This is a genomic window from Streptomyces sp. NPDC051664, assembly GCF_044453545.1.
Lineage (GTDB): Bacteria > Actinomycetota > Actinomycetes > Streptomycetales > Streptomycetaceae > Streptomyces.
Map to the genome: position 1 here is coordinate 168,128 of NZ_JBITCU010000001.1, position 460,437 is coordinate 628,564.

392 protein-coding genes, 3 tRNA genes, 9 pseudogenes and 3 riboswitches (2 of these 407 only partly in view) are annotated in these 460,437 nt (G+C 69.8%); of the genes and pseudogenes, 169 read left to right on the forward strand and 235 right to left on the reverse strand.

Going from position 1 to position 460,437, the window contains the following annotated elements; translation table 11 throughout:
• Together pruA and ACIA8E_RS00815 are read right to left on the reverse strand one after the other, a co-directional pair.
• On the reverse strand, positions 1–1,305 hold the 5' portion of the coding sequence (pruA, locus tag ACIA8E_RS00810; protein WP_399292857.1) for an L-glutamate gamma-semialdehyde dehydrogenase. It extends 327 nt beyond the left edge of the window; 1,305 of the gene's 1,632 nt are visible here — the first part of the coding sequence; its start codon is at positions 1,303–1,305; its stop codon lies off the left edge, out of view.
• A 50-nt stretch (positions 1,306–1,355) separates the two neighbouring features.
• Positions 1,356–2,282 (reverse strand): proline dehydrogenase family protein, encoded by a 927-nt coding sequence (locus ACIA8E_RS00815; RefSeq protein ID WP_267001528.1) that lies wholly within the window; start codon positions 2,280–2,282, stop codon positions 1,356–1,358.
• 182 nt (positions 2,283–2,464) lie between these two features.
• Here ACIA8E_RS00815 and ACIA8E_RS00820 point away from each other — a divergent pair, with 182 nt between their 5' ends.
• Positions 2,465–3,613 carry a PucR family transcriptional regulator gene (locus ACIA8E_RS00820; RefSeq protein ID WP_399292859.1) on the forward strand — a complete coding sequence of 383 codons (1,149 nt, stop codon included), beginning with the start codon at positions 2,465–2,467 and terminating at the stop codon, positions 3,611–3,613.
• A 63-nt stretch (positions 3,614–3,676) separates the two neighbouring features.
• Here the strand turns inward: ACIA8E_RS00820 and ACIA8E_RS00825 are convergent, their stop codons facing one another.
• Positions 3,677–4,150 carry a carboxymuconolactone decarboxylase family protein gene (locus tag ACIA8E_RS00825; RefSeq protein ID WP_399292861.1) on the reverse strand — a complete coding sequence of 158 codons (474 nt, stop codon included), beginning with the start codon at positions 4,148–4,150 and terminating at the stop codon, positions 3,677–3,679.
• 47 nt (positions 4,151–4,197) lie between these two features.
• Between ACIA8E_RS00825 and ACIA8E_RS00830 the strand changes: the two genes are divergently transcribed.
• Positions 4,198–5,625 carry a PLP-dependent aminotransferase family protein gene (locus ACIA8E_RS00830; protein ID WP_399292863.1) on the forward strand — a complete coding sequence of 476 codons (1,428 nt, stop codon included), beginning with the start codon at positions 4,198–4,200 and terminating at the stop codon, positions 5,623–5,625.
• Positions 5,626–5,697: 72 nt separating this feature from the next.
• Here ACIA8E_RS00830 and ACIA8E_RS00835 read toward each other — a convergent pair whose 3' ends face one another.
• From ACIA8E_RS00835 to ACIA8E_RS00865, 7 genes are all read right to left on the reverse strand, one after another.
• Complete coding sequence (locus tag ACIA8E_RS00835; RefSeq protein WP_399292865.1) at positions 5,698–6,285, reverse strand: TetR/AcrR family transcriptional regulator; 588 nt, start codon at positions 6,283–6,285, stop codon at positions 5,698–5,700.
• A gap of 83 nt (positions 6,286–6,368) precedes the next feature.
• Positions 6,369–7,961: a phosphoglycerate dehydrogenase gene (gene serA, locus ACIA8E_RS00840; protein WP_030971280.1), complete on the reverse strand. Its 1,593-nt coding sequence runs from the start codon at positions 7,959–7,961 to the stop codon at positions 6,369–6,371.
• A 273-nt stretch (positions 7,962–8,234) separates the two neighbouring features.
• The gene (gene ilvC, locus ACIA8E_RS00845) at positions 8,235–9,236 is read right to left on the reverse strand and encodes a ketol-acid reductoisomerase (RefSeq protein WP_326817806.1); all 1,002 of its coding nucleotides are present in this window, start codon (positions 9,234–9,236) and stop codon (positions 8,235–8,237) included.
• A 102-nt stretch (positions 9,237–9,338) separates the two neighbouring features.
• Positions 9,339–9,866: an acetolactate synthase small subunit gene (gene ilvN / locus ACIA8E_RS00850; RefSeq protein ID WP_399292868.1), complete on the reverse strand. Its 528-nt coding sequence runs from the start codon at positions 9,864–9,866 to the stop codon at positions 9,339–9,341.
• A gap of 22 nt (positions 9,867–9,888) precedes the next feature.
• The gene (locus ACIA8E_RS00855) at positions 9,889–11,745 is read right to left on the reverse strand and encodes an acetolactate synthase large subunit (protein ID WP_399292870.1); all 1,857 of its coding nucleotides are present in this window, start codon (positions 11,743–11,745) and stop codon (positions 9,889–9,891) included.
• A 206-nt stretch (positions 11,746–11,951) separates the two neighbouring features.
• Positions 11,952–14,789 carry a putative bifunctional diguanylate cyclase/phosphodiesterase gene (locus tag ACIA8E_RS00860; RefSeq protein WP_399293754.1) on the reverse strand — a complete coding sequence of 946 codons (2,838 nt, stop codon included), beginning with the start codon at positions 14,787–14,789 and terminating at the stop codon, positions 11,952–11,954.
• 283 nt (positions 14,790–15,072) lie between these two features.
• Positions 15,073–16,023, reverse strand: coding sequence for a 2-hydroxyacid dehydrogenase (locus ACIA8E_RS00865; RefSeq protein ID WP_399292872.1), 951 nt, complete (start codon positions 16,021–16,023; stop codon positions 15,073–15,075).
• A 132-nt stretch (positions 16,024–16,155) separates the two neighbouring features.
• On the opposite strand from ACIA8E_RS00865, the gene ACIA8E_RS00870 reads away from it, so the two are divergent.
• The 3 genes from ACIA8E_RS00870 (at position 16,156) to ACIA8E_RS00880 (ending at position 18,717) form a co-directional block, all read left to right on the forward strand.
• On the forward strand, positions 16,156–17,112 hold the full coding sequence (locus ACIA8E_RS00870) for an aldo/keto reductase (RefSeq protein WP_399293756.1): 957 nt from the start codon (positions 16,156–16,158) through the stop codon (positions 17,110–17,112).
• A 162-nt stretch (positions 17,113–17,274) separates the two neighbouring features.
• Entirely contained in the window at positions 17,275–18,450 is a 1,176-nt protein-coding gene (locus ACIA8E_RS00875; protein WP_399293758.1) for a PQQ-dependent sugar dehydrogenase, read from the forward strand.
• Between the two features lie 12 nt (positions 18,451–18,462).
• Entirely contained in the window at positions 18,463–18,717 is a 255-nt protein-coding gene (locus tag ACIA8E_RS00880) for a DUF6191 domain-containing protein (protein WP_399292874.1), read from the forward strand.
• A 70-nt stretch (positions 18,718–18,787) separates the two neighbouring features.
• On the opposite strand, the gene ACIA8E_RS00885 is transcribed toward ACIA8E_RS00880, so the two are convergent.
• The 16 genes from ACIA8E_RS00885 to ACIA8E_RS00960 form a co-directional block, all read right to left on the reverse strand.
• On the reverse strand, positions 18,788–21,922 hold the full coding sequence (locus tag ACIA8E_RS00885) for an AAA family ATPase (protein WP_399293761.1): 3,135 nt from the start codon (positions 21,920–21,922) through the stop codon (positions 18,788–18,790).
• Between the two features lie 58 nt (positions 21,923–21,980).
• Positions 21,981–22,154 carry a hypothetical protein gene (locus ACIA8E_RS00890; protein WP_176902128.1) on the reverse strand — a complete coding sequence of 58 codons (174 nt, stop codon included), beginning with the start codon at positions 22,152–22,154 and terminating at the stop codon, positions 21,981–21,983.
• Between the two features lie 257 nt (positions 22,155–22,411).
• A complete protein-coding gene (locus ACIA8E_RS00895; protein WP_399292876.1) occupies positions 22,412–23,035 on the reverse strand; it encodes a hypothetical protein in 624 nt (207 codons plus the stop codon).
• Positions 23,036–23,120: 85 nt separating this feature from the next.
• A complete protein-coding gene (locus ACIA8E_RS00900; protein ID WP_030971306.1) occupies positions 23,121–23,675 on the reverse strand; it encodes a GNAT family N-acetyltransferase in 555 nt (184 codons plus the stop codon).
• A 79-nt stretch (positions 23,676–23,754) separates the two neighbouring features.
• Complete coding sequence (locus tag ACIA8E_RS00905; RefSeq protein WP_399292878.1) at positions 23,755–25,974, reverse strand: MMPL family transporter; 2,220 nt, start codon at positions 25,972–25,974, stop codon at positions 23,755–23,757.
• A 233-nt stretch (positions 25,975–26,207) separates the two neighbouring features.
• Entirely contained in the window at positions 26,208–28,316 is a 2,109-nt protein-coding gene (locus tag ACIA8E_RS00910) for a phosphocholine-specific phospholipase C (RefSeq protein ID WP_399292880.1), read from the reverse strand.
• 141 nt (positions 28,317–28,457) lie between these two features.
• Complete coding sequence (locus tag ACIA8E_RS00915; RefSeq protein ID WP_399292882.1) at positions 28,458–29,747, reverse strand: SLC13 family permease; 1,290 nt, start codon at positions 29,745–29,747, stop codon at positions 28,458–28,460.
• Between the two features lie 78 nt (positions 29,748–29,825).
• Entirely contained in the window at positions 29,826–31,334 is a 1,509-nt protein-coding gene (gene gatB, locus ACIA8E_RS00920) for an Asp-tRNA(Asn)/Glu-tRNA(Gln) amidotransferase subunit GatB (protein WP_399292884.1), read from the reverse strand.
• Positions 31,335–31,350: 16 nt separating this feature from the next.
• On the reverse strand, positions 31,351–31,590 hold the full coding sequence (locus tag ACIA8E_RS00925) for a hypothetical protein (protein WP_030930926.1): 240 nt from the start codon (positions 31,588–31,590) through the stop codon (positions 31,351–31,353).
• Positions 31,587–33,089 carry an Asp-tRNA(Asn)/Glu-tRNA(Gln) amidotransferase subunit GatA gene (gene gatA / locus ACIA8E_RS00930; protein WP_399292886.1) on the reverse strand — a complete coding sequence of 501 codons (1,503 nt, stop codon included), beginning with the start codon at positions 33,087–33,089 and terminating at the stop codon, positions 31,587–31,589. Before gatA ends, ACIA8E_RS00925 begins: the two co-directional genes overlap by 4 nt.
• 5 nt (positions 33,090–33,094) lie before the next feature.
• Positions 33,095–33,391, reverse strand: coding sequence for an Asp-tRNA(Asn)/Glu-tRNA(Gln) amidotransferase subunit GatC (gatC, locus tag ACIA8E_RS00935; RefSeq protein ID WP_015036350.1), 297 nt, complete (start codon positions 33,389–33,391; stop codon positions 33,095–33,097).
• Positions 33,392–33,560: 169 nt separating this feature from the next.
• The gene (locus ACIA8E_RS00940) at positions 33,561–35,741 is read right to left on the reverse strand and encodes a putative bifunctional diguanylate cyclase/phosphodiesterase (RefSeq protein ID WP_399292888.1); all 2,181 of its coding nucleotides are present in this window, start codon (positions 35,739–35,741) and stop codon (positions 33,561–33,563) included.
• A gap of 276 nt (positions 35,742–36,017) precedes the next feature.
• Positions 36,018–38,213 (reverse strand): NAD-dependent DNA ligase LigA, encoded by a 2,196-nt coding sequence (gene ligA, locus ACIA8E_RS00945; RefSeq protein WP_399292890.1) that lies wholly within the window; start codon positions 38,211–38,213, stop codon positions 36,018–36,020.
• A 30-nt stretch (positions 38,214–38,243) separates the two neighbouring features.
• Complete coding sequence (locus ACIA8E_RS00950; RefSeq protein ID WP_399292891.1) at positions 38,244–39,269, reverse strand: methionine synthase; 1,026 nt, start codon at positions 39,267–39,269, stop codon at positions 38,244–38,246.
• 124 nt (positions 39,270–39,393) lie between these two features.
• Positions 39,394–40,083 (reverse strand): SDR family oxidoreductase, encoded by a 690-nt coding sequence (locus ACIA8E_RS00955; protein ID WP_399292893.1) that lies wholly within the window; start codon positions 40,081–40,083, stop codon positions 39,394–39,396.
• Between the two features lie 28 nt (positions 40,084–40,111).
• Complete coding sequence (locus ACIA8E_RS00960) at positions 40,112–40,651, reverse strand: TIGR00730 family Rossman fold protein (protein WP_267001573.1); 540 nt, start codon at positions 40,649–40,651, stop codon at positions 40,112–40,114.
• Between the two features lie 89 nt (positions 40,652–40,740).
• On the opposite strand from ACIA8E_RS00960, the gene ACIA8E_RS00965 reads away from it, so the two are divergent.
• Positions 40,741–41,076, forward strand: coding sequence for a DUF427 domain-containing protein (locus ACIA8E_RS00965; RefSeq protein WP_399292895.1), 336 nt, complete (start codon positions 40,741–40,743; stop codon positions 41,074–41,076).
• Positions 41,077–41,172: 96 nt separating this feature from the next.
• Positions 41,173–41,973 carry an alpha/beta fold hydrolase gene (locus ACIA8E_RS00970; RefSeq protein ID WP_399292897.1) on the forward strand — a complete coding sequence of 267 codons (801 nt, stop codon included), beginning with the start codon at positions 41,173–41,175 and terminating at the stop codon, positions 41,971–41,973.
• A gap of 61 nt (positions 41,974–42,034) precedes the next feature.
• On the opposite strand, the gene mnmA is transcribed toward ACIA8E_RS00970, so the two are convergent.
• Positions 42,035–43,171 (reverse strand): tRNA 2-thiouridine(34) synthase MnmA, encoded by a 1,137-nt coding sequence (gene mnmA / locus ACIA8E_RS00975; RefSeq protein ID WP_399292898.1) that lies wholly within the window; start codon positions 43,169–43,171, stop codon positions 42,035–42,037.
• 61 nt (positions 43,172–43,232) lie between these two features.
• Between mnmA and ACIA8E_RS00980 the strand changes: the two genes are divergently transcribed.
• The gene (locus ACIA8E_RS00980) at positions 43,233–43,913 is read left to right on the forward strand and encodes an N-acetylmuramoyl-L-alanine amidase (RefSeq protein ID WP_399292900.1); all 681 of its coding nucleotides are present in this window, start codon (positions 43,233–43,235) and stop codon (positions 43,911–43,913) included.
• A gap of 21 nt (positions 43,914–43,934) precedes the next feature.
• Here ACIA8E_RS00980 and ACIA8E_RS00985 read toward each other — a convergent pair whose 3' ends face one another.
• From ACIA8E_RS00985 to ACIA8E_RS00995, 3 genes are all read right to left on the reverse strand, one after another.
• A complete protein-coding gene (locus ACIA8E_RS00985; protein ID WP_030971338.1) occupies positions 43,935–45,104 on the reverse strand; it encodes a cysteine desulfurase family protein in 1,170 nt (389 codons plus the stop codon).
• Positions 45,105–45,259: 155 nt separating this feature from the next.
• The gene (locus tag ACIA8E_RS00990; protein WP_399292902.1) at positions 45,260–45,586 is read right to left on the reverse strand and encodes a DUF4190 domain-containing protein; all 327 of its coding nucleotides are present in this window, start codon (positions 45,584–45,586) and stop codon (positions 45,260–45,262) included.
• Positions 45,587–45,643: 57 nt separating this feature from the next.
• Positions 45,644–45,835, reverse strand: coding sequence for a hypothetical protein (locus ACIA8E_RS00995; protein ID WP_158711174.1), 192 nt, complete (start codon positions 45,833–45,835; stop codon positions 45,644–45,646).
• Between the two features lie 113 nt (positions 45,836–45,948).
• Here ACIA8E_RS00995 and ACIA8E_RS01000 point away from each other — a divergent pair, with 113 nt between their 5' ends.
• Positions 45,949–46,578 carry a TetR family transcriptional regulator gene (locus ACIA8E_RS01000; protein ID WP_399292904.1) on the forward strand — a complete coding sequence of 210 codons (630 nt, stop codon included), beginning with the start codon at positions 45,949–45,951 and terminating at the stop codon, positions 46,576–46,578.
• Between the two features lie 90 nt (positions 46,579–46,668).
• Here the strand turns inward: ACIA8E_RS01000 and ACIA8E_RS01005 are convergent, their stop codons facing one another.
• The 11 genes from ACIA8E_RS01005 to ACIA8E_RS01055 all read right to left on the reverse strand — a co-directional run bounded on the left by ACIA8E_RS01005 (position 46,669) and on the right by ACIA8E_RS01055 (position 58,028).
• Entirely contained in the window at positions 46,669–46,821 is a 153-nt protein-coding gene (locus ACIA8E_RS01005) for a hypothetical protein (protein ID WP_399292906.1), read from the reverse strand.
• A gap of 69 nt (positions 46,822–46,890) precedes the next feature.
• Complete coding sequence (locus ACIA8E_RS01010; protein WP_399292908.1) at positions 46,891–47,736, reverse strand: thioesterase family protein; 846 nt, start codon at positions 47,734–47,736, stop codon at positions 46,891–46,893.
• A gap of 90 nt (positions 47,737–47,826) precedes the next feature.
• Positions 47,827–48,498, reverse strand: a complete 672-nt coding sequence (locus ACIA8E_RS01015) for a trimeric intracellular cation channel family protein (protein WP_030971347.1) — start codon at positions 48,496–48,498, stop codon at positions 47,827–47,829.
• An 18-nt stretch (positions 48,499–48,516) separates the two neighbouring features.
• Entirely contained in the window at positions 48,517–49,920 is a 1,404-nt protein-coding gene (locus ACIA8E_RS01020) for an ABC transporter ATP-binding protein (protein ID WP_399293764.1), read from the reverse strand.
• Between the two features lie 47 nt (positions 49,921–49,967).
• Positions 49,968–51,056 carry an ABC transporter ATP-binding protein gene (locus ACIA8E_RS01025; protein ID WP_326605880.1) on the reverse strand — a complete coding sequence of 363 codons (1,089 nt, stop codon included), beginning with the start codon at positions 51,054–51,056 and terminating at the stop codon, positions 49,968–49,970.
• Positions 51,053–52,063: an ABC transporter permease gene (locus ACIA8E_RS01030; RefSeq protein WP_327126874.1), complete on the reverse strand. Its 1,011-nt coding sequence runs from the start codon at positions 52,061–52,063 to the stop codon at positions 51,053–51,055. Before ACIA8E_RS01030 ends, ACIA8E_RS01025 begins: the two co-directional genes overlap by 4 nt.
• A gap of 145 nt (positions 52,064–52,208) precedes the next feature.
• The gene (locus tag ACIA8E_RS01035) at positions 52,209–53,966 is read right to left on the reverse strand and encodes an ABC transporter substrate-binding protein (RefSeq protein WP_399292911.1); all 1,758 of its coding nucleotides are present in this window, start codon (positions 53,964–53,966) and stop codon (positions 52,209–52,211) included.
• 57 nt (positions 53,967–54,023) lie between these two features.
• Positions 54,024–55,022 (reverse strand): ABC transporter permease, encoded by a 999-nt coding sequence (locus ACIA8E_RS01040; RefSeq protein ID WP_326605877.1) that lies wholly within the window; start codon positions 55,020–55,022, stop codon positions 54,024–54,026.
• A gap of 503 nt (positions 55,023–55,525) precedes the next feature.
• Positions 55,526–56,308, reverse strand: coding sequence for an enhanced serine sensitivity protein SseB C-terminal domain-containing protein (locus tag ACIA8E_RS01045; protein ID WP_399292914.1), 783 nt, complete (start codon positions 56,306–56,308; stop codon positions 55,526–55,528).
• A gap of 188 nt (positions 56,309–56,496) precedes the next feature.
• Positions 56,497–57,267: an enhanced serine sensitivity protein SseB gene (locus ACIA8E_RS01050; protein ID WP_399292916.1), complete on the reverse strand. Its 771-nt coding sequence runs from the start codon at positions 57,265–57,267 to the stop codon at positions 56,497–56,499.
• Positions 57,268–57,347: 80 nt separating this feature from the next.
• Entirely contained in the window at positions 57,348–58,028 is a 681-nt protein-coding gene (locus ACIA8E_RS01055; RefSeq protein WP_399292918.1) for an AAA family ATPase, read from the reverse strand.
• A 158-nt stretch (positions 58,029–58,186) separates the two neighbouring features.
• Positions 58,187–58,284, forward strand: a riboswitch (glycine riboswitch).
• Positions 58,285–58,425: 141 nt separating this feature from the next.
• On the opposite strand from ACIA8E_RS01055, the gene gcvT reads away from it, so the two are divergent.
• The 7 genes from gcvT (at position 58,426) to ACIA8E_RS01090 (ending at position 68,173) form a co-directional block, all read left to right on the forward strand.
• Positions 58,426–59,541 carry a glycine cleavage system aminomethyltransferase GcvT gene (gcvT, locus tag ACIA8E_RS01060; RefSeq protein ID WP_399292920.1) on the forward strand — a complete coding sequence of 372 codons (1,116 nt, stop codon included), beginning with the start codon at positions 58,426–58,428 and terminating at the stop codon, positions 59,539–59,541.
• A gap of 69 nt (positions 59,542–59,610) precedes the next feature.
• Complete coding sequence (gene gcvH, locus ACIA8E_RS01065) at positions 59,611–59,988, forward strand: glycine cleavage system protein GcvH (protein ID WP_030931004.1); 378 nt, start codon at positions 59,611–59,613, stop codon at positions 59,986–59,988.
• Between the two features lie 20 nt (positions 59,989–60,008).
• Positions 60,009–61,268 (forward strand): serine hydroxymethyltransferase, encoded by a 1,260-nt coding sequence (glyA, locus tag ACIA8E_RS01070; RefSeq protein WP_030931007.1) that lies wholly within the window; start codon positions 60,009–60,011, stop codon positions 61,266–61,268.
• A gap of 156 nt (positions 61,269–61,424) precedes the next feature.
• Positions 61,425–62,807 carry an L-serine ammonia-lyase gene (locus ACIA8E_RS01075; protein ID WP_399292922.1) on the forward strand — a complete coding sequence of 461 codons (1,383 nt, stop codon included), beginning with the start codon at positions 61,425–61,427 and terminating at the stop codon, positions 62,805–62,807.
• Positions 62,808–63,108: 301 nt separating this feature from the next.
• Entirely contained in the window at positions 63,109–65,508 is a 2,400-nt protein-coding gene (locus ACIA8E_RS01080) for a SpoIIE family protein phosphatase (protein WP_399292924.1), read from the forward strand.
• Positions 65,509–65,864: 356 nt separating this feature from the next.
• Complete coding sequence (locus tag ACIA8E_RS01085) at positions 65,865–66,746, forward strand: peptidase S1 (protein WP_399292926.1); 882 nt, start codon at positions 65,865–65,867, stop codon at positions 66,744–66,746.
• Between the two features lie 416 nt (positions 66,747–67,162).
• Complete coding sequence (locus ACIA8E_RS01090; RefSeq protein WP_399292928.1) at positions 67,163–68,173, forward strand: terpene synthase family protein; 1,011 nt, start codon at positions 67,163–67,165, stop codon at positions 68,171–68,173.
• Between the two features lie 152 nt (positions 68,174–68,325).
• On the opposite strand, the gene ACIA8E_RS01095 is transcribed toward ACIA8E_RS01090, so the two are convergent.
• On the reverse strand, positions 68,326–68,541 hold the full coding sequence (locus ACIA8E_RS01095; RefSeq protein WP_018102550.1) for an EF-hand domain-containing protein: 216 nt from the start codon (positions 68,539–68,541) through the stop codon (positions 68,326–68,328).
• A gap of 141 nt (positions 68,542–68,682) precedes the next feature.
• Here ACIA8E_RS01095 and ACIA8E_RS01100 point away from each other — a divergent pair, with 141 nt between their 5' ends.
• Entirely contained in the window at positions 68,683–69,324 is a 642-nt protein-coding gene (locus ACIA8E_RS01100) for a GNAT family N-acetyltransferase (RefSeq protein ID WP_399292930.1), read from the forward strand.
• Positions 69,325–69,373: 49 nt separating this feature from the next.
• Here ACIA8E_RS01100 and ACIA8E_RS01105 read toward each other — a convergent pair whose 3' ends face one another.
• The 6 genes from ACIA8E_RS01105 to ACIA8E_RS01130 all read right to left on the reverse strand — a co-directional run bounded on the left by ACIA8E_RS01105 (position 69,374) and on the right by ACIA8E_RS01130 (position 76,205).
• Positions 69,374–70,573, reverse strand: a complete 1,200-nt coding sequence (locus ACIA8E_RS01105) for a beta-propeller fold lactonase family protein (protein ID WP_399292932.1) — start codon at positions 70,571–70,573, stop codon at positions 69,374–69,376.
• Positions 70,573–71,406 (reverse strand): polysaccharide deacetylase family protein, encoded by an 834-nt coding sequence (locus ACIA8E_RS01110; protein ID WP_399292934.1) that lies wholly within the window; start codon positions 71,404–71,406, stop codon positions 70,573–70,575. The genes ACIA8E_RS01105 and ACIA8E_RS01110 overlap by 1 nt, the downstream gene beginning before the upstream one ends.
• A gap of 434 nt (positions 71,407–71,840) precedes the next feature.
• Positions 71,841–72,356 (reverse strand): ATP-binding protein, encoded by a 516-nt coding sequence (locus ACIA8E_RS01115; protein ID WP_399292936.1) that lies wholly within the window; start codon positions 72,354–72,356, stop codon positions 71,841–71,843.
• Positions 72,357–72,607: 251 nt separating this feature from the next.
• Positions 72,608–73,375, reverse strand: coding sequence for an enoyl-CoA hydratase/isomerase family protein (locus ACIA8E_RS01120; protein ID WP_093772437.1), 768 nt, complete (start codon positions 73,373–73,375; stop codon positions 72,608–72,610).
• Between the two features lie 87 nt (positions 73,376–73,462).
• Positions 73,463–74,713: an Ig-like domain-containing protein gene (locus tag ACIA8E_RS01125; RefSeq protein WP_399292938.1), complete on the reverse strand. Its 1,251-nt coding sequence runs from the start codon at positions 74,711–74,713 to the stop codon at positions 73,463–73,465.
• Positions 74,714–74,945: 232 nt separating this feature from the next.
• Positions 74,946–76,205, reverse strand: coding sequence for an Ig-like domain-containing protein (locus ACIA8E_RS01130; RefSeq protein ID WP_399292940.1), 1,260 nt, complete (start codon positions 76,203–76,205; stop codon positions 74,946–74,948).
• A gap of 152 nt (positions 76,206–76,357) precedes the next feature.
• Here ACIA8E_RS01130 and glgX point away from each other — a divergent pair, with 152 nt between their 5' ends.
• Entirely contained in the window at positions 76,358–78,622 is a 2,265-nt protein-coding gene (gene glgX, locus ACIA8E_RS01135; RefSeq protein ID WP_399292942.1) for a glycogen debranching protein GlgX, read from the forward strand.
• Between the two features lie 39 nt (positions 78,623–78,661).
• Here the strand turns inward: glgX and ACIA8E_RS01140 are convergent, their stop codons facing one another.
• The 4 genes from ACIA8E_RS01140 to ACIA8E_RS01155 are packed head-to-tail and all read right to left on the reverse strand — an operon-like array spanning position 78,662 to position 82,393.
• Complete coding sequence (locus ACIA8E_RS01140; RefSeq protein WP_399292944.1) at positions 78,662–79,312, reverse strand: response regulator; 651 nt, start codon at positions 79,310–79,312, stop codon at positions 78,662–78,664.
• Positions 79,313–79,365: 53 nt separating this feature from the next.
• Positions 79,366–80,649 carry a sensor histidine kinase gene (locus ACIA8E_RS01145; RefSeq protein ID WP_399292945.1) on the reverse strand — a complete coding sequence of 428 codons (1,284 nt, stop codon included), beginning with the start codon at positions 80,647–80,649 and terminating at the stop codon, positions 79,366–79,368.
• 30 nt (positions 80,650–80,679) lie between these two features.
• The gene (locus tag ACIA8E_RS01150) at positions 80,680–81,459 is read right to left on the reverse strand and encodes an ABC transporter permease (RefSeq protein WP_399292947.1); all 780 of its coding nucleotides are present in this window, start codon (positions 81,457–81,459) and stop codon (positions 80,680–80,682) included.
• Position 81,460: 1 nt separating this feature from the next.
• The gene (locus ACIA8E_RS01155; protein WP_399292949.1) at positions 81,461–82,393 is read right to left on the reverse strand and encodes an ABC transporter ATP-binding protein; all 933 of its coding nucleotides are present in this window, start codon (positions 82,391–82,393) and stop codon (positions 81,461–81,463) included.
• Between the two features lie 142 nt (positions 82,394–82,535).
• On the opposite strand from ACIA8E_RS01155, the gene ACIA8E_RS01160 reads away from it, so the two are divergent.
• The 5 genes from ACIA8E_RS01160 to ACIA8E_RS01180 all read left to right on the forward strand — a co-directional run bounded on the left by ACIA8E_RS01160 (position 82,536) and on the right by ACIA8E_RS01180 (position 92,845).
• Entirely contained in the window at positions 82,536–84,452 is a 1,917-nt protein-coding gene (locus ACIA8E_RS01160) for an ABC transporter ATP-binding protein (protein ID WP_399292951.1), read from the forward strand.
• Between the two features lie 98 nt (positions 84,453–84,550).
• Positions 84,551–86,530 (forward strand): ABC transporter ATP-binding protein, encoded by a 1,980-nt coding sequence (locus tag ACIA8E_RS01165; RefSeq protein ID WP_399292953.1) that lies wholly within the window; start codon positions 84,551–84,553, stop codon positions 86,528–86,530.
• 225 nt (positions 86,531–86,755) lie between these two features.
• Positions 86,756–88,546 carry an ABC transporter transmembrane domain-containing protein gene (locus ACIA8E_RS01170; RefSeq protein ID WP_399292955.1) on the forward strand — a complete coding sequence of 597 codons (1,791 nt, stop codon included), beginning with the start codon at positions 86,756–86,758 and terminating at the stop codon, positions 88,544–88,546.
• Complete coding sequence (locus tag ACIA8E_RS01175; RefSeq protein WP_399292956.1) at positions 88,543–90,351, forward strand: ABC transporter ATP-binding protein; 1,809 nt, start codon at positions 88,543–88,545, stop codon at positions 90,349–90,351. Before ACIA8E_RS01170 ends, ACIA8E_RS01175 begins: the two co-directional genes overlap by 4 nt.
• 469 nt (positions 90,352–90,820) lie before the next feature.
• Positions 90,821–92,845, forward strand: a complete 2,025-nt coding sequence (locus tag ACIA8E_RS01180) for a M4 family metallopeptidase (RefSeq protein WP_399292958.1) — start codon at positions 90,821–90,823, stop codon at positions 92,843–92,845.
• Between the two features lie 109 nt (positions 92,846–92,954).
• Here the strand turns inward: ACIA8E_RS01180 and ACIA8E_RS01185 are convergent, their stop codons facing one another.
• On the reverse strand, positions 92,955–94,187 hold the full coding sequence (locus ACIA8E_RS01185; RefSeq protein WP_399292960.1) for an alginate lyase family protein: 1,233 nt from the start codon (positions 94,185–94,187) through the stop codon (positions 92,955–92,957).
• A 201-nt stretch (positions 94,188–94,388) separates the two neighbouring features.
• Positions 94,389–96,992, reverse strand: coding sequence for an alpha-glucan family phosphorylase (gene glgP, locus ACIA8E_RS01190; protein WP_399292962.1), 2,604 nt, complete (start codon positions 96,990–96,992; stop codon positions 94,389–94,391).
• Between the two features lie 865 nt (positions 96,993–97,857).
• Between glgP and ACIA8E_RS01195 the strand changes: the two genes are divergently transcribed.
• The 4 genes from ACIA8E_RS01195 (at position 97,858) to glgB (ending at position 105,913) form a co-directional block, all read left to right on the forward strand.
• The gene (locus ACIA8E_RS01195; RefSeq protein ID WP_399292964.1) at positions 97,858–99,924 is read left to right on the forward strand and encodes an alpha-1,4-glucan--maltose-1-phosphate maltosyltransferase; all 2,067 of its coding nucleotides are present in this window, start codon (positions 97,858–97,860) and stop codon (positions 99,922–99,924) included.
• Positions 99,921–101,627 carry a maltose alpha-D-glucosyltransferase gene (treS, locus tag ACIA8E_RS01200; RefSeq protein ID WP_399292966.1) on the forward strand — a complete coding sequence of 569 codons (1,707 nt, stop codon included), beginning with the start codon at positions 99,921–99,923 and terminating at the stop codon, positions 101,625–101,627. Before ACIA8E_RS01195 ends, treS begins: the two co-directional genes overlap by 4 nt.
• A gap of 320 nt (positions 101,628–101,947) precedes the next feature.
• Positions 101,948–103,366, forward strand: coding sequence for a phosphotransferase (locus ACIA8E_RS01205; protein ID WP_399292968.1), 1,419 nt, complete (start codon positions 101,948–101,950; stop codon positions 103,364–103,366).
• A gap of 99 nt (positions 103,367–103,465) precedes the next feature.
• The gene (gene glgB / locus ACIA8E_RS01210) at positions 103,466–105,913 is read left to right on the forward strand and encodes a 1,4-alpha-glucan branching enzyme (protein ID WP_399292970.1); all 2,448 of its coding nucleotides are present in this window, start codon (positions 103,466–103,468) and stop codon (positions 105,911–105,913) included.
• Here glgB and ACIA8E_RS01215 read toward each other — a convergent pair.
• Positions 105,870–108,080 (reverse strand): HelD family protein, encoded by a 2,211-nt coding sequence (locus ACIA8E_RS01215; RefSeq protein WP_399293767.1) that lies wholly within the window; start codon positions 108,078–108,080, stop codon positions 105,870–105,872. The genes glgB and ACIA8E_RS01215 overlap by 44 nt on opposite strands.
• Before the next feature lie 445 nt (positions 108,081–108,525).
• Here ACIA8E_RS01215 and ACIA8E_RS01220 point away from each other — a divergent pair, with 445 nt between their 5' ends.
• A complete protein-coding gene (locus tag ACIA8E_RS01220; RefSeq protein ID WP_399292972.1) occupies positions 108,526–109,470 on the forward strand; it encodes a TIGR04222 domain-containing membrane protein in 945 nt (314 codons plus the stop codon).
• A gap of 10 nt (positions 109,471–109,480) precedes the next feature.
• Here the strand turns inward: ACIA8E_RS01220 and trxA are convergent, their stop codons facing one another.
• A complete protein-coding gene (gene trxA, locus ACIA8E_RS01225; protein WP_399292974.1) occupies positions 109,481–109,822 on the reverse strand; it encodes a thioredoxin in 342 nt (113 codons plus the stop codon).
• Between the two features lie 3 nt (positions 109,823–109,825).
• Positions 109,826–110,230, reverse strand: a complete 405-nt coding sequence (locus tag ACIA8E_RS01230) for a MerR family transcriptional regulator (protein ID WP_399292976.1) — start codon at positions 110,228–110,230, stop codon at positions 109,826–109,828.
• Positions 110,231–110,435: 205 nt separating this feature from the next.
• Between ACIA8E_RS01230 and ACIA8E_RS01235 the strand changes: the two genes are divergently transcribed.
• Positions 110,436–111,935: a 1,3-beta-glucanase gene (locus ACIA8E_RS01235; protein ID WP_399292978.1), complete on the forward strand. Its 1,500-nt coding sequence runs from the start codon at positions 110,436–110,438 to the stop codon at positions 111,933–111,935.
• A gap of 64 nt (positions 111,936–111,999) precedes the next feature.
• Here ACIA8E_RS01235 and ACIA8E_RS01240 read toward each other — a convergent pair whose 3' ends face one another.
• Positions 112,000–113,364, reverse strand: a complete 1,365-nt coding sequence (locus ACIA8E_RS01240) for a cation:dicarboxylate symporter family transporter (RefSeq protein ID WP_399292980.1) — start codon at positions 113,362–113,364, stop codon at positions 112,000–112,002.
• A 130-nt stretch (positions 113,365–113,494) separates the two neighbouring features.
• On the opposite strand from ACIA8E_RS01240, the gene ACIA8E_RS01245 reads away from it, so the two are divergent.
• The 6 genes from ACIA8E_RS01245 to ACIA8E_RS01270 all read left to right on the forward strand — a co-directional run bounded on the left by ACIA8E_RS01245 (position 113,495) and on the right by ACIA8E_RS01270 (position 120,023).
• Positions 113,495–115,255, forward strand: coding sequence for an ATP-binding protein (locus tag ACIA8E_RS01245; RefSeq protein ID WP_399292982.1), 1,761 nt, complete (start codon positions 113,495–113,497; stop codon positions 115,253–115,255).
• Positions 115,252–115,926, forward strand: a complete 675-nt coding sequence (locus tag ACIA8E_RS01250) for a response regulator (RefSeq protein ID WP_399292984.1) — start codon at positions 115,252–115,254, stop codon at positions 115,924–115,926. Before ACIA8E_RS01245 ends, ACIA8E_RS01250 begins: the two co-directional genes overlap by 4 nt.
• 174 nt (positions 115,927–116,100) lie before the next feature.
• Positions 116,101–117,462, forward strand: a complete 1,362-nt coding sequence (locus ACIA8E_RS01255) for an ABC transporter substrate-binding protein (protein WP_399292986.1) — start codon at positions 116,101–116,103, stop codon at positions 117,460–117,462.
• Between the two features lie 107 nt (positions 117,463–117,569).
• Positions 117,570–118,403 (forward strand): sugar ABC transporter permease, encoded by an 834-nt coding sequence (locus ACIA8E_RS01260; RefSeq protein WP_356498397.1) that lies wholly within the window; start codon positions 117,570–117,572, stop codon positions 118,401–118,403.
• The gene (locus tag ACIA8E_RS01265; RefSeq protein WP_399292988.1) at positions 118,400–119,248 is read left to right on the forward strand and encodes a carbohydrate ABC transporter permease; all 849 of its coding nucleotides are present in this window, start codon (positions 118,400–118,402) and stop codon (positions 119,246–119,248) included. The genes ACIA8E_RS01260 and ACIA8E_RS01265 overlap by 4 nt, the downstream gene beginning before the upstream one ends.
• Positions 119,249–119,399: 151 nt before the next feature.
• Complete coding sequence (locus ACIA8E_RS01270; RefSeq protein WP_399293770.1) at positions 119,400–120,023, forward strand: helix-turn-helix domain-containing protein; 624 nt, start codon at positions 119,400–119,402, stop codon at positions 120,021–120,023.
• A 78-nt stretch (positions 120,024–120,101) separates the two neighbouring features.
• Here ACIA8E_RS01270 and ACIA8E_RS01275 read toward each other — a convergent pair whose 3' ends face one another.
• Complete coding sequence (locus ACIA8E_RS01275) at positions 120,102–121,127, reverse strand: ATP-dependent 6-phosphofructokinase (protein WP_399292990.1); 1,026 nt, start codon at positions 121,125–121,127, stop codon at positions 120,102–120,104.
• Positions 121,128–121,388: 261 nt separating this feature from the next.
• Here ACIA8E_RS01275 and pta point away from each other — a divergent pair, with 261 nt between their 5' ends.
• From pta to pyk, 3 genes are all read left to right on the forward strand, one after another.
• Complete coding sequence (gene pta, locus ACIA8E_RS01280) at positions 121,389–123,515, forward strand: phosphate acetyltransferase (RefSeq protein WP_399292992.1); 2,127 nt, start codon at positions 121,389–121,391, stop codon at positions 123,513–123,515.
• Between the two features lie 5 nt (positions 123,516–123,520).
• Entirely contained in the window at positions 123,521–124,810 is a 1,290-nt protein-coding gene (locus ACIA8E_RS01285) for an acetate kinase (protein ID WP_399292994.1), read from the forward strand.
• Positions 124,811–124,884: 74 nt separating this feature from the next.
• Positions 124,885–126,315, forward strand: a complete 1,431-nt coding sequence (gene pyk, locus ACIA8E_RS01290) for a pyruvate kinase (RefSeq protein ID WP_030971455.1) — start codon at positions 124,885–124,887, stop codon at positions 126,313–126,315.
• Between the two features lie 104 nt (positions 126,316–126,419).
• On the opposite strand, the gene ACIA8E_RS01295 is transcribed toward pyk, so the two are convergent.
• From ACIA8E_RS01295 to ACIA8E_RS01310, 4 genes are all read right to left on the reverse strand, one after another.
• Complete coding sequence (locus ACIA8E_RS01295; protein ID WP_399292996.1) at positions 126,420–127,673, reverse strand: hypothetical protein; 1,254 nt, start codon at positions 127,671–127,673, stop codon at positions 126,420–126,422.
• Positions 127,663–128,250 (reverse strand): DUF6114 domain-containing protein, encoded by a 588-nt coding sequence (locus tag ACIA8E_RS01300; RefSeq protein WP_399292998.1) that lies wholly within the window; start codon positions 128,248–128,250, stop codon positions 127,663–127,665. Before ACIA8E_RS01300 ends, ACIA8E_RS01295 begins: the two co-directional genes overlap by 11 nt.
• Positions 128,251–128,348: 98 nt before the next feature.
• A complete protein-coding gene (locus ACIA8E_RS01305) occupies positions 128,349–128,987 on the reverse strand; it encodes a DUF6230 family protein (RefSeq protein WP_399293000.1) in 639 nt (212 codons plus the stop codon).
• Between the two features lie 599 nt (positions 128,988–129,586).
• The gene (locus tag ACIA8E_RS01310; protein ID WP_399293002.1) at positions 129,587–130,567 is read right to left on the reverse strand and encodes a tetratricopeptide repeat protein; all 981 of its coding nucleotides are present in this window, start codon (positions 130,565–130,567) and stop codon (positions 129,587–129,589) included.
• Positions 130,568–130,882: 315 nt separating this feature from the next.
• Here ACIA8E_RS01310 and ACIA8E_RS01315 point away from each other — a divergent pair, with 315 nt between their 5' ends.
• On the forward strand, positions 130,883–131,512 hold the full coding sequence (locus tag ACIA8E_RS01315) for a TetR/AcrR family transcriptional regulator (protein ID WP_399293004.1): 630 nt from the start codon (positions 130,883–130,885) through the stop codon (positions 131,510–131,512).
• Positions 131,513–131,537: 25 nt separating this feature from the next.
• Here ACIA8E_RS01315 and ACIA8E_RS01320 read toward each other — a convergent pair whose 3' ends face one another.
• The 6 genes and pseudogenes from ACIA8E_RS01320 to ACIA8E_RS01345 form a co-directional block, all read right to left on the reverse strand.
• Complete coding sequence (locus ACIA8E_RS01320) at positions 131,538–133,238, reverse strand: methylmalonyl-CoA mutase (RefSeq protein WP_399293006.1); 1,701 nt, start codon at positions 133,236–133,238, stop codon at positions 131,538–131,540.
• Between the two features lie 84 nt (positions 133,239–133,322).
• The gene (locus tag ACIA8E_RS01325; RefSeq protein WP_030916066.1) at positions 133,323–133,655 is read right to left on the reverse strand and encodes a DUF3817 domain-containing protein; all 333 of its coding nucleotides are present in this window, start codon (positions 133,653–133,655) and stop codon (positions 133,323–133,325) included.
• A 97-nt stretch (positions 133,656–133,752) separates the two neighbouring features.
• Positions 133,753–134,262, reverse strand: a complete 510-nt coding sequence (locus tag ACIA8E_RS01330) for a MarR family winged helix-turn-helix transcriptional regulator (protein ID WP_399293008.1) — start codon at positions 134,260–134,262, stop codon at positions 133,753–133,755.
• A gap of 10 nt (positions 134,263–134,272) precedes the next feature.
• Positions 134,273–134,596: pseudogene (locus ACIA8E_RS01335) on the reverse strand (MFS transporter); the annotation flags it as partial.
• A 312-nt stretch (positions 134,597–134,908) separates the two neighbouring features.
• The gene (locus ACIA8E_RS01340) at positions 134,909–135,202 is read right to left on the reverse strand and encodes an MTH1187 family thiamine-binding protein (RefSeq protein ID WP_030971479.1); all 294 of its coding nucleotides are present in this window, start codon (positions 135,200–135,202) and stop codon (positions 134,909–134,911) included.
• Positions 135,199–135,549: a DUF3817 domain-containing protein gene (locus ACIA8E_RS01345; protein WP_399293011.1), complete on the reverse strand. Its 351-nt coding sequence runs from the start codon at positions 135,547–135,549 to the stop codon at positions 135,199–135,201. The genes ACIA8E_RS01340 and ACIA8E_RS01345 overlap by 4 nt, the downstream gene beginning before the upstream one ends.
• A 212-nt stretch (positions 135,550–135,761) precedes the next feature.
• Between ACIA8E_RS01345 and ACIA8E_RS01350 the strand changes: the two genes are divergently transcribed.
• The 4 genes from ACIA8E_RS01350 to ACIA8E_RS01365 all read left to right on the forward strand — a co-directional run bounded on the left by ACIA8E_RS01350 (position 135,762) and on the right by ACIA8E_RS01365 (position 138,437).
• Entirely contained in the window at positions 135,762–136,394 is a 633-nt protein-coding gene (locus tag ACIA8E_RS01350) for an AIM24 family protein (RefSeq protein WP_399293773.1), read from the forward strand.
• Positions 136,394–137,044, forward strand: coding sequence for an AIM24 family protein (locus ACIA8E_RS01355; protein ID WP_030916049.1), 651 nt, complete (start codon positions 136,394–136,396; stop codon positions 137,042–137,044). Before ACIA8E_RS01350 ends, ACIA8E_RS01355 begins: the two co-directional genes overlap by 1 nt.
• Positions 137,041–137,823, forward strand: coding sequence for an AIM24 family protein (locus tag ACIA8E_RS01360; protein ID WP_399293013.1), 783 nt, complete (start codon positions 137,041–137,043; stop codon positions 137,821–137,823). The genes ACIA8E_RS01355 and ACIA8E_RS01360 overlap by 4 nt, the downstream gene beginning before the upstream one ends.
• A gap of 137 nt (positions 137,824–137,960) precedes the next feature.
• Positions 137,961–138,437 carry a MarR family winged helix-turn-helix transcriptional regulator gene (locus ACIA8E_RS01365; RefSeq protein WP_399293015.1) on the forward strand — a complete coding sequence of 159 codons (477 nt, stop codon included), beginning with the start codon at positions 137,961–137,963 and terminating at the stop codon, positions 138,435–138,437.
• A gap of 114 nt (positions 138,438–138,551) precedes the next feature.
• On the opposite strand, the gene ACIA8E_RS01370 is transcribed toward ACIA8E_RS01365, so the two are convergent.
• Together ACIA8E_RS01370 and ACIA8E_RS01375 are read right to left on the reverse strand one after the other, a co-directional pair.
• Positions 138,552–140,036 carry an ATP-binding protein gene (locus ACIA8E_RS01370; protein WP_399293017.1) on the reverse strand — a complete coding sequence of 495 codons (1,485 nt, stop codon included), beginning with the start codon at positions 140,034–140,036 and terminating at the stop codon, positions 138,552–138,554.
• Complete coding sequence (locus tag ACIA8E_RS01375) at positions 140,033–140,695, reverse strand: response regulator transcription factor (protein WP_399293019.1); 663 nt, start codon at positions 140,693–140,695, stop codon at positions 140,033–140,035. The genes ACIA8E_RS01370 and ACIA8E_RS01375 overlap by 4 nt, the downstream gene beginning before the upstream one ends.
• A 120-nt stretch (positions 140,696–140,815) precedes the next feature.
• On the opposite strand from ACIA8E_RS01375, the gene ACIA8E_RS01380 reads away from it, so the two are divergent.
• On the forward strand, positions 140,816–141,295 hold the full coding sequence (locus tag ACIA8E_RS01380) for a PepSY domain-containing protein (RefSeq protein ID WP_399293021.1): 480 nt from the start codon (positions 140,816–140,818) through the stop codon (positions 141,293–141,295).
• 260 nt (positions 141,296–141,555) lie between these two features.
• On the opposite strand, the gene meaB is transcribed toward ACIA8E_RS01380, so the two are convergent.
• Both meaB and ACIA8E_RS01390 read right to left on the reverse strand, forming a co-directional pair.
• Positions 141,556–142,512, reverse strand: coding sequence for a methylmalonyl Co-A mutase-associated GTPase MeaB (gene meaB / locus ACIA8E_RS01385; RefSeq protein ID WP_356497952.1), 957 nt, complete (start codon positions 142,510–142,512; stop codon positions 141,556–141,558).
• A gap of 44 nt (positions 142,513–142,556) precedes the next feature.
• Positions 142,557–143,759 (reverse strand): acetyl-CoA C-acetyltransferase, encoded by a 1,203-nt coding sequence (locus ACIA8E_RS01390; protein WP_399293024.1) that lies wholly within the window; start codon positions 143,757–143,759, stop codon positions 142,557–142,559.
• A gap of 135 nt (positions 143,760–143,894) precedes the next feature.
• On the opposite strand from ACIA8E_RS01390, the gene mce reads away from it, so the two are divergent.
• The 7 genes from mce to ACIA8E_RS01425 all read left to right on the forward strand — a co-directional run bounded on the left by mce (position 143,895) and on the right by ACIA8E_RS01425 (position 153,495).
• On the forward strand, positions 143,895–144,323 hold the full coding sequence (gene mce, locus ACIA8E_RS01395; protein WP_389732513.1) for a methylmalonyl-CoA epimerase: 429 nt from the start codon (positions 143,895–143,897) through the stop codon (positions 144,321–144,323).
• A 165-nt stretch (positions 144,324–144,488) separates the two neighbouring features.
• Positions 144,489–148,283 (forward strand): polarized growth protein Scy, encoded by a 3,795-nt coding sequence (gene scy / locus ACIA8E_RS01400; protein ID WP_399293026.1) that lies wholly within the window; start codon positions 144,489–144,491, stop codon positions 148,281–148,283.
• Between the two features lie 185 nt (positions 148,284–148,468).
• On the forward strand, positions 148,469–149,407 hold the full coding sequence (locus ACIA8E_RS01405) for a cellulose-binding protein (RefSeq protein WP_399293028.1): 939 nt from the start codon (positions 148,469–148,471) through the stop codon (positions 149,405–149,407).
• An 86-nt stretch (positions 149,408–149,493) separates the two neighbouring features.
• Entirely contained in the window at positions 149,494–150,492 is a 999-nt protein-coding gene (locus tag ACIA8E_RS01410; protein ID WP_399293030.1) for an ATP-binding cassette domain-containing protein, read from the forward strand.
• Between the two features lie 5 nt (positions 150,493–150,497).
• The gene (locus ACIA8E_RS01415; RefSeq protein WP_399293032.1) at positions 150,498–151,277 is read left to right on the forward strand and encodes an ABC transporter permease subunit; all 780 of its coding nucleotides are present in this window, start codon (positions 150,498–150,500) and stop codon (positions 151,275–151,277) included.
• 191 nt (positions 151,278–151,468) lie between these two features.
• Complete coding sequence (locus ACIA8E_RS01420) at positions 151,469–152,605, forward strand: ABC transporter ATP-binding protein (RefSeq protein WP_399293034.1); 1,137 nt, start codon at positions 151,469–151,471, stop codon at positions 152,603–152,605.
• Positions 152,602–153,495 carry an ABC transporter permease subunit gene (locus ACIA8E_RS01425; RefSeq protein WP_399293036.1) on the forward strand — a complete coding sequence of 298 codons (894 nt, stop codon included), beginning with the start codon at positions 152,602–152,604 and terminating at the stop codon, positions 153,493–153,495. Before ACIA8E_RS01420 ends, ACIA8E_RS01425 begins: the two co-directional genes overlap by 4 nt.
• 21 nt (positions 153,496–153,516) lie before the next feature.
• Here ACIA8E_RS01425 and ACIA8E_RS01430 read toward each other — a convergent pair whose 3' ends face one another.
• A complete protein-coding gene (locus ACIA8E_RS01430; RefSeq protein WP_399293038.1) occupies positions 153,517–153,846 on the reverse strand; it encodes an ATP/GTP-binding protein in 330 nt (109 codons plus the stop codon).
• Between the two features lie 210 nt (positions 153,847–154,056).
• On the opposite strand from ACIA8E_RS01430, the gene ACIA8E_RS01435 reads away from it, so the two are divergent.
• A complete protein-coding gene (locus ACIA8E_RS01435; RefSeq protein ID WP_399293040.1) occupies positions 154,057–155,109 on the forward strand; it encodes an LLM class flavin-dependent oxidoreductase in 1,053 nt (350 codons plus the stop codon).
• Positions 155,110–155,186: 77 nt separating this feature from the next.
• On the opposite strand, the gene ACIA8E_RS01440 is transcribed toward ACIA8E_RS01435, so the two are convergent.
• The gene (locus tag ACIA8E_RS01440; RefSeq protein WP_030971516.1) at positions 155,187–155,579 is read right to left on the reverse strand and encodes an SCO5389 family protein; all 393 of its coding nucleotides are present in this window, start codon (positions 155,577–155,579) and stop codon (positions 155,187–155,189) included.
• 271 nt (positions 155,580–155,850) lie between these two features.
• Between ACIA8E_RS01440 and nucS the strand changes: the two genes are divergently transcribed.
• Positions 155,851–156,522 carry an endonuclease NucS gene (gene nucS, locus ACIA8E_RS01445; RefSeq protein ID WP_030916012.1) on the forward strand — a complete coding sequence of 224 codons (672 nt, stop codon included), beginning with the start codon at positions 155,851–155,853 and terminating at the stop codon, positions 156,520–156,522.
• A gap of 89 nt (positions 156,523–156,611) precedes the next feature.
• Here the strand turns inward: nucS and ACIA8E_RS01450 are convergent, their stop codons facing one another.
• The 3 genes from ACIA8E_RS01450 to ACIA8E_RS01460 form a co-directional block, all read right to left on the reverse strand.
• Complete coding sequence (locus ACIA8E_RS01450; protein WP_399293042.1) at positions 156,612–159,092, reverse strand: ATP-binding protein; 2,481 nt, start codon at positions 159,090–159,092, stop codon at positions 156,612–156,614.
• A 231-nt stretch (positions 159,093–159,323) separates the two neighbouring features.
• A complete protein-coding gene (locus tag ACIA8E_RS01455) occupies positions 159,324–159,647 on the reverse strand; it encodes an STAS domain-containing protein (RefSeq protein ID WP_250967584.1) in 324 nt (107 codons plus the stop codon).
• A 226-nt stretch (positions 159,648–159,873) separates the two neighbouring features.
• On the reverse strand, positions 159,874–160,722 hold the full coding sequence (locus ACIA8E_RS01460) for a 3-hydroxyacyl-CoA dehydrogenase family protein (protein WP_399293044.1): 849 nt from the start codon (positions 160,720–160,722) through the stop codon (positions 159,874–159,876).
• 302 nt (positions 160,723–161,024) lie between these two features.
• Here ACIA8E_RS01460 and ACIA8E_RS01465 point away from each other — a divergent pair, with 302 nt between their 5' ends.
• A complete protein-coding gene (locus tag ACIA8E_RS01465; RefSeq protein ID WP_399293046.1) occupies positions 161,025–161,597 on the forward strand; it encodes a cob(I)yrinic acid a,c-diamide adenosyltransferase in 573 nt (190 codons plus the stop codon).
• Between the two features lie 319 nt (positions 161,598–161,916).
• On the forward strand, positions 161,917–163,788 hold the full coding sequence (locus ACIA8E_RS01470; RefSeq protein WP_399293048.1) for a glycosyl hydrolase family 18 protein: 1,872 nt from the start codon (positions 161,917–161,919) through the stop codon (positions 163,786–163,788).
• A 181-nt stretch (positions 163,789–163,969) separates the two neighbouring features.
• On the opposite strand, the gene ACIA8E_RS01475 is transcribed toward ACIA8E_RS01470, so the two are convergent.
• The 25 genes from ACIA8E_RS01475 to ACIA8E_RS01595 form a co-directional block, all read right to left on the reverse strand.
• On the reverse strand, positions 163,970–164,416 hold the full coding sequence (locus ACIA8E_RS01475) for a DUF2550 domain-containing protein (protein WP_030971527.1): 447 nt from the start codon (positions 164,414–164,416) through the stop codon (positions 163,970–163,972).
• 137 nt (positions 164,417–164,553) lie between these two features.
• Positions 164,554–164,928: a F0F1 ATP synthase subunit epsilon gene (locus ACIA8E_RS01480; RefSeq protein ID WP_030971528.1), complete on the reverse strand. Its 375-nt coding sequence runs from the start codon at positions 164,926–164,928 to the stop codon at positions 164,554–164,556.
• Between the two features lie 110 nt (positions 164,929–165,038).
• On the reverse strand, positions 165,039–166,481 hold the full coding sequence (atpD, locus tag ACIA8E_RS01485; RefSeq protein ID WP_399293049.1) for a F0F1 ATP synthase subunit beta: 1,443 nt from the start codon (positions 166,479–166,481) through the stop codon (positions 165,039–165,041).
• Positions 166,481–167,395 carry a F0F1 ATP synthase subunit gamma gene (locus tag ACIA8E_RS01490; RefSeq protein ID WP_329160789.1) on the reverse strand — a complete coding sequence of 305 codons (915 nt, stop codon included), beginning with the start codon at positions 167,393–167,395 and terminating at the stop codon, positions 166,481–166,483. Before ACIA8E_RS01490 ends, atpD begins: the two co-directional genes overlap by 1 nt.
• A gap of 3 nt (positions 167,396–167,398) precedes the next feature.
• Positions 167,399–168,970 carry a F0F1 ATP synthase subunit alpha gene (gene atpA / locus ACIA8E_RS01495; protein ID WP_399293051.1) on the reverse strand — a complete coding sequence of 524 codons (1,572 nt, stop codon included), beginning with the start codon at positions 168,968–168,970 and terminating at the stop codon, positions 167,399–167,401.
• Between the two features lie 133 nt (positions 168,971–169,103).
• Complete coding sequence (locus ACIA8E_RS01500; protein WP_030971533.1) at positions 169,104–169,919, reverse strand: F0F1 ATP synthase subunit delta; 816 nt, start codon at positions 169,917–169,919, stop codon at positions 169,104–169,106.
• Complete coding sequence (locus ACIA8E_RS01505) at positions 169,916–170,461, reverse strand: F0F1 ATP synthase subunit B (protein ID WP_313939220.1); 546 nt, start codon at positions 170,459–170,461, stop codon at positions 169,916–169,918. The genes ACIA8E_RS01500 and ACIA8E_RS01505 overlap by 4 nt, the downstream gene beginning before the upstream one ends.
• A gap of 43 nt (positions 170,462–170,504) precedes the next feature.
• Positions 170,505–170,744 carry an ATP synthase subunit C gene (locus ACIA8E_RS01510; RefSeq protein ID WP_005311859.1) on the reverse strand — a complete coding sequence of 80 codons (240 nt, stop codon included), beginning with the start codon at positions 170,742–170,744 and terminating at the stop codon, positions 170,505–170,507.
• A 73-nt stretch (positions 170,745–170,817) separates the two neighbouring features.
• On the reverse strand, positions 170,818–171,654 hold the full coding sequence (atpB, locus tag ACIA8E_RS01515; protein WP_399293776.1) for a F0F1 ATP synthase subunit A: 837 nt from the start codon (positions 171,652–171,654) through the stop codon (positions 170,818–170,820).
• A gap of 210 nt (positions 171,655–171,864) precedes the next feature.
• A complete protein-coding gene (locus tag ACIA8E_RS01520) occupies positions 171,865–172,302 on the reverse strand; it encodes a hypothetical protein (protein ID WP_030971539.1) in 438 nt (145 codons plus the stop codon).
• 263 nt (positions 172,303–172,565) lie between these two features.
• Positions 172,566–173,951 carry an MraY family glycosyltransferase gene (locus ACIA8E_RS01525; protein WP_399293054.1) on the reverse strand — a complete coding sequence of 462 codons (1,386 nt, stop codon included), beginning with the start codon at positions 173,949–173,951 and terminating at the stop codon, positions 172,566–172,568.
• 92 nt (positions 173,952–174,043) lie between these two features.
• Positions 174,044–175,309, reverse strand: coding sequence for a serine hydroxymethyltransferase (gene glyA, locus ACIA8E_RS01530; protein WP_399293056.1), 1,266 nt, complete (start codon positions 175,307–175,309; stop codon positions 174,044–174,046).
• A gap of 97 nt (positions 175,310–175,406) precedes the next feature.
• On the reverse strand, positions 175,407–176,048 hold the full coding sequence (locus ACIA8E_RS01535; protein ID WP_030915954.1) for a low molecular weight phosphatase family protein: 642 nt from the start codon (positions 176,046–176,048) through the stop codon (positions 175,407–175,409).
• Entirely contained in the window at positions 176,045–176,692 is a 648-nt protein-coding gene (locus ACIA8E_RS01540) for an L-threonylcarbamoyladenylate synthase (RefSeq protein WP_114246670.1), read from the reverse strand. Before ACIA8E_RS01540 ends, ACIA8E_RS01535 begins: the two co-directional genes overlap by 4 nt.
• 61 nt (positions 176,693–176,753) lie before the next feature.
• Positions 176,754–177,599, reverse strand: a complete 846-nt coding sequence (gene prmC, locus ACIA8E_RS01545) for a peptide chain release factor N(5)-glutamine methyltransferase (protein ID WP_352301373.1) — start codon at positions 177,597–177,599, stop codon at positions 176,754–176,756.
• Between the two features lie 42 nt (positions 177,600–177,641).
• Positions 177,642–178,718 (reverse strand): peptide chain release factor 1, encoded by a 1,077-nt coding sequence (gene prfA / locus ACIA8E_RS01550; RefSeq protein WP_399293059.1) that lies wholly within the window; start codon positions 178,716–178,718, stop codon positions 177,642–177,644.
• Between the two features lie 188 nt (positions 178,719–178,906).
• Positions 178,907–179,131: a 50S ribosomal protein L31 gene (gene rpmE / locus ACIA8E_RS01555; protein WP_399293061.1), complete on the reverse strand. Its 225-nt coding sequence runs from the start codon at positions 179,129–179,131 to the stop codon at positions 178,907–178,909.
• A 182-nt stretch (positions 179,132–179,313) separates the two neighbouring features.
• Positions 179,314–180,417, reverse strand: a complete 1,104-nt coding sequence (locus ACIA8E_RS01560) for an LCP family protein (RefSeq protein WP_399293063.1) — start codon at positions 180,415–180,417, stop codon at positions 179,314–179,316.
• 368 nt (positions 180,418–180,785) lie between these two features.
• Positions 180,786–182,846 (reverse strand): transcription termination factor Rho, encoded by a 2,061-nt coding sequence (rho, locus tag ACIA8E_RS01565; protein WP_399293065.1) that lies wholly within the window; start codon positions 182,844–182,846, stop codon positions 180,786–180,788.
• Positions 182,847–183,230: 384 nt separating this feature from the next.
• The gene (thrB, locus tag ACIA8E_RS01570; RefSeq protein WP_326605784.1) at positions 183,231–184,148 is read right to left on the reverse strand and encodes a homoserine kinase; all 918 of its coding nucleotides are present in this window, start codon (positions 184,146–184,148) and stop codon (positions 183,231–183,233) included.
• 255 nt (positions 184,149–184,403) lie between these two features.
• Positions 184,404–185,477, reverse strand: coding sequence for a threonine synthase (gene thrC, locus ACIA8E_RS01575; protein ID WP_399293067.1), 1,074 nt, complete (start codon positions 185,475–185,477; stop codon positions 184,404–184,406).
• A 6-nt stretch (positions 185,478–185,483) separates the two neighbouring features.
• Positions 185,484–186,785, reverse strand: coding sequence for a homoserine dehydrogenase (locus ACIA8E_RS01580; RefSeq protein ID WP_399293069.1), 1,302 nt, complete (start codon positions 186,783–186,785; stop codon positions 185,484–185,486).
• A gap of 96 nt (positions 186,786–186,881) precedes the next feature.
• On the reverse strand, positions 186,882–188,273 hold the full coding sequence (gene lysA, locus ACIA8E_RS01585) for a diaminopimelate decarboxylase (protein ID WP_399293071.1): 1,392 nt from the start codon (positions 188,271–188,273) through the stop codon (positions 186,882–186,884).
• 27 nt (positions 188,274–188,300) lie between these two features.
• Positions 188,301–189,365: an ArgS-related anticodon-binding protein NrtL gene (gene nrtL, locus ACIA8E_RS01590; RefSeq protein WP_399293073.1), complete on the reverse strand. Its 1,065-nt coding sequence runs from the start codon at positions 189,363–189,365 to the stop codon at positions 188,301–188,303.
• A 55-nt stretch (positions 189,366–189,420) separates the two neighbouring features.
• Positions 189,421–189,903, reverse strand: coding sequence for a response regulator (locus tag ACIA8E_RS01595; protein WP_399293779.1), 483 nt, complete (start codon positions 189,901–189,903; stop codon positions 189,421–189,423).
• 173 nt (positions 189,904–190,076) lie between these two features.
• On the opposite strand from ACIA8E_RS01595, the gene ACIA8E_RS01600 reads away from it, so the two are divergent.
• Positions 190,077–190,148 (forward strand) — tRNA-Arg (locus tag ACIA8E_RS01600).
• A 149-nt stretch (positions 190,149–190,297) separates the two neighbouring features.
• On the opposite strand, the gene ACIA8E_RS01605 is transcribed toward ACIA8E_RS01600, so the two are convergent.
• From ACIA8E_RS01605 to ACIA8E_RS01620, 4 genes are all read right to left on the reverse strand, one after another.
• Positions 190,298–191,659, reverse strand: a complete 1,362-nt coding sequence (locus ACIA8E_RS01605) for a tyrosine-type recombinase/integrase (protein ID WP_399293075.1) — start codon at positions 191,657–191,659, stop codon at positions 190,298–190,300.
• 104 nt (positions 191,660–191,763) lie between these two features.
• Positions 191,764–191,955: an AlpA family transcriptional regulator gene (locus ACIA8E_RS01610; RefSeq protein WP_267007958.1), complete on the reverse strand. Its 192-nt coding sequence runs from the start codon at positions 191,953–191,955 to the stop codon at positions 191,764–191,766.
• Entirely contained in the window at positions 191,952–193,115 is a 1,164-nt protein-coding gene (locus tag ACIA8E_RS01615; RefSeq protein ID WP_399293077.1) for an AAA family ATPase, read from the reverse strand. Before ACIA8E_RS01615 ends, ACIA8E_RS01610 begins: the two co-directional genes overlap by 4 nt.
• Positions 193,112–194,011, reverse strand: coding sequence for a bifunctional DNA primase/polymerase (locus tag ACIA8E_RS01620; protein WP_399293079.1), 900 nt, complete (start codon positions 194,009–194,011; stop codon positions 193,112–193,114). The genes ACIA8E_RS01615 and ACIA8E_RS01620 overlap by 4 nt, the downstream gene beginning before the upstream one ends.
• A gap of 105 nt (positions 194,012–194,116) precedes the next feature.
• Here ACIA8E_RS01620 and ACIA8E_RS01625 point away from each other — a divergent pair, with 105 nt between their 5' ends.
• Complete coding sequence (locus ACIA8E_RS01625) at positions 194,117–194,419, forward strand: hypothetical protein (RefSeq protein WP_399293081.1); 303 nt, start codon at positions 194,117–194,119, stop codon at positions 194,417–194,419.
• A gap of 91 nt (positions 194,420–194,510) precedes the next feature.
• Here the strand turns inward: ACIA8E_RS01625 and ACIA8E_RS01630 are convergent, their stop codons facing one another.
• The 8 genes from ACIA8E_RS01630 to ACIA8E_RS01665 all read right to left on the reverse strand — a co-directional run bounded on the left by ACIA8E_RS01630 (position 194,511) and on the right by ACIA8E_RS01665 (position 200,393).
• Positions 194,511–195,110, reverse strand: a complete 600-nt coding sequence (locus ACIA8E_RS01630; protein ID WP_399293083.1) for a hypothetical protein — start codon at positions 195,108–195,110, stop codon at positions 194,511–194,513.
• Positions 195,111–195,122: 12 nt separating this feature from the next.
• A complete protein-coding gene (locus ACIA8E_RS01635) occupies positions 195,123–195,311 on the reverse strand; it encodes a hypothetical protein (RefSeq protein WP_328887064.1) in 189 nt (62 codons plus the stop codon).
• A gap of 46 nt (positions 195,312–195,357) precedes the next feature.
• Complete coding sequence (locus ACIA8E_RS01640; RefSeq protein WP_399293085.1) at positions 195,358–195,609, reverse strand: hypothetical protein; 252 nt, start codon at positions 195,607–195,609, stop codon at positions 195,358–195,360.
• Between the two features lie 139 nt (positions 195,610–195,748).
• Positions 195,749–197,959: a cell division protein FtsK gene (locus ACIA8E_RS01645; protein ID WP_399293087.1), complete on the reverse strand. Its 2,211-nt coding sequence runs from the start codon at positions 197,957–197,959 to the stop codon at positions 195,749–195,751.
• A gap of 97 nt (positions 197,960–198,056) precedes the next feature.
• The gene (locus tag ACIA8E_RS01650; protein WP_399293089.1) at positions 198,057–198,443 is read right to left on the reverse strand and encodes an RRQRL motif-containing zinc-binding protein; all 387 of its coding nucleotides are present in this window, start codon (positions 198,441–198,443) and stop codon (positions 198,057–198,059) included.
• On the reverse strand, positions 198,443–199,090 hold the full coding sequence (locus ACIA8E_RS01655; protein ID WP_399293091.1) for a GGDEF domain-containing protein: 648 nt from the start codon (positions 199,088–199,090) through the stop codon (positions 198,443–198,445). The genes ACIA8E_RS01650 and ACIA8E_RS01655 overlap by 1 nt, the downstream gene beginning before the upstream one ends.
• Positions 199,087–200,100, reverse strand: a complete 1,014-nt coding sequence (locus tag ACIA8E_RS01660; protein WP_399293782.1) for a DUF2637 domain-containing protein — start codon at positions 200,098–200,100, stop codon at positions 199,087–199,089. The genes ACIA8E_RS01655 and ACIA8E_RS01660 overlap by 4 nt, the downstream gene beginning before the upstream one ends.
• Positions 200,100–200,393 (reverse strand): hypothetical protein, encoded by a 294-nt coding sequence (locus ACIA8E_RS01665; protein ID WP_399293093.1) that lies wholly within the window; start codon positions 200,391–200,393, stop codon positions 200,100–200,102. The genes ACIA8E_RS01660 and ACIA8E_RS01665 overlap by 1 nt, the downstream gene beginning before the upstream one ends.
• Positions 200,394–200,856: 463 nt before the next feature.
• Here ACIA8E_RS01665 and ACIA8E_RS01670 point away from each other — a divergent pair, with 463 nt between their 5' ends.
• Positions 200,857–201,243, forward strand: coding sequence for a GntR family transcriptional regulator (locus ACIA8E_RS01670; protein WP_399293094.1), 387 nt, complete (start codon positions 200,857–200,859; stop codon positions 201,241–201,243).
• A 216-nt stretch (positions 201,244–201,459) separates the two neighbouring features.
• Here the strand turns inward: ACIA8E_RS01670 and ACIA8E_RS01675 are convergent, their stop codons facing one another.
• The 5 genes from ACIA8E_RS01675 to ACIA8E_RS01695 form a co-directional block, all read right to left on the reverse strand.
• A complete protein-coding gene (locus ACIA8E_RS01675) occupies positions 201,460–202,023 on the reverse strand; it encodes a flavoprotein (protein WP_399293096.1) in 564 nt (187 codons plus the stop codon).
• Entirely contained in the window at positions 202,020–203,255 is a 1,236-nt protein-coding gene (locus ACIA8E_RS01680) for a helix-turn-helix domain-containing protein (protein ID WP_399293098.1), read from the reverse strand. The genes ACIA8E_RS01675 and ACIA8E_RS01680 overlap by 4 nt, the downstream gene beginning before the upstream one ends.
• A 700-nt stretch (positions 203,256–203,955) precedes the next feature.
• Positions 203,956–206,832 (reverse strand): ATP-binding protein, encoded by a 2,877-nt coding sequence (locus tag ACIA8E_RS01685; protein ID WP_399293100.1) that lies wholly within the window; start codon positions 206,830–206,832, stop codon positions 203,956–203,958.
• Entirely contained in the window at positions 206,825–209,518 is a 2,694-nt protein-coding gene (locus ACIA8E_RS01690) for a DUF1156 domain-containing protein (RefSeq protein WP_399293102.1), read from the reverse strand. The genes ACIA8E_RS01685 and ACIA8E_RS01690 overlap by 8 nt, the downstream gene beginning before the upstream one ends.
• Entirely contained in the window at positions 209,515–212,844 is a 3,330-nt protein-coding gene (locus ACIA8E_RS01695) for a helicase-related protein (protein WP_399293104.1), read from the reverse strand. The genes ACIA8E_RS01690 and ACIA8E_RS01695 overlap by 4 nt, the downstream gene beginning before the upstream one ends.
• A gap of 221 nt (positions 212,845–213,065) precedes the next feature.
• Between ACIA8E_RS01695 and ACIA8E_RS01700 the strand changes: the two genes are divergently transcribed.
• From ACIA8E_RS01700 to ACIA8E_RS01710, 3 genes are all read left to right on the forward strand, one after another.
• Positions 213,066–214,592, forward strand: coding sequence for a helix-turn-helix domain-containing protein (locus ACIA8E_RS01700; protein WP_399293106.1), 1,527 nt, complete (start codon positions 213,066–213,068; stop codon positions 214,590–214,592).
• A 657-nt stretch (positions 214,593–215,249) separates the two neighbouring features.
• Positions 215,250–215,651, forward strand: coding sequence for a hypothetical protein (locus tag ACIA8E_RS01705; protein ID WP_399293108.1), 402 nt, complete (start codon positions 215,250–215,252; stop codon positions 215,649–215,651).
• A gap of 772 nt (positions 215,652–216,423) precedes the next feature.
• On the forward strand, positions 216,424–218,577 hold the full coding sequence (locus tag ACIA8E_RS01710; protein WP_399293110.1) for a SpoIIE family protein phosphatase: 2,154 nt from the start codon (positions 216,424–216,426) through the stop codon (positions 218,575–218,577).
• On the opposite strand, the gene glyA (ACIA8E_RS01715) is transcribed toward ACIA8E_RS01710, so the two are convergent.
• Complete coding sequence (gene glyA / locus ACIA8E_RS01715) at positions 218,547–219,845, reverse strand: serine hydroxymethyltransferase (protein ID WP_399293112.1); 1,299 nt, start codon at positions 219,843–219,845, stop codon at positions 218,547–218,549. The genes ACIA8E_RS01710 and glyA (ACIA8E_RS01715) overlap by 31 nt on opposite strands.
• 285 nt (positions 219,846–220,130) lie before the next feature.
• On the opposite strand from glyA (ACIA8E_RS01715), the gene ACIA8E_RS01720 reads away from it, so the two are divergent.
• Positions 220,131–221,756, forward strand: coding sequence for a hypothetical protein (locus ACIA8E_RS01720; protein ID WP_399293114.1), 1,626 nt, complete (start codon positions 220,131–220,133; stop codon positions 221,754–221,756).
• Positions 221,757–221,964: 208 nt separating this feature from the next.
• The gene (locus ACIA8E_RS01725; protein ID WP_399293116.1) at positions 221,965–223,908 is read left to right on the forward strand and encodes a protease pro-enzyme activation domain-containing protein; all 1,944 of its coding nucleotides are present in this window, start codon (positions 221,965–221,967) and stop codon (positions 223,906–223,908) included.
• A gap of 124 nt (positions 223,909–224,032) precedes the next feature.
• Here ACIA8E_RS01725 and ACIA8E_RS01730 read toward each other — a convergent pair whose 3' ends face one another.
• Together ACIA8E_RS01730 and ACIA8E_RS01735 are read right to left on the reverse strand one after the other, a co-directional pair.
• Entirely contained in the window at positions 224,033–226,720 is a 2,688-nt protein-coding gene (locus ACIA8E_RS01730) for a SpoIIE family protein phosphatase (RefSeq protein WP_399293118.1), read from the reverse strand.
• Positions 226,721–226,793: 73 nt separating this feature from the next.
• The gene (locus ACIA8E_RS01735; protein WP_399293120.1) at positions 226,794–227,879 is read right to left on the reverse strand and encodes a Ku protein; all 1,086 of its coding nucleotides are present in this window, start codon (positions 227,877–227,879) and stop codon (positions 226,794–226,796) included.
• 90 nt (positions 227,880–227,969) lie between these two features.
• Here ACIA8E_RS01735 and ligD point away from each other — a divergent pair, with 90 nt between their 5' ends.
• The 8 genes from ligD to ACIA8E_RS01775 all read left to right on the forward strand — a co-directional run bounded on the left by ligD (position 227,970) and on the right by ACIA8E_RS01775 (position 237,184).
• Positions 227,970–228,866 (forward strand): non-homologous end-joining DNA ligase, encoded by an 897-nt coding sequence (gene ligD, locus ACIA8E_RS01740; protein WP_399293122.1) that lies wholly within the window; start codon positions 227,970–227,972, stop codon positions 228,864–228,866.
• 150 nt (positions 228,867–229,016) lie between these two features.
• A complete protein-coding gene (locus ACIA8E_RS01745) occupies positions 229,017–231,182 on the forward strand; it encodes a HEAT repeat domain-containing protein (RefSeq protein WP_399293124.1) in 2,166 nt (721 codons plus the stop codon).
• The gene (locus ACIA8E_RS01750) at positions 231,179–231,496 is read left to right on the forward strand and encodes a zinc-ribbon domain-containing protein (protein WP_327126795.1); all 318 of its coding nucleotides are present in this window, start codon (positions 231,179–231,181) and stop codon (positions 231,494–231,496) included. Before ACIA8E_RS01745 ends, ACIA8E_RS01750 begins: the two co-directional genes overlap by 4 nt.
• 113 nt (positions 231,497–231,609) lie before the next feature.
• Entirely contained in the window at positions 231,610–232,380 is a 771-nt protein-coding gene (locus ACIA8E_RS01755) for a hypothetical protein (protein ID WP_399293126.1), read from the forward strand.
• Complete coding sequence (locus ACIA8E_RS01760) at positions 232,377–233,750, forward strand: ATP-binding protein (RefSeq protein ID WP_399293128.1); 1,374 nt, start codon at positions 232,377–232,379, stop codon at positions 233,748–233,750. Before ACIA8E_RS01755 ends, ACIA8E_RS01760 begins: the two co-directional genes overlap by 4 nt.
• A gap of 36 nt (positions 233,751–233,786) precedes the next feature.
• Positions 233,787–235,163, forward strand: a complete 1,377-nt coding sequence (locus ACIA8E_RS01765) for an FtsW/RodA/SpoVE family cell cycle protein (protein ID WP_399293130.1) — start codon at positions 233,787–233,789, stop codon at positions 235,161–235,163.
• On the forward strand, positions 235,160–236,617 hold the full coding sequence (locus ACIA8E_RS01770) for a penicillin-binding transpeptidase domain-containing protein (RefSeq protein WP_399293132.1): 1,458 nt from the start codon (positions 235,160–235,162) through the stop codon (positions 236,615–236,617). Before ACIA8E_RS01765 ends, ACIA8E_RS01770 begins: the two co-directional genes overlap by 4 nt.
• A gap of 87 nt (positions 236,618–236,704) precedes the next feature.
• Entirely contained in the window at positions 236,705–237,184 is a 480-nt protein-coding gene (locus ACIA8E_RS01775; RefSeq protein WP_399293134.1) for a DUF3291 domain-containing protein, read from the forward strand.
• Here the strand turns inward: ACIA8E_RS01775 and ACIA8E_RS01780 are convergent, their stop codons facing one another.
• The 3 genes from ACIA8E_RS01780 to ACIA8E_RS01790 all read right to left on the reverse strand — a co-directional run bounded on the left by ACIA8E_RS01780 (position 237,185) and on the right by ACIA8E_RS01790 (position 239,594).
• Positions 237,185–237,994 carry a hypothetical protein gene (locus ACIA8E_RS01780; protein WP_399293136.1) on the reverse strand — a complete coding sequence of 270 codons (810 nt, stop codon included), beginning with the start codon at positions 237,992–237,994 and terminating at the stop codon, positions 237,185–237,187.
• Between the two features lie 59 nt (positions 237,995–238,053).
• Entirely contained in the window at positions 238,054–238,254 is a 201-nt protein-coding gene (locus ACIA8E_RS01785) for a hypothetical protein (RefSeq protein WP_399293138.1), read from the reverse strand.
• A 236-nt stretch (positions 238,255–238,490) separates the two neighbouring features.
• The gene (locus ACIA8E_RS01790; RefSeq protein ID WP_399293140.1) at positions 238,491–239,594 is read right to left on the reverse strand and encodes a ferritin-like domain-containing protein; all 1,104 of its coding nucleotides are present in this window, start codon (positions 239,592–239,594) and stop codon (positions 238,491–238,493) included.
• A 178-nt stretch (positions 239,595–239,772) separates the two neighbouring features.
• Between ACIA8E_RS01790 and ACIA8E_RS01795 the strand changes: the two genes are divergently transcribed.
• From ACIA8E_RS01795 to ACIA8E_RS01815, 5 genes are all read left to right on the forward strand, one after another.
• Entirely contained in the window at positions 239,773–240,708 is a 936-nt protein-coding gene (locus ACIA8E_RS01795) for a diiron oxygenase (RefSeq protein WP_399293142.1), read from the forward strand.
• A gap of 41 nt (positions 240,709–240,749) precedes the next feature.
• Positions 240,750–241,502 (forward strand): TetR/AcrR family transcriptional regulator, encoded by a 753-nt coding sequence (locus ACIA8E_RS01800; protein ID WP_399293144.1) that lies wholly within the window; start codon positions 240,750–240,752, stop codon positions 241,500–241,502.
• A 34-nt stretch (positions 241,503–241,536) separates the two neighbouring features.
• Entirely contained in the window at positions 241,537–241,803 is a 267-nt protein-coding gene (locus ACIA8E_RS01805) for a hypothetical protein (RefSeq protein ID WP_030915852.1), read from the forward strand.
• Positions 241,804–241,887: 84 nt separating this feature from the next.
• Complete coding sequence (locus tag ACIA8E_RS01810; RefSeq protein ID WP_399293146.1) at positions 241,888–244,584, forward strand: PQQ-binding-like beta-propeller repeat protein; 2,697 nt, start codon at positions 241,888–241,890, stop codon at positions 244,582–244,584.
• Positions 244,585–244,730: 146 nt separating this feature from the next.
• A complete protein-coding gene (locus tag ACIA8E_RS01815) occupies positions 244,731–245,903 on the forward strand; it encodes a C40 family peptidase (protein WP_399293148.1) in 1,173 nt (390 codons plus the stop codon).
• 59 nt (positions 245,904–245,962) lie between these two features.
• Here the strand turns inward: ACIA8E_RS01815 and ACIA8E_RS01820 are convergent, their stop codons facing one another.
• Positions 245,963–246,772 (reverse strand): hypothetical protein, encoded by an 810-nt coding sequence (locus ACIA8E_RS01820; protein ID WP_399293150.1) that lies wholly within the window; start codon positions 246,770–246,772, stop codon positions 245,963–245,965.
• A 71-nt stretch (positions 246,773–246,843) separates the two neighbouring features.
• On the opposite strand from ACIA8E_RS01820, the gene ACIA8E_RS01825 reads away from it, so the two are divergent.
• Complete coding sequence (locus tag ACIA8E_RS01825) at positions 246,844–247,041, forward strand: helix-turn-helix domain-containing protein (protein WP_399293152.1); 198 nt, start codon at positions 246,844–246,846, stop codon at positions 247,039–247,041.
• Between the two features lie 1,153 nt (positions 247,042–248,194).
• Positions 248,195–248,695: a GNAT family N-acetyltransferase gene (locus ACIA8E_RS01830; RefSeq protein WP_399293154.1), complete on the forward strand. Its 501-nt coding sequence runs from the start codon at positions 248,195–248,197 to the stop codon at positions 248,693–248,695.
• Positions 248,696–249,095: 400 nt separating this feature from the next.
• Here the strand turns inward: ACIA8E_RS01830 and ACIA8E_RS01835 are convergent, their stop codons facing one another.
• Genes ACIA8E_RS01835 through ACIA8E_RS01855 form a run of 5 tightly spaced genes read right to left on the reverse strand, consistent with a single transcriptional unit; the run spans position 249,096 to position 254,825 of the window.
• On the reverse strand, positions 249,096–250,343 hold the full coding sequence (locus ACIA8E_RS01835) for a styrene monooxygenase/indole monooxygenase family protein (protein WP_399293155.1): 1,248 nt from the start codon (positions 250,341–250,343) through the stop codon (positions 249,096–249,098).
• A 43-nt stretch (positions 250,344–250,386) separates the two neighbouring features.
• Positions 250,387–251,037: a GTP-binding protein gene (locus ACIA8E_RS01840; protein ID WP_399293157.1), complete on the reverse strand. Its 651-nt coding sequence runs from the start codon at positions 251,035–251,037 to the stop codon at positions 250,387–250,389.
• Positions 251,018–251,428: a DUF742 domain-containing protein gene (locus tag ACIA8E_RS01845; protein WP_399293159.1), complete on the reverse strand. Its 411-nt coding sequence runs from the start codon at positions 251,426–251,428 to the stop codon at positions 251,018–251,020. The genes ACIA8E_RS01840 and ACIA8E_RS01845 overlap by 20 nt, the downstream gene beginning before the upstream one ends.
• Complete coding sequence (locus tag ACIA8E_RS01850) at positions 251,428–251,907, reverse strand: roadblock/LC7 domain-containing protein (protein ID WP_326605761.1); 480 nt, start codon at positions 251,905–251,907, stop codon at positions 251,428–251,430. The genes ACIA8E_RS01845 and ACIA8E_RS01850 overlap by 1 nt, the downstream gene beginning before the upstream one ends.
• Positions 251,904–254,825, reverse strand: coding sequence for a nitrate- and nitrite sensing domain-containing protein (locus ACIA8E_RS01855; RefSeq protein WP_399293785.1), 2,922 nt, complete (start codon positions 254,823–254,825; stop codon positions 251,904–251,906). Before ACIA8E_RS01855 ends, ACIA8E_RS01850 begins: the two co-directional genes overlap by 4 nt.
• A 365-nt stretch (positions 254,826–255,190) precedes the next feature.
• Here ACIA8E_RS01855 and ACIA8E_RS01860 point away from each other — a divergent pair, with 365 nt between their 5' ends.
• A complete protein-coding gene (locus ACIA8E_RS01860) occupies positions 255,191–255,976 on the forward strand; it encodes a hypothetical protein (RefSeq protein ID WP_399293161.1) in 786 nt (261 codons plus the stop codon).
• 134 nt (positions 255,977–256,110) lie between these two features.
• Here ACIA8E_RS01860 and ACIA8E_RS01865 read toward each other — a convergent pair whose 3' ends face one another.
• Positions 256,111–256,608, reverse strand: a complete 498-nt coding sequence (locus ACIA8E_RS01865) for a MarR family winged helix-turn-helix transcriptional regulator (RefSeq protein WP_399293163.1) — start codon at positions 256,606–256,608, stop codon at positions 256,111–256,113.
• A gap of 225 nt (positions 256,609–256,833) precedes the next feature.
• Between ACIA8E_RS01865 and ACIA8E_RS01870 the strand changes: the two genes are divergently transcribed.
• Both ACIA8E_RS01870 and ACIA8E_RS01875 read left to right on the forward strand, forming a co-directional pair.
• A complete protein-coding gene (locus ACIA8E_RS01870; RefSeq protein ID WP_399293165.1) occupies positions 256,834–257,682 on the forward strand; it encodes a lysozyme in 849 nt (282 codons plus the stop codon).
• A 219-nt stretch (positions 257,683–257,901) separates the two neighbouring features.
• A complete protein-coding gene (locus ACIA8E_RS01875; protein WP_399293167.1) occupies positions 257,902–258,666 on the forward strand; it encodes a polysaccharide deacetylase family protein in 765 nt (254 codons plus the stop codon).
• Between the two features lie 133 nt (positions 258,667–258,799).
• Here the strand turns inward: ACIA8E_RS01875 and lon are convergent, their stop codons facing one another.
• The gene (gene lon, locus ACIA8E_RS01880) at positions 258,800–261,220 is read right to left on the reverse strand and encodes an endopeptidase La (protein WP_399293169.1); all 2,421 of its coding nucleotides are present in this window, start codon (positions 261,218–261,220) and stop codon (positions 258,800–258,802) included.
• A 160-nt stretch (positions 261,221–261,380) separates the two neighbouring features.
• Between lon and ACIA8E_RS01885 the strand changes: the two genes are divergently transcribed.
• From ACIA8E_RS01885 to ACIA8E_RS01905, 5 genes are all read left to right on the forward strand, one after another.
• Positions 261,381–262,202 carry a nucleotidyltransferase gene (locus tag ACIA8E_RS01885; RefSeq protein WP_399293171.1) on the forward strand — a complete coding sequence of 274 codons (822 nt, stop codon included), beginning with the start codon at positions 261,381–261,383 and terminating at the stop codon, positions 262,200–262,202.
• A gap of 158 nt (positions 262,203–262,360) precedes the next feature.
• A complete protein-coding gene (locus ACIA8E_RS01890) occupies positions 262,361–263,053 on the forward strand; it encodes a spermidine synthase (RefSeq protein WP_399293173.1) in 693 nt (230 codons plus the stop codon).
• A gap of 235 nt (positions 263,054–263,288) precedes the next feature.
• Positions 263,289–264,026 carry a response regulator transcription factor gene (locus tag ACIA8E_RS01895; RefSeq protein WP_006127534.1) on the forward strand — a complete coding sequence of 246 codons (738 nt, stop codon included), beginning with the start codon at positions 263,289–263,291 and terminating at the stop codon, positions 264,024–264,026.
• Positions 264,023–265,099 (forward strand): ATP-binding protein, encoded by a 1,077-nt coding sequence (locus ACIA8E_RS01900; RefSeq protein ID WP_399293175.1) that lies wholly within the window; start codon positions 264,023–264,025, stop codon positions 265,097–265,099. The genes ACIA8E_RS01895 and ACIA8E_RS01900 overlap by 4 nt, the downstream gene beginning before the upstream one ends.
• A 259-nt stretch (positions 265,100–265,358) precedes the next feature.
• A complete protein-coding gene (locus ACIA8E_RS01905; RefSeq protein ID WP_399293177.1) occupies positions 265,359–269,207 on the forward strand; it encodes a multifunctional oxoglutarate decarboxylase/oxoglutarate dehydrogenase thiamine pyrophosphate-binding subunit/dihydrolipoyllysine-residue succinyltransferase subunit in 3,849 nt (1,282 codons plus the stop codon).
• Between the two features lie 90 nt (positions 269,208–269,297).
• On the opposite strand, the pseudogene ACIA8E_RS01910 reads toward ACIA8E_RS01905, so the two are convergent.
• Positions 269,298–269,744, reverse strand: a pseudogene (locus tag ACIA8E_RS01910) (tetratricopeptide repeat protein); the annotation flags it as partial.
• A gap of 183 nt (positions 269,745–269,927) precedes the next feature.
• Here ACIA8E_RS01910 and ACIA8E_RS01915 point away from each other — a divergent pair.
• Entirely contained in the window at positions 269,928–270,113 is a 186-nt protein-coding gene (locus ACIA8E_RS01915; RefSeq protein WP_007266501.1) for a DUF6104 family protein, read from the forward strand.
• Between the two features lie 14 nt (positions 270,114–270,127).
• On the opposite strand, the gene ACIA8E_RS01920 is transcribed toward ACIA8E_RS01915, so the two are convergent.
• Positions 270,128–270,973, reverse strand: coding sequence for a hypothetical protein (locus tag ACIA8E_RS01920; RefSeq protein WP_399293179.1), 846 nt, complete (start codon positions 270,971–270,973; stop codon positions 270,128–270,130).
• Between the two features lie 154 nt (positions 270,974–271,127).
• Here ACIA8E_RS01920 and ACIA8E_RS01925 point away from each other — a divergent pair, with 154 nt between their 5' ends.
• Positions 271,128–271,985 carry a DUF4097 family beta strand repeat-containing protein gene (locus ACIA8E_RS01925; protein WP_399293180.1) on the forward strand — a complete coding sequence of 286 codons (858 nt, stop codon included), beginning with the start codon at positions 271,128–271,130 and terminating at the stop codon, positions 271,983–271,985.
• Position 271,986: 1 nt separating this feature from the next.
• Positions 271,987–273,003, forward strand: coding sequence for a helix-turn-helix transcriptional regulator (locus ACIA8E_RS01930; RefSeq protein WP_399293182.1), 1,017 nt, complete (start codon positions 271,987–271,989; stop codon positions 273,001–273,003).
• 82 nt (positions 273,004–273,085) lie between these two features.
• Here ACIA8E_RS01930 and ACIA8E_RS01935 read toward each other — a convergent pair whose 3' ends face one another.
• From ACIA8E_RS01935 to ACIA8E_RS01950, 4 genes are all read right to left on the reverse strand, one after another.
• Positions 273,086–273,664 (reverse strand): Clp protease N-terminal domain-containing protein, encoded by a 579-nt coding sequence (locus ACIA8E_RS01935; protein WP_399293184.1) that lies wholly within the window; start codon positions 273,662–273,664, stop codon positions 273,086–273,088.
• On the reverse strand, positions 273,664–273,873 hold the full coding sequence (locus ACIA8E_RS01940; RefSeq protein ID WP_356325039.1) for a helix-turn-helix domain-containing protein: 210 nt from the start codon (positions 273,871–273,873) through the stop codon (positions 273,664–273,666). Before ACIA8E_RS01940 ends, ACIA8E_RS01935 begins: the two co-directional genes overlap by 1 nt.
• A 350-nt stretch (positions 273,874–274,223) precedes the next feature.
• Positions 274,224–275,189, reverse strand: coding sequence for a zinc-binding dehydrogenase (locus tag ACIA8E_RS01945; RefSeq protein WP_399293186.1), 966 nt, complete (start codon positions 275,187–275,189; stop codon positions 274,224–274,226).
• 215 nt (positions 275,190–275,404) lie between these two features.
• Positions 275,405–276,616, reverse strand: coding sequence for an NADP-dependent malic enzyme (locus ACIA8E_RS01950; protein WP_385302445.1), 1,212 nt, complete (start codon positions 276,614–276,616; stop codon positions 275,405–275,407).
• Positions 276,617–277,140: 524 nt separating this feature from the next.
• Between ACIA8E_RS01950 and ACIA8E_RS01955 the strand changes: the two genes are divergently transcribed.
• The 3 genes from ACIA8E_RS01955 to ACIA8E_RS01965 are packed head-to-tail and all read left to right on the forward strand — an operon-like array spanning position 277,141 to position 279,828.
• A complete protein-coding gene (locus tag ACIA8E_RS01955) occupies positions 277,141–278,097 on the forward strand; it encodes an ABC transporter substrate-binding protein (RefSeq protein ID WP_399293188.1) in 957 nt (318 codons plus the stop codon).
• A 28-nt stretch (positions 278,098–278,125) separates the two neighbouring features.
• Positions 278,126–279,064, forward strand: coding sequence for an amino acid ABC transporter permease (locus ACIA8E_RS01960; protein ID WP_399293190.1), 939 nt, complete (start codon positions 278,126–278,128; stop codon positions 279,062–279,064).
• An 11-nt stretch (positions 279,065–279,075) separates the two neighbouring features.
• Positions 279,076–279,828: an amino acid ABC transporter ATP-binding protein gene (locus ACIA8E_RS01965; protein ID WP_399293788.1), complete on the forward strand. Its 753-nt coding sequence runs from the start codon at positions 279,076–279,078 to the stop codon at positions 279,826–279,828.
• A 65-nt stretch (positions 279,829–279,893) separates the two neighbouring features.
• Here the strand turns inward: ACIA8E_RS01965 and ACIA8E_RS01970 are convergent, their stop codons facing one another.
• Together ACIA8E_RS01970 and ACIA8E_RS01975 are read right to left on the reverse strand one after the other, a co-directional pair.
• Positions 279,894–280,094: a hypothetical protein gene (locus ACIA8E_RS01970; RefSeq protein ID WP_399293192.1), complete on the reverse strand. Its 201-nt coding sequence runs from the start codon at positions 280,092–280,094 to the stop codon at positions 279,894–279,896.
• A 334-nt stretch (positions 280,095–280,428) separates the two neighbouring features.
• A complete protein-coding gene (locus tag ACIA8E_RS01975) occupies positions 280,429–281,190 on the reverse strand; it encodes a class I SAM-dependent methyltransferase (RefSeq protein WP_399293194.1) in 762 nt (253 codons plus the stop codon).
• Positions 281,191–281,283: 93 nt separating this feature from the next.
• Between ACIA8E_RS01975 and ACIA8E_RS01980 the strand changes: the two genes are divergently transcribed.
• Positions 281,284–281,913 carry a CGNR zinc finger domain-containing protein gene (locus tag ACIA8E_RS01980; protein ID WP_399293196.1) on the forward strand — a complete coding sequence of 210 codons (630 nt, stop codon included), beginning with the start codon at positions 281,284–281,286 and terminating at the stop codon, positions 281,911–281,913.
• Here ACIA8E_RS01980 and sodX read toward each other — a convergent pair.
• A complete protein-coding gene (gene sodX / locus ACIA8E_RS01985; protein ID WP_399293198.1) occupies positions 281,817–282,263 on the reverse strand; it encodes a nickel-type superoxide dismutase maturation protease in 447 nt (148 codons plus the stop codon). The two genes, ACIA8E_RS01980 and sodX, sit on opposite strands and share 97 nt — an antisense overlap.
• Positions 282,264–282,429: 166 nt before the next feature.
• Here sodX and sodN point away from each other — a divergent pair, with 166 nt between their 5' ends.
• Positions 282,430–282,825 (forward strand): superoxide dismutase, Ni, encoded by a 396-nt coding sequence (gene sodN, locus ACIA8E_RS01990; RefSeq protein WP_267001973.1) that lies wholly within the window; start codon positions 282,430–282,432, stop codon positions 282,823–282,825.
• Positions 282,826–282,832: 7 nt separating this feature from the next.
• On the opposite strand, the pseudogene ACIA8E_RS01995 reads toward sodN, so the two are convergent.
• From ACIA8E_RS01995 to ACIA8E_RS02010, 4 genes and pseudogenes are all read right to left on the reverse strand, one after another.
• A pseudogene (locus ACIA8E_RS01995) lies at positions 282,833–283,126 on the reverse strand (tyrosine-type recombinase/integrase); the annotation flags it as partial.
• 315 nt (positions 283,127–283,441) lie between these two features.
• Complete coding sequence (locus tag ACIA8E_RS02000) at positions 283,442–283,987, reverse strand: HAD domain-containing protein (RefSeq protein WP_399293200.1); 546 nt, start codon at positions 283,985–283,987, stop codon at positions 283,442–283,444.
• Positions 283,988–284,002: 15 nt separating this feature from the next.
• On the reverse strand, positions 284,003–284,695 hold the full coding sequence (locus ACIA8E_RS02005) for a class I SAM-dependent methyltransferase (RefSeq protein ID WP_399293202.1): 693 nt from the start codon (positions 284,693–284,695) through the stop codon (positions 284,003–284,005).
• Positions 284,696–285,607, reverse strand: a complete 912-nt coding sequence (locus ACIA8E_RS02010; protein WP_399293204.1) for an aminoglycoside phosphotransferase family protein — start codon at positions 285,605–285,607, stop codon at positions 284,696–284,698.
• Between the two features lie 75 nt (positions 285,608–285,682).
• Here ACIA8E_RS02010 and ACIA8E_RS02015 point away from each other — a divergent pair.
• The 3 genes and pseudogenes from ACIA8E_RS02015 to ACIA8E_RS02025 all read left to right on the forward strand — a co-directional run.
• A pseudogene (locus tag ACIA8E_RS02015) lies at positions 285,683–286,204 on the forward strand (hypothetical protein); the annotation flags it as partial.
• Between the two features lie 13 nt (positions 286,205–286,217).
• Positions 286,218–286,748 carry an NUDIX domain-containing protein gene (locus ACIA8E_RS02020; protein WP_399293206.1) on the forward strand — a complete coding sequence of 177 codons (531 nt, stop codon included), beginning with the start codon at positions 286,218–286,220 and terminating at the stop codon, positions 286,746–286,748.
• Between the two features lie 247 nt (positions 286,749–286,995).
• Positions 286,996–288,099, forward strand: coding sequence for a hypothetical protein (locus ACIA8E_RS02025; RefSeq protein ID WP_399293208.1), 1,104 nt, complete (start codon positions 286,996–286,998; stop codon positions 288,097–288,099).
• A 423-nt stretch (positions 288,100–288,522) separates the two neighbouring features.
• On the opposite strand, the pseudogene ACIA8E_RS02030 reads toward ACIA8E_RS02025, so the two are convergent.
• The 6 genes and pseudogenes from ACIA8E_RS02030 to ACIA8E_RS02055 all read right to left on the reverse strand — a co-directional run.
• Positions 288,523–289,040 (reverse strand): annotated as a pseudogene (locus tag ACIA8E_RS02030) (MFS transporter); the annotation flags it as partial.
• A 77-nt stretch (positions 289,041–289,117) separates the two neighbouring features.
• The gene (locus tag ACIA8E_RS02035) at positions 289,118–289,735 is read right to left on the reverse strand and encodes a nucleotidyltransferase domain-containing protein (RefSeq protein WP_399293210.1); all 618 of its coding nucleotides are present in this window, start codon (positions 289,733–289,735) and stop codon (positions 289,118–289,120) included.
• Positions 289,736–289,820: 85 nt separating this feature from the next.
• Complete coding sequence (locus tag ACIA8E_RS02040) at positions 289,821–290,759, reverse strand: NAD(P)H-binding protein (protein WP_399293212.1); 939 nt, start codon at positions 290,757–290,759, stop codon at positions 289,821–289,823.
• Positions 290,756–291,121 (reverse strand): DUF952 domain-containing protein, encoded by a 366-nt coding sequence (locus ACIA8E_RS02045; protein WP_399293214.1) that lies wholly within the window; start codon positions 291,119–291,121, stop codon positions 290,756–290,758. The genes ACIA8E_RS02040 and ACIA8E_RS02045 overlap by 4 nt, the downstream gene beginning before the upstream one ends.
• A gap of 157 nt (positions 291,122–291,278) precedes the next feature.
• Positions 291,279–292,277 (reverse strand): NAD-dependent epimerase/dehydratase family protein, encoded by a 999-nt coding sequence (locus ACIA8E_RS02050; protein WP_399293215.1) that lies wholly within the window; start codon positions 292,275–292,277, stop codon positions 291,279–291,281.
• A 114-nt stretch (positions 292,278–292,391) separates the two neighbouring features.
• Positions 292,392–293,345, reverse strand: coding sequence for a LysR family transcriptional regulator (locus tag ACIA8E_RS02055; protein ID WP_399293217.1), 954 nt, complete (start codon positions 293,343–293,345; stop codon positions 292,392–292,394).
• Between the two features lie 268 nt (positions 293,346–293,613).
• On the opposite strand from ACIA8E_RS02055, the gene snpA reads away from it, so the two are divergent.
• Together snpA and ACIA8E_RS02065 are read left to right on the forward strand one after the other, a co-directional pair.
• The gene (snpA, locus tag ACIA8E_RS02060; RefSeq protein ID WP_399293791.1) at positions 293,614–294,267 is read left to right on the forward strand and encodes a snapalysin; all 654 of its coding nucleotides are present in this window, start codon (positions 293,614–293,616) and stop codon (positions 294,265–294,267) included.
• Positions 294,268–294,472: 205 nt separating this feature from the next.
• Positions 294,473–294,928 (forward strand): group II truncated hemoglobin, encoded by a 456-nt coding sequence (locus ACIA8E_RS02065; protein WP_399293219.1) that lies wholly within the window; start codon positions 294,473–294,475, stop codon positions 294,926–294,928.
• A gap of 114 nt (positions 294,929–295,042) precedes the next feature.
• Here ACIA8E_RS02065 and ACIA8E_RS02070 read toward each other — a convergent pair whose 3' ends face one another.
• From ACIA8E_RS02070 to ACIA8E_RS02085, 4 genes are all read right to left on the reverse strand, one after another.
• A complete protein-coding gene (locus ACIA8E_RS02070; protein ID WP_399293221.1) occupies positions 295,043–295,714 on the reverse strand; it encodes a DUF6304 family protein in 672 nt (223 codons plus the stop codon).
• Between the two features lie 81 nt (positions 295,715–295,795).
• Positions 295,796–296,392: a GNAT family N-acetyltransferase gene (locus ACIA8E_RS02075; RefSeq protein ID WP_399293223.1), complete on the reverse strand. Its 597-nt coding sequence runs from the start codon at positions 296,390–296,392 to the stop codon at positions 295,796–295,798.
• A 159-nt stretch (positions 296,393–296,551) separates the two neighbouring features.
• A complete protein-coding gene (locus ACIA8E_RS02080) occupies positions 296,552–297,598 on the reverse strand; it encodes a family 2 encapsulin nanocompartment cargo protein polyprenyl transferase (RefSeq protein ID WP_399293794.1) in 1,047 nt (348 codons plus the stop codon).
• A 406-nt stretch (positions 297,599–298,004) separates the two neighbouring features.
• Positions 298,005–299,411, reverse strand: a complete 1,407-nt coding sequence (locus ACIA8E_RS02085; protein WP_399293225.1) for a family 2B encapsulin nanocompartment shell protein — start codon at positions 299,409–299,411, stop codon at positions 298,005–298,007.
• Positions 299,412–299,547: 136 nt separating this feature from the next.
• Here ACIA8E_RS02085 and ACIA8E_RS02090 point away from each other — a divergent pair.
• A pseudogene (locus ACIA8E_RS02090) lies at positions 299,548–299,684 on the forward strand (hemin transporter); the annotation flags it as partial.
• Positions 299,685–299,885: 201 nt separating this feature from the next.
• A complete protein-coding gene (locus ACIA8E_RS02095) occupies positions 299,886–300,803 on the forward strand; it encodes a 1-aminocyclopropane-1-carboxylate deaminase/D-cysteine desulfhydrase (RefSeq protein WP_399293797.1) in 918 nt (305 codons plus the stop codon).
• Here ACIA8E_RS02095 and ACIA8E_RS02100 read toward each other — a convergent pair.
• Positions 300,770–302,380, reverse strand: coding sequence for a Na+/H+ antiporter (locus tag ACIA8E_RS02100; RefSeq protein ID WP_399293227.1), 1,611 nt, complete (start codon positions 302,378–302,380; stop codon positions 300,770–300,772). The two genes, ACIA8E_RS02095 and ACIA8E_RS02100, sit on opposite strands and share 34 nt — an antisense overlap.
• Positions 302,381–302,415: 35 nt before the next feature.
• Between ACIA8E_RS02100 and ACIA8E_RS02105 the strand changes: the two genes are divergently transcribed.
• The 3 genes from ACIA8E_RS02105 to ACIA8E_RS02115 all read left to right on the forward strand — a co-directional run bounded on the left by ACIA8E_RS02105 (position 302,416) and on the right by ACIA8E_RS02115 (position 304,269).
• Positions 302,416–302,676 carry a UBP-type zinc finger domain-containing protein gene (locus tag ACIA8E_RS02105; protein WP_399293229.1) on the forward strand — a complete coding sequence of 87 codons (261 nt, stop codon included), beginning with the start codon at positions 302,416–302,418 and terminating at the stop codon, positions 302,674–302,676.
• 232 nt (positions 302,677–302,908) lie between these two features.
• Positions 302,909–303,322, forward strand: coding sequence for an anti-sigma regulatory factor (locus tag ACIA8E_RS02110; protein ID WP_030915678.1), 414 nt, complete (start codon positions 302,909–302,911; stop codon positions 303,320–303,322).
• The gene (locus tag ACIA8E_RS02115) at positions 303,319–304,269 is read left to right on the forward strand and encodes an RNA polymerase sigma factor SigF (RefSeq protein WP_399293231.1); all 951 of its coding nucleotides are present in this window, start codon (positions 303,319–303,321) and stop codon (positions 304,267–304,269) included. The genes ACIA8E_RS02110 and ACIA8E_RS02115 overlap by 4 nt, the downstream gene beginning before the upstream one ends.
• Positions 304,270–304,282: 13 nt before the next feature.
• On the opposite strand, the gene ACIA8E_RS02120 is transcribed toward ACIA8E_RS02115, so the two are convergent.
• Positions 304,283–304,696, reverse strand: coding sequence for a hypothetical protein (locus tag ACIA8E_RS02120; protein WP_399293800.1), 414 nt, complete (start codon positions 304,694–304,696; stop codon positions 304,283–304,285).
• Between the two features lie 189 nt (positions 304,697–304,885).
• Here ACIA8E_RS02120 and ACIA8E_RS02125 point away from each other — a divergent pair, with 189 nt between their 5' ends.
• Positions 304,886–305,854: a diacylglycerol/lipid kinase family protein gene (locus tag ACIA8E_RS02125; RefSeq protein WP_399293233.1), complete on the forward strand. Its 969-nt coding sequence runs from the start codon at positions 304,886–304,888 to the stop codon at positions 305,852–305,854.
• 319 nt (positions 305,855–306,173) lie between these two features.
• Entirely contained in the window at positions 306,174–306,431 is a 258-nt protein-coding gene (locus tag ACIA8E_RS02130) for a WhiB family transcriptional regulator (RefSeq protein ID WP_003953983.1), read from the forward strand.
• A gap of 171 nt (positions 306,432–306,602) precedes the next feature.
• On the opposite strand, the gene ACIA8E_RS02135 is transcribed toward ACIA8E_RS02130, so the two are convergent.
• A complete protein-coding gene (locus ACIA8E_RS02135) occupies positions 306,603–308,069 on the reverse strand; it encodes a sensor histidine kinase (protein WP_399293802.1) in 1,467 nt (488 codons plus the stop codon).
• A 342-nt stretch (positions 308,070–308,411) separates the two neighbouring features.
• On the reverse strand, positions 308,412–309,482 hold the full coding sequence (locus ACIA8E_RS02140) for an SIS domain-containing protein (RefSeq protein ID WP_093772646.1): 1,071 nt from the start codon (positions 309,480–309,482) through the stop codon (positions 308,412–308,414).
• Positions 309,483–309,691: 209 nt separating this feature from the next.
• Here ACIA8E_RS02140 and nagB point away from each other — a divergent pair, with 209 nt between their 5' ends.
• The gene (gene nagB / locus ACIA8E_RS02145; RefSeq protein WP_399293234.1) at positions 309,692–310,477 is read left to right on the forward strand and encodes a glucosamine-6-phosphate deaminase; all 786 of its coding nucleotides are present in this window, start codon (positions 309,692–309,694) and stop codon (positions 310,475–310,477) included.
• An 80-nt stretch (positions 310,478–310,557) separates the two neighbouring features.
• Here nagB and ACIA8E_RS02150 read toward each other — a convergent pair whose 3' ends face one another.
• The 4 genes from ACIA8E_RS02150 to ACIA8E_RS02165 all read right to left on the reverse strand — a co-directional run bounded on the left by ACIA8E_RS02150 (position 310,558) and on the right by ACIA8E_RS02165 (position 315,296).
• Positions 310,558–312,105, reverse strand: coding sequence for a glycoside hydrolase family 3 protein (locus tag ACIA8E_RS02150; RefSeq protein WP_399293235.1), 1,548 nt, complete (start codon positions 312,103–312,105; stop codon positions 310,558–310,560).
• A gap of 9 nt (positions 312,106–312,114) precedes the next feature.
• Positions 312,115–312,945 (reverse strand): carbohydrate ABC transporter permease, encoded by an 831-nt coding sequence (locus ACIA8E_RS02155; RefSeq protein WP_399293236.1) that lies wholly within the window; start codon positions 312,943–312,945, stop codon positions 312,115–312,117.
• On the reverse strand, positions 312,942–313,928 hold the full coding sequence (locus tag ACIA8E_RS02160) for a carbohydrate ABC transporter permease (RefSeq protein WP_399293238.1): 987 nt from the start codon (positions 313,926–313,928) through the stop codon (positions 312,942–312,944). The genes ACIA8E_RS02155 and ACIA8E_RS02160 overlap by 4 nt, the downstream gene beginning before the upstream one ends.
• An 84-nt stretch (positions 313,929–314,012) precedes the next feature.
• Positions 314,013–315,296: an extracellular solute-binding protein gene (locus ACIA8E_RS02165; RefSeq protein ID WP_399293240.1), complete on the reverse strand. Its 1,284-nt coding sequence runs from the start codon at positions 315,294–315,296 to the stop codon at positions 314,013–314,015.
• A gap of 305 nt (positions 315,297–315,601) precedes the next feature.
• On the opposite strand from ACIA8E_RS02165, the gene ACIA8E_RS02170 reads away from it, so the two are divergent.
• The 6 genes from ACIA8E_RS02170 (at position 315,602) to ACIA8E_RS02195 (ending at position 322,980) form a co-directional block, all read left to right on the forward strand.
• Entirely contained in the window at positions 315,602–316,378 is a 777-nt protein-coding gene (locus ACIA8E_RS02170) for a GntR family transcriptional regulator (protein WP_399293805.1), read from the forward strand.
• 246 nt (positions 316,379–316,624) lie between these two features.
• Complete coding sequence (locus ACIA8E_RS02175) at positions 316,625–316,837, forward strand: DUF3311 domain-containing protein (RefSeq protein WP_399293242.1); 213 nt, start codon at positions 316,625–316,627, stop codon at positions 316,835–316,837.
• Positions 316,834–318,489, forward strand: a complete 1,656-nt coding sequence (gene mctP, locus ACIA8E_RS02180; RefSeq protein WP_399293244.1) for a monocarboxylate uptake permease MctP — start codon at positions 316,834–316,836, stop codon at positions 318,487–318,489. The genes ACIA8E_RS02175 and mctP overlap by 4 nt, the downstream gene beginning before the upstream one ends.
• 240 nt (positions 318,490–318,729) lie before the next feature.
• Positions 318,730–319,230, forward strand: a complete 501-nt coding sequence (locus ACIA8E_RS02185) for a GNAT family N-acetyltransferase (protein ID WP_399293246.1) — start codon at positions 318,730–318,732, stop codon at positions 319,228–319,230.
• Between the two features lie 40 nt (positions 319,231–319,270).
• Positions 319,271–319,409: riboswitch (cobalamin riboswitch) on the forward strand.
• A 143-nt stretch (positions 319,410–319,552) separates the two neighbouring features.
• Entirely contained in the window at positions 319,553–321,949 is a 2,397-nt protein-coding gene (locus ACIA8E_RS02190) for a ribonucleoside-diphosphate reductase subunit alpha (protein ID WP_399293248.1), read from the forward strand.
• The gene (locus tag ACIA8E_RS02195; protein ID WP_399293250.1) at positions 321,949–322,980 is read left to right on the forward strand and encodes a ribonucleotide-diphosphate reductase subunit beta; all 1,032 of its coding nucleotides are present in this window, start codon (positions 321,949–321,951) and stop codon (positions 322,978–322,980) included. The genes ACIA8E_RS02190 and ACIA8E_RS02195 overlap by 1 nt, the downstream gene beginning before the upstream one ends.
• Here ACIA8E_RS02195 and ACIA8E_RS02200 read toward each other — a convergent pair.
• Positions 322,977–323,189: a hypothetical protein gene (locus ACIA8E_RS02200; RefSeq protein ID WP_399293253.1), complete on the reverse strand. Its 213-nt coding sequence runs from the start codon at positions 323,187–323,189 to the stop codon at positions 322,977–322,979. The genes ACIA8E_RS02195 and ACIA8E_RS02200 overlap by 4 nt on opposite strands.
• Positions 323,190–323,270: 81 nt before the next feature.
• Between ACIA8E_RS02200 and ACIA8E_RS02205 the strand changes: the two genes are divergently transcribed.
• Entirely contained in the window at positions 323,271–324,245 is a 975-nt protein-coding gene (locus tag ACIA8E_RS02205; protein ID WP_399293256.1) for a GlxA family transcriptional regulator, read from the forward strand.
• 104 nt (positions 324,246–324,349) lie between these two features.
• On the forward strand, positions 324,350–326,257 hold the full coding sequence (locus ACIA8E_RS02210; RefSeq protein WP_399293259.1) for a family 20 glycosylhydrolase: 1,908 nt from the start codon (positions 324,350–324,352) through the stop codon (positions 326,255–326,257).
• A 198-nt stretch (positions 326,258–326,455) separates the two neighbouring features.
• Here the strand turns inward: ACIA8E_RS02210 and def are convergent, their stop codons facing one another.
• From def to ACIA8E_RS02250, 8 genes are all read right to left on the reverse strand, one after another.
• Positions 326,456–327,094 (reverse strand): peptide deformylase, encoded by a 639-nt coding sequence (def, locus tag ACIA8E_RS02215; protein ID WP_399293262.1) that lies wholly within the window; start codon positions 327,092–327,094, stop codon positions 326,456–326,458.
• Between the two features lie 73 nt (positions 327,095–327,167).
• Positions 327,168–328,160, reverse strand: coding sequence for a hypothetical protein (locus ACIA8E_RS02220; protein WP_030969778.1), 993 nt, complete (start codon positions 328,158–328,160; stop codon positions 327,168–327,170).
• 92 nt (positions 328,161–328,252) lie between these two features.
• A complete protein-coding gene (locus tag ACIA8E_RS02225) occupies positions 328,253–329,518 on the reverse strand; it encodes an HD-GYP domain-containing protein (protein WP_399293266.1) in 1,266 nt (421 codons plus the stop codon).
• Positions 329,515–331,026, reverse strand: a complete 1,512-nt coding sequence (locus ACIA8E_RS02230; protein ID WP_399293269.1) for an HD-GYP domain-containing protein — start codon at positions 331,024–331,026, stop codon at positions 329,515–329,517. The genes ACIA8E_RS02225 and ACIA8E_RS02230 overlap by 4 nt, the downstream gene beginning before the upstream one ends.
• 258 nt (positions 331,027–331,284) lie before the next feature.
• Complete coding sequence (rsrA, locus tag ACIA8E_RS02235; RefSeq protein ID WP_399293272.1) at positions 331,285–331,602, reverse strand: mycothiol system anti-sigma-R factor; 318 nt, start codon at positions 331,600–331,602, stop codon at positions 331,285–331,287.
• Positions 331,599–332,255: a sigma-70 family RNA polymerase sigma factor gene (locus tag ACIA8E_RS02240; protein ID WP_030915605.1), complete on the reverse strand. Its 657-nt coding sequence runs from the start codon at positions 332,253–332,255 to the stop codon at positions 331,599–331,601. The genes rsrA and ACIA8E_RS02240 overlap by 4 nt, the downstream gene beginning before the upstream one ends.
• Positions 332,256–332,601: 346 nt before the next feature.
• The gene (locus ACIA8E_RS02245) at positions 332,602–333,255 is read right to left on the reverse strand and encodes an alpha/beta family hydrolase (protein ID WP_399293275.1); all 654 of its coding nucleotides are present in this window, start codon (positions 333,253–333,255) and stop codon (positions 332,602–332,604) included.
• 18 nt (positions 333,256–333,273) lie between these two features.
• On the reverse strand, positions 333,274–334,089 hold the full coding sequence (locus ACIA8E_RS02250; protein WP_329160940.1) for an SOS response-associated peptidase: 816 nt from the start codon (positions 334,087–334,089) through the stop codon (positions 333,274–333,276).
• A 53-nt stretch (positions 334,090–334,142) separates the two neighbouring features.
• Here ACIA8E_RS02250 and ACIA8E_RS02255 point away from each other — a divergent pair, with 53 nt between their 5' ends.
• From ACIA8E_RS02255 to ACIA8E_RS02270, 4 genes are all read left to right on the forward strand, one after another.
• Positions 334,143–334,856: a M50 family metallopeptidase gene (locus ACIA8E_RS02255; protein ID WP_399293278.1), complete on the forward strand. Its 714-nt coding sequence runs from the start codon at positions 334,143–334,145 to the stop codon at positions 334,854–334,856.
• Between the two features lie 117 nt (positions 334,857–334,973).
• Positions 334,974–336,290 (forward strand): 3-phosphoshikimate 1-carboxyvinyltransferase, encoded by a 1,317-nt coding sequence (aroA, locus tag ACIA8E_RS02260; RefSeq protein WP_399293281.1) that lies wholly within the window; start codon positions 334,974–334,976, stop codon positions 336,288–336,290.
• A gap of 3 nt (positions 336,291–336,293) precedes the next feature.
• Complete coding sequence (rsgA, locus tag ACIA8E_RS02265; RefSeq protein WP_399293284.1) at positions 336,294–337,310, forward strand: ribosome small subunit-dependent GTPase A; 1,017 nt, start codon at positions 336,294–336,296, stop codon at positions 337,308–337,310.
• Between the two features lie 90 nt (positions 337,311–337,400).
• Positions 337,401–337,724 (forward strand): multidrug efflux SMR transporter, encoded by a 324-nt coding sequence (locus tag ACIA8E_RS02270; RefSeq protein WP_030969764.1) that lies wholly within the window; start codon positions 337,401–337,403, stop codon positions 337,722–337,724.
• On the opposite strand, the gene ACIA8E_RS02275 is transcribed toward ACIA8E_RS02270, so the two are convergent.
• Genes ACIA8E_RS02275 through ACIA8E_RS02285 form a run of 3 tightly spaced genes read right to left on the reverse strand, consistent with a single transcriptional unit; the run spans position 337,660 to position 341,761 of the window.
• A complete protein-coding gene (locus tag ACIA8E_RS02275) occupies positions 337,660–339,798 on the reverse strand; it encodes a dipeptide ABC transporter ATP-binding protein (protein ID WP_399293287.1) in 2,139 nt (712 codons plus the stop codon). The genes ACIA8E_RS02270 and ACIA8E_RS02275 overlap by 65 nt on opposite strands.
• Positions 339,795–340,748 (reverse strand): ABC transporter permease, encoded by a 954-nt coding sequence (locus ACIA8E_RS02280; protein WP_399293290.1) that lies wholly within the window; start codon positions 340,746–340,748, stop codon positions 339,795–339,797. Before ACIA8E_RS02280 ends, ACIA8E_RS02275 begins: the two co-directional genes overlap by 4 nt.
• A 29-nt stretch (positions 340,749–340,777) precedes the next feature.
• Positions 340,778–341,761: an ABC transporter permease gene (locus tag ACIA8E_RS02285; RefSeq protein WP_030969762.1), complete on the reverse strand. Its 984-nt coding sequence runs from the start codon at positions 341,759–341,761 to the stop codon at positions 340,778–340,780.
• A 246-nt stretch (positions 341,762–342,007) separates the two neighbouring features.
• Between ACIA8E_RS02285 and ACIA8E_RS02290 the strand changes: the two genes are divergently transcribed.
• Positions 342,008–343,699, forward strand: coding sequence for an ABC transporter family substrate-binding protein (locus tag ACIA8E_RS02290; protein ID WP_399293293.1), 1,692 nt, complete (start codon positions 342,008–342,010; stop codon positions 343,697–343,699).
• A 22-nt stretch (positions 343,700–343,721) separates the two neighbouring features.
• On the opposite strand, the gene ACIA8E_RS02295 is transcribed toward ACIA8E_RS02290, so the two are convergent.
• Complete coding sequence (locus tag ACIA8E_RS02295; protein WP_399293295.1) at positions 343,722–344,330, reverse strand: TetR/AcrR family transcriptional regulator; 609 nt, start codon at positions 344,328–344,330, stop codon at positions 343,722–343,724.
• A gap of 121 nt (positions 344,331–344,451) precedes the next feature.
• On the opposite strand from ACIA8E_RS02295, the gene hisN reads away from it, so the two are divergent.
• Both hisN and ACIA8E_RS02305 read left to right on the forward strand, forming a co-directional pair.
• On the forward strand, positions 344,452–345,252 hold the full coding sequence (gene hisN / locus ACIA8E_RS02300) for a histidinol-phosphatase (protein ID WP_399293298.1): 801 nt from the start codon (positions 344,452–344,454) through the stop codon (positions 345,250–345,252).
• A gap of 183 nt (positions 345,253–345,435) precedes the next feature.
• A complete protein-coding gene (locus ACIA8E_RS02305; RefSeq protein ID WP_399293301.1) occupies positions 345,436–345,837 on the forward strand; it encodes a cyclic nucleotide-binding/CBS domain-containing protein in 402 nt (133 codons plus the stop codon).
• An 81-nt stretch (positions 345,838–345,918) separates the two neighbouring features.
• On the opposite strand, the gene ACIA8E_RS02310 is transcribed toward ACIA8E_RS02305, so the two are convergent.
• Positions 345,919–347,388, reverse strand: coding sequence for a catalase (locus tag ACIA8E_RS02310; RefSeq protein ID WP_399293304.1), 1,470 nt, complete (start codon positions 347,386–347,388; stop codon positions 345,919–345,921).
• Between the two features lie 150 nt (positions 347,389–347,538).
• On the opposite strand from ACIA8E_RS02310, the gene ACIA8E_RS02315 reads away from it, so the two are divergent.
• From ACIA8E_RS02315 to ACIA8E_RS02330, 4 genes are all read left to right on the forward strand, one after another.
• Complete coding sequence (locus ACIA8E_RS02315) at positions 347,539–347,958, forward strand: Fur family transcriptional regulator (protein WP_399293307.1); 420 nt, start codon at positions 347,539–347,541, stop codon at positions 347,956–347,958.
• 343 nt (positions 347,959–348,301) lie between these two features.
• A complete protein-coding gene (locus ACIA8E_RS02320; RefSeq protein ID WP_399293310.1) occupies positions 348,302–349,117 on the forward strand; it encodes an ABC transporter ATP-binding protein in 816 nt (271 codons plus the stop codon).
• Positions 349,114–349,986, forward strand: coding sequence for an ABC transporter permease (locus ACIA8E_RS02325; protein ID WP_399293313.1), 873 nt, complete (start codon positions 349,114–349,116; stop codon positions 349,984–349,986). The genes ACIA8E_RS02320 and ACIA8E_RS02325 overlap by 4 nt, the downstream gene beginning before the upstream one ends.
• 44 nt (positions 349,987–350,030) lie before the next feature.
• Positions 350,031–351,176, forward strand: coding sequence for an ABC transporter substrate-binding protein (locus ACIA8E_RS02330; RefSeq protein ID WP_399293316.1), 1,146 nt, complete (start codon positions 350,031–350,033; stop codon positions 351,174–351,176).
• Between the two features lie 80 nt (positions 351,177–351,256).
• On the opposite strand, the gene ACIA8E_RS02335 is transcribed toward ACIA8E_RS02330, so the two are convergent.
• The 4 genes from ACIA8E_RS02335 to ACIA8E_RS02350 form a co-directional block, all read right to left on the reverse strand.
• Positions 351,257–351,330, reverse strand: a tRNA-Met gene (locus tag ACIA8E_RS02335).
• Positions 351,331–351,452: 122 nt separating this feature from the next.
• Entirely contained in the window at positions 351,453–353,531 is a 2,079-nt protein-coding gene (locus ACIA8E_RS02340; protein WP_399293318.1) for a sel1 repeat family protein, read from the reverse strand.
• Positions 353,532–353,744: 213 nt separating this feature from the next.
• A tRNA-Met gene (locus ACIA8E_RS02345) sits at positions 353,745–353,818 on the reverse strand.
• 63 nt (positions 353,819–353,881) lie between these two features.
• The gene (locus tag ACIA8E_RS02350) at positions 353,882–356,755 is read right to left on the reverse strand and encodes a UPF0182 family protein (RefSeq protein ID WP_399293808.1); all 2,874 of its coding nucleotides are present in this window, start codon (positions 356,753–356,755) and stop codon (positions 353,882–353,884) included.
• Positions 356,756–356,882: 127 nt separating this feature from the next.
• Between ACIA8E_RS02350 and ACIA8E_RS02355 the strand changes: the two genes are divergently transcribed.
• Positions 356,883–357,452: a PPA1309 family protein gene (locus ACIA8E_RS02355; protein WP_267002082.1), complete on the forward strand. Its 570-nt coding sequence runs from the start codon at positions 356,883–356,885 to the stop codon at positions 357,450–357,452.
• A gap of 45 nt (positions 357,453–357,497) precedes the next feature.
• Here the strand turns inward: ACIA8E_RS02355 and ACIA8E_RS02360 are convergent, their stop codons facing one another.
• The 4 genes from ACIA8E_RS02360 to ACIA8E_RS02375 form a co-directional block, all read right to left on the reverse strand.
• Positions 357,498–358,586 (reverse strand): PDZ domain-containing protein, encoded by a 1,089-nt coding sequence (locus tag ACIA8E_RS02360; protein WP_399293321.1) that lies wholly within the window; start codon positions 358,584–358,586, stop codon positions 357,498–357,500.
• Between the two features lie 142 nt (positions 358,587–358,728).
• Positions 358,729–358,899, reverse strand: coding sequence for a hypothetical protein (locus tag ACIA8E_RS02365; protein ID WP_176902138.1), 171 nt, complete (start codon positions 358,897–358,899; stop codon positions 358,729–358,731).
• Between the two features lie 127 nt (positions 358,900–359,026).
• Complete coding sequence (locus ACIA8E_RS02370) at positions 359,027–359,488, reverse strand: molybdenum cofactor biosynthesis protein MoaE (protein WP_399293324.1); 462 nt, start codon at positions 359,486–359,488, stop codon at positions 359,027–359,029.
• Between the two features lie 137 nt (positions 359,489–359,625).
• Positions 359,626–360,768 (reverse strand): SDR family oxidoreductase, encoded by a 1,143-nt coding sequence (locus tag ACIA8E_RS02375; protein ID WP_399293327.1) that lies wholly within the window; start codon positions 360,766–360,768, stop codon positions 359,626–359,628.
• A gap of 190 nt (positions 360,769–360,958) precedes the next feature.
• On the opposite strand from ACIA8E_RS02375, the gene ACIA8E_RS02380 reads away from it, so the two are divergent.
• Positions 360,959–362,425 carry a zinc-dependent metalloprotease gene (locus tag ACIA8E_RS02380; protein WP_399293330.1) on the forward strand — a complete coding sequence of 489 codons (1,467 nt, stop codon included), beginning with the start codon at positions 360,959–360,961 and terminating at the stop codon, positions 362,423–362,425.
• Entirely contained in the window at positions 362,422–362,976 is a 555-nt protein-coding gene (locus ACIA8E_RS02385; protein ID WP_399293332.1) for an NUDIX hydrolase, read from the forward strand. Before ACIA8E_RS02380 ends, ACIA8E_RS02385 begins: the two co-directional genes overlap by 4 nt.
• Positions 362,977–363,043: 67 nt before the next feature.
• On the opposite strand, the gene ACIA8E_RS02390 is transcribed toward ACIA8E_RS02385, so the two are convergent.
• The 4 genes from ACIA8E_RS02390 to ACIA8E_RS02405 form a co-directional block, all read right to left on the reverse strand.
• On the reverse strand, positions 363,044–363,799 hold the full coding sequence (locus ACIA8E_RS02390) for an AIM24 family protein (protein WP_399293335.1): 756 nt from the start codon (positions 363,797–363,799) through the stop codon (positions 363,044–363,046).
• A gap of 19 nt (positions 363,800–363,818) precedes the next feature.
• Positions 363,819–364,499 carry an AIM24 family protein gene (locus ACIA8E_RS02395; RefSeq protein WP_399293338.1) on the reverse strand — a complete coding sequence of 227 codons (681 nt, stop codon included), beginning with the start codon at positions 364,497–364,499 and terminating at the stop codon, positions 363,819–363,821.
• An 11-nt stretch (positions 364,500–364,510) separates the two neighbouring features.
• Positions 364,511–366,121 carry a TerD family protein gene (locus ACIA8E_RS02400; RefSeq protein ID WP_399293341.1) on the reverse strand — a complete coding sequence of 537 codons (1,611 nt, stop codon included), beginning with the start codon at positions 366,119–366,121 and terminating at the stop codon, positions 364,511–364,513.
• Between the two features lie 107 nt (positions 366,122–366,228).
• The gene (locus ACIA8E_RS02405) at positions 366,229–366,852 is read right to left on the reverse strand and encodes a M48 family metallopeptidase (protein ID WP_376252698.1); all 624 of its coding nucleotides are present in this window, start codon (positions 366,850–366,852) and stop codon (positions 366,229–366,231) included.
• A 281-nt stretch (positions 366,853–367,133) separates the two neighbouring features.
• Here ACIA8E_RS02405 and ACIA8E_RS02410 point away from each other — a divergent pair, with 281 nt between their 5' ends.
• On the forward strand, positions 367,134–368,309 hold the full coding sequence (locus ACIA8E_RS02410; RefSeq protein ID WP_399293344.1) for a ThiF family adenylyltransferase: 1,176 nt from the start codon (positions 367,134–367,136) through the stop codon (positions 368,307–368,309).
• A gap of 41 nt (positions 368,310–368,350) precedes the next feature.
• Entirely contained in the window at positions 368,351–369,787 is a 1,437-nt protein-coding gene (locus ACIA8E_RS02415) for an ABC1 kinase family protein (protein WP_399293347.1), read from the forward strand.
• A 27-nt stretch (positions 369,788–369,814) separates the two neighbouring features.
• Here ACIA8E_RS02415 and ACIA8E_RS02420 read toward each other — a convergent pair whose 3' ends face one another.
• The 5 genes from ACIA8E_RS02420 to ACIA8E_RS02440 form a co-directional block, all read right to left on the reverse strand.
• On the reverse strand, positions 369,815–370,018 hold the full coding sequence (locus ACIA8E_RS02420; protein WP_399293350.1) for a hypothetical protein: 204 nt from the start codon (positions 370,016–370,018) through the stop codon (positions 369,815–369,817).
• A gap of 166 nt (positions 370,019–370,184) precedes the next feature.
• On the reverse strand, positions 370,185–370,508 hold the full coding sequence (locus tag ACIA8E_RS02425) for a hypothetical protein (protein WP_399293811.1): 324 nt from the start codon (positions 370,506–370,508) through the stop codon (positions 370,185–370,187).
• 32 nt (positions 370,509–370,540) lie between these two features.
• Positions 370,541–370,909 (reverse strand): WhiB family transcriptional regulator, encoded by a 369-nt coding sequence (locus ACIA8E_RS02430; protein ID WP_030915514.1) that lies wholly within the window; start codon positions 370,907–370,909, stop codon positions 370,541–370,543.
• A gap of 172 nt (positions 370,910–371,081) precedes the next feature.
• Positions 371,082–371,408, reverse strand: coding sequence for a hypothetical protein (locus ACIA8E_RS02435; RefSeq protein ID WP_389046171.1), 327 nt, complete (start codon positions 371,406–371,408; stop codon positions 371,082–371,084).
• A 166-nt stretch (positions 371,409–371,574) separates the two neighbouring features.
• Positions 371,575–373,779, reverse strand: coding sequence for an ATP-dependent DNA helicase UvrD2 (locus ACIA8E_RS02440; RefSeq protein WP_399293354.1), 2,205 nt, complete (start codon positions 373,777–373,779; stop codon positions 371,575–371,577).
• A gap of 204 nt (positions 373,780–373,983) precedes the next feature.
• Between ACIA8E_RS02440 and ACIA8E_RS02445 the strand changes: the two genes are divergently transcribed.
• From ACIA8E_RS02445 to ACIA8E_RS02460, 4 genes and pseudogenes are all read left to right on the forward strand, one after another.
• Positions 373,984–374,241 carry a mycoredoxin gene (locus ACIA8E_RS02445; RefSeq protein WP_399293357.1) on the forward strand — a complete coding sequence of 86 codons (258 nt, stop codon included), beginning with the start codon at positions 373,984–373,986 and terminating at the stop codon, positions 374,239–374,241.
• Positions 374,242–374,339: 98 nt separating this feature from the next.
• On the forward strand, positions 374,340–375,152 hold the full coding sequence (locus tag ACIA8E_RS02450; RefSeq protein ID WP_399293360.1) for a phosphotransferase: 813 nt from the start codon (positions 374,340–374,342) through the stop codon (positions 375,150–375,152).
• 374 nt (positions 375,153–375,526) lie between these two features.
• The gene (locus ACIA8E_RS02455) at positions 375,527–376,093 is read left to right on the forward strand and encodes a DUF6879 family protein (protein WP_399293363.1); all 567 of its coding nucleotides are present in this window, start codon (positions 375,527–375,529) and stop codon (positions 376,091–376,093) included.
• 4 nt (positions 376,094–376,097) lie between these two features.
• Positions 376,098–376,163, forward strand: a pseudogene (locus ACIA8E_RS02460) (hypothetical protein); the annotation flags it as partial.
• Positions 376,164–376,388: 225 nt separating this feature from the next.
• On the opposite strand, the gene ACIA8E_RS02465 reads toward ACIA8E_RS02460, so the two are convergent.
• The 4 genes from ACIA8E_RS02465 to ACIA8E_RS02480 form a co-directional block, all read right to left on the reverse strand.
• Complete coding sequence (locus ACIA8E_RS02465) at positions 376,389–377,255, reverse strand: bifunctional 5,10-methylenetetrahydrofolate dehydrogenase/5,10-methenyltetrahydrofolate cyclohydrolase (RefSeq protein ID WP_399293365.1); 867 nt, start codon at positions 377,253–377,255, stop codon at positions 376,389–376,391.
• Between the two features lie 39 nt (positions 377,256–377,294).
• A riboswitch (ZMP/ZTP riboswitch) is annotated at positions 377,295–377,391 on the reverse strand.
• A 98-nt stretch (positions 377,392–377,489) separates the two neighbouring features.
• Positions 377,490–378,437: an NAD(+) diphosphatase gene (nudC, locus tag ACIA8E_RS02470; protein WP_399293368.1), complete on the reverse strand. Its 948-nt coding sequence runs from the start codon at positions 378,435–378,437 to the stop codon at positions 377,490–377,492.
• A gap of 44 nt (positions 378,438–378,481) precedes the next feature.
• Positions 378,482–379,876 carry a dipeptidase gene (locus tag ACIA8E_RS02475; protein ID WP_399293371.1) on the reverse strand — a complete coding sequence of 465 codons (1,395 nt, stop codon included), beginning with the start codon at positions 379,874–379,876 and terminating at the stop codon, positions 378,482–378,484.
• Positions 379,877–379,886: 10 nt separating this feature from the next.
• Positions 379,887–383,399, reverse strand: a complete 3,513-nt coding sequence (locus tag ACIA8E_RS02480; RefSeq protein ID WP_399293374.1) for an ATP-dependent DNA helicase — start codon at positions 383,397–383,399, stop codon at positions 379,887–379,889.
• A 163-nt stretch (positions 383,400–383,562) separates the two neighbouring features.
• Between ACIA8E_RS02480 and ACIA8E_RS02485 the strand changes: the two are divergent.
• Positions 383,563–384,082: pseudogene (locus ACIA8E_RS02485) on the forward strand (SAM-dependent methyltransferase); the annotation flags it as partial.
• Between the two features lies 1 nt (position 384,083).
• Here the strand turns inward: ACIA8E_RS02485 and ACIA8E_RS02490 are convergent.
• Both ACIA8E_RS02490 and ACIA8E_RS02495 read right to left on the reverse strand, forming a co-directional pair.
• Entirely contained in the window at positions 384,084–387,608 is a 3,525-nt protein-coding gene (locus tag ACIA8E_RS02490; protein ID WP_399293377.1) for an ATP-dependent helicase, read from the reverse strand.
• 257 nt (positions 387,609–387,865) lie between these two features.
• Positions 387,866–388,285 carry an MGMT family protein gene (locus ACIA8E_RS02495; RefSeq protein ID WP_399293379.1) on the reverse strand — a complete coding sequence of 140 codons (420 nt, stop codon included), beginning with the start codon at positions 388,283–388,285 and terminating at the stop codon, positions 387,866–387,868.
• 188 nt (positions 388,286–388,473) lie between these two features.
• Between ACIA8E_RS02495 and ACIA8E_RS02500 the strand changes: the two genes are divergently transcribed.
• The 3 genes from ACIA8E_RS02500 to ACIA8E_RS02510 all read left to right on the forward strand — a co-directional run bounded on the left by ACIA8E_RS02500 (position 388,474) and on the right by ACIA8E_RS02510 (position 394,740).
• Positions 388,474–391,359: a lysylphosphatidylglycerol synthase domain-containing protein gene (locus ACIA8E_RS02500; protein ID WP_399293382.1), complete on the forward strand. Its 2,886-nt coding sequence runs from the start codon at positions 388,474–388,476 to the stop codon at positions 391,357–391,359.
• A 93-nt stretch (positions 391,360–391,452) separates the two neighbouring features.
• On the forward strand, positions 391,453–393,084 hold the full coding sequence (locus tag ACIA8E_RS02505; RefSeq protein ID WP_399293385.1) for an alpha/beta hydrolase: 1,632 nt from the start codon (positions 391,453–391,455) through the stop codon (positions 393,082–393,084).
• Between the two features lie 48 nt (positions 393,085–393,132).
• Positions 393,133–394,740: an alpha/beta hydrolase gene (locus ACIA8E_RS02510; RefSeq protein ID WP_399293388.1), complete on the forward strand. Its 1,608-nt coding sequence runs from the start codon at positions 393,133–393,135 to the stop codon at positions 394,738–394,740.
• A gap of 96 nt (positions 394,741–394,836) precedes the next feature.
• Here ACIA8E_RS02510 and moeZ read toward each other — a convergent pair whose 3' ends face one another.
• From moeZ to ACIA8E_RS02570, 12 genes are all read right to left on the reverse strand, one after another.
• Positions 394,837–396,015: an adenylyltransferase/sulfurtransferase MoeZ gene (gene moeZ, locus ACIA8E_RS02515; protein WP_399293391.1), complete on the reverse strand. Its 1,179-nt coding sequence runs from the start codon at positions 396,013–396,015 to the stop codon at positions 394,837–394,839.
• Between the two features lie 84 nt (positions 396,016–396,099).
• Positions 396,100–396,945: a spherulation-specific family 4 protein gene (locus tag ACIA8E_RS02520; RefSeq protein WP_399293394.1), complete on the reverse strand. Its 846-nt coding sequence runs from the start codon at positions 396,943–396,945 to the stop codon at positions 396,100–396,102.
• Complete coding sequence (locus tag ACIA8E_RS02525; RefSeq protein ID WP_399293397.1) at positions 396,933–397,898, reverse strand: NAD-dependent epimerase/dehydratase family protein; 966 nt, start codon at positions 397,896–397,898, stop codon at positions 396,933–396,935. Before ACIA8E_RS02525 ends, ACIA8E_RS02520 begins: the two co-directional genes overlap by 13 nt.
• Before the next feature lie 135 nt (positions 397,899–398,033).
• Entirely contained in the window at positions 398,034–399,074 is a 1,041-nt protein-coding gene (locus ACIA8E_RS02530; RefSeq protein ID WP_399293814.1) for a hypothetical protein, read from the reverse strand.
• A 739-nt stretch (positions 399,075–399,813) separates the two neighbouring features.
• Positions 399,814–401,595, reverse strand: coding sequence for a glycosyltransferase (locus tag ACIA8E_RS02535; RefSeq protein ID WP_399293817.1), 1,782 nt, complete (start codon positions 401,593–401,595; stop codon positions 399,814–399,816).
• 190 nt (positions 401,596–401,785) lie between these two features.
• Positions 401,786–403,474, reverse strand: coding sequence for a dipeptide ABC transporter ATP-binding protein (locus tag ACIA8E_RS02540; protein ID WP_399293400.1), 1,689 nt, complete (start codon positions 403,472–403,474; stop codon positions 401,786–401,788).
• Positions 403,471–404,460: an ABC transporter permease gene (locus ACIA8E_RS02545; protein ID WP_399293403.1), complete on the reverse strand. Its 990-nt coding sequence runs from the start codon at positions 404,458–404,460 to the stop codon at positions 403,471–403,473. Before ACIA8E_RS02545 ends, ACIA8E_RS02540 begins: the two co-directional genes overlap by 4 nt.
• Positions 404,457–405,437, reverse strand: coding sequence for an ABC transporter permease (locus ACIA8E_RS02550; protein ID WP_399293405.1), 981 nt, complete (start codon positions 405,435–405,437; stop codon positions 404,457–404,459). The genes ACIA8E_RS02545 and ACIA8E_RS02550 overlap by 4 nt, the downstream gene beginning before the upstream one ends.
• A 2-nt stretch (positions 405,438–405,439) precedes the next feature.
• Entirely contained in the window at positions 405,440–407,164 is a 1,725-nt protein-coding gene (locus ACIA8E_RS02555; RefSeq protein ID WP_399293407.1) for an ABC transporter substrate-binding protein, read from the reverse strand.
• Positions 407,165–407,393: 229 nt separating this feature from the next.
• Positions 407,394–407,489 (reverse strand): Ms4533A family Cys-rich leader peptide, encoded by a 96-nt coding sequence (locus tag ACIA8E_RS02560; RefSeq protein WP_323181174.1) that lies wholly within the window; start codon positions 407,487–407,489, stop codon positions 407,394–407,396.
• A 166-nt stretch (positions 407,490–407,655) separates the two neighbouring features.
• Complete coding sequence (locus ACIA8E_RS02565) at positions 407,656–409,056, reverse strand: DUF3152 domain-containing protein (RefSeq protein WP_399293410.1); 1,401 nt, start codon at positions 409,054–409,056, stop codon at positions 407,656–407,658.
• Positions 409,057–409,064: 8 nt separating this feature from the next.
• Entirely contained in the window at positions 409,065–410,030 is a 966-nt protein-coding gene (locus ACIA8E_RS02570) for an alpha/beta fold hydrolase (RefSeq protein WP_399293413.1), read from the reverse strand.
• A 110-nt stretch (positions 410,031–410,140) separates the two neighbouring features.
• On the opposite strand from ACIA8E_RS02570, the gene ACIA8E_RS02575 reads away from it, so the two are divergent.
• The 4 genes from ACIA8E_RS02575 to ACIA8E_RS02590 all read left to right on the forward strand — a co-directional run bounded on the left by ACIA8E_RS02575 (position 410,141) and on the right by ACIA8E_RS02590 (position 412,019).
• Positions 410,141–410,356 (forward strand): hypothetical protein, encoded by a 216-nt coding sequence (locus tag ACIA8E_RS02575; protein WP_399293416.1) that lies wholly within the window; start codon positions 410,141–410,143, stop codon positions 410,354–410,356.
• Between the two features lie 168 nt (positions 410,357–410,524).
• Complete coding sequence (locus ACIA8E_RS02580; RefSeq protein ID WP_018105511.1) at positions 410,525–411,166, forward strand: TetR/AcrR family transcriptional regulator; 642 nt, start codon at positions 410,525–410,527, stop codon at positions 411,164–411,166.
• A 124-nt stretch (positions 411,167–411,290) separates the two neighbouring features.
• A complete protein-coding gene (locus tag ACIA8E_RS02585; RefSeq protein WP_030915442.1) occupies positions 411,291–411,518 on the forward strand; it encodes a DUF3107 domain-containing protein in 228 nt (75 codons plus the stop codon).
• A gap of 231 nt (positions 411,519–411,749) precedes the next feature.
• Positions 411,750–412,019, forward strand: coding sequence for a hypothetical protein (locus ACIA8E_RS02590; RefSeq protein ID WP_399293420.1), 270 nt, complete (start codon positions 411,750–411,752; stop codon positions 412,017–412,019).
• Between the two features lie 60 nt (positions 412,020–412,079).
• Here the strand turns inward: ACIA8E_RS02590 and ACIA8E_RS02595 are convergent, their stop codons facing one another.
• Positions 412,080–412,814 carry a ferritin-like fold-containing protein gene (locus ACIA8E_RS02595; RefSeq protein ID WP_030915437.1) on the reverse strand — a complete coding sequence of 245 codons (735 nt, stop codon included), beginning with the start codon at positions 412,812–412,814 and terminating at the stop codon, positions 412,080–412,082.
• Between the two features lie 474 nt (positions 412,815–413,288).
• Between ACIA8E_RS02595 and ACIA8E_RS02600 the strand changes: the two genes are divergently transcribed.
• Positions 413,289–415,133, forward strand: coding sequence for a DEAD/DEAH box helicase (locus ACIA8E_RS02600; protein ID WP_399293820.1), 1,845 nt, complete (start codon positions 413,289–413,291; stop codon positions 415,131–415,133).
• A gap of 138 nt (positions 415,134–415,271) precedes the next feature.
• On the forward strand, positions 415,272–416,120 hold the full coding sequence (locus ACIA8E_RS02605; RefSeq protein ID WP_399293423.1) for an alpha/beta fold hydrolase: 849 nt from the start codon (positions 415,272–415,274) through the stop codon (positions 416,118–416,120).
• A 1-nt stretch (position 416,121) separates the two neighbouring features.
• On the opposite strand, the gene ACIA8E_RS02610 is transcribed toward ACIA8E_RS02605, so the two are convergent.
• The gene (locus ACIA8E_RS02610; RefSeq protein ID WP_388734556.1) at positions 416,122–417,018 is read right to left on the reverse strand and encodes an NYN domain-containing protein; all 897 of its coding nucleotides are present in this window, start codon (positions 417,016–417,018) and stop codon (positions 416,122–416,124) included.
• 210 nt (positions 417,019–417,228) lie between these two features.
• On the opposite strand from ACIA8E_RS02610, the gene ACIA8E_RS02615 reads away from it, so the two are divergent.
• Complete coding sequence (locus ACIA8E_RS02615; protein ID WP_093772755.1) at positions 417,229–417,381, forward strand: hypothetical protein; 153 nt, start codon at positions 417,229–417,231, stop codon at positions 417,379–417,381.
• A gap of 82 nt (positions 417,382–417,463) precedes the next feature.
• Here ACIA8E_RS02615 and ACIA8E_RS02620 read toward each other — a convergent pair whose 3' ends face one another.
• From ACIA8E_RS02620 to ACIA8E_RS02630, 3 genes are all read right to left on the reverse strand, one after another.
• Positions 417,464–418,069, reverse strand: coding sequence for a MarC family protein (locus ACIA8E_RS02620; protein ID WP_392751662.1), 606 nt, complete (start codon positions 418,067–418,069; stop codon positions 417,464–417,466).
• A gap of 145 nt (positions 418,070–418,214) precedes the next feature.
• Complete coding sequence (locus ACIA8E_RS02625; RefSeq protein WP_399293427.1) at positions 418,215–419,081, reverse strand: PHP domain-containing protein; 867 nt, start codon at positions 419,079–419,081, stop codon at positions 418,215–418,217.
• 130 nt (positions 419,082–419,211) lie between these two features.
• Positions 419,212–419,856, reverse strand: a complete 645-nt coding sequence (locus ACIA8E_RS02630; RefSeq protein ID WP_093772757.1) for a DUF6758 family protein — start codon at positions 419,854–419,856, stop codon at positions 419,212–419,214.
• A gap of 157 nt (positions 419,857–420,013) precedes the next feature.
• On the opposite strand from ACIA8E_RS02630, the gene ACIA8E_RS02635 reads away from it, so the two are divergent.
• Complete coding sequence (locus ACIA8E_RS02635; protein WP_399293430.1) at positions 420,014–421,246, forward strand: MFS transporter; 1,233 nt, start codon at positions 420,014–420,016, stop codon at positions 421,244–421,246.
• A gap of 87 nt (positions 421,247–421,333) precedes the next feature.
• Here ACIA8E_RS02635 and ACIA8E_RS02640 read toward each other — a convergent pair whose 3' ends face one another.
• On the reverse strand, positions 421,334–421,918 hold the full coding sequence (locus ACIA8E_RS02640; RefSeq protein ID WP_354389728.1) for a suppressor of fused domain protein: 585 nt from the start codon (positions 421,916–421,918) through the stop codon (positions 421,334–421,336).
• A gap of 407 nt (positions 421,919–422,325) precedes the next feature.
• Here ACIA8E_RS02640 and ACIA8E_RS02645 point away from each other — a divergent pair, with 407 nt between their 5' ends.
• Both ACIA8E_RS02645 and ACIA8E_RS02650 read left to right on the forward strand, forming a co-directional pair.
• The gene (locus ACIA8E_RS02645) at positions 422,326–423,441 is read left to right on the forward strand and encodes a magnesium and cobalt transport protein CorA (RefSeq protein ID WP_399293433.1); all 1,116 of its coding nucleotides are present in this window, start codon (positions 422,326–422,328) and stop codon (positions 423,439–423,441) included.
• Positions 423,442–423,454: 13 nt separating this feature from the next.
• Entirely contained in the window at positions 423,455–423,979 is a 525-nt protein-coding gene (locus ACIA8E_RS02650) for a hypothetical protein (RefSeq protein WP_399293436.1), read from the forward strand.
• 16 nt (positions 423,980–423,995) lie between these two features.
• On the opposite strand, the gene ACIA8E_RS02655 is transcribed toward ACIA8E_RS02650, so the two are convergent.
• Complete coding sequence (locus ACIA8E_RS02655; protein ID WP_399293438.1) at positions 423,996–424,766, reverse strand: hypothetical protein; 771 nt, start codon at positions 424,764–424,766, stop codon at positions 423,996–423,998.
• Positions 424,767–424,966: 200 nt separating this feature from the next.
• Here ACIA8E_RS02655 and ACIA8E_RS02660 point away from each other — a divergent pair, with 200 nt between their 5' ends.
• The 3 genes from ACIA8E_RS02660 to ACIA8E_RS02670 are packed head-to-tail and all read left to right on the forward strand — an operon-like array spanning position 424,967 to position 427,980.
• Positions 424,967–426,241: a magnesium transporter MgtE N-terminal domain-containing protein gene (locus tag ACIA8E_RS02660; RefSeq protein WP_399293441.1), complete on the forward strand. Its 1,275-nt coding sequence runs from the start codon at positions 424,967–424,969 to the stop codon at positions 426,239–426,241.
• On the forward strand, positions 426,231–426,803 hold the full coding sequence (locus ACIA8E_RS02665) for a DUF1003 domain-containing protein (protein WP_399293443.1): 573 nt from the start codon (positions 426,231–426,233) through the stop codon (positions 426,801–426,803). The genes ACIA8E_RS02660 and ACIA8E_RS02665 overlap by 11 nt, the downstream gene beginning before the upstream one ends.
• 43 nt (positions 426,804–426,846) lie before the next feature.
• Positions 426,847–427,980: an Mrp/NBP35 family ATP-binding protein gene (locus ACIA8E_RS02670; RefSeq protein WP_399293446.1), complete on the forward strand. Its 1,134-nt coding sequence runs from the start codon at positions 426,847–426,849 to the stop codon at positions 427,978–427,980.
• Positions 427,981–428,092: 112 nt separating this feature from the next.
• Here the strand turns inward: ACIA8E_RS02670 and ACIA8E_RS02675 are convergent, their stop codons facing one another.
• From ACIA8E_RS02675 to sigE, 5 genes are all read right to left on the reverse strand, one after another.
• Positions 428,093–428,752: a hypothetical protein gene (locus tag ACIA8E_RS02675; RefSeq protein ID WP_399293449.1), complete on the reverse strand. Its 660-nt coding sequence runs from the start codon at positions 428,750–428,752 to the stop codon at positions 428,093–428,095.
• A gap of 118 nt (positions 428,753–428,870) precedes the next feature.
• Positions 428,871–429,347 carry a sec-independent translocase gene (locus tag ACIA8E_RS02680; RefSeq protein ID WP_399293452.1) on the reverse strand — a complete coding sequence of 159 codons (477 nt, stop codon included), beginning with the start codon at positions 429,345–429,347 and terminating at the stop codon, positions 428,871–428,873.
• A gap of 106 nt (positions 429,348–429,453) precedes the next feature.
• Entirely contained in the window at positions 429,454–431,202 is a 1,749-nt protein-coding gene (locus ACIA8E_RS02685) for a trypsin-like peptidase domain-containing protein (protein ID WP_399293455.1), read from the reverse strand.
• A 110-nt stretch (positions 431,203–431,312) separates the two neighbouring features.
• Entirely contained in the window at positions 431,313–432,305 is a 993-nt protein-coding gene (locus ACIA8E_RS02690) for an anti-sigma factor family protein (RefSeq protein WP_399293457.1), read from the reverse strand.
• Entirely contained in the window at positions 432,302–433,063 is a 762-nt protein-coding gene (sigE, locus tag ACIA8E_RS02695; protein ID WP_199919160.1) for an RNA polymerase sigma factor SigE, read from the reverse strand. Before sigE ends, ACIA8E_RS02690 begins: the two co-directional genes overlap by 4 nt.
• A gap of 181 nt (positions 433,064–433,244) precedes the next feature.
• Between sigE and ACIA8E_RS02700 the strand changes: the two genes are divergently transcribed.
• Positions 433,245–433,910, forward strand: a complete 666-nt coding sequence (locus tag ACIA8E_RS02700; protein WP_030915381.1) for an O-methyltransferase — start codon at positions 433,245–433,247, stop codon at positions 433,908–433,910.
• Positions 433,911–434,020: 110 nt separating this feature from the next.
• Here ACIA8E_RS02700 and ACIA8E_RS02705 read toward each other — a convergent pair whose 3' ends face one another.
• Positions 434,021–434,188 carry a DUF3117 domain-containing protein gene (locus ACIA8E_RS02705; protein WP_003966491.1) on the reverse strand — a complete coding sequence of 56 codons (168 nt, stop codon included), beginning with the start codon at positions 434,186–434,188 and terminating at the stop codon, positions 434,021–434,023.
• A gap of 312 nt (positions 434,189–434,500) precedes the next feature.
• Between ACIA8E_RS02705 and ACIA8E_RS02710 the strand changes: the two genes are divergently transcribed.
• The gene (locus ACIA8E_RS02710) at positions 434,501–435,313 is read left to right on the forward strand and encodes an enoyl-CoA hydratase/isomerase family protein (protein ID WP_399293462.1); all 813 of its coding nucleotides are present in this window, start codon (positions 434,501–434,503) and stop codon (positions 435,311–435,313) included.
• Positions 435,314–435,320: 7 nt separating this feature from the next.
• On the opposite strand, the gene ACIA8E_RS02715 is transcribed toward ACIA8E_RS02710, so the two are convergent.
• Positions 435,321–435,911: a DNA-3-methyladenine glycosylase I gene (locus tag ACIA8E_RS02715; RefSeq protein WP_399293465.1), complete on the reverse strand. Its 591-nt coding sequence runs from the start codon at positions 435,909–435,911 to the stop codon at positions 435,321–435,323.
• Between the two features lie 173 nt (positions 435,912–436,084).
• A pseudogene (locus ACIA8E_RS02720) lies at positions 436,085–436,429 on the reverse strand (cell division protein DivIVA); the annotation flags it as partial.
• 110 nt (positions 436,430–436,539) lie between these two features.
• Here ACIA8E_RS02720 and folP point away from each other — a divergent pair.
• Positions 436,540–437,412 (forward strand): dihydropteroate synthase, encoded by an 873-nt coding sequence (gene folP, locus ACIA8E_RS02725; RefSeq protein ID WP_399293467.1) that lies wholly within the window; start codon positions 436,540–436,542, stop codon positions 437,410–437,412.
• Between the two features lie 117 nt (positions 437,413–437,529).
• Here the strand turns inward: folP and ACIA8E_RS02730 are convergent, their stop codons facing one another.
• Together ACIA8E_RS02730 and dapE are read right to left on the reverse strand one after the other, a co-directional pair.
• Complete coding sequence (locus tag ACIA8E_RS02730; RefSeq protein WP_030915368.1) at positions 437,530–438,279, reverse strand: TIGR00730 family Rossman fold protein; 750 nt, start codon at positions 438,277–438,279, stop codon at positions 437,530–437,532.
• Positions 438,280–438,364: 85 nt separating this feature from the next.
• Complete coding sequence (gene dapE / locus ACIA8E_RS02735) at positions 438,365–439,444, reverse strand: succinyl-diaminopimelate desuccinylase (RefSeq protein WP_329161040.1); 1,080 nt, start codon at positions 439,442–439,444, stop codon at positions 438,365–438,367.
• A gap of 61 nt (positions 439,445–439,505) precedes the next feature.
• Here dapE and ACIA8E_RS02740 point away from each other — a divergent pair, with 61 nt between their 5' ends.
• Together ACIA8E_RS02740 and ACIA8E_RS02745 are read left to right on the forward strand one after the other, a co-directional pair.
• Positions 439,506–440,462 carry a hypothetical protein gene (locus tag ACIA8E_RS02740; RefSeq protein ID WP_399293471.1) on the forward strand — a complete coding sequence of 319 codons (957 nt, stop codon included), beginning with the start codon at positions 439,506–439,508 and terminating at the stop codon, positions 440,460–440,462.
• Between the two features lie 284 nt (positions 440,463–440,746).
• Complete coding sequence (locus ACIA8E_RS02745) at positions 440,747–441,247, forward strand: ATP-binding protein (protein WP_399293474.1); 501 nt, start codon at positions 440,747–440,749, stop codon at positions 441,245–441,247.
• Positions 441,248–441,363: 116 nt separating this feature from the next.
• Here the strand turns inward: ACIA8E_RS02745 and dapC are convergent, their stop codons facing one another.
• Positions 441,364–442,461, reverse strand: coding sequence for a succinyldiaminopimelate transaminase (dapC, locus tag ACIA8E_RS02750; protein ID WP_399293476.1), 1,098 nt, complete (start codon positions 442,459–442,461; stop codon positions 441,364–441,366).
• 150 nt (positions 442,462–442,611) lie between these two features.
• Positions 442,612–442,932, reverse strand: a complete 321-nt coding sequence (gene fdxA, locus ACIA8E_RS02755) for a ferredoxin (RefSeq protein WP_018956287.1) — start codon at positions 442,930–442,932, stop codon at positions 442,612–442,614.
• A gap of 117 nt (positions 442,933–443,049) precedes the next feature.
• Between fdxA and ACIA8E_RS02760 the strand changes: the two genes are divergently transcribed.
• The 12 genes from ACIA8E_RS02760 (at position 443,050) to ACIA8E_RS02815 (ending at position 456,769) form a co-directional block, all read left to right on the forward strand.
• Positions 443,050–444,051, forward strand: coding sequence for a GNAT family N-acetyltransferase (locus tag ACIA8E_RS02760; RefSeq protein WP_399293479.1), 1,002 nt, complete (start codon positions 443,050–443,052; stop codon positions 444,049–444,051).
• Between the two features lie 26 nt (positions 444,052–444,077).
• A complete protein-coding gene (locus tag ACIA8E_RS02765; RefSeq protein WP_399293482.1) occupies positions 444,078–444,953 on the forward strand; it encodes a tetratricopeptide repeat protein in 876 nt (291 codons plus the stop codon).
• Positions 444,954–445,375: 422 nt separating this feature from the next.
• Entirely contained in the window at positions 445,376–446,716 is a 1,341-nt protein-coding gene (locus tag ACIA8E_RS02770) for an MFS transporter (protein WP_399293484.1), read from the forward strand.
• A gap of 230 nt (positions 446,717–446,946) precedes the next feature.
• Entirely contained in the window at positions 446,947–447,711 is a 765-nt protein-coding gene (locus tag ACIA8E_RS02775) for a CoA transferase subunit A (RefSeq protein WP_399293487.1), read from the forward strand.
• Positions 447,711–448,367, forward strand: a complete 657-nt coding sequence (locus ACIA8E_RS02780; RefSeq protein ID WP_399293490.1) for a CoA transferase subunit B — start codon at positions 447,711–447,713, stop codon at positions 448,365–448,367. Before ACIA8E_RS02775 ends, ACIA8E_RS02780 begins: the two co-directional genes overlap by 1 nt.
• Complete coding sequence (locus tag ACIA8E_RS02785) at positions 448,364–449,554, forward strand: thiolase family protein (RefSeq protein ID WP_399293492.1); 1,191 nt, start codon at positions 448,364–448,366, stop codon at positions 449,552–449,554. Before ACIA8E_RS02780 ends, ACIA8E_RS02785 begins: the two co-directional genes overlap by 4 nt.
• A gap of 10 nt (positions 449,555–449,564) precedes the next feature.
• Complete coding sequence (gene pcaH / locus ACIA8E_RS02790) at positions 449,565–450,335, forward strand: protocatechuate 3,4-dioxygenase subunit beta (protein ID WP_399293495.1); 771 nt, start codon at positions 449,565–449,567, stop codon at positions 450,333–450,335.
• Positions 450,335–450,901 carry a protocatechuate 3,4-dioxygenase subunit alpha gene (gene pcaG, locus ACIA8E_RS02795; protein ID WP_399293497.1) on the forward strand — a complete coding sequence of 189 codons (567 nt, stop codon included), beginning with the start codon at positions 450,335–450,337 and terminating at the stop codon, positions 450,899–450,901. The genes pcaH and pcaG overlap by 1 nt, the downstream gene beginning before the upstream one ends.
• Positions 450,888–452,306: a 3-carboxy-cis,cis-muconate cycloisomerase gene (gene pcaB / locus ACIA8E_RS02800; protein WP_399293500.1), complete on the forward strand. Its 1,419-nt coding sequence runs from the start codon at positions 450,888–450,890 to the stop codon at positions 452,304–452,306. The genes pcaG and pcaB overlap by 14 nt, the downstream gene beginning before the upstream one ends.
• 220 nt (positions 452,307–452,526) lie before the next feature.
• Complete coding sequence (gene pcaD, locus ACIA8E_RS02805; RefSeq protein WP_399293503.1) at positions 452,527–453,699, forward strand: 3-oxoadipate enol-lactonase; 1,173 nt, start codon at positions 452,527–452,529, stop codon at positions 453,697–453,699.
• Between the two features lie 5 nt (positions 453,700–453,704).
• Positions 453,705–454,883 carry a 4-hydroxybenzoate 3-monooxygenase gene (locus ACIA8E_RS02810; RefSeq protein ID WP_399293505.1) on the forward strand — a complete coding sequence of 393 codons (1,179 nt, stop codon included), beginning with the start codon at positions 453,705–453,707 and terminating at the stop codon, positions 454,881–454,883.
• Positions 454,884–455,074: 191 nt separating this feature from the next.
• Positions 455,075–456,769 (forward strand): IclR family transcriptional regulator C-terminal domain-containing protein, encoded by a 1,695-nt coding sequence (locus ACIA8E_RS02815; RefSeq protein WP_399293508.1) that lies wholly within the window; start codon positions 455,075–455,077, stop codon positions 456,767–456,769.
• 43 nt (positions 456,770–456,812) lie between these two features.
• On the opposite strand, the gene ACIA8E_RS02820 is transcribed toward ACIA8E_RS02815, so the two are convergent.
• Together ACIA8E_RS02820 and ACIA8E_RS02825 are read right to left on the reverse strand one after the other, a co-directional pair.
• Positions 456,813–459,182, reverse strand: a complete 2,370-nt coding sequence (locus ACIA8E_RS02820) for a HelD family protein (protein WP_399293511.1) — start codon at positions 459,180–459,182, stop codon at positions 456,813–456,815.
• A 125-nt stretch (positions 459,183–459,307) separates the two neighbouring features.
• Positions 459,308–460,437, reverse strand: partial view of a GTP-binding protein gene (locus tag ACIA8E_RS02825; protein WP_399293513.1) — the 3' portion only. The gene runs 922 nt beyond the window's last position; 1,130 of the gene's 2,052 nt are visible here — the last part of the coding sequence; the start codon falls outside the window, past its right edge; it ends in the stop codon at positions 459,308–459,310.

Here is a 460,437-nt window from a genome sequence, read left to right on the forward strand (position 1 = left end):
GACCGCGAGGATCGGGCCGAAGTACTCGGTCGTGAAGACCTCGTTGGCCGGGTCGGCGCACTCGATGACCGTCGGGCGGACGAAGTAGCCGACCGAGTCGTCGTACGTGCCACCCGCGACGACGGTGCAGGACGCGTCGGCCTCGGCCCGGTCGATCGCGGCCTTGTTCTTGGCGAACGCACGCTCGTCGATGACGGCGCCGATGAAGTTCGACAGGTCGGTGACGTCACCCATGGTGATGGAGTCGACCTCGGCCGCGAACTCCTCCTTGAAACCGGAGTTCCAGATGGAGGCCGGGACGTACGCCCGGGAGGAGGCCGAGCACTTCTGGCCCTGGAACTCGAACGAGCCACGGGTCAGCGCGGTCTTCAGGACGGCGCGGTCGGCGCTGGGGTGCGCGACGACGAAGTCCTTGCCGCCGGTCTCGCCGACCAGACGCGGGTAGGTGCGGTAGTTGGCGATGTTGTTGCCGACCGTCTTCCACAGGTGCTGGAAGGTCGGGGTCGAGCCGGTGAAGTGGATACCGGCCAGGTCGCGGTGGTTCAGGGCGACCTCGGAGACGGCGATGCCGTCGCCGGTCACCAGGTTGATGACGCCCTTGGGCAGACCGGCCTCCTCCAGGAGCTGCATCAGCAGCACGGCGGAGTGGGTCTGCGTCGGGGACGGCTTCCACACCACGACGTTGCCCATGAGAGCGGGGGCGGTGGGCAGATTGCCCGCGATGGCCGTGAAGTTGAACGGCGTGATCGCGTAGACGAAACCCTCCAGCGGGCGGTGGTCCATGCGGTTCCACACACCCGGGGAGTTGGCCGGGGGCTGCTCGGCCAGGATCTGGCGCGCGTAGTGCACGTTGAAGCGCCAGAAGTCGACGAGCTCGCACGGGGTGTCGATCTCGGCCTGCTGAGCGGTCTTCGACTGGCCGAGCATGGTCGAGGCGGCCAGCGTCTCGCGCCAGGGGCCCGACAGCAGCTCGGCGGCGCGCAGGATGATCGCGGCGCGGTCGTCGAACGACATCGCACGCCACGCCGGGGCGGCGGCGAGGGCGGCGTCGATCGCGTCCCGGGCGTCCTGCTCGGTGGCGCCGGCGAACGTACCGATGACGGCCTTGTGGTTGTGCGGCTGTACGACGTCGAAACGCTCGCCGCCACCCATCCGCCTCTCGCCGCCGATGGTCATCGGCAGGTCGATCGGGTTCTCGGCGAGCTCCTTGAGCTTCGCCTCCAGACGGGCGCGCTCCGGGGAACCCGGGGCGTAGGAGTGGACCGGCTCGTTGACCGGCGCGGGGACCTGGGTCACAGCGTCCATGAGTGCCTTGTCTCCTTGCTTCAGCGGGGTGGGGGCAGCGGGCGGGCGGGTCAGCCCTTGGTGAGGATGGAGCGGGCGAAGAACAGCAGGTTGGCCGGCTTCTCCGCGAGGCGGCGCATGAAGTAGCCGTACCAGTCGGTGCCGTACGCGGTGTAGACACGCATCCGGTGGCCCTCGGCCGCGAGCCGGATGTGCTCGTCGCTGCGGATCCCGTAGAGCATCTGGAACTCGTACTCGTCCAGTTTGCGCCCGGCCTTGCGGGCGAGCTCCTGCGCGATGGCGATGAGCCTCGGGTCGTGGGACCCGATCATCGGGTAGCCCTCGCCCTCCATGAGCGTCTTCAGGATGCGGACGTACGCCTTGTCGATCTCGGCCTTGTCCTGGTACGCCACGGAGGCGGGCTCCTTGTAGGCGCCCTTCACGATGCGGACGCGGCTGCCGGCGGCGGCGAGGCGGCGGGCGTCGTCCTCGGTGCGGAACAGGTAGGCCTGGATGACACAGCCGGTCTGCGGGAAGTCCTTCCGCAGCTCCTCGTGGATGGCGAACATCGAGTCGAGGGTGGTGTGGTCCTCGGCGTCCAGGGTGACCGTGGTGCCGATCGCGGCGGCGGCCTCGACGACCGGGCGGACGTTGGCGAGCGCCATCTCGTGGCCGCCCTCCAGCGCCTGGCCGAACATCGAAAGCTTGATGGACATCTCGGCCCTGGTGCCCAGGCCGAGGTCCTTCAGGCGGTCGATCAGCTCCAGGTACGCGTCGCGCGCGGCGGTGGCCTGCTCGGGCGTCGTGATGTCCTCGCCGACGACGTCGAGGGTGACCTCGAGGCCCTTCCCGGTGGCGTCCTTGATGATCGGGACGACCTGCTCGACCGTCTCGCCGGCGATGAACCGGTCGACGACCTGCTTGGTCCCCGGAGCAGCCGAAATGAAACGGCGCATCTTGTCACTGCGCGACGCAGCGAGGATCACGGGAGCCAGCACGGGGCACCTCCAACGGAAAGATATGAACGAGGGCGGTACCGGCAGGAACTGAATCAGACCGGTACAGCACGGAGAACCACCGTGAAATCTAAGGATCCCTCCGATCCTGTGCCATCGACAGCTGTCACGCATCCATGTCCTGGATCTCAGACATATGTCTGAAGGGGTGGGAGAATGGTCGGGTGAAGGGCGATTACCAGGAGCTGGTCGACGAGATCTCCGCGCTGCTCGGCGCCCCCGCGACACTGGAGAACCGGGACTTCGGCCTGGTCGCCTTCGGGGCGCACGACAGCGACGACGACACGGCGATGGACCCGGTTCGCACCCGGTCGATCCTCACCCGTCGCTCCACACCCGCGGTCCGCGCCTGGTTCGAGGGCTTCGGCATCGCCCGCGCCACCGGCCCGGTCCGGATCCCCGCCGCCCCGGAGGCCGGGGTGTTCCGCGGCCGGATCTGCCTGCCGGTACGCCATCGGGGCGTCGTGCTCGGCTACGTGTGGCTGCTCGACGCGGACCCCGGACCGACGGACGGACAGCTGACCGCGGCGATGGACGTGGCGGCCAGGATCGGGGCGCTGCTCTCCGACGAGGCGCGGGCCGGCGCGGATCTGTCCCGGGAGTTCGGCGCGGTGCTGACGGCCGGCCGGGGCTGGCAGCGTGACATGGCGGTGGCCGCCCTGCGGGAGGCGCTGGGCTCGGACGCGGACGGGCTGCACACGGTGGTCTGTGTGACCCCGTGGCCGGACGAGACCCCGTCGGCCCGTACGGTGCCGTCCGCGGCGGCGCTGTCCACGGTCCCGTCACCGGCAGGGGCAGGCACCCTGTCGCTGGCCGCGCTGATCCGGCTGCGCTCCCCCGACGTACTGGACCCGGCGACGGCGGCGGCGGACCGGCTGCGCACCACCGCGGGACGGACCGCAACGGCCGGGGTCGCGGTCCCGCGCCGGGGCCTGCCGGAGCTGGCCGCGGCCTGGCACGAGGCCTCGGCGGCGGCCCGCGCGGCGGCTGCGGAGTCGCGCTTCGGCCCGGTCGCCGACTGGTCGGCCATCGGCCCGTACCGCCTGCTGACCGCACTCCCCCCGACGGCGGACACCACCCCGGATCCCGCGGTGCGCCCCCTGCTCACCCCGCCGCACACGGACCTGGCCCGCACCGCCGAGATGTTTCTCGACTGCGCGGGCCAGGCGAGCCGCACGGCGGCCGAACTCGGCATCCACCGCCAGACGCTGTACTACCGGCTGTCCCGGGTCGAGCAGCTCACCGGTCTGGATCTGACCGACGGCGAGGACCGGCTGCTGCTGCACCTGGCCCTGAAGCGGGCGCGGCTCTGAGGGCTGGACATCCTCGGCGGACACCCCCTGGGGCGAGGCCGGAGAGCGCCGCCGTTCGATGGGCTACCGCTCGTCCGTGCCCGCCACCTTCGCGGTGCTCAGGGCGATGCGGTTCCAGGTGTTGATCGTGAAGATCAGGGCCAGCAGCCCGGCCAGCTCGGGCTCGTCGAAGTGCGCCGCCGCGCGGGCGTAGACGTCGTCCGGGACGCCGCCGCGGGAGACCAGGGTGACGGCCTCGGTGAGCGCGAGTGCCGCCTGTTCCTTCTCCGTGAAGAAGTGGGCGGCCTCCGGCCAGACGGCGACCATGTGCAGCCGCTCCTCGCTCTCACCCGCCTTGCGGGCGTCCGTGGTGTGCATGTGCAGGCAGTACGCGCACCCGTTGAGCTGGGAGGACCGGATCTGGACCAGTTCGACGAGCGCAGGGTCCAGGCCCTGCCGCGCGGCGGCGTCGAAGCCTATGAGGGCCTTGAACGCCTTCGGGGCGGCCTTGGCGAAGTTGACTCGGGCGGTTCGGGTGACTGCTTCGCTGTTCGTCATGATCACTAGGTTACGGAGCCAGGTGACCTCGCGTAGGGTGCATTCCGATGTCGGAATCATGGGTCAATTCGGCGGAGCGGATCGGCAGTGACCTGCTGCTGGAGCTGGCAGGACCCGGCAGTCGCCGGGCCGTTCTCATCCGCGCGCTGCGCGACGCGGTCCGGGCGGGACGGCTGCCGCCCGGCACCCGGCTGCCGCCCTACCGCTCGCTCGCCGCCGACCTCGGCCTGGCCCGTAACACCGTCGCCGACGCCTATGCCGAACTGGTCGCCGAGGGCTGGCTGACCGCCCGTCAGGGGTCCGGCACCCGGGTCGCGCACCGCGCCGCTGCCGCCGCCCCTGCCCGGATCCCGAAGAAGGCGCCGTCCCGCCCGGCCCCGCCCGTGCACAACCTTCGTCAAGGGCAGCCGGACGCCGCGTCCTTCCCCCGTACCGCATGGCTCGCGGCCTCCCGCCGCGCCGTGAACGCCGCGCCGAACGACGCCTTCGGCCCCGGTGACCCACAGGGCCGCATCGAGCTGCGCCGCGCGCTGTCCGGCTATCTGGCGCGCGTCCGCGGGGTGCACTGCTCCCCCGAACGGATCGTGATCTGCTCCGGCTTCGCGCACGCCCTTCGGCTGCTGTTCGGCGGCGGTGTGCTGCGCGGCCCACTGGCGGTGGAGTCGTACGGGCTCGGCTTCCACCGTTCACTGCTGGTCGCCGCCGGGGTCCGTACGGTCCCGCTGACGCTCGACGAACACGGGGCCCGCACCAGCGAGTTGACGGGCCTGCCGGGCGTACGGAGTGTGCTGCTCACCCCGGCCCACCAGTTCCCGACGGGCGGTCCGCTGCACCCGGAGCGGCGTACGGCCGTGGTCGACTGGGCCCGTACCCGCGGCGGTCTGGTCCTGGAGGACGACTACGACGGGGAGTTCCGTTACGACCGTGAGCCGGTGGGAGCCGTCCAGGGCCTCGGTCCGGACCGGGTCGTCCACCTCGGCTCCGTCAGCAAGAGCCTCTCCCCCGCCATTCGCCTGGGCTGGATGGTGCTGCCCGAGCACCTCGTCGGCGCCGTGCTGGCCGCCAAGGGGGAACGCGAGGGCTGGGCGAGCGTCCTGGACCAGCTCGCGTTCGCCGACTTCATCGAATCCGGCCATTACGACCGGCACATCCGCCGGATGAGGCAGCGCTACCGGCACCGCCGTGACCAGCTGGTCGCCGCCCTGGCCGCACACGCCCCGCACATCACGCCCACCGGCATCGCCGCCGGACTGCACGCCGTCCTGCGGCTGCCGCCGGGCACCGAACGCTCCACCGTCAAGGCCGCCGCCTGGCAGGGCCTCGGCCTGGACCCGCTCGCCGACTTCCGTCATCCGGCAGCCACCATGCCCGCCGAGGACGGCCTGGTCGTGGGCTATGCGACGCCACCGGACCATGCGTACACCGCGGCTCTCGAGGCGCTGTGCCGGGCCTTGCCACCACCGCCCGGCGCCTGACCGGGCCGGGTCGGTCACATCTCAGCCCGTCCGGGGATGGAGGACACGGCATGACCGCGTCCACGCAATCGCCTACGACACCCGCCCCTCGAGCACCGCCTTCAGCCCGTCCGTCAAATCCTGCGCCGACGGCGCCGAGTCGCGGTCCATCATCCACTGCACCATCACGCCTGCCAGCAGGGCCTGACAGAACAGCCCGGCGACCCGCGCCCGCTCCGGGTCGGTCTCCGGGTCGATGCCCAGCATGTTCTCGGCGAGCCCGTTCCGGCCTTCGCGCTGCGGGCCCGCCAGGGCCTTCTGCAGCTCGGGGTCGGAGTCGACCCGGGACACGACCTCCATCTGGAGTTGCCAGACGGCACGTGTCCGTTCGTAGCTGCCGATCACCCGCTCCCAGACGTCGCGGAACTGGTCGAGAGGCGCCTGGGGGGAACCGTCGCCGCGCCCGGCCTCATCCGGCTGCTTGGTGAGCAACTCGCCCCACTCCTCCGTCACCTGGAGGAAGGCGAGATTGAGCAGGGCCTCCTTGGAGCCGTAGTGGTAACCGATGGAGGCGAGGTTGGTGCCGGAGGCCGCGACGATGTCGCGTGCCGTCGTCCGGGCGTACCCCTTCTCCAGCAGGCAGCGCTTGGCGCCTTCGAGCAGATCCTCACGGTGTCCCATGAAAGCAGCGTACCCGGCATGCAGACGTTTGTGTAAGACGCACGTCTACATGCCGGGTACGCCGGCTTGCACAGGGTTTGCGATCAGTCCGTGAGGTTCACCGAGCGGGCCGAAGCAGCGCCGATCTCCTCGGCGATCTCGCTCAGGACCGCTGCCGGGACGTCGTCGTCGACGGTGAGGACGACCAGCGCCTCGCCGCCCGCGGCCGCCCGCGAGACCTGCATACCGGCGATGTTGAGACCTGCCTCGCCGAGAATCTTGCCGACCGCGCCGACGACACCGGGACGGTCCTCGTACCGCAGGACGACCATGTGGTCGGCGAGCGCCAGGTCCACGTCGTGCTCGCCGATCGCGACGATCTTCTGGAGGTGCTTGGGGCCGGCCAGCGTGCCGGAGACCGCGACCTCCTCGCCGCTCGCCAGCGTGCCACGGACCGTCACCACGTTGCGGTGGTCCGGCGACTCGGAGCTGGTGGTGAGGCGGACCTCGACACCGCGCTCCTGCGCGAAGAGCGGGGCGTTGACGTAGGACACCGTCTCGTCGACGACGTCCTCGAAGACGCCCTTGAGCGCGGAGAGTTCGAGCACCTTGACGTCGTGCTGGGTGATCTCGCCGTACACCTCGACATCGAGGCGGGCCGCGACCTCGCCCGCGAGCGCGGTGAAGATCCGGCCGAGTTTCTCGGCGAGCGGCAGGCCAGGACGTACGTCCTCGGCGATGACGCCGCCCTGCACGTTGACCGCGTCCGGCACGAGTTCACCGGCGAGCGCGAGGCGGACGGACTTGGCGACCGCGATGCCCGCCTTCTCCTGCGCCTCGTCGGTGGAGGCGCCGAGGTGCGGGGTGCAGACGACCTGGTCGAACTGGAACAGCGGGGAGTCCGTGCAGGGCTCCTTCGCGTACACGTCGAGACCGGCGCCGGCGACGCGGCCCTCCTTGAGGGCGGAGGCGAGCGCCTCCTCGTCGACGATGCCGCCGCGCGCGGCGTTGACGATCCGCACCGAGGGCTTCACCTTGTGCAGCGCCTCGTCGCCGATCAGGCCGAGCGTCTCGGGGGTCTTCGGCAGGTGCACGGTGATGAAGTCGGAGACTTCCAGCAGCTCGTCCAGCGTGAGGAGCTTGACGCCCATCTGCGCGGCGCGGGCCGGCTGCACGTAGGGGTCGTACGCGACGATCTTCATGCCGAAGGCCGACATGCGCTGCGCGACCAGCACGCCGATGCGGCCGAGGCCGACGACACCGAGGGTCTTCTCGCTCAGCTCGACGCCGGTGTACTTGGAGCGCTTCCACTCGCCGTTCTTGAGGGCGGTGTTGGCCTGCGGGATGTTGCGCGCGGTGGCGACGAGCAGACCGCAGGCCAGCTCGGCGGCGGTGACGATGTTGGACGTCGGGGCGTTGACGACCATCACGCCGGCCTTGGTGGCCGCGGACACGTCGACGTTGTCCAGACCGACGCCCGCACGGGCGACGACCTTCAGCTTCTTCGCGGCGGCGACGGCCTCGGCATCGACCTTGGTGGCGGAGCGCACCAGGATGGCGTCGACATCGGCGATCGCGGGGAGGAGTTCGGCGCGGTCCGCGCCGTTGCAGTGCCGGATGTCGAAATCCGGTCCCAGGGCGTCAACCGTGGCAGGCGACAGCTCTTCAGCGATGAGTACGACAGGTTTCGAGCTCACGTGAGTCCTCACAAGTCCAGTGCGGACGGCCGTCCCGACGGCCGCAGGCGGTGGAGGGGCTTGCCGCGTGGAAGACGCACGACACTGTGGGCCTGACGCGTGTATGTGTGGAGAAGTGTAGTCATGCGCGAGGGCGCATTCTGCGCCCCGATGGAAGGATCACCCACATGGGGCTGGACGACTTGTACACACGTACGGCGCCGCCTTCTTCCAGCGGTTATGCGGGGGATGCACCGCGGGGCGGGTCCGAAGACCCGCCCCGCGGCTGAGGACTTACGCGTCCTCGTCGTTCACCCAGCTCATCAGCTTGCGCAGCTCACGGCCGGTGGTCTCCAGCAGGTGGTCGCTGTCGGCCTTCTTGTACTCGTTGTACTTGGGCAGACCGTTGTGGTACTCGGCCATCCAGTTCTTGGCGAAGGTACCGTCCTGGATCTCGGCGAGAACCTTCTTCATCTCGGCCTTGGTGGCGTCCGTGATGATCCGCGGGCCGGTGATGTAGTCGCCCCACTCGGCGGTCTCCGAGATCGACCAGCGCATCTTCTCCAGGCCGCCCTCGTACATCAGGTCCACGATGAGCTTCAGCTCGTGGAGGCACTCGAAGTAGGCGATCTCCGGCTGGTATCCGGCCTCGGTCAGGGTCTCGAAACCGGCCTTGACCAGAGCGGCGGTGCCACCGCAGAGGACGGCCTGCTCACCGAACAGGTCGGTCTCGGTCTCCTCGGTGAAGGTCGTCTTGATGACGCCGGCGCGGGTGCCACCGATGCCCTTCGCGTACGACAGGGCGAGCGCCAGGCCGTTGCCCGATGCGTCCTGCTCGACGGCCACGATGCACGGAACGCCGCGGCCCTCCTCGTACTGACGGCGGACCAGGTGGCCCGGACCCTTCGGGGCGACCATGCAGACGTCGACGTTGGCCGGCGGCTTGATGAAGTCGAACCGGATGTTCAGGCCGTGGCCGAAGAACAGCGCGTCGCCGTCCTTGAGGTTGTCCTTGATGGACTCCTCGTAGACCTGGGCCTGGATCGGGTCCGGGACGAGGATCATGATGACGTCGGCCTCGGCGGCGGCCTCCGCCGGGGTCACCACGCGCAGGCCCTGCTCCTCGGCCTTGGCCTTGGACTTGGAGCCCTCGTGCAGACCGACACGGACGTCGACACCCGAGTCACGCAGCGACAGCGCGTGGGCGTGGCCCTGGCTGCCGTAGCCGATGACCGCGACCTTGCGGCCCTGGATGATGGACAGGTCGGCATCGTCGTCGTAGAACAGCTCGGCCACTGGGTCTTCTCCTTGGTGTGCAGGTGTTGCGTCCCACCGTACGGCGGGGTGCGTCAATTACGTTTTCGGGTCTCGCCATACGAGCGGCGAGAGGGGTGCCGGCTAGGCCGTACGGTCGAGGGCGCGCAGCGAACGGTCGGTGATCGAGCGCGCGCCACGCCCTATGGCGATGGTGCCGGACTGGACGAGCTCCTTGATGCCGTACTGCTCCAGCATCTTGAGCATGGCCTCCAGCTTGTCGGCGCCGCCGGTCGCCTCGATCGTGACGGCGTCCGGGGAGACGTCCACGGTCTTGGCGCGGAACAGCTGGACGATCTCGACGATCTGGGAGCGGGTCTCGTTGTCGGCGCGGACCTTCACCAGGACGAGCTCACGCTGGATCGCAGCGGACGGCTCGAGTTCGACGATCTTCAGTACGTTGATCAGCTTGTTGAGCTGCTTGGTCACCTGCTCGAGGGGCAGGTCCTCGACATTCACGACGATGGTGATGCGCGAGATGTCGGGGTGCTCGGTGGTACCGACCGCGAGCGAGTCGATGTTGAAGCCGCGTCGGGAGAACAGGGCCGTGATCCGGGCGAGGACACCGGGCTTGTTCTCGACCAGGACGGAGAGCGTGTGCTTGGTGGACATGGAGTCGGTCTCTCTCTGTCTCTCAGTCGTCTTCGTTGTCGCCGAAGTCGGGGCGGACGCCACGGGCTGCCATGACCTCGTCGTTGGAGGTGCCGGCGGCGACCATCGGCCACACCATGGCGTCCTCGTGGACGATGAAGTCGATGACGACCGGGCGGTCGTTGATCGCGTTGGCCTCGGCGATGACCTTGTCCAGATCGGCCGGGTCCTCGCAGCGGATCGCGTAGCAGCCCATGGCCTCGGACAGCTTGACGAAGTCCGGCACGCGGGTGCCCTTCGCCGGGGCGCCCTCGGTGTCGGCGCCGGAGTGCAGCACGGTGTTGGAGTACCGCTGGTTGTAGAACAGGGTCTGCCACTGGCGGACCATCCCGAGCGCGCCGTTGTTGATGATCGCGACCTTGATCGGGATGTTGTTGAGCGCGCAGGTGGTGAGTTCCTGATTGGTCATCTGGAAGCAGCCGTCGCCGTCGATGGCCCAGACCGTGCGGTCCGGCATGCCGGCCTTGGCGCCCATCGCGGCCGGGACCGCGTAACCCATCGTTCCGGCGCCGCCGGAGTTCAGCCAGGTGGCGGGCTGCTCGTACTGGATGAAGTGCGAGGCCCACATCTGGTGCTGGCCGACGCCCGCCGCGAAGATCGTGCCTTCGGGGGCGAGCTCGCCGATTCGCTGGATGACCTGCTGCGGGGAGAGGCTGCCGTCCTCGGGGAGGTCGTAGCCGACCGGGTAGGTGTCACGCCAGCGGTTGAGGTCCTTCCACCAGGCGGAGTAGTCGCCGGTGTGTCCCTCGGTGTGCTCGGCCTGGACGGCCTGGACGAGGTCGGCGATGACCTCGCGGGCGTCACCGACGATCGGCACGTCGGCGGTGCGGTTCTTGCCGATCTCCGCCGGGTCGATGTCGGCGTGGACGATCTTGGCGTACGGGGCGAAGCTGTCCAGCTTGCCGGTGACGCGGTCGTCGAAGCGGGCTCCGAGGGCGACGATCAGGTCGGCCTTCTGCAGCGCGGTGACGGCGGTGACCGAACCGTGCATGCCCGGCATTCCCACGTGCAGCGGGTGGCTGTCGGGGAACGAACCGAGCGCCATCAGCGTGGTGGTGACGGGCGCTCCGGTGAGCTCGGCGAGGACCTTCAGCTCGGCGGTCGCCCCGGCCTTCATGACGCCGCCGCCGACGTACAGCACCGGCCGCTTGGCCTGGGTGATGAGCTTGGCGGCCTCGCGGATCTGCTTGGCGTGCGGCTTGGTGACCGGACGGTAGCCGGGCAGGTCCTGGGTCGGCGGCCAGCTGAACGTGGTCTGCGCCTGCAGGGCGTCCTTGGCGATGTCGACGAGGACGGGGCCCGGACGGCCGGTGGAGGCGATGTGGAAGGCCTCGGCGATCGTGTGCGGGATGTCCTCGGCCCGGGTGACCAGGAAGTTGTGCTTGGTGACCGGCATCGTGATGCCGCAGATGTCGGCTTCCTGGAAGGCGTCCGTGCCGATCGCCTTGGCGGCGACCTGGCCGGTGATCGCGACCAGCGGGACGGAGTCCATGTGTGCGTCGGCGATCGGGGTGACCAGGTTGGTGGCGCCCGGGCCGGAGGTGGCCATGCAGACACCGACCTTGCCGGTGGCCTGCGCGTAGCCGGTGGCGGCGTGTCCGGCACCCTGCTCGTGACGGACCAGCACATGACGGACCCGGGTGGAGTCCATCATCGGGTCGTACGCCGGAAGGATGGCGCCGCCGGGAATGCCGAATACCGTGTCGGCCCCCACCTCCTCAAGAGACCGGATGAGGGACTGCGCACCCGTGACGTGCTCAACGGTGGCGGAGGACGATCCGCCGTTACGGGCCCGCGGCTGGGGATGATGGGCCCCGGTGGCCTGCTCGGTCATCGGCATTCTCTTCTCGAAGCTGAGGGTTTTTGCGGGGTTTTGAGGTGTGCCAGTGCAACAAAAAACCCCTCGTGCCGTGAGGCAAGCGAGGGGAGCGCGCCGGTGCGGTCTGCAGAGTGTCAACGAGGAACTCTGCTTCAGCCGACGCGCTTTCCAAGTACGAGAATTCGGGTGCGCATGGCATTGACCCTCTCTCCGACGCGCACAGCGTGTCAAGTAGGTGGGATATGCATCTCAGAATGTGGTCCGCTGAGCAGCGGAATCGAGCCGCCTGTCAGGACGGGCTGAGCAGCGGGGCCGCCGGGCACCGGGAACTCGCCGCGCACCAGCGTGCGGCGCAGACGGTACTCGTCCAGCGGCCCGGAGAAGGCCATCCCCTGGCCGTGCGTACAGCCCATGGCGCGCAGCGCGAGGACCTGTTCCGGCACGTCGACCCCGTCGGCCACCGACTGCAGGCCGAGGTCGCAGGCGATCCTCAGCAGCCCGCTGGTGATCTTGTGCAGGCGGGCCGATTCCACGACGCCCTCGACGAGCCCCCGGTCCAGTTTCAGTACGTCGATGGGGAGCCGGCGCAGCGCGTTGATCGCGGCGTAGCCGCTGCCGAAGCCGTCGAGCGCGATCCGTACGCCGAGCCGGCGCAGCCCGACGAGGCGCTGTTCGAGCTCGTCGAAGGAGACCCGGGGGTCGTTGTCGGAGACCTCGATCATCAACGCCCCCGAGGGCAGGCCGTGCCGGGTGAGAAGCGCCTCGACGGAGCCGAACGGCATCGCCCTGTCCAGCAGCCTGCGGGCGGGCAGCCGGACGGCCACAGCGACCTGGTGCCCGGCTCCGGCCCGGTCGGCGGCCTGCTCGACGGCCTCTTCGAGGAGCCAGCGGCCGAGCTCTGCGGTGCGGTCGCTGTCCTCGGCGACGCGGAGGAACTCGGCGGGGGTGAACAGGATTCCCTGCGCGGAGCGCCAGCGGGCCTGTGCGGCGACGGCGGCGACGGTGCCGGTGGCGAGATGGACCACGGGCTGATGGAGCAGGGCGAACTCGCCGTCCCGCAGGGCGGTGCGCAGCCGGGTCGCCAGTTCGGATCGGCGTACCACTTCGGCCTGCATCTGCGGAGCGTACAGCTCGACGCGGTCCTTGCCGGCCGCCTTGGCGCGGTACATGGCGAGGTCGGCGTTGCGCATGAGGTCGGTGGGAGTGATGGCGGGCTCGGCGAAGGCGACCCCGATGGAGGCGGCGACGCGGACCTCGCCGCCGCCGATCCGGTACGGCTGGGAGAGCGCGAGGCGCAGCCGGTCGGCGATCTCGTGGACCTGGTACTCCCGGGCGCCCTGGTCGCGCGAGCCGTCTCCGAGGATGAGCGCCGCGAACTCGTCGCCGCCGAGGCGGGCCGCGGTGTCCCCGGCCCGCACGGACTCCTGGAGGCGGCGGGCGGCCTGGACGAGCAGCTCGTCGCCCGCCTGGTGGCCGAGACGGTCGTTGACCGCCTTGAAGCCGTCGAGGTCGATGAAGAGCACCGCGGTGCCGGGGTCACCGGAGCGGCGGCCGCCGAGAGCCTGGCGGACCCGGTCGGTGAACAGGGCTCGGTTGGGCAGGTCGGTGAGCGGGTCGTGCTCGGCGTTGTGCTGCAACTGGGCCTGCAGCCTGACCCGTTCGGTCACGTCCCGGCTGTTGAGGATCAGCCCGCCCTGGTGGCGGTTGACGGTGGACTCGACGTTGAGCCAGTCACCGGTGCCGGATCTGAACCGGCACTCGATCCGGGTGGTGGGTTCCTCGCTGGGCGGCGCGGCCAGAAACCGCCGCACTTCGTGGACCACGCGCCCCAGATCCTCGGGATGGATGATCGAGGCGAGCTCGGCGCCGATGAGATCGTCGGCCTCCCGCCCGTAGACACCGGAGGCGGCGGGGCTGACGTACCGGAGTATGCCGGTGGGGGCGGCGATCATGATGACGTCGCTGGACCCCTGGACCAGGGAGCGGAAGTGGTTCTCCTTCTGCGCCAGCTCCTGGGTGAGCGCGATGTTGTCGACGAGCATGATGCCCTGTCGTACGACCAGGGCGAGCACGACCATGCAGCCGGTGATGACCACGACGCGGTCCACCCGGCGGCCCTCGATGACGTTGTAGAGAATGCCGAGGGTGCAGACGGCCGCGGCGAGGTACGGCGTCAGTGCGGCCAGTGAACCGGCGATCGGACGGCTGGTGGTGCGCGGGGCCGGGCGCTGCTCGACAGCGTTGTCTCCTGGCCGGTTCGCGCCCCAGGGGGCGTACGCGAGGAGCAGCGAGCCGGCGAACCAGCCGGCGTCCAGCAACTGGCCGGAGTGGTACGTCTGGCGGAGCAGCGGCGAGGTGAACAGCGCGTCGCAGAGGACCGTCAGTGCGAGGGCGGCGATGGCCGTGTTCACCGCGGAGCGGTTGACGTTGGCCCGCCGGAAGTGCAGGGCGAGCACCATGGAGACCAGCACGATGTCGAGCAGCGGATAGGCCAGCGAGAGCGCCGCGCGGGCCACGCTCGCCCCCTCGGCGTCGGCGAGATGCGCCGTGTGGGCGAGCGCCAGGCTCCAGGAGAGCGTGAGGAGCGATCCGCCGATCAGCCAGGAGTCCAGCACCAGACAGACCCAACCGGCCCTGGTGACAGGGCGCTTGGCGAGGACGAGCAGTCCGACGATGGCGGGCGGTGCGAAGCAGAGGAAGAAGACGTCGGCAGGCGACGGGCTGGGCACATCGACACCGAGCACGACTTCGTACCAGCCCCAGACGGCGTTGCCCCCGGCGGCCATCAGCGAGGAGAGCGAGAACAGCAGCCAGGCGGGACGGAACCGGTCGCACGCGAAGCGCGCGTAGAGGAAGCAGGAGACGGCCGCGATCAGGGCAGCGGCGCTGAGGCCGAAGTCGCCCATGACGAGGGCCAGCTCGGACGAGCCCCAGCCGAGGGCCGCACCCACGGCGTAACCGCCGCAGACCAGGCCGAGAAGGATCTGCGAGACCGCCCCGGACGCCCCGTCGGCGGTCGACTGCCGGGAGAAGAACGCCCCGAAAGCGCTCGCCGGGGCGCTCACCGAGGTGTCCCCGGTGCTGCCGGACGGCTGAGGGCGCGGCACGATGGGCGCCCGGGCGGTCTCCGTCGACCGCCCTGCCGCGTCGGATCGTTCGCCCATCGGCCCTGCATCGCCCGTCGCCCCCCTCGCGTTCCGCTGCCACCCCGCGCCGTCGCTTCCATGGCGCAGCCCCCATTCGGGACGATACACCAGACTCGTCACGCAGGGACATAGTCCCTCTACTCTCCGTGACGATCTGGGCACTTGTCGACACTCTGTGCAGCAGAACGGATTCGCAGCGTGGTCAGTCGGTGGTGAGCACGACGTTCTGCACCGGCTCCCCCGCGGCGAACCGGGTGAGCTGTCCGGCCAGCAGCCGCTTGGCGCGCGGCAGGAACGCCGAGGTGCTGCCGCCCACATGCGGTGTGATCAGGACGTTCGGAGCATGCCAGAGGGGGTGGCCGGCGGGCAGCGGTTCCGGGTCGGTGACATCGAGTGCCGCGCGCAGCCGCCCGGACTCGAGTTCGGACAGCAGGGCCTTGGTGTCCACGACTCCACCCCGGGCGACGTTCACGAGCAGCGCGCCGTCCGGCATCGCGGCGAGGAAGTCGGCGCTCACCAGCCCTTGCGTGGAAGGGTTCAGCGGAGTGGACAGAATGACGATGTCGGCTTCGCGCAGCAGTGCGGGCAGGTCGTCGAGTGTGTGTACGGGGCCGCGTGCTGTTGTCCGCGCGGAGCGCGCGACGCGCGCCACCCGCGCACACTCGAAGGGCGCGAGCCGGTCCTCGATGGCGGCGCCGATCGATCCGTACCCCACGATCAGAACCGATTTGTCGGCGAGCGCCGGGTAGAAACCGGCCCGCCACTCCTCCTTGTCCTGACCGTGGACGAACCCGGGAAAGCCGCGCAGCGAGGCGAGGATCAGAGCGAGGGCGAGCTCCGCCGTCGAGGCCTCGTGAACCCCCTTGGCGTTGCACAGCCGCACCCCGGCGGACAGTCGCCCGAGCCCCGGCTGGACATGGTCGATTCCCGCCGAGAGCGTCTGGACGACCTGGACCGCCCTCATACCGGCGAGCGGACGGACCGCGACCTCCGGCCCCTTCATGTAGGGAACGACATAGAAGGCGCAGTCCGCGGGGTCGGCGGGGAAGTCCTGCTCGCCGTCCCAGAAACGGTAGTTGAGACCCTCTGGGAGCCCGTCGATCTCATCGGCCGGAATCGGCAGCCATACATCGGGAGGCGTCGTAGAAGTCATGGTCAGGAGGCTATGCGAAGTACCCGGGACGGCAGAGGTTACTTTTGGGTGCGGTGCGGGGTCTCGTGACGGCGGGGCCGAGGGAGGGTTCGGGAGTTGGAGCGCAGGAGTCTCGGTGCGGCGGCGCTCGCCGTGGGTGCGGTCGGGCTCGGCTGCATGCCGATGAGCTGGGCGTACAGCGCGTCCCAGCAGCACGGTGACCGTGCGTTGCGGACGGTGCACGCCGCGCTCGACGCGGGCGTCCAACTGCTCGATACGGCGGACATGTACGGCCCCTTCACCAACGAGCTGCTGATCGGGAGGGCCCTCAAGGGGCGCCGCGCCGATGCCTTCGTCTCCACCAAGTGCGGGCTGCTGGTGGGCGATCAGCACATCGTGGCCAACGGCCGTCCCGGCTATGTGCGCCGGGCCTGTGACGCGTCGCTGCGGCGGCTGCAGACCGATGTGATCGATCTGTACCAGCTGCACCGGGCCGATCCCGAGGTGCCGGTGGAGGAGACCTGGGGCGCGATGGCGGAGCTGATCACCGCCGGGAAGGTGCGGGCGCTGGGGCTGAGTGCGGTAGGGGCGCGGGCCTCGCGCCGGCCGGGGACGCGGATGCACGACGGAACGATTCGCCAGCTGGAGCGGGTGCAGCAGGTGTTTCCGGTGAGCACGGTCCAGGCGGAGCTTTCGGTGTGGTCGCCGGAGGCCCTCGACACGCTGCTGCCGTGGTGCGAGGCGCGGGGTGTGGGGCTGCTGGCGGCGATGCCGCTGGGCAACGGCTATCTGACGGGCACGCTGACGCCGGGCCAGGGCTTCGAGCCGGACGATCTGCGGGCCCGGCATCCGCGGTTCACCGCCGAGATGATGGCGGCGAACCAGCCCGTGGTGGTGGGGCTGCGGCGGGTCGCCGAACGGCACGGGGCGACTCCGGCACAGGTGGCGCTGGCGTGGGTGCTGCGCCAGGGCCCGCATGTGGTGCCGGTGCCGGGCACGAAGCGGGAGCGGTGGGCGGTGGAGAACGCGGGGGCGGCCGGGCTGAAGCTGACGGCGCAGGACCTGGCGGAGATCGCGCGGCTGCCGCGGGCGCTGGGGTCGTGGGACTGAGCGCAGAAACGCGGCGGTCATGCGGAACCCGGGGCGGGGCTGCGGTGTAAGAACAGTAGTCAGGCAGCCGTTGAAGGGATCGGTGCTGTGCGCGTTTCTGTATTCGGATCCGTAAGAGCCCGGGTGGAACGCCCGCGGGGGTTTCCCGCTGCGCGCCGCGCGATGGTGACCGCGGTCGCGGTGGGCTCACTGATGGTGTCGGCGGGGTGCTCGTCGAGCGACGGTTCAGGGAGCACGGGAGGCGACGCGGCGAGCACGGCACACCCACCGCCCTCCTCCCCAGCTGTGTCCTCCTCGTCCTCCACCGTGCCGCCGCCGTCCTCGTTGCCGCCCGCGAAGGGCTCGGTGAAGGTGGTGTCGACGCTGACCGAGGGACTCGCCTCACCATGGGGTCTGGCGGAGCTGCCCGGCGGCGATCTCCTGGTGTCCTCACGCGACGAGAGAACGATCACGCGGGTCGACGGGAGAACGGGGAGCAAGACGCTGCTGGGCACGGCGCCCGGAGTGTCGCCCGCCGGGGAGGGCGGGCTGCTGGGCATCGCGGTCTCACCGACGTACGCCTCGGACCATCTGGTGTACGCGTACTTCACGACCGGGTCCGACAACCGCATCGCCCGCATGCGGTACGACGAGCACGGTGGCGCCGGCCGGCAGCTGGGCGCGCCGCACACGATCCTGCGGGGCATCCCGAAGGGCAACATCCACAACGGCGGCCGGATCGCCTTCGGCCCGGACCACATGCTGTACGCGGGGACGGGTGAGACGGGGAACACCGGCCTGGCACAGGACAAGGCGTCCCTGGCGGGCAAGATCCTGCGGATGACGCCGGACGGCAGACCGGCACCGGGCAACCCCGAACCCGGCTTGTTGATGTATTCGTACGGGCACCGCAATGTGCAGGGGCTGGCCTGGGACAGCCGGAAACAGCTGTGGGCGTCCGAATTCGGGCAGGACACGTGGGACGAGCTGAATCAGATCGTGCCCGGTGGGAATTATGGCTGGCCGAAGTACGAGGGGAAGGTCGGAAAGAAGGGTTTCGTCGACCCCGTGGCACAGTGGAAGACGTCCGAGGCGTCCCCGAGCGGGATCGCCTTCGCCCAGGGCTCGATCTGGATGGCGGGCCTGCGCGGTGAGCGACTCTGGAGGATCCCGCTGTCGGAGAACCCTGACAAGGAACCTCTGGCGCCGCCGCAATCGTTCCTGAAAGGTCAGTACGGCCGGCTGCGCACCGTGCTCGCGGCAGGCGGCAACAGACTCTGGCTGGTCACGAGCAACACGGACACCCGCGGCACACCGGAACCGGGAGACGACAGAGCCCTGGTGCTGGAGGTGCGGTAGCGGCTACTGCAGGTGAAAGGGCGCGAGCCGGTGTTCAACTTCTTCGAGGAACTCTTCGCCCCGGGCCGCAAGCACGCCGCGGAGGAGCAGAAACGCCTGGAGCTGTCCCGGGTGGACCTGGGCGTGGGCGATCCCGGCCGCGGCCCGATAGACCTCGCGTCGGGAAAGGTGACGGTCCGCCTTCCGGAGCCGGAGGGCGGGGACGAGGACGAGGACACGCACGGGGACGGCGACGGGGACGCTGTATCAACCCCGACCGACGATTGACGACAGACGGGCGGGCGGGCGGCCCCGGGACCTCCACCGCCCCCGCACCCGCACCCGCACCCGCACCCGGCTAGGACACCTCGTGGGCACGGTACAGACGGAGGCGGTGGGCGAGCGCCGCGGCCTCGCCACGGCTGGAGACGCCTAGCTTGGCGAGAATGTTGGAGACGTGCACGCTCGCGGTTTTGGGCGAGATGTAGAGCTCCTCGGCAATCTTCCGGTTCGTGTGCCCGGCGGCGACGAGCCGGTGCACGTCCTGCTCGCGCCGCGTCAGCCCGAATGACTCCACCGCCGCGGCCGCGGCGGACTGGAGCTGCTCCTCGGCGTGCTCCCGCTCCGCCACCCTGTCCATGGTGGCGTCGTCGGCCGGGACGGTGACGGCGGTCGGAATCTCGTCGACGGAGGTGGCGAGCGTGATGCGGGCGCGGCCGGCCAGCAGCTCGATGGTCTCGATCAGCGGACGCGCACCGAGCCGTTCGGCGGTGCTGTGCGCGTCGCGCAGGAGGCCGGTGGCCCTGGCCCGGTCGCCGGAGGCGATGAGGAAGGCTTCGGCCCAGCGGTGGTGGACCTGCGCCACTTCGTAGGGGCGGTGCAGGGGAGCGAAGGCGGCGGCCGCACGGGACCAGTGGTCGGGGGTGTCGGTGCCCTCGGCGCGGGCCAGCTCGGCGTTGATCAGCAGACCGTAAGCGGCCCAGACCGGGACGAGCATCGGCAACTGCTTCAGGTGCTTACGGATCAGGGCGAGGATCGCCGGACGTCCGGGCTCGGTGGCGGGCAGGCCACGGGCGTCCGCCTCGGCCGTGGCGGCGATCTGGAGCAGGGGCAGCGCGTACCGCTGGGTACCTGGCGGGAAGCCCAGTTCCGCCTGGGCCTCGAATGCGGCCCGCGCCTCGGGGAGGCGGCCCTGCTGTACGGCAAGGGTCACGGCGTGACGGACCGGGGCGATGAGGTGCTGGGGCTGCGGGTCGCGGGAGCCGAAGTAGCGTTGGCTCAAAGCCAGTTGCACCTCGGCCTCGGCGAGGTCACCCCGAGCGAGGGCCAGCTCGGTGCGACGCGAGGCGACGAGACCGTGCGCCTTGCGGGACTGGGCGGCCCGGGCAGCCACGTCGATGGTGGCCTGGCTCTCGTCCCAGTGGCCGAGGGAGAAGTACGACATCGCCTGGTTGGAGCGGACCCAGGCCTCCGTGTCGGGGATGCCGTGGCGGAGGCAGACCTCGATCCCGTGGTCCGCGGCGGCCACGGCCTCCAGGGAGCGGCCCATCGACTCGAGTGTGGAGGGGAGGTTGATGCTGGCGCGGCCCATGATGCCGACGAGGTGGAGTTCATCGGCGCGGTCGCGGACGGCGTACATCTCGGCGATGCCCTCGTCGACCGCGCCGGCGTCGGCGGTGAGCCAGCCTCGGGTGAGCCGGGCGTGCAGCTCGATGTACTCGTCGCCGACGAGTTGGGCGTACTCCACGGACCGGTCGGCGGCGGCGAGTGTCTCGGCGCCGGGGCGGTGCAGGGCGCCCCATCCGGCCACGCTCATGAGGACGTCGGCGTGCACGGCGGACGGCGGCAGACCGCGGACCAGGTCCTGGGCGGTGGCCAGTTCCTGCCAGCCGTCACCGCGGGTGAGGGCCTGCACCAAGTGGGAGCGCTGGACCCAGAACCAGGCGGCGCGCAGCGGGTCCGCCTCGCCGTCCAGGATCCGCATGGCCTTCTTGGAGATGGCGAGGGCTCGTTCGCGGTCGCCGCCGAAGCGGGCGGCGACCGTGGCTTCGGCCATCAGGTCGAGGTAGCGCAGCGGGGTGGTGTCCGGTTCGCCGCCGCACGCCGGGTAGACCTCGGCGTAGTCGATGGGGCGCAAGGTGCGGCGTACCTCGTCGGGGACGTCGTCCCACAGCTCCATGGCCCTTTCCAGCAGCCGCAGTTGCTCGGCGAAGGCGTAGCGACGGCGGGCCTCGACGGAGGCCCTCAGCACGGCGGGGAGGGCCTTGGCCGGATCGTGTGCGCCGTACCAGTAGCTGGCGAGGCGGGTGGCGCGCTCACCGGCGCGGACCAGGGTGGGGTCGGCTTCCAGCGCCTCGGCGTAGCGGCGGTTGAGCCGGGAGCGTTCGCCGGGCAGCAGATCGTCACTGACGGCCTCGCGGACCAGCGAGTGCCGGAAGCGGTAGCCGTTGCCCTCCGGTGTGGCGAGCAGGAGGTTGGCGCCGACGGCTCCCCGCAGCGCCTCGATGAGATCGTCCTCCGCGAGGCCGGAGACCGCGGCCAGCAGTCCGTACTCGACGGTGGAGCCGCCCTCGGCGATGATCCGGGCGATCTTCTGGGCGTCTTCGGAGAGCGCTTCGACGCGGACGAGGAGGAGGTCGCGCAGCGAGTCGGAGAGTCCGGAGCTGTCGCCGCACTCCAGGCTGCATGCGAGCTCTTCGACGAAGAAGGCGTTGCCGTCGGACCGCTCGAATATCTCGTCGACGAGGGCGGGTTCGGGGGTGGCCGCGAGGATGCCGGTGAGCTGGCGACCGACCTCGGCGCGGTTGAAGCGGGCGAGTTCGATCCGGCGGACGGTGCGGAGCCGGTCCAGTTCGGCGAGGAGGGGGCGCAGGGGGTGGCGGCGGTGGATGTCGTCGGCCCGGTAGGTGCCGACCACGACGAGGCGGCCGCTGCGCAGCGTGCGGAAGAGATAGGCGAGGAGGTGCCGGGTGGAGGCGTCGGCCCAGTGCAGGTCCTCCAGGACGAGGACGACGGGCCGGTCGGCGGAGATGCGTTCCAGCAGCCGCGCGGTGAGCTCGAAGAGGCGGGCGGTTCCGTGCTCGTCGGTGGCGTCCCGGTCGGCTTCGCCGAGTTCGGGGAGGAGCCTGGCCAGTTCGCCCTCCTGCCCGGCGCAGGCTGCGGCCATTTCTTCGGGCAGGGTACGGCGCAGGGCGCGCAGCGCCGTGGAGAACGGGGCATACGGCAGCCCGTCGGCGCCGATCTCGACGCAGCCGCCGACGGCGACGACGGCCTCGCGTCGGCCGGCCGCCGTCAGGAATTCCTCGACCAGCCGTGTCTTGCCGACGCCCGCCTCGCCACCGATGAGCAGCGCCTGCGGTTCTCCGCCCGGGGCTTCCGGAAGGCCGGGGAGCCCGGCGGTGGCGCGGGCGAGCGCATCGGTGAGCGAGGTGAGTTCGCCTGCGCGGCCGACGAACACGGGACTGACGGACCTGGTCTCCACGCCGCCGAGCATCGCACATGGGTCCGACACGGTGGCGGTGGGAAGGGAATCGGCGCTCATCGCACGCTCGTCACGCGGCGCGGACGAACCGATTCCGGAACGTACTCACCACCCCTTCGTCCTCCTGGCGTCCGGACCGGCGCGCGGCGCGGCGGGCCCGGCGGGCCTGCCGGACGACGCGCTCCAGCTCGGCCCTGCGGAGGAGTTCGGCTTCGTTGATCTTGTGGAGCTCGTACGCGTACATGTGCTTCTCCCGGATGACGACGGCCTGTTGAGGCCTGGTGGAGGGGCAGTCGGTGTGCCGGCCCGAATCTGCCGGGCCCGGCTTCTGCCGTGCCTCTACTGTCGTCTCCCAGGGGGTGTCGCCACATCGGGCGAGTTCCGCATCTCTACGGAGTGGGGGCCTTAGGCGCACGCGACGGTTGCCGCATGCGGACCTAGGCCCCCCGAGTGGATGCCTTAGGGCACCGCTGGTTGTTGCGTACTGCTCAATCGTGGCTCTCAGCCGGCGGCTGCGCTCGCCGCCGGCAGGGCGACGATGAGGTCGAAGTACATGCCGACGGAGATCAGTACACCGAGGACGCCGAGCGCGATGCCGGCGGTCGCGACGGCGCGGACCCAGCCGGGCTGCGGGTCCTCGGCGGGTGCACCGAAGGCCGGGCGGACCAGGGCGAAGACGCCGACGAGCAGGGCCAGCAGGGCGAAGAGGCCGTTGACGAGGGCGGTGGAGTGCCAGGCGTCACCGTAGATCTCGGAGATCTGCCGGGCCACGGAGCCGCCGGAGGCGGTCTTCATCTGTCCCAGCAGGGTCTCGCGCTCGGCGACGACCCGGCCGGTCCAGGCCCCGGTGAGACCGACGACGCCGAGGCCGGCGGCGACAACGGCCGCGGCGGCTGCGGCGAGCCCGGACGGTGCCCGGGGAGAGTCGTCGTCCTCGAGATCGTCCTTGAGGTCGTGGTCCAGGTCGGAGTCCCGGTCCGCGTCGGCGTCGAGACCGCTGCCGTCGCTCACCGCGCGCTCGCCCTCGGCTTCGATCGCCCCTTCGTCGAGGTGGTCCGCCGCCGTCTCCTCGTGGTCGCCTTCGGCGGTGGGAGCTATGGGGGTCTTGGAAGTCGTGGGGTTCATGGGCCGCACGCTAGGCGGCCCGGATGAGAACACCCTTAACGGCCACGGCCGGTCCGGCAGGCCCGCCCGGCTCCCCGGCCCCGCCTCAGCCCCGCTGAGCGCGCCACTCGGGCGCCAGGACGGACCATATCTCCGAGTCGTGCCTCACTCCGCGGTACGGGTAGTTCTGGCGCAGCACCCCGTCGCGTGTCATCCCGAGCCGCTTCGCGACCGCGACACTGCGGGTGTTGGCGGACGACGCCACCCACTCCACACGGTGCATGCCCCGCTCCTCGACCGCCCAGTCGATCAGCTTCCGCACCGCCCGGGTCACCAGGCCGCGCCCCTCCCCCGCCGACTCCAGCCAGCAGCCGACCTCGCAGTTCCCGGACTCGGTGTCGAAGATCCGGAAGAGGACGCCGCCGACGAGGGTGCCGTCCAGCCAGATGCCGTACAGCCGGCCCGTGTCGGCCGCCTGTTTGTCGGCGTACCGCTGCAGCAGGGCGCGCGCGGATTCGAGGTCGGTGGCGAAGGCGGCGAAGGGGATCCACGGGTCGACGAGTTCGCGCGCCCGGTCGATGTGGGCGAGGAACTCCTCCGCCTGCCAGATCTCCAGCGGGCGCAGTTCCGCACCGTCGTCACCCAGGGATACCGCGAACATCATGCTCCTTCGATGTCGGTCGATGTCGGTCGCAAGAGGTCGGTCCCAAGAGGTCCGTCCCGAGAGACCGCATCAGATCTCAGTGGACGCGCTGTGCGACCGATTCGTCGTCCTCGCTGCTGCGCGCCCCGGAAATCCTCGCATGCGACTCCCAGCATTCGGGCGGCTCGATGCTGATGCGCGGCAGCCGCCGTTCCAGCCAGCGCGGCAGCCACCAGTTCGCACCACCCAGCATGTGCATCAGCGCGGGTACCAGCAGCGTCCTCAGGACAAAGGCGTCGAGCGCCACCGCCGCCGCGAGCGCGATGCCGAACATCGCGATGACCCGGTCCCCGCTGAGCACGAAGGCCAGGAAGACCGAGATCATGATCACCGCGGCGGAGTTGATCACCCGGCTGGTCTCGGCGAGGCCGACCCGGACCGCCCGCCGGTTGTCGCCGGTCTCCAGCCACTCCTCGTACATCCGGCCGACCAGGAACACCTGATAGTCCATGGAGAGCCCGAAGAGCACGGACACCATGATCACCGGCAGGAAGGGTTCGATGGGGCCGGCGCTGCCGAGTCCGAGCAGTTCGCTCCCCCACCCCCACTGGAAGATCGCGGTGACGACCCCGAACGAGGAGGCGACGGCGGCCACGTTCATCGCGGCCGCCTTCAGCGGAATACCGATCGATCGGAAGGCCAGCAGGAGAAGCAGACAGCCGAGCCCTATGACGACCCCGATGAAGAGTGGCAGTTTGCCGATGATGACCTGCGCGAAGTCGTCGTAGCCGGCTGTCACCCCGCCGACATGGGCCCGGAGCGAGGTGTTCTCCTCGGCGTGCGGCAGGACGTCCGTGCGCAGCCGGTCGACGAGGGCGCTCGTCCGCTGGGACTGCGGCGACGACGTCGGGACGACGGTGACGAACGCCGTGTCGCCGCTGCTGTTGTACGTGACGGGGCTGACCGATGCCACCCCGTCGGTGGCCCGCAGTGTGGCGGGCAGCGCGTCCATCGCGAGCCGGTCGTCGGCGCCGTCGAGTTGCGCGGCGATCGTCAGCGGACCGTTGACGCCGGGCCCGAAGCCGTCGGCCAGCAGGTCGTACGCCTGCCGGGTGGTCGACGACGAGGCGTTGTTGCCTTGGTCGGAGGTGCCCAGATGCAGTGAGAACGTCGGCAGTGCGAGGATCAGCATCACCGCGGCGGCGGCCACGCCGAGCAGCTTGGGGTGCCGTTCGACGAAGGCGGACCAGCGCGCAGCGAAGCCGGTGGGCAGCTCGGGCTGCGGTCCCTGCTCGGCGAGCTGTCTGCGTTCGCGCCGGCTCAGTGCCCGCATCCCGACGAACGACAGCAGTGCGGGCAGCAGCGTCACCGAGGCGGCGACGGTCAGCACGACGGTGAGCGACGCGGCGATGGCTACGCCGTTGAGGAACCCGAGCTGCAGGATCAGCATGCCGAGCAGTGCGATACAGACGGTGGCCCCGGCGAAGACGACGGCACGCCCCGTCGTCGTGACGGCGTTCTGCGCCGCCTCGGCGACCGGCAGGCCGCGCCGCAACCCTCTGCGGTGCCGGGTGACGATGAACAGGGCGTAGTCGATGCCGACGCCGAGCCCGATCAGTATGCCGAGCATGGGGGCGAAGTCGGCGACGGTCATCAGGTGCCCGAGCAGCTCGATGCCCGCGTACGCCGTTCCGACCGAGACGAGGGCGGTGGCGACGGGCAGCAGGCTGGCGGCGAGCGAACCGAAGGCGAGGAAGAGGACGACCGCGGCGACGACCACCCCGATGACCTCACTGAGGTGGGCGGACGACGCTTCGGTGAGGGCGGCCGCGGAGCCGCCCACCTCCACCTGGAGCCCGTCACCGGCAGCTGACTTCGCGGTGTCGACGACAGTCCGGGCCTGCTGCACCGGGATGTCGTCGGCCTGCTGGTCGAAGGTGACCGTGGCGTAGGCGGTGTGTCCGTCCGCGCTGATCTGCCCGACGCCGGAGGCCCCGTAGGGACCGGTGACGTCTCCGACACCCGGCAGCTCCTCGAGCGCGTGCAGTGTCCGCGTCATCGTCTGTACGACATCGGTGGCCCGGACGGTGGATCCGGTGGTGTGCCAGACGACGGTGTCGGTGTCGCCGCCGAGGTCCGTGAAGCCGTCCTTGAGCAGCTGGGTGGCCCTGCCCGACTCCGTGCCGGGCACCTCGTAGTCGTTGGAGTACGCGGAACCCGCCATGCCCGCCGCGGTGGCCGCGCCGCCGAGGGTGAGCAGCCAGATGAGGACAGCGAGGAGACGGTGCGTGATGCACCAGCGGGCGATGGCAGCCAACGGACGTGCTCCCTGGTGGTTCGTGGATCTTTTTCGGGAGATCTGATGAACAGCCCGAAAAGAACACATGACCTGAGAACCGTCACTCTGGCAGCCACTGTTGATCATTTGCCTTTTTCGTGGCGATGCTCACAGTGTCTGATTATTCCCTTACATGACCGGCGTCCCGATCACCCCCCGCCCTCCCGCGCGTCCCCGTCCGGGTGGGTACACCCACGACGGCCTGTTTCCGGTCAGCCGGAGACGCTCGCCCGGCCGTTCTCGATGTGTCCCATCAGCCGACGGCGGAAGACATCGTCCCCGTCGATCGTGACGGCCAGGTCGTACCAGCCGTGCGCGTCGGCCGCCGAGTGGACGACCGTACGGCTCCGCCCCGGCTTGACCTTGATCGTCCTCGTCCAGTCCCGCAGGTCCGCCTCGTCGACATAGCCCAGCGGCCGGACGGTGTAGGTGAGCGTCCGCCGCCCCGTGTTGCGCAGGGTGAGGTGCAGATCGCGCTCGTGGGCGTCGACCCAGGTGGCGACCTCGGGTCCCCCTTCGGCGGATCCGGCGAACTCGCGACGGAAGCCGTTCGGCCCGGTCACCGTGAACCGGTACGCCTCACCGGTGAGGGGCACCGTCCATATCGCCGTGCCCCTTACGTCCTGGTGCTGCGGGACGGGGAACTCGCCCGCGTACGGGTAGAGCGCGAAGTGCGCCGAAGAACGGCCCGTGTTGCTGAGGGCGACCCGCACCGCCCCTTCCACGACCTTTGCCTGCGCGTCCGGCTGGTACGGCAGCGGACGGGCGGGCCGGACACCCGGCTCCTGTACGGGCATCTGCTGGACGGCGGGCGGCTTCGGCGCCCAGCGTCCGCTGAACGGCGGGATGACGCCCGGCTGCTCCACCTCGGGCCGGCGCCGTACGCGTGTGAAGTCGAACGCCGACGTCAGATCACCGGTGACCGTGCGCCGCCAGTCGCTGATGTTCGGTTCCTGCACGCCTGTCCACCGCTCCAGGAAGCGGATCACGGAGGTGTGGTCGAAGACCTCGGAGCAGACGAAGCCGCCCACGGTCCACGGCGACACGACGAGCAGCGGCACGCGCACTCCGAGGCCGGTGGGCTTGGACTCCCACTGCTCATCGGTCACCTCGGGCGGCGCGACCGGCGGCGGGACATGGTCGAAGAAGCCGTCGTTCTCGTCGTAGTTGATGATGACGGCGGTGTGCCGCCACACATCGGGGTGCCTGCCGAGCGCGTCCAGGATCTTGTAGACGATCGTCGCGCTGTGGATCGGGGAGGAGACGCTCGGGTGCTCGGAGTCGACCGCCGAAGGCACCAGATAGGAGACCTCGGGCAGTGTGCCCGCCGCGACGTCCTCGGCGAACGCGTCGGCCAGCGTGCCGGTCTCGACCCGGCGCAGCGCTCGCTCGAAGAGGCTGCGTTCGGCCTCGGTGAGCGTGGCGACCCCTTCCTCCAGCAGTCCGAGCAGCCGCTCGCGCTCCGCCGCGTCGTCCGTGTCACGGACTGCCGCGTAGAAGGACTCCATGTAGGTGTGGCCGCCGGTCTTCGCCAGCGCCTTGCGGGCGATCGCCTTGAACGTGGCGAAGAACTCGATCTGGTTGTCGGTGAAGTTCTCCCACTCGGTGTACGTCTTCCAGCTGTGCCCGGCCTTCTCCAGCCGTTCCGCGTACGTGCTCCAGCCGTATCCGGGGTGGGTGCCCTCGCTGTACGCGTCGTTGCCGACCGCCCGCTTGCCGTTCGCCTCGAAGCCCGTCTTCCCGCTCCACAGGTGGTTTCGGTTGGGGCTGGTGGAGGTGTGGATGGACGAGTGGTAGGCGTCGCAGACCGTGAAGGTGTCGGCCAGTTCGTAGTGCAGCGGGATGTCGCGACGGTCGTAGTACGCCATGGTGGCGGCCGTCTTCGCGGTCACCCAGCCGTTCATCCAGCCGCCGGCCCACGCCTTGCCGCCGCCGCTCCAGGAGTGATCGAGGGCGCTGATGTACTGGAGGTCCTTCTTCTGCATCGCGGCGGCGTCCCGGACCGGGAACGGCAGCACGGAGGTGCCCGATGCTCCCGGCTGCTCGAAGACGGGCTTGCCGGAGGGCAGTTCGATCGCGTTGCGGTCACCGAAGCCGCGTACGCCGCGCAGAGTCCCGAAGTAGTGATCGAAGGAACGGTTCTCCTGCATCAGGATCACCACGTGCCTGATGTCCCCGAGCCCGCCGGCCCCCGCCGGGCGCACCGGCTGCGCGGCGAGCGCGGCCTGCAGCGACGGCGGCAGCAGCGACCCGGCCGCCGCGGCACCGAGGGCGCCGCCGCCGAGCGCGAAGAGTCGTCGCCGTGAGATGTCCGTGGTCAACTTGAGCCTCCCGAGTCCGGTCGTACAGCCGGGAAGCTAATCAAGCCAAGTGGCGGCAGAAAGACCACCGCACGGCCCGGCGGTGAACGTCCAGCAGGCCACCCCGGAGAGCCCGGACCCCGTGCCCGGCCGCGGTACCGGTCAAACCCCGATCGTGTGCAGCGCTCCCCACAGCGCGACCGTCGACACGACCAGTGTCGCCGGTACGGTCAGCAGCCCCAGCCGGGTGAAGTGGCCCAGTTCGGGCGCGGCGCCGTGGGCATGCAGGATGCGGCGCCAGAGCAAAGTGGCGAGCGAGCCGACATAGGTGAGGTTCGGCCCGAGGTTCACCCCGATCAGCGCGGCGAGCAGCGGTCCCGGTCCGGCCGCCGCGACGACCGGGAGCAGGGCCAGGATCGCGGGCAGGTTGTTGATCAGGTTGGCCAGCACCGCCGCCACCGCAGCCACCGCCAGCAGCGCGGGCAGTGACGAACCGTCCGGCAGGAGCATGCCGATCCCGGCGCCGAGGCCGTGCTCGACGACACCCGCGACGACGACCCCCAGGGCCAGCACGAAGAGGCAGAACATCGGGTTGGCGGCGTGCACCAGCCCCTTGACCGTGGTTCTCCGCTGTCCCAGTGCCCGGATCCCGAGGACGGTCGCTCCGGCCAGCGCGGCCCACAGCGGTTCCGCGCCCGCGAACGACGTGACGACGAAACCCGCCAGGGTCAGGCCGAGGACGACGAGCGTGAAGACGGGGACGCCGGTCGGTTCCTCGTCCGGATCCGGCGGGTGCGCGCCCGCTGCCAGGTCATCGGCGAAGACGCGGCGGAAGATGACGTACTCGACGGCGATGGCAGCCAGCCACGGCAGGGACATCAGCGCGGCGAAGCGGGTGAAGGAGAGGCCGCTCGCGGTGAACGCCAGCAGGTTGGTGAGGTTGGAGACGGGAAGCAGCAGGGACGCCGAGTTGGCGAGATGCGCGCAGGCGTAGACGTACGGGCGGGGGCGGGCGCCGACACGGGCGGCGGTGGCGATGACGACGGGCGTCAGCAGGACCACCGTGGCGTCCAGGCTGAGGACGGCTGTGATCAGCGCCGCCACGACGAAGACCCCGCCGAGCAGCGGCCCGGTCCGCCCCCGGCAGAGGCGGGCGACCATATGGCCGGCAGCCGTGAACAGTCCTTCGTCGGCGCAGAGCTGGGCCAGCACGAGAATGGCGGCGAGGAAGCCGACGACCGGCAGCAGGCTGCCGACCTGGGCCCGCGCGTCCGCGAACGGCACCGCGCCGAGGACCACCACCAGCACGGCGGCGGGTACGGCGACCGTCGCCTCGGGCAGCCCCCGGGGGCGTACGACGGCGAACGCCAGCACCGCGAGGAGCAGGGCGACGGAGACGATCTCGGCGGTGACGGTGTTCAGCGGACTCTCTCCGGAAGCGCAAGGAATCATGAAGGGGCGGTGCACCCGTTGGCCGGGTGCACCGCCCCTTCACCTACGTACGTACGCAGCCGCAGCTGCGCGAAGGACTCAGCCCTCGACGCCGAGCTTCTCCAGGATCAGCTCGCGCACCCGGGCCGCGTCCGCCTGGCCACGGGTGGCCTTCATGACCGCGCCGACGAGCGCACCCGCCGCCGCGACCTTGCCACCGCGGATCTTGTCCGCGACGGCCGCGTTGGCGGCGATCGCCTCGTCCACGGCCGCGCCCAGCGCACCCTCGTCCGAGACGACCTTCAGGCCCCGTTTCTCGACGACTGCGTCCGGGTCGCCCTCGCCCGCGAGGACCCCCACGATGACCTGGCGCGCCAGCTTGTCGTTGAGGTCGCCGGAGGCGACGAGTTCGGTCACCCGGGCGACCTGCGCCGGGGTGATCGCCAGCTCGTCCAGGGCGACACCGGTCTCGTTGGAGTGCCGGGCCAGCTCGCCCATCCACCACTTGCGGGCCTGGTCGGACGGGGCACCCGCCTCGGTCGTGGCGACGATCAGGTCGACCGCGCCCGCGTTGAGGATCGACTGCATGTCGAACTCCGAGACGCCCCACTCCTCGCGCAGCCGGTTGCGGCGTACCCGCGGCAGCTCGGGAAGTCCCTTGCGCAGCTCCTCGACCCAGTCGCGGGCCGGGGCGACGGGCACCAGGTCCGGCTCCGGGAAGTAGCGATAGTCCTCGGCGTTGTCCTTGATGCGGCCGGCCGTGGTGGAGCCGTCCTCCTCATGGAAGTGCCGGGTCTCCTGCACGACCTTGGCGCCGGAGTTCAGCACCGCGGCGTGGCGCTGGATCTCGTAACGGGCGGCACGCTCGACGGAACGCAGCGAGTTCACGTTCTTCGTCTCGGAGCGGGTACCGAACGTCTCGGTGCCGTTGGGGCGCAGCGACAGGTTCACGTCGCAGCGCATCTGGCCCTGCTCCATGCGGGCCTCGGAAACGCCCAGCGCCTTGATGAGTTCGCGCAGCTCGGCGACGTACGCCTTCGCGATCTCGGGGGCGCGCGCGCCCGCTCCCTCGATCGGCTTGGTGACGATCTCGATGAGCGGGATGCCCGCACGGTTGTAGTCGAGCAGGGAGTGCGACGCGCCGTGGATACGGCCGGTGGCACCGCCGACGTGCAGCGACTTACCGGTGTCCTCCTCCATGTGGGCGCGCTCGATCTGCACCCGGAAGGTCTCCCCGTCCTCCAGCTGGACGTCCAGATAGCCGTCGAAGGCGATCGGCTCGTCGTACTGCGAGGTCTGGAAGTTCTTCGGCATGTCCGGATAGAAGTAGTTCTTCCGGGCGAAGCGGCACCACTCGGCGATCTCGCAGTTCAGCGCGAGACCGATCTTGATGGCGGACTCGACGCCGATGGCGTTGACGACCGGCAGCGAGCCGGGCATGCCGAGGCAGGTCGGGCACGTCTGTGAGTTCGGCTCCGCGCCCAGCTCGGTGGAGCAGCCGCAGAACATCTTGGTCTTGGTGCCGAGCTCGACATGGACCTCCAGGCCCATGACGGGGTCGTACGTCGCGAGGGCGTCCTCGTACGGCACCAGGTCAGTGACAGTCACGGTGAAACTTTCCCTCTCAACCCAGCAGTACGTCGTCGTCGCCCAGGCGCTTCAGCTCTCGGTAGAGCAGAGCGATGCCGGTGGCGATGGCGGCAGCGGAGACGACGGCGTCGACCAGCCGGAGCGTGTCGTGCTCGGAGCGTGCCTTCTTGGCCTGCTTGAGCACGCTGACCGCACCGAACGCGGTGGTGCCGATGGACAGGTACGTACCGGTCTTGGACTTCTTGAAGCCCTTGGCCTTGGTCAGTGCGCTCACAGTGACGGAGCCTCCTCCAGCAGCGGGTGCCCCCACTTTTCCACGAAGGCGGCCTCGACGGCGGCCCCGACCTTGTACAGCCGGTCGTCCTTCATGGCGGGGGCGATGATCTGCAGACCGACCGGCAGACCGTCCTCCGGTGCCAGACCGCAGGGCAGCGACATCGCGGAGTTGCCGGCCAGGTTGGTCGGAATGGTGCACAGGTCGGCCAGGTACATCGCCATCGGGTCGTCGGCGCGTTCACCGATCGGGAAGGCGGTGGTCGGCGTCGTCGGGGAGACGATCACGTCGACCTGCTCGAAGGCCTTCTCGAAGTCCCGGGTGATGAGCGTGCGGACCTTCTGCGCCGAGCCGTAGTACGCGTCGTAGTAGCCGGAGCTGAGTGCGTACGTACCGAGGATGACGCGGCGCTTGACCTCGTCGCCGAAGCCGGCCTCGCGGGTGAGCGCGGTGACCTCCTCGGCGGACTTCGTGCCGTCGTCGCCGACCCGGAGGCCGTACCGCATGGCGTCGAAGCGGGCCAGGTTCGAGGAGCACTCGGACGGCGCGATCAGGTAGTACGCCGACAGACCCAGGTCGAAGGACGGGCAGTCCAGCTCGACGACAGTGGCACCGAGCGACTTCAGAAGCTCGACCGACTCGTTGAAACGCTGGACGACACCGGCCTGGTAGCCCTCGCCGGAGAACTGCTTGACGACGCCGATGCGCATGCCGTCGACGCTGCCGTTGCGGGCGGCCTCGACGACCGGCGGGACCGGGGCGTCGATGGACGTCGAGTCCAACGGGTCGTGTCCGGCGATCGCCTCGTGGAGCAGCGCCGCGTCCAGGACCGTACGGGCGCACGGGCCACCCTGGTCGAGCGAGGACGAGAAGGCGACCATGCCGTAGCGGGAGACCGCACCGTAGGTGGGCTTGACGCCGACGGTGCCGGTGACGGCGGCGGGCTGGCGGATGGAACCGCCGGTGTCCGTGCCGATGGCGAGCGGGGCCTCGAACGACGCGAGGGCGGCCGAGGAGCCACCTCCGGAGCCGCCCGGGATCCGGGTGAGGTCCCACGGATTGCCGGTCGGGCCGTAGGCGCTGTTCTCGGTGGAGGACCCCATGGCGAACTCGTCCATGTTGGTCTTGCCGAGGATGACGACGTCGGCGGCCTTCAGCCTCTTGGTCACAGTCGCGTCGTACGGCGGGACCCAGCCCTCGAGGATCTTCGAGCCGACGGTGGTCGGCATGGTCTTCGTGGTGAAGATGTCCTTCAGCGCGAGCGGGACACCGGCCAGCGGGCCGAGCTTCTCGCCCGCGGCCTTCTTCGCGTCGACGGCACGGGCCTGCGCGAGCGCGCCCTCACGGTCGATGTGCAGGAAGGCGTGCACCTTCTCGTCGACCGCGTCGATCCGGGCCAGGTGCGCCTCGGTGACCTCGACGGCCGTGAGCTCGCCGGAAGCGATCTTCGCGGCGATCTCGGCGGCGGTGAGCTTGATGATGGAGCTGTTGTCCGTCATGACTTCTAGTCCTCCCCCAGGATCTGCGGCACCTTGAAACGCTGCTGCTCCTGGGCCGGGGCGCCGGAGAGCGCCTGCTCGGGGGTGAGCGACGGACGGACCTCGTCCGCGCGCATGACATTGGTCAGCGGCAGCGGGTGGGAGGTCGGCGGTACGTCTTGGTCGGCGACCTCGGAGACGCGGGCGACCGCGCCGATGATGTCGTCGAGCTGACCGGCGAAGTGATCGAGCTCTTCGCCCTTCAGCTCCAGACGCGCCAGCCGGGCGAGGTGGGCGACCTCCTCGCGCGTGATGCCAGGCATGCAGCGATCCTCAGGGGTGAGTGTTGTGGTTTTGGCCCCAATCCTATGGGGTCCGGCGCCGGCGGGGCCGCCACCCACGGAACACTCGCCTCCGGTCAGCCCCCGGCCGTGCCCGTACCGGGGACGATCGGCTCGATTCCGCCGCCGGGATTTGGGCCGCCTGGCCCGCTCATGTCGTCGCCGGACGCGACTGCGCGGGCCGCCCCGGCTTCCGCTGCTCCAACTCGGCCACGGCTGCCGTCACGCCCGCCGTCCCCGATGCGGCGGCAGCGGCCGCGGCGGCCGCCGCCTCCAGCTCCGCCGGACGCCGCCAGCCGTGCTCGCCGCGCGCCCGCAGCCACGCCGTCGTCTCCTGCGGCGGCATCGCGGCCGCGACCAGCCACCCCTGCACCGCATCGCAGCGCAGGTCCCGCAGCCGCTCCCACGTCTCGTCGTCCTCGACGCCCTCGGCGACGACCAGCAGGCCGAGCGAGTGGGCCAGGTCGATGGTGCATCGGACGATCTCCGCGTCCTCGTTGTCGACGGCCAGCCGGGCGACGAATGAACGGTCGATCTTCAGCTCGCTGACCGGCAGCCGGCGCAGGTGCACCAGCGAGGAGTACCCCGTACCGAAGTCGTCGAGGGACATCTTCACGCCGTGCGCGGTCAGGCCGGCCAGCGTGTCGGCGGCACGCTGCGGGTCCTCCAGCAGCACGTGTTCCGTTATCTCCAGCTGGAGGGAGCCGGCCGGGACGCCGTGCCGGGCGAGCTGCGCCGCGACGCCGCCCGCGAAGCCCGGGGTGTGGACGTCGCGCGGGGAGACGTTGACCGCGACCGGGACGAACAGCCCCTGCGCCCGCCACCGGGCGACCTGGGCCAGCGCCGTCTCCAGCACGTACTCGGTGAGGTGCGGCATCAGCCCCGACGACTCGGCGATGGCGATGAACTCGTCCGGAGGTACCCGGCCGCGCTCCGGGTGCACCCAGCGCACCAGAGCTTCGAGCCCGGCCACCTGGCCGTCGAACCGGACCTTCGGCTGGTAGTGGAGCTCCACCTCGCCGGCATCCAGCGCGCGCCGCAGGTCCCCGAGGAGTCCGAGCCGGTCCGGGGTGTTGCTGTCCCGTTTCGACTCGTACACCTCGACACCCGTACGGTCCCGCTTGGCCTGGTACATCGCCACGTCCGCCCGTCTGAGCAGCCCTTCGGCGTCCAGCGCGTGGTCGGGGTAGACAGCGACTCCGGCGCTGGCCTCCAGCACCAGCGTGAGGCCGTCGAGGTCCAGTGGTGAGGAGAGCTCGGCGACCAGATGGCGGGCGACGCGCTGGGCACTGGTGGTGGAGTCCGCGGTCGGCAGCAGTACGGCGAACTCGTCGCCGCCGAGCCGGGCGGCCTCCGCTCCGCGCGGCAGGGCCAGCCGGAGCCGCTCCGCGATCTGCAGCAGCAGCCGGTCCCCCGCGAGATGGCCGAGGGTGTCGTTGACCGCACGGAACCGGTCGAGGTCGATCAGGACGAGCGCGGATCTCGCGCCGATGTTCTCGGCGTCCTCCAGCGCTGTCCATGTGCGCTCCAGCAGCCACTGCCGGTTGGGCAGTCCGGTCAGCGGGTCCCGCAGTTGCTCCTCGGCCCGGGCCCGGGCGATCCAGAGGGTGGAGTCCAGGGCGATCAGCGGAACGGCGAACAGCGGCAGCAGTACGGGCGTGGCGATCGCGACGACGCAGATCAGCGGGGCGAGTCCGAGGAGCGCGACCGCGACGAGCCCCTGGCGCAGCAGGGCGGTGCGGGCGATGGTCGGCAGCCCGCCGCCCTGGGGCACCCGCGCGTACCAGAGGAGGACCCTGGTGACGACGAGATACGTGGAGGCGGCCAGAACGACTTCCGGGACGGCGTCGATGCCCCAGTCGAGTGGCTTCCAGGGCGACTCGACGGTCTGCACGTCGCCGAAGGCGGCGAGGACCAGGGCCGCCGCACCTATCCCCAGGATGTCCACCGCACCATGCAGCAGCCCTTGCCACCAGCGGTGTCTGCGGGCCACCCCGACGAGCACGACGACGACCAGGCTGACCAGGCCGGCAGGCACCCAGCCGTAGAGCAGCAGCACGGCGAGGGTGAGGGCGGCGCCCGATCCGGTGCCGCCCCACCAGCGGTCCCGCCCGAGCGCGACGAGATGGCCGACGATGATCCCGGTGAGGACGGCGAGCGACCAGCCGGCCGCACCGCTCGGGAAGAGCGCGTGCCCGGCGCTCACGGTCCGGTAGAAGCCGGTCGCCAGCTGAACAGTGGCGACCAGTAAAACGGCGGCACCCACTTTGGGCATGAGGCCGAGGAAACCTTGTAGCCGCGACACCGGTGCGGCGCTCTCGGTCGGTTTCATTCCGTCCCTCTCACAGCCGGCGGTGCCGATGTCACCTGCTCGTCCCGCTCCCATGCCACCACGAACCCTGACCGTCACGCAGCCGGGATATCCGTCACGCACCCGGGCACGGCAGGCGCACGTCTCAACAGTAGGCCGCGGAACGCTCGTACGGGCAGCGCTCTACAGCTCTTGCCCGAATGCGAACTGACCATCTTTCAGCATCTGGTATGCGGCGAACGGGCGAACCGGGCTTCCCGGTCATGCCGATTGCCCGTCCGGCCCGCCGCGGCCCGGCTACTCCTCGACCGGTCCGGCGACCGGTACAGCCGCCTCGCGTGCCGCGTCAGGCCCCTGTTCGAGCAGTACGGCGAAGCCCGCCCCGTCCAGAACCGGAACCTTCAGTTGCATCGCCTTGTCGTACTTCGAGCCCGGATTGTCGCCGACCACCACGAAGGAGGTCTTCTTCGAAACGGATCCTGTCACCTTTGCCCCCCGGCTCTGCAAGGCCTCTTTCGCGCCATCCCTGGTGTGGTCGGCCAGCGTGCCCGTGACGACGACGGTGAGTCCTTCGAGCGGACGCGACGCCTCGTCGTCACCCGCGCTCTCGTCGGCCATCCGGACCCCGGCCGCCCGCCACTTGCGCAGGATCTCCCGGTGCCAGTCCTCCGCGAACCACTGGGTGACCGAGGCGGCGATGATGGGTCCGACGCCGTCCGCTGCGGCCAGCTCCTCCTCGGTCGCCGCCTCGATGCGGTCCATCGAACGGAACTGACGGGCCAGCTCCTCGGCCGCGACCGGACCGACATGACGGATCGAGAGCCCGGTGAGGATCCGGGCCAGCGGCGCCTGTTTGGCGGCGGTGATCGATTCCAGCATCGCCACGGCGTTCTTCTTCGGCTCGCCGTGCTGGTTGGCGAAGACCAGGGCGGTCTTCTCCTCGCCGGTCTTCGGGTCGTGCTTGGGCAGTCCGCTGTCCAAGTCCAGGACGTAGGCCCGGATCGGCAGCAGCTGCTCGATCGTCAGCCCGAAGAGGTCGCTCTCATCGCGCAGGGGCGGCTCGGTGGGCTCCAGCGGCTTGGTCAGGGCGGCCGCCGCGACATAACCGAAGTGGTCGATGTCCAGACACTTGCGGCCCGCGAGATAGGCGACGCGCTCGCGCAACTGCGCGGGGCAGAAGCGCGCGTTGGGACAGCGGACGTCGATGTCGGCCTCCTTCATGGGCCGCAGCTCCGTCCCGCACTCGGGGCAGTGGGTCGGCATCACGAACGCCCGCTCGGTGCCGTCCCGCAGATCGACGACCGGGCCGAGGATCTCCGGGATCACATCGCCCGCCTTGCGGATCACCACCGTGTCCCCGATGAGGACGCCCTTCTCCTTCACCACGTTCTGGTTGTGCAGGGTGGCGAACTCGACCTCGGAGCCCGCCACCTCGACAGGTTCGACCTGTGCGTACGGAGTGACCCGGCCGGTGCGTCCGACACCGACCCGGATGTTCACCAGCTTGGTGTTCACCTCTTCCGGCGGGTACTTCCAGGCGATCGCCCAGCGCGGGGCGCGCGAGGTGGAACCCAGCCGACCCTGGAGCGCGATCTCGTCGAGCTTGACGACGACGCCGTCGATCTCGTGCTCCACGGAGTGCCGGTTCTCGCCGAAGTACGCGATGAACTCCCTGACACCGTCGAGGGAGTCGACGACCTTGTTGTACTTCGCGGTGGGCAGGCCCCATTCGTGCAGCAGCTCGTAGGCATGCGAGAGCCGGTCGATCTCGAGGCCCTCACGGGCACCGATGCCGTGCACCACCATGTGCAGCGGGCGGCCGGCGGTGACCTTCGGGTCCTTCTGGCGCAGTGAACCCGCTGCCGCGTTCCGCGGGTTGGCGAACGGTTTGTCCTCGGCCGCCACCAGCCGGGCGTTGAGCTCCTCGAACGCCTCCATCGGGAAGAAGACCTCGCCGCGGATCTCGACCAGCGCCGGGATCCGGTCGCCCTTCAGCCGGTGCGGGATCTCGGCGATCGTGCGGACATTGGGGGTGATGTCCTCACCGCTCCGGCCGTCGCCGCGGGTCGCGGCGCGGGTCAGCAGCCCCTGCTCGTACGTGAGGTTGACCGCGAGGCCGTCCACCTTGAGCTCGCACAGGAAGTGGTAGGCGCCGGCCCCGACGTCCTTGGCGACGCGCTCGGCCCAGACCGCCAGCCCCTCGTCGTCGAAGGCGTTGTCCAGGGAGAGCATCCGCTCGCGGTGCTCGACCGAGGTGAACTCCGTCCGGTACGGCCCCGCGACCTTCTGGGTCGGCGACTCGGGCGTACGCAGCTGCGGGTACTCGCCCTCCAGATCCTGCAGCGAGCGCATCAGCCGGTCGAACTCGGCGTCGCTGACGACCGGCTGGTCGTTCACGTAGTACCGGAAGCGGTGCTCCTCGATCTGCTCCGCAAGGAGCGCATGCCGCTGCTGCGCCTCCGCAGGCACGTCCGATTTCTGTCCGCCGGCCATCGTCTCGTCCTCCCGTTACCCGATACCCGCTTACTCAGGGTTGTCTGCGAGCGATCTCGCAGCCCGGGCGCAGTGGGCGAGCGCGGCGCGCGCATACGCGGGCGACGCACCTGCGAGCCCGCACGACGGGGTGATCACCAGCGACTCGGCAAGAGTCCCCGGATTCAGCCCCAGCCTGCGCCACAGCGTCCTGACACCCATGACGCTACCGCCCGGGTCCGACAATGCGTCCGAAGCCGGGTCGGTGCCGGGCACCACCCCGAGGAAGAGCTGCGTACCGCCTTCGACCGCTTCCCCGATCGCCTCCTCCTCACGCTCGGTGAGCAGTGAGAAGTCGAACGAGATGCCGTCGGCACCGGCCCGGCGCAACAGCGCGAACGGCACGTCGGGCGCGCAGGTGTGTACGAGCGTCGCCTCTTCCCCGTTCGCCGCCAGGACATCGCGGAGCGTGCCCTCCACCACCTGCCGGTCCACGGCCCGGTAGGTGCGGTAGCCGCTCGCCGTCCTGATGTGCCCGCGCAGTACGCCGGTCAGGGACGGTTCGTCGAGCTGGAGGATCACCCGGGTGCCGGGCATCCTGCGCCGTACCTCCGTGAGATGGCCCAGCAGCCCCTCGGCCAGGGAGGCCGCCAGATCGCGGCAGGCACCCGGGTCGCCGAGCACGGCCTCGCCGCCCCGCCGTTCCAGTGCGGCGGCGAGCGTCCAGGGGCCGACGGCCTGAACCTTGAGCGGTCCCTCGTACCCCTGGGTGAACTCCTCCAGGGCGTCGAGATCCTCACCCAGCCAGGAGCGGGCCCGCCGGGTGTCGCGGCTCGGCCGGTCACTGATGCGCCAGCCGCTGGGCTCGACATGGCCGTACATGTCGACGAGCAGTCCGATGGTCCGCCCGATCATGTCGGCGCCGGGCCCGCGTGCCGGCAGTTCCGGCAGATACGGCAGACCCTCACCGTCCGCGAAGGACCCGGTGACGGTCTTCGCCGCCTCCCGCGCGTCTCCCCCGGGCATCGATCCGATACCGGTCGCGCGGCACCCGCTGAACTTGCTTTTCTCGGTCACGCAGGAAGCCTACGGTCCGGGCCGCCGGGCCCGTCGCGGGCCCGGCGGGCCGACGCTCGCGGGCCGGGCCGGGCTCCACCCGATGTCGGGCGGCTCGGCCTCCGCGGACCCGGCGTCCGGGGTTTCAGTGCCCGGGACGGACCGTGAGGTCGTTGACCTCGGCGTCGCGCGGCAGGTCGATCGCCATCACGATCGTGGTCGCCACGGACTCAGGGTCGATGAACCGGGAGGCGTCGTACTCCTTGCCCTCCTGCTGGTGCACCTTGGCCTGCATGGGGCTGGCGGTACGTCCGGGGTAGACGGAGCTCACCCGGACACCGTTTCCGTGCTCCTCCTGGCGCAGCGAGTCGGCGAGCGCCTTCAGGCCGTGCTTGCTCGCGGCGTACGCGCTCCACTCGGCGTGTGCGCTGAGCCCGGCGCCCGAGTTCACGAAGACGACATGGCCCTGGGCCACGCGCAGTTGAGGCAGGAAGAGCCGGGTCAGCTCGGCAGGGGCGACCAGGTTGGTGTTGAGCTGGAAGTGCCATGCCTTGGGCGTGAGCTCCCCGACCTGGCCCAGCTCCACGACGCCCGCGATGTGCATCAGCGAGTCGATCCGCTCCGGGAGCGACTGCTGCGCGAACGCCCAGGACAGCCGGTCCGGGTTGCCGAGGTCGCCGACGAGCGTGCGGGCTCCGGGGTGGAGCGCGGCCAGCTCCTTGGCGCGGCCCGCGTCACGGGCCAGCAGCACGAGTTCGTCACCGCGCTCCAGGAGACGGCGGGCGACAGCTGCTCCGATGCCGGAGCCGGCGCCGGTGATGAGGTGAGTGGACATGAGCCCATGGTCGCATCCGGCCAGGTGGCTACTGGATGCCGGACCACTCCTCCAGGTAGGCCAGCGCGCCGACCCCGTCCTTTGCGAAGAACACCAGGTCGGTGAGGGGAAGGGGCAGGAAGCCCTCGTCCTCCATGCGCTGGAACTGCAGACGCAGCCCGTCGTAGAAACCCGCCGTGTTCAGCAGGACGACCGGCTTGTCGTGCTTGCCGTGCTTCTTGAGCTCCAGGATCTCGGTGGCCTCGTCGAGCGTCCCCATACCGCCAACCATGATCACGACGGCGTCGGCCTTCTCCAGGAGCAGCGCCTTGCGCTCGGCGAGATCGCGTGCGATCACCATCTCGTCGGCGTCGGTCCGGGCCTGGGCGGCCATGAAGTCCACCGAGACCCCGACGAGCCGCCCGCCCGACTCCTGCACCCCGTCGGCGACGACCTTCATCAGCCCGCTCTCCGACCCGCCCCAGACCAATGTGTGTCCGCCGCGGCCGAGCAGCTCGGCGAACTCGCGGGCGGGCCGGGTGTAGCGGTCGTCGAGGTCGGCGGCGGAGAGAAAGACGCAGATGTTCATGCAGCAACGGTAAGTGCCCCCACTGACACTCCGCGGGACAGGGGGTTGTTCCGGGGAAGAATCCGGCGCACGGCACGGCTGAACAAGACATGACTTCCACTTCAGGACACGTGATCACCGTCGAGCCCGGCACCGAGCATGTGCGGGTGGTGCGTGACGGTCAGCTGCTCGCCGAGAGCCGCCGTCCGCTCGTACTGCGCGAGACGGGCTGTCCGGTCCGCTACTACCTGCCGCCCGAGGACGTCCGCACGGAACTGCTCACGGCGTCGGACACCCACACCCACTGCCCGTTCAAGGGGGATGCCTCCTACTGGTCGCTGTCGGACGCGGCCGATCTCGTCTGGGCCTATCCGGACCCCAAGCCCGAAGTCGCCGCGATCAAGGATCACTTCTGCTTCTACGACACCGAGACGGTCTCCGACTGATCGCCAGACACCGTGCTGAACTGCGGAGTTGAAGAATCTCGAAAAACTTTCTCGCCGCAGCGATGAGTTCTGCGGTGCGCCGCAGTCCATCTGCATATGGACAGGACTCCCTCCCGTGACGGCACTTTGATCGCCTACCGGCGCAGAGGTGACGGGCCGCCCGTGATTCTGGTGGGCGGGGCGCTGAGTACTGCGGCGACCGAGGCACCGCTGGCGGAACTTCTGGCGTCGCGGTTCAGCGTCGTGACCTACGACCGGCGCGGCCGCGGCTCCAGCGGGGACGGTGCGCCGTACGCGGTCGAGCGTGAGGTCGAGGATCTGGCGGCGATGATCGATCGGGTCGGTGGCCGGGCCTCGGTGTTCGGGATGTCGTCCGGCGGCGCCCTGGCGCTGGAGGCGCAGGCCTCGGGGCTGCCCGTCGACCTGCTCGCGGTGTACGAACCGCCGTTCGCCCCGGACGCACTGGGCCGCCGTGCCAAGGCGCGCTACGCGACCCGGCTGCACCGCCTGCTGTCGGCCGGGGACCGGGCGGGGGCACTCGAGCTGTTCCTGTCGCTCGCGGGGATCCCGGCCGACATGATCGCCCGGATGCGGCACGCCCCTCTGTGGCGCGGTCTCGAATCACTGGCGCACACCCTGGCGTACGACGACGCGATCCTCGGCAACGGCACGGTCCCCGCCGAGCGTCTCGGGTCCGTCACCGCGCGCACCATGGTGATCACGGGCGGATTCAGTCCCACCCCGGTGCGCACTCTGACCCGCATCCTCGCGGACGCGATCCCGCGCGCCCGGCACCGCACGCTGACGGGCCAGACGCATGATCTGGCGCCGCAGGTGGTCGCCCCGGCGCTGGCGGAGTTCTTCTCGACGGACGTGTACGTCAGCCGGGCGTCGTAAGCCCCCGCGGCGCGCGACGACTCGTCACAGCCCGAGCCCGGCCCGCTTCGCAGGAAAAACCCTAGCCCCGACCGACCGCGGCCTCGGTGCGCCGAACCGTCGTCGCGATCGTCGCCGAGCCGACCACTCGCGTCCCGTCGTACAGCACGACCGCCTGGCCGGGGGCCACGCCCCGTACCGGCTCGGTGAAGCTGACGTCGAGCGTGCCGTCCACGAGCTCGGCGGTCACCTCGGTCTCGCCGCCGTGGGCGCGGAGCTGCGCGGTGTACGTGGCGGAGCCGGCCGGGGCCGTGCCGCACCAGCGGGGCTTGATCGCCGTCAGCGCCGTGACGTCGAGGGCCTCCACCGGGCCGACCGTCACCGTGTTGTTCACCGGGGAGATGTCGAGGACGTAGCGCGGTTTGCCGTCGGCGGCGGGGTGGCCGATGCGCAGGCCCTTGCGCTGACCGATGGTGAAACCGAAGGCTCCATCGTGGGTGCCGAGCCTGTTGCCGGACTCGTCGAGGATGTCGCCCTCGGCCTTGCCGCCGAGGCGGTCGGCCAGGAAGCCCTGGGTGTCGCCGTCGGCGATGAAGCAGATGTCGTGGCTGTCGGGCTTCTTCGCCACGGCCAGACCACGGGCCTCCGCCTCGGCGCGGATCTCGTCCTTGGTGGTGAGGGTGTCGCCGAGCGGGAACATCGCATGGGCGAGCTGCCTCTCGTCCAGGACACCGAGGACGTACGACTGATCCTTGGCCATGTCGGAGGCGCGGTGCAGCTCGCGGCTGCCGTCCTCGTTCAGCACGACAGTGGCGTAGTGGCCGGTGCAGACAGCGTCGAAGCCGAGCGCGAGTGCCTTGTCGAGCAGCGCCGCGAACTTGATCTTCTCGTTGCAGCGCAGACACGGGTTGGGCGTGCGGCCCGCCTCGTACTCGGCGACGAAGTCCTCCACGACGTCCTCGCGGAAGCGTTCCGCCAGGTCCCAGACGTAGAACGGGATGCCGATGACGTCCGCGGCGCGGCGGGCGTCGCGGGAGTCCTCGATGGTGCAACAGCCGCGCGCTCCGGTACGGAACGATTGCGGGTTCGCGGAGAGGGCGAGGTGCACACCGGTCACGTCGTGGCCCGCCTCGGCGGCGCGGGCCGCGGCGACGGCGGAGTCGACACCGCCCGACATGGCGGCGAGCACACGGAGGGGGCGCTGGGAAGTCTGAGTCATAGCTCCACCAGGGTACGGGGCGCCGGGAACCGAATGCTCTCGGATATGCGTTGTCGATCTCATGGGGACCAAGGAGACGGCAGGCGCCAAGCGGTCGGCGGGGGCCAAGGCGGAGCATGGCATCAGTCGGCGCGGGTTGCTGATCGGCGCTGCTGTCACGGCGGTGGGCACGGCGGCGCTGGCCCGGGAGAAGCTGGAGCATGCCTGGTGGCGGCTGCCCGGTGTGGAGAAGCCCCGCAAGCCCGGCGAGCTGGATTACGCACGGGCACAGTGGACAGCGGCATCCCCGGCGAACTGGCGGCGGGCGGACCGCCCCGCCGACTACGTCATAGACCGGGTCGTCATCCATGTGACCCAGGGCAGCTTCCGCGGCGCGGTCAGGGTCTTCCAGGACCCCGGCCACGGTGCGGCGGCGCACTACGTGGTGCGCAAGGACGGTCATGTGACGCAGATGATCCGTGAGCTGGATGTGGCGTTCCACGCGGGGAACAAGTCGTACAACGAGCGCAGCGTCGGCATCGAGCACGAGGGGTTCGTGGACCGGCCGCAGGACTTCACGGCCGCGATGTACGAGGCGTCGGCGCGGCTGTCGGCCGCGATCTGCGGGCGGTACCGGATACCGGTGGACCGGACGCACATCATCGGGCATGTGGAGGTGCCCGGCACCGACCACACCGATCCGGGTCCGCACTGGGACTGGGACCGGTATATCGAGCTGGTGCGGGCAGCGGGCGCCCGGTGACAGCGGGGCCCGCCGCCCCGTTCAGCTGAGCCCTGCCGTCCGTGCGCGCTCGACGGCCGGGCCGATCGCCCGGGCGACGTCCTCGACGTCCTGTTTGGTCGATGTATGTCCGAGCGAGAACCGCAGCGTGCCGCGGGCCAGGTCCGGGTCGGTGCCGGTGGCCAGCAGTACGTGGCTGGGCTGGGCGATTCCCGCCGTGCAGGCGGAGCCGGTGGAGCATTCGATGCCCTGGGCGTCCAGCAGCAGCAGCAGGGAGTCGCCCTCGCAGCCGGGGAAGGTGAAGTGGGCGTTGGCCGGGAGCCGGCCGCCGGGGGCCGGATCGCCACCGAGGATGGCGTCGGGAACAGCCGCGAGCACGGCCGCGACCAGCTGGTCGCGGAGCCCGCCGATCTCCCGGGAGAACTCCTCGCGGCCGTCGGCGGCGAGCCGGCCGGCCACCGCGAAGGCGGCGATGGCGGGCACATCGAGGGTCCCGGAGCGCACATGCCGCTCCTGGCCGCCGCCGTGCAGCACGGGTACGGGGGTGTAGGCGCGGCCGAGCAGCAGCGCGCCGATGCCGAACGGGCCGCCGATCTTGTGCGCGCTGACGGTCATGGCGGCCAGTCCCGACCGGGCGAAGTCGACCTCCACCTGACCGAAGGCCTGCACCGCGTCCGAGTGCATCGGCACATCGAACTCACCGGCCACAGCGGCCAGTTCACGTACCGGCATGATGGTGCCGATCTCGTTGTTGGCCCACATCACGGTGACCATCGCGACATCGTCGGGGTTGCGCGCGATCGCCTCGCGCAGCGCGTCCGGGTGGACGCGCCCGTAGGCGTCGACGGGGAGGTATTCGACGGTCGCACCCTCGTGTTCGGCGAGCCAGTCGACGGCGTCCAGCACGGCATGGTGCTCGACGGGACCGGCGAGTACGCGGGTGCGCCGGGGGTCGGCGTCGCGGCGGGCCCAGTAGAGGCCCTTCACGGCGAGGTTGTCGGCCTCGGTACCGCCGGAGGTGAAGACCACCTCGCTGGGGCGTGCGCCGAGGGCGTCGGCGAGGGTCTCTCTCGACTCCTCGACGGTACGGCGGGCCCGGCGCCCGGCGGCGTGCAGTGAGGACGCGTTACCGGTGACGGCGAGCTGGGCGGTCATCGCCGCGATCGCCTCCGGAAGCATCGGCGTGGTCGCGGCGTGGTCGAGGTAAGCCATGGTGGGCTCGATTCTACGAGCCCGGGGTGGGGCGTATGCCGGGCGCATCGCGGTCCGTACCCGCGCACGGCGGACAGGTGTCGTGTCACCTGCCCGAACCGGAGCCCGAACCGGAGCCCGATCCGGCCGGGGGCGGCGCCGCAGGACGCCGTCGGTCAGCTGCCGAAGCTCCAGGAGACGGTGCCGTTTCCGGTGACCAGGAACGCCAGGACGACGAGGTCGGCGATGCCGAGGGCGAGTCCCAGGAGTGCGCGGCCGCGCCGGGCGGTGGAGCGGGCAAGGGCGATGACCGCCATCACGACGGCGATCGGGCCGAGCACGATGTTCATCACGAGCAGGCCGATCAGCCCGAGCACGAAGGAGGCGACGGCCAGACCGTCGGCGTCCCGGGTGCTCTTCCTGCGGCCGACGGGCCGCGGGGCGTCACCCCCGGCGGTGGCGGCTTCCGTGCCGGCGCGGCGGGCGAATGCGGTGAGTGTCATGGTGCGGGCTCCTTCGTCTCTGTCATTGGCTCGAATGTCGGATCGGAACAGTCCCGATCAGTGGGACCGGCGGTGCGCGCTCAGCCGCTCACGGACCGCGAAGATCAGCAACCAGCAGCCGATCGCGGCGGCGAGGGCGAGGGTCAGCGGGAGCGGAATCTGGACCACCGCCCCGAGGACGACCCCCAGCAGGAGCAGGGCGGCGACGAGGATGACCATGTTCGGCCTTTCTGCGAGCTCTCGGGGCACTCGGACACTCTGCGCCCTGTGCGCCTATTTGAGAGTACGAGTGTTCACTGACTTCTCAGTCTAGACCCGTCCACCCCTTCCGTGGTCCGGAGAACAGTTGTTTACTGAATGGCATGAGTCACACCGTCGGCATCCGCCAGACCCAGAAGCTGAAAACCCGTCAGGCGCTGCTGGACGCCGCGCTCCAGCTGTTGGAGCACCAGAGCCTGAGCAGCCTGGGACTGCGCGAGGTGACGCGGGCGGCGGGCGTCGCGCCGACCGCCTTCTACCGGCACTTCGACGACACCGCCGCGCTCGGCGTGGCACTTGTCGAGGAAGCACTCGGCAGCCTGCACGGGGTGATCGGCGCGATCCTCGCCGAGACGGGCGACACCGAGGCCCGACTGGACCGCAGCGTCGAATTGATCACCCGTCATGTACGTGCGCAACCTGCCCACTTCCGCTTCATCGCCCGTGAACAGCACGGCGGCGTCTGCCAGGTCCGCGAAGCCATAGCGGCCCAACTGCGGCGATTCGCCGAGGAGGTGGCTGAAGCGCTCGCCGCGGAGCCGGAGTCGCAGGGCTGGAGCGACGAGGACCTGCTGATGCTGGGCAGTCTCTATGTCGACCACATGGTGATCACGGCCTCCGCGATGCTGGACGCCGGCCCGGCCGGTGAGGCCCAGGTGGCCGAGGTCACCCGCCGACGGCTGCGGCTCGTCACCCTCGGCAGACGCCACTGGCTGGACGGCACCGGCGCCTAGGGTCTTTCGTTCGGATCAGGCCGGGCTGCGGGTGTGCGGGTGCCGGGCGTCTCGCACACGAGGACACCCCGGCCGAGCCGACCGCCACGCTCACCCGCTGTCCGCAGGCGGAACGGGCGGGTCCGTGCACAGCTGGGCGCCGAGACCGAGTGCGGAGGCTTCGAAACGCTCGGCACGCTCGATGGCGGGGACCGGTCCGCGGGTCCGGTACAGCAGGATCGAGAGCAGCCGGTCGGATGTCACGCCGCCCCGGGTTCCCGGACTACCTGGCGCGCTCACGTCAGCCAGTCCGGGAGCCCGGGGCGGCGTGGTTCAGCTGCGCGGGGCGCGGGCCAACTGGCGGGACTGGGCGACCAACCGGTCGGCGCTGTCCCAGACGTCCGCGTCCTCCTCCAGGAAGCCGCCTGCGAGGTTGCGGGTGGTGATGGAGACACGCAGCGGGCCGGGGGCCGGGCGGCAACGGATGTGGGTGGTGAGCTCGATGGTCGGCGTCCAGCCCTTGAGCCCCAGCTCGAACGAGGTCGGCGGCAGTGCGTCGACGGCGAGCAGCAGGGAGTACGGGTCGGCGTCGCGCCCGTCCGCGAGGCCGAACCAGCCGCGCATCTCGCCCTTGCCGGACGGGGCACCGATGGCCCATCCGACGGTCGACGGGTCGAGCTTGATGTTGAGCCGCTCGGTGATCGCGGAGCTGCCGGGGATGGGCGCCGGGCCGTCGCCCGGGCCGAAGCACTGCTCGATCGGCGCCATGGCCGGCGGCTTCACCGACGTGCGGATGTCGTCGGAGAGGGAGTCCAGGTCGCCGTAGGTGCCGAGGACCCGGATGCGCTCGACCTCGGTGCCGTCCTCCGCGTACTGGAAGAGCGACGCCTGACCGGTGGAGAGGGTACGGCCGGTGCGGACGACCTGGGTTCGGATCACCGCAGGACCGGGAACCGACGCGGTGAGGTAGTGCGCGGAGACCGAGAAGGGGTCGGGGTGCGGCAGGGCCTCGCCGAGCGCGCGGCCGAGCATGGCCAGTAGATACCCGCCGTTGACGGCATGGATGATCGTCCAGCCCGCGGAGAGTTCGGCGTCGTAGACGCCTTCTTCGCGAAGGGTGACGGCGGTGTCCCTGTCGAACTCGCTGTCACCGATGAGTGCCTGAGCTGCCTGTGCCATGAGATGCACCGTACACCGATTGTATTACTGAGCGGTAGCTTTTTTGAGTCGGCGATGTGTCGGCGCATCGCCGACTCGAGCCATGGCCGGTCAGGTGGCGGCGGAACCCTCCTCGGCCGCGGCCGAGGAACGCTTGTACGCGCGGGGCGCACGCCAGTGGAACCGCATCGCCAGGAGCCGCAGAACAAAAGCGGTGATCACGGCAGTGCCACTGGTGAAGGCATTGATCGTGCCGAAGCGGATGCACAGCACGATCATGGTTGCGCCGACCATCGCGGGCACGGCGTACAGATCGCGGTCCCAGCGCAGCAGCGACGGCGTCTCATTGGCGAGTACGTCACGCAGCACACCACCGCCGACCGCGGTGGCCAGGCCCAGGGCCGCCGAAGCGGTGAGGCCCAGGCCGTAGTCGTACGCCTTGACGGTGCCGGTGACACAGAACAGCCCGAGGCCCGCCGCGTCGAAGACATTGACCGCCACCTGGATCCGCTCGACGTGTGGATGCAGGAAGAAGACCAGACCGGCGGCGAGCAGCGGGGTGAGGAAGTAACCGAGATCGGTGAAGGCGGCGGGTGGCACCGCCCCGATGATCAGATCACGGAACAGCCCCCCGCCCAGCGCTGTCACCTCGGCGAGTACCGCGATGCCGAAGACATCGAAGTTCTTGCGTACGGCGAGCAGTGCGCCGGAGATCGCGAAGACAAAGATTCCGACGATGTCGAGCGCATGCTGGACGGAGGGCGTGAACAGTTCATTGAGCACCGGGCAATTGTGCCGGTACTACTGCTTGGGGCTGTCCTCCGAGGTCCCGGACGGCGTCGCGGCGTCGTCCGAGGACTGCGCGGCGGTGTCGTCGACGTCGGTCGCGTCGTCGGAAGCCGAGGCCTCAGCGGACTCGGCGGCGTCGGCGGCCTCCACGACCTCAGCCGACTCGGCGGCCTCTGCGATCTCGGCCGACTCACCGGCGTCAGCGACCTCGGCCGGCTCAGCCACCTCGGTGGCCTCCGAGGACTCGGTGACCTGAGCAGGCTCCGCGACCTCGGTCTGCGCAATGTCCTCCGAAGACTCCGCGGCCTCGGCCGCCACGGCCTTCGTCACCGAAACCACCTCGACCGCCTCCCGCGCCGCGGCCAGCACCGTCTCGCCCGGCACCTGGTCCGGCGCGTTCTCCGGGTGGTGGCAGGCCACCTGGTGACCGGTCTTCAGCGCGATCAGCGGGGGTTCCTGCGTCTTGCAGATCTGCGTCGCCTTCCAGCACCTCGTGTGGAAGCGGCAGCCGCTCGGCGGCGAGATCGGCGACGGCACATCGCCCTTGAGCAGGATCCGCTCGCTCTTCACCCCGCGCCGCCGCGGGTCCGGCACCGGCACCGCGGACATCAGGGCCTTGGTGTAAGGGTGCATGGGCGCCTCGTACAGCGACTTGCGGTCCGTGAGCTCGACGATCTTGCCGAGGTACATCACGGCGATGCGGTCCGAGACATGGCGGATGACCGAGAGGTCGTGCGCGATGATCACATACGTGAGCCCGAGCTCGTCCTGGAGGTCGTCGAGCAGGTTCACCACCTGCGCCTGGATCGACACGTCCAGCGCCGAGACCGGCTCGTCGGCGACGACCAGCTTCGGCCGCAGGGCGAGCGCGCGGGCGATGCCGATGCGCTGGCGCTGGCCGCCGGAGAACTCGTGCGGGTAGCGGTTGTAATGCTCGGGGCTGAGCCCGACCAGCTTCAGCAGCTCCTGGACGTGGTTCTTCAGACCGCCCTCGGGCTCGACGCCCTGGAGCCTGAACGGCGCGCTGACGATCGTGCCGATCGTGTGGCGCGGGTTCAGCGAGGAGTACGGGTCCTGGAAGATCATCTGGACGTCGCGGCGCATCGGCCGCATCTGCCCCATGGACAGATGGGTGATGTCCCGGCCCTCGAACTCGACCTTGCCGCCGGTCGGTTCCAGCAGCCGGGTGATCAGCCGGCCCATGGTCGACTTGCCGCAACCGGACTCGCCGACGACGCCCAGGGTCTCTCCCGGGTACACCTCGAAGTCGATGCCGTCGACGGCCTTGACCGCGGCGCTCTGCCGGCCGAACAGACCCTTGCGGATCGGGAAGTGCTTGACCAGGCCCTCGACCTTGAGCAGCGGCTCGCGCGGGGCGGTGGCCTGCTGCGGGATCGTCACGTCCTTGTCGAGCACGATGGGATCCTTCTTCTCGCTCACGTCGCTCACCTCATTCGCCTCGCTCACAGCTTCGGCGCAATCTCTTCGGTCCAGATCCGGGTGCGCTCCTCGGGTGCCATGTGGCAGGCCGAGTAGTGCCCGTCGCCGACCAGCTTCAGCTCGGGACGCGTGGTGCGGGTGATGTCGCCCTTGGGGACGTCCGCGTAGGGGCAGCGCGGGTTGAAGGCGCAGCCGCTCGGGATGTTGATCAGCGACGGCGGCTGGCCCTTGACGGGGATCAGCCGTTCGGTCTGCTCGCGGTCGATGCGCGGCATCGAGGTGAGCAGCCCCCAGGTGTACGGGTGCTGGGCCTCGTAGAAGACCTGCTCCGCGGGACCGCGCTCGATGCACCGGCCGCCGTACATCACCAGCAGCTCGTCGGCCATCTCGGCGACGACACCCAGGTCATGGGTGATCATGATGACGGCGGAGCCGAACTCCTTCTGCAGGTCCCGGATCAGGTCCAGGATCTGCGCCTGGACGGTGACGTCCAGGGCGGTGGTCGGCTCGTCGGCGATCAGCAGCTCGGGGTTGTTGACCAGCGCCATCGCGATCATGGCTCGCTGGCGCATACCGCCGGAGAACTCGTGCGGATAGGCGTCGACCCGCTTGTGCGGTTCGGGGATGCCGACCCGGTCGAGCATCTCGATCGCGCGCGTACGGGCGATCTTCTTGCTGACCTTGTTGTGGACCCGGTAGGCCTCCACGATCTGCGCGCCGACCGTGTAGTACGGGTGCATCGCGGAGAGCGGGTCCTGGAAGATCATCGCCATCTTGCGGCCGCGCAGTTCGCGCACCCGGTCGGCGGTGGCCCCGATCAGTTCCTCGCCGTCCAGCCAGACCTCGCCGGAGATGCGGGCGTTGGGGGCCGTGCGGTGCAGGCCCATCACGCCGAGCGAGGTGACGGACTTGCCGGAGCCGGACTCGCCGACGATGCCGAGGGTCTGCCCCGGCTTCACATCGAAGCTGACGCCGTCCACCGACTTGACCAGGCCGTCGTCCGTCTGGAAGTGGATACGCAGATCCCGTACGGAGAGGAAGGCCTCGTCGTCGCCGGAACGCCGGCCGGCCACCGGCTCGCCCGGCGCCTCGGTCTTGGAAACCTCACTCACGAGAGCCTCACCCTGGGGTCGATGGCGGCGTACACCAGATCCACCAGCAGATTGCAGATGACGATGAAGAAGGCGGCGACGAGCGTCACGCCCATGACGATCGGAAGGTCGTTGTCCTGCACGCTCTTGACGGCGTACTGGCCGAGTCCGGGGAAGGAGAACACGGTCTCGGTGATCACGGCGCCGCCGAGCAGCAGACCGAAGTCCATGCCGAAGATGGTGACGATGGGGGTCAGCGCGGCCCGCAGCCCGTGCTTGCCGATGACCCGGCTCTCCTTGAGGCCCTTGGCGCGGGCCGTACGGATGTAGTCCTCGCCCATGGTCTCCAGCATTCCGGCCCGGGTGAGCCGGGCGTAGAGCGCGGAGTACAGGAAGGCGAGCGAACACCACGGGATCAGCAGATTCCACGCCCAGTCGGCCGGATTGTCCGTGAACGCGACGTAGTTGACGCCTTCCCAGATCGGCCACTGCACGGTGAAGACGCCGAGCGCCAGCATGCCGGTGAAGAAGATCGGGAGGGAGACGCCGGCCAGGGCGACGCCCATGAAGAAACGGTCCAGCAGCGAACCCCGCTTGAGGGCGGAGACGACACCGATGGCGATACCGCTGATCAGCCAGATCACGGCGGCACCGACGGCCAGCGAGAGCGTCACCGGGATGCGCTGGGTGAGCTGCGGCCAGACCTCGACATGACGCTTGAAGGAGTAGCCGAAGCACGGGGCGTGGCACTGCGAGGCGTCGGGGCCGAAGTTGTAGGTGGCACCGACGAAGATCTGCTTGATGAAGTGCCAGTACTGCGTGTACAGCGGCTGGTCGAGACCCAGGTTGTGCTTGACCGCGGCAATGGACTGGGGATTGGCATCCTTGCCCACATACTGCGCGGCGAGCTGGTCCATCGTCTGCCCGGCCAGCCGGGGGACGAGGAAGAAAATCGCGAAGGTGACTGCGCTGACGATCAGCAGCAACAGCACCGCGCCGAAGACGCGTCGAATGATGTACGCAGCCACAGCTGTCCGGCGGCGGTGTCCGCCGGCCGGGCGCTCCGAGGAGCACCCGGTCCGGCGGACACCGAAACCTTCACCTGCCTTTCGAACTTTCGGGGGTACGGGGGTCGCCCCCCGAATGAATCAGCCCGGCGGACAGGCCCGGCAGTTACTTGGAGGAGCCCATCAGCAGGTAGTCGTACATGCCGAGGTATGCCTGCGTGACCGTGACGTTGGTCGCGGAGACCGGACGCAGCAGCAGGTTCTTGCGGTAGACGAGCGGCACGGCGGACGCGTTCTCGGCGACCAGCTTGTCGATGTCGCCCCAGGCCTTCGCGCGGGCGGCGTCGTCGGTGTTGGCGATGGCCGAGTTGAGCGCCTTGTTGATCGCCGGGTCGTCGAGTTCCTGGACGTTGTTGCCACCGGTCGGCTTGATGGCCGAGCCGTTGATGATCTGGTCCAGGAAGCCGAAGCCGGTCGGCCAGTCGGCGCCCCACGCGGTCATGATCATGCCGAGCTTGTGCTCGTGGACGTAGCTCGGGTTACCGGCGAAGTTCTGGAAGTACTTGCCGCCCGGGAACGTCTTGATGTTGGCGGTGACGCCGATCTTCTTCAGGGACGCCTGGACCGCGGTGACCATCGACATCTCGGCCGGACGGTCGGAGCGGGCGGAGATGTTGGTCTCGAAGCCGTTGGGCTGACCGCACTCCTTCAGCTCGGCCTTGGCCTTCTCGATGTCGCCCTTGTGACCCTCGGTCTCGTACAGGTCGAACTTGCTGTAGCCGCTGACGGTCGGCGGCAGCAGCGTCGTCGCGACGTCACCCTTCGGGTCGCCACCCTGGGCGGCCTGGACCGACGCCTTGTCGATGCCCCACTGCACGGCCTTGCGGCAGTGGACGTTGTCGAACGGCTTCACGTGCACGTTCAGACCGATGTACGAGGTGGCGCCCGCGTACGCGTTGTCCGTCTGCTTCTTGAGCTTCTGGTCGGTCAGGACCTTGGGCTGCGTGGCCGGGGCCACACCGGTGCCGGCCGCGTCCACCGTGAGGTTGTCCGCGAGGAGGTCGTTGTCGACCGTCTCCTGCTTGACCTTGAAACGGATGTTGATCTTGTCCGGCAGGGCCGGGCGGATCGGGTCCGTCTTCGGGTCCCAGTTCTCGTTACGGACGAGGCTGGCGCTCTTGCCCTCCTCGTACGACGCGAACTTGTACGGGCCCGAGGACACGATGTGCTGGACGTACTCGGCGCCCTTGTCCTTCGCGGCCGGCACGGGGGCCGTCTGCGAGAAGGTCGCGAGGTAGTCGAAGTCCGCGAAGGCGTCCTTCAGCTTGAAGACGATGGTGGTGTCGTCCGGGGTCTGGATGGACGCGATGCCGTCCGAGTTCTTGTCCTTGTACGGACCCTGGTACTTGTCGCCGCCGATGAGGTGCGCCTTGAAGTACGTCGGGCCGTTGGACAGCGCCTCGGGCGAGAAGTTGCTCCGCTCGATGGCGTACTTGATGTCCTTCGAGGTGATCGGCGAACCGTCCTCGTACTTCAGGCCCTTCTTCAGGGTGTACGTCCACGTCTTCGCGTCGGCGCTGGGCTTGCCCAGCGACTCCGCGAGGTCCGGGACGACCTCCAGACCGGCGCCGCCGGCGGCCGGCTTGAAGCTGGTGAGCGTACGGCCGTAGAGGCGCGCGAAGTTCTGCACCCAGCCGTAGTACGTGTTGCCGGGGTCGAGGGAGTCCGGCTCGTCCGACAGTGCGAGGGAGAGCGTGCCACCCTTCTTGTCGGACTTGTTGACTACGGAGGTCAGCGCGGCGTCGGTGGCACCACTGCTACCACCCTTGCTCTTGCTGTCGCTGTCCGAACCGCCACAGGCGGTTGCCCCCAGCGCGAGTGCCACAGCTGTGGCGATCGCAGCTGTCGCTCTTTTGGTCTTCACCTGAGGAATGCCCCCTCGATCGATGGTTGCGGCAGAAGTTTTGGCAGGTGCCGCGGATTACTTGCTGCGCGGGTCGAGGGCATCACGGAGCCCGTCACCCAGCAGATTGAACGCCAGAACGGTGATGAAGATCGCCAGACCCGGCACGATCATGTACTGCGGATCGGCCGTGTAGATCTCGGCGGCCGTGGAGAGCATGCCTCCCCAGGAGGCCTGCGGCGGAGCGATTCCGACACCCAGGTAGCTGAGCCCCGCCTCGAAGAGGATGTTCGTCGGGATCAGCAGCGTGGAGTAGACCAGGATCGGCGCCACCAGGTTGGGCAGCAGCTCCCGCATCAGGATGAACGGGCCGCGGGCGCCCAGGCTTCGGGCCGCCTCCACGAACTCCCGCTCGCGCAGGCTGAGCGTCTGGGCGCGGACGATCCGGCCCATGTACGGCCAGCTGAAGAAGCCGATGACGAAGATCAGCACCGCGATCCTGAGCGGCAGCCCCGACAGTCCGAACGCTCCGTCCTGGAGCGAGGCCGAGATGGAGATCGCGAAGAGGAGCAGCGGGAAGGCGAGGAAGACGTCCATCGTGCGGCTGATGAGGCTGTCGGCCCAGCCTCCGTAGAAGCCCGCGGTGACGCCCATGATCACACCGATGATCACGGAGACCAGAGTCGCGCCGCCCGCGACGAGGAGGGACACCCAGGAGCCCTCGATGATGCGGGACAGGATGTCGCGTCCGTACTGCGGATCGACACCGAGGGGATGATCCCAGCTCATGCCGCCCCAGGCGCCCTTGGGCGACAGCAGGGCCGGGTCGATCAGGTCCTGGTGGAACTCGTTGGGGTCGAGACCGAACATCGCCTGGATCGGCTTGGAGAGCACGGCCAGCAGCACGAGCAGGATGACAACGATGCCGCCGGCGACAGCCACCTTGTCGCGTTTGAAGCGGTTCCAGGCGATCCGTCCTAGCGAACGACCCTCGATCTGTGAGGCCTTGACGCCCTTCAGCACAGACTCGGGCTGAGAACCGGCCTGCGATTCAGTGGTCTCTATGGGTGCGGTCATCGTCCCTCGTGCTTGCCCGTGCCGACGGTTGCCGACGATGCTTGGCGGCCGCCCGGGTCGACGGTGCGGTCCGTTGCTGCCGTGTTGCCGGGTGGTTCAGGTGGTACCGAGGGACGGCGTCCTGTTCCGGAGCACTCTGCACCGGATCCGATATCCCTCTGTCCGGGGAGTCTTCAACGCGCCTGCGATCACCCGCCAGACCTGACGGGGAATGTTTGCTCAAACGTGATGAGGGCAGAAGGGTTCCGTAATCCGGACAACGTTGTTCCAGGAGCGGTTTCAGGCTTTACAACCGCCGCTGTTTTCCAGTGAGTTGCCCCGGGATCCATGGGAAGCGCCGGATGCTCCGGTACGCAGGAAATGCCCGGACTTGGGCTTCGGTGACGTCATTTGCCGGTAGCTCAACCGATTTCGCCGGGATCGGCGCGCAGCGCAGGTCATCTCACCGGGCGCGCCTGCCCGTCGGGGGCGCGGCGGGACGGTCCCGGGCGCCTCCGGCTCATCTACCCGAAGGGGTACCCGTAGGCGGAACCGGCTGCGGGCGGCGGACCGGCCTGGGCGTGTGCCTCGCGGTCGTAGAACGGGCGGGCGTTGGCACGCAACCACATCGCGACCGGGTCGTACTCGTCGGACATGGCGACGGTCGAGACGGGAAGCCCGTCCGGGACCGCGCCGATCGACTGCTGCATCATCGCGCGCACCGTGTCGACGGAGGACTGACTCGTGTCGTAGAGATCGAGACCGATGGCGAGATAGGGGGCACCGAGCGCGGGCTGCACCCAGGCGCGGCGCAGCGAGCGGATCGCAGGGGTGCGATGGGCGTTCTGCGACAGCAGTGCGTAGAACTGCGGGATCTCGATGGCCGGCTCGGTGAGCCGGAGCGGCCCCGCGGGCATCCGGTCGAGGCCGGTGGCGATCCGTCTCAGATCCAGCCAGGGAATACCGACGCCGCCGCCGGGGGCGTGCGGGTTGAGCCAGATGCCCCAGCGGTCGGGGAAGAGGGCGCGGGCGATGTCGACGCCGGTGACCACCTCATGGGCCCGGTTCCAGCCGCTGGCCGCGAGTTCCTGGGCCGAGGTCACACAGGGGGCGTAGCCGAGCCCGTCGATCTCCATGTTCCCGTACTGGGCGTCCGGCGATCCGGCCCGGCCGTGCCAGAGCAGCATCCAGATCCGGTCCTGGGCGAGGGCCCGCAGCAACGCCTCGTACGCGTCGTAGCGCCCGGGCGTCACTTGACGCAGCATGTGCTCGACCTGCCCGGCCGCCGCGGTGCCTGACGCACTCACCTTGGGTCCCGCCCCTCTTCGATCCACTGTGTCGGCCTGCCGCTCCCGGGGCACACGGGTGCGGCACGGTGGCCGAGGCACTAGCCATCAAACCAGCTTAAGCGGCGTCCCTGACACCGACTTGACGTCACAGGCCGACGGGTCGCGCACCGGCCACCGGGCTCCGGCAAGGGGGTACCGGCCGCCGCTCAGTGGCCCTCGCGCTGGTAGAACGGCCGGATCCTGGCCCGCATCCAGTCGGCGACCGGGTCCTGCGCCACGTCCAGCAGGACCAGGTTGACCGGCCAGGGCGCCTCGACACGGCCGAGCGCGCGGCCCAGGGCGTCCATCGGGGCGTTGCGTCCGGCGCCGTCCCACGTCGAGAACTCGACACCTATGAAGAGGACGGGGTCGCCGCCCTCGATGCTGGCCAGCGTGCGGCGGGCGGTGCGCACGACACCGCTCTCCTCGAATTCACCGGCCGCGGCGGCGAGGAAGTCGACGGGCTCCTCCTGCCAGTCCGGCTCGTACAGCCGGACACGGCCTCCGCTGGCCGGCCCGTCCAGAGAGGTGCGCCCGGCGCGGCAGAGCTTGGCGACGGCGGGCGGCGGCAGCGGCATGCCGACAGCGCCACCCGGGTTCACCGCGATGCCGAGCTGCGGTGGCAGTCCGCGGGCGAATTCGCGGGCAGGCGCCACGGTGAAGGACATGTGGGTGCCGACGCAGCTCAGGAACTGCTGTTCGGAGCTGAAGACGGGGACGTACGCCGCGCCCTCGATCTCCACCGTGGGCAGATCGAGCGACGGGGCGTCGGGACCACCGCCGTTGGGAAGCGGCACCCAGAGGTGGCTGCGGCCGAGCACTTCGACGAGCCGGCCGCCCGCCTCCGGGCTGCCGAGCGAGGCCCCGAGCACCTCTTCGAGCTCATTGGCCGGCCATCCGCCCTGCGGATGGGTCTGGACCGGTGCCGGAATGTCCACTGCTTCCCCTTCTCACCCCATGGCTTGCCGCAGAACAGTAACTCCGGCGCGCCCCTCCGCGCTGACGGGCGGCACAGCCCTCAGGCGCTGTTGTCGGCGAATGTGATCCGGGCCAGCATCCCGGCCGCTTCCCTGTCCAGCAGCACCGCCGAGCAGCAGCCGGGCGGCAGGATGCCGGCCTCGGTGTCCCGCAGCAGCCTGCCGACTGCCCTGCGGTGCCGGGCGAAGGCGTAGCCGGAGACTCCGCGTCCGCGCTCGCGCTGGCCCTCCCTCGCCACCTGCGGGGTGACGTCCAGCAGCACGAGGTGAAGGACACGGCCCCGGCGTCGCGCGTCCCGGGCCAGCCAGCTCCGTACCCACGCCTGGGTGCCGCAGTCGTGGACCACGACCGAGTCACCGGAGCGCAGCGCCCGCCAGAGCCCCCAGTAGTGGGCGATGCGGACCAGCGGGCGGTAGAGGGCGTACGGGAGTAAGCGGGGCACTCGCTGTGCCCAGCGGTCCCGGGTGTCCTGGGAGTCGATGGCCCGTACGGTCACCGCTCGCCGGATGAGCGTCGATTTGCCGCTGCCCGGCAACCCGGAGACCACCACCACATCGCCTGCGGCGAAGTGCAGGCCCCGCGGGCTGTGCCCGGCGCGCTCGCGCAGATCGCGCACGACGGGTGCGTGCGTGCCGAGCCTCTCCCGGACAGGTGTGCCCGGCTGCGCGGTCATCGCGCCGTGCGCGACCCCCGCGGTCGTCGCGTACCGCTGCAACGTCATTGCCCTCCCCCTGTCGGTCACCCACGCCTGCCCTCGAAGTGTAAAGAAAAGGCAATGCGAGACAACCGTCCCACCGTTCGTTTCCCTCACGCGGTACCGACGCCCCACTCTTCCGCAATGCGTGCGATGATGACCCGGCCAACTGCATAAAGGCCGCTTGAATCCGCGCGGGAGAGTTCCGGCCATTGACTGTGCCGGGCGCCGAAGGAGCAAGATCCTCCCTTGAATCTCTCAGGCCCCGTACCGCGTGGATGAGGCAGATCTGAAAAGCGAGTCGCCGTGGCGGCTCCACCCAAGGTGCAAGCCGAACCCGTCAGGGTCTCTCGGCGAACCTCTCAGGTTCCGATGACAGATGGGGAGGGATCGTCCTCGTCGTCATGCCCTGGGAGCCACACCTATGAGCAACGCCCCCCGTCTCACCGCCCTCGACGCCCTGCACCGCTCGCTGGGCGCGACCATGACCGACTTCGCGGGCTGGGACATGCCGCTGCGGTACGCGAGTGAGCGCGACGAGCACAACGCGGTGCGTACGAAGGCCGGCCTCTTCGACCTGTCGCACATGGGCGAGATCACCGTCACCGGCCCGCAGGCAGCGGCGTTCCTGAACTTCGCGCTGGTCGGCAACATCGGCACCGTCGCCGTCGGCCGCGCCCGCTACACGATGATCTGCGCCGAGGACGGCGGGATCCTGGACGACCTGATCGTCTACCGCCTCGGTGAGACCGAGTACATGGTCGTCGCCAACGCCGGGAACGCCCAGATCGTGCTGGATGCGCTGACCGCCCGCGCCGACGGGTTCGACGCCGTGGTGCGCGACGACCGCGACGCGTACGCGCTGATCGCCGTCCAGGGCCCCGAGTCCCCCGCCATCCTCGCCTCGGTCACCGACGCCGACCTGGACGGCCTGAAGTACTACGCGGGCCTGCCCGGCAACGTCGCGGGTGTGCCCGCACTGATCGCCCGTACCGGCTACACCGGCGAGGACGGCTTCGAGCTGTTCGTCGCCCCCGGGCACGCCGAGCAGCTCTGGCAGGCCCTCACCGCGGCGGGCGCCGCGCACGGCCTGATCCCGTGCGGTCTGTCCTGCCGTGACACGCTGCGCCTGGAGGCGGGTATGCCGCTGTACGGGCACGAGCTGACCACCGAGCTGACGCCGTTCGACGCCGGCCTGGGCCGGGTCGTGAAGTTCGAGAAGGAGGGCGACTTCGTCGGCCGCAAGGCGCTGGAGGCCGCCGCCGAGCGCGCCGAGAGCGCCCCGCCGCGCAAGCTGGTCGGCCTGATCGCCGAGGGCCGCCGGGTGCCGCGCGCCGGTTTCCCCGTGGTCGCCGAGGGGCAGGTCATCGGCCAGGTCACCTCCGGCGCCCCGTCCCCGACCCTCGGCAAGCCGATCGCCATCGCGTATGTGGACGCCGCGTACGCCGCGCCCGGGACCGCGGGCGTCGGAGTGGACATCCGCGGCAGCCACGAGCCGTACGAGGTCGTGACCCTGCCGTTCTACAAGCGGCAGAAGTGACGCAGTCGCGTCTCAGCCCGTAAGACCACCGTTCATCAGCACTCCCCCGCGTACAGGAGAATTCAGGTCATGAGCAACCCCCAGCAGCTGCGTTACAGCAAGGAGCACGAGTGGCTGTCGGCCGTCGAGGACGGTGTGGCCACGATCGGTATCACCGAGTTCGCGGCCAACGCGCTCGGCGACGTCGTCTACGCCCAGCTCCCCGAGGTCGGTGACACGGTGACCGAGGGCGAGACCTGCGGTGAGCTGGAGTCGACCAAGTCCGTCAGCGACCTGTACTCGCCGGTGACCGGCGAGGTCACCGCCGCGAACCAGGACGTCGTGGACGACCCGGCGCTGGTGAACTCCGCTCCCTTCGAGGGCGGCTGGCTGTTCAAGGTACGCATCACGGAAGAGCCGAAGGACCTGCTCTCCGCAGACGAGTACTCCGAGTTCTCCGGCAACTAAAGACCCCAAGGGACCACCTGATGTCGCTTCTCAACTCCTCCCTCCACGAGCTGGACCCGGACGTCGCCGCCGCCGTCGACGCCGAGCTCCACCGTCAGCAGTCCACTCTCGAAATGATCGCCTCGGAGAACTTCGCTCCGGTCGCGGTCATGGAGGCCCAGGGCTCCGTCCTCACCAACAAGTACGCCGAGGGCTACCCGGGCCGCCGCTACTACGGCGGCTGCGAGCACGTCGACGTGGTCGAGCAGATCGCCATCGACCGGATCAAGGCGCTGTTCGGCGCCGAGGCCGCGAACGTCCAGCCGCACTCGGGTGCGCAGGCCAACGCCGCCGCGATGTTCGCGCTGCTGAAGCCGGGCGACACGATCATGGGTCTGAACCTGGCCCACGGCGGTCACCTGACCCACGGCATGAAGATCAACTTCTCCGGCAAGCTCTACAACGTGGTCCCGTACCACGTGGACGACACCGGTGTCGTGGACATGGCCGAGGTCGAGCGTCTGGCCAAGGAGTCCAAGCCGAAGCTGATCGTCGCCGGCTGGTCCGCGTACCCCCGACAGCTGGACTTCGCCGCCTTCCGCCGCATCGCGGACGAGGTCGGCGCGTACCTGATGGTCGACATGGCGCACTTCGCGGGCCTCGTGGCCGCGGGTCTGCACCCCAACCCGGTGCCGCACGCCCATGTCGTCACGACCACCACGCACAAGACCCTCGGCGGTCCGCGCGGTGGCGTCATCCTGTCGACGCAGGAGCTCGCAAAGAAGATCAACTCTGCCGTCTTCCCCGGTCAGCAGGGTGGTCCGCTGGAGCACGTGATCGCGGCCAAGGCGGTCTCGTTCAAGGTCGCGGCGACCGAGGAGTTCAAGGAGCGCCAGCAGCGCACCCTGGACGGCGCCCGCATCCTCGCCGACCGTCTGGTGCAGCCGGACGTCACCGAGGTCGGCGTCTCCGTCCTCTCCGGCGGTACCGACGTCCACCTGGTCCTCGTCGACCTGCGCAACTCCGAACTGGACGGCCAGCAGGCCGAGGACCGGCTCCACGAGCTGGGCATCACGGTCAACCGCAACGCCATCCCGAACGACCCGCGGCCGCCGATGGTCACCTCCGGTCTGCGGATCGGTACGCCGGCCCTGGCCACCCGCGGCTTCCGGACCGAGGACTTCACCGAGGTCGCCGAGATCATCGCGTCGGCCCTGAAGCCCTCGTACGACGCGGACGACCTCAAGGCCCGCGTCACCGCGCTGGCCGAGAAGTTCCCGCTGTACCCCGGTCTGAAGTAGTCCGGGAAGCGGTTCTGTACGTTTGAGGCGGGGCACCGCGCACACTGGACAGTGAGCGCGGTGCCCCATCCCTTGTCCCGCTGCTCTTCGGACCGACCGGTCCGTACCGCACCACCCGGCAGACAACGACGTCTACCAACCCCTTAGGAGTCACCCGTGGCCATCTCGGTCTTCGACCTGTTCTCGATCGGCATCGGCCCGTCCAGCTCCCATACGGTCGGCCCGATGCGCGCGGCCCGTATGTTCGCGCGCCGGCTGAAGAACGAGGGCCTGCTCGCCCACACCGCCTCGATACGCGCCGAGCTGTACGGCTCGCTCGGCGCCACCGGACACGGCCACGGCACGCCCAAGGCCGTCCTGCTCGGCCTGGAGGGCGAGTCCCCCCGTACCGTCGACGTCGAGTCCGCCGACGACCGGGTGGCCGAGATCCGTGCCTCCGGGCGGCTCAACCTCCTCGGCATGCACGAGATCGACTTCGACGCCGACGAGCAGCTGGTCCTGCACCGCCGCAAGGCGCTGCCGTACCACGCCAACGGCATGACGATCTTCGCGTACGACCACGAGGGCGCCCCGCTGCTGGACAAGACGTACTACTCCGTCGGCGGCGGCTTCGTCGTGGACGAGGACGCGGTGGGCGAGGACCGGATCGTTCTCGACGACACCGTCCTCAAGCACCCCTTCCGCACCGGCGACGAACTGCTGCGGCTCGCGAAGGACACCGGGCTGTCGATCTCCTCGCTGATGCTGGAGAACGAGCGCGCCTGGCGCACCGAGGACGAGATCCGCTCCGGTCTGCTCGACATCTGGCGCGTCATGCAGGCGTGCGTGTCGCGCGGCATGTCCCGCGAGGGGATCCTGCCCGGCGGCCTCAAGGTCCGCCGCCGCGCCGCGAACACCGCACGCCAGCTGCGCGCCGAGGGCGACCCGCAGGCCCACGCGATGGAGTGGATCACCCTCTACGCGATGGCGGTCAACGAGGAGAACGCCGCGGGCGGCCGCGTCGTCACCGCCCCGACCAACGGCGCCGCGGGCATCATCCCGGCCGTACTGCACTACTACATGAACTTCGCGGCAGGCGGCGCCACCGAGGCCGAGAAGGAGGACAGCGTGGTCCGCTTCCTCCTCGCGGCGGGCGCCATCGGCATGCTGTTCAAGGAGAACGCCTCGATCTCCGGCGCCGAGGTCGGCTGCCAGGGCGAGGTCGGCTCCGCCTGCTCGATGGCCGCGGGCGCCCTCGCCGAGGTCCTCGGCGGCTCCGCCGAGCAGGTCGAGAACGCCGCCGAGATCGGCATGGAACACAACCTCGGCCTGACCTGCGACCCGGTCGGCGGCCTCGTCCAGATCCCGTGCATCGAGCGCAACGGCATGGCGGCGGTCAAGGCTGTCACCGCGGCGAAGATGGCGCTGCGCGGCGACGGCACCCACAAGGTCTCCCTCGACAAGGTCATCAAGACCATGAAGGAGACCGGTGCGGACATGAGCGTGAAGTACAAGGAGACCGCGCGCGGCGGGCTCGCAGTGAACATCATCGAGTGCTGAGAGACGGCCTCTGATCAGGGGCTTCTCATCCATCAGCGCTGTCACGGGCTTCCCCGCCCGCACGGCGGACCACCCTGGAAACTCCTCCGGACGGAGCTGAAGGTCCCTGAAAGGTCCCCGGGCCTGCTGGGGGCTGCTTGCGCTGCGCCGTGCCGAGCGCCACGGCATATTGGGTAGGTGGCCCCCAGGAACTCCACGTTCCCTGCGGTAGCGGATGACGCCGGTGGGGTGCGATGGGCACAGTGGACCGGGCGTGGCCGGGGTGCGCCGAGGTGTTGTCCGTAGGGAGGCACTGGCTCGGATGAGCACACGTGATGACCCCGCCGGCTGCCAGGACGGGTCGGTTGCGGCTCAGGGCGCACGGCTGGTGGTGGATGACCACGGGGTCGTGGTCGAGTGGAGCTCGCAGGCGCAGGCGTTGCTCGGCTATTCGGCCGAGGAGGTGCTGGGGCGCCGGGTGGCGGTCCTGCTGACCGGGCCCGGTGAGCACACGGATCCGGCGGCTTCCGAGGTGATGAAGTCCGCCGGTGAGCCTGCCGTCCGTCACCGGTCCGGGCGGGGGCTCGCGGTCGGCATCCAGGTATGGCCGATGGTGGGTGAGGGCGATGCCGTGTGGTGGTCCGTGCTTCTGACCCTGGCGGGGTGTTCCGGCGGGCCGAGCATCGACAGCGCGGTACTGCGCGCGGTGATGACCCAGTCCCCGCTCGGTCTGCAGGTCCTTGATCCCGATCTGCGGCTCATGCGGTTCAACACCGCCGCGCCGGGTGTGCGCGGTCTGCTGGGTGACGAGGTCATCGGCCGGCCGATCCGCGAGGTGGCGCCGGGTATGGTCGACGATGCGCTGGAGCAGATGCTGAGGAAGGTCCTGGACACGGGCCGGCCCGTGATCGACGTCGAGCACACCGGGCGGCCACCCTCCGACCCCGATCACGAGCACACCTATTCCGTCTCGCTCTACCGTCTCCACGACCGCGCCGGCGGCGTGCTCGGCCTGCTGGCGGCATCGACCGACATCTCCGAGCGGCATCGGGCTCGCGCGGGCCTGGACCTGCTCCTCGACGCGAGCACCCGCATCGGCACCACCTTGGACGTGGGGAAGACGTGCGAGGAACTGGTCGGGGTCGCGGTGCCGAGCCTGGCCGACATCGCCGTCGTGGACATCCTCGACGAAGTGCTGGAGGGGAGAGCTCCGCAACCCGGTCCGGTGAGCTCCCACGCCGTGCTGCGACGTGCGGCCTTCAGATCCACCGAAGGGGAACACGCATCGGTCGCCTACCGTGTCGGAGAGGTCAACCTGTCGTATCCGCGGTTCTTCCAGGACTGCCTCGCCGATCTGCGGCCCCGCCTCGTGCAGCGCCTGGAGATCGACGACGAGTGGGCCCTGCACGACGCCCGGCGTGCCGATCTGATCCGCCGGACCGGGGCCCATTCGCTCATGGTCGTACCCCTCACCGCCCGCGGGGTCGTCCTCGGCCTGGCCAGCTTCTACCGGACCGCCGCACCGGACCCGTTCGACGAGGACATCCTCGCCCTCACGGCGGATCTCGGCGCCCGGGCCGCCCTGTGCATCGACAACGCGCGCCGGTACACCCGTGAACGCACCGCCGCTCTCATCCTGCGTTCCAGCCTGCTGCCGCAGGCCCTCCCTGCCCAGAACGCCGTCGAAGTCGCCCTGCACCACGTGTCCGCAGCCGCAGGAGACTGGTACGACGTGATCCCTTTGTCCGGGGCGCGCGTGGCCCTCGTCGTCGGACACGTGCCAGGGCACGGCATGCATGCCGCCGCCGCCATGGGCCAACTGCGCACCGCCATCAACACCCTGGCCGCCCAGGACCTGGCCCCCGACGAACTGCTCGCCGACCTCGACGACCTGGTGACGGGCGCCGGCGGCCGCGGCGCGCCCTCGGCGCGCACGCACTCGACACGCGAACAGGCGATCGGCGCAACATGTGTGTACGCGGTCTACGACCCGATCTCCCGGCGCTGCACGCTGGCACGCGCCGGCCACCCCGCCCCCGTCATCGCTTCGCCCCATGGCATGGTGGGCATACCCGACATTCCTGCCGGACCGGCACTGGGAAGCGGCCGCCCGCCCTACGAAACGTGCGAGCTGGAAATCCCCGAGGGCAGCACCCTCGCCCTGTTCACCAGCAGCCTCATCACAACAAACGACAGCGATCCGCAACAGGGCCTGACCCGACTGCGCCGCGTCCTGGGCAACCCGCTCCCCGCACTCCAGGACACCTGCGACGCCATCATCCGTGCACAACACCCCCTCACGCTCGACAACGACGTCGTCCTGCTCCTGGCCCGCACCCGCACCCTCGCCGCCGACCAGGTCGCGTCCTGGACCCTGCCCAACGACCCCGCCGTCGTCACCAACGCCCGCAGCCTCACCAGCCGGCAACTGGCCACTTGGGGACTGGAGGAACTCGACTTCACCACCCAGCTGTTGGTGAGCGAGCTGGTCACCAACGCCATCCGCTACGCCACCGGCCCCGTCCGGCAACGCCTGATACGGGACCGGACCCTCATCTGCGAAGTCACCGACGACAGCAGCACAGCCCCCCACCTGCGCCAGGCGGATCTCGCCGACGAAGGTGGCCGCGGCCTGTACCTCGTCGCGCAACTGGCCGGCCGCTGGGGAACCCGCTTCACCGCCCGAGGAAAAACCATCTGGGCAGAACAGGCCCTGCCCTGAACCGTCCGCCCTGACGCCCGCAGAGCGCCGGGTCGACCAGCACACCGTGGCTCTCGACCGGGTCGGCCGGGTGCTCACCGGGCGGTGACCTTCCCGCGGTTCGGTCCGGCAACTCGTTCTGCCCGGTCAGCATCTCGGTCAGCATCCACCGCCCGGCCCGCATCCACCGGGTGCCCGAGCATGCGGAAGAACTCGGACCTGCGATCGCCCGCTGCCCACGGCATGTGCGCCCGGCGCACGCCCTCTGACCGGGTGACAGTGCACATCATCTTCCCGCACTCGTCGTTGATCTTGCGAGTAATTCCACTTCGGGGACCGTCCCGTGGTTCCCCGGCCGACTCGATGGAGAACCATCAATGAACTCCAGAATGCTCACCATCGCCGCTGCGCTGACCGTCGCCGGTCTCATCGGGGCCGGATCCGCCGCAGCGGCGCCCGGAACGGTCTCGGGTGACGGCGGCAACCGCATCGGAACGGTGCAGGCGGACGGCGACGCGCACGTCAAGGAGGGCGGCCTCAGCGCCATCTGGACCCTGGAGAGCAGCGGCATCAAGCAGATCGCGCTCTCCGGCGACCGCATCGGCGTCCTCAAGGGCAACGGCGACGCGTATGTGAAGGACGGCGGCCTCAACGCCACCTGGGTCAAGGAGGCTTCGAACGTCAAGCAGATCGCGCTCTCCGGCAACCGCATCGGCGTCCTCAAGGACAACGGCAACGCGTTCGTGAAGGACGGGGGCCTCACCGCCGGCTGGGTCCACGAGGCCGCCAAGGTGAAGGAGCTGGAGCTGTCCGGCGACCGCATCGGCATCGTCCAGGGCAACGGCGACGCGTTCGTGAAGGACGGCGGCCTCAGCGCCGGCTGGGTCTACGAGGGCGACAACATCGTCGACATCGACCTGGCGGGCAACCGGATCGGGGTGTTCACGGGTGACGGCAGGGCGTACGTGAAGGACGGCAGCCTCAAGGCCATGTATGCGAACGAGGGCAGCGACGTCATTCAGCTCGAACTCTCCGGCGACCGCATCGGCATCCTCAAGGATGACGGCAAGGCCTACGTGAAGGACGGCCGTCTCAGCGCCGCCTGGGCCCACGAGGCGGACAACGTCATTCAGATCGCCCTCTCCGGCAACCGCATCGGCATCCTCAAGGGCAGCGGCAGGACGTACGTGAAGGACGGCGGCCTGACCGCCGCCTGGGCCCACGAGGCGGACGACGTCACCGAGCTCGCCCTGTCCTGATCCCTGGCCCTCGTCCGGGCACGGGGTTGTCCGGACGAGGGCACTCCGCCTGCTGGTCGCGGCGGGGACGGCCCGGGTGATCCGGCCAGACCCGACGCCTTGGCCGGCGAGTCACTCGACTCAACGGTTCACCAACTGCTCATAAGTGAGCAGGCGTTCGTGACGATCAAGCAGTTTCGGTCACAAACTGCTTCCATCCACCGCTCTCTCAGGGTTCACTGGACGTGATGAGTGGTGACGCGGTCGCTGTCCGTATGCGGTCCGCCGCCGTGGCCAACCGGCCCGGCTCCGAAGCCCCGGCGGCGGAGAGAGGACAGCGATGAGCTCTCCCGGAATCGATCGCCCGCGCGCCTGCACTGATTCGTGAAAGCGACTCATTCCCATTCCCTGTTCGCAACGTTCAGACGAGGGGCACCATGAGCAAAATCACGCTTCCAGAATTCCATATGCCGTTCGAGAGCACGGGCTGCAATCCAGGCATTCAGGCAACCAAACAATCCGCCTGGGAGTGGGCGGCCGAAAACGACCTCGTCCTGTCCCCGGTGGCTCAGAAGAAGATGATCCGGACACGCCCGGAGCTCTGGATATCCCTGATATTCCCGGCGGCCTCGCAGGAACACCTCGATCTCTTCTGCCAGTGGCTCTTCTGGGCGTTCCTGGTGGACGACGAGTTCGACGACGGCCCGGCCGGCCGCGACCCGCACGTGTGCGAGGAGGCCATCGCCCGACTGGTGGACGTGCTCGACGGAACCAGCGCGCCGAACGGCCCCATGGAGCACGCTCTCGACGGTCTGATGATGCGGACCTGCGAGGGAAGGTCGCTGCGCTGGGTCCGGCAGTTCCGCCGGGACACGGTCGGCTGGCTGTGGACGTACTACGCGGAGGCCGTCGACCGGGCCGCGGGCCATGTGCCGAGCACCGCCGACTTCGTGAAGCACCGCCGTGACTCGGTGGCCATGCAGCCGTTCCTCGACCTGCACGAAATCACTGCCGGAATAGATCTCCCGGAATCCGCTCGCTCCCTTCCCGCGTATATCGCACTGCGCAATGCGGTGGCCGATCACTCGGGACTCTGCAACGACATCTGTTCATTTGAGAAAGAAGCCATGCTCGGTTACGAGCACAATACCGTCCGGCTCATTCAGCGGGACCGCGGCGGCACGCTGCAGGAGGCCGTCGAAGAGGCCGGGATATGGCTGGCGCGGATAGCCGACCGGGTGCAGCGAGCGGAAAAGGAACTCGTCGAGGAAATAGAGGCCGCGCGCATCGACGGCCCGGCACGCGCCGCCCTCGAGCGCTGTGTCCAGGACTACCGGGGGCTCGTCCGCGGAGACTTCGACTACCACGCACGGGCGGAGCGGTACACCCGCCCCGACCTGATGGAGGTCGACGAACAGCACTCCCTGTCCCGGAACTTCGCCGCCTGACCGGCCGGGATCGGGGCGCCGGGCCAGGTCCGAATCCGGACCGGCCTGATCCGGCCTCGCCCGGTCGCCCCAAGGGCTGTCCGGTCCGGAAAGCTGAGGGGTTACGCGTCCGGCGGCCCCCGGCCGACCACGACCGGGGGTCCTCCCGGCGATCAGCCCTTGTTCTGGGCAGCCCAGAACTCGTCGAAGGTGAGCAGACCGTCACCGTTCGCGTCGTGGGAGTTGATGACGGCCTGGGCCACCGGCTCGGTGACGTAGGGGTCACCCAGCTGAGCCATCACGCTCTTGTACTCGGCGGCCGATATCAGCCCGTCGCCGTTCAGGTCGTACCGCTCGAAAGCCTTGCGCGCCGACTCGATGTCCGCCACTGTTCCGCCCCTTCATCATGCCTAACTGACGGGGGCCAGATTAACGGGCGCGACCGGCGTCGATCGCGGCGGCCGGTCGTCCATCATGGGTGGGGTGTCCGCGGACGGCGGGCGGGGCTCGGGACCGGGGAAGTGGGACGCTTGACGAAGGACGCACTGGCTCAGACCCTGACAGCTGCCGCGCACGGGCGGTTCCCCCCGCCGGACGGGGGCACGACGGTGGTGGCGCAGCCGAACGCGCGGGACGCCGGGGTGCTGGCCTTCACCGCGCACTCGGTGGTGTTCACCGACGAGGATCCGGCATGGGTACGGGCCACGCTGGCCGCCACCCCCGGTGATCCGCTCGCCGCGACGATGAACCCGTACTTCCTGGGTGCGCTGCTGGCCCGTACCGGACGGCACATGAACACCATCGATCTGCTGACGGTCGCGGGCGCGCTGCCGGGGGATCCGGACATCGGGCTCCAGGAGATCGAGGACCCGGAACATCCGCGGGTGGCCCGGGCCATGAAGTACCGCGACGAGGTGCGGGTCTGGGCCGCCGACGGCGGTGTGCTGATTCTGGGCCGTGGGGTCGCCGGACGCTGGGAGACGGCGATCGAGGTGGCCGAGGAGGCGCGTGGCCGACGGCTCGGGGAGCGGCTGGCGCGAGCGGCCCGGCAGTTGGTGCCGGACACGGTGGTGTGGGCGCAGCAGTCGCCGGGGAACGCCCGCAGTGTGCGGACGTTCCAGGCGGCGGGCTACCGGCCGGTGGGCTCGGAGGCCCTGCTGATCGCGGGCTGACCCGCGAGCCCTCGGCGGACGGACGGAGGACGCCGGGGTGGCCGGGCGATCAGCGGAAGACTCCGGTGTGCCCGAGCGAGTAGCGGCCCGGCTGCGGATAGACGGCGAGTCCATGAGGTCCGTTGCCCACCGGGATCCGGGCGAGCTGCTTGCCGGTGGCCGTGTCGATCGCGTACACCTCGGCGTTGTAACGCCCTGACAGCCAGAGGACCTTGCCGTCCGCCGAGACGCCGCCCATGTCGGGGCTGCCGCCGTTCGGCAGGTGCCACTTCTTCGTCAGTTTCCTCTTCGCGAAGTCGAAGATGGAGATGGAGCCTTCACCACGGTTGGTGACGTACATCTCCTTGGAGTCGCGGCTGACGTACAGACCGTGGGCGCCCTTGCCGGTGCGCAGCAGTTTCGGTCTGCTGAACTTCTGCCCGTCCAGCACCCAGATTCCGTTCGCGATCATGTCCGCGATGTAGAACGTCCCGCCGTCCGGCGACAGCTTCACGTCCTGCGGCATCGCGCCCTTGAGCGGCAGCTTCTGCCGGCCGACGACCTTCATCTTCGCCGTGTCGACCTTGAGGAGTTCGCCGGAGAACTCGCAGGAGACGATGAAGTACCGGCCGTCCGTGGAGAAGTCGGCGTGATTGACCCCCGCGCAGTCGACCGGGACGGTCCTGGCCGTCTTCATGGTGTGCGCGTGGCGGAAGACCAGTTGCCGGTCCATCGAGGCCATCACGATGGCGTACTTGCCGTTCGGCGTGAAGTACAGGTTGTACGGGTCGGAGACCGCGACCGTCCGGCCGGCCTTCCCGGTGGCCGGGTCGATGGCCGTGAGGCTGTCGCCGAGGTCGTTGTTGACCCAGAGCGTCTTCAGGTCCCAGGACGGGACGACATGCTGCGGCTGGTGGCCGACCGGGATGGTCTCGATGACCTTGTACGTCTTCGGGTCGATGACCGACACCGTGTTGGACTTGGTGTTGGGTACGTACACGCGCGCCGGGAAGTTCTTGACGACCGGTGACATCATTCCGGCCCGGTCGGCCGCGTACACGTCCTCGGGATCGAGCACCGGCGGCATCCCGGCGAGCCCTGCCGGGGTGAGACGCTCCGGGGTCGCGTGGTCCGGGACGACGGGCGGCGCGGCGGCCTCGGTGTCGTCGGCCTCGGCCTTCCCCTTCTCGGCGGGGGTGCCACAGCCCACTAGTACGGCGATGAGGACGCCTCCGAGCAGGGCCGCGGTGCGCTTGGTGGAGGGAAGCATCAGGTCAGCAGCTCCGTGGTCGTCACCGCACGCAGGCGACGGCGGTCGATTTCGGTGAGGAGGACAGGCAGCGCGGCAACCGTGTCCGCGTAGCCGAAGTGCAGGCTCACCACCGATCCGTTGCGGATCTCCCCGGCGACCTTGCGGGTGACGGCCGCGGCGCCTGGAGAGGTGAAGTCGAGGGAGTCCACGTCGTACGAGAGGACGTGCGGGTAGCCCGCCCTGCGCGCGAGGCGCTGGACGAGTGGGGTGGCGTACCGGCTGCGCGAGGGGCGGAACCAGGTTCCGACGGAGCCGGTGAGCCGGCGCAGCCGCTGGGCGCAGCCGGTGATCTCCGCGTACGCCGCCGCCTCGCCCATCGCCGAGATGTCGACGTGGCTCTGGGTGTGGTTGCCGAGATCATGTCCCCCGTCGAGGATCCGTCGGGCCATGTCGGGGTGCTCGTCGAGCCAGCTGCCGACGGCGAGGACGGTGATCCGGGCGTGAGCGCGTTCCGCCTCTGCGAGCACGGCGCGGGCGACGGCCGGGTCGCCCTGGCCGTGGAAGGTCAGTGCGACGCGCGGGCGGTCGCGGGGGCCGTGGTCGATCTGGACCGGCTGCCCGGGGAAGCGGTGCGGGGCAGGCGCGGCCCGCGGGGCCGGGGGCCGCGCCCCCGCGTCGCTCTTGCCGGTGGCCGCGGGGGTGTCCGCGGGCGTCTCGGCAGAGGTCTTCGTGGAGGTGTCGGCGGCGCCGTGTCCATCCGTACATCCGGCCGCGAGGGCGCCGGCCAGGGCTGCCCCTGCGCCCGCGCGCAGAGCGCTGCGGCGGTGCACCGATGTCTCGGAGGCGTTCATGAGCAGAACAGTAGGGGCGCAATGCCCGGAAGATAAAAATTGACCCCATTCATACCGATTCAGTGGAGCCCGGAGCATGTCGCAAGCGACCCGGATGCTCGATGAATCACCCGTGGAACCACATAGTCATTCATGCATTGCCAGGCCAGTGACCCATCACACCTACGATTCACCGCAGAAATGTCAAGATATAGCCTGTTTCAACAGATTAGCGCTTTTGGCTCCGCGGTCGCCCATCTGCCATAGTCGGTTCCACGACCCCCATTGACCCGGGCCAGGTCGTCTTACGCGGCCGTGAACACACCCCCCATTTCACGGTCCCCACACAGAAGCCCCCGAGGCGCCGCACCACGGCAGACCGGGGGCTTCTGTGCGTCGTCCGGACGTGCAGGGGGGAAGGCAAGGGAAGGCGAGGCCCGGCAGGCCTGACCGGCTCAGCGGTCGGAGATCCGCATCTCGAACCAGGTGGTCTTGCCGCGCGGCAGCAGATCCACCCCCCACCGGTCGGAGAGCTTGTCGACGAGGAAGAGGCCGCGGCCGCTGATGTCCATCTCCTGGACCGGCATGAGACACGGCAGTCCGCGCGAGGGGTCGCGCACCTCGATCCTGATCCAGCCGCGGCGGCGCAGCATCCGGAGCCCGAAGATGCGGGCACCGGTGTGCCGTACCGCGTTGCCGACGAGTTCGGAAACGAGCAGTACGGCATGCTCGGCAGTCTGCGGGGAAAGCGCCCACTGCCGAAGCACCACGCACGAGGTGAGCCGGCGAGCAGTCGCCGCGGACTCCGGACGGGACGGCAGCCGGACCTCGCCCTCCGTCGGATTTCCGAACAACTCCAGCGCCTTGAACGCCTGTTCGTCCTCGACAGCCGACACCCAGCGTGCCGCAGTCGCACCGCCGCGCTGTCGCGGCTGTTCCACACCCTCCAGGCCCGCCATGCACACCATCATGGCCGCACGGCGGGCCCTCCGGGGCCGTTCCGAGGGAATCCCTCCCCCGGAAGAGGGCATTCCGTACAGGTCGGTAGGCATATGCCAGAGGCAGAATGCGCATCTCGACACCCGCTCCGACCTGCACATATGTGCCGCCCGAACGCAATTGCACCGATCACCGAAGCGCTGAGCCTTAAGGTTGCCTTAAGGCTCAGCTAATCCGCCCACACGGATGAACCCACGTCCGTGTGTGCCCAACTGACCTTCGGTCAGAGGAACTTGGCTTTGCCCGGGCCCTCTTCGACAAAGCTGCGCATACCGCGCTCACGGTCCTCCGTGGCGAACAGACCGGCGAACCAGTTCCGCTCGATCGTGAGTCCGGTGTCGATGTCGGTCTCCAGCCCCGCGTCGATGGACTCCTTCGCGGCGCGCAGTGCCAGGGCGGGTCCCTTGGCCAGCCGCGCGGCCCAGGCATGCGCCTGCTCGTACACCTCGGCCGCCGGCACCACCCGGTCCACCAGACCGATCGTCAGGGCCTCCTCGGCCTTCACATGACGGCCGGTGAAGATCAGGTCCTTGGCCTTGGACGGGCCGACCAGCCGGGCCAGCCGCTGGGTGCCGCCCGCACCGGGGATCAGACCGAGCATGATCTCGGGCTGGCCCAGCTTGGCGTTGTCGGCGGCGATCCGGAAGTCGGCGCAGAGCGCCAGTTCGCAGCCACCACCGAGCGCATAGCCCGTGACCGCGGCGACGACCGGCTTGGGGATCCGGGCCACCGCGGTGAAGGAGTCCTGCAGCGCCTTGGACCGTACGACCATCGCCGTGTGGTCCATCGCCTGCATCTCCTTGATGTCCGCGCCCGCCGCGAACACCTTCTCGCCGCCGTAGAGGACGACGGCGCGCACGTCGTCGCGCCGGGTCGCCTCCTCGGCGAGTTCACGCAGCCGGTCCTGGGTGGCGACATCCAGGGCGTTCATGGGCGGGCGGTCCAGCCGGATCGTGCCGACGCCGTCGCTTGCTTCGAGGGTTACGGTCATGGGAGGCAGGTTAACCGGCGCTAACGACAGCGGGCCCGGTGCTGTTGGTCACAGCACCGGGCCCGCCGTCGTGTCGTACGTCGCGAACTACTTGGTCCACTCCGCCCAGCTCATGTTCCAGCCGTTGAGACCGTTGTCCGGCTGGATCGTCTTGTCCTGGGACTTCTTCACGACCACGACGTCGCCGATGATCGAGTGGTTGAAGAACCAGGCCGCCGGGGTCGTCCTGCTCCAGCCGCCGCGTACGTCCTGCAGACCGACGCAGCCGTGGCTGGTGTTGGTCGAGCCGAACACGCCGGGCCCGCCCCAGTAGTTGCCGTGGATGAACGTGCCCGACGTGGACAGCCGCATCGCGTTCGGCACGTCCTTGATGTCGTACTCGCCGCCGAAGCCGACGGTGTCACCGTTCATCCGGGTCACCTTGAGCTTCTCGCTGATGACCATCTGTCCGTTGTACGTGGTGGTCGCCGGGGCGCCCGCGGAGATCGGGATGTTCCTGATCTCCTTGCCGTCGCGGACGACCTTCATGCGGTGCGTGCTCGCGTCGACAGTGCTGACCTGGCGGCGGCCGACGGTGAACGAGATCGTCTTGGCCTGCTTGCCGTAGACCCCCGGGCGTCCCTCGACCCCGTCGAGGTTGAGCTTCACGGTCACCTTGGTGCCCGCCGCCCAGTAGTTCTCGGGGCGGAAGTCGAGACGGTCGTTACCGAACCAGTGGCCCTCGACGGGGACGGACGGCTCCGCCGTCACGTCGATGGCCTTCTCGACGGCGTCCGGGTCGGTGATGCCGCGAGTGAAGTGGATCGAGACCGGCATGCCGACGCCCACCGTGGAGCCGTCCTCCGGCGTGTACTGCCCGATGAAGGTGTTCTTCGGGACCAGTGTGGTGAAAGTGGTGTCCTTCGCCGACTGACGGCCCTTGGAGTCCTTGGCGACCGCGTGGACGCTGTACTTCGTCGCCGCGGCCAGGTGCTGCTCGGGCTCCCAGCTCGTGCCGTCCGCCGCGATCTCGCCCTCGACCTCGACGCCCTTGGGGTCGGCCACCTTGACCGTGGTCAGCTTGCCCTGATCGGCGGAGATCTTCAGCGCCCCACTGGTGGCGACGGAGTCGGCGCCGTCCTTCGGTGCGACGGTCACCACCGCCTGCGAGGCGGTCGTGTCCTCGCTCTTGCCCCCGCCCGTGTTGCTGCCCTTGCTCCCGGCGTCGGTATCTCCCCCGCCGCAGGCCGTCACCAGCAGCAGCGCTCCCAGCACCAGAGCCAGCAGTCCGGTGGCCCCCCGACCACGCCGCCCGCCGTTCGTCCCGACCGATGTCCCCGATATCGGCTGCCCGTTCAATGTGGTCGTCTCCCCTTCACACGGCCTGGCCCCGCCAAGGCCCAGGGAGCCCGCAGGCTCCCACCCCCGCGCGCTGCTCATGCGCGCTCAGCGAAAGATAACCACACCGCCCGTGCGGAGATCCCCCCTCGGATGTCACCGTTCAGTCCCAAGTTGGAGCGGAACTTCCCCAGGTGACGCACGGTTCGAAGCGCTGCGCGGGGGTGTCAGGTGCGTGTCCGGCCGATCCGGGTCAGTGGAGCGCGGAGCCCGCCTTCCACTGGATCCAGTTCAGATTCCAGCCGCCCAGACCGTTGTCCGGAGCGACCTTCTTGTCCTCGGAGTTGACGACCTCGACCACGTCCCCGACGATCGTCCGGTCGAAGAACCGGCCGGCCGGTGTGTCCCCGCCACCGCCCTTCACATCCTGCAGCCCGACACAGCCGTGGCTGACGTTCGCCGAGCCGAAGACGCCACCGCCCGCCCAGTAGTTGCCGTGCACGAAGGTGCCGGAGTCGGTGATCCGCACAGCATGCGGAACGTCCTTGATGTCGTACTCACCGCCGAAGCCGACGGTCCGGCCGTCCATCCGGGTCACCTCCTGCATCTCGGTGACCACCATCTTCCCGTTGTACGTGCTCGTGGCCGGCGCGCCCGCCGTGATCGGGACCTTGGACAGCAGCCGGCCGTCGCGGCGTACCTCCATGGTGTGGTCGGCCACGTCCACCCTGGACACCTGCGAGCGGCCCACAGTGAAGGTGACCCTCTTCCGCTGGGTGCCGAACACGCCGGGCGCGCCCTCCACATCGTGCAGCGCCACCGCGACAGTGACCTCGGTGCCCGGCTTCCAGTAGGCGGCCGGGCGGAAGTCCAGCCGTCCGCCGCCGAACCAGTGCCCCACCACCTCGACCGCGGGCTCGGCGGTGATCCGGATGGCCCGCTGCACCGCCGCACGGTTCTTGATGACGCGGTCGAAGTGGAAGGAAACGATCATGCCGGTGCCGACGGTCGACCGCTCGTCCGGCTCGAAGCTACTGGTGAAGCGGTGCCGGGGGACCGCCGTGGTGAAGGTGGAGTGGCGGGCCGAGCGGCGCCCCGCACCGTCCAGGGCCACCACGTCGACGGTGTACTTGGCGGCCAGGCTGAGCCGGCCCGAGGCGCCGCGCGGGGTCCAGGAGAGGCCGTCCTGCGAGATCAGACCCCGCATCTCGCGCTGTCCTGCGTCCTTGCTCCGCTCCGCGTTCGCGGGCTGCTCCGCGACCTCGATCTGCGTCACCTTGACGTGCTCCAGCCGCCCGTCGGAAACCTTCACCTCGACCCGGGCGTCGGGCCTGATGTCCCTGGCCCCGTTCTGCGGGGTGATCCTGATCGCGTACGGCGACGACCCCGGCTTCCCGCTGATGAATGATTCCGAGTCGGTGCAACCTGTCAGTACGGCCAGTACAGCGAGCAGTCCTGCCCATGTCAGCACGGTGGCCGGGCTCGCTCCTGCCTTCTTCGCGTTGTGGTTCACGTTCCCCCAACGACCGGAGCGGCCGGGGGGAAACGTGAGTGCGGGCCCTGCCCTGGGCAGAACAGAGGGAGGACCACACTCGAGGAGCCGCGGCCGGGACGCCGTGCGCTCCTCTTCGGTGCCGGGTCCGGACGAGCCGCGGGAGGCTGAGAGTGTCGAGCGCAGCCGAGCAGGAGACAGTGCCAGGGCCGGTCAGGGAGGCGGTGGAGCGGACAGCGGAAGAGCCGGGGACCGGCCCGGCGAGCGGGCCGGCCCCCTCCGGTGGGCAGCAGCAGGCCGTGTGGCCCGGTGCGCCGATGCCGCTCGGGGCCCGCTTCCGGGTGGGGCCCGACGGGGTGGCGGGCACCAACTTCGCGCTCTGGGCCGGCGGCGCCGAGGCCGTCGAGCTCTGCCTCTTCGACGAGGAGAGGAACGAGACGCGCCTTCCGCTGACCGAGCTGACCCATGAGGTCTGGCACGGCTTCGTGCCGGGCGTGCGGCCGGGTCAGCGGTACGGCTACCGGGTGCACGGCCGCTGGGACCCGTGGACGGGTGCCCGGTGGAATGCGGCGAAGCTGCTCCTCGACCCGTACGCACGGGCCGTGGACGGCTCGTTCACCCTGCCGGCCGAGGTGTACGGCCATGTGAGGGACTGGCCGCAGCAGCATGTCGCCGACACCGTGCGCGACGAACGGGACTCCGCTCCGTTCGTGCCCAAGGGTGTCGTCGTCCACGACGACGACGACTGGGCGGAGGACCGGCGGCCCAAGACCCCGTGGGCGGACTCCGTCATCTACGAGCTGCATGTGCGCGGCTTCACCAAGCTGCACCCGGGGATCCCCGAGGAACTGCGCGGCACGTACGCCGGTCTCGCTCATCCGGCGGCCGTCGGCCATCTGCAGCGGCTCGGGGTGACAGCGGTGGAACTGCTGCCGGTCCATCAGTTCGCCCATGAGGACCATCTGCTCCGGCGCGGGCTGCACAACTACTGGGGCTACAACTCGATCGGCTACTTCGCCCCGCACGCGGACTACTCGGCCAGCGGTACGGGAGGCCAGCAGGTCGGCGAGTTCAAACGGATGGTGCGGGCGCTGCACGATGCCGGGATCGAGGTGATCCTCGACGTGGTCTACAACCACACGGCGGAGGCGAGCGAGCTGGGGCCGATGCTGTCGCTGCGCGGCATCGACAACCGCGGCTACTACCGGCTCCAGTCCGACGCCCGCAGATACGCCGACTACACCGGCTGCGGGAACACCCTGCACGTGGTGCAGCCGCACGTGCTGCGGCTGATCACGGACTCGCTGCGGTACTGGGTCACGGAGATGGGCGTCGACGGCTTCCGCTTCGATCTGGCGGCGGCGCTGGCCCGCTCGATGCACGACGTCGACATGCTGTCCCCGTTCCTCGCGGTGATCGCCCAGGACCCGGTGCTGCGCCGGGTGAAACTGATCGCCGAGCCGTGGGACGTCGGCAACGGCGGCTACCAGGTGGGCGCGTTCCCGCCGCTGTGGACCGAGTGGAACGACCGCTACCGGGACGCCGTGCGGGACTTCTGGCGGGGCGCCCTGCCCGATGTGCGGGATCTGGGCTACCGGCTGACCGGATCGAGCGATCTCTACGCATGGGGCGGCCGCCGGCCGTACGCCTCGGTCAACTTCATCACCGCGCACGACGGCTTCGCCCTGCGCGACCTGGTCAGTTACGAGCAGAAGCACAACGACGCCAACGGAGAGGGCAACCGGGACGGCACGTCGGACAACCGGGCCTGGAACTGCGGAGCCGAGGGCGAGACCGACGACCCCGGCATCAACGCGCTGCGCCGCCGCCAGCTACGCAATCTGCTGACCACGCTGCTGCTTTCGACCGGGGTGCCGATGCTGGTCGCGGGCGACGAGATGGGCCGTACGCAGGGCGGCAACAACAACGCGTACTGCCAGGACAACGAGGTGAGCTGGCTGGACTGGTCCCTGCTCGACCAGCCCCAGTGGCGGGAGCTGACCGAGCTGACGGCCCGCCTGCTCGCGCTGCGCCACACCCATCCGGTGCTGCGCCGCCGGGCGTTCTTCTCCGGCCGGGCGCAGGCCGCGGACGGGCTGCGGGACCTGGCGTGGTTCACCCGGCAGGGTAAGGAGATGACGGAGACGGACTGGTACGCACCGGCCGCGACAGTCGGTCTCTATCTCTCCGGGCGCGACATCCCGGGCCGGGACGCGCGCGGCGAGCAGGTCACCGACGACAGCTTCCTGGCGATCCTGCACGCTGCCGACCGTCCGATCGGCTTCCGGCTGCCGGGGGCGCCATGGGCGCAGGCGTACGAACTGGTGCTGGACACCTCGCAGGAGGACCAGTCGACCGCGCCTGCGACGGTGCACCGGGGCAACGAGGTACTGACGGTACCGGCGAGGGCGGTGTTGCTGCTGCGTGTCAGGGAGTGAACGGGAGCGGAGGGGAGAAGCTACGGATGGCGGGGCGGCTCAGCCGAGGATGCCGCGGTCGTAGGCGACCGCGACGGCCGCGGCACGGTCCTTGGCGCCCAGCTTGCTGAAGATGTGCGTGAGATGGGTCTTCACCGTTGCCTCGCTGATGAACAGTTCGGCGGCGATCTCCCGGTTGGAGGTGCCCTTGGCGACGAGTTCGAGCACCTGGCGCTCGCGTGCGGACAGCGACTGGTCGGCGGCGCCGACGGGCATGCGCACCCGGGTGATCAGCCGGGAGGCGACCGCGGGAGACAGCACGGTGCGGCCGTCGGCGGCGGCGCGGACGGCGGTGAACAGCTCGTCGCGAGGCGCGTCCTTGAGCAGGTAGCCGGTGGCTCCCGCCTCGATCGCCGGGAGGGTGTCGGAGTCGGTGTCGTACGTGGTGAGGACGAGCACCTTGGAGCGGGCGCCGCGCCGGGTGAGTTCGGCGATTGCCGCGACTCCGCCGCCGCCCGGCATCCGCAGGTCCATCAGGACGACGTCGGGGTCCAGGCGGGCGGCGAGATCGACTCCCTCGACGCCGTCGGCCGCCTCGCCGAGGACCTCGAAGCCCGGGGCCGACTCGAACATGCCGCGCAGACCGTCCCGTACGACGGGGTGGTCGTCGACGACGATGAGGGTGATGGTGCGTGCGGTTCCGTCAACCATGGCGGCTCCACCGTACGCGCTGCTCGGATACGCGTTGCCCGGATGCGCGGTGTTCATCGCTGGGGAACCAGGGGGACGCGGGCACAGACCGCCGCTCCGTTGCCCGGTTCCGACTCCACCACGACGGCCCCCGCCATGCGTTCGGCGCGGGCACGCATACCGCCGAGGCCGAAACCGTCCGAGCCCCGGTACGGCGGCAGGGCCACCGGGTCGAAGCCGCAACCGTCGTCCCGTACGTCCAGGGTGACTTCGTCGCCCATGAAAGAGAGCGTGACGCCGACCCGGGTGGCCCCGGAGTGACGGCCGACGTTGGAGAGGGCTTCCTCCGCGATCCGGAGCAGGGTGGCGCCGACCTCGTCGTGCAGCGGCTCGGCGGTGCCGGTGACCGTGCACTCGGCGCGTACACCCGTACGTTCCGCCCAGCTCGCGACGGTCTTCCCGAGCGCCTCGGGGAGGTCGTCGTGGGCCAGTGCGGTGGGGACCAGATTGCTCACGGACCGGCGAGCCTCCCCGAGGCTGTGGCGGGCGAGCGCGGCGGCGCGGTCGAGGTGTACGCGGGCCAGCGCAGGGTCAGACTCGGCGGTGGAGGTGACCACCTGGAGCTGGGCGATGATGCCGGTCAGCCCTTGGGCGATCGTGTCGTGAATCTCCGCGGCGAGCCGGCTCCGCTCGTCGGCGACTCCCGCCTCGCGTGCCTGGACGAGGAGTTGGGCATGCAGACCGGCGTTCTCCGCCAGGGCCTGTTCGAGACGGGCGTTGGCGGACTCCAGTTCGTCGATGGTGTCGAGCTGGGTACGGGCCTGCTCGGCCTGCCGGGTGTCGAGCTGCGCGAAGACGAGGACGAGGGTGCTGTGCAGGGCGAGCAGGATGCCGAAGGCCGTCCAGTTCGTCAGTGTCTCCGGCGGGAAACCGCTGCCGCACTGGGAGCCCGCCATGGTGACGGCGGTGGCCAGCATCCCGACACGTGCGGCCCGCTTGGAGAGGAGGCGCGCCGCGTCGAAGTAGCCGAGGAGCGCGAACATGGAGAAGAACGGGTTGCTCCAGGTCAGCACGAAGGCGAGGATGGTGCGGACCACGAAGTAGACCGACGGGGCCCACGACCGCCCGGCAGGCCGGTGCCGGATCCGGCTCCACCAGAGCTGGAGCATCAGCGCCACCGGGACCAGCGCCCCGGCCACGTACATCCCGGTACGGCTCATGATGAGGTCGGCGGACATCGCCGAGACGACGGTGGCCAGCCCGAGCAGACCGTACGGCCCGTACCGGAAGAACTGTTCCCACCCCTGCTCGGCCGTCGTGACCGCTGCGGCACTCCGGCCGGTGCGCCCCGTTCCCATGAGGTCAGTCTGCCCCGGCCCCCGGCCGCGTCACTCCCACCGGAACCAACGGGTCGCCGCTGCAGCCAGCAGGGCGGTCCACAGGGCCATCACCCCCAGATGCGCCCAGCTCGGCCAGCCGCCGGAGGCCGCCCTGTCCAGTGCTTGGGAGGCCGCGCCGAACGGGGTGCACTCGACGATCCGGCGGAGGGTGCCCGGCATCGTCTGGACCGGTACCCAGACCCCGGCCGTGAACATCATCGCGAGGTAGACGACCGAGCCGACCGCGGCGGAGACCTTGGTGGTGGCGGAGACCGCGCTGACCATCGCCCCGAGGGAGAGAACGCTCGCGGTCGCCAGGAGCAGGGCCAGCAGATAGCCGGCGGGCTGACCGGGCAGCCGCACGTCGAAGGCGATACGGCCGACGGCCATGACCAGCACGGCCGAGCCCAGGGCGGCGGCGCCGTGGAGCGCGATCTGTGCGGTGAGCAGGGCTGACGGCCGCACCGGAGTGGTCGACATGCGGCGCAGGATGCCGCGTTCGCGATAGCCCGTGAGGACGGGCGGCATGGCCTGCAGCCCGGCCATGATCATGGCGAGCAGTACGGCCACCGGCACATACAGGTCGATGACGCGGCGGCCGCCGAGGGCGTCGTCGGGATGCCGGAAGGACGGGACCAGCCCGAGGATCGTCATCAGGACGGTAGGGAACACGAGGATCCAGAAGAGACTGCCGGGCTCGCGGAGGAAGAGCCGGGTCTCGCACTTGAGGACGGCGAAAGAGGGGTTGCCAGAGGCCGGAGTGGTTGATGCGAGGGAGGTGGTGGGCATCTCAGGCCGCCGTTTCCTTGTCTGCTTCGGTTTCTGGCTCTGTCTCGGTGAGGTCGAGGAAGGCATCGTCCAAGGTCGCTTCGCTGACGCGCAGTTGGTGTGCGGTGATGCGGTGCCGGGCCAGCAGCGAGATCACCGCGTTGACGGTCTCGTCGGTGCCGTTGATGACGATCCGGCCGCCCTTCTGCTCGGCCGACGCCGCGCCGGGGAGCTCCGCCAGATCTCCGGTGGCCAAGGGTTGCGAGGGGGTGAAGGAGATGGCGGTGGTGCTGCCGGCCCTGCTGATCAGGCCGGACGGGGTGTCGAGGGCGACGACCTTCCCCTTGTCGATCACGGCGATCCGGTCGCAGAGCCGCTGGGCCTCCTCCATGAAGTGGGTCACGAGAAGGACGGTCACGCCACTGTCCCGTACCTCTTCGATCAGCTGCCAGGTGTCACGGCGGGCCCGGGGGTCAAGTCCGGTGGTCAGCTCGTCGAGCACCACGACCCGCGGGTTGCCGACCAGGGCGAGGGCGATGGACAGTCGCTGCTTCTGACCGCCCGACAGCTTGGCGAACCGGGTGGTGAGCTTGGTGTGCAGACCGAGCCGTTCGGCCAGGGCCCGCCAGTCGGCGGGGCGCGGATGGAAGGCGCTGTGCAGCTCCAGCGCCTCGCGCACCGTGAGCTTGGCCTGCAGCTCGCTCTCCTGGAGCTGGGCTCCCAGCAGTTGCGTCACCGGCCCGTGGTCGGCGACGGGGTCGAGTCCGGCGACCCGGACCGTGCCGGCATCGGGGACGCGTAGTCCCTCCACGCATTCGACGGTCGTGGTCTTGCCCGCGCCGTTGGGCCCGAGGATCCCGAAGATCTCCCCCTCGTCGACGGCGAAGGTCACTCCGTCCACCGCGGGGCGCCCGGCGTAGGCCTTGCGCACCCCGTTCACTTCGATGATGGCCATGGGTACGAGGGTCCTGCCGGGCGGGCCCGCGCGGCATCGTCCATCGCGCTCGAAACGGCATCAGCCGATCGGTTGATGGCGGGTACGACCGCGAGGAAAACCAGATGAGGGATGTCAGTGGTGAACCGTAGGCTCGCCCCTGATGCCCGAAAACCATGTAGAGCCCAAGCACCGGTCCGCCGCGCACTCCCTGCTGCGGCTGTGGCCTTACGTGAAGCCTGTACGGATCCGTCTGTTCGGCGCGGCTGCCGTGGCGGTCGTCGCCTCCTGCCTCGGCCTGGTGATACCCCTCGTACTGAAGTGGATCGTGGACGGCCCGGTCGCGCACCACGATCCGGGCGGAGTCTGGCTCGGCGCGCTCTACCTGCTGTTGCTGGGCATCGTCGAGGCGCTGCTCTTCGGGCTGCGGCGGTGGCTGGTGGCGCGGCCGCTGGCGGGCGTCGAGGCGTCGATGCGGGCTGACCTGTACCGGCATCTGCAGCGGTTGCCGGTGGCCTTCCACGACCGGTGGCCATCGGGTCAGCTGCTGTCGCGCGGCACCACGGATCTGATGCTGCTGCGTATGTTCCTGGCCTTTCCGCTGACGTTCCTGCTGGTCAACGCCACCACCATCCTGGCCGGTTTCATCATTCTGCTGGTGCAGCAGTGGACGCTGGGATTGGTGCTGCTGGCTCCGGTGGTGCCGCTGGTGATCCTCTGCTCGGTCTTCGAGACGAAGTACGCGGTGGTGGCGCGCAAGGCCCAGGACCAGGTCGGCGATCTGACGACGGTGGTCGAGGAAAGCGTGCTCGGCATCCGCATCATCAAGGGTTTCGGCCGGCACCGCAGCCAGGCCCTGGCCTTCCGTGGTCTCTCGCAGCGGCTGCGCGGTACGGAACTCGACAAGGCTGGGCTGCTCGCCGGCATCTGGGCGTTCATCACCACCATCCCCGAGCTGGCGATCGGGGCGGCGCTGGTGCTCGGCACGATCCAGGTCGCGGACGGCGGACTGTCGGCGGGCACGCTCGTCGCGTTCCTGTCGACGGCGCTGGCGCTGCGATGGCCGGTCGAGTCGATCGGCTTCCTGCTGGCGATGAGCCAGGAGTCGGCCACGGCGACCGAGCGGTTCTTCGAGGTGATGGACGTGGCGGAGGAGCGTGAGACGGCCGGGGAGTCGGACGAGGAGCCGTCCGCGGGGACGTCCGCGAAGTCGTTCCCGGAGTCTTCCGCAGACGGCGGGATGGTCTTTGAAGGCGTCGAGTTCCGCTACCCGGACGCGGAGGCCGGGTCCGTACCCGTGCTGACCCGGATCGATCTACGGATCCGCCCCGGCGAGACGATGGCCCTGGTCGGGGCCACCGGATCCGGGAAGACGACGCTCACCGCGCTCGTACCGCGACTGCACGACGTCACCGACGGGCGGATCACGCTGGACGGTGCCGACATCACCACCCTGCCGCGCGAACGGCTGCGTGAGCTGGTGTCCGTGGCGTTCGAGGAGCCGACACTCTTCTCGGCGAGCGTCGGGGAGAACGTTCTCATGGGCGCCGAGGGCGCCGGCGAGGACGAGCTGCGGCGGGCGCTGTCGATCGCGCAGGCCGACTTCGTGTACGACCTGCCGCACGGCATCGACACCCAGGTCGGCGAGCAGGGTCTCAGTCTCTCCGGCGGTCAGCGGCAGCGCCTCGCACTGGCCCGCGCCGTCGTCGGGAAGCCGCGCTTCCTGGTGCTCGACGACCCGCTCTCGGCATTGGATGTGCATACGGAGACGCTGGTGGAGGCCGCCCTGCGGCGCGTGCTGGAATCGACCACGGCCGTGGTGGTCGCCCACCGGCCGTCGACGGTGATGCTCGCCGACCGGGTGGCTCTCTTGTCGGAGGGCCGGATCAGCGCGGTCGGCACCCATCAGGAACTGCTGCGCAGCAACGCCGAATACGCCTGGCTGATGTCCGGCGCCGGAAGCTCGGTGTCCGCTGAACTCACCGACGACATGACCGCCGGGGATGCTGGTACCGCATACATGTCCGACGCCGGCGTGCGTGCCATGGACGTCCCTGCCGAGGAGGGCAGTGCCCGATGACCGATGCGACGACAGGGTGTCCCACAGGGACGGACGGCGACGACGAGAACCGCTCCGGGCCCGGCCCGGAGTCAACGGCCGCCACCACGACGGGCGCAATGAGACACCCCGTCACGAGCTCCGGCGCGCGCACGAGCACGGTTGCGGCCACGGTTGCGGCCACGGAGATCAAGGTCCGCGACCTGAACGGCACGGGTGCGGGGACAGGTACCGGGCAGGGCGGCGGTCCGCGGACGAAGGCCCGGGCCACCGACCTGGAACCCGACTCCGCCGTCGACGCCGGGGCCGGGGACCCCTTCGACCGGGACGACCTGCCCACGCCTCGCGGCGCTACCCGCACCCTGCTGGTGTCCCTGCTCGGCCCGCTCAGGGGCCGGGTGGTGGTGGCCGCGCTGTTCCTGCTGATCCAGCAGGTAGCCGTCCAGGCCGGCCCACTGCTGGTCGCCTACGCGATCGACAGCGGCGTGCCGGCGTTCCGGGACAAGGACTACGGGCCGCTGATCGCCGTGGCCATCGGATACGCACTGTGTTCGGCGGCCGCGGGAAGCATGCAGTACGCGTTCATCCAGGCCTCCGCCCGGATCAACCAGGACGTGCTGCTCGATCTCCGCGGGCGGATCTTCCGGCATGCGCAGGCGCTCAGTGTGGACTTCCATGAGCGCTACACCTCGGGCCGGCTGATCTCCCGCTCCACCACGGATGTGGAATCGCTGCGGGAGCTGCTCAGCGAGGGCCTGCAGGAACTCATCGGCGTGGTGCTCTCCTTCGTATCCATCTCACTGATGCTCCTGTGGCTGGACTTCGATCTCGGTGCGGTCGCCGTCCTCTCCTTCGTCCCGCTGTATGCGCTGGTGCGGCTCTACCAGCGGCGGGCCGGTGTGATCTTCGCTGCGCGGTCCACGGCGATCGCGGCGGTCATCGTGAAGTTCGCGGAGACGATGAACGGAATCCGTCCCGTCCAGGCCTTCCGCCGCGAGCGCACCAACGACGCCGAGTTCGACGGGCTCAACCAGCGGCACTGCCGGACCAACGGCAACGCGCTGCTGGAGATGGCGCGCTACGTCGTCGGCTCCCGGCTGGTCGCGAACACGGCGGTGGCCGGGATCGTGCTGTGGGGTGCGTACCGAGTCGCCTCCGGCGCTCTCGCACTCGGCGTGCTCGCGGCGGCCGTGCTCTATCTGCGACGGCTGTACGACCCGATCGACCGGCTCGGCATGTTCCTCAACTCCTATCAGTCGGCCGCGGCGTCGCTGCAGAAGATCGCAGGTCTGCTGGCCCAGACCCCCACCGTGCCGGAGACCACGAACCCGCGGGAGCTGCCCGCCCGCACGGGTGAGCAGCCGGGCCGGGACGTGGTCTTCGACTCGGTGAGCTTCGCCTACCGAACGGGCGGCGAAGTGCTGCCCCGCTTCGACCTGACGATCCCGGCAGGGCAGACCGTGGCCGTGGTCGGTTCGACGGGCGCCGGGAAGTCGACGCTCGCGAAACTGCTGGCCCGGTTCTACGACCCGACCGACGGCCGGGTGCTGCTGGACGGGACCGATCTCCGGGACCTCGCCACACCCGAACTGCGGCGCGGCGTGGTGATGGTGACCCAGGAAGCGTTCCTGTTCTCCGGGACGGTCGCCGAGAACATCGCCATCGGCCGCCCGGACGCCACCCCCGCGGAGATCGAGCAGGCCGCGAAGGCGATCGGAGCGCACGACTTCATCAGCAGTCTGCCCGACGGATACGACACGGACGTACGGAAGAGGGGCGGCCGGATCTCGGCCGGCCAGCGCCAGTTGGTCGCCTTCGCCCGCGCCCTGCTCGCCGACCCGGCGGTGCTGATTCTCGACGAGGCGACGAGCTCCCTCGACATCCCCGGCGAACGGGCGGTGCAGCGCGCCATGGACACGGTGCTGCACGGCCGGACCGCGGTGGTGATCGCCCACCGGCTGTCGACCGTGGAGATCGCGGACCGGGTGCTGGTGATGGAGCACGGCCGAATCGTGGAGGACGGCTTCCCGTCCGAACTCATCGGCGGGACAGGACGGTTCGCGGGGCTCCACCGCGCCTGGCGGGAGAGCCTGGCCTGAGACCGACCGCGGGTGACGGTCTCCCCGTCGGCCTCCCGCAGCGGCGGTCTAAGGGCTGTCCCGTGATCCCTGGTGGATCAGCGCGCGGCGTCGGATGCGGTGCATCGCAAGGCGGAGGAGCGTCCTCATACTGGGCGTATTCGGGCGTTCCGACAACGCAGCGAGGTGCCGTAGCTGTCGTCGTGCGCCCGCCAGGGATTACGGGACAGCCCTTAGGGTGCGTACATGACTGATCCCGTGGGTCACCCGGTCGGCCCGCATGTGGACCAGGAGACCCCGGACCTGCGCAGCCCCGGGCGGTATCTGTGGTGGCTGGTCACCCGTCAATGGCGCCGCGTTGCCGCCGGGGCCCTGCTCGGCAGCTCCTGGATGATCTGCCTGACCCTGCCGCCGTACCTGCTGTCGCGCGCCATCGACGACGGGCTGCGGACCGGGGGCGGCGCTGCGCTGGCCGGCTGGGTCGCGGCACTGGTGGGTGTCGGAGTGCTCAACGCCTGGCTGGCCATCATGCGGCACCGCACGATGACCAGGGTGCGGCTCGACGGTGCCTTCCGTACGGTGCGGGTGGTGGTCGCCCAGGCGACCAGGCTGGGCGCGGCGCTGCCGCGCCGGGCCACGGCCGGCGAGATCGTCACCATCGGGTTCGGTGACGTCGCCAGGATCGCCGATACGCTGACCGTCACCGGGCCCGGCGTCGGCGCCGTCCTCGCCTATGTCGTCGTGGCCGCACTGCTGTTGGCCGTCTCGCCGCTGCTCGCCGCGGTGGTGCTGCTGGGCGTGCCGCTGCTCGCGGTGCTGGTCGGTCCGCTGCTGGGGCGACTCCAGGGAGCCGAGTCGGCGTACCGCGACCGGCAGGGCAGCCTCGCCGCCAGTTTCGCCGACATCGCCGGCGGTCTGCGTGTCCTCAACGGCATCGGCGGCAAGGACGTCTACGCCGAACGCTACCGGCGCGGTTCGCAGGAGCTGCAGGCGGAGGGGTACCGGGTCGGGGCGGTGACCAGCTGGATCCAGGCACTCGGCGTCGGCCTGCCCACCCTGTTCCTGGGCGCCGTGACCTGGCTGGCGGCCCGGATGGCCGCACAGGGCGAGCTCACCGTCGGCGAACTGGTCGCGGTGTACGGCTATACGGCGGTTCTCGTCGTGCCCGTCTCCGCCTTCATCGAGGGCGGCTACGACATCAGCCGCGGTCTGGTCGCCGCGCGCAGAGTCATCCACTTCCTGTCCCTGGAGCCCGACTCGACGGTCCGGGAGCCATCTTCGCCATCTCTGAACGGGCCCGAGTCGCCCTCCGTCCTCCACGATCCTGAGTCCGGGGTCGAGGTGATCCCCGGAAGGCTGACCGCTCTGGTCGGCGCCCGGCCGTCGGACTCCGCGACGGTGATCGACCGTCTCGGCGGCTTTGCCGCGTCGGCAGCGACCTGGGGCACCGTGCGCCTCGACGAGATCGAGCCGGCCCAGGTCCGCGCGCGGATTCTCGTCGCGGACAACGAGGCCGACCTGTTCGCCGGCACGCTGCGCGATGTCGTCTCCGGCAGCCGGGACCGGGACGACGAGGTGCTCCGCCGTGCCGTCCACGCTGCCGCGGCCAAGGACATCGTCCGCGGCCTGCCCGACGGCCTCGGCTCCACCGTCGACGCCCAGGGCCGCAATCTCTCCGGGGGCCAGCGGCAGCGGGTCCGCCTCGTCCGGGCCCTGCTGGCCGATCCCGAGGTCCTCCTGGCGGTCGAGCCGACCTCGGCCGTCGATGCGCACACCGAGGCAGCCATGGCGTCCCGGCTGCGCACGGCACGGTCCCGCCGCACCACAGTCGTCACCAGCACCTCCCCTCTCGTGCTGGACCTGGCCGACACCGTGTACTACCTGGTCGACGGCTCCGTCGCGGCTGTCGGCTCCCATCGCGAGCTGCTGGACGGACAACCCGGTTATCGCCTGCTGGTGTCCCGTGGTGCGGACGATGACGACTCCGTCCCCGCGGGCGACGAGTGCGGACCCGCGCCCCAGGAGGCCACCTCATGACTGCTTCTTCGTCCGGTGCCCCGGCAGAGCCCCGGCCGCCGTCCGGGGCTCTGCCGGTCGCCGAACCGTTCCGGATCCGTCGCGCGGCCGTCCGGCTCGTCCGGCAGGACGGCCGCGCCTTCGCCGCGCTGCTCGCGCTCAACGCGCTGGCCGCCGGCGCCGGACTCGTCGCCCCGTGGCTGCTCGGCCGGGTCATCGACGAAGTCAGGGCAGGCGGCGGAGTCGGCACCGTGGACCGGCTGGCGTTCACCATCCTGGTCTTCGCCCTGGCACAGCTCCTGCTGGCCCGCTACGCCGGCCTGGTCGGACACCGTTTCGGCGAACGGACCCTGGCGCGCGTCCGCGAGCAGTTCGCCGACCGCGCACTGGCGCTGCCCGCCTCGGTGGTCGAGCGAGCCGGCACGGGAGACCTGACGACCCGCGGCACCACGGATGTCGCGGCGGTCGGTACCACCCTCCGCGACGTCGGCCCCGATGTGCTGATCGCCGCGGTCCAGGCGCTGTTCATCCTCGGGGCCGTCTTCGTACTCAACCCCTTGCTCGGTGCCTGCGGCGTGCTCGGGCTGCTGGGCATCTGGTTCGCCGTCCGCTGGTATCTGCGCCGGGCGCTCACCGCCTACCTCGCCGAGGGCGCGGCCAATTCGGCGCTGGCGGAGCAGCTGGCTGCCACCGCCGCGGGCGCCCGCACCGTCGAGGCGCTCGGGCTGCAGAAGCGCCGTATCGACGCATGTCACCAGGCGATCGAGGACTGCCGGCGCACCCGGACCCGCACGCTGTTCCTGCGCAGCGTGCTCTTCCCCGCCGTGGACATCTCCTATGTAGTTCCCGTGGCCGGTGTCCTGCTGACCGGCGGTGTGCTGCACAGCCACGGCGCCATGAGCCTGGGTGCGGTGGTCGCCTCGGCCCTGTATCTGCGGCAGCTCTCCCAGCCGCTGGACACCATCCTGCAGCGGGTCGAACAACTGCAGAGCAGCAGCGCGTCCTTTGCCAGGGTCGAGGGGATCGGGGTGGTGCCGCACGTGCCCTCGGCCCGCTCGCTCACACCGGCGGACGACCGTTTCGCGGTGACCGGTGTGCACTACGCCTACGGCGGCGGGGGCGACGACGCCGACGTCCTGCACGGAGTCGGTCTGACGGTCCGGCCCGGCGAGCACCTGGCGATCGTCGGCCCGTCCGGCGCCGGCAAGACCACGCTGGGCAGGCTGCTGGCCGGCGTGGACGTGCCGCGCACCGGCTCGCTGACGGTGGGCGGGGTACCGGTGGCCGGTCTGACGCCCGACCGGTTGCGCCGCCAGGTCGTCCTCGTCACCCAGGAGCACCATGTGTTCCTCGGCACGGTCCGGGACAACCTGCGGATGGCAGCGCCGTCGGCCACCGACGCCGAACTGCGCGCGGCGCTCGCCACTGTCGGCGCCGAGTGGGCCGACGAGCTCCCGGACGGCCTCGACACCGATCTGGGCCATGCGGGACACCGCCCGGACGGCGCACAGGCCCAGCAACTCGCGCTGGCACGTGTCGTACTGGCCGACCCCCACACGTTGATACTCGACGAGGCCACCGCGCTCCTGGACCCGCGGACCGCACGGCACACCGAGCGAGCGCTGGCCGCCGTCCTCGAAGGCAGGACGGTCATCGCCATCGCGCACCGCCTGCAGACGGCCCATGACGCGGACCGGGTGGCCGTCATGGAGGACGGCCGGATCACCGAACTCGGTGCCCATGACGATCTGGTGGCCGCCGACGGCGCCTACGCCGCACTCTGGCGTTCCTGGCATGCCGACCGGTCTCATTCGCCGTCGTCGTGAACACGGCGCGGAGCCGGTTCTCCGCGACAGGACTGCGGAGACAGCGGCGGCGGCTGCCATGACCGCGCCGCCGGGCGTCTCACGCTCGGCGGCGGGTGCGCCGGGCAGCGTTCGGCGGATGTCCCGGTCGCGGACGGTTCGGAACGAGCCACAGTTCGAGGCCATTTCCGCTGACGGGCGCTACCCCGAACCCAGCTCGCTGTTCGAACACGATGCGTGCGAGCTCGACTTAGATCGCTCTACGAATCAGGCCTGCATCCGGACCCTGGATGGCGTCGCGGTGATGATCGGTGAAACGTCCGCTTAACGAACATGACGTTTCCGGCAACGGACGAATTCTGGCCAAATTGTTGACGCGGTCCTGACAGAGACGTCCATCTGCTGACACTCTTCCCCCGTTCTGCGCACTGCTTGCTCTGCCCGGACGGCTCACCCAGCCGCCGGTACCCCCCTCGCAGAAGGAGTCCGCGTGAGATCCACGCCCAGCCGTCGCGCCACCGCGACCGGCGCTCTGATAGCCGCAGCAGCCCTCCTCGCCACAGGAATCCAGACGGGCACGGCAGCCGCCGTGCCCGACAGTGCCGCTGCCGCCCCGGCCGCCACCCGAGTCAATCACGGGGCACTGGCCAAGCAGCTCTCCCCCTCCCAGCGCGCCGAGCTGATCCGCGAGGCCAACGCGAGCAAGGCGGCCACGGCCAAGGAGCTCGATCTCGGCTCTCAGGAGAAGCTCGTCGTCCGCGATGTCATCCAGGACAACGACGGCACCACGCACACGCGTTACGAGCGCACCTTCAACGGACTTCCGGTCCTCGGTGGGGACTTGGTCGTCCAGGAGTCCAAGGCCGGTGAGACCGAGAGCGTCACGAAGGCGTCCAAGGCCTCCTCCGCCCAGCTGAAGGCCGTCGACACCGCCGCCGATGTCGCCCCGGCCAAGGCCGAGACGCAGGCTCTCGGTGCGGCCAAGGCCGCCGGCTCCAAGAAGACCGTCGCCGACCGGGCACCGCGCAAGGTGGTCTGGATGGCCCAGGGCAAGCCGCAGCTCGCCTACGAGACCGTCGTCGGCGGCCTCCAGGACGACGGCACCCCCAACGAGCTGCACGTCATCACCGACGCGTCCAGCGGTGCGAAGATCTACGAGTGGCAGGCCATCGAGACCGGCACCGGCAACACCCAGTACAGCGGACAGGTCACGCTCGGCACCGCCCCGTCGTACACGCTGACCGACACGACACGCGGCAACCACAAGACGTACAACCTGAACCACGGCACGTCCGGCACCGGAACGCTGTTCTCCGGCTCCGACGACATCTGGGGCAACGGAAATCCGACGAATGTCGAGACCGCCGCGGCGGACGCGCACTACGGCGCGGCCGAGACCTGGGACTACTACAAGAACGTGCAGGGCCGCACCGGTATCCGGGGCGACGGCGTCGGCGCGTACTCCCGCGTCCACTACGGCAACAACTACGTCAACGCCTTCTGGGACGACAGCTGCTTCTGCATGACCTACGGGGACGGCAGCGGCAACGCCGCACCGCTGACCTCCCTGGACGTGGCCGCGCACGAGATGACGCACGGTGTCACCTCCGCCACGGCCGGCCTGGTCTACAGCGGCGAGTCCGGCGGGCTCAACGAGGCGACCAGCGACATCATGGCCGCCGCGGTCGAGTTCTACTCGAACAACGCCACCGACGTGGGCGACTACCTGGTCGGCGAGAAGATCGACATCAACGGCGACGGCACCCCGCTGCGCTACATGGACAAGCCGAGCAAGGACGGTGCGTCCAAGGACGCCTGGTACTCCGGCATCGGCGGAGTGGACGTCCACTACTCCTCAGGTCCCGCGAACCACTTCTTCTACCTCCTCTCCGAGGGCAGCGGCGCCAAGACCATCAACGGCGTCTCGTACAACTCCCCGACTTCCGACGGCCTGCCGGTCACCGGCATCGGCCGCGACAAGGCCGCGCTGATCTGGTTCAAGGCGCTCACCACCAAGTTCAGCTCCACGACGAACTACGCGGCGGCCCGCACCGGCACCCTCGCTGCGGCCGGTGAGCTGTACGGCACGACCAGTGCCGAGTACAAGTCGGTGGCCGACGCCTGGGCCGGCATCAACGTCGGCTCGCGCCCCGGTGGCGGAGGCGGCGGCACCGTCTTCCAGAACACCACCCACGTCGCCATCCCGGACAACGGCGCGGCCGTCACCAGCTCGGTCAACGTCACCGGCGTCACGGGCAACGCGCCCAGCACCCTCCAGGTGGGGGTGGACATCACCCACACCTGGCGCGGTGACCTCGTCATCGACCTCGTCGCCCCGGACGGTACGGCCTACCGGCTGAAGAACTCGTCGTCCAGCGACTCGGCGGACAACGTCCAGACGACCTACACCGTCAACGCGTCGTCCGAGGTCGCCAACGGCACCTGGAAGCTGAAGGTCCAGGACGTCGCCTCGCAGGACACCGGCACCGTCAACAGCTTCAAGCTGACCTTCTGAACCCAGCAGCACGTTCAGGGCAGTCGATGAGCTGAACCGCCCGGGAGGGATGCTCCTTCCTCCCGGGCGGTTTCGCCGTTCCGCGAAACGACTTGCCTCTGGATGCCGCTCAGTTGGGGTTGTTCGCGTGCGTCAGGGTCTCCCAGGCCACGAACAGGTTGTTGGATCCGGCCGGCCTCTGCTGTTCGGTGAGGGTCTGGGTGTTGGTCATGGCGATACCCATCCGGTTGTGCAGGGCGTTGAAGCCCACTTCGGTGACCGGGCCGAGGTTGTCCTTGAGCGTGCCGCCGCACAGCGTCGACGGAACTGCAGCGCCCAGCTGGTACTTGGCGTGGAGGCCCAGTGCGTGGCGCAGGCGTTCGGCGATCTCGGGGTAGAGGTCCTGGCCCTGGATACGGCTTGTCTCGGCGATGTGGGAGATGGCGGAGATGCCGTAGCCGGTGTGCGTGAGATCGCGGCAGGTCTCCTGGGAGAGACCGTCCATGAAGGTGGACTGCCCCTGCCAGTAGCCGATGATCTCGTCGCGCGTGTCGAGGCCGCTGCCCGGTGCGGTCTTCGGCAGGGCGCCGTCGGCGGCGATGTAGATGTACGCGGGGACACGTCCGCGGAACTTCGTGACGGCCTTGTCGTAGGCGGTGCGGTCCTCGAGGAAGACCGCGATGCCGATCGCGGCCTCGGTCATGCTCAGTTCCCAGTTCCCGTTGCTGTTGGAGCCGTTGATGACCTTGGGGAGGTAGACGTTGCGCAGCATGGTGGCGAAACGGCCGGAGTTCGGCCAGCTGCTGTACGTGTACTTGATGATCTCGGCGGCCCGGGGCCACGAGGAGCCGGCCCAGCCGGTCTGAAGCGGGGCGTTGCTGTTGGTGTGGTCCTGGATCACGGCCGACCAGGCGTCCATGATCTCGATGGACTTCTGGGCGTAGCGGCTGTCCTGAGTGATGTACCAGGCCAGCGCGAGGGTGTAGGCGGCAATCGCGTCTTCGCGCTCGTCGGTGCAGCCGTAGTTGGGGTTGGAGTACGAGCCGCACTCCACGATGGCGCGTGGCTTCGCGGTGCGGGTGAGCGAGGCGTACTTGCTGGCCAGCATCTGGTCGTACGCGCTCTTCCAGGGCTGGGCCCCGGCCTGCACCTTGCCGCGAACGAAGTCGAGCTGGGGGCGGCTGACGAGGACGCCGGGGTGGGTGAAGGAGGCCGGGGCCGCGGCCGTGGCGGCCTTCACCGCTTGCGGGCCGTCGGCGGGTACGGCTCTGTCTGCCGACGCCGGGGCCATGAAGACCGCGGTGAGCAGGGCGGCCAGTGCTGTGGCGAGGCCGAGGCCGCGCCCGATGGATCCGGTACGCATGTGGGGTGCCTTCCGGTGCGGAGGAGGTTCAGCAACTCTCTTCAGAACCAGTTCAGTTCACAGACATGAACATCGAGTCGAGTTGTGAACTCTGCAATGAGTGAGGAACCTAAATGCATCCCATGGACACGTCAAGACATTGCGTTCAGAAAACGAAGGAGCCCGACACCTCGCAGGTGCCGGGCCCCAGGGGTCGGGTCATCAGCGCATCAGCACGCCCGCACCGTCTCCCGTCGCTTCCGTCGGCAGGGCGACCAGGCCCAGTTCCGCGCTGGTCGCGAGCAGCGGGTGGGCAGGAAGTACCCGCACGGTGTAGCCGTAGGGCCCCGTGCGGTCGAGGGCGAGCGGCCCCTCGTACAACCAGCGGCCCTCCAGGTCCTGGCCGCCGGTCGGCTTCAGCGGGAAGACCTGGGTGTCCAAGATCGCGTCGGCTGAGTCGACCCGCCCGGCCACCGCCTGCACCTCCACATCGTCCGGCTCCAGTGCTCCGAGGGCGATCCGGACCCGCAGCGCCAGCGTGGACCCCAGCTCGGCCGAACTGCCCGCCGTGCCCGGTGCCACGGCCTCCACGTGGTCGACGGCGACCCGCGGCCAGGCCGCACGGACCCGGGCCTTCCAGTCCGCGAGTTCCCGCGCCGTGGCGGTGTCCAGGGAGCGGTGGGCCAGTGCGGCCGGTGCGTACAACCGCTCCACGTACTCACGCACCATGCGTCCCGCCAGAACCTTGGGCCCGAGGGATCCCACCGTGCGGCGGACCATCTCGACCCAGCGCTCGGGCAGACCTTCGGCGCCTCGGTCGTAGAAGCGTGGTGCGACCCGCTCCTCGATCAGTTCGTAGAGCGCATTCGCCTCCAGATCGTCGCGCCGGTCCTCGTCCATGGCGGACCCGTCCGCGGTCGGGATCGCCCAGCCGAAGTCCGGTTCGAACCACTCGTCCCACCAGCCGTCGAGCACCGACAGATTGAGACAGCCGTTGAGGGCAGCCTTCATCCCGCTCGTGCCGCACGCCTCCAGCGGGCGCAGCGGGTTGTTGAGCCAGACGTCGCAGCCCGGGTAGAGCTTCTGTGCCATCGCCATCCCGTAGTCGGGCAGGAAGACGATGCGATGGCGGACCCTGGGGTCGTCGGAGAACCGCACCAGCTCCTGGACCAGCCGCTTGCCGCTGTCGTCGGCAGGGTGTGCCTTGCCCGCGACAACGATCTGAATCGGCCGGGTCGGGTGGAGCAGCAGTTCCGTCAGCCGGTGACGGTCGCGCAGCATCAGGGTCAGCCGCTTGTACGAGGGCACGCGGCGGGCGAAGCCGATGGTCAGTACGTCCGGGTCCAGCACACCGTCGATCCAGCCGAGTTCGGCCGGCTCCGCACCCCGTGTGCGCCACGAGGCGGAGAGCCTCTTGCGCACCTCGGTCACCAGCTGTTCGCGCAGGTTCCGCCGCAGGTCCCAGATCTCCCGGTCCGGGATCCCGGCCGCCGCATCCCAGCGTCCCGGCGTGCCCCCGTACCGGTCCCGCAGGTCGAAGATCTCGGGCGCGACCCACGTGGGCGCGTGCACGCCGTTGGTCACCGAGGTGATCGGCACCTCCGCAACGTCGAATCCTGGCCACAGTCCCGCGAACATCTTCCGGCTGACCGCGCCGTGCAGGGTGGAGACTCCGTTGGCACGCTGGGCCAGTCGCAGGCCCATGACCGCCATGTTGAAAAGGCCGGGCTCACCGCCGGGGTAGGTCTCCATGCCCAGCTGCAGGATCCGTTCGACGCCCACGCCCGCCAGTTCACCGTCGTCGCCGAAGTGGCGGGCGACGAGCTCCCGGTCGAAGCGGTCGATTCCGGCCGGCACCGGGGTGTGGGTGGTGAAGACCGTGCCGGCCCGCACCGCCTCGACCGAGGAGTCGAAATCCAGCCCGGTGCCGGAGAGTTCACGAATACGTTCCAGCCCCAGGAAGCCGGCGTGTCCCTCGTTGGTGTGGAACACCTCCGGCTCGGCGTGCCCCGTGAGCCGGCAGTAGGTCCGTACGGCCCGTACCCCGCCGATGCCGAGCAGCATCTCCTGGAGCAGACGGTGCTCGCTGCCGCCGCCGTACAGCCGGTCGGTGACATCGCGCTCGCCGGGCGCGTTCTCCTCCACGTCGGAGTCGAGCAGGAGCAGCGGGATGCGGCCGACCTGGGCCTGCCAGATACGGGCGTGGAGCGAGCGGCCGCCGGGGAGGGCCAGTACCACTTGGCTCGGTGTTCCGTCGGCCTCGCGCAACAGGGTGAGCGGCAGTTCGTTCGGGTCGAGGACGGGATAGTGCTCCTGCTGCCAGCCTTCGCGCGACAGGCTCTGGCGGAAGTAGCCGTGCCGGTAGAGCAGACCCACCCCGACGAGGGGTACGCCCAGGTCGCTGGCGGCCTTCAGATGGTCCCCGGCAAGGATGCCGAGTCCGCCGGAGTACTGGGGAAGGGCTGCGGCCACACCGAATTCGGGCGAGAAGTACGCCACGGCGGCGGGCAGTTCCGTGCCCTGAGCCTGCTGCTCCTGGTACCACCTCGGACCGTCCAGATACTCCTGGAGGGCGCCGGACACCTCGTTGAGCCGGTGCAGGAACTGCTCGTCCCGGGCCAGCTCGGCGAGCCGCCCGGCGGAGACGGTGCCGAGCAGACCCACAGGGTCGGAGTCCGCCGCCCGGCTGCCCTTCGGAGCGACGGCCTGGAAGAGCTCACGTGTCTCGGTGTGCCAGGACCAGCGCAGGTTGCGGGCGAGGTCGCTGAGCGGTTGAAGGGGATCGGGGAGGACGGGACGCACGGTGAATCGACGAATGGCCTTCACGTATTCCACCTTTACAGGGGACGTACGAATCCGAGGGGACGCACCACGGTGTGCGCCCTCTCCGTCACCCTCGACGGTACGGTGCACCGCACTGCGAAACCACGGCGCGTGACCGGCTCACGGCGGGCGACGCCCGGTGAGCCGCCCGCCCCGGCCACGCCCCCGGCCGAAGCCCCGCAGGCATGGGTCCCCTCCGTATCACTGCCCTCTTGGAGCAAATCGCTGCGCATCCGCCACGGGGGTTATGGCCGATTCCACCCCCTCGGGTGGCCTTGTGGCACCTCATCCCACAGGGAAGGCTGCCGTGTGGCACGTACGGGGTCGGGGGCGGACCGCCCGACCACCGGCGCGACTCCGTGCGGCGAGTTCCACGTCGAGGAGGAGGTTTCGGCTCATGGGACGGGCACTACGACGCCCGACGCCCGGCACGCCCCGCCCGAGCACCGGCGAGGCCGACCACGCCGGCCCGTCACCAGGGACGGAGCCCGGCGCATTCAGACCTTCACAGCTACGCCCGAGTAGTTAACAAACCACCGGATTGGCCCCCCGAGAACGGTGGGAAGGCTTCTGCGGTACACAGCCCGAATACCGCCCGAATGCGGATCATCTGCGATCCAGCAGCGGCTCGTACGCAGTGCGTACGGGGCCGGTGTGCATCCGGTCCCCACCCGTACACCACACCCGTGCCCCAGCCATTCGAGTGCCATTCGAGTGAACGCGGACAGGAGCGGCCATGCTCACACCCCATCAGCCGACAACGGAGCAGCTAGAAAGGACGGACCCCCACAGTCGCGGCGTACTCGCTCAGCCCTTCCCGGCCTCGCCGCACCCCGTGCAGCCCGAGCTCCAGTCCCCAGGTGATTCCATGATCGGTCGTATTCCCGTCCTCGACGTCCGCCCGCTCGTCGACTGCGGCAGAAGGCCCGCGAAGGCCGTTGCCGGTGAGACCTTCCAGGTCACGGCCACCGTGTTCCGTGAAGGCCATGACGCGGTCGCCGCCAATGCGGTTCTGCGGGATCCGAGCGGACGAACCGGCCCGTGGACACCGATGCGCGAGCTCGCCCCCGGCTCCGACCGATGGGGCGCCGATGTCACCCCCGATTCCGAAGGGCGCTGGACGTACACGGTCGAGGCCTGGAGCGATCCGGTGACCACCTGGCGCCAGCACGCCCAGATCAAGATCCCCGCCGGCATCGACTCCACGCTCGTCCTGGCCGAGGGCGCCGCGCTGTACGAACGGGCCGCCGAGGGCGTACCGAAACGGGACGGGCGCGAGGCCGTGCTGGCCGCCGCCGACGCGCTTCGTGACGAGTCCCGTCCGGCCGCCGCCCGGCTCGCCGCCGCGCTCGCTCCCGAGGCCACCGCCGCACTCGCCCGCCACCCGCTGCGCGAGCTGGTCACCGCGGCCCGACCGCTCCCCCTGGTCGTCGAGCGCCGACGGGCCCTGTTCGGTTCCTGGTACGAGCTGTTCCCCCGGTCCGAGGGGGCCAGGATCGAACCCGCCGAGCCGGTGAAGGCGACCAAGGCGGCCAAGAAGGGCAGGGCGGGGAAGGCTTCGGCCAGGACGGAGGAGCAACAGCAGGGAAGGATCATCAGCGGCACGTTCCGTACCGCTGCCGAGCGGCTTCCCGCTGTCGCCGCCATGGGGTTCGACGTCGTCTATCTCCCGCCCATCCACCCCATCGGAACCACCCACCGCAAGGGCCCCAACAACTCGTTGTCCCCCGGCGCCCACGATGTCGGGGTGCCGTGGGCGATCGGTTCGGCCGAGGGCGGTCACGACGCAGTGCACCCCGAGCTCGGCACGCTCGACGACTTCGACCACTTCGTCGAGACCGCCCGCACCCTGCGCATGGAGATCGCGCTGGACTTCGCGCTCCAGTGCTCCCCGGACCACCCGTGGGTGGAGACGCACCCCGAGTGGTTCCACCACCGGCCGGACGACACCATCGCCTACGCCGAGAACCCGCCCAAGAAGTATCAGGACATCTATCCGATCGCCTTCGACAAGGATCTGCGCGGCCTCGTCGCGGAGACCCTCCGCATCCTCCGGTTCTGGATGGACCACGGCGTACGGATCTTCCGCGTCGACAATCCGCACACCAAGCCGGTCGTCTTCTGGGAGAAGGTGATCGCCGACATCAATCGCACCGACCCCGATGTGATCTTCCTGGCCGAGGCGTTCACCCGCCCCGCGATGATGCACACGCTCGCGACGGTCGGTTTCCAGCAGTCGTACACGTACTTCACCTGGCGCAACACCAAGCAGGAGCTCACGGAGTACGTCAGCGAGCTGTCCGGCGACGCGGCCTCCTACATGCGGCCCAACTTCTTCGTGAACACTCCGGACATCCTGCCGGGCTATCTCCAGGAGGGCGGACGTCCGGCCTTCGAGGCCCGGGCCGTGCTCGCCGCGACGCTCTCGCCGTCCTGGGGCATGTATGCGGGGTACGAGCTGTGCGAGAACACCCCGGTACGGGCCGGCAGCGAGGAGTACCTGGACTCGGAGAAGTACGAAATCCGGCCCAGGGCCTGGGAGTCGGCGGAGCGCGAGGGCCGTTCCCTGGCTCCGCTCATCACCTCGCTCAACCGGATCAGGCGCCGTCACCCCGCCCTGCAGCAGCTGCGCGACGTGCACTTCCACGCCGCCGACAACGACGCGCTGATCGTGTACAGCAAGCGCTCGGGTTCGAACATCGTTCTGGTGGTCGTCAACCTCGACCCTCACCACACCCAGGAGGCCACGGTCTCGTTGGACATGCCGCAACTCGGCCTCGACTGGCACGAGACCGTGCCGGTGCGTGACGAGCTCACCGGCCACACCTATCACTGGGGCAGGAACTTCTATGTGCGCCTAGAGCCGGGCGTCACGCCCGCGCACGTCGTCGTCCTGCGACCGTCCCCGCCGACCGGAGGGTCACCCACACCATGATCGTCAATGAGCCTGTCCACGACAAGTTCGAGGACACCCCCGCCAAGGACCGCGATCCCGACTGGTTCAAGCGCGCCGTCTTCTACGAAGTCCTCGTCCGGTCCTTCCAGGACTCCAACGGTGACGGCATCGGCGACCTCAAGGGTCTCACCGCCAAGTTGGACTACCTGCAGTGGCTTGGCGTCGACTGCCTCTGGCTGCCGCCGTTCTTCAAGTCGCCGCTGCGCGACGGCGGCTACGACGTCTCCGACTACACCGCGGTACTGCCGGAGTTCGGCGATCTCGCCGACTTCGTGGAGTTCGTCGACGCCGCGCACCAGCGCGGCATGCGCGTGATCATCGACTTCGTCATGAACCACACGAGCGATCAGCACGACTGGTTCCAGCAGTCCCGCAGCGACCCCGACGGCCCGTACGGCGACTACTACGTCTGGGCCGACGACGACAAGCAGTTCCAGGACGCCCGGGTCATCTTCGTCGACACCGAGACGTCCAACTGGACCTTCGACCCGGTGCGCAAGCAGTACTACTGGCACCGGTTCTTCTCCCACCAGCCCGATCTCAACTACGAGAACCCGGCGGTGCAGGAGGAGATCATCTCCGCACTCCGCTTCTGGCTGGACCTCGGGATCGACGGCTTCCGCGTCGACGCCGTGCCGTACCTCTACCAGCGGGAGGGCACCAACTGCGAGAACCTCCCGGAGACCCACCAGTTCCTCAAGCGGCTCCGCAAGGAGATCGACGCGCACTACCCGGACACCGTGCTGCTCGCCGAAGCCAATCAGTGGCCGGAAGACGTCGTCGACTACTTCGGCGACTTCCCGGCCGGCGGCGACGAATGCCATATGGCCTTCCACTTCCCGGTGATGCCGCGGATCTTCATGGCCGTGCGGCGCGAGAGCCGCTACCCGGTCTCCGAAATCCTGGCGAAGACCCCGGAGATCCCGTCCGGCTGTCAGTGGGGCATCTTCCTGCGCAACCACGACGAGCTCACGCTCGAGATGGTCACGGACGAAGAGCGCGACTACATGTACGCGGAGTACGCCAAGGATCCTCGGATGCGGGCCAACATCGGCATCCGGCGGCGGCTCGCGCCCCTGCTGGACAACGACCGCAACCAGATCGAGCTGTTCACGGCGTTGCTCCTGTCCCTGCCGGGCTCCCCGATTCTGTACTACGGGGACGAGATCGGCATGGGCGACAACATCTGGCTGGGTGACCGGGATGCCGTCCGGACCCCGATGCAGTGGACGCCCGACCGGAACGCGGGATTCTCCTCCAGCGATCCGGGGCGCCTCTATCTCCCCACGATCATGGATCCGGTCTACGGCTACCAAGTGGCCAATGTCGAGGCGTCGATGGCCTCGCCGTCGTCGCTGCTGCACTGGACACGGCGGATGATCGAGATCCGTAAGCAGAATCGGGCGTTCGGTCTCGGCTCGTACAGCGAACTGCCGTCATCGAACCCCGCCGTGCTCGCCTTCACCCGTGAGTACAAGGACGATCTCGTCCTGTGCGTGCACAACTTCTCGCGGTTCGCGCAGCCGACGGAGCTCGATCTGCGGTTGTTCAACGGGCGTCATCCGGTGGAGCTGATCGGTGGGGTGCGCTTCCCCGCGATCGGTCAGTGGCCCTACCTGCTGACTCTCGCCGGGCACGGGTTCTACTGGTTCAGGTTGCGGAAGGACGCGCCGCCGAGCTGATGCGGTGTCAATTTCCACCGCTGACCGCGGGGCGGTTTCCGCCGCCCCGCACGGGGCACTCTCCCCCACATCGAGCTCTTCAGGGCTCTTCGGGGCTCTCAGGGCTCTTCAGGCAGTTACGGAACTTCGGGGCCCTTCGGGGCGGCTCCCCCGGAGTCGTTCGGGAGTCCTTCCGGGGGCCTCGCGCCTTTTCGAGGCCCTCACGTCGAGTCCGTACGGACCATCCTGACCCGACACGTCCCGCACAGCCGGACAGCTATTGCCGCAATCCGGGACACTCTTCGCATCCTGTGGTGTGCCCGGGGAAAGGACGCGATGCCATGTCGGAGGCTGCATCCACTCGGGTCGCCCTCGCGAACAGCACAGCCCTGCTCCCGTCACTCGCCCCGCTGCTGCACGAATGGCTGCCCCGGCAGCGGTGGTTCGCGGGCAAGGGGCGGCCGGTCACGGCCTTCTCCCTTGTCTCGGCGACCGAAATACTGCCGGTGGACGCCGATTCCACCGGCATCGGCCAGGGGACCGGCCCCGGCACGGGGCCGGGGCTGCTCCATCTGCTGATCCGGGTCCACCAGCCGTCCCTGCCCGCCCAGTCGCCCGACGACTGCTACCAAATGCTGCTCGGGGTACGGTCCACGCTGCCGCCACGGCTCGCCCCGGCCCTCATCGGCCATGTGACGGGCGGCCCGCTGGCCGGCCGGACGGTCTACGAGGGCCTGCACGATCCGCGCCTCGCCGAACTCCTGCTGGAACGGCTCCGAACCCCCGGCACCCTCGGCACCCTGCGCTTCGACCGGGGCGCCGCTCCCATCCCTGCCGGGCTCACCCCCCGCGTGCTCGACACCGAACAGTCCAACTCCTCCCTCGTTTTCGGCAACGCCTATATCTTCAAGATCTTCCGCCGGGTCTTCCCCGGCACCAACCCGGATCTGGAACTGCCGCTCGCTCTCTCCCGGGAGGGCTGCGGGCGGGTGCCGGAACCCGTCGCCTGGTTCGAGGCGACAGCCCCGGAGCCCCTCACCCTCGGCGTTCTCCAGCCGTTCCTGCGCGGCGCGGAGGACGGCTGGCAGCTGGCGCTGCGCGCGCTGGGCTCGGGCCATGACTTCACCCGCGAGGCCCGCGCCCTCGGACGGGCCACCGCCGAGGTGCACACGGCGCTCGCCACCGCCCTGCCGACGCCCGTGCTGGGCAGCGCCCAGACCGAGCATCTCGCCGCCGGTATGCTGCAGCGGCTGGAGGCGGCCGCCCAGGCCGTTCCGGCTCTCGTGCCCTACGTCCCCGGGCTGCGCACCGCGTTCGACGCCGTTGCCGCGCTGGGTCACAAGGGCCGCAGCTGGGCCGCACAGCGCGTCCACGGCGACCTCCATCTCGGCCAGACGCTGCGCGCGGCCGATGGTTTCTGGTCACTCATCGACTTCGAGGGCGAACCGGCGCGCCCCCTCCTGGAACGCCGCCGCCCGCAGCCGCCGGTGCGGGACATCGCGGGCATGCTCCGCTCCTTCGACTACGCCGCCCGCTCGCACCGGCCCTGGAACGCCGAGTGGGCGGCCCGCTGCCGAGCGGCGTACTGCGACGGTTACGCGGAGGCCGCGGGCGTCGATCCGCGCAGCGAACCGGAGTTGTTGCGGGCCCACGAGACCGACAAGGCGGTGTACGAGGTGCTGTACGAGGCCCGGCACCGGCCCGACTGGCTGCCGGTCCCGATGGCCGCGATCCACCGCCTGGCCGCCGCCGTCGACTGATGCCCCGCGCAGTGCGCGCCTTCTTCGGCCGGGCGGCTTCTTCCCTGCCCGGGCCACCTGATTCCTGCCTCACCAAGACCCCTCGAGGAGGCTGTCCCTGTGACCGCCCGCAAGCCGCCCCGCAAAGCGCCCGATCCCTCCGCGACCCCAACAGCGCCTGCTGCCGGGCCGACCCCAGCGGCCCAGCCGGCCTCCGCAGCCCCAGCGGCCCAGCCGGAACTCTCAGCCTCCTCGGCCACTGCGGCGCCCTCGGCACCCGCGGGCTCGGCCACCTCCCCGGCCACGCGGAAGAAGACAGCGGAGAAGCGGACCGATGCCTCTCCCCCGCGGCCGCGGCGTGGCGGTGGTCGCGGCGTCCGGCCGGTGCGAGCCCTCGACGACGCCGACCGGGGCCGGCTGCTGGCCGGTGAGCACCATGCCCCGCACGATCTGCTCGGCGCGCACATGGTCCGTGGTGGTGTGGCGATCCGGGTGCTCCGTCCGTACGCGCGATCGGTGACCGTGCTCGCCAAGGGGCTGCGGACCGAGCTGCACGACGACGGCGACGGCCTCTTCTCCGGTCTGCTGCCGATGCCGTCCGTCCCCGAGTACCAACTCCTGGTCGGCTACGCGGACAACGAGGTCGAGGTCCATGATCCGTACCGTTTCCTGCCCGCGCTCGGCGATCTCGATCTGCATCTGATCGGCGAGGGACGGCACGAGGAGCTGTGGACCGCCCTCGGCGCACAGCCCATGGAGCACCAGGGGGTCGCCGGTACGCGGTTCACCGTCTGGGCGCCCAATGCCCGCGGTGTGCGGGTCGTCGGGGACTTCAACTACTGGGACGGCACGGGCTTCCCGATGCGTTCGCTCGGTTCCAGCGGGGTCTGGGAGCTGTTCCTCCCCGCGATCGGCGAGGGTGCGCTCTACAAGTTCGACATCTGCCGCCCGGACGGTACGCACACGGTGCGCGCCGACCCGATGGCCCGCCGCGCCGAGGTCCCGCCCGCCAATGCCTCGGTCGTGACGGCCTCGCACCACGAGTGGCAGGACCAGGAGTGGATGGCGCACCGCGGGGACGCACCCGTGCACGAGGCGCCGTTGTCCGTGTACGAGGTGCATCTGCCGTCCTGGCGGCCGGGACTCACGTACCGCCGGCTCGCCGAGCAACTTCCGGCCTATGTAAGGGATCTGGGGTTCACACATGTGGAGCTGATGCCGGTCTCCGAGCACCCCTTCGGTGGCTCCTGGGGCTATCAGGTCACCGGCTTCTTCGCCCCGACCTCGCGCATGGGCACCCCTGACGACTTCCGGTATCTGATCGACGCGCTGCACCGGTCCGGCATCGGCGTCATCGTCGACTGGGTGCCCGCGCACTTCCCGCGCGACGACTGGGCGCTCGCCGAGTTCGACGGCCGCCCGCTGTACGAGCACTCTGACCCGGCACGCGCCGCGCACCCCGACTGGGGCACGCTCGAGTTCGACTTCGGCCGCACGGAGGTGCGCAACTTCCTGGTCGCCAACGCCACGTACTGGTGCGAGGAGTTCCACATCGACGGGCTGCGGGTCGACGCCGTCGCCTCGATGCTCTACCTCGACTACTCGCGCGAGGAAGGGGGGTGGGCTCCGAACGAGCACGGCGGCCGGGAGAATCTGGACGCTGTCGCCTTCCTCCAGGAGATGAACGCCACCGTGTACCGGCGTAATCCTGGCGTCGTCACCATCGCCGAGGAGTCCACCGCCTGGGACGGCGTCACGCGCGCCACCCACCATGTCGGCCCCGGCGGCTTCGGCGGGCTCGGCTTCGGACTGAAGTGGAACATGGGCTGGATGCACGACTCCTTGGAGTACGTCTCGAAGGAGCCGGTGCACCGCAAGTACCACCACAACGAGATGACCTTCTCGATGGTGTACGCCTACAGCGAGAACTACGTGCTGCCGATCTCGCACGACGAGGTCGTGCACGGCAAGCGGGCGCTGGTGTCGAAGATGCCCGGCGACTGGTGGCAGCAGCGCGCCAACCACCGGGCGTATCTCGGCTTCATGTGGGCGCACCCGGGCAAGCAACTGCTGTTCATGGGGCAGGAGTTCGCCCAGGGAGCCGAGTGGTCGGAGGGCCACGGCCCGGACTGGTGGCTGCTCGACCCGTCGTACGCGGCGGAGGCGGACCACCGGGGCGTCCGGGACCTGGTGCGTGAGCTGAACGCGGTGTACACGACGACACCGGCGCTGTGGCAACGCGACACCGTCCCCGAGGGCTTCGCCTGGGTCGACGGCGGAGCTGCCGAGGACAATGTCTTCGCCTTCCTGCGTTTCGACGCGGACGGTGCGCCGCTGCTCGCGGTGTCGAACTTCTCGCCGGTGGTCCGCCACGAGTACCGGCTGGGCGTGCCGTCGTCCGCGTCCGCCTGGGCGGAGGTGCTCAACACGGACGCGGCACGGTTCGGCGGCGGGGACGTCCTCAACCCGGATCCGCTGAAGCCGGAGTCCGTCGCCGCCCACGGTCACCGCACGAGCGTCCAGCTCACTCTGCCGCCGCTGGCGACGGTGTGGCTGAAGCCGGTGTGATGACCCCGAGCCGCTGGGTGGCCCGGGTCAGCGCCACATAGAGATCGTTGGGGGTCATCAGCGCAGGCGCGACGACGAGAACCGTGTCGAACTCCAGGCCCTTGGCCTGGCGCGGGTCGAGCAGGACGACGGGCCGGTGCAGATCCAGCGGCCCGTCGTCGAGTCCGGTGAGTTCCGCGTGGAGCTCGCGCGGGGCGATGACGGCGAGCCTGCCCTCCGCCGGGGCCTCGGCCTCGGCGAGCCCGGCCACGTCGGCGAGCGGCAGAGTGCGCTCCCAGGGCCGTGCACCGGTGGAGCGGATGGAGCGCGGGGGTTCGAAGGCGGGGTCGGTGGCCCGGCGCCGCTCGGCCGCGTACTCCATGATCTCGGCGGGCGTACGGTAGTTGACCCCGAGCCGGGCCAGCTGCCAGCGGTCCTGGACATGCGGCGCGAGGATCTCCTGCCAGGAGTCGCAGCCTGCCAGGTCGCCGGTCTGGGCCGGGTCGCCGACCAGGGTCATCGAGCGGGTCGGGCTGCGGCGCATCAGCAGCCGCCAGGCCATGGCCGACAGCTCCTGCGCCTCGTCGACGATGATGTGCCCGAACGCCCAGGTCCGGTCGGCGGCGGCGCGCTCGGCGGCGCTGCGGTGGTCGGCCTCCTCCTGACGCTCGGCGAACCGTTCGGCGTCGATGATGTCGTGTGCCGCGAGGACCTCGGAGGCGTCCTCGTCGATGTCCTCCTTGTCCTCGAACTCGTAGGTACGGGAGGCGTACGAGACGTCGAGGACGCCCTGCGCATAGGCGATCTGACGGGCCCGCTCGGCCTCGGCGGCGGCCCGGGCGGCGGAGTCGTCCGCACCGAGGAGCTCGGCGGCCTCGTCCAGGAGGGGCACGTCGGCAGGTGTCCAGGCGGCCTTCTGCGCGCGCCGGAGCAGCTCGGCGTCGTCCTCGGCCAGGTGCGTGGGCTCCTCCAGATAGCTGGCGAGGAACTCCTGCGGGGTGAGCGCCGGCCACAGGGAGGTGATGGCGGCGTGCACCTCCGCGCTGGCGGCGATGCCCTTGCCGAGCTGGGCGATGTCGTCGGGGCCGAGGAAGTTCGGGCCGCCGTACGGGTCGGCGCCGATGCGGTCGGCGAGCTGCGTGGTGAGATCGTCGATGATCCGGAAGGCGAAGGTGGGCAGGGCGAGATTGTGCGGCAGCCCGGTCTCGCGGGCCTTGTGCCGCGCTTCGACTGCCATGTCCCAGTCGAGGATCAGCTCCCCGTCGTCGTGCGCGATGACGATCGGCTCGCCCTTGTCGGGCACCTGCTGCCGGTCCCGTACCGCCTCGGCCAGTACGCCGGCCATGTCCGCCCGGCCCTTGACGGCGGCGGCCGCCGGGCTGTCGGTGCCGGTGGCGCGGACGCCGGGGAACAGTTCGCCGACCGTCGACAGCAGTACGCCGGTCTCACCGAGCGAGGGCAGCACGTCGCCGATGTAGCCGAGGAAGGCCGGGTTGGGCCCGACGATCAGCACGGCCCGCTTGGCGAGCTGCTCGCGGTGCGCGTACAGCAGATACGCGGCCCGGTGCAGCGCGACCGCGGTCTTCCCGGTGCCCGGCCCTCCCTCGACGACGAGCACCCCGCGCTGCGGGGCGCGGATGATGCGGTCCTGTTCGGCCTGGATGGTCGAGACGATGTCGCCCATCCGGCCCGTGCGGGCGGTGTTCAGCGCGGCGAGCAGCACCTCGTCGGCGTCGTGCGACTCGTATCCGGTGCGGTTGGTGTCGGCGAGATCCATGATCTCGTCGTGCAACCCCGTGACCGTGCGCCCCTGCGTGGTGATGTGCCTCCTGCGGCGCAGCCCCATAGGTTCATACCCGGTCGCGAGATAGAACGGCCGCGCGACGGGAGCCCGCCAGTCGATCAGCAACGGGGTCCGCGCGACGTCGTCCCGCCGGATTCCGATGCGCCCGATGTGGTATGTGACTCCGTCGCGCCTGTCGATCCGTCCGAAACAGAGTCCCGTGTCGGCGGCATTCAGCGAGGCGAGTGAGGCGGAGTGCTCGGCGACACCGATATCGCGCTCCACCCGCGCCTGTCGACCGGTGCTGAGCTGCGCGATCGTGGCACGCATGGCAGCTTCGGCCGCTGCCCGGAGCTGGTCGAGCCGCTCGTGGGCGAAGGAGACGAATTGCTGTTCCTGCCGCATTTCCTCGGTTGACAATTCAGCTCCTGGCGCGATAGAGTACATTTATTGAAGTTCTCCGTGTATTACGCTTCACGCACACACGGAACTATTCAATATAGGCGAAGAAATACCCCGACCGTCAATTCGGACCGGGGTTTTTGTTTGCGTCCAGGAGGCGCTTGGCGAAGGGCCGGTGCCCCCGTCGCATCGAGCACGGCGCGCAGCCGTACGAGGATGCCCCGCCGCAAGGCGGCGTCGCCGGAGTCGACCCGGAGGGCCGCGCGGCCGGAGTCGGGCGCGCGGATGCGATCGATGGCCCGGACCGCGAGCACGGGGGAAGCAAGCAGCTCGGAGCAAGCTCAGAAAAAGCTCTGAAATCAGGCTTGTTCGGATTGACCGTGCTTCACACGGAGATACCCCTCGTATACGCACATTCATCCGGAGCACGTCCGGATCGGGGGCTGCCATGTGGACCGCACTCACGCTCATCGACGCCGCGACCGCACTGGTCGCCGCCACCGCCTGCCTGGCCCTCTCCGGTCGGCGGCTGCCGCCGTGGCGGCGCCAGGAGCGCGCGCCCGAACTGGGTCCGTACGATGCGGCGTTCCTGGCGGGCGGACCGGAGCGGGTGGTGGAGGCGGCGCTCCACACCCTGTGGGGCAGTGACAACAACGTCGTGATCGGGTCGGGTGGGCGGCTGCGGTTGCCCGAGCCGTGGACGGAACCCGGGCATCCGGTGGAGCATGCCGTGGTCGAGAAGTGGCGGACCTCCGGCTCTACGACCCCGACGCTGCTGCGGGTACGGGCGGTGCGGGCCGGGGCCGTACGCGCGATCGGCGACCGGCTCGTCTCGTACGGTCTGCTGATGTCCCCGCCACGCGCCCTGGCCCGCCTGTACGCCGCGCGCGGCCTGGTCGTCGTGGTGTGCAGCACAGCGGTCCTGGCCACCTTGGCCGTCCCGCAGGGGCTACGGCAGGCGGCACCGTTCATCGCGGTGGGAGCCTGCTGTCTGGCCGTACGGGTGCTGTGCCCGGCGCGGGGACCGCTGACCCCGGCGGGCCGTCGCCGCCTCGCAGCGATACGCACCGGTGAGGTGTGGGCATCGGCCGCGCTCGGGGCCGTGGTGTTCGACGGGCGCAGCGCGCTGCCGGGTGAGCGCCGGCGCTCCCGGCGGTGGGACGGGGGCGGGGGCCGTCTGCCCTCGGTGGGCCGCATGCTGATCAAGTACGGAAAGGCGCTGGATCCGGACGACGACCGGAACCCGGACAGCGGCGGCGCCGGCAGCGACCACAGCTCCTACGGATCCGGCAGCTCCCACGACTCGTACGGCTCGCACGGATCCTCGTACGACGGAGGAGGTCACCACCACAGCTGCGGCGGTGGCAGCAGCTGTGGCGGCGGAAACTACTGAGCGTTGTGGCTCACACCTTCTCGAGCACGCCCTCCAGCTCCTGAAGGAGCCTGCGCTTGGGCCGGGCGCCCACCATCGACTGCACCGGCTCGCCGGACCGGAACACCATCAGGGTCGGCATCGACAGCACGGCGTAGCGGCTCGTGATGCCCGGGTTGGCATCCACGTCGATCTGGACAATCTTGATGCGCCCGGCCTCCTCGGCGGCGATCGCGCTGAGCACGGGGGCGAGCTGACGGCAGGGTCCGCACCAGTCTGCGGTGAACTCGACCAGCACCGGGAGCTCGGCCCCCAGTACCTCCCCGTCGAAGGTGGCGTCGGTGACCTCGGTCACGCCCTCTGCATGAATCATCTGTCATCCTCCCAGTTCACAACGTGGTTCCGGGCCGCCAGGAAGCTCGGCCGCGGCCTCCATCTCGGCCCTCGCGAGCTCTGCGCCCACCTGGGCGCGGACCGACTTGAGCTGCTCGATGAGCGAGTCGAGCTCGCCGAGCTTGCGCCGGTAGACGGCGAGCGAGGCGGGGCAGGCGTCACCGGCCGGGTGGCCGGCGCGCAGGCACTCGACGAACGGCCGGGTCTCCTCCAGATCGAACCCGAAGTCCTGCAGGGTCCGGATCTGCTGCAGCAGACGCAGATCGTCCTCGTCGTACGTGCGGTACCCGTTCACGGTCCGCCGCGCAGGCAGCAGCCCGCGTGACTCGTAGTAGCGCAGAGTCCGCGTCGTCGTCCCGGCCCGCTCGGCCAGCTCCCCGATTCGCATGCTTCGACCGTAAGGGTTGACGCGGGCGTCAAGGCAAGCGCGGGGCTCTCCTCCCCGAGGCATTCCTTCAACTGCCTTTTACATTCAAGAAGTTAAGAGTGCATCGCCATTGACGGTCTCCTGGCGTGCATCTACAAAAGCGTGAGAGCGCTCTCAAGACCGGTACCTCGTTTCTGTCCCCCCGCCCCCACCGGAGAGGTGTTCCTTGAACGCGAGCCGCATCCACCTGCCCGCCCACTCCCCCACCTCCACCCCCCGCAGACGCACCACCGCACTCGCCGCGCTGACCGTGCTGGCCCTGCTCCTGGCCGGACTGGCCACTGTCCTCGGCACCGGGTCCGCACGCGGCGCCGTCCCCCCGGCGCCCGGCTGGGACCTGAAGTGGAGCGACGACTTCAACGGCGCCGACCGCTCCCTCCCCTCGGCCGCGAACTGGCAGATCGACACCGGCCACGCCTACCCGGGCGGCCCCGCGAACTGGGGCACGGGTGAGATCCAGAACTACACCGCCAGCCCTGACAACCTCAGTCTCGACGGCAACGGCAACCTCCGGATCACCCCGCTCCGGGACGGTGCGGGCAACTGGACCTCCGGCCGGGTCGAGACCACACGCTCCGACTTCAAGGCCCCGGCGGGCGGCACTCTGCGCATCGAGAGCCGGATCCAGATGCCGAACGTCACCGGGAACGCGGCGCTCGGCTACTGGCCCGCGTTCTGGGCGCTCGGCTCCCCGTACCGTGGCAACTACTGGAACTGGCCGGGTATAGGCGAGTTCGACATCATGGAGAACGTCAACGGGATCAACTCCGTCTGGGGCGTGCTGCACTGCGGCGTCAACCCGGGCGGCCCGTGCAACGAGACCAGCGGCATCGCCAACAATCGGGCTTGCCCCGGTGCCAGTTGCCAGTCCGCGTTCCACACGTACACGTTCGAGTGGGACCGCTCCGTCACCCCCAATGTGCTGCGCTGGTACGTGGACGGCCAGCAGTTCCACTCCGTCTCCCAGAGCCAGCTGGACGCCGGCACCTGGGCCGCCATGACCGATCACGCGGGGTACTTCATCCTTCTCAACCTCGCGATCGGCGGCGCGTTCCCCGATGCGCTGGGCGGCAGTACCCCCACCGCCGAGACCGTCCCGGGCCGCCCCATGCTCGTCGACTACGTCGGTGTCTGGACCAAGGGCGGCGGGGGCACCGACCCGACCGATCCCCCGGACCCGACCGACCCGCCGTCCGGCTCCTCCGACCTCACGCTCCGCTCCGGTGGCGGTCTCGGTGCGGCCGAGGCGTCCGGCTCGGCCGCTACGCTCGCCTCGGCGGGTGGCGCCAACTACGACGGCGCCCTGCACAGCCCGCAGACCTTCACCGCCTCCGGCATCACCCGGACCTACAACGGCGGGTCCACCCAGTTCGACCTGTTCGTCGACGCCGGTGCGACAGTCGCCAACGGGCAGCAGGTGAGGGTGAGTTATGACCGCACGGGCGACGGGACCTGGGACCGGACGGAGACGTACAACTACTTCCCCACCGACCCCGTCCCCGGCTACGAGCACTACACGCAGAGCAAGGGACTCATGGCCTCGACCGGGAGCCAGGGCAATCTGGTGAACGGCAAGGTCAAGGTAGAGATCTGGAACGCCATCGGCAACGGCTCCAGCACGGTCGGGATCGGCAACCAGTCGGTCGTCCACATCCCGTTCGGCTGACCGCACAGCTGACATACGTGTGCGGCCGGTACGAGAGTCCCGTACCGGCCGCACACGCACGCCGCTACCCCTTCGCCAGCGAGGCCTTCTCGCCGTCGCCGCCCCTGGACTCCGGGACGTACGCCTCGGCGGGGGCTTCGTCCGTGATCATCTTCTCGTCGAACGGGATGGAGCCGGACAGCACCTGGTCCACCCGCTCCTTGTCGATCTCCTTGGTCCAGGTGCCGACCAGCACCGTGGCGACCGCGTTGCCCGCGAAGTTCGTCAGGGCGCGGGCCTCGCTCATGAAGCGGTCGATGCCGACGATCAGACCGACGCCGTCGACCAGGCCGGGGCGGTGGGACTGCAGGCCGCCCGCCAGCGTGGCGAGGCCAGCGCCGGTGACGCCTGCCGCACCCTTCGAGGCGACGATCATGAAGAGCAGGAGCGAGATCTGCTCTCCTGCGCTCAGCGGGTCTCCCATCGCGTTGGCGATGAAGAGCGAGGACATCGTCAGATAGATGGCAGTGCCGTCGAGGTTGAACGAGTAACCGGTCGGCACGGTGATGCCCGCGACCGACTTGCTGACGCCCAGGTGCTCCATCTTGGCGATGAGCCGCGGCAGCGCGGACTCCGACGACGAGGTGGAGAGGATCAACAGGAACTCGCGGCCCAGGTACTTCAGCAGGAGCAGCAGGTTCACCCCGGCCACCAGCCGCAGGATCGTGCCGAGCACCACGAAGACGAAGATCGCGCAGGTGATGTAGAAGCCGACCATGATGATCGCGAGGGACTTCAGCGCGTCGACGCCGGTCTCGCCGACCACGGCCGCCATCGCACCGAAGGCACCGACCGGGGCCGCCCACATGATCATGGCGAGGACACGGAAGACGAGTCGCTGGATGTGGCCGATGCCACGCAGGACGGGCTCGCCGGCCGATCCCATGGCCTGGAGTGCGAAGCCCGCGAGCAGGGCGACGAGCAGGGTCTGGAGCACTTCGCCCTCGGTGAAGGCGGAGACCATGGTCGTCGGGATGACGCCCAGCAGGAAGTCCACGGTGGACTCGCTCGCGCCCGCCGCCTGCTTCTCGCCGGCGGCGCGCACGGCTTCGGTGAGATGGAGACCCTGGCCGGGCTCCAGGATGTTGCCGACGAGCAGACCGATGGCGAGGGCCACGGTCGACATCACCAGGAAGTAGCCGAGTGCGAGCCCGCCGACCGCGCCCACCTTGGCGGCCTTGCGGACCGAGCCGACGCCCAGCACGATCGTGCAGAAGATGATCGGCGAGATCATCATCTTGATGAGGTTCACGAAGCCGGTACCGATCGGCTTCAGCTCGACGGCTACCCCGGGGGCCACGAAGCCCACCAGGATGCCGAGTGCCACAGCGCCGATCACGGCGAGATACAGATAATGCGTACGGTCCCGCCTGGCGGCTGGCACTCCCACGGGGTTCTCCTCGGCTCGTCCCTGTCCGTCCCCCGTCCCTGGGGGTCCCGGCGAATATCCCGCCCCGTGTGACGGCCGTCACCCTTACGTGCATTTAGTTCATATGTTTTCGGCCAGGCAGACTGTGAGCATGCGTCTCCCACGCCCCCGTACCCGTCCCCGCAGCCTGGCCGGTCAGCTCTTCGCGATGCAGGTGGTGCTGGTTGCGGCCGTGGTGGCGGGGTGCGCGTTCTTCGCGTACGTCTCCGGGAGCGCGCAGGCGGAGGAGACCGCGACCCGGCAGGTCAGGGCGGCGGCGCTGGCGGTGGCCGATTCACCGTCCGTACGGGAGGCGATCCGCACCCCGGACCCGACCGCCGTGCTCCAGCCGTACGCGGAGAAGGTCCGCAAGGACACCGGGATCGCCTTCGTCACGATCATGAGCCCGGACCGGATCCGCTGGACGCACCCCGACGCGGACCGGATCGGGGAGACGTTCCTCGGCCACACCGCGAGGGCGCTGCGCGGCGAGACGTTCACGGAGACGTACACCGGCACACTCGGCCCCTCGATCCGGGTCGTCACCCCGATCCGGGACGGCGGCAGGATCACCGGCCTGGTCAGCGCGGGCATCACGGTCGAGCGGGTCTCCTCGCAGGTGCGGGCGCAGCTCGGCGCGCTGGGGCTCGCGGCGGGCGGGGCACTCGCCCTCGGCGGCATCGGCACGTATGTGATCAACGCCCGGCTGCGGCGCCACACGCACGGAATGAACGCCGCCGAGCTGAGCCGGATGCACGACTACCACCAGGCCACGCTGCACGCGGTGCGCGAGGGGCTACTGATGCTCGACGGACAGCGCAGGATCGCGCTGGTCAACGACGCGGGCCGGGAGCTGCTCGGGCTGCCGTCGGGTGCGGTCGGACGCCGGGTGGCCGAACTGGAACTGCCGGCGCCGCTGACCGGGGCGCTGCTGGCCTCCGAGGAGCGGGTCGACGAGCTGCATCTGACGGCGGACCGGGTGATCGTGGTCAACACCCGTCCGGTGGTGGGCGGCGAGCAGCGCGGTACGGTCGTGACCCTTCGCGACCACACGGAACTCCAGGCGCTGTCCGGTGAGTTGGACTCGGAGCGGGGGTTCACCCAGGCGCTGCGCTCACAGGCGCACGAGGCGGCGAACCGGCTGCACACGGTCGTCTCGCTGATCGAGCTCGGCCGCGTGGAGGAGGCGGTCGGCTTCGCGACGGCGGAGCTGGAGCTGGCGCAGGTCCTCACCGACCGGGTCGTCGGCGCCGTCGCCGAACCGGTGCTGGCGGCGCTGCTGCTGGGCAAGGCGGCGCAGGCGAACGAGCGGGGGGTGGAGCTGGTGCTCGCGGACGACAGTGTGATCGACGACGGCGCGCTGCCCGCGACGCTGCCGCAGCGCGATCTGGTGACGATCCTCGGCAATCTGATCGACAACGCGGTGGATGCCGCGTCGGAGGCGGCGACGGCCCCGCCGCCCGGCGCGGGTGTCCCCTCCGGTGCGCCCTCCGCCGCGGGGACCGTGCCCGGGGCCGGAGTGGCGGCGGACTCCGCAGCCGTGCCCGCCCAGCGCGGTGCGGCACCGCGCCGCGCCGGCCGCGCGCGGGTCACCGTCACCGCGCTCGCCGACGACCGTGAGCTGCTGCTGCGCGTCGCGGACACCGGGGCCGGAGTCGATCCGGACGTCGCCGCCGAGGTGTTCGACCGCGGCTGGTCGACGCACGGCGCCGGTCGTGGGCTCGGGCTGGCGCTCGTGCAGCAGGCCGCGCACCGGGCCGGCGGGACGGTCGCGCTGAGCGGAGGTCCGGACGGCGGCGCGGAGTTCACCGTACGGCTCCCGCTGTCTCCGTCGGCCACGCAGCAGCACGCGCCGAAGGAGCCCACCCCGTGATCCAGGTGCTGGTCGTCGAGGACGATCCCGTGGCCGCCGACGCCCACAGGCTGTACGTCGGCCGGGTCCCCGGCTTCACCGTGGCCGCGGTCGCGCATTCGCGTGCGGAGGCGGTACGGGCGCTGGACCGTACCCACGTCGATCTGCTGCTGCTGGACCTGTATCTGCCCGATGGACACGGTCTGCAGCTGCTGCGGTCGCTGCGCGCCGCCGGGCACACGGCGGATGTCATCGCCGTCACGTCGGCGCGTGATCTGGCGGTGGTCCGGGAAGGGGTGTCGCTCGGTGTCGTCCAGTACGTGCTGAAGCCGTTCACCTTCGCCACCCTGCGCGACCGCCTCATGCGCTACGCCGAGTTCCGTGCGGCGGCCGGTGAGGCGAGCGGCCAGGACGAGGTGGACCGGGCGCTCGGCGCGCTCCGTGCTCCGCAGCCGTCCCGGCTGCCCAAGGGGCTGAGCGGCCCGACGCTGGAGGCGGTGACCCGTGCGCTGCGGGCCTCCCCGGACGGGGTGACCGCAGCCGCGACCGGCGTGGAGCTGGGCATCTCGCGGATCACCGCACGCCGCTATCTGGAGCACCTGGTGTCGGTGGGCCGCGCCGTCCGCAGTCCGCAGTACGGGCAGATCGGGCGGCCGGAGCTGCACTACCGGTGGGTGGCCGAAACGCGCTGACCGTACGCCCGTCCGTACGTTCGGCCGCGCCGACGCCCATCCGTACATCCAGCTGCATTTCCACCCGTACGTCGCACCGACAACAAGCGCTTCCCGCACGGGGATTGACCTTGTCGACGGGCCGGTCCTACGGTCACGGTCTCAGCCCCCCGTGGCTATGAGGAGGTCGTGCCCGTGCGCCCCACCGCCCCACTTATCCTCGCCGCCGCAGTCACCGTTCTGGCTGCCGGCTCGCTGACCGCCTGCTCCTCCGGTTCCGGCAGTGATCCGGACACCGTGAAGGTCGCGTACAACCGTTCCACGGACAACAAGATCCGTTTCAAGGACGCCTATATCGAGTCGGTGAAGAAGCAGTTCGAGAAGGAACACCCCGGCAAGAAGATCAAGTTGATACCGATTCAGGCGGCGGACAACGACTACGCCACCAAGGTGCAGCAGATGATGCGCTCGCCGAAGACGGCACCGGATCTGGTCTACGAGGACACCTTCCGGATCAACTCCGACATCAAGGCCGGCTATCTCCGGCCGCTGGACACATATCTCGCCGAGTGGGACACCTGGAGCCAGTTCGTGGACACGGCGAAGGCCGCTGCGAAGGCCGAGGACGGCAAGACGTACGGCGTCCCGGACGGCACCGACACCCGTGGGCTCTGGTACAACAAGAAGATCTTCGCCAAGGCGGGGCTGCCGGCCGACTGGCAGCCGAAGAACTGGGAAGAGGTCCTGGACGCGGCCCGCGCGATCAAGAAGAAGGTCCCCGGCGTCATCCCGCTGAATGTGTACACGGGCAAGGCCCCGGGCGAGGCCGCGGTGATGCAGGGCTTCGAGATGCTGCTGTACGGGACCGGCGACGACCCGCTCTACGACCCCGGCGCCAAGAAGTGGGTGGCCGGCGGTCAGGGCTTCCGCGACGCGCTCGGCTTCGTGGGGACGGTGTACGGGGAGAAGCTCGGCCCTGATCCGTCCGACGCGCTCGACCCCAACGTCGGTACGCATGTGGCCACCGAGTGGTTCCCCGAGGGCAAGCTGGCCATCTCGCTGGACGGCTCCTGGATGGGCCAGAACTGGATCAACGAGGGACCCAAGGCGTGGCCCGAGTGGAAGACGGAACTCGCCCAGACCCCGATGCCCACCCAGAACGGCCAGGAGCCCGGGAAGGTGTCCATGTCGGGCGGCTGGACCTGGGCGATCCCACAGAAGGCCAAGAACCCGGATCTGGCCTGGGAGTTCGTCAAGACGATGCAGACCCCGCAGAACGCGTCGAAGTGGGATGTGGTGGGTGCGCAGATCGCGGTGCGCAAGGACGTGGCGAAGGATCCGGCGTATCTGAAGTCGATGCCCGGCATCGACTTCTTCACCGGCCTCGTCCAGTACACGCACTACCGTCCCGCTCTGCCCGTCTACCCGCAGGTGTCGACGGCCATCGGTGAGGCGATGGAGAAGGTGACGACGGGCGACGGATCGCCGGAGTCGGCGGCGAAGGAGTACGACGAGCAGCTGAAGACCCTTGTCGACGGCGCGGTCGTCACGAAGTGAGCGGCGCCGCGTCGAAAGCCGGACCCTTGCGATCACGGCGAGCGGAGTCGTGGCAGCAGGCAGGGTCGCGGCGGCGTGCGGAAGCGTGGCGGCAGGCAGGGCGGTGGCTGCCGATCGCCCCCGCCACCGCGCTGCTGCTGCTCTTCCTCGCGGGCCCCATCGGCTACTGCGTATGGATCGCCTTCACCAACACCCAGCTGACCGGATCGTCGAGCTCCGACTTCGTCGGCTTCGCCAACTTCCGGCGGGCGTTCGCCGACGACAACTTCCGTAACGCCGTCCAGCTGACGCTCGCCTTCACCTTCCTGTCGTCGATCGTCGGACAGAACACGCTGGGACTGGCGCTCGCGGGTCTGATGCGGGCGGCGTCCCGCCCGGTCCGTACGGTCACCGGGGCGCTGGTCATCACGGCCTGGGTCCTGCCGGAGATCGTCGCGGCATTCCTGCTGTACGCGTTCTTCCGCCGCGAGGGCACATTGAACGCGATCCTGGACCAGCTCCATCTGCCGGCCCAGAACTGGCTGTTCACGCTGCCGATCCTGGCAGTGTCGTTCGCCAACGTGTGGCGCGGGACGGCGTTCTCGATGCTGATCTACTCGGCGGCGCTCGCCGAGATCCCGCAGGACATCACGGAGGCCGCCGAGGTCGACGGGGCGAGCGGGCCGCGCCGGCTGTGGCACATCACGCTGCCGATGATCCGCCGTTCCATCGGCACCAATCTGATGCTCAACACCTTGTCCACGCTCTCCGTGTTCGGACTGATCTGGGCGATGACCCGCGGCGGTCCGGGCAACCGCAGCCAGACGCTCCCGGTGTTCATGTACGACCAGGCGTTCGTGAACAGTCTGATCGGCTACGGGACGGCGGTGGCGCTGCTGCTGCTTCTGGTGGGATCCCTGTTCTCGATCGTCTATCTGCGGCTGATGAAGGTGGAGGTGTGACGGGCGTGAAAGGCGTGACGACGTCCCGGCGCACCCGGGCGCGGCTGGCGTCCGACGGGGCGCTGCTGCTGGTCGCGGCGGCGTTCGCACTGCCGCTGGTGTGGCTGCTGTTCGCCTCGCTGGACGGCAGCGCCGATCTTCGGGTGCGACCGCCGACGTCACCGACTCTGGAGAACTTCGACGCGGTCCTCACCGACGAGATCACCTTCACGCCGATGCTCAACAGTCTGCTGCTGTGCGGCAGTGCGACGCTGCTGACCGTGGTGTGCGCGGCGCTGGCCGCGTATCCGCTCTCCCGCCACCGCTCGCGCCTGACCCGCCCGTACCTGCTGACGATCCTGTTCACGACATGCCTGCCGATCACCGCCATCATGGTGCCGGTGTACGGGCTCTTCGTACAGGTCGATCTGATCGACACGATGTACGGGACGGCGCTCTTCCTCGCCACCGCCCAGCTGCCGTTCGCCATCTGGCTGATGAAGAACTTCATGGACGGCGTGCCGAAGGTGCTGGAGGAGGCGGCCTGGACGGACGGGGCGTCGACGACACAGACACTGGTCCGGGTGGTGCTGCCGCTGATGGGGCCGGGGGTGGGCGTGGTGACGATCTACACCTTCATCATGCTGTGGGGAAACTTCTTCGTCCCCTTCATGCTGCTGCTCTCCCCCGAGCAACTCCCGGCCTCCGTCTCGATCTTCACCTTTTTCGGCAACTACGGATCGGTGGTCTACGGGCAGCTGGCGGCGTTCTCGATCCTGTACTCGACGCCGGTGCTGCTGCTGTACATCCTGATCTCGCGCCGCCTGGGCGGTGGGTTCGCCCTGGGCGGCGCGGTCAAGGGATGAACGGGCGGCGCAGGCTAGGACGTTCCTACGAGCCGTGATCTCGGTCGAACACACCGTAGTCAGGCCGGGTCCCGGCTCCTACGGTGGGGCCGTGCACCCCACCCCGCCCTTCAACGCCCCCGCCGCGCGCCGACTGCGCGAAGCCCTGGGGATGGCGCCCGGTCATGTCGCGTACGGCCTCGGCGCCCAGTACGGACTCCGGATCAGCGCGGACACCGTCGCCGCCTGGGAACGTGGTCTCGCGCTGCCCGGCGAGAGGGAACTCACGGCGCTGGCCGGAGTGCTGTGGTGCGCGCCGGGCGATCTGCTGACCGCCGCCCGCAGCCTGCGCGAACACCGGGTGGCCCGTGGCCTGGCCGTGGACGAGCTGGCGCGGCTGCTGGGGCTGGCGGTCTCCGCGTACCAGCGGATGGAGGATTCGGGGCGCTGGCGCGGCAACGAACGCCAGTCCGCCGCGCTCAGCGAGGCGTTGGAGCTGACGGCGGCCGACTTCGTGACGGCGACCGGGCGGAACGAGGATCTCGGGGAGCTGCTGCGCAGCGCGGTGACAACGCGCTGGCAGGCGTACACCCGGCCGGTGGCGAAGCTGGTGCCGCTGGAGCGGCGGCTGCTGCAGGACGTGCTGGAACAGCTGCACTCCGACTACCAGGCACTGATGGTGTCGACGCTGAGCTGGAGCACGGGGGGTCCGGAGCGGGCGGGCGCGGACGGCGAGGCGGGGCGGGCGTTTCTGGACGGGATCGTGGAGCGGTTCTGGGAGACGGCGGGGGCGTAGCGAGCCCGGCGCCCGGCCGGCCCGGCCCTCAGGGGCCGGCCCTCGAAGCCGGCCCCTGAGGAGAGTCGGACCCGCAGGTCAGAACACCGACTCCGCCTCGTACATCCGGTCCTTCGGCACCGTTTTCAGCTGTGTGATCGCGTCCGCCAGCGGCACCATCCTGATGTCGTTGCCGCGCAGCGCCGTCATCCGGCCGAAGTCGCCCCGGTGCGCCGCCTCGACCGCGTGCCAGCCGAAGCGGGTCGCGAGCACCCGGTCGTACGCGGTCGGCGTGCCGCCGCGCTGGACATGGCCGAGAATGACCGGCCGGGCCTCCTTGCCGAGGCGGGTCTCCAGCTCGACCGCGAGCCGGTTGCCGATGCCCTGGAAGCGCTCGTGGCCGAATTGGTCGATCTCGCCCTTGGCGTACGGCATCGAGCCCTCGACCGGGTGCGCGCCCTCGGCGACGCAGATGACCGCGAACTTCTTGCCGCGGGCGAAGCGCTCCTCGACCATCTTGACGAGGTCCGCGACCTCGAACGGCCGCTCGGGCAGACAGATGCCGTGCGCGCCGCCCGCCATGCCGGACTCCAGGGCGATCCAGCCCGCGTGCCGGCCCATCACCTCGACGACCATGACCCGCTGGTGCGATTCGGCCGTGGTCTTGAGACGGTCTATGGCTTCGGTGGCGACACCCACCGCCGTGTCGAAGCCGAAGGTACGGTCGGTGGACGAGATGTCGTTGTCGATGGTCTTCGGAACGCCGACGACGGGCATCCCGGCGTCCGACAGCATCCGGGCCGCGGTGAGGGTGCCCTCCCCGCCGATCGGGATCAGCACGTCGATGCCGTAACGGCGGCTCAGCTCGTCACAGTTCTCGGCGGCTTCACGGAGCCGGTCGCGCTCCAGCCGGGCCGAGCCGAGGATGGTGCCGCCGTGCGCGAGGATGCCACTGACCGCGTTGAGATCGAGGGGGCGGAAGTGTCCGTCGAGGAGACCCTTGAAGCCGTCCTCGAACCCGATGACTTCATCGCCGTGACCCACCACGGCGCGGTGCACGACCGACCGGATCACTGCGTTCAGACCTGGGCAATCGCCGCCTGCGGTGAGAACTCCGATGCGCATCGTGCCGTATCTCCTGCTCGTTAGTGCCGTGCATTTCGGGGGCGACTGCGGAATCCCCCGTACCGTGAGCCACAACGATTGTCCCACGTCAGGTCCGGACCTCGCGCTCCCGGCCTGCCCGGGGCGCGGCATCCGACCGCTGCAGGCGTATCAGCACCCCGGAACAGGGGCTTTCGCCCGGGGGGCGGCCGGTCTGCACCCGCAGGTATCGTCAAAAAGGGCGATACCACACCAAACAGCCAGAACGACGGGAGAGCATGCGTGACGCGCAGCGTGTACGTGACGGGGATCGACCGGGGAGACGGCCGCCAGGTCGTCGATCTGGGAGTCATGGAGCTCCTGACGCGTCAGGTGGACCGGGTCGGGGTGTTCCGGCCGCTGGTCCACGACAGCCCCGACCGGCTGTTCGAGTTGCTGCGGGCCCGCTACCGGCTCGCCCAGGACCCGTCGTCGGTCTACGGCCTGGACTATGCGGAGGCGTCCGCGCTACAGGCGGAGAAGGGTACCGACGAACTGGTCTCGCGGCTCGTCGACCGCTTCCATCAGGTGGCCCGGATGTACGAGGTGGTCCTGGTCCTCGGCACCGACTTCGCGGCCACCCAGCTCCCCGACGAGCTGGCGCTCAACGCCCGGCTGGCCAATGAGTTCGGCGCCTCGGTGATCGTGGTGGTCGGCGGGAAGGGGCAGGACGCGGAGTCCGTGCGGGCCGAGACGCGCAATGCCTACCGGGCGTACGCCGGTCTGGGCTGCGACGTCCTCGAGATGGTGGTGAACCGGGTGGCGGCCGAGGACCGCGAGATCATCGCCGAGCGGCTGACGGCGCGGCTGCCCGTGCCGTGTTCGGTCCTGCCGGACGACGCCGCGCTCTCCGCGCCGACCGTCGCCCAGATCACCGCGGCGCTCGGCGGCACCGTACTGCTGGGCGACGACGCGGGGCTGGCCCGGGACGCGCTGGACTTCGTCTTCGGCGGTGCGATGCTGCCGAATCTGCTGAACGCGCTGACGCCCGGCTGCCTGGTGGTCACGCCCGGGGACCGGGCGGATCTGGTGGTCGGCGCACTGGCCGCGCACAGCGCCGGCACCCCGCCCATCGCAGGTCTGCTGCTGACGCTGGACGAGCGCCCCGGCGAGGAGATACTCAAGCTGGCCGCACGGCTCGCACCGGGCACGCCGGTCGTGTCGGTGGCCGGCGGCTCCTTCCCCACAGCGGCCGAACTCTTCACACTGGAGGGCAAGTTGAACGCGGCGACGCCCCGCAAGGCGGAGACCGCACTCGGCCTCTTCGAGCGCCATGTGGACACCCCCGCCCTGCTGGACCGGATCTCGGTGGCCCGCAGCGGCCGCGTCACGCCGATGATGTTCGAGCACGAGCTGCTGGAGCAGGCCCGCGCGGACCGGCGCCGGGTGGTGCTGCCGGAGGGCACCGAGGAGCGGGTGCTGCGCGCCGCCGATGTGCTGCTGCGCCGCGATGTCTGCGATCTCACCCTCCTCGGCGACCTGGACGTCATCCGGAAGAAGGCGGCCGACCTCGGCATCGATCTTGCCGGAACCCAGCTGATCGACCCGCAGACCTCGGAGTTGCGCCAGGCGTTCGCGGAGCGGTACGCACAGCTGCGCGCGCACCGCGGGGTCACGGTGGAGCTGGCCTACGACGTCGTCTCGGACGTGAACTACTTCGGCACCCTGATGGTCCAGGAGGGTCTGGCCGACGGGATGGTCTCCGGGGCCGTGCACTCCACCGCGGCGACGATCCGCCCCGCCTTCGAGATCATCAAGAGCAAGGGGGCCGCGCGGAGCGCGTTAGGCAGGGCGGCGGCGGGAGACGGGAGGGCCCGGGCGGACGCGTCGATCGTGTCCTCCGTCTTCTTCATGTGCCTCGCCGACAAGGTCCTGGTGTACGGCGACTGCGCGGTCAACCCGGACCCGGACGCGGAGCAACTCGCCGACATCGCCGTCCAGTCCGCCACCACGGCCGCCCGTTTCGGCGTGGAGCCGCGGATCGCGATGCTCTCGTACTCGACGGGCACCTCGGGCACGGGGGCCGACGTCGACAAGGTGCGCCAGGCCACGGACCGGGTGCGCGAGAGCCGCCCGGACCTCAGGATCGAGGGCCCGATCCAGTACGACGCGGCGGTCGAGCCGAGCGTGGCCGCGACCAAGCTGCCCGGTTCGGAGGTGGCGGGGCAGGCGACCGTGCTGATCTTCCCGGACCTGAACACCGGCAACAACACGTACAAGGCCGTGCAGCGCTCGGCGGGCGCCGTGGCTGTGGGGCCGGTGCTCCAGGGTCTGCGCAAGCCCGTCAACGACCTGTCGCGCGGTGCGCTGGTCCAGGACATCGTCAACACCGTGGCCATCACTGCGATCCAGGCGCAGGCCCAGGAGTGAACCGCATGACCACCACCCCCACGAAGGAAGGTTCCGCCGCCGTGCAGGCCCGTCGTGTACTCGTCCTCAACTCCGGCTCCTCGTCGGTGAAGTACCAGCTCCTCGACATGAACGACCGCTCCCGGCTCGCGATCGGCCTGGTCGAGCGGATCGGCGAGGAGACCTCCCGTCTGCTGCACACCCCGCTGACCGGGGGCGACGCCGAGACACGTGAGCGCACCGGCAGGATCGCCGACCACGCGGCGGCGCTGAAGGCGGCGGCCGAGGAGCTGGCCGCCGACGGGCTGGGCCTGGACTCCCCCGAGCTGGCGGCGATCGGCCACCGGGTGGTGCACGGCGGACTGCGGTTCACCGAGCCCACCGTCATCAACGACGAGGTGCTGACGGAGATCGAGCGGCTCGTCCCGGTGGCGCCGCTGCACAACCCGGCGAACATCACCGGCATCCGTACCGCTCAGGCGCTGCGCCCCGATCTGCCGCAGGTCGCCGTCTTCGACACCGCGTTCCACACGACGATGCCGGAGTACGCGGCGCGGTACGCGATCGATGTGGAGACCGCCGACGCACACCGGATCCGCCGCTACGGCTTCCACGGCACTTCGCACGCGTACGTCTCCCGCAAGACCGCCGAGCTGCTCGGACGTGCCCCCGAGGAGGTCAATGTCATCGTGCTGCACCTGGGCAACGGCGCCTCGGCCTCGGCGGTGGCGGCCGGCCGGTGCGTGGAGACGTCGATGGGACTGACCCCGCTGGAGGGGCTGGTGATGGGGACGCGGTCCGGGGACATCGATCCGGCGGTCACCTTCCATCTGAATCGGGTGGCAGGGATGTCCACCGACGAGATCGACGTCCTGCTGAACAAGAAGAGCGGTCTGGTCGGGCTCTGCGGGGACAACGACATGCGGGAGATCCGGCGCCGGGTCGACGAGGGCGACGAGCGGGCGGCCCTGGCGTTCGACATCTACGTGCACCGGCTGAAGAAGTACATCGGCGCCTATTCGGCGGTCCTCGGGCGGGTGGATGCCGTGGTGTTCACGGCGGGGGTCGGGGAGAACTCGGCGCCGGTACGGGAGGCTGCGATCGCCGGTCTGGAGGAGCTCGGCCTGGTGGTGGACGCCGGTCTCAACGCAGTGCGGTCCGGCCGACCGAGGCTGATCTCGCCCAACTACGCGCGGGTCGCGGTCGCCGTGGTGCCGACGGACGAGGAGCTGGAGATCGCCGACCAGACCTTCGAACTGGTCGGACAGACCGAATCGGCCGGACAGCAAGTGCCGGTCGGACAGGTCGACAACTGAGCACCCCCGCGCCCCTTTGTATCTTCCACCAGACGGAATATTCCGCAGCGAAACAAACCGATAGGATCCGCCTCATGCGCCGTTCCAAAATCGTCTGCACCCTCGGTCCCGCCGTCGACTCCCATGAGCAGCTCGTCGCTCTGATCGAGGCCGGCATGAGCGTGGCCCGTTTCAACTTCAGCCACGGCTCCCACGAGGAACACCAGGGCCGTTACGACCGCGTCCGCAAGGCGGCCGCCGAGACGGGCCGGGCGGTGGGCGTGCTCGCCGACCTCCAGGGCCCGAAGATCCGCCTGGCGAAGTTCGCCGAGGGCCCCGTCGAACTGGTCCGCGGGGACGAGTTCACCATCACCACCGAGGACGTCCCCGGTGACAAGTCGATCTGCGGTACGACCTACAAGGGTCTGCCGAGCGACGTCGCCAAGGGCGACCCGATCCTGATCAACGACGGCAACGTCGAGCTGAAGGTCGTCGCGGTCGACGGCCCCCGGGTCAGGAGCATCGTCATCGAGGGCGGGGTCATCTCCGACCACAAGGGCATCAACCTGCCCGGTGCCGCGGTCAACGTCCCGGCCCTGTCCGAGAAGGATGTGGAGGACCTCCGGTTCGCCCTGCGGATGGGCTGCGACCTGGTCGCACTCTCCTTCGTGCGGGACGCCAGCGACGTCAAGGACGTCCACAAGGTGATGGACGAGGAGGGCCGCCGGGTCCCCGTCATCGCCAAGGTGGAGAAGCCGCAGGCCGTCGAGCACATGGAGGGCGTCGTCATGGCGTTCGACGGTGTCATGGTCGCCCGTGGCGACCTGGCCGTCGAATACCCCCTGGAGAAGGTCCCGATGGTGCAGAAGCGCCTGGTGGAGCTCTGCCGGCGGAACGCCAAGCCGGTGATCGTGGCGACCCAGATGATGGAGTCGATGATCACCAACTCGCGGCCGACCCGCGCCGAGGCGTCCGACGTCGCGAACGCGATCCTGGACGGCGCGGACGCGGTCATGCTGTCCGCCGAATCCAGCGTCGGCGCATACCCGATCGAGACGGTCAAGACGATGTCGAAGATCGTCGTCGCAGCCGAGGAGGAACTGCTCTCCAAGGGTCTGCAGCCGCTGGTGCCGGGCAAGAAGCCCCGTACCCAGGGTGGTTCGGTGGCCCGCGCGGCCTGCGAGATCGCAGACTTCCTGAACGGCAAGGCGCTGGTCGCCTTCACCAAGTCCGGTGACACGGCCCGCCGGCTCTCCCGCTACCGCGCCGCACAGCCGATCCTGGCCTTCACCACCGACGAGTCCACCCGTAACCAGCTCGCGCTGAGCTGGGGCGTCGAGGCCCACGTCGTGCCGCACGTGGACAACACCGACGCCATGGTGGACCTGGTCGACGCGGAGCTGCTGAAGCTGAGCCGCTACAACGCCGGCGACACGATGGTCATCACGGCCGGTTCGCCCCCCGGCGTCCCCGGCACCACCAACATGGTCCGGGTGCATCACGTGGGCGGCGGCGCCCGCGACTGACGCGTTCGCCCGCACCGGCGTACGACTGTGGCCCGCACCCCCTTCGAAGGGGGTGCGGGCCACAGTCCTGTGCGGCTCCCGAACGGGTCCTGGATCCACGGGCGCTAGCTGTTGCCGCCGGTGAAGTAGTTGTGCAGCCCGGGCACCGTCAGCGTGCCGCCGAACTGGCCGGCCTGGGTGACCTTCACATTGGTGAAGAACGCGAACGGTACGTTGACCGGCGGCGGGGTCTCGGGGCTGAACGTGATCGGGATGAGGCCGAAGAGGTTGCCCTTCAGCTCCTCCGTGTACATCGTCACCGTGCCGTTGCGGATGGTGGACGTGGAGCCCTTCCGCGCCTGGACATGGCCGGTGGTGCCGTTCGGCCCCTCCGTCAGCTGGTGCAGGTCCTTGATGTCGACGGACGAGGCGGTGAACTTGAGCACCTTCTTGGTGGTGCCGTCGCCCTTCTCCACCTCGACGATGCCCTTGTAGTCGAGCCCGCTCAGGGTGAGCAGCGAACTCTCCAGGATCCACGGCTGGTTCGGCAGCCGGGGGATGCCCTGCTCCAGGTCGGCCGCGGCCAGTGCCTTGGGGTCGGCGGTGGGGCACGGGAAGCGCTCCTTGGCGCCGTCCGGGATGTCCAGGTCCTTCACGGGGTCGAGGCCCTTGACCCCCTCGTCGAGCTCCTCGACCGTCGTGCCCGCCTTGCCCGCCGCGTCACGGATGGCGTCGGCGGTCTTGCCGACGGTGTCCGTGACCTTGCCGACGGGGTTGTCGGTCGACTTGGTCGCGGTGTCGGACGGCTTCGGGGACGCGGTGGTGGCGCTCGGGGACGGGCTCGCCGTCTCCTGGTCCGATCCCCCGAGGAGGCCCTTGAGCGCATCGCCGACGCCCAGCGGGTCCAGCGGGTTCTTCGTCGCCGAGGGCGACGGCGAGCTGCTCGGCGTCGCGGCGGACGCGTCGCTCGACGAATTCGACGTGCCGCTCGACGACGAGGTCGCCGAAGGCTTCGGGGTCGCCCCGTCGCCCTGGTCGGAACCGCTGCCGCTGTCGCCGGTGGTCTCACTGGCGGACGGCGACGGTGACTTCGTCGCCGAGGCCGACGGCTCCGGAGACTCGCTCGGCTCGTCGGAACGGGTCACGCAGGGGCCCGGCGCGAACGGGATGTCCGTCGCGTCGTCGGCCAGCGCAAGCTTGGGGGTGAGCCCCATCCCGACAAAGACCGCCGTCGGCATCGCGGCGAGAGCGAAGGCCTTGCCCGCGGGTATGTGCAGCTTCGTCAGCAGCGACTTTCTGGGGGCCGCGTGACGCGGCCCGCTTCTGCCCCGGAAAACCTCGCCTCCGGTCGAGTTCAGCTGCGTCTCGTCACCCCGCACTGTTCCTCCCGCCGTTGGCTTCAACTATGCCGTTCGTGCTGTCGTCGCTCCACGGAGCGGGACCCGGGCTGTACGTAGGTCCGGCGCCGAGCTGAGGTTCCGTGCCGTAAGGCGCCGAACCCTCAGGAGTTTCCGGGCCCTTCGGGGAACGTCCGGCCGCGTGCTTGGCCGGCTGCTCGCCTGTGGGCGTGCCCGGGGCCCAGGACAGGGCGAGGCAGCCGCCGATCAGGGCGAGCAGGAACCCGACCACGAAACCGCCGAGGTTGGACACCGGAATGGAGACCAGCGCCAGCAGGATCGAGGCGACACCGGCGAACACCCGGACAATTTGGTGGTACCACATGGTCAGACCGAGCGTGACCAGCAGTACACCGATGATCAGTGAGCCCGCACCCGCGGTGGTCGCCATGGCCAGCGTGAGGTGGCCGAGCTTGAGATTGGCGTACGGGAAGTACGCGATCGGCGCCCCACCGAGTGCGGTGAGCAGGCCGGCCCAGAACGGCCGGGTGTGCCGCCAGGCACGGAACCGCAGCCGCCAGTAGGCGGAGTCGCGGGAACCTGTGGTCTCGGCGCTCATGGAAAACAGCTCCCTGGAACCGGTTTTGCTGTGAAAAGAGAGTGGGAGACGGGTGGGCGGGGCAGCTTCACGCTTCCCCGCCCACCCGGGCGGAGTGCTTAGTAGCACTCCTTGACGCCGTTGTAGAGGCGCATGCTCAGGCCGTTGAGCTTGAAGGTGCCGGCGGTGGTCGCCCACGCCTTCTGCTTCACGTTGTCGAGAACCGCACGGTCCGCCTGCTGGGCGAAACCGTTCTCGTTGACGTTCTCGCCTTCCTTGATCTTCGGACCCTTGTTGGCGTCCTTCGCCGCAACACCGATGTCGATGTTGGTGAACGTGGCGTCGGCGTCCAGATCCGCAACGTCGAGGTACAGGTTCTCGGCGTGAACCGGGGTACCGCCGCCGCCGGCCTTCAGCTGGAGGCTGACGGACCCGAGGAGCGGGATGTCCGGCGTGACCACGGACTGGCACATGCCCGTGATGTCGGCCGACTTGAACGACGAGATCGCGACCGGGTGCAGGGTCTTCTTGTCACCCTTGAGCTCCGCATAGCCGGCGTCTATGCCGCCGTACTGCGAGAAGCCCTTGCCGTCCAGGTGATCCGCTGTCACCTTGAACGACTGGCCGGAGACACTGAACGAAGCGGCCAGCGCACCCTGTGCAAGGGATACACCGACAGCAGCCGTCAGGGCCACGCTCGGCACCATGACGAGAGCGAACCGCTTCCATCTGGTCCCGCCACGAACTTGGGACTCCATGACTTTCCTCCTTCTCGGACGTACATCTCCGGTCCGGGCCTGGCCCGTCCTGGGATGGGAGAAGTGCTACGTCCTCGGGAAGGGGAGCGCCGGAACCGGAGGCGTGAACCGCGTCCGAATCACTGGCGATCACCCCCGAGCGACAACCACTGGCCACGCGTTCGCGCAACCTGCTTCGGACAGGCCCTGCCAGTCAGCAGGAACCCCCCTGTCCGCAGTCGGCGCCACTGCCGCCGACCGACTCGGTGGGGACCCAATTCGGCCGCCGCGCCGACTGGCGGTCGGGCTGGCGTCATTGGACCGAGCGTGGCCGATCGTGGTCCATTCGCGCCCGCGACACAAGGGGGATCGTTACTGGCTAGTAACGGCCCGATAACCGATGCACAACCGGGTGACATCGACCGGCCACACAGGGTGGCGCAGGACGCATGGAGAAAAGGGGAGATGGAGGTTTGTAAGCGGACAGATCCCGTCGCACACTTTACTGCGAGTAACAGTCCGAGCTTTTATCAAGATTTGGTAAAGCAGGGGCGGGTCTTGTCGCTCGACCGCGAAAAACGGCCGTGGCACCGGCGGGGCACCACGGCCGCGTTGTCACATCAGAACAGGACCCGGGCCAGCGCCGTGCGTGCGGCGACGACGCGCGGATCCTCCGGGCCGATCACCTCGAACAGCTCGAGGAGGCGCAGCCGCGCCGCGTCCCGGTCGTCACCGAAATTGCGGCGCACGGTCTCGACGAGCCGCCCGAAGGCGTCCTCGACATGACCGCCGACCAGATCCAGATCGGCGGCGGCGATCTGCGCCGCCACATCGCCCGGCTTCTCGGCGGCGTCGTTGCGGACCTGCTGCGGGTCCATGTCCGCCACCCGGGAGAGCAGTTCGGCCTGAGCGAGACCCAGCTTGGCCTCGGTGTTGGCCGGGTCGTCGGAGAGCACGTTCCTGTACGCCTGGACGGCGCCGGCGAAGTCGTTGGCGTCGAGCGCCCGGACCGCCGCTTCGAGCAGCGCGTCGTACGGACCGGCCGGCACCTCGGCCGGGCCCTGCTCGGCTCCCTCCGGACCGGCCGCGGCCGCGTCGACCGCGATCCCGGTGAGACCGAACCGCTCCTCGCCGACCTGGATCAACTGGTCCAGGGTCTGCCGGATCTGGGCCTCCGGGGCCGCGCCCTGGAAGAGCGGGAGGGCCTGCCCTGCGACGACGGCGAAGACCGCCGGGATGCCCTGGATACCGAACTGCTGCATCAGCATCTGGTTGGCGTCGACATCGACCTTGGCCAGCAGGAAGCGGCCGTTGTATTCCTGGGCCAGACGCTCGAGGAGCGGCCCCAACTGCTTGCACGGCTCGCACCACTCGGCCCAGAAGTCGATGACGACGGGGACCTCGGCGGAGCGCTGGAGAACGTCGCGCTCGAAGCCCGCCTCATCGACATCGATCACCAGGGCGGACGGAGGCACGGCGCCGCCGCCACCCTGCCGGGCGGTCTCGGCACGGGCCTGCTCCGCCTTCACCTTGGCCTCACCGGCCGCCTTCACCGCGGCGAGGTCGACGACGCCGCTCATGGACATGTTCCTAGGCTGCATACGTACATCCTCCCCCCTTGGCACGCCGTTCCGGAAAGCGATCCGGGAACCGCATCCGTCCGTGGCTCCCGCCGGTGTGCGGGGCGCACGGACATCCACGGCCCGAGGGCCCTCCAGGGCCCTTCTTCCGCCGGGTCCCCACCCGGCGCATGTGGCTGTCGTTCGCTCGTGGCGCAGCAACGGCACGGCCGTCGTCCTTACGCTACGACCCGTAGCGTAACTGCCCTGTACCCCTGATGCACAAGAGTGTTCGGTGATCTGTCTCACGAGGAACGGGAACGGCTTGTTCTTGCTACCGGCGGGTATGGTCACGGGATGCTGAGCGACGGCCACCCCAAACCCGCCCGAACGGGACGACCGCGCAGCGCCGCGGCCGATGAAGCGATCCTGGAAGCCTGCCGGGCCTCGCTGGTCGACCTCGGCTGGTCGAAGCTGACGATGGGTGACGTGGCCAACCGGGCCGGGGTCGCCAAGACGACCCTCTACCGCCGCTGGGCCGGAAAGAACGAACTGGTCGTCGACGCCGTCGCAGTCCTCTTCGACGAGCTGGAACTGCCTGATCTGGGCAGCCTGTCGGCCGATGTGCAGGGCGTGGTGCTGCAGTTCGCCGGGCTGCTGGAGCGGCCGGAGACCAGGACCGCACTGATGGCCGTCGTCGCCGAGTCGACCCGCGACGAGGCGCTGCGGGACCGGATCCGCGACTCGATCGTGGACCGGCAGAAGCGGCTCGTACTGCTGGGACGACAACGGGCGCAGCAGCGCGGCGAGTTGCCCGTCGAGGCGGACGAGGCGACGGCGGCCATGACGGCCGACCTGATCTTCGATGTGATCGCCGGTGCGGTCGTGCACCGGGCACTGGTGAGCGCCGAGCCCGTCGACGAGGACTGGGCCCGGCGCTTCACCGTTCTGCTGCTCGCGGGGCTGGGCGCGGCGGTCGCCACGTAACGCGGGGCCCCTGGCCGCGACCCCGTCAGAAGCCGGGCGGCTCGGTGTAGGTGCCCCACTCGTCGCGCAGGACCCCGCAGATCTCACCGAGCGTCGCCTCGGCCCGTACCGCGTCGAGCATCGGTCCGATCATGTTCGAGCCGTCCCGGGCGGCAGCCAGCATCGCGTCCAGTGAGGCGCGGACCCGGGCGTCGTCACGGGCGGCCTTGCGGCCGGCGAGCTCGCGGACCTGCTCGCGCTCGACCTCGTGGCTGACCCGAAGGATCTCCAGGTCGCCGGTGACCGAGCCGTGGTGGACATTGACGCCCACGACCCGCTTGTCGCCCTTCTCCAGCGACTGCTGATACTGGAAGGCGGACTCGGCGATCTCGCCGGTGAACCAGCCGTCCTCGATCCCGCGCAGGATGCCGGAGGTCATCGGCCCGATGGGGTGCTGCCCGTCCGGGTGCGCCCTGGTGCCGCGCTCCTTGATCCGGTCGAAGATCTTCTCGGCGTCGGCCTCGATCCGGTCGGTGAGCTGCTCGACGTACCAGGAGCCGCCCAGCGGGTCCGCCACATTGGCGACACCGGTCTCCTCCATCAGCACCTGCTGGGTGCGCAGCGCGATCTCGGCGGCCTGCTCGGAGGGGAGCGCGAGGGTCTCGTCGAGGGCGTTGGTGTGCAGCGAGTTGGTGCCGCCGAGAACGGCGGACAGGGCCTCGACCGCGGTCCGTACGACGTTGTTGTACGGCTGCTGGGCGGTGAGGGAGACCCCGGCGGTCTGGGTGTGGAAGCGGAGCCACTGCGCCTTGTCGGTCTTCGCCCCGTACACCTCCTTCATCCAACGGGCCCAGATCCGGCGAGCCGCGCGGAACTTGGCGATCTCCTCGAAGAAGTCGAGGTGCGCGTCGAAGAAGAAGGAGAGCCCGGGGGCGAAGGTGTCGACGTCGAGCCCGCGGGAGAGGCCGAGCTCCACGTAGCCGAAGCCGTCGGCGAGGGTGTACGCGAGCTCCTGCGCGGCCGTCGCCCCGGCCTCGCGGATGTGGTAGCCGGAGACCGAGAGCGGCTTGTACGCGGGGATGGCGGCGGCGCAGTGCTCCATCAGGTCGCCGATCAGACGCAGATGGGGCTCGGGCTGGAAGAGCCACTCCTTCTGCGCGATGTACTCCTTGAAGATGTCGGTCTGGAGCGTGCCGTTGAGCACCCCCGGGTCGACGCCCTGGCGCTCGGCGGCGACCAGGTACATGCAGAAGACGGGGACGGCGGGGCCGCTGATCGTCATGGACGTCGTGACGTCGCCGAGCGGGATGTCCTTGAAGAGGACCTCCATGTCGGCGGCGGAGTCGATGGCGACACCACAGTGCCCGACCTCGCCGAGCGAGCGCGGCTCGTCGGAGTCGCGGCCCATCAGCGTCGGCATGTCGAAGGCGACGCTGAGCCCGCCGCCGCCCGCGGCGAGGATCATCTTGTACCGCTCGTTGGTCTGCTCGGCGTTGCCGAAGCCGGCGAACTGGCGGATGGTCCAGGTGCGGCCGCGGTAGCCGGTCGGATAGAGACCCCGGGTGAATGGGTACTCGCCCGGCCAGCCGATCCGCTCGAAGCCCTCGTAGGTATCCCCGGGGCGGGGCCCGTACGCGGGCTCGACCGGGTCCCCGGAGAGCGTGGTGAAGTCCGCGTCACGCTTGCGGGCCTTGTCGTAACGGGCCTGCCAGCGTCGGCGGCCTTCCTCGATCGCGTCAGCGTCCATGGGACCAATTTACTAGGACGTCCTAGTAAATGTCGATGACAAACCGCCCGGCGCTTTGCGCGGGGCGGTTCGGGTGGGGCCGGGTCAGACCTTGGCGGTCACCGGGGAGCCGTCCGCGACCAGCGGCTCGATCTCCTGCACGACCTTGCGCTCGACGAAGAACGCGGCGGTCGGGATCGTGCCGGAGATCAGCACCCAGAGGAGCTTGCCCATCGGCCACTTCGCCTTGGAGCCCAGGTCGAAGGCGAAGATCAGGTAGATGATGTACAGCACACCGTGGATCTGGGAGACGACGAGCGTCAGACCCTCACCGGTGTCGAAGCCGTACTTGAAGACCATGCAGGTGCAGAGCACCAGCAACATGACGGCGGTGACGTAGGCCATCACCCGGTACCGGGTCAGAACACTGCGTTTCATGGCAACGAGCGTAACCGGGCAGCCGGGTGGATCTTGCAGCGGGCCGGGGGTCGTGCCGGCCGGACCCCGGAGCCCGGCACGACTCGAAAGACAGACCCTATTTCTCTTCGAAGTCGTGAGCCGCGATCCGCAGCGGCCGCAGCATGGCGAAGATCTCCGCGCACTCCTCGGCGTCGTACACCCCGAGTCCGAACTCCATGTCCACCAGGTCCCGGGTGGCCGCCTCGACCACCTCGCGCCCCTTCCCGGTGATGGAGGCGAGCGTGCCGCGACCGTCGTTCGGGTTGGGCCGCTTGGCGACCAGACCTGACCTGACCAGCCGGTCCACCGTGTTCGTGACGGAGGTGGGATGGACCATCAGCCGCTCGCCGATCTTGGACATCGGCAGCTCGCCCGCCTTGGAGAAGGTGAGCAGCACCAGCGCCTCGTACCGCGCGAAGGTCAGCCCGTACGGTTTGACGACCGCGTCGACCTCGGCGAGCAGGATCTGCTGCGCACGCATGATCGAGGTGATCGCCCCCATCGCGGGGACCGGACCCCAGCGCTGCTGCCAGAGTTCGTCGGCGCGGGCGATGGGATCGAACGGGAGACTGAGCGGCTTCGGCACGGCACCGACCTTACCCACTGGTCATATGCTGGTCAGCCCCGTCTCGCACTTCGGTCCGGCTACCGTCCACAGGTGCGGTTGCGCGTGCGGTTCTGCTGACCTGGCGGACGAGCAGAAGGGTGCAGACCACGCCGATCGCCCCGGAGCCGGCGACCACCCGGTGCACGGGGAAAAACTCGGCGGCGAGGCCGGCGAGGGCCATGCCGACGCCCTGGACCGTCATCAGTCCTGCGGTGAGCAGGGTCATGGCCCGGCCCCGCAGCTCCTCCGGGACGGCATCGACGAACCACTGGTCGAGGCCGATGATGTACGCCGCCCCCACCCCGGCCAGCGCAGCGCGAGATCGCTGACCACGACGCCGAGGAGGGAGAGCAGATGGGCGGCGAAGACGGCACGGTAACCGCGAGGGGTGGGCTCCGGGGATGCGGCGGGGGCCCGGCCCCGGAGCGCGGGCGACGGCTTCGGGTCAGTGGGGTCGGCGCGCTCCGGGCAAGGGGCCGAGACCGGTACCGGTTCGGCAGGGTGGGCGGTCGCGGCGCGGGGCGCGGCTGACGGGTCGCGTGTACGTCCGGCGCGGGCACCGGGTGACGGCGAACCCCCGCGCCGTACGGCACGGGGGTTCGTCAGGTGGTGCGGCGGGCCGGTGTCAGTCCGCGAGGTACCGCTCGACCGTCTCGACCTTGGAGGTCAGGCCGTCGGTGACGCCGGGGCGGATGTCGGCCTTCAGTACGAGGGAGACACGTCCGGCGCGGGCCTCGACGGCCGCGACGGCCCGCTTGACGACGTCCATGACCTCGTCCCACTCACCCTCGATGGAGGTGAACATGGCGTCCGTACGGTTGGGCAGTCCGGACTCGCGAACGACTCGGACGGCGTCGGCGACGTACTCACCGACGTCCTCGCCGACGCCCAGCGGGCTGACGGAGAAGGCGACGATCATGCCTCGACCACGCCTTCCCTGCGGGCGCGGGCGGCGATGACGCCGTCGGCCTCGTAGCGCTTCAGCACCTTGTCGCCGTACAGCCCGCCGAACGGGAGCAGCGCCAGCAGGAAGAAGAACGCGACGCGCTTGAGCGGCCACTTGGTCTTGGACCAGACGTCCAGCAGCAGGACGGTGTAGATCACGAAGAGGACGCCGTGCAGCATGCCGAGCGGCTTCATCAGGAAATCGATGTCCGAGACACGGCTGAGGATCGAGCCAAAGATGATCAGCGCCGGGAAGGAGAGCGCCTCGGGAATCGAGATGAGGCGCAGCCGGTGCAGGGCGGTGGCGGTCTTGATGTCCACGAGGGCACCTTCGGTGGGAGGGTCGTGACGGCTTGTGAATACAGGCACAAGCGTCCCCCATTGTGACATCGCGCCCCACCTGCCCCGGGGGCGGGGGGCGGCACCCGCCGCTGGGCACTTATCGGCGCATATCAGGGTCGAGTCAGGGGCCGGATAGGTCCATGGACCCTGTCCGGGCCCTGGTCCGGGCCGCTAACGTCACCTCCGTGGCAATGTTCCGACTCCAAGGCAGCAAGACGCTCGCCGTCGATCTCACCGGCGACGCCGTCAAGGCGAAGAACGGCTCGATGGTCGCGTACGACGGCCGGATGGCGTTCAAGAAGATGTCCGGCGGCGGTGAGGGGATCCGCGGCATGGTGACCCGCCGGCTGACCGGCGAGCAGATGACCGTGATGGAAGTGACAGGACAGGGCACCTGCTACTTCGCCGACCGCGCGAGCGAGATCAACCTCGTGTCGCTGCGCGGCGACAAGCTCTATGTGGAGGCGAGCAATCTGCTCTGCACCGACGCCGGTCTGCGCACCGGCACCACCTTCACCGGGCTGCGCGGCGGGGCGACCGGTAACGGTCTGTTCACCACCACCGTCGAGGGCACCGGTCAGGCGGCGATCATGTCGGACGGCTCGGCCGTGGTGCTGCGGGTGACGGCCCAGTACCCGCTGTTCGTCGACCCCGGCGCGTACATCGCCCACCAGGGCAACCTCCAGCAGCACTTCCAGTCCGGGGTGAACTTCCGGACGCTGATGGGCGAGGGCTCGGGCGAGTCGTTCCAGATCCGGTTCGAGGGCGAGGGCCTCGTCTACGTGCAGCCGAGCGAGCGGAACACCATCGGGGGCGATGTCTGATGCCGTTCCGTGAGATCAACTCGAAGATGGTCGAGGCGACGGTGGTTCCCGGCCAGAAGATGTTCAGCCAGCGCGGCGCGATGCTCGCGTACCGCGGTGAGGTGTCGTTCACCCCGAACATCCAGGGCGGCCAGGGCGGCCTGATGTCGATGATCGGCCGCCGGGTGGCGAACGAGGCGACCCCGCTGATGACGGTCGAGGGCAGCGGCACGGTGATGTTCGGCCACGGCGGCCACCACATCCAGGTGATCAACCTGGCCGGCGACACCCTCTACGTGGAGGCCGACCGGCTGCTCGCCTTCGACGGGACGTTGCAGCAGGGCACGATGTTCATGGGTGCACAGGGCGGGGTCATGGGCATGGTGCGCGGTCAGGTGACCGGGCAGGGCCTGTTCACCACGACACTGAAGGGCCATGGCGCGGTCGCGGTGATGGCGCACGGCGGGGTGATCGAGCTGCCGATCACCCCGGGCCGCGAGGTGCATGTGGACCCGCAGGCGTATGTCGCGCACCACGGCGACGTACGCAACAAGCTCTCCACCGCGCTCGGCTGGCGCGACATGGTGGGGCGCGGCTCCGGCGAGGCGTTCCAGCTGGAGCTCAGCGGCAGTGGCGCAGTGTACGTCCAGGCGTCGGAGGAGAAGCTGTGAGCACGCCCGTGATCTTCGATCCGATGACGCTGCCGTCGGACGACAACGTCAACGCCTACACCTTCTGCGTGGAGCTCAAGGGGAGCCAGTGGTTCCTGCAGAAGGGCAAGATGATCGCCTACTACGGGCGGATCGAGTTCAACGGCATCGGCCACGGCCGCTTCGAGCGGCTGATCCGTACGAGCTTCCACTCGCCGCTGCACGCGAGCGACTGGGTGGTGGCCGAGGGCAGCGGCAAGATGCTGCTCGCCGACCGGGCGTTCGACGTGAACTCGTACGACCTGGAGAACGGGAACCTGACGATCCGTTCCGGCAACCTCCTCGCGTACCAGCCGACGCTGGCACTCAAGCAGTCGATCGTGCCGGGCTTTCTCACGCTGATCGGTACGGGGAAGTTCGTGGCCGCGTCCAACGGTCCGGTGGTCTTCATGGAGCCGCCGCTGCGGGTCGATCCGCAGGCGCTGGTGGGCTGGGCGGACTGCCCCTCGCCGTGCCACCACTACGACCACGGCTACATGACGGGCGTGATGGGCGGGCTCAGATCGCTGACCGGGATCGGCGGGACGTCGGGCGAGGAGCACCAGTTCGAGTTCGTCGGCGCCGGTACGGTGCTGCTCCAGTCGACGGAGGTCCTGATGCCCGAACAGGCGACGGGGCTGACTCCGCAGCAGGCCGGGGTGCCGGGCGGTGGGCAGCACTCACCCGGTGCAGGTCAACCCGGCTCCACCCCCCGCCTGCCCGGGCAGCTGGGGGACCTCCAGCGCCGCTTCGGTTTGTGAACGGTAGTCTGCAGAGTGTGACGTCGAACGTCTGCGCCCAGCCCGGACCGCGCTCCTGAGCCGGCCTCCGGGCGGGTGCCGGACGTCACACCCAGTCTAGTTCGTCCAGATTTCAACTTCTTAGGTAGAATCCATACATGGAGACCGAGACGGCCACCCAGTGGCTGAACGACGCGGAGCAGTGCGCCTGGCGCACCCACCTGGACGTCAGCAGACTGCTGATGCATCAGCTTGAGAAGGATCTCCAGCCGTTCGACCTGACCATGAACGACTACGAAATCCTGGTCAACCTCTCGGAGTCGGACAACCAGCGCATGCGGATGAGCGACCTCGCCGCCGCCACTCTGCAGTCCAAGAGCCGACTCTCGCACCAGATCACGCGGATGGAGTCGGCCGGGCTGGTCCGCCGGGAGAACTGCGAGTCCGACCGGCGTGGGCTGTTCGCGGTACTCACGGAGACGGGCGCGGAGACGATGCACAAGGTTGCACCGCACCACGTCGCTTCGGTGCGCAAACACTTCATGGACCTGCTGACGCCCGAAGCGCTGGCGGACCTGCATGCGGCGCTGACGCCGGTTGCGGATCATCTGCGGGGGCGGCGGGGCAAGCCGTAGCGCGGCGGGGCGCGGGTGGAGCGCCTCGTCGCACGGGCGTGGCCACTTCGTCCTCGATCGCCGGGCGGACCGGATCCGCCCGGGCCGTGTTCATCAGCGGGCCCCGTGCCGACCTCATCTGCCTGGATCCGGCCTTGCCGGCAGGCGTAGTTCGAAGCGGGCACCGCCTTCCGGAGATCGGGTGACCGTCAGGGTGCCCTGATGTCTGCGGGCCACGTCCCTCGCTATGGCGAGGCCCAGGCCCGCGCCGCCCTCGTCGCGGCTGCGGGCGTCGTCCAGGCGTACGAAGCGTTCGAAGATCCGCTCACGCTCCGGCTCCGGAACGCCCGGCCCGTCGTCGCCGACCGCGACCACCACGCTGCCGCGTTCCGTATATACCGTGACGGCGACCGAACTCTCCGCGTGACGCTCCGCGTTGTCCAGCAGATTGCCGATGATTCGCGCCAACTGGCTGCGTGAGCCGGTGACTTCGAGGGGCTCCGACGGCGGCACGGACGCCGACACCGGGATCCGGTCGCCGGTGCGCTGCGATACCTCCTCATGGACGAGCGCGCCCATGTCCAGCCGGGTGCTCCCCGGCCGCTCCCCCGCGTCCAGCCGGGCCAGCAGCAACAGATCGGCGGCCAGCGCCTGGAGCCGCACGGTGTCCGTGACCGCGCCCGGCACATCCAGCAGCTCCGGATGGGCCGCGCCCACCTCCAACTGTGTGCGCAAGGACGCGATCGGGCTGCGCAGCTCGTGCGAGGCGTCCGCGACGAAGCGCCGCTGACGGTCGACCGAGGCCTCCAGCGCGGTCAGGGTCTCGTTGGTGGTACGGGCCAGTCGGGCGATCTCGTCGCGCGAACCGGGCTCCGGCACCCGCCGGGACAGATCCGCGGACGCCGTGATCGCGGACATCTCCGCCCGGATGCCCTCGACTGGCCGCAGCGCGCGCCTTGTCATCAGCCAGGTCACCGCGGCGACGATCAGCAGCATCACGGGCAGCCCGGTCAGCATCGCGCGGCGCACACTGCCCACCGCCTTCTGTTCGGTGGCGAGCGGGGCGCCCGCGTGGACGGTCAGGGTCACGCCGGCGCCGGTGGTCGCGGAGACCGAGGCGAAGCGGTAGTCGGCCGTGCCCTCGTCGACGGTGGCGGTGCCGTTGGTGAAGTCCGGGTCGTCGGTGGAGACTTCGCCGCGGGCAGGAATGCTGCCGTTCCCATCGTCGTCGCCCCGGTCTTCGCCTCCGTGGCGGTCGCCGCTGCCGTCGTCGTCGGTGCCGGTGCCGGCACTCGTCGGCACGGCGGACGCCTGGGGCTCGACCCGGTCCGTGCCCGTGCCCGTGATCGCCACCAGGTCCTTGGACACGGCCACCAGCCGCCCGTCCTCGTCGGTCACCTGGACCGGGTGCTCCTCCGCGTCGGGCAGGTCCAGCTGGTGGACCGGCACATCGAGGGCCAGCTGTCCGGCGACCTCACGGGCCGCCACCTCCGCCTGGAGGGCCGCCTGGTCGGTGAGGTTGGCGCGCAGGACGAGGAGTACGGCGAGCCCGGCGCCGATCAGGGCGACCGCGACCACCACCGTGGCGCCGAGCGCGGCCCTGGCCCGCACCGATCTCACAGCGCCTCCAGCCGGTAGCCGGCGCCGCGCACCGTACGGATGGCCGCGGCGGAGAGCTTGCGCCGCAGCGCGCTCACGTACACCTCGACGATGTTCGGGTCCCCGTCGTACGCGAAGTCCCAGACGTGTTCCAGGATGTCCGCCTTGCTGACCACCTGCCCCGCCCGCAGGGCCAGTTGCTCCAGCACGGCGAACTCCTTGGCAGTGAGGGTGACTTCGTCCTCGCCGAGGTGGACGCGGCGGGCGGCGGTGTCCATCCGCAGTGCGCCGACGGTGAGCACGGGCGAGGCGGAACCGCCGCCCCGGCGCCGCAACAGTGCCCGGATCCGGGCGACCAGCACCACGTACGAGAACGGCTTGGTCAGATAGTCGTCGGCGCCGGTGTCCAGCCCCTCCGCCTCGTCGTACTCCCCGTCCTTCGCCGTCAGCATCAGGATCGGCACCTCGTGGCCGGCGGCGCGCAGGGCGGCGCAGACCCGGTAGCCGTTCATCCCCGGCAGCATGATGTCGAGAACGACGAGGTCGTACGCCCCTTCGGCCGCCCGGTGCAGCCCTTCGAGGCCGTCGTGCACGACGTCCACGGCGAAGCCCTCGGCAGTGAGTCCCCCGGCCAGGGACATCGCCAGCCGCTTCTCGTCCTCCACTATCAACAGACGCATACGCACAGAGTGGCAAACGGAACCTGAAGACGGCTTCAGGTGGCTTCAGGCTGCGTTCAGCATCGGTGCGCCACGGTGGTTCACGTTGCACACGGACAACCCACATCGGGAGGAACTCTCATGAAGCACAGGATCGCCATCGCAGCCGTCACCGCGGCCGTACTCATCGGCGGCGGGACCGCCGCGGCCGCCGCCTTCGCCGACGACAGCGGCCAGGACAGCCACGACAGCGCGAAGGTGCTCGGCCGGCACACTTCCGACGACAACAACAGGGTGCTCGGTAAGCACGCCTCCGACGACAACAACAGCGACGACCGCGGTCTGCACACGTCGCGGCCGGCCTCCGTCACGCGCGCCGCTGCGATGGACGCCGCTCTGCGCTCGGCGCCGGGCACGGTCACCTCGATCGAGCTCGACGACGCCGACCGGAGCGGAGGAGCGCCGCACTGGGAGGTCGAAATCAATGGCAAGGACGGCCGGCACCACGAGGTGAACGTGGACGCCAGGACCGCCGCGGTCACCCCCCACCACTCGGACGACGGCCACCGCGGGGGCGACCGGCGCGGGCACGACCGGCACGACGACCGCGACGACGACTGATCAGGGCGCGTAGCCCGAGAGCGCCGTCCCGTCGGCGTAGATCGGAAACACCACATCGCCTTGCGCGATCAGCTCCGGCTCGGCCCTCCCCACGGGCCGGCCGGAGCAGAGCTTCATGCACTTGTTGTCGGCATTTCCCTCGGCATGCAGGGCGTACGACTCCAGCGAGCTGCCTGAGGACGCCGCCCTTCAACGACGCATCCTCAGCGCACACCACCCCGGGCGGAAGGCGGCCCGCACGCCACCCGCCGCCCCGGGTGTCAGGCCCCGGTGATTCCCGCCACCAGTTCGTCCGCAGCGGCGTACGGGTCCAGGCGGCCCGCCACGATGCGTTCGGCCAGGGAGTCCAGGCGGCGGTCGCCGTGAAGGTCGTCGATGCGTTCGCGGAGTCTGGTGACCGCGATCGTCTCGACCTCGCGCGCCGCGCGCGCCGCCCGCCGCTCAGCGAGGACGCCGTGCTCCTCCATCCACGCCCGGTGCTTCTCCAGCGCCTCGACGACCTCGTCGATGCCCTCGCCCCGGGCGGCGACCGTCTTCACGATCGGCGGCCGCCAGTCGCCGGGCCCCCGGGACTCCCCGAGGCCCAGCATGTGGTTGAGCTCACGCGCGGTGGCGTCCGCACCGTCCCGGTCGGCCTTGTTGACGACGTACACATCACCGATCTCCAGGATTCCGGCCTTCGCCGCCTGGATGCCGTCGCCCATGCCCGGGGCGAGCAGGACCACGGAGGTATCGGCCTGGGAGGCGATCTCCACCTCCGACTGGCCGACGCCGACCGTCTCCACCAGGATCACGTCGCAGCCCGCCGCGTCCAGCACCCGGATCGCCTGCGGCGCCGACCAGGCGAGGCCGCCGAGATGTCCGCGGGTGGCCATGGAACGGATGTAGACGCCGGGGTCGGAGGCGTGCTCCGACATCCGGACCCGGTCGCCGAGGAGCGCGCCCCCGGAGAACGGCGACGACGGGTCGACAGCCAGCACACCGACGCGCTTGCCGGCCCGCCGGTACGCCGACACGAGCGCCGACGTGGAGGTCGACTTGCCGACACCGGGCGAACCGGTCAGACCGACGACGTACGCGTTCCCGGCCAGCGGCGCGAGGGCCGCCATCACCTCGCGCAGCTGCGGCGACGCCCCCTCCACCAGCGAGATGAGCCGGGCCACGGCCCGCGGCCGGCCCTCACGGGCCTGCTCGACCAGGGTGGGGACGTCCACCATTACCGCTCCGTTCGGTTCGCTCTGCCGCTGCGTACGTACGACTACTACTTGCCCGGAACGCGAATGATCAGCGCATCGCCCTGGCCACCGCCGCCGCACAGTGCTGCCGCGCCCGTGCCGCCGCCACGCCGCTTCAGCTCCAGCGCCAGGTGCAGCACCACACGGGCGCCGGACATCCCGATCGGGTGACCCAGCGCGATCGCTCCGCCGTTGACGTTCACCCTTTCCGGGGAGACGCCGAGGTCCTTCATCGACTGGACGGCGACGGCCGCGAACGCCTCGTTGATCTCGATGAGGTCGAGGTCCTCGACGGAGAGGCCGTCCTTCTTCAGCGCGTGCTTGATCGCGTTGGACGGCTGCGACTGCAGCGAGTTGTCCGGGCCCGCCACATTGCCGTGCGCGCCGATCTCGGCGATCCAGTCCAGGCCCAGCTCCTCGGCCTTGGCCTTGCTCATCACGACGACCGCCGCGGCGCCGTCGGAGATCTGCGAGGAGGTGCCGGCGGTGATCGTGCCGTCCTTGGTGAAGGCCGGGCGCAGCTTGCCGAGCGACTCGACGGTCGTCTCGGCGCGGATGCCCTCGTCCTTGGAGAAGAGGACCGGGTCGCCCTTGCGCTGCGGGATCTCGACCGGGGTGATCTCGGCCTCGAAGAGACCGTTCTTCTGGGCGGCGGCGGCGCGCTGGTGGGACAGGGCGCCGATCGCGTCCTGGTCCAGGCGGTTCAGACCGAGACGGGTGTTGTGCTTCTCGGTGGATTCACCCATCGGGATGTTCTCGTACGCATCGGTCAGACCGTCGTACGCCATCGAGTCGAGCATCTCGATCGCGCCGTACTTGTAGCCCTCACGGGACTTCGGGAGCAGGTGCGGGGCGTTGGTCATGGACTCCTGGCCACCGGCGACCACGACGTCGAACTCGCCGGCGCGGATCAGCTGGTCGGCCAGCGCGATGGCGTCGAGCCCGGACAGACACACCTTGTTGACGGTGAGTGCCGGGACGTTCATCGGGATGCCGGCCTTGACCGCGGCCTGGCGTGCCGGGATCTGCCCCGCCCCGGCCTGGAGCACCTGGCCCATGATCACGTACTCGACCTGGTCGCCGCCGATGCCGGCCCGGTCCATCGCGGCCTTGATGGCGAAGCCGCCGAGGTCGGCTGCGGAGAAGCTCTTCAGGGAGCCGAGAAGACGCCCCATGGGCGTACGGGCGCCCGCGACGATCACTGAGGTGGTACCGGTCGTTCCAGACATGAGGCACGGCCCCTTGGATTAGATGTGAACGAGGGTTTACTCGAATGTACTGAGCGGTACCCCGCCCGTCATCCGGCAGCGGGTGTGATCGCGCGCACGTTGCGTAACCATCGGTTGAGCGCTCCACTGTTGTCCATGCTGACGCGAATCGACCACATCGGGATCGCCTGTTTCGACCTCGACACGACTGTCGAGTTCTACCGCTCGACCTATGGCTTCGAGGTGTTCCACTCCGAGGTGAACGAGGAGCAGGGCGTGCGGGAGGCCATGCTCAAGATCAATGAGACCTCGGACGGCGGCGCCTCGTACCTCCAGTTGCTCGAACCCACTCGCGAGGACTCGGCCGTTGGTAAATGGCTGGCCAAGAACGGCGAGGGAGTCCACCACATCGCCTTCGGCACCGCAGACGTGGACGCGGACGCCGCGGACATCCGTTCCAAGGGCGTCCGGGTGCTGTACGACGAGCCCAGGACCGGGTCGATGGGCTCCCGGATCACCTTCCTGCACCCCAAGGACTGTCACGGCGTCCTCACCGAACTGGTCACGTCCGCAGCGGAGCACTGACCTCCGGATACCTGGCCCGGTAGAGTGGGCAATTCCGGGCCGGGGCCGGGTCGGGGCCGCGCCGCGTCCCCAGCCGTAGATCTGTCACCATTCCCCGGGGGACCGTTCGCCGGCGAACGGTACTCGTTTGGAGAGTTGCGACCAGGGGACGGATGGGACCGCGCAGTGCGGGGCTACGAACGCCAGGAGAGCCACCGAGCTGACGACGACCACCTCTCGCGGTTCGAAGCCGAGATGGATCGGCTGAAGACCGACCGGGAGAAGGCCGTCCAGCACGCCGAGGACCTCGGTTACCAGGTCGAGGTCTTGCGCGCCAAGCTGCACGAGGCTCGGCGCAATCTCGCGACCCGTCCCGCGTACGACAGCGCGGACGTCGGCTACCAGGCCGAACAGCTGCTCCGTAATGCCCAGATCCAGGCTGATCAGCTGCGTACCGACGCCGAGCGCGAGCTGCGTGACGCCCGGGCACAGACGCAGCGGATCCTGCAGGAGCACGCCGAACACCAGGCGCGGCTGCAGGCCGAGCTGCACAACGAGGCCGTGCAGCGGCGGCAGCAGCTCGACCAGGAGCTCGCGGAGCGCCGCCAGACCGTCGAGTCGCACGTCAACGAGAACGTCGCCTGGGCCGAGCAGCTGCGGGCCCGGACCGAGTCCCAGGCCCGCCGGCTGCTCGACGAGTCGCGGGCCGAGGCCGAGCAGTCCCTGGCCGCCGCCCGCACCGAGGCCGCCCGGCTCGCGGACGAGACCCGGCAGCGGCTCGGCTCCGAGGCGGAGTCCGCCCGCGCCGAGGCCGAGACGATCCTGCTGCGCGCCCGCAAGGACGCCGAGCGGCTGATCAACGTCGCGTCCAGCCAGGCGCAGGAGGCCACCAGCCACGCCGAGCAGCTCCGTACGTCGACGAACGCGGAGACCGAGCAGACCCGGCAGCAGACCGCCGAGCTGAACCGGACCGCCGAGCAGCGCGTACAGGAAGCCGAGACGCAGCTGCGCGAGGCCCGCCTGGAGGCCGAGAAGGTCCTCACGGAGGCGAAGGAGGCCGCGGTCAAGCGGCTGGCCGGCGCCGAGTCGCAGAACGAGCAGCGCACCCGTACGGCCAAGTCGGAGATCGCCCGGCTGGTCGGCGAGGCCACGAAGGACGCCGAGGCGCTGAAGGCGGAGGCCGAGCAGGCTCTCGCCGACGCCCGCGCCGAGGCGGAGCGGCTCACGTCCGAGGCGACGGAGAGGGCCCGCACAGCGGCCGCCGAGGACACCGCGGCGCAGCTCGCCAAGGCGGCCAGGACCGCCGAGGAGGTGCTGACCAAGGCGTCCGAGGACGCGAAGTCCACCACCCGGGCGGCGAGCGAGGAGGCCGACCGGATCCGCCGCGAGGCGGAGGCCGAGGCGGACCGGCTGCGCGGCGAGGCGGCGGAGCAGGCCGACCAGCTCAAGGGCGCGGCCAAGGACGACACCAAGGAGTACCGGGCCAAGACGGTCGAGCTGCAGGAGGAGGCGCGCAGGCTGCGCGGCGAGGCCGAGCAGCTGCGCTCCGAGGCGGTCGCCGAGGGCGAGCGGATCCGCGGCGAGGCCCGCCGCGAGGCCGTCCAGCAGATCGAAGAGGGCGCGAAGACCGCCGAGGAACTGCTGTCCAAGGCGAAGGCGGACGCGGAGGAGCTGCGGACCGCCGCGGGCACCGAGAGCGAACGGGTCCGTGGCGAGGCGATCGAGCGCGCCACGGTGCTGCGCAAGCAGGCCGAGGAGGCCCTGGAGCGGGCCCGAGCAGAGGCCGAGCGGCTCCGTACCGAGTCCGAGGAGCAGGCGGAGTCCACCACGACCGCGGCCGAGCAGGCGGCGGCGGAGCTCCGTGAGGAGACCGAGCGCGCGGTCGCGGCCCGGCACACCGAGGCGGCCGACGAGCTGATCCGGCTGCACACCGAGGCCGAGACCCGGGTCACCACCGCCGAGCAGGCGCTCACGGACGCGCGCGCCGAGGCGGAGCGGCTCCGGCGCGAGACGAACGAGGAGTCCGAGCGGCTGCGCGCCGAGGCCGCCGAGCGGCTGCGCGCCCTGCAGGAGCAGTCCGAGACCGAGGCCGAGCGGCTGCGCGACGAGGCGGCGGCGGATGCGTCGCAGTCCCGTGCGGAGGGCGAGGCCGTCGCCGTACGGCTGCGCAGCGAGGCGGCCGCCGAGGCGGAGCGGCTCAGGACCGAGGCGCAGGAGAGCGCCGACCGGGTGCGGTCCGAGGCCGCGGCCGCGGCCGAGCGGGTCGGCACCGAGGCCGCCGAGGCCCTGGCCGCCGCCCAGGAAGAGGCGAACCGGCGCCGCCGCGAGGCCGAGGAGACCCTCGACGCCGCGCGCACGGAGGCCACCCAGGAGCGCGAGCGGGCCCGCGAGCAGAGCGAGGAGCTCCTCGCCTCCGCCCGCAGGCGGGTCGAGGAGGCGCAGGCCGAGGCCCAGCGGCTGGTCGGCGAGGCGGACGCCCGGGCGACCGAGATGGTTTCCGCCGCCGAGCAGACCGCCCAGCAGGTACGGGATTCGGTCTCCGGGCTCCAGGAGCAGGCAGAGGCGGAGATCGCCGGGCTGCGTTCCACCGCCGAGCATGTCGCGGGGCGGACGAAGTCCGAGGCGCAGGAGGAGGCGGACCGGGTCCGCGCCGACGCGTACGCGGAGCGGGAGCGGGCCGGCGAGGACTCGGCGCGCATTCGCCGCGAGGCCCAGGAGGAGTCCGAGGCCGCGAAGGCGATGGCCGAGCGGACCCTCAGCGACGCGATCACCGAGTCGGAACGGCTGCGCACGGACACCGCGGAGTACAGCCAGCGGATGCGTACCGAGGCGTCGGACGCGCTGGCCTCGGCCGAGCAGGACGCCGCGCGCAGCCGCGCGGAGGCCCGCGAGGACGCCAACCGGATGCGTTCGGACGCCGCGGCCCAGGCCGACCGGCTGGTGGGCGAGGCGACGGGCGAGGCCGAGCGGATCCTTGCCGAGACGACGCAGCAGGCGACCGAGCTCGTCGGCGACGCCACCGACGAGGCGGAGCGGCTGCGCGCGGAGGCGGCAGCCACCGTCGGCTCGGCGCAGGAGCACGCGGCCCGTACCCGCGAGGAGTCGGAGCGGGTGCGCGCCGACGCGGAGGCGGCGGCCGAGCAGATGCGGGGGGAGGCCCGCGAGGAGGCGGACCGGCTCCTCGACGAGGCACGCGAGGCGGCGGCGAAGCGCCGTGCCGACGCCGCCGAGCAGGCCGACCAGCTCGTCAACAAGGCCCAGGAGGAGGCGCTGCGCGCCGCAACCGAGGCCGAGAAGCAGGCCGACACGATGGTCGGCGCGGCCCGCAAGGAGGCCGTGCGGATCACCGCGGAGGGGACCGTCGAGGGCAACTCCCTGGTGGAGCGGGCCCGTACGGACGCGGACGAGCTGCTGGTCGGCGCCCGCCGGGACGCCACGGCCATACGGGAGCGGGCCGAGGAGCTCCGGGCCCGTCTGGAGAGCGAGATCGAGGAGCTGCACGACCGGGCGCGGCGCGAGACCTCCGAGCAGATGAAGACTGCGGGCGAGCGCGTCGACAAGCTGATGAAGGCGGCGACGGAGCAGCGCGAAGAGGCTGCGGCGAAGGCCAAGGAGCTGCTTGCGGACGCGAATTCGGAGGCGAGCAAGGTCCGGATCGCCGCGGTGAAGCGGGCCGAGTCGCTGCTGAAGGAGGCCGAGCAGAAGAAGGCCAGCATGGTCCGCGAGGCCGAGAAGCTGCGCGCCGACGCCGAGCAGGAGGCTAAGAAGACGGTGGACGAGGGCCGTCGCGAGCTCGATGTCCTGGTGCGCCGGCGCGAGGACATCAACACGGAGATCTCCCGTGTCCAGGACGTCCTGGAGGCGCTGGAGTCCTTCGAGACACCGGGCGGCGGCAAGGGCGCGGGCAGCGGTTCCACGGGCGGCGTCAAAGCCGGGGCCTCGGCCGGCACTCGATCGAGTGGCAAGTCGTCCGAGGGGTAGTCACCCGGCCGAGTCACATGCTTCGACAAGGAGGTTCGCCCCTCCGAGTGGCAAGGGTTCCGGGGGTTAGCCACTCAAAAGGGGTGTCATTCTCCAGATCAAACGGGCATCCACTCGATGACACGCCGCTCGGGCCCCTAGGATTCCCCCTATCACCTCACCGGTCTTACTTCGACAGGAACCCCATGAGTGACCCTTCCTCCCCCTTCGGCTTCGAGCTCGTGCGGCGTGGTTACGACCGCGGTCAGGTGGATGACCGCATTACCAAGCTCGTCGCCGACCGTGATAGTGCTCTCACCCGCATCACGTCTCTGGAAAAGCGCATCGAGGAGCTGCACCTCGAAACGCAGAACGCCCAGGCCCAGGTGAACGACGCGGAGCCGTCGTACGCCGGTCTCGGTGCGCGCGTGGAGAAGATCCTCCGCCTCGCCGAGGAGGAGGCGAAGGACCTGCGCGAGGAGGCCCGTCGCGCCGCCGAGCAGCACCGCGAGCTCGCCGAGTCCGCCGCCCAGCAGGTGCGCAACGACGCCGAGTCGTTCTCCGCCGAGCGCAAGGCGAAGGCCGAGGACGAGGGCGTACGCATCGTCGAGAAGGCCAAGGGTGAGGCCACCTCGCTGCGCACCGAGGCCCAGAAGGACGCGGCGCAGAAGCGCGAGGAGGCGGACGCCCTCTTCGAGGAGACTCGCGCCAAGGCCGCCCAGGCCGCCGCGGACTTCGAGACCAACCTGGCCAAGCGCCGCGACCAGTCGGAGCGCGACCTCGCGTCCCGTCAGGCCAAGGCCGAGAAGCGCCTCGCCGAGATCGAGCACCGTGCCGAGCAGCTCCGCCTGGAGGCCGAGAAGCTCCGTACGGACGCCGAGCGCCGGGCCCGCCAGACGGTGGAGACCGCGCAGCGCCAGGCCGAGGACATCGTGGCCGACGCGAACGCGAAGGCCGACCGGATCCGCAGCGAATCGGAGCGCGAGCTGGCGGCGCTCACCAACCGCCGCGACTCGATCAACGCGCAGCTGACCAACGTCCGCGAGATGCTGGCGACGCTGACCGGTGCCGCAGTGGCCGCCGCCGGTTCGCCGGTGGACGACGAGCCCGTCACCCGTGGGGTCCCGGCTCAGCAGACCCGCTGACCCCGCAGTACCTCAGCTGTACCCCTTGCGCGCCCGGTTCCGCCCTTGTGGTGGCGCCGGGCGCGCGCCCGTTCTAGCGTGAGCGCATGATCGAGCTTGATGGTCTCACCAAGCGCTTCGGTAACAAGGTTGCCGTCGACCACCTCTCATGCCAGGTCAGGCCTGGAATGGTGACGGGTTTTCTGGGCCCGAACGGAGCGGGCAAGTCCACCACGATGCGGATGATGCTCGATCTCGACAACCCGACGAGCGGATCGGTGCGGATCGACGGCAAGCACTACCGCGAGCTGTCGGAACCCCTGAAGCACATCGGCGCGCTGCTCGACGCCAAGTCGATGCACGGCGGCCGCAGCGCGTACAACAATCTGCTCTGTCTCGCGCAGAGCAATCGCATCCCGGAGAGCCGTGTCCGGGAAGTGCTCGACACCGTCGGCCTGAGCGCGGTGGCGAAGAAGAAGTCCAAGTCGTTCTCTCTCGGTATGGGTCAGCGGCTCGGAATCGCGGCCGCGCTGCTCGGTGATCCCGAGATCCTGATGTTCGACGAACCCGTCAATGGTCTGGACCCCGAGGGAATTCACTGGATTCGCAATCTGATGAAGACGCTCGCGGCGGAAGGCCGGACGATCTTCGTCTCCTCGCATCTGATGAGCGAAATGGCCCTTACCGCGGAACACTTGATCGTCATCGGCCAGGGCCGGCTGCTCGCCGACACCTCGATGGCCGACTTCATCCACCAGAACTCGCGCAGTTACGTACGGATGCGCTCCCCGCAGCAGGAACGGCTGCGGGACGTGCTGCACGAGGCGGGCATCATCGCGGTCGAATCGGGGAGCGGCGTGCTGGAGATCGACGGCGCCACCGGCGAACAGCTCGGCGAGCTGGCCGCGCAGCACCACATCGTGCTGCATGAGCTGAGCTCCCAGCGGGCCTCGCTGGAAGAAGCGTTCATGCAGATGACGGCGGACTCCGTGGAGTACCACGCCCATGCGGACCACGCCGGGCCGCCACCGGCGCTCGCGGGCCCGCAGTGGGGCGAGCAGTGGAACCTGCAGTCCGGCACCCCCGGCCCCGGAAAGGGGGCGTGACGACGATGGCATCGGTACCCGCGGTCCTGAACTCCGAGTGGACCAAGATCCGTACGGTCTCCTCGACCACCTGGACCCTGATCTCCGCGTTCGTCGTGACCGTGGCGATGAGCGCGGCACTCTGCGCACTGATGAACGCCCAGTTCGACGATCTCCCCGCACCGGAGAGGGCCACCTTCGACCCCACCTTCCTCAGCTTCTCCGGCATGATCCTCGGTCAGCTGGCGATGGTCGTCTTCGGTGTCCTGGTGGTCGGTACGGAGTACAGCTCCGGCATGATCCGCACCTCGCTGGCCGCCGTACCGCAGCGCGGCTCGTTCCTCTTCAGCAAGATCGCGGTCGCCGGCGTGCTCGCCCTGGTGGTCGGCCTCGCCACCAGCTTCGTCACCTTCTTCCTCGGCCAGGCCCTGCTCGGCGACCACCGCACGGACATCGGTGCGGACAACGTCCTGCGCGCGGTCTTCGGCGGCGGCGTCTACATGGGCCTGATCGCGATCTTCTCCATGGGCGTGGCCACGATGCTGCGCAGCTCGATGCTGTCGCTCGGCATCCTGATGCCGTTCTTCTTCCTGGTCTCCCAGATCCTGTCGGCGGTCCCGGGCGCCAAGAACGTGGCCCGCTACTTCCCCGACCGGGCCGGCTCCAAGATCATGCAGGTGGTTCCGGACGCCATGCGCAGCGACCCGGCCCCGTACGGACCGTGGGGCGGGCTCGGCATTCTGGTGGCGTGGGTGGTGGCCGCGCTGATCGGCGGCTATCTCGTACTCAAGAAGCGGGACGCGTGATCCCGTAGGAAGCGGGAGGAAGCGGAGGAAAGCAGGAGGAAGAGATCCGGTTCGGTCCGATGGATGGGTGACGCACCCCCGCAACGGCTTGGCCGGAACCGTCAAGGCCTGGATATCCTCCTAACTCTTACGGGGGGCGTGCGGCCGGTCGGCCTGGGCCCCGACGACAGATAAGTCGATGGGGCTGGAGCATGATCGAGGCAGTCGGCCTGACCAAGCGCTACGGCGCGAAGACGGCCGTGTACAACCTTTCCTTCCAGGTGCGGCCGGGTGCCGTCACCGGATTCCTCGGTCCCAACGGGTCGGGCAAGTCCACCACCATGCGCATGATGCTCGGCCTGGACCGTCCGACAGCAGGCCGTGTGACGATCGGCGGGCACGCCTTCCGCAGCCTGCCGAACGCCCCGCGTCAGGTGGGTGCGCTGCTGGACGCCAAGGCGGTGCACGGTGGCCGCAGCGCCCGCAATCACCTGCTCTCGCTGGCCCAGCTCGCCGGCATTCCGGCCGCCCGGGTCGACGAGGTGCTCGGCGTCGTCGGTCTGCAGGACGTCGCGAGGAAGCGGTCCAAGGGGTTCTCGCTCGGCATGGGGCAGCGGCTCGGGATCGCGGCGGCACTGCTCGGCGACCCGCAGGTGCTGCTCTTCGACGAGCCGGTCAACGGTCTCGACCCCGAGGGCATCCTCTGGGTCCGCAACCTGATGAAGATGCTCGCCTCCGAGGGGCGCACGGTCTTCGTCTCCAGCCACCTGATGAGCGAGATGGCGCTCACCGCCGACCATCTGATCGTGATCGGCCGCGGGCAGCTGCTCGCCGACATGAGCGTCAAGGACTTCATCTCCGCCAACTCGGCCGATTTCGCCCGGGTGCGGGTCCCGGACGCGCAGCCGGAGCTGCGGGAGAAGCTGACCGCGTCGCTCACCGAGTCCGGTGGCCGGGTGATGTCGGAGCCGGACGGGGCACTGCGCGTCACCGGGCTGCAGCTGTCGCGGATCAGCGATCTCGCGCACGAGTCGGACGTCCGGCTGTGGGAGCTCTCGCCGCACCAGGCCTCGTTGGAGGAGGCGTACATGCGGATGACGCAGGGCGCCGTGGACTACCGCTCGACGGCGGACCAGCGGGCCGGGCTGCAGCAGCCCGTGATGGGCGGCGGGTACGCGCTGCCGCCCGCCCAGGAGGTGCCGCAGCAGGGCTGGTACGCCCCGCCGCCGCCAGGACAGAACCCGTACGCGGCGCCCCCCGTGGGCGCCCCGGCCGCAGCCGCCCCGGCCGTGCCCGCCACCGGCCCCGCAGACCTGACCCAGCGCGACACCAGCGAGGACGCCCGATGACAACGCCGCCGACCCCGCAGGCGCCGTACCAGCAGCAGGCGCAGCAGTATCCGCAGCAGCCCCCCGCCCCGCAGCAGGACTGGCAGGGGGCACCCGCCAGCCTCTACGCCTCGCCGATCCCGCAGCGGCGCGCCACCCTCGGTGACGCGCTCGCCTCCGAGTGGACCAAGATCCGTTCCGTGCGCTCCACGATGTGGACGCTCGGCATCATGATCGTGCTGCTGCTCGGCATCGGACTGCTGTCGGCGGTCGCCGTCGACGCGTCCGACGCCGAGCTCGGCAACACCCCCGTGCTCAGCCTCGGCTTCTTCGGGGTGCTCCTCGGTTCGATCTGCGTGATCACGCTCGGCGTGATGACCATCGCCTCCGAGTACGGCACGGGCATGATCCGGACGACGCTGACGGCCTGCCCCAGCCGCGGCCGGGTGCTGACCGCGAAGGCAATCGTCTTCTTCCTGCTCACCTTCGTCATCACGACCCTGACGACCGCGCTCGTCGCGGTGCTGCAGACGGCCATGCTGGGCGGCGCGGAGCCGACCGGCGGCGACTGGCTGCGCGCCACGGTCGGTGTCGGCCTCTACATCGCGACGCTGGGGCTGCTGTCGCTCGCGGTGGGCGCCCTCATCCGGCACTCCGCCGGCGCGATCACGATCATGATCGCCGTGGTGCTGCTGCCGCTCGTGCTGGCCATGTTCATGTTCTCGGAGTCGCTCGCCGACGTGCAGCAGGCGTTGTTCGAGTACTCGATCCCCAGCCAGCTCGGCGCGCTCTACGACGCGTCCGTGGCCTCATCGGGGCCGTCCGGATGGGAGCCGCTCTGGATCATGCTCGGCGTCACGGCCGTGGCCATGATCGGCGCCTATGTGTCGCTGGACCGGCGCGACGTCTGACCGGTCACCGGCCGGCGCAGCTCAGTAGCGCGGCGCGTTCCTGGACCGCTGCACCCTTGTGGTGCGGCGGTCCTTCGCGTTCCAGCAGGCCTTGTGCCAGTGCCTGCGGTCGTCGATCCCGCCGTACTCGGACCAGGCCACCAGATGCGGAACGCCGGACGGGATCTCCTGGTCGCAGCCGGGGCAGCGATACCGCTTGCCCGCCGCGCTCGCGCCGCTCACCGGGCGGACCGACCACTGCTCGCCCTGCCACTCCTCTGCGCGCCCTCCCCCGCCGTACCGCTCGTCCGCCTCGCTCGTGCTGCCGGTGGGACTCTCGCCGCCTCGGGGGCGGTTGCGGCGCGGGGACACGTGACACCTCACTGGGCGGGCCGGGCAGTTCCCGTCCAGCGTAGGGCCATTCGGGCGGGGCAGGTGTCCAGGAGACCCCGGAACGGGACCGGGACAGGACCGGGTTACCGGAAAATCGCAACAACTTCGCCGTGGACCGTGCCTTTGGCACGTGTCAGACGTTGTTGCCTATAGGGGAGAGCCGCGTCGGCCGCAAGGAGGCAATTGGCGATGCGCGTGGGAACGTTTGTACTGGCAGCCCAGTTTCCGGGCCAGGGGCCGGGTGAAGCGCTGCATCGCGCGATCCGGTCCACCGAGGTCGCGGAGGAATCCGGACTCGATTCGGTCTGGCTGGCCGAGCATCATTTCGTGCCGTACGGGGTCTGCCCGTCCGCCGTCACCCTGGCCGCGCTGCTGCTCGGCCGCACCCGCAGAATCCGGGTCGGTACGGCGGTGAGCGTGCTGCCGTCCCAGCACCCGGTCGCGCTGGGCGAGCAGGCCGCGCTGCTCCACCTCACCAGCGGAGGCAGGTTCTCCCTCGGCGTGGGCCGGGGCGGCCCCTGGGTGGATCTGGAGGTGTTCGGAGGGGGCCTGAAGGCGTACGAGAACGGCTTCCCCGAGTCGCTGGAGCTCCTGCTCGACTGGCTGAGCAAACCGCGCGTGGCGGGCCGTGGGGAGCGATTCGGCTTCCGTGAGATCGCGGTGGTCCCCCGCGCCGACGAACTGCTCGACGAGCACCGCGAGGACACCGCACAGGCGCCGGGCGGCCCCGAGGTGATCGTCGCGTGCACCTCGCCGAAGAGCGTGAAACTCGCCGCGGAGAACGGCCTGCCGATGCTCCTCGGCATGCACTGCGGGGACGAGGAGAAGGCCGAGATGGTCGCCCTGTGGCGCTCCACCGCCCTCGCCGCGGGCCGTTCCCCGGAGAGCGTCCGGGACGCGGGCCATGTCTCCGCGGGCGTCGCCCAGATCGCGGACCGGCGCGAGGAGGCCGTGGAGACGCTCGTGAAGGCTATGCCGGGCTGGCTGCGGCAGGGGCTCGACGCCCATGTGACGGTCGACGGCAGGCACCGGGTGATGCGCGATCCGGTCGCGTACACGGAGTTGCTGTGCGGTCTTCATCCGGTGGGCCCGCCCCGGCTCGCGGCCGACCGGCTCGCCGCCACCGCCGAGCGGACGGGCATCACCAGGTTCGCGCTCCTGGCGGAGGGTTCGGGAGATCTCGCGGCCACGGAGGAGAACGTAGCGCGACTGGGCACCGAGGTACTGCCACTCCTGACATGAACACCCGTATGAGGACGGGGAGCTGCCGCCCCGGAGCCAGTTGCACCTCCCGCGGCCCAGGGCGGCAGCAGAAGCGTTCAGCAGTCCCGAAGTTCGGGCGACTGGTTGAGCAACTGACCTCTCACCGAGGTGAATCGGGCCAACCGCTCGTCGACCGAGGCGTCCAGCGGGAACACCGCGACGCGGTGGCAGTTCTGGAATGCCAGGCGCACCCCGAAGTGCCGCTGCAGCGCACCGCGTATCGCATCACTCGCGAGCGCACGCAACAGCTGACCACGTGCCTGCTCGTCCGGCGGCGGCGTCTGGTTGTCGGCGAACTCTCCGCCGTCGACCTTCAGCTGGGCCACCAGAGAGCTGATCATCTCCCATGCATAGGGCAGGGAGGTCCGGACGCAGTCGACGAAGTCGGCTTCGTCGACCTCGCCTCGCTCGGCCTGTTCCAACAGCGCCGGTGAGACGTCGAGCGACATGGGTTCTCCTCTCGCGACCCCGGCGGACGGCCGGGGCCTTACGGGCAGGGAAGGAGGACGGCGACGCAGCGTACACACACGGCGACCTCCTGCTTCCACGGTAAGGGTGCAGTCCGGGCCGCACCAGGAGATTGGGAACACAACCGGCCAATAACGAAGGTGCGCAAAGAGGGGCAAGCCCGCGGACGGGAAGGGCTGTGACAGGCGGTGGTGATGGGTTGCCGGAGGGAGAATCGCGTGGAGCACCCGTCGTCGAGTAGCGTTGCCGACCATGCGTCTCGTCATCGCCCGCTGCTCCGTGGACTACGCGGGCCGGCTCACGGCCCACCTGCCCTCCGCTCCCCGTCTCATCCTGGTCAAGGCGGACGGGAGCGTCTCGATCCACGCCGACGACAGGGCGTACAAACCCCTCAACTGGATGTCACCGCCCTGCACGCTGAAGGAGGGCGCCGACGACACCGAAGGCGTCTGGACCGTGGTGAACAAAGCGGGCGAGAAATTGATCATCACGATGGAGGAGATCCTCCACGACTCGTCGCACGAACTGGGCGTCGATCCCGGCCTCATCAAGGACGGCGTGGAAGCGCACTTGCAGGAGCTGCTCGCCGACCGGATCGAAATCCTCGGCGAGGGCTACACCCTGATCCGCCGCGAGTACCCCACCGCCATCGGCCCGGTCGACATCCTGTGCCGGGACGCTGACGGGAGGACCGTCGCCGTCGAGCTCAAGCGCCGTGGTGACATCGACGGTGTGGAGCAGCTGACCCGCTATCTGGAGCTGCTCAACCGCGATCCCCATCTCGCCCCGGTGAAGGGCGTCTTCGCGGCGCAGGAGATCAAGCCGCAGGCCCGGGTGCTGGCGACGGACCGTGGAATCGGCTGTGTGGTCCTCGACTACGACGCCATGCGCGGCATCGAGGACGACAAGCTGCGGCTGTTCTGACGCCGTCCCCCGTACGCGCAAGGCCCCGGACCGCACATCGGCGGTCCGGGGCCTTGCGCGTACGAGTTCCGGTCCGTACGGGTCCGGTCTCAGGCCACCGTCGGCTCCACCGTGGTGCCGGACTCGCTCGTCGTCGTCGACGGGCCGCTCGCCGAGACGGACGTGTCCGGCGTGGTCGGTCCCGGGTCCGTCTCGGTCGGACTGGGGCTTTCCGTCGGCTCCGGCGAGGTCGAGGTGGTCGGCGTGGGTGTGGTCGGAGTCTTCGTGGGGCTCTTGGTCGGCGACTTGGTGGGCGTCCCCGGTGTGCTGGGCCTCCCGGTCGGCGGCCTGCCCGACGACGACGGGCTGTCGCTCGGCCCGGTCGATCCCGTGGACGGCGCACCGCTGCCGCTCGGGGTGATCCGGCTGCCGGACGGGTCCGGCGACGAGTGACTCCCGCTCGACGAGCCCTTGCCCGGTGTCGAGGCGTCCGTCGGCTCGTCGGCCGGAAACCCGCCGTCGATGTCGTCCTCGTCGGGCTGCTCGGTCGTGACACCACCGCCGTCCCGGGCGTCGCTGCTGGACGTCATGCCGAGCGTCACCACCGTGCCGAGCACAGCGGCCAGCACGACGCCCGCGCCCGCCGCAACGAGGTTGCGCCGGGCGCCGCCCAGCACCGCCGTCTTGCGGCCGCCGGACGCACCGGTGCCTGCCGCCGGGGCGACCCGGGATATCAGCGCGGTTTGGTCCTCGGACCTACGCGGCGCGGTCTTCGGCCCGCTCACCGGTACGGTCACGGGCAGGCGTGCCGACTCCTCGTACCGCGCGGCCGGCACCTCCTCACCCGACGGGCGGGTGCCGGGCACCTGTCCGCCGGAGCGGTCGGAGACCAGGGCGAGCGCGCGGCGTCCGGCCACCGCCCCGGACTTGTCGGCGAGCGCGCCGCGCATACCGATCGAGGTCTCCAGCTCGGCCCTGGCCCGGTCGAGATTGCCGGTACAGAGCGCGAGGACGCCCAACTCATGGTGGAAGTAGGCCTCTTCAGCGACCTCACCGGCGATCCTGGCAGCCTCCTGGCCGAGCCGCAGGGCCTTCTCCCAGCCTCCCCAGTGCAGCCCGGCGGCGAAGGCCGGGGCGGCGCTGCGGGCCAGCAGCACGGCTGCACTGACCTGTCCGGCCCCGTCGCCGGGGACCAGCTGGGTCATGGCTGCGATGATCGCGTCGGCCTCGGCCACCGCGCGGGCAGGGGTCACCGAGGGATGCCCGGACCACCAGGCGTAGTGCTGGGCCGCCGTGCGGGCCCGGTCGGCCGCGTCCTCGCCGTATCCGGCGGCCTCCAGCTGGGCGAGGACACCGGCGGCCAGCCGGTAGCGGGAACCGGCCGGGGAGAGCAGTCCACAGCCGGCCAGCTCGCCGAGCGCGGCATCGGCGTGGGTGTCCCCCACGAGCGCCGGCAGATGCGCCTGGTGCGGCACCTCGCCGCCGAGTGCGACCGCGAAGTGCAGGGTGTCGCGCGCGGGCCCGCTGAGCCGGGAAGCGAGCAGCGCGGCGGGCGCGGCCCCCTCGCCGAGGCTGGGCAGCGGTACGTCATGACCGTCGGCGTCCTGGCCGAAGGCGTCGAAGGAATCGTCGACGGGCCGGCCTTCGAAGTAACCGTGCTCGTCGTACGCGGTGGGGTCGGTGCGCAGCATGTCGCGCTGGCGAAGCAGGGCGCCGGCCTGGACGAAGCGCAGCGGCAGCCCTTCGGACTCGAACCAGAGGTCGCCCGCCCAGTTCGCCTCGTCCTCGGTGAGCGACCGCTCGACGACCTGTTCCAGCAGGTCGACCGAGGCACTGCGGCCCAGCCCGGCGAGGAAGACCTCTTCGACGTGCGAGTCGGCGGTGGGTGCGGCGATGTCGGGTGTCGCGGTGAGCAGGAACGCGCACTCCGGCGTCGCGTCGAGCAGCTCCTCCAGCGCGGCCCCGCCGAACTCCAGGTCGTCGAGGACGACGACGGCGCCGATACCCCTGACCTGTTCGAGGAGGGCGGCGCGGTCGGGGCGCAGCAGCGGCGCGTCGAGGACCGCCTCGTAGAGCCCGTACAGCAGGTCGGTGGCGGTGCGCTTGTGGCCGGAGAGCCGCACGACTCCGTCCGGAGCGAGGTCCGCGCAGTCGGCGGCGACGGCGTTCAGCAGCGCGGTGCGTCCGGATCCGGACGGTCCGGTGAGCCGCACCGAGCGGCCGCGCGCCAGCAGGCGCACCAGCCGCTCACGCTCCTCCGCGCGCTCCAGGAGCGGCAGTTGGGGGGAGGGGGGTCCCGGCGGTACGGGCGGTGCGGCCGCTCGCTCGCGGTCGGTGCGCTCGGCGGGGGTACGGCGGACCGGAGCGGCGGGCTGCTCCCCCGGGGGGCACAGCTCGACCTCGCTGCCGTCGACCGGGTTGACGGTGAGCAGGAAGTCGCCGGGGAAAAGCAGCACGACGCGAGCCTGCTGCGGCGGCTGCTGGCCGAATTCGGTGCTCAACGGGTCGCGGGACCGCCGTCGGCCGGTGTCCTCGCCGTAGCCGTCATTGTCATGGCCGAAAAATTCCGGCCCCCGGTGTGTCGGGTCCATCGCCAAACCCCCCAGTCGCGTCGCGCACGGTTGCCCCTCCCGGCCTCGCACGCCCTGCTGTCGCTTCTGGTCCGGTGTCCGCCGCATGGGTTCTGTCAATCGGTGGACGGCCGAACCCTAAACCTTCGCACAGTATCTACGAACCATCGGGGTGCCGCGCCGTCCAGGACATCACGGTCTCGTGAGGATTGTGTGGGTTCGGGCGGGTGGACGAGCGCCCCGACGCGCGTGCTAAACCCGCGGCAGGGAATCCGCGGCGATTCCGCCTTCGATCGCCAGAATGCGGTGCAGTCTCGTCGCCACCAGCAGGCGCTGCATCTGTGGTGGCACACCACGGAGCACCAGCCGCCGTCCGGCCCGCCCGGCCCGGCGGTGCGCGCCCATGATGACACCGAGACCGGTGGCGTCCCAGGAATCCAGCTCGGTCAGGTCGAGAACAAGGTCGCCGACCCCGTCGTCGAGGGCCGAATGCAGGACCGTACGGGCGTCCGCCGCGCTTCGGACGTCGAGGCGGCCCCCGACGACCAGCTCGGCGTGGTCGCCCCTGATGTGCATATGCGCTCCCCGGAAATGCTCCATGGCACGGTCGTCTGTCTGTTTCTGTCTCTGTCACAACTGACTGCGGCAACGACAGGGAAGTTTCCGTCTGTAAGCGAACCGATACCGAATTCACTCCGTGGAGTGACAACGGCCCGCTCAAGGACCACCGCAGCCGGGGAGTGACCCCCGTCTCCCCCGGGCGTGATCGACGGCAGATCAGGCGTCCGGGGGCCGAGAACGATCAGTAGGTGTAGAAGCCCTGCCCGCTCTTGCGGCCGATGTCACCTGCATCGACCATCCGGCGCATCAGCTCGGGTGCGGCAAACTTCTCGTCCTGCGACTCGGTGTAGATGTTGGATGTGGCGTGCAGCAGGATGTCGACCCCGGTGAGGTCCGCCGTCGCGAGCGGCCCCATGGCGTGACCGAAGCCCAGCTTGCAGGCGATATCGATGTCCTCGGCCGTGGCGACGCCCGACTCGTACAGCTTGGCGGCCTCGACGACCAGCGCCGAGATCAGCCGGGTGGTGACGAACCCGGCGACGTCACGGTTGACGACGATGCAGGTCTTGCCGACGGACTCGGCGAACTCCCGTGCGGTGGCGAGCGTTTCGTCGCTCGTCTTGTAGCCGCGCACCAGCTCGCAGAGCTGCATCATCGGGACCGGCGAGAAGAAGTGCACACCGACGACGCGCTCCGGGCGCTCCGTGACGGCCGCGATCTTGGTGATCGGGATGGCGGAGGTGTTCGAGGCGAGGACGGCGTCGGCCCGCACGATCTTGTCGAGGGCCCGGAAGATCTCGTGCTTGACCTCGAGCTTCTCGAAGACGGCCTCGACGACGACATCCGCGTCGGCGACCGCGTCGAGGTCGGTGGTCGTGGTGATGCGGGCCAGCGCGGCGTCGGCGTCGGCCGCCTCCAGCTTGCCCTTCGAGACGAACTTGTCGTACGAGGCCTTGATGCCGTCGCGCCCACGGGCCAGGGCCTCGTCGGTGACATCACGCAGCACGACGTCCCAGCCCGCCTGGGCGGAGACCTGCGCGATACCGGACCCCATGAGTCCGGCCCCGATGACGGCGAGCTTCCTGGCCACGTTCGCACCCCTTTGTGTCAATCCGCGACGGCCGACCTACCCGACGGCTCCACGGACGTATTCGTAACGCTTGTTCACATGCTCTCCGGCGGAGATTAGTACCCGTGGGGCGCGCTGGGGCGGTGAAGAGATACGCGTCACGTCTCACATGACGGACATCACACCGGTACGCGTCATTCGGTGGCGCGCCGCGCGCAGTTGAGCACTCCGCCGCCGAGGAAGCCGTGAAGCCCTCATGGCGTGCGCGTCCGCCCGTGCTCCGGACCGCCGGAGCGGGAACGGGCGCGGATAGGCTCGGCCGCATGGTCAATCTGACGCGCATCTACACCCGTACCGGCGACCAGGGCACCACTGCCCTCGGCGACATGAGCCGCACCGCCAAGACCGATCTGCGAATCTCGGCGTATGCGGACACCAATGAGGCCAACGCCGTCATCGGTACGGCGATCGCGCTCGGCCAATTGCCGGAGGAGGTCGTGAAGGTCCTCGTCCGCGTGCAGAACGACCTGTTCGACGTGGGCGCGGATCTGTCGACGCCGGTCGCCGAGAAGCCGAAGTATCCGCCGCTGCGGGTCGAGCAGAATTACGTCGACAGGCTGGAAGCGGACTGCGACCACTTCCTGGAGCACCTGGACAAGCTGCGGAGCTTCATCCTGCCGGGCGGTACGCCGGGGGCGGCGCTGCTCCATCAGGCATGCACGGTGGTCCGGCGTGCCGAGCGGTCCACCTGGGCGGCGCTGGAAGTGCACGGTGACGTGATGAACGCGCTGACGGCGACCTACCTCAACCGCCTCTCCGACCTCCTGTTCATCCTTGCCAGGACGGCGAACAAGGAAGTCGGCGACGTGCTGTGGGTACCGGGCGGCGAGCGGTAGGCGGCGGGGGTCCGCCCGGCCCGGCAGATGTCCTCAGCCGCCGGCCGGGCCCGTTCCGCTATCCCGAACGGAACGTCAGCCGGTTGCGGGGTCACTCAGGCCTAGCCGCCGGCCCCAAGCGACGTCTCTGGTACAGGAGTTGAGCATGTGAGGTTTACTTCCGATCTTTGGTCCAGACCTCTTGACGATTGGTCCAGACCTTCCTAACCTCACCGAACACACTGCGGTGAGCGCGCCACGACAAAGCGGGCTCAGGGCGGCGCAGGGTTGCAGTCCACGGACCACCCCCGTTTGTCCGGACCTCACCCGAGGAGCACCGTTGAGCACCGAGACCCCCCTACGCCGAACCAGATTCAGATTCGGCCTGGCCACCACCACCCGTACGAAGGCGATGGCAGGCCTCACCGCACTACTGCTCCCCCTCGCCGCAATGGTCGGACTGGCCGCCCCTGCCCAGGCCGCCACCTCGGCGACCGCCGCATACGTCAAGAAGTCCGACTGGGGCACCGGCTTCGAGGGCCAGTGGACGGTGAAGAACACCGGTACCACCGCCCTCAGTTCCTGGACCATCGAGTGGGACTTCCCCTCCGGCACGTCGGTCACGTCCGCCTGGGACGCCACTGTCACCAGCTCCGGAACCCACTGGACCGCCAAGAACGTCGGCTGGAACGGTGCGGTCGCCCCCGGCGCCAGCGTCAGCTTCGGCTTCAACGGCGCCGGCCCCGGCGCCCCCACCGGCTGCAAGGTGAACGGCGCCTCCTGTGACGGCGGCAGCGTCCCCGGCGACAACGCCCCTTCCGCACCCGGCACTCCGGCCGCGAGCAACATCACCGACACCGGTGTGAAGCTCACCTGGACAGCCGCAACCGATGACAACGGCATCAAGAACTACGACGTGCTGCGCAACGGCAACAAGGTCACCACGGTCACCGGCCTGACCTACACCGACAGCGGGCTGACCGCCGGCAGCGACTACTCGTACACGATCCAGGCGCGTGACACCGCCGACCAGACGGGCCCGGTCAGTGCCTCGGTGGCCGTACACACCACGGGCGGTGGCGGAAACCCCGACCCCGGCAGCAAGGTCAAGCTCGGCTACTTCACCGAGTGGGGCGTCTACGACCGCAATTACCACGTCAAGAACCTGGAGACCAGCGGCAGCGCCGCCAAGATCACGCACATCAACTACTCCTTCGGCAACGTCGCCGGCGGCCAGTGCGCGATCGGCGACGCCTACGCCGCCTACCAGAAGACCTACGACGCGGCCTCCAGCGTCGACGGCACCGCCGACACCTGGGACCAGCCGGTGGCCGGCAACATCAACCAGCTGCGCGAGCTGAAGAAGAAGCACCCGGGCCTCAAGGTCATCTGGTCCTTCGGCGGCTGGACCTGGTCCGGCGGCTTCACCCAGGCCGCGCAGAACCCCACCGCCTTCGCCAACTCCTGCTACAACCTGGTCGAGGACCCGCGCTGGGCCGATGTCTTCGACGGCATCGACATCGACTGGGAGTACCCCAACGCCTGCGGTCTGTCCTGTGACAGCAGCGGCGCCTCGGCCTTCAAGACCGTGGTCTCCGCGCTGCGGACGAAGTTCGGCAGCTCCAACCTGGTCACCGCGGCCATCACCGCCGACGCCTCGTCGGGCGGCAAGATCGACGCGGCCGACTACGCGGGCGCGGCCCAGTACGTCGACTGGTACAACGTGATGACGTACGACTTCTTCGGCGCCTTCGACGCGGACGGCCCGACCGCCCCGCACTCCCCGCTCACCTCGTACAGCGGCATCCCGCTGGACGGCTACAACAGCGACGCCGCCATCACCAAGCTCAAGGGCAAGGGCATCGCGGGCAGCAAGCTGAACCTCGGCATCGGCTTCTACGGGCGCGGCTGGACCGGCGTCACCCAGGCCGCCCCGGGCGGCACGGCGACCGGCCCCGCGCCCGGCAAGTACGAGCAGGGCATCGAGGACTACAAGGTGCTCAAGACCAGCTGCCCGGCCACCGGCACCATCGCCGGCACCGCCTACGCCAAGTGCGGCAGCAACTGGTGGAGCTACGACACCCCGGCCACCATCGCCGGGAAGATGACCTACGTGAAGAACCAGGGCCTCAAGGGCGCGTTCTTCTGGGAGTTCAGCGGGGACACCAGCAACGGTGAACTCGTCAGCGCGATCGACAGCGGACTGAGGTAGTCACCGCGGTCCTCGTGCAGAGCAGCGCGTAACCCCGAAAAGCAGCCGGGGAGACAGGTCCGCCCCCTGTCTCCCCGGTTCTTCGTTGTGCCCGCGGTCCTGCCCGTACATACGGCCCCTCGGGCCAGGTTCACCCTCCCCGGACTTCATCCGAGGGACCCCCTGCCGACAAGGCCCGTCCTCAAGCAACATTGACTCGCTGGCCGGGCGGAGCCGCCTCCAGCCAGGCGAGAAATCCGGTGAGGGCGTCCTCGCTCATCGCCAGCTCCAGGCGGGTCTCGCGGTGGAGACAGCCGAGCACGACGGCGTCGGAGAGCAGCGCCAGCTCCTCCTCGCCCTCGGGCAGCCGCCGGGCGACCACCTCGATCGCGGAACGCTCAAGAACCCGGCGGGGCCGGGGAGCGTACGAGAAGACCCGGAACCAGTCGATCTTGTCGCCGCTGTACCGGGCGACGCCGTACACCCAGCCCTTGCCCGAGAGATCGGGCTCGGCCGGCACATTCCACCGCACGCTGCAGTCGAACGTCCCACCGGAGCGCTGAATCAGCCGCCGGCGCAGGCCGAAGACGAAGAGACCCACCGCGACCAGTACGACGACCAGGCCGCACACCCACAAAGCGAGGACCATCTCCACCGACCTCCTCGCATCGTCGAGTAACGGATACCGCCTGGACTGCAACTGCACCTGCATCGCCTCAGCCGCGGCACGGTCTGGAGAGTTCCAGTTCGGGCCGCGGCTGAGGGTAAAAACTTTCGGCGGGGTGCTTAACGCACCGCCACCGCGCGGAGTCGGACATCGGCGCGACGCTCGGCGCCGCCGTCCGTCTCCGACTTCGCACGCTCCAGCGCACGCTCGGCGCGCTGGACATCGATCTCGTCCGCCAGCTCGGCGATCTCCGCCAGCAGCGACAGCTTGTCGTCCGCGAACGAGATGAAACCGCCGTGCACAGCCGCGACTACGGTTGAGCCCTCGCTCGTACGGATCGTCACCGGGCCCGACTCCAGCACACCGAGAAGCGGCTGGTGACCGGGCATGACGCCGATGTCGCCGGACGTGGTACGCGCGACGACCAGGGTGGCCTCGCCGGACCAGACACTGCGGTCCGCGGCGACCAGCTCGACATGCAGCTCAGCAGCCAAGAGTGGCTCCTCGGGTCACCACCCGGCCGTTGGAGCCGGGTGTTGGGTCAATTCTACGGGGCGTGGTGAGGGGGACGGGACGCACCCGCCCCCCTCGGTGAGCCATGGGCTCAGGAGACGCCGAGCTCCTTGGCGTTGGCCTTGAGGTCCTCAATGCCACCGCACATGAAGAACGCCTGCTCCGGGAAGTGGTCGTACTCACCGTCGGCGATCGAGTTGAACGCGGCGATCGACTCGTCGAGCGGAACGTCCGAACCGTCCACGCCGGTGAACTGCTTGGCGACGTGGGTGTTCTGGGACAGGAAGCGCTCGATGCGACGGGCGCGGAAGACCGTGAGCTTGTCCTCCTCGCCGAGCTCGTCCATACCGAGAATGGCGATGATGTCCTGGAGGTCCTTGTACTTCTGCAGGATTCCCTTGACCCGCATGGCGGTGTCGTAGTGGTCCTGCGCGATGTAGCGCGGGTCCAGGATCCGGGACGTGGAGTCCAGCGGGTCCACGGCCGGGTAGATGCCCTTCTCGGAGATCGGACGGGAAAGAACCGTCGTCGCGTCGAGGTGGGCGAAGGTGGTGGCCGGGGCCGGGTCGGTCAGGTCGTCCGCGGGGACGTAGATCGCCTGCATCGAGGTGATCGAGTGACCGCGGGTCGACGTGATGCGCTCCTGCAGCAGACCCATCTCGTCGGCCAGGTTCGGCTGGTAACCCACTGCGGACGGCATACGGCCGAGCAGCGTGGAGACCTCGGAGCCGGCCTGGGTGTACCGGAAGATGTTGTCGATGAAGAAGAGCACGTCCTGCTTCATCACATCGCGGAAGTACTCCGCCATGGTCAGACCGGCAAGCGCGACCCGCAGACGGGTGCCCGGGGGCTCGTCCATCTGACCGAAGACAAGCGCCGTCTTGTCGATGACGCCGGACTCGGCCATCTCCTCGATGAGGTCGTTGCCCTCACGGGTACGCTCACCGACGCCCGCGAACACCGACACACCGTCGTGGTTGTTGGCGACGCGGTAGATCATTTCCTGGATCAGAACGGTCTTGCCGACACCGGCACCACCGAACAGACCGATCTTTCCACCCTTGACGTACGGGGTGAGAAGGTCGATGACCTTGACGCCGGTCTCGAACATCTCGGTCTTGGACTCGAGCTGGTCGAAGCTGGGCGCCTTGCGGTGGATCGGCCAGCGCTCGGTGACCTCGGACTCGGCCTCGGGCTTGTTCAGGATCTCACCAAGGGTGTTGAACACCTTGCCCTTGGTCATCTCGCCGACCGGCACCGTGATGCCGGAACCCGTGTTCGTCACCGGGGCCTGGCGGACCAGACCGTCGGTGGGCTGCATCGAGATCGCGCGGATCACGCCGTCGCCGAGGTGCTGGGCGACCTCGAGCGTCAGCTTCTTCAGCTTGCCGTCCTCGGCCGGGTCGGCCACCTGGACAGTCAGCGCGTTGTAGATCTCCGGCATGGCGTCGACGGGGAACTCCACGTCGACGACCGGGCCGATGACCCGGGCGACGCGGCCCGTGGCAACGGCCGTCTCAACTGTGGTCGTCATTACTTGTCACTCCCCGCGGTCGCGTCGGCCAGCGCACTGGCACCACCGACGATCTCGCTGATTTCCTGGGTGATTTCGGCCTGGCGGGCCGCGTTGGCAAGCCGGGAGAGGCTCTTGACGAGCTCCCCGGCGTTGTCGGTGGCCGACTTCATCGCGCGGCGGCGGGCAGCGTGCTCGGAAGCAGCGGCCTGCAGCAGTGCGTTGTAGATCCGGCTCTCGACGTACCGCGGAAGCAGGGCGTCCAGGACGTCCTCCGCCGACGGCTCGAAGTCGAAGAGCGGCAGGATCTCTCCCTTGCCGTCCTCCTCCTTCGTGGTGTCGAGGCTGAGCGGCAGCATCCGGTTGTCCACCGGGTTCTGCGTCATCATCGAGACGAACTCGGTGAAGACGATGTGCAGCTCGTCCACGCCGCCCTCGGCGGTCTCCTGGGTGACCGCCTCGATCATCGGGGCAGCGGCCCGCTTCGCATCCGCATACGTCGGGCTGTCGGTGAAGCCGGTCCACGAGTCCGCGATCTTGCGCTCACGGAAGCCGTAGTAGGCGACACCCTTGCGGCCGATCACATATGTGACGACCTCCTTGCCCTCACCGCGCAGCCGCTCGGTCAGTCGCTCCGCCGCCTTGATGGCGTTGGCGGAGTAACCGCCGGCCAGACCGCGGTCGCTCGTGATGAGCAGGATCGCGGCCCGCGCCGGAGCGTCGGCCTCGGTGGTCAGCGGGTGCTTGGTGGTGGAACCGGTCGCCACCGCGGTGACCGCACGGTTCAGCTCGGTGGCATACGGCATCGACGCCGCCACCTTGCGCTGCGCCTTGACGATGCGCGAGGCGGCGATCATCTCCATCGCCTTGGTGATCTTCTTCGTGGCGGTGACGGAGCGGATGCGGCGCTTGTAAACGCGAAGCTGAGCGCCCATCGATCAGCCCTCGCCCAGGAGCTTGCCGTCCGAGGTCTCGAACTGCTGCTTGAAGGTGGCGATCGCGTCGGCGATCGACTGCAGCGTGTCGTCGGACATCTTGCCGCCCTCGGCGATGCTGGTCAGGAGGTCCTTGCGCTCACGGCGCAGGTACTCCAGCAGCTCGCTCTCGAAGCGACGGATGTCCTCGACCGGGACGTCGTCCATCTTGCCGGTGGTACCGGCCCAGACGGAGACGACCTGCTCCTCGACGGGCATCGGCTGGTACTGGGCCTGCTTCAGCAGCTCGACCATGCGCTTGCCGCGCTCCAGCGACGCCTTCGAGGCCGCGTCCAGGTCGGAACCGAAGGCGGCGAACGCCTCCAGCTCACGGAACTGGGCGAGGTCCACACGGAGACGGCCGGAGACCTGCTTCATGGCCTTGTGCTGGGCGGAGCCACCGACACGGGAGACCGAGATGCCGACGTTCAGAGCCGGACGCTGGCCGGCGTTGAACAGGTCGGACTCCAGGAAGCACTGACCGTCGGTGATGGAGATGACGTTGGTCGGGATGAACGCCGACACGTCGTTCGCCTTGGTCTCGACGATCGGGAGGCCCGTCATCGAACCGGCACCCATCTCGTCGGAGAGCTTCGCGCAGCGCTCCAGCAGACGCGAGTGGAGGTAGAAGACGTCGCCCGGGTAGGCCTCACGGCCCGGCGGACGGCGCAGCAGCAGCGACACGGCGCGGTAGGCGTCGGCCTGCTTCGAAAGGTCGTCGAAGATGATCAGGACGTGCTTGCCCTGGTACATCCAGTGCTGACCGATGGCCGAACCGGTGTACGGCGCAAGGTACTTGAAGCCGGCCGGGTCGGACGCCGGGGCGGCGACGATGGTCGTGTACTCGAGCGCGCCGGCCTCTTCGAGGGCACCGCGCACGGAGGCGATGGTGGAGCCCTTCTGACCGATGGCGACGTAGATGCAGCGCACCTGCTTGTTCACGTCGCCCGAGCGCCAGTTGTCGCGCTGGTTGATGATCGTGTCGACGGCCAGAGCGGTCTTACCGGTCTGACGGTCACCAATGATCAGCTGACGCTGGCCGCGGCCGATCGGCACCATGGCGTCGACGGCCTTGTAGCCGGTCTGCATCGGCTCGTGCACCGACTTACGGACCATGACGCCAGGGGCCTGCAGCTCGAGGGCGCGGCGGCTGTCGGTCGCGATCTCGCCGAGACCGTCGATCGGGTTGCCGAGCGGGTCGACGACGCGGCCGAGGTAACCCTCGCCGACGCCGACGGAGAGCACCTCACCGGTGCGCTGCACCGGCTGGCCCTCCTCGATTCCGCTGAACTCGCCGAGGACGATCGCACCGATCTCGCGCTCCTCGAGGTTGAGGGCGAGACCGAGGGTTCCGTCCTCGAACTTCAGCAGCTCGTTCGCCATGGCCGAGGGAAGGCCCTCGACCTTCGCGATGCCGTCGCCGGCAACGCTGACCGTACCGACCTCCTCGCGCGAGGCCGCGTCCGGCTTGTACGACTGGACAAAGTTCTCCAGCGCGTCCCGGATCTCCTCCGGCCGGATCGTGAGCTCCGCCATCTGGGTTCCCTGCTCTCCTTGTTGGGCCCGAAGTTTCTTAAGGGGGTCTGGGGGCCGACCCCCAGGAATCTTCTGCAATTTCTGCACGGCCCAACCGGGCCGCTGGTCTTGCTTGTTCTGTTGCTGCGCTGCGTCAGCCGGCCATGCGACGGGTCGCCTCGTCGAGGCGCTCCGCGATGGTGCCGTTGATCAACTCGTCACCGACCCGCACCGCGATCCCGCCGAGGACCGTCGGGTCCACATCGAGATTCAGGTGCATCGGCCGACCGTAGATCTTCGCCAGTGCGGCACCGAGGCGCTGCTTCTGCTGATCACTCAGCGGCACTGCCGACGTGACCACGGCGACCATGCGGTCCCGGCGCTCCGCGGCAAGCTTGGAGAGGGACTCGAGTCCCGCTTCCAGGCTACGTCCCCGGGGCTGGGTCACAAGCCGCACGATGAGGCGCTCGGTGACGGGCCGCGCCTTGCCGCCGAGCAGGCTGCGCAGCAGCTCGCCCTTGGCGGCGGTGGACGCGGACCGGTTGGTGAGCGCGGCGCGCAGCTCCTTGTCGGAAGCCACGATCCGGCCGAACCGGAACAGCTCGTCCTCGACGTCGTCGAGGTCTCCGCTGCGCTGGGCGGCGGTGAGGTCTGCGGTGTTCGCCAGCTCCTCGACCGAGTCGACCAGGTCACGCGACTGCGACCAGCGGGAGCGGACCATGCCGGAGATCAGGTCGACGGTCTCGCCGCCCACCTGACCGCGCAGCAGCCGTCCGGCCAGCTCCGCCTTGGCCTCACCGGCCTGCGACGGGTCGGTCAGGACCCGCCGCAGTGAGACCTCGCGCTGGAGCAGCGCCGTGACGGCGGCCAGCTCCTCGGCGAGCTTCGCCACGTCGACCGACGTGCTGTCGGTCAGCGCGTCGAGACGCTCACGTGCGGCAGCCAGTGCCTCGCGGCTCGCGCCGTTCATCGGACAGCCTCGGCCTTCGCCTCGAGCTCGTCGAGGAAACGGTCGACGGTGCCGCTCTGCCGGGCGTGGTCCTCGAGGGACTCGCCGACGAGCTTGCCGGCCAGGTCGGTGGCGAGCTTGCCCACGTCCTGACGCAGCGCGGCGGCCGCAGCCTTGCGGTCGGCCTCGATCTGGGCGTGGCCGGCAGCGATGATCTCCTCGCGCTGCCGCTGGCCTTCCGCCCGCATCTCCTGCAGGATCACGGCGCCCTGCTCCTGTGCCTCCTGGCGCAGGCGCGCGGCCTCGTGACGGGCCTCGGCGAGCTGAGCCTTGTACTGCTCAAGAACGCTCTGGGCCTCGGTCTGGGCCGCATCGGCCTTTTCGATACCGCCTTCGATGGCCTCGCGACGCTCGTCCAGAACCTTGTTGATGTTCGGGAGGAGCTTCTTGGCGAGGAATCCGAAGACGATCAGGAAGGCGATGAGGCCGATGACGAGCTCAGGGATCGGCGGGATGAGCGGGTTTTCCGCCTCTTCGGCCGCGAGCTGAACCAGGGGGTTCACATCAGTGCCTTTCGTCTCGGTTTACTGTCCGTCGGCCTGAAGATCAGGAACCGTAGACGAACGGCATGACCAGACCGATCAGGGCGAGCGCCTCACAGAAGGCGAAGCCGAGGATCTGGTTGGCGCGGATGAGGCCGGCAGCCTCGGGCTGGCGGGCGAGAGCCTGGGTGCCGTTACCGAAGATGATGCCGACGCCGACGCCGGGACCGATGGCGGCGAGGCCGTAACCGATGGAGCCGAGAGCCTTCAGGTCGCCGGTGACAGCGGCGAGGGTCTGGGACATGCCAGTCTTCCTTCTCTTTCAAGGACCGGTGGGGGTTGGCCACCGGACGAATAAGGGTCGGAGCGCGAGATGCTCAGTGGTGCTTGGCGAGCGCGCCCTGGATGAAGGTGCAAGTCAGGAGTACGAAGACGTACGCCTGAAGCGCCTGGACGAAGAGCTCGAACGCGGTCATCACGATGACCATCACGAACGAGACGCCGGCGTAAGCGATACCGATGCCGTTGAGCAGGTACCAGCTGGCGATCGTGAACAGCAGCAGGAGGGTGTGACCGGCGAACATGTTCGCGAAGAGTCGCACCGCGTGGGTGAAGGGGCGGACCAGCAGGTTCGAGAAGAACTCGATGAGCATGGCCAGCGGGAGCACCGCGCCGAGCGACTTGTCGTAGCCGGTGATGTTCTTGAAGCCGCCCACGAATCCGTGCCGCTTGAAGGTCAGGCTGACCCACAGGACGTACACGATCAGAGCCAGCACGATCGGGTACGCGATGATCGACGTCACCGGGAACTGCGCGACCGGGATGATCGACCAGAGGTTCATCATCCAGACGAAGAAGAACAGCGAGACAACGAGCGGGACGTACTTCTCGCCCTCACGCTTGCCGATCGTCTCGTAGACGATGCCGCGACGGATGAAGTCGTAGCCGCTCTCGGCAACCATCTGCAGCTTGCCCGGGACGACCTTCGGCTTACGGAAGGCGGCCCAGAAGAAACCGACGACGATGATCGAGCCGAGCAGGGCCAGCAGCATCGGCTTGTTGAAGTACAGGTTGCTGTCCGCGTCGCCCCAGAGGGGCTCGAACAGGAACGAGTGCAGGCCGGGTGCCGGGAAACCACAACCGTCGAAGATGTGGCAATCGGTCTCGAAGGCGAGCACCTGTGTCGGGTCAGCACTCACCGCGGGCTCCTTCAGCGTGGCGCATAGGTACGGCAACCTCGTTGTGTCGGCGCGGCGCGCAGCCGCGGTTCGGCACTGGACTGGTGTTACGGATGTGTGAGCGGCAGTCAGGCATTGAGCCTCGCGATCGAGCAGGCGTCAGCTCACATGCCCGCGCCCGCAGTGCCGCAGTTGGAACCGGACGATAGCAGGGTCCAGAACGTGCACTTATTCCGCCCCTACCTTTCACGTCTGCGAGCCCGTGTTTTTGGGCTTGTCGCCCTGGTGGGACTCGGGCTCGACGTAAAGGATCTTGGCCTTCATGTGCGCACGCGCCTGTGCGCCGATCCACACGAGAGTCGTCGCAACCAGCGTGATCGCGAAGGCCTTCGGGTTGAACAGCGTCGTGTTCTTGAATGCGGCAACAAAGATGAACAGCAGCAGAAGCTGGGCTGTATACAGCATCAGCCCCATCGCCTGGAACAAGTGGGGCAGGGACCTCGCGGTCCGTTGCAGGACCATGAGGCCGATCCCCATGAAGAGGATCACCACGATCGTCGCAACGACCGCGCCCAAGGCTCCCTTGCCACCGGCAACGCCACCGCTGATGGCGGCGGCAACAGCGCCGGCGACAGCGGTGGGTACGGCGGCTTGAAGGAGAGTCCGGACGTCGTTGGACGGCATGGCGGCAGCTCCGCTTGCAGGGGGTGGGCAGTGTGTCGTCATGGACGAGCGTAGGCCCGGTTCGAGTCGATGCCTCGGGCCCGATGGAGCGTCTCACTAGGCTCCTTCGGCTCCGTCACCGGGCTTAGTGAACGGTATCACAAACTATTTGATGAGGTCTTTACCAAGAAAGTGTGGTCGCTGTCACACATGAGAGTTAACCCGCGCGTGTGAGCAAGGCAACTCAACGCTTTGTCTGGTAATGCCCTTCGGTGCCCGAATCGTTAGCGGGCCGTATCGGCTTTGTGTCTCTCCGGGAGACGCGAACGGGGGCCGATCGCGGTCGCTCCGTTGACGCCGGAGACTCCCGCGACGACCGGGCGCCGCCCCTGGGGCTCGCCCGCATCCTGCCCCATCTGCGTTTCCCTGGGCTCCTGTTGGGTCCCGTACGCAGATGAGAGCCCCGCCCCCGGCTCCTCGCCATGGTGGCCCCGGCGGCGGTAACGAGGCGGCACGAAGCGCTCCGCCCAGCGCGGTGCGCGCGGAGTGAAGCGAGGCATCAGCAGCAGGACCAGGCCCACCGCGCTCAGCCCCACGATGACCAGCACGATCCACAGCGACGCCGAGTGCACGGAGTAGCCGACCGTCCCGAAGGCGATCAGGGCGGACCAGAAGTACATGATCAGCACGGCCCTGCTGTGCGAATGACCGATCTCCAGCAGCCGGTGGTGCAGATGGCCGCGGTCCGCCGCGAACGGCGACTGACCGTTCCAGGTACGCCGCACGATCGCCAGCACCAGGTCGGCGGCCGGGATCGCGATGATGGTCAGCGGCAGCAGCAGCGGGATGAAGACCGGCAGCATCGCGTGGGTCGCCTCGCGCTCACTGCCCGCGAAGAGCTTCATCGCGTCCGGGTCGACCTGGCCCGTGACGGAGATCGCGCCGGCCGCCAGCACGAGGCCGATCAGCATCGATCCGGAGTCGCCCATGAAGATCCGGGCGGGATGCATGTTGTGCGGCAGGAAACCGAGGCACATGCCCATCAGGATCGCGGTGAACAGCGTCGCGGGGGCGGCCGCCTCGATCATGTGCCCGTACCAGAGCCGGTACGTGTAGAGGAAGGACGCGGCGGAGGCGATGCACACCATGCCGGCCGCCAGGCCGTCCAGGCCGTCGACGAAGTTGACCGCGTTGATCGTGATGACGACCAGTGCGACGGTGAGCAGCGTGCCCTGCCACTGGGTGAGGGCGACCGTGCCGATGCCGGGGATCGGCAGCCAGAGGATCGTCAGACCCTGGATGACCATGACCGCGGCGGCGATCATCTGCCCGCCGAGCTTGATCAGTGCATCGATCTCGAACTTGTCGTCGAGGACGCCGATCAGCCAGATCAGGGCGGCGCCGGAGAGCAGCGCCCGCGGCTCGTTGGAGAGCTGGAAGACGCCGTCGAGGTTGTACAGATGGTCCGCGACGATCAGTCCGGCGCACAGCCCGCCGAACATGGCGATGCCACCGAGCCGCGGTGTCGGTTCCCGGTGCACGTCACGCGCACGGATCGCGGGCATCGCCCCGACCGCGATCGCGAACTTCCGCACCGGACCGGTCAGCAGATAGGTCACCGCGGCCGTGACACACAGTGTCAGCAAGTAATCACGCACGGGCTGCCCCACAGATATCGCCGGCCATCTCAGCCCACACCTTAACTACGTCGGCCTCATGGTTGAGGACAAGGAGGTACGGCTGATGGTTGCACGTGCCACGTCTACCCCGGATAGGGGGGATATTTCCCTGCCAGTTCCTTTACCTCCGCGCGGACGTCGCCTTCCTCACGTACGGCCGCCCCGAAGAGCACCGCGATCCGCGCCATGTCGGCGTCGCCCATTCCCTGGGTGGTGACGGCGGCGGTGCCGAGCCTGATGCCCCGGGCGTCCCCGTACGGCAGCGCGCAGGTGTCCAGCACCATGCCCGCAGCCGCGAGCCGCTCGCGGGCGATACGGCCGTCGACGCCGAGCGGCGCCGGGTCCGCGACGATCAGATGGGTGTCCGTGCCGCCGGTGGTCACCTCGAAGCCCTCGGCCTCCAGACCGGCCGCCAGCACCCGCGCATGGGCCACCACCTGGTGGGCGTACCCCGTGAACGCCGGTGTCGCCGCCTCCCCGAACGCCACCGCCTTGGCGGCGACCGTGTGCATCTGCGCCCCGCCCTGGGTGAAGGGGAAGACGGCCCGGTCGATCCGCTCGGCCAGCTCCGAGCCGCAAAGGATCATGCCGCCGCGCGGCCCGCGCAGCACCTTGTGCGTGGTGGCGCACACCACATCGGCATACGGGACGGGACTGGGCGCAGCTCCTCCGGCGATCAGCCCCATCGGATGCGCGGCATCGGCGATCAGATACGCGCCGACCTCGTCGGCGATCTCGCGGAACACCTCGTAGTCGGGGTGACGGGGGTACGAGATCGAGCCGCTGACGATCGCCTTGGGCCGGTGGGTGCGGGCCAGGGCGCGCACCTGCTCGTAGTCGATCAGACCGCTGTCGGAGTCGACCCCGTAGCCGATGAACTCGAACCAGCGGCCGGAGAAGTTGGCCGGCGAGCCATGGGTGAGGTGTCCGCCGTACGGGAGTCCCATCGCGAGGACCGTGTCGCCGGGGCGCAGCAGCGCCGCATACGCCGCGAGGACGGCCGAGGAGCCGGAGTGCGACTGGACGTTGGCGTGCTCGGCACCGAAGAGCGTGGTGGCCCGCTGGACGGCGATGAGTTCAGCGGCGTCGGCCATTTCGCAGCCGCCGTGGTGGCGGGCGCCGGGGTATCCCTCGGCGTACTTGTTGGCGAGCGGTGAGCCGAGGGCGGCAAGGACCGCGGGCGAGGTGAAGTTCTCGGCGGCGATCAGCTGCAGGGTGGTCGACTGCCGGTTCAGCTCCCCCAGCAGCACATCGGCGATCTCCGGGTCCTCCCGGATCAGGGCTGCGAAGCCCTGCGGCAGGGCGGTGACGTGGGCGGAGGAGGGTGCGGCGGGGGTGGTGACCGACATCTGACGGCTCCGGGCCTGGGGTGGGGGTGCGCTGGCGTCAGATCCAAGGTAGGTCAGTACCCGGCTCGCTGCCTGCTGCGCGCTGCCCCCGGACGCGTCAGTGCGGGGCCGGCACGCCCGTCAGCGCGGTGACCACCGGCTCGAGAGCCTGGTTGATCTCGTCGCCGACGGAGCGGAAGAACGTGATCGGGGCGCCATAGGGGTCGTACACCTCGTCGGCCTCGGCCGTGGGGGCCAGCAGCCAGCCGCGCAGCGCGGCTGCCGCGCGGACCAGCGCGCGGGCGCGTTCGACGACGCCCTCGTCACGCGGGTCGGGCAGCGTCGCGGGGTCTATGGCCCGGACCAGCCGGGTGAATTCCTTGAGCGTGAACGTCCTCAGGCCGGCCGAGTGACCCATCGAGATCACCTGGGCGCGGTGGTCACGGGTGGCGGTGAGGACGAGGTCGGCGCGGATCACGTGCTCGTCGAGCAGTTCGCGGCCGACGAAGCCGGTGGCGTCGGCGCCGAAGTCGGCCAGGACGATCTCGGCGTTGGCCTCCATGGGGGCGCCTTCATGCCCCCAGGTGCCGGCGCTCTCCACGATCAGGCCGCCGCTGAGCGGATCGCCGAGGCGGTCCACCAGGGCATGCCGGGTCAGCCGCTCGGTGATCGGCGAGCGGCAGACGTTGCCGGTGCTGACGTGGAGGATGCGGAAAGTGTCGGTCCGCCCCGCTATGCCACGCCCCTCAGGGGCGGTCAATTGGCCACCTCGAGGTCTGGTACCACCTTGCGGAGTTCCTCGACGGAGAGCGCACCGGCGCGCAGCAGTACCGGCACCTTCCCGGTGACGTCGACGATGGAGGACGGCACGATGCCGGGGGTCGGGCCGCCGTCGAGGTAGACGGAGACGGAGTCGCCGAGCATCTCCTGGGCGGCGTCGCAGTCCTCGGGAGCCGGGTGTCCGGTGAGGTTGGCGCTGGAGACGGCCATCGGACCGACCTCGGTGAGCAGCTCGATGGCGACCGGGTGCAGCGGCATCCGGATGGCGACGGTGCCGCGGGTGTCGCCGAGGTCCCACTGGAGCGACGGCTGGTGCTTCGCGACGAGCGTGAGGGCGCCGGGCCAGAAGGCGTCGACGAGCTCCCAGGCCTGCTCGGAGAAGTCCGTGACCAGGCCGTGCAGGGTGTTCGGGGAGCCGATCAGGACAGGGGTGGGCATATTGCGGCCGCGGCCCTTGGCGTCGAGCAGGTCGGCGACGCCCTCGGAGCTGAAGGCGTCCGCACCGATCCCGTAGACGGTGTCGGTGGGCAGCACGACCAGTTCGCCGCGGCGCACGGCGGACGCGGCTTCGCGCAGACCCGTCGTACGGTCGGTCGCGTCGTTGCAGTCGTATCGCCGTGCCATCAGCCGGCCTCCTCAAGCGTGTACGGGTACGGGTCGTGCGGGTGCGCGTGCGGGGCGCCGGTCACGGCATGGCCTTGCGGGCCGTGGCGAACCGGGGTCGCCTGTTCAGGTCGGGGTGGTCGGCCGCGTCGGCCCAGCCCCGCTCCTCGGTGAAGATCCACGGCACCTGACCGCCCTGGGTGTCGGCGTGCTCGATGACGACGAGACCGCCGGGCCGCAGCAGACGGTGTGCGGTGCGTTCGATGCCGCGGATGGTGTCGAGGCCGTCCTCGCCGGAGAAGAGCGCCATCTCCGGATCGTGGTCACGGGCCTCGGGTGCCACGTACTCCCACTCGGTGAGCGGGATGTACGGCGGGTTGGAGATGACCAGGTCGACCTGGCCGTCGAGCTCGGGAAGGGCCGTCAGAGCGTCTCCGCGGTGCACGGTGACCCTGGACCCCTCGGCGTTCTTCCGCGTCCAGGTGAGGGCCTCCTCGGACAGCTCCACGGCGTGCACGCGCGAGCGCGGCACCTCCTGGGCCATGGCGAGGGCGATGGCGCCCGATCCCGTACAGAGGTCGACGATCATCGGCTCGACGACGTCCATCGCACGGACGGCGTCTATCGCCCAGCCGACGACCGATTCGGTCTCCGGGCGGGGGACGAAGACACCGGGGCCGACCTGGAGCTCCAGGTAGCGGAAGAAGGCGCGACCGGTGATGTGCTGGAGCGGCTCGCGGGCCTCGCGGCGGGCGACGGCCTCCCAGTACCGGGCGTCGAAGTCCGCGTCCGGCACATTGTGCAGCTCGCCCCGCTTGACGCCGTGCACGAACGCGGCGAGCTCCTCCGCGTCGAATCGCGGTGAGGGTACACCGGCGTCGGCCAGCCGCTGGGTGGCCTGGGCCACCTCGGCGAGCAGCAGGTTCATCGCGGTTCTCCGTACGGTTTCACGGGCGGGGCGGGGCGTTGCTTATGCGGCGGCGAGCTTGGCAGCGGAGTCGGCGTCGACGCAGGCCTGGATGACTGCGTCCAGTTCACCGTCGAGCACCTGGTCCAAGTTGTACGCCTTGAATCCGACGCGGTGGTCCGAGATCCGGTTTTCCGGGAAGTTGTAGGTACGGATCTTCTCGGAACGGTCGACGGTACGCACCTGGCTGCGCCGGACGTCCGAGGCTTCCCGCTCGGCCGCCTCCTGAGCCGCGGCAAGCAGTCGCGACCGCAGGATACGCATCGCCTGCTCCTTGTTCTGGAGCTGGCTCTTCTCGTTCTGGCAGGAGGCGACGACACCGGTCGGCAGGTGCGTGATACGGACGGCGGAGTCCGTCGTGTTGACGGACTGGCCGCCGGGGCCCGAGGAGCGGTAGACGTCGATACGGAGATCGTTGGCGTGGATCTCGACGTCGACCTCCTCCGCCTCGGGCGTGACGAGCACACCGGCTGCCGACGTGTGGATACGGCCCTGGGACTCGGTGGACGGCACCCGCTGCACGCGGTGCACGCCGCCCTCGTACTTCATCCGGGCCCACACACCCTGGCCGGGCTCGGTGGCGCCGTTGCCGCCCTTGGTCTTCACGGCGACCTGGACGTCCTTGTACCCGCCGAGTTCGGACTCGGTGGAGTCGATGATCTCGGTCTTCCAGCCGACGCGCTCGGCGTACCGCAGATACATGCGCAGCAGATCGCCGGCGAACAGGGCGGACTCGTCGCCGCCCGCGCCCGCCTTGATCTCCAGGAGCACGTCCTTGTCGTCACTGGGGTCGCGCGGGACCAGGAGGAGGCGAAGCTTCTCGGTGAGCTCCTCGCGCTGCTTCTCCAGGTCCTTCACCTCGGCGGCGAAGTCGGGGTCCTCCGCCGCGAGCTCGCGGGCGGTCTCGATGTCGTCCCCGGTCTGCTTCCAGGAGAGGTACGTACCGACGATCGGGGTCAGCTCGGCGTAGCGCTTGTTGAGCTTGCGCGCGTTGGCCTGGTCGGCGTGGACCGCGGGATCCGCGAGCTTCTTCTCAAGATCGGCCTGTTCGCCGATCAGTTCCTCGACCGCCTCGAACATCGGGGGCTCCTGGGTGTGGGGTATCCCCTGCTCATCAAGAGCTCGGGAAAGTGACTTCGACGTGCCTGCTGTACGGCGGGGTGCTGTCCGGACGGGGGTGCGGGGACGGGCCCGTACCCCCCGACCGGAAAAAACGCCGGTCTCGGCGCCCCCGGGAAGAGGGCGCCGAGAACCGGCGCAAGGGCTCGCTACTTGCTGGCGGAGCCTGCAGCCTTGCCGAAGCGGGCCTCGAAGCGGGCCACACGGCCACCGGTGTCGAGGATCTTCTGCTTGCCCGTGTAGAACGGGTGGCACTCGGAGCAGACGTCGGCACGGATGGCGCCGCCGTCGATGGTGGACCGCGTGCTGAACGACGCGCCACAGGTGCAGCTGACCTGCGTCTCGACGTACTCGGGGTGGATGTCGCGCTTCAAGGGTGTCTCCTAGGTTCGGGAGGGCGCCGGGTCGTACGCGCGGATTTGCGCATCCGTGAACCGGGGCCGACGCACCAGTCTGCCAGGACCGGCCGTATCTCCCAAAACCGGGAGCGGGCCGCAACTATTCCCGAGCGTTCCGGAACGTTCCGCGCACTCCGGGTCACCGGACCGTGATGGTCCTACCGGACGACCTGACCCGCACCGCCCTTGTCGCCGGCCGACTTCTCGATGGCGGAGGCGGGGATCGGCTTGTCCTGCTTGAGGGCGGTCCACACCTGCTGTGCGGACTTCTCCAGCGGTACGACGCGGTTCGGGTCGGCCGGGTCGTACTGCACGGGCAGCGTGACCATGTGGACGTTCCTCGAGCCGAGCCCCTTGAGGCCGTTGGCGAAGCCCGTGAGCTCCTTGACCGAACCCAGGTCGGAGTCGGTGGTGATGGCCTTGGTCGCCGTGTCCGCGAGGCCGAACAGCGTCTTCGGGTCGGAGAACACCCCCACGGTCTTCGCCTGTTCCATCAGTGCCTTGATGAAGGCCTGCTGGAGCTGGATACGGCCGAGGTCGCTGCCGTCACCGACGCTCTTGCGGGTGCGGACCAGGCCGAGTGACTGCTCTCCGTCGAGGGTGTGGGTGCCGGGCGTCAGATTCAGATGGCTCTTGGAGTCGTTGATCGCCTGTGTGGTGGTGATCTTGACGCCGCCCAGCTGGTCGATGAGCTTCTTGAAGCCGGTGAAGTCGACTTCGAGGTAGTGGTCCATGCGAATACCGGACATCGCCTCGACGGTCTTGACCGCGCAGGCCGGTCCGCCGACCTCGTACGCCGTGTTGAACATCGCGCGCTGCTCGCCCGGCACGGTCGCGCCGCTGGTGTCGCTCGTACAGTCGGGGCGGGTGACGAGGGTGTCGCGCGGAATGGAGACGACGCTCGCGGTCCTGTGGCCCTGATTGAGGTGCACGACCATCGCGGTGTCCGAGCGGGCGGCGCCTTCGTCCCTGCCGTACTCGGAGTTCGCGCCGGAGCGGGAGTCGGAGCCGAGGACGAGGATGTCCTGCGAGCCGTTGTCGACATCGGCCGGGCGGTTCTTGCCGAGCGCGGCGTTGATGTCGACGGCCTTGAGGTTTCCGTTGAGCTTGAAGTACGCGTACCCCAGACCCGTGCCACCCACCACGACCACACCGGCCACGGTCCAGGCGGCTATGACCCACGCCCTGCGGCGGCGGGCAGGCTCCTTCCGGCGCTTGCCGGTGCCGCGTATTCGGCCGTTGCTCCCGCTCTGCCCGGTCATCCGTCTCCTCGATCCTCACCTGCCCCCGGCTACCCCCTGCAGTGGTGTTCGGGCACTGGTTCTGTCGCTTTGTCGCTATGAGTACGACGTGGTGGCTCGAAAAAGGGTTGCACAGCACCCTGTCGCGACCGGGTGAGGACGGAAGCCGCGCACGACGGCGGGGAACGGCCGGTGATTCCGCGCTCACCTGCGGTTTCTTGCCTGTTACAGGCATCGCCGGGGCCGCCGGCGGAATCGTCGCCGTGTGGCGAAGGTCTCGGATCGGGCGGATCTGCCGAAAGGCCGGAAATCGATGCACCGGAACAGGGCCGCCCCCGTCACCGAGGTGACGGGGGCGGCCCTGTGACGACTGCCTGAGCGGTACGACGTCAGTCGTTGCCGTTGCCCGGAGCGGGCGTCGTCTTCTGGATCTGGAGCAGGAACTCCGCGTTGGACTGGGTCTTCTTCATCCGGTCCAGGAGCAACTCGATCGCCTGCTGCTGGTCGAGTGCGTGCAGCACCCGGCGCAGCTTCCAGACAATCGCCAACTCGTCGCTGCCGAGCAGGATTTCTTCCTTACGGGTGCTGGACGCGTCGACGTCCACCGCCGGGAAGATGCGCTTGTCCGAGAGCTTCCGGTCGAGCTTGAGCTCCATGTTGCCGGTGCCCTTGAACTCCTCGAAGATCACCTCGTCCATGCGCGAGCCGGTCTCGACGAGCGCGGTGGCCAGGATGGTCAGCGAGCCGCCGTCCTCGATGTTGCGCGCGGCACCGAAGAAGCGCTTCGGCGGGTACAGCGCGGTCGAGTCGACACCACCGGACAGGATGCGACCGGATGCCGGGGCCGCGAGGTTGTACGCGCGGCCGAGGCGGGTGATCGAGTCCAGCAGGACGACCACGTCGTGACCCAGCTCGACGAGACGCTTGGCGCGCTCGATGGCCAGTTCGGCGACGGTGGTGTGGTCCTCGGCGGGACGGTCGAAGGTCGAGGAGATGACCTCGCCCTTCACCGACCGCTGCATGTCGGTGACCTCTTCCGGACGCTCGTCGACCAGGACGACCATCAGGTGGCACTCGGGGCTGTTGACGGTGATCGCGTTGGCGATCGCCTGCAGGATCATGGTCTTGCCGGTCTTCGGCGGGGCCACGATCAGACCACGCTGGCCCTTGCCGATCGGTGCGACCAGGTCGATGATCCGCGTGGTCAGGACGTTGGAGTCGGTCTCCAGACGGAGCCGGTCCTGCGGGTACAGCGGGGTCAGCTTCTGGAACTCCGGGCGGCCGCGGCCGCTCTCCGGGGCCATGCCGTTGACCGAGTCGAGGCGGACCAGCGCGTTGAACTTCTCGCGGCGCTCGCCGTCCTTGGGCTGGCGCACCGCACCGGTGACGTGGTCACCCTTGCGCAGGCCGTTCTTGCGGACCTGGGCGAGCGAGACGTACACGTCGTTCGGGCCCGGCAGGTAGCCGGAGGTCCGGATGAACGCGTAGTTGTCCAGGATGTCCAGGATGCCCGCGACGGGGATCAGGACGTCGTCGTCGGAGACCGGCGGCGCGTCGCTCGCGAAGTCGTCGCGGCCACGACGGCCACGGCGGTCGCGGTAGCGGCCACGGCGACCGCGACGGCCGCCTGCCTCGTCGTCGTAACCGTCGTCCTGCGGTCCGCCGCCACCCTGCTGGCCCTGACCCTGGCCTTGGGCCTGACCCTGGCCTTGGGCCTGACCCTGACCCTGGCCCTGGCGCTGCTGGCGCTGGCCGCCCTGCTGGCCCTGGCCACCGCCCTGCTCGTCGCCCTTGCCGCGGCGGTCGCGCTGACGGTCACGGCGGTCGCCGCGGTCGCCACGCTCACCGCGGTCGCCACGCTGACCGCGGTCGCCACGGCGGCCTTCGGCGGTGTCCACGGCGGCTTCGGCCTTCGCCTCGGCGCGGTCGTCGCCCTTCGGCTCGGCCTGCGTCTCCACCTTGGCCTCGGCCTTGGGCTCCGCCTTGACGTCCGGGCTGCCCGCCTGCGCGGTCGCACGGCGCCGACGACGCTCACCCGTGGGCTGGTCGTCGCTGGCCGGCTGCCCGGGGATGTCGATCTGCTGCTGGGCCGTGGCCTTCTCGGCGGGCTCGGCGGCGGACTCGTCCCCCGTGCGCGCCTTGGAGGTGGCGCGGCGCTTCGGCTTGGTCTCGGCGTCCGCGGCGTGGGGCGCTGCGGCAGCCTTGGGCGCAGCGCTGCCGCCCTGCGCCTCCTTGATGACCTCGATCAGCTGGCTCTTGCGCATCCGCGCAGTGCCCTTGATGCCGAGGCCGGACGCGACCTGCTGCAGCTCGGCCAGGACCATGCCATCGAGGCCGGTGCCGGAGCGGCGGCGCCGTGCGGTGGTGCCAGTGGCAGCACCTTCGGCGGGCGCGGAGCTGTCGACGGTCTTGTCGGCAGTCACGCCCATCAGATCGGTGGTGTCGCTCACGAAGGGTCCTTCCCTGGAGCGGACGTCGGCCTTCTGGCTCGGCGACCGGTTGTGCTGTCCGACTGCGGTCTTTGGATCTTGCGGACCGTGCCGGGGCGGTGGTCCGCCGGGTACGGCGGAGAGATGAATGTGCAAGGGTCCGACGCGAGCATCCCCCTGCTCGGCCCACTCCTGGACAAGCGAGGGGTGTCGTGCCGGTTCCGGAGCGTGCTCGAAACTGCTCAGGCAGGCTGCTCAGGCAGTTGGGGAGGCTCTCGGAAGAAATGGTGGCCCCGGAAAGGGACACGAAGCAACGCGCCACATAGACGTCGATTGCAGACTTGAGGTTAACACTACCGGCTCCAACAAACATTCCCCCTCTCACTCACCGGCAATCACTTCTCACTACGGGGCGAGCGGCAGCACACTCGCGCCCGAGGCGTCGAGAGTGAGCCGGTTGGCCGCCCATCCCTCACCCGCCAGCCGTGCGACCTTGTCGGCCGCACCGTCCTCGGCCAGCGCGAGCACGGTCGGCCCGGCACCGGAGATGACTGCAGGGACGCCGTCGGCGCGCAGTCGGTTCACAAGTTCCACGCTCTCGGCCATTGCGGGGGCGCGGTATTCCTGGTGCAGCCGGTCCTCGGTCGCGGCGAGCAGCAGTTCGGGGCGCCGAGTCATGGCCTCGACGAGGAGGGCCGCGCGGCCGGCGTTGAACGCGGCGTCGACGTGCGGGACGGTGCGGGGCAGCAGTCCGCGGGCGGTCTCGGTGAGCACCGGCTTGCCGGGGACGAAAACCACCGGAACGATGGAATCTGAGGGATCCATCCTGATCGCGCGAGCGGACCCGCCGTCCATCCAGGCCAGCGTGAAGCCGCCGAGCAAGCATGCCGCGACATTGTCGGGGTGGCCCTCGATCTCGGTGGCGAGCTCCAGCAGCGCCGCGTCGTCGAGCCGGGCATCGCCACCGGTCGTCACAGCGCGGGCCGCGACGATACCGGCGCAGATGGCCGCGGAGGAGGAGCCGAGACCACGCCCGTGCGGGATGCGGTTGGCGCAGACGATCTCGAGACCGCGGGGCTGTCCGCCGAGCAGGTCGAAGGCCGTACGCAGGGAGCGCACGAGGAGGTGGCTCTCGTCGCGGGGCAGGGTGTCGGCACCCTCGCCGGCGATGTCGATGTGCAGACCGGAGTCGGCGACGCGGACGACGACGTCGTCGTACAGCCCCAGCGACAGGCCGAGGGCGTCAAAACCCGGGCCCAGGTTGGCGCTGGTAGCGGGGACGCGCACCCGGACGGCGGCGGCTCGGAAAGCGGGACCGGCCATCGCTTCGACGACTCTCCTTGTGAGGCAGTGGGGATTGTTGCGGCGGGGATTGTGGTGGTGGATTTTTCGTAAGCCTGTGGAGAACCCGACGGCCACGAAGGCGACACCGCGGCAATTGCGGCGGGGCGGGTTGACTACAGCTTATCGAAGGAAGGTTCTGTCGCGACATAGGGCGCACAGGAGGCGCACGATGCGTGTCGCACGCCTCCTATGCGCTCTCCGCCCCGAAAAGGGGCGGTTGAGCTGGTGATGTCTTTACTGCACGAGGCCCAGCTTCTCCGCGGCGGTGGCGGCGTCGACCGGTACGGTGACGGGCTGCGGGGCGCCCGCGACGGCCCAGTCGGGATCCTTGAGACCGTTGCCGGTGACCGTGCAGACGATCTTCTGGCCGGGGTCGACCTTGCCCTCTTCGGCGGCCTTGAGCAGACCGGCGACCGATGCGGCCGAGGCGGGCTCCACGAAGACACCCTCCTGAGAGGCCAACAGGCGGTAGGCAGACAAGATTTGGCGGTCCGTCACCTCGTCGATGAAGCCGCCGGACGCGTCGCGCGCGTCCAGCGCGTACTGCCAGGAGGCCGGGTTGCCGATACGGATCGCGGTGGCGATGGTCGACGGGTCCTTGACGATCTCACCGCGGACGATGGGCGCGGAGCCCGAGGCCTGAAAACCCCACATTCGGGGCTTGTGCGTCGACATGGCATCCGCGGCGTACTCCGTGTAACCCTTCCAGTACGCGGTGATGTTGCCCGCGTTGCCGACCGGGAGGACATGGATGTCGGGGGCGTCACCGAGCGCGTCGACGATCTCGAACGCCGCGGTCTTCTGACCCTCGATACGGACCGGGTTGACCGAATTGACCAGCGCCACCGGGTAGTTGTCCGACAGCGAGCGGGCCAGCGTCAGGCAGTCGTCGAAGTTGCCGTCGACCTGGAGGATCTTGGCGCCGTGGACGAGCGCCTGGCCCATCTTGCCGAGCGCGATCTTGCCCTGCGGTACGAGGACGGCGCAGACCATGCCCGCCCGCACCGCGTACGCGGCGGCGGAGGCGGAGGTGTTGCCGGTGGAGGCGCAGATGACGGCCTTGGCGCCCTCCTCCTTGGCCCGGGTGATCGCCATCGTCATACCGCGGTCCTTGAAGGACCCGGTGGGATTGGCGCCCTCCACCTTGAGGTGCACCTCGCAGCCCGTGCGCTCGGAGAGGACCTGAGCGGGAACGAGCGGCGTACCACCCTCACGAAGCGTGACGACCGGCGTCGTGTCCGTGACCGGAAGACGGTCCCGGTACTCCTCGATGATGCCGCGCCACTGGTGGGTGCCCTTGCTGGTCATGGGTCCTTACTCCCCTTCAACACGCATGATGCTGGCGACACCGCGCACGGTGTCGAGCTTGCGCAGCGCCTCGACGGTCGCCGAAAGGGCGGCGTCGGGCGCGCGGTGGGTGACGACGACGAGAGATGCCTCGCCGCCTCCGTCCTGGCGACCTTGCTGGCGGACCGTGTCGATGGATACGCCCTGTTCGGCGAAGACCGTCGCGACCTGGGCGAGTACGCCAGGCTTGTCGGCCACGTCGAGACTGATGTGGTACCGCGTGACGACCTCACCCATGGGGCTGACCGGCAGACGCATGTACGCGGACTCACCGGGGCCGGTGGCCTCGTTGAGCTTGTTGCGGCAGACCGCGACCAGGTCGCCGAGGACCGCGGAGGCGGTCGGGGAACCGCCGGCGCCGGGGCCGTAGAACATCAGCTGCCCGGCGGCCTCCGCCTCGACGAAGACCGCGTTGTACGCCTCACGGACGGAGGCCAGCGGGTGGCTGAGCGGGATCATCGCCGGATGCACGCGCGCGGTGACCGACCGCCCGTCGGCGGCGCGCTCGCAGATGGCGAGCAGTTTGACGGTGCAGCCCATGCGACGGGCCGACGCGATGTCGGCAGCGGTGACCTCGGTGATGCCCTCGCGGTGCACCTCGCCGATCCTCACCCTGGTGTGGAAGGCGATTCCGGCGAGGATCGCGGCCTTGGCGGCGGCGTCGAAGCCCTCGACGTCGGCGGTCGGGTCGGCTTCGGCGTACCCGAGGGCGGTGGCCTCGTCGAGCGCCTCGGAGTAGCCCGCGCCGCTGGTGTCCATCTTGTCGAGGATGAAGTTGGTCGTGCCGTTGACGATGCCCAGCACCCGGTTGACCTTGTCACCGACGAGGGACTCGCGCAGCGGCCGCACGAGCGGAATCGCACCGGCCACGGCCGCCTCATAATAGAGGTCCCGGCCGTACTGCTCGGCGGCGGCGTGCAGAGCGGCGCCGTCCTCGGCGAGCAGCGCCTTGTTGGCGGAGACGACGCTCGCGCCGTGCTCGAAGGCGGCGGTGATGAGTGCGCGGGCCGGCTCGATGCCGCCGATGACCTCGATGACGACGTCGATGTCGCCCCGTTTGACCAGGGCGGTCGCATCGGTGGTGATCAGCGCGGGGTCGATCCCCTCCCGCGCCTTCGAGGGCCGGCGGACGGCGACACCGGCGAGCTCGATGGGCGCGCCGATGCGCGCGGCGAGGTCGTCGGCGTGCGTCGTCATGATGCGCGCCACCTCTGAGCCGACCACTCCACAGCCCAGCAGCGCCACCTTCAGCGGACGCGTACGCATCATCCGACCTCGTTTCTCATGCATGCTCATGTGTGGACCAGTCTCACTCACCGGACGGGAGTTTCTGTCACCCGTCCGGATCCTGAGACATCTATTTCATCAGCCGACATCGAGACGCAGGAGATCTTCCTCCGTCTCGCGCCGGACGATCACCCGCGCCTCTCCGTCGCGCACGGCGACGACGGGCGGGCGCAGCGCGTGGTTGTAATTGCTCGCCATCGAGCGGCAGTAGGCGCCGGTGGCGGGCACGGCGATCAGATCGCCGGGCGCGAGGTCGGACGGCAGGAACGCGTCCTTGACCACGATGTCACCGCTCTCGCAGTGCTTGCCGACGACACGTACGAGCATCGGTTCGGCGTCGGAGCGGCGCGAGACGAGCGCCACGCTGTACTCGGCGTCGTACAGCGCGGTGCGGATGTTGTCCGACATGCCGCCGTCGACACTGACGTACGTACGAAGGCCGTCGAGGTGCTTGATGGTGCCGACCTCGTACAGCGTGAACGCGGTGGGTCCGACGATGGCGCGCCCGGGCTCGACCGAGATCCGCGGGGTGGCAAGGCCGGCCGCCTCGCACTCGCGGGTCACGATGTCGCCGAGCGCCTTGGCGATCTCGTGCGGCTCGCGCGGGTCGTCGTCGGAGGTGTACGCGATGCCCAGACCGCCGCCGAGGTCGATCTCCGGCAGCTCGACACCGTGCTCGTCGCGCACTTCGGCGAGGAGCTGGACCACGCGGCGGGCAGAGACCTCGAAGCCGGCCATGTCGAAGATCTGCGAGCCGATGTGCGAGTGGATGCCGATGAGCTCGAGCCCGTCGAGTGTGAGCGTCCGGCGCACTGCCTCGGCGGCCTGTCCCCCGGCCAGCGCGATGCCGAACTTCTGGTCCTCGTGGGCGGTGGCGATGAATTCGTGGGTGTGTGCCTCGACGCCGACCGTCACCCGGATCTGGACGCGCTGCCGCTTGCCGAGCCGCTGCGCGATGTGCGACACGCGGACGATCTCCTGGAACGAGTCGAGCACGATCCGTCCGACACCCACCTGGACGGCCCGCTCGATCTCGGCGACGGTCTTGTTGTTGCCGTGGAACGCGATGCGCTCGGCGGGCATTCCGGCGTCGAGCGCGGTGGTCAGCTCGCCGCCGGAACAGACGTCGAGGTTGAGCCCCTCCTCCTTGAGCCACCGCACGACGGCCCGCGAAAGGAACGCCTTGCCGGCGTAGAAGACATCGGCGCCCGGTCCGAACGCGTCGGCCCAGGCGCGGCAGCGGGCGCGGAAGTCGCTCTCGTCGAGGAAGTAGGCGGGCGTGCCGAATTCCTCGGCCAGCCGGGTCACTTCGATCCCGCCGACGGTCACGGCGCCGTCGTCGTTGCGGGAGACGGTGCGGGCCCAGACCTTCTCGTCGAGGACGTTCAGGTCGGCGGGCGGGGCTGCGTAGTGCCCCTCGGTCAGGACGTCGGCGTGACGGGGACCGGCGGGGTGTGCGGATCGGCTCATGGTGTTGCTCTGCTCTCTCGGACTCTCTCAGAGGTGTTCGGGTGCGCTGATACCGAGCAGGGACAGGCCGCCTGCGAGCACCGTCCCGGCGGCTTCGGCAACGGCCAGCCGGGAGCGGTGGGCGGCCGAGGGTTTCTCGTCGCCGACGGGCAGCGGGGAAGCGGAGTCCTGGAAGTCGAAGAAGGCGTGTGCGACGTCTTCGAGATGCCGGGCGAGCCGGTCGGGCGCGCGGTGGCGGGTGGCGGCGGCGAGGGCCTCGGGGTAGTCGGCCAGCGCGCGCAGCAGTGCGGGTGCGTCGACATCCTCGTCGTACGAGCTGTCGAATCCGAGGAGCGCGGCACCGCGGGTCAGCGCGCGGGCCCGGGAGTGGGCGTAGCGGACGAGGAACAGCGGATTGCCGGCGCTCTGTACGAGCAGCTCGTCGCCGAGCGGGGCCCGGTCGTGCCCGGCCGGCCGCAGCAGCCCCCACCGGACCGCATCGGGCCCGAGCCGCTCCAGCAGCTCGCTCGCTGCGGCACCGGCGGGAAGAGGCCGGACGGCGGTGGGCGGCGCAGCCGGCTCCCCCGGGGCGTCGATGTCGACCCCCAGACGTGCCCAGTCGGGGTCGGGCGACCCGTCGCAGCCGGTGCGTACCACCGCGCCCTGGGTGCGCGCTACAGTGCGCAGCGCGTGGGCGGTGACCGCGGCCCGGACCTCGCGGGCATGGCTCAACTGCAGGATTTCCCCGGCGAACGCGTCCCCGTGCCCGTACCGGGCCCCTCGCTCCAGCACATCGCGTACGAGTGCGCCGCGCACCCGGGCATCCGCCGACGCGTCGAGCGTGAAGTTCAGGAATCCGGGCCCGGTGACCTCGACCCGCCCGATCCCGGGTGCTCCGGCGACCCGGTCCCGCAGGATCTCGGCGATCTCCCGGGCCGGCCGCGCGGCGGCCCCGGCCAGCTGGAGCGCGACGGCACAGGCGTAGTCCCCGCTACCGCCGGGCCGTGTCCGCTCCACTCGCACGCGCGCGGGCACGGGCACGCGCAAGGCTTCCTCGTCGACCGCGCGACGCACGGCGCGCAGCACGGTCCTGGAGAGCTCGGCGGGGGTCACGGGACAAGCGTATGGGAGGGAGGGGGGCGCTCCGCGACCCGGTTTCGCCATGCGGTCAGCCCGCGGCGCTCTCGGCCTTCCCGGCGCTCTGTCTGCCGTCGAGCGACGACGGGTCCTCCCTGTTCGCCAACTGCCGTACGAGCCGTACCAGCTCGCTCGGCTCGAAGGGCTTCGCCAGGAAGGCGTCGACGCCCGCGGCGACACCGTTGTCAACCTCGTACTGCGTACAGGCGCTGACGATGGCGACGGGCAGATGTCTGGTCCGCGGATCGGAGCGCAGGCGAGTGGCGGTCTGCAGACCGTCGAGCCGGGGCATGACTACATCGAGGGTGATCACATCGGGGCAGACCCGATGCACCAGGTCCAGGCACTCGACACCATCGGCCGCGGTCACGACCTCGAAGCCCTCAAGCTCGAGATTGACCCTGATCAACTGCCGGATGACCTTGTTGTCGTCAACAACAAGCACGCGGCCACACGCCCCTGACACACTCCGAGAGTAGGCGGGGCGTAGGGGCTGCGTCCGGGTTTTGCCCATTTCCGGCCCCGGACGGGTGGCGGCCGAGTGGCTCACGGACAGCCCGGCGGACGATGCGGCGGGGGGCATGTCGGCCGACGTGACGCGGACGGTGACCGTGTGGAAATACCTGTTCACAGACACCCCGCGGAAGCTGGTAGTGTTTCACCCGTCGCAGAGCAAGACAGCGACACGCCCCCGTAGCTCAGGGGATAGAGCATCGGCCTCCGGAGCCGGGTGCGCAGGTTCGAATCCTGCCGGGGGCACTTCAGTCCGGACAGCGTGATCAACCCGCTGACCAGGCAAAGTGCCAAGTACAAGGGGTCGGACCCAGTCTCACTGGGTCCGACCCTTTGTCGTTCTGTGTCACTGATCGCGAGTGAGTGGCGAGTGGGTTTTCAGGGGTGATCCCAGCTCACTCGCTGGTCTCCTCACCCCATCCCATGGACTTTTCGATCTTCCGGTTGTTCAGCTCCTCGTGTCCGTCGATGCAGCCTGCGTACCGGCGGTGCACCACCTCCGGCGAGTTCCCGGCGCGGCGGGACACCTCCGCCACAGGGACGCCGGCGTTCAGCCAGTTGGTGATGCAGGTGTGCCGCAAGTCGTACGGCCGGTGGGCCAGCGGCGAATCGGTCTTGTCCGGCGGCAGCGCGTAGGGACGGGCTTCCTGCCATACCCGCCAGTAGCTGGTGGAGCCGAGGACTCCCCCGCGCTCGTTGGCGAAGAGCCGACCGTCCTTGGCCGTGCTGAACTCCTCTATGTGGGCGCGGAGCATGGCGACCAGCACGGGCGGGATCGGCACTGGGCGGTCGGTGTTCGCCTCACGTGATTTAAGGCCGCGCCGGTCGTGCCGGAGACCGGAGTCCGTCCACTTCGTGCCGACCACCGGGCGTGTCTCGCGAAGAGTCAGGGTGCCCCACCCCTTTTCGGGGAGGTAGCAGTCCTTCTTCCGGAGCCCTACCGCTTCGGCCGGCCGAAGCGCGGCGTAGAGCTGGACAGCGAAGAATCCGACCAGCCTACGGCCGCGATTGCGGTGAACGCTCCCCACGTACGAGACGGCGGTCAGAAGCTGCACGCCTTGGTCCTGATTGACCAATACGCGAGGGTCCACCGTGTCCCCCGTACGCGAGCCGTTCCGCCGAATGTTGGCGAGCGGGTTGCTTTCCAGGTATCCCGCTTCGATCGCGTACTCCATGGCCGTGTTCAGGCCCCGTCGGCGGCGTTTGTACGTCTCCCCCGCGGCTGGCTTGTCATCCAGCTTGAAGGAGAGCCGGTACTGGACGTCCCGCAGAACCTTCGGGTCCAGCAAGGAAGAGAGCGGCAGCGAATGCAGCGCGAGCCACGTACACGCGGCCAGCAGGTCCGGTGGCGGCTCTTCGTCCTTGTGGGCAGGCACGACACGCCATCGCATGGCGTAGCGGACTTCTTCCGGCGTCGGCGCGTTGGCTCCGTCGCCCATCATGGCGAGTGCGGTCGTTGCGAGGCTGTCCGCGATGCCCTCGCGGGTCTTCGCGGCGGTACTGCGCCAGCGAGCGGCCATGTACTCGGGGCAGAAGTCCCACCACTTCGGGTCCGGCCTGGTGTTCCCCTTTTCGGCGGCGGCGCGGAGTTCGGATTCCGGGAGACCCGTATCCGTATCGAAGGACTCGCCCTTTCGCATGGCCTGCCAGAGTTCCGAGCGGCGGCTCTGCGCGAGCGCGTCCGTGGTGAAGCTCGCGGTCTTCACCTTTCCGGCGACGATCCAACGGAGCTGATAGGGGGCTTTCTTGCTCTTCACCTTGTTGACCTTCCACACCCTTACGTCAGTGGAAAGGTCAGCGGCTTTGGACCCTCCCGGGCGAGCGCTCCCGTGCACGCCCGGAGTGCCACTCCGGCGATTGTTCACGCGGTCTCCTCAAGACCGGTGATCCACCGATCCAATTCCGAACGCCGGATGCGGACGGCTCCGTTCGGCAGCTTGATGGCCTTGGGGCCTTTGCGGAGCTGCCGCCATCGATAGAAAGTCGCGCGGGGAACACCGATCTCCGTGATGACCTGGGAGATGGTCAGCATCTCGTCTCGGGCCACAGTCAGATCCCTCCCTGTCGCCCGGCTCGGGCAGACCGATCGGACAGCCCGGACAGCTCCAGTTCTGACTGTCCGGGTTGTTTGTGCTGGTCAGGTGGGGTGACCGGACAGTCGGACAACTGGGACACCTGGTGGGTGGTCTGTGTCCGGGTGTCGGTGTCCGGGTAGTACCGGCCACTCCCGTCCTTGGTGAGCTGTCCGTCGGTGGCCATGCGGGAGCAGGTGCGCCGGACCGTGTCCGTGTCGACCTGCGGGAGTGCGTCGGCGATGTCCTTGGGCTTGGCGCCGGGGTTGGCCCTCACGTGCCGGAGGATGGCGGCTCGGGTGTCGCCGATGGTGTGGTCGGACGCGGGCCCGTCGAGCAGGTGCCAGGCGCCGGAGGCTTCCTGGAACTGGAGGGCGTATTCGGCTTCGTTCACGTCGCGGCCGGTGACGTGCAGGATGCCGTCGGCCTGTCCGCGGGCCCGCTTGAGTACGAGTGTGGCGTCAGCTGCTCCGGCGATGCCGTTGGTGCCGGAGACCTCGGTGAGGAAGTCCTCGGACGCCATCTTGCGGACGTGGTGGACCAAAACGACGGCGATGCCGTAGTGGTCCGCGAGGCGTTTCGCGTAGCCGACGGAGACGTAGTCCGCGTCGTAGGCGGACACGCCTTGCGGGGCCTGTCCACGCATCTTGGCGAACACGTCAATGACGACCATCCGGGCGTCCGGGTTGCGCTCCAGCCACTGCGCGATGGCTTCGCTGCCGCCTTGCGGGAAGGGCGGGCATTCGGTCACCAGGGTCAGACCGGCCGGCGCCTTCTGCCCACCGAGCAGCTTGCCCATCCGGGTCTTCAGCCGACGCGGGGTGTCCTCCAAGGCGAGGTAGAGCACCGGGCCGCCATCGACGGGCACGGAGTCGAACGCGTGACCTCCGGCCGCGACGGACAGACCTAGCCCAAGGGACAGCCAGGACTTGCCGACCTTGGGCGGTCCAGCGAGCAGGCTGACGCCTTCCGCGAGGATGCCGGGCACCGCCCATTTCGGCTCGGGGAACTCCGTGGCCATGAGCTGGTCCGCGGTCCACGCGGTCCGGGGCCGCTCCCGCACCGGGGATGCCGTGGGAGCGGGCTGCGGGCCGCTGGGGACGGAGTACAGGTGCAGCGGGGGGATCGGGGATGCGTTCATGCCGCCACCTGCCGGGGCCGGTTGGCTCCGGCCCGTAGGCCGGAAGCGATGGTGCGGCGTGCCTCGCGCTCGCCCTGGCCGACGCTGAGCGCGGCGGAGACGAGCCAGCCGGTCACGTCATGTTCGTCCAGCCCTCCCCCGGCGACCAGTTGCCCCAGGGCAACGGAGGCGATGTAGAGCGCGGTGTTGTGCTGGTGCGGGCCGGAGCCGGTCACGCGGGCCAGCTCCCCGTCGACCGCGGCCCGCAGGAACGCAGAGCGCCGGTCATGTGCGGCGAGCGCGATCGTGACCGGCCGCTGCGGAGGCAGCGGCGCGGGGCGCAGCAGCTCAGCGAGCCAGCCCGGCAGCGGAGCAACGGGAGCGGCGTGGACGACTTCGTAGGGCCGTCCGGCAAAGGTGCTGCCTGCGCCGACCACGAGTCCGCCCACGGCCCGGGTGTCGACCTTCCAGCCCAGCCCGCGTGCGCTGTCCCCAGCGGTGTTGCGCAGGGGTTCGCCCTCCGGGGCTGCGAAGTACAGGTGCGTGCCGCCACTCCAGGTGCGGACCGTGTAGGTGTCGGCGGGGAAGGGCTGGCCGTGGCGCTCGCAGAGCACGGCCAGCACGTCGGCGCCATCGGTGACCCCGTGTTCGGCCCAATCGGCCGGCGGGTCGTCCCGCGGGTGCTTGGGCCGGTCGAGGTCGAGGACGACCAGACCGGATGGGCCGGTCGCCACGCCCACGTTGTACGCGGCGCGCGTCCAGCACCGTTCGATACGCCCGGGGTCGGTCGTGGCGCGCTCTTCCCAGTTCCGGATCGCGGGCGGCTTGTTGCCGGGGATGAGCGGGAAGACGTGCCATCCGCGGCGTGCGGCGTGCAGCGCCGCGGACAGCAGCGCGGGGTTGCGGTCATGCGTCATGCTGGTGGTTCTCCTGTTTCTGTCGAAGGGACGGAGAGCCGAGGCGGTCGCGGTCTTGTGGTGAGAGGCGACCGCCTCGGGCGTATCCAGGCACCGGGGGGTTTCGTGGACGGCGACCTCATCAGTGAGCGGCTGCACCGGAGAATCAGGCGTGACTTCCCGGACCAGGACGTAGCCAAGGGAGTCGTTGGTGCGTTGCGGGTGCTGGCTGCCGAACTGTCGAGTAGCCGGCAGGGCACCGAACGGCTTCCGGCAGCCGCCGTATTCATCGCTGCCGGAGATCTCAATCGCTTCATCTCAGCGATCCGGCTTGCCCGGGAGGACTGGCGCGACTTGCTCGTGGCCGGTGACCTCGCTGATGAGGACTGGCCGTCCGTGCTTGATCAGGAACTAGACGCCCGCGCCTGACCGCTTCTCGATCGGGCGCACGCTCAGTCGAAGGGACGGAGAGCCGAGGCGGTCGCGGTCTTGTGGTGAGAGGTAACCGCCTCGGGCGTAGCTACTGGTTCGGCTTGGGCAATTCGGGCAGTCCTGCCCGGGTGAGGGCCTGCGGGTCGAAGCCGGGCAGGGCGGCGCGGGCCGTGAGCGCCTGCGCGAGGGCGTCGGCGTAGGCGACTGATTCGCGGGCCACCTCGATCTGCGTGCGGCTGAGCAGCAGCTCCACCCGCTCGATGTGCGCCTGGTCCTCGCGCCGGACGGTGGTCTGCCGCTCGTACGCCATGGTGTCGCGGCGGTCGGTGCGCCAGTACCGGGCGGCGATGCCGTACGCGACCGCGGTGGCGAGCACCCACAGCAGCAAGGGCAGCGACAGGCCGTCGGCGTATCCGGCGACTCCGGCGAGTGCGAGGCCGCCGGAGGTCGCGAACCCGGTCGCGGCGAGGACGCCGTCGCCTCCGCCGCGTCCTGCGGCGGCGAAGGCGCCGGCCGTCGCGGCTCCGGCCGCGAGGACGACCATCAACGCGGCGTTGCCGACAGAGTGTTCGGCGCCGTTCGCGTTCCAGATCCGCCCGAGGATGAGCACGGTGGACGTGGCAACAGCCGGTGCCGCCTTCGGGGCCGCGACAGCGACCCAGTGGCGGGCGACGATCTGACCGTTCATTGCGGGGTCCTCCTACAGGTTCGGGATGGCTTTGATGACGGCGGTGGTGAGTTCGTTGATGGGTCCGGAGGCGCCGGTGGAGGCGAGGAAGAACCCGAACATGACGGCGATGAACGCGGAGCCGTAGCCGAGGGTGTTGGAGCGGAGCAGGAAGAACAGGACCAGTCCGAACAGCAGGACCAGGGAGACGGTGACGGCCACGACGGGCCCCTTTCCGGTGGTGTGGTGGTGCAGGACCGGTGGTGGGTTAGCGGGTGCCGTCACGGTGGAGGCGGGCGGCGATGTTGTAGAGGTGGCGGCCGACGCGTATCCGCTTGCCGGTGGCCTTGCAGCGACGGCAGTCCTTGCCGCGCCTGGCCTTGCCCTTGCGGTCGGTGGTGATGGCGTGGCCCATCCCGCGGCACTTGCTGCAGTTCCCGAACGGGGATGCCGCACACAAGCCGGTGTAACCAAGAGTGACGAGCAGGAGGAATGCGCTAGCGAACAGGGCAGGGGTCATCAGGGGCCTCCAGGGCCTGTTTCAGGGGTCTTCGCAGGTGAGGCGCTAGCGGCTAGCGCCCTGATCAATGCGGTTTTGGGCGCTAGCAGTGCCGCTAGACCTAGCGGGGTGTCCTGCTAGGTCTAGCGGCGAAATCCACTCAGCCCGCGTCCCGGTTTCCGTCACGCTCCGCAATCGAGGTGAGGATGTGGGAGCGTTCGATGCCGCGCCGGTTGGCGCCCTTCCCGGCTTCGGTCTTGCCCCACACCTGGCCGGTGCTGATGCCGTGCGGCTTCAGAGCGGCGGCCAGTTGCTCGGGCTCCCAGCCGCCGTACACGTCCGGCCGCAGCTCGGCGAGACGGGCCACGACGACCTCGGACCACAGCTTCGGCTCTTCGGCCGGCACGACGGCGAGGATGTCGGTGAGCAGGTCGAATCCGCTCGACTCGCGGTCCTCGAACGTCTCACCTGCGGCGTGCCCGGACAGGGTTCCGGCGGCTTCGCGCAGGCGGCGGGCCCGCAGCCCGATCACCTCGGCGGTGCGGGCGTCGACGTAGACGGACGAGACGATCCTCGCGTCGGCGCCTTCACCGACGAAGTAGTGGATCCCCTTGTCCTTCCACGAGAACATCGTGGCCCGGATCCCCCGCTTGTAGCTGGACGTGCCGAGGACCATGTCGTTCTCCAGCTGCCCCATGACCTTCAGGCACCACCGGGCCGACGCGTTCGCGCTGATCCCGGTCGGCAGGGCCTTTGCGTCCGGGCGCTGCGTGGCCAGGAGCAAGACGATGCCGGTGGCGGGGCCGCGCTTGACCAGGTCGGTGCAGATTTCCTCGAACTCCCCGCCGTGCTTGGGGTGCTCGAACCACACCTGGCACTCATCCACGCCGATCACGATCGGGTGCAGTCCGAGCTTGGGCTTGTTCGCCAGCTCGGACGTCACCTTCGACTCCGGGCAGATGTCCCGCGGCAGGGACCGGATCATCTTCGCCCTGCGGCGGAGTTCGGTGCGCAGTTCTCGCAGGTCAGCGAGCGCGTACTCGATGTCCTCGTCGTCGTCTCCGGCCCGGTGGCGGTGCGAGACGCGCTCACCGACGGGGTCGAGGTCGCCTGTTCCCTTGAGGTCGTAGGTGTGCAGTTCGGCCCGGGTGTCGAGGGCGGCGATGAGCAGGAGCAGGCGGAGCAGGAATGTCTTGCCCATGCGGGGGATGGCGCCGATGACGCCTGCGATGTACATCAGGGTGATGTCGACCCAGCGTCCGCGCTGGTCAGTGCCGAAGGAGACCGGCTTGAACAGGTCGACGGAGCCGCCCTTGATCAGGGGCCATGCGGGCTTGGTAGCGGTCGACATGTCCTGATCACCGACCCACAGCACGAGCCGCCCGGTGTGCTCGTCCGGCACCGCTTCGGGCCACACGCAGCCGAGCGGGCGGCGCAGGCCGGAGGCGAGCTTGTCGCGGCGCTCGATCACGTCGGTGACGGTCACGCCGTAGGGGAGGTCTCCTTCCGCACGCCATCCGGGGCCGTCGCGGGTGATCGGGGCGGTGAACGTGAACCCGTCCCGCCCCTTGCTCTGCACCTGGTTGATCGCCGTGATGCCCAGCGCCCCAAGCGCCCGCAGCACGATGTCACTGGTGAGCTTGGGTGCCTTGGTCATCTCCACAGCCCGGGTGATGACCGGTGCGTCGGCCTGAGTGCCGGCCGACCCGAGCGCCAGCAGTACCGCCCCGACCGAGAGAGCCTGCACCCAGCCCGGTGCGAGGACATAGATGGCAAGCGCGGCACCCAACCCGATGAACATGGCCAGGACCGTGATCAGGGACCGCAGCCGCACCCGGCCGTCGCGCTGCCGGGAGAGCTTGAGGTACTCGGCCGTGTCCTCGCGCCGGACCGAGGCGAGTCGGACCGGCTCCCCCTCACGGTCAGCGACCCACCGGAGTGTCCCGCCCACGAACTTCGCAGCGCCCCGTGGCGACTGGAACGCGAGCCGCATCGCGTAGTACGGGGAGCGCACAGCGTGGTACCCGGCCAGGTGCCCGTAGTGCCCTGTGGCCCACCGGGTCGCGGTCCGCAGCTCGGTGGTGGAGCGCAGCCACAGGGGGATGATGGCGCGGCGCTTTGCGCTCATGATCCGCCCCATGAACCCGGGGTCGATCGGCTGTGGCCCGTCAACCAACACACGCTCGGTCGGGTCGCCCGACTCACGGAAGCGGGAGTCGGCCGACGGACCGATGTGTGGGTCGGCCGACTCGGTACGGGCCGACCGCGCCTTGTCGAGGTCGACCACATCCGCCCCGGAGTCGGACCCGGGGTGGCTGGCCATGTCGGCTTCGAGTCGGTTGAAGAGTTCGTTCTCGTCGTCGTGGTTCACTGACTGTCCTTCCCGGACAACTGGGGTTGGAAAGGGGTCCGGACAGCGCTTTGGACGGCCTACCGTCCGGACCCCGCTTTGGCGGGAGCTGTGCATTTCAGGCGGCGCGCTGTTCTTCGGGATAGGCGCAGGCGGGGCACATTCCGAGCGAGATCGGGATGCAGTACCCGGCGTCCGTGCAGCACTTGGGGCAGGTCCGGCGGGCGGTCATCGCCTTGGCGAGTGCGGCGGTACGGCCCGGTGTCATGGGGCGTACGGGCTTGGCTATGTCGATGCGGTAGAGGTAGGCGACCGACACCCCGGCCGTGCGGCGGCGGGAGCGGCGCATCACCTGCGCGGCGACCGGCTGACCACCGGGCCGCAGTCCGCGGGCGCGCAGCTGGCGGCGGGTGGCGTAGCCGTCGGGGGCGTACGTCCACGGGAAGGTCGGTATGCCGTGCAGGGCGCCGGTCGGGTCGTAGCACTTGCCGAACGTCGGAGACATCAGGCCGCCACCCCCGGGCCCGATTCGGCACCGGAGCCGCGGCGGCCGGCACGACGGCCGGACCAGGTTGCGAAGAGCCTGCCAAGCCCTGCCCGGCGAACACCGGCCCGCCCCTGCTTTGCCGCATACATGGCCTCATCGGCCCGGCGGAGCAGCCCGGACAGGTCTTCGCCAGGGTGGTCGGCGGCGCGGACCCAGCCAAGCGACACCGTGGTCTGCACTGCGAGGTCAAGGCCGTCCGCGGGGCGGGCGAGGACCCCGTGCAGAACCGCGAGTAGGTCGGCGGCGGTGCCGTGGTTGTCGATGACGACCGCAGCGAACTCGTCACCGCCGAGCCGTCCGGCAACGCCGTGACGGCCGACGTAGTGGGCCAGCCGGTCAGCGGTCGCCTTCAACAGCGCATCCCCGGCTGCGTGGCCGAAGCGGTCGTTGATCTGCTTGAAGTGGTCGACGTCCGCGAGGACCACGACCGCTTGCGGGTTCTTGAGCAGGGTGGTGGCGCGGCGGGTGAAGCCGTCGCGGGTGCGGAGCCCGGTGAGCGGGTCACGGCGGGCAGAGTGCAGTTGGCGGCGCATCCACACCGTGTGGACCAACCATCCGGACATAAGCGGACCCGCGGCAGCAAGGGGCGTTAAGAGGCTGCTCATGCCGCCACCGCCCCGGTGCCGTCGCCGTTGTTGTCCCGCTCGGTGTCGGTTTCGACGCCGTGCAGCGGGGTGGCTGCGGCCCGTTCGGCTTTGAGGGTGTCGCGCAGGGTGCGGGCGGTGGCCTGCGAGACGTGTACCGCGGTGCGGATGCCGTCCGCGGTCAGCGCCGCGTCCGGCCAAGCGGTGGTGATCTCCCGAGCCTCTGCCACGACCTGTTCCGGGGTCCGTTTGCCCTTCGCCTTGCTCTGAGTGCGGCGCGCGGTCCGCTTCGCGGACGGCTTCGGCTTGGCCTCGGGGCCGCCGTTCTGCTCCGGCTGCGGCTTCTCGGTGGGCGGCTCTGCCTCACTCGGAGGGTTGAGCTCCCCGAGCTTCATTAGCACCCGCTCCGGGCGGGGTGTCTTCGACCGCCACAGGCGGCCGTGGCGCTCGCGCAACTCGGCGCGGGCCAGCAGGCATTCCCGCTCTCGGGTCAGCGCATCGGCGTAGGAGGTGATCTCCCACAGCGTCATCCGGCGCCACAGGGCGAACGTGGAGGGAAAGGCGAGCAGCCAGCGGGAGGCGCGGATCTTGTCCATGCGCCGGCCGGTCACCGCACCGATCCGCACCGCGTAGATGTGGGCGCCGATCTCGGAGAACACCACCCACAGCAGCGGCATCGTCCCGTGCGCGACCTTCGCCCATGTCCCGTGGCCGGCCGAGACGTTCAGGCCGCAGGTCACCAGGGTGAGGACCCAGGGCACGAACCGCACCCAGGCCAGCGCCATATCCATCCGGATCAGCAGCAGGTTCGCCACCGAGAACACCGGGATGGACACGTCCATACCGACCGGCACCATCCACGGCTCACCAAACCCCCACCGCAACGCAGCAGCCGACACCGCGTCGAACGAGGAGATCAGACCCAGCCCGCCGACACCCGCCGCAGCGAGAGCGCCAAACCCGGCCAGTCCCATTTCCGGGCGGGTCAGCGGCGGAACCGCCGACCGATCCGCGGACTGCGTGGTGGGCATCATGCTGCTGCCGCCTTCCGGGACGGCCGACGGCGGCCGACCAGCCGCGGCAGCGGGATCACGTTGAACAGCTCCGGCGCGAACGCCTCGATCGCCTCCGCAGCGACCCGGCTCACGCGATCGGGAAGGTCAGGGTTGTCGGCGAGGATGTCGCGGGCCGCATCCATGCGGGCCGCCCGCTCCATCTCGCTCTCGCCCTCCACCCCGAGCCAGAGGTCAACCGGGGTGCCCAGGGCCAGTTCCACAAAGTCGGTGTCCGAGACGACCTCGTGGCCGCCGATGAATGCACGCATTGAGCACTCCTGAACTCGAAGAGACGGAGACCCGGGCGGGCGTGGCCTTGTGGTGAGAGGCGACCGCTCCGGGGTGAAGCCGTAGTTCCGGCTCCCCTCAGCCCCGCCCGTACGAGACGGGCAAGGGAGGCAACCGGCCGCAGGCCGATGCGCTGCGAAGTGGTTGAAGCTGCGCTGTTCAGCGCACGGCTCTCGCCGCGCGCGCCGCCTACTTGGGCCAGGAGAGGCGACGAATCCCGATTCAGTTGTCAAGGAACGAACGCTTCCTTCGAACCCGCTTCACGGGGCGCTCCGGGCGCAGGCAGTGCGGTTCTCTCGGCTTCACCAGTGCAGGCGAGTCCTGGAGCGTGATCCAGATTGACCTAGGTCAATTACTCACAGAGGAGAAGTTACCTAGGTCGATCCGAGTCGTCAAGGGGAGCGCCAAGAGTGAAATTGACCTAGGCCGGTTAGGCTCGACTCCATGGAGAAGAGCCCCGGCACACCGCGCCCTACGGCCAAGGACATCGCGGCGGGCATCCGCCGCCAGATCGTCAACGGCGACCTCGGCCCGGGCGATCAACTGCGAGCCGCCCGCGAACTGGCCAAGGAGTACGGGGTCACCTTGGTCAAGGTGCAGAACGCCTATCGCGAGCTCAGCGAGGAAGGTCTCGTGTTCTCCCAGCAAGGGCGCGGCACCTTCGTGATCGACCCCTCGCGGCCCGTCGAAGATGGGCCGCGCGGAGGGTCGGCGTTCGTGTCGCTCGCTACGGAGATCAGCGCGATGCACGAGACGATCCGTCAGCTTGGGGCGCGACTTGAGCGCCTTGAGCAGATCGTGAACTCCGGTGGGTCAGCACCCGCTCAGTGACGACATCGGCCCGCTGGACCAGTCGAGTCGCCTCCATACGCACCATGCTGAGACTCGCTCTGATCAGGGCGCACTGAGCTGGGGTAAGTCCCGCTCCACTGCTCTGCTGTTCGAACGTCTCCGACATGCGAGACAGCTTGGGCGCGGAAACAACGATGGACCCGGACACATTGTCCGGGTCCATCGTCTTTGCAGCTCAGCAGTGTTGACCGTACGTCACTCCATCGCTCGATCAACGGCATCCAGTACTGCGGTCCACGGGAGTTCGCGCCCGGAGGACGCCTCTCGCGGTTCGTACAGCGGCCACACATCCGGTCCGTAGACGAGGTGAACTTGCGCTTCGCGCAACGCCTCAAGGTGGCGTCGCCAGGCAGGGTGACGGGCGTGGGCCGCATTAACCCGAGGGAAGACCACGACAGGAAGTCCGAGAGTCCCAATGGCTTCGGCCACCTGCGTCAGCGCCTGATTGTCCGCGATACCCATCGCAAGCTTGGCGACTATGTTCGCGCTGGCAGGAGCGACCACGTAGCAGTCAACGGGCGGATGCGGCCGTACGTCTCCAGGTAGCCGCGGCTCATCCCGCACCGGGAGACCGGTCAGCTTCTCCAGCCGCTCCACCTCGCCACTCATCCGGAGCCAGTTGCCTGCGGTCGGCGTCAGCGTCACGGCCACCTGCCATCCGCGTGCCATCGCAGGCTCGACCAGCCCGGTGCGGAGCGCTTCCACTCCGCCGGCCGCCGAACCCACGACTCCGAGAACTCCGCGCTTCGCCGCGCTCACTGCACCGCCCTGCATCGTTGAGCCATCACGAACACCTCGGACGAGCGCGAGCCCGCAGTTATGGGGGACTGCTTGGTCAGGTCTCGCAGCGTCTCGCGCACCCTGGGATTGTTACGCACGAGCTGCGGCGCCGTCCGTTCGGCCGTGCGCAGTTCCGCGAAGGCGTCGTCCCCGTGCCCCCCGAGCGAGAGCGCGCGGGCGAAGTCGATCCGATGCGAGACGCTGCGCTCTTGGGGCATGTGGTCCACGTTGATCCGGCCGTTCTCCACCACGTACGCGACGTTGTCGAGATCCAGTTCAATGGACAGCCGGTGCAGCAACACGTTCGTCGGGCCGAAGCCGGTCTGCCAGTAGTTCTCATCCGAGCCGAGATCGTCTGCAAGCTCTTCGGCACGGTCCAAGAGCCGGGTAGCGGTCGGACGGTCCTGGTGTCGCGCTGCGGCGACAGCGGCCCGCAGGTGAATCATGCCGAGCAGGCTCAGCGCGGCCGGATCACTCTCCGCTACTCGCGGGGACAGCCAAGTCGACGTTACGTCGCCGAGCTGCATCGCTGCCTCATAGCGGCCGTTGGCGAGCAGGGCGTGTGTTCCCGATCGGGCGGCCGACGCCAGCACAAGCGGGTCATCGGACGCATCTGCCGCTTGCATCGCGCGCTCTGCCGCGAGCCATGAGATATCGGACTCCCCGATCTTCGCGAGCGTCGTGGCGGCGAGGTGGTGCGTGCGGGCCGACACCGCCCAGCAGTCGTGGCGATCCTCCTCGCGGCGCGCCGCGCGATCCTCCAACTCTTGAGCGGTTTGGAGCAGCGCAGGAAGGGCCGCGATCACGCTGCCGAGTCGACCGCCCTGGTAGTCATTCCACGCATTCTCGACGCGCACAGCGGCCGGAGCAGGGGTCGGGAGCTGAGCACCTGCCTCCGGCCCGAACAGAAGTCGGGAGAGCCGCCGCGGACTCATGAGCGCGTCGCGGACGGCCGGCACATCGTCCTGCTGCTTCTCGTCCTCCACAAGCATGGACTGCCCTACCAGGTCCCCGAGGGGCACCCGCAGGATGCGCGCGAGCTCCGCGAGCATGTCGATCCGTGGCGGCCTGCGCCGACCGGACTCGGCTTTCGCCAGCCAGTCAGTGCTACGGCCGACCAGCCCGGCCAGCACCTCTTGCGTGTATCCGCGGCGCTTCCGATAGAACGCGATTCGTTCGCCGATGCTGAGGTGATCTCCAAGACCACGCATGGGGTGTTGCCTCCCGCTGCTGAGTAGGGGCGCCTTCACGGTACCGACGCGGTGGTGAGCGCGTAAGAGATCCCAGCGGTGACCACCGCAATCAGGGTGCAGGGCTGACCGGCCGAAGACCCGGACGAATTGTCCGGGCCCGCCGTGACCGTGCTGGCAGGTGTCCCAGCTGTCCGACTGTCCGGTTGGGACGCTGACCTGCAACAACCGCCCGGACAGTCAAAATGAGCGCTGTCCGGGGTGTCCGCTCACAGACGGGCTGCAACACGCCGGGTGTTGCAGCCCGTCGGCGAAGCCGACTCCCGTGGGTCGCTGGCGCCGAAGGTGACTTCACTCTGTGGTTGTGCCCGCAGCAGCGCGACGGCGTCTGTTTGGTCGCTCATTCCCGACAACGCAGAGCTGTTACAGGTTTCTCTACTTCTTCAAGCCCCGGCTCCGCTCCGCTCCGCCGGGCGCGCTTCCCGGCTCCGCTGCGGGCGCCGCTCCTGCCTCCGGCCCGCTCCGCCCGCGGCTGCGCCGACGCGCGCCCACATATCGATAGGGCCGAAAGCCAATCGTCGATCACCGCATGAAGCGGACATTAAACCGGGGCATGCCTCCGGCGGGGGCGCTCAGACTCTGGGATGGAGGGGGCGCCGTACGCGAGTGCCGGCCGAGTATGGCGAGCGCGGGGGAGCCCGGAGGGGTGGTTGTGTGCCCGCTACTCTTCCTGCTTTTCTGCCCGCAAGCCCAGCTGACCGAGGCCCTCGTCGAGAACTAGATCGATGATGTGAGGCGCGATTGGTTTTGGTGACCGGATCGACACGTCGAAGTCGACCGTCACCTCGGCTCCCTGGGTGGCGAACTGCAAAACGGCCACCTTGACGACGTCCCTCACCTTGTCAGCCGGCACACCCGCTATCCGCAATCGAAGTCCTGTGGGCCCAGGCGTCGACTTCATGCTGTTTGCGGCGCCCGGCATAGGGCTTGCGGCCGAGTTTCGCTCGCTGCCTCTGCCCTGTGGCGTCGAGGCGTCGGACCCAGCTGTACGACCTGTGGAGGGCTCCGCCACGGCCCGTCCGGTCCCTGCGGCTGCATGTACCGAGGCGTTGCGCTGTGCGAGTGCATCGAGCGCAAGTGGGGCACGCACCAGCCATGTCCCGGGCTGGAAGTCGATCTCGCCTGGTATCACGTCCTCCCCCAACCTGATCACAGCATCAGGCGCACGCCACTGGCTCCCCGACACAAGGGCAAACACGCTGCGCTGCACGCCAGCGCGCAAGCATTCGCGCAGCACCTCAGCCGAGGCCAGCTTTGGCAGGCGCGGATAGCGCTGGAAGGCGTGCAGGAGCGCTTCGATCTCGATGGCTTCTGCTTCCGATGGGAGCAACTTGAACCGCTCGGAGAGGAGGGCGGCAGGGGCTAGTTTGTCCAGTAGTGCATCGCCAGCGCGGAGGTGTTCAGTGACACGATCAGTCACCGTCTCGCTAGCACGGGCTGGGCCCAGGTCCTGGTGGAGGACCGCGGGCGGGGAGCCACCGATGCCGTTCGTCAACATGTATACGTGCCGGTACGAAAGGACGAGGAGAGCGGGCAGTCTGTCCTCCGCTCGGGCGATCCGACTGCGGAGTTCATTCTGCTGTTCTTGGTTGAATCGCCTGAGCCGTGGGCCGTCGGCCTGCAGGTCCCGCATCGCGCTGACGGTGCGTGCGAGGCTGCGGGCTCTCCCCAGCGCCACGGAATCCGGGGCGATCACGACCAGCGTGTTCTTGTTGGTGCGACCGGACTGGTTGAAATCGGTGAGGATGCGATCTGCGAGGATCTGAACGGGCCCAGGGGTGCCTTCGGCGTCTGCTTGCTCGACGCGGTTCTCCGGATCCAGAAGTGCAAGGGTCAACTTCGGGACGTCAGAGACACCCGACGAGTCGCGCACGCCTGTGATGGTGCGCCAAAATTCAGAAGGGGGTGCAACTTTACTTGTGGCCTCGGCCAATAGAGCGGAGATCGCTGCCTCCGCTATTGCGCTCTCCCGCTCAACTATGACCTTGTTCAGGTTCGGCTCTGTGGTGAACCGATATCGCCCGCCCTCATAGCGCATATAGAACGCAATGTTCTTGACTGTGTCCCGCACATCTTCCAGCTGACCACGGGACAGTCCTGGGCGGCCGACGCCGACAATCATCTGCGCATCAGAGGCGCCCAGTACTCGCTCCGCACTGAAGGAACTTACGAAGGCTGTTGTGGCCAAACCTGTAGTCGCGCGAAGTGCGGCAATTTCACCGCCTCTGCGCTTGTCCTCCTGTCGCGCTCGTGAATTCGGCCGAATGATGTCCGCGTTGAGTGCGGCCTTGTATGACTCACCCGCGAATCTCAGAACTTCGGCTCGGACGCCGGGGTCGTACAACGGCAGGTCGCCCGCGTGTATGAGTGGGGAGGCGTGTCCCTCCCGGTAGAGCGCTTTGATGGTGTGGGAGAGAATGCGCAACGCTCCCCTGGTGCGCTGAAATCCGGACAGCGAGCCCCAGCGGTTGGTGAGTATATCGATCAGCTCGGGGTGGAAGGGGTAGGCGGCTTCGATGCGGTCGCGGTAGTCCGGTTCCCTGTAGATTGACGGAAGGGCATCGCCGAACTGTTCGGAGTAATAGGTTCCATAGGCGTCGGCGACCCGTCGGCGTTCTGCCACCGACCCAAGGGTCTTGAAAAGCCGGGTGTGCAGAACCGGGAATATGTCATCGCCCTCGACAGGCGTGATGGTGGCCTCGGTCCGGCCGAAAATCTTGGACAGCCGCTCCAAAAGGTCCTCGCTGTTGACGGATGCGAAATCCTCAAGGTGCGAGGCCGTCAACGTGGCCACTAGGCAGGCGCCTGGAACATTGGCAACAGCAGTGTTCAGCTCTTTGATGATCGTCAGAGTCGTGGTCGTCAACGAGCCCTTATCCGCATCGGAAGTGAGGGTCTTCGCCAAATACTCCAGCGTCTCGTCCATCAATATCAGGCAGGGCGAGTGCTCCCTGAGGAGATTCACGAGTTGGGTCGTGGAGGTCCCGCGACGTGCCTCGTCCTGGGCACGAACGGCCTCGTAGGCTTGAGCGCCGCCAAGTTTGTAGGCGAGGTGACCGAGCAAAGTGTGTGCGGGAGTCCCGTTGTCCTTGGGGTTGCAGTCGGCTGTGAGCGCAGATCCGTCGAGGACGACCACTCGGGCCTGGGGCACAGCCCCGCCCGTTATTGACTTTGCGAGTTCCCGGGCGAGCCGCGTGTCTGCCACGGACCGAGCAGAACCAAAAAGGTGGTATGCGGCCAGCAGAGTATGTGTCTTGCCTCCGCCGAACTCGGTCTGCATGCGGTACACGGCGTTGGCAGCCGGGTCGCCGGACAGTCGGCTCCCGATTTCGACTAGTGCCACCCGGAGATTCTCAGTCAGGTAGGTCTTCTCCGTGAACAGAACCGGGTCCAGATAATCCGCGGGTCCGTCGCCTTTTGCCACCAGTCCCAGGTCAGCGGCGAACCTGGCTTCCTCGAAGGAACCGTCGGCGATGTCATCGTGGGGTCGCGCTACCTCGTGCCACTTCTTCAACCTGGTCACAGCGAGGTCATCCATTTCCTGTGCTTGAGTCGAAGAGAGCGAGCTCTTCGAACGCCGGCGTGTACTTGGCGGCGCGTTCCGCCAGGTCCTCGCGACTGCCGCCAAGTCCGAGCAGCAGGATCCGTTCGCGGCTTCCCTCGGGGAGGAGCTCAGCCACTGCCGTGGTCAGTGCCCAGAATGCAGGTTCTGCTGCGCCCCCGGTCGTTCCCAGTAGTGCGTCGAGTTCCTGGCGCCGTCCTTGGTCGTACAGCAGGCAGGCCGCATGCATGACATCAACCAGGGAGGGGCGAGGGCCCAGCGGAATGTGGCGTCGGTCGTCCGGGCCGAGCAGCCGGTAGCCAGCGCCCCCGCTGCCCAGTTTCTTCATCAGGCCTCCTGGCGCGGTGAGCGCATCGAGGCTCAGGTCGAACGCCCGGCACAGCATGTATGCCTCATCAGCTGGAATGTCCTGACTGTCGTAGGCCCAGCGCCAGGTGAGATACAGCAGTGACCGGTCGTCGAGGGCTTGGAGGGACTCACCTCCGGTGAGAGCTCTGGTCGCGTGCCGGGCGACCGCTTGTCGGGCGAGGACCATCAGCTGCTCCACATCGACCTCCTCGCCTGACAACCGGACGACCCGGGAGTAGCGCGCGAAGACCTCGAAGGCCGGCCCAATCGCAGAGACGAAGTAGTCCGCCCCGGACAGCTTCATGTCGTCGAAGACAGCCAGACGCTCGGCTATCCGCGCGTCCAACTCACGGACGACATCGTCGAAGTACCCCTCCTCAGCTGCCACAACCTTGCGGCACACCAGGACGACTGAGGAGGCGAGAACCGAGCCCTTGTTGTCAGTGCTGCGGCCCTCGCGCTCGGACTGCATCGGCCACGACGTCGTCACGATGAGGCCGGCATCCCTCAGTCCACGGAGGAGGTGTTCCCATGCTGTGGAGTCGGTGTGAGCGAAGACCAGGGAGACAATCCCGTCGTCGCGCACCACTCTTGTCACCTCGTCCAACGCCCGCTGGAGGCGTTGCTCGAACTCAGTTCTGGATATGTACTCGGCTGACTTGGTGTCGGCCCGGTTCTGGATGACCTCGGCCTTCTTGGGGGTCAGGGAAGTGGCAAAGAGCTCGGGGTAGAGGTGGCCAAGGGAACGCTTGAGCCATACGTAGAAGAAGTCCGAGAGGTCGCCGTACTGGAAGGCATCATAATAGGGAGGATCGATGATGACGGCGTCGAACTCGCCATCTTCGAAGGGCAGATGCTGGGCGTTGGCCCGCTGCACTCGGGACGGGTTGCCGACGGTGGCTACGACGCAGTGAGTCAGGGACTGGGATATCCAATTCACTGCGCCGGTCCAATTTCCGGGTCCACCACCCAGTGGATCTATCTCACAAAAATCCCACGCCATACGAACAGACTGTTGAGGAAATGTGTGCGTGACAAATTCACCGGAAGGTACCCAAGTCACGAAAGAGGAGTTGTAGTCGACTATACGGTCGACAGCCAACCCGAGGTAAGTGGCCAGCGCGCACGCCCGCCCCTCGTCCATCCCATTTTCTAGCATTGCCTCGTGAGCGGCCCGGACGGTTTGTGCCAGCACGGCGAGAACCAGTCGCTGACGCGGGGTGAACATGCGAGACCAGGTATCGATGCCATAGGTAAGGTTTGGGTAACGGCGATACTGGGATCGAGTGATCAATTCGTCGGGCACCGCGCTGGTCCCGTCCGGATAGTCGTCCAGATCTTCCACGAGCGCGTCCGCCCGTGCTATGGCGTCTCGGTCCTCTTCTGTCGGCTCCCGGTAGACGCGCACCCCTGAGAATTCAATATCGAGAACCGCGTACAGGTAGTTCCCGAAGCCGTGCTCGCGAGCGTAACTTCGCAACTCCTTGTCCGGCCGGGCAGTACCGCAGGCCGGGCAAGTGACCGTTACCTGCGAACCGCGGCTGGTTTTGGTGCCGAGTTTCCAATCGCTGCCGTCAGCTGGCGCTCCCTCGGCGACGCGCAGCTCGACGCGGTCCTCGCTAATGTCGTAGTCGACACGGACGCGGTTGCGAGTGGAGTCGGCCAGCTTGCGGGATGAAATGAGCGGGATGGTTCGGGCGCAGCCGGGATCAGCGCATGGGACAGTGCGTGCCCAAAAATAGACGGCAGCACGGTTGCCTTCCTTGGCCCGTGGAAGGACCGATTCGAGTCGGGCGTCGGCTTGCACGCTGACCCAATCGGCCCAGGTCCGGAACTCTTCCACAAGGCTCGGCCCGTCAGGCTCGTCCGCCTTGCCGTAGCGCGCCGGGTATTCGAGCACGCACTTCTGGATGAGATGGGCGACCGGGTTGATGTCGACAGCGGTTGTGTCGCAGCCGAGGCGTGCGGCTTCAAGAGGAATGGCGCCGCCACCCGCGAAACAATCCAACACCTTCGGGGTCCGATCAGGCCAGGCCGCCTTCAGAGATTTACGCAAGGGTTCCACAACGGCCGCGTGGGAGATCGCTGCGAAGGGCGCGGCGTTGCCGATGTCCGCCAGCAGGCGCGTCCGCTTCGCGGGACCGGGGTCGGGGACAAGGCTGGCGAGCACCACCGTGCGAGCCATCGACAAAGGCCTGCGGGCCCACCACAGGTGCATGGTGGAGATATGGCCGTGGCGCAGATGCTTCTCGCGACTGGAAGCAGCGTTGACGATGGCGAGAGGGAGCTTTTCCTCGATAAGGGCACGTCTCACGACGCCTCCTGTTCTGCGGCGTCGACAACGGGACCTGGAGCGACCGAGTAACGGACGTCATGGCTGGGGACGAAGCTGCCGGCCAGTGCGGTGGCAGGATCCTGGATTCGGTAGAGCCTGGGGTGATCGCCAGCGCAGTCCAGTACGACGTACAGCCAGTAGTCGCGGCCGAGCTTCACTGCCGTGACGTACTCGGACCAGGTCAGCTCGACTGCGCCGACTCCGGCGCGGCCCTTGACCTCGATGCAGCGCCGTTCGTCCTCACGCTCGGAGACCAGGTCGAAGCCGATGTTGTCCGACTCGACAGAGCGGATCTCCACGGCGCCGTGGCCGTGCTCGAAGTCAATGCTTACCTGAACTGCTATGCGTTCAATCTCGGGGTCGCTCAGACCGCGACCGTAGCGAGGACACCCGTCGTCGACTCCAGTCTCGTCGGTCGGGGCAGGCAGAAGGAGGCATTGTGCCAGCACACGTACTGGCCCGCGGTCGACCTGTCGCGTGCGCGCAACGTCAGCGAGCCGCCGGTTTCGGCGCTCCTGAACCGTGCGCTTGGCAAGTTCGACCTTGCGGCGGCGACCCTCGGCGCCCGGCTTCCCAGCCTCCACCTCCTCGTCGAGGTCCATCAACTCGACCTCTTGGCGCGCAAGGACCGTGTTGAAGGAGGCGTTCAGGAACTCCTCCTGGATCGTGGCGGTGTGCTCACGCTCCGCTCGAACCTCCTTCACACGCCCCTCGAACACGTTCTGACGGGCCCAGGTGATCAGCTCGGCTTCTGAGCGGGGGGTTGCGCGATCCTTGTGCGCCGGGGTGGCACCCAATAGAAAGTCGTAGAGGACACCACCGGAGGCACGGAGCACCCCGTCCGCGTCACTGATGGTGGCGATACTTCGGTGCACCACCGACCGATGGCCGTCCACTACGTCTGCCTCGAGTAGGTGCAGGACGGCAGGGTTCTGCCGGCTCGGGTCAAGCAAGACTGCGCCTCGCTGCAGGGGCAGGTGGGTGGCCTCGATGATGTGGTCGATCAAGTTCTCGAACAGGGAGTGGCCGGGGCCGCAGAGCTCCGGTCGCGGCGCACCCAATTCGGCATCCTCGGCCATCCGACGCACGGCGACGGACTTGTCGAAGGTAATCCGCTCATAGGCTGGCTGGAGTTGGCGCAAGGTGCCCCGGTCCCGGTCCCTGGCTATCAGTAGGTCCGGGGTCCGATCCACGTGCACAGTGGTGTGGTCAAGCCTCGGGGTGGCCTTGCCCCCCGCGAAGTCGATCGCGTCTAGGAAGAACCGCTTCAGATGGTCAGGCGGGAGCCTTCGCTCCTCGGCGCGTTCGCTGAGCCTCCTCTGTAGCCGCCAGTCGATATGCCCTGTTGCAAGGGCTTTCGCTAGCAGTTCTTCGGCCCGTTCAAGGAGTTCTCGGTTGTACGTTCCCTCATCGGCGCCGAACTGTGCAGCTGTCTCCTGTGAGCTGCGCTCTCCAGCGACGACCGCCTGGAGCAGTTCCGGAAGCTTGTAGGCGGCGAAGACTTCTCCGATCACGTCGAACACTCGGTCGCCGAGCGATTTGCCCATCCATTCGAGTTTCTTCAGAACGGTCGCTAGGACGTGCCCTTCCCTGGTGTTCCCGGCGACCAGGTTGAAGATGTGGACCTCTTCGGTCTGTCCGATGCGGTGAATACGGCCCATCCGCTGTTCGAGGCGGTTGGGATTCCATGGGATGTCGTAGTTGACCATGAGATGGCAGAACTGCAGGTTAATGCCTTCGCCAGCGGCCTCGGTGGCCACCATGATCTGGGCGTGTTCGCGGAACGCACGCTCGGCAGCGATGCGCTCTCCAGCTCGCATACCGCCGTGTATGACCACGACGTCGAACTGCTCGGAGAGCTTTTCTTGCAGGAAGTCGAGCGTGTCCTTGTGCTCCGTGAAGATCAGCAGCTTCTTAGAAGAATCGTCCCCGACGCCGTATTTCTCCAGGACCTTCCAGAGTTCGTTGAGCTTGATCTCACTGCCTAGGCGCTCGGTTTCCTGCGCCTGCACAAGCAAAGGACGAACAGCGTCGAGTTCAGCCTCGATCTCCTCGAGTGAACGCGGGAGGGCCGCGAGGGCCGCTTCTTCCTGCGCCCAGCGTTCTTCCTCGGTCCGATCAACGTTGTCGTTGCTGGCTGGACTGGAGTCGACGGCAACGACCGACCGAGATTCTGGTGCGGGGCTGGCCAGTTCGCGCTCCAGCCGCTCCACTCGACGCTCCAGAGTCCGGCTGATGGCGCGTACCGAGGACGCCAGTCTGCGCTGCATCGTGGTGAGCGCGAAGCCGGAGACGGAGGCACGACCTTCGCCGCGGATCTCGGCGAGGCCCTCGGTAATGAAGGCCGACACGGCCTGGTAGAGGTTCCATTCGGGGCCCTGCAGGTCGTACGCCACCGTGTGGGGTGTGCGCGGCTTGAAGAGCAGGTTGCCGCGCAGGTCCACCATCTGCTCTTTGGATGTCTTCGAGTAGTGCTGGGGGTGGACTTCGACGTGTTCGGGGCAGCGATCTCCGTACATGTCCGAGTCGAGAAGTCGCAGCAGACCCCAAATGGACTCCTCACGCCCGGAATGTGGCGTGGCGGTCAATAGCAGAAGTCGTTCGCTCCGTTCTGAGACGACCTCAGCTGCCTTGTAGCGGGCCGTACGGTTGTCGATGGCCCCCCGTTTGTTGACTTTTAGTGTGTAGCCGTGTGCTTCGTCGAGGACCGCCAGATCCCAGGAGCGTTCGGCGGCGGCAAGGGTCTGCAGAATGTCGTCGCTCTTGAGGAGGTCCCGGGAGATGATCAGGACTCCGTTGGCATCCCAGGGGTTCTCGGTCGGCGCGGCGTCGATGGTATCCCTCGTGACCCGCCGAGCCTTGATCTGGAAGCGTTCATCCAGTTCGCGCTGCCACTGGAAGCCGAGGTTGGCAGGGGCGACGATCAGAACCCGGTCCGCGGCGCCGCGTAGTTGGAGCTCCTTGATATAGAGCCCTGTCATGATCGTTTTACCGGCTCCTGGATCGTCGGCCAGGAGGAAGCGGAGCTTGGCCTGCTCCAGGAAATGACCGTAGACGGCCTCCAGTTGGTGTGGCAGTGGCTCGATGTTGGACACCGAGAGCGCGGCCATGTCGTGCTGGAACCTGGTACGGATTCGACGGGCCTCCACACCGAGCCGGAAGGCCCGTGGATCCGCGTCGTAGCCGCGTTCGCCCCCAACATCCAGCACCTCGATGCCCGGCAACTCGTCCTCGGGAAGACTGATGGACTGGTACTCCCCGGGCGCACCCTCAACGAGGAACTCCCAGTAGGCACCGGGCTTCACGGTCACGACAGTGGTGGCCGCAGCATGCCCAGGGAATCGGACGCGCACCCCTGGCCGCAGGTCGTTCGGATTGAAAGTCGTCACTGAAGATGTGCCCTCACCTGCGGTCCCGGCTGGCTCCCCGCCGGCTGGACTCCGACTACTTGTGATCGTAAGACTATCGGTTAACCCCGCATGCACCAGGGTTATATGAGTGTCAGTCACCTCATATGCTCAACCGTGTGACCGTGAAGATCCCCAGGATCGCCGCTCTGCTTGGCGCGTCCTTCCAAGAGCTAGACAGGAACCATCTCGCCACGCTATGCACACAGCGTGTGGCGGAGGGTGTCGATCTCGACTTCAAGCAGCAGAACTCCTACACGAAGAACGCCGAGTCCCTGGACGAACTGGCCAAGGACGTGACAGCCATGGCGAACACCCGAGGCGGGCTGATCATCATCGGGATCGCCGAAGACTCTCAGGGGTGCGCTGGTCGACTGACGCCCGTTGACATCGACGACGGCGTCGTAGTGCAGCTCAACAACGGTCTTCGTAGCCGAGTCTTCCCCTTCCTGCCCCCGGACTTCAGCATCCGCACAATCCCGGATATTTCCGCTTCGCCGGGGATCGGCTTCTTCCTCATCGGCATCCCGCGTAGCCCCATGGCCCCGCACGCCGTTCGACCTGTCGCCGGGGGCAAGGGACAGAACCGCTACAGCTACGCACGCCGGATGGACCGAATTACCGCTTGGCTCGATGAATCAGAGATCGCGCGGGTCTACCGGGACCGCTTCCGCCTCGCCGAAGACCAGGCAGAGCGCGTCCGGCGGGTACTGGCGGAAGGTGCCGCCTGGGCGAAACCCACGCTTCCAGGCGGAGTCCAACTCGAGCTGGCCCTGGTGCCCAACGGGCTCGCGGAGCGCCGCATTGACCGGTCCTTCATCCAGGACGTGACGGGCTTCCTCAATCGGATGTCGGAGTTCGGGAAGTCCCCAGGGCGGGCACTCCCACAACAACTGCTCGGCAGGATGCCTGATGTCCGCCGCGGCCGAATGCACATGCAACGGGATGGCGTGCACGCGGTCTGGCACACCGATGGCAGCGCATTCGTGTCGATCGAGGTGGCCCGTGCCGCCGTGGCGGGCCAGGTTTCGACCTCGAGTTCCGAAATGGAAGGCGTCAGCCTACGCCAGGAGGCGAACATTCCCTTCGTGCCCACGGCAGGGGAAATCCCCGTCGGGAACGATGCGATTGCCGTTAACGTCCTCCTTCCAGAGGCCGTCAGCTCGGGGAGTGAGGTGGGGCGATCGTCAGCATCAAACCCTACGTCTGTGCCAGCCTCCACTGCCCCTCAACTCAACCTGACCTTGCTGGAGTCCGAGATCCTCGGAGCGCTGCACTTGATCGCGACCTACGCCGACTGGGCGGACGGCTTCGGGGACGTGGACATCCTTGCTCGAACTGCGGGGGAGCCGACAGTCTTCGTCGATCGAACTCCAATCAATGGGAGCACACGCTTCATTCCACCCCCCGAGCCCTTCGCGGGGCTGCCCAGCGAGCCGAGCCGTCATGTCGCCTACCTCGCAGGTCTGGTTGAGGACAGCCGGCAGCTGCGTGGTGTCGCTCGCGACATCGCCGCGGACCTTCTCGCAGACTACGGGGTTTACGAGCTCACACTTCTGCGCCCAAACGGTGAAGTCCGTGCGGCAAGACTCGCTCCCGATGCAAGGGCCGAGATGGAGGCCTGGCTCGCTTCGGGCCTCTCGTGACGACTGTGACGGCTACTGAAACTTGCTTGGGTATTGCGAGATAGTTCGCCTCACAGCGGTGGGAGGGCTCCCAGTCCTCCGTCGGCGCGTACGGCGCGGCTGGTCACGCTGCATCAGGGTCTGGTGCAGGTTTGGGTGAGAGGTCAGGTTCAGTCACGCGGCCTGGAAGGTTGGTGTGGTCATGACGGTCTCGAATTCGACGGGGCAGCCGGCCAAGGGAGGCTTGATGCGCGCCCACTGCAGGTCAGTGAACGGCACACCCAGACCACCGACCGACTGATCCAAACGAAACTGCCTAGCGGCCCGAGCCTTCCCTCTCGGCCAACAAGCACACAGGTCACCCCCCCTCTCTGTCCATAAGCGGACCTCAGGCAGTCGCGGACCATTCATGGACTCGCCCCGCTTGATCGGCCACGCGGAAGACCGTGACCTGCTGCGCTGTCCGAGAAGCAAGAGCCCTCCGAAGCCGTGTGTTGCCGGCAGCGTGGATGCTTGTCGAATCCGTGTCGAAGTCCGCTTGCCGGACGCCACATTTGAGGAAAAGGCACTGGCCAACAAGAGAATGGAACACAACCCACAAAGCGCCTTCTAAGCGCTTGCCGGAGCGAGCAAGAGCCCGCACTGCCTTCCGAGCCGTCCGTCTGTACCGTCCCGCTCATGGCTAAGAGACCCTCGAAGCACTGGCGTGGCGCAGTGGCCGAGGAAGCGCGCAAGCTGGCGGCCAGCACCATCACCGTGGAGGACGCGCTTATGGCGGACCTCTACCCTGTGTCACTCCTGGACGCGACCGACGAAGCCTTGGGCGGGTTCGAGAGCGCACTGGGGACTCTCCACAGCCCCTCTGATGATGAGGTCGTCGCGACAGTGCAGCAAGTCGTACTCGACCTGAACGCCATTAATGATCAGCATGATGGGGCCGGTTACGAGACCGGCGAACGCGAAGAGCTCTGCCAGTACATCGATCAGGCGCTCACCGATCGCGGCATCGACGTCCCCGCGCTCACCGCAAGGTACGGACTGGCGCGGTACGAGATCACGGACGAGTGGCGCGACTGGTAGGCGCCAACTCCGGGCCGTGTCAGAGAGTAGCTGGGCCGTCCCGATCTGCCCGCAGGACCGGCCGCGCGAAGGAGTGCTGCCCCTTGGTCATGCCCCCTTTCAGCGTCGCTCCGGAACGAACAGGTAGGGCATCCCCCTGCGCACCCCGAGTGAGTGGCGAGTGGGTTTGTATCCGGTCTGGTCTCGGATGAACGTTATCCCAGCTCAGACGGCTAGTCGGACCATATAGGAGCATGCCCTCCGGAGCCGGGTGCGCAGGTTCGAATCCTGCCGGGGGCACTTCAGTCCGGACAGCGTGATCAAGCCGCTGACCAGATGAAGTGCCAAGTACAAAGGGTCGGAACCAGTCTCACTGGTCCGGCCTTTTGTCGTTGTGTGTCACTGATCGCGAATGAGTGGCGAGTGGGTTTTCAGGGATGATCGCAGCTCACTCACCGGTCTCCTCACCCCCGCCCACGGGATCTTCCGATTGTTCAGCTCTCGTGGCCGTGGGCCCCGCGGTGCAGGGGCCCAGCAGGCTCTCTGGTCAGGCATGACGCCGGATCGGAGGGCCTGCTGTCGGATATGGGCCGGGCACCGGGCTCCCCCGGGTGGTCCGGTGAGTCGACGACGGCCTTCCGCTTCATCGCATCCACGACCGCGCATCGGCGATGGAGTGCTGGGTATCGGGTTCGGAGAGACGATGGAGGGGCCGCAGCGAGGCGAAGGGAGCAGTACGGGCTCGGCCGGACGGAGCTGCCGCTGTGGAGGCGAGCGGAAGGGGTGCCCGGGGATGAGCACGACCGATGCGTTCCTGGCGGGGCTGGGCCTGCCGGGTACGGCATCCGCGCCGAGCGGGCTACTGGATCTGCTGAGCCTGGCTGCGGTGGTACTCGATGACAGCGGGCGGATCGTCTTCTGGAGCCCGCAGGCCGAGGAGCTGTTCGGCTACACCGCCGAGGAGGCGCTGGGGACGTTCGCGGGCCGGCTGCTGGTGGATGAACAGCACCTGGAAACGGTGATCGAGCTGTTCACCCGGGTGATGGAGAGCGGACAGCGCTGGGCGGGGAGTTTCCCGGTCCTGCACCGGGACGGCAGCACCCGGCTGGTGGAATTTCGCAACATGCGGCTGCAGGACGACCACGGCGGCTACTACGCCCTGGGCATTGCCACGGACCAGGCGACGCTGCAGCGCGTGGAGCGGGATCTGGCGCTTTCCATACGGCTCGTCTCCCAGTCCCCGATCGGCCTGGGGGTCATGGACACCGAACTGCGGTACGTGCTGGTCAACCCGGTGCTGGCACGCGTCGACGGCCTGCCCGCCGACGAGCAGGTCGGGCGCGCCGTCAGCGAGGCGCTGCCCTTCGCGAACGAGGATTCCATCGAGTCGGACATGCGCCGGGTCCTGGCCACCGGCATACCGCTGCTGGACCGGTTCGTCGTCGGCCGCGCCCCGGACGACACCGGCCAGGACCATGCCTGGTCGGTGTCCTTCTACCGGCTGGAGGACCCTGGCGGGCAGGTGCTCGGACTCGCCACCTCGGTGGTGGACGTCACCGAGCAGCACCGGGCGGCTACCGACGCCGCCCGGGCGCGGCACCGGTTGGCTCTGGTCGCCGACGCGTCGGTGCGGGTCGGCACCACCCTCGACCTGCAACAGACCGCCCGGGAGTTGGCCGAGGTCTGTGTGCCACAGGTGGCCGACGTGGCCACGGTGGACGTGCTGGACAGCATCCTGCACGGCCACCGCAGCAGCGGAGACGCGGTCGGCGCGGCACGGTTCAGGGCGCTGGCGGTGGTGTCGGCCCACCCCACCGTGGCTACTCGCGCCGTCGATCCCACCGGCGACTACGCCCAGTACGACGCCAGCCGTCTGATCACCCAGTGCGTCAACACCCGCCGGCCCGTCCTCAAGACCGATGTGACCGGCCAGGATCTGCGCCGCGTCGCCCGGGACGACGAATGCGCGGCGCTGCTGGCCGCAGCCGGAGTGCACTCCTACCTCGCGGTCCCGCTGATCGCCCGTGGCGAGGTGATCGGCGCCGTGGGCCTCATGCGCGCCGACAACCCGAGACCCTTCGACGAGGACGATGTCGTCCTGGCCGGGGAGCTGGCTGCCCGCGCGGCGGTATGCATCGACAACGCGCGTCTGTTCCAGAGCCAGCGGCACGCCGCCCTGACCCTCCAGCGCAGCCTGCTGCCCCAACGGCCGGCCGACCAGCTGGGTCTGAAGATCACCACCCGCTACCAGCCCGCCGGCGCCACCAGTGAGATCGGCGGCGACTGGTTCGACGTCATCCCCCTGGCCGACGACAAGACCGCCCTGGTCATCGGCGATGTCATGGGCAGCGGCATCGACGCCGCCGCCACCATGGGCCAGCTGCGCACCGCCACCCGCACGCTGACACAGCTCGACCTCGATCCCGCCGACGTCCTGCACAATCTCGACCGGGCCACCGCCGGCATCGAACACACCATCGCCACCTGCGCCTACGCCGTGTTCAACCCCCACGACGGCACGTGCGACATATCGCTGGCCGGGCACCTGCCGCCGGTCCTCATGCGACCGGGCCGCACCCCCGAACTGCTCGACCTGCCCACCGGCGCTCCGCTCGGCGTGGGCGGGGTCCCCTTCAGCACCACCCGCCTCGGCCTCACCCCCGGTGACCAGCTGGTCCTGTACACGGATGGCCTGGTCGAAACCCGCGACCAGGCCATCGACGATCGGCTGGATCTCCTGCTGTCCCTGCTCGCGGGTCCGCACCGCGATCTCGAGGAGACCTGCGACCTGCTCCTGCGGGCGCTGCGCCGGCCCGGCGATCACGATGACGTGGCTCTGCTCATCGCCCGGCTGCCCGCCGCGGAGCCAGGGGACCCTCGGCCCACCGGCAGCCCCGCCGCGGAGCCCGGAGACCCTCAGCCCACCGGCAGCCCCGGCGCCGGGTAGGCGTCCATCAGGTTCTTCACGTCGGCGCGCACCTTGGTGACCGTCTCCTCGTCGTCCGTACGCGCCGCCTCCACCACCCGGTCGATCCATTCCGCGACCGTGCCCATCTCGGATGCGGGGATCCCGCGCGAGGTCAGGGCCGGGGTGCCGATGCGGATGCCGGACGGGTCGAAGGGCTTACGGGGGTCGTAGGGGACCGCGTTGTAGTTGACGACGATCCCCGCCCGGTCCAGGGCCTTCGCCGCGATCTTGCCGGGCACGTCCTTGCCGGTGAGGTCGATCAGCAGAAGGTGGTTGTCCGTGCCGCCGGAGACCAGGTCGAAGCCCCGGGACGCCAGCTCCTCGCCGAGGGCGCGGGCGTTGGCGACCACCTGGTGGGCGTAGGCGCTGAAGTCGGTGGTTGCGGCTTCCTTGAGTGCTACCGCGATCGCTGCCGTCGTCTGGTTGTGCGGGCCGCCCTGGAGGCCGGGGAAGACGGCGCGGTCGATGGCACGGGCGTGTTCCGCCCGGCTCAGCAGCATCGCGCCACGCGGGCCGCGCAGGGTCTTGTGGGTGGTGGTGGAGACCACGTCGGCGTGCGGGGCGGGTGAGGGGTGGGCGCCGCCCGCGATCAGGCCGGCGATGTGGGCGATGTCGGCGACCAGGACCGCGCCGACCTCGTGCGCGATCTCGGCGAAACCGGCGAAGTCGATCGTCCGGGGCACGGCGGTGCCGCCGCAGAAGATCACCTTGGGGCGCTCCGCGCGGGCCAGGTCGCGGACCTCGTCCAGGTCGATCCGGCCGGTGTCGCGCCGGACGCCGTACTGCACCCCGCGGAACCAGGTCCCGGTCGCCGAGACGCCCCAGCCGTGCGTGAGGTGACCACCCATCGGCAGCGACATGCCGAGCACGGTGTCACCGGGCTCGAGGAACGCCAGGTACACGGCGAGGTTGGCGGGCGAGCCGGAGTACGGCTGCACATTGGCGTGGTCCATGCGGAAGAGGGACGTGGCCCGTTCGACGGCCACCGTCTCCACCTGGTCGATGATCTGCTGGCCCTCGTAGTACCGCTTGCCGGGGTAGCCCTCGGAGTATTTGTTCTGGAGGACCGTGCCGGAGGCCTCCAGCACGGCTGCGGAGACGTAGTTCTCACTGGGGATCAGGCGCAGGGTGTCGGCCTGCAGCTGCTCCTCCGCGCTGACGAGGGCAGCGAGCTCCGGGTCGGTGGCGGTAAGGGCGGGGCGGCGGTTCTCGGGTGTCGTCACAGGATCCTCCCGGGTCTGGCGCATTGCTGCGGCGTGGACCCGGATGCCCAGGCGGACGGCTCTCCGGCGGTAACGCCTCCGGGCAGGCCCGGAGTGTGCCGCTTCCTCGTGGTCGATTCCACGGAGCACCCCTGTCGGAGCGCGCGCCAGTCGCAGCGCCTCGGAGTTTACCGACGGATGACGGATCCGGGGCGGATGCAGGGCGGATCCGGGGTCGGATACACCCGATTGACACCGTTCGTGGCGGCGAGGATGGTGGTGAAGCCGGGCGCGGTCAGGGGTGCCGTGCCCAACGGTTGGGGGGCCGGGATGAGTTGGGACGACCAGGTTTTCCGGCCGGGCCCGGTTCCCCCCGTACCGCCACCGCCTTCCCGTCCGCCCACCGTGGGGCCGCCGCCACCGGGCGCAGCACTGCGTGCCTTGGCCGCCGGGTTGCTCAATCTCACCGGTCTCGGGCTCGGCTATGCCCTGACGGGGCGATGGCTCAGAGCCGTTCTGTGCTGGGTGGCGACGGGTGTGCTGCTGCTCGTGGCGCTGCCCGCCGACCCCGACGGCGTGGCCACGGGTCCGGTCGTCGGGTACGTGCTCGTGCTGGTCGCGGCCGCCGTGGACGGGGCGCGGATCGCGCGGCGTACCGCTGTCGGCGGGTCGTGGCGGCCGGTGGTGGCGGCCGGGGTCGGGCTGGTGCTGCTGGCGGCGCCGGCGGGCGGCGTGGTGTTCTACGGCTCCGCGCAGGACGAGGCCGTCGAGCAGATGCTGCTCGACCGGATGGGCGAGAGCGACCGGACCGTGCGGGCCGCCTCGGGCCGGACCTTCGATGACGCCCGGGCCGACTACCGTTCCGCTCTTGCCGTCTATCGCGACCTCGGAGAGGAGCATGCTGGGTCGAGGGCGGGGAAACTCGTACCGGAGCGGCTGAAGGCGTACTACGAGGCGGTCGCCGCTCCGTACCGGCAGGGCAAGCACTGCGAGGCCGTCGCACCGCTGACGTATCTGCGGACCGTGCCCGAGTCGATCGACCCGAAGCTGTTGGGCGACCTCGCCGGCTGGCCCGACGGTCCGCTGGCCACCTCGCTGTACGCGTGCGGGGTGTCGAGGCTGGGTGACTCGACGGTGGGGTCGCCGGGTGGCGAGCTGGCCGATCTGCTGCGTACGTTCCCCGGCTCGGAGCAGGCCGGGAAGGTGGGTCCGGCTGTCTCCAAGAAGATCTCGGAGCAGGCCCGGGCGGTGAGCGGGAGCAGCCCCTGCTCGGCCACCGAGACGCTGCGCGGGATCCGGACGAGCGTGGCGTCGATGCCTGAGAAGTCGGTCTCCGCCCGGGCCGGGGAGGCCGACCGGGGGATCGAGAACGGCGTGTACGCCTGCGGGGTGGACCAGTTCAGGAAGAAGCAGTTCACCGAGGCGCGGGAGACCCTGACGGAGTTCGCCACCACTTACCGGAAGGACAGGCGCAGGGCTCGGGCCCGGGACATCGCCATCGCCGCGGAGATCGCCGACGACCGGCCGGCGGCGGGCAGCCGGCTGCCGCCGGCCGGGCGTCCGGGCGGCTCCCGGATGGAACTCGTCATCAGCAACGACGCCCCGAGCGGTGTCGAGATCCTCTACACCGGCCCGGTCACCGGCCGCGTCACGCTCGGGGCGTGCGGCAGTTGCAAGCGGTACGGGACGGAGGTGTCCGGGTCGATGCTCGCCTGCAAGGCCGGCGGCAGGAGCTATCCGAAGGCGCGGTTGCAGCTTCCGGCGGGCGAGTACCACTTCCTGTACAGGCACGGCACGGGCGCGAGCACGAACGTGGACAGCTACTCGTCCGGGTCGCGCATCAAGCCCGGCTACACGTACACGAGTTGTACGTACGTCGTCGAGAGTCCGTACGGGCTCGGGCTGCCCTCTCCGTCCGATCCGATCAGTTTTTCTCCCGCGTCCCCTTCCCGGTGAACCGGCTGTCGATACCGGGACGATCGGATCCGGACAGTCGCATTCCTTCTCTTATCGACTTGAACTGTCCGCCCTATGGCGCCTCTTGGCAGTTTCTTGGCTAATGCATGCCCCTTACGTAAAGGGTTCCTCGCCAGAGTGACGGATTACATGTGCACATCATCCGGCACATGCTCCACACGCGAAGAACCACATCGCAGGGGGTTACATGAGAATCAGCCGCGCCAGACGTCGCGCCGGGCTGAGCATGGCAGCGACACTGCCGCTGCTCGCCGGTGCACTCGCCCTCGGCATACCGTCCGCCAGTGCGGACTCCGCGCCCGGCGGGCGCGACGCACTGCAGGGCACCAAGCCGGCCTGGGCGACCGCCCAGGCCGACCAGGGTGCCACGGCCGACAGCGGCAAGGTGAGTGTCCGGGTCCATCTCGCCGGGCGGGACGCGAAGGGGCTGGCCGCCTACGCCGCCGCCGTGTCCGACCCGCGCTCCTCCTCGTACGGGAAGTATCTGAGCGCCGAGGAGGCGCAGGCCCGGTTCGGGGCGACCCAGCAGCAGATCGACCAGGTCAGCCAGTGGCTGAAGTCGAACGGTCTGACCGTCACCGGTGCCAACCAGCACTACCTCTCCGCCACCGGCGATGTCGCCGCGGCCGAAAAGGCGTTCAGCACCCAGCTGCGCAACTACCGCAAGGGCAGCCGGACCTATCGCGCCCCGTCCTCGACGGCCTCCGTGCCGGCTGGGCTGAGCGACTCGGTCCTGGCCGTCTCCGGTCTGGACAACGCGCCGCGCAAGTCGAGCCACGACGAGACGCTGCCGCCGCCGGACGCGGTGTTCCGCAACGCGGGCCCCTTCTCCTCGTACTACGGCTCGAATACCGCGGGGTCGCTGCCGAGCGCGTACGGGGCCAAGGTGCCGTACGCGGTCAAGGGCTACACGGGCAAGCAGCTGCGTGCCGCGTACGGTGCGGGCAGCTGGACCGGCAAGGGCGTGACCGTCGCGATCACCGACGCCTACGCCTCGCCGACCATCGCGAAGGACGCCTCCGAATACGCCAGGCGCAACGGCGACGCCCCGTACCGCAGCGGGCAGCTCCGCCAGGTGCTGCCGGCCGACTACACGAAGACCGAGGAGTGCGGGGCGTCCGGCTGGTACGGCGAGGAGACCCTCGACGTCGAGGCCGTGCACGCGGTCGCGCCCGCCGCGGACATCGTGTACGTGGGTGGCGCCTCCTGCTACGACGCCGACCTGCTGGACTCGCTCAACAAGATCGTCGACCACCGGCTGGCCGACATCGTCTCCAACTCCTGGGGCGACGTCGAGGCCAACGAGACCCCGGACGTCGCGGCCGCGTACGACCAGGTGTTCAAGATGGGCGCGGTCGAGGGCGTCGGCTTCTACTTCTCCTCCGGTGACGCGGGCGACAACGTCGCGTCCACCGGCACGAAGCAGATCGACGTCCCGTCCAACTCCGCCTGGGTGACGTCGGTCGGCGGCACCTCGCTGGCCGTCGGCAAGCACGACGCGTACCAGTGGGAGACCGGCTGGGGCACGCTGAAGGCGTCCCTCGCGGACGACGGCAAGAGCTGGACCGGCTTCCCCGGCGCCTACACCTCGGGCGCGGGCGGTGGCACCAGCTCGACCGTGAAGCAGCCGTCCTACCAGCGCGGAATCGTCCCGGACGCGCTCGCGCAGGCGAACGGCAAGAGCCGGATGCGTACCGCCCCGGACATCGCGGCGGTCGCCGACCCGAACACCGGCTTCCTGGTCGGCCAGACCCAGACGCTGCCCGACGGCTCGCTCGGTTACGACGAGTACCGCATCGGCGGTACGTCACTGGCGGCCCCGGTCATCGCGGGTGTCCAGGCGCTCGCGCAGCAGGCCCAGCACGGCCGGCCGCTCGGCTTCGCAAACCCGGCGATCTATGCCCGGTACGGCTCGAGGACGTACCACGACGTCACCGACCACCCGCTGGGCGCAGGCCGTGACCTCGCGGTGGCCCGGGTCGACTTCACCAACGGCTTCGACGCGGCGGACGGTGTGCTGACGTCGGTGCGGAGCCTCGGCAAGGACGCCTCGCTCAAGGCGGTCAAGGGGTACGACGACGTGACGGGTGTCGGGACTCCGGCGGCCGGCTACATCAACTCGTACCGCTGACACCGACGCACGGGATCGACGCGTAGGACTGCCCCGGGGCTTCGGCCCCGGGGCAGCAGTGTGTGCAGGCCGACCTCGACGGATGTACTCCGGCACGGAGGCCGTGATCACGCCGCTGGGCCCCTCAGAGGATGTCCGTGGTCCCGGGCAGCGGCTGCTGCGCCCAGATGACCTTGCCTTCAGGGGTGTACCGCGTGCCCCAGTGCTCGGCGATCTGCGAGACGAGAAACAGCCCGCGGCCTCCCTCGTCCATCGTCGCCGCGTACCTCAGATGGGGTGAGGTGCTGCTGCCGTCGGACACCTCGCAGATCAGGTTGCGGTCATGCAGGAGCCGCACCCGGATCGGCGCGGAGGCGTGGCGGATCGCGTTGGTGATCAGCTCGCTGAGTATCAGCTCCGTGGTGAACGCCAGCTCCGACAGATCCCACTCGTCGAGCTTCTCGGCGACCGCGGCGCGTATCCCGGCTACCGCGGCGGGGTCGAGCGGAACGTCCCATTCGGCGATCTGGTCGGCGGAGAGCGCGCGGGTGCGGGCGATGAGCAGTGCTACGTCGTCCTGGGCCTGGGTGGGAAGGAGTGCGTCGAGCACCGCCCGGCAGTGTTCTTCCGGCGATCGGCCGGCATGGGCCAGAGCCTGGCGGAGCAGCTCCATCCCCACATCGATGTCCCGGGTGCGGTCCTCGATCAGCCCGTCGGTGTAGAGGACCAGCTGAGCACCCACGGCCAGATCCAGTTCGGCCGTCTTGAACGGCATGCCGCCGAGCCCCAGCGGCGGCCCGGCAGGAAGGTCGGGGAACTCCACTCTGCCGTCGGGGTGGACCAGCGCGGGGAGGTGATGCCCGGCGCGGGCCATGGTGCAGTGCCGGGTGACGGGATCGTAGATCGCATACAGGCAGGTCGCTCCCACGACCCCGACACCGACGTCCGTGCCCCCCTCTTCCCTGTCGATGCGGTCGACGAGGTCGTCGAGGTGGCCGAGCAGCTCATCGGGCGGCAGATCGAGCGTGGAGAAGTTGTGTACCGCGGTGCGGAGCCGCCCCATGGTTGCGGCGGCATGCAGTCCATGCCCGACGACATCACCGACGACCAGAGCGACACGGTTGCCCGACAGCGGGATCACATCGAACCAGTCACCGCTGACTCCCGACTGCGCGGGCAGATAGCGGTGGGCGACATCCAGGGCGTTCTGCTGGGGCAGAGCGCGCGGCAGCAGGCTGCGCTGCAACATGACCGCCAGGGCGTGTTCGCGGGTGTACCGGCGGGCGTTGTCGATGCTGACCGCGGCGCGGGCGACCAGCTCCTCGGCGAGTGACCGGTCCTCCTCGTCGAACTTTCCGGCTTCCCGCGAGCGCCAGAAGTTCGCCATGCCGAGAACCACGCCCCGTGCCTGCAGCGGCGTCGTGAGGAGTGAGTGGATTCCGTACGCGATGACGTCGTCCGTGCGTTCCGGGTCCTGAGCACGCCAGCCGGGTGCGGAGGCCAGGTCGGGCACCACCACCGACCGGCCGGTGGCGAATCCACGAGCCTGGGGCGTGGAGGGAAGGAAGGTGATGAGCTCGCCGCGCGGGTAGAGCGGGTGGTCGTTACGGATACCGCTGACGGCCACGCGGCACATGTCGGCCGCCGTTCCGGTCGGCTCCTCCCCGAGCAGGACGGCGTTGGCGAGGTCGACGGTGACGAAGTCCGCGAAACGGGGGACGGACATCTCGGCCAGTTCCTCGGCCGTGCGCGCCACGTCCAGGGTGGTGCCGATGCCCAGCCCCGCGTCGTACAGCAGCCTGAGGCGTTCGTTCGCCGCATCCACCTTGCCCGACAGCGCCAGGAGCTGGGTGGAGTCGCGAAAGGTCGCCACCGTTCCCAGAGAGCCTCCGTTGTGGTCCGTCCGCCGCTGGTTCACCACCAGCATCCGGTCCCCGGCCAAGTACACCTCGTCCGTGGCCACGCGGCCGGAGACGAGCAGCTCCGCCGTGGCCGGGTCGAGACTCTCCAGTTCCTCGACCCGGCGTCCCTGGGCATCGGGCGGCAGATCAAGTAGCCGTTCGGCCTCGTCGTTCGCCAGCAGCACCCGACCGTCGCGTCCGACGATGAGCACTCCTTCGCGGACGGAGTGCAGCACCGCGTCATGGTGTTCGTACATGCGTGTCATCTGGGAGGGATCGAGCCCGTGGGTCTGCCTTCGCAGCCGTCTCGCCACCAGCGCGGCGCCACCTGTGGCCAGCGCGAGCGCGGCCGCACCGCTGCCGATGATGATGACCAGCTGCTCGTCGACCCCGTTGGTGACGCTCTCCACCTTGAGGCCTGCGGCCACCAGGCCCACGACCGAGTCGTCGGTGGTGGTGACGGGGACGATCGCCTGGACTTCCTGGCCAAGCGGCCCCTCGACGCTCTCCACGTGGACCTCGCCCGCCAGCGAAGGTTGGATGTTGCCGACGAATTGCTTCCCGATGAGCTCCGGACGGGGGTGTGTGTAGCGCATCCCCTTCGTGTCTGTCACCACGATGAAGTCGACGCCGGCCAGTTTCCGGGCCTCCTCGGTGAGTGGCTGCAGCACCTTCGAGGGATCGGGAGATTTCAGCGTGTCCACGATCCCCGGAGAGTGTGCGAACGACTCCGCCGCCGCCACCGAACGGCGCTCCGCCTCGGTCTCGGCGTCGTGCAACGATTGGAGGACCAGCGCCACGACCGCGCCCGTCACGAGCAGGACAATGACCACCGCCTGCAGGATGAACACCTGCCCGGCTACGCTTCGCGGACTCTTGCCGCTCAGTGACCGAGCCGATCTGCTCCGGGATCGGTCGGAATGGTCGACCATGGCGCCATTTCTAACACTTTCCAGTAGTGCATGCCCATTGGGTCACTGCCGTCCGATTTTCATCGACCACCCATCAGGCAGAGGCGCGCTTCTTGGGGGATGTCTTCCTGGCCGCCGGCTTGGTACCCGTTGCCGACTTCGCTGTCTTTGCCGCCGTGCTCGCCGTCGTCTTCTTCGTGGCCGACTTCGTCGCCGACCGTGCAGTGGTCTTCTTGGCGGGGGTTCGGCCCGGCGTCGTCTTCTTCGCGGCGGCCTTCCGACCGGTGCTCGTTGCCGCGGCGGCAGCTTTCTTCTTTGCCCCGGTTCCGCCGCTCTTCTTGCGTCCGGCGAGCGAGGTGACCTTGGCGACCGGGGCACCCTCTGCCTCTTCCGACTCCTCGTCGCGGGCCTTCTTCGCCGCCCGCACGCTGTTCTCCAGCGCCGCGATCAGGTCGATCACCTTGCCGCCGCCGTGGTCGTCGGAGGCGGCGGGCTGCATCGCCTCGCCGGAGGCCTTCGAGGCGATGAGGGTCTCCACCGCCTCGCGGTAGTCGTCGTGGAGCGTGTCCATGTCGACCTCGCCGAGGGTGGCCATCAGGGCGTCGGCCAGATCGAGTTCGGCGTCACGGACCGTGACGTCGGACTCCGGGGCCACGCCGTCGGTGGCGCGGATCTCGTCGGGCCAGAGCAGGCCGTGCATGGCGATCACGTCGTCGACCACGCGCAGCATGCCGAGCCGTTCACGGCCGCGCAGTGCGTACTTGGCGACCGCCACCTTCTGGCTCCGTTTCAGTGCCTCGCGCAGCAGGGTGTACGGCTTGGCCGCCGGGACTCCGTTGGCGGATAGGTAGTACGCCGCGTCCATCTGGAGCGGGTCGATCTCGGTGGCGGGCACGAATGCGACGATCTCGATCGTCTTGGCGGTGGGAAGCGGGAGCGAGGCCAGGTCCTCGTCGGTGATCGGAATCATCGTGCCGTCGGCATCCTCGTACGCCTTGCCGATCTCGGCGGCCGTCACCTCCTGCTCGTCGAGTTCGCAGACCTTCCGGTAGCGGATCCGGCCGCCGTCGGCGAGATGGATCTGGCGGAAGGAGATCGAGTGGTTCTCCGTGGCGTTGACCAGCTTGATCGGGATGTTGACCAGCCCGAAGGAGATCGCGCCGTTCCAAATGGACCTCACCGTTCACCCCTGTGTCCCTGAAGATTTCGACAGGTATCGATAGATGGCGATTGATTCCTCAAGATCCCGGAATCATGTGATTCTTATCGTATGACGCCGATCACGGAGGTGGACGGGCGGCGCCTGGCGCTCAGCAACCTCGACAAGGTGCTGTATCCGGCCACCGGGACCACCAAGGGCGAGGTGCTCCACTACTACGCGGTCACGGCGGCCGACGCCCTGCTCGCGCATCTGCACAACCGGCCGGTGTCCTTCCTGCGCTATCCGGACGGGCCGGACGGGCAGCGGTTCTTCACCAAGAACCCGCCGCCCGGCACCCCGTCGTGGGTACGGATCGCCGAGGTGCCGCGGCATGCGGCACAGCAGAACCGGCAGGTGGTCGTGCAGGACCTGGCGTCGCTGATGTGGGCCGCGAACCTGGTGGTGGAGTTCCATACGCCGCAGTGGCAGGCCGCTGCTCCGGGGATCGCCGACCGGATGGTGTTCGACCTCGATCCCGGAGCTCCGGCAACCGTCGTGGAGTGCTGTCGGGTGGCGCTGTGGCTGCGCGAGCGGCTGGCGGCGGACGGGTTGTCCGCGTACGGGAAGACCTCGGGGTCGAAGGGGCTGCATCTCCTCGTACCGCTGGAGCCGGCACCCGCCGATCGGGTGTCGGCGTACGCGAAACGGCTGGCGGTGGAGGCGGAGCAGAATCTTCCGGATCTGGTGGTGCACCGGATGACGCGGGCGCTGCGACCGGGAAAGGTGTTCGTCGACTTCAGCCAGAACGCGGCGGCGAAGACCACCGCCACTCCGTACACCTTGCGCGCCAAGGCCGAACCGACCGCCTCCGCGCCCGTCACCTGGGTGGAGATCGAGGACTGCCGGACCCCCGCCGAGCTGGTTTTTCTGGCCGCCGACATGGCCGGGCGGCTGGAGCGGTACGGGGATCTGCTCGGCCCGCTGACCGATCCGGACCGGGCCCGGCCGCTGCCTGCCGTCCCCTGAACGGAGTACGTCGGGCCTGTTCAGGGGCCATGGTGCCTGCCGTCGGCGTCCGTGCGGGCAAAAGGCTGCATGTGGCGGGTGGATTGTCCGGGCTGTGGTGCACACTCTGCGCAGACACTGCTTCGTGGGGTCACGTGGGGAGGCGATGGCGTGTTCGCAGGGATCGACGAGGTCGAATGGGCCTCGATGGAGCATGCGTACGGGCCTGCCGATGATGTGCCCGGGCTGCTGCGGGGGCTGGCGTCCGCCGATCCGGCGGAGCGCGAGGGAGCGCTGGACGGCATGTACGGGGCCGTGCACCACCAGGGCGATGTGTACGCCTGCACGCTTGCCTGCATTCCGTTTCTCTTCGAGCTGGTCGCGGATCCGGGGATCCAGGACCGGGGCAGCGTCGTCGAGCTGCTCACCAGCATCGGTGGCATCGATCTGGACGAGGACGACGAGGAAGAGCTCGACGAGGACGAGATCGAGGGCGCGGCCAACTACGCGATGGCGGCCGCCGCCGTCACCGCGGGCTCCGGGGTGTTCTTCGAGCTGATCGCCGACGAGGACCCGGGGGTGCGGCTCGCCGCGCCGCTGGCGCTCGCCACACTGCACGGCCACCCGGTGCGGGTCCTCGCCCTGCTGCGGGAGCGGCTGCCGGTGGAGCCGGACGAGGAGGTGCGGCTCGCGCTCGTGGAGGCCGCCGGGCGCGTCGCGCTGCGGCACCGCCCGCTGGCCGGGCAGGCGGCCGACTGGCTGAGCCGGCTCGCCGCGGAGTCGTACGCACCGGGACTGCGGCTGGCCGCCCTCGCCCAGCTGGCCAGGTGCGCGCCGGAATCACTGCCGGGTGATGTCGTACGGGTGGTGGCGGGACTTCTGCGCCGGCTGCGCGCGACACCGGCCGACGGAGCGGACGGGACCGACGGGGCGGACGAGGCGGATCCGGTGGTCACCGCCGGGCCGGGCGACGATCCAGGTCCGGCCGCCGATGCCGCCGAGGAGCGAGGCGCGCCGGTGACCCTGGTGGGTCAGTTGCGGGCGCTGTCCGCCGCCGAGTCCGCGGGGCGTACCGCCCCCTGGACGGCGGATCTGCTGCGGACACTGCACGTCGGGCTCGACGACCGGGTCGCCGACCGGACGGCGCTGCTGACCGACCAGCTGCGCAGCCCCGACCTGCGGCAGCGGATCGACGCCGTGCGGATGAGCGCCGGGCTGATACGGGCCTGGCGGGGCTCGTACGAGGAGCTGGTCCGTCTCGTGGGCGAACAGCTCGCTTCCCGGGAGCCGAAACTGGCCGAGGCCGCCTCGCATGTGCTGGAGGAGCTCTTCGGGCTCGCCGCACCGGCCGCGGACGCGCTGGCGGCGCGGATGGCGGGGGACCCCGGGGCCTGGGTGAAGGAGTGGGCGAGCGGACCGCCGGGGCTCGGCAGCGCGGTGAAGGCGCTGGCCCGGCTGGGTGACGCCCGGGCCCTGCCCGCGCTGGCTGCCGCCCTGGAGCGTCCCGAGGTGCCGCACGACGTGGGGTTCGCCATCGGATATCTGGGGGCGGCAGCGGCGCCGCTGGCCGCGGTGCTGCGCCGCAGGCTCGGCGAGATCGCTCTCGACGAGGGGGCGTACGACCGGGCGAATCCGCTGCTCTGCGGGCTGACCGCGCTGCGGGCCGGCGAGGCTGCGCCGGAGGTGCTGCGGGTGCTGCGCGGTGCGCCGGAGTATCGCGGGGAGTGGTTGCGGACGTCGGCGCTGCGGGCGCTCGGCTCGTTCGGCTCCGCCGCGCACTGTGCCGTACCGGAGCTGCGGGCGCTGATCCGCCGCCCCGGGACCGTGGCGGCGACGGAGGCGGCGCAGGCGCTGTGGGCTGTCGACGGGGATGCGGAGGCCGTGCTGCCGGTGCTGATCGAGGGGCTCCGGGCCGAGCATGCGCACGAGCGGCGGTCGGCGGTGACCGCGCTGGGCGGGCTGGGGGACCGGGCGGAAGCCGCAGCGCCACGGCTGCGGGCTCTGCTGTCGCACGACGAGCTGTGGCTGCGGGTGGATGCGGCGATCGCGTTGTGGGAGGTGTCCGGGCGGGCCGAGGAGTCCGTGCCGGTCATGCTGGCTGCCTGGGAGAAGAATCGTCATGTCAGGGTCCGGGTGGCCGAATGCCTGGCGCGGATGGGTGCTGCTGGTGCAGGGTCGGATGCGGCACACGTGCTGCGTGCCGAACTCGCCTCCGTGCGCCGTCACAACGCGATGGACGGCGGGTACGGCAGCCACGACACATACGAGGACGAAAAGCTGCTGGTGCTCTGCCGGCAAGCGCTTCCGGGGAACACGGGGAAGGGGCCCACAACGTGATCATCTTTGGTACGCGAGGCTATCTCTATCAACTGGCCGTTCTGACGCTTGTCTGCGGCTGGTGCGGCAACCCGGCCGCGCACACGCTGCGCAAGCGGGTCACGAAGTTCACGCTGTTCTTCGTGCCCCTGTTCCCGTTCTCGACGAAGTACGCGACGCAGTGCACGTTCTGCGGCGGGGAGCAGAAGATCCCGAAGGAGCAGGCCGAGCAGCTGCTGGCGCAGCACGTGGCGGCGCAGGACGGCAACCCGTTCGGGCAGACGCAGCAGCAGCCCGGGTACGCCCAGGACGGGCAGAACCCCTACCAGCACTGAGCAACTGTCTCTTCACCGGCAACAAAAAGACATAAAGGACTTCCTTCCGAATAGGGTCGATGGATCACGGGTCTGCGGACTCATGGACCGGACGACCGGGAAGGGAGCGAGCGATGCGCCCGCAGCGCCGGGTGACGCGCCGCGCGACGGCGGCCCTCGTGGCCGTTGTCGGGGCCGCGCTGCTGGTCGGCTGCGGCACCGACGGCGGCCGGCTGCAGAGCGCCGGACCGGCCCCGACCGCCATCGGGCCCGCCCGGCTCTGGCCCCAGCTGCCGCCCGCCTCCGCCGCTCCGTACGACTACGGCGAGGGTGCGACGGCGCGCATCCCCGGAATCACGGTCCCGCACGACGATGTGCGCGCACTGGACCCGGTCGCAGTGGTGCAGGCCGACCTGATGGCCACCACCAGCCGGTCCAGCGGTTCGGACGAACTCCCCGCCGACACGGTCCGGAGGATCACCGCGTGCCGCACCGCGCCCGCCGCCTGCCCGGTCCTGCAGCCGTACTACCGCGATCTGACGGGCACGGGCAGGGACGACATGGTGCTCGGCGTGCGGCGGAGCGACGGGCGGCTCTCCGTCCGGGTCTACATGGCGCACGCGGGCGCGCTGACCCGGATCATGGCCGTCTCGGACGCCGTGATCAGAGTGGAGCTGGCCGGCCGGGATGTGATCATGCGGGTGCCGTCGGCGATCAGCGGGTACGAGTACCGGACGGTCTGGTCCTGGGACGACCGGCAGCAGGCGATGCTGCCGACGCAGGACGAGATCCTGCGGCAGCCCCCGGAGTCGGAACCCAGCGGCCGGCCGAGCGCGGAGCCCAGTCCTGCGCCGACCGCGACGTCGCCGTCGCCGTCGCCCGCCGTCTCCGAGGGGCGGAGATGAGGCGACGGGGACTGCGTGCGCCCACCTGGACCGCGACGCTCACCTGGAAGGCCGCGGTGTTCATCACCGTGATGTGCTGCGCCCTCGCCGCACTGCTCGGCATCCTGGTGCACACCGCGGTGACCCGGGAGACCGTCAGCGAGGCCCGCGACAAGGCGCTCGCCCGGCTGGCGGACGCGACCAGGGCGTACGAGGAGGGCGAGGCGCTCCCGCCGGATTCCGGGATCGACCCGGCCGGCCTGCCCGCCGCCCTGCGCGACCTGGCCGTGAGCGGGCGTCGGGGCACCGTCGTCGCCGACGCCCACGGCCGGGCGGCCATGTGGGCCGCGGGCCCGGCCGACGGCCGTGCGCTCGCCACCGAGATCGACTACAGCGTGAGCGCCCACACCATCGACGGCCTCGACCGGGCGATCGTCGGCTCCTCACTGCTGGCGATCGCCGTGACGCTGCTGATCGGCGCGTTCGCCGTCACCCGGGTCACCCGGCGGCTGCACCAGACCGCCCGGGTGGCCCGCCGGATCAGCGCGGGCGATCTCGACGCCCGCGTCGACGACCCCCGTACGGCGAACGCTTCGCGCCCGCAGGACGAGGTGGCGATCGTCGCCGGTGCGCTGGACACGATGGCGTCCACGCTCCAGCGCAAACTGCTGGCCGAACAGCGCTTCACCGCCGATGTGGCGCACGAGCTGCGCACCCCGCTGACCGGCCTCTCGGCCGCCGCCGAGCTGCTGCCGTCCGGACGGCCGGCCGAGCTGGTGCGGGACCGGGTCCGCACCATGCGGGCGCTGACGGAGGATCTGCTGGAGATCTCCCGCCTCGACGCCCGTACCGAGGAGGTCGATCTCGCCGTGCACGAACTGGCGCCGCTCGCCGAACGGGTGGTGCGCGCGTCGGGGACGGAGACCGAGATCCGCGTCGTGGGAGCGGAAGCCGGCAGCTCGGTGCGGAACGTGCGGGTCGAGACGGACAGGCGGCGGCTGGAACGGGTCCTCGGCAATCTGATCGCCAACGCACACAAGCACGGCCGCCCGCCGGTGGTCGTGACGGTCGACGGGCCGGCGGTGACCGTACGCGATCACGGCCCGGGCTTCCCGGACTATCTGCTGACCGGTGGTCCGCAGCGGTTCCGTACCGAGGGCGGTGGCAAGGGCCACGGACTCGGACTGACCATCGCCGTCGGGCAGTCGGCCGTCATCGGCGCCGAACTCGTCCTCGTCAATGCGGAGGACGGCGGGGCGGAGGCCCGGCTGACGCTCCCGGAGTACGTGCAGTTCGACGAGGACGGACCGGCCGGCCGGAACGGCGACGGCAACGGCAGCCGGGCCGGCCGCGACGGGCCGGCCGGCGACGGCCAGGCCGAAGCGACATAAGGGAAATAAGGTCCACCTCTTGCTACGTTGCGGGACATGACCGCAACGCCGGACGCACCCCCGCCCGAGCTACGCCTGCCCAAGCGGCGCGGGGTCGAGCTCTCGCTCCTCATCGGGGCAGTCCTCATCTCCGTCTACGGCTACGCCGCCGTCGGTCTCGCGCGCAACGACGCGGTCCCGCCCGATGTCGCCGGTTACGGCGCCGGCCTGGGGCTGCTCGCCCTCCTCGCCCATCTCGCCGTCCGCTTCCGCGCCCCGTTCGCCGATCCGCTGCTGCTCCCCATCGCCGTCCTGCTCAACGGTCTCGGCCTGGTGCTGATCTACCGGCTCGATCTGGAGACGCCCAAGGACCAGGCCGCACCCACCCAGCTCATCTGGTCGACGCTCGGTGTCGCTTTCTTCACCGTGGTCGTCGTCTTCCTCCGCGACCACCGGGTGCTCCAGCGGTACGCCTACCTCTCCGTCGCCGCCGCCCTCGTCCTGATGATCGTGCCGATCTTCTTCCCCGCCGTGAACGGCGCCAAGATCTGGATCCGGGTCGGCGGATTTTCCTTCCAGCCCGGCGAGTTCGCCAAGATTCTGCTCGCCGTCTTCTTCGCGGCGTATCTCGCCGCGAACCGCAACGCCCTCGCCTACACCGGCCGCAAGTTCTGGCGGCTCCAGCTCCCCACCGGCCGTGTGCTCGGCCCGATCGTGGCGATCTGGCTGCTCAGCGTCTGCGTGCTGGTCCTCGAACGCGATCTGGGCACCTCGCTCCTCTTCTTCGGCCTCTTCGTGATCATGCTGTACGTGGCGACCGGCCGGACCGGCTGGATCGCGGTGGGACTGCTGCTCGCCGCCCTCGGCGCCTTCGTCGTCGGTTCCTTCGAACCGCATGTGCACAGCCGGGTACAGGACTGGCTCGATCCGTTCGCCACCATCGCCGCGGGCCGCGGACCCAGCCAGCTCGCCCAGTCGCTGTTCGCGTTCGCCGCGGGCGGGATGCTCGGTGCCGGGCTCGGTCTGGGCCACTCCATCCTCATCGGCTTCGCCGCCAAGTCCGACTTCATCCTGGCCACAGCGGGCGAGGAGCTAGGGCTGTCCGGGCTGACCGCGGTCTTCCTCCTGTACGCGCTGCTGGTCGCCCGGGGCTATCGGGCCGGCCTCGCCCTGCGCGACCCCTTCGGGCGGCTGCTGTCGATCGGGCTCGCCTCGATCCTGGCCCTCCAGGTGTTCGTGATCGCGGGGGGCGTGATGGGGCTGATCCCGCTGACGGGCATGGCGATGCCGTTCCTCGCCCAGGGCGGTTCGTCCGTCGTCACCAACTGGATCATCGTGGCGCTGCTCATCCGTGTCAGCGACGTCGCCCGCAGACCCCACCCCGACCAGGTGGAGACCGGGGTCGTCGCACCGATCACGGAGGACAGGTCGTGATCCGCTACATCCGGCGAGCCGCCGCGTTCTGTCTGCTGCTGCTCATGGCGCTCCTGCTGAACGCCGCCCGCATCCAGGTCTTCCAGGCAGACGAACTCAACGACAACCCCGCCAACCGCCGCCGGACGATCGTCCGTTACGACCAGCCGCGCGGCGACATCATGGTCGGCAAGAAGTCCGTCACCGGTTCCCGGAACACCGGCGAGCAGCTCAGCTACGAGCGCACGTACACCAACGGCCCGTTGTACGCACCGGTGACCGGCTACGCCTCGCAGACGTACGGTACGACGCTGATCGAGAACGCCGAGGACGGCATCCTCTCCGGCACCGACCCGATGCTCGCCCCGGTCCCCCTGTGGAACGAGATCACTCGAAGCCGGCAGCCCGCGGGCGACGTCGTCACCACCATCAAGGACTCGATGCAGCGCGCCGCCTACGACGGGCTGGGCAGCCGGCGGGGCGCGGTCGCCGCCCTCGAGCCGTCGACCGGCAAGATCCTGGCTCTGGTCTCGACCCCCTCGTACGATCCGGGACGGCTCTCCGGCACGGGTTCTTCGGTCACCGACGCCTGGCGGCAGCTCAACGCGGCGAAGAGCCAGCCGATGCTGAACCGGGCGATCCGGCAGACCTATCCGCCGGGTTCCGCCTTCAAGATCGTGACGGCTGCGGCCGCGCTCGACACGGACGTGGTAACGGACCCCGACGCCTACACCGACACCCCGTCCCCCTACGTGCTGCCCGGGACCAGCACAACGCTCCCCAACGAGGCGCGCGGCTGTGAGGAGGCGTCGCTCGCCGAGGCGATCCGGGTGTCGTGCAACACCGTGATGGCCCATCTGGGGGTGCAGGTGGGCCTGGACGGGATGGTGGAAGCGGTGCGGAAGTTCGGCTTCAACGACACCGGGCTGAAGATCCCGTCCGGGGTGGCGAAGAGCAACTTCGACACCGATATGAGCGACGACCAGCTGGCCCTGTCGTCGATCGGGCAGTACGACACGACGGCGACACCCCTGCAGATGGCGATGGTGGCGTCGGCCGTGGCGAACGGCGGCGAGCTCAAGTACCCGTACCTGGTCGACCGTACGACAACCCAGGGCGGCACCACCGTCCATCAGAACAACGCGCGCTCGTACCACCAGGCGATGAGCCCGGGTACGGCGACGCAGCTGCAGCGGATGATGGTCGACGTCGTGGAGCAGGGCACCGGGTCCAACGGTGCGATCTACGGGGTGACGGTGGGCGGCAAGACCGGCACCGCGCAGCACGGCATCGACAACACCGGTATGCCGTACGCCTGGTTCATCTCCTGGGCAAAATCCCCGGACTCGGGGCAGCCGGTGGTCGCGGTCGCGGTCGTCGTCGAGGACGCCGCCGCGAAGCGGGCGGACATCAGTGGGGGCGGCAGCGCGGCTCCGATCGCCAGGTCGGTCATGGAGGCGGCACTGCGGGGCTGAAGGTACGGGCTGCCCGGTTGCGGACCGGGTCGTCCCGCGGCGCGGAACGGTCCGTGCGGCGCGGAGCGCGCTGATTACTGTGCGGCCATGGCATCTCTCGCGCCGCAACCCGGCCACGAACTCGCGCAGGTGAACATCGCCCGGCTCGGATTCCCGCTGCACTCACCCGAGTTGAAGGACTTCGTCGACGCCCTCGATCCGGTCAACGCGGTCGCCGACCGAGCCGCCGGCTTCATCTGGCGGCTCCGGAGCGAGACCGGGAACGCCACCGACGTACCGGTCTTCGGCGACTCCTGGCTGATCGTGAACATGTCGGTGTGGCGGGACAAGGACGCGCTGGCGGCCTTCATGTACCAGGGGCAGCACCGCGAGCTCCTCGCCCGGCGCCGCGAGTGGTTCGAGCGGGTGGCGGAGGCGATGACCGCCCTGTGGTGGGTGCCGGCGGGTGAGCGCCCCACGGTGCAGGACGCCGAGGAGCGTCTGCGGCATCTGCGTGAGCACGGTCCGACGCAGCGGGCGTTCACCCTGCGGACCAGCTTCCCGGCCCCGGCCGCCGCTGCGGGCTGATCAGCCGATCGGCCTGCGCGACTCGGCCCTGACCTCGGCCGTGTCCGCCGCCGCCTGCTCCAGGTCCACGCTCTTCGGGTCCTGGACCGCGGTCTTGGGAGTGACCAGGCCGACGAAGGCCGCCGTGTTGTCATCGCCCCAGGCGCACATGGGGATGGTGCTGGTCACTCCGGCGTTCTTCGACGTAACGACCTGACAGGCCACCGTGATGTCGTATCCGTCGGGCGTGAACTCCCTGGCGGGTACGACGACGGTCATGCCCTTCTCTCCCGCGGCGCCCTCCAGGATCTTGTCCCGCGTGAACTCGGGCATCCTGATCCGGCCCCACATACCGGAGATGACCAGAACGCCGTCCTCGGCGGAGCTGTACCGGGTGACGACGGCCTTCACATCACGGACGCTGGGGTCAGGGACCTCCTCGACCTCTTTGCCGTCGGTCGACGACGTGTCCTCGGCGAGCGTGTACTCCTCGTCCAGCAGCTTCTTCGGCACGGTGAGCCGGTATTCGGCCTCCGGGAAGCCACCCACGACCGACTTGCCGGCTCCGACCAGCTGGAAGGCGGTGTAGCCGAGGGCGCCGACCGCCACCAGTGCGGCGGCCGCGATCCCGATGACCATGCCGGTCCGCTTCTTCCTCGGCGGCTGGGCGCCGGGCAGGCCGGGCATCCCTGGCTGCCCCCACGGCCCCTGCGGCGGCAGTTGCTGCTGCGGATAGCCGTACGGGGGCTGCTGGGCATACGGGTTGTGCTGCGGGTGCGGGGGCTGGGGTGGCCCGTACGGGCCCTGCGGCGGCTGTGGCGGCATGGTCATGGCGCCCAAGTTACGTCACGCATGCGAACGCCGATTCGACACAGTGTGGCCGTCTCAGCTCAACGGCTCACGACTGCGCAGCCACTGGGCCGGCGCTCCGCCGACCCGGTGGCCGCGGGTGTGCGGCGGGCGCGGATCTCGTTGCGGGCCTGCTGGGGCGCGCGGAAGAGCGGGAACCATCGCTCCCCGGACGCATCACCGAGTGAGAGTCCTTCAAGGCTTCGGCGGGCGGCCGCCAGGTCTGCGGGCGGGGGCGTCATGAGGACCGTCCTGGCGCCCGGGGCGGCGGGTGTACATCCCTTATGGACGCGTACGGACGGCGTCCGGCCCGAGATCTCGCGGACTGTGCCACGGCGTCCGTGCGTCACCACCGAGGGCGTCGCGGCGACGTCCCCCGCACTGCCGTACTGCCGCACTGCCGCAGGAGCCGGTGCCGGTGGGCGGTCTCGCGGCCGGCCCCGGGCGCCGGCCGCTGAAGGACCTGGTAGCGGGCCGTCTACGCCGCGCCGTCCGCTATCGCGTCCTCGACCTCCGCCACCCGGGCCTGTTCCTCCGCCGCGAACCGGTCGCGGTCCAGCTGTTCGGCGATCTCCTCGTCCTGGACCATCAGCAGGTCCAGGTTGGAGTCGCCGAGCTCGAAGACGCCCATGTCGACGTAGGCCTTCTGGAGCCGTTCGCCCCACAGCCCTATGTCCTTGACGCACGGCACTATCCGGCTGAACAGCAGCTTGCGGAAGAGCTGCAGATACTCCGAGTGCTCGGAGAGCTCCTTGGCCTCCTGCTTGCCTATGCCGAAGTTCTGCAGCACCTCGACACCGCTGAGCCGGTCCCGCATCAGGTAGCAGCCCTCGATGACGAACTCCTCGCGTTCACGCAGTTCGGCGTCGCTCAGCTGCTTGTAGTAGTCGCGCAGTGCCATCCGTCCGAAGGCGACATGGCGGGCCTCGTCCTGCATGACGTACGCGAGGATCTGCTTGGGCAAGGGCTTGGTCGTGGTGTCACGGATCATGCCGAAGGCGGCAAGGGCGAGCCCCTCGATGAGGACCTGCATGCCGAGGTACGGCATGTCCCAGCGTGAGTCGCGCAGGGTGTCGCCCAGCAGGCCCTGCAGGTTGTCGTTGACCGGGTAGAGCATCCCGACCTTCTCGTGCAGGAACCGGCCGTATATCTCCGCGTGCCGGGCCTCGTCCATGGTCTGGGTCGCGGAGTAGAACTTCGCGTCCAGATCGGGGACCGACTCCACGATCCTGGCCGCGCAGACCATGGCGCCCTGCTCGCCATGGAGGAACTGGCTGAACTGCCAGGAGGTGTAGTGCTTGCGCAGCTCGCCCCGGTCCTTCTCGGTCATCTTCGCCCAGTGCGGCGTGCCGTACAGCGTGAGCGCCTCGTCCGGGGTGCCGAGCGGGTCGGCGGGGTCGACCTCCAGGCTCCAGTCGATGCGCTTGTTGCCGTCCCACTGCTTGTCCTTGCCCTTCTGGTAGAGGGCGAGAAGGCGCTCGCGGCCGTCGTCGTACTCCCAGCTGAAGCGGGCGGCGCCGGAGGCGGGCACCTGCCACAGCGGTTCCTGGGGGGCGGTGGTGTAGAGGTCGTGTGTCGACACGGACGGCTCCTTCGCCTCGCATGGTTCGATAAGTTCCGTGGCGGTTACGTCAGTTGGCAGGTTCACACGTTGGTAGACGCCGGGTCAACAAGTCGTGCGCAAGGGATTGACGGTCTTGCTGACAAGCAGTCTCATAAGAAGTGACCGCTGGTAACCCACGTGTGAGGTGCCCTCAGCCATGACGACAGTGACCGAACGCGACGTGCAGATGCTCCGCGACGCACTCGGCCCGCTCCGGGACCGCGAGCAGATCGCCGAACGCCTCCTGGAGTCCTCGGCCAAGCACTCCTTCGATCCGGACACCGAGCTCGACTGGGATGCGGCCGTCGAGGACGGCAAGTGGTTCTGGCCGCCCGAGCTCGTCTCGCTCTACGACACCCCGCTGTGGCGGAAGATGTCCGAGGAACAGCGGATGGACCTGGCCCGGCACGAGGCGGCGTCGCTGGCCTCGCTCGGCATCTGGTTCGAGATCATCCTGATGCAGCTCCTGGTTCGACACATCTACGACAAGCCGGTGACCAGCAACCATGTCCGGTACGCACTCACCGAGATAGCCGACGAGTGCCGGCACTCGATGATGTTCGGCCGCATGATCCAGTGGGGCCGGGCGCCCAACTACCCCGTCCCGCGCGTCTATCACAACCTCGCGCGGGTGCTGAAGACCGTGTCCACCACGCCCGGATCGTTCGCCGCGACCTTGCTCGGCGAGGAGATCCTCGACTGGATGCAGCGGCTGACCTTCCCGGACGAGCGCGTCCAGACGCTGGTGCGGGGCGTGACCCGGATCCATGTGGTCGAGGAGGCGCGGCACGTCCGCTACGCCCGCGAGGAGCTGCGCCGGCAGATGGTCACCGCACCTCGCTGGGAGCGCGAGTTCACCCGGCTGAGCTGCGGGGAGGCGGCGCGCGTCTTCTCCGTCTGCTTCGTCAACCCGCAGGTGTACGAGAACGTCGGCCTGGACCGCCGCGAGGCCGTCGCCCAGGTGAAGGCGAGCGGCCACCGGACGGAGGTCATGCAGACCGGCGCGAAGCGGCTGACGGACTTCCTCGACGACATCGGTGTGCTGAACGGGGTCGGACGCAGGCTGTGGAAGAGCTCGGGCCTGCTGGCCTGACCCGGCTCCCCCCACCGAGGGGACGGCTTACGCTTCGAGGTATGACCTCTGCTGCCGCAGCCCCGCCGAACCGCGCGTACCAAAGGCTCAGCGTCGAGGAGCGCCGCACGCAACTCCTCGGTGCGGCCCTCACCCTCTTCGCGCACCGGGCCCCCGACGAGGTCTCGCTCGACGAGGTCGCGGCGGCCGCCGGAGTCTCCCGTCCTCTCGTCTACCGTTACTTCCCCGGTGGGCGGCAGCAGTTGTACGAGGCTGCGCTCCGGTCCGCCGCCGACGAACTGGAGCTGTGCTTCACCGAGCCGCCCGTGGGCCCGCCCACCGAACGGGTGGCGCGGGTGCTCGGCCGCTATCTCGCGTTCGTCGACGAGCACGACACCGGGTTCAGCGCGCTGCTGCGCGGTGGCAGCGTCGCGGAGACGTCCCGGACGACGGCGATCGTCGACGAGGTGCGGCGGGCGGCGGCCGAACAGATCCTGCTCCACCTCGGCCGCGGCAGCACGCAGGCACCGGGCCCCCGGCTGCGGATGATGGTGCGGACCTGGATCGCGGCCGTTGAGGCCGCCTCCCTGATCTGGCTGGACGAGGAGAAGCAGCCCCCGGCGGACGATCTGCGCGCCTGGCTGGTCGACCAGCTGATCACCCTGCTCGCGGCCACTGCGGCGACGGACCGGGAGACGGCGTCCGTGGTGGCGGAGCTGCTGCCGCTGGAGACGGCCGACGGTCCGGCCGGGCGGCTGGCCGCCCGGCTCGTCCCGGTGGTCGCCGAAGCGGCGCACCTGCTGCCGCCGGACTGAGTGCCGGAACACGCCTCTGGGTCAGACTGGGGGCGTGAGAAGCGAGAACACCACCTTCAGGGGCGGCCCGCTGGACGGGCGCGTCCTGCCCGTCCTCGTCGGCGCGACCGGCCATCCGCCCAAGTGGTACGAGGTCCCGGTGCCGGATGCCGACGGCGGACCGGCCACCGTGTACACATACCGGCGGGTCCCGGCCGGATACTCCAAGCGGCTGGGTGTGCAGCGCGGCTGGGTGTACGAGTACGCCCCGGAGGGCCGCGAGCGCCACACTCCCAAGTGGCCCTGGTCGAAACCGAACTGACCCGCGCGCATCCCGGCTGCGCGCACCGGACCCTCTAAGATCGACGGATCCATGGTCACGAGAACGGTCACAAGGGGGTGCGCCATGGAGGCGCTGCGTCAGGACGATCCACGCCGCTTCGGTCCGTACACCGTGGTGGCGCGGTTCCGCGAGACCGCGAGCGCCGTGCAGTACCTCGCGCACGACGCGGCCCTCGACCACACCGTCGTGGTCACCGCGGCCCGCCCCGAACTGGCCGCGCTCCCTGCCTTCCGCCGCCGCTTCGAGGCGGAGACACGCACGGCGGACCGGCTGGCGGGTGGCTGGGTCCAGCCACAGGTCGTCACCCGTACGGCAGAACACGCGGACGAGGACGCGGACGGACCAGCGGACGGGCAGCTGTGGACGGCCGTGGCGTACGTACCAACGCTGACGCTCGCCGAGGCGATCGACTTCGCGGGCCCCCTCCCTGAGCGTGCGGTGCGGATACTGGGCGCGGGCATCGCCGAAACCCTCTCCCGGGTGCACGCCACCGGGGCCGTACTGGAAGGGCTCGCCCCCAGGACGGTGCTGCTGGCCGAGGACGGGCCCCGTCTCACCGCCTTCGGCCCCCTGGCCGCGGCGGCCGACGCGGAGGCCCGGCCGGGCGGGCAGCTGTCCGTACGGCTCGGCTATCTCACCCCGGAACAGGTCGAGGGCAAGGAAGCCGGACCCGCGTCCGACCTCTTCGTACTGGGGCTGCTGCTGGCGTATGCGGCGACCGGGACGACCCCGCTCGCCGACGGACCTGCGGCGGAGGCCGCCGAACGGATCGCCCGTACCGAACCGGAACTGGACGCGGTCCCGGAAGAACTGCGCGGCCTGATCGCGCGCTGCCTGGCCAAGGACCCGGCCGACCGGCCGACCGCGGGCACGGTGGCGGCGGAACTCGCACTGGAGGGTGCGGCGGGCCTGGCCAAGGGCGGCTGGCTGCCGGAGCCGCTGTCCCGGGCGGTCATGGAACAGGCGGGACACGTACGAAAGTTGGCGGCGGATCCGGATGACCGTCCGGTCGAGGCCGCGACCGGCACCCCCGTCGACTCGCCGACCCACGGTCTGCTCGGCGCCCTCGGCCACGACTCTGCCGACGCGGCCCCCGACGGCCCCGCCGACGCCCGGCCCGACACCCCCGCCACCGGGGACGACGACGTCCGGACCACCCGCATCGGCAGCGTCGGCAGCCCCCGTGCGCCGGAGCCCGACCGGCCGACCACCCAGCTGTCCATCCCGCGGGAGCGCAGCGGGCCTCCGGCCGAGCTGCCCACCGGCCTGCCACCCGTCGCACCGCTCGTGCCGCGGCCTCTTCCCGCTCCCACGACGCCGGCCGCACCGGCACCGGCCGTCCCCGCATCGACCGTCCCGGCAACAACCCCCACCGCTCCCCCTCCCTCTCCTCCCCCTGCCGGTCCGGTCAACGCTCCCGCTCCCCCTCCCGCAGTCCCCTCCCTCGACCGTCGCACCCTGCTTGTCGGTGGCGTCGCCGGTGCTGCCGGCATCGTCGTCGGGGGCGGGGCCGTGCTCGCCTTCAAGTCCGGCGGTTCCGAGGACCAGGACGACGCCAAACCCGCCCCGGCCCTCACGCGCCCCACCGTCGCCGGACTGCCACCGCAGCCGCGCTGGGTGTACACGCATCCCGACGCCGAGCCCGCGCCGATCACCGCCGCCCTCTGGCTCGACCGGCTGCTGGTCCTGACCGGCGACACGCAGGCCGTCGGGATCGATCTGCGCTCCGGCCGCCGCGTCTGGGAGTGTGCGGACGGAGCCAAGGGGCAGGCGGCCCTGCCCGCCGGCGAGGATCTCTGCTTCGTCGCCGGGCCGTCCGAGTTCCTCTGGCTGTCAGCCAGGAACGGACAGGTCATGCACCGGGTGTCGTACGAGGACGGGTTCAAGGACGCGCCCCATCTGACGGTGTCGGACATCGTCGGCCAGTCCGGACCGGTCATCTGGTTCACCGGCTCCCACAAGGTCACCGTGAAGGCCAAGAAGCCGAAGAAGGGCAAGAAGCCCGGCAAGGACACCCAGGCCGTCGTGTCGTTCCTGTTCGCGTACGACGTCGTACAGCGCAAGGAGGTGTGGCGGACCTCCGTACCCACCGGACGTGAATCGGCCGCCCCCGCCTATCGGTTGATCGCCCTCCGGCCGGACGCCATCGTCGTACGTCAGAAGAGTGCGACGCTCAGTCCGGGAGACGTCAGGGCCGCCAAGGGCAAGGCGGTCTTCCGCGGCTTCGACCGCGAGAGCGGGAAGCTGCTGTGGACCAAGTCGTTCGGCAAGGTCGGGCCGGACGAGGCGGCCGTCGGAGACGACCGGGGTCTGCTCTACGCGGCGGTGGGCGACGATCTCCAGTCGTTCGAGATGCCCGGTGGCAAGCCGGACTGGACCCTGAACGGCACCGCCGGCTCCGTGTTCGGGACCTCGGTGCCGGCCGGAACGCTCCTGCACACCACCAACCGCAACCAGGAGGTCGGCGCAGTCGACCGGGCCACCGGAAGGCCGCGCTGGCGGCGGTCCACGGAGGCGGCGCCCGGCGGCGCAGCGCCCGCGGTCACCGTCAGCCTCTCCGGCAAGACCCTGCTGGCCGCCGGAGGGGCGCAGGTCACCGCGTTCGCGGCGGCGGACGGGCGGCGGCTGTGGAAGTTCCAGGACATCGGCGTGCAGGATCCGAAGGGGGCCACGGTCACCGCTCCGTACCGGGTGCTGGCGTTCGGGAAGACCGCCGTGGTCCAACGCGAGCGGATCTTCTACGCGTTCCCGGTGGCGTGAGCCCGCGGCAAACCCGCCTTCCGGGGGAACCCCGCGGCCGCCACGCCGCGGGGTTCTTGCATCGCCCGACACCCGGTGACCGTATGGATGTGTCGCGCTCACTCATGGGGTAGTCCCGCGATCGCCCCGTCATCGGAGGTGATCCCGTGTCAGGCACGGTCCTGCGCACCGTCTGCTCCGCGGCGCTCGCCGCCCTCGTCCTGGCCTCCCCCGCCGTTGCCGCCCCCGTGGCACCGGACCCCGGTCCCTCGGACGTGGCCACCGGCAAGGGCCCCGACTCCACCAAGAGCATCGCCGAGCTGCTGACCGAGCTGCGCACGCTGTACCGGCAGGCGGAGGAGGCCACCGAGACGTACAACGGGACCGTGGCCGAACTGAAGAAACGGACCGCCGAGGCGAAACGGCTCGGTTCCGCCCTCGCCGCGGCCCGGCTCGCACTGGCCCGCAGCCATGACGAAGCGGGGCGGCTGGCACGTGAGCAGTACCAGGGACGGTCCGACTTCTCCTCGTACGCACAGCTGCTGCTGGCCCGCGATCCCGAACACGCCCTGGACCAGGGGCATGTGATCCAACGGGTGGCCGCCGACCGGGCCGCGACCGTGAAACGGCTCACCGACACCGCGAAACACGCAGACGGCCTGGCCACCGCAGCCCGCAAGGTACGCGACAGACAGCGGGTGCTGGCGGCACGGCAGAAGAAGCAGCGCGACACGGTGCGGGCGCGCCTGCGGAACGTCGAGAAGCTGCTGGCCACCCTCTCCGCCGAAAAGATCGCCCAGATGTCCCGGCTGGAGCAGCAGGCCACGGAGAAGGCCCAGGGCGCGCTGGTCGCCTCGGGCGCCCTGTCCTCGTCCCGGCAGCCGTCCGAGGCGGGCGGCGAGGCGGTGAAGTACGCGATCGGGCAGGTCGGCAAGCCGTATGTGTGGGGTGCGGAAGGGCCGGGGTCGTTCGACTGCTCCGGGCTCACCTCAGAGGCCTGGGCGATCGCGGGCCGGCCCATTCCGCGGACCTCGCAGGAACAGTGGCAGCGGCTGCGGAAGGTGCCGCTGAACACGCTGCGCCCGGGTGACCTGGTGATCTACTTCCCGAAGGCCACGCACGTGGCGATGTACATCGGCAACGGCCTGGTGGTGCAGGCGCCCCGGCCGGGGACTCGGGTGAAGGTCTCACCGGTGGCGTCGAACCCGCTGCTCGGCGCCGTGCGGCCGGATCCGGAGAGCGCGTCGTTGCGCACCTACGAGCGGCCGGAGCTGCCCCGGCATGCGTCGGACGGCTCGGACACGGGATACAGCGCCTCGTCCGCCCCGACCGGCGCGTAGCCGCACACGCCACAAGCCCCCACCTGCGAACTCTCCCGGATGGCCTTCTCCGAACGTCGTCAGTACGCCCCGAACGACCAGAAGACGCCCACCTCGTCGTCGGTCACCGCGATCAGGCCCAGGTCCTCGAAGAGGTCGAGGCCGTTGAGGTACTCGGAAGTGAGGAAGCCATGGGATTCAGTGCCTTGGAGGCCTGCTCCGAGGAAGTCCGGGGCCGGGTCGGCGGCGGCGGCCGTCGCGTTGGTCCAGTAGCGCGCGGTGGGCCCGTACCGGTCGAGCAGGGTTCGGGCATCCGCCAACACGGCGTCCCGGTCCGGGCGGGAGCGGACGGGGGCGGGCTCCGACTGCCATTCCTCGGCCATGATGGCGAGCGCGGCGACCGCCGCCTCCGCCCCCAGGAGGTACAGGCGGTCGGGGAACTCCGATGCGTCCGGGGGGTCGAAGGGGTACGCGGGCACCGTGTGGCGGGCGGCGTTGGTGCGGTCCCAGTCCAGTCGGACCCAGCCCCGGGGGTCAGGGACCGACCGGTGCAGCACGGCGTGGACGTCGTGCGCCCAGTCCACGTGCCGCCGGGGGCCGGTAGCCGCGAAGGTGTACGTGTCGTCGAGCAGACGCAGCGCCGCCGCGTTCCAGGGACAGCGACGGCGGCGGAACTCCGCTAGCAGACTGCCGACTTGACGGGCAAATGTGTCCTTCGGTTCGCAGGGGATGCGCCGGAGCCGGTCGAGGGCCCAGTGGGCGAGCTCGCCCACTCCTTCCGCTGCAAGGCAGACCGGCCCCTGCGGGAGCGGGAGGTCTGTTCCGTCCCGGAGCGCCTCCAGGTGCGCATCGAGCAGGTCCAGGGCGGTCCGGTCGGCAGGCAGGGACATTCCGCCACTCTAGGCCGTCTCTTTCGGACTGAGCCGGCCTGAGGTGATCGGCAGGACGCGCGCTGCGGCGAATGATCCGGAGGAGTGACGACACCGTGCGCGGTGCGGTCCACCGCTTCGCGGCGCGCGGGTTCGACGCGCTGGTGGACGCCCCGCGCCCGGGGTGCCCGGCCTCGGTCACCCGCGAGGACCGCGAGGCACTGGGCGCCCTGCTGGACGAGTCCGCCCAGCAGGGACGAACGTGGACTGCCGCCGCGCTGTGTGACTGACTGGTCGCGGAACGGGGCTGCGGGTCTCGGCGGCCTGGCTGACCGAGTTGCTCCACCGGGACGGGTTTCAGTGGAAACGGACCCGGGACACGCTGCGGCACAAGGCCGGCCCCGTCCCCCGCAAGCCGCCCGGGCCCAGCTGGACGGCTATACGGCTGGGCGCGATTACAGGTTTGCGGGACCTGCACTTCCTCTACGAGAGCGGATCCGCGCCGACCATGCCCACGGGAGACACCTGGTCACGGGCAGGGCATCGGGCCGTCGTGCCGCGCGAGGACAAGAAGGGTCGGCGCCTGAACGTGCTGGGCGCCTCGGCCGTGGGACGGCATGTCGACCTGGTGTGGGAGAGGAGCTGCGGAACGCGTCCAAGGACCAGGAACGAACTTCGTCAAGGCCGCTCAGGGGCGTGTGTCACCGTGAGGCCCGTCCGGGCGGGCGCGGAGAGGCTCCCGTACGCTCCCCGCCGTAGACTTGTCAGGGAGCCTGAGCCTTGCCGGACGACCAGTTCAGGCGGTCACCGCGAGATTGCTCGCGCCAAGGGCGGCGGGATCGGAGTTTCCCACGGCTCCGGCCATCGCGGGCTCGCTCTCCAATGAGCGGAAGCCTCTGCCTCGCTTTGTGAGTGGTGGAATCCCCTCAGGAAGGACGTGGGCCAGATGAGCCACCTTGTGAGCCAGGTGCCCATCAGTGACATCACAATGGCCGCTTCGGCTGTGCGCTGGATTTTCCCCCTCGCTATAGCAGTGGTCGTAGTCGCTGTTCTGCTTGGCCTCGTCTGGTGGGACGCGCGCCGTCGGTCTCGGGCACGACAGCAGGGACCACGGGCCGAGCATTCCTCCCGAAGCGGCGAGAACTTGAGGGATGCAGATGATTTCGGGGAAGGTCTCAGCCCGTATGAGATCAACCGGCCCTCTTCGCCGGGGGACGCACACAAGGATGACAACGGCGGGGCTTTCGGCAGTGGAGGCCCCGGCGGCTGACGGGTCGGCGACCCCGGCGATGCACCGCATCCGACGCCGCGCGCAGATCCATCAGATGTTGCGGGACGGCCGTCAGTACTCCAGTCATGGATCGTCATGTGCCTTGGGCTTGGCGCGTCTGTCGCCGGCGGAAACCAGGTGGCACCGGCGTACCGCCTGGGTAAGGTTGGGCAATGCCCGAACTGAAGCGGCTGCATGTCAGTCATGCCCCGGCGGTCCTGGCCTTCGAGTTGGCGAATCGTGCCTACTTCGCTGCCGCGGTCGGAGACCGAGGCAGCGAATTCTTCGCCCGGTTCACCGACAGGTACAACGCCTTGCTGGCTGAGCAGGAGGCGGGCATCTGCGCCTTCTACGTGCTCGTCGCCGAGGACAGCTCGGTGCTCGGCAGGTTCAACCTGGTCGACATCGAGGACCATACTGCGGAACTCGGCTACCGGGTCGCGCAGCACGTCGCCGGCCGCGGTGTGGCGACCGCGACCGTCCGGGAAGTGTGCCGACTGGCGGCGGCCCAGCACGGGCTGCACACATTGCGAGCGGCCACGGCCCGCCAGAATGTCGCGTCCCAAAAGGTGCTGACCAAAGCCGGGTTCGTCCCTGTCGGTCGCGCCGACCCAGCCCACATCGGCGGTAAGCCCGGCACCTGGTATCAGCGCGACCTGACGCGCCAGCCGTAGAGCGTGATCTTGCCTGGGCACCGGCTGGGGGAACGCCGCGGCCACCGCTGATCATCGGTCTGTAAAAACTGAGGATCTTGCGCTGGTCGCAGGTCACAGCGTAAGACCCCGCCTGCTGGCAGAAAGCGTTCGAGGGCCTGATGGGCCGATTCGCGAGGATCGAACCCTGGCGCCGGGTCAAGGACTTCGCGCTCGGGCTGTCCGAAACCAGGAAACCGGCAACTCCGCTACTCACCGTGGCAGTGACGGGCCGTCGCGGGACCCGTCACCACTCGACTCGCAGATCAGGGAGAGAAGCCCGCGAGCCACCAGCGCCCGCTCCCGGCCGGGCCGCCTGTGGGCCGCCCGAAGGCGGCCCACAGGCGTCAATGCGCACCAACGCTGACCAGTACCTTGAAGGTCAGGCGGCGGATGCGGCCCCGGACACCTGGGCCAGGTACGCGTTCGTCTTCTCCGGGTCGAAGAAGAAGTTGTCGAAGTCCGCCGGGTTGTCGAACCCGTTGGCGAAGCGGTCGGCGACCGGCTGGAGCTGGCCGGCGGCGCCGATCAGGTTCAGCACGTGCTCCGGCGGTACGCCGAGCATGGCGTTCGTCCACTTCACGACGTGCTGCGCGGTGTCCCAGTAGCGGTCGAAGGTGGACTGCATCCAGTCCGCGTCGAACGGACGGTCGCCGTGCTCGATGATCGACCGGAGGTACGCCTCGGCGCACTTGGAGGCCGAGTTGGACCCCTGGCCGGTGATCGGGTCGTTTGCGACGACCACGTCCGCCACGCCGAGCACCAGACCGCCGCCGGGCAGGCGGCCGATCGGCTGGCGGACGGTCGGGGCGTAACGGCCCGCCAGGGTGCCGTTGGCGTCCGTCAGTTCGACCTTGGTGGCACGGGCGTACTCCCACGGCGTGAACTGCTCCATGAGCTCCAGCGTCTTCGCGAGGTGCTCGGAGGGGTCCTTGATGCCCTGGAACACGTCCAGCGGGCCGCCCGGAATGCCTTCCCAGAACAGGATGTCGGCGCGGCCGGACGTGGTCAGGGTCGGCATCACGAAGAGCTCGCCGACGCCCGGGACCAGGTTGCAGCGGACCGCGTCGAACTCGGGGTGCTCGGGGCGCGGGCCCATGCCGTGGACGTACGCGACGGCGAGTGCGCGCTGCGGGGCGTCGAACGGCGAACGGGACGCGTCCCGGCCGAACATGGAGACCAGCTCGCCCTTGCCCGCGGAGACCATCACCAGGTCGTAGGTGCGGGAGAAGTAGTCGAGGTCGGAGACGGCCGCACCGTGGATGACGAGCTGTCCGCCACGCTGGGCGAACGTCTCCATCCAGCCGGCCATCTTCACGCGCTGGTCGACGGACTGGGCGAAGCCGTCCAGCTTGCCGACCCAGTCGATGGCGCGCGAGGAGTCGGGAGCGGCGACCGAGACGCCGAGGCCCTCGATGCGCGGGGCCTGGGACTCCCAGAAGTTGAGCTGGAGGTCGCGCTCGTGCTGCAGGGCGGTGTCGAACATGCACTGCGTCGACATGACCCGGCCGGACCGGATCTCGTCGGCCGTGCGGTTGGACATCAGGGTGACTTCGTACCCACTGGACTGCAGTCCGAGGGCGAGCTGGAGACCGGACTGGCCGGCTCCGACTATGAGTATCTTCCGCATCGCGGTTCTCCGTTACGTGTACGTGTACGTGCGCGTGTTGTGTCTACGCGGGTGTGGCGTCAAGAGCGTGGCCCACAAGGGCCAGCAGCGACTCGACGACCGTGATCCTGTTACGCGCGTCCATGATCACAACGGGTATGTGAAGGGGTATGGTCAGGGCCTCCCTGACGTCCTCCGGCTCGAATCCGGGTGTTCCCTCGAAGTGGTTGACCGCCACGATGTACGGGAGTCCGCAGCTCTCGAAGTAGTCGAGCGCAGGAAAGCAGTCGGAGAGCCGCCGGGTGTCGGCGAGCACGATCGCTCCGATCGCGCCGCGCACCAGGTCGTCCCACATGAACCAGAAGCGCTGCTGTCCGGGTGTGCCGAACACGTACAGCACGAGGTCGTCGTCGAGGGTGAGACGGCCGAAGTCCATCGCGACGGTCGTGGTGACCTTGTCGGGCGTCGCGGTGAGATCGTCGGTCTCCTCGCTGGCCTGGGTCATCAGCGCTTCGGTCTGCAGCGGAGTGATCTCGGAGACCGACCCCACGAAGGTCGTCTTGCCGACGCCGAACCCGCCCGCGACCACGATCTTCGTGGCTATGGGAGCCCTGGTGCGGTCCAGCTGCCATGCCTGCAGTGACTCTTCGGTCTGGCCCTCCGTTCCCGGCTGACGCGGGGCGGACAGCAGCGAGTCAGAGACGGCGGAGTCCATTCAGCACCCTTTCGAGCAGTGCGCGGTCGGGCTGGCCGGTGCCGTGACCGGTCCCGTACACACGGATCTTTCCCTGGTCGGCCAAGTCGCTGAGCAGCACTCGGACCACGCCGAGCGGCATCTTCAACAGGGCCGAGATCTCCGCGACCGTACGCATGCGGCGGCAGATTTCGACAATGGCCCGGAGCTCCGGCATCACGCGTGTGGTGAGGTTGCCGTTGGTGAGCTCGCGGCGCTCATCGGGCGCTTCGAGCGCGGCCACGAACGTCTCGACGAGGAGGACGTGGCCGAAGCGGGTGCGGCCGCCGGTGAGCGAGTACGGGCGGACCCGGGCAGGCCGTCGGTCGGAACCGCGGACGGGGAGCCTGCGGGCGGGTTCAGCAGCGGGCATCACTGGGCGCTCTCCATCGATTTGCGCAGTTCACTGCGGAGTTCGGGGGTGAGTACGTGTCCGGCACGACCGACGAAGAGCGCCATGTGGTAAGCGATGACGCTCATGTCGCAGTCGGGGGTGGCGTGCACGCCGAGCAGGGATCCGTCGCTGATCGACATGACGAAGACGCTGCCCTCGTCCATGGCGACCATGGTCTGCTTGACGCCTCCGCTGTCCATCAGCTTCGCGGCACCGATGGTGAGAGAGCCGATGCCGGAGACGATGGTCGCGAGGTCGGCGCTCGAACCCCGGGGACCGTCCTGCCGGCCCGTCACTCTGGCTGCGTGGTGGCCTGGGTCGGAGGAGAGCAGCATCAGTCCGTCGGACGAGACAACCGTGACCGAGTGGACCCCTGGCACCTCCTCGACAAGATTGCTCAGCAACCAGTGAAGGTTCCGGGCCTCGCTACTCAGCCCGAATGTGCTGGGCGCAGTCAACTGCGTGCCTCCTCGACTGTGTCCCCCGTGTCATCGGTTCGACCGCCGGGACGGTCTGCCAGCTCGGTGTGCTCGGTCTGTGCGGTGCGTTCGCTCCGGTCGACGTCGAGGGCCGGCCCGGCGCCGACGGCACTGCCGACGCCTTCGGCGATCTCCGCCTCGACATCACGGCGGCCGTTCTTCGCACCCTGGTGGAAGCCGCCGAGGCGACGGCGCAGCGCTTCCTTGTCGAGGCTGCCCTTGCGCTCGGTGACCGGGGCGGAAGCGGGCTTCACGACCTTGGGGGTGCGCTTGGGCAGCCCCTTGTCGGTGATGCGCTCACCCTGCGGCTGCGCCGGCGTCCGGGGGCCGGGAAAGGCCTCCGCGACGGTGGTGACGACCGGGGCGGGAGCGGCGAAGGGCTCCTGGTTCTCGTCCGCGGAGCGCTCGTGGCGGTCGGGTCCGATGGCGTACGGGTCGGACGCCATCGGGGCCATGGGGGCCGGCGAGGCCTCCGTGAACTCGGGGAGCCGGAACTGCATCGTGGTCTCGGCGTCGGTCTCGGCGGCGACCGGCTCGGGTGCAGGCGGCTCGGCGGGCACCGGCTCGGTTGCGACCGGATCCGGTACGGGCGCGGGCACCGGCTCGGCGCCCGGCTCCGCTCCCGCGTCGCGGATCGACTGCTCGGCCGCGGCGATCAGCGGGTCACCCGGCAGCGCGAGTGTCCGGCCCGGCAGGGAGTTGGAGTTGGCCTCCGCCACCGATCCCGGCAGGTTCAGCGCGGGCGCCTCCCCCGGTACCCGCACCGGCGGCGGGGTGGCGGTCGGCGGCGCCTTCGGCAGCAGCGCCTGCGGCAGCACGACGACCGCCGTCACGCCGCTGCCCTTCTGCTCGCGCAGCTGTACCCGGACCCCGTGGCGCCCCGCCAGCAGCGACGTCACCTGGAGTCCGAGGCCCGCTCCGTCCGCGCTCTGACGGCCCGCCTCGAACGAGGCCGGGTCGGCCAGCCGGGCATTGAGCTCGCCCATCCGTACGGACGACATCCCGATGCCCTCGTCCTGAACGGAGAGCATCACCTCGCCGGACTCCAGCAGCCAGCCGGAGAGCTGGACATTGGAGTCGGGCGGCGAGAAGGAGGTCGCGTTCTCCAGGAGCTCGGCGACCAGGTGGCTGAGGTCGTCGGCGGCGAAACCGGCGATCTGGGCGTGCGGCGGCAGCGACTGGATGGTGACCCGCTCGTACCGCTCGATCTCACTGACGGCCGCCCGCAGTACGTCGACCAGGGGGATCGGGCCGGAGTGCCCGTGACCGTGCTCGGCGCCCGCGAGGACCAGCATGTTCTCGCTGTGGCGGCGCATGACCGTGGCCATGTGGTCGAGTTTGAAGAGGGTGGAGAGCCGCTCCGGGTCCTGCTCGCGCTCCTCCAGGCTCTCGATGACGCCGAGCTGACGTTCGACGAGGCCGAGGGTGCGCAGCGAGAGGTTGACGAAGGTGTGGTGGACCGTGTTCTTCAACCGCTCCAGCTGGGCGGCCAGGTCGGCCGTACGGACCTGGAGTTCGGCGCGCTGGAGGGACAGAGCCTCGTGCCCGGCGATCAGCTCGCCGCGCTCCTTCTCCAGGTTCGCGAACCGGCCGTTGAACTCGTGGAGCAGCCCCTGCAGCTTGCCGTGCAGAGCGTTGAGGTTCCGTACGACCTGGGCGAACTCGTCGTTGCGGCCGGTGTAGCGGACCGGCTCGGCGGTGCCGGGCTCCGCGACGAGGCGGGCGGCGCCGATCCGCAGGACGGCGAGCGGCTGGGTGAGCGTGCGGGCCACGGCGGTGGAGACGCCGACGGCGATCAGCAGACAGCCGCCGAGCAGCGCGATGTGCAGTTCGAGCGCGGTGACGTCGTCGTCGCGCAGCTGCTCCAGTCGCTGGATGCGGGCGGTGCCGAGTGCGGACTCGACGCTGCGCATCCGGTCGATGCGGGCGGAGAGTGCCGCCCCGACCTTCTGCCGGTTGACCTGCTGGTCGGAGTCCGACAGCTCGGGGCGGTCGGTGAGCGCGGCGAGGTATTTCTCCGCGTTGTTGACCTCGGGCCCGGTGACCGTGGAGGAGAGCTTCTCGCGGGCGGTGGAGCCCGCGGCCTGGTCGAAGTCGGCGAGCGCGGCGAGTTCGCGGACCCTGGCCTGCTGGGCGGCGGCGCTCAGCTCGTCACGGTTGCGGTCGTCCTCGCTCGGGCCCTCGTCCTGGGTCTGCACGGGCAGCCCGGTGAACGGGTCGATCTGCGGGGTGGTGGCCACCTCGCGGGGCACCGACAGCGCGGCGACCAGCAGCCCGCGGGTGGCGGAGGCCTGCTCGGCCGCCTGGCCGAGGGCAAGGGGCGCACGAGTGGCCTCGGATGCGCGCGGCGGGGTCTTCTCGGCCAGTTCGTCGGCGACGTCCTGCAGCTTGGCGATGACCTCGGAGTACGCCTGGTGGGCCGCGAGCGCCGAGCCCTTGCCGGTGAGCGCGGTACGGCGCAGCGAGGGGATCGTGGAGAGGTCGCGGCGCAGCGCGGCGGGGGCCGTGCCGCGGATCTCGTCGACCTGCTGGTCGACGCGGGCGCTTCGGCTGCTGGGCCCGTCGCTCTTCGGGCCGGACTTCTCGTCCCGGCCGCTCGCGATGTAGGCCGTGACCTCGTCGCGCTCGTCCGCGAGGGCGTGCGCGAGGGCCACCGCCTGCTGATTCAGCTCGGCGAGCGTGACCAACCGCTGGGACTCGTTCAGTTCGGAGGAGGCACCGAGCGCCGCGGGCGCGCCCGCGGCGATGACGGTGATACCGACGACCGCGACGCCGGCGACCAGCCGGCTGCGTACGCGTACGGTGCGCCGAGTGGGCTCACCTTCGGCCGGCGGCAGAGGTGTCGCCCCGGAACCGCTTCGCTTGCTGCCCTTGCTCCGAGGCCGCTTCTTCTGCACCGGTGCTCGCAATCTTGACTCGTCCACCCTTGAAGCAGAGGTGACGCTCGGTCACATGGAACGGCGCCCCGACCGCCTGGTACGGCTTCTGACCATTCCAGTGCTTTTGAGAGGGGGGCGCGCATCGACCGCTCCGCCACCTGAACGAGTGAACATCACTCCAGAGTTGACGAACAAGTCTCCCCACGCGCGTCGCCGTGCACACCTTGGCCACGGGCTGGAACTTCCGCGCAGGCTTTGGCAGGATGCCCGCCCGCACGCCGCTCGGAGCCATTCCTTCCGCTCAAGAGGTGCGGCTGACCTGCTCGTACGGTCCAACGCCGTGCTCGTGCAGGGTCGGTGAAGGCGTCGTGCAGACTTGCCGTATGCGTATCGAACTCACCACCGCCCCCGGTAGCCCCGAGCGCCCCAACGAGGACTGGGCGGCCACCGCACTTCCCGCCTCCGGCCAGGGCGGGACGCTGGTCCTGCTCGACGGCGTCACTCCGCCGCAGGGGGACGACGGTTGTGTGCACTCCGTCCCGTGGTTCACCGCTCGTCTGGGCGGCTCTCTGGTCGAACTGTCGGGTTCGCGGCGGGATCTGCCCCTCATGGAGGTCCTCGCCGAGTCCATCCGGCGCACCGCCGACACGCACCGTTCCTCCTGTGACCTTTCTCACGTACGCACACCGCAGGCGACCGTCGTGATCGCGCGCTGGGACGAACGCGAGATCGAACACCTGGTGCTCTCCGACTCGGTGCTGCTGTTCGAGTCGACGGACGGCTCGGTACGCGCGCTGCTCGACGACCGGCTCGACCGGCTGCCACCGGGCTCCCTGGCCACCGAGACGATCGCCGACGCGCAGGTGCGCAACAAGGAAGGCGGCTTCTTCACCGCCGCCGCCGACCCCTCGGTGGCGGCGCGCGCCGTGACCGGGCGGACGCCGCGCGCCGAGGTACGGGCGCTGGCCGCACTGACGGACGGGGCGAGCCGCTGGACCGAGATGTTCCGCGAAGGGGACTGGGCGGCCTGCCTCGGGATGCTCCACAAGGAGGGCACACAGGGGTTGATCGACCGGGTCAGGGCACTGGAGGACGCGGACACCGAGCGCACGTATCTGCGGCGCAGCAAGACGCACGACGACGCCACGGCGGTGTACGCGGTGCTGTAGGCCACCCAGGTACGGGGCCGGCCCGGGTCAGGCGCGTGGACGGCACCCTCCGGTGGGCGGTTTCCACGGGGCAGGGGTCCGAGAACACCTGGGAATGCCGTTCCGGTCCGGCCTGGGGCCGGGCCCGGATCGTGTCACTCCTCGGCGCGGGTGTTCAAGTGGTGCAGCAGCCGGGCCAGTTCCGCCACCTCGGCCCGGTCCCAGTCGGCGAGCTTGCGTACGTATCGCTCGCGGCGGGCGTCGCGGACGCTGCGGTAACGCGCGAGTCCCTCGTCGGTGAGGTGGACGAGGAAGGCCCGCCCGTCGGCCGGGTCGGGTTCGCGTGCCACCAGTCCGAGGTCCTCCAGGGCGCGCAGTTGACGGCTCATGGTCGCCTTGCCGACCCCGAAGTACGCCGCGAGATCGGTGGCCCGTTGCCGCCCCGCCGACTCCAGTTGCACGAGGAGTCCGTACGCCGCGGACTCCAGGTCGGGGTGGACCTCTCGCGCCATTTCACCGGAGCTCGACCGCGCCCGGCGCAGGAAGACGGCCAACTCCCGCTCCAGTGCCAGGAATTCGTGGTCCACACCAGTTTCCCCGGTCGCGCCGGGTTCACTACCGCTTTCGCTCCCGTGCACGTCAACACCCCTCATGAGCTTTCCTGCCGCTGAAAGTTTCTTTCACCGCCGGTCATCGCCGCAGCTCCGCCAGTATTTCGCAGGCGTAGACCAACGGCAGCGTCCGGGCCCCCTTCCGCCGCACGGGTCTACGTGCGTAGCGTCATTCCTGGCATGTTCACACCATCACATGTCACAGGGGTGCGCCGAGCCGCCCCCCTGGGTCGGCAGATCCCCCCACCGAGACCTCGGAGGCACGCAATGCCCGTGCACAGATCCGGATCCGGAACGACCCGCCGCTCACGCTTCGCGGCGCTGGGAACGCTTCTCGCAGCACTCTCGCTTCTGCTCACCCTGCCCGGTGCGGCCACCGCGGCCGGCTCCCCCACCGCCACCACCACACCCGCCCGCGGGTCTGCCACGATGGGCATGGGCGTCATCGCCCATGACGGTCAGGGCGGCCTGCCGCGTGACACGCGCGCCGTGCAGACCGAAGGCGTGGACGTCAGCAGCCACCAGGGCAACGTCGACTGGGCGACCCTCTGGAACAGCGGTGTCCGGTGGGCCTACACCAAGGCCACCGAAGGCACGTACTACACGAACCCCTCCTTCGCCCAGCAGTACAACGGCTCGTACAACGTCGGCATGATCCGGGGTGCGTACCACTTCGCCACCCCGGACACCACGAGCGGTGCCACCCAGGCCAACTACTTCGCGGACCACGGGGGCGGCTGGTCGCAGGACGGCAGGACACTGCCGGGCGTCCTCGACATCGAGTGGAACCCGTACGGCGACCAGTGCTACGGCAAGACCGCGGCCGCCATGGTCTCCTGGATCCGCGACTTCGTGAACACGTACAAGTCACGCACCGGCCGCGACGCGGTCATCTACACCGCGACCAGCTGGTGGCAGGCCTGCACCGGCAACAACGCGGGCTTCGCCGCCACCAACCCGCTCTGGGTGGCCCGCTACAACACCACCGTCGGTGAACTCCCGGCCGGCTGGGGCTTCTACACCATCTGGCAGTACACGTCGTCCGGCCCGTACGTCGGCGACCACAACCACTTCAACGGCGCCCTCGACCGCGTACAGGCACTCGCCAACGGCTGAGTCGCCCCGCAGCGCCCCGTCGGGCCCCGGTGACGCACCCCGTCACCGGGGCCCAGTCGCGTCCACCGCGCCGACAGGGCCCGGCAGCCCGTCCCGACCAGGCAGTTCATCCCACAGGCAGGACCTCCGACCCGCTATACACCTCACGTATACACGGTATGTATAGTCGCGGCTGTCGCACGCCGTGTGCGCCGTTCGGCAACGAGGGAGTGACCCGCCTTGCGCAGGAAGACGAAGTCGATCGGTACGGGGACGGCCGCCGCTCTTGCGGCGGCGCTCACCCTGACGCTGAGCAGCTGCTCGACGCCGACCACCGCCCCGGCCTCACAACGGGCGGACGCAGCTTCCGACGCCAAGGGCTTGTTCGGCCCGGTGGACTGCCGCAGGGCGAAGTGCATAGCGCTGACCTTCGACGCCGGTCCGAGCGAGGACACCCCGCATCTCCTCGACATCCTCAAGGAGAAGAAGGTGCACGCCACCTTCTTCCTGCTGGGCAAGAACCACGTGCTCAAGCACCCCGACACCGTGCGCCGCCTCCAGGCGGAGGGCCACGAGGTGGCCAACCACACCTGGTCGCACGAGATCCTGACGGACAGGAAGCCCGCCGAGATACGTGCCGAGCTGGAGAAGACACAGGACGCGATCGCGGAGATCACCGGCAGGAAGCCGCGGCTGATGCGCCCGCCGCAGGGCCGGACCGACGACACGGTCTCCGGCATCAGCAAGGATCTGGGGCTCGCTCAGATCCTGTGGAGCGCCACCGCCAAGGACTACTCGACGACCGACTCCGCGCTGATCAAGAAGCGGATACTCGACCAGGCGAGCAAGGACGGCATCATCCTGCTGCACGACATCTACAAGGGCACCGTGCCCGCGGTGCCGGGCATCATCGACGCGCTGAAGAAGCGCGGCTACACCTTTGTGACGGTCCCCCAGCTGATGGCCCCGTCCGAGCCGGTGCCGGGCACCGTCTACCGCCCCTGAGCACGGCCTGCCACCGGCTGTCTGGAGACCGCGGACACCCGGGGACATGCGGAACGGCCCGCACCGCCCTCTCGGGGGTGCGGGCCGTCCGACCGGCCGCGCACGTCATGCCACGCCCGTCACGCCATGGCGCTCACGCCGCGGCCGGGATCCTCTCCTCCGCCCTGGCCGAAGCCGGGACGAGAGCGATCTCCAGCACCTGACGGACATCCGTCACCGGGTGGACCTCCAGCTTGTCGAGGACCTCGGCCGGCACGTCGTCCAGATCGGCCTCGTTCCGCTTCGGGATCACCACGGTGGTGATCCCGGCGCGGTGAGCGGCCAGCAGCTTCTGCTTCAGGCCGCCGATCGGCAGTACCCGTCCGGTCAGCGACACCTCGCCGGTCATCGCCACATCCGTACGGACCAGCCGCCCGGAGAGCAGCGAGGCCAGTGCCGTCGTCATCGTGATACCGGCGCTGGGGCCGTCCTTGGGGACCGCGCCCGCCGGGAAGTGGATGTGCGCTCCCCGGTCCTTGAGGTCGGCGACGGGCAGTTCCAGCTCGGCGCCGTGCGACCGCAGGAAGCTGAGCGCGATCTGCGCGGACTCCTTCATGACGTCGCCGAGCTGGCCGGTCAGCGTCAGTCCGGCGGCACCCGTCTCCGGATCGGCCAGCGACGCCTCCACGAACAGCACGTCGCCGCCGGCACCGGTCACCGCGAGTCCGGTCGCCACGCCCGGCACCGCGGTGCGGCGCTCGGCCGGGTCCTGGGCGGACTCGGGAACGTGGTGCGGCCGTCCGATGAGACCCCGCAGGTCCTCGTCGGTGACGGTGAACGGGAGCTCCCGGTCGCCCAGCTCGTGCTGGGCCGCGACCTTGCGGAGCAGCCGGGCGACGGACCGCTCCAGGTTGCGTACGCCCGCCTCGCGGGTGTACTCGCCGGCCAGCTTGCGCAGCGCCGACTCCTCGAGGGTCACCTCGTCCTTCTCCAGGCCGGCCCGCTCCAGCTGGCGCGGCAGCAGGTGGTCCCGGGCGATGACGACCTTCTCGTCCTCGGTGTAGCCGTCGAGCCTGACCAGCTCCATGCGGTCGAGCAGGGCCTCCGGGATGGCGTCCAGCACGTTGGCGGTGGCCAGGAAGACCACGTCGCTGAGGTCCAGCTCGACCTCCAGGTAGTGGTCGCGGAAGGTGTGGTTCTGCGCCGGGTCGAGCACTTCGAGGAGCGCCGCGGCCGGGTCGCCGCGGAAGTCGGAGCCGACCTTGTCGATCTCGTCGAGCAGGACGACCGGGTTCATGGAACCGGCCTCCTTGACGGCGCGGACGATGCGTCCGGGGAGCGCACCGACGTACGTACGCCGATGGCCGCGGATCTCCGCCTCGTCCCGCACACCGCCGAGCGCGACACGGACGAACTTGCGCCCCATGGCGTGCGCGACGCTCTCGCCGAGGGACGTCTTACCGACACCGGGAGGCCCGACGAGGGCCAGCACCGCACCACCGCGGCGCCCGCCGACGACCCCGAGACCGCGGTCGGCACGGCGCTTGCGCACGGCGAGGTACTCGGTGATCCGCTCCTTCACGTCCTCCAGGCCGGCGTGCTCGGCGTCGAGGATCTCCTTGGCGGCGCGGATGTCGTACGCGTCCTCGGTGCGCTCGTTCCACGGCAGTTCGAGGACGGTGTCCAGCCAGGTGCGGATCCAGGAACCCTCGGGACTCTGGTCGGACGAGCGCTCCAGCTTGTCGACCTCCTTGAGCGCGGCCTCACGGACGCGCTCGGGAAGATCAGCGGCTTCGACGCGTGCCCGGTAGTCGTCGGACTCGTCCTCCGGGTCACCGTTGAGCTCGGAAAGCTCCTTGCGTACGGCTTCGAGCTGGCGCCGCAGCAGGAACTCGCGCTGCTGCTTGTCGACACCCTCCTGGACATCCTTCGCGATGGACTCGGCGACGTCCTGTTCGGCGAGGTGTTCGCCGAGCCACTGGATGGCGAGCTTCAGCCGGGCGACCGCATCGGCGGTCTCCAGGAGCTGCACCTTCTGGGTGGTGGTGAGGAAGGGTGAGTAACCGGAATTGTCGGCGAGCGCAGAGATGTCGTCGATCTGCTGGACCCGGTCCACGACCTGCCAGGCGCCGCGCTTCTTCAGCCAGCTGGTGGCCAGGGCCTTGTACTCCTTGACCAGCTCGGCGGCGACACCGGGAAGCGGCTCGGGGACGGACACGTCCACGCGGGCCCCCTCCACCCAGAGCGCGGCCCCGGGTCCGGTGGTCCCGGCGCCGATCCTCACCCGGTCACGGCCGCGGATGAGGGCACCGGGGTCGCCGTCGGAGAGCCGGCCGACCTGCTCGACGGTACCGAGCACACCCGTGCCGGTGTACGTCCCGTCGATCCGCGGCACGAGCAGCACCTCGGGCTTGCCGCCACCAGGCCGGACGGCTGCCTGCGCGGCCTCCACGGCGGCCCGCACGTCGGTGTCGGACAGGTCGAGAGGAACCACCATTCCGGGCAGCACGACCTCGTCGTCGAGCGGCAGCACAGGCAAGGTCAGCGGAGTGACCGCGTTGGGCTCAGTTGCCATGATCTCCCCTTCGGCATTCAAGTTGAGCTATGCAGGCTCAATGCTCCTGAGCGACTTAATGTTCCCGGGGTCGTGTTCGCTCTCAGCGATCTCCCTTCCACCCCGCTGCCACCTGCGAAATCCGTTCGCGGCCGCCGCGCGCACGGGGGAGAGTGCCCGCATGGGTGACACACACGTGGACGACAGGGGCCTGGCCCAGGACGGGACGATCAGACGTGAAGGCTCGCTGAGCCGCGTACCGGCAGCGTTCGCCCCCGTGGTCGAGGCGGCCCGCTCCCGGATCACCGAAGCGTTCGGCGCCGCGCAGCTGCACAGCGCCTACCTGTACGGCAGCATTCCGCGGGGCACCGCCATTCCCGGCGTCTCCGACCTGGACCTGCTGCTCGCCCTGCATGCCGAACCGACCGAGGCCGACCAGGCCGCCGCCCGGGCCGTCGAGGCCGCTCTCGACGCCACGTTCGACCAGATCGAGGGCGTCGGCATCCTCCTTTTCGGCGCCGGCACCCTGCTCAGCGAACTCGAGCGCAACGACCTCGGCTTCTTCCTCGCCTGCCTCTGCATCCCGCTCCTGGGCGACGACCTCGCCCGCCGACTGCCCCGCTACCGCCCCACCTCACTGCTCGCCCGCGAGACCAACGGCGATCTGTGCCTGTCACTTCCCCGATGGCGCAGCCGTGCCGCCGAAGCCCTCACGGACGCGGAACGCAGGAGCCTCAGCCGCGGCGTCGCCCGCCGTGTCGTCCGGTCCGGCTTCACCCTGGTCATGCCGCGCTGGGGCGGTTGGACCAGCGACTTGGAGGAATCTGCGGAGATCTTCGGCCGGTACCACCCGGAGCGGATCGAGCAGATGCGCGTCGCCGCGGCCACCGGCCGCACCCCCTCGACGGACCCGGCGCTCCTCACCATGCTCATCGACGACCTGGCGCCGTGGCTGGCAGCCGAGTACATAGCGGTGCACGGCTCGAAGGCGCCTCGCCCCTGACCGAACCGCCGGCATCCGCGCGCCGGTGCACCAGAGGCGGGCAGGGCACCTGCCCTTCGACTCCTCGCGCCCCACCCGGATCCACCGATTTCGACCCCGCCCGCGCCGTCCGACGAGGATGGTGGGAATCCATCTGCCGCCTACCGGAGACCGAGGACATGCCGACCGCCGACCGCCGCACCGCTCACAGCTCCGTCACACTCGACCGCCGCGAGGGACCGTACGGGGAGGTCGTCCTGCGGGAGCGTGGGGACAACTTCGAGATCATCGCCAATGGGTGCTTTCTGATGGACACCGCGGACGGGCGCTCCGAACGGCTGCTGATCGATGCCGCACTCGCCGCGCTGCCCGCCGGGCGGACGGATCCGGCAGTGCTCGTCGGAGGGCTCGGGGTCGGCTTCTCGCTGGCGCATGCCGCCGCCGAGCCGCGCTGGGGGCGTATCGCGGTGGTCGAGAGGGAGCAGGCGATCATCGACTGGCACCTGGACGGGCCACTGGCCCGTATCTCCGCCGCGGCGCTCACCGATCCGCGGACGGCGATCCTGGCGACGGATCTCGTCACATATCTGCGTACGACTACGGACCGTTACGACGCGTTGTGTCTGGACATCGACAACGGACCGGACTGGACCGTCACCGAGGACAACGGAAGTCTCTACTCCGCTTCCGGTCTGGCGGACTGCCGGGAACGGCTCAGCCCGGGTGGGGTGCTGGCGGTGTGGTCCGCGCAGCCGTCCGCCGCCTTCGAACAGGCCCTGAAGAATGCCGGATTCGTTGAGGTATGGACGGAAGAGGTGCGTGTTGCCCGAGGTGTGCCCGACGTGGTTCATCTCGCACTTCGGGACGGCTGAGGTTCCCCGCCGGGCGTCCGGGGCCCCCGGACGCCCGGGGGCCAAGCGCCACAAGACAGACACTCCGCCGCCTGCTCGCGTCCAACCCGTTCCCGTGCCGTTACACCCTGCGTAGCCGGGAACAGCCTGCTGGCTTTACGCTGCTGAGCGGCAAACGGGATCACCCACGAAATTCACAAGCGAAGACCGTGCGTCCGGGGGAATGACCCCCGCGAGAACGGGCAGGGGCGGGGCGATGGAACAGACACACACCACCCACAACGGTGTCGCGGCCACCCCGGGCGCGCAGCGCCGGGTGCTGGTGGTCGAGGACGACGCGACGATCGTCGACGCCATTTCCGCACGCCTTCGGGCCGAGGGCTTTCTGGTGCAGACCGCGCTGGACGGCCCCGCGGCCGTCGACGCGGCCGAGGCCTGGCAGCCCGACCTGATGGTGCTCGACATCATGCTTCCGGGCTTCGACGGCCTGGAGGTCTGCCGCCGCGTTCAGGCCGCGCGGCCGGTGCCGGTACTGATGCTGACCGCCCGGGACGACGAGACCGACATGCTGGTCGGCCTCGGTGTCGGCGCCGACGACTACATGACCAAGCCGTTCTCCATGCGTGAACTGGCGGCCCGGGTGCATGTCCTGCTGCGCCGGGTCGAGCGCGCGGCGCTGGCCGCGGTGACGCCGCGCAGCGGCATCCTGCGCCTCGGCGAGCTGGAGATCGATCACGCCCAGCGCCGGGTCCGGGTGCGCGCGGAGGACGTCCACCTGACGCCGACCGAGTTCGACCTGCTGGTCTGCCTGGCCAACACGCCGCGCGCGGTGCTCTCCCGGGAGCAGCTGCTCGCGGAGGTCTGGGACTGGGCGGACGCCTCCGGCACCCGCACCGTCGACAGCCACATCAAGGCACTGCGCCGGAAGATCGGTGCGGAGCGGATCCGTACCGTGCACGGCGTCGGTTACGCCCTGGAGACCCCGGCGCCATGACCCGGCCCGGCTCCGGACTGCGCCCTTTCTCGATCAAGGCCAAGCTGGGCACGCTGGTCGTGGTCTCGGTGTTCATCACGACCGGGCTGCTGATGGTGGCGGTGCGCACCAGGACCGAGCTGCGGTTCATCACGGTGTTCTCGGTGATCGCGACGCTGCTGATCACCCAGTTCGTGGCCCACGGGCTGACGGCGCCGCTGGACGAGATGACGAGAGTCGCCCGGTCGATCTCGCACGGCGACTACACCCGACGGGTGCGGGGCGCGGACCGGCGGGACGAGCTCGGCGATCTGGCCCAGACGATCAACCTCATGGCGGATGATCTGGAGGCCGTGGACCTGCACCGCAAGGAGCTGGTGGCCAATGTCTCGCATGAGCTGCGCACGCCCATCGCGGCGCTGAGAGCCGTCCTCGAGAACGTCGTGGACGGGGTCTCCGCCGCTGATCCGGAGACCATGCGCACGGCGCTGAAACAGACGGAGCGGCTCGGCAGGCTGGTGGAGACGCTGCTGGACCTGTCCCGGCTGGACAACGGGGTGGTCACCCTCAAGGCCCGCCGTTTCGAGGTGTGGCCGTATCTCTCGGGCGTGCTGAAGGAAGCGAACCTCGCCGCCTCGCACCGCCGGCTGTCCTCCGGCTCCGGGAACCACACCCGCACGGACGTACATCTGCACCTGGACGTGTCACCGCCCGAGCTGACCGCGCACGCGGACGCGGAGCGGCTCCACCAGGTGGTGGCCAATCTGATCGACAACGCGGTCAAGCACAGCCCGCCGCACGGCCGCGTCACGGTGCGGGCACGGCGCGGCACGCTGCCGGAGTCGCTGGATCTCGAGGTCCTGGACGAGGGTCCGGGCATTCCGGAGTCCGAGCGACACCGGGTCTTCGAGCGTTTCAACCGTGGCAAGGTGGCGTCCCCGCACGGTCCGGGCAGTGACGGCGGTACGGGCCTGGGCCTGGCGATCGCCCGTTGGGCCGTGGATCTGCACGGCGGTCGCATCGGGGTGGCCGAATCGGCTCGCGGTTGCCGGATCCAGGTCACCCTTCCGGGGATCTCTCAACCACGCAGTTGACGCGGGGCCCGAACCGGAAGGGCACGTTCTACGCATCGTCCCACGAGGGGATATGGTCCACGTGGCCGTAGCCACGGCCACGCGTACCCGGAGTGAAGCGGAACCACGCTTGTTTCCCGCCATTTCCAGCGCCGAAACCCGCTCTTTGATGTGACTTGCACGACGAAGACCGGCCCGGTCTGCATGGAACGGTCAAGGAGGCGTAGCCTTGATTTCCGCTGTCCATCACCTTGTGAAGCGGAAGAGGGCGGTTGCCGCCGTGTCGTCTCAGTCCCCCAGTAACTCGAGCATCTCGACCGACCAAGCCAGCCCGGGTGCAAACCCGGCTGCCGCTTTCGGCCCCAATGAGTGGCTCGTCGACGAGATCTACCAGCAGTACCTCCAGGATCCCAATTCGGTCGATCGCGCCTGGTGGGACTTCTTCGCCGACTACAAGCCGGGTACGTCCGGCACGGCGGACAAGCCCGTTCCCGGCACCGCAGCCGCGGGGGCTGCGGTGACTCCGGCCCCGGCTGCCACCGCACCGGCGCAGACCGACCACGCCGCTCCTGCGCAGCCCGTGGCCCAGGCTCCGGCTCCGGCTCCGGCTCCGGCTCCGGCCGCCGCACCCGCCGCCCCGGCGGCGCCCGCGGTTGCCGCACCCGCTGCCCCGGCCGCTCCGGCGAAGGCCGCGCCCGCGGCACCCGCCGCGCCGGCCGCGAAGGCCCCCGCCAAGGCGGCCCCGGCCACCGCGGCGGCAGAGGGCCCCGAGTACGTGACGCTGCGCGGCCCGTCCGCCGCCGTTGCGAAGAACATGAACGCCTCGCTGGAGCTGCCGACGGCCACGTCCGTCCGCGCCGTTCCGGTGAAGCTGCTCTTCGACAACCGCATCGTCATCAACAACCACCTCAAGCGCGCCCGCGGCGGGAAGATCTCCTTCACGCACCTCATCGGGTACGCGATGGTGCAGGCCCTCAAGGCCATGCCGTCGATGAACTACTCCTTCGCGGAGAAGGACGGCAAGCCGACCCTGGTCAAGCCGGAGCACGTCAACCTCGGTCTGGCCATCGACCTGGTGAAGCCGAACGGCGACCGCCAGCTGGTCGTCGCGGCCATCAAGAAGGCCGAGACGCTCAACTTCTTCGAGTTCTGGCAGGCGTACGAGGACATCGTCCGCCGCGCCCGCATCGGCAAGCTCGGCATGGACGACTTCACCGGAGTCACCGCCTCGCTGACCAACCCCGGCGGCATCGGCACCGTCCACTCGGTGCCCCGCCTGATGCCCGGTCAGGGCCTCATCATGGGTGTCGGCGCGATGGACTACCCGGCGGAGTTTCAGGGCACCTCCCAGGACACCCTGAACAAGCTGGGCATCTCGAAGGTCATGACCCTGACCTCGACGTACGACCACCGGGTCATCCAGGGCGCCGCCTCCGGCGAGTTCCTGCGGATCCTGGCCCAGCTGCTGCTCGGCGAGAACGAGTTCTACGACGAGATCTTCAAGGCGCTGCGCATCCCCTACGAGCCGGTCCGCTGGCTCAAGGACATCGACGCCTCGCACGACGACGACGTCACCAAGGCCGCGCGGGTCTTCGAGCTGATCCACTCCTACCGGGTCCGCGGTCACGTCATGGCCGACACCGACCCGCTGGAGTACCGCCAGCGCAAGCACCCCGACCTGGACATCACCGAGCACGGCCTCACCCTGTGGGACCTGGAGCGGGACTTCGCGGTCGGCGGTTTCGCCGGCAAGACGATGATGAAGCTCCGCGACATCCTCGGTGTGCTGCGTGAGTCGTACTGCCGCACCACCGGCATCGAGTTCATGCACATCCAGGACCCGAAGCAGCGCAAGTGGCTCCAGGACCGGGTGGAGCGTCCGCGCCCGAAGCCGGAGCGCGAGGAGCAGCTGCGGATCCTGCGCCGCCTCAACGCCGCCGAGGCGTTCGAGACGTTCCTGCAGACCAAGTACGTCGGCCAGAAGCGGTTCTCGCTGGAGGGCGGCGAGTCCGTCATCCCGCTGCTCGACGCCGTCATCGACTCCGCCGCCGAGGCCCGTCTCGACGAGGTCGTCATCGGCATGGCCCACCGCGGCCGGCTGAACGTCCTGGCGAACATCGTCGGCAAGTCGTACGCGCAGATCTTCCGGGAGTTCGAGGGCAACCTCGACCCGCGGTCGATGCACGGCTCCGGCGACGTGAAGTACCACCTGGGCGCCGAGGGCACCTTCACCGGTCTGGACGGCGAGCAGATCAAGGTCTCGCTGGCCGCGAACCCCTCGCACCTGGAGGCGGTCGACCCGGTCCTGGAGGGCATCGCCCGCGCCAAGCAGGACATCATCAACAAGGGCGGCACGGACTTCACGGTCCTGCCCGTCGCGCTCCACGGCGACGCGGCCTTCGCGGGCCAGGGCGTCGTCGCCGAGACGCTCAACATGTCGCAGCTGCGCGGCTACCGCACCGGCGGCACCGTGCACGTGGTGATCAACAACCAGGTCGGCTTCACCGCCGCCCCCGAGTCGTCGCGTTCCTCCATGTACGCCACCGACGTGGCGCGCATGATCGAGGCACCGATCATCCACGTCAACGGCGACGACCCCGAGGCCGTCGTCCGGGTGGCCCGTCTCGCCTTCGAGTTCCGCCAGGCGTTCAACAAGGACGTCGTGATCGACCTCATCTGCTACCGCCGCCGCGGTCACAACGAGGGCGACAACCCGGAGTTCACCAACCCGCAGATGTACACCCTGATCGACAAGAAGCGCTCGGTGCGCAAGCTGTACACCGAGTCGCTCATCGGTCGCGGCGACATCACGCTGGAAGAGGCCGAGCAGGCGCTCCAGGACTTCCAGGGCCAGCTGGAGAAGGTCTTCGCGGAGGTCCGCGAAGCCACCTCGCACCCGGCTCAGACCCATGTCCCGGACGTGCAGCCCGAGTTCCCGGTCGCCGTCACCACCGCGGTCTCCCAGGAGGTCGTGAAGCGGATCGCCGAGTCCCAGGTCAACATCCCGGAGCGGATCACGGTCCACCCGCGCCTGATGCCGCAGATGCAGCGTCGTGCCGCCTCGGTGGAGAACGGCACGATCGACTGGGGCATGGGCGAGACCCTGGCCATCGGTTCGCTGCTGATGGAGGGCACTCCGGTCCGGCTCGCCGGTCAGGACACCCGCCGCGGCACCTTCGGTCAGCGTCACGCGGTCCTCGTCGACCAGGTGACCGGCGAGGACTACACCCCGCTGCTCTACCTCGCCGACGACCAGGCCCGTTACAACGTCTACGACTCGCTGCTCTCCGAGTACGCGGCGATGGGCTTCGAGTACGGCTACTCGCTGGCCCGCCCGGAGTCGCTGGTCATCTGGGAGGCCCAGTTCGGTGACTTCGTCAACGGCGCGCAGACCGTCGTCGACGAGTTCATCTCCTCGGCCGAGCAGAAGTGGGGCCAGACCTCCGGCGTCACGCTGCTCCTGCCGCACGGCTACGAGGGCCAGGGCCCGGACCACTCGTCCGCCCGCCCGGAGCGCTTCCTCCAGATGTGTGCGCAGGACAACATGACGGTCGCCATGCCGACGCTCCCGTCGAACTACTTCCACCTCCTGCGGTGGCAGGTGCACAACCCGCACCACAAGCCGCTGATCGTCTTCACCCCGAAGTCGATGCTCCGCCTCAAGGCGGCGGCGTCGAAGGTGGAGGAGTTCACCACCGGCGGCTTCCGCCCGGTGATCGGCGACGACTCGGTCGACCCGAACGCGGTCCGCAAGGTCGTCTTCTGCGCCGGCAAGGTCTACTACGACCTGGAGGCCGAGCGCGAGAAGCGCGGTGTCACGGACACGGCGATCATCCGTCTGGAGCGCCTGTACCCGCTGCCGGGTGCCGAGCTCCAGGCCGAGATCGCCAAGTACCCGAACGCCGAGAAGTACCTGTGGGCCCAGGAGGAGCCGGCCAATCAGGGCGCCTGGCCGTTCATCGCCCTGAACCTGATCGACCACCTGGACCTGGCCGTCGGCGCCGACGTCCCGCACGGTGAGCGCCTGCGCCGCATCTCGCGGCCGCACGGCTCGTCCCCGGCGGTCGGCTCGGCCAAGCGGCACCAGGCGGAGCAGGCTCAGCTGGTCGCCGAGGTCTTCGAGGCCTGATCAGCGGCTGTACGAACCGGAGGGCCCGGCCCCGCGAGTGATCGCGGGGCCGGGCCCTCCGGTGTGTGCGGGGTGCGGCCCGCCGCGGTGTCAGATGATCTGCGGCTCGAAGTCCCGGTACGGCCGGTTGCGGGACCGCGCCGAGACCGTGTGGACGTGCTGTCCCCCCAAGGTCGTCAGGAGGTCGTCCAGCGCCTCGGTCTCGATCTTCTCGGCCCGCTGCCGGTCCCGGACCTCGCCCGGGTCCGCCGCGTGGGCGATCCGGGCCGAGAGTGTCAGCGGGTGGGTGCGACCGAGGACCTCGGTGGCGCGGCTGATGGTGGACTCCATGAGCGAGGCGGCGGATTCGGGGTCGCCGATCAGATTGCGCAGTGCCGACGCGTTGATCGCACAGCCCAGGGTCCAGGGGTGGTTCTCGCCCACGGCCCGGGTCATGTCGGCGAGCGCTTCCTCGATGAGAACGTGGGCGTGTTCCCGCTCGCCCACGTTGCGCAGAACGAGCGCATGGTTGGCGCGGGTGCCCGCCACGTAGGGGTGGGCCTCGCTGTCGCTCATTGGCACCCCCCGTTCCCTGAACTCCCCGCAGGCTAACGGCAGTACGTGACCGATGCGAGGCACATCGGCCATGACACCGGGTCGGGCCGCGCCGGTTCCAGGGGTCGTTCGCATCGTCCCGCCGGGCCCGGCCGGGGGCGCTCACCAGGCATTAAACTTGCCGCCATGTACTTCACCGACCGTGGCATCGAGGAGCTGGAGAAGCGGCGCGGCGAGGAGGAGGTCACCTTCGAGTGGCTCGCCGAGCAGCTGCGTACCTTCGTCGATCTCAACCCCGACTTCGAGGTGCCCGTCGAGCGCCTCGCCACCTGGCTCGCCCGGCTCGACGACGAGGACGAGGACGACGAGTAGGGCGACGCCCGGAGCTAGGATCTGCCGTCCCGGATCCGGTCGTACGCGAGGCCGGCCGCCCCGTGCGCGAGCAGGAGCGCCCCCGCGAAGGCCCACCCTCCGTTGCGGCGCCCGATCCCCCAGGCGACGAGCGGGAGACCCGCGGCGAGCTGGGCTGCGGCGAGCGCACGGGCCCTGGGGCCGCGCACCCACGGGCCGAGGCCGCTGTTCTCGACCGCGTCGAGTTCCAGCTTCACCGCATCGCGCCAGCCTGCCCACGCGATCCGTTGCGTTTCGGGCCGGCCGCCGGCCGCGGTGTGCAGCCGGTCGGCCGGTTCGCCGGGTTCGAGGCCCGGCGGGAGCGTCACGCCGATGCGGGCGAGGACGGCGAGCAGCCCGCGCAGCCGGGTATGGGCGTCCGCTTCGGGGTCGGGGCGGGTCAGCGCTTCGAGTTGCTGGATGTCCAGCACGGGATCGAGGCCGAGCCGCGCGGCGAACGTACGCATCGCCTCGTCCTCCCCGGCCGGGGTGCCGTCCGTCAGCCAGACGTAGCCGACGGGCCGCCGGAAGCCGGACGCGAGTGTGTAGCCCGCACGGTCGCCGTCCCACCACAGCGCGAGGACCGGCCAGGTCGAACCGACCGCGAGTGCGGTGGCCCAGCCGGCCAGCACACTGTCGACCGGCTGCTCCCCCTCCGACTCCGCCGCACTCCGCGTTTCCTGTCTGTCCTGCCAGGGCGTGCCCTCCGGGACGAGGACGCTCCACTCGTCCCCGGCGGGTGCGAGCAGCATCCGCTCGCGCAGCAGATGGGCCACGGGCCGCACGGATCCGGGCTCGGCCCGGCACAGCAGCAGCGCGCCCACGGATGATGTCGCGTTCATGCCCCACACCGTAGGGCAATTTGCCCATATTTGGGGCTATTTGACCGATCTGTGGCACCTCACCCTCTCTTGACTTCCCCGATCCGCGATATATCGTGTTCTGTAAGAGACGCGATATGTTGCGTCGCGCCGCGTTCCCCGGGAGGTCAGATCCATGCCTGTGTCGACGTGGGCCATCACCGAGCCTCAGAAGCTGACCTTCGACGAGCCGGTGACGTCGCTCAATGTGCGCATCGTCAACGGCACGGTCAATGTCGTGGGCACCGAGGAGCCGACCGCCCGGCTGGAGGTCTCCGGGATCGAGGGCCCGCCGCTGATCGTGACGCAAGAGGGCGGCACCCTCTCCGTCGCCTACGAGGACCTGCCCTGGCACGGCTTCCTGAAGTGGTTCGACCGCAAGGGGTGGCACCGCACCGCGGTCGTCTCGCTCGCCGTGCCTGCCGGGTCGACGGTGGAGGTCGGCGTGGTGGGAGCCGGAGCGTTCGTGTCCGGTATCCGGGGGCGTACGGACGTGCGCGGCGTCAGCGGCGACACCACGCTCGCCGGCCTGGCCGGCGCGGTCCGGGCGGACACGGTCTCCGGCAATGTGGAGGCTCAGGCCGTCACCGGCGACCTCCGCTTCAAGTCGGTCTCCGGCGATCTGACGGTCGTCGAGGGCGCCGGGGCCTCCGTACGGGCCGATTCGGTCAGCGGCGACATGGTGCTGGACCTGGACCCGACCGGGAAGCCCACGGACATCCGGCTGACCACGGTCTCCGGCGAGGTGGCGATCCGGCTGCCACACCCGGCGGACGCGAGGGTCGAGGCGAGCACAGCGAGCGGCGCCGTCTCCAACGGCTTCGAGGATCTGCTGGTCAGCGGCCAGTGGGGGGCGAAGAAGATCACCGGCACGCTCGGCGCCGGTACGGGAACGCTGAAGGCCACGACCGTCTCGGGATCGATCGCCGTGCTCCGTCGCCCACCGGCCGAGGAAGATCCGTACGACGCCGAGCCGACCGGAAAGGTGCTCTGACATGCCCCCCGTATTCGCCCATGGGCGCCTGCGCCTCTACCTGCTGAAGCTCCTGGACGAGGCCCCTCGCCACGGCTACGAGGTGATCCGGCTCCTGGAGGAACGCTTCCAGGGTCTGTACGCACCATCGGCCGGCACGGTCTATCCGCGGCTGGCCAAGCTGGAGGCCGAGGGCCTGGTCACGCATGCCACCGAGGGCGGCCGCAAGGTCTACTCGATCACCGACGCGGGCCGCGCCGAACTGGCGGACCGCACCGGCGAACTGGCCGATCTGGAGCTGGAGATCCGCGAATCGGTCTCCGAACTGGCCGCCGAGATGCGGGACGACGTGCGCGGCGCGGCGGGCAAGCTGCGCAGCGAGATGCGGGCCGCGGCCGGCGAGACCCGGCACACGTCCGCCGGCGGGACCGGCGCGAAGGGCGACCGGGGGTCCCCGTTCGGCGACTTCGGCGACTTCGGCGACAACGAGGCATGGCGCACCGCCAAGGAGGAGCTGCGCAAGGCCAAGCAGGAGTGGAAGGAGCAGGCCCGCCGGGCGAAGGACGAGTCGCGCCGCGCCCGCGAGGAGGCCCAGCAGGCCCGCCGCCAGGCCAAGGAGGCCCAGGAGAGGGCGCGCGAGCAGATGCAGAACGCGGCCCGGCAGGTCCAGGAGCACTTCGCCCGGGGCGACTGGCCCACCGGCGTACGGGAAGGCCTGGCGGAAATCACCGGCCGCCTCGGCGGCTTCGCCGCGACGGGCAGCTGGCCCCCGTACATCAAGCCGGACCCGGCCGACGCGGACCCCGAATGGGGCAAGGACACGGCCGGTACGGGCGACCCGGCCCGCGACCTGGACCGACTGCTCGACCGCTTCCGCGACGACATCCGCGACGCCGCCCGGGACCGGGGCGTCACGGAGGCCCAGCTGACGGAGGCCCGCCGCCATCTGTCGACGGCGGCGACCCACATCGGCGCACTGCTGCGGAAGGACACCGGCACCAAGGACACCGGCGCCGAGGGGCCGGACGCCTCCCGGTGAGCGGGACGAGGTGGCATGCCGCCCGGGTCATGCCACCTCGTGACCACCCGCACCGGCCGGAGGAGGCTTCAGCCCCCGCCCCTCAGCTCGCCTTGGCCTGCCCCTCAGCTCCCCCGTCCCCGTAGAGCGCACGCGTCACCGTCTCGTTCGTCGCCCCGTGCTCCGCCAGCACATCGGCGACCACACCGGGGATGACGGTGAACGCCAGCAGGATGTGTTCCTCGCCGATGAACCGGTCGCCGCGTCCGAGCGCGATCCGCAGGGACTTCTCCAGGACGGTCTTCGCGCCACGGTTGAAGGACGGTCGCCCTGACCGCCCCCGGCGGTCCTTCCGGTCGCCCGCCAGCGCACCCTCGCCGTGGGCGCCCTCGATCCGGGCGACGATCTCCGTCACGTCGATGCCGATACCGGCGAGTGCGTCCGTATCGGCCTTGGTCAGGCCGCCACGGCGGGCCGCGTCGGCGAGCGCCGCCTCCACCGATGCGCGACGGTCGGTGAGGCCGAGCGCGGTGACGGCGAAGGAGGCCCGGCTGCTGCCCGGCCCATCCAGCAGGGTGAGCAGCATGTGCTCCTCGGTGACGGAACGGGAGCCCGTCCTTCGGGCCTGGTCCACGGCTCCGGTCACGACGGCGCGGGCATCGGCAGTGAATCGTTCGAACATCAATTCCTCCCGTACTTCTTGTGCACGGCCTGTCGACTGACGCCCAGTTCGGCGGCGATCTCCTGCCACGACCAGCCCTGGACGCGGGCGCTTCCGACTTGGACGGCTTCGAGCTGCTCCAGCAGCCGCCGCAGTGCGACGACGGCCCGCAGCCCGACGCGCGGGTCGCGATCGCCCGCGCGTGCGGCGAGATCCGTTGCTTCGGTCATGCTGTCAACTTACGTTGACATGCCCTCCTTGTCAACTACGGTTGACAAGGAGGGCGGTGAGTCGTCCCGGAAGACCGGCGGGTCGGCGAATTCGGAGCCCTTGGCGTGCAGATCGCTGAGGCGATTCCCGGAGACGGCGAGCGAGGGTCGGGCTGCAAGGTCGTTCAGTCGCGGAATGCCGGGCGGCCGCGGATCACCGACGGGGACGCGCGTGGACGGTGGGGGCGCGAGCCCCCACCGTCGGCACGGTCGAAGTCACAACTGCCAGGGGTGCGCCGCCCATACGCGCGGCGCAGACCCCACAGCAGAACTGACGTGCCGTCAAGGGCGCGCCGGGAGAGCGGACGGACTCAGGAGGCGGTGAGCACGATCTTCCCGAACTGGTCGCCCGCGGCGAGTCGTTCGAACCCCTCACGGGCCCGGTCCAACGGCAGCACCTCGTCGATGACGGGCCGCACACCGGTCGTCGCACAGAACGCCAGCAGGTCCTCCAGCTCGTCCTTGGACCCCATCGTCGAACCGACGACCTTCAGCTCCAGGAAGAAGATCCGGGTCAGCTCGGCGTGCGAGGGCCGGTCGCCGCTGGTCGCACCGGAGATGACCAGGGTGCCGCCGGGGCGCAGCGACTTCACCGAGTGCGACCAGGTTGCCGCGCCGACGGTCTCGATGACGGCGTCGACACGCTGCGGCAGCCGCGCGCCCGGCTCGTACGCCTCGATCGCACCGAGCTCGACGGCCCGCTTGCGCTTGGCTTCGTCACGACTGGTCGCGTAGACCCGCAGGCCTGCGGCGCGACCGAGGACGATCGCGGCGGTGGCGACACCGCCGCCCGCGCCCTGCACGAGCACCGAGTCCCCGGGCCGTACCCCGGCATTGGTGAACAGCATCCGGTACGCGGTGAGCCAGGCGGTCGGCAGACAGGCGGCCTGCTCGAAGGTGAGCTCCTTCGGCTTGGGCAGCACGTTCCAGCTGGGGACGGTGACCTGCTCGGCGAACGTGCCCTGGTAGCGCTCGGTGAGGATGGAGCGGGGCTCCTTCGGGCCGACGCCGTGCCCGGTCTGGCCGATGACGGAGTGCAGGACGACCTCGTTGCCGTCCTCGTCGATGCCGGCGGCGTCACAGCCGAGGATCATCGGCAGCTTGTCCTCGGCGAGGCCGACACCACGGAGCGACCAGAGGTCGTGATGATTGAGGGAGGCGGCGCGGACGTTGACGGTGGTCCAGCCGTGACGCGCCTCGGGGGCGGGGCGCTCGCCCAGCTCAAGGCCGTTGAGGGGCTGGTCGCGGTCGATGCGGGATGCGTAGGCGGCGAACATGGCCTTGACGATAGGCCGGGGGGGCGCGCCGACGTAACCGATCACGGGTGTGACGCGCACCGCGCGTGCGGGTCACCTGCGGCGGACCTTCGGAGTCGGAGATCCGGCCTCGCCGGCGTCCGGGGCGCGAGGTCCGGGGCGACGCCCCGGTTACGGAAAGGGGCGAGGTCGGGGAACGGGCCCCACAAGCACCCGGCCCCGCCCCGCCCCGAACCTCAGCGTCGCGCCACGCCCTCCGCCCGCGCCGCGGCGGCAACCGCCGCTGTCACGGCCGGAGCGACCCGCTCGTCGAACGGCGACGGAATCACGTAGTCCGCGGCCAGCTCGTCACCCACGACATCCGCCAGCGCGTTCGCGGCGGCAATCTTCATGCCCTCCGTGATCCGGGACGCCCGCACCTGCAGCGCCCCCGCGAAGATGCCCGGGAACGCCAGCACGTTGTTGATCTGGTTCGGGTAGTCGGAGCGCCCCGTCGCCACCACGGCCGCGTACTTGTGCGCGATGTCGGGGTGGACCTCAGGGTCCGGATTGGCCATGGCGAAGACGAACGCACCGGGCGCCATCGACGCGACCGCCGACTCCGGCACCGTACCGCCGGACACACCGATGAAGACGTCCGCGCCGACCAGGGCGGTCTCCAGCGGGCCGGAGATGCCGGCCCTGTTGGTGAGCTCCGCGAGCTCGCGCTTGACGTCCGTCAGGTCCTCACGGTCCCGGCTGACGACGCCCTTGCGGTCGGCCACGGCGACGTCCCCGAGCCCCGCCTCCAGCAGGAACTTCGCGATGGCCACCCCGGCCGCACCGGCGCCGGAGATGACACCGCGCAGGTCGCCGAGGGTCCGCCCGGACAGCTTCGCGGCGTTCCGCAGGGCCGCCAGCGTCACGACAGCGGTGCCGTGCTGGTCGTCGTGGAAGACCGGGATGTCGAGCCGCTCCTTGAGCTTGCGCTCGATCTCGAAGCAGCGGGGCGCCGAGATGTCCTCCAGGTTCACCCCTCCGAAGGACGGCGCGAGGCGGACGACCGTCTCGACGATCTCGTCCGCGTCGGTGGTCGCGAGCGCGATCGGCACGGCGTCGACGCCGCCGAACTGCTTGAAGAGGATCGCCTTGCCCTCCATCACCGGGAGGGACGCCTCGGGGCCGATGTCGCCCAGTCCGAGCACCGCGGTGCCGTCCGTCACGACGGCGACGACCTGCGACTTCCAGGTGTAGTCGTGGACCAGCTCGGGGTTCTCGGCGATGGCGCTGCACACCTTGGCGACGCCGGGCGTGTACGCGAGGGACAGGTCGTCCTTGTCCCGGATGGGGACGGTGGCCTGCACGGCCATCTTCCCGCCGCGGTGAAGCGCGAAGGCCGGATCGAACGGCTCATCGGTGGCACTGTCGGTATTGCTGTCGCTGCGAGGATTGACGATCTCCGCTGCCATGGTGTTGACCCCTTAAGTCTTCAACGTTTGAGGGTGGCCACTCCTGATTGAGGAGGGGTGGGCGGGCACCGCGTACGTTCCCTGCGCCGGGCGGTTGGCCCGCCCCGGCAGGGGGAGGTACGTACGCGCGGGCGCGCCGCACACGCGCCCTGGGCCCCGGATGAGGGGTGTAAACGTCTTTCTTACCGGACGGACAGCGTCACGGACGAGTCCATACCGACGCGGTGACGTGCCTCATAGTCGAATATCTGGACAAGTCCGCCAACGCGCGAAATATGCGCCAGCATGTGAGACACGCCGTAGATTCTCCGGCTGCAAGAAGGAAACCCCTCAGAAGGTCCGGCCTTGATGTACCGGCCTCTTGGGGTTCGGGGATCGCCCGTTACCCGATTTTGACATGACTGGCACCCTGAATGGGCTAGTCCGAATGGCAAGATGCCCCTAATCGCACGAGGCGGCGACATCCGACGATGTGTGCCATACCGCCTGGCAACTCCACCCTCACCTGCCGGAGGAACCCGATCATGACCGCACGCACCACCCGTCGCACGGCCGCAACGTCCAGGATTGCAGCGGTCTGCGCCATCGCGGTCGCCGGCACCATGCTGCTGACCGCCTGCGGCGACCAGACGAACTCGGACACCACGAAGACCGAGGGCGGCACCAAGAGCACCGCCCCGCTCTTCGACAAGCTGCCTGCGGACATCCAGAAGGCCGGTGTCATCAAGGTCGGCACGGACGCCACGTACGCCCCGATGGAGTTCAAGCAGGGCGACAAGATCGTCGGTGTCGACCCCGACATCGCCGCGGCTCTCGGCAAGCAGCTCGGCGTGAAGATCGAGTTCACCTCGGGAACCTTCGACACCCTGCTCGGCGCTCTGCCCACCGGCCGTTACAACGCCGTCATGTCCGCCATGAGCGACACCAAGGCCCGCCAGGAGGGTCTGGACGACAAGGGCAAGAAGACCGGCACCGGTGTCGACTTCGTCGACTACTTCACCGCCAGCACCGGCATCCTGGTGAAGAAGGGCAACCCGGAAGGCATCAAGTCGGTCGATGACCTCTGCGGCAAGAAGCTCGCTGTCCAGCGCGGCACGACGTACGAGCAGGCCGCCAAGGACCTGTCGGCCAAGTGCGCCAAGGACGGCAATAAGAAGATCTCGATCGAGGCCTTCTCCAGCGACGCCGAGGCCCAGACCCGCGTCAAGTCCGGCGGCGCCGTTGCCGACCTGAACGACTCCCCGGTCGCCGCCTACATCGCCAAGTCTGCGGGCAGCGGCAACGACTTCGAGGCCGTCGCCAACAAGTCGGACGCCGGACCGTTCGGTATCGCGGTGGACAAGAAGAACACGCAGCTCCGCGACGCCCTCAAGACCGCCCTGGACGCGATCATCGCCGACGGGACCTACAAGGCCGCTCTCGACAAGTGGGGCGCCGCCGACGGTGCCGTCACCGCAGCTGCCGTCAACGGCGGCAAGTGAACCACGCGCCGGCTGAAGGGCAGTCGTTGTGAACGACAAGATCGACAAGGTTCCGTCCGGGGCGGCCCCCACCCCGGACCGGAACACCCCCGTCGCCAACAAGGCGATCCCGGTACGTCACGTCGGACGCTGGATCAGCGGGCTGGTCGTGGTCGTCATCCTTGCGGCCCTCGGGTACGCCTTCTCGCAGGGCAATGTGCGCTGGGCGACCGTGCCGGAGAAGCTGTTCGACTCCAGCATCCTCACCGGCCTGTGGCACACCATCCTGATCAGCGTGGCCTCCATGGTCCTGGGCCTGGTGCTCGGCGTGGTCTTCGCCGTGATGCGCCTGTCCAAGAACCCGGTGACCGGCTGGGTGGCCTGGCTGTACATCTGGTTCTTCCGCGGCACTCCGGTCTATGTGCAGCTGCTGATCTGGTTCAACCTCGCCCTGATCTTCCCGATCTTCGACATCGGGTTCTACCGGGACGAGATGACCGATGTCATGACCCCGTTCCTGGCCGCCCTGCTGGGGCTCGGCCTCAATGAGGGCGCGTACATGGCGGAGATCGTCCGAGCCGGTATCCAGTCCGTCGACGAGGGCCAGACCGAGGCGTCCCACGCACTGGGCATGACGCAGGCGAAGACCATGCGGCGAGTGGTGCTCCCGCAGGCGATGCGGGTGATCATCCCGCCGACGGGCAACGAGTTCATCAACATGCTCAAGACCTCGTCCCTTGTCGTGGCCGTGCAGTACCAGGATCTGCTGCGCAGCGCACAGGACATCGCCTCCACCTCGTTCGCGGTGATGGAGATGCTCTTCGTCGCCTCGATCTGGTATCTGGCCCTGACCAGTGTGTTCAGCGTCGGCCAGTACTACTTGGAGCGCCGTTACGCACGCGGGGCACTGCGCTCCCTGCCGCCCACCCCGCTGCAGCGTCTGCGGGCCAACCTGAACATGCTCCGCCGTTCGGAGGTGGCCAAGTGACCACACGCGCCATGGTGAAGGCCGAGGGCGTCCACAAGTCTTTCGGCGCCGCGCACATCCTCAAGGGCATCGACCTGGAGGTCGCGCCGCGTGAGGTGTTCTGCCTGGTCGGCCCGTCCGGTTCCGGCAAGTCCACCTTCCTGCGGTGCATCAACCACCTGGAGAAGATCAACGCCGGGCGGCTGTCCGTGGACGGCGATCTGGTGGGCTACCGCGAGAAGGGCGACAAGCTCTACGAGCTCAAGGACAGCGAGGTGGCGGCCAAGCGCCGGGACATCGGCATGGTCTTCCAGCGCTTCAACCTCTTCCCGCACATGACGGCCATCGAGAACGTCATGGAGGCACCCGTCCAGGTCAAGGGCGAGACGAAGGCCGTCGCCCGGGCCCGCGCGGAGCGGCTCCTGGACCGGGTCGGCCTCGGCGACAAGGCGAAGAACTACCCGTCGCAGCTCTCCGGCGGCCAGCAGCAGCGGGTGGCCATCGCCCGCGCCCTGGCCATGGAGCCGAAGCTGATGCTCTTCGACGAGCCGACGTCGGCGCTCGACCCTGAGCTGGTCGGCGATGTCCTGGACGTCATGCGCGGTCTCGCGGAGGACGGCATGACGATGATCGTCGTGACCCATGAGATGGGCTTCGCCCGTGAGGTCGGCGATGCGCTGGTCTTCATGGACGACGGTGTGGTGGTCGAGTCGGGCCACCCGCGCGACGTACTGACCAACCCGCAGCACGACCGGACGAAGTCGTTCCTGTCGAAGGTGCTGTAGCGGTACGGGCATGACGAGAGGGCGGTACGGACCCCGGTCCGTACCGCCCTCTTCCGTGTCTGCGGCTACTGCTTCGCCAGCAGGTCCGGACTGAGCATCGGTGCACGCAACTGGGCCCGGGTGAGCGGCGTCGAGTTCAGCAGCGGGCCCTGCGACCGGTCGCTGGTGAAGCCGGTGCTGTCGCGGACGGCAAGCAGCCCGCCGTCCTTGAGGGTGAGCCGGGCGACGATTTCGGACCCCCACCGAGGCGTGCCGTCATAGTTCATCGCGTCGCTCCAGATGGTGAGGATCCGGGCTTGGACCTGTCGCGCATGCGGCACCCGGCACGACCGGGACCACAACGCGGGCCAGAACATCAAACACGAAGGCCGCCGCATCAGGGCAGCAGCCGCACAGACAGCACCACCCACCCCCGGACCGGGGGGCCCTCGCCCGGCAACGCGTGAGGTATACGCCTGCGGAGCGCACGTAGGACCAGGACTCGTCCCGGCAGCGCGCACAACCCCCACCCAGGTGGGGAGGAACCAGGAACCCGACTCAAGGCACACCGCACACGCGGACGCCAGGGAGAGAATCCCCCGCATCCATGCGGCGAGGAGGTCAATTCACGGCGAGTACCAGGGAGTCGGAGGGCGAGGCCCAGACGGTCCGCGCCTCGCCGAAACCCGCGGCCCGCAGCGTCTCCGCGTGCCACTGGGCGGACGGCATGTCGCCGTCCGCGTGCTCGCCGTAGATCTTGTACCGTTCGGCGGTCGGTGCGGCGAGGGCCGGGTCCTTGGCGGCGAGGGCCCACCAGTCCGCCCAGTCGAGGGCGCCCGCGGCCCTGGCGCGGTCCATGGCGGCGTGCCGGTGGGCGCGTTCGGCCGCGTTGATCCGGGGGGTCGCTGTGTCGATCATGCGGTCGGCGTTCATGAACACCCCGCCGTCCCGGACGAGCCCGGCGAGCTGCCCGTAGAGAGTGGTGAGCGGTTCGCTGTGCAGCCAGTGCAGGGCGGTGGCGGTGAGGACGGCGTCGTACGTGTCGTGCGGCAGTCGCTCCACCCACTCCGGGTCCTTGAGATCGGCGGTCACGAAGGTGGCGCGCTCGTCGCCGGCGAAGGAACCGCGGGCGATTGCGAGCAGCGCGGGGTCGAGGTCGACGCCGGTACCGGTGGCCTCGGGGAACCGCTTGAGCAGCCGGTCCGTAATACTTCCCGTACCGCACGCGAGGTCGAGCACCCGTGGTTCGGGCCCCACCACGGCCTCGACCATGTCCAGCATCACCCGGAACCGCTCCTCGCGGTCGGGCATGTACCACTCCTGCTGCCGGTCCCAGCTCTGCTGCCAGGCCTGCCAGTCGGTGCCCGCTGCTGTCTCCGTCACGAGAATCCCTTCAATGTAATACCCTTAAACTGCAATCGCCCATTACTCCGATCGCCGCACGATGACCCTAGACCGACCCGGTAAGGACTACAAGTGGAACTGGCCTATTACTCGGACTATGCGGTGCGCCTGGTCAACACCGAGGAGCCGGCCCGCAACAAGGACGTCCTCACCTCCGTCGAGGCGGTCCGCGAGCTGTTCGGCGTCAACGCGCAGGCCGCGAGGCGCGCCACCGACGCGGATGTGACCCGCTTCCGGTCGGTACGGGCACGGCTGCGCGCCGTCTTCGAAGCGGCCGACGGCGGCGACGAGACGCTCGCCGTCGACCTGCTGAACTCGCTGTTGCTGGAGTTCCCGGTCAGCCCGCAGATCTCCGGCCACGACACCCGTGACGAGGACGGCAAACCGGACTGGCACATGCACCTGGCCGACCACCCGTCGAACGCGACGGCCGGATACGCCGCCACCGCGGCGATGGGGCTCGCCTTCCACCTCACGTCGTACGGCGTGGACCGGCTCGGCCTGTGCGAGGCGGCGCCGTGCCGCAACGCCTATCTCGACACCTCGACCAATCGGTCCCGCCGTTACTGCTCGGACCGCTGCGCGACCCGCGCCAATGTGGCCGCCTACCGGGCCCGCAAACGCCTGGAGGCGGAGCGCACGGCCGACACCGGCCGCAGCATGGTCACCGCCCAGCCCAGCACCCCGAGCACCGACCTCTGATCCTCCCTCAGCGGCCGGTAGCGGACCCGGACCCTGGCCAGCACCAGCTCCTCGGGCACCGTCCCGTAATCCGTGCTGTCCCCGCCCGCGAACCTGTTGTCGCCCAGCACCCACCAGCCGCCCGCACGGCGCTCGACGGCCCGCTTGACGACCAACAGGTCCTGCTGGAACGGATGGCGCAGAATCACCACATCACCCGGGCGCACCGGCGCCCCGTACTGCACGAGCAGCCAGTCCCCGTGATGGAGCGTGGGCACCATCGAAGGCCCCGTCACCTCCACCACCTGGAACGGCACTCGCGCCACCAGCCCGCGCGCGGGCTCCTGTGTCAGCTCCGGCCCCTCCGGCATTTCCGGCACCTCCCCGGTCCGTTCAGTACACCGTTCCGCACATTCGGCCACTGGTCCCATCCTCACCCCGGACTTTTGGCCTAAGCCCATGGGGGCACCCGTAAAAACAGGTCCCTCACGGAGTAATGTCCCACCTGAGAAGACGATCACGAGGAAGGACAGCTCAATGCTTTCCCGCCTGTTTGCCCCCAAGGTGAAGGTCAGCGCCCACTGCGACCTGCCCTGCGGCGTGTACGACCCGGCCCAGGCCCGCATCGAGGCGGAGTCCGTCAAGGCCGTCCAGGAGAAGTTCCAGGCCAACGAGGACCCGCACTTCCGGGCCCGCGCGGTGGTCATCAAGGAGCAGCGCGCCGAGCTCGCGAAGCACCACATCTCGGTGCTGTGGAGCGACTACTTCAAGCCCCCGCACTTCGAGAAGTACCCGGAGCTGCACCAGCTGGTCAACGACGCCCTGAAGGCGCTGTCGGCCGCGAAGGCCTCCACCGACCCGGCGACGGGTCAGAAGGCGCTGGACTACATCGCCGAGATCGACAAGATCTTCTGGGAGACCAAGAAGGCTTGATCTCTGGTTAGGCCGTCTGACCTGCGGTTTCGCTGGTCACGTCGCCTACCTGCCCGCACCCGGTCCGCAGGCCGCCGAGAACGGCGTCCATCACGGACCGGGTGCGGTCTTCTTCGCCCGGCCACAGATGCGCGTAGATCCGCAGCGTGATGACGGCGGACGCGTGGCCGAGGACCATCTGGACCTGCTTGACGCTCGCCCCGCCCGCGATGCGCGCGGAGGCGTAGAAGTGCCGCAGGTCGTGGGTCACCATGTGCGGCAGCTCGACGGGTTTGCGGCCCTCACGCTCGGCCGCATTGTTCACATACACAGCCCTCGCTGGTGACAACTGGTTCTGCGAGGAGGGCTTTGCAGCCTAGGTCGCAGTGCCATGTGCTCCAGTCTGGCGCTGTGGATGGCCTCGGGAGGTTCATGTGACGGGTGGCGCATTCGACCTGTCTACGTGGATCGGGGGCCTCTTCCTCGCAACCCTCGCAGCGGCCGGGCATTGCACCGGCTGCTGCTTGTGTTGGTGATCGGTCAAGCTCTCAACGCGGATCCACCTCGTTCAGCGTGGAGAGTGTTGGCCCGCGTTCACCGGTGCCCTCGCTGCTCGCGACAGCGAGGGCATCAGTCGTCAGACGGCGCGGGCTGTGGGTAACTGCGAGACCCACGTCGTGAGCTCGGTCAGGTGCTCGGGCTGCAGCCCGAGATGTGGTTCGGGCTGAACGATGAGGGTCGGCGTTCCCCTGGCGGTGCGCTCCGCCGCCCAGGCGTGGTCGAGGCTGGTGAAGTCGTCGTCGATCCAGACGGCGGGGGCGTCTGCCAGCCAGTCGTCGACGTGTTCGCGTTTCCAGAGGTAGCCGTTGGGGTGGCTGGTGGTGATCTGGGGGCGAGGCAGGTCGAGGTAAGGGAAGTCGGGCAGTCCCAGGAGGGGGCCGATGATCGTGGTGGCATCCTTGCGCCAGCTCGTGCACCACACGGGGGTAATGAGTCCGCTGGTCAGGAGGTCGGTGAGAATGCTGCCCTGGCTCGGGTCGAGCCAGATGGGCACGGGGTCGTCAGGGTGTCGGCCGGTGGGCAGGACGGTGTGGCGGACGTGGGTGGGCGGGGTGCTGCCGTCGGCGGCGGGGAACGGGATGAGGACGCCGTCGATGTCCAGGAGCAGGTAGGGCAGGGTCATCGGTGCCTCCGTCGGTCAGCGTTTGCGGGCGGTGATCAGGAGGGTGGTGGGCCAAGGGTCGCGGCGCGGGTGCCGCAGCTCCACCGTCGAGGTGACGCGCAGGCCCGCCCGGGAGAGGTGGGCGTTCCAGCGGCGGGCGTCGAACTCCCATCGTGCGAGGGGCAGTCGGGTGCGGTCGGGCATGGTGACGTAGTCCTCGCGCGGACGGTCGTCCGTGGATGGATGTCTTCCGGCCCGTGCCGGGTGAGGGACGGAGAAGGCCAGCACACCGCCCGGTTTCAGGCGTCGGGAAATGGCGGCAAGGAGGAGCTCGGGGGCGACGAGGCCGACAGCGCCGAAGACGGAGCAGATCGCGTCGAAGGTCTGGCCGGTGGCCTGAAGGTGGTGCAGTGCGTGGCCGGCGGCGAAGGTGGCGCCGTCGATGTGGCCGTAGTGGGAGCGGGCCCGGCGTACCTGGAGGCCGACCAGGTCCACGCCGGTGGCGCGGGCTTGGTGGTGTTTCGCGAGGTGGGCAACGTTGTGGCCGGGGCCGCAGCCCAGCTCCAGGACGCGTTTGCCGGACAGGTCCCGTCCCAGGACCTCGGCGCCGGGACCGATGCCCGCGTGGGTGCTCCATTCCATCCGGGCCGGTGCGCTGAGGGCGTGCGCGGGAGCAGCGGCTGTGCGCTGGGCTGCGTGGGCGTACCAGGGGGAGATCTGGGCGAGCACCTAGACCTCCAGGAGTTGGACCACGTCGTTCAGGTGGCGGCGGACAACGGGGATGTACGCGGGGTCCTTGGCCGGGTCGTCGATCCAGCGGATGGCCTGCTCCATGAACCACTCCACGGCCCACATCCGATGCCAGCCCAGTGCCCATGCCTCGGCAGCCAGGCCACCCCGGGCGGCGAGGGCGTCCTCATGACCGCCTGCGGTGACGTACTGCTCCAGGAGCACCCGCATGCGGAAGGGGCTCGGTACGTCGGTGGTGCCGTGGTAGGAGGCGAGGTCGATCAGGCCGGGGCCGGTGAAGGCGCGTGCGAAGTCGAGGAGGTGCCAGCCGTTCTCCCCGATGTGGACGCTCGTGGGGTGGAACTCGGAGTGGACCCATCCGAACGGGTCGAGCGTCGCACCCTGGACACGGGCCTCGGCCGCGGCGGAGATCTTCCCCAGCGCGGTCTCGACGTCATCGCAGTCCGCCCAGCGGTCAGCTTTCCGTAGCCGCTGGAGGTGATCGAGGGCTCGGCCGGGCAGAGCTGCGAGGCCGGCACCGTCGAGGAGGGGCAGACCGCCCGCCGGGCGGGCGGCATGGAGCATCACGGCGGCGGCGACACCGTCGAGGTCGTCGGCATCCCGTACGGGAGTGCCGAGGTCGTCCATGAGCATCCCGAGCCACTTGTCCTGCATGGCGGTGGCGTGGAGGGTGGGGACCGGGAGCCCGCGCTGGTGGGCCATCCGCAGGGCCTGGGCCTCGCGGTCGAAAGGTTCCTTGGCGTACTTGAAAACGGCCGTGGTGCCGTCGGGGAAGGTGACGCGTTCGACGCCGGACATGCCCCAGACACGAATCTCGGCACGTTCGGGGAGGGGCTTGCCGACGAGGGTGCACAGGTCGTCCAGCAGGGTGGCGGACAGGCTCTGGTTCACGGGGGTCTCCAGGGGACTGGTGAGCTCCGGAGCGGGCGCGCGCGAGCTGGCCCGCCCCGGAGCCGTACTGGGGTGGGGTTACTCGCCCGCGGCCTCGGCCACGTGGACGGCCAGACCGAAGCGCTCCTCCACATCACGCACGCCCGCGCCTACGCAGCCGTCGGCGAGAACCCATTGGCCGCCCGCGCTCTCCTCGCCGCCGAAGACGCCCTCCTGCGCGAGGACGGTCCCCAGCCCAGCTTCTCCCGCGTCAGCGGCCCCGCCGCCGGCACCGTCGCCAGCCACACCGCCCGCACGCTGACCGACCTCGCCGACCACATCGGCACGGAACAACAGCACCGCGACGCGCTCACCCGCTGGGACCCGGAGAAGTACAAGCGCGTCCATGCCCTCACCCACGCCGACCTCGGCGACAGCCTCGCAGCCCAGGCCCGAGCCGACGAAGCGGTCGCGGCCTGGACCCAGGCCCTGGTTCTCATGGAGGGCATGACCTCCGACCGCACCCGCAAGGCGATCACCTCGATCCGCTCCACGCTCGCGATCTACCAGCAGCGCCGCGTCCCCGGAGCCGCAGATCTCGCCCGCCGCGCCCGCTAGGCCCTCGCCTAACATGCCCAACAACCCGCTCGACGAAGGGAACCCCGTGGCTCAGCAGACCGACAACCGCCCTCCCACCCTCAAGCCCGCGCTCGACTCGATGACACTGCTGGTCGCGGCCGTCATCGTCCACGACAAGGCCACCAACCGCGTCGTCCTTCTCCAGCGCAGCGAGAACGCCAAGTTCGCCCAGGGGATGTGGGACCTGCCCGTCGGCAAGAGCGAACCGGGCGAGCCCATCACCGAGACGGCCGTCCGCGAGCTCTACGAGGAGACCGGCCTCACGGTGAAGCCCGAGTCCCTTAAGGTCGCGCACATCATTCACGGAGCCTGGGGCGTTGAGTCCCCCAATGGATTCCTCACGGTCGTATTCGCCACCCACGAATGGACCGGCGAACCCGAAAACCGCGAACCTCACAAGCACTCCCAGGTCCGCTGGGTCGACGCCGACGCCATCCCTGACGCCTTCGTGGGAACAACCTCCAGCGCCCTACACCATTACCTCGCAGATGGCCCGGAAGTCTCTCTCGACGGCTGGGGATAAGGAGCCAAGTTCGTGCACCCGGGTGGAGCTTGAGATAAAGGTTCAAACTGGAAGTTTCATGAGAGACGGCGACACACAGTGGTACGTCACCGCCCGCTACCCCAGCCCCGCAGCGGCTCAAAACAGTCAGCCGAAACGGCGGATCCACGGTTTGGACACCTGCTCCTCGCAGCCGATCTAGGTTCATCCGCGAACCAACTAGCGGGCAGCCCAACCTGATCAACAAGTATCGCCAAAAGGACCTTGGATGAGCACGAGCGCCAGCCTTAAGAACGTTATAGCCACCAAGCTCCTAGAAAGCGACCTCATGTTCTCTCGTCGCTTCCTCGGGAGCATACTTGCAGACCAGAAAAACTCGGTCATTCCGACCTTCTGTATGAATAACTACCTCTCGCTCTTCATCTACGAGTCGCATAGGACCCTAAAGGTCATCGACCCGCAGCGAGCGGCGCTCTTGGCTTACAGCAACGAAGCCGTGATTGAGAAAGCGCGACACAGCGTCAAGCTGTTCGATGGATCCAAGGTTGGCCGCTCTGGCGTCCTCGGTGACTTCACAGCAATCATCTCCGCCGGTCGAGAGAGGTTCCTCAACAACACCTGGTTTCCACCGGCCAGAGTGTTGGAAACCGACCTTGGCGAGTGGCGGTATCGAGGTCGGCTAGTAACGACAACCCAGGTGGCCAGTTTCTTCATGGGCATCCCCACTATTGCTACGTCCGACATCCCTGCCATCGGCCGCGCTCTCATGACCGTGGCCGAGTCCCAAGCGCGCTATGTGGACCAGGCAACCGAGTTACTGCCGTGGCACGGACCGTCGTTCATGACCACCATGAAATTCGGAGGGCTCAAGAGCAGGGACCGGCGGTCTGAGCGATACTTCAAGCGCCTCTTCGATCCGGCCCTATCAGATGAGCTAACGGCTTCACTATCTGCATTTCAATGCTCGCTTAACTTTCTCGACGTAATGCTGTCGGCTGACCAGACAGCTGCTTCGGCCGAAACCATGCTCAAACTCAGGTTCATCACGCTTTACCACGTGCTCTCAAGTCTCACTGAACTTAAGGCCGAGTACGGCAGCAAACTGAACAGCAGGTCCCTGGTCCTCTTGAACGCCATTCTGAGTCATAAGTCGAGCGCCACTATCATGCACGCAGAGGGGCGAGGCTTCCGTAACACGCTCGTTCACTACACCCCCGAGGAACGGGTTGCACCCCGGCTGTCTTTGACCTTGCCGTATTACGGGCTGGTCGAGGAATATTACCCGGCGCACGACTTCGCTACGCTGGGCCAAGAGCTCTGCGAGCACACAACGCGTTTGGCAATGCTTCTCGATGAGTGGGAGCGAAATTAAGCGCGCCGTGAAGATATGCGCCTGCTCAGGAGACGGGGCTCCATGCCTACCTCCTGGAACCGACGACTGCGGCTTTTGCCGGATCACATCCATCGCTCCCGGTGTCGGCTCTGCGCTGCGTCATGCTATTGATCGCTGAGACGCAAGCGAGGGCTCCCGGCCCAGTCCGCACACAGTCCGCAGGACACCCGATCAAGACCGTCGCACCCCATCGCCAGCCAACAGCAAAAAGGCCAGGTCAGCGACCTGTGGGAAGATCCCCGCAGGTCACCGACCCGGCCCGTTACTTGGAGACCAAGAAGGCCTGATCGCCGCTTACGAGCGGTTCGACCTGCCACGCAGGCCAAGGCAACGAACAGAAGGGCCCGACCGGCAAGACCGGTCGGGCCCTTCTGCAGTGCGGAGACCGCTCGGGAGACAGGATCAGGGGGTGTGCCTCGCTCTCCCGAGGAAAGTCCCTGCGAGGAGCGAACCAGCCAGGACGAGCGCGGAGTTGACCAGGATCGCGGCGGTGACCCCGGACAGGACGCCCTGGGGGCCGGTGTCGCCGAGTGCGGTCATCCGGGCGGCCGCGATCGCGCTCATGACCGGGATGCCCATGGTGATACCGACCTGCTGGGTCATCGTGGCGAGCCCGGTGGCCAGGCCCTGTTCGGCGTCAGGCAGGCCGGAGGTGGCGGTGACCATGAACCCGACGATCATCAGCATGTTCCGATGCCGCCGACGAACGTGGCCGCGAGCAGCAGCCGGATCCAGCCCCGCGACGTTCCGAGCGCGACCAGGGAGAGGGTGGCGGCGGCCTGGACGGCACCGCCGGTGACGATGGTCGTCCGGTTGCCGTAGCGGCCGACCGCTCGGCCGCCCAGCGTGCCGCCGATCACGGTGCCGATGCCCAGGACACCGAAGGCGAGACCGGTGGTGAGAGGCGAGTAGCCGAGCACGTGAGGTGAGGCGCCCCATGACGCGGTGCGCGGTGCGCGGTGCGCGGTGCGCGGTGCGCGTCATCCAGGGGCCGGCGTCACCGGTACCTGCGCAGACGTACCGCCCAAGGATGGTCGGCGCCGTACGCCAGGGTGATGGTCTCGGTCAGCCAGGCACGTTGGTCGGCGGTCAGGACCCTCAGCGCCGTCGTGAAGTCCTCTTCGTCCTTGGGACGCCGCGACTTCGCCTTGTACAGGAGCTGCACATGCAGGGCCAGGTACGGGATGCCGTCCCCCGAGACCCGGCCCAGCCGGTCGAGCGGGAGGCGGATGCGGGTGTCGCGGCGGAAGGCCCAGTCGGTGCCGTCCGCCTCGTCGAGCATGAGCTGGATGCGCCAGGGCTCGTCGGGGCCCGGCCGGCACCAGATGTCGTGGACCCCGTGCGGGAGGATCTCGCCGGGGAGCCACGGGCGCAGGGTGCCGGGCGGGTCGGCAGCCCACCACTCCCAGCCCGCGAGTACCTGCTGGGCGGTGAGCTGGTCGCGGCGGAGCAGCGTGACGTCGATGTCGGCGTGGTCCCGGAAGGCGTGGCCGACCGCCAGCTCGACCGCGTAGCCGCCCGCGATCCACCAGGGGGTGCGCAGCGGGGCGAAGCGGCGGGCGACCTCGGCGAGCGGGGCCGGGTCCCAGGCACCCCAGGGGGTTTCGGTGCGCATGGCTGTCGTTCCGTCCCTTCGTTCCGGTCGGACAGCCGGCCCGTTCGCCGCCGGCTCCCCGGTCGTCGGTCGCGCCGTCGGACGGTCAGTCGGCCTTCAGCAAGTGGCGGTAGCTGTCCGGATTCTCGCTCAGGTAGGTGGCAAGGCTCTTCGCCGGGCGGCCGGTGAGGCGTGTCACCGCGTCCGAGACCGTGGCCATCTCGCCGGCGGCGATGGCCTCGTACGACGTCACCCAGCCGGCGACCTCCCACTCCTCGGCACCGTGCTGCGCCCGTGAGGCGTAGGCCTCCTCCCGGGTCTCCGGGTGGTAGGTGATGGTGCGTCCGGTGGCCCGGCTCAGTTCCTCGGCTGCTTCGGCGAGGGTGAACGCCTCGGGTCCGGTGAGGTCGTACGTCACCCCGTCGTGGCGGGTGTCCTCGCTCTCGGTGTCGGCAAGCAGGACGGCGGTCGCCGCGTCCGCGATGTCCTCGTGCGCAACCGCCGCGACCCGGCCCTCACCGGCCGGACCGCGCAGCACCCCGTCGGCCCCGGTCATCGCCGGGATACCCGCGAGATACCAGCTGTCACGCAGGAAGGTGTGGCGCACACCGGAGACGCGGATGTGCGCCTCGGTGTGCCAGTGGTCGCGGGCGAAGGTGAACGTGGCGTCCGGCGCGGCGCCGAGGAAGGACACGTACACGATGCGTTCGACATGGGCGGCCACCGCCGCGTCCACGGCGGTGGTGTGATCGAGTACCCGGTTCGGGCTCTCGTGCGCCGAGACGAGGAACAGGGTGTGCGCGCCCGCAAGGGCGTGGCGCATCGCCTCCCCGTCACCGTAGGCGGCGGGCGGTGCGGCGACCGCGCCGGGCAGGTCCGGCAGCCGGGACGGGTCGCGGCCGAGGAGCCTTACGGGGACACCCGCGCGCGCGAGCCGCTGTGCGACACGGCCGCCGACCGCGCCGCTCGCACCGGTCACCGCGATGATCGGGGCATCCCTGACTGTGGTGCTGCCGCCCGGATCCGTGGGGCGCGTCGTGTTCATGCGGGGCTGCCTTCCTTGCGCAGCCAGGGACGCACTTCCACGACCGCGTCCACCGGGACGGGACCGTAGATGTGCGGGAACTCCTCGCCTCCGGGCGCGAGGGCCTCGTACCGCACCGGTACCGGGAGCCGCGCGGGATCGATGACGAGTACCACCAGGTCCACCGGCCTCTCAGCACCGGCCGGGACCTCGGAGCCGTACAGCATCTCGGCCACGACCGGGAGCTGGTGGGGCGACGAGCAGTGGATGAAGCCCTCCTCGTGCAGAGTGCGGCCGCGGGTGGACATCTCGTACGTCCCGGTCCCGCGGGCCGCCTCCCACAGGGGGCGTTCGGTGAGGTGCAGCAGCAGTTCTTCGGCCATGGGGCCCAAACTAGCTGCGCAGACGGCTCCTTCGGGCCATCGGCGTGGCCGCCGATCCGGCTGTCGGCAGCGCCGGGGCCCGCCGACGAGGTGTCGCACCGGCTGGGCCCGCCGGGCCCGGCGCGTGCCGCCTGCCCGACAGCCGCGTCCCCTGCCCCTATTGCATCAGCAGTTTCGCCTCGGTCCCGGGGTCCAGCCCCACCTCGGGGCGGTCCGGCCGCTGCGGTGCCGCGCCGCCCAGCTCGCACAGCCAGTGCCAGGTGTCGGTGACCGTCTCCCCCACCGGCCGGCAGTGCAGCCCGGCCGCGTACGCCTTGCTGACATCGCCGCGGTGCAAGGTGTCGTGCAGCTCGCCCGGCGGCAGCCAGACCGGCAGGTCGGTCCATGGCTCCACGCCCGCCGCGAGGATCTTCTCGGCGGCCGTCCAACGCAGCACGGCGTCGGAACCGGTGGCGCGGGTACAGGCGTCCAGCAGCTCGCCCATGGTGGCGTGCCCCGGCTGGCTGACCAGGTTGTACGGTCCGTGCAGGCCGCGCTCCGCCGCGTCCAGCAGCCAGTTCGCGAGGTCACGGGCGTCGATGTACTGGAGCGGGGTGTCCGGGGTGCCCGGGGCCATCACGGGTCCACCGCGGGCGATCCGCCGCAGCCACCACGGCAGCCTGCCGATGTTCTCCCACGGGCCGAGGATCAGTCCGGCGCGGGCCAGCAGGGCGCGGTCGCCGAAGGCGTCGAGGGCGGCCAGTTCGCCACCGCGTTTGGCCAACGGGTACGAGACCTCCGCCCCGGCGTCCGGCGAAGCGCCGGTCACCAACGGTCCGTCCTCGGGCAGTCCGGCCGGAGCCGGGTACGCGTACACCGAACGGCTGGAGACGTACACGTAACGCCCGGCCCGGTCCGCGAGCAGCCGGGCCGCGTCCCGCACAGCCGACGGCGCGCCGCTCCAGGTGTCGACGACCAGGTCCCAGCCGTCCTCCCCCGAGGCGGCGAGCGCCGCGAGGCCGTCGGCGTTGGTGCGGTCACCGAACAGCTCGGTGGTGTCCGGCGGGGGTGAGTGGTGGCCGCGGTGGAACACCGTGACCTGCCAGTCCCGCGCGAGCGCCGCCTCGGTGACGGCACGTCCGACGAATTCCGTACCGCCCAGGATCAAGAGCCTCATGGGCCGACTCTGCCCGCCGGCAGGGAGGTCGGGAACATTTCCTCGCTCTGGGCGCAATCGGACACGCCGGTGGCCGCAGCATGCCTCGGAGACCTCCGGGGGTGCGCGGCGGACTCATGGCGTGCGCGCGAGCGGGCTCCGGTGACGCAGCAGCCACTGGTGGTACCCGGCCACCCGCTGCGCCGCCTCCCGGTACGCCGCCTCCAGCTCGCCGTACACCGTGCCCGTATCGGCGCCCGGCCGGGACACCAGCAACAGCCGTACGGCGAGCGGGTCGTCGCGCAGGGGACGGATCGCCATGTCGTCGCGCGGCCCCGAGGTGGGCTGGCACGGCGCGACCGCCTCGCCGAGGACGACCAGGGAGGCAGCGGTGAGGTAGTCACCGTGCAGAACGGTCGGGGCGAGACCGGCCGCGCCGAACACCCGGCGCAGCCCGTCCCATTCGCCGTCCACCGTGGGGTCGACCATCCACCGGTCGGCGGCCAGATCGCCGAGGTCCACCACCGGCCGGGCGGCGGCCGGATGGTCCCTGGCCATGGAGATGAACTGCGGTTCACGGTCGATGAGTACGCGCTGCTCCAGGCCGTCCGGGATGGACAGCGGACAGCCCTCCACCTCGTGCACGAACGCGACATCGAGCCGGCCCGCCTCGACCGTACGCAACAGGGCGTGCGCCGATACGTCGACCCGCAGCGAGATCTCCGTGTCGGGCAGCCGGAGCCGCAGCCTGCGCAGCCAGCCGCCGATCACCCGGCTGGCGGTGCAGCCGATCCGCAGCAGCGGACCACCGGCGCGGACGGCTTCGGCCTCCGCCGTGAAGTCGGTGACCAGAGCGGTCATGCCGTCGACCAGGGGGCGGGCCCGGCTGAGGACGGAACGACCGAGGAGGGTCGGGCGGCAGCCGGTCCGATCGCGGCGGAACAGTTCGGCTCCGAGGGAGTTCTCGATCCGACGCAACTGGTTGGTCAGGGAGGGCTGGCTCACGCCCAGCCTGCGGGCCGCTCGGTGCAGGCTGCCGGTGTCGGCGATGGCGCACAGCACCCTGAGGTGCCTCACCTCGAGCTCCATGCTGCCGAGAGTAGGGCGGTCGCAGCTGCCGCACCAGAGGCCCCAACCACACCAAAGCCCGGTAATTCATCGGGTGTTGGGCAAGATTCCGATCAGTCTTCCGGGGCCGGACGATAGGGCCGTGCTATCGCCGGTTGACATCATCCCGCCGCGGCTCAGGTTCCCCGACACTCTCTGCGTACCGCACCCGCCCGAGTCCGATCGTCGGACGGGTTCATCGGATCGGAACCCGGTAGGAGAACCCCCCATGAAACACCCCAGGACCGTCATGTCGGCCGTGGTCGGCCTCGGTTTGGGCCTCGCCGCCGCGCTGGGCACCGCACCCGCCACCGTCTCGGCCGCTCCGGCCCCTGCCGCACCCCCCACCTCCGCATCGGCCCCGAACGCGGGCTACACCGCACACTCCGGATCGCGGTCGCACGAGAGCGCCGCGGCGAACAAGGCGTTCTTCGAGGCGGTCGTGAAGTCGGTCGCCTCGAAGCGGGCCGCACACCCCGGTCTCAAGGCGGTCACCGTCGTCTACAGCACCGCCGACGCGCCGAGCTTCCGTACGCAGATAGCCAACAGCACGCAGATATGGAACAGCTCGGTCTCCAACGTCCGGCTGCAGGAGGGCTCCAACCCCGACTTCGCCTACTACGAGGGCAATGACCCCAGCGGCTCGTACGCGAGCACCGACGGGCACGGCAACGGCTACATCTTCCTCGACTACGCGCAGAACCAGCAGTACGACTCCACCCGCGTCACCGCGCACGAGACCGGGCATGTGCTCGGGCTCCCGGACGACTACTCGGGGCCGTGCAGCGAGCTCATGTCGGGCGGCGGCCCCGGCCCGTCCTGCACCAACCCGTATCCGGACGCGAACGAGCGCAGCCAGGTGAACTACCTGTGGCAGTCCGGCTTCGCAGCCGCCCTGCACTGATCGGCGCCGCCCCTCCCCCGTGCCGCAAGGGGCCACTCCGCACCCTCGGGGTGGTCCCTTGCGGCGCGTTGCCGCGGCGGGACGGCTGAACCCCTGCCCCCGCTTGATCCGCCGGCAGCGAAACGGTCCCGGCGAGGCCGCCCGCTTGACGGATGCTGGGCCCAGCCGCCCGGGGCGGACCGGGTCCAGCCATGGAGGTAGGCGCGTGAGCGAGCGTCCGGGAACGCTGTACAAGGCCATCGGCGGTATCGAAGTACTGCGCCGGCTGAGCAACACCTTCTACGACAAGACGCTGGCGGATCCGTTGCTCGCCCCCGTTTTCGCTGACTTCACTCCGACCCATGTCGAACATGTCGCCGTGTGGCTGGCCGAGATCTTCGACGGGCCCGCCGACTTCACCGGGAAGCTCGGGGGTCATCAGTCCCTGTTGCGCTCCCATCTCGGGCTGTCGATCACCGAGCCGCAGCGGCTGCGCTGGATGGAGCTGATGACAGCCGCGGTCGACAAGGAGCTTCCGGACGACGAGCTGCTGCGCCGCCGTGTGCTGGAGTACTTCGACTGGGGCACCAGGATCGCGCGCGACGTCTCGGCGTCCCCGGCCGGCGCTGACCTCGGCGATCCGGGGCCGACGCCACGCTGGGGCTGGGAGGGCCTGCGCTGACGGCCGGCGCGCACATGACCGGTGAGCGCCGACGCCCGGCGGCATGACCGCTACGCGTGGCCGGGTTGGGTACGGACCAGGTACAGCAACTCGTCCTGGGTGTCTTCGGGGCTCTCAGGCGAGTTCGAGCGGGAACGCGCCCCGGTGACCGGTGCCCGCACCCTCCGCCGGGCGCGCCTCGAACTCGCTGCAGTTCCAGATCTCCTGGACGAACCCGGTCCGCCGGTCCCACAGATCGAGCACATCGTCCTCGCCCGCCGCCCCGCGGTACGCGTCCTTCGCACCCCGGAAACAGGCGAGGCCGCCGGAGAGTCCACGGTCGGTCGTCGCCGGGAAGTAGTCCGAGAACGCGCAGGCGATGCACGACTGCAGACGGACTCCGGGCGGGAGGGAGCGCTGGATCATGGCGAGTGCGGTGGCGAAGTCGCACTCGGCCCGGCGCGACCCGTAGACCGCGCCGCCGAAGTGCAGCTCCAGATGGAGATCGACGTCCGGGCGGCGCAGCGACAACAGGCAGCCGAGCGTCGCCTGGTGAACCGTGCCGTCCGCGACGACCGGAAGCGGCAGGTCCCACTCCAGCACGCAATCGGTGAGCGCGCCGTCCGCCAGGGCGAACATTCCGCTCTCCGGCGGCATGCCGGACACCGGAGCGAGGTCGTCGAAGCTTTCGCCCTCGAAGTCGACGCCCCTGACCCGGATGCGGAGTTGCTGTCCATCGGTGGTGAGGATGACGGCCTCGGAACCTTGCCGGTCCCGGTACCACCCTGCCCATGACTCATCTGTCATGGGCACGGACTGTAGCCCGTGCCCATCGCCGTCGCCCCGCCGCCCTCCACTTTGCCGTCGCGGGCGCCGCGGGCCGTGACCTCAGCCGGCCTGCGGCTCCCGCCACATGGGCCACATCGACGGACCGTCCGGGAGTTCGACGGTCGTGCCCATGAAGGTGAAGCCCAGCCGTTCGTAGAGCCGGCGGCTGCGCGCACTGCTCGCCTCCAGGTAGGCGGGGACGCCGTCGCGGTCGCAGCCCTCCAGGACATCGGCGATCAGGGCCGCACCGATCCCCTCTCCTTGACGGTCCGGGGACACCCCGATCATGAGCAGATACTCATGGGCCCGGTCGTGCGGGTGGATCGCGCCCGTGAGCCTCCCCACCAGCTCGGCCCGCTCGTTGTCGGGGTCCGCGGTCGCCCGCATCAGGGCGGGGGTGGTGTCCTCCTCCGTGGGTGCGCCCGCGGGCACGGGCAGCCACAGGGCCACGGCCGTGCCGTCCTCCAGCAGGTCGATACGGCCTTCGGCGAGCGTGACGTCGACGAAGACGCCGAGGAACTTTCCGTGCACGGCACGGCGGTGCGCCTCGTCCGGGAAGACCCAGCCGCTGACCGGGTCGTGGTGGAACGCCTCGTCCAGGAGCCGCACCACCTGTTCGCGGTCTTCCACTTCCGCCTGCCGTATCCGTACACCCATGTCCGGCTCCCGCTCTCGCTCGTACCACCTCAACCGACGCACAGGATCTTAGAGTTGATGCCGTGCGGGTCCGGCGGGAGCCGGCAGCTCCCCTGCCCTCCTCTCCTGTCCCGGCGCGACTGGCGGGTGACGGCCGCTTCCTCCTTCCCTTTTCCTCCCTCAATGGGTCCGGCGGGTGACGAACTCCGCCAGGGCGAGCAAGTCGCCCGCCGCCGCCAGGTCGGGCACCGCCCTGGACAGATGGTGGACCGCGCGGGCCATCCGGTCCGCCGCGCTGACCTGCGCCCAGTCCCGGCCGCCGGCCCGGTCGACCGCGTCGGCGGCTCGGTTCACCTCGCCGGGTGTGCGCATGGAACCCCGGTAGAGCGCGGAGAGTTCAGCCGCGGCCGGGGTGTGGGAGGTCAGCGCGGCGACCACCGGCAGGGACTTCTTGTGGGCGGCCAGGTCCGCCCCGACCGGCTTCCCGGTCTGCACCGGGTCCCCCCAGATGCCGATCAGATCGTCGATGAGCTGGAAGGCGAGGCCCGCCTCCCGGCCGAAGCCGTCCATCGCGCCGACCTCTCGCTCCGCCACGCCGGCGTACAGCGCACCGAGTGCGCAGGCGCAGCCGAGAAGGGCGCCGGTCTTGGCGGTGGCCATGGCGAGACACTCGTCGAGCGAGACCTCGTCGGGGCCGCGCTCCTCGAAGGAGCAGTCGGCCTGCTGTCCCGCGCACAGCTCGATGACGCAGTTCGCGAGCCGGGCCGAGGCGCGGGCCGACGCCGGGCGGGTGTCCTCGGCGAGCAGCCGATGGGCCAGGGCGAGCATGGCGTCGCCCGCGATGACGGCGGCCGGGACGCCGAACACCGTCCAGGCCGTGGGCCGGTGCCTTCGGGTCCGGTCCTCGTCGATGACGTCGTCGTGCAGGAGGCTGAAGTTGTGGACCAGCTCCACGGCCACGGCTGCCCGCACCGCCTGCTGCGCGTCGCCGCCCACCGCCCGGGCCGCGGCGAGGACGAGCGCGGGCCTGATCGCCTTGCCGGCCTGCCCGGCGGCCGGAGTGCCGTCGGCGTCCTCCCAGCCGAAGTGGTACATCGCGACGCGCCGGATGGATCCGGGCAGCGACTCGACCGCGGCCCGAAGTTGCGGATCGACGAGACTCCGGGTGCGCTCCAGGAGCGCCAGCGCCTCATGGCCCTCGGTGGTGGCGGTGTCCGTACTGATCATGGTCACAGTGGCTCCCTCAGGTCACCCGGGTCCGGAGCAACCCGGCCGGGGCGTGGGTGGTGCGGTGAGTGGGTGGTTTCCACCGGGTCGGCGCCACAGGTCGCTCGGCCCAGAGGTCACCCCCGTCGGCGCGAACCAGGCCCGTCCGCTGTGAGGATCCCGGTTCCGCGTCCTGTCGCCTCAACACTCTGCGGCTTGCGACCGCCGCCTGTAGCAGGCACCCATACGCGGCGGCAGGGCCATGGACGATCACGCTCGTCGCGAGTACGACGAGTCCGCCCGGCGAACGAGGCCGGGCCGCCGGTCCCGGGCCGGGGCGAACCGGCCCAGGACACCCCGGATCGACGGCCTCCGGGCCGGGCGTGGCGGGTGGGACCCGGACGGGGCGGTCCGGGTCCCACGTACCTCAGCGCCAGCGGCTGACCTCGACGTTCTCCAGGACCCCGAGGGCGTCCGGTACCAGCACGGCCGCCGAGTAGTAGGCCGTCACCAGGTAGGAGATGATCGCCTGCTCGTCGATGCCCATGAAACGGACCGAGAGGCTCGGCTCGATCTCGTCGGGGATGCCGGTCTGCTGGAGCCCGATGACCCCCTGCTCGGCCTCACCGGTCCGCATGCAGATGATCGAGGTGGTGCGGGCGTCGGTGACCGGGATCTTGTTGGACGGGAAGATCGGCACACCGCGCCAGGCGGGCACATGGTGGCCGCCGATGTCCACGCTCTCCGGCACCAGCCCGCGCCTGCTGCACTCGCGGCCGAACGCGGCGATGGCGCGCGGGTGGGCGAGGAACAGCTTCGATCCGCGGCGGCGCGACAGCAGTTCGTCCATGTCGTCGGGGCTGGGCACCCCGTCGTGCGGCTGGAGGCGCTGGTCGTAGTCGCAGTTGTTGAGCAGCCCGAACTCCCGGTTGTTGATGAGCTCGTGCTCCTGGCGCTCGCGGAGCGCCTCGACCGTCAGCCGCAACTGCTGCTCGGTCTGGTTCATCGGTTGGTTGTAGAGGTCGGCGACCCTGCTGTGGACCTTCAGCACGGTCTGGGCGACGCTCAACTCGTACTCGCGCGGTGCCGATTCGTAGTCGACGAACGTGTGCGGGACGACGGCCTCGCCCACATGACCGGCGGAGAGGTCGATCTCCGCCTCGCCGTACTTGTTGGTGCGCTGGTGCGGGATGTTGAGCAGCCCGGCGAGATGCGCGCGGAGCGAGTCCGCCCGCTCGGCGAGGTTGAGCACATCCGCCCGCCTCAGCGTGAGCACCGTGCACGCGGTGACGGCGCGGGCCGTGTACTCCCAGACCGCGTCGCCCTCGATCAAGGAATGGTCGCCGAAGTACGCCCCGTCGGCGTGCACCCCGAGCACCGCCTCGTCGCCGTAGGGGCCGCTGCCGACCTTCTCGACCTTGCCGTGCGCCAGCAGGAAGACCCGGTCCGCGGACTCCCCGGAGGCGGCGATCACCTGCCCCGCGGCGATCTCGCGCTGCTCGCACCGCCGGGCCAGCTCGGCGAGCACCTCCTCGTCGCCGAAGTCCCGCAGGGCCGGCAGTTCACCGAGCTCCGCGGGGATCACCGTGACCCGGTCACCGGTCTGCACGAACGTCACCCGGCCGTCTCCGACCGAGTAGCTCAGCCGGCGGTTCACGCGGTATGTGCCGCCCTGCACCTGCACCCACGGAAGCATGCGCAGCAGCCACCGCGAGGTGATCTCCTGCATCTGTGGAGCGGACTTGGTGGTCGTCGCGAGGTTCCGCGCAGCCGCCGTGCCCAGACTCTGCTGCGGCGGTGCCTGCGTGTTCTGAACCTCTTCACCAACGGACATCTGACGTCCTCTCGATCATCGGCTGACCTGCGAGAAGGAGCCTTTCAGCGTGGGGACGCAGCACGCTATTACACAAAAGAGTGTGACTAATCGGTCTTTGGGCTGGGCACGACGCGAGCGCTGTCCATAGGCCCTATTGGTTTGCCCCCCGGACCCCCGCCCCGACGTGGTGCTCGGCCGGGTAGCCCACAAGCACACCTCGCTCGGCGTGACCGCCGGCAGTACGACATCGTGCACACCCATCTCTTCGCCGCCGTCGCCGAGGTGCTCGGCCCCGATCTGTGGCGCACCCAGGACCGAACCTCACCGGATTCTCGCGGAATTGACCGGATCTGCTCGCACACCGCACGAACAACGCACCGTGGCATGGCCCGGAGCACGGCGTTCCGATACAAGCGGTGTACGGACTCACCGCCCGCCCCCACATCACCGGGGCGACGGGGGCCGGCCGGCAGACCGGGCGACAATGGGCGCATGCCCTGCGATCCGCTCGACCTCTCCCGGCTGCAGCCGGTGCTCCCGTCACCCCTGCACCCGGTCGAGGACGAGCGCTTCGACCGGCACGGCATACGGCTGCTACTCAAGCGCGACGACCTGATCCATCCGGATCTGCCGGGCAACAAATGGCGCAAACTCGCCCCCAACCTGGCGGCCGCCGCCGGGCGCACCGTGCTGACCTTCGGCGGCGCCTACTCCAATCATCTGCGCGCCACCGCCGCAGCCGGCCGGCTGCTCGGCTTCCCCACCGTCGGCGTCGTACGCGGCGACGAACTGGCCGGCCGGCCGCTCAACCCGTCGCTGGCGCAGTGCGCGAAGGACGGCATGCGTCTGCACTTCGTGGACCGCGCGACGTACCGCGCGAAGACCGATCCGGCGGTCCTGGAGGGGCTGCTGAGTGCCTACGGGGCGTGCAGCGTCGTCCCCGAGGGCGGCAGCAACGCGCTGGCCGCACAGGGCTGCACAGCGCTCGGGCGGGAGCTGCACGGCCTGGCCGATGTGGTCGCGGTGGCCTGCGGCACGGGCGGCACCCTCGCCGGCCTCGCCGCCGGCCTCGCACCGGAGCAGCGGGCACTCGGCATCCCGGTGCTGTGCGGCGGCTTTCTGGGGGACGCGGTACGGCAGCTGCAGCGGGAGGCGTTCGGCGGGCCCGCCGGGGCGTGGTCCCTGGACGGACGTTTCGCCTTCGGCGGCTACGCCCGCACGACTCCGGAGCTGCACACCTTCGCCGACGACTTCGAGGACCGGCACGGGCTGCCCGTCGAGCGGCTCTATGTCGCCAAACTGCTGTACGGGCTGACCGTGCTCGCCCGGGAGGGCGCGTTGGCCCCGGGGACGAGGCTCGTGGCGGTCGTCACCGGTCAGCCCTGGGGCGCGTCGGACTCCTCGCGGTAGGCCGCCGCCTCCTCCAGGTCCAGCCGTCGCAGCAGGGTCCGCATCATCTCGTCGTCGATCCGCCGCTCGTCCCGCAGCCGTACGAAGACCGTCCGCTCGGCGTCGATCATTTCCCCGGCCAGCCGCCGGTAGGTGTCGTCGGCCGACTCCCCGGTCACCGGGTTGGCCGCGCCGAGCCGCTCCCACACGGCATTGCGGCGGCGCTCCAGGACCGTCCGCAGCCGGTCGGTGAGCGGTCCGGGCAGACAGTTGCGCGGATCGGTGAGCAACTCCTCCAGACGCGCATCGGCAGCCGCGGACGCCTCGCTCTGGGCCTGCGCCTCGGCGAGGGTCTCCGCCTGCACGTCACGCCCCGGGAGCTTCAGGACCCGCACCAGGAGCGGCAGGGTGAGCCCTTGGACGACCAGGGTGCCGATGACGGTCGTGAAGGTCAGGAAGAGCACCAGGTTGCGGGCCGGGAAGTCCTCGCCGTCGGTCATCGCCACCGGGATGGAGAAAGCGATGGCGAGCGAGACCACGCCGCGCATCCCGGCCCAGCCGACGATCAGGGGCGAGGTCCAGTTGGTCTCCGTCTCGCGCTCCCTGATCCGCCTGGACAGCCACCGCGGCAGATATGTGGCCGGGTAGACCCAGATGAAGCGGACCACGACGACGGCGAGGAACACGACCACCGCGTACCGGAGGGACTGCGTGACGGCATAGGTACCGAGCCCTTTCAGCACGAAGGGCAGCTGCAGTCCGATCAGTGCGAAGACCGCCGACTCCAGGATGAACGCGACCATCTTCCACACGGCCGCCTCCTGGAGCCGGGTCGCGAAGTCGACCTGCCAGGAGCGGTGCCCCAGATACAGCGCCACGACGACCACGGCAAGCACTCCGGAGGCGTGCACGCGTTCCGCCGCCGCGTACGCCACGAAGGGGATCAGCAGCGACAGGATGTTCTGCAGCAGGGCTTCCTTGAGGTGCGTGCGGAGCCAGTGCAGCGGCACCATCAGCACCAGACCGACCCCGACACCGCCGCCCGCGGCAAGGAGGAACTCGCCGATCCCGGCGCCCCAGCTGACGCCTTCGCCGACGGCGGCGGCCAGCACCACCTTGTAGGCGGTGATCGCCGTCGCGTCGTTCACCAGGGACTCGCCCTGCAGGATCGTCGTGACCCGGCTCGGCAGCCCGACCCGGCGGGCGATGGCGGCCGCCGTGACCGCGTCCGGCGGCGCGACCACGGCGCCCAGCACCAGTGCGGCCGTCAGCGGCAGGTCGGGCACCAGCCAATAGGCCAGCCAGCCGACGGCGAAGGTGGCGAAGAGGACGTAGCCGACGGACAGCAGGGCGATCGGCCGGACGTTGGCGCGCAGATCGAGGTACGAGCTGTCGACCGCGGCCGTGTAGAGCAACGGCGGCAGCAGCAGCGGCAGCACGATGTGGACGTCCAGGGTGTACGACGGCACGCCCGGCAGATAGGAGGCGAGCAGCCCCCCGGCGACCAGCAGCAACGGGGCCGGCACCGGGGTGCGGCGGGCGGCCCCCGCGATGGCCGCACTGGCCGCGACGAGTGCCACCAGCGGCAATGCGTCCATCTCACCGTCCTCGCATCCGTCGTAACCTGACAATCATGAGTGAGTGCCTGCACGTTCTCGAACTGCCGCGCCCCGAGCCCGCCCCGCTCAGCGCCACATGTCCCGAATGTCTTGCCGCGGGCACCCACCCCGTGCAACTGCGGCTCTGCCTGGTCTGCGGCCATATCGGCTGCTGCGACTCGTCGCCCCTGCAGCACGCCACGGATCACTTCAAGAAGACCGGTCATCCGGTCATGCGGAGCTACGAGGCGGGCGAGAGCTGGCGTTGGTGCTTCGAGGACGGTTCGATCGTCTGACGTCTGGGTACGTCAAACCGGCGCCTGTTGTTCGTAATTGACCGACGCAGACCTCTAGCCACTGTGTGTGCTCATGGGTTTACCATGAGTGACAGTCATGGGATGGGGTCCCGGCGACACGGCATCATGGATCGCGATAGCGTCGCCGGACCAAGAACCGAAGACGTACCGCATGGCTCCGGGGCACCCTTCCCGGAACCTCGAAAGAGTTTGTGCCACCTTGGAGGTGAGGGTGTCCCAGATCGCAGGCGAGCCCGGGAATCAGGACTTCGTGGAAGTCCGGCTGCCCGCTGCGGGTGCCTACCTGTCGGTGCTGCGTACGGCCACGGCCGGTCTCGCAGCGCGCTTGGACTTCACACTCGACGAGATCGAGGATCTTCGCATCGCGGTCGACGAGGCCTGCGCGATCCTGCTCCAGCAGGCCGTGCCCGGCTCCGTCCTCAGCTGCGTCTTCCGACTCGTCGACGATTCTCTCGAGGTGACGGTAGCGGCCCCGACGACGGACGGCCGGGCCCCCGAGCGCGACACATTCGCCTGGACGGTGCTCTCCGCACTGGCCGGCAAGGTCGACTCCACGGTCGCCGACGACCGTACGGTCAGTATCAGCCTGTACAAACAGCGCGGCGCGGGACCCGGGCCGGCGTGAGCAACGGGAACGGGGACGGTCCTGTGCGGGACGAGACGATCCGACCAGGGGTGGTGCGACCAGCAGGCATCCCGGAGCAGCAGGCGGCCCTGCCCCATCCGGAGGACGGGGCGGACGGGCCGGCGGTCCGTACGGTCGCGGTGGAGCAGGCGGAGCGGGCAGGCCAGATGAGCGAGCACGGACACCACGATCCACATGACCGCAGTGGGGCGCGGGCACTCTTCATCGAGCTCCGGGAACTCCCCGACGGCTCGCGGGAGAAGGCCGAACTGCGCAACCGGCTGGTGCGGATGCATCTGCCGCTCGTGGAGCACCTGGCCCGCCGGTTCCGCAACCGCGGCGAGCCGCTGGACGACCTGACGCAGGTCGCCACGATCGGCCTGATCAAGTCGGTGGACCGGTTCGACCCGGACCGCGGCGTGGAGTTCTCCACGTACGCGACACCGACCGTCGTGGGTGAGATCAAGCGCCACTTCCGCGACAAGGGCTGGGCGGTCCGGGTGCCGCGCCGGCTGCAGGAGCTGCGGCTCTCGCTCACCACGGCCACCGCGGAGCTCTCCCAGCAGCACGGCCGGTCGCCCACGGTCCACGAGCTGGCGGAGCGGCTGGGCATCTCCGAGGAAGAGGTCCTGGAGGGCCTGGAATCGGCCAATGCCTACAGCACGCTCTCACTGGACGTCCCGGACACGGACGACGAGTCCCCGGCGGTCGCGGACACTCTGGGCTCCGAGGACGAGGCGCTGGAGGGCGTCGAGTACCGGGAGTCGCTGAAGCCCCTGCTGGAGGACCTGCCGCCCCGGGAGAAGCGCATCCTGCTGCTCCGGTTCTTCGGCAACATGACGCAGTCGCAGATCGCACAGGAGGTCGGCATCTCCCAGATGCATGTCTCGCGCCTGCTGGCCCGCACGCTGGCACAGCTGCGCGAACGACTGCTGGTCGAGGAGTAGCGGGCGTCGCGCGTTACGCCTCCGGCGTCGCGCGCGGACCCCGGATGCCCAGCGCTTCCCTCGTCACCGGCCTGAACAGCTGCACCAGCGCGGTCAGCGCCACCGCGGCGAGGACGATTCCCGCCGGGATCAGCGCCCCGTGGGAACGCAGCAGCGTCCAGGCCACCGGCAACGCCATGAGCTGCGTGATCAACGCCGGGCCCCGGCTCCAGCTGCGCCGCAGCAACAGCCCTCGCGCGGCAAGGAGCGGGATCAGGCCGAGCACGATCAGCGTGAGGCCGCCCATCTCCGCCTGCTCCGGACTGTCCGGCCGGCCGAGCAGGCCCATGACCAGCATGTAGACCCCGCCAAGTGCGAGCGCCGCCCCTTCGAAGGCGTTGAGTCCGGCCACGAGGGCGATCCTGGCCGGCTTCGTCGGCTCGGCCATGGGCGACGAGGGCGGCGTGTTCTGCTGAGTACTCACCCTTGCAGGTTGGCATCCCGGCGCCGCGAAAGCGAAGCCGGGGTCCGGATCGGAGCGCCGCGGTCCAGCCCACCGCACCCGGTCCGTCACCGAACGTGAAGGCAACGGGTGAGGACTTCTGTCCGAAACCACGCGGTAGGTAGTCTGGCCGTCATGCGCGCACTCCTTGTGGTCAATCCAGCTGCTACCACCACCAGTGCGCGGACCCGTGACGTGCTCATCCATGCACTGGCCAGCGAGATGAAGCTGGAGGCGGTGACCACGGAGTACCGCGGGCACGCCAGGGACCTGGGGCGGCGGGCCGCCGACTCCGACGACATCGATCTCGTCGTGGCCCTCGGCGGCGACGGCACGGTCAACGAAGTCGTGAACGGTCTGCTCCACAACGGTCCCGACATCGACAACCTGCCGAGCCTCGCCGTGGTGCCCGGTGGCTCCACCAATGTCTTCGCGCGCGCCCTGGGTCTGCCCAACGACGCGGTGGAGGCGACCGGCGCGATCCTGGATGCGCTGGCCAACCGGACCGAACGCACGGTCGGCCTGGGACTGGCGGCCGGCACGCCCGGCACCGAGGACGAGTCGGTCCCCGAGCGCTGGTTCACTTTCTGTGCCGGTCTCGGTTTCGACGCGGGCGTGGTCGGCCGGGTCGAACAGAAGCGCGAACGCGGCAAACGGTCGACGCATGCGCTGTACGTACGTCAGGTGGTTCGGCAGTTCCTGGACGAACCGCACCGGCGGCACGGAACGATCACGCTGGAAGCCCCCGGCGCGGCCCCGGTCACCGATCTCGCGCTGTCCATAATCTCGAACACGGCCCCCTGGACCTACCTGGGGAATCGTCCGATGTACGCATCCCCGAGGGCCTCGTTCGACACTGCCCTGGATGTCCTCGGACTGAAGCGCCTCTCCACCCCCGCGGTCGCCCGGTACGGCACCCAGCTGCTCACTTCGAGCCCCGAGAAGGGTCCGCACGGCAAGCACGCTGTTTCACTTCACGACCTCACGGACTTCACCTTGCATTCAAAGGTTCCGCTGCCGTTCCAGATGGACGGTGACCACCTGGGCCTGCGTACCAGTGTCGCGTTCACAGGCGTACGCCGTGCACTGCGTGTGATTGTGTGAGCGGAAGGACCCAAAGTCCTTTAACTCGAACGTTTGGACTGGCCTCCACCCCATAGAAGTACGGCTGTGACCTAGCCGACACCGAGGAATCAAAAAAAAGTTTCCGGAAGGGGTTGTATCCGCCGCCGAGGTTTGCGAATCTCTACATGGCGATCGGGACGGCCCGCAACAACGGCCTCCACTGAGAGCCAGAACCCCTCCTCACTGCACAGGACCACAACCAGTTCATCTGGGCGTCGGCCCGTCATCTGTGGGGGGATTCGTGAAAGCGTTCACATTCACAAGCCACAGTATGCAATACCAAGGAGAGGTAGCAGCCATGGACTGGCGTCACAACGCCGTTTGTCGTGAGGAAGACCCCGAGCTGTTCTTCCCCATCGGCAACACCGGTCCTGCGCTGCTGCAGATCGAGGAAGCCAAGGCCGTCTGCCGTCGCTGCCCCGTCATGGAGCAGTGCCTGCAGTGGGCGCTCGAGTCCGGCCAGGACTCCGGCGTCTGGGGTGGCCTCAGTGAGGACGAGCGCCGCGCAATGAAGCGCCGCGCCGCTCGCAACCGGGCGCGTAACGCCAGCGCCTGATCCGACGCCACCGCTACGAGCCTCAGTCAGGCGGCGCGTACAGAGCGTACGCACCACCCCGCCCCCCGAGTCGCAGCGCGCAGTACCCCCGAAGCGCACGCATGACCAGTGAGCCCGGACCGCCAACAACGGTCCGGGCTCACTGCTGTTCCCCCCGGGGAACAGTTGCGGCTACTTCTCCGCGCTGACCGGGATGTCGAGGACCACCTGGGTGCCGCGCCCGGGAGCCGGGACCATGCCGAACGATCCGCTCAACTCGCCCTCCACCAGCGTCCTTACGATCTGCAGCCCCAGGTTGCCGGCGCGCTGCGGGTCGAACCCCTCGGGCAGCCCGCACCCGTCGTCCTGGACGGTGATCAGCAACCGACCCTCGGCCGGGGAGCCGCCGCGCACCGCGGAGACCTCCACAGTGCCGGTCTGGGCGACGGTGAACGCGTGCTCCAGGGCGTTCTGCAGCACCTCGGTGAGCACCATGGCCAGCGGAGTGGCCACTTCCGCGTCGAGGATGCCGAAACGGCCCGTGCGACGGCAGGTGACCTTGCCCGGCGAGATCTCGGCCACCATCGCGATGACCCGGTCGGCGATCTCATCGAACTCGACCCGCTCGTCCAGATTCTGGGACAGCGTCTCATGGACGATGGCGATCGAACCGACGCGCCGTACCGCCTCGTTGAGGGCCTCGCGGCCCTGCTCGGAGTCCATCCGGCGGGCCTGCAGACGCAACAGGGCGGCCACGGTCTGGAGGTTGTTCTTCACCCGGTGGTGGATCTCCCGGATGGTGGCGTCCTTCGTGATCAACTCACGCTCGCGGCGGCGCAGTTCGGTCACGTCGCGGAGCAGGACCAGGGAGCCGATACGGATGCCCTTGGGCTTCAGCGGGATCGCCCGGAGCTGGATCACGCCGCCCGCGCACTCGACCTCGAACTCGCGCGGCGCGTATCCGCTGGCGACCTTGACCAGGGCCTCGTCCACCGGACCGCGGGACGGGGCGAGCTCGGCGGTGGTCTTGCCGAGGTGGTGTCCGACCAGGTCGGAGGCGAGACCGAGGCGATGGTACGCGGAGAGTCCGTTGGGGCTGGCGTACTGGACGACGCCGTCGGCATCGAGCCTGATCAACCCGTCGCCGACGCGCGGCGACGCATCCATGTCGACCTGCTGGCCGGGGAACGGGAAGGATCCGGCAGCGATCATCTGGGCCAGGTCCGAGGCCGACTGGAGGTAGGTGAGCTCCAGTCGGGACGGGGTCCGGACGGTCAGGAGGTTGGTGTTCCGGGCGATGACCCCGAGGACCCTGCCCTCACGGCGTACGGGGATGGACTCGACCCGTACCGGCACCTCCTCGCGCCACTCCGGGTCGCCCTCGCGCACGATCCGGCCCTCGTCCAGCGCCGCGTCCAGCAGCGGGCGGCGGCCGCGCGGCACCAGGTGGCCCACCATGTCGTCCTGGTAGGAGGTGGGACCGGTGTTGGGCCGCATCTGGGCGACCGACACATAGCGGGTTCCGTCGCGGGTGGGGACCCAGAGGACCAGGTCGGCGAAGGACAGGTCGGAGAGCAGCTGCCACTCCGAGACCAGCAGATGCAGCCACTCGAGGTCGGTGTCACTCAGGGCTGTGTGCTGGCGGACGAGGTCGTTCATGGAGGGCACGTGTGCGAGCGTACCTGTGGATACGCACTGGTTCCGAACCGAACGACCGGCCTATACGTGCAAGGGCGGAAGGGGCCGGAAATTGCCGCGCTCCGATGGATGGACACAGGCGAATGGTCTAGTCCACAATGCTCAAGACACAGCTTCCGCTCTCCCCGCACAGGAGAGTGGATCGAGGTGGCCTCGCTCTCTGCCCTGACTGCGACGGCACCTCTCCCCGGCCGGGGGCACCGCACACCGCCGGCCGAGCAACTCCGGGCTGCGGTGCCGGACGGGCTGAGGGTCCCGTCCCGGCGCCGCGGCCCGCGGGTGTTTCTGCGGCCTGCCCCGTGTTCAGCGGGTCTCGGTGACCTTGGCCAGTGCGCGGGGCGCATCCGGGTCCTGGCCGCGGGCGATCGTCACCTCGTACGCCAGCAATTGCAGCGGCAGGATCTCCAGGATCGGCTGGACCTCCTCGGCGACCCCGGCAGTCGGCAGCACGAAGCCCGCGGACGCCGCTTCCACCTGGGCCTTCGGGCCGACCACGAAGAGGTCCGCGCCACGGCCGCGCAGCCGGTCCAGGACCGGTTGGAGGGCCTCGCCGCCCCGGCCGTCGGTGACCACGGCGATCACCGGGGAGATGTTGTCGACCATGGCGAGCGGGCCGTGCAGCAGATCGGCGCCGGAGTAGGAGAGAGCGGGGATGTAGCTCGTCTCCATCAGCTTCAGGGCGGCTTCCTTGGCCGTGGGGTAACCGTAGCCGCGCGAGGTGATGACCATGCGCTCGGCGAAGCGATAACGCGACGCCAGGCCCTTGATCTCGTCCTTGCGGGCCAGAACCGCTTCGGCCAGCTCCGGCAGGATCGCGGCGGCGGCGCCGTCCCCGCCGCGCAGCCCCTCGACGAAGAGGTAGAGGGACAGCAGGGAGGCGGTGTACGTCTTGGTGGCCGGGAGGGCCTTCTCCGGGCCCGCCAGGATGTCGATGTGGTGCTCGGAGACGGCGGCGAGCGGCGAGTCCGGGTTGTTGGTGACGGCCAGGGTGATCGCGCCGGCCTCTCGGGCCGCCCGGGTGGAGGCCACCAGGTCGGGCGAGCCGCCGGACTGGCTGACGGTGATGACGAGGACATCCCGCAGGTCCGGCTTGGCGCCGTACGCCGTGGTGGTCGACATCGACGCCAGACCGCAGGGCAGGCCGAGCCGGATCTCCAGCAGGTACTTGGCGTAGAGCGCCGCGTTGTCCGACGTACCGCGGGCGGTGAGGAGTACGAAGCGGGGGTTCTTCGCCGCGATCTCGGCGGCCACCGCCCGGATCTCCGGGGCTCCCCGGTCGAGGATGCGGCGCAGCACCCCGGGCTGCTCGGCCATCTCGCCGGACATGATGCGGCCCGGCCGCTCGCCCTCTTCGGCCGGAAACGTGGCGGACATGTCGGGTGCCTCCCAGAGGTGTCTCGGTGCGTCCGGAGCGGCGGTCCGACCAAGTCGACCACGGGAAAGCCGTGGGCCGCCAGCGGGCCGCGGCCGGACAGCGCACGAACGGCATCCGGACGTCACCGCAGGGTGGTCCAGCTCTGCTAGATTAGATCTCGATTGGTCTATACCACACGTCATCACCTCCTCAGATCGGCAGGCCCCGCGTGGAAGTTGTCATCGTCCCGGACGCCAAGGCAGGCGGCGAGCTCATCGCGGGGGCCATCGGCGCCCTGCTCAGCCGCAAGCCCGACGCACTTCTAGGCGTTGCCACCGGTTCGACCCCGCTGCCCATCTACCAGGCACTGACCGCCAAGGTCCGCTCCGGCGAGGTGGACGCCTCGCGCGCCCGTATCTGCCAGCTCGACGAGTACGTCGGACTGCCGGCCGGCCACCCCGAGTCGTACCGCTCGGTGGTGCTGCGCGAGGTCGTCGAACCGCTCGGCCTGTCCGAGGCGTCCTTCATGGGCCCCGACGGATCCGCCGAGGACGTGCGGGCCGCCTGCGAGGCGTACGACAAGGCGCTCGCCGCAGCCGGCGGGGTGGACCTGCAGCTGCTCGGCATCGGCACCGACGGTCACATCGGCTTCAACGAGCCGTGCTCCTCGCTCGCGTCCCGCACCCGGATCAAGACGCTGACCGAGCAGACCCGGATCGACAACGCGCGCTTCTTCGACAACGACATCAGCCAGGTGCCGCACCACGTCATCACCCAGGGCATAGGCACCATTCTGGAATCCCGCCACCCGATCCTGCTGGCCACGGGCGAGGGCAAGGCTGAGGCGGTGGCGCAGACGGTCGAGGGGCCGGTGGCGTCGTTCGTCCCGGCGTCGGCGCTGCAGCTGCATCCGCATGCGACGGTGGTGGTGGACGAGGCGGCGGCGTCGAAGCTGAAGCTGGCGGACTACTTCCGCGCCACGTATGCGGCGAAGCCGCGGTGGCAGGGGATCTAGGTCTCCGGACACGGAAGGGCCGGGACACCGTGGCGGTGTCCCGGCCCTTCCGTGTTGCTCGAACGCCGGACGAGCCCGGCTCAGTCGTCGGACGCGGTCGGGTGGGGTGCGCCCGTGATGGCTTCCGCTGCTGCGACTCCGCAGACCCGTGCGGCTCCGTGGGTCGCTATGTACAGCGCTCCCCGCGGCTCCGCCTGCGGTACGCCCATCTCGACCACCACCGTGTCGGGGCGCTCCGCCAGCAGCGTGGTGAGTGCCTGGCGCATCCACACGTGCCGGTGGGCGTCACGGACGACCGCGACGATGCGCCGCTCCCCCGCGGCCTGCATCACCGAGGCAGCCGGCTCCTCGGTCTCGCCGCTGTACGTGTCGGTCGCGGTGCCGGGCAGGACCCGGGCCAGTTCGGCCGCGACACCCCACGGGGTCTCGTCACCGACCGCTATGTTCGCGACGGGGGTGAACGCGGCCACATACGCCGGTTCGGTGAGCGGATCGGCGGCGCCGGTCAGCTGCAGCGCACGACGCGCAGCGACCAGGCCGATGTCGGACGCGATACCGGTGCCGGGCGCGGTCCCCTCCTGCGTTGCCGCGCCCGGCTCCGGGACAGCCCCCCGGGCCCGCTGCGTCCAGGACGCGAGGGCACGTACCCGTGCCGCCGCGTCGGCCAGCCGCTCCTCGGGCAGTTCGCCGGTCCGTACCGCCGCGACCAGCGCGTCGCGCAGCCGCAGCACGGTGGCCTCGTCCTCCAGCCCGCCGCCGACACAGATCGCGTCGGCGCCCGCGGCGATCGCGAGGACGGAGCCGCGCTCGATTCCGTACGTCGCGGAGATGGCCTGCATCTCCATGCCGTCGGTGACGATCAGGCCGTCGTAGCCCAACTCGTTGCGCAGCAGACCCGTGAGGATCTGCGGGCTCAGGGTCGCCGGGCGGTCCGGGTCGAGCGCGGGCAGCAGGATATGCGCGCTCATCACCGATTTGGAACCCGCTGCGATCGCCGCCCGGAAAGGCACCAGCTCACGGGCGTGCAGGGTGTCGAGGTCCACATCGATGCGGGGCAGCGCATGGTGCGAGTCGACGGCGGTGTCGCCATGTCCCGGGAAGTGTTTGGTGCAGGCGGCGACGCCGGCGGCCTGGAGGCCCTCGATGTACGCGGCGGTGTGCCGGGCGACGAGGCGCGGGTCGGCTCCGAAGGACCGCACGCCGATGACCGGGTTGTCCGGGTTCGAGTTGACGTCGGCTGACGGCGCCCAGTTGAGGTTGACGCCGCACTCGGCGAGCCGGCGTCCGAGCTCCTGAGCGACCGCGCGGGTCAGCTCCGGGTCGTCGACGGCCCCGAGGGCGAGGTTGCCGGGGAAGGACGAGCCATGACGCACCTCCAGTCGGGTGACATCACCGCCCTCCTCGTCGATCGCGACGAGCACGTCGTCCCGCTCGGCCCTGAGCTGGGCGGTGAGCGCGGCGAGCTGTTCCGGCGTCTCGATGTTGCGGCCGAACAGGCCGACGGAGGAGAGGCCTTCACCGACGCGGCGCAGCAGCCAGTCGGGGGCGGTGGTACCGCTGAACCCGGGCTGCAGGACGGCGAGGGCGTCGCGCGTGACGGTGTCCGTGGTGGAGGTGAAGGTGGTCATGGGCCGGCGTTATCCCTTCACTGCGCCGTCGGTAAGACCGCTGACGGCCTTGCGCTGCAAGTAGATGAAGAGGATCAGGATCGGTACGGCGAAGAGCGAGGAGGCGGCCATGGTCGCCCCCCAGTCGTCACCGAACGCGGTCTGGAACTGGGAGAGCCAGAGCGGCAGGGTCTGCGACTCGATGTCCTTGTTGAGGATGAGGACGAGCGGGAATTCGTTCCAGGCGGTGATGAAGCCGAAGAGCGAGGTCGCCATCAGGCCGGGGCCGAGCAGCGGCAGGATCACCTTCATGAAGGCCTGCGGGCGGGTGCAGCCGTCGACCATCGCGGACTCCTCCAGCTCCCTCGGCACCGAGGCGACGTAGCCGCGCAGCGTCAGGATGGTGAAGGGCAGGACCATCATCATGTAGAAGATCGTCAGCGGGACCAGGCTGTTCAGCATGTCCGCGTCGCGGACCAGCATGTAGATCGCGATGACCATGACTTCCCACGGCGCCATCTGCGCGATCATGAAGGTCAGCAGGATGCCGCGCCGGCCCTTGAAACGCATGCGCGCCATCGCGAAGGACGCCAGCAGTGCGATCAGCAGCGAGGCGGCCACGGAGAGCACGGTGACGGTGAACGAGTTGCGGACCAGGGTCCAGAAGTGGTCGGCGGCGACGGCCTTCTCGAAGTGGTCGAAGGTGATGTCGGTGGGGAACCACACCGGGGTGTCGGTGATGATGTCGCCGGTCGGCTTGAAGGCCGTGCTGAACATCCAGTAGACGGGGAAGGCGAAGGCTATGAAGAGGACGACTGCCGTCGCGTTGGGCCAGATCCGGCCGATCAGTGAGCGCCTCACAGCTCGTCCTCCTCTTGCTTGAGTACGGTGCGCAGGTAGTAGCCGGTCAACGCCAGCAGGACGATGATCGTCAGGAACGAGATGGCCGAACCCTTGCCGAAGTGCTGGTTGCCGACACCTTCGACGAAGGCGTAGACGGGCAGGGTCTCGGTGAGCCGGTCCGGGCCGCCGCCGTTGATCGCGAAGAGCTGGGCGAAGGACTTGAAGACCCAGATGACTTCGAGGAACGTGGTGGCCAGCAGGAACGGCTTGAGGAACGGGAGCGTCACCGAGGTGAAGCTCTTCCAGGTTCCGGCGCCGTCGAGCGACGCGGCCTCGTACAGCTCCTTGGGGATCGTCGTCGACGCGGCATACAGGTTGATCGCCACGAACGGGATGGACATCCAGACGATCACCAGGGTGACCAGCGAGAAGGTGGAGAACTGGGTGCTCGTCCAGTTGTAGTCGGCCATGGAGTGCCAGCCGAGACTGTCGAGCACATAGTTGACGACACCGAAGCGCTGGGCGAACAGCCACTGGTAGACCGTGGTCGCGGCGATGAGCGGCATGGCCCAGGCGAGCACGAGGCCCAGCATGAGCAGCAGCCGCATCTTCTTGCCGAGGCGCGCGAGCAGCAGGCCGATCAGGGTCCCGAGCACCATGATCAGGACAACGTTGGCGGCGGTGAAGAAGATCGAACGCTCGACGACCTTCCAGAACTCCGAACTGCCGAGGACTTCGCTGTAGTTGTCGAAGCCGTTCCACTCGGTCAGATGGAGGATCAGCTGGCGCGGGTTGAGGTTCTGGAACGACAGCATGCCGTTCTTGACCAGCGGATAGCCCAGGAGCACCGCTGTGGCGAGCAGTGCGGGCAGGAGGAGCAGGTACGGGGCCGGGCCACCGACCCGCTTCTTGCTCGATGCGGCCGGGCCGCCGGGAGGCGCGTCGTCCTTGCGGGCGCCGGCTGCCGGGACCGAGTCCACTTGTTCGGTCTGCACTGACATGCTCGCCATCTCTTCTCGGGCCGTACGGTCGAGTCACGCGGGAGCGCCGGGGGGCGGTCGTTGCCCGCCCCCCGGCGCGTGCGGTCAGCTCGTCTGCGAGAGACGCTTGTTGATCTCCGACTCGACGGCCTTGGCCGCGTCGGCCGGGGACTTGCCGTTCAGAACCGCGGTCATGTAGCTCTTGATCGGGTTCGGCGCGTTCTCGACAGCGGCCCACTCGGGGATGAGCGGGGTGGTGCCACCGCCGACGGCGGCCGGGGCCGCGGCCTCGGCGGCGCCGTTGCCGGTCAGGTTGGAGTTGAGCGACTCCTTGTTCGGGATGACGCCGTTCTCCTTGGCCAGCTGGCCCTCGAACTGGTCGGACAGGGCGAGCTTCAGGAACTCCTTGGCGAGGTCCTGCTTCTTGCTGCCCGCGGCGACCGCGAAGTTGGAGCCACCGAGGAAGACGCCCTCGGGCTTGTCGGCGGTCTCACCCGGGATGGTGAAGTAGCCGATGTCGCCCTCGATCTTCTTGTTGGCCGCGATGGCCGTGCCGGCCTCCCAGCCCATGCCGATGAAGGCACCTACGTTGCCCTTGGCGAAGACCTCGGCCTGCTGCGGGGTCGCCTCGTCCTTGTCCTTGGGGGCCTTGGAGTAGGACTGGTACTTCTTGTAGAGCTCCATGGCCGCGGCGACCTTGGGGTCGGAGAGGTTGGAGACGTACTTGTCGCCTTCCTTCTTCACGAGGTCCGCTCCCTGACCGATGGTCAGGCCATCGAAGAAGTACCAGTTCTGGCCGGGCATGTAGATCGGCTCGGCCTTGCCCTTCTTCTTGATGGCGTCGAGGTCCTTGAAGAACTCGTCGCGCGTCTTCGGGGTGTCCTTGATGCCGGCGTCGGCCCAGACCTTCTTGTTGTAGATGACCACGCGGTTGGCGAAGTACCACGGGGCGGCGTACTGCTTGCCGTCGAAGACCGAGGACTTGTTGAGCGCGTCGACCCAGTCTCCGCCGATCTCCTGCTTGACGTCGCTCAGGTCGGCGAGGCCACCGGTGGCCGCGTACGCGGGGGTCTGGGTGTTGCCGACCTCGAGGACGTCCGGCGGCGTCGACTCGGAGAGGGCCGTCGTGATCTTCTGCTGGATGCCGTCCCACTTCTGGGTCTGGAACTTCAGCGTGGCGCCGGTCTTCTTCTTGAAGGCCGCGGTCAGGTCCTTGGTCCAGCCGGGAGGCGTGGAGCCGTCCATGGCCCAGACGGTCAGCGTCTGGCCCTTGTAGCTGTCGGGGCCGGTCTTCTTGCCACTGTCGCCCTTGCCGTCGTCCGAGCCACAGGCAGTGGCACCGGCCATGAGAGCTACGACACCAATGGCCGCGATGAGTCCGCGCTTCACGACACCCTCCTCAGGGATGCAAGAGAATTCCCCCCACCACCCGAGATCGCCGTCCGTCGCACAACCGCATACGACGGGTACTGCCCGTGGGGCTGGGACCTGGTCTTTAATGGTTTAGACCAGTACCGGGAGCTTGGCCTAGACCTTTAGGGGTGTCAAGGGTGTATAAGAAGTGCACTCGCGTCCGTTATAGGACCGACACCTGAGGGAGGGCGACGAGCCGTGACGGGACCGTGCCACCATGTGAGCCGCGACAGATGGAGGAGCCGGTGACGGCAGCAGCGCAGCAGTCGGGAAGGCGGGCGATGGGTGCCGACGGGGGTAGTTCGGAGAACGAGACGGGCTCGGGCACCGGTGCGGCCACGCGTACCGCCCGCGTGCCGAAGTACTACCGCCTCAAGCGCCATCTCCTCGACATGACGGACACCATGCCGCCCGGCACCCCCGTGCCGCCGGAGCGGACCCTGGCCGCCGAGTTCGACACCTCGCGCACGACCGTGCGCCAGGCGCTCCAGGAGCTGGTCGTCGAGGGCCGGCTGGAACGCATCCAGGGCAAGGGCACGTTCGTGGCCAAGCCGAAGGTCTCGCAGGCCTTGCAACTGACCTCGTACACGGAGGACATGCGCGCCCAGGGGCTGGAGCCGACCTCGCAGCTGCTGGACATCGGCTACGTCACGGCCGACGACACCCTCGCCGGGCTGCTCGACATCACCACCGGCGGCCGGGTGCTGCGGATCGAGCGGCTGCGCCTGGCCAGCGGCGAACCGATGGCGATCGAGACCACCCATCTGTCGGCCAAACGCTTCCCCGCACTGCGCCGTTCACTCGTGAAGTACACCTCGCTGTACACAGCGCTGGCCGAGGTGTACGACGTACGGCTGGCCGAGGCCGAGGAGACCATCGAGACCTCACTCGCCACCCCGCGCGAGGCCGGGCTGCTCGGTACGGACGTGGGCCTGCCGATGCTGATGCTGTCCCGTCATTCCCTGGACGGACAGGGCGAACCGGTGGAGTGGGTGCGGTCGGTGTACCGCGGCGACCGATACAAGTTCGTGGCGCGTCTGAAGCGGCCGACCGACTGAGACGACGGGACCCGGCTCCTACCGGCCAACTGCCCGAATGCGGACGGAATATCAGGAGTGGGACCCCCGGACAGCGTCCTCTCCCCCGGCCCCGGCACACCGTTGCCGGACCGAAATGCGGACAGGGGGTGACGCTGGCCGGAACTCTCCCCTAGATTTCCTGCGCATTACAACAGGTGGTCAGCGAGGGGACGGAGTCGCCATATGCCAGAAGAAACAGATACGAAACCACCGACGGTCACACCCATGAGGGTGGTCATCGCCCTCTGTCTCATCGCGCCGTTCGTGGCGATGCTCTGGGTGAGTTCGTACGCGAAGGTGGACCCGGCCTTCATCGGCATTCCGTTCTTCTACTGGTACCAGATGCTCTGGGTGTTGATCTCCACCGCGCTCACGATGGTCGCGTACAAGCTGTGGCAGCGTGACCAGCGCTCCCGCAAGGGGGGTGCTTCCGCATGAAGGACGGCGTGAACGGCGTCGCGCTCGGCGTCTTCATCTTCTTCTTCCTGGCCGTCACGGTCATCGGTTTCATGGCCGCGCGCTGGCGCAAGGCCGAGAACGAGGCCAGCCTCGACGAATGGGGGCTGGGCGGACGGTCGTTCGGCACCTGGGTCACCTGGTTCCTGCTCGGCGGCGACCTGTACACCGCGTACACCTTCGTCGCCGTCCCTGCCGCGATCTACGCGGCGGGCGCGGCCGGCTTCTTCGCGGTCCCGTACACCATCCTCGTGTACCCGCTGATCTTCACCTTCCTGCCGCGGCTGTGGTCGGTGTCGCACAAGCACGGGTACGTCACCACCTCGGACTTCGTCCGCGGCCGCTTCGGATCGAAGGGGCTCTCGCTGGCGGTCGCCGTCACCGGCATCCTCGCCACGATGCCGTACATCGCGCTCCAGCTCGTCGGCATCCAGGCGGTGCTGGACGTGATGGGCGTCGGCGGCGGCGAGACCACGCACTGGTTCGTCAAGGACCTGCCGCTGCTGATCGCGTTCGCGGTGCTCGCCGCGTACACGTACTCCTCCGGGCTGCGGGCCCCCGCGCTGATCGCGTTCGTCAAGGACGGCCTGATCTACCTGGTCATCGCGGTGGCGATCATCTACATCCCGATCAAGCTGGGCGGTTTCGACGACATCTTCGCCAAGGCCGGCGAGGCGTTCTCGCAGAAGAACCCGGCAACCGGCGCCCCGCGCGGAGCGCTCGCACCGGGCGAGACGGGCCAATGGGGCTACGCCACTCTGGCCCTGGGTTCGGCGCTCGCGCTCTTCATGTACCCGCACTCGATCACGGCGACGCTCTCCAGCCGCAGCCGTGACGTGATCCGGCGCAACACCACCATCCTGCCGCTGTACTCGCTGATGCTGGGCCTGCTGGCGCTGCTCGGCTTCATGGCGATCGCCGCCGGGGTCAAGGTGCAGAACGGGCAGCTGGCGATCCCGCAGCTGTTCGAGAACATGTTCCCCGACTGGTTCGCCGGGGTTGCGTTCGCCGCGATCGGTATCGGCGCGCTGGTGCCCGCCGCAATCATGTCGATCGCCGCAGCCAACCTCTTCACCCGGAACATCTACAAGGACTTCCTGAAGCCCGACGCGACCCCGGCCCAGGAGACGAAGGTCTCCAAGCTGGTGTCGCTGCTGGTGAAGGTCGGTGCGCTCGTCTTCGTCCTCACGATGGACAAGACGGTCGCGATCAACTTCCAGCTGCTGGGCGGGATCTGGATCCTGCAGACGTTCCCGGCGCTGGTCGGCGGCCTGTTCACCCGGTGGTTCCACCGCTGGGCGCTGCTCGCCGGCTGGGCGGTCGGCATGGTCTACGGCACGCTCGCCGCGTACGGGGTGGCGAGCCCGACCCAGGCGCACTTCGGCGGCTCCTCGAAGGAGATCCCGGGGATCGGCGAGATCGGCTACATCGGCCTCACTGCGTTCGTGCTGAACGTGGTGGTGACGGTGGTGCTGACGTTCGTCCTGAACGCGGTGAAGGCCCCGGCCGGGATCGACGAGACGTCACCGGCCGACTACACGGCGGACGCGGGCGACCCGGGCGTGAAGGTCGAACTCCCGTTGGCCAGGCCTGAGCCGGCCGCCTCCCCCGACACGAGCCCGTCGACCAACTAGGGTCTTTCGTTCGGATCAGGCCGGATGAGGGAGCGGCTGATGTGCGTGCCGGGCCCTGCTAGCCCGGCATGATCCGAACAAGAGACCCTAGGCCTGCACGCCAGTCAAAAATGTGGCCCGGCCGACGACGGAGGAAGGATCCGTCGCCGGCCGGGCCACACAGGTTTCGGACAGGAGCGGCACCCCTGGCGCACCCGGGCAGCTGCCCCGGGCCCCACCCCCGTACGGCACACTTCCGCCATGGACATATCGATCAGGCCCGTCGACCCCACCGAACTCCCCCTCCTCGGCGAGATCACCGCATACGCGTACCTCGACGACGGCCTGCTCGACCTCGGTGCCGACGACCCGTATCTCGAACAACTCCGCGACGTGCCTCGCCGCGCCGCCGAGGCCGACGTGCTCGTCGCGGTCGGTGCCGACGGCCGGGTACTGGGCGGCGTGACATACGCACCGCCCGGCAACCCGTGGGCCGACATCGCCGGCCCCGACGAGGCCGAATTCCGGATGCTCGCCGTCGCCCGGGAGGCGCGTGGCCTCGGGGCGGGCGAGGCGCTCGTACGGGCCTGTATCGACCGCGCACGGGGTACTGACGGCGTCGCGCGGCTCGTCCTGTCGACGCAGTCGACCATGCTCGCCGCCCACCGGATCTACCGCCGCCTGGGCTTCGTACGGACTCCGGAGCGCGACTGGTACCCCATTCCAGGCCTCCAACTGCTTACCTACAGCCTCACCCTGTGAAACCCGAGCGACACAACATGTGGGGGCTGCCTCAACGGGCGGCCCCCACATGTATGCTCGTGCTCGCTGTCGCCGCAGGGAAATCCGGTGTGAATCCGGAACTGTCCCGCAACGGTGTGATCGGTGTACTTTTGCGCACCCTGTAAGTCCGAGGACCTGCCGACAGCGCGTCCGGCTCGACCGATCCGGACGCCCAGACGTCCGGGCCTCGCGGATGGGCCGGTGGACGCCGCACGGAGTGCTGCCCCCTTTCCTGGGCACGCCTCTGCCCGGCTGCCCCCGCTCCCCGCCCGGCCCCGAGCCGAGCGAGGGAGAGCACCACATGACCATCGCGCCAGCCGATCCGGCTTCAGTCGCCGAGTCCACGGGAACCACGAACGACGGACCCGGGACCGCACTGCTGCGGACCCTGACCGACCTCACCGTCGATCTGCCCGACACCGACCCCGGTCGCGTCGCCGCCGCCGCGCTGCGCGGCCGCAACGCCCGGTCGGACGAGGCAGAGCTGCGTTCGCTGGCCACCGAGGCCGCCGCGGGTCTGATCTCCGAGGACCCCGCGTACTCCCGGCTCGCCGCCCGCCTCCTCACCCGCAACATCGCGGACGAGGCGGCCGGTCAGGGCGCGGTGTCCTTCTCCGCCTCGGTCGCCGTCGGCCACCGCGAGGGTCTGATCGCGGACCGCACGGCCGCGTTCGTGGCGCTCCACGCGGCCCGGCTCGACGCGCTGGTCGAGCAGTCGCTCGCCGACGGCGCCGACGACCGGTTCGGCTACTTCGGACTGCGGACGCTGCACAGCCGCTATCTGCTGCGCCACCCGCACACCCGTCAGGTCGTCGAGACGCCGCAGCACTTCATGCTGCGGGTCGCGGCCGGTCTCGCCGAGGACGACTCGGCGCACGCACTGGACGAGGTCGCCTCGCTGTACGGCCTGATGAGCCGCCTCGACTACCTCCCTTCCTCCCCCACACTCTTCAACTCCGGCACCCGGCACCCGCAGATGTCCTCCTGCTATCTGCTGGACTCGCCGCTGGACGAGCTCGACTCGATCTACGACCGCTACCACCAGGTGGCACGGCTCTCCAAGCACGCGGGCGGCATCGGCCTCTCCTACTCCCGGATCCGCGCCCGCGGTTCACTGATCCGCGGCACCAACGGGCACTCCAACGGCATCGTGCCGTTCCTGAAGACACTCGACGCCTCGGTCGCCGCGGTGAACCAGGGCGGCCGCCGCAAGGGCGCCGCCGCCGTCTACCTGGAGACGTGGCACGCGGACATCGAGGAGTTCCTGGAGCTGCGCGACAACACCGGTGAGGACCAGCGGCGTACGCACAACCTCAACCTGGCGCACTGGATCCCGGACGAGTTCATGCGCCGGGTCGACACGGACGGCGACTGGTCGCTGTTCTCGCCCGCCGACGTGCCCGAGCTGGTCGACCTGTGGGGCGACGAGTTCGACACCGCGTACCGGGCTGCCGAGGCCAAGGGCCTGGCCCGCAAGTCGATGCCGGCGCGTGAGCTGTACGGCCGGATGATGCGGACCCTCGCGCAGACCGGCCAGGGCTGGATGACCTTCAAGGACGCCTCCAACCGGACCGCGAACCAGACCGCCGAGCCGGGCCGCGTCGTCCACTCGTCGAACCTGTGCACCGAGATCCTCGAAGTCACCGACGACGGCGAGACGGCCGTCTGCAACCTCGGTTCGGTCAATCTCGGGGCGTTCGTGGCCGACGGTGAGATCGACTGGGAGCGGCTGGACTCCACCGTCCGTACCGCCGTGACGTTCCTCGACCGGGTCGTCGACATCAACTTCTACCCGACCGAGCAGGCCGGCCGGTCCAACGCCCGCTGGCGCCCGGTGGGCCTGGGCGCGATGGGGCTCCAGGACGTCTTCTTCCAGCTGCGGCTGCCGTTCGACTCCCCCGAGGCCCGCGCACTCTCCACGAAGATCTCCGAGCGGATCATGCTCGCCGCGTACGAGGCGTCCTGCGACCTCGCCGAGCGGTCCGGTCCGCTGCCCGCCTGGTCCGAGACGCGCGCCGCCCGCGGTGTGCTGCACCCCGACCACTACGCCACCGAGCTGACCTGGCCGGAGCGCTGGGACACGCTGCGCGCCCGGATCGCGAAGACCGGTATGCGCAACTCGCTGCTGCTGGCCATCGCACCGACCGCCACGATCGCCTCGATCGCCGGGGTGTATGAGTGCATCGAGCCGCAGGTCTCCAACCTCTTCAAGCGCGAGACGCTCAGCGGCGAGTTCCTCCAGGTCAACGCCTATCTGGTGGATGAGCTGAAGAAGCTCGGCGTGTGGGACGCACGGACCCGTGAGGCGCTGCGCGAGGCGAGCGGCTCGGTGCAGGGGTTCGCCTGGATCCCGGAGGACGTGCGGGCGTTGTACCGCACGGCGTGGGAGATCCCGCAGCGCGGACTGATCGACATGGCGGCGGCGCGTACGCCGTTCCTCGACCAGAGCCAGTCGCTGAACCTGTTCCTGGAGACGCCGACGATCGGCAAGCTCTCCTCGATGTACGCGTACGCCTGGAAGCAGGGGCTGAAGACGACGTACTACCTGCGCTCGCGCCCGGCGACCCGGATCGCGCGCGCGGCATCGGGCCAGGCCGCGGCCGCCGTCCCCATTCCCGTGCAGCAGGCGGCGGCTCCCGACGCGGACGCGATCGCCTGCTCCCTCGAAAACCCCGAGTCCTGCGAGGCCTGCCAGTAATGAGCACCACCGAGAAGAATCTGCTCGACCCGGGCTTCGAACTGACCCTGCGGCCCATGCGCTACCCCGACTTCTACGAGCGCTACCGTGATGCGATCAAGAACACCTGGACGGTCGAGGAGGTCGACCTCCACTCCGACGTGGCCGACCTCGCCAAGCTGTCACCCGGCGAGCAGCACATGATCGGCCGGCTCGTCGCGTTCTTCGCGACCGGCGACTCGATCGTGTCGAACAACCTCGTGCTGACGCTGTACAAGCACATCAACTCCCCCGAGGCGCGGCTGTATCTGTCGCGGCAGCTCTTCGAGGAGGCCGTGCACGTCCAGTTCTATCTGACGCTGCTCGACACGTATCTGCCCGACCCGGACGACCGCGCGGCAGCGTTCGACGCGGTCGAGGAGATCCCGTCCATCCGCGAGAAGGCGCAGTTCTGCTTCAAGTGGATGGCCGCCCTGGATGGGCAAGGGGGGGTCGAGAAGATCGATCGGCTGGAGACGAAGGCCGACCGCCGTCGCTTCCTGCTGAACCTGATCTGCTTCGCGGCGTGCATCGAGGGGCTGTTCTTCTACGGCGCGTTCGCGTACGTCTACTGGTTCCGCTCGCGCGGCCTGCTGCACGGTCTCGCCACGGGGACCAACTGGGTCTTCCGTGACGAAACGATGCACATGAACTTCGCGTTCGAGGTCGTGGACACCGTCCGCAAGGAGGAGCCCGACCTCTTCGACGACGAACTCCAGCAGCAGGTCACCGACATGCTGAAGGAGGCCGTCGACGCGGAGCTGCAGTTCGGCCGTGACCTGTGCGGCGACGGTCTGCCGGGCATGAACACCGAGTCGATGCGCGAGTACCTGCAGTGCGTGGCCGACCAGCGGCTCGCCCGGCTCGGCTTCCCGACGGTCTACGGCTCCGAGAACCCGTTCTCGTTCATGGAGTTGCAGGGTGTTCAGGAGCTGACGAACTTCTTCGAGCGCCGCCCGTCGGCGTACCAGGTGGCGGTGGAGGGCTCGGTCGCCTTCGACGACGACTTCTAGACCCTGGCCCCGACCCTGGGGTACGGGCGCCGCGTGGCCGTGACCGGCCGCGCGGCGCCTGCCGTTTCCGGGGGCTCCGCCCGCCGATCGTGCTCTGCGGCACGCAGCTCACGGTCGATCCGGTGCTCCCGTGCGAGCCCGATGAGTGCGGGCAGCAGGACGAGAGCGAAAAGTGCCGCTATGGCCAGGAAGTTCATGAATGTGTTCATGCCTCTACTGTCGTCCGTGCGGCCACATTCCGGCAGTGGCAGGACTGCCACACAGCATCGAATTACTGCCACACTGATGGCATGCTGAAGAATGTCGCCGCTCTCCTGCTGGACGAGGTCCACCCCTTCGAACTCGGCGTGCTGTGCGAGGTGTTCGGCCTCGACCGCAGCGACGAGGGTCTGCCGGTCCACGATTTCGCGGTGGTCTCCGCGGAAGGCCCGGTGCTGCGAACCCATGCCGGGTTCACCATCAGCACACCGCACGGGCTCGACCGGCTGGAGGAGGCCGACCTCATCGCCGTACCGGCCGGCAGCCACTTCATGGACCGGGAGTACCCCGAGGAGGTCCTGGACGCACTGCGCCGCGCGGTGGACCGCGGCGCGCGCGTGCTGAGCGTCTGCTCCGGTGCGTACGTCCTCGGCGCGGCCGGGCTGCTGGACGGCCGCCGCTGCACCACCCACTGGCGCCACGCCGCCGAGCTGGCCCGCCGCTTCCCGCGGGCCGTCGTCGAGCCCGATGTGCTGTACGTGGACGAGGGGCCGGTCATCACCTCGGCGGGCACCGCCGCCGGGATCGACGCCTGTCTGCATCTGGTCCGTCAGGCGCACGGCCCCGATGTCGCCAACGCCATCGCCCGCCGCATGGTGGTGCCGCCGCACCGGGACGGCGGCCAGGCGCAGTACATCAAGCGCCCGCTGCCGCGCACCGCGTGCGACACGGTCGGCGGGACGCTCGCCTGGATGGAGCGCCATCTCGACCAGGAGATGACCGTCGAGCAGCTCGCCGCGCAGGCGCACATGTCGCCGCGCACCTTCGCGCGCCGCTTCCAGCAGGAGACGGGCACCACCCCGTACCGTTGGCTGCTACGGCAACGAGTCCTGCTGGCACAGCACTTGCTTGAGACCTCCGATGAAACGATGGATGCGATCGCCGGCCAGACCGGTTTCGGGAACGCCGCCGCGTTGCGCCATCAGTTCGTCAAATCCCTGGGAACCACTCCGAATTCCTACCGCCGCACGTTCCGTGGCCCGATGTCCGTCCCCGAAGCCGCCTGATCCACATCGGACCTGACCTCCGATCATTCGTCCAACCATTTTCTGCATCAGTCCATGGACCACGGGCCCCGCTTCCCGCAAGGGTCGGGCGCATGAACATGCGGATGGCAAGACGAAGGACCATCGGGGCCGTGGTGACAGCGCTCGCCGCCGCGCTGCTGCCCTGGCAGAGCGCGGCGGCCGAGGGCGGCTCGGCCGCCGCGGCCCCGCCCGAGGTGCTGCCCACGCTCCGCGAGTGGCAGGACGGTCAGGGCGAGTTCACGCTCACCGATCGGGCCGGAATCGTGCTGGACGGGGTGCGGGACAGTCGTACGGCCGCCGACGCACGCCGATTCGCCGGCGAACTGAACGGCAAGGCGTCGGTGTCGCGGGGCCGCGCGGCCCGTTCCGGGGACATAGTGCTGCGCCAGGACCCGTCCCAGAAGGGCGTGTTGGGCGCGGAAGGCTACCGACTCACGGTCGGCACCCGCATCACTGTCACCGCCGCGACCTCCACCGGCGTGTTCTACGGCACCCGGACCGTCCTCCAACTGCTGAACGACGACGGCCGCGCCGCGCGGGGTTCGGCGACCGACGTACCCGCGTACCGCGAGCGCGGAGTCGGGGTCTGCGCCTGCTACATCAACATATCGACACAGTGGTTCGAGCGGCTGATGAAGGACATGGCGTCGCAGAAGCTCAACCAGCTGTGGATCGAGGCCAAGGTCAGGAGCGACACCGACCCGGCGTCGGCGTTCTGGGGCTACTACACCAAGCCTCAGGTCCGCACGCTGGTCGCGATGGCCAGGAAGTACCACATCGAGCTCGTGCCGGAGATCAACTCCCCCGGCCACATGGACACCTACCTGGAGAACCACCCGGAGCTCCAGCTCAAGGACCAGAACGGCGTCGCCTCCCCGCCCCGGCTCGACATCTCGCGGCCCGAGGCACTGGCGTACTACACCTCGATGGTCGACGAGGCGCTGAAGGTCTGGGACAGCCGCTACTGGCACATGGGTGCCGACGAGTACATGATCGGCTCCTCCTACCCGGACTACCCCCAGCTGCAGGCCGCGGCACGCGCGAAGTTCGGTGCGTCGGCCACCCCCGACGACCTCTTCACCGACTTCATCAACCATGTCAACGCGCATGTGAAGGCGGACGGCAGATCGCTGCGGATCTGGAACGACGGGCTCGTCGGCAAGAACGCCGTCGTCCCGCTGGACCGTGACATCACCGTCGAGCACTGGCTGGGCGGCGGCTCCATCCAGCAGCCGTCCTCGCTGCTCGCCGAGGGCCGGCCGGTCATGAACTCCGCCTACTCCCTCTACCTGGTGCGCGGCGGCTTCACGATGCAGACCCAGAAGCTGTACGAGAGCGACTGGACGCCGTTGCGCTTCGAGGGTCAGACGCTGGCCCAGGGGGCGGCGAACCTCACCGGCGCGAAGATCAGCCTGTGGCCGGACAGTGCGGCGGCCGAGACGGAGAACGAGGTGGAGACGAAGGTCTTCATGCCGCTGCGCTTCGTGGCGCAGGCGACCTGGGGCGGCCCGAAGCCGAGCCCGACGTACGCCGGTTTCGAGGCGCTCGCCCGGAGGATCGGTCACGCGCCCGGTTGGGAGAACACCGACCGCACCCCGCTCGCCGACGGTACGTACCGGCTGACCACGGGCGCGAAGTCGCTGGCCCCCGCGGCGGACGCGGGCGTGTCCCTGGTCGGGAACAGCGCGGCCTCCTGGGCGCTGACGGCGACCTCCGACGGGTACTACACGGTGCGGTCCACGGAGAACGGTCACTGCCTGGACGCGGTGCGCGGCAAGAAGTATCTGGGCGCGCCGCTGGAGGTGGGGGCGGAACTGTCACTCGTGAACTGCTCGACGACGGCGCGTACCCAGCGCTGGCAGCTGGACACCGGGGCGGGTGCGCTGACGCTGCGCAACGCGATCTCGCAGCTGCATCTGACGGAGCGGGCGTCGGACGGCGCCGCGGTGCAGACGACGGGCGCGACCCGGCTGACGGCGCGCGCCGCCTGACGAGGTCCGGCTGAGGGCGCCATCCGCCCGATGCGACCCGGCTGACGACGGTGCAACCCGCCCGACGCCGCACCGAACGGGGCCCCGCCCGCCGGATCATCTGATCGCCGGCGCGCGGGGCCCTTCCATGTCCGGGGCGCCGGATACCGCAATTGGGCGCCGACCGGACCGGGCCTGCCCTCGGTGGAATCCGGAACGTCAGTCGTTCGGCACGATCTCGTAGCGCGGCGTGTTCTCCGCCATCTGCCTCAGCGCGTCCTTGCGGTCGCGCTTCGAGAGCCGGTCGATGTACAGGTAGCCGTACAGGTGGTCCGTCTCGTGCTGAAGGCAGCGCGCGAAGTAACCGTCGCCGCGGACCTTGATCGGATTGCCCTTGGCGTCCTGCCCGCGCACCACCGCGTAGTCCGGGCGGGCCAGCGAGGCGTATGCCGTCGGGACGGAGAGGCAGCCCTCGTTGGAGTCGTCGAGGACGCGCTCCTCGGGCGGCAGCTCGTCCAGCACCGGGTTGCAGACGACGCCCACGTGCCGCACACCGTCGTCGTCGGGGCAGTCGTAGACGAAGACCTTGAGGTCCACGCCGATCTGGTTGGCGGCCAGGCCCACGCCCTCAGCCGTCCTCTGGCTGGCGAACATGTCGTCGATCAGCTGGGCCAGCTCGTCGCCGAACTCGGTGACGTCCTTGCACTCCTTGTGGAGCACCGGGTTGCCGACGACCGTGATCGGCCGGGAGGTGCCACGCTCGCGGTACCCGGCCTCACGCGCCTCACAGTCCTCGGTGTCCACGACGAATCCTTCGTCGTCGACGCTGATCTGCTCGTCCGTCTCCTGCTGCGCCATGTCCGCCGTACGCCTTCCTCAAAACCCGAATCGATGCCCGTACAGCGTAACGGCCGGGCCGCGGACGCACGGCTCAGCAGACTTCTTCGAGATCCCGCCACTCACGGCTGTCCGGGCTGTCGGCAACCCAGCCGTCCAGCAGTCCGCGGACCAGCCCCGCAGGCGCCGCTATCCCGCACTCGCGCTCGGGCACCCACAGCTCACCGGCGGTCCGATGCCCCAGCGGGCCCGGATGACCGGGCTCGCTGTGGTCGTGCGGGTCGAGGTGCTCACCGTCACCCTCGTCGCTCTCCATCCGGCTCTCCGAACAGGCCCGGCAGAGCAGCCGTACGGACGACGACCAGTCCTCGGCGGCGAACCCGGCATCGGACGCCAGCTGCTCCAGTGCGTCCCGGTCGTCCTCCGTGGCGGCTTCGAGAAGCACCACCCAGGTGGGTACGGGGGACGGCGCCCACAGCTCGATCTCGTCGAACACGGGATACGAGGGGCCGGCCGCGGTCACCCGCTCGCCGTGCGGCACCCCGTCGTGCAGGACGACCTCGCCCCAGCGCCGCCCGGAGGACGGCAGCGGGATCGACAGCACTTCCATCCGCGCCGGGTCCAGCCTGCGGCCCCAGACGACCTCGGCCTCGCCCTCGGGCGACAGCCGTACGGCCGCGCTGCCCAGCTCCATGCCGGCCGGCTCGCTGTTGGCCGCCGCGGTGTGCTGGCCGCTGCCGGGTACCTTCAGGCCGTAGGCCTGCCAGGCGCGACGGGCCAGCGGCCAGTCCTGCAGTGCGGTGGCGGCGATCCCGACGTTCCACCAGTCCGGGGCGCCGGACTCCTTGTCGAGCAGCGCCACGGCCCGTAGACCGGCCGCCCTCGCCTGTTCCCAGTCGTGCCGGAACTTGTGCAGCAGCGCCAGGTTGAACCACGACTCGGAGAGCCAGGGCTCCAGGTCCGCCGCCCGTGTCAGCAGCGCGCCCGCGTCCTCGTACCGGCCGTCGCCGATCAGCGTGAACGCGCGGTCCGTGGCCTGCCGCCAAGAGGCGGAGGGCCGATGCCGTACCTTCCCGAAGATCTTCACGATTCCCGCCTGTCCCGACTCGGACACCCTCGTTTTCCGGTCTTCTTCGCATCCAACCATGCCCAGCCGGACGCCCGCTCATTACCCATGGGTTACCCAGGCAGGACAGGGGTCAGACCGCCCCGGGCCAGCACGCGCGCGAGCGATTCCACGACCTCCGGCTGAAAGTCGTGGCCGGTCCCGAGCCTGAGCTGTTCCAGTGCGTCGAGCGGCCCGCTGAGGCCTTCCCCGCACAGGTCGTCGTATGCGTTGACGGCCCGGACGATCCGGGCGGGCAGCGGCTGCTCGCGATACGGGTCGGCCTGCCGCTCCACCACGACGGCGATCTCGGTGTCCACCCCGGTCTGCCGGACGACGGCCCCGCCCAGCAGCGCGATCCGGCGCTGCTCGGCGGCCGGCAGCGGTGCGGTCGCCCCGTCGGGCACCGGGTCGACGAGGGAGAGCTGCCCGATGTCGTGCATCAGGGCCGCGTACTCCAGCACGGTCAGCTCGGCCCCGGAGAGCCCCAGCTCGCGGCCGACGGCCGTGCAGAGCACCGCCACCCTGCGGGCATGCCCGTGCGGGGTGTAGCCGGCGATCTCGGTGGACCGGGCGAGCGAGGTGATGGTCTGCCGGTAGGTGGTGCGCACCGCGACGAACCGGCGGAACGACACCTGCGTCAGCAGCAGCGGTACGCAGAGCACGGGCAGCGCCCACAGGCCGGCGACAGAGACCCCCAGAGCCATCACCGCCCCGGTCGCACAGACCGCCGAACCGATGCCCAGCAGAGCGCGCAGCTCGTCACGGAGCAGCGGCCCGTACGGGAAGGGGGTACCGGCCCGCAGCAGCAGGGCGCCGAGCACGGCATCGCACAGAGCGGTGAGCACAAGCAGTACGAGCAGGAAGAGCGCGAAGTACGGGCCGTCGCCGAACCAGACGGCGGACCGGCCGGAGTTGTGGAGCGGCTGGAAGCACACAGCGGCGAAGGAGACGATGACGATCCGCCGGGCCACCTGATCGGCGGTGGGCCCGCTGCCGCGTGCCACATGGGGCACGGCGGCGACGAGCTGCGCCGCGACGAGAACAGCGATGACCTGCAGGGCTCCATGGCTGGTGGGCTCGCCGCCGCTGCGGCCGAGAAGCGCGTACGCGAGCGCTCCGGCGGCGCCGATCGGCGCGGGCTCCCGCTCACCGGGCAGCGCACCCCAGCGGGCCAGCTCACCGACGGTGATGAGCACGCCGAAGGCGAGGGCGAGCCCGGGTTCGTGGAGACCGTGCCAAAAGGTGTGGGCGAGCCCGGCGACGGCGAGCGCGCCGGCGGCGCCCCGGACGGCCAGGACAGCGGGGGGCAGCCGTGTCCGGCTCCGACCGCGACTCACCGGGTCCGGTCCACGGGCGATTGCGCCCCAGGGGCGAGCCCGGACCCGTCCGCGGCCACCGCACGACCGCCGGCCACGTCAAGCCCGCCACCGGCCGCCGCACGACCGGGAGCCGGTTCGAGCCCGTCAGGCGATCGCGGGCGAACCGGCCTCCGGACGGCCCCCGTACCCCCGCCCCCGCCCACCCTTGGCACCGGCACCGCCTCGTCGGCAGTCACAACCGTCGACGCCGTCGACCACCCGTGCCGGTCCAGGCCTCGCGCCAGCGCCCGCACCATCTGCGGATCGAACTGCGTGCCCGCACACCGCTTCAGCTCCTCCACCGCCGCCGGCACCGGCCTCCCTCTCCGGTACGACCGCGTCGACGTCATCGCGTCGAACGCGTCGGCCACCGCGACGACCCTCGCGAACTCGGGGATCTCCCGCCCGCTGAGCCCGTACGGGTAGCCGCTGCCGTCGAGCCGCTCGTGGTGGTGCAGGATCGCCGCACGCGCCTCGCCCAGGAAGCCGATGCCGCGGACGATCTCGTGCCCGTACTCCGGATGCAGTTCGATCACGCGCCGTTCCTCCGGGGTGAGCGGCCCGTCCTTGCGCAGCACCCGGGTCGGGACGCAGAGCTTGCCGACGTCGTGCAGGATCCCGGCGAAGCGGAGCACTTCGAGGCGGTCCTCCGCCATGCCGAGTTCCCTGGCGATCAGCACGGAGGCCCGCCCCACGCGCTCGCTGTGCCCGCGGGTGTACGTGTCCTTGATGTCGACGGCCTGCACCAGCGCCCTGATGGTGGCGCGGTGCGCGGCGTGCTCGCGGTGGTACTGGGAGAAGATCCAGCAGGAGATGTACATCGGCAGCAGGACGAAGAGCGCGGACACCGGTCCGTACGAGCTGCGCCACAGCACAGCCATCATCAGCCCGGCGAGACCGTGCACCAGGTGCGGTCCGAGCGAGCGCGGCAGGAGCCCGCTCCAGGCGTGTCGCAGCGGCAGGCGTTCGGCCGTGGCCAGGATCGAACCGTCCAGGGCGGTCAGGACGAGGCTGAAAGCCAGCGCGGCGGCGCAGGCGGGCAGCAGCGCGTACGGGAAGTCGGGCAGCCGTTCGGGACCCGGTCCGCCGAGCGTGGCGCCGCCGCCGAGCAGACCGTGGACGCACGACGCCGCCCAGACGGTGAGGGCGAGCTGGGCCGCCCGCCAGATGCGGCGGGCTGTGGCGGGCGCGTGCTCGACCCGGCCGACGAGCGAGCCGGGGATCGCGACCAGCGCGGCGGCTGCGGGCGGCAGCAGGAACGCGGCGGCGAGCAGCAGCGGAAAGAACGATCCGGCACTGATCGGCACGGAGCTGCCGAGGAGGCGGCAGCGGCCCGGAAGTTCGCAGGCCAGATAGAGCGCCGTGAGCAGTCCGACGGTGGTCCACGCAATCCCCGCACCGGGACGCAATGCGGGCAGCACACAGAGCGTGGCACAGACCACTGCGGCCAGAATGTGCGCGCGCGCCGCTAACGGTGTGGCTCTCACCCGACCCACCCGCCCCCCAACGATGGTCAATGGAGGCGCCAGGCTAGCGAGTTGGGCGCTTGATCGAGTACCGATGAGCTCGATTAGCACGTTCGGGTGAGTTCGGGTGATGTGTACGCCGTGCCGGTGATACGTGTGAGGGCGCGCCGCGACATTCGCGGCGCGCCCTCACACGTGCGGAGGAAAGGAGGGAGCTACGGGACGTACCGCTGCTCAGCGGCTGCTGCCCGTCACTCCCCGGCCCTCACCTGACGGCCGTCACTCGTTGGCGGCGGTCGGCAGCTGGGACTCGGCCACCACGTCCTGATCCGGCACGGCCTGCCCCGAGCGGATCAGGTCGATCCGGCCCATCACCTTGGAGCGCAGATCGGTCGGCACGTCGTCGTGACCGCAGCAGCGCTTCACCAGCTTCTTCACAGCCTGCTCCAGGCCGTACTTCTCCAGGCACGGGGAGCACTCCTCGAAGTGCACCTCGAACTTGGTGCAGTCGCTGTCGGGCATCTCATGGTCGAGAAACTCGTAGAGATGATCGAGGACCTCTGAGCAGTCCGTCTCGTGCGGCTCTCCGCAGCTCATGAGCCCGAGCCTTTCCGATCGTCCGACTCTCCGGCACCGGCCGGGACGAGCCCGCGGTCACGGGCGTAGTCCTCCAGCATGCCGCGCAGTTGGCGGCGGCCCCGGTGCAGTCGGGACATCACCGTACCGATGGGAGTCCCCATGATGTCCGCGATCTCCTTGTAGGCAAAGCCCTCTACATCGGCAAGATAAACCGCGATGCGGAACTCTTCGGGGATCGCCTGCAGTGCGGACTTCACATCCGAGTCCGGAAGGTGGTCGAGAGCCTGCGACTCGGCGGAGCGCAGACCTGTCGACATGTGCGACTCGGCGCGCGCCAGCTGCCAGTCCTCGATCTCCTCGGCGGCACTGCGCTGAGGTTCGCGCTGCTTCTTGCGGTACGAATTGATGAAGGTGTTCGTGAGGATGCGGTACATCCACGCCTTGAGGTTCGTACCCTCGCGGAACTGGTGGAAGGAGCCGTACGCCTTCGCATACGTCTCCTGGACCAGGTCCTCGGCGTCTGCGGGGTTGCGCGTCATGCGCAGCGCGGCCGAGTACATCTGGTCGAGGAAACCGAGGGCGTCCCTCTCGAAGCGCGCGTTGCGCTCGGCGGTCGTCTCCTCCGCGCGGCCGTCGTCGGTCCCTGTGTCGGTACCGGTGACCGGACCCACCTCCTCCAACGCTGTGGCGGATCCGAAACCGGACCCGCTCGAATCGGAGAATAGTCGACCTTGCTTCGACGCGGGCTGTCGATCCGATCCGCTCAGTGCCCGCTCGGGAGTGGTCTTCGCCGCATGCAGCACCGTCCACTCCAGGTCAGCTGCGTTCGAGCGGCGCGGGCAGATGGTCGAACCCATGCGACGGACTCCCTCTCCACATACGACGTTGATGTACCGATGTCCGCAACAACAGTGGCCCCCCACTCAACATTCCCGGGGCTGCGGCAGGTCCCCGCGAGGGTGATCCGATCCACCCGAAAGGAGGCGTGCCCGGTGTGCGAGGGAGACGGGCCGGGCGCTACGGGAGTCGGTCCAGCCAGACGGTGACGGCGGCGGTGAGGATCTCCATCGCCTGATCCTGGGTCAGGTCGGCCTTCTTCGGGACGGCGAACCCATGGTCCCCGTACGGCACCTCGGTGATCTCGTACTCCCCCGGCGGGAATTCGGCGGGCCGTCCGAACGGGTCGTGGCCGCCCTGCACGACGAGCGTGGGCACACCCGAGCCGAGCAGCTCGTCCTTGCGGGACTTCTCCGGCTTGCCCGGCGGATGCAGGGGGAAACTGAGCGCGAGGACCGCGTGGGCGCCGAGCTCGGTCGCCGTGCGGCAGGCCACCCGGGCGCCGGCGCTGCGTCCCGCGGCGACGACCGGGAGCCCTGGGGCGGTGAGGGCGGGCCACAGGCCGCGCCAGCCGGTGTCCAGGGTCTTCGGGGCGGGTGCGAGCTTCTTCCCGGCGACCCGCCACGGCTGCTCCACCAGGGCGACGCTCACTCCGTGGGCGGGCAGCGCGGCGGCGAGGGCCTGGAGGTCGCGGGCCTCGATGCCGCCACCGGCGCCGTGACCGGCGGCGAGCACCAGGCGCGGCTTCTTCGCGGGCAGCCAGGTGATCCGGGCCGGCCCGGCGTCGGTGTCGACCGTCCCGGTCGTCGTACGAGCTGTCTCTGTGGGACTCACGTACCTCATCCTGCCCGGTCAGAAGAGTGTGCCGACCTCCGGCGCGGCCAACTCCTCCAGCAGTTCGGGTCCGTTGTTGCGGACATTGCTGACGGCGGTGGCCACCGGGTAGGCCCGCATCAGTCCGCCGGGCGGTGGTGCGAGCAGCGCCCGCAGTCCCTCGATGTCCGTGTGCGAGGGGTCCAGCCAGGCGTCCCAGCGGTCCGGGGTGAGCATCAGCGGCATCCGGGGGTGGATGTCGGCGAGCGCCGCCGGGCCCTCGGCGGGGGCGACCGCGAGCGGGGTGGTCTCCGCCTCGGTGGTGATCACGGAGCAGGTCACCCACCAGGCCTGCGGGTGGTCGTCGGGCAGGGTGCGGTCGCGCCAGAACTCGTACAGTCCGGCCATCGCGAAGACCGATCCGTCCGCGGGTGTCACGAAGTACGGCTGCTTGCGGGGGCGCTTCTTCCTCCCCTGCTCCTCCAGCTGCCGCTCGTCGGTACCGGTGACCCACTCGTAGTAGCCGTCGGCGGGCAGGATGCAGCGCCGAGAGACGAAGGGGCGGCGGAACGACGGCTTCTCGTGGACCGTCTCGGCCCGGGCGTTGATCATCCGGGCGCCGCCCTCCGGCGACTTGGCCCAGGAGGGCACGAGTCCCCATTTCAGTGCGCGCAGCTGGCGAACCGGACGTTGATCATCCGCGTCTTTCACCGGGCGTTCCAGTACGGCGTAGACCTCCTTGGTCGGCGCCACGTTGTAATCGGGCTCCAGGGCCTCCGCCGGTTCCCACTTCTCGACGCCGAAGAGTCCGGTCAGATCCTCGGGCCGCCGACTCGCTGCATACCGTCCGCACATAAGTGCCAGACTGCCACGACCCACCGGCACGACCGCAAGGAGCCGCCCGCACCATGGACAGCACCGATCTGGGCGATCTGTGGGATCGCATATCCGGTACCCAGCCCGCACCCGAACAGTGGCTGGTGGTCGTGACGGCCACGGTCGCGCTCATAGCCGTCGTGCCCAACGTCCTGTGGCGGATCTCCCGCAACACGATCACCATCGCGCACGAGGGCGGCCACGGGCTGATCGCGCTGGTCACCGGGCGCAGGCTGCAGGGCATCCGGCTGCACTCGGACACCAGCGGGCTGACCGTCAGCCGTGGCAGACCCACCGGTATCGGCATGATCCTCACCGCGGCGGCGGGCTACACCGCGCCGCCGCTGCTGGGACTGGGCGGCGCGTGGCTGCTCAGCAGCGGCAGGATCACGCTGCTGCTGTGGGTGGCGACGGCGCTGCTCGCCGTGATGCTGGTGATGATCCGCAATGTGTACGGGGCGCTCACGGTGATCTTCACCGGCTCGGCCTTCCTGCTCGTGTCCTGGCTCGCCTCGCCCGACGTGCAGTCGCTGTTCGCATACACCGCGGTGTGGTTCCTGCTGCTCGGCGGTGTGCGTCCGGCGTTCGAGCTCCAGTCGAAGCGGCGCCACGGCGGCGCACCGGACTCGGACGCGGACCAGCTGTCCCGGCTCACGGACGTCCCGGCCGGGCTGTGGCTCTTCCTCTTCCACGCGGTGTCGCTCTGCTCACTGATCGGCGGAGGTCGCTGGCTGCTCGGCCTGTGAGGGGCGGCGGCGCCCGGCCCCGGGCTCGTTGCGGTCAGTACCACGCTTGTATTACGCCCCGGTTTCCGCCTGTTTGATCAAGATCCGGGTTTGCGGTGAGCCACTAAAGTGAGGGCCATGACCGAAAGTTCCGTGCACCCTGCCCTCTGGCCCGCCCCCCATGCGAGCGGAGCCGTCGACGCCACCGTCACCGTGCCCGGATCGAAATCGGTCACCAACCGGGCGCTGGTCCTCGCCGCCCTCGCCGCCGAGCCGGGCTGGCTGCGCCGCCCGCTGCGCTCCCGCGACACACTGCTGATGGCGCAGGCGCTGCGCGCGATGGGCGTCGGCATCGAGGAGGGTGTCGGCCCGGACGGCTCCGGGGAGGCCTGGCGGGTCATCCCGGCCGGGCTGCACGGCCCCACCACGATCGACGTCGGCAACGCCGGAACGGTCATGCGCTTCCTGCCGCCGGTCGCCAGCCTCGCCGACGGGCCGATCCACTTCGACGGCGACGCGCGTTCGTACGAGCGGCCGCTGAACGGTGTGATCGACGCGCTGCGGGTGCTCGGCGCCAGGATCGACGACGACGGGCGCGGATCGCTGCCGATGACCGTGCACGGCGGTGGTGCGCTGGACGGCGGCCCGGTGGCGATCGACGCGTCCTCGTCCTCCCAGTTCGTCTCGGCGCTGCTGCTGTCGGCGCCGCGTTTCAACCAGGGCGTGGAGGTGCGCCACACCGGCTCCCGGCTCCCGTCGATGCCGCACATCCGGATGACGGTCGACATGCTGCGGGTCGTCGGCGCCCAGGTCGACGAGCCGGAGACGGGCGGCGAGCCGAACGTCTGGCGGGTCTCCCCGTCGGCGCTGCTCGGCCGCGATCTGACGGTCGAGCCGGACCTCTCCAACGCGCAGCCGTTCCTGGCCGCGGCCCTGGTCACCGGTGGCCGGGTCACGATCCCCGACTGGCCGCTGCGCACCACCCAGCCCGGTGACGCGCTGCGCGAGATCTTCACCGCGATGGGCGGCAGCTGCGAGCTGACCGAGCACGGTCTCACGTTCACCGGTTCGGGCCGCATCCACGGCATCGACGTCGACCTCGGCGAGGTCGGCGAGCTCACCCCGGGCATCGCGGCGGTCGCGGCCCTCGCCGACTCCCCGTCCACGCTCAGCGGTGTCGCCCATCTGCGGCTGCACGAGACGGACCGGCTGGCCGCGCTCACCAAGGAGATCAACGAGCTCGGCGGCCGGGTGACCGAGACCGCCGACGGGCTGCACATCGAGCCGCGCGCGCTGCACGGCGGTACCTTCCATACGTATGACGACCACCGGATGGCCACCGCGGGGTCGATCATCGGCCTTGCAGTCCCCGGAGTGGAGATCGAGAACGTGGCGACAACCGCCAAGACCCTGCCGGATTTCCCGCAGATGTGGACCCGAATGCTCGGGGCCTGAGTCATGCGTCGCTACGGCAAGAACCCCGACGAGGACGACATCCGGTTCCGCCCGAACCCGAAGGGCAACCGGCCTCGTACGCATACCCGTCCGAAGCACGAGGACGCCGAGGACGGCATGGTCCTCACCGTCGACCGCGGCCGCCTCACCTGCCTCGTCGAAGGCCGTACGGTCATGGCGATGAAGGCGCGCGAGCTCGGCCGCAAGGCCGCGGTGGTGGGCGACACCGTCTCCATCGTCGGCGATCTGTCCGGGGAGAAGGACACCCTGGCCCGCATCGTCCGCATCGGTGAACGCCGCTCGGTGCTGCGGCGGACCGCGGACGACGACGATCCGTACGAGCGGGTGGTCGTCGCCAACGCCGACCAGCTGGCGATCGTCACCGCGCTGGCCGATCCGGAACCCCGTCCGCGGATGATCGACCGCTGTCTGGTGGCGGCGTACGACGGCGGGCTCACCCCGCTCCTGGTTCTCACCAAGTCCGACCTGGCGTCCCCGGACAAGCTCCTGGAGGCGTACACCCCGCTGGGTGTCCCCTACATCGTCACCAATCGCCAGGAGCTGGAGAACGGCGACGCGGCCGACCGGGTGCGCGAGCAGCTGAACGACCGGGTCACCGCGTTCGTCGGGCACTCCGGCGTCGGGAAGACCACGCTGGTCAACGCCCTGGTGCCGAAGGACCGGCGGCGTACGACGGGTGTCGTCAACGCGGTCACCGGCCGGGGCCGGCACACCACCACCTCGGCCCTGGCGCTGCCTCTGCCGGACGGCCGCGGCTGGGTGGTCGACACCCCCGGTGTGCGCTCCTTCGGGCTGCACCACATCGACCCTTCGCGGGTCATCCACGCCTTCCCCGACCTGGAGCCCGGCACCGAGGACTGCCCTCGCGGCTGCACCCACGACGCTGTCCAACCGGAATGCGCTCTGGGCGCCTGGGTGACATCCGGGCACGCCGACCCGGCCCGGCTGGACTCGCTGCACCGGCTGCTGGCCACCCGGGAGCGACGCGAAGGCGACTGACCGAGGCACGTTTGCGATCTGCTGCTACCGGTAAGTGCATAATCGCACGCAGCGGGACAGGGCAGTCACCGACGTGGGAGGGCACCGACGATGGCGTGGCTGCTGGTCGTGGTCGCAGGGCTTCTGGAGACCGGCTTCGCTGTCTGTCTGAAACTGTCGCACGGCTTCACCCGGCTCTGGCCGACCATCGCCTTCTGCATCTTCGCGCTCGGCAGCTTCGGTCTGCTGACCCTGTCCCTGAAGAAGCTCGACGTGGGGCCCGCCTACGCCGTGTGGACGGGCATCGGCGCTGCGGGCACCGCGATCTACGGCATGGTCTTCCTCGACGACGTGGTCTCCACGCTCAAGCTCATCTCGATCTCCCTGGTGATCCTGGGTGTGATCGGACTGCAGCTGTCGGGATCGTCCCACTGACCGGCAGGGGACGTCCGGGGAAGTGACAGGCGGCGCTGTGCCCGGCCGCCTCCCCGAGCGGTACGTCGCGCTCGCAGCGCTCCCTGTCCTCCTCGCCCAGCTCCGCGTACACCGGGCAGCGTGACCGGAACCGGCAGCCCTCGTACCGCCGCGTCGGGCTCGGCGGATCCCCGGCCAGCAGAATGCGGGTGCGGCGGCGCTCGCGCTCCGGGTCGGGCAGCGGCACGGCCGACAGCAGCGCCTGCGTGTACGGATGGCGGGCCCGCTCGAAGACCTCCTCGGCGGTGCCGGTCTCGACCGTACGGCCGAGGTAGACGACACTCACCCGGTCCGCGATGTGCCGCACCACCGACAGATCGTGCGAGACGAAGAGGTACGCGAGCCCCAGCTCGGCCTTGAGCCGCTGGAGCAGGTTGAGCACCCCGGCCTGTACGGACACGTCGAGCGCGGACACCGGTTCGTCGAGCACGAGCAGGTCCGGTTCGACGGAGAGCGCGCGGGCGATCCCGATGCGCTGCCGCTGCCCACCGGAGAACTCGTGCGGGAAGCGGGTGGCGTGCGCCGGTTCGAGTCCGACCTGGGTGAGCAGTTCGGGGATCCGCCGGGCCACGGTGGCGCGGTCCGCGCCCTGGGTGCGCAGCGGCTCGGCGACGATGTCGCCGACCGGCATCCGCGGGTCGAGGCTGGCCATCGGGTCCTGGAAGACGATCTGGACCCGGCCGCGCAGCGCCTTGCGGTCGGCCTTGGACAGTCCGTCGAGGGACCGTCCGAAGAGCTCGATGTCCCCGCCTTCGGGGCGGACGAGGTTCAGCAGTTCGAAGAGGGTGGTGGACTTGCCGGATCCGGACTCCCCGACGAGCGCGAGTGTTTCACCGGCCCGGATGGAGAGGTCCACGCCGTCGACCGCGTGGATGGAGCCGACACGCCGTTTGAACGCGGTCCCCTTGAGGACGGGGAACGTCTTGGTGAGCCCGGTGACGTGCAGGACCCGGTCGCCGGGGGAGGCGGCGCGTTCGGGAATGGACGGGACGGGGAAGACCTCCGCCGGGGTGAGGCCCTGTTCGGCGATCTCCTCGGCTCGTACGCAGGCGGCGAGATGCCCTTCGTCGCTCGCGCCCGCGGCCACGAGCGCGGGCTCCGCCGCCGTGCAGCGCTCCTCGGCCAGCGGGCAGCGCGGGGCGAACGCGCAGCCCTTCGGCAGCCGGCCCGCCGAGGGCGGTGCGCCCGGGATCGGGACGAGCACGTCCGAGGGGCCGTCGATCCGCGGTACGGCACCGATCAGGCCGAGCGTGTACGGCATCCGGGGCCGCCGGAAGAGTTCGGTCGCCGCTGCGGTCTCGACGACCCGGCCCGCGTACATCACCGCGACCCGGTCCGCCGCTCCCGCGATCACCCCGAGGTCATGGCTGACCAGCAGCAGCGCGGCACCCGTCTCGCGCTGCGCGGTGCGCAGCACGTCCAGGACCTGGGCCTGGACGGTGACGTCGAGGGCCGTGGTCGGCTCATCGGCGATGATCACATCCGGGTCGTTGGCGACGGCCATCGCGATCATGGCGCGTTGACGCATCCCGCCGGAGAACTCGTGCGGGAATCCCTGCGCCCTGGTGGCCGGTTCGGGAATGCCCACGAGGTCGAGCAGGTCGACGGCTTCCGCACGGGCGCGCTCGCGGGAGACGTCGCGGTGGGTACGGATGGCCTCGGCGATCTGGTCGCCGATCCGGTAGACCGGGGTGAAGGCGGAGAGCGGGTCCTGGAAGACCATGCCGATACGGCGGCCACGTACCGAGGAGAGCACTCGGTCGGAGGCGCCGACGAGTTCGGTCCCGCCCTCGTCCGCGGCTCCGCTCCCGGCGAGCCGGACCGATCCCCGTGCCCGCGCATTGGCCGGCAGCAGCCCGAGCACGGCCAGTGCGGTGGCGGACTTCCCCGACCCCGACTCCCCCACCAGGCCGAGCACTTCGCCGCGGCGCAGCGTGAAGTCGACGCCCCGGACGGCGGGTGCCCCGTCGAAGTCGACGGCTAGACCGGAGACGTCCAGCACCACGGGTGCCTGTCCGTCAGTCGTCGTACTCATCGGTCGGTCTCCTCGTCCTGAACAGCTGTCCGAGCCGTTGAACGGCCTCGCCCGCTCGTCGGATCGAGCGCGTCACGCAGTCCGTCGCCCACCAGGTTCACCGCGAGGACGAAGACGATGAGCAGGCCTGCGGGGAAGAAGAACATCCATGGGTACGTCACCGCGGCGCCTGTCGTCGAGGCGATGAGCGTGCCGAGCGACACATCGGGCGCCTGCACGCCGAAGCCGAAGTACGACAGCGCGGTCTCGCTCATCACCGCGCCGCCGACCGCGATGGTCGCGTCGATGATGAGGAAGGAAGCGACGTTCGGCAGGATGTGCCGCCAGATCACCCGGAACGGCCCGACGCCCATGTACCGGGCGGCCCGCACGAACTCGCGCTCCTTGAGGGAGAGCGTCATGGACCGAATCACCCGCGCGGTGATCATCCAGCCGAAGACGGCGAGCAGCCCGACGAAGGCGAACCAGCCGCCGCCGCGCAGCCGCGGTGAGATGATCGCGATGATCAGGAAGGCCGGGAAGACCAGCAGCAGATCGACGCCGAACATCAGGATCCGGTCCGGCCAGCCCCCGAAGTATCCGGCGCAGGCGCCGACCAGCGAGGCGAGCACGGTCGAGAAGAACGCCACCAGCAGCCCGATCAGCAGCGACTTCTGGAGTCCGCGGACGGTCTGCGCGAAGACGTCCTGCCCGATGCGGTTGGTCCCCCACCAGTGCCTTGCGCCCGGGCCTTCGCGCAGCGAGGTGTAGTCGATGTGGCTGTAGTCCCAGTGGCTGATCAGCGGTCCGGCGAAGGCGAGCAGGAAGAGCAGCAGAAGGATCGTTCCTCCGGCGAGTGCACCGCGGTTGCTCACGAAGCGGCGCAGCACCACTGCGGCGCGGCCGGCCGGCCGCAGCGGCTCGGCCCCTCCGGCCGCCGCGTCGGCGGCGGTCTCGATGACGGCGGTCATGACAGTCGTACTCCTCGGGCTGTTCAGGTTCAGGCGTTCCGGATGCGCGGGTCGAGCGCGGCGTGCAGGAGATCCGCGAGGAAGCCGGACAGGAGGACCATCACGGCGGCGAACACATTGACGGCGACCACCGAGTTGACGTCGTTCTTGCCGACGGAGGCGACGAACCACTCGCCCATGCCGTGCCAGCCGAAGATCGTCTCGGTGAAGGTGGCACCGGTGAACAGCGCCAGGAAGCCGTAACTGAAGTAGGTCGACATGGGGATGAGCGCCGTGCGCAGCCCGTGCTTGAGCAGCGCGGTGGACCGGGTGAGCCCCTTGGCCTGAGCGGTGCGCAGATAGTCGGAGCCGAGGACGTCGAGCATGGTGGAGCGCTGGTAGCGGCTGTAACTCGCAATGGTGCCGAGGGCGATGGAGACGGTCGGCAGCAGCAGATGGACCGACCTGTCCTTCAGCACGGTCCAGAACCCGGAGTCCACGCCGGGGCTCTTCTCGCCGGTGAACTGGATGGCCTCGGTGCCGGTCTTCTGGTTGAACCAGATCGCGCCGATCTTCAGGAGCACCGCGAGCAGGAAGACGGGGGTGGAGAGCAGGACGAACGAGGCGAGGGTGACCAGTCGGTCGGAGAGCCGGTACTGGCGTACGGCGGTCCACGCGCCGGCGAGCACGCCGACGACGGTCCCGAGGACGGTGCCGAGCAGAAGCAGCCGCAGGCTGACCCCGATCCGGCGCCCGAACTCCGCGCCCACCGAGGTCCCGTCGATGGTCTGCCCGAGATCACCGCGGACCGCGCGCCCGGCCCACTGCCCGAACCGGGTGAGCAGCGGTTCGTGGTCATTGACCCCGAGAGCGGTGAGGTGGTGGTCGACGGACCTGGGCGAGAGGGGCGGCTGGCGCCCCTCGTAGTACGCGCGCGGGTCGAGCGCCAGGGACGCGAGGAGGTACGACAGGCAGACGGCGGCCAGCAACAGGACGGCGTAGTAGCCGAGTCGCTTGGCCAGAAAGGCGGCCACAGGTGTTGGTCCTCCACAGGGGCGTTCACAAGGGTCGTGCAGAGCCGGCGGGCCGGATCGCGGCCACGGCCGGCTCCATCGGCGCAGGTCTGCCTACCGGCCCAGCTTGACGGTGTTTTGTTGCGGACATGCAAAGAAACCATGAAACCACCCCGGCTGCCCTCCCACCAGCCCGAAGATCGACTTACGGTCTCCGCAGCCTGCGGCCCCGATCGGACCGCACCCGAACCGGAGGAATGAACACCGATGCGCAGAACCACCGTGATCGCCATCGCCGCAGCCCTGTCGGCCACCTTGGCGGTGACCGGCTGCGACTCCTCCGGCGCGGACGCCAAGGCGCCGAAGAAGCAGGCAGCGCCCAAGGCCGACGGCCAGGACATCAACGCACACCCGCTCAGCGACCTCAGGCAGGGCGGATCGGTGAAGGTGCCGATCACCCAGTGGATCACCCAGTACAACTACAACACCGTGGACGGCTCGCAGGGCGATGCCATGGAGATCAGCGCACTCGTCCTGCCGGACCTCTTCGACTCGGACGCCAAGGGCGCCATCCACACCAACCCGAACTTCCTGGTCTCGGCGAAGGTCGTCTCCTCCAGCCCGCAGGTGGTGGAGTACCAGCTGAACCCGAAGGCCAAGTGGTCCGACGGCAAGCCGCTGAGCTGGAAGGACTTCGAGGCCCAGTGGAAGGCCCTGAACGGCTCGGACGAGGCGTACGAGGCGGCCGACACCTCGGGGTACGACCAGATATCCAAGGTCGAGCAGGGCAAGGACGCCCACGGCGTGAAGGTCACCTTCACCGAGCCGTACGCCGACTGGCAGCGGCTCTTCGACCCGCTCTACCCGGCCGACTACATCGACACCCCGGAGAAGTTCAACAAGGGCTGGTCGGAGAAGGTCCCGGTCTCGGGCAACGCCTTCAAGATCGGTGAGTACGACAAGACGGCGCAGACCATCACAGCCGTTCCGGACCCCAAGTGGTGGGGCGACAAGCCCAAGCTGGACTCGGTGATCTACCGGGTGCTGGACTTCTCCGCGATGACCGACGCCTACCTCAACAAGGAGACGGACTCGGCCACCGCGCTCCTCCCGGAGGACTACAAGCGCCTGGTCGACGCGCCGGGCACGGAGATCCGGCGCGGCGCCCGCTGGGACGAGGTGCACATCACCCTGAACGGCGGCCGGGGGCCGCTGAAGGACGTGAAGGTACGCAACGCCCTGCAGGCGGCGATCGACCGCAAGGGCATCAACGCCAGCTTCAGCAAGGACCTCTCCTTCGAACTGAAGCCGCTGGACAACCACTTCTTCATGCCCAACCAGGTGGGCTACCAGGCCAACGCCGGGGCGTACGGCGAGTACGACGTCGAGAAGGCGAAGAAGCTCCTTGACGAGGCGGGCTGGAAAGACGCCGGAGAGGGCAAGCCGCGCACCAAGGGCGGCAAGCAGCTCACGCTCGACTACGCCCTGAGCGCGGGCGGCACCTCGGCCCAGACGGACCAGGCGGAGCTCGTGCAGCAGCAGCTCGGTGTCATCGGCGTGAAGGTGAACATCAAGAAGGTCCCGGCGAACGACTTCTTCAACAAGTTCGTCAACACCGGCAACTTCGACCTGGTCAGCTTCCGCAACGTCGACCAGGTGTATCTGACCATGTCGTACCCGGTGTACCGGCAGCCGAAGGGAAAGAACCTCTTCCAGAACTTCGGTTCGGTCGGCTCCCCGAAGATCGACGAACTGCTGTCGAAGGCCGCACAGACCACCGACCGGGCCGCGGCGGCCAAGCTCTACAACGAGGCGGACGTCGAGATCTGGAAGCTCGGTCACTCCATCGAGCTCTACCAGCGCCCGCAGATCGTCGCCGTCCGCAAGGACCTGGCGAACTACGGCGCCGCGGGCCTGGCCGACGTCGACTACACCAAGGTCGGCTGGCTGAAGAAGTAGCGCGCCACCGGTGGCCCGCCCGTCACCCGGCGGGCCACCGCTCCATCACCTCGCGCACCAGCGGCGCCGCGTCCGTGGGGACGGAGGACGCGGCAACCGCGTACGACAGTGCGAGGCGCAACGCGATCTCGCAGGTCACGGCCAGCGCCGCCGGGTCGTGCGGCGGGCGCCCGCCGTCCAGGGCGGCCACCGCGCGGTTGCGCACCAGGCCGAGGAGCTCGGCCGGGGTCGGCGGCCCGGCATCGGCCCGCCGCTGCGCCGGTACGGGCGAGGAGGGCGGCCCCGAGAGGCGGGCGGGGCGGGGTAAGCGCTCTCCCCAGCAACCCGTGAGCAACGCCCTGACCAGGGCGTTCGTACGAGCCGCCCGGACCGTCCAGGCGGCGGTGGCGGCCAGTCTGTCCCCCGTGCCACCGGGCGATTGCAAGGCCCGTTCGACACCGGCGAGGTAGCCGTCGGCAGCGCGCCGGACGAGAGCCCGGGCCAGGCCGTCCTTGCTGCCGAACTCGTTGTAGAGGGTCTGCCGGGAGACTCCTGCGGCGGACGCGATGTCGACCATCCGCACCGTCGTCCAGGGCAGGGTGCTGAGCGCCGAGAGGGCGGCGTCCAGCAATGCTTCTCGCGCTGCAGGCATCGTCGCCTCCCACGCCAGGGGTCTGCGGTTCAGAGTTGACGCGCTCCCCCGCACTGTCAAGGGTCCACGCAGCCCCCAGGGTCCTGTGGCTCTGTTCACCCGCGGTCGATACTGTGACGACATGCCCGACTACCACGATGATCTGCGCCTCGCCCATGTGCTGGCGGACGCCGCCGACGCGACGACGATGGACCGGTTCAAGGCTCTCGACCTCAAGGTCGAGACCAAGCCGGACATGACGCCGGTGAGCGAGGCCGACAAGGCCGCCGAGGAGCTGATCCGCGGTCACCTCCATCGGGCGCGCCCGCGCGACGCGATCCTCGGCGAGGAGTACGGGATCGAGGGCACCGGCCCCCGCCGCTGGGTCGTCGACCCGATCGACGGCACCAAGAACTACGTGCGCGGTGTGCCGGTCTGGGCGACGCTGATCTCGCTGATGGAGGCGGGCGAGAACGGCTTCCAGCCGGTGGTGGGAGTGGTGTCGGCCCCCGCGCTGGGCCGCCGCTGGTGGGCGGCGAAGGGTGCCGGGGCGTTCTCCGGCCGCAGCCTCACCTCCGCGACCCGGATGCACGTCTCGAAGGTCGAGCGGATCCCGGACGCCTCGTTCGCGTACGCGTCGATGACCGGCTGGGAGGAGCAGGGCCGGCTCGACGGGTTCATGGATCTGACCCGGGCCTGCTGGCGTACGCGCGGGTACGGGGATTTCTGGCCGTACATGATGGTCGCCGAGGGTTCCGTGGACATCTGCGCGGAGCCGGAACTCTCGCTATGGGACATGGCGGCGAACGCGATCATCGTCCAGGAGGCGGGTGGCCGGTTCACCAGCCTGGACGGGGTGCCCGGTCCGGGCGGCGGAAACGCGGCGGCCTCGAACGGGCTGCTCCACCACGAGCTGCTCGGATATCTGAACCAGCGCTACTGATCCCGCGCCGCTACGAGGCGTACAGACTCCCGAGGGGCGTGCGGTCCATTTCCGTGCGCCCCTCGAATGATCTCCACGTACCCCTTGTTGGAGTCCCCCAAGGATGCAACTCTGAGAGTCCCCCCACTTGTGAACTTGTGAATCGACTCACGTGGTCGCTTCACGAAGGAGGTGGCTCCCTTCATGCTCGTCCGTGACGCCATGAGCACGATGGTCCTCACCATCGGCCCCACCCACACGCTCCGCCAGGCGGCCCAGCTGATGTCGGCCCGCCGCATCGGCGCAGCCGTCGTCCTCGACGGGGACACCAGCGGACTCGGCATCCTCACCGAGCGCGACATCCTCAACGCGGTCGGCGCCGGTCAGAACCCCGACACCGAGACCGCATCCACCCACACCACCACCGATGTGGTCTTCGCCGCGCCCGGCTGGACCCTGGAGGAGGCCGCGGAGGCCATGACGCACGGCGGCTTCCGGCATCTGATCGTGCTGGACGACCACGGTCCCGTCGGGATCGTCTCGGTCCGCGACATCATCCGCTGCTGGGCGCCCACCAGGCGCCATCCGGTGGAACTGGTCGGCTGACGCCCCTGCGCACGTACGGCCGGTGGGCCGCCCCCCTCGACGCGGAGGGAACCGGCCCACCGGCACCGGCAGCCGTGAGTACTAGCCGCGAAGGGCTTGGACCGCGGCCTCCAGCCGCTTGCCGAAGTCGCCGTCCGCCTGGCGGAAGTTGTCGATCGCGCGCTCCGCGATGTCGTCGCGGGAGACCTTGGCGATGAATCCGGCGAGGTTGTCGATCAGTCGGACCTTCTCGTCCTCGGAGAGGAGCCGGTAGAGGTTCCCCGCCTGCACGAAGTCGTTGTCCTCGGCGTGGCGCGGGGCCTCGTGCGTACCGGTCTCACCGGTGACGGTGGTGGGCTCCCACAGCGGACGGTCCGTCTGTACCGGACCGCCGAAGCTGTTGGGCTCGTAGTTCTTCGCACCCTTGTGGCGGCCGTCGTACAGGTGGCCGTCTCGGCTGTTCGTCCGCGCCTCGGTGGCGTGCGGACGGTTCACGGGCAGGTGGTCGGCGTTGATCCCGACGCGGTAGCGGTGGGCGTCGCCGTAGGCGAAGAGGCGTCCCTGGAGCATCTTGTCCGGGGACGGGCCGATGCCCGGCACGAAGTGCGCGGGGCTGAAGATCGACTGCTCGGTCTCCGCGAAGATGTTCTCGGGGTTGCGGTTGAGCTCCAGCTTCCCGATCTCGATCGGGGGGTAGTCCTCGTGCGGCCACACCTTGGTGAGGTCGAACGGGTTGAAGCGGTACGTGGCCGCCTCCGACGCGGGCATGACCTGGACCTGCACCGTCCAGGACGGGAAGTCGCCGCGCTCGATCGCCTCGCGCAGATCGCGCTGGTGGCTGTCCGGGTCCTCGCCGGCGAGCTTGTCGGCCTCGGCCTGCGTGAGGTTCTTGATGCCCTGGTCGGTCTTGAAGTGGTACTTGACCCAGAAGACCTCTCCGGCCTCGTTGTTCCACTGGTACGTGTGCGAGCCGTACCCGTTCATGTGACGCAGCGTGGCCGGGATGCCGCGGTCACCGAAGAGCCAGGTCACCTGGTGCGTGGACTCGGGCGACAGACCCCAGAAGTCCCAGACGTTGTCCGCTTCCTGCGAGCCGGTGTACGGATCGCGCTTCTGGGTGTGGATGAAGTCCGGGAACTTGATGGCGTCCTTGATGAAGAACACCGGGGTGTTGTTGCCGACGAGGTCGTAGTTGCCCTCTTCGGTGTAGAACTTCAGCGCGAATCCGCGGGGGTCGCGCACCGCGTCGGCGGAGCCGAGGCTGCCCGCGACGGTGGAGAAGCGCAGGAAGGTCTCGGTCTGCTTGCCGACCTCGGAGAGGAACTTGGCACGCGTCCACTGCGAGACATCGCGGGTCAGCGTGAAGGTGCCGTACGCACCGGCGCCGCGGGCGTGCACGATGCGCTCCGGAATGCGCTCACGGTTGAAGTGCGCGAGCTTCTCCAGCAGCAACTGGTCCTGTGCCAGGACCGGACCACCGACACCTGCGGTCTGACTGTTCTGGTTGTCGGCGACCGGCGCGCCGGCCTCCGTGGTGAGCGGTCCCTGCGTCACGTGCGCCTCCTGCGTCATTCCTGCACATCCGTCATGTCCTGATGTCCGCACAGCCTGTCCACTGCGCATATCGGTCTTGATCCTACAATGGACTAAGTCCAAGTCAAGGAGAGATCCAAAGTCACACCAGTTCGGAACCAGGGCACCCTCGCTGTTAGGCTTGCTCTCATGAGTGACCTCTTGGAACGACTCCGCGGACGCGGCTGGCGCATGACCGCGCAGCGGCGTGTCGTGGCCGAGGTCCTCGACGGGGACCATGTGCACCTGACGGCCGACGAGGTCCACGCCCGGGCCGTCGCCAAGCTGCCGGAGATCTCCCGCGCCACCGTCTACAACACGCTCGGCGAGATGGTGTCGCTCGGCGAGGTCATCGAGGTCGCCACCGATCACCGCGCGAAGCGCTACGACCCGAACGCGCACCGCCCCCACCAGCACCTGGTCTGCGCCCGGTGCGGCGCCATCCGTGATGTGCACCCGGCGGGCGACCTGCTGGCGGACCTGCCGACGGACGAGCGGTTCGGCTTCACGGTCTCCGATGTCGAGGTGACGTACCGCGGCATCTGCCCGAACTGCGCCGCGACCGCCTGAGACAGGGCGAAGGGCCCGATGCGAGTGACGCTCGCACCGGGCCCTTCCGCATTCCACCCGCCCGGCACCGCGCCTGCCCGCCTCGCCGGCCGGTCCGGTGCAGGACCACTTCCACGGGCACCCGCAGGGCCTGCCGGAGGTACGCGCGGCCGACCGCGCGCCCCCCACTCGACGCGACCGAGCGGCGGGAGCCGGGCAAGCTGCTGCAGCCGCAGCCCCGGCGATGCCCGCCCCATCCACCCCGCGCGCACCCCCTTCCCGAATCTGACGGGTCGTCATATCGTCGACGGGATCGCGTCCGCCCCGCGGCGGATCCACACCTCGACTGCGCGAGGAGAGACCCGTGGGAGATCCGCACCCGACCACACCGTCACCCACCCCAACGCCCACCGCCCCTACGCTCCGGGCCCAGGCGCTCACCCGCACGTTCGGACGCGGCGCCAAGGCGCTCACCGCCCTCGGTCCGGTCGATCTCGACATCGCGCCCGGCGAGTTCACCTGCATCGTCGGCCCCTCCGGCTGCGGCAAGTCCACCCTGCTGCGGATCGCCGCCGGGCTGCTCCGCCCCAGCGCCGGTGAGCTGTCCATCCGTACGGCATCGCCCCGCCCGGCCGCGATGATCTTCCAGGACTACGGCATCTACGACTGGAAGACCGTTCTCTCCAATGTCCGGTTCGGCCTCGACATCCAGCGCGTACCGCGCAGGGAGGCCGACGCCAGGGCACGTGACTGGCTCGCCCGGATGGGGCTCTCCGAGTTTGCCGGCGCCTATCCGGCAGCTCTCTCCGGCGGGATGCGGCAACGCGTCGCCATCGCCCGCGCCCTCGCCGTCGAACCCGAAATCCTGCTGATGGACGAGCCGTTCGCGGCCCTCGACGCCCAACTGCGGACGATCCTCCAGGACGAGCTGCTCGACCTCACCCAGACCACCCGTACCACCACGCTCTTCATCACCCACAGCCTGGAAGAGGCGATCGTGCTCGGCGACCGGGTACTGGTGATGTCCGCCAGGCCGGGCCGGATCATTGCCGAACACCGGCCGCCGTTCGCCCGCCCGCGCACCGGCCACGTCCGTTCGACACCCGAATTCACCGCACTGAAGAGCGAGTTGTGGGAGCTGCTGCGCGGCGAGGTCCGCAGGGAGGTGATCTCGGTATGAGCACCGCCGTGAAAGAAGCGCCTCACGAGGGTGGAACCGTCCTGGTGCGCAGGCCGGGCCCGCAGGAGCTGGATCCCGTACGCACCCATCGCAGGCGCCGCACCCTGGAGCTGGCGCTCGCCGTCGCCGTGCCGCTGGTCCTCGTCCTGCTCTGGCAGCTGGCCGCCGCCCGGTCCTGGATCGACGACCGCGTCTACCCTGCCCCGTCCACCATCCTTGCGGACGGCTGGGACCGGGCGGCCGACGGCGATCTGTGGCCGGATGTGTGGGCCACACTCAAGCGAGTCCTCGGCGGCTATGCGATCGGCACCGTCGCCGGATACGCGCTCGGCCTGCTGATGGGGTCACTCTCGCTCGTACGCGCGGCGCTGGAGCCCTTGCTCGACGCCCTGTACGTCGTACCGAAGCTGGCTCTGCTGCCGGTCTTCCTCAACATGTTCGGCCTCGGCGAAGGGCCGCAGATCGCTCTGGTCGCCGCCACGGTCTTCTTCTTCGTCTGGATCTCCACCATGGCGGCCGTCCTCGCCGTCCCGATCGGTCACCGCGACGCCGGCCAGGTCTTCGGGGCCTCGCCCTGGCAGATGTTCCGGCACGTACTGCTGCCCGCCTCGCTGCCCGCGGTGCTGGTCGGCGCAAGGATCGCGGCGGGCGTGGCCGTCCTGGTCATCGTGGCGTCCGAGCAGATCGCGGCGGCCGACGGGCTCGGCCATCTGATCTTCGACTCCCGGGCGCTGTTCCAGAACGACGTGATGTTCGTCGGCATCGTCTGCGTGGCGGTGCTCGGCGTCGTTTTCTCCGAAGTGGTGCGGATCGCCGGACGGCTGCTCACCCCGTGGGCCCCGCGCGACCGCGGCCGCAGCCAGTCGTGAACGGCACCCCACCTGCTCCACCGAGTTCTTCGTACGGAGGCACTGTGCGCACACGTACCCCTCTCACCTGCACCGTCGCGCTCGTCGCGGCATCACTGCTCGCCGCGGCGGGCTGCGCCAAGAACGATTCCGGCAGCGGCGGCGCCGATGCCGCGCCGCGCACCGTCAAGCCCGTCGCCGGCTGCGGCGCGGGCAGTTGGACCGACCCGGCCGATCTGGCGGCCGACCGCAGACCGGCTCGCTGCGACAAGGGCGCGCCCGCCCCTCAACCGCTGGCGAAGAAGCGGAAGATCACCGTCGCCACCGGCACCCTCAGTGCGGAGTACGTCGCCCCGCTCCAGGTCGCCGTGGCGGAGGGCGAGTTCGCCAAGGAGGGCCTGGACGTCGAACTGAAGGTGCTTCCCACCCCGGACGCCCTGCCACTGCTCGCCAAGGGCGATGTCGACGCCCAGTGGGCAGCCCCCGAGGCAGCCGTGATGAACGGCATCGACGGCGGCTTCGACATCAAGTGGGTGGCAGGGAACTTCTCCCCCGATCCCACCTCCAGGAGCGGCCTCTGGGTGCGCCTCAAGGAGGGCGAGAGCGCCGAACACGTCGACATGGCGGGCCGGAGGATGGGCACGATGATCGGCAAGGGCTCGGTCATCGCGTATCCGATGGACACCTCGCTGAAGAAGCACGGCGGCGGCCTCGACAGGATCAGCTTCCAGCAGCTCGGCTCCGCGGACGTACTGACCGCCCTGCAGAACGGCGGTGTGGACTCCGCCTGGCTGCTCGACCCGGTCTGGCGCAAGGTGGACGGCGACAAACGGTACGCGTTCCTGGGCGGCCAGCCGGTCGGCGAACCGCTCGGCGGTCTGCTCTTCGGCCCGACGCTGCTGACCGAGGACCCGGACGCGGGTGTCGCCTTTCTCCGCGCCTACATCCGGACGGTGAACACCTACTTCGCCGGGGACTACAAGTCCGATCCCGCGTTCGTGACAAAGCTGGCGAAGCTGATGAAGATCGACGAGGCGACGCTGCGGTCGACGCCGTCCATGCGGATGGACTGGGAGATCCGGAAGGGCACGACGGACCGGCTGCAGCAGGCGTACAGCGACGCGGGCGTCTCGGAGGGCAAGCCACCGGTACCGGAGGAGAAGGCCGTCGACCGGGCGATGTACGGGGAGGCGGTGGGCCACAGGCTCTGACGCCGCGCCCGTACGCCATGCGCAGGCACGGCACGCACAGAAGGCCGGATCCTCGAAAGGATCCGGCCTTCTGTCTTCAGTAGCGGGGACAGGATTTGAACCTGCGACCTCTGGGTTATGAGCCCAGCGAGCTACCGAGCTGCTCCACCCCGCGTCGTGAACACAACATTACGTGACGCCCTGGACCAGCGCAAATCCGTTCCTGCCGACTGAGGGGAGCGCGGTGCCGAGGGGCCACGCCGCCCCTGGGACGCCCGTGTCACCCCCCGCACACCGCTACGCGGTCAGCTCCTGGTGCAAGGCCTCACGGAGCCTGGCGGCCCGCTCCGCGACCTCCGCCGGGCCCAGCTCGACCGCACGGGCGCACCAGCGCTGCCCCTCGGTGAGCTCGCCGCGGCGCGCGGCGAGCAGGGCCAGCCGCAGCGCGGCCCGGCCGTGGCCGTCGTTCGCGGCGCGGCTCCACCACAGAGCGGCCTCGCGCTCGCTGCCCTCGCGGGCGAGGAGCAGCCCCAGATTGAAGGCACCGTTACGGCTGCCCGACTCGGCCGCCTCGCGGTACCAGCGCGCGGCGCTCTCCAGGTCACCGCGGGAGGCGGCGAGCATGCCGACGCGCACCTGGGCGCGGCGGTGCCCCTGCTCGGCGGCCCGCTCGTACCAGGCCTCGCACTCGGTCTTCTCCGGCATCGGCTCACCGAGCCCGGGCGGTCCTGGCGGCGGCTGGCGCGAGTCCAGCACCCCGGCCAGCCGGAAGGCCGCCTCGGCGCTGCCGCCGCCCGCGGCGCAGCGCAGATGGCGTTCGGCCTCCTGCTCCTCGCCGTGGTGCAGCAGGGCCATGCCGACCTGTAGCGCGGCCTCGGTGTGCCCGGCAGCCGCGGCCCTCTCGTACCAGGTCAGAGCTGCCCGGTCCTCGTCGCGCCCGGCGTGCAGGATGCCGAGGTTGAAGGCGGCGTCGACGCTGCCCGCCTCGGCGGCCTTGGAGAACCAGGGCTGCGCGCCGGTCGCGTCGCCCGCCTGGAGCAGCAGCACGGCCAGGGCGTTGGCGGCCTCGCGGTGACCGGCGTAGGCGGCACGGCGGTACCACTGCTCGGCCTGCGGTGTGCGGTCCTGGGCGGCGCAGAGCAGCCCCAGGTTGTACGCGCCGTTGACGTCGCCCGCGTCCATGGCCGCGCGGTACCAGCGCTCGGCGGTCTGCTGCTCGCCACGGGCGGCGTGCAGGGCGCCCAGAGCATTGGCCGCGTTGCCGTCGCCCTCCTGGGCGGCACGCAGCCACCACACGGCCGCGCTCTCCTCGTCGCCCGCGTCGCGCAGCAGGAAACCGAGCGCGCAGGCCGCCCGGGCCTCGCCGCTCTTGGCGGAGGTGAGGTACCAGCGGCCGGCCTCCTTGAGCTCGCCGCGCTGTTCCAGAATGGCGCCGAGATGCAGGGCGGCACGGCGGTGACCGCGCGCGGCGGCCTGCCGGTACCACTGCTCGGCCTCATCGATGCGCCCGGTGGCGGGACCCGCCACGGGTCCGTCGCCCTTGCGCCCGTCCGCACGGCCCGCCTTGCGCGCACCGGTCCCGGTTCCGGTGCCGTCGGCGGCGCCACTGCGCGCAGGCAGGCCCGTCCCCAGCCCGGCGTCCACCCCCGGGCGGCCGAACGCGTCGTGCGGGTCGTCGGCGGCCTTGCTCTCCAGGGTGCGTGCCAGGCGGTACGCGGCCTCCCGGTGCCCCTGCTCGGCGGCAGCGCGCAGCCAGCGCTCGGCGCCGACGTCACCGCGGTGTTCCAGCAGGTCGGCGAGGGCGTACGCGCCCAGCGCATGGCCCTGCTCGGCGGACTGGCGCAGCCAGTACTCGGCGCCCGGCTCGTCGCCACGCTCGCGGTAGTGGCGGCCCAGCGCATGGGCCGCGGCAGCGGAACCGGCGACGGCGGCGATACGCCACCAGCCGGCCGCCTCGTCGGCGTAGCCGCGCTGGTGGAGGAGGACGCCCAGGTTGTTGGCGGCGGCCCGGTCGCCGTCGGCGGTGGCCGCACGCAGATAGGGCTCGGCGCCGTTGAGGTCGCCTCGGCGCAGCAGCAGCGCACCGAGGACGCTCATCGACGCGGTGTCGCCGGCATCGGCGGCGCGACGGTGCCGCGCCTCGCTCTCGGCGGTCTCCGTGCTCTCGGTGTTCTCGATGCCCTGAATGCTCTCGGCGCTGTGCGACGGTTCCGTGTCCCCGGCGGTCCCACCGTTCTCGAAAGTCTGGACAGCCTCGGCGTCGTCTGCGGCATGGACGGCAAAAGCCGCATCTGCCATGTTTTCCATCTCATGGACGCGCCGCTGCACAAACCGCCCTGTCTCCAACAGAGTTGCCCTGTCCCCCATAAATGCCATCGTCCCACCACCTGCAACCCGCGTACACCTGGTATATCGCGGCCAGTGAGGTCACTTCAGCGTTTTGTCGACATGCCCACAGAGTGATAAGTCAAACACGTTCGGAGCCAACACGTGCCCTACGAACCGCACTTCAGGCCCTTCGCGCGAGAAAGTCTCCGCGACACGACGAAGGCCCGGATCCTCGAAAGGATCCGGGCCTTCGTCTTTCAGTAGCGGGGACAGGATTTGAACCTGCGACCTCTGGGTTATGAGCCCAGCGAGCTACCGAGCTGCTCCACCCCGCGTCGTTGTGTTCAAACCGTACCACGACGCGAAGGTGGCGCTTCACCCGTTTGTACCGGCCCCGCTCAGCTGCCCTTCTCCGTCCTGGGCTGCGCCGCAGCCGCACGCCGCAGCGCGTTCTCCAGATCCGTCTGGGCCTTGCCGTAGGCGGTCCAGTCCTGCTTCTTCAAGGCTGCCTCGCCTTCGGTATAGGCCTTCTGCGCATCGGCGATCGCCTGCTTCAGCGCGGCGTCACCGGTGGCCGGTGGCTTCGTGCCCGGTGGCCGGGTGGTCTCCGCCGGCGGCTGGCTGGTGCCGGTGTCCTCCACTCCGAAGACCGCGTTGAGCGCCTCCCCGAGGCTGTTCTCGAAGACGGTCTTCGAACCGTACGAGGCGGCGACCTTGCGCAGCAGCGGATAGTTCTGCGTGCCACCGCGCGTGTACACCGGCTCGACGTACAGGAAGCCGCCGTCGAGCGGCACGGTCAGCAGGTTGCCGTACTCGATGTCGGAGTCGGTGCCCTTGAGGTTTCTCACGAACTCGGCGACATCGTCGTTGCCGTTGAGCTCGCTCTGTACCTGGCCGGGTCCCTTCACCGTCGTGGTGACTCTCAACAGCCTTATCGTGCCGTAGTCCTCGCTGGCCGCATCCGCGTCCACTGCCATGAACGCCCCGAGGTCGGGCCGCCCCTTCGGGGTGAAGGTGGTGGTCAGCGAGAACTTCTGGGCCGTCTGGTCCGGCATCTTTATGCTCAGGTAGTACGGCGGGACGGCGCCGGACTCCTTGTTGGTCGGGTCGTCCGGGACCTGCCACGCGTCACTGCCGCTGTAGAACTGTGCGGGGTTGGTGACGTGGTAGCGGGTGAGCAGCTCGCGCTGCACCTTGAACAGGTCCTGCGGGTACCGCAGATGGTCCATCAGGTCCTTGGGGATGTCGGCCCGCGGCTCCACCGTCCCCGGGAACGCCTTGCGCCAGGTCTTGAGGACCGGGTCCTTGGTGTCCCACTCGTACAGCTTGACCTTGCCGTCGTACGCGTCGACGGTGGCCTTCACCGAGTTGCGGATGTAGTTGACCTGGTTCTGCTGGGCGACGACCGCACGCTGGTTGGTGGTGAGCGAGTCGGCCGTGGTGTCACCGAGCGTCGTACGCGAGGCGTACGGGTACCCGTTGGTGGTGGTGTACGCATCGACGACCCACTGGATGCGGTGGTTCACCACGGCCGGGTAGGCGTCGCCGTCGATGGTCAGCCATGGGGCGACCGCCTCGACGCGCTCCTTGGGCGTGCGGTTGTACAGAATCCGCGAGCCGTTGCCGATGGCCCCCGAGTAGAGGATCTGCGGTTCGCTGAACGACACCGCGTACGCGGCGCGGTTGAAGGCGCTGCCGAGACTGACCCCGCTGTTGCCCTTGTAGCTGGTGGTCTTCTCGCCGTCCTCCTCGTAGTCGAGCTCCTTCTGGGGCCCGCCGACGATGGAGTACTGCTCGGTCTTCTCGCCGTAGTAGACCTGCTGCTCGTACGAGCCGAGCTGGCCGGTGGTCGGCAGACCGGACTCGGTGAAGTCCGGGGAGCCCTTCGGGTTCGTGCCCGTCGTGGTGCCCCGGGCGGCGATGGCACCGTAGCCGTGCGTGTACGTGAAGTGGTCGTTGATCCAGTTGCGCTTGGGGATGCCGTCCAGATTGAGCTCGCGCAGACCGATGACCGTGTCCTGGTCCTTGCCGGCGGCGTCCTTGTAGCGGTCGACGTCCAGCGTCTTGGGGAACTGGTAGTAGTTCCTCTTCTGCTGGAGCTGCTGGAAGGCCGGGGAGACGACGTTGGGGTCCATCACCCGGTAGCTCGCCGCTTCGTCCGCGCCGGCCCGGAGCTTCGCGTCGTCGGTCGTGGTGCTCTTGCCCGTGTAGTCGTCCACCTGTGCGTCATCGATGTCGTACGCGTCACGCGTCGCCTCGATGTTCTTCCGGATGAACGGGGCTTCCTTGGCCTGCTCGTTCGGCTGGACCTGGAACTTCTGCACGATCGCCGGGTACAGCCCGCCGATCAGGATCGCGGAGAGCACCATCAGGCCGAAACCGATCACCGGGAGCTGCCAGGTGCGGCGCCACAGCGTCGCGAAGAACAGCACGGCGCAGATCGCGGCGATGCAGAACAGGATCGTCTTCGCCGGCAGGTAGGCGTTGGCATCGACGTACCGCAGGCCCGTCCAGTTGTCCGTCGCCTTGAAGTCACTGGACTTCACGGCGAGGCCGTACCGGTCGAGCCAGTACGCCACGGCCTTCAGCGAGACGAAGACGCCGAGCAGCACCGACAGGTGGCCGGTGGCCGCGCCGGTCGCCCGCGCGCCGGGGCTGGTGATGCGGAGCCCGCCGTACAGATAGTGAGTCAGGGCGGCGGCGATCAGCGAGAGCACCGTGGCCGCGAAGCCGAAGCCCAGCAGGAAGCGGTACCACGGCAGGTCGAAGGCGTAGAAGGACACGTCCAGGTGGAACTGGGGGTCCTTCTGCCCGAACGACACGCCGTTCACGTACATCAGCCACGTACGCCACTGGCCCGAGGCGGACGCTCCGGCGATCAGCCCGACGAGCGCGGTGATCGCGAGCAGCACCCACCTCTTGTACGGAGCGAGACTCATCCGGTAGCGGTCCAGGCTCTGCTGCTCCAGCGACATCGCGCTCAGCGGCGGCCGGAGCCGGTGCGCGAGCCAGATGTTCACGCCGACGGCGATCGCCATCAGCAGTCCGAAGACGAGGAACAGCCCGATCTTGGTCCACAGGGTGGTGGTGAAGACGGAGGAATACGCGACCGACCGGTACCAGAGCCAGTCCGTCCAGAACCCGGAGAACATGACGAACACCATGGCGAGAATCGCCAGGACGCCCAGTGTCATGAGCAGGGTACGGGCGCGCCGGGACGGGCGGCCGACTCTGATCCGTGGCCCGGTCGGGCCCCCGCCGCGGTCCGGCATCTGGAAAGCCAACGTGCGCCCCTCGAAGTTCGCGGTCGTGTGATGCAGGCCCAGCGATCGTAGAGCCCACCTATGCAACTTACTGAGGCTTTACCTAGTTCCCGTTCCCGGGGCAGAAGGAGGGAGGATGTTGAGCATGTCCAACGTTTCCCCCTCAGGCCCCCCGATGGCCGCGAGCCCCCTCACCGTCGCCGTGCTCGAAATCGACGAGTACGCCTCCGGCCTCGGCTGGGACCAGCCGGCCCGGCTCTTCGCGCTCGTCGACACCGCCAAGCTGCGGGTCCAGGAGCCCGGCCTCGCCGCCCAGCTCGGTCTCGACAGCTCCGATTCGACGACCGCCGCACTCACCCCCATCGAGCAGGAGGAGCTTCCCCCCGGAAAGGCGCTGGACGAGTTCCTCGCCACGATCGCCTGGCCCGACGCGGTCGCAGGCTGCGCCATGACGGTGGAGCGCCTGATGCTGCCGCCGTCCGCCGAGTCCTCCGTACCGGAGGGGCTCAGCGACGCCCAGCTGACCAAGTGGGTCGCCAAGCACCCCGACCGGCAGGAGGTGCGGATGACCGTGGCCGTCCTGCGCAACGGTGCGCGGGAGTCGGCCGTACGGCTGCGGGAGAAGGACTCCCCGACCGAGGTGCTGACCGGCGCCGGCCTGGTGCCTGGGCTGGCCGAGGCGCTGGCCGCCACGTTCGAGTCCTGACCGCAGCGGGCGGAACCGCCCGCTCCCCCGCCAGGGGCGGCGCGGTCAGCCTGCCGAGCAGCTCGGCAGGCCGGCCGTGTCGCCCGCGCGGATCTTCTCCAGCGACTTCTTCGCGTCGTCGATCGTCTTCACCTTGACCAGGGTGAGCCCGCCGGGGGTGTCGGAGGCGGCGGCCTTGCAGTTGTCGCCCGGCGTCAGGAAGTACCTGGCACCCGCATTGCGCGCGCCGACCAGCTTCATGTTGATGCCGCCGATCGGGCCGACCTTGCCCTGGTCGTCGATGGTGCCGGTGCCCGCGACGAACTTGCCGCCGGTCAGCTGACCGGGCGTGAGCTTGTCGACGATGCCGAGGGAGAACATCAGGCCCGCGCTCGGGCCGCCGACATCGGCGAGCTTGATGTCGATCTCGAACGGAAACGTGTGGTCCGTCCCGGCCTGGATTCCGACGATCGCCCGGTTCTCCTTGGGTGCCTTCTTGGTCGTGATGGTGATCTTCTCGGTGCCCTCAGGCTGCTTGCCGGCCTTCTCGGCCGCTGCCGCCGTCTTGGCCGGGATCACCGTGAAGGTGACGTTCTCCCCCGGCTTGTGCTTGGTGACGAGCTTCGCGACGTCCTCGGGGTGCTTGACCGCCGTGTCGTCGACCGCCTTGATCACATCACCGGCGTGCAGCTTGCCCTGCGCGGGGCTGTCCTTGATCACCGTGGAGACCACGACGCGCGACGTCACCGGGATGCCCAGTTCGGTCAGGGCGGCGACCTTGGCGCTCTCCTGGGACTGGCTGAACTCCTCGGCGTTCTCCTGCGTCGACTGCTCCTCGGTCTTGCCGCCCGGGTACAGCGTGTCGTGCGGAACGACCACGCTGTCGTGGGCCAGCCAGCCGTAGACGGCCTCGACGAGGTTCATGTTGTAGTCGGCGCCGGTGACCCTGACCGTCGTCATGTTGAGATTGCCGGACGTCTTGTACGTCCGATGCCCGGAGATCTGCAGGACCGGCTCGCCGCCGACCTTGCCGAGCGTGTTCACCGTCGGCCCGGGAGACATCTCCGAATACGGCACTGGGATCAGCACGCCCGCGCAGAGCAGCGCGATGAGGATCAGCGTGGAGGCGAGCATCGTCGCGGTGCGGCGTGGCATGGAACGACAGTACGGGAAGGGTCTGTCAGTGCACCGCCGGGGCCGGTCCGTACGGGGCGGAGGGCCGGGCGTCGTGCTGTGCCGAGTGGCGGGGCAGTCGGTGCCGGGATACGGATTGCGACTGCGTACGTTCGGTGCTGCGTCAGGCAGCGTCGGAACCGGAGTCGGATCTCTCCATCGCTTCACGGAACCGGGCATATCCGGCGAGTTCGGTGACATCACCGGTCGTGCGATTACGGGCGGCCCAGCTTCCCCATATCGCAGCACCGAAAGCAGCGAAAAGCGGAATCAGCAACCAGGCGAGTGCTGCCATCACTACCTCCCCACGCCATGAGCGACCGCAACTGACCGATGAGCAGATTAGTCTTCTGCAGATCCAACGCTCAGGGCAGGGGTGCGGTTACGCAAATCGGGGCGGATGTCGCCGGTCCGGTTTGCGCTCAGCAGGCGCCCACCCACTCCTCCGTACCGTCGGAGAACCGCTGGTGCTTCCAGATCGGAACCTCGTGCTTGAGGTCGTCGATGAGCTTGCGACACGCCGCGAATGCCTCCGCACGGTGCGGGCAGGAGACGGCGACGACCACGGCCAGGTCTCCGACCTCCAGTTCACCCACACGATGGACAGCGGCCAGTGCCCGGACCGGGAACTCGGCGACAACCTTCTCGGCCACCCGGCGCATCTCGTCCTGCGCCGACGGATGGCAGGAGTAGCCGAGCGCGCCGACGTCCTGGCCGCCGTCGTGATTGCGCACCGTACCGACGAAGAGCGCCGTCCCCCCTGCGGCGGCGTCCCCGGCGGCGCGGAAGATCTCGTCGACGGACAGCGGGGTGTCCCGGATCTCCAGCAGCCGGATCGGGTCCTGCGCCGCCTGCTCACCGGGGTGGTCATGGGTGGGTGCCATGGCGCCCATGGTGCCGCACGGCACCGACATCGCGGAATAGCGCTTTCCACCGGCGGGCCGCCGGCCGCCTTGGAGCCTTCTACAGCCCCGCGGCGCCCTGGCCCGGTGCTGTCTGACACACCGCGGGCAGATACATCTCAGATGCGGCGGCGGGCCTTGCGGGCGCGGCGGACCAGGGCGGCGGTGCCGAGCAGCGCCACGGTCGCACCGGCGGCGCCGGCGGCGGTGGCATCCTTGCGGCCGAGCCTGCGCCCCGCGACGGTGTGGCGGCCCTCGACCTCTTCGAGGAGGGCGGCGAGCACTTCCTCGTTGGTCCACCCGGGACGCCAGCCGGCATCGTGCAGACGGCTCACACTGACCACCCAGGGGTGCATCGTGTACGCGAGGTCTCCCGCCGGGGACGGGGTGAGGCCGATCCGGTGCAGCCGGGCGGCGGCGCCGAGGGCGACCGCGGAGGGCAGTTCCATCCGGCGGACGCCACTGAGCTCCTCGACCTCTTCCTGTTCCAGCCAGCCGTCGCAGCCGACCGCGAACTCTCCGTCGATCTTCTCCAGCGCGGCGTACTCCAGGGCCGTGACCAGGTCGTCGACGTGGCAGAACTGCCAGGTGGGGCGCGATCCGGCGACGACCAGGAGGCGCGGCGACTCGAAGTAGCGGGTCAGCGCCGTGTCCGTACCACCGACCAGGACGGTGGGGCGGACCACGGTCACATTGAGGCCGGGATGGGCGCGGGGTGCGCGACGCCCGAGTCGTTCGATCTCCAGGAGGTCACCGACGCCGGTGGCCTCCGCCGTGGCACGCAGTTCGGCGTCCTCGGCGAGCGGGATGTCGTTGTCGGGAAGCGCCCCGTAGACCATGGCCGAGGTGCAGAGCACGACCCGGTGGACCCCGACGGCCGCGGCGGCCGTCAGCACGGTCTGGGTGCCGCGGACGTTGTACGCGGTACGGGCGGCGGGGTCGGTCTCCAGGTCGAGATCGAGTGCCAGATGGACGACGACGTCCGCGCCGCGCAGCTTCTCGGCGATGGCGGGGTCCCGTACGTCGAGGATGTGCCAGATCGCCTCGGAGACCTCGCCGCGGCGCTCGTCGATGGCGATGACCTGCTTGATCTCCTCGGAAGCCGCGAGGCGCGCGGTGAGCAGCTCGCCGACGCCGGTCGCGGCACCGGTGACCGCGACGACGGGGCCGCGGCTCTTGGAGCGGCTCTTCGAGGGTTTGCTCTCGGGCGAAAGGTCGGCCAGGTTTCGCGCTGCGCGAACCTGAGGATCTGGGGAACTCACCGGGCGTCTCCAGCGGTTGTCTTCAGTACGTACCCGAATGACGCGTACGTACCAGGTGGCGTCCATCCTGCCGCAGGCCGGGAGTCGGCGGAGCACTGAGGCCCCGAGCGGGCTTGGTGTCTACGCTGGATGGTGATGTCGGGCAGTCGCCGTCGGTTCGAGCCGGCGGCCCTACGAGCCGAGGAAACCCGTGAGTGACACCCCATTCGGATTCGGCCTTCCGCCGGAGGAGCCGGAAGACGGCGACGAGGGCAAGAAGAAGGACCCCGCCGGAGGTGGGCAGGGTTCGGGCGGGCCTGCGAACCCGTTCGGCTTCGGGCCGGGCGCGGGCGGGGACAACCCGTTCGCGGCGATGTTCGGCACGATGAACCCGAACGACCTGGGAGCCGCCTTCCAGCAGCTCGGCCAGATGCTGAGCTACGAGGGCGGTCCCGTGAACTGGGACATGGCCAAGCAGATCGCCCGCCAGACGGTCGCCCAGGGCACTCCGGACGGCACGAAGGACGCGAGCGTCGGTCCGTCGGAGCGGGCCGCGGTCGACGAGGCGCTGCGGCTGGCCGATCTCTGGCTGGACGGGGTGACGTCGCTGCCGTCCGGTTCCGTCTCGACCGTGGCGTGGAGCCGTGCGGAGTGGGTCGAGGCGTCTCTCCCCGCCTGGCAGAAGCTGGTCGACCCGGTGGCTGAGCGCGTCGGCCTTGCCATGGGCGATGTGCTGCCCGAGGAGATGCAGGCGATGGCCGGCCCGCTGATCGGCATGATGCGGTCGATGGGCGGCGCGATGTTCGGCCAGCAGATCGGGCAGGCCGTGGGCGTGCTGGCGGGCGAGGTCGTCGGCTCGACCGACATCGGGCTGCCGCTGGGCCCGTCCGGAAAGGCCGCCCTGCTTCCGCTGAACGTCGAGAGATTCGGCAAGGACCTGAGCGTGCCCCAGGACGAGGTGCGGCTGTATCTCGCCCTGCGTGAGGCCGCCCACCAGCGGCTCTTCGCCCATGTGCCGTGGCTGCGCTCGCACCTGTTCGGCGCGGTCGAGGGCTACGCGCGCGGCATCAAGGTCGACACCAGCAAGCTGGAGGACGTGGTCGGCCAGTTCGACCCGTCGCAGCCCGAGCAGCTGCAGGACGCCCTTCAGCAGGGCATGTTCCAGCCGGAGGACACGCCGGAGCAGAAGGCCGCGCTGGCCCGGCTGGAGACGGCGCTCGCGCTGGTCGAGGGCTGGGTCGACGCGGTGGTGCACGAGGCCGCGAAAGCCCGGCTGACGTCGGCCGACGCACTGCGCGAGACGATGCGCAGGCGGCGCGCCTCCGGTGGTCCGGCCGAGCAGACCTTCGCCACGCTGATCGGCCTCCAGCTGCGGCCGCGGCGGCTGCGGGACGCCTCCCGGCTGTGGGCTTCGCTCACGGACGCGCGCGGTCTCGACGGTCGCGACGCGCTCTGGGCGCACCCGGACATGCTGCCGACCGCCGGTGACCTGGACGACCCGGACGGGTTCGTGCACCACGAGCACCTGGACTTCTCCGAGCTGGACAAGATGCTCGGCGATGCCGCGAAGGGTACCCAGACGCCTACGGACGACCAGGGCGACGCCGGTGACCGGGGCGACGCGGACGGCAAGGGCGGCAAGAGCGGCAGCGACGGCAAGGACGACACCGACCAGTGAGCCTGTACGACGACGCGGTCCTCGTACTGAAGAGGTACGAGTCATCGGCCGACCCGGACCAGGAGCAGCTGCGCCAGGTCTATCTGGACCATCTGTCGCGGCACCCGGACGGCATGTGGAAGGCCTGCGGGGCCGGGCATCTGACAGCCAGCGCACTGGTCGTCGATCCGGAGCGCGGCCGGGTTCTGCTGACGCTGCACCGGAAGCTGCAGATGTGGCTGCAGATGGGCGGGCACTGCGAGCCCGAGGACGACACGCTGGCTGCCGCGGCGCTGCGTGAAGCCACCGAGGAATCCGGCATCAGCGGACTGACGCTGCTGTCGGGCGGCCCGGTGGCGCTGGACCGGCATGCGATCCCGGCGCCCTGCCACTGGCATCTGGATGTGCAGTACGCGGCACTGGCTCCGTCGGGTGCCACGGCGCAGATCAGCGACGAGTCGCTGGATCTGCACTGGTTCCCGTACGACGAGGTGGCCGAGGTGGCCGATGCCTCGGTCGTACGCCTGGTCGCGCGCACACGCGCGGCCCTGGAGGACGGCCGACAGCCGTAACGGACCGCAACGGGTAAGGGGCGGCCTCCCAGGAGGTCGCCCCTTACCCGTGTCCATGCGGTGCGGTTCAGTTCCAGGCGTTGTTCTGGTTCTGGGCGTGCGTTCCCTGCTGGCCCATGCCGTACTGGGCGCGCAGCCCCTGGCCGATCTGGGCGCTCTGCGGGGGCAGTACCTCGCTGGGCTGGACCAGGGCGAAGCCCTGTCCGAGGAAGCTCAGCTCCCAGCCCTCGCCGGTGTTGCCCCGCCGCCGCCAGACCCCGGAGGAGTGCGTCTGGGCCTGCATCTGCACCCGCAGCGAGCTGGACCAGGCGACGATCGCATCGGCGTCGACGTTGACGTACTTGTCGGGCGTGACCTGCATCATCAGCGGCTGGCCGGAGGTCATCAGGGCAACCTTTCCGGTGCCGGAGATGTTGAGCTGGTACTTGCCGGTGCCCGAGATGCCGTACTGGCTGTCCACGGCGATGACCTCGGTGTGCAGCGACGAGTCGAGCGCCAGGACGTAGGCGCTGTCCACCGTCATTCCGTCATGGTCCACGTCCACGACGTGGACGTACTGCGCCAGGTTGGCGAGGTAGACGGTGCCCTGCCCGGAACAGCGCATCAGGTCGAGGCCCTCACCGGTGGTCGCGCGGGCTCGGCGCTGCCCGTGCGACTGGTACTCGCCGTCGAACTCCATCAGCCCCTGGTAGGCGACCATGGCGCCCTTGCGGGCGAGGACGTCGTCGCGACCGGTCAGCGAGACCCGCAGGAGCTGCGGGTTCTGCACGGTGTACCGCTCCTGGGACTGCTGTTCCGTGTAGCTGAAAAGCGGACTCTGCATGGTGTGTTCTCCCTCCCCCTCAGTTCTGGATCCGCAGGCGGTCCGTACTGTCCTCGCTCGGCTGGACGACGACGATGCCCTGGCCGGAGAACGCCATCTGGTACGCCTCGCCGCTTCCGCGCCCGATGAGCGAAGAGGCCTTGAAGCTGCGCTTGCCCTTCACCTTGAGGTTCGGGGACCACGCCACGAGGGCGTCCGGGTCGACGTAGGTCTCGTCGTCGCCGCGTCCGCAGTCCACGACGATCGGCGTGCCGCGCGAGGTGATGGCGACCCATCCGGTGCCGGCGATGCAGACGTTCCACAGGCCCTGGCCGGCGAACTTGGCCAGCCCCTTGACCCGCTCGACGCCCCAGGTGAGGTGGCCGTCGAAAGCCAGGACGTTGGTGCCGTTGACCGAGAGCGAGTCGTTGTTGAGATTGATGACGACCACATCGGCGCCGTAGTCGGCGAGGTAGAGCAGCCCGTCACCGGCGCACTTCATCAGGGGTGCGCCCTCGCCGGTGATCCACTGGGAGGCGATCTGACGGACGGCGGGCGGATTCGGTTCGTACTGGATGAAGCCCTCGTACGACACCATCGAGCCGGTACGCGCGAAGAGGTCCTGGCCGGTGGCCATGGCGACCTTGAGCATCGTGCGGCCGTGGTTCTCCATCCGGGCCGTGACGGGGGTCGGGGCGAAGCCCGCGAGTTGCTGGTTCATGACGGGCTCCCTCAGACCTCGTAGGGCTGGACGACGATGAAGTTGCCGGGAGCTCCCCGGAACTGGAGGTTCACGGTCTCTCCGCTGTGCCCGGGGTACGCGTTGCGGCGCAGTCGGACCTGGCTGGAGATGATCACCTGGGACGCCGACGACCAGGCCACGACGGCGTTGCAGTCGGCGAACGTGGTCGGCGTGACCGGCAGGACGACGGGTACGCCGTGGGTCTTGACGATGACCGTCCCGGTGCCCTGGAACTGCATGGTGAACAGGGCGCCGCCGGGGATGCCGTGGCCCTCGATCCTGCGGACCTCGTGCTGCAGCGACTCGTCGAAGGCGAGAACGCTCTCCGCCGAGACGCAGATGCCGTCGCCCTGCAGCTCGATGGCGTGCAGATGGGAACCGTCCTCGGCGAGGAAGACCTGTCCCCGGCCGGTACAGCGCATCAGCTGCATCTCCTGGCCGGTGGCGTTGCCGACGATGCGGCCGGCGAAACCGGCGCCCTTGTAGCTGAAGTCGACCTTGCCCTGGTACATCACCATGGAGCCCTGGCGGGCGAGCACCGGCGTACCACCCATGGTGAGGTCGACCCGCATGAGCTGCTGGTTCTGCGGGGTCCAACGCTGCCCGGTGGCCGTCTCCTTGTACGGCTGGAGCGCGGCCTGCAGGCCGGCGCCGGCCTGCGGCACCCCTTGCGGTACACCCTGGGGCATGCCGGGGGGCTGCTGCCCGTACGGAGCCGGAGCCTGCTGCCCGTAGGGGGCGGCGGGCACGGGCTGGCCCGGGACCTGTCCGAACTGCGGCTGCTGGGGGGGTTGGCCCGGCTGTCCGTACGGAGCCGGGGCCGGCGCGGGCGGCGGCACGATGCCACCCATCGGCGCCATCGGCGCCGCGATCGTCGGCGCGGCGTGCATCTGCTGCTGCGGGGTGGGGGCCGGGGCGGGCGCGGCCGGAGCCCCGAAGGACGGTGCGGGCTGCGGGACTTGCGGGGCCTGCGGGGCAGCCGGTGCGCCGAAGGACGGGGCCGGGGCGGTCGCCTGCGGCGGCGGGGCGAATGACGGGGCGGCTGCCTGCTGCTGCGGCGCGGCGGGCGCATCCTCGGCGACCTCACCGCCGAAGTTCTTCAGCAGCGCGTCGAGGCCACCGTCGAATCCCTGGCCGACGGCAGCGAACCGCCAGACGTCCTTCAGATAGAAGTCGCCCAGCATCACCGCACGCTCGGTGGTGAACTCGGAGCCGGTGAAGGCGTACCTGACGACTTCTTCACCACCCGCGACGATCCGGATGTACCCCGGACCGACCTGCGACATCTGCCCCGCGCCGTCGATGGTCGCGGTGAACGACAGCTTGTGGATGTTCGCCGGAATGCGGTCCAGCGTGACGCGGAACGACTCTGTGTCACCGGCCTGGGCACCAAGGAGCTGAATGGACTCCTCGGGCGATTTCGGCTGGTTGAAGAAGATGAAATACCGGTCGTCGGAGAGCTGCTCATTGGCATCGAGGCCGAAGCAGCTGATGTCAAAGGTCAGTCCCGGGCCGGAGATCTGCACACCTACGTACAGGTCCGTCCCCGGCGTGAGATCGCTGATCTTGGCCTTGTGGCCGCGTTGGAATTCCCTTGCCATGCGTAACGACCGTCCCCCATCCCGAATGTGAATGCGTCGCGCCAGGCTAGCCGCAAACTCCGACATTGAGCTAAGTCGGTACACACCCGGTACAGAATCACCGAACGTCACTCGCTTCGGGCGGCCGGCAGATGCGGCAACCGGTCGGCCGCCACCACTCCTTCGAGGTAGCCACGAGCCCGCTCGGTTCGCGGGTACGCCTCCAGCAGCCGCCAGAACCGCGGACCATGACCGGGGACCAGGAGATGCGCGAGCTCATGGACGAGCACGTAGTCGACGACGTACTCCGGCATGCCTTGCAACCGGTGTGACAGACGGATGCTGCCCTCCGCCGGCGTGCAGGACCCCCATCGGGTGTTCTGATTGGTCACCCACCGCACCGACGCAGGTCTGGCCCGGCCGTCGAAATACAGGTCGGACAACCGCTCGGCACGCTCTGCGAGTTCGCTGTCACCGAGGATGCGCTTGCTCTCCTGGGCGGCGAGTTTGTCGAGCATCACGCTCACCCAGCGCTGCTCCTCCGCCTCCGACATCCGGGCGGGGATCAGCACGATGGTGCGGTCGCCCTCCCGGTACGCGGAGACCGTTCTGCTGCGGCGGCTGCTCCTGCGGACCTCGACCGCGCTCGTCGCCGAGACGCGGGGCGGATGGCTGGCCGCGCTGCGCTGATGATGTCCGGCGCTGCGCGCGGAGGTCTCGCCGGCGAAGCCGGGTGACGGGTCGGCGGGCACGCCACGACGTTACCCGCTGTCAGTGGGGGAAGTCCCGCCCCCGGGGCGGTTGGCGCTTGATCCACTCCACGGCATGCACCATTTGAACGACTAATACCCCCACCTGTGGATAACTTTCTGCACGTTTCGACGCCTGCCCGCATTCTGGCAACGGACCTCGCGAAGCTCCGGCCACGCCTCGCGCACAGGGACCGCAGAGCAATCACGCAGAGACGGCACAGAGATCGTGCACAGACCGCACCGACGCTGGACGGCACGACGGACAGAGACCGGGGGAATCCATGCATCCGATGCTGAAGCCCGCACTGCGCCGCGCCTGGCGTGGCAGGAACACCGTGCAATTCGGAGTGACACGCGCTCACGCGGTGAAGCTCGGCCCGGTGGATATCGCCACCGGAAGTTTCCTGGAACTGCTCGACGGAACGCGCGGCCTCCCGCTGCTGCGCGAAGAGGCGCGGGCGCTGGACCTGGCGGACCATCAAGTGGACACGCTGGTGAGGCGCTTGGCGAACGCGGGGCTGATCGACGATGTACGGGCCGGCGGCCCGGAAGCCGCAGCGTTACGGAACCGGGCCGCCGTCCTGGAACGGCAGCGCCCCGACCTCGCGTCACTCTCGGTCATCCACCCCGAACCGGGCGGTGGGATGCGCAGACTGGCGGCCCGCCGTGCGATGCGGGTCCAGGTGAGAGGCGCCGGCCGGGTCGGTGCGGCGATCGCCGCGGTGTTGGCCGGGTCCGGAGTGGGCCGGGTCGAGGTCCTGGACGGCGGGGTCACCGAGCCCTCGGACATCGCACCGGGCGGGCTTCCGGCAGCGGCGGTCGGAGAGCGCAGGGACACCGCAGCCCGGCAGTTGGTCCGTCGCTCGGCCGTCGGCTCCACTGCGCGGGCGACGGGGACAGCAGACGCCGCGGCGGGTGGCACCTCAGCGGGTGGCCCCTCAGCGAGTGGTGGTCCCGGGCTGTCGTTGGTCGTGGTCGCCCCTCGGGACGGTCTCGCGGTGTACGCCCCCGACCCCCGCGCCGCCGAACCGTGGATCGCGGCGGGCATTCCTCATCTCTATGCCGGGGTGATCGAGGCCACCGGTGTGGTCGGCCCCTTGGTCCTGCCCGGCGGCACGGCCTGCGCGGGATGCCTGGCGCTGACCCGCACGGACCGGGATCCGCAGTGGCCAAGGATGCTGACGCAGTGGCGGTCCGGGCGACGCAATGCGGTGCAGGCGTGCGACCTGGGGCTCGCGACAGCGGTGGCCGGTCTCGCCGCGGCCCATGCGCTGACTTTTCTGGACGGCGAACTGCCCGCCAGCACGGGGGCCAGGTGGGAGGCTGCTCTGCCGCTGTTGGACTGGCGGTCGGAACAGGTCGGGGCGCACCTCGACTGTTCCTGCGGGGCGGGTGGGCACACTGTGGGGGAGCGCACCTCTGGGCTCGGCACGACGCAGGACACAATGGCCGGGTAACCGCCGCACGCGGCACGGCAGTCTGGGATTTGGAGGGGCGTATGTCTGATCTACCCCGGAAAGCGGTCACCCGTACCGCCAAGTTGGCCGCGCTGCCACTCGGCTTCGCCGGCCGGGCCACGTGGGGTCTGGGCAAGCGGATCGGCGGCAGGTCCGCGGAGATAGTGGCCCGAGAGCTCCAGCAGCGGACGGCGGACCAGCTCTTCAAGACATTGGGGGAGCTGAAGGGGGGCGCCATGAAACTCGGTCAGGCCCTGTCCGTCTTCGAGTCGGCGCTGCCCGAGGAGGTTGCCGGGCCCTACCGGGCGGCGCTCACCAAACTGCAGGAAGCCGCTCCCCCCATGCCGACGCGCACCGTCCACGCGGTGCTGGAAGAGCGGCTCGGTGAGGACTGGCGGGAGCTGTTCCTCGAATTCGAGGACAAGCCGTCGGCCGCCGCCTCGATCGGGCAGGTGCACCGGGCGGTCTGGCACGACGGTCGCGAGGTCGCGGTGAAGGTGCAGTATCCGGGCGCCGGGGAGGCCCTGCTCTCGGATCTCACCCAACTCAGCCGTTTCGCCCGACTGCTCGGCCCGCTGATCCCCGGGATGGACATCAAACCGCTCATCACCGAGCTCCGCGACCGCGTGTCGGAGGAGCTGGACTACGAACTGGAGGCGCGTTCCCAGCACGAGCACGCCGAGGAGTTCGCGGACGATCCCGATGTGGTGATCCCCGATGTGGTGCACCAGTCGGACCAGGTGCTGGTGACGGAGTGGATCGACGGTGTGCCGCTCTCCGAGGTGATCACGGACGGCACGCAGGAGCAGCGGGACCGGGCGGGCCAGCTGCTGGCCCGATTCCTGTTCTCGGGTCCGGCGCGCACGGGTCTGCTGCACGCGGACCCGCATCCGGGCAACTTCCGGCTGCTGCCCGCGGAAACGGGGGACGGCGAGGCCGGGCAGTGGCGGCTCGGGGTGCTGGACTTCGGCACGGTGGACCGGCTGCCGGGCGGTCTGCCGCAGCCGATCGGGGACTCGTTGCGGCTCACGCTGGCGGGTGACGCGGAAGCGGTGTACGAGCTGCTGCGCGAGGAAGGCTTCGTGAAGGAGTCGATCGACCTCGACCCGAATGCGGTACTCGACTATCTGCTGCCGATCATCGAGCCGGCGCAGGTGGAGGAGTTCACCTTCACCCGGAGCTGGATGCGCAATCAGGCGGCCCGGATAGCGGATCTCCGCTCCCCCGCCCATCAGCTGGGCAAGCAGCTGAACCTGCCGCCCGCCTATCTGCTCATACACAGGGTGACGCTGAGCACGATCGGGGTGCTGTGTCAGCTGGGTGCGACGGTGCGGCTGCGGGACGAACTGGAGTCCTGGGTCCCTGGGTTCCTGCCGATCGAGGACCTGCCCGTCGAGGACCTGCCCGTCGCGGACCTGCCCGTCGCGGACCTGCCTGAGCAGGAGCAGCGGGTGGGCGACGCGGCAGCCGAGGCATAGGCCCCGGACCGGTCCGTGGCGGGCCTGTCACCACCAGGGCGAGTCGAGGCGGCCTTCGATCGCCCTGATATGGCTGCGGGCGCAGTTGTCACAGAAGTACTGGCGTCTGCCGTTCTCCACGGAACAGACCCAGGTCGGCGGCGCGTACTCGCTGTCGGCGGCGGTGTCGCACCGGGCGCACACCACGACATGGCCGACCGGTTGTGCGGGGTGATGAGTCTCCTCGTTCACCTCGTGACGATAACTCCGTCCCCGCCGCGCGGCACGTCACCACACAGCACGACCGCGGGGCCGGTCCGTCCGGACCGGCCCCGCGGAAGGGGTACTGACAAGAGGTACTGATCGCTGCCGGGCAGAGCGGCTGTCCGGCAGCGGGTGGAGCGGTTCTTCGGCCTGACTACTGCATGACCGCCATGGCCAGCGCGCGGCGGGCGCGCATCGAAGCGCGCTCCGCCCGGCGCTGCATCCGCCGGGCGGAGACCAGGCGCACGGCCTGGCGCTCCGCATCGGCTTCCCTCAGGCGGTCGTGCATATGCGCACGAGCCAGAGCTTCTGGGATGAGTTGCATTTCGCGGGTCCTGTTCTGACGCGAGTCGTTCGCGCCGATGCTTGTGACGTTCGGTGTCGCGGAGCCGACGGGCTCATTCGTGGGGACGGACATTGGTGCCTGATTTCGTGGATCGTGGGTTCGGGGACGGTCGATGGTTCCGATGCGCTTCATGGGTTTGGGGGCCGTGACCCCCAGGCCGGCGATCACGCCGCGACCGGGTTCTTGCGCGGACGGCCACGCGGCCGCTTGCGAGCGACGACGACACCCTGGATGAAGAGCTCGCCACCCCAGACACCCCACGGCTCGCGGCGCTCCTTGGCGCCGGCGAGGCAGGCCTCGACGAGCGGGCAGGTGCGGCAGAGGGACTTGGCGTACTCGACATCGGCCGGCGACTCGGCGAAGAAGACCTCCGGGTCGTAGGAACGGCAGGGGACGGGCACGCCGAGGTTCTCGATGGCGTCGTCGAGCGCGGTGAGCGCAGTGAGGGGGATCAAGGTGGAGTCCTCCGTGAGGCCGGGCGGGGGGATCGTTTCGGAAGGCGGTACGGACGGGGCGTGCGCTTCGAGTTGCACGGTGGTGGTGTCCTCGTCTGGTCGTTCCGGCCGGTCGGCCGGGTGGCTGCTGGTACCGGGTGCTGCTTGTCCCGAGGCGCCTTCTCGCTGTGTCGTCCGTTTGGACAAAACAAAAGGGCCGCGGATCCCGAGTGGGGTTCCGCGGCCCTGAAGGCGCCGGCCTGATGGTCCATCAGGCTGGATCACTCCAGGGTTCAGGCCCACGGAAGGCCCACATCTTGTGGTGGTGCGTCGTCTGCTGCTCGGCTCCGGCACCGACTGCCGCAAAGGCATAGGCCGCCTTGGCCTGTCCCTTCGCTACTGCTGCTGTCGGTGCCTGGGTCGGTCGCTCATTGCGCTCCCGCACGGGGAGGCTCGCCAGGGACAGCGGGCTGGCGGCAGAAATGCCGGACAGACCGGTGACACGCAGCGAAGATTCCGAAGAGCAGGCGAGGCCGAGCGAGCAGGCGGAGACGACCGACAGATCGGTCATTTTGTTGGTCTCGATGATGCTGATCACGACAATCGCCTCCTCTCGGCGTCTCGGGGGGACCGGTCTCGCCGGTCCTGCGTATTCGGATAAGTACAGCACGGGGTGAGGGCTTCAGAGAAGTCGCTGTTCCCGTGGTTAAGAACCTATGGTGATGACTGGGGCAGGCGCAAACTATTTTTTCGACGAGTTTTTCTCACACCTCCTCGTCAGCTCCTCCGAGCCCCTCGTCTGGGTCCTGACCTGCACATATGGCCAGCACGGCGGCGCCGAACCGGTCCAGCTTCCGGACACCGACCCCGGAGATTCTGGCCAGTTCACCGTCGCCGGCCGGGACCGCCTCCGCGATCGCCATCAGCGTCTTGTCGGTGAACACGCAGTAGGCCGGCTGGCCGATCTCCTTGGCCTGTTCCGCACGCCAGTCGCGCAGCCGCTCGTACAGCCCCTCGTCCATGTCGGAGGGGCAGTCCTCACAGCGCATCAGCTTCATCTCCCCCGCGTCGGTGAGGGTCTTGCCACAGACCCGGCACAGGGCAGGGCCACGGCGCCTGCGCTTGGCCACCGCCGGCCGCTCGATACCTCCCCCGCCGCTCCCCCCTGTGCCGGCCGCGCCACGGCCACCGCCGAGCGCCGCCGATCCGGGGCGCAGCCCGTTGAGGAAGCGGCTCGGGCGCCGTCCGCCGCGGCTGCCGGGCGACCGGGACAGCGACCAGGACAACGAGAGATGGAAGCGTGCCCGGGTGACGCCGACGTACAGCAGCCGGCGCTCCTCCTCGATCTGCTCGTCGGTCTTGGCGTACGTGATCGGCATCATGCCCTCGGTCAGCCCGACCAGGAACACGGCGTCCCATTCCAGGCCCTTCGCCGAGTGCAGTGACGCCAGCGTGACTCCCTGGACCGTGGGGGCGTGCTGGGCGGCCGCCCGCTCGTCCAGTTCCGCCACCAGGTCGGAGAGCGTCGCCCCCGGCTTGGCCTGTTCGAAGTCCTCGGCCAGCCGGACCAGAGCGGCCAGGGACTCCCAGCGGTCGCGCACCGCCCCGGAGCCGGCGGGCGGCTCCGTGGTCCAACCCTTGGTGGAGAGGACCGCCCGCACCTGCGAGGGCAGCCCCTCCGCGTCGTCGAGCAACGAGTCGTTACCCCCGGCGCGGGCGGCGCCGCGCAGGGCGACGCCCGCCTCCCGTACCTCCGCGCGCTCGAAGAAGCGCTCCGCTCCCCTCAACTGGTACGGCACGCCCGCGTCGGACAGGGCCTGCTCGTAGACCTCGGACTGGGAGTTGACCCGGTAGAGCACGGCGATCTCGCCGGCCGGGACGCCCGCAGCGATCAGATCGCGAATCCGGCGGGCGGTGCCCTCGGCCTCGGCGGGCTCGTCCGCGTACTCCGTATAGGCCGGCTCCGGCCCCTGCTCGCGCTGCGAGACCAGCTCGAGCCGGTGCTCGGCGGCGCGGCCGCGGGCCTGGCCGAGCACGCCGTTGGCAAGATGGACGACCTGGGGCGTGGAGCGGTAGTCCCGAACCAGCTTGACCACGGTCGCGTTCGGGTGGCGGGTGCGGAAATTCAGCAGGTGGTCAGGGGTGGCCCCGGTGAACGAGTAGATCGTCTGGCCGGCGTCCCCGACGACACACAGGTTGTCCCGGTCGCCGAGCCAGAGATCGAGGAGTCGCTGCTGGAGCGGGCTGACGTCCTGGTACTCGTCGACCACGAAGTGCTGATACTGGCGGCGGACATGATCGGCGATGTCATGGCGGTCCTGGAGGATCGCCACGGTGAGGAGCAGCACATCCTCGAAGTCGATCACCGAGCGGTCGCGCTTCAGCTGCTCGTACATCGCGTAGATCTGGGAGATTTCGGCCGGATCGCGCGGCGCGTCCCGCTGGGTCTTGGCGACCACGGCCGGGTAGTCGGCCGGCACGGTCTGGGTGACCTTCGCCCACTCGATCTCGCTGGTGACGTCCCGCAGCTCGTTGCGGTCGAGCCGGATGCGGCAGCGGGCGGCGGCTTCGGCGACCAGCTGGACCTTGCGCTCCACCAGCCGCGGCAGATCACCACCGACTGCTTTCGGCCAGAAATACTGGAGCTGGCGCAGGGCGGCGGAATGGAACGTCCGTGCCTGCACCCCGGAGGCGCCGAGCTGGCGCAGCCTGCCCCGCATCTCGCCCGCGGCCCGGTTGGTGAACGTGACAGCCAGCACACTCGTCGGCTGAAGTATCCCGGCACGCACCCCGTACGCGATGCGGTGCGTGATCGCGCGCGTCTTGCCCGTACCGGCTCCGGCCAGCACACACACCGGGCCGTGCAGGGCCAGGGCGACCTCGCGCTGCTCGGGGTCCAGCCCGTCGAGCACCGCGTCCGCCGACTCGGGGACCCGGGGGAAGAGAGAGGAATGCGTTGCTGATGTCACCCCGCCATGCTGCCAGGTCGGGAGAGGCGGACGTGGAAGTTGTCCACAGGGGAGCGGCATCCGTCGTACTAATGCAGGGGCGGCTGCGGGAATGGCGGCCAGGTGACGTACGTTCCACTCCCTGCGGGGGGCACCTTTCCAGCTTTTCCGCGAGACGCGGCAACGCAACGTGACGAGACGAACGAAACAGAGGAGCGGGAAAACATGCCGGGCACTGTGACGATGTACAGCACCACGTGGTGCGGTTACTGCCGTCGGCTCAAGGGCCAGATGGACCGCGAGGGCATCACGTACAACGAGATCAACATCGAGCAGGACCCGGAGTCCGCGGCCTTCGTCGAGAAGGCCAACGGGGGCAACCAGACCGTTCCGACCGTTCAGGTGGTTTCCTCCAACGGTGGTGCTGAGGTCGTGATGACGAACCCGAGCCTTGCCCAGGTGAAGCAGGCGCTCGGCGTCTGAATCACATGACGCCCACGACCCCCGACCGGCCTGGCGCCGGATCGGGGGTTTTGTATGCCCAGGCTGTACGAGGCGGCCTGGCGGGTAGCGTGATCGACATGACGACCGAGGACGAGGCGGAATGTGAGGCGCTGGTCGGAGGCATGGCGAACGCGGGCGCGGTCTTCCGCCGGGGTGCGTTGGTGGAACGCCCGGCACCGCACAACGCACACGCCCTCCATGCCCACCTCCTCGCGCTGAAAGAGCACGGCTTCGACGCGGCTCCGACTCCCGTGGGTCTGACTGCTGACGGTCGTGAGCAGCTGACCTTCATTCCTGGCGACGTGGCTCTGCCACCGTTCCCGCCCTGGGTGCTGACGACAACCACTCTCGAATCGGTGGGGATCCTGCTGCGCCGCGTGCATGAGGCCAGCGCGACCATCGCGGTCGACACAGACGTCGAGTGGCCCCAGGACCTCGCCGACCCGGAGGGAGGAACGATGTTGTGCCACAACGACGTGTGCCCGGAGAACGTCGTCTTCCGCGACGGTCGTGCCGCCGCCTTGATTGATTTCGACCTGGCGGCTCCGGGCCGTCCTCTCTGGGACGTAGCCATGGCCGCCCGCTACTGGGTTCCCATGCTTGATCCGGTATCCGCAGCTGCCGTGTATCCCGCCGGATTGGATGCGCCTGCACGGCTGCGGATCCTCGCCGACGGCTACGGTCTCTCGGCGGGAGAGCGCGCCGAATTGCCCGGGGTGATCGAACAGGCCACGGAGATCTGCCGGGCCTTCGTCGCCCGCCGCGTGGCCGACGGTGATCCTGTCTACCTCCAAGCGCTGGCCGACCGTGGCGGATGGGAACGCTGGGATCGCATGCAGGTCTGGCTGACCGGCCACCGCGAGACGTTCTCTGTCGCGCTGCTGGACTGACGTGCTCGGGCGCTGATCCCCCTCAGACCTGCCGAGGACTACCGGGACCACACCGACGCCGGACGCCAGGTGTGCGACTTTCCCGTTCCGGAAAGTCGGGCATCTTGACCTTGCTGTCCGCAGGTCGAAAGCATCGAACGTGACAAGGACTGTCGACGTGAGGGGGAAGACGTGGGTGCACCGTTGCGGAAGCTGTCGGGAGACCCGGAGTGCAAGAACGGCACGTGTCCCACGCTGTGGGGTACGGACGACGGGCAAGAACTACGTGGTGCAGGGTTACGTGATCACTGCCCCTGAGCGGCTGGCACAGCTCGATCTTCCTGAGGGGGAGACGGCCGTCATGGTCCCGACCGCCGTACTTGAGGAGTTCTTCCGTGCTCAGCGGTGAGGAGTTCGGCCGTCTCCTCGAGATCTTCGAGCGGACCGCGTTCCGGTTGGAGACGCTGGACGTGTACGACGTGGAAGAGGAGCAGGACGAAATCGCGCGGTTCCTCGCGGGCGAGAACATGGGCCCGGAGTGGGACGACAACCCATGGGTGCGCTCGATGACCGACAAGGGCAAGAGCGTGTCCCGCGTTCATGTCCTGCGCTCCCCTCCGACCGACTACCTGCGCTACGAGTTGTCGGCCTACCCCGGCAACATCAAGGCCGGGGAGTCCATCGGGATCATCGACCTTGGCGATCAGGAGTTGATCGGCCTGCCTGATCACGACTTCTGGCTCTTCGACGACCACGACGTGCACCGCATGCACTACACCCCCGAGGGTTCATCGGCGGTGAACTCCTGCCTGCCGAACGGCTCACGGAGTACCAGGGTTACCGCGACCTGGCGCTCACCCGCGCCATGCCGTTCGCGGCCTACTGGGAGCGGCATCACTGACCAAGGACTCAATCGGGAGAGCCCTGCGGGCACTGCGCGAAGCATCGGGATCGACCGGTGACACGGTGGCCCGCAGGTCCTCCATGTCCGCCGAGAAGCTCTCGAAGATTGAGAACGGCCGGACCCTGCCCACCGTGCAGGACGTCGATCTGATCCTGTGCGCGCTCGGCGTCTCGGAGGCGGTGAAGGAACAGTTCCTCGCCACTGCCCGAGCAGAGGCCACTCGCGCCGGCACGAGGTGTCAGGGCGACGAGCCCCCACGAAGAGCCGGCACCGAGAGCCCGCATGAACGCCCGCTGCCCTCCGGTCGCCCCGGAGGACGGCGGGCGTTCGCGTACCCGGAAGCCGGCTTCGGGTCACGCCGCCGCGACGCCGAGCTGCCGGGCCGCCGCCGCGACCGTCTGCTCGAGAAGGACCGCGATGGTCATCGGTCCGACACCGCCCGGGACCGGGGTGATCAGCCGCGCCCGCTCGGCGGCCGCCCCGGAGTCGACGTCGCCGACGTTGCCCTCGTTGTAGCCGGCGTCGATCACCACGGCACCCGGCTTGATGTCCGCACCGGCGATGAAGCGCGGCTTGCCGACCGCGGCCAGCAGGATGTCCGCCTCCCGCACGATCGACGAGAGGTCCGCCGTGCGTGAGTGGCAGTACGTCACGGTGGCGTCCCGGCCGAGCAGAAGCATCCCGGCGGGCTTGCCGAGGATCGCGCTGCGCCCCACGACGACCGCCTTCTTTCCCGCGAGGTCGACGTCGTACTCGTCCATCAGGCGCATGATTCCGCCGGGCGTGCAGGAGACGAAGCCGGGCAGGCCGAAACTCATCGTCGCGAACGAGTGCATGGTGACCCCGTCGACGTCCTTGGCCGGATCGATCGCTTCGAACGCGGCGCGTTCGTCGATGTGCGGTCCCACAGGGTGCTGGAGCAGGATGCCGTGGACACCGGGGTCGACCGACAGCGCGGTGACGGCATCGACCACATCCTGCGTGGTGGAGGTGGCGGGAAGGGCCACGTGCCGCGACTCGATACCCGCGCTCTCGCACCGGCGGCGCTTCATCCGGACGTAGGTCACCGAGGCCGGGTCTTCCCCGACCAGCACCGTCGCCAGGCAGGGTGCCGTCCCGGTGCGCAGCCGGAGTTCCGCTGCCGTCGCCGAGCTGGTTTCGATGATCCTGCGGGCAAGGGCGGTGCCGTCCATCGGACGGGCTGTCTGAGGTTGGGCCACGTTTCGCTCCTGGGTGTCACGAGGATCGCGAAGATCACGGTGTGTCGCCCAGGCGCACGGCATCGACGGTTGTCGAGAGTTCCGTCGGACCGCTCCCCGGTGGTGCTCCACCTCAGCGCCAGTCACGGCCCGGAGCCAGATTACTGCGCGATCGTCCTTCCGGGGAGAAACCGGCGCGGTCCTGAAGGTGCGACCGGGCCGCGCAGGCCTCGGTCGCACGCCGAGCAGCGCGCGTCAGCCTGCGCTGCCCGGCCTCGGGAGCGGCTTGCCGTACCAGAGTTCGATCAGACGTGCCGCGATCGAGATGCCGAACGGCGGCAGGACCTCGCCCGACTCGAAGGCCGCTGTCAGGTCCTCGCGGGAGAACCAGCGGGCCTCCTCGATCTCCTCGCCGTCCACATTGATCTCCGACGACGTGGCCCGGGCCATGAAGCCGAGCATCAGGCTCGACGGGAACGGCCAGGGCTGGCTGGCGATGTACTCGACCTCGCCGACCGTGACGCCCGCCTCCTCGAACACCTCGCGGGCCACGGACTGCTCGATCGACTCCCCCGGCTCGACGAAGCCCGCGAGCGTCGAGAAGCGGCCTTCCGGCCAATGCACCTGACGGCCCAGCAGAGCCCGGTCCTGGTCGTCCGTGACCAGCATGATCACCGCGGGGTCGGTGCGCGGGTAGTGCTCGGCGCCGCAGGCCTGGCAGCGACGGATGTGGCCGGCCGCCGCGATGACCGTACGTTCGCCGCAGCGGGAGCAGAAGCGGTGCAGCCGCTGCCAGTTCTCCAGCGCCACCGCGTGCACCATCAGCCCCGCGTCGCGGGGGCCGAGCAGCAGCCCGGCCTCGCGCAGGCCGGCCGGGCGGGCCGGCTGGTCCATGCGGCCGGGCAGGGAGTCCTTCTGGAGCGCGAAGTAGCTGACGCCGTCCTCGTCGGTGCCGAGGAAGTAGCGGTGGGTCTCGGTGACCGGGGCCTCGAAGGCCGGGGTCATGACGATCTCCGTACCGCCGTCGGCCGTGTCGTCGATCAGCACCTGCCCGCCCGAGACCACGAAGACGCGGGTGGTCGGGTGGCTCCAGGCGGCGGAGAGCCAGGCCTCGTCGAGGCGGTGGTGCGCGGCGCGGTCGATGCCGCTGGGCGCGGTGAGACCGATGGGCCGGTCTGTCGTGGCGTTGTCGAAGGTGCTCACAGGTGCTTCCTACTCCCCCGGGACGGTTCGGGTGTTCAGAGGATTCAGCGGAGTGCGGCCGCCAGCTCGCCCCACAGGTGGGCGGTGGTCTCCACGCCCTTGAGCAGGAGGTCGAGTTCGACCTTCTCGTTGGGGGCGTGCCAGCCGTCGGACGGTACGGAGATGCCCAGGAAGAGGACGGGTGCGCCGAGCACGTCCTGCAGGTCGGCGGCGGGTCCCGAGCCTCCTTCGCGGGTGAAGAGGATCTTCTGGCCGAAGGCCCGTCCCATGGCTCGGGCCACGGCCTGCAGGGCGGGGTGGTCCAGCGGGGTCAGGCAGGGGCGGGTGGCGGGGGCGAAGGTGATCCGGTGGCGGATGCCGGCCGGGAACTGCGCCTCGGCCCAGGCGCGGACGGCCTGCTGGACGTGGTCGGGGTGCTGGCCGGCGACCAGCCGGAAGCTGATCTTCACGAGGGCGGAGGACGGAATGATGGTCTTGCTTCCGGTGCCCTGGTAGCCGCCGCCGATGCCGTTGACCTCGGCGGTGGGGCGGGCCCAGATGCGTTCCAGCGTGGAGTAGCCGGCCTCACCCGTCGTCGCCTGTGACTTGGCGGTGCGCAGCCAGGTGTCCTCGTCGAAGGGGAGCTCGGCGAAGAGGGCGCGCTCGGTGTCGGTGAGGTCCGTCACGCCGTCGTAGAAGCCGGGGATCGCGACCCGTCCGTCCGCGTCGTGCAGCGCGGCGACGAGGCGGGCCACTGCGGTCGCCGGATTGGGGACGGCGCCGCCGAACGATCCGGAGTGGATGTCCTGCTCGGGGCCGTACAGCTCGATCTCGCACTCGGCGAGGCCGCGCATGCCCGTGCAGACCGTCGGGGTCGTCTCGTCCCACATGCCGGTGTCGGAGACGATCACGGCGTCCGCGGCGAGACGCGCCGCCTGCTGCTCGACCAGGGTGCGGAAGTGCGGGGAGCCGGACTCCTCCTCGCCCTCGACGAGGAGTTTGAGATGTACGGCGGGGGTGGTGCGGCCGGTGGTGGCGAGGTGGGCCCGGACGCCGAGGGTGTGGAAGAACACCTGGCCCTTGTCGTCGGCCGCGCCGCGCCCGTACATCCGGCCGTCCCGGATCACCGGTTCGAACGGATCGGTGTCCCAGCCGTCCTCCCGGGCTGCGGGCTGCACGTCGTGGTGCCCGTAGACGAGGACGGTCGGAGCGTCCGGATCGTCGGACGGCCACTCGGCGAAGACCGCGGGCGCACCTGCGGTCTCCCAGATCTCCGTGACCGGGAAGCCGGTCTCCTTGAGCTTGGCGGACAGCCACTCGGCGCTGCGCCGTACGTCTCCGTCGTGTTCCGGCTGGGCGGAGACGGAGGGGATCCGCAGCCACTCGGCGAGGTCGTCGAGGAAGGCTGTGCGGTGCTGCTCGGTGTACGTACGGACGGCGCTGTCCGGGGTGTCGCTCATGGTCTTGAGCCTATCGGCCCGTCGGAGGTGGCTCGTCCAGGAGGACCTGCTCCAGCTCGGCACGGCCCGGCAGGTGGTCGGGACGGACGGCTTCCCCGCTGCGGACGAAAAGGAATGTGGTGGTGACGGAGTCGAGCGGTATGTCGTGCAGTTCGGCCCAGGCGAGGCGGTAGACGGCGAGCTGGAGCGGGTCGGCTGCGGGGGTGCCCGAGGTGCCTTCGCGGCTGCTGGGCACATTGCGGGTCGTCTTCCAGTCGACGATCTCGTATGTGTACCCGTCGGGGCCCTCGTTGCGGTACACGGCGTCGATCCGGCCGCGGATCACCCGGCCCGCGAGGGTGATCCGGAACGGTGTCTCGACGCGGTACGGGGTGCGGTGGGCGTACGGGGTGCGTTCGAAGGCCTCCTTGAGCGCAGCGAGGTCGCGCTCGTCCGCGATGTCGGCGTCGCTCTCGTCGCCGCCGGGCAGCTCGTCGGGTCCGAGCATGGGCAGCGGCAGCTCCTCGAAGCGGGCCTCCACCCAGGCGTGGAACCGGGTGCCGCGGCGGGCTGCCGGTGCGGGCGGGCGGGGCATGGGGCGGGCCAGCTCCTGGGCGAAGCCGTCGGGGTCGTCGGCGAGACGCAGCAGTTGCGTGGCGGAGAGCGAGGCGGGCACGAGGACCTCGCGCACGGTGGCGCGGGCGCGGCGCAGCTCACCGGCGAGAGCGTCGAGGTCCCGGTCCCAGGAGGCGAGGGTGCGGGAATCCTCCGGGGTGAGCCGTGAGGGGGTTCGGGCCGCGGGGACGTGGGGGGCGGGGGCGTGTGGCGCGAGGGCCGGAGCCGGAGCCGGGGCCGCGGGGGGTTCGGTCGACCAGGCGTCCCAGTCCGCGGCCTCGTCATACAGGTCCTCGTCCGGGTACGGGGCCTCGTCGGCGTACGCGTCGTCGTCCGCGGAGGGGGACGGGAACGCGTCGTCGTCCGGTGCGGCGGGATACGCCCCCGGCACCGAGTCGCTCCCCGCCGTCGCCAGCTTCTCCAGATGAGCCAGCACCGTGTCCGCGGCCGCCCGGCGGCGGGCGAGTGCCGTGTCGTCCAGAGGGAGCGGCCAGGCGTTGTCGGCGGCTGCAGTGGCCGCCAGTGCCGGGCTCTCCTCGTCCTCGGCCGGCGCGTCCGCCCAGGCCTCGATCTCGCCGTGTCCGGCCGCACAGTGCTCGTACAGCGCCTGCAGAAAGTCGGACGGGCCGCGCGGCTTCTTCTGGGACGGGCCCCACCAGTGGCCGGAGCCGAGCAGCAGGGTGCGCGGCCGGGTGAAGGTGACGTATCCGAGGCGGAGCTCCTCGGTGTGCTGGTGCTCCTTCATCTCCGCTTTGAACCCCTTGAGCCCCTGGGCGTCCCAGGTGTGGACGACGGGGAGCGTGGCCGCGTCGCCGCGGAGGGCGTGCGGGAGAACCTTGGACTGGGAGGTCCAGGCGTCGCGGGACTGGCCGCTGGGGAACTGACCGGCGACCAGGCCGGGCACGGCGACGACGTCCCACTCCAGGCCCTTGGACTTGTGGGCGGTCAGGACCTTGACGGTGTTCTCGCCGCCGGGCAGCGCATTGTCCAGGCCCTTCTCGTACTGGACGGCGGTACGCAGAAAGCCGAGGAAGGCCAGGAGCGTGGCCTCGCTGTCGACGGCGGCGAAGCGGGCCGCCACGTCCAGGAAGTTGGCGAGGGTCTCCCGGCGGCGGGCGGCCAGGGCCTGCGGCGACGCGGAGAGTTCGACGTCGAGACCGGTGGTGGCGAGGACGCGGTGCAGGACGTCCATGAGGGGGTCGGCCAGCGAGCGGCGCAGGTCGCGCAGTTCGGTGGCGAGGCGGGCGAAGCGAATGCGGGCATCGGTGGAGAACGGCAGCCCGTCGTCCTCCGTACCGCTCGATTCGAGGAACGTGTCGAGGGCGTCGGCGAGCGAGATGACTTCGGCCGGGTCGATGCCTTCGACGGCTTCGGCGAGCCGGCGGTCGGGGTCGAAGTCCTCGTCGTCGGCGTGGGCGGCGTGGTGGACGAGGAGGCGGGCGCGGCGGCCGAGGAGGGCCAGGTCGCGGGGGCCGGTCCGCCAGCGGGGGCCGGTGAGCAGCCGGACCAGGGAGGCGTTCGCCCCGGGGTCCTGGAGGACTTCACAGACCGCGACGAGGTCGGCGACCTCGGGCAGGTGCAGCAGCCCGGAGAGACCGACGACCTCGACCGGGATGTCGCGGGCGACGAGCGCGGCCTGGATCTCCGGGAAGTCGCCGGCGGTTCGGCACAGGACGGCGATCTCGCCGGGTGCCTTCCCGGTCCGTACGAGATGGGCGATCGAGTCGGCGAGCCAGTCGATCTCTTCGGTGTGGGTACGCAGGAGGGCGCAGCGGACGATGCCGTCCCGCTCGGCGCCCGGGGCGGGGCGCAGTGCCTCGACACCCTCGTGCATGGCGCGCAGCGGCTCGGCGAGCCCGTTGGCCAGGTGCAGCAGCCGGCCGCCGCTGCGGCGGTTCTCGCTGAGGGAGTACCGGGTGGCGGGGGTGCCGTCGGCGTGCGGGAAGTGGCGCGGGAAGTCGTCGAGATTGGCGACGGAGGCGCCGCGCCAGCCGTAGATCGCCTGGCAGGGGTCGCCGACAGCGGTGACGGCGTGCCCGGAGGCGGTGCCGTCGGGGCCACTGCCGAAGAGGGCGGAGAGCAGCAGCCGCTGGGCGACGGAGGTGTCCTGGTACTCGTCGAGCAGGACCACCCGATATTCGTCGCGCAGGATCGCGCCGACCTCGGGGCGGGTGAGGGCGAGCTCGGCGGAGAGCGCGATCTGGTCGCCGAAGTCGAGGAGGTCGCGGCTGCGCTTGGCGTCCCGGTAGCGCCGGGTCAGCGAGAGGAGCTCGCGCCGGGCCTCGGCGGTCTCGGGGATCCTGCGCAGCTCGGCGTTGCTGAGCCGGGCCGATGCGAGCGTGCGGAGGAGTTCGGTGTCGTACTCCGCGAGCTGTTCGGGGCGGACGAGATGCTCGGCGAGTTCGGCGTCGAGTGCCAGCAGATCGCTGACCAGGGTGGGGAACGACCTGGTCAGGGCCGGGTACGGGCCGGGGGCCTCGCGAAGCACGCGGGCGGCCAGCTGGTATCGGGTGGCGTCGGCGAGGAGGCGGGTGGTGGGTTCGAGTCCTATCCGCAGTCCGTGCTCGGTGAGGAGCCGTCCGGCGAAGGCGTGGTAGGTGGAGATGCTGGGCTCGCCCGGGGGGTTGTCCGGGTCGATGACCTCCGGATCGGTGACCCCGGCGGCGACGAGGGCCTTGCGGACGCGCTCGGAGAGCTCGCCCGCCGCCTTGTTCGTGAACGTGAGCCCGAGGACCTGCTCGGGGGCGACCTGTCCGGTCCCGACCAGCCACACCACGCGCGCCGCCATCACCGTGGTCTTCCCGGATCCGGCTCCGGCCACGATCACCTGCGGGGCGGGCGGCGCGGTGATGCAGGCCGTCTGCTCCGGGGTGAAGGGGATCCCGAGGAGCTCCTTGAGCTGCTCGGGATCGGTGATACGTGAGGGCACTCCACAGAGGCTAACCGGACGGACCGACAGTGTGCGGCGCGATGAGCCGGACCGGCCGGTGGCCGGGAAGTGCCTCGTCCGGGCGTTGCTGACCGGTCCAGGTTGAAGGCCGATCGGTCCCGACCGCATGGGATCGCATCAACGACCTTACGAGGAAGGTCATATGAGCCCCGACGCAGCCGCTCCCGACTTCGGGTCGGACTCCGGACCGGACTCCGCCGGGCTCATGAGGCGCATCGATACGACGAAGGCGCATCCGGCCCGGGTGTATGACGTATTCCCTCGGCGGCACGGACAACTTTCCCGCCGACCGGGAGGCCGCGGCCATGGCGCCGGCGGCCAATCCGCGGGGGCACCTCGACGTCCGGCACAACCGGGACTTCGTACGGCGGGCCGTGACCGAGCTCACCACGCGCGCCGGCATCCGGCAGTTCCTGGACGTGGGTGCGGGGCTGCCCACCCGGCAGAACGTGCACCAGATCGTCCAGGACATCGCCCCCGAGTCCCGGATCGTCTACGTCGACCACGACCCGGTCGTCCTGGTCCACGCGCAGGCCCTGCTCACCAGCAGCGCCGAGGGCAGGACGGACTACATCGAAGCCGACCTGCGCGACCCCGCGAAGATCCTCCTGGAAGCACGCCGGACGCTCGACTTCGACAGGCCGGTCGCTCTCGTTCTCGCCGTCACTCCAGGATGTGGCGGCCCTCCGGCTGCGCGCTGCAGGACGCCCGGAACGTGCAGTGGGTGCAGTGCTGGCCGGTCGTGGGGGTGAAGCGTTCGTCCAGGACGCGGCCCGCGGCCGTGGCCAGCAGGTCGGAGACCCACTCGGTGGTGGGCGGCTCCTGGGCCTGCACCTTGGGCAGGGTGTCGCCGCCCTCCTTCTTGGGGGCGGGCTGCCTCAGCTGTACGAGTTCGGCGCCACCGGGCGCCGGACGGTGGCCGTCGAAGATCTCGTCGACCGCCCCTTCCCGGACGGCCAGCTGATACACGGCGAGCTGGGGGTGCCGGGCGACCTCGTCCTTCGTCGGAGCCTGCTTTCCCGTCTTGAAGTCGACGACGTACGCCCGGCCGTCGGCGTCCCGTTCGACGCGGTCCATGGAGCCGCGGATCCGTACCTCGTACTCCCCCGCTTCGAGCGTCACGTCGAAGTCGTGCTCGCTCGCGGCGGGGGTGCGGCCGGTGCGGTCCATGACATGCCAGCGAAGGAAGCGCTCGAGGGCGACCCGCGCCTGCTCCTTCTCCTGCTGCGACTTCCAGGGGGCGTCGAAGACCAGCCCGTCCCAGACGGAGTCGAGGCGTTCCATCAGGACCGCCAGATCCGCGGGGGTGCGGCCGGAGGCCACCTCGTCGGCCAGTACGTGCACGACGTTGCCGAATCCCTGCGCGGCCGTCGCCGGGGCGTCCGCCTTCACCTCGCGGCCGAGGAACCACTGCAGGGCGCAGGTGTTGGCGAGCTGGTCGAGTGCGCTGCCGGAGAGCGCCACGGGGTGGTCCCGGTCGCGGAGCGGGACGGCCGAGCGGGTCGGCTCGTACAGGCCCCACCAGCGGTACGGATGGGCCGACGGTACGAGCGGCTGGCCCTCGTCGTCCGTAAGTGCGGCCAGCCGGGCCAGCCGGTGGGCCGCCTCGTCGCGCAGGGCGTCGGAGGCATCCGGGTCGACGGTGGTGGCGCGCAGCTCGGCGACGAGCGCGGCGACGGCGAGGGGGCGGCGGGGGCGGCCGGTGACGTCGCGCGGTTCGACGCCGAGCTCGGTGAGGAAGCGGGACGGCTGGTCGCCGTCGTCGGCGGGGGCCTTCACCGCGGTGACGATCAGGCGTTCCCGGGCGCGGGTCGCTGCGACGTAGAAGAGGCGGCGTTCCTCGGCGAGCAGTGCGCCCGGGGTGAGGGGTTCGGCGAGTCCGTCGCGGCCGATCCGGTCCGCTTCGAGGAGTGAACCGCGGCGGCGCAGGTCCGGCCAGAGGCCCTCCTGCACGCCTGCGACGACGACCAGCCGCCACTCCAGCCCCTTCGACCGGTGCGCGGTCATCAGGCGTACGGCGTCGGGGCGTACGACGCGCTTGGAGAGGGTGTCGGCGGCGATGTCCTGGGCGTCGACCTCTTCGAGGAAGTTGAGCGCGCCGCGGCCGCCGGTGCGTTCCTCGGCGCGGGCCGCGGTGTCGAAGAGCGCGCAGACGGCGTCGAGGTCGCGGTCGGCGTTGCGGCCGCCGGCGCCGCCGCGCAGCGCGGCCCTCTCGAGCCGTCCCGGCCACGGGGTGCCGGCCCACAGCTCCCACAGGGCCTCTTCGGCGGTGCCGCCGCCTTCGAGGAGCTCACGGGCCTTGCGCAGGAGCGCGCCGAGACGCTGGGCACCGCGGGCGTACGCGGGGTCGTGTGCGACGAGGCGCTCGGGTTCGGCGAGTGCGCGGGCCAGCAGTTCCCCGGAGGGCGCCGGTACGCGGTTCCCGGCGGCCCGCTCCTCGTCGCGCAGCGCCCGCCCGAGCCGGCGCAGGTCGGCGGCGTCCATCGAGCCGAGAGGCGAGGCGAGGAGGGTGAGAGCGGTCTCGGTGTCGAGCCAGGGCGCAGGGGGCTCGTCGGAGGCAGGATCCGGGGCGAGGTCCGGGGCGAGGTCCAGGGCAAGGTCCGGGGCGAGGTCCGGGGCAGGATCCGGGGCAGGATCCGGGGCGAGGTCCGGGGCGAGGTCCGGGGCGAGGTCCGGGGCAGGATCCGCTGCCGCGTCCGCTCCCGGTGTCTTCTTCGGAGTCGTCGTCCGGTGCAGCGCCGCCGTGGCGACCGTGCGCAGCGCCGTGAGGAGCGGGGCCACCGCCGGTTCGTGGCGCAGCGGGAGGTCGTCACCGTCGACCTCCAGGGGCACGCCCGCCGAGGTGAGCGCCCGGCGCATCGCGGGGATCGTGCGGCCGCCGGCGCGTACCAGCACCGCCATCTCGTCCCACGGCACGCCGTCCTCCAGATGGGCACGGCGCAGCAGGTCGGCGATGTTGTCGAGCTCGGTGGACGCGGTCGGGTAGGTGTACGTCTCCACCCGGCCGCCCTCGCGGACCGCGGCGAGCTCGCGGTGGGCGCGCACCTTCGCCGACGGCAGGCGGGTCAGCGGCATCCGGCGGGTGAGCAGCCGGGTGGCGGCCAGCAGCTGTTCGCCGGAGCGGCGCGAGGTGGTGAGGACGCCGACCGGGGCCGGGGCGCCGTCCGCTCGCCGGAACGTCTCCGGGAAGTCGAGGATGCCGTTCACATCGGCGCCCCGGAAGGCGTAGATCGACTGGTCCGGGTCGCCGAACGCGATCAGGTCCCGGCCGCCGCCGGCCCCCGGCCCGATCCCCCGGTTGCCGGCCAGCGCGTGGAGCAGCCGCACCTGCGCCGGGTCGGTGTCCTGGTACTCGTCGACGAAGACCGCGTCGTACTCGCCGGTCAGCAGCGCCGACACCTCGGGGCGCTCGCCGAGGAGCACCGCCCGGTGGACCAGCTCCGCGTAGTCCAGTACCCCCTGCGCGTCCAGTACGTCCAGGTACTCGGCGAGGAATTCGGCGGCCGCACCCCAGTCCGGGCGGCCGGTGCGGCGCGCGAAGTCGGCGAGGGCGTTCGGGCCGAGGCCCAGCTCGCGGCTCCGGGCGAGTACCGCGCGTACTTCGTCGGCGAAGCCTCGCGTGGTCAGGCAGGCCCGCAGCTCGTCGGGCCAGCGGATGTGCGCGAGGCCCTCCTGCTCCAGTTCGAGCTGGCCGGCCAGGAGATCGCGGACGGTGACGTCCTGCTCCGGTCCGGAGAGCAGCCGCAGCGGTTCGGCGAAGAGGTCGGCGTCCTGGTGGGCGCGGACCAGTGCGTAGCAGAAGGAGTGGAACGTGGTGGCCTGCGGGCCGCGGGCGGCGCCGAGCCGGGCGGCCATCCGGTCGCGCAGCTCCACCGCGGCCTTGCGGCTGAAGGTGAGCACGAGGATGCGGGCCGGGTCGCCGCCCCGGGCGACGCGGGCGGCGACCGCCTCGACGAGCGTGGTGGTCTTCCCGGTGCCCGGCCCGGCGAGGACCAGCAGCGGACCGCCGGGGTGATCAACCACCGCCTGCTGCGCCGCGTCCAGGAGAGGGGGGTCCACGGAACCCGGCCGGGTACGCACCAGTCGGTACGCGCCCGTGGTCCTCCCCCTACGCCCCTGCGGGCGTGGAGGGACCCCCTGCCGTGCTTGACGGTCCGGACTGTTCCGGGTGGAGGAGGAGGAGCTCACGTGGATCGCCGGTCCTGGTGGGGGTGCTGGTGGTGAGGGGGCGGGGGTACGCGCCGCGAACTGTCGACGCTACGCCAGCGGAGGGGTCGGATGCGGCGAGTCCGCTGCGGCGATCGTCACGTTCCATGTCGCACCGCAGGCCGCCCGGCAACGTGCGCGGAGAGTCTCGGAGCAGGTCGGGCAGCAGATCGCATGGCACTTCTCGCACGTCCTGCGGTCCCGGCTGCTCCCGTCGTGGGACCGAATGGCGGAAGCTGTCAGGTGTGAGCCCCTCCGTCCGCGCCCTCGGCCCCGCCGTGACCACCGGTCGCGCCGTCCCACCGTGCGCGCTTCATGTCGAGGCGCGGTATGTGACCATCCGCGCTGCGCGACGCCTCGCGCAGCGGGGTGCTCTCCTCGCGGTAGTGGTCCAGCGCCCGCAGTTCATGGCCGGGCAGCAGTGCCCCGTCGGAGCGCACCACACGCCACCACGGCGCCGCACCGCCGTACAGCGCCATGACCCGGCCGACCTGGCGCGGCCCGCCCTCACCCAGCCACTCCGCGATATCGCCGTATGTCATGACACGGCCGGGTGGGATCAGGTCGGCGACATCGAGCACGCGCTCCGCGTACTCGGGCAGCTCGTCGGGCGCCCGTTCGTCCCTTGCGCCGTCGTCGCCCGTCCGGTCTTCGCTCATCCGACCCATGGTGCCGTACGCCACCGACAGCCCGGCCCGGATCGCGGGCAACCGCTACGTATGCATCCGCTCACCGAGTGTGCACGAAGGAGCAAAGGAGCGTATCTTGCCCATCGCGCGACCGTGCAATGCACCCTGATGCCCCCCTCTGTCTCCAGGCCGTGCCACCATCATGCGGGCGGTGACCGGTGATACGAGAACACGAAGACCAATCAGAGGCGAAGGAGCAGGGCGTGCAGCCACCGAAGGCGGCGGACGCCTCTGATGCCGAGCCGCGCCCGGAAGAAGGCCAGGACCGGGCTCAGGCACCGGCGCAGAAGCCGGCACCGGAGCAGAAGCAGAAGCCGTCTTCCGGGACGGAGCGCGAGCGGAAGCAGGGGCACGACCAGGAGCCTGCGCAGCAGGCCCGCCCGCACCATCTGGTCGGCTCCACCCTCTCCACCGTCCGCGCGGCCGAAGAGGCCGACCGTGTCTCCGGGGACGAACCGCTGCTCCCGGCGCGTGTGCACCGCCCCTCCGACCTCATGCGGCTCCTCGTCGGCGTTCTGGCGATCGCCATCCTGTTCTCCATCGCCGCGTTCGCCCACGGCACGACCACCGGTCTCGAGAACGACATCAACAAGGGCACGGACCAGGCGCCCGACGTCCTCATCAAGATCGCCGGTCTGGTCTCCAGCATCGCCGTGCTGCTCGTACCCGTCGCCTTCGCCATCGAGCGACTGATCAAACGCGACGGACTGCGGATCGCGGACGGGGTTCTTGCCGCCGTGCTCGCGCACGGGGTCACGCTCGCCACGGACCTGTGGGTCGCCAAGTCCGCCTCCGGCACCATCCAGGACGCCCTCACCCAGCCGCAGCCCGGTGCTGCCCTCACCGATCCCGTCCACGGCTATCTCGCGCCCGTCATCGCCTATATGACGGCGGTCGGCATGGCGAGACGGCCGCGCTGGCGGGTCGTGCTGTGGGTGGTGCTGCTGCTCGACGCCTTCGCCATGCTGGTCGGCGGCTACACGACACCGTTCTCGATCATCCTGACCGTGCTGATCGGCTGGACCGTGGCCTACGGCACGCTGTACGCGGTCGGCTCGCCGAACGTCCGGCCGACCGGTCAGCATCTGATGGCCGGTCTGCGCCACGTCGGCTTCCGCCCGGTCACCGCGATGCGCGCCGACGACGCCCTCGACTCCGGCGACCAGAGCGACCGGGGACGCCGCTATCTGGTCTCCCTCGAGGACGGTCCACCGCTGGATGTGACGGTCGTCGACCGGGAACAGCAGGCGCAGGGCTTCTTCTACCGGGTATGGCGCAGACTCACCCTGCGGGCCTTCACCCAGCGCCGCTCCATCCAGTCGCTGCGCCAGGCCCTGGAGCAGGAGGCGCTTCTCGCGTACGCGGCGATCGCCGCCGGGGCCAACGCCCCCAAACTGATCGCCACCTCCGAGCTCGGTCCCGACGCCGTGATGCTGGTGTACGAGCACATCGGCGGACGCTCCCTCGACGCGCTCGAGGACGTGGAGATCACCGACGATCTGGTGCGCGGTGCCTGGCGGCAGGTGAAGGCGCTCCAGTCGCGGCGGATCGCGCACCGCCGGCTCACCGGCGACGCCATCCTGGTGGAGCCTTCTGGCACCGTGTTCGTCACCGATCTGCGCGGCGGGGAGATCGCGGCCGGTGATCTGGTACTGCGGATGGACATCGCCCAGCTGCTCACCACCACCGGTCTGCGGGTGGGCGCCGAGCGGGCCGTCGCGGTCGCGCTCGAAGTACTCGGTCCCGACGCCGTCGCCAACTGTCTGCCGCTGCTCCAGCCGATCGCGCTCAGCCGCTCCACCCGGGCGGCGCTGCGCAGGCTCGCCCGGGAGCGGTCGCAGCGCGAGCGGGAGGCGGTGCTCGAAGCGTCGGACGCCGCCAAGCATGCCAAGGCCCAGGAGTCCGAGGTGCCGGAGACGGAAGGGGTCCCCTCGGTCCCCGCCGACCGCAAGGCGCTCCGTAATGAGAAGCAGGCGGAGAAGCGCGCCGAGAAGCGGGCGATAGACGATGCGCTCGACGAGGCCCGCGAGGAGGATCTGCTGACCCAGATCCGCCGCCAGGTGCTGCTCATCCGACCGCAGGCGCCCGTCGAGCCGGTTCGGCTGGAGCGGATCAAGCCGCGCACCCTGCTCAGCTTCATCGCCGGTGCCATCGCCGCGTACTTCCTGATCTCCCAGGTCACGGAGGCCGACTTCGGTGCGGTCGTCGAGCAGGCGGAGTGGGGCTGGGTGGCGGCGGCGCTCGGGTTCTCGGCGCTGAGTTACATCGCGGCCGCGATGAGCCTGCTGGGGTTCGTGCCGGAGCGGGTGCCGTTCGGCAAGACCGTGCTGGCGCAGGTGGCCGGCTCGTTCGTGAAGATCGTCGCGCCGCCCGCGGTCGGTGGGGTGGCGCTGAACACACGCTTCCTGCAGCGTTCCGGGGTGCGCCCGGGGCTGGCCGTCGCCAGTGTCGGCGCCTCGCAGCTGTTCGGGCTCGGCTGCCATGTGCTGCTGCTGGGCGCGTTCGGCTATCTGACCGGTACCGAGAAGACCCCGTCGTCGCTCACCCCGTCCAGGACGGTGATCGCCGGACTGCTGACCGTCGCGGTGCTGGTGCTGGTGGTGACCGCGATCCCGTTCCTGCGGAAGTTCGTGGTGACGCGGGTACGGTCGCTGTTCGCCGGGGTCGTACCGCGCATGCTCGACGTCGTGCAGCGGCCGCAGAAGCTGCTCACCGGCATCGGCGGCATGCTGCTGCTGACCGGCCTGTTCGTGATGTGTCTGGATGCGTCGATCCGGGCGTTCAGCGGTCCCGACGTACCGCAGCTCAGCTACGCGAGCATCGCGGTGGTCTTCCTCGCCGGCAACGCGCTGGGTTCGGCGGCGCCGACGCCGGGCGGTATGGGGGCGGTCGAGGGTGCGCTGACGCTGGGGCTGATCGCGGTCGGTCTGCCCAAGGAGGTCGCGGCGCCTGCCGTGCTGCTGTTCCGGCTGATGACACTGTGGCTGCCGGTCCTTCCCGGCTGGCTCTGCTTCAACCACCTCACCCGTAAAGGCGCCCTCTGAGGGCCGTCCCGGCATCCGGTCTCCGGACCCCGCCGCCACCCGCTTGGACCGGCGTCCCGCGCGCAGTCCCGCACCCCATCGCACGATGGAGCAATGAGGACCCCCCCTGCCCTGCGCGCCGCGGCCCTCGCCGCAACCGTGACCGTTCTGCTGCCCCTCACCGCCTGTTCGGACAGCGGCGACGGTGCGGCCGACACGGACCGCACCCGGAACTCTCCGCACGCGGCGAACGCCGCCGACACGTCGGTACCGGCCGACCTGGCTTCCCAGAAGCTGGAGTGGAAGCCCTGTCCCGCCCCTTCCGCGGCACAGGGCGGCGGCACCGCCCCCACCCCGCTCCCCGGTGGCACCGCCTGGGAGTGCTCCTCCATGAAGGTCCCACTCGACTACGCGAAGCCGGACGGCGACACGATCGAACTGGCGCTCATCCGTGCCAAGGCCATCAACCAGAGCAAACGGATCGGCTCACTCATCTTCAACTTCGGTGGCCCCGGCTCCTCCGGCGTCGCCACGCTGCCTGAGTTCGGGACCACGTACGACAAGCTCCGAGCCCGCTACGACCTGGTGAGCTTCGATCCACGCGGGGTCGGCCGCAGCGAGGGCGTGAAGTGCGAGAACGACAAGCAGCTCGACTCGCGCTTCGAGAGCGACCTCACCCCGGACGACGCCGCCGAGGTGCAGGCCTACGCCGACGAGCAGAAGAAGTATGTGGCGGCCTGCAAGAAGAACTCCGGCTCCGAACTCCCCTACGTCGGCACCACCGACGCCGCCCGCGACATGAATCTGATGCACCAGGTGCTCGGCGACGAGAAGCTGCACTACCTCGGTTTCTCCTACGGCACCGAACTGGGTGGCGTCTACGCCCACTTGTTCCCGAAGAGTGTCGGCAGGATGGTGCTCGACGCGGTCGTCGACCCGACCGAGGACACCGAACAGTCCTCCCTCGGCCAGGCGCAGGGATTCCAGCTGGCCCTGGACAACTTCACCAGGGACTGCGTGAACCGCGGCGCCGCCTGCAAGCTCCCCGGTTCCACCGGGAAGGAGGTCGAGCTGTGGATCGCCGATCTTCTCCAGCGGTTGGACAAGAAGCCGATCTCGGGGCTCGGCACCCGGCAGCTGACGCAGTCCCAGGCCATCACCGGGATCGCGGCCGCCCTCTACTCCCGGGAGAACTGGCCGCTGCTGGAAGAGGGGCTCGACGAGGCGGACGGCGGCAACGGCGCGCTGCTCCTGGCCTTCGCCGACTCGCTGAACGGCCGCTCCGACGACGGTCGTTACGACAACTCGACGGCCGCCAACACGGCCATCAACTGCGTCGACACCAAGCAGCGGTTCAGCGTCGACGAGACGAAGGCGAAGCTCCCGGCGTTCCAGAAGGCGTCGCCGATCTTCGGTGACTATCTGGGCTGGGGCCTGCTGGCATGCACCGGCTGGCCCGTGAAGGGCGCCTGGGACACCCCGGACGTCAGCGCCCCGGACGCGCCCCCCATCCTCGTCGTCGGCAACACGGGAGACCCGGCGACCCCGTACGAGGGCGCGAAGGCGATGGTCGACGCGCTGGGCAAGGGCGTCGGGGTGGAGGTGACGTACGAGGGCCAGGGACACGGCGCGTACAACAGCGGCGACGCCTGTGTGCAGAAGGCAGTGGGCGACTATCTGTTGGACGGCAAAGTTCCGACGGCCGGTACTGTCTGTGGCTCAGGGGCTGGCGGCAGCGACAAATAGCGCGCGTCGCACGCCGTACGTACAGGCACAAGGGGGAGGGACGTACAGGTGGTTCACCATGCTCGCGCCGGGGCGCTGGCCGCTGCCGCACTGCTGCTGACGGGTGTGCTCGCGGGTTGTGACGGGGGCGCGGACGCGAAGGCGGACGGCAAGGCGGGCCGCAGCCCGGCCCCCTCGTCCACCGGGGCGTCCGGGGCCGCGTCCGACGGACCGGACGGAAAGCCGGGCGCCCTGCCCGCCCTGCCCGCGGACCTCACCTCCCAGCGGCCGGTCTGGAACCGCTGCAAGGCAGTCGGGGGCGAGAGCGCACCGGCGTCCGGCTGGAGATGCGCGACGGTCAAGGTGCCGTTGAACTACACCGAACCGGCCGGCGACACGATCGGGATCGCGCTGATCCGCAAGGAGGCCCGGGACAAGGGCCGTCGGCTCGGCTCGATGCTGTTCAACTTCGGCGGCCCCGGTGGCTCCGGCGTCTCGATACTGCCGCGCGCCGCCGGATCGTACGGGAAGCTCAACACCCGCTACGACCTGGTGAGTTTCGATCCGCGCGGAGTCGCGGGGAGCTCCGGGGTGAAGTGCCGCACCGACCGGGAGCAGGAGGACGCCAACCGGAAGATCGACCTGACTCCGGACACGGCGGCGGAGGAGGCGGCGTTCATGAAGGACGGCGCGGCCTTCGGCGCCGGCTGCGAGCGCAGCTCGGGCAAGGTCCTCCCGTACGTCGGCACGACGAACGCCGCGCGGGACATGGATCTGATCCGCGAAGTACTCGGCGACAGGAAGCTCACGTACTTCGGCATCTCGTACGGCACGGAGCTCGGCGGTACGTACGCGCATCTCTACCCGAAGAACGTGGGACGCACGGTCCTCGACGCGGTCGTCGACGCGGTCGTCGACCCGACCGCCGACACGATCGGGCACGCCCGCAACCAGGCGACCGGCTTCCAGCGGGCGCTGGAGAACTACCTCAAGGACCGTGGCCAGGACCCGAAGGCGGGCACCCGGCGCATCGCCCGGCTGCTGGAGCGGATCGACGGGAAGCCGCTGCCGACCGGCTCGGGCCGCAAGCTCAACGAGACGCTGGCTATCACCGGCATCGTGACGCCGCTCTACTCCAAGAGCAGTTGGCCCGTTCTGACGCAGGCGCTGGACGAGGCCGAGAACCAGGGCACCGGCAACCTTCTCCTCCAGCTCGCCGACTCCTACAACGGCCGTGACGAGAACGGGCACTACGACACCCAGAGCCACTCGCAGCGCGCCATCTCCTGCGCGGACAGCAAGCTCCGGCCGACGGCGGGCGACGCGAAGGCGCTGCTGCCCGAGTTCCGGAAGCTGTCGCCGGTCTTCGGCCCGTTCCTGGCGTGGGACACGGCCGGCTGGTGTGCCGACTGGCCGGTGAAGGGTGAGCACGACACCCCGGAGGCGAGTGCTCCGGGTGCCGGTCCGATCCTGGTCGTCGGGACGACCGGTGACCCGGCGACGCCCTACGAGGGTGCACAGAAGATGGCGGACGAGCTGGGCAAGGGCGTCGGCATCATGCTCACCAACAAGGGCGAGGGACACGGCGCATACGGCGAGAGCGCGTGTGTGACGTCGACCGTGGACGCGTACTTCCTGGACGGGAAGGTTCCGGCGAACGGCAGGACCTGCTCGTAGAACAGGTCGACGGATACGACGAAGGGGCCGGCCCGCGCAGTGCGGACCGGCCCCTTCGAAGCGTTCAGCCCCCGTACGGAGGCTCGGTACAGCGGCTCAGTACACCGGCTTCTCGGGCTCGATCTGGTTGACCCAGCCGATCACGCCGCCGCCGACATGCACGGCGTCGGCGAAGCCCGCCGACTTGAGGACCGCGAGGACCTCGGCGCTGCGGACACCGGTCTTGCAGTGCAGGACGATGCGCTTGTCCTGCGGGAGGTCCTGCAGGGCGTTGCCCATCAGGAACTCGTTCTTCGGGATCAGCTTCGCGCCGGGGATCGAGACGATCTCGTACTCGTTCGGCTCGCGGACGTCGATGATCTCGATCTTCTCGTCGGCGTCGATCCACTCCTTGAGCTGCTTCGGAGTGATCGTGGAGCCGAGCGCCGCCTCCTGGGCCTCCTCGGACACGACGCCGCAGAAGGCCTCGTAGTCGATGAGCTCGGTGACGGTCGGGTTCTCGCCGCAGACCGCGCAGTCGGGGTCCTTGCGGACCTTGACCTGGCGGTACTGCATCTCCAGGGCGTCGTAGATCATCAGCCGGCCGACCAGCGGGTCACCGATGCCGGCGAGCAACTTGATGGCCTCGGTGACCTGGATGGAGCCGATGGATGCGCAGAGCACGCCCAGCACGCCGCCCTCGGCGCAGGACGGGACCATGCCGGGGGGCGGCGGCTCCGGGTAGAGGCAGCGGTAGCAGGGACCGTGCTCCGACCAGAAGACGGACGCCTGGCCGTCGAAGCGGTAGATCGAACCCCACACGTACGGCTTGTTCAGCAGCACCGCGGCGTCATTGACGAGATAGCGGGTGGCGAAGTTGTCCGTGCCGTCCACGATCAGGTCGTACTGGGCGAAGATCTCCATCACGTTCTCGGCTTCGAGCCGCTCTTCGTGAAGGACGACATTCACATACGGGTTGATGCCCAGGACCGAGTCCTTGGCGGACTGGGCCTTGGAACGGCCGATGTCGGCCTGGCTGTGGATGATCTGGCGCTGCAGGTTCGACTCGTCGACCTCGTCGAACTCCACGATGCCGAGCGTGCCGACACCGGCCGCGGCCAGGTACATCAGGGCCGGCGAGCCGAGACCGCCGGCGCCGACACAGAGCACCTTCGCGTTCTTCAGCCGCTTCTGTCCGTCCATCCCGACATCCGGGATGATCAGGTGGCGGGAGTACCTGCGGACCTCGTCGACGGTGAGCTCAGCAGCTGGCTCGACCAGGGGTGGCAGCGACACAGGAACCTCAACAATGCAGGTGGTCGGTTTCTACGTACTTCATCTACGTACGGTTGTTCACCCGCAACACTGCCACGCCCCTCCTCATTCCGAGATACCAGGTCCGATCCGCGAGACGATTTCGTCCCAGTACCCGGGCAGCGCCGCGAATGGGTCGGTTTGTCCACCATGATCGGTGCGGATCGTGCGGTCGGTGAAGAAGATCGTCCCGGCCCCCTGCCAGCGGGCGATCCGCATGGCTTCGTCGAGGTGGGTGCGCGGGACGCCGTGCACGAAGTGCGCGAAGCGTTCCGGCGGGTAGTCCGCGGTCCACTCCGCCACCTGCGACCAGCGGTAGTCGGTCCACGCCCCGGAGAAGGTGACCAGCTGGTCGGCCGTCTCGGCGTAACCGGGATACGGGTGGGTCCCGTGCCCCAGCACCAGCAGCTCGCTCCCGGCCTCTTCGTCCCCGCTGTCCTCGCCCTCCTCCAGGAGCGCGGCGAGTGTACTGGTGAGGCGGCGGACCGCCGGAAGGTCGGCGCGCTCGGCCGGACACCGGTCGAGGTAGAAGCCGTCGACCCGATACCAGTCGAGGAAGGACTGCGCGTCGGCGATCAGCTCGCCGAACGGCCGGTTGCCGAAGGTCAGATCCAGATGGCCCAGCAGCAGGCCGCCGCCCGCCCGGACTGCGTCCTGCGCGGCCCTGTCGTGCACGGCCCGTTCGCGGGCGTTGCGGAGTCGGCCCGCGGCCTCCAGACAGTGCGGGTCGGGCCGCGCGCCGGGGCCGTTGTCGATGTTGAGGACCGCCCAGTGCAGCGGGGTGCCGGAGCGGGTCAGCTCGGCCCACTCGGTGGGCGCGAGCAACGGGTGCGCGTACCCCGGGACGCCGAAGCCGAGCTGCTCGGCGCCACTGGTCCGGCGGGCGGTACCGGCGCTGGTCAGATGCGGCATGCCGCCTCCATCCAGATGTCGGCGAGGGACTCCTCCAGATTGATCCGGGGGCGCCAGCCGAGCCGGTCGCGGGCGGTGCGGACATCCGCCTGCTGCCAGGCGCCACAGCCGTCCGGGTACGGGGACGGGGTCGCCGAGAGGTGTTCGATGACGGACTCGGCGGAGGTGCGCGGGGCGCCGATGGGGAGCCGGCCGGGAGGTGTGTCCAGCTCGTGCAGGGCACCCGGATAACCCGCGACCTTGGCGAGCACGGCGGCCGCGTCGCGTAGCCGCACCGCCCGGCCGGTACCGATGTTGACGACGCCCTGCGCGGCGGAGAGCGACGCGGCGTGCACGGCGCGGGCGACATCCCGTACGTCGACGAAGTCGCGCTGCACGCCGAGGCCACTGAGTTTCAGCTCGCCGTCGCCTGACTGCATGGCACGGCGCATCGCCTCGGCGAGCCGGCCCAGCGGTGAGCCGGCCGGGGTGCCGGGGCCGACCGGCGAGAAGACCCGCAGCACGACCGCGTCGAGGCCGGAGCCGAGGACGAGTTCGGTGGCGGCGAGCTTGGAGACGCCGTACGGGCCGCCGGGGCGCGGCACGGCGTCCTCCGCGGTCGACGATCCGGGCTGTGAGGGCCCGTACTCCGAGGAGCAGCCGACCTGGACGAGACGGGCGCTGCAGCCGCTGCGGCGCATCGCCTCGCAGACGGTGGCGACGGCGACGGTGTTGTGCCGGGTCAGATCGCGGGCGCCGCCGCGGGTGGCGCCCGCACAGTTGACGACGACCCCGGGGTGGACGGCGTCCAGGAAGCGGGTGAGTGCTCCTGGGCTGCCACCGGCCAGGTCGAACCGTACGTCGGCGTCGTCGCCGCGGCCGAGCGCGGTCAGGTGCACGGCGGGGTCGGCGAGCAGCCGGTCGGCCACGAACCGACCGAGGAATCCATTGGCTCCGAGCAGCAGAACCCTCATCGGGTGCCCCCTTCGTGCCGACGGCGGGCTGCCGGTGCGGGGGATTGGGGGGTCATGTCCGGTGTCTCCTTGGGGAGGTTGCGAGCGTTACGGGACAGGCACCCGCGGCGTCGGCTCCGCGGGGTTCGTGCGGGGTTACGCGCGGGTGTGGGCGGAGGCCCTGGAGAGAGCGACGGTGGCGTGGATCAGCAGCCCGAGCGCGGCTGCGCCGCAGGCGATGGCGGGTACGGCTCCGGTGCCGGCCGCCGCTACGACGGTGTAGACGGGCTGGGCGACGAAGTGCAGGCCGGGCAGCCGCCCGGCCAGGACCAGGGCGGGCGCGACCGCTTCGACGGCGCAGGCTGCGGCGAGTCCGGTGGTGGCGGGCTCGGGGAAGCCATGGACGGTCAGCAGCCGGGCCAGCAGGAGCAGGACGCCGAGGGCGGCGGCCGCAACCGGCGCGCCGCCACCGCCGTATCCGAGGTCGGCGAGGTGGAGCAGCCCGGTGAGGACGCACAGGAAGAGCGCGACGGTCCCGAAGAGCAGGGGGCGCACACCTGCTGCGAACTCCTCCAGCGCACGGCTGCCGACGAGTTTGCGCTGTGCGTGTACGGAGAAGAGGTGCGCGCACCAGGCGGCCGGGGCGACGGCGAGCGCGAGCCCCAGGAGGGGTGCGGGGGTGATCGCCCAGGGCCCTTCGGGACCGCCGCTGAGGACCTGGTCGAGCAGGGCGTCGCCGTACATGACGTACCCGAGAAGCCAATACCCGTAGACCGCGGCGGCAGCCGACGAGCGTCCTTCGGCGGCGTGCAGGGGGCCGCTCCGCAGGCACAGGCCGAGGCCGAGAAGTGCGGCCAGCGCCCCGACAAGGGCCACGGTGAGCCGCTCACCGCCGCCGAGCACCCCGTCGGTGAGTTCGAGGACGACGGCCGTCGCGGTGCAGGCGGCGCCGGGGAGCAGCGCGCGGAGCGACCAGGCGGCGCGCGTCTCGATGTCGCGCATCGGCGCGGGCGCCGTCGCGCGACCGGGCTCGCCCGCGACGGCGGGCACCCGCGCGTAGAGCTCCTCGGCGAGCGAGAAGACGTCGCGGTGCCGGTAGCGGGCGGCAGTGCGGTCGGTGACCCCATGGGCTTCGAGCCCGGCGGCGATCTCCAGGGGGTCGACGGCACGTTCGCAGAGCTCGCGGTGCCGGTGCATGAGCGTCTTCACGGGGTCGATGGGTCCACGCCGGGCCGCGCTGGGCTTGCGCGCGGAGACGGCGGGGGTGTGTGCGATCTCGGGGGCGCGGGCGATGGGGGCGGCGTCGGCCGCGGCCTTGGCTCCGGCCTCGGCCACCTCCGGCTGCGATTCTTCGGTGGGGAGCCGGTCCGGGGTGACGGTCGCCTTCGGCGGGCGGACGGGGTCGGTGGGCGGGGGTGGATGCGGGGCCGGTGTCTGATCCAGGGCCGGGGCCCCATGCGGGTCCGCGGCCGGATCCGGCCCCACGGTCGGAGGGTGGTCTGTTTCCGGACTGCCGACCGCGTCCGGCGCCTGGGACGTGGCCGGGTCCACCTCCGGGGCGTGCGGGCCTTCGCCCCGGTCGGAGCTCCCGTCCCGCCTCATGAAATGCCCCAGGACCGACGCCGGCCACCCCTTCCCGGAGAGGCCGGGCACCACCGGCGTGCGCCCCTTCCCGGCGAGGCCCGGCACCACCGGTGCGCGCCCCGTCCCGGATGCGGGCAGGCCCCAAGCCGGTGCGGAGATCTCCGCGACCCGTGCCTCGGAGACCAGGGCCTCCGAGCGGGAGTCCCAGCTCGCGTCGAGCATCGGTGTGCCCGAGGCATCAGGTGCCTCGGTCGGGCGGCCGCCCATGGGGGTTCCTCCGTGTTCTTCGCCAAGTCCGCGGGACCGGCCGGCGGGTGTACCCGGCCGGCCCGCCCTCATGTCCGTCTCCTGCTCACACATCGCCGTCCCCCGTTCGCCGCGCGCCCGCGCACACGCCCTCGGCAGCCCAGCTCGGGGTGTGCCCGGCCGTGAGCGGGACGTGGGCCGTCCAGCTGCCCAGCACATGGGCCTCCGGTGGTGTCGCGAACGGGCGTGGGGCACCGTCCGCGTTCAGCGCATGCGTGTCTCTGCGCACCGGGGAGTGCGAGATCAGCTCCAGGTAAATGCCGCGAAATGCCGCGAGGTTCTGTTCGACGGTGAAGAGTTCGAGCGCACGGGCACGGGCCGCCGCGCCGAGGCGTGCACGACGCTCGGGGTCGCGCAGCAGCGTGATGCACGCGTCGGCGAGCGCCCGGGGGTTGCGCGGGGGCACCACCAGCCCCGTACCGCCGATGACTTCGACGACGGCGCCGACGTCCGTCGACACCGTGGCACGTCCGCAGAACATCGCCTCGACCAGGCTGATCGGGAAGCCTTCGACGACGCTGGAGAGGACCACGATCCCGCCCGCCGCATACGCCTCCGCCAGGTCCGGCAGCTCGGCGTCACCGATGTCCTCGAAGGAGACCGGGTTGTCACCGATGGCGTGCGCGTCGGCGGCCTCGTCGGGGAAGAGCTGGGCGGCGAGCGCCCGGCATTGGGCGAGGTATGTGGTGCCTTCCGCGCACGGCGCCGGTGCGCCGATGATGCGCAGCCGCGCGTCCGGTTCGGCCTTCCGCACCTCGGCGAATGCGTGCAGCAGCGCGACCAGGTCCTTGGAGGGTTCGATCCTGCCGACCCACACCAGCGTGTCGGGTCCGCCGTCGTCGCCGCTCTCCCCGAGCGCGGCGAAGCGGGCCGCTTCCATGCCGGGGTAGACGGTGCGCACCTTGGCCCGGTCGGCGCCGCACCGCTCCTGCCAGCGGCGGGCGTGCGTATTGCCCGGGGTGATGAGCGCGGCCTGCCGGTACACCTCGGTGGCGAGCCGTCCGAGGAAGTTGGCGAGCAGGGCGCGTACCGGCGCACTCAGCGGCGTGCCGGTCCCGGCGAGGTAGTGCGCCCGCAGCTGCACACCGTGCTCGGTGACCAGCAGCGGCACCCCGAAGAAGCGTTTGGCCAACAGCCCCGGCAGAGCGGCGGCTCCGCCGGACGTGGCGTGGCAGAGGTCGACCGCGCCGAGGCTCTCCTCGTCGTACCAGTCGAGGGAGAGCGGACGCAGGACGCGGTCCAGCTCCGCGGCGAAGGCGAGGAGGTCAGGGACGCTCGCGGTCTGGACGGTGCGGCCGGTGCCGGGGGCGCGACAGGCGGCTTCGAGTACGCGGACGGCGGTTTCGGAGCGGAGCGCCGCGGGAAGTCCGCCGTGTTCGCGGGCCAGTTCGGCGAGTCCGTACAGCCCGTCCGTGAACTGCGCGTCGGCGGTCCCGGAGGCATCCGTACGACGTACGCCGTCCGCTTCGTCGCGCGTCACGTCCGCCGTACAGATGGATGTCGCGAGCGCCGTGAAGTGCGCCGTGAAGCGGCGCCGTTCGCGACGTCCGTACGGCCGCGCGCCCCCGCCGGTCAGCAGCCGGGCGAGCAGCCCCTTGGGGGCGTGGCCGCCCAGGATGTCCTCGTCGGCCATCCACAGCGGTGCCGTCCGCACCCGGCTGACCTGGGGCGGGAGCTGTACCCAGCCCTGCGCCTCCTGCTCGGCGGAGCGGCTGAGCGCGTAGAGATCGAACTCGTGCGTCAGTCCGCGCACCAGACGGTCGCACCAGAGTCTGGACTCACCGGTCGCATACGGATAACCACCGTCGGTGAGGAGTCCGATCCGCACGAGCACACCCCCGATCTCCCTTGTGGGCGGCCGCCGTTGAAATGGCGACTCGCAGCGGGACGACCGTAAGCGGATACGCCGGTGGCGCGACGGACGGTTGTCCATCGCGCCACCGAAAGGGGTGAACCGTCGTAACTTTCCCGCCCCGGTAGCGTTCCGTCGCGCTATGAGGGTGATCGATTACGCAGGGTCAGGCTGCGGCCAGCTCCTTGCGGGCTGTGCGGCGCGCTGCCGCGAGCGCCGGATCGAGGGCAGGCACGGCGGCCAGCAGCTGCTTGGTGTACGGATCCTGGGGCGCCCCGTACACCTCGTCGACACTGCCCTGTTCGACGATCCGGCCCTGCCGCATCACCGCGACCCGGTCGCTGACCTGCCGCACGACCGCGAGGTCATGGGCGATGAAGACCAGTCCGAGGCCGAGTTCGCGCTGGAGCTCGGCGAGGAGCGCGGTGACCTGTGCCTGGGTGGTGACGTCGAGCGCGGAGACCGGTTCGTCGCAGACGATCAGCTTGGGGTCGGCGGCGAGCGCGCGGGCGATGCCGACGCGCTGGCGCTGTCCGCCGCTGAACTCGTGCGGGTAGCGGTCGTACCGGTCGGGGTCGAGGCCGACGCGTTCCAGCAGTTCCTGGACGCGTGCCCGGATCCGGGTGTCGTCGAGTGCGCCTGCCGCCCGCAGCGGATCGGCGACGGATTCACCGATCGAGCGGCGCGGGTTGAGCGAGGCGACGGGGTCCTGGAAGACCATCTGGAGCTCGCGCCGGTGCGGGCGCAGCGCCTTGTCCGACAGCGATCCGATCTCCGTACCCCGGTAGTGGAGCCGGCCCGCGCTCGGGTCGAGGAGGCGGACGAGCATCCGGCCGAGCGTCGTCTTGCCGCTGCCGCTCTCGCCGACGATGCCGAGTGTCTCGCCGGGGTGGACGGTGAGCGATACGCCGTCCACAGCGGTGATCCGGCTGCGGCCCCGTCCGAATTCGCGTCGCAGATCGATGGCTTCGAGCAGCGGCTCGCCCGCCTGGGCGATGCGGGACACGTCGGCGTCGAGCCTCGGCGTGCCCGCGTCCGCGAGGCGAGCCGCCGGAACCGGCTCCGGGCGCTTCGTGTCCACCCGCGGTACGGCGGCAAGCAGTTCGCGCGTGTACGGCTGCCGGGGCGCGCCGAGCACCTCGGCGACCGGCCCGCGCTCCACCTCCCGGCCCGACTGCATGACCAGCACCTCGTCGACGCTCTCAGCCGCGACGCCCACATCGTGGGTGACCAGCAGGAGCCCCATGCCGGTCTCCCGGCGCAGCGTGTGCAGCAGGTCCAGGATCTGGGCCTGGACGGTGACGTCCAGCGCGGTCGTCGGCTCGTCGGCGATCAGCAGCTGCGGCTCACAGGCCAGTGCCATCGCGATCAGCGCACGCTGCCGCATCCCGCCGGAGAACTCGTGCGGCCGGGACCGTGACCGCCGCACCGCGTCGGGGATCCCGACCCGGTCGAGCACGTCGACGGCCCGCGCCCGAGCCGCCCGCCCGGAGGCGCGCGTGTGGACCCGGTACACCTCGGCGATCTGTTCACCGACCGCGTAGTACGGGTCCAGTGAGGACAGCGGGTCCTGGAAGACCATCGCGGCCTTCGCCCCGCGCAGCGCCCGCAGTTCCGCGTCGTCCGCCGCCTGTACGTCCACGCCGGCAACCCGGATCGAGCCGCCGACTCGGGCGCCCGTACCGCGATGCAGCCCCAGCAAGGCGTACGCGGACGCGCTCTTTCCGGAGCCGGACTCGCCGACGACGCCGAGGGCGGCGCCCTCCTCCAGGGTGAAGGACAGGCCGTCCACGGCCCGTACGCCGTCCGCGCCGTCGAAGGAGATGGTCAGATCGGAAACCTCGACCAGACTCATGCCAGCACCACCCGACGGTCGGCCATCGCCTGCAGGATGTCCGCGACGGCATTGGCAAGGACGACGAAGAAGCCGGTGACGAGCACCAGGCCGACGACGACCGGCAGGTCGACGTTCTTCACGGCGTCGACGAGTTCGCGTCCGACGCCGGGGATGTTGAAGAGCGACTCGGTGAGGACGGCGCCGCCGAACATCGAGCCGATGTCCAGTGCGCCGAGCGCGATCACGGGGCCGAGCGCGCCGCGCAGCGCGTGCCGCCCGACGAGCTTCCGCTCGCTCACCCCGTACGCCCGGAAGGTGCGCACATGGTCCTCGGCGAGGGTCTCCAGCATCGACGCCCGGGTCATCCGGGCGTACGGAGCGGCGGAGACCAGGGCCAGTGAGGCCCAGGGCAGCAGCAGGTTCCAGGCCCACTGTTCCGGGTTCTCGGTGAGCGGCACGTAGTCGGGGAACGGCAGCACCTGCAGCGCCGAGCAGAAGACGATGATCAGCAGCAGACCGACCACGAAGACCGGCGTGGCCATGCCGGCCAGGGTCAGTCCGGTGAGGAGCCGCTCGGTCGCGCGGCCACGCCGCCAGACCGAGAGCAGCCCGGTGCCGACGCCGAGCACGATCCACAGCACGAAGGCGCCGATGGCGAGTGAGGCGGTGGCCGGGAGCTTGGTGAGGATCATCTGGGTGACCTGCTCGTCGTTCTGGTAGGAGCGTCCGAGGCAGGGTGCCTGGCAGTGCAGGATTCCGGTGCCGGTCGAGTAGTCGCGGCCGGCGAAGATCCCCTGGAGGAAGTGCGCGTACTGCAGGTACAGCGGGTCGCCGAGCCGCAGTTGGTCGCTGACCTGTGCCACCTGGGCGGGCGAGCAGCGCGGACCGCAGGCGATCTGCGCGACGTTGCCCGGGGCGACGTAGAAGGCGGCGTAGACGACGACGCTGAGGGCGAGGAGCACGAAGAGCGCCCCGCCGATGCGCCGCAACAGGAACCGGCTCATGCTCCGGCCTCCTTCTTGCGTCCGGTGCCGATCCGCAGCCGGGAGGCGACGCGCGGGTCGAGTGCGTTGCGCACGCCCTCACCGAGGACGGTCAGCGCCAGCACGGTGATGAAGATCAGCAGGGCGGGGATCAGCAGATAGGTGGGCGCCGCCTGGTACCACGTGTCGGCGTCGCTGAGCATCTGTCCCCAGGACGGCGTGGGCGGTTTGATGCCGACGCCGAGGAAGGACAGCGCCGCTTCGACGACGATGTTGCCGGGGAAGAGCAGCACGGCGTAGGTGATGACGGGCGCGGCGAGCGCGGGCAGCAGCTCGCGCCGGGCGATCCGCCGGCCGCTCCAGCCGCTGAGCCGGGCGGCCGCGACATGATCGAGCGACTTCAGCGCGAGGGTCTGGGCGCGCACGATCTTGGAGATGCCGGACCAGCCGACCAGGCCGACGATCGCGGCGATCAGCACCGGACGCGGGAAGTCGGCGGGGACGACGGCGAGCGCGCCGAGCGCGATCACCATGACGGGCAGGGCGACGACGACGTCGGTGACACGGCTGAGCGCCTGGTCGACGAGGCGGTTGCCGAGTCCGGCGGCGAGCCCGACGGCCACGCCGATGATCACCTGGAGCAGGGTCGCGGCCAGCGCGACGCCGAGCGAGACCCGGGCCCCGTACACGACGCGGGCGAAGAGATCGCGGCCGGTGAGCGGTTCGACGCCGAGCCAGTGGTCGGCACTGATCCCGCCGAACGAGCCCAGCGGTACGCCGCCGGTCGCGGAGTCGACGAGGTTCGCGTGGTACGTGGTGGGGTCCTGGCCCTCGATGCCCGCCAGCAGCGGGGCGGCGAGCGCGACCAGGACCAGCAGGGCGACGACCACGGCCGCCACTGCGGCGGAGCGCCGTGCGCGCAGCCGCCGCCAGAACGAGGAGGCCCCGGAGGCGGGGTGCACAGCCCCCGCCTCCTTGACCAGCAGAGCTTCGGCCATGGTTACTTGACCGCGACCTGCGAGATGTCGAGTACACCGGTCCAGTCGCTGATGACGACGTTCTTGACGGACTCGCCGTACAGGCGCTTGTAGACGGGGTGGAACAGCGGCACGGTCACCGCCTGCTCACCGATCTTCTTGTCGAGTGCGCCCCAGCGCTTCGCGGCCGCGCTCAGGTCGGTCAGCTTGTTGATCTCGTCGATCTCCTTGTTGACGGAGACGTCGTCGAGCTGGGAGGCGTTGAAGTTGTAGCCGTTCTTGACGATCTGGCGTCCGTCGAAGATCGGTGCGAGGAACGGACCGCCGGACGGCCAGTCCGCGCCCCAGCCGGTGAGGAAGAAGCCGGGCTCGCTCTTCACGTTGTAGATCTTGTCCGAGTACGCGTTGGACTCCAGCCCCTGGAGCCTGACCGTGATCCCGGCCTTCTTCAGCGCCTCCTGGATCGCGGTGGCGATCTCCGGGCTGGTGGCGAAGTTCTTGTCGTTGGAGTGCGTCAGGGTAATGGTCAGGCCCTTGGCGTAACCGGCCTCCTTCAGCAGCTCCTTGGCCTTGGCCGCGTTGCCCGTCCTGCCGGCCGGGAAGGCGTCGTACGCGTTGTAGCCGAAGGACGCCTGCTCCGGCAGGAAGGTGGTGGCGGCCTCGGCGAGCGAGGAACCACCGGCCGCGTTGACGACCGAGGTGCGGTCGACGGCGTACGAGATCGCCTGGCGCACCTTCGGGTTGTCGAACGGCTTCACCTTCGGGTTGAAGGCGATGTAGTTCGTGTAGCCGAAGTGGCCGGTGCCGACCCGGGCGGCGAGCTTCTTGTCGCCGGTGACCTTGGCGAGCTCGGCCGGGCCGAGGTTGGTGTCGGTGGTGACTGCGGCGGCGTCGGCGCCGCGGGAGGCGGAGAGCCGCTGGTTGATGACGGCGGAGTCGAGCCCGGAGCGCACGTCGATCCGGTCCGGGTACGCCTTGCGCTCCTCGTCGGTCGCGGCCGACCAGAACTTGTTGCGCTCCAGGACGAGGCGCTCGCCGTCGCCCTCGTTCTTGACGACCTTGTACGGACCCGAGGAGATGGGGTGGTTCTCGTACTTCGTGCCGGTGTCCTTGGCCTTCGGCACGGGGGTCGTCTGGGTCTGCGTCGCCAGGTAAGGGAACTCGCCCTCCGGCTTGTTGAGGTGGAAGACGATCGTCTTCGCGTCGGGCGTCTCGATCGAGGCGAGGCCCTTCTTGTCCTTGTACGGACCCCGGTAGTCGGCGCCGCCGATCAGCCAGTCGCGCAGGTAGGGCGCGCCGCCGGAAAGTTCGGCAGCGAAGGAGCGTTCGATGCCGTACTTGATGTCGGCGCTCGTGATCGCGGTGCCGTCCTCGTACTTCAGGCCGTCCTTGAGCGTGTACGTCCAGACGGTGGCGTTCTTGCTGGGCGTGCCCAGGTCGGTCGCCAGGTCGGGGACGACCTTCGCGCCGGCAGCGCCGGCCTCCCGGTTGCGGGTGGTCAGCGTACGGAAGACCAGGGACGGGACGTTGCCGCCGCCGGAGGTGTAGAGCCGCGCGGGGTCGAAGTCCTCCTGCGCGGCTCTGTTGAGGACGGTGAGCGTGCCGCCCTTGGCGGGCTTGCCCGCTGCGCCGGAGCTGCCGTCGCTGCCCTTGCTGTCCTGGGGCCCGCACGCGGCGGCGCCCGAACCCACGACGAGAACCACGACGGCCGCTGCCAGGCGGCGCGATATGACGGACGGTTGACGCATCGGAAGATGACCTCTCGGAGTGCTGCTTGCGGTGAAAACCGGATGGTGGGTCCGTGCAGGCTGCAGCGAGGGTGGGGTGGAACGACCGGTCGGAAAGCGAAAAGGGGACCGGAACACCGAAACTGCCGCGCCTGCGGACGTGAGAACGCCGGGGCGCGGCAGTCGGGAAGGGCCGTTCGGACCGAGACCAGGGCTCGGAGAAAGGGGCCGACGCGCGCTCAGGCAGGTGTCAGCAACAGTGAATGTCGGCGACGCTGTGCCCGGTCACGCCGATGAGCGCCAGCACTATGGCGGCGCATTCGGAGGTGACAGGGCTGCGTGACATGCCGAGAAATATGCGGGACCGCATCGGCGATGTCAACGCCGGACAAGACACCGGTCTCAGATACTGGACAGCGTTTCGGACGGCCGCCCTCCCGGCCCGGGCGCGGGCCTCAGCAGGGGCCGATCAAGGGGGGCCGGGCAAAAACGGACCGAGGTCCCGCTCCGGCTCAACCGGCCGGGTAGACCCAGGGGTTGGGGCGGCACTTGATCCCATCGATGTCCAGGGATTTGGTCTGCTGCTGCATCACCGGGGCCAGTGCACCCGGCGTGCGGCACGTCACATGGTCGTGCCCCAGCCGGTGGCCGACCTCATGGTTGATCAGCATCTGGCGGTAGGCGAAGAGCTTCCCGGGGCCGAACGTCGACGACCCCTGCGCCCAGCGATAGGCGTTGATCATCACGCGCTCGGTCGCCGCGGAATCGCACGAGACATTGTCCTCGGTCGTATCGAGGCCCGACTTCTTGCACCAGTCGCCGGTGGTCCCCGGGCTGGCCAGCGTGATCACGAAGTCGGGGTCGCCCGAAGAGATCCGCTCAAAAGTCATGGCGCCGTCGTGTGCCCAACTCCGGTCGTCATTAAGGGTTTCCTGAACGGCTTCGGCGAAAAGTCCGGCATCGAGACCGATACCTTTTTCGACATCGATCCGATAGCGGTACTTATGCCCTCTGCCCGGAGCTTTCGCCCCGCCCGGGACCACCTCGAAATGCCCGGAGCCCTGGAGGTCCGGGGCGAGTGGATACCCCTTGGCCATCTTCTGCCCGTACGAAAGGGCCTTGACCACGGCCGGTGCGGGCGTCCGCCGGTCGTCCGAGCGGGAGGAGATGTCGTGGCCACCGTCCCGGTCCACGCCCGTCGGCGCGGCGGCACCGGCCCGCGCCCCACCGCCGTCATGGGCGACCTGCCCCGCGACGACGACCGCGAGCACGGTGGTCACCGCGGCGGCCGCAATGCCGGTGAAGGTACGGCCCTTGGCGCCCTTGCCGTCCTTGGTGTCCGGGGCGGTGCCCGGAGCCGCATCCCTGTCCCCGCCGGGGGGCCGCTCGTCCCACTCGACGACCGAGCCGAACGGATCGGCCGGCGGGGCCGGTGGGGCGGACGGGGAGCGCGGTGCGGGTGGCACGTCGAAGGCGTCGACGAACTCCCGTCGCGGCCCCGGTATCAGCGGCCGCTCACCGGCCGCCTGCTGCTGGGACATCGGCTGAGGGCGCTGCGGCATCGGCGTCCGCTGGACCATCGACTGCTGCTGGGGGGCCGGCCGAGGTGCCCCCGGCCGTCGCCCCTGGCCACCGGCATCCGTTGGAGCCGGGATCCGCCAGTCGCCGTACCGCTGCCGCGTTCCCGCCCCCCAGCCACCACCCGGTTCACGCAGTTCGGGATGGCCGCCACGCACCTGCGGGATCCCCTGGAACGGGGTGTGCCCGTCCGTGCCGGGCGGCGTATCGGCCGCCCTCCTGCGCCGTCCGCTGCCGGGATCCGGCCGCACCCCCTCGCGACCGCCAACCGCCTTCGCGGCGGCGTCGCTCTCGGGTCCCTTGGGTGGAGGGCCCTTTCGGCTGTGTCGTCCCACGCCCCGGATCAGCTCCCGCCGCGTTCGTCGAGCAATTCCCGGAACGCCTGGGCGACCGCCTCCGGGTACTCCATCATCGCCACATGCCCGGCATCGGGCAGTGTCAGCAGCCGCGAATCGCGGAAGGCCGCGGACGCCCTGCGTGCCATCCGGTACGAGACGAGCTGGTCCCGTCCGCCGTACACGAGCTGCGTCGGGGCGAGCACGCGCTCGGCCTGGCGCCACAGCCCGTGCTGCCCGCCCAGCGTGTAGGCATCGACAATGCCACGTGCCGAGCGCGTCATCGCGTCCCAGAAGTACGGCAGCTCCAGCCGTCGCTCCATTTCGGCCACCGCATCGCGGAAGCCCTCATCGGAGACACGTGCCGGATCGCCGTAACAGAGTGCCATGACTCCGCGGGTGCGTTCTTCCGCGGTCCAGTCCTTACTGAGCCGGGAGAACAGGGATGCGACACCCGGAACGGCGAGCAGCGCGGTCGGTACGGCAGGCCACTGCACCCTGATCTCGGGTAATGCGGGCGAGACCAGGGTGAGCGTGCGCACCAGATCCGGACGGACGGACGCGACCCGGGTGGCCACTGCACCACCGAGTGAATTGCCGAAGAGATGAACGGGCCCGTGCTCCTCCGCGTCGAGGAGCCGGATCACCGCACGGGCGTGCCCGGTGACCGAGTAGTTGCCGTCGTCCGGCGGTGGGGAGTCCCCGAAGCCGGGCAGGTCGACCGCCTCGCCGTCCACCACGTCCTGGAGCAACGCCATCAGCACCGACCAGTTCTGCGAGGAGCCGCCGAGCCCGTGCACGTAGAGCGCGGGCGGCAGTCCGGACCGTTCCGGCGGGCGGGTGCGGACGTTCAGCGTCAGGCCGGGCAGCGCGACGGAGCGCAGTTTCTCCCCCTCCGCGACCCGGACGGGGCTCACCGTGGGGGCCACCGCAGCGGCGGCGGCGCGGGCTCCCGGCAGCTCGGTCGAAGACATGCGCCAATGTTACGAGACGATCACACCGTGGTTCGTGTGTTCGCCGTCACAGATCGCATAGCGCCATGAAGGGGTAGCTCCTACGCTCGAAGCTAAGGAAGGGAGTCACCATGACGGTCGACCCCAGTGACCCGGAGACTTTCGAAGACGTTCAGCCGGACGAACCGGACCAGGAGACGCCCGAGGCGGATGCCGTCGAGCAGCACGCCGATCTCCAGCAGAAGAGCGACGATCCGTTGACGGACATCGACCGGGCCACCGCAAATGAGGCAGATGCTGCCGAGCAACACCGCGTCGTCCCGCAGGACGAGGACGACTACCGCTGATACATCCCGTTTTGCCGTGCATTTCAAAGAATCTGTGGCTACCGCAGCGGTCCGGTCCGTGAAATTCTGCGTCCGCGCCGCGCGCACCCGGGTTACTCAAAAGTACGATGGCCGAACGGCGCAGCGCGTACGCAACGGCTGCGTTCGATCACAAATTTGGGAGGCGGCGTGACAGCCATCGAGCAGACAGAGGCGGCGCGCCCGCGGGGCACTCGCCTGCCTCGCCGCGCCCGACGCAACCAGCTGCTGGGCGCCGCGCAGGAGGTCTTCGTCGCGCAGGGCTACCACTCCGCCGCGATGGACGACATCGCGGAGCGGGCCGGTGTCAGCAAGCCGGTGCTCTACCAGCACTTCCCGGGCAAGCTGGAGCTCTACCTGGCACTGCTCGACCAGCACTGCGAGTCGCTGCTGCAGGCGGTCCGTACGGCCCTGGCATCGACGACGGACAACAAGCTGCGTGTCGCCGCGACGATGGACGCCTACTTCGCGTACGTCGAGGACGAGGGCGGCGCCTTCCGACTGGTCTTCGAGTCGGACCTGACGAACGAGCCGGCGGTACGCGAGCGGGTCGACCGGGTCTCGCTGCAGTGCGCGGAGGCGATCTCCGACGTGATCGCGGGTGACACGGGGCTGTCCAAGGACGAGTCGATGCTGCTCGCGGTGGGTCTGGGCGGTGTCTCCCAGGTGGTCGCCCGGTACTGGCTGTCCAGTCGGTCGGCGATCCCGCGCGACACAGCGGTGCAGCTCCTCACCTCGCTGGCCTGGCGCGGCATCGCCGGGTTCCCGCTGCACGGCATCGATCAGCACTGACCGTCCGGCCTTGTTCGCTGCGGGCGTGGCCCGCCGACCCCTGGCAGCTCCCCTCACCGGGCTAATGTGTGGTTCGTACGGCGCGGCTCACGCGCAGAGGACTGACCGTCGGAGGGACATAGCCGTGGAGGTCAAGATCGGCGTGCAGCACGCACCCCGGGAGATCGTTCTGGAGAGCGGGCTTTCCGCCGAGGAGGTCGAGAGCGCGGTCGCCGAGGCTCTCACCGGCAAGGCGCAGCTGCTCAGCCTCACGGACGACAAGGGCCGCAAGGTCCTGGTGCCGGCCGACCGGGTCGCCTACGTGGAGATCGGCGAGCCGAGCACGCGGCGGGTCGGGTTCGGCGCCCTGTAGGAGCGCGCTCGACGCAAGGCAGCGAGAAGCGGCCCGGCGGGGATCCCCGCCGGGCCGCTTCGTCGTTTCCCGCCTGCTCACAGCCACTGGCACCTGTGCGACACCTGTGCGAAAAATGTCGCAGGAGGGTTGCATTCCACGGCCCACGGGTAGGACCGCCTACGACCGATTTGCCCCCACAGCTCCACGAGCAGGGGATATCCCCCTCCGCAACCCGCGAGGTGAACGTCTGTGATCTGGGAATCCCTCGGTTCCGCCGTGCTCGGACTCGCCCTCTCCTGGGCGGCGCTCCGTTCGCTGTCGGGTCGCCTCCCGTCCCGCCGTACCGTCTTTGCCACCGGCGCTCTGGGTGCCCTGTTCGGCGCGTATCTGACGCACTCGGTGCTGGGGCCGGGCCATGTCCTGGCCACCCTGATCGGCGCGGTGCTGATCGGAGCGGTGACGCTCTCCCTGCTGCTCCGTCCGGGCAGCCGCCGCCTGAGCCGATCAGCGGCGGCCTGACCTCGTACGAGACCGGCCGACCGGATCGGCCGGCCGGTCCGGGTAAGGCAGCGGCCGGGGTCAGGCAGCCAGTCCGAGCGCGGCCATCCGCTTGGTGTGCGCCTCGGTGATCCGCGAGAACATCCGGCCGACCTCCGCCAGGTCGAATCCGTCGGCCACCCCACCGACCAGCATCGTCGACAGCGCGTCACGGTCGGCTACCACCCGCTGGGCCTGCGAGAGCGCCTCGCCCATCAGCCGGCGGGCCCACAGGGCGAGCCGGCCGCCGACGCGGGGGTCGGCCTCGATCGCGGCGCGCACCTTCTCGACGGCGAAGTTGCCGTGGCCTGTGTCGTCGAGCACAGCGAGGACGAGCGAGCGGGTGTCCGAGTCGAGGCGGGCGGCCACCTCGCGGTAGAAGTCACTGGCGATCGAGTCGCCGACGTATGCCTTGACCAGGCCCTCGAGCCAGTCCGACGGGGCGGTCTGACGGTGGAAGTCGTCGAGCGCCTTCGCGAAAGGCTCCATCGCGGCGGTCGGCTCCGTGTCGATCGCCGTCAGCCGGTCCGTCAACCGCTCGAAGTGATGGAATTCGGCGGACGCCATCTTTGCCAGTTCCGCCTTGTCGGCCAGCGTCGGCGCGAGTTTGGCGTCCTCGGCGAGCCGCTCGAAGGCCGCCAGCTCTCCGTATGCGAGCGCCCCCAGCAGATCCACGACCGCGGCGCGGTACTGCGGTTCCGCCGATGCGGTGGCCCAGTCCTGGGCGGCGATTCCGGTGGGTGCGGGGGCTTCAGTGGCGTTGTCAGGCGTCTCCATGAACCGCAGAATAGCCCGCCCGACAGGGGGTGGAAGGGCCTGGTCAGCCACCGACATCACACCGTTCCGATGAATTCGCCCAACACACATGCGCGAATCCGGGGTACAGTGATATTGCGCCGACAGAGCATTTTGTATGTGCCGGTGGCGCGAAATGAATGAGGATGCCCGGTCGGTGGCCCGATCGGCTCCGACCCGACAGCCCTCCACGCGGGGCGTACGACACGTACGACCGCAGATGAGGGGCCCCCTCAGCGGCACGAGCGCTCGAGCGACGGCAGTGGTCCCGCGCCACCCGGCCCATCCACGGCCGGATGACCAACCCCGGCACGGTACGACCCCCAGCGTTCGCCTCGGACCGCGTCTCACAGAAGAGGCAGCACCCTGACTACGTTCCGAGACCTCGGGATTCTTCCCGAGACGGCCGAGGCCCTCGAGGCCGTCGGCATCGTGTCCCCGTTCCCCATCCAGGAGATGACGCTCCCCGTCGCACTCTCCGGCTCCGACGTGATCGGACAGGCCAAGACCGGTACCGGCAAGACGCTCGGTTTCGGTCTTCCGCTGCTGGAGCGCGTCACCGTCCCCGCGGACGTCGAGGCAGGCCGGGCCCAGCCCGAGCAGCTGACCGAGGCCCCGCAGGCACTGGTCGTCGTCCCCACCCGTGAGCTCTGCCAGCAGGTCACCAACGACCTGCTGACGGCCGGCAAGGTGCGTAACGTCCGCGTTCTCGCCATCTACGGCGGCCGTGCGTACGAACCCCAGGTCGAAGCCCTCAAGAAGGGCGTCGATGTGATTGTCGGCACCCCGGGGCGACTGCTCGACCTGGCAGGACAGCGCAAGCTCGACCTGTCGCACGTGCGCTCGCTCGTTCTCGACGAGGCCGACGAGATGCTCGACCTGGGCTTCCTGCCCGACGTCGAGAAGATCATGACGATGCTTCCGCCCAAGCGCCAGACCATGCTGTTCTCGGCGACCATGCCGGGTGCGGTCATCGGCCTCGCGCGGCGTTACATGACGCAGCCGACGCACATCCGTGCCACCTCGCCCGACGGTGAGGGCGCGACCGTCGCGAACACCTCGCAGCACGTCTTCCGGGCCCACTCGATGGACAAGCCCGAGATGGTCTCGCGCATCCTGCAGGCCAACGGCCGCGGACTCGCGATGATCTTCTGCCGTACGAAGCGGACGGCCGCCGACATCGCCGATCAGCTGGAGAAGCGCGGTTTCGCGTCCGGCGCGGTCCATGGCGACCTCGGCCAGGGCGCCCGTGAGCAGGCGCTGCGCGCGTTCCGCAACGGCAAGGTGGACGTGCTCGTCTGCACCGATGTCGCAGCCCGCGGTATCGACGTCGAAGGCGTCACGCACGTCATCAACTACCAGTCGCCGGAGGACGAGAAGACGTACCTCCACCGCATCGGCCGGACCGGCCGTGCCGGTGCCAAGGGCATCGCGGTCACGCTGGTCGACTGGGACGACATCCCGCGCTGGCAGCTGATCAACAAGGCGCTGGACCTGAAGTTCCCCGACCCGGTCGAGACGTACTCCACGTCGCCGCACCTCTTCGAGGAGCTCGACATCCCGGCCGGCACCAAGGGTGTGCTGCCGCGCACCGAGCGGACCCGTGCGGGTCTTCGGGCCGAGGAGATCGAGGACCTGGGCGAGACGGGCGGCCGTGGCCGCAAGTCGTCCGCCGCGTCCTCGGCGCCTGCGGCGGCTGAGGAGCGGGCGCCGCGTACGCCGCGTCAGCGTCGTCGTACCCGGGGCGGGTCCTCGGCCGCGGACGGCGCCGCCGCTGTGGTGCCGGCGCCGGCCTCGGAGACCTCGGAGGCCGTGTCGGTCGCTGACGCGCCGGCCGAGCCGCGTACGCCGCGTCGCCGCCGTCGTACCCGTGTCGGGGCCCCGGATGTCGCGGCCGAGGCCGCGGTGGCCGTGGCGGAGGCTCCGGCCGCCGTCGTCGAGGCACCCGTGACGGTCGAGGCGGAGCCGGTGGCCGAGGCCAAGCCGCGGCGTCGCCGGGCTCGCGTCGTCGCCAAGCCGGCGGACGAGGTCGACTTCCAGACCGCGCCGATCGCCGAACCGATGCCGGAGGTCAAGGCGGTGACCAAGCCGCGTCGTCGCGCCCGGGTCGTCGCCAAGCCGGCGGACGAGGTCGACTTCCAGATCGCGCCGATCGCCGAACCGGTGCCGGAGAGCAAGCCGCGCCGACGGACGCGGGCTGCGGCGAAGCCGAAGGCGGAGACCGTGGTGGAGGCTCCGGTCGCCGAGGGCGAGGCGAAGCCGCGGCGTCGCCGGGCGCGGACGGCTACCACCGAGAGCTGATCGCACCAGGTCGGTTGATCAGGGGCTGTGCCCCGGACGTTGAACTGCCGGACGGGCTTGAGGGCAACCTCAAGCCCGTCCGGCGTTTGAGGACACCCGATTCAGCCCGTGCGGCGTTCGAGGACATAGCCTCTTTCCATGAGTCGGCCGCACACCTTCACTCCCCCTCCCTGCGCCCGCGTCCACCCGCTGCGTACCGCGCGCGGGGACTTTGCCGTGCTGGAAGCCCTGCCACCCGCCGAACCGCGCGGCACCGCCCTCCTGTTGCCCGGTTACATGGGCAGCAAGGAGGACTTCATCGCGCTCCTCGAACCGCTGTCCACCGCCGGCTACCGCATCGTCGCCGCCGATGGGCGCGGACAGTACGAGACCGAGGGCACTGACCGTCAGGAGGCGTACGCCCAGGGCGAGTTGGCTCGTGACGTACTCGCTCAGGTCGCCGAGCTCGACGCCGGCGGTGACGGCACCGTTCATCTGCTCGGGCATTCGCTCGGCGGCCAGATCGCCCGCGCGGCCGTACTGCTCGACGCCTCGCCGTTCCGTTCACTGACGCTGATGTCCTCCGGCCCCGCCCAGGTCACCGAGGCACAGCAGCTCAAGGTGAAGATGCTCGGCGACGCGCTCGCGACGCTGAGCATGGCCGAGGTCTGGGAGGCGATGCGCGCCCTCGACCCGCCGGAGGACGCGGCCACGGACGGCGAGGGCCTGCGTCGGCGCTGGCTGCGGCACCGGGCCGCCCAGCTGATCGCCACCGGCCGGCAGCTGGTGACCGAGCCGGACCGGGTGGCCGAGCTCGCCGCCGTACAGCTGCCCGTCCATGTGCTCTCGGGCGAGCGCGACGACACCTGGCCGGTACCCCTGCTCGACACGATGGCGCAGCGCCTCGGCGCGCACCGCACCCGGATCGCGGGCGCCGAGCACTCCCCCAACACGGACCGCCCGGAGCAGACCGCTGCCGCGCTCGTCTCCTTCTGGGACGGCGTGTAGCTCAGTACTGCGCCTGCAGGTGCTGCCAGAAGCCGTCGCGCAGCGCCCGCCGCAGGTGGGCGTGGCCGCGCAGCGAGTGCTGGAGGAGTCGTTCGGCCTCGACAAGCAGATCCTGGTCGACGGAGCCCGGCAGGTAGGGATGTCCGGGCAGCAGATCGGCGAGGGACTCGCGACCGCGGGCGGCGAGCCAGGCCGCAGCGATCTGCGCACCGACGAAGCGGACGTCGTCGCGCGAGGGGGCCGGAGTGTCGTCCTCGTATGTGGTGACGGGGCGTCTGGTGACGTACGGGCGACAGAAGTCGAGGTCGAAGGTGCGCTGACTGTCCACTTCCCAGAGCAGCGGTTCGGCCTGGTTGCGGCCTTCTCCGGCCTCGATGCCCCACAGGTGGACCCGGGCCCCGTACCCCTGCGCCGCCTCGACCGCCGACACCAGGTCCTCGTCGCCGCCGACGAGCGCCGCGTCACTGATGGCGCGGTGCCGGGCGAGCGATTCGAGGTCGGTGCGGATGAGTGAGTCGACCCCCTTCTGCTGGTTGTTGGCGTTGAGGTTGCCGAGTCTGACCTTGACGTCGGGGAGTTCGGCGATGGACTGCTGCTCGACGGTGTGGATCCGGCGCCTGGCGCCGTCGTACCAGTACACGCGCAGGAGTCTGCTGTCCGCGAAGATCGTGCGGGCCTTGTCGATGAACGCCTCGATCAGCCCCTCCGCGTCGAGGTCGAAGGAGCGCCGGTCCTCGGTGCCGGTGACGAGCAGCCCGGCCGCCGCGTACACATAGCCCGCGTCCACGAAGATCGCGTGGGTCGAAGGGGTCTTCGACACCTCGGCGAGCACGCGTTTGAGCAGCTCGTTGGTGCGGTCCAGGCGCTCGCCGATCTCAGCGATCTCTGCCTCGCTCATGCGAACCTCATCGTCCGCGCACGACCCGTTACCCACTGATACTTAGACATCCAAAAAATTTCCTTAGCGTAGGGAATGTTTGCAGAGAGCATGCCGTTGTACACCATGTGGAGCGCGAGACACCGATGTCTGGTGCTCCACATCCTTGCGGACGGACCATCCGTCCTCCCAGTAGTTCTCCAGCAGGAGGATCAGACGAAGGGAAGCCATATGCGCTTCGAGATCATGCGACTCGACGATGTCGACGGTACCGCCGTGGACAGCACCGTCGTGGACGCCGCCTCCGTCAACCGGATCGTGCAGCAGGCCGCCGCGACAGGCCAGCGCATCTATATCCGCCCGGCCGAGACCTCGGCTTCGTAACACCTGACGACGCACAAAGACGAAGCGCCCCCGTACGGATTGGATTGTCCGTACGGGGGCGCTGTGGCATCTGCGGACGCCGTCAGGAGCCTTGGATGACCTGGGTGATCCCGTTGATGATCTGCTGCACGGCGATGGCGGAGAGCATCATGCCGGCAAGCCGCGTCACCAGCACGACACCGCCGTCCTTGATCACACGGATGATCAGCAGCGAATAGCGCATGGCCAGCCAGAGCACGACATGCATGGCGATGATCGCCGTCCAGACGGAGATCTGCATGGCGAAGCTGTCGGCGTGCTGCACCGCCAGGATCACCGACACGATCGCCCCGGGTCCGGCGAGCAGCGGCATGCCCAGCGGTACGAGCGCCACGTTGACGTCCTTCGTCTGCGTCGGCTCGTCGGTCTTGCCGGTCAGCAGATCGAGCGCGATCAGCAGCAGGAGAAGTCCGCCCGCGATCATCAGGGCGGGGACGGAGACATGCAGATAGTCGAGGATCTGCTGGCCGAGCACGCCGAAGACGGCGATCACACCGAAGGCGACCGCAACCGCCTGGAACGCCATCCGGCGCTGGATCTTGGCGGGCCGTCCGGCGGTCAGGGCGAGAAAGATCGGGGTGATCCCGGGCGGATCCATAATCACAAAAAGCGTGAGAAAAAGGGATCCGAAGACAGCAACGTCGAACACAGTGAGGCCTTGCGAGAGGAGAGCGGGTCGGAACAGGACACACGCAGCCCACGGCCAGGTCCGGCCGGGCACGCGAAGAGTGAGGGGGTGACGTACGCGACGTACGCGGGAAGCGATGAAGTGCGCGAGGCGCGCGGGCGGGGAGCTACGCGGGGCGGGGTCCGCCGGCACCCGGCACCGGGAAGGCCCCCGTGGCGCGCCGGGTGATCTCGCCGTAGATCTCCGGATCGGTGGTGTATTCGCCGAGCCGTACGGTCTTCCGGCTGCCGTGGTAGTCGCTGGAACCGGTGGCCAGCAGTCCCAGTTCCTTGGCGAGCCCACGCAGCCGGGCCGTGGTCGGCTCGTCATGGTCCATGTGGTCGACCTCGATGCCGTCGAGGCCTGCCGCGGCGAACCGGGCTATCGACGCCTCGGGCACCACCTCACCGCGCTTGACGGCGAGCGGGTGGGCGAAGACGGTGACGCCACCGGCGGCCTTGACCAGCCGGATCGCGTCGAAGGGGTCGAGTTCGTGCTTCTCGGCGTACGCGCGTCCACCGTTGGCGAGCCACTCGGGGGTGAAGGCGTCGGAGACGGTCTCGACGACACCGAGCTCGACGAGCGCGGTGGCGATGTGCGGCCTGCCGACCGATCCGTCGCCGGCGATCCGGGCGACCTGCTCCCACTCGACGGGAACGCCGAGCGCCTGGAGCTTGCGCACCATCGTCTGCGCGCGCGGCACCCTGTCGTCGCGGACCAGCTCGCGTTCGCGCGCCAGCTCGGGCTCGTCGGGGTCGAAGAGGTACGCGAGCATGTGCAGGCCCACGCCGTCGATCCGGCAGGAGAGCTCGGCACCGGCGACGAGAGTGAGGCCCTCGGGGAGCGCGGCGATCGCCTCGGCGTGGCCGCGGACGGTGTCGTGGTCGGTGAGAGCGACGACGTCGAGCCCTGCCGCGGCGGCGTTCCGCACCAGCTCGGCGGGGGTGTCCGTGCCGTCCGACGCGGTGGAGTGGGTGTGCAGGTCGATGTGCACGACGCGTACTCCAGTGCTCTCAGCCGGACAGGGGGGATGCCCAAGGATAACCGGCATTCGAACACCGCCCGGTCAGGACGGCAGGACAGTGGGCCGCGCAGCAGTGCGGACGGGACCGTGTGCCGCGGCCTCAGGGCTGACTGAGCAGTCGTGGGCTGAGCGCCCCGCAGGGCACGAGGTCGACCTCTCCGCCGGCGTCGCGCAGATCGGTCAGTATCAGCTCGTCGTACATGAGCAGCGCGGACTGCTCGGGCCAGACGACCGCCCACAGCCAGAGCCCGCGCGCCTCGCCCGCGAAGACCGCCCGGTCCTCGGGGGCGCTCTTGACCTGCCAGAGCGGAGTGGGCCGTCCGGCGGCCAGCACCTTGGCATTGGGCGGGCCGTCGACGTGGAGGTACGGGCCCGGGTCGGGGCCGTCGATCCCGGCGTAACGCGCGCCGAGGCCGACCCCGAGCTCCTCGGCGACGAGCAGCATCTCGCCCACCCCGCCGAGCGGACCGGGTCCCGAGCAGGCGACGACGGTGGCGCGGCCGCCGCTGCGGTCGTCCCCCGCGTACGCCACACCGGTGAACAGCCAGCCGACCGGCAGCGGCCAGGGCATCCACACCGGCACCCGGGCACGGTGCACCACCACGCCGAGCGCCTCGACGCTGGGTGGGATCACCGGCTGCAACGGATACACGGCGCCGTGCACGGCGCACTGCCAGGTGTCGGCGAAAAGACCGGGCGCCCTGACCCGGCCACCGCACTTCGGGCAACTGGGTTCGCCCCTCATAGCGCCCAACGGTCCTCCCCGGCTGTCGCCGCGTCAAGGACGATCACCCGTCCGCAGCGTGGCTCCAACCAGGATAAATAGATGTAGCTTGCATTCATTAGATTACCTAACTTATTCTCTGCACAACGCATCGATCTACTGGAGAGCGAGAACCCCCATGCCGGCAGAGGATCCTTTCGATCAGGGAACGGGCAGCATCCTGCGCCAGCCCAAGGCCGTCTGGGCCACCGCGGGCGCCTCGGTCGTCGCGTTCATGGGGATCGGGCTGGTCGACCCGATCCTGCCGTCCATCGCCAAGGGACTCGAGGCCACGCCCAGCCAGGTGTCCCTGCTCTTCACCTCGTACTTCCTGATCACCGCGGTCGCGATGCTGGTCACCGGTTTCGTCTCCAGCCGGATCGGCGGCCGTAAGACACTCCTGACCGGCCTCGCGCTCGTCGTCGTCTTCGCCGGGCTCTCCGGCACTTCGTCGTCCGTCGCGGAACTCGTCGGCTTCCGGGCCGGCTGGGGGCTCGGCAACGCGCTCTTCGTCTCGACGGCGCTCGCCGTGATCGTCGGCGCGGCGGCCGGCGGCAGCTCCGCGGCGATCCTGCTGTACGAGTCGGCGCTCGGCCTCGGCATGGCCTGCGGGCCTCTGCTCGGCGCGCTGCTCGGTGACGCCAGTTGGCGCTACCCGTTCTTCGGCACCGCGGCGCTGATGGCGATCGGCTTCATCTGCATCACGGCGTTCCTCAAGGAACAGCCGAAGCCGGCCCGCAGGACCTCACTGCTCGATCCGGTCAGGGCGCTGGGCCACGGCGGCCTCGCCTCGGTCGCGGCCTCGGCGTTCTTCTACAACTACGCGTTCTTCACGATCCTGGCGTTCACCCCGTTCGTGCTGAACATGACGCCCTACAAGTCGGGCGCGGTCTTCTTCGCGTGGGGTCTGCTGCTCGCCGTCTTCTCGGTGCTCGTCGCACCCCGGCTGCAGAAGCGTTTCGGCTCGCTCAAGGTGCTCGGCGCCTCGCTGGTCCTGCTCGCCGTCGACCTGCTGATCCTCGGCTACGGCAACCACACCGCGGCGGTTGTCTGCACGATCGTCTCCGGCGCCTTCATCGGCATGAACAACACCGTCTACACGGAGCTGGCGCTCGGCGTCTCGGACGCGCCGCGCCCGGTGGCGAGCGCGGGCTACAACTTCGTCCGCTGGTTCGCCGCGGCTGCCGCCCCGTATCTCGCCCCGAAGATCGAGGAGTGGAGCAACATCCACGTCCCGTTCGTGGTCGCCGCGCTCGCGGCCGTGGCCGGCGCGCTCGTCGTCCGGATCCGGCGTACGGCATTGACCCATGAGGCGGAGGAGCTGGAGCCGAAGCACGCCACCGAGGACGGAGTCACGGTCTTCGCCAACTGACGTCCGGGTCAACCCTGTTCCGCCCCGCCCGCGGCTCTCCCTCCTGGCCGCGCGGCGGGCTTCCCCGCATCCTGTATGACGTACGTCTCAGTCCAGGGCTACGGAGGTACGCAGCGGGTCACGCAGATCCGTCCCGTGCGACAGCCACCGCTCCTGCAGCTCCTGCGCCCCGCGGACCCGCTTCCACGCCGCCTCGTTGTGCGTCATCGGCAGCAGAGGCAGGAACCGCACCGGCTCCATCGGCTCGTCCAGTTCGAGGTCCTCGACCAGACCGCCCGACTCGGCGACCAGCACGGAGCTGAACGGCGCCCCGGGCCACAGCGGTTCACCGAGGTCCAGCGAGGCGCCGGGCGCCACGATCAGCCCCTCGACCTGCGGCGAGGCCGCCAGCACCGCCAGCCCGCGGAGGACCTTGTCGGTGTCGGCGAGACCGGCCCGCACGGAGAGGACCAGCTCGGCGCGTGGCCCCTTCACCGGGTCCGCGAGGGCAGCGGTCGGGTCGGCCATCGGCTGGGCGGACATGCCGAGCGTCGCGTAGCGCACCACATCGCCGTCGACGAAACGGAGCACCTCGATCCGGTCCGTACCGAGGAACGTCACCGCGGCGCGTGCGTCCGGTTCACCGAGAGCCGTCCGGAGACGGGCCTCGACCAGAGCAAGAATTTCTCCCATGTGGCGAGCATAGAACGCGTATCGAACGGGCAAAGTAAGGGATTGGCCCTGTGTCGGCTGATAGTCTTGGCCGCTGGTCGGACAGCACGCAGAAGCGTCGCTCTCAGTTCCGACGACACGTCATCCCCCACGGGGGACCGGCTGGAGGAGGTGGGGCTGCAATGGATCGAAGTCGATCGTGCAGTACCGATCGCTCTTCCGCCCGACACCTTTCTTCGGTGATCTGAAGCCTTCTCGGTCAAGGCCCGGGGCATTGCGCACGACGGAAGAGCACTCCTTTTTTGCCTGTCTGTAGCGAACGCCGTCATCGTGCCGCCGTGGTGCCGCCCGCTTTGCGGATGTGAGCACACGTCCCCATTCCGGGCTGTTCCACGCGCCCGACGACGGCCCTCCGTGAGGAGCCAGCCATGTCGATGATCCGTGACCTGCGCGCCGCCGTGCGCCCGTCCCTGCGCAAGACCAACGTCCTGCACAGCAATTACGACACCACCCGTGACCCGTCCGCCTCCAGCGCGGTCGTCGACTGCGCGGTCTACCGCGACGGGCGGCGCCAGGAGAGCGGAAGCTGCCTGACACCGCACGAGGCGATGCTCCGGGTACGGGAGAAGGGCGGCTTCGCCTGGATCGGCCTCCACGAGCCGACCGAGGCCGAATTCGCCGGGATCGCCCGGGAGTTCGGTCTCCACCCGCTCGCCGTCGAGGACGCCGTCCACGCCCACCAGCGGCCGAAGCTGGAGCGGTACGACGACACGCTGTTCACCGTCTTCAAGACCATCCACTACGTCGAGCACGCCGAGCTCACCGCGACCAGCGAGGTCGTCGAGACCGGTGAGGTGATGTGCTTCACCGGCCGGGACTTCGTCATCACCGTCCGGCACGGCGGGCACGGCTCGCTGCGTGCGCTGCGGCACCGGCTGCAGGACGACCCCGAGCTCCTCGCCAAAGGGCCGTCGGCCGTTCTGCACTCCATCGCCGACCATGTCGTGGACGGCTACATCGCGGTGGCGGGCGCCGTCCAGGACGACATCGACGAGGTGGAGATCGAGGTCTTCTCCACCCCCGCGAAGGGCAGCCCACGCGGTTCGGACGCCGGCCGGATCTACCAGCTGAAGCGTGAGGTGCTGGAGTTCAAGCGGGCCGTCTCGCCGCTGCTGCGGCCGATGCAGCTGCTCAGCGAGCGGCCGATGCGGCTGGTCGACCCGGACATCCAGAAGTACTTCCGGGACGTCGCCGACCACCTGGCGCGGGTGCACGAAGAGGTCATCGGCTTCGACGAACTGCTGAACTCGATCCTGCAGGCCAACCTGGCGCAGGCGACCGTCGCCCAGAACGAGGACATGCGCAAGATCACGTCCTGGGCGGCCATCATCGCCGTGCCGACCATGATCTGCGGTGTCTACGGCATGAACTTCGACCACATGCCGGAACTGCGGTGGACGTACGGCTATCCGATGGTGATGGGCGTCATCGGCGTCGTCTGCTTCTCCATCCACCGCTCGCTCAAGCGCAACGGGTGGCTCTAATAGAGTTCGGCCCATGACTGCTGCTGCCGCTGACTCGCTGTTCGGACCGGCCCTCGTCGAGGAGGCCACCAAGAAGTCCGGCCTCATCTGGGTACGCGGCACCGGGCCCGCGCGGGCGCTGTGGCACGTATGGCACGAGGGGGCGGCCCATCTCGTCGGGGACGGCCCTGGCGAGCAGCCGTTGCCGGCCGGTCTCACCGACGGATCCGCCGCCGAGGTGACCGTACGCAGCAAGGACAAGGGCGGTCGGCTGGTCGCCTGGACCGCCGCCGTGACGGAGCTCGCGCCGCACTCCGAGGAGTGGGAGGCGGCGGTCGCCGAGCTCAAGGGGAAGCGGCTGAACGCGCCGGACGCCGAGCAGATGACCGAGCGGTGGGCGCGCGAGTGCCGGGTACTGCGGCTGACACCCGGCGAATCCCGTACGGACCTGCCGGACACCTCGCACGCGGCGGCGCCGCTGCCGACCCCGGCGACCACCCGCCGCCCCGCGCCCGACGCGCTCCCGCGGCTGCTGCTGAAGCGCCGCCGCAAGAGCTGACGGCGGCCGGAGGGCGCTACGAGGTGGACTTGGGGAGCTGCTGCCCGTAGTCGACGGTGTCACTCTTGGGCGGGGCCTTCAGCTCGAAGTCCAGACCCCAGTCGGCGAGCGTGAGAATGCCGCCGCCACCGCCACGGGCGAACCGCAGAGGATACGGCGTGCCCTTCAGCGAGACATCGAGCGCACCGCCCTCGCCCTTGCCGCCGAGGATCTGGACGGTACGGACGGAACCCACCTTGCCGTGGTCGCCCTTGTTGACCTTGCCGTGCAGTGTGAGCATCCCGTCGAGCAGGGTCTTCATGTCCGTGAAGCCGCGCAGCTGCTTGTACGTGGGGTCGCCCTGGGGGACCTTCACGTACTTGTTCTGGAGCTTGTCCCCGGCCGCGGCACCTGCGTCACCCTTGCTGTCCTTGCTGCCCTTCTCGTCGTGGCTCCAGAAGCCGGAGTCGGCCTTCAGGTAGACCTCGTCACCGATCCGCAGCAGCTCGAACGTGCTGTTCTTCGAGGTGAGCGAGCCCGTGCCGCCGTCCTCCTTGAGCCGCATATCGATCTTGTACGTGCCGCCCTTGCTGACCAGCGTGCCGGCCAGCCGCACCGCGTCCGCGGAGTCCGCCGCCTTCTGTGCCCGCTTCTCGATCTCCGCCGCCGAGAGTCTGCCGACGCCGTTGGTCCCCTTGTCCGGATCCTCGCTGCCGCACGCCGTCAGGGCTGCGGTCAGGCCCGCACAGAGCAGGACGGCAACAGCGGTCCGGCGGCGGGGAGCGACGGGCGGGACAAAAGAGGTCACGGGCGCACTGCCTCTCATCTGCGTGTGGGGGTGGCTGACGGCAGCGTACCGGTGCCGGGTACGCCGTCCGGCGCAGAGCCGTACGGACGGCTCCACGGGCCGACCCGGAGCGGTACGGGCTAGCCTGATCCCGTCATGACAGCACATAACCGGCTTAACGGACCGGCTCCGCGTCGACAGGACGGAAGGAGGCACACACCATGGCCGCAGGCGCCTCCCGGGTCTTCGTCTCGCACCTCTCCGGTGTGCCCGTCTTCGACCCCAACGGCGACCAGGTGGGCCGCGTCCGCGATCTCGTCGCGATGCTGCGGGTCGGCGGCCGTCCGCCACGGCTGCTCGGCTTCGTCGTCGAGGTGGTCAGCCGGCGCCGGATCTTCCTCCCGATGACCCGGGTGACGGGCATCGACTCGGGCCAGGTCATCACCACCGGCGTGGTGAACATGCGGCGCTTCGAGCAGCGCCCCACCGAGCGCCTGATCCTCGGCGAGTTCCTGGACCGCCGGGTCCGGCTGGTGGAGACCGACGAGGAGGTCACCATCCTCGACGTCGCGATCCAGCAGCTCCCGGCCCGCCGCGACTGGGAGATCGTCAAGTACTTCGTGCGCAAGGGCAAGGGCGGGGCGCTGCGCCGCAAGGGCGAGACCCTGACGGTGGACTGGTCGGCGGTGAGCGGCTTCTCGCTGGAGGAGCACGGGCAGGGCGCCGAGTCGCTCGTCGCCACGTTCGAGCGGCTGCGCCCGACCGATGTGGCCAACGCGCTGCACCATCTGTCGCCGAAGCGGCGCGCCGAGGTGGCCGCCGCGCTCGACGACGACCGGCTCGCCGACGTCCTGGAGGAGCTGCCCGAGGACGACCAGGTGGAGATCATCGGCAAGCTCAAGGAGGAGCGCGCCGCCGACGTCCTGGAGGCGATGGACCCGGACGACGCGGCCGACCTGCTCTCCGAACTGCCGGAGGAGGACAAGGAGCGGCTGCTGATGCTGATGCGGCCGGACGACGCGGCGGACGTGCGGCGGCTGATGTCGTACGAGGAGCGGACCGCGGGCGGCCTGATGACCACCGAGCCGATCGTGCTGCGGCCGGACGCCACGGTCGCCGACGCGCTCGCCCGGGTCCGCCGCTCCGACCTGTCCCCGGCGCTCGCCGCGCAGGTGTACGTGTGCCGGCCGCCGGACGAGACGCCGACCGGCAAGTACCTGGGCGCGGTGCACTTCCAGCGGTTGCTGCGCGACCCGCCGTTCACCCTGGTCAGCTCGATCGTCGACAGCGACCTCGTGCCGCTGACCCCGGACACCCCGCTGTCGGTGGTGACCAGTTACCTGGCGGCGTACAACCTGGTCTCGGTACCCGTCGTGGACGAGAGCGGGTCGCTGCTCGGTGCGGTGACCGTCGACGACGTGCTCGACCATCTGCTGCCCGACGACTGGCGGGAGACCGACTTCCACGGCGAGGAGTGGGTGGCCCATGGCGGGTGAGGACCGCTCCCGGGCGTCGGGACCCGGGTTGTCGTCGACGGGGTCGTCGGCGATGACGCGCACCGCCAGGGGCAGGCTGGATCAGCCGAAGGACCTGCGGCCGCGGCTGCTGCCGGAGTACGACCCCGAGGCGTTCGGCCGGTTCTCCGAGCGGATCGCCCGCTTCCTGGGCACCGGGCGGTTCATCGTCTGGATGACGCTGATCATCATCGTCTGGGTGCTGTGGAACATCTTCGCCCCGGTGAACCTGCGCTTCGACGAGTACCCGTTCATCTTCCTGACGCTGATGCTGTCGCTCCAGGCCTCGTACGCGGCCCCGCTGATCCTGCTCGCGCAGAACCGGCAGGACGACCGCGACCGGGTCACCCACGAGCAGGACCGCAAGCAGAACGAGCGCTCCATCGCGGACACCGAGTACCTCACCCGGGAGATCGCGTCCCTGCGGATGGGGCTCGGCGAGGTCGCCACCCGCGACTGGATCCGCTCGGAACTCCAGGACATGGTGAAGGACATGAACGACCGGCGCGCACTATTTCCTGCCGAGAGTGACGAAGACCGCTGACGGCCCATCCCGGCGGCGGGCACGGGCGCCGTAACATCGTCGTATGGCTACCGAAGACGCGGTGCGCGAAGCACTGGCGACAGTGAACGACCCGGAGATCCACCGACCGATCACCGAACTCGGCATGGTCAAGTCGGTCGAGATCGCCGCTGACGGTGCGGTCGCTGTCACGGTGTATCTCACGGTGTCCGGCTGCCCGATGCGCGAGACCATCACCAAGAACGTGACCGATGCGGTCGCGAAGGTCGAAGGCGTCACGCGCGTCGACGTGACGCTCGACGTGATGAGCGACGAACAGCGCAAGGAACTCGCGTCGTCGCTGCGCGGCGGCACGGCGGAGCGCGAGGTGCCGTTCGCCAAGCCCGGCTCGCTGACCCGGGTGTACGCGGTGGCGTCCGGCAAGGGTGGCGTCGGCAAATCGTCCGTGACAGTGAATCTTGCGGCGGCGATGGCCGCCGACGGCCTCAAGGTCGGCGTCGTGGACGCGGACATCTACGGGCACAGCGTGCCGCGGATGCTCGGCGCGGACGGGAAGCCGACCCAGGTCGAGAACATGATCATGCCGCCGTCGTCGTACGGCGTGAAGGTCATCTCCATCGGCATGTTCACCCCGGGCAATGCCCCGGTGGTGTGGCGTGGCCCGATGCTGCACCGAGCACTGCAGCAGTTCCTCGCCGACGTCTACTGGGGCGACCTCGACGTCCTGCTGCTCGACCTGCCGCCGGGCACCGGTGACATCGCGATCTCCGTGGCACAGCTCGTGCCGAACGCGGAGATCCTGGTCGTCACGACCCCGCAGCAGGCAGCGGCCGAGGTGGCCGAGCGCGCGGGCTCGATTGCGGTGCAGACCCACCAGAAGATCGTCGGCGTCGTCGAGAACATGTCGGGCATGCCGTGCCCGCACTGCGACGAAATGGTCGACGTGTTCGGCACGGGCGGCGGCCGGAAGGTGGCCGAGGGCCTGACCAAGACGGTCGGCGCGGAGGTGCCGGTGCTCGGCTCCATCCCGATCGACGTACGTCTGCGCGAGGGCGGCGACGAGGGCAAGCCCGTGGTCCTCTCGGACCCGGACTCCCCGGCCGGCAAGGCGCTGCGCGCGATCGCCGAGCGGCTGGGCGGCCGTCAGCGAGGCCTGTCGGGCATGTCTCTGGGCATCACCCCGCGCAACAAGTTCTGACGACAGCCCGAGTCCTCGATCGCCGCGACGGAAGAAGAAGCCCGTCCGGCGATCGGGGAGAGTGCGGCGAACCGGACACGTCCGGTCACGGCTCACCGCACCGATCGAGCCGCTACGCGTACGTGGCGATGTCTGCGACCACCGAGAACCCGAGTCCGTACGCGCTCATCCCACGCCCGTACGCCCCGATGTGCACCCCGCCGCGCGCCGACCCCGCCAGCACCCACCCGTACTCGGACTCGCGGTAGTGGAACGGCACCGGAGCCCCGTCCACCGGCAGGGACAGCACCGACCACGCGGGACCGTCCAGATCGTCGGCGAGTTCGAACGCCGTCTCCGTCTGCTGGTCCAGCCAGTCGTCGCGCAGCGTGTGGTCCAGCTGCTGGGGCCACGTGTACGACAGCAGGCCCGAGCCCGCCAGCCAGGCGGCGGACGACACCGTGGTCGCGTCCAGGACTCCCGTACCGTCGCCGCTGTGCCGCACAGGGCTGCTCCCCACGGTCACCACGACCGCGAACCGCTGCTTGTCACCGCCCGAGTCGCTCCGGACCAGCGGCTCGTCACCGTGCCCGGTCGATCCGTGCTGCACCGTGCCGTCCGCCGCCGTGCCGACCTGCATCAGCCAGCGCGGACCGGTGAAGGCCTCGTCCAGTCCGTACCAGGGGAACGACGCCTGCAGATAGCCGTCGACCGTACGCCGGGCCGCCGGCACCTCCTCTTCGGTGACTGCGCTGGACGCACCTTCCGCGCCTGCCCGACTTGTCGTCTCCATCTGCCCGGCCGCCTCCTCGATCCCTAAGGTCCGGAGTGGCCCGCCCCCCTCGGGCAGCCTCGCAACCGGACAGATGGAGAATAGCCATACCGTCCGGACGAGTCGGGATTGACCGGTGTCAGGTGGCGTCGGCGTCGAACGGCGGGCGGTCGTCCTTCGCGGGCTGTTCACGCTTCTTGAGCAGGTCGGGAGCGCCGGGGGAGCCGTTCGCTGCGGTGATGGCCGCGCCGCCCGACACGCCGCCCGCGGACTCCACAGCCGTGGTCTCGCGCCCGTTCACCGCGTCGGTGACCTCCGCCATCTCCTTGCGGAGGTCGAAGCTCTCGCGGATCTCCTTCAGCCCGAGATCGTCGTTGCCGTCCATGAGCTGCTTGCGGACGAACGTCTTCGGGTTGAGATCCTCGAACTCGAAGTCCTTGAACTCCGGGCCGAGCTCCGTACGGATGTCTTCCTTGGCGCTCTCGGAGAACTCACGGACCTTTCGGATGAAGCGCGAGGCGTCCTGGATGACCTTGGGCAGCTTGTCCGGGCCGAAGACGAGCACACCGAGGATCACGAGCGTCACCAGCTCGAGTGCGCCTATGTCATTGAACACCTAGTTGCTCCTCGTGTTCTCCGAGACCATGGACCAGGTCGGATGAGGTCCGGCCCCGGCCCACGGTACCCGGCGGAACTGTCCGGGCGGTAGCGTCCCGGTGCCGTCACGTGCCCGTTGCGGACCCGAGGGTCAAAGTCATGGACAGGTCTTTACCACTGCGGGTCAGGCCGAGGTCCAAACGGTCGCCCGGACGGTGTGCGCGGATCTTCACGATCAGCTCCTCGCCGCTGTGCACCCGCTGTCCGTCCACCTCGGTGATGATGTCGCCCGGCTTGATGCCGGCCTTCGCACCGGGACCGCCCGGTGTCACCGAGGGCTTGCCGTCGGCGCCCTTCGCGCCGACCTTGGCGCCGTCACCGGTGTACTTCATGTCCAATGTGACGCCGATCACCGGATGGGTGGCCTTTCCGGTGTTGATCAGTTCCTCGGCGACCCGCTTGCCCTGGTTGATCGGGATGGCGAAACCGAGGCCGATGGAACCCGCTTGGCCGCCCTCGGTCGTCGCACCGCTGTCGGCGGCGCGGATGGCGCTGTTGATGCCTATGACGTGGGCGTCGGTGTCGACCAGCGGGCCGCCGGAGTTGCCCGGGTTGATGGGGGCGTCGGTCTGCAGCGCGTCCACGTAGCTGATGTCGCTGCCGTCGCCCTTCTCGCCTCCCGCGGTGATCGGCCGGTCCTTGGCGCTGATGATGCCCGAGGTGACGGTGTTGGACAGGTCGAAGGGGGCGCCGATGGCCACGACCGGGTCGCCGACCTGCACGTTGTCGGAGTTGCCCAGCGGTAGCGGCTTGAGCCCGGAGACGCCCTTGACCTTGACCACGGCGAGGTCGTAGCCGCTGTCCTTGCCGACGATCTCGGCGCTCGCGGTCTCGCCACCGCTGAACGTCACCGTGATGTCGCCGGAGGGGCCGGCCGGGGCGACCACATGGTTGTTGGTGAGGATGTGGCCCTCGTCGTCGAGGACGAAGCCGGTGCCGGTGCCCGATTCGGTGGTGCCGCTGACGTGGAGGGTGACCACGCTGGGCAGGGCGCTGGCGGCGATGCCCGCGACGCTGTCGGGCGCGCGGCCGCCGCTGTTCTTCGCGGCCTGCGGGAGCTCGACCGTGGTCAGGCCGCCGTTGCGCTCGATGTAGGCCCCGATGCCACCGCCGATGCCGCCCGCCACCAGGGCGAGCAGCAGCGCGCCGACGAGCAGCGAGCCGCGCCGGTTCTTCCCCCGTCCGCCGTCGGAATCGAGCGGCTGGCCGGGCTGGGTCAGTGGCTGCCGGTACCCACCCCAGGGGTCGTACTGCAGCCAGTGCGTGGACTGGGGCGGCTGGGGCGGGGGCGTGAAGGCCGGGGTGGGGACGGGGGCGGGGGCGGGGCCCGGGGTGGGGGCGGGCCCGGTGGGTATGTCCGCACCGTTCGTGCCCGCGTACGGCGGCACCGGGGGTATCGGGGGCACCGGGGTGCCGTGGGCCGGCGTCGGGACCGGGCGCTGCACAGGGGGTGCGGGCGCCCAGGGCCCGGGGCCGCCGTACGGCGGGGTGCTGTACTCATCGGGCTCGTGCAGTGGCTTCACCGCCGAGGCGGGAGCGGCTGCGTGGACCGCCGGTGCGGGGGCCGGGGCTGCGGGAGTCGGCGCCGGGGCTGCGGGCGCCTGCGCCACGGGCTCGGGTGCTGTGGGCTCGGGTGCTGCGGACTGCGCGGGCGTCACGGGCTCGGGCCGTGCGGATGTGTCCGCGGCCCGCGCGTCCTCGACCGGTGCATCCACCGCGGCGGCTGCACTCTCCGGCGCTGAAGTGGTGGTGTGCCCCGGCGTGGGACGGCTCCACCACTTCGCCTTCGGCCCGGTGGGCTTTCCGTCGTCCATGTTCTCCCCGCAACTGCCGCAACTGGCCCTCTGCACGCCCGCGAGGGACGTCCCTCCGGGAATTCCTCCCGGGATTCAACCAGGTTTGCGAATGGCTGCGCAGACCCCGGTCAGCGCCGGGGAGAAAGCGGCAGACCGTGATCGGCGGAGCTCGGCAGGGCCGAGGCCGATGTGGGCGTCCAGGACGAGGCCGGCGAGGGCGCGGGGGACGTGGGGGTCAGTCCGCTGCCGAGCGCCCGGGTGAACAGGGGACTGGTAGCAGTCGGACGTATCAGCGGCGGCGCGGACACATTGGTCAGCACCGGGACCATGAAGGGGTTGGGCGTGGCGAGACCCGTGCCCAACAGTGCGGGTACACGTCCGTTCGTCGGCTGGAACGGCGTGGCGGCGGCGACCGTGCGGCTGCTGTGGGGCGCGGCCGACGTGCCGATGCCACCACCACGGCGGCTGGTCACGCCGCCGCGCTCGGCGCGTGCGTCGGCATCGAGGGGTGTCACATTGTTGCCGGCGCCCCCGGCACGGACCGGGGCGTCGGGACCGGCGTCCGTCGGCAGGGCACCGCCGAGCGCGATGGCCGCCAGCGAGACGGCGCTGGCCGCCGCGAAGGCGAACCTGCGGCCGCGCCACGGCGAACGGTCCGCGTCCCGGCCCACCTCATGGATGGGGAACGCGGAGCGCGATGCGGCACCCGGAAGCGCCGCGGCCGAGCCGTGCGGTGTCGGGAGATAGCCGAAGCGGTCGAGCGGCGAGCTCCCCGAAGGTGAATCGGTGCGGCTGCCGGAAGGCTGGATCGCGGTGAAGAGTCCGTCGGCGAAGCGCCCGGAGCCGCCGAATGGTCTTCCTTGGATGTCGTCGTCACCACCAGGTCCCCCGGGAAGGCCCTGCAGCCGGGCGAGGAACCCCTCGGACGGCGAAGGCGGGGCGGACTGTGCGAAGACGCTCTTCAGCCGCCGCTGGGCAGCAGCCTCGGCCTTGCACTTGGTGCAGGTCGCGAGATGGGCCAGCACCCGGTCACGGACGTCATGTTTGAGCTCACCGTCGACAAGCGCGGCAAGCCGGTCCCCCAGATGCTGTTCCGCAGGGGTCGGACCCGTGCCACTCACGCCGATCCGCCCTCCCCCGCCACCATCGCGCCCGCCAGCGAGCGCTGTTCGGCGCGGGCCTCGGGAGAGCGGTGCTGCAGCGCCTTGCGCAGGTGCGAGCGTCCGCGGTGGATGCGGCTGCGCACGGTGCCGAGCTTCACGCCGAGTGTCGCGGCGATCTCCTCGTACGAGAGTCCCTCGATGTCACAGAGCACGACCGCGGCGCGGAACTCGGGCGCAAGGGTGTCCAGCGCCTGCTGCACGTCCGCGTCGAAGTGGGTGTCGTTGAAAACCTGCTGCGGGGACGGCTCACGGCTCGGCAGCCGCTCGGCGGCGTCGTCGCCGAGGGAGTCGAAACGGATCCGCTGCTTACGACGGACCATGTCCAGGAACAGGTTGGTCGTGATGCGGTGCAGCCAGCCCTCGAAGGTGCCGGGCGTATAGGTCGACAGCGAACGGAACACCCGGACGAAGACCTCCTGGGTGAGGTCCTCGGCATCGTGCTGGTTACCCGTCAGTCGGTAGGCAAGGCGGTAGACACGACCGCTGTGCGTGCTGACGATCTCTTCCCATGAGGGCGGCATCCAAGCCTGGGAGTCCGCATCCGAGGCGAAGGTCGCGGTCGGTGCGGAGTCGCTGGAAGAACGGTCAGCAATGTTGGTCACGGATTTCGGCTCACCCGCCGACCTGAGGAAGCGCCGCAGCACTCCTCCCCGATCCACAGGCGCAGCCGCACCTCCCCTGTCGGCTCTGGTGGTGTCCAGTGGAGCCCCTACCATAGCCACCTCGCCCGTTAGCTCCGGATAAGCCTTTTTCCTGCTGGGGCCGGGGGCCACCCCGGAACCGCCGGCCGCGGATTCCCGGGCCCGATCTGCGGGCCCTGTCCACGCGCTTTCCCCTGCCCCTTGATAACGCCCGGTCCCATCTGCGGGTTCCCGGGTACAGCGGATACAGTCACCGTTGCGCCAACTACGGGGACAGGAGAGGGTCATCACCGCCAACCGGCAGACGAGCTGGGCGTTCGCCGACGCCTTTGTCGCCGAGGACGAAGCACTGCGCTGGGCCCGGGACCGGGCCCGCGACGCAGGTCTCCGCTCGGTGTCACCAGGCACCGGCGCCGCGCTGCGCCTGCTCGCTGCCACGACGGACGCCAAGGCGGTGGCCGAGATCGGCACCGGAACCGGCGTCTCCGGCATCTATCTGCTGCACGGGATGCGACCCGACGGCGTGCTGACCACGGTCGATCCGGAGCCGGAGCGTCAGCAGTTCGCCCGCGAGGCGTTCCGGGCCGCGGGGTTCGCCGCCAATCGGGCCCGGTTCATCCCGGGACGCGCCCTCGACGTACTCCCGCGACTCGCGGACGGCGGATACGACCTGGTGTTCTGCGACGGCGACCGGCTGGAGAGCCTGGACTGCCTCGCTGAATCGTTGCGCCTGCTGCGACCTGGTGGCCTGGTCTGCTTCGAGGGTGTCTTCGCGGACGGCCGCACGGTCGACTCGGCGGCGCAGCCCGCGGAGGTGCTGAGGCTGCGGGAGCTGTTGCGGGCGGTGCGGGAGAGCCAGGAGCTGATGGCCACGTTGCTGCCGGTGGGCGACGGGTTGCTGTGCGCGGTCCGGCGCGGCTGACCGTCCACCGGTCCTCGCCCCGCGCCCGGGGCCGCGAGGTGTCCCGGACGCAGCACTGCCCCGGCACGGGCTCCGTGGCGGGGCAGTGGTGAAGTGTGGGCGCCTCCGCGTCAGCCGACGACCTTCTTGAGGGCGTCGCCGAGCGCATCGGCCTCGTCCGGCGTCAGCTCCACGACAAGCCGACCGCCGCCTTCGAGCGGAACGCGCATGACGATGCCCCGCCCCTCCTTTGTCACCTCGAGCGGGCCGTCGCCCGTCCGCGGCTTCATGGCCGCCATGCTCGTTCCCCTTCCTGAAACCAGCTCATATCAACCGGCGGCCCCATGACAGGCGCTGTGTCACCGGCATCGAACACATTGCTTCCAGGCCATTATCCCGCATCACAGACCCCGATGACCAACATCGGTCTGCATCGCTTGCGCAACGCGCTCTCTCAAAACCACTCAATTCGGCGATCCGGCTGCGATACTCCGTCGCCTTCCCCCCTGCATCGGGGTGCAATTGTTAGACGCAGGTCACATGTTCGCCCTCCGTGATGTCGGCCATGCTTGGCTCGACAGGCATTGCCCGAGGCGCAAAGGGGACAGCAAATGGCGGACAACGTGGCCGACACGGTGCTCTACGAAGTGACTGACGGTCTCGCGACGATCACGATCAACCGGCCCGACGCGATGAACGCCATGAACACGGCGGCCAAGGTCGCGCTCCGTGACGCGCTGCAGTCGGCCGCCGCCGACACCGCCGTGCGGGCCGTTCTGCTCACCGCGACCGGGCGCGCCTTCTGTGTCGGCCAGGACCTCAAGGAACACGTCGCCACGCTGACCGCCACCCGCGAGTCCGGCACGGGCAATGCGCTGAGCACCGTGCAGGAGCACTACAACCCGGTCGTACGGGCGATCACCGGGATGGAGAAGCCGGTCGTCGCCGGGGTCAACGGTGTCGCGGCGGGTGCGGGCTTCGGCTTCGCGCTCGCGTGCGACTACCGGGTGGTGGCCGACAGCGCGTCCTTCAACACCTCGTTCGCCGGGGTCGCCCTGACCGCCGACTCGGGCGTCTCCTGGACGCTGCCCCGGCTGATCGGTCAGAGCCGCGCGGCCGATCTGCTGCTCTTCCCCCGTTCGATCTCCGCGCAGGACGCCCACGAGCTGGGCATCGCGAACAAGGTGGTGCCCGCCGACGACCTCGCCGCGGAGGCCCTGGCGGTGGCCCGCAGGCTGGCGGACGGTCCGACGGTGGCGTACGCCGCGCTCAAGGCGTCCCTGGCCTACGGTGCCGGCCACACGCTGAGCGAGACGCTGGAGAAGGAGGACGAGCTCCAGACGAAGGCGGGCGCGTCGGAGGACCACACGATCGCGGTGCAGGCCTTCCTGGACAAGGCGAAGCCGAAGTACCTGGGGAAGTAGCTCTCCGCTACGCCGCGGTGCCCCGGGCCACGCATTCGGCCAGGTGGTCGTCGACCAGGCCGCACGCCTGCATCAGGGCGTAGGCCGTCGTGGGGCCGATGAAGCGCAGGCCGCGCTTCTTGAGGTCCTTGGCGAGAGCCGTGGACTCCGGGGTGACCGCCGGGACGTCGCCGAGGGTGCGGGGGGCGGGGCGGGTGGCCGGGTCGGGGGCGTACGACCAGATCAGTGCGTCCAGCTCGCCGTCCGGCCAGTCGGCCAGCACCTTGGCGTTGGCAACGGTCGCCTCGATCTTCGCGCGGTTGCGGATGATCCCGGCGTCGGCGAGGAGACCTTCCTTGTCGGCGTCGGTGAACTCGGCGACCGCGTGGATCTTGAATCCGGCGAAAGCGCTGCGGAACCCTTCCCGGCGGCGCAGGATCGTCAGCCAGGACAGTCCGGACTGGAACGCCTCCAGGCAGAGCCGTTCGAAGAGGGCGTCGTCGCCGTGGACGGGGCGGCCCCATTCGGTGTCGTGGTAGACGAGGTAGTCGTCGGTGGACAGTGCCCAGGAGCAGCGCGGCCTGCCGTCGGTCGCGGCTTCGACGCCGGCGCCGCTCATCGCTGCGGCTCCTCGCCGGACCAGGGCCCGGACTGCGGCCCGGAAGGTCCGGGCGGGGGGCCGGACGGCGCCGACGGGTGCGGCGGCTCCCACGGGGACCGCTCGGAGCGCGGCGGATGCGACCGCTCAGGGAGCGGCGGGTGCGGCGGTTCCCACGGGGACCGCTCCAGGCGCGGCCGGTTCTGCGGCTCCTTGAAGAGCCCCTTGCCGCCCACCGCCGTCGCCTGCGCACCGGCGAGCGCCGACTCCAGCTCGGCGATCCGCGCGTCCCGTTCGGCGAGCTCGGCGCCGAGCCGGCCGAGGGCGTCGTCGACGTCCGTCATCCGGTAGCCGCGGGCCACCACGGGCAGTCGCATCGCTTCGATGTCCGCGCGGCCGACCGGCCGGTTCGCGGGCAGCGGGTCGGTCAGCTGCTCGGGCGCCACGTCCTGCAGGACGGCACTCTTCCCTCCGCCGACCACCGCGAGGGTGACCGCGGCCACGACCACCACCATCGCCAGCAGCAAGAACCAGAACACGCGCATCTCCCCGGGAGCGAAAACCTGTCCGGCTCCGATCGTGCCATGCGGTGCCGACAGTTAGGGTCGCAGGCGACCCACGGGGCGATCTACCAGAGGAGAAACACGGGATGCGAAGCGGTGCGCTCAGGCTGGGGCGGCGCGAATTCGGGGCGCACGAGCCGGTGATCATGGCGATCGTGAACCGCACTCCGGACTCCTTCTACGACCAGGGCGCGACCTTCCGCGACGAGCCCGCGCTCGCCCGGGTCGAGCAGGCCGTCGCGGACGGCGCCGCGATCATCGACATCGGCGGGGTGAAGGCCGGTCCCGGCGAGGAGGTGACGGCCCAGGAGGAGGCCCGACGCACGGTCGGGTTCGTCGCCGAGGTGCGGCGCCGCCACCCGGATGTCGTCATCAGCGTCGACACCTGGCGCCACGATGTCGGCGAGGCGGTCTGCGAGGCCGGTGCGGATGTGCTGAACGACGCCTGGGGCGGGGTCGACCCGAAGCTCGCGGAGGTCGCCGCGCGGTACGGGGTGGGGCTGGTGTGCACGCACGCGGGCGGCGCCGAACCGCGGACCCGGCCGCACCGGGTCGTGTACGACGACGTGATGGCGGACATCCTGCGGGTGACGGAGGGGCTGGCCGAGCGGGCCGTGGAGCTCGGGGTCAGGCCGGACGGCATCATGATCGACCCCGGTCACGACTTCGGGAAGAACACCCGGCACTCGCTGGAGGCGACGCGTCGGCTCGGTGAGATGTCGGAGACCGGCTGGCCCGTCCTCGTATCGCTGTCCAACAAGGACTTCGTCGGGGAGACGCTCGACCGGCCCGTGAAGGAACGGCTGGTCGGGACGCTGGCGACGACCGCGGTGTCGGCCTGGCTGGGGGCGCGGGTGTATCGGGTGCACGAGGTGGCGGAGACGCGACAGGTGCTGGACATGGTGGCGTCGATTGCCGGGCATCGCGCGCCGGCGGTGGCGCGGAGGGGGCTGGCGTAGCCGGGGCGTGAGGCGGCGGGGGCCTGCGGCGGGCCTTGTCCCCTGCCCGTCCCTTCCCGAAACGGGGACTCCGCCCCGGACCCCGCCGCGAGGCCTGAGCGGCGCCCGCGTGCCGTCCTACCGGCCGACTTCCTTCGTCACCAGGGTGACCGCCTCTTCCACGCTGTCCGTGACGTGGAAGAGCAGCAGATCCCGCTCGGACGCCTTCCCCTGCGCCACCACCGTGTCCCGCAGCCAGTCGACGAGCCCGGACCAGTACGCGGTGCCGAAGAGCACGATCGGGAAGCGTGTCACCTTGCCCGTCTGGACGAGGGTGAGCGCCTCGAAGAGTTCGTCCAGGGTACCGAGGCCGCCGGGCAGGACGACGAAGCCCTGCGCGTACTTCACGAACATCGTCTTGCGGACGAAGAAGTAGCGGAAGTTGACGCCGATGTCGACGTGCGGGTTGAGGCCGGACTCGAAGGGCAGCTCGATGCCGAGGCCGACCGAGACGCCCTTCGCCTCCCGTGCCCCCTTGTTCGCCGCTTCCATCGCTCCGGGACCGCCGCCGGTGATCACCGCGAAGCCCGCCTCGACCAGCGCCTTGCCGATCTGTACGCCCGCCTCGTAGTCCGGTCCGCCGACCGGGCTGCGGGCCGAACCGAAGACGCTGATGGCGCTGGGCAGCTCGGCGAGGGCGCCGAATCCTTCGACGAACTCCGACTGGATGCGCATCACCCGCCATGGGTCGGTGTGCACCCACTCGGAGTCGCCCTCGGTGTCCAGCAGCCGCTGATCGGTGGTGCCGGGCTGTACCTGTTCCCTGCGGCGCAGTACCGGTCCGAGCCGCTGCTCCTCGGGGACGTGCGCTTCCTCGGGGTTGCCCATGACCTGCTCCCTCCGACGACATGCCGACGTTGTGTGTCAGGTCAGGGTAGATCTACGGAGGTTACGCAGAGGGGAATGCTGTGGGTCAGCCGGTGAGCCAGGAGCGGAGCCGCTCCTCGCAGTGGGTGATCCGGTCGACGGCCACGTGCTCGTTGCGCTTGTGCGCGAGAAGCGCGTCGCCGGGTCCGTAGTTCACCGCGGGGACGCCGAGCGCGCCGAAACGGGAGACGTCCGTCCATCCGAACTTGGGCTGGGCGGTGCCACCGACCGCCGCCATGAACGCCTCGGCCGCCGGGTGGGAGAGGCCGGGCATCGCCGCGCCGGAGTGGTCGTCGACGGTGAACTCGACGACGCCGCAGTCCGCGAAGACCTCGTGGACGTGGGCCAGGGCCTCTTCGGCACTGCGGTCAGGGGCGTACCGGTAGTTGACGACTACGGTGCAGGCGTCCGGGATGACGTTGTTGGCGACGCCCGCCTCGATCCGCACGGCGTTGAGGCCCTCGCGGTACTCCAGCCCGTCGATGACCGGCCGGCGCGGTTCGTACGCGGCGAGGCGGCCGAGGATCGGGGCGGCCGCGTGGATGGCATTGGACCCCATCCAGCTGCGTGCGGAGTGCGCGCGCTCCCCTTCCGTACGGAGAAAGACCCGCAGGGTGCCCTGGCAACCGCCCTCGACCTGGGCGTCGGACGGTTCGAGGAGGACGGCGAAGTCGCCCTCCAGCCAGTCCGGGTGGGCGTCGGCGACATGGCCGAGCCCGTTGAGGTGTGCGGCGACCTCTTCGTTGTCGTAGAAGACGAAGGTCAGATCGCGGTTGGGCTCGGGCACGGTGGCCGCGATCCGCAGCTGGACGGCGACGCCGGACTTCATGTCGGAGGTGCCGCATCCCCAGAGCACGCCGTTCTCGTCGAGCCGGGACGGAACGTTGTCGGCGATCGGGACGGTGTCGATGTGTCCGGCTAGCACCACGCGTTCGGCGCGGCCCAGCTGTGTCCTGGCGACGACGTTGTTTCCGTGCCGGTCGACGGCCAGGTGCGGGAGGGCGCGCAGAGCCGCCTCGATCGCGTCGGCCAGCTCCTTCTCGTCCCCGCTGACCGACGGGAAGTCGACGAGCCGGGCGGTGAGCGCCGGGCCGTCCAGGGTGAGGTCAAGCGTGCTTTCGGGCATGGAACCGACCCTAAGGGACTTCGGTCTCGGGCCCGCTCGGCCCCTCCAGTACGGTGGGGCCGTGCCCCGGACCGCCTCCTCCACCCGCCGACACACCCGCCGCAGCCGCCCCTTCCGTATCGCGGCGGCCCTTACCGTACTTCTCGCCGTGGCCGGCTACCTGACCGCGCAGTACGTCACCGGCAACAAGGGCGGCGAGCGGTGCACGGTGCAGTCCGCCGACGGCTCGGAGGGCCGGGGGCGTACGTACCGGATGAGTCCGGAGCAGGCCGCGAACGCCGCGACGATCTCCGCGGTCGGCACCTCCCGCGGGATGCCGGAGCGTGCGGTGACGATCGCACTGGCGACGGCGTTGCAGGAATCCGGGCTGCGCAATATCCAGCACGGCGACCGTGACTCGCTCGGGCTGTTCCAGCAGCGCCCCTCGCAGGGCTGGGGCACCGAGAAGCAGATCCTCGACCCGGTCTACTCGGCCGGGGAGTTCTATCAGCATCTGGCCGAGGTCCCCGGCTATTCGCGCCTGCCTCTGACCGTCGCCGCGCAGCGTGTGCAGCGCAGTGGCTACCCGCAGGCGTACGCCAAGCACGAGCCGGATGCCGCGCTGCTGGCCGCCGCGATGACCGGCCGTACCCCCACGGCGCTGAACTGCACGCCGACGCGGACGGCGGTCGCGGCGGCCGACGCGGCGAAGGTGCGCACGGAACTGGTGCGGACCTTCGGCAAGGGCGTGCTGCCCGCCGCGGGCGAGGCGAAGGATGGGGAGTCGGCGGGCGGGACGCACGGCGGGGCGGCAGCGGGCACGCTCTCGGTGCCGGTGAAGAAGTCCGCCCGGACCGCCGGGGACGGCGGCACGGCGCAGCGCGGCTGGGAGCTGACGCACTGGGCGGTGGCGCAGGCCGAGGCACTGGACATCGACGAGGTCGCGTATGCGGGCCGGCTGTGGAAGTCCGGGTCGGGCTGGCGGACGGAGCGTACGGAATCGGGCACCACAGAGGTCCGCATAGGGCTCGTTCGCTAGTACGGAAGGTCCCCCGTACGGGCCATCCGGCCTTCCCGAACCGGTGGTCACCACACACTTCCGACACCCCTCCCTCCGTTGTCCAAATTCCGTGGGAACAAAGAGAAGTGACGGTTCATCGAACACTCGGCGAATGCAATGTTTGCCCGGGTTCCTCCGTTGCCGATTATGTGACGCATTACCGACTCTTTACCTCGGCACACCGCAACCTCTCCCTCCCCCACGACGGTTGTCACTGCGTCCGGTCAACGGACAGACAGAATCCACACCGTCGAAGGAGCATCATGTCCCTCCCCCTGACCCGTCGGATCGCCCGTGCCGCGCTGCTGATCGCGGCGGGTGCAGCCCCCGTGGTCGGTGCGGCCGGCGCCGCAGGTGCCGCGGAGCTCCCGCAGACCCCCGAGCTCGGCGGTCTGACCACGGTCGACGGCGCGGGCCTCGACAAGGCCGTCGACGGCGCGTCCCAGCAGGGCACCAAGGCCGCGGGCGCCACCGGCGGCAAGATCGTCGGGACGACCCTTCCGGCCGCGGGCAAGACCGTCGTCAAGACGGGCGGCACGGTCGCCCCCGCCGCGCAGAAGGCCGCCGGTGAGGCCGCGGGCAGCGCCGGTGAGCTGGTCGGTGGGGCCACCGGTGCCTCGCCCAAGGGCGGTCTGCCCACCGACAGCCTCACCGGCGGCCTGCCGACGCACGGGCTGCCCACCCAGGGCCTGCCCACCCACGGGCTGCCGACGCAGGGCCTGCCCACCCAGGGTCTGCCGACGCAGGGCCTGCCGATCGCCTGATCCAGCCGGCACGGCACATGCGAGAGGGCCTCGGGAGTGTGCACTCCCGAGGCCCTCTCGCATGTCGTTCGGATCATGCCGTTCAGATCATGCGGTGCCGGTCCTGTCGTCCCGTTTCAGGACAGCCGCTTGACCGCTGCCTCGACGCGCTCGTCCGTCGCCGTGAACGCCACGCGTACGAAGCGGTCGCCCGCCGGTCCGTAGAAGTCACCCGGCGCCACCAGGATGCCGAGCTCCGCAAGGTACGCCACGGTCTCCCAGCACGGTTCGTCGCGCGTCGCCCACAGGTAGAGGCTCGCCTCGCTGTGCTCGATCCGGAAGCCGTGGGCCTCCAGCGCCGCGCGCAGTGCCGCGCGCCGGTCCGCGTACCGGGTCCGCTGCTCGGCGACGTGCGTGTCGTCTCCGAGCGCCGCGATGGTGGCCGCCTGGACCGGGGCAGGCGTCATCATTCCGCCGTGCTTGCGGATCAGCAGCAGCTCGCCGAGGACGGCCGCGTCGCCCGCGATGAAGGCCGCGCGGTATCCGGCGAGGTTGGAGCGCTTGGAGAGCGAGTGGACGGCGACGACGCCCTCGTACGTACCGCCGCAGACGTCGGGGTGGAGCACGGAGACCGGTTCGGCCTCCCAGCCGAGCTCCAGGTAGCACTCGTCGCTGAAGATCAGCACGTCGTGCTCGCGCGCCCAGGCGACGATCCGGGTCAGCTCGTCCTTGGACAGGACGCGGCCGGTCGGGTTGGACGGCGAGTTGAGCCAGAGCAGCTTGAGGCCGGCCGGGTCGAGCTCGGTCGGGTCGTCGTACACGACGGGCTCGGCGCCACAGAGCCGGGCGCCCACCTCGTACGTCGGGTAGGCGAGCCGCGGGTACGCCACCTTGTCACCCGCGCCGAGGCCGAGCTGGGTCGGCAGCCAGGCCACGAGCTCCTTGGAGCCGAGGACCGGCAGCACGTTCTCGTGCGCCACGGAGATCGCGCCGAGGCGCCGCTCCACCCAACCGGTGAGGGCGTCGCGGAGTTCGGCCGTTCCCCACACCGTCGGATAGCCCGGGCTGTCCGCGGCGGCGACGAGCGCCTGCTGGATCAGACCGGGCACGGGGTCGACGGGGGTGCCGACGGACAGGTCGACGATGCCGTCCGGGTGGGCCGCAGCGGTCGACTTGTAGGGCGCGAGCTTGTCCCAGGGAAAGACCGGCAGGCGGGAGGAGACTGCTGGGGACACGGATCTCTGCTTTCTCGTACGAGGGTTACGAGGGTGATGCGGGTGGTTCGGGTGGTTCGGGGACTGCCGGTGGTTCGGGCCGGAAAACACCTCGGCCCCGCACGGTGACGAGCCGTACGGGACCGAGGCGGCGCACGTGCCGGTCGCTGCCTACTGGTTCTGCGGCGGCAGTGCTGCGATGAACGCGTGGTCGCGCTCGATCAGGCCCAGCTTGGAGGCACCACCGGGCGACCCGAGGTCGTCGAAGAACTCGACGTTCGCCTTGTAGTAGTCCTTCCACTCCTCCGGGGTGTCGTCCTCGTAGAAGATCGCCTCGACCGGGCACACCGGCTCACAGGCTCCACAGTCGACGCATTCGTCCGGGTGGATGTACAAGGACCGCTGGCCCTCATAGATGCAGTCGACGGGGCACTCTTCGATGCAGGCCTTGTCCTTTACGTCGACACAAGGCTGCGCGATGACGTAGGTCACGCTGTCGTTCCTCCTCGGTAGGGCGTTGGCTCTCGCGCGGGAGCGCGGCGTCGTCGATGCCCACCCCTAGTATCTCCGTTCCTGGGCACGAACCGAACAGGAGGGGCGGACAGAGCTGTGGAATTCACCGTCGGCGGATGGCTTGAGGTCCGAATTACACCAGCTGACGTGGGCAAACGGGTATCAGTCCGCCGCCGCTCCAAGGGCGACGCGGCAGGATCGAAGTTCACCGACACGGTAGGCGTTCTCACATCATGGGACGCCGGTGTGCTGTCGATCACACCGAAGAGCGGTGAGTCCGTCCATATCGCGGAATCGTCGCTGGTGGCGGGCAAGGTCGTGCCGTCCGCACCGGCCCGGCGCCGGGGCCCGGCGGCCACGTTCGCGGAGCTCGCCCCCGTCTGTGCCCGTGCCTGGCAGCCCGTGGAGAGCGAATCGCTCGGCGACTGGCTGCTGCGCTCGGCGGCCGGCTTCACCCGGCGCGCCAACTCCGTGCTGCCGCTCGGCGACCCGGGGATCCCGCTCGACGAGGCGCTCGCACGGGTGAAGCGGTGGTACGACGACCGGGGCCTGCCCGCGTACATCCAGACCGCGACCGGCGCCGAGGGCACGCAGGAGGAGCTGTGCGCGGAGCTGGAGCGCCACGGGTGGCGGCGTGAGGTGACGGCGCAGGTACGGATCGCGGCGCTGGCCCCGATCGGCGATCTGGACGCGGACGTCGCGCCGGTGCGGCTGGGCCGGGAGATCGACGAGGGGTGGCTCTCGCGCTACCAGCGGTTCGACACCCCCGGCCCTCATGTGCTGAAGGTGCTGGGCAGCGGGCCCTCGGTGTGGTTCGCGACCGTGCCGGGTGACGCGGAGGGCGAGGCGCCCGCCGCGATCGGGCGGTGTGTGGTGGACGGCCGCTGGGCGGGCTTCATGGCCGTCGAGGTCGGTGCCGCTTACCGGCGCCGGGGGCTCGCCACCGCCGTGATGACCGCCCTGGCCCGCCAGGCGCTGGACGAGGGCGCGTCGGCGGCCTGGCTGCAGGTGGAGGCGGACAACGAGGGAGCGCGTGCGCTCTACGACCGGATGGGGTTCGAGACGCATCACCTCTATCACCACTTCCGGTCGGCGTAACCGGGGAAGGTACATACGTGTCCCCCATGAACCCTCCGAACCCTCCGAACCCTCCGGACCCCGAGAACCCGTCGGGTTCCGGGCGGGACGAGCTCCGTCGCCGGTTCGCCGAGGAGGCGCGCGCCGAACGGCCGGACCTGGCGCTGCTCTGCCTGCTGCTGGCCGCGGAGGCCGACCCGGCACTGGACGGGGAGGGGATCGACGCGGCGCAGATCGAGCTGGACCGGCTGGCGGGCCTGCTTCCGTACGGGGTACGGGGTGGGCACGCCTGGGCCTCGGCGCTGGCCGAACTGCTCGGTGAGCGGTGCGGGTTCGCGGGCTCCTCGGCGGACTACCAGCGGCTGGAGTCGTCTCTGCTGCACCACGTGCTGCGGCGCCGGCGCGGACTGCCGATTCTGCTGTCGGTGGTGTGGATCGAGGTCGCGCGGCGGGCGGGCGCCCCGGTGTACGGGGTGGCGCTGCCGGGTCATTTCGTCGTCGGGTTCGGCGATCCGGCCGAACGGGTGCTGGCCGACCCGTTCGCCGGCGGCCGGCCGATGACCGGGCAGGACGCGGAGCTGCTGGTGACGGGGGCGACCGGAGCGCCGCTGGAACCGACGATGCTGGTACCGGCCCGCCCGCTGGAGATCGTGCTGCGGATCCTGAACAACATCAGGGCGTGGGCGGCGGTCCGCCCGGAGAGCACGCGGGTGGCGCTCTGGGCGGTGGAACTGTCCCTGCTGCTGCCGTCCCATCCGGCGAGGCTGCGCTACGAGCGGGCTCAACTGCTCGTGCAGAGCGGGGAGTTCCTTCGCGGGGCGGCCGAGATGGAGGAGTACGCGGAGTTGGTCGGGGCGGTGGAACCAACGGCTGCAGAGGCGATCAGAGGGCGGGCGCGCGCGGCGAGGGCGTTGCTGAACTAGCCGTAGAGGCGCGGCGGTGCCGGCCCGTCCTGACTGCCGGGAGCAGGACCCTGGACGGGCCGTACGCAGGCCGCCGTATTCACCACCGGCTTCCGGCGGACGGAAGTCGCCCCGGACGCGACGCCGAGTTGCGTGCCGCCGGACAGCGTGCGCGCGCGGCGGTCTTCACCCCCGGTCCCGGAGGATCCCCTCCGGGCTTCTCGCACGCCCTCATTCGCGCGGCACATTCGCTGTCCGAACCATTGACAAGGCCGTTTATTTTTTACGAAACTCACGTCACCGCTCGAACCATTGTTCACTCAGCGAACGCGAGCTCCAGGGGGCCCGCTCCGGCCTCGGCGACAGGGAGGCCGCGCCGCCTCCTTTCGGCGTGCAGCGCATGCAGCGCAGGTACCGCGACGACGTGAGAGAAGTGAGTATCAGTGACTACCCGCTCCGCCCCACCTGAGCGCTCGTTCCGCACCGTCGGTGCCGTCATGGCCCTGTGCTGGCTGGCCGTGTTCTTCGACGGCATGGACGTCAACATCTACGGCGCCGTGATGCCGCACCTGCTCGACGACTCCTCCCTCGGTTTCACCGCCTCGACCGCCGGCACGGTCGGCAGCTGGACCACCTTCGGCATGCTGATCGGCGCCCTGACCGCGGGCACGCTCACCGACTGGCTCGGTCGCCGGCCCGTCGTGGTCTGGAGCGTCTCGCTGTTCTCCGTCGGCTCCGCGCTGTGCGCGCTCGCGCCGTCCGTGACCGCCTTCGGCGCCGGGCGGTTCCTGGCCGGCCTTGGCCTGGGCGGGCTGATGCCGATCGCCCTGGCGGTCGTCACCGAGTTCGCCCCGCCGCGCCGGGCCGCGCTCTCCATCGGGCTGATGATGACCTCGTACCACGCCGGAGGCATGGTGGCGACCGGCCTCGGCCTCGCCCTCGCTCCGGACTTCGGCTGGCGCGCCGTCTTCTGGGCCGGTGTGCTGCCCGCCCTGATCGCGGTGCCGCTGGTACTGAAGTGGCTGCCCGAGTCGCCGGGGGTGCTGCTCGCCAAGGGGCGCGCCTCCGACGCCGAGGCCGTCGCCGCCCGTTACGGCCTGCCCTCGCCGACCGCGGCCGAGGCACCCGAGGCCGGCGCCAGGGGGCGCTTCGCCGCAGTCGCGTCGCTGTTCGCGCCCGGTTCGCGGATCGCGACCCCACTGCTGTGGGTCGCCTCCTTCGCAGGTCTGCTGCTCGTCTACGGCGTCTCCACCTGGCTGCCTCAGCTGATGCGGGCCTCCGGCTACTCCCTCTCCTCCTCCGTCACCTTCCTGATGATCATCAACGCGGGCGGCATCGTCGGCATGCTCCTGGCCGGCCGCGCCGCCGACCGCTTCGGCGCCGTACGTGTCTCCGCGATCTGGTTCATCCTGACCGCCTGCGGCACCTTCCTGCTCAGGGCCCACCTGCCGCTCGGCGTCGCCTACACGGTCGTCTTCATCACCGGCATCTGGCTCTTCAGCGCCCAGGCCATGGTGTATTCGGCCACCTCGAGCGTGTACGCGCCCGCCCAGCGGGCCACCGGCCTGGGCTGGGTCACCGGCATCGGCCGCACCGGCGCGGTCGTCGGCCCCTGGCTCGGCGGCGCCGTCATCGAGGGCGGCAACGCCGGCCTCGGATTCACCACCTTCGCCGGCGCCGCCGTGCTGGGCGCGGCCGCGATCTGCCTGGTGCCACTGGCTCGCCGCGCCCGGCGCGGGGCGGCTGCACAGCAGACCTCGGCACTGGCCGGTGCGACCGACTGACACCCCACCCCGCCCCGCCCTGCCCCGCCTCGCCTCGCGAGTGACGTGATCGGACGCGCCCGCGGAACCCCGGCCGACGCCGGGCGTTCCGCGGGCGCGCCCGTTCGATGCGGCGGGTGCGCCCGGAAACCCTGCCACCCGAGCCGTTGACGAACCAGGTGTCGGGGGATCAGAATCAGGGGCAATGTGAACTTAAGTTCATCTGGCGAACACGACGGATAGGCGGGCGCATGGACAAGGTGGTCGCCTCGGCCGCACAGGCCGTGGCAGATGTCCACGACGGTGCGTCGTTCGCGGTCGGTGGCTTCGGCCTCAGCGGCGTACCGAACACGCTGATCCAGGCGGTGTACGACACCGGAGTCTGCGGACTGGGTGTGGTTTCCAACAACTGCGGCGCGATGGACTCCGGTCTCGCGGTCCTGCTCTCGGCGGGCCGGATCGCCCGGGTCACGGGCAGCTACATCGGCGCGAACAAGGAGTTCGCCCGGCAGTACCTCGCCGGTGAGCTGGAGGTCGAGCTCATCCCCCAGGGCACCCTGGCCGAGCGGCTGCGCGCCGGCGGTTGCGGCATCCCCGCCTTCTTCACACCGGCCGGCGTCGGCACGCAGGTCGCCGACGGCGGACTGCCTTGGCGCTATGACGGCGCGGGCGGGGTCTCGGTGGCATCGCCGCGCAAGGAGACCCGCGAGTTCGACGGTCTCGAGTACGTGCTGGAGCGGGGTATCACCACCGACTTCGCACTGGTCCGGGCCGCCAGGGGGGACCGGCACGGCAACCTGGTCTTCAACAAGTCGTCCCGCAACTTCAATCCGCTGGCAGCCATGGCCGGCCGGATCACGATCGCCGAGGTCGAGGAGCTGGTCGAGCCGGGCGAGATCGACCCGGACCAGGTCCATCTGCCGGGCATCTTCGTCCAGCGGGTGGTGCCGCTCACTCCCCGGCAGGCCGTGGACAAGCAGATCGAGAAGCGCACGACCAGGAAGGTGTCGGCCTGATGGCCTGGACGCGAGACGAGATGGCCGCCCGCGCGGCCCGCGAGCTGAGCGACGGTGAGTACGTGAACCTCGGCATCGGGCTGCCCACACTGATCCCCAACCACCTCCCCGACGGCGTCCAGGTCGTCCTGGAGTCGGAGAACGGCATCCTCGGCACCGGCCCGTTCCCCTGCGACGACGAGGTCGACCCGGACCTGATCAACGCCGGCAAGGAGACCGTCACCGTCCTGCCCGGCGCCTCCTTCTTCGACTCGGCGCTCTCCTTCGGAATGATCCGCGGCGGCCACATCGACACCGCCGTACTGGGCGCCATGCAGGTCTCCGCCCGTGGCGACCTCGCCAACTGGGCCGTTCCCGGCAAGCTGGTCACCGGCATCGGCGGGGCCATGGACCTGGTGCACGGGGCCCGGCGGGTCATCGTGACGATGACCCACACCGCCAAGGACGGCAGCCCGAAGATCGTCGAGGAGTGCACGCTGCCGCTCACCGGCCGGACCTGTGTCGACCGCATCATCACCGACCTCGGCGTCCTGGACGTCACCGACGACGGCCTCCTCCTGGTGGAGAGTGCCCCGGGCGTCACCGCCGAGGAGATCCAGCACCTGACCGCCGCCCCGGTCCGGATCGCCGCGGCCGTCGAAGGGAGCACGCGATGACCCGTCAGCTGCGCGATGTCTACATCGTCGACGCCGTACGCACCCCGGTCGGCAAGTACGGGGGCGCCCTGTCCGGCGTACGCCCCGACGACCTCGCTGCCGGAGTGCTGCGGTCCCTGCTGACCCGTACACCGGACCTCGACCCGGCTCGGATCGACGACGTCCTCTTCGGCAATGCCAACGGCGCCGGCGAGGAGAACCGCAACGTCGCCCGGATGGCCGTGCTGCTCGCCGGACTGCCCGTCACCGTCCCCGGCAGCACCGTCAACCGGCTGTGCGCCTCCGGCCTCGAAGCCGTCGTCCAGGCCGCCCGCGCCATCGCGGTCGGCGACGCCTCCGTCGCCGTCGCGGGCGGCGTGGAGTCGATGAGCCGCGCCCCCTGGGTGCTGCCCAAACCCTCGCGTGCCTTCCCGGCCGGCAACCAGGAGCTGTTCTCCACCACGATCGGCTGGCGCATGGTCAACCAGCGCCTGGAGCCGCAGTGGACCGTCCCGCTCGGTGAGGGCGCCGAACTGATCGCCGACCGGTACGGCATCACCCGCGAGCAGCAGGACGCCTTCGCCGTGGCAAGCCATGAGAAAGCCGCCCGCGCCTGGAAGAACGGCCTGTACGACGGCGAGGTCGTGCCCGTCGAGGGCGTCGGCCTCACCCGCGACGAGACCATTCGGGACAACACCTCGCCCCAGTCGCTGGCCGGGCTGAAGCCGGTCTTCCGCCCGGACGGCACGGTCACCGCCGGCAACGCCTCTCCGCTCAACGACGGCGCCGCCGCCCTGCTGCTCGTGGACGAGGAGGGCCTGAGGGCCACCGGCCGTGAGCCGCTGGCACGCGTCCGCGCCTCGGCCGTCACCGCCGTCGAGCCGCAGTACTTCGGCCTCGGCCCCGTCGAGGCCGTCAGGAAGGCCCTGACCAGGGCCGGCCGCGGCTTCGACGACCTGACCACGTTCGAACTCAACGAGGCCTTCGCCGCCCAGTCCCTGGGCTGCCTGGCCGAATGGCCCGGCCTCGACCCCGCGGTCGTCAACCCGCGCGGCGGAGCCATCGCCATCGGCCACCCGCTCGGCGCCTCCGGTGCCCGTATCGCCGGAGCCGTCGCCCACCAGCTCGCCGCCGCGGGCTCCGGAACCGGCCTCGCCGCCCTGTGCATCGGCGTCGGACAGGGCCTCGCCCTGGTCCTGGAAAGGTAGGAAACCCCGTATGACCACCCCTCTGACCCAAGCTGGGATCTCCGAGGAGATAGCCGAGCAGCGCGACGCCTACGCCAAGGCCGTGGCCGCCGGTGCGCCCACGAGGAGCCACCCCGCCCGCGGGTACGCCCCTTACCGCAGCAGCGTCCTGCGCCACCCCGGCAAGCCGCTGGTCGCCCTGCACGACCCCGAGGCCGTGGAGCTCTCCGGCCCGGTCTTCGGCGTCACCGATGTCACCGCCCTCGACCACGACCTGACCCGCCGTCACCAGGGCGAGCCGCTCGGCGAGCGGATCAGGGTCACCGGCCGGGTGCTGGACCGGGACGGCCGCCCGGTGCGCGGCCAGCTGGTCGAGATCTGGCAGGCCAACGCCTCGGGCCGCTACGCCCACCAGCGCGACGACCATCCCGCCCCGTTCGACCCCAACTTCACCGGTGTGGGCCGCTGCCTGACCGACGACCAGGGCGCGTACGAGTTCGTCACCGTCAAGCCGGGCGCCTACCCCTGGCGCAACCACGTCAACGCCTGGCGTCCTGCCCACATCCACTTCTCGCTCTTCGGCAACGCCTTCACCCAGCGGCTGATCACCCAGATGTACTTTCCGGGGGACCCGCTCTTCGCCTACGACCCCATCCTCCAGTCCGTCACCGACGACTCCGCGCGCCGGCGGCTCGTCGCGACGTACGACCACGGCCTGTCCACCCCCGAATGGTCGCTCGGCTACCGCTGGGACATCGTCCTCGACGGCCCGGCCGCCACCTGGATCGAGGAGGGCCGCTGATGTCCACCACCCCGTCGCAGACCGTGGGCCCTTTCTACGGCTACGCGCTGCCGTTCGCGAAGGGCGGAGAGATCGCCCCCGCCGGACACCCCGACGCCCTCACCGTCCACGGCCACGTCTACGACGGCGCCGGGGCTCCCGTCCCCGACGCCCTGATCGAGATCTGGCAGCCCGCACCCGACGGCTCGCGCCGCGGCGCGCCCGGCTCGCTGCGCCGCGACCCCGTCACCGGAGCGGTCATCGGCCGGACCGACGTCGGCTTCACCGGCTTCGGCCGCGTCGGGACCGACGCGGACGGCCACTACGAGCTGCGTACGCTGCCGCCCGGCGGCGTCCCCTACCTCTCGGTGATCGTCTTCGCCCGTGGTCTGCTGCACCATCTGCACACCCGGATCTACCTGCCCGGCCTGACCGACACCGCGGCCGACCCGCTGCTGGCCGGCCTGGAGCCCGAGCGCCGCGCCACGCTCCTCGCCGTCCCGCACGGAGAGCGACTGCACCGCTTCGACATCCGGCTCCAGGGTGACGGTGAGCACGAGGAGACGGTCTTCCTTGCCTTCGACTGACCCCGCCGAGGACCTCGGCCTGCTCTCCCCGGGGCAGGCCGGGTCAGCGGTCGAGGCCGCCACCGGCGATGCCGCGTACGTGCGCGCGATGCTGGATGCCGAAGCCGCGCTGACCCGCGCGCAGGCCGCGCTGGGCCTCGCCCCCGCCGCGGCGGCGCAGGCCGTCACGGCGGCGGCCGCCGAGACCGCCCGCTACGACGTCCGGGATCTCGCGCTGCGCGCCCGCTCCGGCGGCAACCCTGTCATCCCGCTCGTCGCCGACCTGACCGCGGCCGTCGCCGAGCACGACCGGCAGGCCGCCGCCCATGTGCACCGCGGCGCCACCAGCCAGGACATCCTGGACACGGCCGCAATGCTGGTCGCCGCCCGCGCCCTGGAACCCGTTCTCGCCGACCTCGGACGCGCGGCCGACGCCTTGGCGCGGCTCGCCGCCGAGCACCGCGACACACCGATCGCCGGACGCACGCTCACCCAGCACGCCGTGCCCACCACCTTCGGCCTCAAGGCCGCCGGCTGGCGCTCGCTGGTGCTCGACGCCCACGAACGCCTCGCGGCCGTCCGGGCAGCGCTGCCCGCACAACTCGGCGGAGCGGCCGGCACCCTGGCGGCCTTTCACGCCTTCGCCGAGGCCGACGGCTCGACCGCCGGCCCGGATCCCGAGCCGGATCTGGGCCTGCGGCTGCTCGCCGGCTACGCCGCCGAGACCGGACTGGCCGAGCCCACACTGCCCTGGCACACCCTGCGCACCCCCGTCGCCGACCTGGCCGGCGCCCTCGCCTTCACCGCCGGGGCACTCGGCAAACTCGCGGCGGACGTCCTGCTGCTGTCCCGTACGGAGGTCGGCGAACTCGGCGAGAGCAGCGGTGGCGGCTCCTCCGCCATGCCGCACAAGGCCAATCCGGTCCGCGCCACGCTGATCGCCGCCGCGGCCCGACAGGTCCCCGCCCTCGCCTCCGTGCTCTACGCCGGGCTGGCCGCCGAGGACGAGCGCCCGGCCGGCGCCTGGCACGCCGAGTGGCAGCCCCTGCGCCAGGCCCTGCGTCTGGCCGGCGGAGCCGCCCGCGACGCCGCCGACCTGGCCGAAGGCCTGCGCGTCCACCCGCACCGGATGCGCGACAACCTCGACGCCACCGACGGCCTGATCATCAGCGAGCGGCTCGCCGCGGTGCTGGCGGCCCTGATCGGCCGCGGCGAGGCCAGGCAGGCACTGTCCCGGGCCTCCCGCCGCGCCGCCGAGCAGGGCATGGAACTCGACGAGGCCCTCCGGCAGGAGCCCGGCATCGCCGGCGCCCTCCCGCAGGACCGGCTGCGCGAACTGACCGACCCGACACAGTACGCGGGCTCCGCGGGCGCCCTCGTGGACCGCGCCCTGCGCCGCACCGGCGGCGCCCAGAACTCGACCTGACACCGCACCGGCGCCGCCCGGAACCCGACCCTGACACCGCACCGGCTCTGCCCAGGCCGCGATCTGACGCGGCGTCGGCGTTGCTCAGGACCCGATCTGATACAGCGTCGGACATCGACGGCGCCGGGCCCCCTGCCCCACCGCACCGACCGGCGGCCCCCGGCCGTCCGCGCCCCACCGCCCGCCGGGCGGCCCCGCACCACCAGCACGAGGAGACCGCATGAGCACTTCTGCCCCGTCGCAGCGTCTGCTGCACCACCGCGTGGACGGCCGGGACTCCGCCCCGCCGCTGATCCTGGGCCCTTCGCTCGGCACCTCGCTGGCCGTGTGGGACCCCCAGACCCCGTCGCTGGCCCGGATCCACCGAGTGGTGCGCTGGGACCTGCCCGGCCACGGCGGCTCCCCGGCCGGCCTGCTGCCCGACGGCGGCACCGTCGCCGACCTCGGACAGCTGGTCCTCGGCCTCGCCGACGCGCTCGGCATCGAGGAGTTCGGTTACGCCGGCATCTCGCTGGGTGGCGCCGTCGGCACCTGGCTCGCCGTGCACCACCCCGAGCGGGTCACCTCGCTCGCGATCCTCTGCTCCTCGGCCCACTTCGGACGGCCGGAGGGCTGGTCCGACCGCGCGGCGCTGGTGCGCGCCGAGGGCACCGGCCCGGTCGCGGAGACCGCCCCCGCCCGCTGGTTCACCCCGTCCTTCGCGGCCTCCCCGGCCGCGCGGGCGATGATCGACGACTTGTCCGCGGCCGATCCCGGGGCCTACGCCGGGCTCTGCGACGCACTCGCCGGCCTCGACCTGCGCGCCGAGCTGGCTCGTATCACCGCGCCGACCCTGGTCGTTGCGGGCCGCGAGGACCTGGCGACGCCCGTCGCGCACGCCCGCGAGCTGGCTGACGGCATCCCCGGCGCGGCCCTGACCGAGGTGGCGCACGCCGCGCACCTCGCCAACGTCGAGCGTCCGGTGCCCGTGCTGGCCGCGCTGCTGGGACACTTCGCGGCCGATGCCGCACCGCCTGCCGACGACGCCTCCCGGCACGACGCCGGTATGGCCGTGCGCCGCGCCGTGCTCGGCGACGAGCACGTCGACCGGGCGATCACCCGCACCACCGACTTCACCGCCGGTTTCCAGGACTTCATCACCCGCTACGCATGGGGCGAGATCTGGACCCGGCCCGGGCTGAGCCGCAGAACCCGCAGCTGCATCACCCTCACCGCGCTGGTGGCCCACGGGCACCACGAGGAACTGGCGATGCATGTGCGGGCCGCTCGGCGCAACGGTCTCACCTCCGCGGAGATCCACGAAGTCCTGCTCCAGTCGGCCGTCTACTGCGGCGTGCCCGCGGCGAACGCCGCTTTCGCCATCGCGAACCGCATTCTCGAAGAGGAGAACTGACCGCCATGGACCACACCACAGTCGGCATCATCGGCGGCGGCCCCGCAGGGCTGCTGCTCGCCCGGCTCCTGCACAACTCCGGCATCGACTGCGTCGTTCTGGAGAGCCGGGACCGCACCTACGTCGAGCAGCGCCAGCGCGCCGGCATCCTCGAGCAGAGCACGGTCGACGTCCTGCGGGAGTCGGGTGCGGGCGAGCGACTGGACCGCGAGGGTCTGGTCCACGACGGCATCGAGCTGCGCTGGAACCGCCGGGCACAGCGCATCGACTTCCCGTCGCTCACCGGCGGCCGCAAAGTGTGGGTGTACGCCCAGACCGAGGTCGTCAAGGACCTGATCGCCCTTCAGACGGCGGACGGCGCCCCGTTGCTGTTCGAGGCCCAGGTGAACGATGTCGTGGGAGCCGACACGGACCGGCCCGTCATCCACTACACCCACCAGGGACAGGACAGGACTCTCGGGTGCGACTACGTCGTGGGCTGCGACGGGTTCCACGGCGTGACCCGCAAGGCGGTCCCGGACGGCATCATGAGCGCCTTCGAGCGGGTCTACCCCTACTCGTGGTTCGGCATCCTGGCCGATGTCCCGCCGTCGTGCGACGAGCTGATCTACGCCCACTCGCCGCGCGGCTTCGCCCTGCACAGCATGCGCTCCGCCACGGTCAGCCGGCTCTATCTGCAGGTCCCGAACGGCACCGACCCGGCCGACTGGCCGGACGACCGGATATGGGACGAGCTCGACGCCCGTTTCGCGACCGACGGCGACTGGCGGCTCGAACGTGGCCCGATCACCTCCAAGGCGGTGCTGCCGATGCGCAGCTTCGTCACCGAACCCATGCGCTGGGGCCGGGTCTTCCTGGCCGGCGACGCCGCGCACATCGTCCCGCCCACCGGTGCGAAGGGGCTCAACCTCGCGGTCTCCGACGTCGTCGTGCTCGCCCGGGCCTTTGCCCACCTGAAGGACAGCGGCTCCACCGAGCTGCTCGACGAGTACTCGGACACCTGTCTGCACCGGGTGTGGCGCGCGGAGCACTTCTCGTACTTCATGACGACGACCCTGCACACCGACCCGGGCCAGAGCGCGTTCGAGACCCGGCTCCAGGTCTCCCAGCTGGACCGCGTGTCGTCGTCCCGGCACGCGGCTGCGGAGCTCGCCGAGAACTACGCGGGTCTGCACATCGGTTGAGCTCCTGCGGACGCAGCGGCGGTGCGGGGTCCCGAAGAGCGCCGCGCACCGCAGGCGTTGCCCGCGGGCGGGTGCCCATCACCCCGTCGGCGCAGGTGGAGCGGGTGCGCAGGGCCTGGCCGCCCCGCGCGGCCGCAGGGTCCGGCGGGTACGGTTTCCGCACACCCCGGAGGCTCGACGAGGAGGACCGCATGCCGCATGCCGCGACCGCATCCGAGGCGGACGCCGCAGCACCCGGCGGCGAGCCGGTCGGACCGCTGGAGCGCGGTCTGGCCGTGCTGCGCGCCCTGGCCGCCCACCCAGGACCACGGATGCGCCCCGGCGATCTGGTCCGCGCCACCGGCCTGGCACGCTCCACCGTCGACCGCATCGTCACCACCCTCACCCACCTGGGACATCTGCGTATCGAGGACGACCGCGACGTGTTGCTCGCGCCGCGCCTGATGGAGCTGGGCAATGCCTACCTCACCTGCTGCGGTCTCCCCGACGCCCTGGAACCGCTCGCCGTCGCGTTGGCCGACGAGCTGGACGAGTCGGTCTCCCTCGCGGTGCCGGACGGGGCCGGGGTGCGGTTCATCAGCCAGTCCACCCGGCGGCGCACCATGGCGCTGGCCTTCCAGATCGGTGATCTGCTGCCCGCCGAGCGGTGCGCCCCGGGTGCCCTCTTCGCCTCCGGGTGGAGCGCCGAGCAGCAAGCCGACTGGCGCAGCCGGCTGCGCGACGACCCCCGTGACGCCGGCTTCCCCGCCGTTCCGCCCCGCTCGGCGCCACCGGCCCCCGACGAGGTGGAGTCGGCCTTCCGGCAGCGGGTGGCCGACGCCCGTGGCGCCGGCTGGGCCGCCGACGACCAGCTGATCGAGCCCGGTCTGGTCGCCGTCGCGGTCCCCGTGCACGCCCCCGACGGCAGCACGGTGTGTGCGCTCAGCGTGGTCAGTCACACCAGCAGGCACAGCGCTCGGTCGCTGGCCGAGCACGCCCTGCCCCGGCTGCGGGAGTACGGGGCGCGGATGGAGGCGGCACTGGCCTCCCCCGCACCGGCGGCCACGCCGCCCGCGCCCGGCGGCCCGGACACCTCGCGCGCCGCCAAGGCGGAGCTGGGTCCGGAATTCCTGCAGTCGCTGACCCGGGGGCTGGCCGTGCTCACCGCCCTGGGATCAGCACCCGGTGGGCTCACCCTTTCCGGCGCCGCGGAGGCGACCGGCCTGGCCCGCGCCACCGCCCGCCGGGCGCTGCTCTCCCTCCAGCAGCTGGGGTATGCGGCCCCGGCCGGTGAGGGACGCCGTTTCACGCTGCTGCCCACAGTGCTGGAACTGGGCTATGCCCGCCTCTCCCGGCTGAGCTTCGCGGAGATCGCGCAGCCCCATCTGGCCCGGCTGGTGGAGCAGGTGCACGACTCGGCGTCCGTCGCGGTGCTGGCCGACGACGACATCATGTACGTCGCCCGGGTGCACACCGTGCGCATCATGAGTGTCAACATCACGGTCGGTACCCGCTTCCCGGCCTACGCCACCTCCATGGGCCGGGTGCTGCTTGCCGGTCTGCCCGAGCAGGAGGCGGCCGAGCGACTGGCCCGCGCCTCGGTGCGGCCGCTGACGCCGTTCACCCGGGTCGACGCCGCCGATCTTGCCGAGGCCGTGGCGCAGGCACGACGGGACGGTCACGCCCTGGTGGACCAGGAGCTGGAGGAGGGTCTGCGGTCGATCGCGGTGCCCGTGCACGACCGCACCGGCCGCGTGGTCGCCGCCGTGAACGTCTCCACCCACGCCAGCCGGGGCACCCTGGACGACGTGCGGCAAGCGGTGCTGCCCGCGCTCACGGCGGCGACGGCCGCGATCGAGGAGGACCTGGCGGTCGTGACGGAACGGGTCCGGCTCGCGATCCCCTGACGGCTCCGGATCGCGATCCCTTCGCGGGGTGTGCCGCCCACCCTCAGGTGAGTTCCGTGACCGTCCCCTCCAGCACCGCGGGGGCCGGGCCCCCGTGGATGATCCCGAGGCGTTGTGTCGCCCGGGTCAGTGCCACGTACAGGTCGTTCAGACCCCGTGTCGACCGGGCCAGGATCTCCGTCGGATCGGCGATGAGCACCGCGTCGAACTCCAGGCCCTTCGCCTGTCGTACCCCCAGCACCACCACCCGGCTCTCCAGGTCGGGCTCGTCCCCGTACACCGCATCCGGGACCGACTCGGCGACCGCGGCGCCCAGTTCGTCACGGCGGGCGTCAGGGACGAGAACCGCGAGCCGGCCGTCCTCCAGTGCGGCAGCGTCCTTCGCCGCCCGGTCGGCGAGGGTGCGGGCCAGCAGGCCGGGCTCGGTGCGCATGCGCCACGGCTCCACTCCCGTCTCCCGTACCGAGCGCGGCAGCTGGAGCCCCGGGCCGAGCGCCGCGAGAACCTCCGTGGTGGATGCCATGATCTCGGCGGGCGTGCGGTAGTTGACCGTGAGGGGCACCTGCCGCCACCGGTCGCCGACGTGCGGGGCGAGCGCGGACGCCCACGAAGAGGCACCCGCCGCGTCGCCGGTCTGCGCGACGTCACCGACCAGGGTCATGGAGCGGGTCGGGCAGCGCCGCATCAGCAGCCGCCAGGCCATCTGGGACAGCTCCTGCGCCTCGTCGACGATGATGTGCCCGAAGGCCCAGCCCCGGTCGGCGAAGGCGCGTTCGGCGACGGTGCGGACCATGTGTTCCTCGTGGCGGTCGGCGAGCGTCTCGGCGTCGAGCATGCCCGTGAGGCTCTCCTCGTCCTCACCGTCGTCTGCCGCGAGGTCGAGGACGCCCTGCGCGTACGCGACGCCCTCCGCCCGCTCGGCCGCGGCGGCGGCCTCGGGCGCACGGTTGTCCTGACCGAGCAGTTCGGCGGCCTCGTCGAGCAGCGGCACGTCGGCGGCGGTCCAGCCGTCCCCCGGCGTCCGGTACAGCAACTCCCGTTCCGTATCGGTCAGTTCATGTGCCGCCGAAGCTAGCCGTGCACGTTCGCCGTACAGGTCGGTCAGCAACCGCTGTGCGGTGAGCGGCGGCCACAGGGCGTCGAGCGCGGCCCGTACGTCGGTGTCGGAGGCGAGCATCCGCCGTACGTCGGCGATGTCCTGCGCCTCGGTCCGTTCCTGGGCAGCGGCCGAGTCCTCCTCGCCGAGCGGCCCCGGCAGGGCGTCCAGGTCGGCGCGTACGGCACGGTCGAGATCGGCCTCGGCGAGCACCTCGGCGATGTCCGCCTCCAGCCGGTCGGCGAGGTGGCGGGTGTCCTCGACGGACCGCCGGGCCAGCGCGGCGACGATCTCGCGCCGGAAGACGGGGGCGGCCCTGTTGTGCGGCAGCCTGGTTGCGCGGGCGGCGTCGGCGGCACGTACGCACTCCTCGTGGTCGAGGCGGACGACATCGCCGTCGAACTCGACCTCGAGCCCGGTGCCCGCCGGCACCTGCCGGTCCCGGACCGCCGCCGCGATCACGGCCGCCATCTCCGTACGCCCCTTGAGCTCGGCGGTCTCCGACGGTTCGGTCCGGTCGGCGCGGACGCCCGGGAACAGCTCGCCGACGGTGGAGAGCAGCACGCTGTTCTCACCGAGACCGGGCAGCACCTGGCCGATGTACCCGATGAAGGTGGGGTTCGGTCCGACGACCAGCACGCCCCGGGAGGCCAGTTGCCGGTGCGTGTAGAGGAGATACGCGGCACGGTGGAGCGCGACCGCGGTCTTGCCGGTGCCGGGGCCGCCCTGCACCACCAGGACCCCGCGGTGGTCGGAGCGGATGATCGCGTCCTGCTCGGCCTGGAGCGTGGCAACGATGTCGTGCATGCGGCCGGTGCGCCCGGCGTCGAGCGAGGCGAGCAGCGCGGCCTCGCCGGTCAGCTCGCCGACCGGCACCCCGTCGCGGTCGAGAACCTCGTCGTCGAGCCGGACGACCCGGTCCCCGCGGGTGGTGATGTGGCGACGCTTGCGGACGCCGTGCGGGGCAGCGGGCGTGGCGACGTAGAAAGGGCGGGCGGCGGGTGCGCGCCAGTCCAGCAGCAGCGGATCGTCGACGGCGGACTCGGCGGGCAGTCCGACGCGCCCGATGTAGTGCCGATCGCCGTCCCGCAGGTCGAGCCGCCCGAAGCAGAGCCCGTTCTCGGCGGCGTCGTAACGAGCGACCTGCCCGGCGTACCGGGCGGCGGCCGCCTCGCGCTCCAGCCGCCCCTGCCGGGTCCCGCCGGTCTCCCGGAGGACGCCGGTCAGCTGGTTCCGGGCATCCTCGCGGAGGGCCGCCACGCGGGCGTGGAGCATGTCGAGATGGTCCTGCTCATGTGCGATCTCAGCTGTGGACAACGGTGCACTGACTCCCTGCGGGCGGTGGTGGGCGGCAGCCAAGGGTGCCCTACATCGGGACGGAAGGGGAGCCGCGCAGGTCCGGGGGTACGCCGGACCCGGATCCCCTCCCGCCCCGGCACCGGCTACCGGGGATCCCCTTGCCCGGCGATCCTGCGCACCGTGTGCAGCAGGTACTCCTTGCGGTTGAGCGGGTTGTGGTCGGTACGCGGACGGTCCGGGGCCGTACCGACGACCGCCCGGTACGAGTCGAAGGCCGTCTCCAGGACGCCTTCGCCGCGCGTGAGCGCCGGAAGCTGTTGGTGCAGCTCATGGACCCGGGCCGCCGGAATCTCGCCCTGCAGTAGGCACGACGCTCCCTGCACGGCCGGCGTCCGCGGCACCGCGCGCAGACGGGCGAGTACGGGCAGGGCCGGGCCGAGCGTGTCCGCCGGAAGTTCCAGCCGGAACCGGTGCATCGGCTCGTACACCGTGGTGCCGGCCTGTTGCAACGCGGCCATCAGGACCAGCGGTGTCAGATTACGGAAATCCCCGGCCGTGCTCGACATGGATTTGTCGAATACGGCATGCGAATGGCTCTGCCGGGGCCAGTAGCCGGAATGTGTCATCGTGACAATGCAATCGGTGACCTGCCAGCCGCGAATTCCCTGCCGCAGCGCCGAACGGACCGTTTCCTCGACCGCCCTCATCAATGAGAACGGCATGGATCCGAGCTCCACCTCCAGCCGGTATTCCACTCCGCTGCCGATCGGGGCCGGATCGACGCGCAGCCCGATGGTCGCCAGGAAAGGATTGTGCTCCGTGTCCCCGACCTCGAAAGCGGATCCGCTGCCGATCGGCCGTTCCACACAGATGGTGGTGGTCTCCCGGAAGGTGACGTCGATCCCGAATTCGTCCGCCAGCGTCGCCTGAATGACTTCCTTCTGCACCTCGCCGTAGAGCGATACGGACACTTCCTTCCGGATGTCGTCCTGACGCAGATTGATCAGCGGGTCCTGTTCGGCGAGCTGGGCGAGTGCGAGATGGAGTTCGCCCCGGCCGGCCGGAGCACGGGGAACGACGACCGATTCGAGCGTCGGCGGGGCGAAGAAGTGACCGGTCGTGGCGGTGCCCGGCACGCCGACCGAATCACCGATCCGAATGTCGCCGAGCCCCCGGAGCTTCCCGATCTGCCCCGCACGGACCGATGCGGCACGGACGGTGGAGCCCTGGTCGAAGACGCCGATGGCGGTGACCTTGCCGTCGTCGCGCCCGC

What these genes read in the sequence shown, in the direction of transcription:
- ACIA8E_RS01155 (WP_399292949.1), bottom strand. Translation starts at nt 82,393, where the DNA reads ATGGCCATCATCGAAGTGAACGGGGTGCGCAAGGCCTACGCCGGGCGC.
- ACIA8E_RS02395 (WP_399293338.1), bottom strand. Translation starts at nt 364,499, where the DNA reads ATGAACCAGCAACTCGCGGGCTTCGCCCCGACCCCCGTCACGGCCCGG.
- ACIA8E_RS01620 (WP_399293079.1), bottom strand. Translation starts at nt 194,011, where the DNA reads ATGACGCATGACCGCAACCCCGCGCTGCTGTCCGCGGCGCTGCACGCC.
- ACIA8E_RS00885 (WP_399293761.1), bottom strand. Translation starts at nt 21,922, where the DNA reads ATGCTCGGCGGCGTGGAGACCAGGTCCGTCAGTCCCGTGTTCGTCGGC.
- ACIA8E_RS02105 (WP_399293229.1), top strand. Translation starts at nt 302,416, where the DNA reads ATGAGTGAGTGCCTGCACGTTCTCGAACTGCCGCGCCCCGAGCCCGCC.
- ACIA8E_RS02035 (WP_399293210.1), bottom strand. Translation starts at nt 289,735, where the DNA reads ATGCGCACCGAAACCCCCTGGGGTGCCTGGGACCCGGCCCCGCTCGCC.
- ACIA8E_RS02305 (WP_399293301.1), top strand. Translation starts at nt 345,436, where the DNA reads ATGCTCGTCCGTGACGCCATGAGCACGATGGTCCTCACCATCGGCCCC.
- ACIA8E_RS01215 (WP_399293767.1), bottom strand. Translation starts at nt 108,080, where the DNA reads ATGCGGCAGGAACAGCAATTCGTCTCCTTCGCCCACGAGCGGCTCGAC.
- ACIA8E_RS01680 (WP_399293098.1), bottom strand. Translation starts at nt 203,255, where the DNA reads ATGCGTGGTCTTGGAGATCACCTCAGCATCGGCGAACGAATCGCGTTC.
- ACIA8E_RS02280 (WP_399293290.1), bottom strand. Translation starts at nt 340,748, where the DNA reads ATGACCGCCGTCATCGAGACCGCCGCCGACGCGGCGGCCGGAGGGGCC.
- mce (WP_389732513.1), top strand. Translation starts at nt 143,895, where the DNA reads ATGCTGACGCGAATCGACCACATCGGGATCGCCTGTTTCGACCTCGAC.
- ACIA8E_RS02520 (WP_399293394.1), bottom strand. Translation starts at nt 396,945, where the DNA reads ATGCCGCATCTGACCAGCGCCGGTACCGCCCGCCGGACCAGTGGCGCC.
- ACIA8E_RS02540 (WP_399293400.1), bottom strand. Translation starts at nt 403,474, where the DNA reads ATGAGTCTGGTCGAGGTTTCCGATCTGACCATCTCCTTCGACGGCGCG.
- ACIA8E_RS01830 (WP_399293154.1), top strand. Translation starts at nt 248,195, where the DNA reads ATGCCCGAACTGAAGCGGCTGCATGTCAGTCATGCCCCGGCGGTCCTG.
- ACIA8E_RS01595 (WP_399293779.1), bottom strand. Translation starts at nt 189,903, where the DNA reads ATGGGCAAAACCCGGACGCAGCCCCTACGCCCCGCCTACTCTCGGAGT.
- rsgA (WP_399293284.1), top strand. Translation starts at nt 336,294, where the DNA reads ATGCGTCGCTACGGCAAGAACCCCGACGAGGACGACATCCGGTTCCGC.
- ACIA8E_RS01175 (WP_399292956.1), top strand. Translation starts at nt 88,543, where the DNA reads ATGACTGCTTCTTCGTCCGGTGCCCCGGCAGAGCCCCGGCCGCCGTCC.
- ACIA8E_RS02080 (WP_399293794.1), bottom strand. Translation starts at nt 297,598, where the DNA reads ATGATCAGTACGGACACCGCCACCACCGAGGGCCATGAGGCGCTGGCG.
- ACIA8E_RS01845 (WP_399293159.1), bottom strand. Translation starts at nt 251,428, where the DNA reads ATGCCCGCTGCTGAACCCGCCCGCAGGCTCCCCGTCCGCGGTTCCGAC.
- ACIA8E_RS01110 (WP_399292934.1), bottom strand. Translation starts at nt 71,406, where the DNA reads ATGAACGCCTCCGAGACATCGGTGCACCGCCGCAGCGCTCTGCGCGCG.
- def (WP_399293262.1), bottom strand. Translation starts at nt 327,094, where the DNA reads ATGGCGCAGCAGGAGACGGACGAGCAGATCAGCGTCGACGACGAAGGA.
- ACIA8E_RS01355 (WP_030916049.1), top strand. Translation starts at nt 136,394, where the DNA reads ATGCCGTTCCGTGAGATCAACTCGAAGATGGTCGAGGCGACGGTGGTT.
- ACIA8E_RS02310 (WP_399293304.1), bottom strand. Translation starts at nt 347,388, where the DNA reads ATGACGCAGGAGGCGCACGTGACGCAGGGACCGCTCACCACGGAGGCC.
- ACIA8E_RS02000 (WP_399293200.1), bottom strand. Translation starts at nt 283,987, where the DNA reads ATGACCCTGCCCTACCTGCTCCTGGACATCGACGGCGTCCTCATCCCG.
- ACIA8E_RS02415 (WP_399293347.1), top strand. Translation starts at nt 368,351, where the DNA reads ATGTCTGATCTACCCCGGAAAGCGGTCACCCGTACCGCCAAGTTGGCC.
- ACIA8E_RS01860 (WP_399293161.1), top strand. Translation starts at nt 255,191, where the DNA reads ATGCGTATCGAACTCACCACCGCCCCCGGTAGCCCCGAGCGCCCCAAC.
- ACIA8E_RS02390 (WP_399293335.1), bottom strand. Translation starts at nt 363,799, where the DNA reads ATGCAGAGTCCGCTTTTCAGCTACACGGAACAGCAGTCCCAGGAGCGG.
- ACIA8E_RS02140 (WP_093772646.1), bottom strand. Translation starts at nt 309,482, where the DNA reads ATGTCCGCCACGTTTCCGGCCGAAGAGGGCGAGCGGCCGGGCCGCATC.
- ACIA8E_RS02325 (WP_399293313.1), top strand. Translation starts at nt 349,114, where the DNA reads ATGAGCACCGCCGTGAAAGAAGCGCCTCACGAGGGTGGAACCGTCCTG.
- mctP (WP_399293244.1), top strand. Translation starts at nt 316,834, where the DNA reads ATGAAGGACGGCGTGAACGGCGTCGCGCTCGGCGTCTTCATCTTCTTC.
- ACIA8E_RS02495 (WP_399293379.1), bottom strand. Translation starts at nt 388,285, where the DNA reads ATGAGCGAAGACCGGACGGGCGACGACGGCGCAAGGGACGAACGGGCG.
- ACIA8E_RS02195 (WP_399293250.1), top strand. Translation starts at nt 321,949, where the DNA reads ATGAGCACCACCGAGAAGAATCTGCTCGACCCGGGCTTCGAACTGACC.
- ACIA8E_RS01435 (WP_399293040.1), top strand. Translation starts at nt 154,057, where the DNA reads ATGCGCGTGGGAACGTTTGTACTGGCAGCCCAGTTTCCGGGCCAGGGG.
- ACIA8E_RS00890 (WP_176902128.1), bottom strand. Translation starts at nt 22,154, where the DNA reads ATGTACGCGTACGAGCTCCACAAGATCAACGAAGCCGAACTCCTCCGC.
- ACIA8E_RS02525 (WP_399293397.1), bottom strand. Translation starts at nt 397,898, where the DNA reads ATGAGGGTTCTGCTGCTCGGAGCCAATGGATTCCTCGGTCGGTTCGTG.
- ACIA8E_RS01840 (WP_399293157.1), bottom strand. Translation starts at nt 251,037, where the DNA reads ATGGACTCCGCCGTCTCTGACTCGCTGCTGTCCGCCCCGCGTCAGCCG.
- ACIA8E_RS02640 (WP_354389728.1), bottom strand. Translation starts at nt 421,918, where the DNA reads ATGGGAGAAATTCTTGCTCTGGTCGAGGCCCGTCTCCGGACGGCTCTC.
- ACIA8E_RS01660 (WP_399293782.1), bottom strand. Translation starts at nt 200,100, where the DNA reads ATGCCCACCACGCAGTCCGCGGATCGGTCGGCGGTTCCGCCGCTGACC.
- dapE (WP_329161040.1), bottom strand. Translation starts at nt 439,444, where the DNA reads ATGCCCGAAAGCACGCTTGACCTCACCCTGGACGGCCCGGCGCTCACC.
- ACIA8E_RS01930 (WP_399293182.1), top strand. Translation starts at nt 271,987, where the DNA reads ATGCCCCCCGTATTCGCCCATGGGCGCCTGCGCCTCTACCTGCTGAAG.
- ACIA8E_RS01115 (WP_399292936.1), bottom strand. Translation starts at nt 72,356, where the DNA reads ATGATGGTGTGCATGGCGGGCCTGGAGGGTGTGGAACAGCCGCGACAG.
- ACIA8E_RS01920 (WP_399293179.1), bottom strand. Translation starts at nt 270,973, where the DNA reads ATGAACGCGACATCATCCGTGGGCGCGCTGCTGCTGTGCCGGGCCGAG.
- ACIA8E_RS01915 (WP_007266501.1), top strand. Translation starts at nt 269,928, where the DNA reads ATGTACTTCACCGACCGTGGCATCGAGGAGCTGGAGAAGCGGCGCGGC.
- treS (WP_399292966.1), top strand. Translation starts at nt 99,921, where the DNA reads ATGATCGTCAATGAGCCTGTCCACGACAAGTTCGAGGACACCCCCGCC.
- ACIA8E_RS02275 (WP_399293287.1), bottom strand. Translation starts at nt 339,798, where the DNA reads ATGAGTACGACGACTGACGGACAGGCACCCGTGGTGCTGGACGTCTCC.
- ACIA8E_RS02635 (WP_399293430.1), top strand. Translation starts at nt 420,014, where the DNA reads ATGCCGGCAGAGGATCCTTTCGATCAGGGAACGGGCAGCATCCTGCGC.
- ACIA8E_RS02705 (WP_003966491.1), bottom strand. Translation starts at nt 434,188, where the DNA reads ATGGCGGCCATGAAGCCGCGGACGGGCGACGGCCCGCTCGAGGTGACA.
- ACIA8E_RS02660 (WP_399293441.1), top strand. Translation starts at nt 424,967, where the DNA reads ATGGCCGCAGGCGCCTCCCGGGTCTTCGTCTCGCACCTCTCCGGTGTG.
- ACIA8E_RS01670 (WP_399293094.1), top strand. Translation starts at nt 200,857, where the DNA reads ATGGAGAAGAGCCCCGGCACACCGCGCCCTACGGCCAAGGACATCGCG.
- ACIA8E_RS02560 (WP_323181174.1), bottom strand. Translation starts at nt 407,489, where the DNA reads ATGTCACGCAGCCCTGTCACCTCCGAATGCGCCGCCATAGTGCTGGCG.
- sodN (WP_267001973.1), top strand. Translation starts at nt 282,430, where the DNA reads ATGCTTTCCCGCCTGTTTGCCCCCAAGGTGAAGGTCAGCGCCCACTGC.
- ACIA8E_RS02815 (WP_399293508.1), top strand. Translation starts at nt 455,075, where the DNA reads ATGCCGCATGCCGCGACCGCATCCGAGGCGGACGCCGCAGCACCCGGC.
- ACIA8E_RS02370 (WP_399293324.1), bottom strand. Translation starts at nt 359,488, where the DNA reads ATGGCACCCACCCATGACCACCCCGGTGAGCAGGCGGCGCAGGACCCG.
- ACIA8E_RS01925 (WP_399293180.1), top strand. Translation starts at nt 271,128, where the DNA reads ATGCCTGTGTCGACGTGGGCCATCACCGAGCCTCAGAAGCTGACCTTC.
- ACIA8E_RS01325 (WP_030916066.1), bottom strand. Translation starts at nt 133,655, where the DNA reads ATGAAACGCAGTGTTCTGACCCGGTACCGGGTGATGGCCTACGTCACC.
- ACIA8E_RS01945 (WP_399293186.1), bottom strand. Translation starts at nt 275,189, where the DNA reads ATGTTCGCCGCCTACGCATCCCGCATCGACCGCGACCAGCCCCTCAAC.
- ACIA8E_RS01580 (WP_399293069.1), bottom strand. Translation starts at nt 186,785, where the DNA reads ATGATGCGTACGCGTCCGCTGAAGGTGGCGCTGCTGGGCTGTGGAGTG.
- ACIA8E_RS02175 (WP_399293242.1), top strand. Translation starts at nt 316,625, where the DNA reads ATGAGGGTGGTCATCGCCCTCTGTCTCATCGCGCCGTTCGTGGCGATG.
- ACIA8E_RS01090 (WP_399292928.1), top strand. Translation starts at nt 67,163, where the DNA reads ATGAGCAAAATCACGCTTCCAGAATTCCATATGCCGTTCGAGAGCACG.
- ACIA8E_RS02400 (WP_399293341.1), bottom strand. Translation starts at nt 366,121, where the DNA reads ATGGCAAGGGAATTCCAACGCGGCCACAAGGCCAAGATCAGCGATCTC.
- ACIA8E_RS01890 (WP_399293173.1), top strand. Translation starts at nt 262,361, where the DNA reads ATGCCGACCGCCGACCGCCGCACCGCTCACAGCTCCGTCACACTCGAC.
- ligD (WP_399293122.1), top strand. Translation starts at nt 227,970, where the DNA reads ATGACGCCGATCACGGAGGTGGACGGGCGGCGCCTGGCGCTCAGCAAC.
- ACIA8E_RS02365 (WP_176902138.1), bottom strand. Translation starts at nt 358,899, where the DNA reads ATGGCAGCACTCGCCTGGTTGCTGATTCCGCTTTTCGCTGCTTTCGGT.
- ACIA8E_RS02135 (WP_399293802.1), bottom strand. Translation starts at nt 308,069, where the DNA reads ATGAACGACCTCGTCCGCCAGCACACAGCCCTGAGTGACACCGACCTC.
- ACIA8E_RS01010 (WP_399292908.1), bottom strand. Translation starts at nt 47,736, where the DNA reads ATGGCACAGGCAGCTCAGGCACTCATCGGTGACAGCGAGTTCGACAGG.
- ACIA8E_RS01440 (WP_030971516.1), bottom strand. Translation starts at nt 155,579, where the DNA reads ATGTCGCTCGACGTCTCACCGGCGCTGTTGGAACAGGCCGAGCGAGGC.
- ACIA8E_RS01705 (WP_399293108.1), top strand. Translation starts at nt 215,250, where the DNA reads ATGGCTAAGAGACCCTCGAAGCACTGGCGTGGCGCAGTGGCCGAGGAA.
- ACIA8E_RS01685 (WP_399293100.1), bottom strand. Translation starts at nt 206,832, where the DNA reads ATGGATGACCTCGCTGTGACCAGGTTGAAGAAGTGGCACGAGGTAGCG.
- ACIA8E_RS02205 (WP_399293256.1), top strand. Translation starts at nt 323,271, where the DNA reads ATGCTGAAGAATGTCGCCGCTCTCCTGCTGGACGAGGTCCACCCCTTC.
- ACIA8E_RS02360 (WP_399293321.1), bottom strand. Translation starts at nt 358,586, where the DNA reads ATGCCACGCCGCACCGCGACGATGCTCGCCTCCACGCTGATCCTCATC.
- atpA (WP_399293051.1), bottom strand. Translation starts at nt 168,970, where the DNA reads ATGGCGGAGCTCACGATCCGGCCGGAGGAGATCCGGGACGCGCTGGAG.
- ACIA8E_RS01365 (WP_399293015.1), top strand. Translation starts at nt 137,961, where the DNA reads ATGGAGACCGAGACGGCCACCCAGTGGCTGAACGACGCGGAGCAGTGC.
- ACIA8E_RS01120 (WP_093772437.1), bottom strand. Translation starts at nt 73,375, where the DNA reads ATGACCGTAACCCTCGAAGCAAGCGACGGCGTCGGCACGATCCGGCTG.
- snpA (WP_399293791.1), top strand. Translation starts at nt 293,614, where the DNA reads ATGTCGGCCGTGGTCGGCCTCGGTTTGGGCCTCGCCGCCGCGCTGGGC.
- ACIA8E_RS02610 (WP_388734556.1), bottom strand. Translation starts at nt 417,018, where the DNA reads ATGAGCGAGGCAGAGATCGCTGAGATCGGCGAGCGCCTGGACCGCACC.
- ACIA8E_RS01650 (WP_399293089.1), bottom strand. Translation starts at nt 198,443, where the DNA reads ATGTCTCCGACGTTCGGCAAGTGCTACGACCCGACCGGCGCCCTGCAC.
- ACIA8E_RS00825 (WP_399292861.1), bottom strand. Translation starts at nt 4,150, where the DNA reads ATGACGAACAGCGAAGCAGTCACCCGAACCGCCCGAGTCAACTTCGCC.
- ACIA8E_RS00865 (WP_399292872.1), bottom strand. Translation starts at nt 16,023, where the DNA reads ATGACTTCTACGACGCCTCCCGATGTATGGCTGCCGATTCCGGCCGAT.
- ACIA8E_RS00875 (WP_399293758.1), top strand. Translation starts at nt 17,275, where the DNA reads ATGGTGACCGCGGTCGCGGTGGGCTCACTGATGGTGTCGGCGGGGTGC.
- ACIA8E_RS01450 (WP_399293042.1), bottom strand. Translation starts at nt 159,092, where the DNA reads ATGGACCCGACACACCGGGGGCCGGAATTTTTCGGCCATGACAATGAC.
- ACIA8E_RS02170 (WP_399293805.1), top strand. Translation starts at nt 315,602, where the DNA reads ATGGGTGCCGACGGGGGTAGTTCGGAGAACGAGACGGGCTCGGGCACC.
- ACIA8E_RS01305 (WP_399293000.1), bottom strand. Translation starts at nt 128,987, where the DNA reads ATGGAGTCCCAAGTTCGTGGCGGGACCAGATGGAAGCGGTTCGCTCTC.
- ACIA8E_RS01895 (WP_006127534.1), top strand. Translation starts at nt 263,289, where the DNA reads ATGGAACAGACACACACCACCCACAACGGTGTCGCGGCCACCCCGGGC.
- thrB (WP_326605784.1), bottom strand. Translation starts at nt 184,148, where the DNA reads ATGGCCGGTCCCGCTTTCCGAGCCGCCGCCGTCCGGGTGCGCGTCCCC.
- ACIA8E_RS00960 (WP_267001573.1), bottom strand. Translation starts at nt 40,651, where the DNA reads ATGAACATCTGCGTCTTTCTCTCCGCCGCCGACCTCGACGACCGCTAC.
- ACIA8E_RS01475 (WP_030971527.1), bottom strand. Translation starts at nt 164,416, where the DNA reads ATGGTCCTCGCTTTGTGGGTGTGCGGCCTGGTCGTCGTACTGGTCGCG.
- ACIA8E_RS02100 (WP_399293227.1), bottom strand. Translation starts at nt 302,380, where the DNA reads ATGGACGCATTGCCGCTGGTGGCACTCGTCGCGGCCAGTGCGGCCATC.
- ACIA8E_RS00915 (WP_399292882.1), bottom strand. Translation starts at nt 29,747, where the DNA reads ATGATTCCTTGCGCTTCCGGAGAGAGTCCGCTGAACACCGTCACCGCC.
- ilvN (WP_399292868.1), bottom strand. Translation starts at nt 9,866, where the DNA reads ATGTCCACCAAGCACACGCTCTCCGTCCTGGTCGAGAACAAGCCCGGT.
- ACIA8E_RS02160 (WP_399293238.1), bottom strand. Translation starts at nt 313,928, where the DNA reads ATGTCAGTGCAGACCGAACAAGTGGACTCGGTCCCGGCAGCCGGCGCC.
- ACIA8E_RS01340 (WP_030971479.1), bottom strand. Translation starts at nt 135,202, where the DNA reads ATGATCGTCGCCTTCTCCGTCAGCCCGCTGGGCGTCGGCGAGGACGTC.
- ACIA8E_RS02550 (WP_399293405.1), bottom strand. Translation starts at nt 405,437, where the DNA reads ATGGCCGAAGCTCTGCTGGTCAAGGAGGCGGGGGCTGTGCACCCCGCC.
- ACIA8E_RS00965 (WP_399292895.1), top strand. Translation starts at nt 40,741, where the DNA reads ATGACTTCCACTTCAGGACACGTGATCACCGTCGAGCCCGGCACCGAG.
- trxA (WP_399292974.1), bottom strand. Translation starts at nt 109,822, where the DNA reads ATGATTCATGCAGAGGGCGTGACCGAGGTCACCGACGCCACCTTCGAC.
- ACIA8E_RS02075 (WP_399293223.1), bottom strand. Translation starts at nt 296,392, where the DNA reads ATGGGTGTACGGATACGGCAGGCGGAAGTGGAAGACCGCGAACAGGTG.
- ACIA8E_RS01140 (WP_399292944.1), bottom strand. Translation starts at nt 79,312, where the DNA reads ATGGTTGACGGAACCGCACGCACCATCACCCTCATCGTCGTCGACGAC.
- ACIA8E_RS01810 (WP_399293146.1), top strand. Translation starts at nt 241,888, where the DNA reads ATGGAGGCGCTGCGTCAGGACGATCCACGCCGCTTCGGTCCGTACACC.
- ACIA8E_RS02125 (WP_399293233.1), top strand. Translation starts at nt 304,886, where the DNA reads ATGCGCGCACTCCTTGTGGTCAATCCAGCTGCTACCACCACCAGTGCG.
- gatA (WP_399292886.1), bottom strand. Translation starts at nt 33,089, where the DNA reads ATGACGGACAACAGCTCCATCATCAAGCTCACCGCCGCCGAGATCGCC.
- ACIA8E_RS02350 (WP_399293808.1), bottom strand. Translation starts at nt 356,755, where the DNA reads ATGCCGGACCGCGGCGGGGGCCCGACCGGGCCACGGATCAGAGTCGGC.
- ACIA8E_RS02190 (WP_399293248.1), top strand. Translation starts at nt 319,553, where the DNA reads ATGACCATCGCGCCAGCCGATCCGGCTTCAGTCGCCGAGTCCACGGGA.
- rsrA (WP_399293272.1), bottom strand. Translation starts at nt 331,602, where the DNA reads ATGAGCTGCGGAGAGCCGCACGAGACGGACTGCTCAGAGGTCCTCGAT.
- ACIA8E_RS02315 (WP_399293307.1), top strand. Translation starts at nt 347,539, where the DNA reads ATGAGTGACCTCTTGGAACGACTCCGCGGACGCGGCTGGCGCATGACC.
- ACIA8E_RS02120 (WP_399293800.1), bottom strand. Translation starts at nt 304,696, where the DNA reads ATGGCCGAGCCGACGAAGCCGGCCAGGATCGCCCTCGTGGCCGGACTC.
- ACIA8E_RS01170 (WP_399292955.1), top strand. Translation starts at nt 86,756, where the DNA reads ATGACTGATCCCGTGGGTCACCCGGTCGGCCCGCATGTGGACCAGGAG.
- ACIA8E_RS02710 (WP_399293462.1), top strand. Translation starts at nt 434,501, where the DNA reads ATGGCGGACAACGTGGCCGACACGGTGCTCTACGAAGTGACTGACGGT.
- lon (WP_399293169.1), bottom strand. Translation starts at nt 261,220, where the DNA reads ATGGCAACTGAGCCCAACGCGGTCACTCCGCTGACCTTGCCTGTGCTG.
- ACIA8E_RS01195 (WP_399292964.1), top strand. Translation starts at nt 97,858, where the DNA reads ATGATCGGTCGTATTCCCGTCCTCGACGTCCGCCCGCTCGTCGACTGC.
- ACIA8E_RS02355 (WP_267002082.1), top strand. Translation starts at nt 356,883, where the DNA reads ATGTTGAGCATGTCCAACGTTTCCCCCTCAGGCCCCCCGATGGCCGCG.
- ACIA8E_RS02250 (WP_329160940.1), bottom strand. Translation starts at nt 334,089, where the DNA reads ATGTGCGGACGGTATGCAGCGAGTCGGCGGCCCGAGGATCTGACCGGA.
- ACIA8E_RS01275 (WP_399292990.1), bottom strand. Translation starts at nt 121,127, where the DNA reads ATGCGCATCGGAGTTCTCACCGCAGGCGGCGATTGCCCAGGTCTGAAC.
- ACIA8E_RS02085 (WP_399293225.1), bottom strand. Translation starts at nt 299,411, where the DNA reads ATGTCCGTTGGTGAAGAGGTTCAGAACACGCAGGCACCGCCGCAGCAG.
- ACIA8E_RS02650 (WP_399293436.1), top strand. Translation starts at nt 423,455, where the DNA reads ATGACTGCTGCTGCCGCTGACTCGCTGTTCGGACCGGCCCTCGTCGAG.
- ACIA8E_RS02070 (WP_399293221.1), bottom strand. Translation starts at nt 295,714, where the DNA reads ATGACAGATGAGTCATGGGCAGGGTGGTACCGGGACCGGCAAGGTTCC.
- ACIA8E_RS01965 (WP_399293788.1), top strand. Translation starts at nt 279,076, where the DNA reads ATGGTGAAGGCCGAGGGCGTCCACAAGTCTTTCGGCGCCGCGCACATC.
- ACIA8E_RS01760 (WP_399293128.1), top strand. Translation starts at nt 232,377, where the DNA reads ATGAGGCGACGGGGACTGCGTGCGCCCACCTGGACCGCGACGCTCACC.
- ACIA8E_RS02200 (WP_399293253.1), bottom strand. Translation starts at nt 323,189, where the DNA reads ATGAACACATTCATGAACTTCCTGGCCATAGCGGCACTTTTCGCTCTC.
- ACIA8E_RS02745 (WP_399293474.1), top strand. Translation starts at nt 440,747, where the DNA reads ATGTCCCTCCCCCTGACCCGTCGGATCGCCCGTGCCGCGCTGCTGATC.
- ACIA8E_RS02645 (WP_399293433.1), top strand. Translation starts at nt 422,326, where the DNA reads ATGTCGATGATCCGTGACCTGCGCGCCGCCGTGCGCCCGTCCCTGCGC.
- ACIA8E_RS01865 (WP_399293163.1), bottom strand. Translation starts at nt 256,608, where the DNA reads ATGAGGGGTGTTGACGTGCACGGGAGCGAAAGCGGTAGTGAACCCGGC.
- hisN (WP_399293298.1), top strand. Translation starts at nt 344,452, where the DNA reads ATGCCCGACTACCACGATGATCTGCGCCTCGCCCATGTGCTGGCGGAC.
- gatC (WP_015036350.1), bottom strand. Translation starts at nt 33,391, where the DNA reads ATGCCTGGCATCACGCGCGAGGAGGTCGCCCACCTCGCCCGGCTGGCG.
- nucS (WP_030916012.1), top strand. Translation starts at nt 155,851, where the DNA reads ATGCGTCTCGTCATCGCCCGCTGCTCCGTGGACTACGCGGGCCGGCTC.
- ACIA8E_RS02255 (WP_399293278.1), top strand. Translation starts at nt 334,143, where the DNA reads ATGGACAGCACCGATCTGGGCGATCTGTGGGATCGCATATCCGGTACC.
- ACIA8E_RS02450 (WP_399293360.1), top strand. Translation starts at nt 374,340, where the DNA reads ATGACGACCGAGGACGAGGCGGAATGTGAGGCGCTGGTCGGAGGCATG.
- ACIA8E_RS01160 (WP_399292951.1), top strand. Translation starts at nt 82,536, where the DNA reads ATGCCCGAAAACCATGTAGAGCCCAAGCACCGGTCCGCCGCGCACTCC.
- ACIA8E_RS01000 (WP_399292904.1), top strand. Translation starts at nt 45,949, where the DNA reads ATGAGTCACACCGTCGGCATCCGCCAGACCCAGAAGCTGAAAACCCGT.
- ACIA8E_RS02605 (WP_399293423.1), top strand. Translation starts at nt 415,272, where the DNA reads ATGAGTCGGCCGCACACCTTCACTCCCCCTCCCTGCGCCCGCGTCCAC.
- ACIA8E_RS01040 (WP_326605877.1), bottom strand. Translation starts at nt 55,022, where the DNA reads ATGACCGCACCCATAGAGACCACTGAATCGCAGGCCGGTTCTCAGCCC.
- ACIA8E_RS02715 (WP_399293465.1), bottom strand. Translation starts at nt 435,911, where the DNA reads ATGAGCGGCGCCGGCGTCGAAGCCGCGACCGACGGCAGGCCGCGCTGC.
- ACIA8E_RS01500 (WP_030971533.1), bottom strand. Translation starts at nt 169,919, where the DNA reads ATGAACGGCGCGAGCCGCGAGGCACTGGCTGCCGCACGTGAGCGTCTC.
- ACIA8E_RS01205 (WP_399292968.1), top strand. Translation starts at nt 101,948, where the DNA reads ATGTCGGAGGCTGCATCCACTCGGGTCGCCCTCGCGAACAGCACAGCC.
- ACIA8E_RS01315 (WP_399293004.1), top strand. Translation starts at nt 130,883, where the DNA reads ATGCTGAGCGACGGCCACCCCAAACCCGCCCGAACGGGACGACCGCGC.
- thrC (WP_399293067.1), bottom strand. Translation starts at nt 185,477, where the DNA reads ATGACCAGCAAGGGCACCCACCAGTGGCGCGGCATCATCGAGGAGTAC.
- ACIA8E_RS01885 (WP_399293171.1), top strand. Translation starts at nt 261,381, where the DNA reads ATGGGTGACACACACGTGGACGACAGGGGCCTGGCCCAGGACGGGACG.
- ACIA8E_RS02050 (WP_399293215.1), bottom strand. Translation starts at nt 292,277, where the DNA reads ATGAGGCTCTTGATCCTGGGCGGTACGGAATTCGTCGGACGTGCCGTC.
- ACIA8E_RS01055 (WP_399292918.1), bottom strand. Translation starts at nt 58,028, where the DNA reads ATGACGTTGCAGCGGTACGCGACGACCGCGGGGGTCGCGCACGGCGCG.
- pyk (WP_030971455.1), top strand. Translation starts at nt 124,885, where the DNA reads ATGCGCCGTTCCAAAATCGTCTGCACCCTCGGTCCCGCCGTCGACTCC.
- ACIA8E_RS01940 (WP_356325039.1), bottom strand. Translation starts at nt 273,873, where the DNA reads ATGACCGAAGCAACGGATCTCGCCGCACGCGCGGGCGATCGCGACCCG.
- ACIA8E_RS01780 (WP_399293136.1), bottom strand. Translation starts at nt 237,994, where the DNA reads ATGACCATGCCGCCACAGCCGCCGCAGGGCCCGTACGGGCCACCCCAG.
- ACIA8E_RS02185 (WP_399293246.1), top strand. Translation starts at nt 318,730, where the DNA reads ATGGACATATCGATCAGGCCCGTCGACCCCACCGAACTCCCCCTCCTC.
- ACIA8E_RS00990 (WP_399292902.1), bottom strand. Translation starts at nt 45,586, where the DNA reads ATGACACTCACCGCATTCGCCCGCCGCGCCGGCACGGAAGCCGCCACC.
- mnmA (WP_399292898.1), bottom strand. Translation starts at nt 43,171, where the DNA reads ATGACTCAGACTTCCCAGCGCCCCCTCCGTGTGCTCGCCGCCATGTCG.
- ACIA8E_RS00985 (WP_030971338.1), bottom strand. Translation starts at nt 45,104, where the DNA reads ATGGCTTACCTCGACCACGCCGCGACCACGCCGATGCTTCCGGAGGCG.
- ACIA8E_RS02675 (WP_399293449.1), bottom strand. Translation starts at nt 428,752, where the DNA reads ATGGAGACGACAAGTCGGGCAGGCGCGGAAGGTGCGTCCAGCGCAGTC.
- prfA (WP_399293059.1), bottom strand. Translation starts at nt 178,718, where the DNA reads ATGTTCGAGGCGGTCGAGGAACTGATCGGCGAACAGGCCGATCTTGAG.
- ACIA8E_RS01375 (WP_399293019.1), bottom strand. Translation starts at nt 140,695, where the DNA reads ATGCGTCTGTTGATAGTGGAGGACGAGAAGCGGCTGGCGATGTCCCTG.
- ACIA8E_RS02765 (WP_399293482.1), top strand. Translation starts at nt 444,078, where the DNA reads ATGAACCCTCCGAACCCTCCGAACCCTCCGGACCCCGAGAACCCGTCG.
- ACIA8E_RS02685 (WP_399293455.1), bottom strand. Translation starts at nt 431,202, where the DNA reads ATGGACGACGGAAAGCCCACCGGGCCGAAGGCGAAGTGGTGGAGCCGT.
- ACIA8E_RS01220 (WP_399292972.1), top strand. Translation starts at nt 108,526, where the DNA reads ATGTGGACCGCACTCACGCTCATCGACGCCGCGACCGCACTGGTCGCC.
- ACIA8E_RS02410 (WP_399293344.1), top strand. Translation starts at nt 367,134, where the DNA reads ATGCATCCGATGCTGAAGCCCGCACTGCGCCGCGCCTGGCGTGGCAGG.
- ACIA8E_RS01970 (WP_399293192.1), bottom strand. Translation starts at nt 280,094, where the DNA reads ATGAACTATGACGGCACGCCTCGGTGGGGGTCCGAAATCGTCGCCCGG.
- ACIA8E_RS01785 (WP_399293138.1), bottom strand. Translation starts at nt 238,254, where the DNA reads ATGACGCCCCCGCCCGCAGACCTGGCGGCCGCCCGCCGAAGCCTTGAA.
- folP (WP_399293467.1), top strand. Translation starts at nt 436,540, where the DNA reads ATGCGAAGCGGTGCGCTCAGGCTGGGGCGGCGCGAATTCGGGGCGCAC.
- atpD (WP_399293049.1), bottom strand. Translation starts at nt 166,481, where the DNA reads ATGACGACCACAGTTGAGACGGCCGTTGCCACGGGCCGCGTCGCCCGG.
- ACIA8E_RS01185 (WP_399292960.1), bottom strand. Translation starts at nt 94,187, where the DNA reads ATGCGTACCGGATCCATCGGGCGCGGCCTCGGCCTCGCCACAGCACTG.
- ACIA8E_RS01310 (WP_399293002.1), bottom strand. Translation starts at nt 130,567, where the DNA reads ATGCAGCCTAGGAACATGTCCATGAGCGGCGTCGTCGACCTCGCCGCG.
- ACIA8E_RS02040 (WP_399293212.1), bottom strand. Translation starts at nt 290,759, where the DNA reads ATGAACACGACGCGCCCCACGGATCCGGGCGGCAGCACCACAGTCAGG.
- ACIA8E_RS01720 (WP_399293114.1), top strand. Translation starts at nt 220,131, where the DNA reads ATGAGTTGGGACGACCAGGTTTTCCGGCCGGGCCCGGTTCCCCCCGTA.
- gcvT (WP_399292920.1), top strand. Translation starts at nt 58,426, where the DNA reads ATGAGCAACGCCCCCCGTCTCACCGCCCTCGACGCCCTGCACCGCTCG.
- ACIA8E_RS02340 (WP_399293318.1), bottom strand. Translation starts at nt 353,531, where the DNA reads ATGGCATTTATGGGGGACAGGGCAACTCTGTTGGAGACAGGGCGGTTT.
- ACIA8E_RS02575 (WP_399293416.1), top strand. Translation starts at nt 410,141, where the DNA reads ATGACGGTCGACCCCAGTGACCCGGAGACTTTCGAAGACGTTCAGCCG.
- ACIA8E_RS01950 (WP_385302445.1), bottom strand. Translation starts at nt 276,616, where the DNA reads ATGGCAGCGGAGATCGTCAATCCTCGCAGCGACAGCAATACCGACAGT.
- ACIA8E_RS02780 (WP_399293490.1), top strand. Translation starts at nt 447,711, where the DNA reads ATGGCCTGGACGCGAGACGAGATGGCCGCCCGCGCGGCCCGCGAGCTG.
- ACIA8E_RS02210 (WP_399293259.1), top strand. Translation starts at nt 324,350, where the DNA reads ATGGCAAGACGAAGGACCATCGGGGCCGTGGTGACAGCGCTCGCCGCC.
- ACIA8E_RS02095 (WP_399293797.1), top strand. Translation starts at nt 299,886, where the DNA reads ATGCCCTGCGATCCGCTCGACCTCTCCCGGCTGCAGCCGGTGCTCCCG.
- glyA (WP_030931007.1), top strand. Translation starts at nt 60,009, where the DNA reads ATGTCGCTTCTCAACTCCTCCCTCCACGAGCTGGACCCGGACGTCGCC.
- ACIA8E_RS01900 (WP_399293175.1), top strand. Translation starts at nt 264,023, where the DNA reads ATGACCCGGCCCGGCTCCGGACTGCGCCCTTTCTCGATCAAGGCCAAG.
- ACIA8E_RS01085 (WP_399292926.1), top strand. Translation starts at nt 65,865, where the DNA reads ATGAACTCCAGAATGCTCACCATCGCCGCTGCGCTGACCGTCGCCGGT.
- ACIA8E_RS02545 (WP_399293403.1), bottom strand. Translation starts at nt 404,460, where the DNA reads ATGAGCCGGTTCCTGTTGCGGCGCATCGGCGGGGCGCTCTTCGTGCTC.
- ACIA8E_RS01390 (WP_399293024.1), bottom strand. Translation starts at nt 143,759, where the DNA reads ATGTCTGGAACGACCGGTACCACCTCAGTGATCGTCGCGGGCGCCCGT.
- ACIA8E_RS00835 (WP_399292865.1), bottom strand. Translation starts at nt 6,285, where the DNA reads ATGGGACACCGTGAGGATCTGCTCGAAGGCGCCAAGCGCTGCCTGCTG.
- ACIA8E_RS01270 (WP_399293770.1), top strand. Translation starts at nt 119,400, where the DNA reads ATGGCGCCCGGTCATGTCGCGTACGGCCTCGGCGCCCAGTACGGACTC.
- ACIA8E_RS00955 (WP_399292893.1), bottom strand. Translation starts at nt 40,083, where the DNA reads ATGTCCACTCACCTCATCACCGGCGCCGGCTCCGGCATCGGAGCAGCT.
- ACIA8E_RS01080 (WP_399292924.1), top strand. Translation starts at nt 63,109, where the DNA reads ATGAGCACACGTGATGACCCCGCCGGCTGCCAGGACGGGTCGGTTGCG.
- ACIA8E_RS01350 (WP_399293773.1), top strand. Translation starts at nt 135,762, where the DNA reads ATGTTCCGACTCCAAGGCAGCAAGACGCTCGCCGTCGATCTCACCGGC.
- ACIA8E_RS02600 (WP_399293820.1), top strand. Translation starts at nt 413,289, where the DNA reads ATGACGCTCCCCGTCGCACTCTCCGGCTCCGACGTGATCGGACAGGCC.
- ACIA8E_RS01520 (WP_030971539.1), bottom strand. Translation starts at nt 172,302, where the DNA reads ATGCCGTCCAACGACGTCCGGACTCTCCTTCAAGCCGCCGTACCCACC.
- ACIA8E_RS02295 (WP_399293295.1), bottom strand. Translation starts at nt 344,330, where the DNA reads ATGCCTGCAGCGCGAGAAGCATTGCTGGACGCCGCCCTCTCGGCGCTC.
- pcaD (WP_399293503.1), top strand. Translation starts at nt 452,527, where the DNA reads ATGAGCACTTCTGCCCCGTCGCAGCGTCTGCTGCACCACCGCGTGGAC.
- ACIA8E_RS02665 (WP_399293443.1), top strand. Translation starts at nt 426,231, where the DNA reads ATGGCGGGTGAGGACCGCTCCCGGGCGTCGGGACCCGGGTTGTCGTCG.
- ACIA8E_RS01145 (WP_399292945.1), bottom strand. Translation starts at nt 80,649, where the DNA reads ATGGGAACGGGGCGCACCGGCCGGAGTGCCGCAGCGGTCACGACGGCC.
- ACIA8E_RS01245 (WP_399292982.1), top strand. Translation starts at nt 113,495, where the DNA reads ATGCGTCTCCCACGCCCCCGTACCCGTCCCCGCAGCCTGGCCGGTCAG.
- gcvH (WP_030931004.1), top strand. Translation starts at nt 59,611, where the DNA reads ATGAGCAACCCCCAGCAGCTGCGTTACAGCAAGGAGCACGAGTGGCTG.
- ACIA8E_RS01775 (WP_399293134.1), top strand. Translation starts at nt 236,705, where the DNA reads ATGGCATCTCTCGCGCCGCAACCCGGCCACGAACTCGCGCAGGTGAAC.
- ACIA8E_RS01405 (WP_399293028.1), top strand. Translation starts at nt 148,469, where the DNA reads ATGAGTGACCCTTCCTCCCCCTTCGGCTTCGAGCTCGTGCGGCGTGGT.
- ACIA8E_RS02630 (WP_093772757.1), bottom strand. Translation starts at nt 419,856, where the DNA reads ATGAGGGGCGAACCCAGTTGCCCGAAGTGCGGTGGCCGGGTCAGGGCG.
- ACIA8E_RS02425 (WP_399293811.1), bottom strand. Translation starts at nt 370,508, where the DNA reads ATGAAGCGCATCGGAACCATCGACCGTCCCCGAACCCACGATCCACGA.
- meaB (WP_356497952.1), bottom strand. Translation starts at nt 142,512, where the DNA reads ATGGTGGACGTCCCCACCCTGGTCGAGCAGGCCCGTGAGGGCCGGCCG.
- ACIA8E_RS01150 (WP_399292947.1), bottom strand. Translation starts at nt 81,459, where the DNA reads ATGCCCACCACCTCCCTCGCATCAACCACTCCGGCCTCTGGCAACCCC.
- aroA (WP_399293281.1), top strand. Translation starts at nt 334,974, where the DNA reads ATGACCGAAAGTTCCGTGCACCCTGCCCTCTGGCCCGCCCCCCATGCG.
- ACIA8E_RS01105 (WP_399292932.1), bottom strand. Translation starts at nt 70,573, where the DNA reads ATGCTTCCCTCCACCAAGCGCACCGCGGCCCTGCTCGGAGGCGTCCTC.
- ACIA8E_RS01380 (WP_399293021.1), top strand. Translation starts at nt 140,816, where the DNA reads ATGAAGCACAGGATCGCCATCGCAGCCGTCACCGCGGCCGTACTCATC.
- glyA (WP_399293056.1), bottom strand. Translation starts at nt 175,309, where the DNA reads ATGTCGGTCACCACCCCCGCCGCACCCTCCTCCGCCCACGTCACCGCC.
- ACIA8E_RS01465 (WP_399293046.1), top strand. Translation starts at nt 161,025, where the DNA reads ATGGTCAATCTGACGCGCATCTACACCCGTACCGGCGACCAGGGCACC.
- ACIA8E_RS01420 (WP_399293034.1), top strand. Translation starts at nt 151,469, where the DNA reads ATGATCGAGGCAGTCGGCCTGACCAAGCGCTACGGCGCGAAGACGGCC.
- ACIA8E_RS00970 (WP_399292897.1), top strand. Translation starts at nt 41,173, where the DNA reads ATGGACAGGACTCCCTCCCGTGACGGCACTTTGATCGCCTACCGGCGC.
- ACIA8E_RS01825 (WP_399293152.1), top strand. Translation starts at nt 246,844, where the DNA reads ATGATCCGGAGGAGTGACGACACCGTGCGCGGTGCGGTCCACCGCTTC.
- ACIA8E_RS01615 (WP_399293077.1), bottom strand. Translation starts at nt 193,115, where the DNA reads ATGAACGCATCCCCGATCCCCCCGCTGCACCTGTACTCCGTCCCCAGC.
- ACIA8E_RS02775 (WP_399293487.1), top strand. Translation starts at nt 446,947, where the DNA reads ATGGACAAGGTGGTCGCCTCGGCCGCACAGGCCGTGGCAGATGTCCAC.
- ACIA8E_RS02045 (WP_399293214.1), bottom strand. Translation starts at nt 291,121, where the DNA reads ATGGCCGAAGAACTGCTGCTGCACCTCACCGAACGCCCCCTGTGGGAG.
- ACIA8E_RS01655 (WP_399293091.1), bottom strand. Translation starts at nt 199,090, where the DNA reads ATGAGCAGCCTCTTAACGCCCCTTGCTGCCGCGGGTCCGCTTATGTCC.
- ACIA8E_RS02055 (WP_399293217.1), bottom strand. Translation starts at nt 293,345, where the DNA reads ATGGAGCTCGAGGTGAGGCACCTCAGGGTGCTGTGCGCCATCGCCGAC.
- ACIA8E_RS00940 (WP_399292888.1), bottom strand. Translation starts at nt 35,741, where the DNA reads ATGAAACCGACCGAGAGCGCCGCACCGGTGTCGCGGCTACAAGGTTTC.
- ACIA8E_RS01300 (WP_399292998.1), bottom strand. Translation starts at nt 128,250, where the DNA reads ATGAGCGCCGAGACCACAGGTTCCCGCGACTCCGCCTACTGGCGGCTG.
- ACIA8E_RS01955 (WP_399293188.1), top strand. Translation starts at nt 277,141, where the DNA reads ATGACCGCACGCACCACCCGTCGCACGGCCGCAACGTCCAGGATTGCA.
- ACIA8E_RS02505 (WP_399293385.1), top strand. Translation starts at nt 391,453, where the DNA reads ATGAGGACCCCCCCTGCCCTGCGCGCCGCGGCCCTCGCCGCAACCGTG.
- ACIA8E_RS01490 (WP_329160789.1), bottom strand. Translation starts at nt 167,395, where the DNA reads ATGGGCGCTCAGCTTCGCGTTTACAAGCGCCGCATCCGCTCCGTCACC.
- ACIA8E_RS01935 (WP_399293184.1), bottom strand. Translation starts at nt 273,664, where the DNA reads ATGTTCGAACGATTCACTGCCGATGCCCGCGCCGTCGTGACCGGAGCC.
- ACIA8E_RS01165 (WP_399292953.1), top strand. Translation starts at nt 84,551, where the DNA reads ATGAGACACCCCGTCACGAGCTCCGGCGCGCGCACGAGCACGGTTGCG.
- ACIA8E_RS02445 (WP_399293357.1), top strand. Translation starts at nt 373,984, where the DNA reads ATGCCGGGCACTGTGACGATGTACAGCACCACGTGGTGCGGTTACTGC.
- ACIA8E_RS01230 (WP_399292976.1), bottom strand. Translation starts at nt 110,230, where the DNA reads ATGCGAATCGGGGAGCTGGCCGAGCGGGCCGGGACGACGACGCGGACT.
- ACIA8E_RS01425 (WP_399293036.1), top strand. Translation starts at nt 152,602, where the DNA reads ATGACAACGCCGCCGACCCCGCAGGCGCCGTACCAGCAGCAGGCGCAG.
- prmC (WP_352301373.1), bottom strand. Translation starts at nt 177,599, where the DNA reads ATGAACCTGCTGCTCGCCGAGGTGGCCCAGGCCACCCAGCGGCTGGCC.
- ACIA8E_RS01725 (WP_399293116.1), top strand. Translation starts at nt 221,965, where the DNA reads ATGAGAATCAGCCGCGCCAGACGTCGCGCCGGGCTGAGCATGGCAGCG.
- ACIA8E_RS01795 (WP_399293142.1), top strand. Translation starts at nt 239,773, where the DNA reads ATGACGACAGTGACCGAACGCGACGTGCAGATGCTCCGCGACGCACTC.
- ACIA8E_RS01710 (WP_399293110.1), top strand. Translation starts at nt 216,424, where the DNA reads ATGAGCACGACCGATGCGTTCCTGGCGGGGCTGGGCCTGCCGGGTACG.
- ACIA8E_RS01415 (WP_399293032.1), top strand. Translation starts at nt 150,498, where the DNA reads ATGGCATCGGTACCCGCGGTCCTGAACTCCGAGTGGACCAAGATCCGT.
- ACIA8E_RS02290 (WP_399293293.1), top strand. Translation starts at nt 342,008, where the DNA reads ATGCGCAGAACCACCGTGATCGCCATCGCCGCAGCCCTGTCGGCCACC.
- ACIA8E_RS00830 (WP_399292863.1), top strand. Translation starts at nt 4,198, where the DNA reads ATGTCGGAATCATGGGTCAATTCGGCGGAGCGGATCGGCAGTGACCTG.
- ACIA8E_RS01285 (WP_399292994.1), top strand. Translation starts at nt 123,521, where the DNA reads ATGACCACCACCCCCACGAAGGAAGGTTCCGCCGCCGTGCAGGCCCGT.
- ACIA8E_RS00980 (WP_399292900.1), top strand. Translation starts at nt 43,233, where the DNA reads ATGGGGACCAAGGAGACGGCAGGCGCCAAGCGGTCGGCGGGGGCCAAG.
- sodX (WP_399293198.1), bottom strand. Translation starts at nt 282,263, where the DNA reads ATGCCGGAGGGGCCGGAGCTGACACAGGAGCCCGCGCGCGGGCTGGTG.
- sigE (WP_199919160.1), bottom strand. Translation starts at nt 433,063, where the DNA reads ATGGTAGGGGCTCCACTGGACACCACCAGAGCCGACAGGGGAGGTGCG.
- glyA (WP_399293112.1), bottom strand. Translation starts at nt 219,845, where the DNA reads ATGCGCCAGACCCGGGAGGATCCTGTGACGACACCCGAGAACCGCCGC.
- ACIA8E_RS01560 (WP_399293063.1), bottom strand. Translation starts at nt 180,417, where the DNA reads ATGACCGGGCAGAGCGGGAGCAACGGCCGAATACGCGGCACCGGCAAG.
- ACIA8E_RS01320 (WP_399293006.1), bottom strand. Translation starts at nt 133,238, where the DNA reads ATGGACGCTGACGCGATCGAGGAAGGCCGCCGACGCTGGCAGGCCCGT.
- ligA (WP_399292890.1), bottom strand. Translation starts at nt 38,213, where the DNA reads ATGGCCGGCGGACAGAAATCGGACGTGCCTGCGGAGGCGCAGCAGCGG.
- ACIA8E_RS01540 (WP_114246670.1), bottom strand. Translation starts at nt 176,692, where the DNA reads ATGGCACGGCGATACGACTGCAACGACGCGACCGACCGTACGACGGGT.
- ACIA8E_RS02530 (WP_399293814.1), bottom strand. Translation starts at nt 399,074, where the DNA reads ATGCACCGGCACCGCGAGCTCTGCGAACGTGCCGTCGACCCCCTGGAG.
- ACIA8E_RS02785 (WP_399293492.1), top strand. Translation starts at nt 448,364, where the DNA reads ATGACCCGTCAGCTGCGCGATGTCTACATCGTCGACGCCGTACGCACC.
- ACIA8E_RS01455 (WP_250967584.1), bottom strand. Translation starts at nt 159,647, where the DNA reads ATGCACATCAGGGGCGACCACGCCGAGCTGGTCGTCGGGGGCCGCCTC.
- ACIA8E_RS01510 (WP_005311859.1), bottom strand. Translation starts at nt 170,744, where the DNA reads ATGTCCCAGACCCTCGCCGCTGTCACCGGCGACCTGAAGGCTCTCGGC.
- ACIA8E_RS01755 (WP_399293126.1), top strand. Translation starts at nt 231,610, where the DNA reads ATGCGCCCGCAGCGCCGGGTGACGCGCCGCGCGACGGCGGCCCTCGTG.
- pcaG (WP_399293497.1), top strand. Translation starts at nt 450,335, where the DNA reads ATGTCCACCACCCCGTCGCAGACCGTGGGCCCTTTCTACGGCTACGCG.
- ACIA8E_RS02020 (WP_399293206.1), top strand. Translation starts at nt 286,218, where the DNA reads ATGCCCAACAACCCGCTCGACGAAGGGAACCCCGTGGCTCAGCAGACC.
- ACIA8E_RS02595 (WP_030915437.1), bottom strand. Translation starts at nt 412,814, where the DNA reads ATGGAGACGCCTGACAACGCCACTGAAGCCCCCGCACCCACCGGAATC.
- ACIA8E_RS01730 (WP_399293118.1), bottom strand. Translation starts at nt 226,720, where the DNA reads ATGGTCGACCATTCCGACCGATCCCGGAGCAGATCGGCTCGGTCACTG.
- pcaH (WP_399293495.1), top strand. Translation starts at nt 449,565, where the DNA reads ATGACCACCCCTCTGACCCAAGCTGGGATCTCCGAGGAGATAGCCGAG.
- ACIA8E_RS01410 (WP_399293030.1), top strand. Translation starts at nt 149,494, where the DNA reads ATGATCGAGCTTGATGGTCTCACCAAGCGCTTCGGTAACAAGGTTGCC.
- ACIA8E_RS01665 (WP_399293093.1), bottom strand. Translation starts at nt 200,393, where the DNA reads ATGCGTGCATTCATCGGCGGCCACGAGGTCGTCTCGGACACCGACTTT.
- ACIA8E_RS02570 (WP_399293413.1), bottom strand. Translation starts at nt 410,030, where the DNA reads ATGTCTTCGACCGAGCTGCCGGGAGCCCGCGCCGCCGCCGCTGCGGTG.
- ACIA8E_RS00895 (WP_399292876.1), bottom strand. Translation starts at nt 23,035, where the DNA reads ATGAACCCCACGACTTCCAAGACCCCCATAGCTCCCACCGCCGAAGGC.
- ACIA8E_RS02475 (WP_399293371.1), bottom strand. Translation starts at nt 379,876, where the DNA reads ATGAGCGACACCCCGGACAGCGCCGTCCGTACGTACACCGAGCAGCAC.
- ACIA8E_RS01870 (WP_399293165.1), top strand. Translation starts at nt 256,834, where the DNA reads ATGCCCGTGCACAGATCCGGATCCGGAACGACCCGCCGCTCACGCTTC.
- ACIA8E_RS00900 (WP_030971306.1), bottom strand. Translation starts at nt 23,675, where the DNA reads ATGTTCGCGGTATCCCTGGGTGACGACGGTGCGGAACTGCGCCCGCTG.
- ACIA8E_RS02730 (WP_030915368.1), bottom strand. Translation starts at nt 438,279, where the DNA reads ATGGGCAACCCCGAGGAAGCGCACGTCCCCGAGGAGCAGCGGCTCGGA.
- ACIA8E_RS01835 (WP_399293155.1), bottom strand. Translation starts at nt 250,343, where the DNA reads ATGCGGAAGATACTCATAGTCGGAGCCGGCCAGTCCGGTCTCCAGCTC.
- ACIA8E_RS01640 (WP_399293085.1), bottom strand. Translation starts at nt 195,609, where the DNA reads ATGACCCCTGCCCTGTTCGCTAGCGCATTCCTCCTGCTCGTCACTCTT.
- ACIA8E_RS02810 (WP_399293505.1), top strand. Translation starts at nt 453,705, where the DNA reads ATGGACCACACCACAGTCGGCATCATCGGCGGCGGCCCCGCAGGGCTG.
- lysA (WP_399293071.1), bottom strand. Translation starts at nt 188,273, where the DNA reads ATGAGCCGATCCGCACACCCCGCCGGTCCCCGTCACGCCGACGTCCTG.
- ACIA8E_RS02555 (WP_399293407.1), bottom strand. Translation starts at nt 407,164, where the DNA reads ATGCGTCAACCGTCCGTCATATCGCGCCGCCTGGCAGCGGCCGTCGTG.
- ACIA8E_RS01800 (WP_399293144.1), top strand. Translation starts at nt 240,750, where the DNA reads ATGACCTCTGCTGCCGCAGCCCCGCCGAACCGCGCGTACCAAAGGCTC.
- ACIA8E_RS02150 (WP_399293235.1), bottom strand. Translation starts at nt 312,105, where the DNA reads ATGACCACCTTCACCTCCACCACGGACACCGTCACGCGCGACGCCCTC.
- ACIA8E_RS00855 (WP_399292870.1), bottom strand. Translation starts at nt 11,745, where the DNA reads ATGCCGATGACCGAGCAGGCCACCGGGGCCCATCATCCCCAGCCGCGG.
- ACIA8E_RS01630 (WP_399293083.1), bottom strand. Translation starts at nt 195,110, where the DNA reads ATGAACGGTCAGATCGTCGCCCGCCACTGGGTCGCTGTCGCGGCCCCG.
- ACIA8E_RS02270 (WP_030969764.1), top strand. Translation starts at nt 337,401, where the DNA reads ATGGCGTGGCTGCTGGTCGTGGTCGCAGGGCTTCTGGAGACCGGCTTC.
- ACIA8E_RS01820 (WP_399293150.1), bottom strand. Translation starts at nt 246,772, where the DNA reads ATGTCCCTGCCTGCCGACCGGACCGCCCTGGACCTGCTCGATGCGCAC.
- ACIA8E_RS02130 (WP_003953983.1), top strand. Translation starts at nt 306,174, where the DNA reads ATGGACTGGCGTCACAACGCCGTTTGTCGTGAGGAAGACCCCGAGCTG.
- ACIA8E_RS02615 (WP_093772755.1), top strand. Translation starts at nt 417,229, where the DNA reads ATGCGCTTCGAGATCATGCGACTCGACGATGTCGACGGTACCGCCGTG.
- ACIA8E_RS01765 (WP_399293130.1), top strand. Translation starts at nt 233,787, where the DNA reads ATGACCGCAACGCCGGACGCACCCCCGCCCGAGCTACGCCTGCCCAAG.
- ACIA8E_RS02025 (WP_399293208.1), top strand. Translation starts at nt 286,996, where the DNA reads ATGAGCACGAGCGCCAGCCTTAAGAACGTTATAGCCACCAAGCTCCTA.
- ACIA8E_RS02670 (WP_399293446.1), top strand. Translation starts at nt 426,847, where the DNA reads ATGGCTACCGAAGACGCGGTGCGCGAAGCACTGGCGACAGTGAACGAC.